This window comes from Moraxella haemolytica (genome assembly GCF_030177935.1).
GTDB lineage: Bacteria > Pseudomonadota > Gammaproteobacteria > Pseudomonadales > Moraxellaceae > Moraxella > Moraxella haemolytica.
In genome coordinates, this window is sequence record NZ_CP089974.1 from 1672471 (window position 1) to 2123211 (window position 450741).

Genomic DNA, 450741 nt, shown 5'->3' on the forward strand with positions numbered 1-450741 from the left:
TGGCAGTTTCCACAAGGGGGAATCGATTATGGCGAAACCCCGCTTGATGCGATGTATCGTGAGCTGTACGAGGAGGTTGGATTATACCCACATCATGTAGAACTGCTTGCAGTTACCAAAGATTGGTTGCGTTATCGTCTGCCAAAACGCTATGTTCGCACCAATCAAGAACCTTTGTGTATCGGGCAAAAACAAAAATGGTTTTTGCTTCGCTTAGATGAAAATAACGCCAAACACATTCGCTTTGATACTTCAAAGCCTGAGTTTGACGAATGGCAATGGGTGAGTTATTGGTACCCATTAAATCAGGTGGTCTCTTTTAAGCGTGGCGTTTATCAAAGAGCTTTACTAGAGCTGATTGAGCAACTGCCCTTGACCCATGATCTTATCTTACCCAATCAAAACAACCAACCTTAAACAACAAAAAAGACCGAATACTCTCGGTCTTTTTTGTTGATAAAAATAACTACCGACAAAAACAACCAAGTTATTGACCAATAAACTGCATAACTTAAGACTGCAAGGTATCAGATGGCGATTTGGCAACAGCATCATTTTAATTTAGCAATTTGAGCAATTATTAAGTTATAATAGACTTTTCTTATTATGCTGCTGGCACAGTTTTTTAAGCATAACTTTTTTAAGTACATTTTTTTAAGTATCGTTATTATGGCAATGATTCACCCACAATTTGACCCTGTCGCCCTTGATTTAGGGTTTGTTGAGCTACATTGGTATGGTTTGATGTATCTGCTCGCCTTTTTATTCGCTTATCTACTGGCGACATATCGTGGTAAAAAGCGAGGCGATTTTACTGGCGAGATGGTCTCAGATTTGATATTTTTTGGGGCGATGGGTGTGATTTTAGGTGGCCGTATTGGTTATGTCATTTTATATAACTTTGGCGAATTTTTATCCAATCCTGCCTACTTATTCCGTGTATGGGAAGGTGGCATGAGCTTTCACGGTGGCTTTATTGGCGTGTTGATTGCCATGTATTTTTTTGGGCGTAAATACAAAAAACACCCCTTTACCGTGCTAGATTTTATCGCCCCTTGTGTGCCAACAGGTCTTTTATTTGGGCGACTTGGCAACTTCATCAATGGCGAGTTATGGGGGCGTGTGTCGCATGGGGATTGGCCACAACTGATGTATTTCCCCCAAGCGGTCGCTGCCGACCATGAACTCATCAACACCAACCCAGACTTCATGAATATTGCCACCCAACTGGGAGAATATTACCTGCTACCACGCCACCCAAGCCAGTTGTATCAAGCATTTAGTGAGGGTGTACTACTGTTTATTTTGCTTTGGTGGTTTAGTGCCAAGCCACGCCCACGCTACGCTGTGTCTGCCTTATTCTTGCTTGGTTATGGGTGCAGTCGATTTATCACCGAGTTTTTCCGACAGCCTGATGTCGGTTATGAACTGATCTTTGGTTGGATGAGTAAAGGTCAGCTATATAGTCTGCCGATGATTATCTTTGGCGTGCTACTCATGATATCAGCATACAAAAACAACAACCATGATTGGCAAAAAAACCAATAATAAGGCGATCGCATGAAACAATACCTACAATTATTACAACACATCTTAGCTACAGGCGATGACAAAGGCGACCGTACAGGCACTGGTACTCGCTCTGTTTTTGGTTATCAGATGCGGTTTGATTTGACCGAAGGGTTTCCCCTGCTCACAACCAAAAAAGTGCATATGAAATCTATTGTTCATGAACTGCTATGGTTTATCAAAGGCGACACCAATGTCAAATACTTACAAGACTTTGGTGTAACCATATGGGACGAATGGGCAACTGCTGAACAAACTGCCAAATTTGGGCGAGAAGCAGGCGATTTAGGGGCAGTTTATGGTCATCAGTGGCGTAATTTTGGGGCCACCAAAGATGCTAATGGCTCTTACCAAAAAGACGGTTTTGATCAACTAAGTTGGCTAATTAACGAAATCAAAACCAATCCCAATTCCAGACGACTGATTGTATCTGGTTGGAATCCGATAGAAGCTGGGCAAGTGGCACTACCGCCTTGTCATACTTTATTTCAATTTTTTGTGGTGAATAACAAACTTTCTTGTCAATTATACCAAAGAAGTGCCGATGTATTTTTGGGTGTTCCATTTAATATCGCAAGCTATGCCCTGCTGACGCATATGATTGCCCAAGTGTGTGAATTGCAAGTAGGCGAATTTATTTGGACTGGTGGCGATACACATTTATATCATAACCATTTTGAGCAAGCCAAATTGCAATCAACTCGCACGCCTTTACCACTTTGTCAATTACGATTAAATCCTGATATCAAGAATCTGTTTGACTTTTCGTTTGATGACATCAAGATTGAAGGTTATCAATCACATGATAGGATTAAAGCGGAAGTGGCGGTGTAACATGAACAATCTAACAACAACCAAACAGCTCCTAAAAAATAAAAATCTCTCTTTGATTCAGGTTGTCGCTTTTGATCAAAAGCAATGTATTGGCAAGGACAATCAACTTGCATGGCATATTCCAGAGGACTTAAAACATTTTAAGTCTCTGACCACAGGAGGCGTGGTCATCATGGGACGAAAGACATATGAAAGCATCAGAAAGCCCCTACCCAACCGTACCAATTGGGTCGTTACTAAAGATAAGGCGTGGACAGCTCAGGGTGTTAAAGTCGCCCATAGTTTAGAGTGTGCCTTAGAACTTGCAAGTAATGACTGTCAAGATGGCAAATTATTCATCATTGGTGGTGGTGAGATTTACCGTCAAAGCATTGATATTGCCGATGTTTTAGAAATCACTCGGGTGGATTTGGATATTGGAGGCGACGCTTTTTATCCTGCGATACCGTCTGGCTTTGAATTAACCCATCGTGAGCACGGCACAAGCAGTACTGATAATACAGCTTTCGTCTTTGAATCTTATCAAAGAATTGCTCGTGTGTGATGATAGACGCTTGCTAGTTTTAGAATGAGCAACATGACAAACAGCCAAAGCTAGGTCATACAAAAGACACTTCAACACAACTTAGATGAGCTTAAATAGTGCCAAACCACAAACAGCGAACAACTAAAAGTACAAGTTGAGACCATTCATGAATAATTTTCTTATCCCTAGTGTTGCCATATCTGCCATGCTCCTAACTGCCTGCACTCCTGCAAGCGACTATCAGAGCATTGAAGGGCAAACGATGGGCACAACCTATCACATCACCTTTAAAGGCAATGCTAAAGACGCCATAACCATTCAACAAGCGATAGATGCCCGCTTAGTTGAAGTCAATCAAAGTATGTCCACCTATATCAAGGACAGTACGATTTCTAAGTTTAACCGTCTACCAAGCAATACCCCCATGATGATTGATAAGGATTTTATGCAGGTTCTAAATGACAGCCAACAGATTTTTTTAGCAAGTGGCGGTAGTTTTGATCCAACGGTATATCCTTTGGTTGAACTGTGGGGCTTTGGCAGTCAAATGAGTATTGATCGATTGCAATCACCACCCACTGCTGATGAAATCGCTCTTGCAAATAGCAAAGTTGGGCTACAAAAAGTTATTTTGACAGGCAACGAACTGCACAAAACCCATGATGGCGTTGGACTGGATTTTTCTGCGATTGCCAAGGGATATGGCGTTGATGTCATCGCTGATGTATTAGCCAATCAATATCACATCGATGACTACATGGTAGAAATCGGTGGCGAAGTTGCCACCAAAGGGGTGAACGCCAAAGGTAAGGCGTGGACGATTGCCATCGACGCCCCCATCTTGGATAGCTCAGTACAAAATCGAGAGATATTTGCCACACTAAGTTTACCTACAGGCTTGCATATCGCTACATCTGGCGGTTATCGGAATTCGGTTGAATTTGATGGCGTTCGTTATAGCCACACCATCAATCCAGCCACCGCTCAGCCTGTTGCTGATGGTGCACCGAGCGTTACTGTCATTCACGACAGCGTCGCCTTGGCAGACGGCTGGGCAACTGCATTAACTGCCTTGTCTTATCATGACGCCCTAAAAATCGCCAGTCAAAACCAAATCAAAGCACTATTTATCATCGAAAAGACAGACGGCAAAGGATACGAGATGGTCAAATCAGATGCACTGACCGCCACTGCCATCAAAATTGGTCAATGATAATTAAGTGCGTACATCAAATATCAAGTCAGCCAAACCCATTACCCTTTATTGATTTGAGCTGGCTTTTGCATTACAATGGTCATAAAAACATAACCATAGGATAGCCCATGGCAACCTTTTCTCCAACCTTACAATTTTCCAAACGCTGGCTTGCCACGCCTGCCCCTGTCAAACAAGCCTTTCATCAAGAGCTTGATGATATCATCAAGATGCTTGGTAGCAATACTCACGCCAAAGACTATCAATTTACCCATACTGATTTTAACAGCACCATCTTAGACCTAATAGATGCCCACCAAGGCGAAACAGCCCAGCCTGCCAAGATTGTGCATAGTATTGATACCACACCACTTGCTTCTCAAAATGGCGAATACACCAAAGAGAGCTTGGCTGAAATTGAAGCTCGCATCAGCACAAAACTCTCCACACAGCTTGACAGCTTCTTGGGTGAGCATTTAGCACAGCTGTCTGAAGATTTAAAATCTTGGATAAGCACGACCGTCAAAAACGAGTTGGCAGAATACCAAAAAAACGACAATCAGCCCAAATAAAGATAGGTTATATGGCTCATGTTATCACCCCAAGCTCATTTAGGGCATCCAATGAGCTTGTATTAAGAGCGAAATAAGTTTGCCACATTAACCAAGAATCATCAGAGAATATTATGAACCGTCAGAGCGACATCATTGTTATCGGTGCAGGCCCTGTAGGTCTTGCCTTCGCCAGATACTTTCAAGGCACGGATTTACAGATTACCGTCATTGACAAAGCAAATCTACCTAGCATCGAAAGCCCTGCCTATGACGGAAGAGAAATCGCCCTAACCCATCGCTCAAAAGAAATTTTGCAAGACTTAGGTGCTTGGCAACGCTTTGATGCCAGTGAGATTTACCCCCTAAAAAATGCCAAAGTTTATAACGGCACTTCTAATTATGCCCTGCATTTTTCCGTACCCAAAGATTTGACTTTATTGAGCTCAGCAGACAGATTGGGCAATCTCATCTCCAACCATAATATCCGCCAAGCACTCTATGATGAAGTAAAGACCCTACCTAATATTACTCTACTTACCGATACCACCATCAAGCACATTGACACCAACGATACGAGTGTACAAGTTGGCTTGGACGATGGCAGCGTGTTACACGCCAAGCTACTCATCGGAGCGGACAGTCGCTTATCTTATGTCAGACGCACGCTAGGGATTGGGGCACAGATGAATGACTTTGGGCGAACGGTCATCGTCTTTCGAGTCAGCCACCCCTTATCTAATGAAGCCACCGCCCAAGAGTGTTTTTTTTATGGTAGAACACTTGCCCTACTACCACTAAACGATCATCTGACCAACTGTGTCATCACGCTAGACAATACCCAAGCAACCGAGTTACTCGCCATGACGCCCAACGAGCTTGCCAAAGAAGCTCAGCGTATGATGAATGATAAACTGGGTGTTTGTAGCATTGCAGGTAGCATTCATCACTATCCTTTGATGGGCGTACATGCCAACACCTTTATCGCTAAGCGAGCAGCACTCATCGGCGATGCCGCTGTTGGTATGCACCCTGTAACCGCACATGGGTACAACCTAGGACTGCTTAGCGTAGACACCTTAGGCAAACTCATCATACAAGCTCATCGTGATAATCTAGATATTGGCAGTCAGTCGCTTTTGGCACGCTACAACCTTCGCCATCAGCGACACACTCGCCCTTTATATCACGGCACGAATGCGATGGTATCCATGTTTACCAATGACAAACCAGCCATGCGTGTGGTGCGTGATGTCGCTCTAAGATTTAGCAATAACCTACCCCCCATCAAACGCTGGATCACAGGACAACTCACAGGTAAATAACCATTTAGCAGACCGATCACTTTAGCATACCGCAAAGACAGACCGTCTTTGCGGTATTTTTGTCTGCATCAAAAGGATTTACACGCATTTACTAGGCGTGCAATGCCCTATAAATCGTGCCTGCCAAGACTTTGCCAATACCCTTAACATTGGCAATTTCAAGTTCAGATGCTGAAATGAGCTGCTGAATACCGCCAAAATGATTCAGTAAATCTCGCCGTCTTTTTTCACCAAGACCTGGAATTACCTCAAGCACTGATGCACCACGAGCCTTATCTCTTTTTTTGCGGTGATTGGTAATAGCAAAGCGATGTGCCTCATCACGAATGTGCATAATAAGGTGCAATGCCTTGCTGTCCGAAGGTAAATCAATAGGGTTGTGCTCAATAAAATGAAGCACCTCAAGCCCCGCCTTTCTCCCCTCGCCTTTAGCAACACTCACAAGCAAGGCATCATTTAGTTTACCCAACTCTGTTAAGACCTCTTTGGCGATGTTCAGCTGACCCTTGCCACCATCAATGAGTAACAAATCAGGCAACTCATGCTTAGAGTATCGCCGTATTAGCACTTGACGCATGGCAGCATAATCATCACCTGCCGTGATGTCATGAATGGCATATTGACGATAATCTCGCTTACGCACACCGCCTGAGTCAAATACCACACACGACCCTACTGCCGCCTCACCCATCGTATGACTGATATCAAAGCATTCAATACGATCAATCGCTTTAGGGGATACTTTGGTCAAGACAGATCTTAGAGCCTCAAAGCGTACTTTTAGCTCATAATAATCAGTCATTTTTGCCTTTAAGGCATTGTCTGCATTGATGATGGCAAGGCTTAGCCACTCTTTTCTGTGTTTTTGTACACGGTGCTTAATGCGTGTTTTTTTACCAAACTGTTCTAGCAATAACTCACCAATAGCATCTTCATCCGCTAAAGGTGTACTAACCACAATCTCATCTGGCAGGTCATCACTCACTTGAAAATAAAACGATAAGATGAATTGCCCAAGTCGCTCAGCATTATCCGACTCACCAACCACAATCTCATCAGGAAAATAATTCTTACCGCCCAACACCTTGCCACCACGAACCGTCAGCACATGCACACAAGTAACCCCCGCTTGATGACTAACAGCAAAAACATCCGCCTCACCTGATAGACGAAATACCGCTTGGCGTGCTTGCATTTCACTAACCATCGTAATACGGTCTCTATAAAATGCCGCCCGCTCAAAGTTTAACGCTTCAGCCGCCTGCTCCATATTATGAACGAGCATCTGCTGTACCTGTGCATTTTCTCCACTCAAAAACAGCAAAGCATTTTGCACATCTTCCATGTATTCATCATAACTAACCATGCCTACGCAAGGTGCTTTACATCTCTTAATTTGATATTCAAGGCAGGGGCGTTTTCTGGCATTAAAATAGCTATTGGTGCAGTTTCTTATCATGAATAACTTTTGCATTAGTAGCAACGCTTCTTTTGCACCTGTAGCAGATGGATACGGTCCAAAAAATCTACCTTCTGCATGATTGCCCTTGCCACGCCCAAAGCCCAGACGAGGAAACTTATCCTTAGACATGAACACATATAGATAGGACTTATCATCTCTTAAAATGATGTTATAAGGTGGCTTGTGTGCCTTGATGAGATTTTGCTCAAGTAGCAGAGCTTCGGTCTCACCACGCACAATGATGATCTGTATGTCATGAATTCTTTGCACCAATGCACGAGTCTTTGGATGCTCAATATTCTTAGAAAAATAACTACTAACTCGGCTCTTTAGTGATTTTGCTTTACCCACATACAAAATCTCACCGTGTTTGCCTAGCATCTTATACACCCCAGGCAAATTTGGCAAAGTTTTTAAAATCGCCGACAGATGAGATAATCTATCCGTCATCGCACCGTCCAACTCTATCTTTTCAATCATGACTGTCTTACTTAGCCTTAATTACTTCATTAAATTGATTTGGACTGACTAAACCACCACATATCAACCCAATAAACCACCACAACCCATCACCCATCTTTTAAACTTGATAGATCAACTAATATAAAGACAATTTTGGCTTTTGCAAGACAAAAACTTTAACTTGCACCAAAACTATGGCAAAATACCAAACCAATCATCATCAATCAACCCATCATTATGCCAATTCAAGCTACCAAAAAACGACTGCATACACTCTTTAAAAAAGGTCAAAAAATCGCTCAAACTCAGCTTGCTCCCCATCTCCTAAAGGCACGCATCACCACTTATGCACCACTGATAGGAGCAGGAATTCATGTTGATGTGCTGGACTTGGACGCCGGCTTATGCGTGGTCAGCATGCCTTTAACCAAGCTAAATCGTAACCTAGTTGGCACACAATTTGGCGGCAGTCTTTTTATGATGACCGACCCATTTTTTATGCTCATGCTAATGGCAAGACTGGGCAAGGATTATGTTGTTTGGAACAAAAAATCCACCATTGATTTTATCAAGCCCGGTCTAGGCAAAGTCATTGCTCGCATGAAAATCAGCCCCCAAGAAATCAATGACATCATCACCCTTGCCAAAACTGGCGAGCCTGTCTTTCGTGAATATCAAGTAGATATTACTGACAGCTCAGGCAAAATCATCGCCAAAGTCAATAAGACACTCTACATTCGCCTAAAAAACCGACAGCAACACAAGCCATCAAAGACTGATGAATAACAAAAAAACCCCGCCAACAGGACGGGGTTTTTGCTTGAGTAAAAGACGGATAAAATTATGCGTCTTTTCTTGCACCCAACTTTTCTTTAATACGAGCAGACTTACCAGAACGATCACGCAAGTAGTAAAGTTTCGCACGGCGTACATCACCACGACGCTTCACGCTGATGCTGTCAATAAGTGGTGAATGTAGCTGGAATGCACGCTCTACACCGATACCACTTGAGATTTTACGCACGGTGAAAGATGAGTTCAAGCCACGATTACGCTTAGCGATAACCACGCCTTCAAAGGCTTGCAGACGCTCACGGTCGCCTTCACGCACTTTTACTTGTACCACAACGGTGTCGCCTGGTGCGAATGCTGGGTGGTCTTTTAGCTGTGAATTTTCAATTTGTTGAACTAAAGGATGTTTGTTGCTCATGGCAATCTCCAATCAAACGACATAGGCTAAAAACCTTTTTAAAGTGGCTAAAAGGTCGCATATCGTATCATTATCATGCAGTCATAAAATGAACTGCTTACCCAAACCACATGGGCAAAACGATGCTATTTTACCTATTTTTATACTGTTTTTCAAGGTAATTTTAGACAAACAAATACAATCAATCAAATAACGCCAAGACAAGAATGACCATCATTTTTGGTATTGTTATTCATCGTCAAGTGTTTTTAACCATTTGGCCTGCTCTTTGGTTGGGGTAAACGCCTGCCACAAATCTGGTCGGCGTGCTTGAGTGCGTTTCGCCTGCTCCAAAAAACGCCACTTAGCAATATTGGCATGATGTCCTGATAACAACACTTCTGGGACTTTTTGACCATGAAATTGTACAGGTTTGGTATAATGCGGACAATCAAGCAGTCCATCCACAAAGCTATCTTCAAGTGCTGATTTATCATCGCTCATCACTGATGGCAGTCGGCGTATCACACTATCCATGACTATCATGGCAGGCAATTCACCCCCTGTCAGCACATAGTCTCCAATAGAAATTTCAGCATCAACATACAGCTCAAGCAGTCGTTCATCAACACCTTCATAACGACCACATAGCAAAATCATGCCATGATGACTGACAAATTCAAGCACCCTAGATTCGTTTAACTGCCTGCCTTGTGGCGACAGATACACCACAGGACAACTGGGGTTTGCAATCCCTTTTTGATGAAAATACTGCTCAGCCAAAGACTTGGCGTGGCAAATCGCCTTTTGTAGTGGTTCTGCCATCATGACCATACCAGGTCCACCACCAAAGGGGCGTTCATCGATTCGCTTATAATTATCCGTGGCGAAGTCACGAGGGTTAATGACGCAGATTTCCACCTGCTCCCGGGAAACGGCACGCCCTGTGATGCCAAAATCACGCACTGCATCAAACATCTGTGGCATGATACTAATCACCGCAAAGAACATGGCAACCCCAATCAGTAATCAACACCCCATGCCACAAGCATGGTTTTTGTATCTAAATTGACAGACAATACCACTTCCTTGTGCCACGGAATCAGTCTGTCTTCACCATCAACACTGTCTTTGGTTGCTGTAACAGAGATGATTTCATGAGCACCCGTCTCAAACATCTCTTTGATGACACCTAAATTCTCGCCTGATTCATTGATGACAGTCAATCCCACCAAATCCGACCAATAGTATTCATTTTCATCAAGGGCTGGTAGATTGTCTTTATGCACCCAAATGGTTGTGCCATTCATCATTTCAGCGACATTGCGGTCAGCAATCTCAACAAAGCTCGCTACCAACCCTGAACCTTGTACACGCCACTCCTTAACCGTCAAAGGTTTAAATCCTGTTGCCGTTTTCATCCACCAAGGCGACATACCAAATACATCAGCATGGTTGGCGGTCTCGCTAAACACCCATAGCCAACCTTTGATGCCATACGGTTTTTTTAGGGTGGCGATTTTGATGAGTTCATCAACAGCAGGTGTGGCAATCATACCATCACGGCGTAAATTTAGATTGTTAATCCTGTTATTCATGGTCATTAAACTGGTTTTATCCCAAGAGTTATCTAAAAATCATCAGTATCGATGGCAATTCAATCATCGACATGATATCAAAAAAAATCGGCTTGCGTTTTCATACAGTAAACAACGCAAACCGATTTTTTCAATCCAATGTTGGCAATGCCAGTCGTATTAAGCAGCTTGCTTAGCTTTTACTAGCTGTGCAACACGATCAGAAGGTTGTGCACCTTTGGCAATCCAAGCATTGTAAGCATCTAGATCAATACGGAAAACTTCTTCTTGACCACGAGCCAGTGGGTTAAAGAAGCCGATTTTTTCAATATGACGACCATCACGAGCAGCACGCTTGTCAGCAACAACTACTTGATAAAAAGGACGTTTTTTTGCACCACCACGGGCTAAACGGATAACTACCATGAGAAACTCTCTTTTAAAAAAATAAGTAAAAAATTTGTTGCAAGAATTAGGCTAATCATTCTGTCATCGTGTTGAGGATGAGCCGATGATGAACAGAATCATTAAAAGATTTAAATTATAGCAAAATTTTTTGATTCTTTCAAAGTAAAATCTACACAATATGCCATTTTTCTCACTTTTTTATTAGATTGCCATTAAGCGGTGGCAACTTGGTTTTATTTTAAAGAACATCTTGGTTGTAATAGCTTTGCTGATGCTTTATTGCTCTTATGATAAAATCATTACCAATGATATAAGTATGCTACAATATGCCAATTTAGTTTTATGGGTTGTGTCTCATGGGTCATCATGCCACATCGCTTGCCAAATTGCGTCATCGCCTGCACTCGAACACTTGGCGAACGGTTTTGGTGGTGTTTTTTATTGTGTTTGTCAGCGTTGCTTTATCCATTTGGCTGTTCTGGCGAACACTGTATCTGCCCGAGCTAAAAAGCCATGCCAGTTATTTAGCAAGTGAAATCAGACTCATGGATAATGCCCGTAGCAAATGGGCAGATAGCCCAGAAACACTGGCTTGGCTAGAACAAAACAGCCACATTCAAATCATCAGCAATCCTGATAACTTTCCCGATGTTACAGAAAAATTCTTTGTCAGTAAGATGACCGATGTTCTAGCAGACGAAGTGCGTGCTGAATTGGGGCGTGATGTAGAGGTGTATTTTAAATTTAAGCCCACACCCAGACTATGGGTGCAAGACAGCAAATACCCCGACACTTGGCTTCGTGAGCCTGTTGCGTATTATTCTGAGTATAGCACCGGTGTATTAGTAGGTTTTGTATTTGGTTTGCCATTTTTGACTTTACTCACCATTTGGGTGCTAGTACGCAGCTTGAACCGCCCCCTAAAACGCCTAGAAAAAGCCGCCATCAGCTACATTCAAGAAGGACACGCCACCACACTTGCCACCGACACAGGTCCAAGAGAGATACGCCGTGTTAACACAGCGTTTAACCAGTTATTCACTACACTAAGCCAATCTCAAAAAGAACGCACCATCATGCTCGCTGGTATCAGTCATGACTTACGCACCCCTTTAACTCGCATGCGTCTGACCGCCGAGATGCTACCTGATGAGTTCTTCCGTGAAGGCTTAGTGTACGACATTGAGGATATGGACGCCATCTTAGAACAGTTCATCTCATTCATGAAAGATGGCTCTGATGAACCTGTCTGCCCAACCAATCTTGACATCATTTTTAAAGAAATTATGGTACAATTTTCAGATGTCAGATTTAACTACGACAGTAGCATCAGTCAAGATGTGCCTGTTCGCCCTTTATCCATCAAACGCCTAATCATCAATTTGGTTAATAACGCCATTCGTTATGGAAGACAGCCCATTCACATCGGTGCTTCCATCATACCACCTAACTCTCAAGGCGATGCTGATTTTGAATTGCAAAATCCCTATACCAAATATCCCACACTCATCATTCATGTCAAAGATGAAGGTGATGGCGTAGCAGATGACCAACTAGAACGCATCATGCAACCTTTTGAGCGTGGCGAAACAGCTCGCACCACTCAAGGTAGTGGACTTGGTCTTGCCATTGTTAATCGCATCGCAAGACTACATCAAGGCAGTGTTGAGGCAATCAACCACCCTGATGGCGGACTGTATGTTTGCGTCAAAATACCGCTTATCACCCAAATTATCAGCCATGACGAGACAGAAAAGAACACACCCCAAAGCTAACTTTAAGGTGTGTTGGGTATTTTGTATCAATCAAGAAGTATGATTTTATTTATCGCCTTGTTTACCAATCAGCACTTTATCGCTTTTTGCTTGAGTTAGCTCATCAGCAACAATCGCCACCCCTGCCTGTTTGGCAGGCCAATCCATCATAAAGCGAGCACCTTTTAGTGTTGGACTCTCATCAACCTTAAGCTCTGCATTGAACCAAAAAGCGATGCGTGCCACAATGGATAAGCCAAGCCCATAACCGCCCGATGAGCGAGTACGACTATCATCAAGCCTTGCAAACGGTACAAATACTTTTTCACGGTCTTCTTCTTTAATGCCCTGCCCATCATCTTCAACACTGACCACCACACGACCTTTAGCCACGCTTGCACTGATTAAAATCGTACTGTTGGCATAACGCATGGCATTACCCGCCAAATTCTGTACAACACGATGTAAGTAGCGTCTGTCTGCCATCGCTTGTGCTTTAGGTGATGACACATTAGTTAGCACCTTGATGTTTCCACCTAAGGCATTGGTCTCTCGTTCAATCTGCTTAACCAAATCGTACAAATTGACCATTTCCCACTCTAGTTTTGGCGAACCTTCTTCCAATTTTGCATAAGTTAAGATTTCATCAATCAGCTCATTGAGCGACTCAATGTCTTCATCAATCTGTTGTTTTTGTAGCTGTCTTGACTCATTATTGTCTTCATCTGCCAACATATCCACCGCAAAACGGATACGAGCTACGGGCGTACGCAGCTCATGCGATACCGCACGAGTCAACTCCCTTTGGGACTCAATGAGTCGCTTAATATGCTGTGTCATGGCATTGAAAGTTGATGACAATCTTGAGACATCATCACACCCAATCACTTGAACTTTGGTGTTTAAATCGCCTTGCATCACACGATTGACACCTGCTTGCAATAGGTGCAAACGACGCTCAAGCGGAAAAATTAGCCCATACACACCAAGACTAATAAACAGCAAACAAATCAGCACAATGCCAGCAATCAGATTCATCGGAAACCAATTAAACAAGGCCACAGGACCAATCACAATGACAGATGTATCAACCTCCGAAGCCACCACAAAGGTTACCAATGAGTTTTGTATGCTGTCGCCATCTTTATATAAAATGACTGGTTCATCACGATGTAGACGAGCCACCTGACTACTATCCAACCGAAGTGAGTCTATCGGTCTAATCTCTATGGGATAGGCGGATTTTTGGCTTAAAAACTGCAAGCGACTTTCTTTGGCTTGCATGGTTGGATAGTATGCCAAATCATCAAGTAAAAATATCATCAATGCTCGTACTTGACGCTCACCCACTTGCGATAAATTCACCGTCAATAGATTATTTTCTCCAGCAATGCGATGATAAATAGTCATATCCTTAGTAACAGGATTATGTCGCACCACTGTCTTTTCTTCATTTAGGCGGCGTATCTCACGCCCCGTAAATTCAACCGAATTCATTGGCACGATACTAAAAGTCTCACCAAATAAGCGACTGGCATCCAACAACCAATACTCACGGCGATTCTCTTCTTGCTGATGAACGAGCCCCTGACTGATAAGATAAAATGAGCCTGTAGCTATCTCTTCTCGATAAGATTGCAAACGCTCTTGGTTGATGGCATCAACCAATAAATAAGCACAAAACGCCACCGCCAAGCAGATGAGTAGCAAACCCGCATAGATACGAAAAAATATGCTTCGTTCGGTTAAGGAAATCAGTGCCATATCTTAAAATAATCCAATAAAATAAAAGCCAGCATTAGCCAGCTTTTATCATCCTATCCACATCAGTTGCCTTCTTTGACAAACAAATAACCCTTGCTACGAACTGTTTTAATACGCTTTGGATTCTCTGGGTCATCGCCAATCTTCGGACGAATGCGAGAGATGCGAACATCAATAGAACGGTCTTGACCATCATACTCGATGCCACGCAAACGCTCAAAAATATCTTCACGAGATAGAATGCGACCAGAATTTGAAGCAAGCAACCATAACAAATCGTACTCAGCACTGGTAAAATCTACCAATTCATCGTTCAAAGTTACCGAACGACCGCCATTATCAATCACCAGATCACCAAATTCTAAACGCTGTGGCGAGTCCGCCGAAGGGGTAGTCTCAGAACGACGCAATAACGCTCGAATGCGAGCAAGCAGTACTCTTGGCTGGGCTGGCTTAGCAACATAGTCATCAGCACCCATCTCAAGACCAAGCACCTGATCCATGTCTTCAGTACGAGCAGTTAGCATCAAGATTGGATTTTGGTAATGCGGACGAACCTCACGGCACACTGCCAGACCATCAGAACCTGGCAACATCACATCAAGCACCACCAAGTCTGGTTGCTCAGTAATAATACGGCGAATCGCTCGAGCTCCATCGGTTTCAATCGCTACATCCAGTCCATTGCGTCTTAGGTAATCCTGGATTAGCATTGCCAGTCTTTCATCGTCTTCAACAATGAGAATTCTGGGAATATCTTCTTTTTCTGGGGTTGCTGTATTTGTTGTCATGGTTATCCTTAAGCGAAATCATAAGATTGCTTGAAAAATACGCACCGAAAATCATTAAGCACGGTTTTTGTATTTTTGGATGGTTTGTAATTGTGCCACAGACTCAGCTAACGCCGCCAATGCAGCATTTGTCTGAACGGTACTATTTTGGTTTGCCAGTAGCTGTTCGGCATTGCGACGAGCTTCAGCGATTTTTACTTCATCCAAATCATGTGCACGCTCAGCAGAATCCGCTAAAACAGTTACCACATGCGGCTGAACTTCCAAAACCCCACCTGAAACATAGATGATTTCTTCAGTACCATCGGTGGTTTTGATGCGTAATGTACCTGGTTTTAGCAGTGTGATTAACGGTGTATGACCTGCAAGAATACCAATCTCGCCATCATGACCTGCCGCCACCAACACACTGATCTCGCCAGCATACAACTCTTCACGAGCACTTACCACTCGGCATTTAAAGGTTGCCATTATACTCTCCTATGTTAAGTTTAATGATGACAACCACTCATTGAGTGATTGTCATTTCCGCCCTATCAGCAAGTGATTGGGGAAATATTAAACTTATGCTGCTTGTAGCTTCTCAGCTCTAGCAACCGCTTCGTCAATACTACCAACCATATAGAAAGCTTGCTCTGGTAGATGGTCGTATTCGCCTTCGATGATCGATTTAAAACCAGCGATGGTATCACGAAGTGAAACATACTTACCAGGTGCACCTGTAAAGACTTCTGCCACATGGAATGGTTGAGATAAGAAGCGTTGGATCTTACGAGCACGATAAACAATCATCTTGTCTTCTTCAGACAACTCATCCATACCCAAGATGGCGATGATGTCTTTTAGTTCTTTATAGCGTTGCAACACTTCTTGTACACCACGAGCAACATGATAATGCTCTTCACCAATGATTTGTGGATCTAGCTGGCGAGAGGTTGAGTCTAGTGGGTCAACCGCAGGATAAATACCTTGTGATGCGATATCACGGCTTAATACAACAGTTGCATCCAAGTGAGCAAAGGTCGTTGCCGGAGATGGGTCGGTCAAGTCATCTGCAGGCACATATACTGCTTGAACAGAAGTAATAGAACCTGATTGCGTTGAAGTGATTCGCTCTTGCAAAATACCCATTTCTTCAGCCAAAGTTGGCTGATAACCTACCGCAGATGGCATACGACCTAGCAATGCTGATACCTCTGTACCAGCCAAGGTGTAACGGTAAATGTTGTCAACGAATAACAATACATCACGACCTTTGCCAGTGGCTTCATCTTTTTCATCACGGAAGTATTCCGCCATGGTTAGACCAGTCAAAGCAACACGCAAACGATTTCCTGGTGGCTCGTTCATCTGACCATAAACCATCGCTACTTTTGACTTGGTAAAGTCATCAGTATTAACAACGCCTGCTTCTTGCATCTCGTGATAAAAGTCATTACCCTCACGAGTACGCTCACCCACACCAGCAAATACCGACAAACCTGAGTGTTTTAAAGCGATGTTATTGATAAGCTCCATCATGTTAACGGTCTTACCAACACCAGCACCACCAAATAGACCAACTTTACCACCTTTTGCAAATGGGCATAGTAAGTCAATAACTTTGATACCAGTTTCGAGTAGCTCGGTTGAATTTGATTGCTCATCATAGCTTGGTGCATCACGATGGATTGACCATTTTTCTGCAGCATTAACAGGACCAGCTTCATCAATTGGACGGCCAAGCACATCCATAATACGACCTAAAGTCGCTTGACCAACTGGCACAGAGATTGGGGCACCAGTATTAGAAACCGATAAACCACGCTTTAGACCTTCTGTCGAGCCCATTGCAATGGTACGCACAACCCCATCACCAAGTTGCTGTTGCACTTCTAAAGTTGTTTCAGTGCCATCAACACTTAGTGCATCAAAAATTTGGGGTACTTGACCACGGCTAAACTCAACATCAATTACCGCACCAATAATCTGCACAATACGACCGCTCATTGCGTTCTCCTATAATTCATTGTTCGGCTAAGAAACAGCGGCAGCACCGCCAACGATTTCCGAAATTTCTCGGGTAATCGCCGCTTGACGCAGCTTGTTATAAACCAACTGTAAATCTTTAATCAAATTGCCAGCGTTATCTGTTGCAGCTTTCATCGCTACCATACGCGCTGATTGCTCTGAAGCGATATTCTCAAGTACTGCTTGATAAACGATTGACTCAATATAACGCACCATCAGACTATCAATCAAAGTCTTGGTGTCTGGTTCATAAATATAATCCCAGCTATGCGATACACTCACATCATCGGCAAAAGTATCCTCTGGCAGTGGCACAAGTTGTGCTACCGAAGGCTTTTGCGTCATGGCATTGATAAATTTATTATAAACCAAATAAATGCGATCTAAACGACCTTCACTGTAGTCATCAAGCATTACCTGCACAGGGGTGCTGAGCTGCTCGTAGCTTGGGCTGTCGCCATAGCCTGTCAATACCGAACTTACTTTGCCACCAAAGTTCTTAAAAAAGCTCACGCCTTTTGAACCAATGACTGCAAATTCAATTTCAACCGATTGATCTTGATATTGTTTTACTGATTTTAGAAGGTTTTTGAACAAGTTAATATTCAAACCACCTGCCAAACCACGGTCTGAAGTAACGACAATAAAGCCCACACGATTGACTGGACGGCTTACCATGTACGGATGCTTATAATCCGATTGTGCTTGCACCAAATGCGTAATCACTCGGGACATGCTTTCGGCATAAGGACGACCCATTTCCATACGCTCTTGAGCTCGGCGCATTTTACTGGCAGCCACCATTTGCATTGCACGCGTAATCTTTTGAGTGCTCTTAATGCTGGTTACTTTTGCACGTATTTCTTTTAAGCTTGCCATAATTGTTCCAATACTGGACTTATTTTTAAATAAGGTTTGGTGTGCTAATCTTTAGCACACCATTTATTAGCTACTTAGTAACTACCTGTTGCCTTGAACGATTCAATGGCTGCTTTTAGACGACTTTCAATGTCATCATTGTAGTTTGCAGTCTCATCAATTTCATTCATCAAGGCAGCATGTTCACTGCGTAGGCTACGCAACAACGCTTCTTCAAACGCACCAATCTTCTCAACTGGTACATCAGCTAGATAGCCTTCATTAGAAGCATAAATTACTGCCGCCTGATCAGCAATAGACATCGGTGCATATTGCTTTTGCTTCATCAGCTCAGTAACACGCTGACCGTGTTCCAACTGTTGCTTGGTTGCATCGTCAAGATCTGAAGCAAACTGGGCAAATGCAGCAAGTTCACGATACTGAGCTAGAGCTGTACGAATACCGCCTGACAGTTTTTTGATGATCTTGGTTTGTGCAGCACCACCAACACGAGATACCGAAATACCAGCGTTTACCGCAGGGCGGATGCCTGAGTTAAATAGGTTTGACTCAAGGAAAATCTGACCATCAGTAATAGAGATAACATTGGTAGGTACGAATGCAGACACATCACCTGCTTGTGTTTCAATAATAGGCAGTGCGGTTAATGAGCCAGTCTTACCTTTAACTTCACCATTGGTAAATGCTTCAACATAATCGGCATTAACACGAGAAGCACGCTCTAGTAGGCGAGAATGTAGATAGAATACATCGCCAGGATAGGCTTCACGCCCTGGTGGACGGCGTAGTAGTAGTGAAATTTGACGATAAGCAACCGCTTGCTTAGACAGGTCATCATACACAATCAGTGCATCTTCGCCACGATCACGGAAGTATTCACCCATTGTACAGCCAGAATATGGTGCGATATACTGAAGTGCTGCAGGCTCAGAGGCTGATGCCACAACAACGGTGGTGTATTCTAATGCACCAGTTTCTTCAAGTTTACGCACGACATTAGCGATGGTTGAGCGTTTTTGACCAACGGCAACATACACACACTTAATGCCAGAATTTTTTTGAGCAATAATGGCATCGATAGCTAATGCAGTTTTACCAGTTTGGCGGTCACCAATGATAAGCTCACGCTGACCACGACCGATAGGAATCATGGTATCAACAGCTTTATAGCCAGTCATTACAGGCTCATCAACTGATTGGCGAGCGATAACACCAGGTGCAATTTTTTCAACTTTATCAGTCAATTTTGCATTGATTGGACCTTTGCCGTCAATTGGATTACCCAATGCATCAACGACACGACCTAATAGTTCAGGACCTACTGGAACTTCTAAGATACGACCTGTGCAATAGGCTTTTTGACCTTCTTGCAGACTCAAATAATCGCCTAGAACAACAGCACCCACTGAGTCTTGTTCAAGGTTAAGTGCCATGCCATAAACATTGCCCTCAAACTCGATCATCTCACCATACATGGCTTCTTCTAAACCATGAATCTGCACAATACCATCAGAGACACTGACGATTACGCCTTCAGTTTTTGCAGTTGCGCTTATGTCAAGGTCTTGAATGCGCTGCTTAATCAGATTACTGATTTCGGCTGGATTCAATTGTTGCATTGCCTTGTTTCCTTTAAAATGTCAGCTTTCTGCTTAGGCAGTTAGCTGCGTCTTTAATTGTTGTAACTTACCACGCACTGAGCCATCGGTAAACTTATCACCCACTTTAATCGTTGCACCACCCAAAAGCTCCGGATCAACTGCTTCATGCAGAATCACAATCGAACCTGTTGAGATTGCAAGTTTCTCTTGCAAGGTTTTGCGCTGGGCTTCGGTTAAGGGATAGGCTGAAGTAACGTAAGCGTCAACCTGTTTTAGCTCTTGTGATTTAAATTTGCTGTAATGAGTATGGATTTCAGGCAATAAAGCCAGTCTGTCATGTTCTGATAACTGCTTGGTAAAATTAACCAATGCGTCAGAAGGTTGCTCTGCCGTTTGTGAAGCATAGATATCAATCAAGACGGCAGTTTTTTGCTCTGCAGAAATGGCTGGATTGCTTAGCAGTGAAGAAAAAGACTCATCACTTACAATACTGCTTGCAATTAACAAAAAGTTCTCCCAATTGTTAATTACATTTTGCTCTTTAGCATAGTCAAATGCCGCTTTGGCATAGGGTCTTGCTAAGGTGGATAGTTCAGCCATGATTTCCTCTAATTACAGCTTAGCTGCCAACTGGTCTAGCATGTTAGCGTGTTCTTGTTCATTGACTTTGCTTTGCAAAATCTTTTCTGCACCTAGTACCGCTAGGTGAGCGACTTGAGAGCGTAGCTGTTCACGAGTTTGAGCAGCTTCTTGCTCGACAGTCGCATGTGCTTGTGCAATGATACGCTCACCTTCTAGACGAGCCTGCTCTTTAGCATCTTCAATCATCTGATTAGCGGTTTTATTGGCACGCTCAATGATAGAAGCAGCCTCAGTTTTTGCAGCAGCAAATTCTTGTTCTACCTGCTGTTCAGCAGAAGCCAAATCTGCTTTGGCTTTTTCGGCGGCATTTAAGCCTTCCTCAATTTTTCTTTGGCGTTCGTTGATAGCACCGATAAATGGTGGCCATACGAATTTCATGCAGAACCACACAAAAATCGCAAAAGCAATCAACTGACCAAACAATGTAGCATTAATGTTCATCAATCACCTCGTTGTTAGTGAAAGTCAGGTGATAGCCAATTCTAGGTCGTATCATTGCAAGGCAAATCCACGACCAGAAATGAGCGTTAAACTGACAGTTTCAGCTTATGCGAATGGGTTGGCGAACAATAGAAGCATTGCAATACCAACACCAATCATTGGCACGGCATCAAGAAGACCTGCTACGATGAACATTTTAGTTTGAAGTTGCGAACCTAGTTCTGGTTGACGAGCAGTACTCTCTAGGAATTTACCGCCTAATAGAGCAAAACCGATACCGGTAGCTAGTGCGCCAAGACCAATTAGAATAGCTACTGCAAGTAGAGTGTACTGAGCGATTACTGGATCCATGATGTCTCCTTAATGACCTATCGAAGGATAAAATTTAAAAAGTTTTCAATTAATGTTCTGATGTTTGTGAGATGAGCGATAGATAAACAATCGTCAACATCATAAACACGAACGCCTGAAGAGTAATAACCAAAATATGGAAAATTGCCCATGCCAAGTGTAATGGTACGCCTAAAGTTTTGACAAATAGGCTGCTAGACATATACATAAGAGCAATCAAAATAAAGATAAGCTCTCCAGCATACATATTACCAAACAAACGCAGACCTAGAGAAATTGGCTTTGCAAGCAAAGTTACAATCTCAAGAACTAAGTTTACAGGAATAAGTATTGCTTGTAGCAATGGGTTTTTTGCACTAAATGGGTGTAATGTAAATTCAGCAATAAACCCACCCACACCTTTATATTTTAGACCAAACCCAATGATTAGAATGAGCACACCCAGTGCCATACCTAAAGTAATATTTGGATCAGTACTTGGGACAATCTTAAAATAAACATGATGAGGATCTAGTCCAAACACATGCTGCCCTACCATTTGAGCGGCATAAGGAATCCAGTCCACTGGAATCAAGTCCATCAAGTTCATCAAGAAAATCCAAACAAAGATCGTCAAGGATAATGGTGCGATAAGCTTTGAAGGACCGTTATAAGATTCTCGTACGCTATTGTCAACGAAGTCTACAATCATTTCAACAAAAGCTTGTAGTTTGGTCGGCATACCAGAGGTTGCCTTACGCCCTACTACCCAAAACAACGCACAAAAAAATATGCCTAACCCAATAGACCACAGCATGGAGTCCAAATGAATGGCCCAAAAACCCATTTCTGCGGCTTCAGCGGCATCATACGCCACTTTCCAGCCATGCTCTGGGTGATTCCCGAAAGTCCAGTTGGTTAAGTGGTGAGCAATATAATCTGAAGATGTTTGTTCGGCTGCCATAATAAGCTTCTTATCTTAAGTCAAACAAAAGATTTGGTGATAAACACCTAATCAGAACTAAAATCTATGATAAACATCACAGGCAACTAACATAGCTGACCTATTTATTTTTTGAGCAAGATACTATTTATCCATTTGGTCTTGCAAATTACCAGTAAACGGCATTTGACAAAAAAGACCATCAACATCCAATATGGGGTAAATTTTATCAATAATTACATTAATAGCTAGGTCACTATCTTACTTTAGTCAAGCCCATATGTAAAGGAAAATATACTTTTCCTTGCTGAAATTTTACGATTTAATAAAAAACAGCACTTAAAATTGTAAAATCAAGCCAGTCGCCACATACTAAGTGTGTACACTAATTGCATGATGACATAACCTGCTATCACAAGCATCGCCAATATTGGCTTTAAATAAATGAAAATAAACGCAAAGCCCAACATGACCACAAGCCATTTTAACATTTGCCCAAGATACATATTGAGCATGATCTGTTGGCGAACCCTCGCCCCTGTAAGACGATAGGCTATAAAGGTAAATACATATTGAGCCAAAAAATGTAACAATGCACCACACAATAAACTCTTGGTGGCAATAAACCCATGACCACCAAACCACTCAAAACCACCATACAGATCAACAATCATGGCTAAGATTGCCACAATCAAGACTGCCCAAATTTGGCGAACCTGCATGGCATAAACTTGCTGTTTTTGGGTGCGTCTTGCTGGAACAGTCATCACATTATCTTTTAAATCGGATAGACAGGAAAGCTAACACATAGCTATGATAACCGACAATGGCAAAGAGACATAAGCCCTCTGCATTGTTTGATAATAGTAAGCCTTTAGTGTGTGCATAAACGACTGTATTATAAAAACTTTTGTTAACAATGGCAATAGGTTTTAGCAATTATTGCATTAAAATAATCATTATTTTTTATAAAAATCATGATACGATTCATCCACAACCATGGGTCAGGGCGTGCTGGTAATGACTAACCTTTAATACATTTTTGAATACTTAAGGCTAAATCCGTCCACACCTCAACAAAATCATCGCCATCACTCATGTCTTCTTGGCGAACAATCGTACCAACATTGCCCAGTTTGTTGATAATGCCATCAGAAACCACCCCTTGAGAAGCAATGCACATGCGTGGTTGTGGGCGATTTTTACTTAGATGAGCGATTTGTCTTGCTTTTGGTGGCAGGTGATCAACAGGTGTTAACGCTCCTGAAAATTTCAAACCTGCTGAGCGCTCAAGATACTGAAACGAATCATGATAAGCCCAATAAGGTAGCGACTTACCATTCACTTTGACTTGAGCGACTGCATGATCCATACGCGAAGCGAACTCTTGGGCGTTTTTTTGATACAATGATTGATGCTCAGGATTGGCATGACTATGAATCACCGCCAATGCCCTGACGATGGCTTTGGCATTCTCAGGTTCAAGCCAAATATGAGCATCAAAACTGCCTTCTTGTGGCGTACCATCAATATGGCGTCGTGGCAAGCGTTCAAAAGCATTAAAATCAAATAGCGAGATGACATTTGGCTCATCCGACAGTGCATTAACCAAATTTTGTTCAAGCAAATCTCCAAACCACACCACATAACTACTTTGAGCGATGGTCTTTTGTGCACTTGGGCTTAGCTCACCATGATGACCGACATCACCGGCTTTTAAAAGCACTGTGGCAGGCTCTGCTCCTTTGGTTACGGCATTGGACAATAACGCCAATGGATAATTGCTGACGCTGACTGTACCTGCATGAGCAATGGCGGTTAACAGCATGGGCGTAAACACAGCGACTTTGGTAAAATTGGCAAATAAACGATCAAAATTCATAAATCTCTCTATTAAATCAATCAACCCCAGTATCAATGCTAAGCTCAAAATAAAACCCTGCGTGATTAAGCCTATTTATCGTTAATACAAATGGTTAATTGTTATAAAATCTTGAAAAACTCTACGCAAAAAATACGCCAAGCCCCATCAAATAGGCTGACAGATTTTCTGGAAAATATAGTTATAAAATAACATATATCGCCAAGAAAATCATCTACTGATTGACAATTTTTAACAGTCTGCAAAAATTTCTTGATGGCATGAGTTATATTATAAGGTATAATATGCCAAATCAATATCAAATATGATGCTCTATTTTCCTACTTTTAAAAAAACACTTAAGACAACCCAGCTAAGCGACGCTTGCCAAGGCATCTTAAGTAAAAATTGACAAACCATAGCACAAGAACATTACCATGACAACATCAAACCATCATTGTAGTTGCAACCATCATCACAGCGTCCACCAACACAACATCTCAGAACGCATTCATGATGCCAAAATTCACTGCGAAGCTCGAGGTGTGCGATTCACACCACTGCGTGAAGAGGTTTATGCACTTATTTTGGCATCAGACAAACCGCTTGGGGCGTATGATTTGATTAGTGCCTTACAACGAAATCGTCAAAACAGCGATGCTACCACCAAAAACATCGCACCACCAACCATCTATCGTTCGCTTGAGTTCTTATTAAATGAAGGCTTAATCCATCAATTAAGCTCAATGAATGCCTATGTGCCATGCTGTCATCCACGCTCTAAGCACGCAGCAGCATTTCTGATTTGCAAAATCTGCCAAAGCGTTGAAGAATGTAGCAATCTACCTGTTGATAACATCATGCACTTTGCTAAAGACGATGCCAGATTTCAAGTTGATCAAACCGTGATTGAGCTAAAAGGTGTCTGTCGTGCCTGCCAAGCCTAATACGCCACTATTGCACGCTCAAAACATCAGTTATCAAATTGGGGATAATGCTTTGCTAAGTGATGTCTCCATCAAGCTGTATGCAGGAGAGATGGTCAGTCTCATTGGTCCAAATGGGGCGGGCAAATCCACCTTGGTTAAACTCATCTTGGGTCTCATCAAACCCACTTCAGGAACAATCATCAACAATGCCAAAACTCTAAGCTATGTCCCACAGCGGTTTAGCGTGCCTGAAATATTGCCACTTCGTGCAAAGGATTTGCTTGCACAAGTCAATAAATCACACCTAACCGCTGAACAAAAGAGCTTCATACTAGATAAACTATCCATCGCACCACTGCTTGATAAGCAAATGATACATTTATCAGGTGGCGAGACGCAGCGTGTGCTATTAACACAGGCACTGCTGAACAAGCCTGAACTGCTTATACTGGATGAACCCATGCAAGGACTTGACCCAGACACTGAAAACTGGCTGTATCACTTCATTGATGAACTACCAGATTTTTTGGCATGTGGCATGCTTGTGGTCTCGCACGATTTGCATTGGGTAATGAAAGGTTCAAAACGAGTCATTTGTTTAAATAAACACATCTGTTGTCAAGGTGTGCCTAGTCAGATTGCTCTTACTCCTGAATTTACTCATCTATTCGGTCATTATCAACCCTACATTCATCATCATGACCATTGCCATCATGCCGATGATTGCACCCATCAGCATGGAGATGCCCATGAGTGATTGGCTACCCATCATCGCCCCTGCTTGGATAGCAGGCTCGCTATTAGCACTATTATCCGCACCACTTGGCTGCTTGGTATTATGGCGACGCATGGCATTTTTTTCAGATACTTTGGCACATGGAGCCCTACTTGGTGTGGCGATGGCAGCTTGGTTAAATTTACCTGCCGATATTGGCATCACCTTAGTGAGCGTACTGATTGTCATCACGCTCATCTTGATCAATGAACGCAAGCTACCCAATGACGCTACTTTATCTGTCATGGCGGCCACTCTACTGTGCCTAGGGCTACTTACTCTAACACAGCTGACCCAACAGCAGGCGAACATATTAGGGTTTTTGTTTGGTAGCTTGCTTGATATTGATTGGGCAGACCTGCCTCGTTTGAGTGTACTCATCGCTTTAGGTGGTGCATTTTTGACATGGATTTGGAACAATCAGATCAAACTTGCCACTTCAGAAGCACTGGCACGCATCGCAGGCGTCAACCCCTTACAACAGCAAATATTCTTTATGGGGCTTTTGGCAGGTTTTTGTGCAGTGGCACTACAAGCCGTAGGAAGTCTTTTGATTAGCGGTTTGCTTATTTTGCCTGCATTGAGTGCAAGATTGGTATCAAAGTCGCCAAGGCAGATGGTCATCGTTGCCATGGCATTGGCACAATGTGGTGTAACAGCCGGTATATGGGGCAGTGTTTGGCTTGATATACCGACAGGAATTTCCATTGTGCTGACTTTAGCATTAGTCTTTTTTGGCTTCTTTATGGTGCATAAATGCTGACACATGGACACTTAACACACATTGACGCACCTGCCAATATCTTTAAAATTGCTCAAATCAGCGATTTACATCTTAGTGATGAAAGTAGCTTTAATCGGTTCTTGTCAGTGCTAACATTAGCACTTAAAGAATCGCCTGATTTATTACTTTTGACAGGTGATTTGGTCAATGATGGGAATCGCCAAGGCTACGACCGTCTATACAAAACTTTAATTTTCACTAAGATTCCTTTTTTGTGTTTGGCAGGCAATCATGATGTTACTGCCGAAATTGGGCATCACCTCCCCTTTGATGAACGCACTTTTTTGCCCATTCGTCTTGACGATAGACTACCTGACAGGCAACGACTCACCATTAAGATGGCAAACATCACTTGGCAGATTCTCGCCATCAATACTGCCATATCTGGTCAAATCGGCGGATATGTTAGCCGTGAGAATCTAGAATTTCTTAACAAGCATTTGACCTGTAATCAACCAACCATCATCGCCATGCACCATCACCCTCAGCCTGTCGGCTCTGCTTGGATTGATGAATACATGCTACAAAATCATGATGAATTTTGGCAGACGCTCTCTTGTTTTGATAACATCAAAGCTGTCATATGTGGTCATGTACATCAGGCACATCGCATTGACACACATAACACCTCACTCTATACTTGCCCTGCAAGTAGCCGTCAGTTTCTAGCATATCATGACGATTTTACCATTGATGACACACCACCAGGCTTTCGCTTGATACACATTTGCAACAAAAAAACACTAGCAACTTGGGTAAAAAGATTACAAAATTAGCTTTCTTTATAATAATGCCAATCCATTACCCTTATAGATTCAAGTGGGTATTAGAAAAATACTTGTAAATCTTGCTAGGTTTTGGCAAAATGTAGCATTTTTGATTGTGCGGTGGATATCAATAACACAATCAAACCCAAATTCTGCGGCAATGCGGTTGCGCTATGGGCATTGCCATTTACCAAAAGCCAATAAGGCGACTTTTGAAGGATTTTAAGCGCATGAATACCAAAACTTTCACCCCTTATGAACCTGCCAAAGACGAAGAGTATATGTCCGATGCACAGCTTGAGCATTTTCGCACAATGCTGTTGGCATGGAAAGAAGAGCTGATGTCAGAAGCAGAGCGAACCAAAGACTATATCAACGAAGAAACTGGTACAATGGCGGATATTAACGACCGTGCCACCCAAGAAGAAGAATTCGCCCTTGCCCTACGGACACGAGACCGTGAACGCAAACTGATTAGAAAAATTGACAAATCCATCGCTGAGATTGATACAGGCGACTACGGTTACTGCGAGACTTGCGGTACTGAAATCGGTCTAAAACGCCTAGAAGCCAGACCGACCGCCACTCAATGTATTGACTGCAAAACCTTATCCGAGATGAAAGAAAAGCAAAACTTAGGCTAATGTTATGCTGACAGTCGCCCAGCATCGACCCATCATTGGGCGATTTTCTCCATCGCCGACAGGTCATTTACATCTAGGCTCGCTCACTACTGCGGTGGCGAGCTTTTGTCATATTAAGTCGCTAGGTGGACAGTGGCTACTTCGCATGGAAGATGTGGACTTTGAACGCTGTAAGGCACAGTATAGCACTTCTATTCTACAGGATTTAGACAATCTGGGATTGCATTGGGACGGCGAAGTCGTTTATCAGTCTGACCGCCAGCATATCTATGATGAGTTTATAGATATGCTAAAGCCCCTAACCTATGCTTGTCAATGCTCACGCAAACAGCTACAAGCATATCTGCAGACACACAACAACACCACCAAACCCATCACCTTTAATCACGCATCAAAAGAGCTGAGTCAAACTCAAGATTTAAATCAGCCACTTATTTATCCACGACTGTGCCTGCATCATTCTTATGACGCCGCTCATCCAAACAGTAAAATACGCCTCTGCCTGCCTGATACTTTAAGTGCATTTTATGATGGCATTCAGGGGGTTATTTGGGATAATCCTGCTAGAAGTCTAGGTGATGTTGTCATCAAACGCCAAAATGGCATGATTAACTATATTTTTGCCTGTGCCATTGATGATGGTCTGCAAAACATCAGCCACATCATGCGTGGTCTAGATATTCTGCCGATGACTGCTGGACAGCTAACCATCAATAAAGCCTGTCAACTACCCCACGCCGACCATCATTATCATCTGCCACTACTGCACAACAAAGACGGACAAAAACTCTCTAAGCAAAATCTTGCCAAACCCATCAAAGATGAACAACCCACCGCTTTACTCATTGATGCCCTAAGACGACTAAAACAGCCCATCCCTAAAGACATGATGGACGGCAAGACTGATGAGATATTAGCATTTGCCATCAAGCATTGGAATAATCAACCACTCATCCAGCAAAGCTCGCTCGGCATCAGTGATGACAACTAAACCTGCAACATCAATAAAAATCTTGGATTTAATATGCCGACAATCTTTATGACCGAACCGCCCAAGCGATGATCTGCATTGACACACCTTAGGCGAAATTCTGATGACTTAATTATCATCATATTCATTTAGACCATGCTTTATTACAGATAATGTACCATAAGGGCGGTTTAATCCACTATGGATTGACAAAAAAACACCCCAAAGTTTAGAGTGTCTAACTTTTAGGGTGTTTTTCATGACCATTAGGCTATTGCGTAGCACTTACAGAAGTCTAGTAGTTTCTACTATTACCCTCATAATCAATACGGGCACTTTCTTTGGCAACCTTTAAGATAAAGCCAATCATCATCATATTGACCACGAGTGCCGAACCACCAAAACTATAAAACGGTAGAGTCAGACCTTTTGTTGGCAAGATACCCATATTCATGCCTGCATTGATGAATACCTGCCCAAAAATCACCACCGCAAAACCAAAAACGATATAGCTAAGACGCAACTGGCGACGCTTTAACGCCATATAACTAATCATCATGATGGCAACGACAATCATTGCCTCAAGTAACAATACAAAACCCACGCCAATTAATCCCAACTCTTCACCAGTAATCGCCAAAATAAAATCTGTGTGAGCCTCAGGCAAGTGTGATAGCTTTTGGACGCTGTCTCCATAACCCACACCACTTAGCTGACCACGACCAAAAGCAATCAAACTGCGTGATAGCTGAAAATCAGAATTTTGAATGTCATCAAAAGGATCCCAAAATGACATCATACGCTCACGGCGATAATCAGCAAGAAAAATACCTGCAATACCAACCACCAAGACGAACAGTCCAATCATGACATACTGCGTTTTAGGTGCACCACTAATCCAAGCAAGTACAAGCAAGGTTGCCACAATAACTGCTGTTGAACCATAGTCAGGTTGCATCATCAAAAAAACAGCGACAGGGGCGTACCAAGCCAGTAGTTTTGCACCGCCCAAGATACTGCTACGAAACTCTGCCGAACGGCGTACTACATACTCTGCAGCAATCATTACCATGACCATCTTGGCAAGCTCAGCAGTTTGCAAGTTAAACCCTGCAATACTCAGCCAGCGTTTTGAGCCGTTAATCGGCACGGCAAAAATCTCAGTCAATATTAAAAGAAAAATCACCCCTATCCATGCAATGACCAAAAAGCTCAAGTTGCAGTAAATCTTTAGCGGAAGCACCTTATATACCGAAAATGCCGCAAAAATACCGACAGATATATAAAACGCTTGCGACCAAAAAAACCGCATTGGGTTTAAATCTTTAGCTAAGGCAAAAGGGATGGAAGCTGATGCAATCATCAGCAAAGATAAGGATAGTAACAACCCCAAACTCACCACAAGCATCGTCTGTGGTGATGGCAGATTAAGTGTGGATAATCTTTGGAAAAATGCAGACATGGTACTAAAAACCACTCAATAAAATATGAATATAAACTTACTATTATAAACGACTTTTTGTTGAAACGCAGGGGTTTTCATCAGATAGAAAAAAGATATTACAAATTAACCGAGCAACCAGACACAATAATTGACATAATGGTCGTTACACCAAAGTGTCAAGCCATAAATCCAATAAGACCACTCTGTTGGTGGTTTTCTTGGACAATCACAACATCAAGCAGTCGTCAAGGCTTTGACCATCGCCACGAATTGCTCGCCACGATCGCTATAGCTTTTAAATTGGTCAAAGCTGGCACACGCTGGCGATAGTAACACCGCCTTAGCGTCGCTACCACTGGCTAAAGCAAAGGCTGTCTGCATATTGCCTGCATGATGAATACGCCTTGCCAGTGATGGCTTGGCAAGCAGTCCTTTTTCGATGGCTTGAGCATCAGCACCAATGAGATAGATGGAATGCACATATTTTTCCACACAATCACTAAGCTCACTAAAATCCTGACCCTTACCCAGTCCACCCAAAATGAGTGCCAAAGAACGCTCGTCATAGACCGCCCCAAGCCCATCAACCGCAGCAATGGTTGAGCCTATATTAGTTCCTTTTGAATCATTAAAGTAGGCACGATTTGCCACCTTATCAACATATTCACAGCGGTGCGGTAGCCCACGAAATTCCCCCAATACCTTAAGCATGGCACTCATCTCAAGCCCAACCATCACGCCCAAAGCAAGGGCAGACAAGGCATTTAATAAATTATGCCCGCCTTTGATGAATACTTCGTCAGCGGATATGAGTCGCTTGCCTTGTCGGCATAGCCAAATCACACCCTGCTCTTTAACAAGATACAAATCGGCTTGATCACCCCCATCAATAGTGCCACTGGTAGTGATAACGCCTGCACCACCCACCCCTTTTTCCAATAAGGCTTGCTGACAAGAAACCTGCAAAGATTCATCATCAATACAGATGACAGCCGCCCCTGCTTCATGAAAAATACGCAGTTTTTGAGCAAGATAACCTTGCATATCGCCATGTCTATCTAGGTGGTCTGGCGAGATATTCAAGATGGTTGCCACTGATGCACCCAGCCTACCAATATGCTCTAGCTGAAAACTGGATAATTCAAGCACCACCATATCCAAATCGGCAATGCTAAGTAGCTCAAGTGCTGGCGTACCAATATTACCGCCTACACCAACTACTTTACCAGATGCTTTTGCCATCTCACCAACCAAAGTTGTTACAGTGGATTTGGCGTTTGAGCCTGTGATGGCAACTATCGGCGTCTGCTTGCCTAACTTCTCATCACGCACACGCAACTCATCAACAAACAGTTGCACATCACTTACCACAGGTATGCCTGCTCCCTTGGCAGCCACTATCGCTGAATGTCTAGGGTCAACCCCTGGGCTAATCACGATGGTGCTTGCTGATAATAGTAGGTTTTGGTCAATACCACCAAAAGCTGTCTGCACACCTTCAGGTAACTTAGAAGCAAGACCTGGTGCTGACTGCTCGTCAACCACTAAGACTGTATGCCCCTTTGCTGTCAAAAAATTAACCGCTGATAGTCCTGATGCACCAAGTCCAACGACCACATACAACAACTCTACTGGTTCTGTCATAATTACTCTCACCATGTTTGCTATAATGACAACCTATTGTAGCAGAATTTGCATCAATGCACATTGAATTTTTGTAGCATTTGGCGGTATAATCTATTCATCAATAAATTCACACTTAACGCCAAGGAAATTTCATGAAACTCGTTTCGGCAATCATCAAACCTTTTAAACTAGACGATGTCAGAGAAGCACTCTCAGAAATTGGCATCAACGGCATCACCATCACCGAAGTTAAGGGCTTTGGTCGCCAAAAAGGTCATACCGAGATGTACCGTGGTGCTGAATATGTGGTGGATTTTTTACCAAAAATCAAACTTGAAATCGCCTGCACTGACGACATGACAGATCTCATCATCGAAGCAATTATCAGTGCCGCTAACACAGGTAAAATTGGCGATGGCAAGATTTTTGTAACGCCACTTGAAAGAGTAATCCGTATTAGAACAGGCGAGACTGACGAATCTGCCTTATAATATCAAACAAGCAACAATAAAAAACGCATCGTGATTGATGCGTTTTTTATTGCCATTCAGTGATTCTAATCAAAAAATCAAAACTTGAACTACTTAAATTACTTACGAGTTAAAACTTGGGAACCCTTTAGCGTTTTTAGGGTAAGTTTATTGCCGTTTAGCGTAATGTCTGCGTTTACTGCAGGTATCAAGCCCCAACGAGGATCTTTTGCCTTACCCTTGTACTTGCCATCACCAAGATTTTGGGCGTTTAGAATGACTGTTTTACCAACAAATTTTTTGGCTTTTTCAGTTTGACCTGATACGACTACGCCTGTGAACTTACCGCCAGACTCGCTGATTTGTACGACAGCTTTTGGCTGACCATCTTCACTCATCTGCCAGTTACCAACGATTGGGTCAGCAGCAAATGCTGTGCCCGCTAAAGTTAATGCCGCTGCCACTGCGATAATTTTTGTCATTTTCATAACCATCTCCTTAAAAACCACTTGTCAAAATAACAAGCATAAATCCATTATATCAATCCTGTCGTCAAAAGCAATGCCAATCGCTGTAAGAAAATGCCCTTTTTGTGGTAGTTTTATTAAGCTCTATTACCGATACAATACTTAACCAAACGGATTGTCAATCACTTCCATCTGTTTAACAGATAAATCCTGCTCATCTTGCTCGTCTGTCGCCATGAGTAAATTTTGGGCAAATTCCGCCAACGCTTTGGCATGAGACCGCCCCACTTCATCAGCCTTGATTTGCACATCGCCATGAATGATGACATGACCTAGACGGTTTTCTATTATCAGATTACCAATGGTCAGCACTTCGTGTTCATTATTAAAAATATCCATAACCACTCCTAATGACATCAATTCAGCCTAGCGATTGATTACCGTGATGAAATATTTCAAGATTTCAAGGATAAAAAGCAACCAACCACTCATGCTACTTAAGTTTATCTTGTCCCTCTCCACTTCAGCCTTACCACCCATCTGCTTTCCATCATTGTTTGATTCTGATAACTGGTAGGCTTGATTTTGAACTGGGGTTGGCAACATCGGAAAAACACTCATGCCGGTACGGCTTTGTAGTTCGTTTAAGCTGATGATCTCATAGCTTGCACTTTCAATATTGGGTGAATAATACACGCCCGCCTGATTCAGACTTGGGATATACACCGCCTTAAACAAATGGCTTGGCACCATCACACGGCCGCCGATGCGTGCAATCGTTTTTCCATCAAAAACCACACCATTAACCACATAAACATCACCATATTTGATGGTAAGATTGCGTGTGGCAGTTTCAATGTGTCGCCAAACATTGCGGTTGTGCGTGCCGTTTTGGGGAACGATATTGGCAAGGCTAAAACTCTCATATTGCGTGTGTGTATTTGCCATGTCGCCATTTGGGGATAAATGCCCACGATCAAAGCCTGAATGACTATAGTCGGACAACTCTGCACGCCTGCTGTGAGCCAACCGACTTTCAGCACGAAAACTGTCATTGCGTACCAATGTGCGTGCCTGTTCAATACGCTCACGAGTAAGATATTCCGCCGACCATAAAGGTGTGCGAGATACACCTGAATGCAGTACTGCAAAGCCCTCAAAACATAAAGCATCAAGCTCTTTATTGAGTCGTTCGCCACGAGACCCTACAAGCGTGGGCGATTTACCATCATAAAAATGCTGGCGACACTGAGCAAAGACATCATCAAACCCCACAGCAAAATCTGTAGTGGTCGCTACAACTTGCGTAGCGATGGCAGTTTGTGCGGTCAAAAGACCAGCACCCATCATTAGGTAAGCAACGCTTAGATAAATCACAAATAAATATCTCATCATTTAATTATACCAAAAACCACATCAAAAAACCCTAGCAAAACCATCATTATCCTGTTGAAATCTTATAAATTCTTATCTACACTATGCCAACAAATCCATAAAAACCATGAAAAATCCACCCATTATCCCCATATAGTCTTTTTGTTTCAAAAAATAAAACACACCCATGAACCACCACACTTTTGCTCCACGCTTGCTGACTTGGTTTACCTCACACGGTCGCCATGATTTACCTTGGCAATACCACCACCAAGACACGGCTGACATCTATGCAGTATGGCTATCCGAGATTATGCTACAACAAACCCAAGTAGCAACCGTTCTGGGCTATTTTGAGCGTTTTATAGAACAGTTTCCCACTGTAGAAGACTTGGCTGCTGCCAACTGGGACAGTGTAGCAAAACTTTGGGCAGGGCTTGGCTATTATGCTCGAGCCAGAAACCTACACAAAGGAGCCAAACAAGTTGCCGACTTTATTGCCCATCATGGGCATTTTCCCCAAACGACTGATGAATGGGAAAAAATCAGTGGTGTGGGTCGCTCAACCGCAGGAGCGATTGTTTCTATGGGGGTGCGTGGGCGTGGTGTGATATGTGATGGCAATGTCAAGCGAGTGCTGACACGCTGGGCAGGGATTGACGGTGATATTACCAAGTCTACCACCAATAAAGTGCTATGGTCTCTTGCTGACACACTCACTCCTACGCATGACAGCGGTAAATTCGCCCAAGCAATGATGGATCTTGGAGCGACTGTCTGTACTCGCACACGCCCTGATTGCCATGCCTGCCCTTTATCTGATGACTGCACCGCTTACCAAGATGGCAACCCCACCGCCTATCCTGTCAAAACCAAAAAATCAGACAAACCCCACCGCCATTCGCTGGTGTTCGTCCTAGAATTTAATGACACATTGCTATGGCTAAAAAGAAATAACAATGGTGGCATTTGGGATGGCTTATACACCCTGCCCATGCTGATGATAGATGGTATCAATAATAGTACAGCCATCGATTTACCAAATGATTTGATAACCGCCAAAAAATTGCATGAACAACTAGCCAATACCCAAGCATTAAGTCTTGCCGAACGACAAATTTTTGATACTCTGCCCAATACCACCTTAGTAGCGAAAAAAACCATTAAACACACACTCACGCATTTTCACTGGCATTTGACACCGATATCTATTAGCATTGATAAAGAGCTATACAATAAAATTAACCGCACTCTTAAAACAATCCATGCTGAATTCACTTGGCAACAAGACAGTATTGGACTGGGTATTCCAAAGGCAATGGAAAAGGTTTTTGGAAAATAACCAAAAACAAGATTTCAGTAGATACAAGATGGGTAGTATGCTTTTAAAAGCCCAAGAATACAATGGTGTGGTTTACCAATACAAAATCAATACCCCCTTTTTTGCAGCCAGTCCACCACCTGTAATAATAAATTGCCCTCACCCAAAGCCATCGCCTGATCTCTTGCCTCATCAAACAGTGAATCAGCATAAGCACGAGCCCCTTCTACGCCCAACAGCTTGACATAAGTGGACTTATCAAGCTTCTCGTCACTACCTGCCATCTTGCCTAGCATTGTAGTATCTGCCACGACATCTAGCACATCATCTTGCACTTGATAGGCAAGTCCAATCAGTTGGGCATACCTATCAAGCCAAGACAGCATCTTAGCACCTGCCCCAGCACACACAGCCCCCATCAGCACACTAGCAACAATCAATGCTCCTGTCTTATCCCGATGAATGCTCTCCAGTTCGTTTTGATTGAGCGATTGTTGTTCGCCATTTAAATCCGCTTGCTGACCTGCCACCATGCGTCTGGCATTGTAGGCTAGAATTTTGCTTAGTCTGGCAAATATGACATCGTCCATCTTGCCAAATCCGTTAATCTCATCAGAACCCAATACTTCAAAAGCAAGCGACTGCAGTACATCTCCTACAAGCATGGCAACCGCCTCACCATAAACCACATGGCAGGTTGGTTTACCACGGCGTAGTTCATCATCGTCCATACATGGCAAATCATCATGCACCAACGAATAACCATGTATGCACTCGATGGCAAGCATGGCACGGCGTACAAAATCCAATTGATTGATATCACCACCTGTCGCCAAAAAACTGACCAGTACCAAAAGTGGTCGTGCTCGTTTACCGCCATTAGAGATGGCATAGTCAGACGCTTCACCAAGCGGCTTGGGCAGGTTGGCATGGCTGAACAATACGCCAAAATCCGCCATTAGCTGATGATTCACAAAGGCTTGTGCACGCTTTAAATCATGATGAGTTGATAAATCACTGTAATCATCAGTTATCATAAAAACCCCAGTCAATTCTCAAAAATCATTCCAAAAAGCACTATCATACCCCAAAAGACCACCGATTTGGTCAAATCGGAGTCAAATTTTGCATAAAAATATATAAAATTGCAAAATCTTTAAAAATTTATTAAAAAAATGCTTGCAAAGATTTTTAAATCATATATAATACGCACCACTTAGCCAATAAAGCTAAATACGGCGCGATAGCTCAGTCGGTAGAGCAACGGATTGAAAATCCGTGTGTCGGCAGTTCGATCCTGCCTCACGCCACCATATTTAAAAATACCCAACTTCGGTTGGGTATTTTTTATTTGCCTATTGCTTGATAGCTCCTTTGAATTACTCAGCTTGCTCATAAAGCAAAAGCTGTCATCGGACAGCTTTTAATTGGTATCAGCTCAGCTTTTCAAGCCATTTTCACAATTCATCATGGCAATCAGCCATCATGCAATCAACGCATTCTATTAAGCAAGCCATCTTTGATCACAAACTGATGATACAATGCCGCTCCGATGTGCATGACGATAAGCAACCACATCACCAACCAAATCAATTGGGTATGCCATAAGTTCATCAGCTTTGCCATGCTTGGGCTGATTGACACGATGGTTGGCAAATCAAACAGACCAAACACACTCACGCCACGACCACCATACATAGACATCAAAACACCACTTATCGGCATGGCAAGCATGACCACATAGAGTGCCACATGAGTCAAATGAGCGATGGTCTTTTGCCAAGCAGGGGCAGATACAGGCGAAGGTGCTGTAGTAACAAAGCGTGTCAAGATACGCAATATCGTCCATAATAGAAAACTTGCACCGATAGATTTATGTAACCCCACAAACTCATCACCTTGATTGATGGCAATAAAAGCCATCAAAATAAGCAACGCCCCAATCCAGTGAAAAACACGCACCAATAACGCATATTTTTGGGTAGAATTAGTGTTGGTGGCATCATGGATATTGCTCATAAAATCTCCGTTAGCGACGGCTAATTGGCTTGTCTTGATTGTTTTTTACCGCATTATATGTTGATTTTACCAAAATAGACAGTGAATTGAAACAATCTACACATCAGTCGCACAATCATACACATTGTGTGCTATGATAAGCATTTTAGCAAATTTGGTAATCTGTATGCGTACTGCCGTCATGCTTGGGTTTTTATTTAGTATTTCTTGCCTGCTTGTGGCGTGTCAGCAGCCACAGACGCAAGATACCACCCAACCACACGAGCAAGACGACTCTGCCATCAAATATCAAGATCATAAATTACAACTAGACATCAATAGCACCCCTGTGCGATACGCAGACAACAAGGTCATATTATCCAAAATACACCTAAGTTCTATCAAGCCTGCACGCTATCAGCCAAGTTTTACCCTACAAGGCATCATCACCCCTTTAAAAAGCAGTACTTTATACAGTCCAACAGATGCCACCATCAAGCAATGGTTTATCAAAATAGGCGATACGGTTAAAAAAGGTTCGGTGCTTGGTGTACTAACACCCACCCAAAACACAACAGCCACGCCAACAGACAATCTGGACAACGATGAACTGGTAGAGATGCCACCAAATATCCCAGAGATATCGCTTATCGCCCCTTTTGATGGCGTAGTTGCTAGCATGACTACAAATCCCCTAGGCATCATCAACCCCACCACTCCGCTCATCACCATCAACGATGTCTCTGAGTATAAGCTAGTCAGTCGCCTGCCAGCTCATCTAAAACAGCACATTGCTATCGGCGATACGGTTGAGCTTGGTATCGATGGACAAGGATTTAGCGGACAAGTTAAACATCTCATCAAGCCCAGCGATCTTAACGCCATTGATGTGCATATCAAAATCTTGCCACAAGACATCATTTGGTCTAAGCTACCATCAGATCAGCTTGCCAAAGCAGTAATAGAATATGGGCAAATAGAAGTTGGTGCATTACTGCCTGATTTTGCCATCGTTGATGAATACGCCAAGCCACTTGATTTGGACAGGCTACACCAACCACCCTATAAACCACAAGCCCCTATTATCGCTCATGCGTGGGTAATCAAACAAGACGCCACACTACATTTTGCCAAAATCCATGTCATTGAATATCAACCAAATACACGACGGTTTTTGGTATCAGGTATTACCGAAGACAGTTTGGTTGTCTTAACGCATTTACCAAAACAGGTAGCCGGTAAACAGGTCAGAGTCGAGTGACGACATCAAATGTTACAGCCAATTATCAAAAATAGAGAAATTTTGCACAATTCTTAGAAAAATTACGCAATTTTCATCAAAAGTATTGATTTGCTACAAAATAACACTTGTCAATGTCCAAAAACATTGGCAAGATATACCCACCCAAATATCATTACTATTTTATTTTTATCTAAAGACAGTCAATCATTTTAGTATCAATTGGAAAACTTATGAATAAACAAATCCTACTTATCGAAGATGATCCAGATTTGGCAGAACTCATCACCGATTATCTGTCAATGAATTACTATGAAGTGCATCATGCCGCCACAGGTCAAGCAGGTCTTGACCTATTAGATGCAAAAGAAAGAGACATTAGCCTAATCGTGCTTGATCTTATGCTCCCTGACATGGACGGCATGCAAGTATGCCAGAGGGTGCGTGGAGCAAAAAATCCACAAATAAATAAAGTTCCGATTGTCATGCTGACCGCCAAAGGCGACACCACCGATCGTGTGCTAGGTCTTGAAATGGGTGCAGATGATTACATCTCAAAGCCTTTTGAGCCAAGAGAGCTACTTGCTCGCATTCGTGCGGTATTGCGTCGCCACGAAACCCCAAACCAAGCCGACCTACATTCTGGTAGTTTAACTTTTGGGCGATTGACCGTATTTCCTGACAGCCACGAAGTTACCATTGATGATAAGATTGTCCGCTTAACCACGCATCAATTCCAACTACTGCACTATTTTGCCACCCATGCAGGCAAGGTGCTAAATCGTGAGCAGTTATGGCAAGCCATGCCAAATGACGACAGTTCAGAGAATATTGACCGTGCTATTGATGTGCATATCTCTCGGTTGCGTGCGTTGATTGAAGACAATCCACGCCAACCAAAACGCATCATTACCGTGCGTGGTGTTGGCTATCAGTTCGCCACCGACCAATTATAATTCAAGCCAAAAGACCATCGCTTGATGGTCTTTTTTTTATCGGGCGAATTTGGTGTTGTGATGACTTGTGTTATAAGATTGTAAGTTTATCATACAAGTCATCAGCTTGGTTTATGCTAGCTTGGCCAAAGCCGGCATGAGTTATCAAAATTAGTTGTAACTTTTGTTTGATTTTTGGGTGGTTTTTGGGTATATGAAACATCATTCTTTTGGTTTAAATTCATTATTTACTCAGCTATTCATTAGTGTATTTTTGGCAATCATTGCCTTTGCCATCGCCATGGTATTTCTTGCTCAGTTGGTACACAATAACTCCGATACCGTGCGTGCTAAAGCTGTCGCTGAACAAATCTTGGCACAAGTTGACCCCCTTATCACTCAAGCAGAAGCCCTAAATAAAGAAAACGAACTTTTAAAATCGCGCTTTATCTTGGCGGTGGTCAAACGCAGTTTTGATATTTTTGATGAAAGTCTAAACGCCAAAATTGGTCTGTACTCACCTACAGGCGAGCTGATACTACAAACCGAAGACAGCACACTACCAGTCAGGCTTATCAATGATCGAGATTGGCTAGATGCCATCATTCCTGGTGTATTCTCACCCACTCATCATCATGTGATACTAGATAATAGTGCAGGCTATCATCTATGGTATGAAAGTCGCATTCCACCCAAAGAAAAGTCTGGTTCTGCAGCACTAAACTTATTCACAGGCACACTGCTTCTTATACTCATCATGTCAGCGGTGCTATGGTGGATTGCTCGCAACATTACTTGGCGTATCAACCACATGAGTCAGCAGATGGTCAAACTTGGCGATGGGGATTTTAGCGTGCGAGTCAGCGAACAAGGCAATGACGAAATCGCTTCTCTTGCTTATGGTTTTAACCAATCTGCCCAAAAAATTGAACAACTCATCAACGCCAACAACCTACTACTGGCACACGCATCGCACGAGTTTCGCACGCCCATCACTCGCATACGCTTACAAATTGAGATGATGGATATGCTCGTTGCCAAACTTGATGACGACACCAAATCCAAGTTTGACAAGCGTGCCGCTGCCATTAACCGTGATTTGACAGGACTTAATGAATTGGTTGAGAGCATTTTATTGGTAAGTCGTTTAGATGCAGGCCATGCTCTAGAAGCAACCGACCAAATTGACCTATATGAGCTTGTCAAGAGCGAGTGCCAACATTATTCAGAAGTATCGCTATTTGCCGAATCGGTCATCATAACAGCACAGCCCAAACTTCTTACACATCTTGTGAGAAATCTACTAAACAATGCCATGATTCATGGCGTACCACCCATTGAAGTGTATCTATATAACAGCATTGATTTATCCTGTGCTGCCCAAATCCCAAATAATTTGGCAAAAACCCCTTTAAGTCAGCTTGATGACGATGCACCAAAAAAATCTAAAAAATCCCTGCTGCGTTTTACTCGTCAAAAAGACAACGCACCCAAAGAGCCTGTCTATGCTGTACTTGCCTTTATTGACCAAGGCGAAGGCATTCCAAAGGGCAAGCGAGAGGATATTTTTAGCCCCTTTGTTCGCCTAAAACAAGAGAAAAAAGGCTCAGGACTGGGGTTGTCTTTGGTATCGCAAATCGTTGAAGCTCATGCAGGTAAAATCACCACCGATACTTGGCAGGGTAAAACTCGTTTTTTGGTAACATTACCCTTAAAAGGTAAAAGCACCCTTAAAGATAGCTCTAATCGAGACTAACCTAAACCAAAAACAGACAATCTTACTTGGTTATCCCAACCAAACAATAAAGCTGTCTTACTGACAGCTTTATTGTTTGGTGTTTTAAAAGATGATGGTAAAACTTCAAGATTTTACTTAGTTTTTAGCATCAAACATCAGGCGAGCCGCCTCGATAACATATGCCTCATCTTCAGGGAGTTTTGGTCGTTCATTTTCTTTCATTGCCCCACGCTCTTCAGCCAGTGCATCCACGCTTGCCTGATAGGTTGCCCAATCAGTATAAGGAGCTTCTCCCATTGCTTGCTTTCGAACATTTGCAGCATTTAAAGTGCGGTTTTCTATCTCTTTGTCTTTGGCACGGCGTTTATCAATATTGACATCAACTGGCTTTTTGCGATCGTCAAGAGCGCGAATGGCGTTAAGCTCGCTTAGATAAACAAACTGAGGGTCTTTGGCTTGACGCACTTTAGACGCTGCCGCTAATTGCTCAATGAGTGCTTTGCTATATTTACCTTCAGCGGTGTAGTTGGTGGTAGGAATTGTGTCCCATTCCAGTGGATTTTTATATTCTCGCTCACCAAATTCGATGCCTTCGTAGATATTAACCAACTCAATATCTGGCTCAACGCCTTTATTTTGGGTACTGCCACCATTGATGCGGTAAAATTTACGCTGTGTGATAGAAGCAGAACCCAAAGCCAAATCATCATGCCGTGTCTGTGCCGAACCCTTGCCTGTCGTGGTACTACCAATGACAAGCCCACGCCCATAATCTTGAATCGCTGCCGAGAAAATCTCGGATGCTGACGCTGAACCCAAATTAATCAGCACCGACATATCGCCAGCATAAAGCTGTTTACCGCCATCTTTATCAGCATAGACTTGCACATTGCCTTGATTATCACGAATTTGCACCACTGGACCTTCTTTGATGAATAGCCCAATCATTTTCGCCACCTCATCAAGCGAACCACCTGGGTTGTTGCGCAAATCAACCACCATGCCATCGATGTTTTGTGCATTTAACGCCTTAATCGCTTTTTCGGTGTCAAGGCTGACAGAGCGGTATTCATCTTCCCCCGCTCCACTACGGCGTGCAGTGAAATTTAGGTAAAAGCTAGGAATCTCTAGCACACCCACACGCTTAATACCACCCTGATAAGGCACTTCCACCACCCGATGATGCACGCCTGATTCTTCTTGTTTGATGACATCACGCACGATGGTAACATTGCGTACCGAGCTATCTGGGGCATTAGGCTGTTTGACACGAATGGTAACAGATGTACCCTTCGCCCCACGGATTAACGCCACGATTTCACGAGTGCTAAAACCAATGGTATCAATCATCTCTTCGCCATCTTGAGCCACGCCTAAAATCAGATCATTAGGACGCACCTGACCTGTCTTTTGGGCTGGTCCACCATCAACCAAAGTAACAATACGTATATAATCAGGGTTTTTGCGGTCAGGGCGGATGGACACACCAATACCTTCTAGTTGCAGATTTGATTGAATCTGTATTTCATTCGCCTGAACAGGGGCATAATAGTTGCTATGCGGATCATATGCCATCATGGCGGAATTTAAGATACCCTCCATGATCTCATCATTTTTTAGACGAGCCAGTTGCTTTTTTTGACGGTCAATACGGTTTAGCAAAATCTCATTAGGTGTGCGATTTTCACCCTTAACCAAATCCTGCCCACGAGATAACTCAGGGTTTTTAATAAAGGCATCATCTTTTGCTTTATCATCTTCTTGATTTAAAATAATGCTAATTAAGGCGTACGCTGTCTGATTTTGCCAATATTGTAATTGCTCATCTTTACTTTTAAATCTAGGTGCTTCTTCACGGTCAAGCACGATGCTCTGGTCGGTATAAAGGTCAATCTCTTTATTTAAAGCAGTTTTAGCAAAATCATAATATTCATTGGCACGAGTGCGATAACGCTCAAAAATCTCAATCCCTGCCGTCAAATCCCCTCGTTTTAGACGCTCAGCAAAAGTATCGCCATACTTTGCCATAAATTCATCTACATCCGACTGCAATAGTAGCGTGCGTGATGCATCTAGACTATCAAAATAGGTTTCAAGGATGTGTTTGCTCATCTCTTTATTAAGAGGCTGTTTTAGATAATGAAAACGGTCAAGCAAAAACGAGACTTGTCGTGCGGTAACTTTTTGTTCAATGCTTGGCTCAAAGCCTTCTTTATCAGCATCAGCTGCCACCGCACTGACCGACTGAGCCAGCATGACACCCACCACAGCTGCAGCCATACCTGACCATAAAAATTGTTGCTTCATAACTATCCTTAATATCAGTATAAGAGAAATTAACTTAAGAAAAATTCGCATTATCTTATCATACTCAATCTTTCTTGTGTGATGGTTTTTGTGAGCAAATCTCTATAAATTGATACATTTATCCAAAATCATGGCATAATAAGCGGTAATTTTTACACTGTTATTTGGAATATATCATGGCAACTGGCATCATCATGGCAGACATTGATGGCTTAACCTTAACCGATGAAGATAAAGCATTTTTGGCACATGACGCATTAGGTGGTGTGATTTTATTTAAGCGTAATGTAGCAGACCCTACCCAAGTGCGAGCATTGACTGACGGTATGCGAGCGGTCAATCCCAATCTTATTATTGCAGCCGACCAAGAAGGTGGGCGAGTAGCACGCTTTAAAGATGGCTTTACGCCCTTGCCTGCGATGGGGCGATTGGGAGATGTTTATGATAAAAATCAAGAGCTTGCTCTATCGCTTGCGTATGACGCAGGGTATCTTATGGCGTGTGAGGTATTGGCGGTAGGCGTAGATATTAGCTTTGCTCCTGTGCTTGATATCAATGGGTGCAGTCTTGTGATTGGCGACCGTGCCTTTCATGCCAACCCCCAAGTCGTTACCGTTCTATCCTCACGCTTTATAGATGGCATGAATGATGCTGGCATGAAAGCCACTGGTAAGCACTTTCCAGGTCATGGCTCCATCGCCCCTGACTCGCATATCTCAGATGCCGTAGATACTCGCTGTTTTGATGAGATTTGGGCATGCGACTTGGTGAGTTTTCGCAATAATTTAGCACAACTTTGTGCTCTCATGCCTGCCCATGTGATTTTTAGTCAAATTGATGATAAGCCAGCAAGCTTTTCAAAAGTATGGCTACAACATATTTTAAGAGAAAAACTTGGTTACGATGGCGTCTTGTTTTCAGATGATTTGTCCATGAAAGCTGCTCATGTTGCAGGAGATGTTACCATGCGTGTCAAATCTGCAATAGAAGCAGGGTGCGACATGGCACTTGTGTGTAACAGTCGTGATGATGCCTTGCGTGCAGTGGAATTCGCCAAAAGTATGCCCGATGTACCCAACCGCTTTACTCGCATGAAAAGTGCGATTCCTGTTTGGCAAACAGATTTGGTCAGTACCTGCCGTCTTGCCTTTGATGGTTATGAGCGTGCCAAAGCCAATATTCATCAAGCCTTCTTTGCTGGTGAAACGATTCACGCCAACAAAGACAATAACGACCCCACCAACTACACCACATCAACCAGCACCAACCACTCAGACAAGGCTTCATTCACATAAGACACAATCATGCATCATATCTTTGGACACACAAGCCCCGATACAGACGCCTTTGCATCCGCCTTTGCTTTGGCATACTATCTAAATGCACAGCACATCAATGCCACCGCATACCGATTGGGTCAACCCAACCTTGAGACACGCTTTGTGCTTGACTACCTATTTACCAATTTTCAAGCAGAGATGGACGGTCTGCCCAATGAACTACTTCCCTACCTTGACCCCAGTCAGCCCTTAGATACACTGAATAAAGGTGATAAGATTGGTCTAACCGACCACAACGAGCAAGCCCAATCCATCGCCAATTTGTCTGATTTTGACATTCGTTATGTGATTGATCACCATAAGTTAAATCTCAGCACGCCCACACCTGCTGAGATTCACATTCGCCCTGTAGGCTGTACTTGCACAATCCTATATGAAATGTTCGTCATGAGAGGTATTGATATCACACCCATGCTCTGTATGCTGATGCTCTCTGCCATCATCTCAGATACACTCAATCTTAGCAGTCCTACCACCACTGATGACGACAGGCACGCTCTGCACCACTTGATGAACATTGCCAATCTTAGCATAAAAGACAAAGATGATTATGCCCAAAAAATGTTCACCGCAAAAAGCAACCTATCTTGGTTAAGTGCTCATGAGATTTTACTGATGGACTATAAAGAGTATGATATCGGTGGTCAGACATGGGGGATTGCCGGCATTGAGACGCTAGACCCCAAGCAGATATTTCATCGCTTAAACGAGCTAAGCGATAGTGCCAAGCAATTAACCAAAGAAAAACGACTTGACTATCTTATGATTGCCATCGTGGACATCAAAAATAAAATCAGCCATCTTTATGCTCATGACCCAGTCCAAAACACCATCATTAGCCAAGCCTTTCACACCACACCACATGACGGACTATTCACCTTGACAGGCATCATCAGCCGTAAAAAACAGCTAGTACCGACACTAAAGCATCATCTTGAAAAGTCAATCAGTTAAAAAAGGATTAACCCATGTTCGGCATTGACAACCTAATTACCTATCTTGTTGGCGTGATTGTCATCATCACCTTACCTGGTCCTAATAGCCTATATTGTCTGTCAGTATCAGCAAGTCAAGGCAGGCAAGCAGGGGTTATGGTGATGGCAGGGATTTTGCTTGGAGACGCCATGCTCATCCTAGCAACCGTATTTGGGGCAGGCACCTTATTAAAACTTTATCCAAGTGTTTTTGATGGCATCAAGCTGATTGGTGGTAGCTATCTGGCGTATCTGGGCATACGGCTAATCATTGAAGCACACCAGACTTTTAAAAATCGTCATCTTATCGCCAATAAGCGTTTTACCCCACCCAAAACAGACAAACAAAATTATTTTTACCGCTCTTTGTCCTTGAGTCTGACCAATCCAAAAGCGATTTTGTTTTTTTTATCGTTTTTTGTGCAATTTGTCCGCCCTGATTATAATAAGCCGTTTTTGAGCTTTTTTATTTTGGCGTTGATTTTGCAATTCATCAGCTTCTTATATTTAACCCTATTGATTTTTAGTGGTAAAAAATTAGCAGAGAGCTTTGGTTCTCGTCCGATAATCATGACCATGGCAATGCTTGTGGTGGGCTTGTTGTTCATTGGGTTTGGGGTAAACTTATGGCTTGCCAAGTTATAATAACCAACAAGATGGCAGGATTGTTATCATCATGCACCAAGTTATTTTGTTTCATGGGCAGTTTTTTAGATATTACTTACCAAGTATAAAACCCCAAAGCCAGTACTTTGAGGTTTTATCAACAATCCGATCAGTTGCAAGGCAATCAATCACCTTGATAACCTTTTAATTTCAATCTTGCCTGATGCAATAACGGCTCGGTATAACCGCTTGGCTCGGTCGCCCCCTTGAAGATGAGATCAGCCGCCGCATTAAAGGCGATGTTGTTCTCAAAATCTGACGACATAGGGCGATACGCAGGGTCGGACGCATTTTGTTCGTCCACGACTTTTGCCATGCGTTTTAGGGTATCCCATACTTGGTTTTTAGTGACAATACCGTGCGTCAGCCAGTTGGCAATGTGCTGGCTTGAAATGCGTAAGGTCGCACGGTCTTCCATAAGCCCCACATTATTAATATCAGGCACTTTAGAGCAACCAACGCCCAAATCCACCCAACGCACAACATAGCCCAAAATACCTTGACAGTTATTATCTAGCTCTTTTTGCTTTTCATCATCTGTCCAACTGGTATCGACAGCAAGCGGAATGGCTAGCAAGTCATCAATACTTGGCATCTCTTCATTTTTAATTTCACTTTGGCGTTTGGCGACATTGCACTTGTGGTAATGAATGGCATGAATTGTCGCTCCATTTGGCGATGGCACCCAAGCACAGCTCGCTCCTGCCTCAGGATGCTCAATCTTGGTGCGGTACATTTCGGCAAGCTCATCGGGCTTTGGCCACATACCTTTACCAATTTGAGCCTTGCCAATAAGCCCAGTCAACAGCCCAATGCCAACATTTCTTTTTTCATAAGCATTGAACCAAGTCTGCCCCTTAATATCCCCCTTGCGTACAAATGCTCCTGCCTGCATGGCGGTATGAATCTCATCACCTGTTCTATCCATAAAGCCTGTATTAATAAAGATTGTCCGCTCTTTTGCTTTAAAGATACAGTTTTTTAGATTAACACTGGTGCGTTTTTCTTCGTCCATAATGCCCATTTTTATGGACTTAGGTGGCAAGCCAATGGCCTGTTCTGCTCGTTCAAACAATTCTACAGCAAAAGCAACCTCGTCAGAACCGTGCATTTTTGGCTTGACAATGTACATTGAGCCTGTGCGTGAGTTACGCAAGTTGTTATTACCACAGATATCAATGGCAGATAGCAATGGCGTAATCAATGCGTCCATGATGCCCTCAAAAATCTCCTCGTCATTGACCAAAATCGCAGGGTTGGTCATCAAATGCCCAACATTGCGTAGTAACATCACCGAACGCCCGTGCAGAGTTTTGGTGTTGCCATTTAGGTCGGTGTAGGTGCGGTCGGCGTTTAGTTTGCGAGTGATGATTTTGCCATTTTTTTCTAAATTTTCACTCAAATCGCCCTTCATGAGTCCAAGCCAGTTGCGATATCCTTCTACTTTTTCTTCAGCATCTACCGCTGCCACAGAATCCTCTAAGTCTTGAATGGTAGTAACCGCAGATTCCAAAATGATATCTTTGACGCCTGCTTTATCGTCCTTGCCAATTAGGTGTGTACGGTCAATCTCCACTATGGCGTGCAAGCCGTTATTTTTTAGGATAATCTGCTTGGGATTATCAGCCGTTCCATTAAATCCTGCCAGTTTTTCGCTGTCTTTTAGGGTGCTGATTTTATCACCAATGGTAGCAGATAATTGACCATCATCAATACTATAAGCAGTAACATCAGCGTGCGAGCCATCTGTCAAAGCAAAGGTCTCATCAAGAAAATTTTTGGCAAATTCAATGACCTTAGCACCACGCACAGGGTTGTACTCTTTGCCTTTTTCAGCTCCGTCTGCCTCGCTGATGACATCAAAACCATAGAGTGCGTCATATAAACTACCCCACCGTGCATTACCTGCATTTAGGGCGTAGCGAGCATTTCGCACAGGCACAACCAATTGAGCACCTGCAATGGTCGCAATCTCATCGTCCACATTCTTAGTCTCAATCGTAAAATCAGCAACCTCTGGCTCTATGTAGCCAATTTGCTTCAAAAAGTCCTTATACGCACCCAGCTCATAAACATTGTTCTTGTGCCAATCATCAATTTTGGTCTGTAGGTCATCACGATGGGCAAGCAGTGCTTTGTTTTTTGGTGTTAAATCTACCACCACCTGTTCAAAATTTGCCCAATAACGGTCGCTATCAATATCTAGCACCGTCTTTGCTACAGGCAAAGCCTCATTTTCAATAAAATCGTATAAAATCTTGTCAATGGCAAGCGTGCCTTTTTGGATACGAGTAGTTGACATTTTTCATCCTTAAATTTTAGATTTTTAACAAAAACGGTGCTTTACCTTGACAGTAAAACACCGTTTACACACTTAGGATTTAGCGAGAATTAACCGCCAAATTGGTTCATGGTGTTCTTGCTGGCATCACCTGCTTTTAGGGCATTTTCGCCAGAGAAAATCTCTTTGTGGTCATCACCAATATCAGAACCTGCCATAGCTTGGTGTTTCACGCAAGCGATACCGCCACGGATTTCTTTGCGTTGTACGCCTGCAACATAAGCCAACATACCTTCATCGCCAAAGTAGCCTTTAGCAAGTTCATGTGTAGACAACGCTGCGGTGTGATAAGTTGGCAAGGTAATCAAGTGATGGAACACACCTGCTTCACGAGCTGCGTCTGCTTGGAAGGTGCGGATTTTGTCATCAGCATCACGAGCAAGCTCAGAATCATCATATTTGACATCCATCAGTTTATCACGCTCATAGCCTGACACATCACGCCCTTCGGCAACCCAACGGTCATAGGCTTGTTGGCGGAAGTTGATTGTCCAGTTAAATGATGGCGAATTGTTATACACCAATTTGGCATCTGGCACTTGCTTTTTGATGTCATTAACAAAACTTGCAATACCTGCCACATCAGGGGTTGGTGTTTCAATCCAAATCATGTCCGCACCATTTTGAAGACTGGTTACACAGTCTAGTACCACACGGTCATGCTGTGTGCCTTCACGGAACTGATACAGACCTGATGGCAAACGAGTTGGGCGGTGCAATTTGCCATCACGCTTGATAAGAATCTCATCTTCTTTAGCTTCGCTAATGTCAATTTCAGTGGTTTCTAGGTAGCTGATGTATTTTGATGCCAAATCGCCTGGTTCACGACTAACAGGGATTTTTTGGGTCAAGTCCGCCCCTTCTGAGTCAGTACGAGCCACAATCACGCCATCATCAACACCAAGCTCTAAAAACGCATAACGCACGGCGTTGATTTTTGCCAAAAAGTCTTCATGTGGTACGGTTACCTTACCTGCTTGGTGTCCGCATTGCTTGGCATCAGATACTTGGTTTTCAATTTGAATGGCACACGCACCCGCTTCAATCATTTGTTTGGTCAAAAGATAAGTTGCTTCTTCGTTACCAAAACCTGCATCAATGTCAGCAATGATTGGCACAACATGGGTTTCAAAGTTATCAATCTGACTTTCAATCTCTTTAACCTTAGCGGTATCGCCTGCTTGTTCTGCTTTTTGTAAGGCACGGAACAAATCGTTTAACTCTTTGGCATCTGCTTGGCGTAAGAAAGTGTAAATCTCTTCAATCAGCTTTGGCACAGCGGTTTTTTCGTGCATGGATTGGTCGGGTAATGGACCAAATTCAGAACGCAAAGCAGCCACCATCCAGCCTGATAGATAAATGTAGCGTTTGTTTGTTGTGCCAAAGTATTTTTTGTTGGCAATCATTTTTTGCTGAGCGATAAAGCCATGCCAACAGCCCAATGATTGAGTATATTTGGTGTGGTCGGCATCATATTCTGCCATATCTTTTCGCATAATCGCTGCGGTGTATTTGGCGATGTCAAGACCAGTCTTAAAACGGTTTTGGACAATCATACGAGCAGCATCTTCTGGGCGGATAGCCCCCCAAGTACCACCTAGTTTTTCTTTAACAGCACGAATATGCTCTAATGCGGATTGATAAGTCATGATAGCCTCCTAAATTCCTTGTAATGTGTTATCTGAGTAGCGATTGCCACACCAGACCAAATCACTGCCTATGCCGATGGGTAATTATTACCGATGGATAATTATTTGCCTGTGATTCTTGTGATACAGCATACTCAAAACTTCATCGTTAATCCAATAGCAAGTCATAATGTTCACTATTTTTTAAATAAATGATAGATAAAAAATCATTATAATATTTGATAATTTAAATACAAAAAAACTTTGTTAAACCAATGAAGCCAAACTCTATTTCTTAAAATGTATCAATGCCATTTTTCTTAAAAATACCTAAAAAACACAACGAAAATACCCTAAAAATTTCAAAAAATTGTAACAAATTACCCAATCATTCATCTATTTTGACAACTTTTGATGACAAATCCAACCAATCCATCTTCATTTTTATGCTAAAATCAACAAACAATTTTTATTCCACACTTCAACATCAGCTTAATCACCAACCATTTAACATGACACCGCCCAACGCCCTCTTGCCCTATTTGCACGCACAAGGCTCGCTGACCGCCTTGTTAGAAGCCAAAGCCAAACAACCTTTAAAAATCAAGATTATCCATGAAGGTTATGACCTGCTCAACACCTCCCAAAAATCACATCTAAACCTACCGCTACACCGACCTGCCTTAGCATGGGTACGAGAAGTATTGCTATCTGGACAAGATGGCGATGATGATACCGCTTGGGTTCATGCCAAAAGCATCTTTCCCATCAGCAGTTTAAAAGGTGATGCCAAGCGATTATGCCACCTAAAATACACACCGATTGGCTATGTCATGTTTAATAAAAATCAAACCCTGCCCTATAAACGGCGTTTAATCAACGACTTTGGGCAATTTGGTCGGATCACCATCTATGACTGGCACACACGCCCCATCTTAATTCAAGAAGTATTTTTAAATACCTTTGTGCAAAGTTTGTTGTAATAAATCAATAGATATGGATAGGCTGTTACTACTTGGTGAGCATGACCCTGCATTTTTTATATGAAAATACGCAAAGCACTCTGTTATTTTTGATGAATTATGGTACACTACAAAGCACTACTTATTTTACAACTTCGTCAAGGAGCAAACCATGTTTAAAGACATCTCACTTTACACCTACGACCCAGATATCGCTGCTGCGATTGACGCTGAAGGGCAACGCCAAGAAGACCATATCGAGCTTATCGCTTCTGAAAACTATTGCTCGCCTGCCGTCATGCACGCCCAAGGCTCCAACCTAACCAATAAATATGCCGAAGGCTATCCTGCCAAGCGTTACTATGGTGGCTGTGAGCATGTGGATGTAATCGAACAGATTGCCATTGATCGTGCCAAAGAGCTATTTGGGGCAGATTATGCCAATGTTCAGCCACACTCTGGTTCTAACGCCAACGCCGCCGTTTATCTTGCCCTACTAGAAGCAGGCGATACCGTACTTGGCATGAGCCTAGCTCATGGTGGACACTTGACGCATGGTGCTAGCGTGTCATTCTCTGGCAGAACCTATAATGCCGTGCATTATGGCATCGATGATAACGGACTGATTGACTATGATGAAGTTGAACGCCTAGCCAATGAACATAAGCCTAAGATGATCATCGCAGGTTTCTCAGCTTATAGCCAAGTCATGGATTGGCAGCGTTTTCGCAAGATTGCCGACAGCGTAGGTGCTTACCTAATGGTGGACATGGCTCATGTGGCAGGTCTTGTGGCAGCAGGCGTTTATCCAAACCCTGTGCAAATCGCTGATGTAACAACCACAACCACCCACAAAACCTTGCGTGGTCCACGCTCTGGTCTGATTTTGGCAAAGAAAAATGAAGAAATTGAGAAAAAACTAAATTCAGCCGTCTTTCCTGGCATGCAAGGCGGTCCACTCATGCACGCCATCGCCGCCAAAGCGGTGTGCTTCAAAGAAGCGATGAGTCCTGAATTCAAAGAGTATCAACAACAAGTGGTCAAAAACGCACAAGCGATGGCAAAAACCATCATTGAGCGTGGTTATGATGTCGTCTCTGGTGGTACAGAAAATCACCTAATGCTTATCAGCCTAATCAAACAAGGCATTACAGGTAAAGAAGCGGACAAATGGCTTGGCGATGCTCACATCACCGTGAACAAGAACTCTGTGCCAAACGATCCTAAATCACCGTTTGTTACCTCAGGCATTCGTATCGGCACCCCTGCTGTTACCACTCGTGGCTTTAAAGAAGCAGAATGTGTAGAACTGGCAGGTTGGATTTGTGATATCTTAGATGCTCGTGGCGATGAAAAAGTATTAGGCGAAGTGCGTACCAAAGTAACCGAGCTTTGTGCTCGCCTACCTGTCTATCAAAAATCAAAAACCAAAGAGTTGTTTAGCAAAATCAGTGATATGATTGATGAACAAGCCGATAGCGAGCTGATTCATACTGCCAAAGACAAGTTCTATGAACTCTATGAAAAAGCAATGGCAAAAATCAATAAAGCTTAATCATTTGAGCATCTAAAAAAGACCGATTCTCCAATCGGTCTTTTGTTTTTGGATACCTTAGCGTTTTTAATAAACCAAAACTAAGCATCAAGACAAGACAAGCCACTAAACTTGCAAGCCAATCTCAAAGCCCTCTTTGATGGCACGCTTAGCATCAAGTCGTTCGGCCTTTTTAGCACCACCGATGATGTGATACTGTGCCTTAGGAGCATCACCCACATTGGGCATTAGTGTATTGACCGATTCTTGACCCACACAAAGCACCACCGTATCTACACGCAAAAGCTGTGATTGACCTGCCACCTTAATCCACAAACCTTCATCGGTGATACGCTCATAACTGACGCCACCGATTTGTTTGACGCCTGCTTGCTTGATGGTGGCTTTATGCACCCAGCCTGTGGTTTTATTTAAGGTTTTACCAAATCCATCTTCACTGCGTTGCAATAGATAAATCTGGCGACATGATTTGGCATACTGTGGAGCAATTAATCCCCCCTGTGTGGTATAATTTGCCTCGCCATCAACGCCCCACTGCCTAAAAAAAGCTTCGGTCGTTTGAGTTACTGGTTCATAATCGGTATCATTAACCTGCTTAGACACTTGACCGCCATGTGCTAAAAATTCCGCCACATCAAAACCAATACCACCAGCACCCAAGATGGCCACCCTTTCGCCCGCTATCTTTTCACCTGAAAGCAACTGGGCATAACTGATGACATGGGGCAAATTCACCCCAGCCATCTGTAGCGAGCGTGGCACAACTCCTGTCGCCACAATGACATCATCAAATACCATCTTTTCTAACATCTGGCGAGTAACCTTAGTCTCCAACTGGATATCCACCTGATGATAAGCAAGCTGCTCACGAAAATAGCGAATCGTCTCAAAAAACTCCTCTTTACCAGGGATAACTTTGGCATAATTAAACTGCCCGCCTAGCACCTCTTTGGCTTCAAATAAAGAAACCTTGTGCCCTCTTTGGCTTGCTGTCAGTGCCGCCATCATGCCTGCCACACCACCACCAATCACAGCGATTTTTTTGGCTTTTTTGGCAGGTTTAATGACATATTCTGTCTCATGGCACGCCAATGGATTGACCAAACAAGACGCTCTTTGACCGCTAAAGGTATGGTCCAGACAGGCTTGATTACAACCAATGCAAGTATTAATCAACCGGTCTTTATTCTCTTTTGCCTTATTCGCCCATTCGCTATCTGCCAAAAATGGGCGTGCCATCTGCACCATATCCGCTTGACCATTCGCTAATATCGCCTCGGCAGTGGTAGGCATATTGATGCGATTGGCTGCGATGACAGGAATGGATACCACCTCTTTGACCGCTTGAGTATAGCGAACAAAACTGGCTCGTGGCACAGCCGTTACGATGGTTGGTATGCGTGCCTCATGCCAGCCGATACCCGTATTAATGAGCGTAGCACCTGCCTGCTCGAGCCATTTTGCCAACATGATAACATCACTCATGGTCGCTCCATGCTCAACAAACTCCGCCATAGACAACCGAAAACTAATGATGAACTCACGCCCTATCGCCTCACGCACCGCATGAACAATCTCAAGAGCAAATCTGGCACGATTATCCAAACTGCCACCATATTCATCGTTACGATGATTGGTGCGTGCCGATAAAAATTGGTTAATCAAATAACCCTCTGAACCCATGATTTCCACACCATCATAGCCTGATTTTTTGGCAAGTTGGGCGGTATGGGCAAAATCCTGAATGGTAGCACGGATGTTCTTGATTGACATTTGGCGTGGCTTAAAAGGCGAGATGAGCGACTTAATCGGACTGGGTGCGACCACAAAAGGATGATAGCCATAGCGTCCAGAGTGCAAAATCTGAAGCAAAATCTTGGTGCCGTGCTTGTGTACTGCACGAGTAACTCGTCGGTGATGCACCGTGTCGGCAGTTGTGTTTAGTGTGCCACCAAGCGGTGTTAGCCAGCCTTCTTTATTAGGCGAGATACCACCTGTAATGATCAGTCCCACTCCGCCCTTGGCTCGTGCTTCAAAATAGCGTGCCAATTTACCATAATGATAAAATCTATCTTCAAGACCTGTGTGTATAGACCCCATAACAATGCGGTTTTTTAACGCCACAAATCCCAAATCAAGTGGGCGAAACAAATGTGGGTATGTCAGCCCATCATGATGAACGGGTTGATCCATCTGAGCAATTTGGGTACGGCTTGGTTGTTTGGCAGATAATTTTTCGCCAAGCTGCACGGCATTTTTTAGCGTTGATTTAAACAATGTTTTCATAAAAATCCTTGATGATTGGCGACTGCTAGCACTGGCTGACTTATCGGCTAATTTTATCATAAGGTCGGTTTGATATTGTGATTTTTTGCAGATTTGACCACATGGTCATGATGACAGGCACGCACCAATTACCCAAAAGCATTTGCTAAAACACTAAAAAAAAGGTAAGCTAGTCTTATCTACCTTTTTACCCAACCGAATTATTTAGGAATTATCATGACTGAAGTCGCTCCCGAATTTCGCATCACCATTTCAGGTCAAATCACACCTGATGATGTCGCAGAACTTGCCAAGCAAGGCGTAAAAACCATCGTGAACAACCGCCCAGATGGTGAGGAAGTTGGTCAGCCCACCTCCGATGAGATTGGTACTGCCTGTGCCGAACACGGCATCATCTATAAACAAATCGCTTTTGCAGGTGGTATGCTAGATATGAATCATGTGCAAGAGTTTGCTGATTTTTTTAATGCCACCGAACGCCCATTGCACATCTTTTGTCGCTCAGGCAACCGTTCTAGCATCATTTTACAGGCAGCTCGTGAGCGTGATTTGTTAGATGAAGAGTAAGCCTTATTGAAAAATCAAGCAAAAATATCAAAAATTTAGTAAAATGGGCGTTAATTTTCGCCCATTTTTATTGATAAGTTTTTAAAAATTAACAAACTAGGTTCATCATGAGTAAAAATATCCCCATCTTAACGACTGACGAAATTGAAAAAATGAAAGTCGCTGGTCGCTTGGCAGCAGAAGTATTAGAAATGCTAGACCCTTATGTCAAAGCAGGTGTTAGCACAGGCTTTTTGGATGATTTGGCATACAAGCACATCACCGAAGTACAAAACGCCATTCCCGCCTGCCTTAATTATCAAGGCTATCCGTTCACACTCTGTACCTCCATCAACCATGTCGTCTGCCATGGTATGCCCGACCATGAACGCATCTTAAAAGATGGTGACATCATCAACATCGACGTTACTGTCATCAAAGATGGTTACTATGGCGATACTTCCGCCATGTGGATTATTGGTGAAGGCTCTGTCATGGCAAAACGCATCTGCGACACCGCCCAAAAAGCACTATATGCCGGCATGAAAGTCGTCAAAGACGGTGCCTATCTTGGCGATATCGGTGCCGCCATTCAAGAAGTGGTTGAGCCAGAACGCTTCTCTATCGTGCGTGAATTCTGCGGACACGGTATCGGCAAAACCTTTCATGCCGAACCACAAGTGCTGCACTATGGCAAAAAAGGCACAGGCGTGCAACTAAAAACAGGGATGGCAATTACCATCGAACCCATGATTAACCAAGGTACTTGGCAAACCAAAATCATGAAAGATGGCTGGACCGCCATCACAAAGGACCGAAAACTATCCGCCCAATGGGAACACACGCTGATTGTTACTGATGACGGATGCCTTGTTACCACCCAACGACTGGGTGAGGATTTGAGTTTTTTGCATTGACAACCACAATAAGGCTTAGGAGATGCCATGACCACCGTTAGCCATCATGCTTTCTACCAGCATGCCAAAACACTTGGCATCCACCCTAAGCCCCTGCCAGACCTTTGTAGCCAAGAATGCAACATTGATGTCACACTGATTAAATCATGGCTAGAACACATCAATGCCACCATTGACGATAAAGTCGTCATTTTAGGAGAGCAGGCATTTTCTCAGATGGGTTTATTCATCAAGCTACGCACCCATGCTGTAGATGTTGTTTTACATGGATTATTTTGTCAATATCTAAGTGAGACGCTGTCATTGTTCGCCATTGGTGGCTATGGTCGAGAGGAGCTATTGCCCTGCTCAGACATTGATATATTAATTCTTGGCGAGACGCTAGATGACCACACCCAATCCATAGAGCAGTTCGTGGCAATGCTGTGGGATATTGGCATCACGCCTGCCATCAGCGTACGCACTCAAGAAGACACCAACATCGCCGTTACCGATCATACGGTCGCCACCGCCTTACTTGAAGCACGATTCATCGCTGGCAACCAAAATCTTTGCCATGTGCCAAAGCAGGCAGTCAAAAACGCATGGAGTGCCAAGTCTTTTTTTGCTGCCAAAACAGGCGAATCTAAAGCACGCTATCTAAGTCATCACGCCACCGAATACAGCCTAGAACCCAACATAAAAACCGCACCAGGTTCACTGCGAGATTTGCACATCTTGCTTTGGCTTGGTAAGTTTTATTTTGATGGCGTACAGGATTTGGCAGATTTGACCAAATTGGGTTTTTTAAGCATTGATGAACTTGACGGCTTAACAAATGCTAGGAATTTTTTATGGGGCGTTCGCCATCATCTACACGCCATCACAGGACGCTGTGAAGACCGCCTGCTATTTGACCATCAAAAACACATCGCCAAACGCCTGCACTTAACCGATGAGACCACTTGCACCGCACGACTCACACAAGCCCTAGAAGGCATGCTGCGTACTTACTATCGCCATGCCATGCAGGTCGCCGCCTTGTCTGAGATGCTGTGTGCCTACTACAATGAAAGCTATCTTAAGCCCAGTTATGCCACACTCCCTATTGACCAAGATTTTTATCAAATCGTCCAAACAAACACCCCGATTGACACCACCTTAAAACAAGATGGTATAGCAACGCAAGCCTTAATCAGACACGATAAATTAGCCAACCAAGACTTACAAATTTTCGCCAAAGATACGCAGATTTTCATCAAAAAACCCGAAACTCTGCTTAAAATCTTTCTCATCATGGGCATACATGGCATCAAAAAAATCGCTGCTAGTACCCTGCATGCTTTATATCTTGCCAGCCAACAGATTGATGAGCATTATCGCAACCTACCTAAGCACCGTGCTTTGTTTTTACAAAACCTGCAAGAATCCAACTTTTTGTTTCATCGGCTACGACTGATGAAACGATACGGCATCTTGGATAATTATTTACCCGCCTTTGGGCAAATCATGGGGCTGATGCAGTATGATCTCTTTCATCGTTACACGGTGGATGCACACACCCTGTTACTCATTCGCATTTTACACCGCTTTGGCGACACCAGTAACGCCGAATATCAGCAGAAATTTGACCTAGTCAGCGAGGTTTATCAAAAGATTAACCGCAAAGACCTATTAGTGATCGCTGCACTATTTCATGATATCGCCAAAGGGCGTGGCGGCGACCACAGTGAACTTGGGGCGGTAGATGTCCATGAATTTGCCAAGACGCACGGACTGAGCGATGAAGACACGAAATTTGTTGCATGGCTTGTTCGTGAACATCTCACCATGTCTTTAACCGCCCAAAAACAAGACATCTTTGACCCAGAGGTCATCAGAAAATTCGCCAAATTTACAGGTACGATTGCCCATCTTAATCATCTGTATGTGCTGACAGTTGCTGACATGAACGCCACCAACTCACAGCTATGGAACAGTTGGCGAGCGTCTTTGCTAAAACAACTATACATCAGTACGCACCGAGTGCTGAGCATAGGCATTGATGCCGCCGATAAAGACGCCATTATCGCCAACCGAAAAATCAAAGCCAAAAAGCTAATGGCAGACATTGCCACCCATCAGATTGATGCACTGTGGGCAGATTTTGGCGATGAATTTTTCTTAAAACAAAAACACCATGACATCGCATGGCAGACCAGCGAGATCCTAAAAGGCAAAGATAGCCTATCGCAAGACCTGCCCATCATCGCCCTGCGTACGCACTCAGACCTAGCACTCAACGCTTTACAGCTATTTATCTGCACCAAAGACCAAGATGATTTATTCGCTGCCACCGTCAGCGTGCTAGATCATCTAGGACTATCCGTATTAGATGCTACTATCTTGACTGCCGATATCAATGGACAGCCTGTCGCCCTTGATTCTTATGTACTCATCGACCGTCATGCCATCACAGGTAGTACACAAGATGACATTCTAAGTAATGATATCCGCAGACAGCTACTCATCGATAAGCTAATCCATGCCTTCACGCATGGACTAACCCAAACAATGCCACGCAACTTTACGCTAGATGCTCAACTAAAACACTTTACCGTACCCACCCAAGTACAGTTTAGCAAAGCGACTTCGGTTACACACACAGGTCATCATATGATGACCTTAGTTACCAAAGACCGCCCTGCTCTACTGGCAAAATTAGGCTTGGTCTTTAGCCGATTAGGGGTTGAGGTGCATGGGGCACGCATTACTACTTTAGGCGAGCGTGCCGAAGATATGTTTTATTTGAGCGATAAAAATAATCAGACATTAGATACTGACAAATTAACTACATTAAAAGTCGCTGTGATTGAAGCTTTGGCATGATACAATAGCAAACGATTTTATTTTATAGTTACCCCAACTGATTCATGCTACACATAAACTTATGAATACATCCGTTTTTTATCCCAAGTTCGCTCTTGTTAGCCTAAGTTTGGCTACTGCCTGTTATATCGGTACAGCACACGCCAACACCGACAATGAAATCTCTTGCCAAAGTCGCATTAGTCTGCCCCAAGGTTATCAATTCGCCCAAGAAAGCCCTGATTGCCAATACAATGAAAATTTATTTGTCGTCAGCAAAAACGGCAAATACGGCTACGCCAACATTCAAGGCAACATCATCATTCCAGCGACTTTTGAGTCAGCGGAGGGTTTTGATGATGGGCTAGCACTCATCAAACAAGATGGCAAATTTGGCTACATCAATCCAAAAGGCAAAATTGCCATCACGCCACAGTTTACCAACGCATGGGGCTTTTGGGAGGGGCGTGCCAAGATTAAAAAGCATGGCAAATTTGGCTTTATTGATAAAAAAGGCAAAATCGTCATCGCCCCAAGCTACACCGATACAGGTGATTGGTTTGAAGATGGTTTGGTGCGTGTCAAGGTGGGCGATAAGTGGGGGTTTATCAATAAAGATGGGAATACCATCATCACTGCCATGTACGACACCGCTGAGGATTTTTCTGAAGGTTTGGCATCGGTTGGCATTAAGACAGCGAACGGTTATCGCTATGGCTACTTAAATACCAAAGGCGATGTAGCCATCGATTTGGTCTATGACACGCCTGCCAACTTCATTGATGGCATCGCCTTTGTCATTAAGGATAATCACGCCCATTATATCAACAAAGCGGGCAAAGAAGTGCCTTTTCAACCACGATAAATAGGCAAATTAACACCATCTATGGTTGTCAGTATCCATTTTATCTGTTAGAATAATAGGATTATTGGGGATGTTCTGGCTTCGACGCTGGTAATGAAACCTGATAGTGCATGCCAAGAGTGGTAATCTCTTGTAAATACAGTACCAATTAAAATAGTCGCAAACGACGAAACTTACGCACTAGCAGCCTAAGGGCTACTTGGGTCGGCACAGATTGCCTTTGGTCTGGTTGCTTACTCCGATGCGAACGCACAAAGGATAGTCTGATTTAGTGTTGTGATGAATTAGGCGAAATTTTTAGCAAATCGTCCAATCCTACCTGACTGTCGGTTCGGTGCGGATTAAAGCCATAGACAGATTCTAAGCATGTAGAACTATGGGCGTAGTGCTGGCGGACGCGGGTTCAACTCCCGCCATCTCCACCACATATCCAAATCACTAAAAATCATCAATTATTTTTAAGTGTCATAAACCATCAAAAAAGCCTTGTAAATCAAGGCTTTTTTATTGTCTTGTTGTATCTCATAAAGTCATCGTGTATCATAGTAAATCAACGAACATCAAACGATTTTACACACACGGCGACACACAGCCACACACGAGATACACACACCAATGCTCACCGATAACAAAATCAAAGGGCTAAAACCCACCGAAAAACGCTACTCGCTATCAGCAGGCGAAGGCTTATCCATTGATGTCATGCCAACAGGTCGTAAGTCTTGGGTATTAGAATACACCGCCCTTGGCAAGCGAAAACGCAAAAAACTTGGCGAATACCCCGCCACCAGCTTAAAGAAAGCCCGAGAGCTTGCCAATCAAATCAAAGGCAACGCAGGACTAACGCCCATTACAGTCAGCGAACTCATTCATGAATGGATAGAGCTGTACAGTAAGCAATGGACAAGCGAGAAGTACAAATACACCGTCATCTATCGTCTGACCTACATCACCAACGATTTTAAGGACATGGCAGTGGCAGATGTCAGCCGTGCGATGGTCTCAAAAGCGGTCAGTCAAATGGTCGCACAAGGCACATACGAGACCGCCAAACGCTCATTACGCCTCTTATCGCAAGTATTCAACTATGCCATCGCCCACGAATACGCCCAGAACAACCCCTGCACGCTGGTTGATAACATCATACCCACCCACACCGTGCAAAATATGGCAACATTATCCGCTGATGAAATGGCGGGCTTTTGGCACACCATCAGAAAAACGCCCACCATCGGACTTGCCCCTGTTGCTTTGTCGCTGGCAAATTATTTGGCGGTGCGTCCCAGCGAGCTGTGCAAGGCGACATGGGACGAATTTGACCTAGATAAAGGCGTGTGGATTATCCCAGCTTACCGTATGAAAACACGACTTGAACACGCCGTCCCGCTTGCCAGTCAGCCGTTAAAGATATTAAAGGAATTGTACAGCTCACGCCTTGATGATGGCTTTGTGTTTAAACATCACAGCAATCCTGCCAAGCCCATGCCGATTGAAAGTGTGTTGGCGGTTATCAAACGGGCGGGCTTTGGCGGTCGTATGACTACGCACGGCTTTCGTTCGCTGTTTTCTACGGTGGCAAATGACAGTGGGCTTTGGCGTGCTGATGTGATTGAAAGACAGCTGGCTCACACCAAAAAAGATGTCCGCCATGTTTATAACCGTGCTGAATACTGGGACGAGCGTGTGGGACTCATGAGCTGGTGGGCGGATATTGTGGCAGATTGGCAGGCATAAAAAAAGGGGCGTTACACCCCTTGTATTAGATTTTTTATGATACGGTCGTGCCATTGATTTCTTGTTCAATGCGAATGGCATTTTCCAGCGTCCAATATACCTTATTGCCACGCTGAGCGTTGGGTGGGTATTTCGGACGATAGTAAGTCTTAAAGGTATTGACGCACACACCCAGTCGTTTCGCCATGTCTTTTTGAGTTAGCCATGTGATTGAGTTCATCATCATTTATACTCCATTATTTCACATCCACATCTGGCACAATCACAGATGGCTTAAAAGTTACACGATAAAAATGACTGCTTGCTTTGTTCGGCTCAATTTGTTCAACAAACGCAGTAACATTGTCAGATAAAACAAGCGTGTGGCGCTTAAATTCCTGTTCGCCAGTTTTACAAATCACATTAAAAGCTGTTTGCGTGTCATTCAAATTAAAAGAACACCGACCCTCGATTTCTAGGATGTAGTTATCAGTAATGCCATTGTAAAATACGATTCGCCTGTTAATCTCAAAATTATCAGCAGCTTTCTTGGCATTGTGTGTTGCGACCTGAGCATCGTCAATGCAGCCAGTCGCTAATACTGCAGCCAAACCTAATGCTAAAAATTTAAACAATTTCATAATTTCCCTCCTGATAATTCAATCAATGCTTTTGCGTGTGCGATGGCGTTTTCTCTGCTTCTGTGTAAAAGCCCTTTAGCTAAAATTGACTTGTCCAATTCATAACCTGCCCACTCATATGTTAATGTATAGCAGGTGTGTGTTGGGTCAGCTATCCAATATTTTTCACCATATTTCAATGGCTCGCTCTCAGGTTTGGGAAAACTCACACCGCCAACAGCAACCATCTCTGATGTCATGCGAAACTCAATATCATCAGACAAAAAGACATTCACATCGCTCATGCCACTTAACTTAAACCACTCATCATGACCTAGACAACGGTACTCGACCGTTCTATGCTCTTTTAGAGCGCTAATAATCTCGTCATAGCTTAGTTTATTGCTCATTTTCACGCTCCTTTTCTCTTTTCCACGCCCATAGTAGGCAAAATTCAACATAGTTTAGTGGTCTGTATCGCACCGTCATCAATATCGGCAGTTCGTACAGTCCTGTGTGTACATATTGCATTAGACCTCCAATCAATAATCCTCACTTTTATTATCCGCCAACGCACGATATTCAGCGATTTTGGCTCGCTCGCCCTCGTACGCCCTATCCCGAGCTTCCAAAGACATGGATACGCAGCCCTGTAATGCAACAAGTGCGACGGCAATAATAACGACGGATAATAATACTTGCTTAGTTGCTGGTTTCATAAAAACTTCCCATTTTGAAATATGTGAATTACGCTCAAAATCTTACCACTAACAAAAATCTCATCCGTAGCGGTCTCAACACAAGCGTTGTGATGTTCATTGGCACCAAACGCACGAGCTGGCAGGGATGAATAATAGTTGCAGGGCAGACGATAAGCATTGGCTGGCATGAATTTGGCGTGTAGCCACTCTGAATATTCAATCAAGAATGACAAATCTGGCAAAATCGCATTATTTGACCACAACGAGCCGTTTGCTTTCTTAGCCACCGCCATATCGACATACACCGAATTTTGCACAAAAATAAAATCAATGCCACGAAAGCCGTTGTTTTTATACCGTCTAATAAACTCTCTCGACTTTTGTATTGTGTCGCATTCGACAGTCGCACACACCGCACCACTTCGAGCAAGTGCATAAGACACACGAGCTGTAATGCTGTCCAAGCGGGCAGTTGTCGCTGTCGTCAGCAAAATAATTAAAGGCTTACTCAAGGTTCATCTCCTTCACATAGACATAAAGAGTACAAAAAGGTTTCCATTGGCTTGGGTCAATCAGACATCGCCCATGTGCGATTTGGTTAAGCACGAGGCTTAGATGTCTATCGGCAAGCTCATAGTCTTCATTATCAATGGCGACTTTGGCATCTTTAAGAGCTGTCGCCGCCACATAATTACTCAGATTGGCTTTTTTGATTAAGCGACGAATGCTTTTTTTTGCGTTGAATGACATAAAGACCAATACCCTAAACTACTGACACTTCACATCATAGCCGTCCGCTTGCCAGCTTAGGCACTGCTCATAGTCAGCTTGAGCTTGGCGGTCTAAGCCCTCAGTACACGCCACAGGGAGCAGGGCAAGCATGGCAACGATAATAATCAATGGCACAAGGTCAGTTGGTGTCAGTTTGGTATGCATCGTTCACTCCGTTTGTTGTTTATGGGGTGATTATAAGCAAACTAATAAAATAATGCAAGAAAAATATTAGTTTATTAATATAAAATTTGCAATTTGTTGAAAATATGATGATTTTTATATTAAAATATAAGTATATTTTTTATAGGCAATAAAAAACCGCCCCAGTGGGACGGCTTTTTAAATTTTAACAAAGTGTGTATTTTTGGAGAAATTAGATGCTTGATGTGATTGTGGCAGTCATGAATGAGCCAATACCATTTTGGCTATCTCTGCTGTCTTATTATCTTGGTGGCTGGATATTTTATCAGCTAGGCAAGTCCAAGCAGAAGCGAATATCGTCAAAACAGCAGCTTATCCATCGCCCAAATAAGCAAAGGTACAAGCAATGAACCAAGCACCCATTTGCTGTTTTCGCTGTCTTTGAGCCATTTGATGGATTTGTCCCAAATGGTGGATTGCAATGTTTTCAGATGTTCCCTGCCAGCTGGTGTAATCTCACAATATTCTAACAGCTCGCTACCGTCTGCCATGTCAGTGATGATACTATCCACTAAGCCTTGTGCTGTCATGTCCTTAATGTACAGAATAAGTGTGTCATAAGGCATGGTGCGTAGAACATGGTCAACACCTTGTCGCCCATGCTCTGTTAGTGCCTGCAAAATAATTTTTGTCTCACTACTCATCGCTTGCATTCGCTACTCCACAAACCCCATCCTATCCACATTCGGCAACTCAAAAGGTGGATGTGTACCAATATCTATCAGTACAATCATATCTTGGTAATATGAGTAATGCAGCACATATTCGCTGGTCAGCTCGCCATTTGCTTGCTGTATATAGCACGGCACGCCCAGATGATAATGCCATAGACAATGCTTTTGGGCAAAGGCGTGTCGTCTTTGTTCTTTTTTGGTATGGGGACTCGGCAGGACTGATGATTTGTTTCGCCCCTTCAAACCCTTTAATCCATGGCTTTGTACATGGACGACAAAGTCCGCCACCGCAAGCTGTATCGGCTCATCAAAATCTTCAAAATGCTCATCAAGCCAACTCCCAAAAACCACTTTCACGCTTGTTTGCCCCTACTGGCTCGCCACGCCAAAAAGTCTTGTGCGGTGTCGCAACGTGGTACTTCCACCCCATTTGCTAGGGCAAGTTCTCTGGTCTCACACCCTTTTATCCGCTCGGCAAATCTTGATAGCTCCATATCTTGCTCATCACACAGCCCCAAGCGTTCCACAGACACTCGCTTGGGTGCTTGCTCGCTAAGCACGGTCAGTATCTGCATCACCAATGTTTTATTTATAGACATTCTTTAAACTCCTCTAACCACTCCGATACACCACACGCCCAATGATCACAAGACTCTCTCCATTCGTCTCATTGACGATTTTGGCAGGATAGGCGGGGTTGTCGCTAGATAGGCGTAGCACACCACCGCCTTCTTTATAGATACGCTTGATGAGTAGGTCGCCATCCCAAAACAAGGCATATACTTCGCCCTCTCTCGGCTCAATATCAGACACATCTATCCCCACCGCATCACCTTCTTGGATATAATGTGCCATGCTGTCGCCTTTGGCATAGATCATCTTAAAGTATTTTGAGTTAAGATTACGATATTTAAAAAAGCTCTGGTCAAAGGGCAAAGTTTTTTTTAACGGTTCAAATTCAGGATAGCCACCGCCGTCCCCACAGCAGAACGACACATCATAAAAATTCACCCACAACTGCTCACGCCACGGTTCCACCTCGTCATGGGTGATACCATTTGGCATGGACGCCACCAGTTCATCAACATGATGCTGGGGCGTTTTCATTTCACCTTCGCCAGTAGCAAGCCATTTAGGATTTACCTGCAAGATATTGGCGAGCTCAAAAATGGCGTTCGTACTTTTTGTTTTTCCGCTCTCAAGTTGGCTGTACGCAGATTGAGTTAAGTCAGCAACCTTCTCAGCTACTTCCGCTTGGGTTAATTTTGCTGCTTTTCTTGCGGCTTTAAGTCGGTCTTTTAGTTCCATGATGATTCTCTCAATGGGCTTTATCTATATTATATAAGAGTGCTTATAATATAACAAATTAATTTACTTATATTTTGCTTGCTTTATTCAATTAGTTTGCTTATAATCCGCTAATATTTAGGAGTGACTATGAATAATATTGACGCATTAATTCAACATTACGGCAGCCAAGTGCTTTTGGCAAAAGCACTTGGTGTGGCTCAAGGAGCAATCAGCCAGTGGAAGACTGGTAAGACCACTATTAGTCCTACAAATGCCTTAAAGATTGAGAAAATTACAGACGGTAAATTTAAGGCAGTGGACTTATGCCCACAACTTATTGAGATTGAAAAATTAAAAGCCCCTAGCGGTAACTAGGGGCAAAAATGCTTAAACTACAGTCTAGCATTCATAACATCCGCTATATTCAAATAACAAAAAACCCAGCCGTAGCGGACTGGGTTAGGCGTTTTTAATCAAAAATTAGAAACCAAAAAATCAATAATCAAAAACGGCTTTATTATACCACCAAAGCCAAAGTAAATCAAGGCGTTATCATGACCACCAAAGAGCCACCCAAAATCCACTACATCACGCACAATTTTAGTGATTTTGACAGCGAGACCAAGCACATGACACGCAATCAGCGTGCCATTTATCTTGACTTACGCACGCTGTATTTTACCACCGCCCACAAAAATAATGGGGCGATTGGCGATGATTTGGCACTGCTTTATTTTCGCCTTGACTGCCATAGCGACAGCGATAAGGCGGATGTAGATTGGCTATTAAAAGACAAATTCAAAAAGCTGGGCAAGACCTACCGTCATGCCGACTGGGATAAGCAAATCAAAGACATTCGCTTTGCTATGAGACACGCCAGTAACGCTGACACGAAAGGTAACGCTAAAAGTAACGACAGTAACGGTAGTGATGTAACGCCAAGTAACATCAAAAGTAACGATGAGCGTAACGCCAACATCTATGACAATACGGGTGGTTTTGTCATGACAGGGGCAGAACGCACCGAAAAATCACGAAAGCTAAAAGCCCTTAAAAATAAAGGCATACAGGCGGATAAGTCCATGACACTTGATTACATTCGTGGGCTTTATGATACGCATTTTAATTCGTGTAACGCAGGCAGTAACGCCACCGATGACACGCCATGTAACGATGACTGTAACGAAGTATGTAACGGAAGTAACGCCCAAAATGCCGAGAATAACCATAAACCAAAAACCATAAACCAAAATTTAAAAAATCATGAGTGTGTCAGCCAAACGTTACACACACCCACACACACCAATTTTTCTAAAAATTTAAAATCCATTGCCGATTGGCAAGTGCCAAGCGTGGAGATTATCAATGAGTTACTAAGTGGAGTAGGCTTTGGCAGAACATTGAGCCAAGACGAATATGGTCAGATATTTACCAAGTTTAAAAATTACAATGTCAGCCGAGAATTACAGGGTAATTTTTTGGCAACCGAACAAGTCCGCATAGATAAGCTCGTGGACTGGATAAAACGAGAAAAGCCCATTTTTAACGCTCCCACGCCTGCCGATGATGATTTTGGTGGCGTGTGGACGGACAACAACAAATTATCCAAGCCAAAACCCAATACTTTTAATATTAGCGGAAAATGGGTTGAATGTTTTGACGGCTATAACAGCATGGAATGTATCGCAATCGTCAAAGAATACCGTTTGGCAGGCGAAACAAGTCTAGAAGCCTATAAGCGGATTAAGCGTGCAGGCGTGGCAAACTGCCAAAAACCACAGACGGCAAGCCCCGAATTTGTTAGCCACATTCTCTCAAAACACAACAGACCGCAACAAGCCAAATAGGTAGCAAGATGAAAAAACACGAAGACAGCATACAAAGAGCTGTAATGACATGGGCAAGATGGCAGACACTTGCCCCCATTGGCATTAACGGCAAGTTATCCCATTTTATCCACCACAGCCCCAACGGTGGCTATCGGAGCAAAAGCGAAGGCAGAAATTTTAAGCTCATGGGGACAAAAGCGGGGTTTCCAGACCTGTTTTTGTTTATTCCCAAAGGTGGTTATCACGGCTTATTTATTGAGCTTAAAACCCCAAAGGGCAAGACCAAAGACGGCAAGACACGCCAAGCAGGGCAAGTGTCCGATTTGCAACAAACAATGATTAACCGCTTAAATACACAGGGATATAAGGCGGTTGTGTGCTACGGCTACGATGAAGCAGTGCAGGCGATTAAAGAGTATTTGGGGCTAAATTGATGTTAAAGGTTATTTTGATTTATTGCTTGGCGTACATCTTAGAGCAAAAAGCAAATGATGAGTTTAATAAAAAGCTGTTGTCATTGCGGTGTCAATGGCGTTATGAAGTGAGTATGCCAAATCGTGTTTTTTAACCAAAAACGGAGAATAAAAATGACAAATACAATCAATCTAAATCAGCAGGCGAGTAGATTTGGCACACACCCCATGTTTGATATTGACGGCTTAGACTGGCTTTGTCAGCACTTGACCGCCACGCCTGCCAAAGTATTTGATGATTTTAACACCCCTGTCAAGTCGGATAATGATTATTCGGGGTGGCAGGAGCGGTGTGCCTGTATCGGTACAATGCCCACGCCTGCCCGTGCGTTGTGCAGTCTTTTGGTGTGGGGTATGGATAAAGCCAATTATGAAACGGTGCAAGACCATTTGGCAGGCGTGGTGCTGACCGAACTTAAAAAAGCCCCACTACCCAAAAACTGCCCCCATAACCGCCAAGACCTGTCACACAAAATGGCGACAATGGTGCTAATGCTACATTTACAAAATGCGTGGGATTTATGTACAGTCAAAGGGCGATTGTACTTTTTTAGCATTGATATTAATGAAAAAACCTACACCAACCAATTTACCAAACACCAACGCTTACTCATTGACACCTTACAGGAATTAGCGTGGGAAATTGATGGGGCGATTGTCAAATATAGGAATGAGTTGAAAGACAGGGAATAATGACAAAAAAGCGGTTCAATATTGACCGCTTTTTTGTTTTGGTAATTGGGGTAAATCAAGCCAAATCCGCCATCGCCAGTTGTGCCAAATAGTTGGAACGGCTTTTATAAAGCGATTTATGGGCATTTACTTTTTCGTCAATTTTGCTAATCAGCAGGCTTGGCAAAGTAACATTGATTTTCTCGGCTTTGCCCATAAAGGTAGACATATCCATATCCACCACCGCCCACATCATGCCTTGATAATCGGCATTGTCTTGATGATAGAAAATGGGTTTGGCGGTGGGCAAGGTGTCGCCATCTTCTGCCATACTCTCCAAATGTAGGGCGATGGCTTCATAGGCATTTTTAATGGCTTCATCGGGCGTGTTGCCTGTACTAAAACACCCCGCAATATCAGGCACAATCACACCGTAGCATTCGTGTTCATTGGCGGGTTTTTCAATGGCAATAGGGAATAACATAATTTTTTGCTCCATAATTTGAGTAAATGCCGTCAAGAGTGGGGCTAGATTATTCTAGCCCTGCTTGTTTGATAATGCTTTTTAGCGTTCCGATTGGTAGGCTTTCACGACCGTTTGGGATTGTTACTTTGCCTTCTTTGGTTGGGTGCTTAAAGTGCTTGTGAGAGCCTTTTTGCTTAACAAAGTACCAACCGTCTTCGGTAATTCGCTTTATCATCTCATCGCTACTTGGGGGCATTGTTTACTCCGATTTGCTTAATATGGGGTTATTATAACCCCAAAAATAAATTAAGTCAAGGGTTATTGGAGTTATTTTTTTAAATAGTTTTGCTTGACAAAGGGTAATAAATGCTTGCATTATTTCAATTATGCTTGCATAATATGCAAGCATTGATTTTAATGGAGCAAGCATAATGAATAAACAAGCAGGTGGTATCGCCCGTGCCAAATCCCTAACACCAGAGCAAAGAAGCGAAATTGCCAAGCGAGGTGCTATGGCTCGTTGGGGAAAGCTCAAAGCTACCCATACAGGCGAGCTAAACATTGGCGATATTACATTACTTTGCCATGTTTTAGAGACGGGCGAGCGGGTCATCTCTGGTAACGCTATTCAAAAATCATTAGGATTTCCCAAAAGTGCATCAGGTACCACCCTAAAAAAATTCATTGACAGTCGTCTATTGCCGTATTTGTCAGACGAAACCAAAGAGAAGCTCAGCAATCCGATGAGTTTTTCTCGTGTCGGTGTCGGTGGTGCAGTACCAGAGACACACGGCTATGATGCGTCTATTTTGATTGATATTTGTAATGCCATTATTTTGGCAGAGCGAAATGGTGGACTTACACCAGGACAAAAACGCCAGGCACAATTCGCTGATATTATCATTCGTTCGGTTGCTAAAGTGGGTTTGGTTGCCTTGATTGATGAAGCTACAGGCTATCAAGAAATCAGGGACAAAAAAGCCCTACAAGCCATATTGGACAAGTATTTGGCAAAAGAATTGGCAGCGTGGGCAAAGCGGTTTCCTGATGAATTTTATCAGGAAATTTTTAGGCTAAAAGGGTGGGATTTTAACCCAGAGAAAGTCGCTCGTCCTGGTGTGGTCGGTCGCTATACCATTGACCTTGTTTATGAACGGCTTGCTCCTGGACTTTTGGAGGAGTTAGAACAATTAAACCCCAAAAATGATAAAGGCTATCGTAAGCACAAACATCACCAATGGCTATCATCTGATGTTGGACACCCTGCACTATCACAGCATATTCATGCCATCATTGGGTTGATGCGTATCAGTGATAACTGGGAGCAGCTAATCGGCTTTGTGGATAGAGCTTATCCTAAAAAGGGCACGCAAATTGAACTGATTTTTGAGGATTAGGATTGACAAAGGGTAATCAGTGGGGTATGATATGGGGTAAGGTCTCAAAAGCCTTACACAACGGTAATCACCCCGTCAGCGTGATATTTTTATGCTCCAAAAAAAGTTAATCCGAAAAATTTTTTGGCATAGATTTGCATACCTTATTTGATAAGTTATGACCGACGGTGCGACGAATACAATACCCGCAAGGGGAATAAGTCCGCCTAATTGTGTATAGGTTTTGAGCCGTTGGTCTCCTAATTTAAGGGTACATCAATTTGCCGTACCCTTTCAAATTAGGAAAATTTAACCCTATCAAAAAGGTAATACACAATGCAAACTTTAACTTTCCAAAACATCACTTTAACCCCTGCCAAAGTGGATAACCAAATTTGGCTTACTTCTGCTGAGCTTGCAAAAGCGTTGGGTTATTCTCGTTCTGATGAAGTAAATAATCTTTATAATCGCAAAAAAGATGAGTTTACCGCCAATATGACCCAAACGGCTGAAATCCAAACCAAAGGCGGTTTACAGCGTGTTCGCATTTTCTCCCTGCGTGGTTGCCACCTTATCGCCATGTTTGCTCGCACCAAAGTCGCCAAAGAGTTCCGTCAATGGGTGCTAGATATTCTTGACAAGGAAGTTGGTCAGCCTGTACAAGTCAAATCCACCGCCACCGACCGCACCCCACTTCGTCAAGCGGTAACCGCCCTAGTTGCCAAATATGGGCTAATGCACGATGAAGGCTACCGTCTGGTACATCAGTATATGGGTGTAAACAGCATTGATGAAATCCCCATAGATGATTTGCCAGAGGCGGTTGCCTATGTGCATCGCTTAATGCTTGGGACGATAAATGACCGTGAATTGTATGATGTGTTGGTAAGTTGTGCCATACATCTAAAACAGTTTGGTACCATGCTATCAAGTTTGCACGCTCATGGTTATTATGCCGATGATGATAACCCCATTGACCCTGCGACTCGTTGTTATAACTACCTTGTGCGTGTGGTGGATAAGATGAACTTGCGTAATATACATGGTGTGCCAATGTTTGCAAATAATAAAATAAATTTTTACAATGGCTTTTCAAGACCGATTTAGGTTGGTTGGATTTGAAATTTATTTATAATCCCCAAAATACCTCCTTGACACCACGATACCCTGTGGGGTATGATAATGCTAGTATGGCATTAAGTGTCAATAAGGCGATTATCCGTTTTGGGTAGTTGCCTTTTTTGTTGCCTCAAACACTGCCAACACACAAAGCAAAACCCCAACTGACGGCAATCGGTTGGGGTTTTTAATTCAACCCTTTTAATGCAGAAAAGGATTAAATCTTGTGAGTAATTATAGCAAGTTTTTGATAAAAATACTAGGATTTACAATGCAATCCATCAATTTCAAACCTGAAAATTTCATCAGATTTTTTTTGGCATATTTGTTTTATGATTGCGTTTTTAATGGTGGTGTCGTTGGCTATTACGATTGTTAAGTTTTATCTCGGTATTCAATAGGGAATTGTAACAATGCCAAAGACACCTTGCCGAGCCATTGGTTGCCCCGCCCTTGTCAGCCGTGCGGACAAAGGTTTTTGTAGCGACCACGCCCACCACAGGCACGGTTGGCACAAGAGCCATCAAGGTCGCACCAATAAAGAGCGTGGCTACGGGCAGGCGTGGCGGAAACTAAGAACACAAGTGCTGGTGCGAGACCGACACTTGTGCCAAGTCTGCTTGGCTGACGGCAGGTACACGCCTGCCACCGAAGTGGATCATATCATCAATAAGGCAAGCGGTGGCACAGATGAGCTGACGAACTTACAAGCAATCTGCCACGCCTGCCACAAGACCAAGACACAAGCCGAGAGCCACAGGGGTGGGGGTGGGTAAAAAGTTCCGAGCCTTTCGCCGTAGAACCTACCTCCTAGCCAAATTTTTACAACCGCGAAATTAAAAGTTTAGGGAGTTGGAGAATGGGTGGAATTGCGACAGTTGCAGGGCGTGGGCGAAAACCTAAGCCAACCAAATTAAAAGAGCTGAACGGCAACGCTGGCAAGCGTGCTTTAAATAAAAATGAGCCACAATTTGACAAGATTATGAACATTGAACCGCCAGAATGGTTAGAGCCGTTGGCGGTGGAAATGTGGCAAAGGGTCGTTCCCCAGTTGTGTGCCAATGACTTGCTTACGGTTGGGGATTTGCACAATGTGGAAGCCTTTTGCACGGCGTATGCACGGTGGCGACAATCGCAAATTGAAATCAATAATTATGGCGTGGTTGTGCCACACCCAGAGACTGGGGTTTTACAAAAAAATCCTGCCGTTACGGTGATGAATGAAACCGCCCGACAACTGGTAACTTTTGGGTCGCTTTTGGGGCTTGACCCTGCTAGTCGCACACGGCTGACAGGTGGGACAAAGAATGAAACGATGGGCAATCCGTTTGCAGAGTTTTTATAAAGTGTAAAAAGCAAAACCCCAACGCTGGCAGGCATTGGGGTTTTTATTATCCAATTAACCACGACTTAATGGGACAATATTTATGTCTAATAATAAACGATTTTTGATAAAATTGCTAGGGGTTTTTATGATAGAAATTACCAATGTAACACCTGAAAAGATTGGAAAGTTGCTTTGGAAAATTACAGCAATGATTTGTATCATTATTATGTTTGTTAAATTGCCTGATTATATCAATGCCGTTAAATGGTGGTAGGGATTGACAAAGGGCAATTAGTGGGGTATGATGTGCCTACTACTAAATTCCAAAGCGGTATCAAATCTCGCCCCGAAAGAGCGTTATTTTTATGCCTGTAATTTGTGAACTGTGGTCATATGAACACAGTTGAGCAAAAACGCATAGCCACATTCGTCTTATGACGGGTTGAGAGGCGTAATACAACACCCGCAAGGGAAATATGCCCGCCGTACTTTGGAACGGTAGTTGAGACCCGTTGCCCTATCTGGGTAATACTAACTAAAATCCAAAGGAGACATTTTATGTCAAACCAAGTCCAAACCGTCAAATTCTATGACGATGTCTTGATTACCATTGAGCAAGACAATATACAATATGTTGCCGTTCGCCCTATCGTAGAGAATATGGGGCTTGACAAAGTGGGTTTTTTATTTTATAGTATTTGGCAAGGTGTTTCAAAACCATCGATTTTACACAGCGTGATCGCTACGCCTAGCGATTTTTTGTTGCCTATTACTTTCTGTTATGGGCAAGATGGTGCATATCGTGAGAATGCACAGCCGACTGTGTACGGTGTTTTGAACATCTTGTCCACCCTATTTCAAACTAGGGTTAAATCTCAATACACAGGAGTATTAGCCAATGTCTAATCAACTTACTTCCATTGACTTTCACGGTCAAACTTTACTGGCAACCATTCAAGATAATGTGGTTTATACCGCACTTAAACCAATTTGTGAAAATATTGGTTTATCTTGGAACGCCCAATTTGAGCGTATCAAGCGTGATGAAGTGCTTGCCGAAGGTATTCGTATGATACGAACACCTACAAAAGGTGGTTTTCAAGATGTGGTTTGTTTGCCATTAACACTTTTGAACGGCTGGCTATTTGGTGTAGATACAAACCGTGTCAAAGCCGAAGTCAAAGAAACGCTCATCACTTACAAAAAAGAGTGCTATCAAGCCTTACACGACTACTGGAACAATGGCATAGCCGTCAATCCACGCCTTACCAGTGCCGACACCCTACCACTCCGCAACGCCATCAATATGGCAACAGGGATTTTAAAACTGGACTATGCCACGATTTATAAAATGGTACATCAAAGATTTGGCATTACCGACCACAAAGGCTCAAAGATTAAAATCTTGACCAAAGAACAAATTGGGCAAGCAGTGGAGTATGTGCATAGTTTAATCCTATCTGCCCCAAAACAAGACGAACTGGATTTGGCAAACATCTTAAATAGTGAAACCAAACGCTTTGCCGAACATTATAACCGTATGACTTGGTTGGCTCGCTGTGCTGACGGTGTGAGTGATAAAACATTCTTTGATAACCGTGATGATGGCGAACATATCGCAGGGTTATTTGTGAAAAATCTGCTCACACAATATCGCTTTGAAGTTGAGTTTGATGAAGGGCATCACGATAACGGTTCATTAAAACTCAAACCCATCAGTAAACAAGCCTTTTACAGCGATTTGCCCAGTCTACCCAATGTGCTACAACAACAAATCAATTCAAAACTTGCGTATCGCTCCAAACTTAGCGAAACCGATGTTGATACGCTGTGTCAAGTGATAGATGTGTGTAGATTGGCAGTTAAGCACAGTTTATAGGTCAATCATATCCAAAAATACCAAACGCCCTACACGGTTTGACTGTGCGGGGTGTTTGGCGTACAAAAAATTTGATTATGAGTTTTCCAAATGTTGAACGAGCGGAAAAGTACGCCAAAGATGTCGTGGGTGGCAAAATCATCACAAACAAATGGATAAAATTGGCGTGCCAACGCCATTTTGACGACAAAAAGAAAAGCAAAAACAAGGATTATCCCTACAAGTTTGACCCCGCCAAAGCTGAACGAGTGGCAAAGTTTATCCAGCTTTTGCCCCATACCAAAGGCGAATGGGCAAGGCGTGGCGAAAAAATCCACCTTGAACCGTGGCAAGTGTTTGCTTGTTGTGTGCCGTTTGGCTGGGTCAAGAAGTCGGATAATTTACGCCGTTTTCGCACCATTTTTATTTTTGTTTGTCGTAAAAATGGCAAATCAGCCATCGCAGCGGGGGTGGCAAATTATATGTTTTGTGCCGATGGCGAGTTTGGGGCGGAAGTGTATAGCGGGGCAACCACTGAAAAGCAAGCGTGGGAAGTGTTTCGCCCTGCCAAACAGATGGTGGAACGCACACCACAGCTCAAAGAATATTTTGGCGTGGAAGTGAACGCCTCTAATATGAACCGCGTGGCAGACGGCTCACGCTTTGAACCTGTCATCGGCAAACCAGGGGACGGGTCAAGCCCCAGTTGTGCGGTCATTGACGAATACCACGAACACAAAGACGATACCCTGTACGACACGATGGAAACGGGTATGGGGGCGAGAAATCAGCCGATTATGCTCATCATCACAACCGCAGGAGCAACCATTGGCGGAGCGTGTCATCTGCTCTATCAAGATGCTCAAAAAATGCTTGATGGCGTGCTAGATATTGATGATATGTGGGCGATACTGTACGGTAAAGATACAGACGATGCGTGGGATAGCGATGTTGCTTTGATAAAGGCAAATCCAAATTATAACATATCGGTATCGGGGGAATTTTTGCAAGCTCGCCAAAGAGACGCAAAAACTTCGGCACGCAAACAGTCGGTATTTCGCACCAAGCACCTAAATGAGTGGGTCGGAGCAAAAAATGCGTGGCTGAACATGGCAAAATGGCAACAAGCCCACGAGCGTAAACCCTTATGTGAGCTTGAAAACCGCCCCTGTTACATTGGGCTTGATTTGGCGACAAAGATTGACTTAAACGCCCTTATTTTGCTATTCCCACCAACTGCTGATGACCCTTATTATCACATACACGGGCGTTATTATCTGCCAGACGCTAGGGTGCTAGAAAGTATGGACGGCAACGCTGATCGCTACCGTGCGTGGGATAATATGGGGCTAATGACCTTGACAATGGGCGAAGTGGTGGATTTTGAAGTCATCAAAGATGATTTAAGAGAATTTATGGGGCGGTTTGATGTCCGTCAAATCGCCTATGACCCGTGGCAAGCCACACCGCTCGCCCAAGAAATGGAAAAAGAAGGGGCAACGATGGTGGAGCTACGCCATACTGTAAAAAATATGAGTGAGCCAATGAAAGAGCTAGAAGCCCTAATTTTGCAGGGTAAAATCGCCCACGGAGATTGTCCTGTGCTAACTTGGCAGGCGAGCAATGTCGTGGCGGTGGTGGATAAAAAAGACAATATCTATCCAGACAAAGAGCGAGCCGAAAACAAGATTGATGGCATTGTGGCTTTGATAATGGCTCTTGGGCGTGCCAAATTACACGCCCAAAGTGGGGGGAATATTGATGAGTATTTAGACAATATGGTGATTGCTTGAATTGACCGCCCTTTATGCAAAGTGGCGGTTTTTTATTGGAGTTTTTTTAATGATTTGATTTCTTTCATAATGTCCGTTAATGCGTCTGTAATATCTATGTATTGGGTTGGTGGTTTTTGTTGTTGTTCTAAGCCAACTTGCAACAAATGAACCGCCTGTGCATTAACAGAGCGTCCGTCATCTTTGGCTGACTTTTCTATTTGGTCTTTTAATTCTTGGGGAATGCGTAAGTTAAATTGGGGGTCTGAACGAGCCATAAAAGCACCTTTTGAAAAAATTTAAAAATATTTTAACAAAAATACTTGACTTAATCAATAGTACAGTGCTATCATTATCACCGTACTAACACGGTACGCAATAAAAAGCCCCTTGCAGACCGTCAAATCAAACAAGGGGCTAGAATACTAACCACTGATAAGGAAAATATCCTATGAGTAATTTACCACAAAAGCTAAAAACTGTCAATTTTGACGGTTTGCCAGTCGCTTTTACCGAAAACGGCTATCTTAATGCTACAATGATTGCAAAACATTATGGCAAGCGTGTGCAGAATTATCTAAAATCTGAACGCACACAGGATTATATCCGTGCCTTAGATGAGCATTTGAGTGAAGCCGTTTTTACGGCTTCGGTAGAAAATAGTGAAGCTCCAAAAAGAGCTTCACAAAATGACCTTGTGATTGTGCAAAAAGGCAATTCACAAGAATTTGAACAAGGCACTTGGTTACACCCAAAACTTGCGATTGATTTTGCTCGTTGGCTTAATCCAAGATTTGCGGTTTGGTGTGATATGCAGATTGAACAAATGACGACAGGTTCTTTACAATCTTTAACTGCCCAAATCACCGAAACCAGTATCACGCTACAACATTTTGATGAAAATCTATCAAAAGCAGGTTGGTATCTGGCAACACACGGCAAACAGACTAAGCCACAACTCAAAGCAAAACTTACCGAGCTTTTGCAAAAAGCTCAACCCTATTTGCCCTTTATCGGATTTGGAGGTGCAAAATGACAAAGGTCATCAATCACATCGACAAAACAGATTTAGCAGACACTCATTATTTGGCAAGTGGCTATTTTGAATGGATTGCCAAACTTATCCGTCAAGCCAAGCAAGACGGCGATCAAATCTTTTTAGACATTGCTGAATATTTGGCAGAAGGTCAATCTGATGATTTTTTGCAAAAAGGCAAAGATATTGAGCTGTCTTGATATTGACACCACGATACCCTGTGGGATATCATAATGCTATTATGGCATTAAGTGTCAATAAGGCGATTATCCGTTTTGGGTAGTTGCCTTTTTTGTTGCCCAAATTACGCCGTAGCAAGCTCGCCAATGAGTTCTGGGCGTTTGGCAAGCAAATCTAAAAGCACACGAGCCGAACCGCTTGGCTGTCTTTGTCCCTGCTCCCACGATTTTAGGGTATTGACCGAAATGCCAATGGCTTTTGCAAATTGGCTTTGAGATAGGTTGTTTTGTTGTCTGATGGTGGCAGGGTTAATGAGATATTGTCCTTTATTAAACTGTTCAATAGAACGAGTTAGGCTCTCACGCACAACTTCGGCATCTGGGTCATCGTCAATAATGGCTTGGACGATTGCGTCCATGTTGTCAAACTTTGGTAGGGTCATTGTTTCTTTCCTTTTAAGGTATTAGGGGAGATGTTTTCTTGTTGGTTTTTGGCATAGACCGAAAAGCAAACAATCATACCATTTTCTAAAAAGTTGTAGTAAATCACACGCACACCGCCTTGTTTGCCCTTGCCTTTGGCAGACCAACGCAGTTTGCGAAATCCGCCTGTTTTTGGGATAACATCGCCTGCCAAAGGGTTGGTGGACAAAAAAGTAATGAAATCGCTTTTTTCGTCATCACTCCAAACAGCTTTGGATTGGGCGATAAAATCATCGGTTTCGGCAATCGTGTACATGGCGGTTTATCTCTGATTTAATACAATGTATTATAATACATTGTATTATAATTACAAGTGATTTTTTTGATTTTAACCGCTTTTTGAGCGGTTTTTTTTATCGCAAAAAGGAAAATAAAATGAATTTTTTTGGTTGGCTCGGCTCACTTTTCGGGCGTTCACGCCTTGATAAAGGGCAACAGTCCGACCCCTTTATCGGCACAACATCGGCAAGTGGCAACGCCATCAATGCCGAAACTGCCCTTAAACTGTCTGCGGTGTGGGCGTGTGTACGCCTAAGAAGTCAAGTCATCGGCTCTTTACCCCTACATCTATATGGCAAAGACAAAAAGACAGCCGACCAGCACCTTTTGTATCGGCTACTACACGACAGCCCCAATGCCGATATGACGGCAAGCGAGTTTTGGGAAAGTATGGTGGCAAGTCTTGATTTGTGGGGCAATGCCTATGCACTCATTATCCGCCATAAAAAAACCAATCACATCATCGCCCTAGATGTGCTAAATCCCGAACAAATGAGCGTATCACGAGGCAAAGACGGCTTGATTACCTACATTTATCAAGAAAATGGCAAATATACCCGTTATGTGGCTGATGAGATTTTGCACATTAAGGGGTTTAGTTTGGACGGCTTGGTGGGGTTGTCGCCCATTAGCTACCAATCATCGGTGATTGGACTGCAAACGGACGCCAACAACGCCACCGCCCACGAATTTAGAAACTCGCTCAAAGCAGGCGGATTTTTGAAAGTTGGTGAAAACACACTTACTGATGAACAGCGAGAACGCCTAAGAAAGCATTTGACCGAATTTGGCAAGCCCGAAAACGCAGGTAAATACATGGTTTTGGAGGCGGGTATGGATGTGGCGGGCGGGCATAGCCTAAGAATGAACCCACAGGACGCACAGCTTTTGGAAAGTCGTTATTTTGGCATTGAAGAAATATGCCGTATCTTTGGCGTGCCACCACAGCTTATTTACCATACCGACAAGGCAAGCAGTTGGGCAAGTAGCTTGGAAAATATGAATTTGGGCTTTTTGATGTATTCGCTCCGCCCTATTTTAGTCAAAATTGAACAGGCAATTGTCAAAAAACTGCTCACCCCTGCCGAGCGTGGACAATATAAACCCAGATGGAGCGTGGAAGGACTGCTACGGGCGGATAGTAATGGGCGGTCGGCATTTTATACTTCGGCATTGCAAAACGGCTGGCTGACAAGAAACGAAGTGCGAGAATTGGAAGACCTACCGCCTTTGGACGGGGGCGACACGCTAACCGTACAGACGAATTTAACGCATTTACAAGATTTGGGGAGAAATGAATGACTTTACAAACAAAATCACTCTCATTTAAAGCCGAAAACCTACAAGATGACGGCACATTTAGCGGATATTGTAGCGTCTTTGATGTCAAAGACAGTTATGGCGATATTGTCAAGAAGGGTGCTTTTGTCAATTCTTTGAACGAATGGCAAGCCAAAGGCAAGATGCCCCCAATCCTATGGCAACACAGCAGAAATGAAGTCATTGGCGTGTGGACAAAACTGTATGAAGACGATAAGGGGCTATTTGGCGAAGGTAAATTACTCATTGACGATGTCGCCAAAGCAAAAGAAGCCTACGCCCTCATCAAAAATGGGGCGATTGACGGACTGTCTATCGGCTATCGTAACGACAAGTGGGCGTGGAATGATGATGATAATGTGCTTGAACTGTTGGAAATTGACTTAAAAGAAGTGTCAATCGTAACCTTCCCTGCCAATGAAGACAGTACCGTATCAAGTGTCAAAGCCGAAGCGATAAAAGCCAAAGATGCACAAAACGCCTTAAAAATTCTTGCCAATATTAACCAATCATTTTAAATTTTAAATCAACCCAACGCCCTACTAACCGCTAGGGCTTTTTTAATAGGAAACATCTATGACCGACCAAACCACCAATTACACCGAACTTGCCAAAGAGTTTGCCCGTGCTACTGACAATGTCAAAGAAGTGGCGGAAGATATTAAGGGCAAAATGGCAAATAATGAAAAGCTGTCCCAATACGCCATTGACAAGGCTGATGAAGCCCTAGTGTCAATGAATGATATTAAATTGCGACTTGATGAACTGGAACAAAAAGACGCACGCCGTGGCTCTGATGATACCGATTTTTGTACACTTGGCGAGAAGTTTGCCGATTCTGAAGCCTTAAAACAGCTACAGGCTGACCCACGCGGTGTCAAGCAAGCCAAACTTGAAGTCAAAGCCAACATCACATCAGCCACGGCTGACGCCAATGGTTCAGCAGGCGTGCTAATCAGTGACCACCGAGTACCAGGTCTTGTTGTGCCACCTAATCGCCGAATGACGGTACGCGACTTGTTGATGGCGGGTTCAACTTCAAGCAACGCCATCACTTATATGCGTGAGACTGGGTTCACTAATGGTGCAGCCATTCAGCAAAACGAAGGTGACAAAAAAGCACAATCTGACATTAAGTTTGATGAGCAGACAGTCAATGTGGCAACCTTGGCACACTTTTTTAAAGCATCTCGCCAAATCTTGGATGACGCACCACAACTGGCAAGCCACATCAATGGTCGCTTAATCTATGGCCTAAAACTGGTGGAAGAACAGCAGCTGCTCAATGGCGATGGACTATCAGGCAATCTAAAAGGTATCATCACTCAAGCAACAGCGTTCAACGATAAGGCAACACTGGCGAAATATACCATCATCGACCAGCTACGCCTTGCTATGTTGCAAGCGGTGTTGGCTGAATACCCTGCAAGTGGTCATGTACTAAACCCGATTGATTGGGCGAAGATTGAGCTTGCCAAAGATGACAATGGTCGCTACATCATCGGCAATCCACAAGGCACAGCAACGCCAACGCTGTGGGGCTTGCCTGTGGTAGCAACCCAAGCAATGCAAGCGGGCAAATTCTTGACAGGTGCGTTTGACCTTGGCGCACAAATCTTTGACCGTCAAGATTCGACCGTGATGGTTGGTTTTGAAAATGATGATTTTACGCGTAACTTGGTGACTATCCTAGCTGAAGAGCGTTTGGCGTTGGCGGTGTATCGCCCCGAAGCCTTTATTCATGGCACTTTGGCTGATAAAGTTTAACTCAACCAAAAGCCCTAGAAGTGGTTATTTCTAGGGTTTTTTACTAGGGGTTTTTGATGAAATATAAAGTTATCCGCCAACATTATGGCGATAAACAATACTTTGCAGGCGAGAGCCGAGAAGTTACCAACGAACACGATGCCAAGATTCTGATTAGCATGGGATTAATTGAACCAATCGCAGGCGAGAAAGCCAAGGCAGCACCAAAGAACAAGGCTGAGCCGAAGGTACAAAATAAAGCTGAGAGCGACTTGGATAATAAAGATGAACAAAATCACCCTTGAACAAGTCAAACATCAATGCCGAATTGAACACGATGACGAAGACCCTTTATTAACGCTTTACATCAATTCGGCATATCGGGCGGTGGAAAAATTTACCGACAAGACACTGTTTTTTGATGACATACCGATAGATAGCGACAAAGAGCGTTGTATTTTGCTTAGTGATGACATCAACCAAGCCTGCCTAATGCTCATCGCCCACTGGTATGCCAACCGTGAAACGGTGGGGGCAAATATGGTAAACATTGCCAAAATGCCCTATGCGGTGGATTTTTTGTTAAGTCCATACCGATTTATGGGGGTGTAAAATGGCAATCGGTGCAGGACAGCTTCGCCACCGTGTGCAATTTTACCGCCAATCTACCACTCGCTCCGCCACAGGAGCGGTCAAAGTGGGACAATGGGAACACACCTTGACCCTTTGGGGGCAGTTTACGCCCCTATCGGTCAAAGACATCATCAAAGGGCAAGCCGAGCAAGTCAACATCACCGCACGAGCCACCATTCGCCACCGCACCGACATTGATGGCACCATGCGTGTGCAATATGCAGGGCGAATGTATGAGATTGTCGGTGAGCCTTTGGCGGATAATGGCAGTGGGCGTGAATATCTCACATTAGTGCTAAAAGGGGTTGCCGATGAAGATTAAGGGGATTGATGAGCTTAATAAAAAACTACACCAACTGCGTGATGAGGTGGGCAATAAAGATGCTGGCGGTGTGCTGTATTCGTCTTTGATGTTCGCCAGTACGCCGATGTACAAAACCATTAGAGCCAAAGCCCCTGTTAGTCCTGGCCCTTATCGTCGCTATATGTCAGGTGGTCAAGGCGATGGCTATTATTTTGATAAAAACGGCAAAAAACGCAGACGACGAGCCAAACGGGGAACGGGCAAATACCAAATGCAAAATCCCGAACTTTATAAAAAGTCTATCAAACGCAGACGGCTAACCAAAGGGGTTAGTGCCAACATAGACGGAGCAGCCATTGCCATTTATGTGGCGAAAAATACAGGCAAGACTTTTGGTGATGCGTATTATTGGTTTTTTAATGAATATGGCACAGCTTACCAAGCCCCACGCCCCATTTTTCGTCCGACATTTGATGGTGGCTATGCCAATGCAGAAGTCCGCTTTGCTAAAAAGCTCGGTGAGCGAATTGATAAGATTATGGGCTAATCATTGCTATTTTGTTTCTGATTGTGTATGATGTTAAACACAATAGGAGTAAAATCATGAAAAAAATCTTTAAAATCATCGCTATCATCATTGGCATTCTATTTGTGATTGGTGTGATTGGAGCAATCCTAGAGACTCCAGAACAAAAAGCAGAACGAGAAGCTAAGGCTGCCACCGAAAAGGCAGAAAAAGAAGCTCAACACGCCATCAAGCAGGCAGAAGCTGACGCAAAAGCCAAAGCTGAGACAGAAAAAGCCGCCAAAGAACAAGCAGAAAAAGAAGCTGAACTGGTTGCTGACTTTGGTATGACCCCGCAAGAACTTGGCAGAGGCATCGATCAAAGAATCAAAGATGTCATGAATGTTGAGACAACGCTTGCTAATGTAAAAAGTGGCAGTATTTCTTTTGATATGGACTTAGGCGAAGGTATCATCTGGAGTGGTAATGTCAATGAGCAAGGCAAAGCGTCTGCAACGAGCCTGCAAATGAAAATCAGAGAAGGCGATGAACAAGGGCGTGTGATGAGCTTGCTGTTACTGGTGGGTGCGACCGTGCAAGTGTTACACCCAGATTTACCGAACGAGCAAGCATCACAAAAAGTGGGTGAGATGACCGAAAAAGCCATTAATAAAGCCCTAAAAACACAAGAAGCAGTAACAGAGAGCATTATGATTGGTGATATCAAGCACTTTATTGAAGTGTATCCGTCATCTGGTGTTATTAAGATTGGTGCTGCTCATAAAGACCAGTAATTAATTCATTTTCAATTAAAACCGTTCCCTGTGAGCGGTTTTTTTATTGCCAAAGGAAATCTCATGACCGCAAGCGAACGCATATACAGCCTATTAGCCGATCTGGTCGCTGGGCGGTGTTATCCGCTGTTCGTGCCAGAGAGCGAAAACAAGCCCCCGCCTTATGTCGTGTATAGCATCATCTCCAATCTACCAGACAACACCCTAGACGGCATCACAGGTCATGAGTGGGTGCGGGTGCAGATTGATGTTTATACCAATGACTATGACAGCACCCTTGAGCTTTCCGCCAAAGCCGTGCGAAAACTGGATACCATACAGCCGTCCGTCTATGGCGGTACGACCTATTTGCACGATGATGGGCTATGGCGTGGGCTGATTGAATACGAATTTTGGCAAACTTTGCCAGATTGATTTTTTTACCACCAACCAACTGACAGGAGAATAATATGTCAGATCTACAGTAGTAGAAATTTAAAGACAGTCGTTAGACTTATCCACCATTTTACCACAATCAAGCAATAGGAGTAAAAAAATGTCAGCAGAAAATACCAAAGACAGCTTTTATCAGCTGTGGGTGTCTGAGACGGGCGCGTCAGGCACCTTTAAAAAAATCAACCGCCTAACCAAGGCGGCACCGCCCAACGAAGCCAAAGTGCTGGACGAAATCACCGCCACCGATGATCGTCGTACAGTCAAGGCAGCGGTGGATTTTAAAGAAGAGTCTGAGGTTGAGTTTGAATATGTACTACTGCCTGATGACGAGACACATCAGCTGCTACAGACGGGCTTTGATACGGGTAAAGAGCTGTATTTTCAGTATAAATTCGTAGAAGCGCCAGCAGAAAGCCGTGAATTTAAAGGTATGATTGCTGAGCTGACCACCGATGGCGAAGACACCAAAAAGAAACTTCGCAAAAAAGGCAAAATCACCATCACGGGTGAAGTTAAAAAAGAACTCACCGTCTAAATCAACTTACCACCAAGCCCATCCTATTGATGGGCTTTTGTTCTAAAAAAAGGAAAAAAATATGACCGCATTAACTAAAGCTGCTATTTTAGCTGCCATCGCAACAACACCCATCCTAAAAGAGATTAATGGCTTTGGCGAAGTTTACTTGAAAAAATTGACAGTCGCTGAACAAGGCGAGCTTGCCAAACAGGGTGAGAAAACTGACAATGTTACCGCCAGTCTGTACATGGTGGCATATTCGCTGTGCGATGAAAATGGCAAACGCCTATTTAATGATAACGATGTCAAAGAACTAGGCAATCTAACCGCTGAACAGATGACCGCCATTGTCGGTGCAATTAGTGAAATCAATGGCTTTGACGCCAAACTTGATGACATTAAAAAAAACTAATCAGCGATAAAGACCGCCGTTTTTTGTTCAAGCTTGCCGCCCATCTTGGTAAGACGGTGGGCGAGCTTGAACGCACACTCACGGTGGTCGAGCTTGTCGAATGGCAAGCGTATGATGCCATTGATCCTATTGGAGGTTATCGCACCGATTTAGGCTTTGCTTTGCTTGCCTATCTGCAAGCTGGCGACAAGAACAAATCCGTGCATGATTTTTTGATCATTGATCCAAATCCAATGACCGATGAGATGCGTGAAGTCTTTGAGAAAGAGCAAGAAAAAATCAAGGTGCGACAAGAAGTGGCGGCAATGATTGCGATGTTTAATCGGCTTGAAAAAGGGTAAGAAATTCAGGTGCGGTTATGATGACCATACCTGCCTGTATGATAAAGGCAACTACCTATAGCCAGCAAGCAAAAACGCTTGCTTTTTTTATCAACCTAAGTTAGTATAATCTTACTACTAAAAACTCAAAGCGGTATCAAATCTCGCCCCGTCAGAGCGTTATTTTTATGCCTGTAATTTGTAAACTGTGGTCATATCACCACAGTTGAACAAAAACGCATAGCCACATTCGTCTTATGACGGGTTGAGAGGCGTAATACAACACCCGTAAGGGAAATATGCCCGCTGTGTCTTTGAGTACAGTAGTTGAGACCCGTTACCCTATTTTGGGTAATACTAACTAAAAACTCAAAGGAGACATTTTATGTCAAATCAAGTCCAAGCCGTCAAATTCTATGACGACACCCTTATCACCCTAGAAAAAGATGGCGAGCATTATGTCGCTGTCCGTCCCATTGTAGAAAATATGGGATTGGATTGGAAAAGCCAATCAGCTAAGCTAAACAATCCAAAATTCAACTGTGGTGTTATCGCCACAGTTGCCAAAGATGGAAAAATCCGTGAAGTGCTATGTATGCCAATCAAAAAATTAAACGGCTGGCTATTTAGCATCAATCCACAAAAAGTGCGTGCCGACATTCGTCATATCGTCGAGCAGTATCAAGAAGAGTGCTTTACCGTCCTACACGACTACTGGAACGAAGGTGTTGCCATCAATCCACGCTTTTCATCGGTAGATGACAGACGACCATTGATACAGGCGGTGAATAAATTTGTCAAACAGACCAATCTTAGCCATAAAGATGTCTGGGGAATGTTGCATGACCAGTTTAACATCAAAAGTGCCGACGAACTTGACATCAATGACATCAGACCCGCCATCGCCTATCTGCACGGCTTATTGATGACAGCGGGGAAATCTGACACCGCCGATTACAATGCCTTTTGGCGGACGGTGGGCTTGATGGAGTATGACCGAGTTACCACAGAAATCAGGGAGCTACAAAGATGCCTTGATGTACTGAGTCAAAAATTCTTTAAGCTATCCAAAAGCACAGGGCTAATCTTTGATGCATTAAACGAACAGGCGACAGGTAGTCTCATGCCTTTTGCCGAAAGGCGTAAGCAAGCCCAAGATTTCCTTGATAAGCATCGTGCCAAAAAACAGCATTATTTGCATTAGATATTTACTTAATATGGTTGAATAACTGGTTAATTTCAGCTATGATTCGGCATGACGATTCGTTGTCTGTTTTGGAACGTGAAATGCTATTCTTGCTTTCTTTGCTTTTTGTTTTTGCGATGGTGTTGATTTTTTTGATGCCAATCGCTGGCGTTTCTTTACTTATCATTGGTGTGGTGCTGTATCATTTCACCATAGGTTATTATATTGAGTTTTGCAAAGCCTACAAAGAATTACAAAATCAACACAAGCAAGAGAATCAACCAAAGTAATAGATTGTGAATACCTACTTTTTTGTTAGATCAAGTCCACCTTTGTGGACTGTTTGGAATTAAACCGCTCTGTTGAGCGGTTTTTTATTGGAAAAAACAATGTCCGTCATTTCAAAATTACAAATCGTCCTAGAAGCCAATACCACCGCTTTTGACCGCAATCTTAGCAAGGTTAATGACCAGCTTGGCAAGTTTTCAAAATCCGTGCAAGACATGCACGCCAAAATGGACAAATTTGAGCGAAAAAACCGTGAAGCCTTGCAAGGCTTGCAGACCGCAGGAAAAGTAGCAGCGGTAGGCTTAGGCGTGATGGCGGTTGGTATTAAGGGTGCTGTAACAGCGGCTGTAGATTTTGAAAAATCTATGGCAGGCGTCAAAAAAGTCATTGATTTTGAGACGCCTGAGCAGTTTAGGCAGATGGAGCAAGACATCATCGCTTTATCGCAGCGCCTACCGATGGCAGCGACCGACATTGCCGCCATCATGGAGGCAGCAGGTCAATCTGGCATCGCACGAGATGAGCTGACACGCTTTGCCGAGTCTGCGGTTAAGATGGGCGTGGCGTTTGACATCACGGCTGAAGAAGCAGGCAAAGCAATGGCAGAAATGCGTGCGTCTTTTGGCATGACACAGACAGAAGTGGAGACGCTTGCCGACCAGATTAACTACCTTGGCAACAATTCCACCAACTCAGCACCGCACATCATGGAAGTGGTGCAACGCATCGGCTCATTGGCTGAGATGGCGAACATTTCTTCATCTACCATTGCCGCCTTAACTGCGTCTATGGTCGGTATCGCCCCTGAAGTGGCGGCGACCAGCCTAAAAAACTTCTCGCTACAGCTCGTCAAAGGCGAGAGCTTATCAAAGTCTGCTAAGGCAGCATTCGTTCAGATGGGGCTTGATTACAACCAAGTCGCCAAAGACATGCAGACTGACAGCGAAGGCACCATCAGAAAAGTACTAGAAGCTGTCCAAAAAGTCCCAGAGCATATGCGTGCGGCGGTGCTAAACGACGCCTTCGGCTCAGAATCCATTGCTGCCATCTCACAGCTGGTTACTAACATCGATACGGTGGATAAGAACTTAAAAGCGATGGGCGACTCTGCTACTTATGCAGGCTCCATGCTTGAGGAATTTGAATCCATGGCAGGCACATCAGCAGCACAAATGCAGCTGTTTGACAACAACATGCAAGCCATGAAAATCGCCTTTGGTACGGCGTTTTTACCCGTGCTTAATCAAGCGATGGAGGCAATCACACCAGTGATAAAAAGCATCACCGACTGGGCACAAAAAAATCCAGAGCTGGTTACGACCATCACCGCCATTGTAGGCGGTGTGCTGGGTGCGATTGCGGCACTGGGTGGTCTTGCGTTGGCGTTCACGGCGGTAACAGGCGGTATCGGTGCGATGGTGTCAATCGGCAAAATGATTGCCGTGATTATCAGCCCCATCTTTAATGTGTTCAGTGCTGTCAAAATGTTTGGGGCGGCATTGGCGGCACTTGGATTCCCTGTGACCGCTGTGGTTTTGGGGATTGCCGCCCTAGTCGCCGCAGGTGTCGCCCTGTACATGAATTGGGACACTGTCAAAGCCAAAGCCATTGAAGTATGGAACGCCATACCGCAGTATGCAGACCAAGCATGGCAATGGATTCAAGGCGTATGGGGTGGTATTGGTGCGTGGTTTAGTGGTATTTGGGATAGCGTTGTTAGCAGTGTCAATACCGCATGGGTCGCCATCAAACAAGCCTTTGCAAATTGGCTTGCCGGTATGCCAGCACCAGTACAAGAGATGGTCGCTAATATTGGCAGCATCTTTAGCGGTATTGCCAGCATTGCAAGTGCGGCATGGTCTGGCATCACCGCTGTTGCTCAGACGGTATTTAGCGCCGTTGTAGCGGCATGGCAAGGCTTGTCATCTGCTGTATCATCAGCGTGGCAAGGCATTGTCAGTGTCGCAACGAGTGTTTGGGATAGCGTTAAGTCTGCCGTGCAATCAGCCATCAATGCGATTAAGCCAATTATCACAAGCGTTGCAAGCTTTTTTTCAAGTGCTTGGAATGGCTTGGTAAGCGTGGCTCAAAGCGTGTGGAATGGCGTAAAAGCGGCCGTATCAGCGGCGATGACAGCAATTAAAGCCATTTTTACCGCAGGCTTAACCGTATTTGCCAGCGTGTTTAATGCAGGATTTGCCCTCGTTAAAAATATCTTTACCACTACCTTTAATGTGATTAAATCGCTTGTGCGTGGCGATATGAATGGTGTGCGTCAGGCGTTTAAAGACGGCTTCGATAGAGCGGTGCAAATTGCTAAAAAAGCCAAAGATGACATCGTAGGTGCGTTAAGAGACTTGGGTAAGCGACTCATTCAGATGGGTCGTGATGCCATTCAAGGCTTGATTAACGGCATGAGCGAGAAAATCACTGCTGCTGTTAATAAAGCCCAAGAAATCGCTGGCAAGGTTATTGGGGCGGTCAAAAGTGCGTTTGACATTCACTCGCCATCTCGGGTGATGCAATCGTTGGGCGAATGGGTATCAGAAGGCTTGGCGTTGGGCATTGATCATAAAGCCCCAATGGTGGAAAAATCCGCCAAAAAGCTTGCTAAGACAACCAAAGACGCACTGACAAGCGAGCTCCAAAGATTAAGCCGTGAGCTGTTTATTGGCAAGCTAAAACTGCAACAAAACCCCTTTGCCGAGCTGACCGCTGACATTGCCTTTGGCAAATATGGCAAGCATGACACCGCCCAACTGTTACTTTTGGCTGAGCAAAATGACAGAATGCAAAAGGCGGTGGAATTTAGCGAACGCCTGCAAAAAGTGCGTCAAGAGATTGCTGAGATTGGGCTTGATGAGATTGGCTTGCTTGAATTACAGCGTAGCAACTACGCCATGATCAACGATGAAAATTTTAATCGGTTAAAAACACTGATTGAGCAAAGAAATGCCAAGCAAAACACCCATAATCTGACACAAAAAATCGCAGAGCTTGATGAAAAAATTCTACTGGTTGGCAAAAGTGAACTTGAAGTATTGCAACATCAGTTAAACACCGCCAAAGAGTATGAAGGTGTATCTGATGATATTAAGCAAAGCTATCTTGACCGCACCAAAGCCCTGCAAGATGAGTTAAAAGCCGCTGAACGCTTAGCAAAAGTCAAATCTGCCACCGACGACATCGCCAAGCATAAACATATTTTGGCAAATTGGCAAGACAAACACGCCGCCTTAGTATATGACTTGGCAAAAGACGGCTACGATGCCAGTCAGATTGACAAGATTGTCGGTGCTGAAAAAGTCAAAGAGCAGGTGTCTGAGCTGACCAAGCTGTTTGATGATTTAAAGCACAAAAAAGTGTTTGGCGATGCCATCAATACCGCCAACCTCACAAGCTTTGGTGGTGGTATTGATTTTGTCAGTCAAATGTATCAAAAAAAGGCTGTATTAGATAAGGTGCTTGAAGAACAGCAGGCAAAGCTTGAAGAAGCCCGTGAGCAAGGTTTGATTGACCTTGCCACTTACCAAAGCCAAGAAAGGGCACTGATTGAACAGCACGAAGCCAAGAAGCGACAACTTGCTGAATCCAGCAACCAAGCCTTATTGGCTGGCACAACAGACCTTATGAAAATGATGTACGGTGAGAAAAGCAAACAATACAAATGGGCGTTTGGTCTTGAAAAAGCCTATGCCATCAGCCGCATCTTGATGCAAAACAAAGTGGCACTGGCGAATGCTTGGGCGTCAGCCCCTTTTCCTGCCAATCTGGGAGCTGTTGCTAAGACGCTGGCTGAGACAGGCTCTTTGGTGCCTATGGTCAATGCCATCAAGCCCATCGGACAAGCCCACGACGGCATCATGTCCGTGCCAAAATCAGGCACTTGGAACTTAGAAAAAGGCGAGCGTGTTTTGCCTAAGCACACCGCCAAAGCCTTAGATGATAAATTGAACAGCTTGCAGGGTCGAGGTGAAACGAAGGTCATCATTAACAATTACACCAGCGAAAAAGCCGAAGTGCAAAAAATGCCAAATGGTGATATGATGGTTACTATCGGCAAGATGATGAGACAGATTGGGCGTGCCGAAGCTCAACAGGTTGTCCGAGAAGAACTCGGGCAAAATGGTTTAATTTCTAGGAGACTATCATGAATATTGATGAAGTGTCAGCAGTAGCTGAAGGGCTAACAGGCGTATCTTTGGATGTCTGCCAAGCTAATAGATTATTGGTTTCTAGTCTTGTGAAGTATTTAGCGAACAAGAATGTAATTGATTTAGATGATTATCTCGATTACAGTCAACAAGTGAAAGAGCTTCTAATAAATAATACTGATTCAGAAAGTGGACTTAACAGCACAATTATTGATTTTGTCTTTGAGCTGCATCAAAACGATTTTAGAAAACCTGAATAATCAATAGAACCCGCAATTTAGCGGGTTTTTTTAAATGAGGTATGCAATGAAAACCTTCACTTGGAAAATGAACATGGGAGCGTCTGCCAGCACTCGCCATGCGGTCAGTAAGACGCAGTTTGGTGATGGCTATGCCCAACGGGTCAGCTTTGGCATTAACAACAAAGCGACCGACTGGACTGGCACAATCCGAGGCGATCTTGCCACCATCATCAAGCCTGTGATGGCGTTTTTGGACGAACACAAAGGCATTCTGCCTTTTCTTTGGGCGAATCCGCACGGCGAAACCAAAAAATACATTTGCCAAGATTATGATGTTAAACAACGCAAAGGCAACTTTTGGGAAATTAGCCTAAAATTCGAGCAAACCTTTTAAGTTGTTAAGTAAAATTTGACAACTCAAGCCAAAACCCATTGATTTTAATGGGTTTTATTTTTTGCCACCTGGCAAGGTGGTATTTTTTTAACGGAGATAAACCATGACCCAAACCCTAACCACCCTAAACCGCACCGAAGCCCAAATCCTACAAGCATTTATCTGGCAGGTAGACACTTGGCAAAGTCAATATGGCGACAAAGCCAACAAGGTAGAAATCGTCTATTATCCTGAAGATGACGGCTTTGAAGTCGTCAATGGAGAAAAAGACAATGGCGTATTAAAGCGTAACCGCACCACCGCCTTTCGTGCCGAGATTCTAGCATGGGCAACGGCTCAGCTCAATCAACTTAAAGGGTGGAATAACGACAAAACCATCACCGCCTTTGCCTGTGTGTATCAAAATGGCGAATTTGGCGTGGCGGTGGAAGTTACCGACAAGACTGCCGAAAATGTCAGCGATGAAGCGGCAGACAGCGAGTAACGCTTATGAGCTTTAATGCAGACATACAACAAAGCACCGTACAAGGTTTGATCACCTTGTACGAGCTGGACGCCAGACGACTTGGCGGCGATGTGTACCGCTTTCATGGGCATAACCATTTAGACAATGGGGGTGTTATCACTTGGCAAAATCAAGAGTTTATCGCTGTTGCCGTCAAAGCTGATGGATTAGAAGTGCGTTCTGACGGTCGTGCTTCTGCTCCTACTTTGACAATCCACAACGACATTGGTGGCATACCCCAAGCCTTACGCTTTTTATGCCTTAGATATGGCGATTTTGTAGGGGCTAAATTAAAAGTCATTCACACATTAGCAGAATATCTGACCAGTGCTGATGAACAAAATTATAAAATCCAAAACTGGTACATTGAACAAAAAACATCAGAAACCAATGCCACCACCACCTTTGAGCTGTCAAACCCTGTGGACTTTGAGGGCTTAAAAATCCCAGTGCGTCAAATCACCAGCTACTGCCATTGGGCGGTGTGTGGTCGTTATCGTGGCGAAGAATGTGGCTATATCGGCACCAACCGCTTTACCACAGATGGCAAGCCCACCGACAACCCAGAACTAGACAGGTGTGGTGGGCGTTTATCTGATTGTAAATTAAGAGACAATGAACAACGATTTGGCGGTTTTCCTGCCAGTAGTTTGGTGGGTTAGTCAAGCGTTTTGGCATACTCAACCAAAGCGGTTTTGATTGCCATTGCCTTGCTACAATCTTTATGAGCCATAATCTTATTTAAGGCATCTAAAATATCAGGTTCGGTGTGGCTAATCACAAGAGCGATGTTGGCAAGTGCCTTTTGGCGGTAGGTGTTGGTAGCTCTTTTGTGGGATTGACTGACGGACATTTGACTTTTTCCTAAAATATGTTAGTATAAGAATTAGGAGATGGGGCTAGTTTCCATCGCCCCCACCGTAGGTCTCACTTATGGCGTTACCCTTAGGTGCTGTCATTAGTAGGCTGGTAAGCTAACTAACAGCAGAGTTACAATGATAAATACTTTAACGAGCGTATTCATTGCTATCTCCAAGTTAGCCACCACTCAATCAGGTCGGTGGCGGTAACCTATCAAGGCTTGGTATGCCAGTACCTTGCCTTGATGTTGCTTATTATATACTAGTATTTAAATAAGGTCAAGTAATTTTATTAAATTATTTGGCTTTTTTATTTTATAAGCCATTGAATTATAAACACATATTCAGCCGTCCAAGTACAACTTGGGCGGTTTTTTATTGGATAAACTATGCGACTAACCAAACCCCTTAAAGACCAAATCATAACCCACGCTTGGGACGACTACCCCAACGAGTGCTGTGGTGTGATTATTGATGGTCAATACCACCCTTGTACCAACATCGCCCCCAATCCTGCCAATGCGTTTGAGATTGACCCTGATCAATTTATTAACTTATCCAAGCTTGGCGAAATACAGGCAATTGTCCACAGCCACCCTGATGGCGAACCGTTGCCATCTGAAGTGGATAAGGTGCAAATGGGACTACATGACATAGATTGGGTAATTGTCGGACTTGGCACAACACCTACAGGGGCAACATACTGCGACATCAAACGCCATAAGCCCACCACTTATCAAAGCCCACTTTTGGGGCGTGAATATCATCATGGCGTACAAGATTGCTACAGCTTAGTGCGTGATTATTACAAGCGAGAACTATCCATTGAACTGCCCGACTTTGATCGAGTGGATGAATGGTGGGAAAATGCCGACCATGAACCCTTGTATGAAGCCAATTTTGCAAAAGCAGGGTTTGCACAGGTGGATGATTTGCAAAAACATGATGTCATTTTATGCCGTGTCGGTCGCACCCACCACATCAATCACGCCTTAATCTTTGTCGGTAATGGCAAATTGCAATCAGAAAATACCCCCGATTGTGTGGGTGATTGCCTAGTATTGCATCACCCACATTCGGCATTATCCAAGCGTGAGATTTATGGCGAGAGTTGGCAAAAACGCACCGCTCTAATTGTACGACATCAAAGTCTATGCCAAATCACGACTGGCAAGCTGTGCTAGATAGTTGCTGCGGCTTTTATATAAATGTTTATGACTTGCTACTTTTTCATCAATTTGATTGATTAAAAATTGTGGCAAAGTGATATTGATTTTATGGGTTTTAGTATTGTACTTGGCTAGGTCAATATCAACCCATGCCCACATATAGCCTGTATATTTGGGGTTTTGTTGATGCGTGCTAAATTTTGTGGGCAAAGGAATATCCTCGCCATCTTCTGCCAATCCACTAAAATGCAAATCAATACATTCGATTGCACAATGCAACAAGTCATCAAGCTCATCACAGGCAGATACCAAATGCGGAATGTCTGGAAAAAAAATGGCGTGAGCGGTTTGTTCATTGCCTAGTTTTACAGCGATGGGATATAACATAAAAGACTCCTTAAAGGTCGGCAAGTTGAGGGCTAATCGCTTAGCCCTGCTTGTATCATAATGCTTTTGACGGTTTCTTTATCAAGGTCTTTTTTAGGGTCTGGTACAGTTACTCGTCCTTTTTTGGTTGGGTGCTTGAACTGCTTATGACTGCCAGCATTTGCCTTAATTTGAAACCAACCATCAGCTTTGATGATTTTAATGACTTCTCTACTACTTGCCATTTTTAAACCTCTTTGCGTTGTTGGTGTGCTTATTATACTTCTAGAGTTATAATTTGTCAAGTAAAAAAAGGTAAAAAATATGAAAACAATCCAACTACACGGCATCCTTGCCAAAAAATTCGGCAGATTTTTTAAATTAGATGTCAAAAGTGCCAAAGAAGCCTGCCATGCGATTGCTTGTCAAATCCCTGCTTTTAAAGCATTTATGATGCGTGCTGAGCAAGACGGCATCCGCTTTGCCGTGTTTAACGGTAAAAAACGCAACGAGCGTACCAACATCGGTGAAAATCAGCTTAACGACATCACCACTGCTAACCACATTCACATCGTTCCCAAAGTCATGGGTAGTGGCGGCAAAGCAATGGGCTGGCTACAAGTGGTGGCTGGGGCGGCGTTGGTGGCGGTCGGTGTGCTTGTGCCAGGAGCACAAGCATTGATTGGTGCTGGTGTGGGTCTGATGATTGGCGGTGTTGCCAGTCTACTGATGCCCACCCCCAAACTAGACCCTGCTAATGAAGACGGCAACAAGCCAAATAACGGCTTTGGTGGTGCGGTAACGACTGTAGCACAAGGCAATCCTGTACCCATTTTGTACGGTGAGCGAGAAGTGGGTGGGTTTATTGTGTCGGCAGGTATTAGAGTTTAAGAGTAAAGATATGAACATACACGGCTCAAAAAAACAAAAAGGTCAAGCAAGAAAACCAACCATCGCCACCGATGATTTGGTTTCTACTGGCTATGCACAAATCTTATACGGTCTTTGTGAAGGCGAGATTGCAGGCTTAGCAGACGACGGCAAATCCATTCTTCTTGAGAACACACCACTCATCAATGACAACGGACAGCCAAACTTTGATGGCGTGTCTTGGGAGTTTCGCACAGGCACGCTTGACCAAACCCACATTGCAGGCTTTCCAGCTGTTGAAAACGAACACAACATCGGTGTTGAGTTACGACACGACAGAGACTGGACAAGACAAATCAATAACCGTGAATTGTCAGCGGTGCGTGTGCGTCTAAACTTTAATGCTCTTAGAGAGCAAAAAGAAAATGGCGACATTACAGGTTATGCCATTTCTTATGCTATTGATGTACAAACAGATGGCGGCAGCTTTGTTGAAGTCTTGACCGATACCGTGCGTGGTAAAGCATCACAGGGCTATAAAAAAGCCCACCGCATTGATTTGCCCAACTCTGGCACAGCCAAACGCTGGACAATTCGTGTTCGTCGTATCACACCTAATCGTGATAGCGAACTGGTCGCTGATACGATGAGCATTGACGCACTGACTGAGATTATCGACGCCAAACTGTCTTATCCTTGCACGGCACTGCTTGGCATCTCTTATGACGCCAAAACCTTTAATAACATTGCTAAAATTGCGGTACGCTTAAAAGGCAAGATTATCCAAGTGCCCAGTAACTACAACCCAGAGACACGCACCTATAACGGCTTATGGGACGGCACTTTTAAGCCTGCTTATAGCAACAATCCAGCTTGGGTGTATTATGACTTATGCACGCATCACCGATATGGACTGGGTGAACGCTTAAGCGGTATGGTGGATAAATGGCGACTGTATCAGATTGGGCAATATTGTGATGAACTTGTTGATGATGGCAAAGGCGGAAAAGAGCCAAGATTTACCTGCAATGTCTATATCCAAAAAGCAGACGATGCATATCGTGTCTTACAAAACTTGGCAAGCGTGTTTCGTGGACTATCATTTTGGGACGGACAAAATATCGTCGTTGATAGCGATACGCCCAAAGAGCCCGTTTACACTTTTAGCCCTGCCAATGTGGTGGGTGGCGAATTTAGCTATACAGGCACACGAGCAAGGGATAGACACACTTTGGCAAAAGTGGCGTGGGACAATCCAGAGAATAACTTTACCACAGAATACGAGCTAATCCCTGATGAGGGGGCAATCGCCAAATATGGCGTGCGTACGCTAGATATTTCAGCTTTTGGCTGTACATCACAAGGACAAGCACAAAGAGCAGGACTGTGGGCGTTAAAAGCCGAGCAGTTAGAGACACAAACGGTGAGCTTTAAAACAGGTTTGATGGGCTTTATCCCCCAAGTTGGGCAAGTGATTAACATTGCCGATAATGTGTTTGCAGGGCGTGCCATCTCTGGCAAAATCGTGGCGGTGGCTGATAATCAAAAAATCATCACGCTTGATAGGGCGGCAGGAAAAGTGGGCGATATCATTACCTTAAATACGCTTGGACAAATCGCCACCGCCACCATTACCGCCGTGCATGGCGAGACACTCACGCTTGACAAGGCAATGGGCGAAATAGGCGATGTGTGGGCGATTATCAGTGATGACTTAAAACTTATGCAGTTTAGAGTGCTGACCATTGCCCAAAACGATGATGCCACCTTTGACATCACTGCCTTAGAGTACAACCGCCAAAAATATCAAGCGGTGGACAATGGAGCTATTGTAACTCAAGAGCCATTTACCGTGCTCAAAGTCGCCACAATATCCGCCCCCAAATCAGTGAGCTTGACCGCAAGCACTCGCACGGTGCAAGGACAAGCCATTACCACGCTGTCTATCAACTGGGAGCAGGTGGCAGGTGCGGTGGCGTACATTGTGGAGTGGCGAAAAGACGACAACGCATGGCAATCTCAAAAAATCGCCAGCCAAAGCCTTGATATTGATGGCGTATATGCTGGCAACTATCAAGCACGAGTGCGTGCGGTGGATGCCTTTGATAATGAAAGCCTAGCCACCACAAGCCAATTAACCAATATCACAGGCAAAACAGGCAAACCGCCAAAACTGTATTTATTTAAAGTAAAAGGCGGTCTGTTTAGTATGTACCTTGACTGGATATTTAACCACGGCTCAGAAGACACCAATTATACAGAGATTCAAATAAGCCCTGACGGACAAGCAAACATTGCTACGCTGGCGGTATTTAGTTATCCGACCAACAGCCACACGATTACAGGCTTACAAGGCAACTTAACCCAGTTTTACCGTGCCAGAATTGTAGATAAACTCGGCAATACATCAGATTGGACAGACTGGATAAGTGGCACGACATCATCAGATGCCGCCAAAGTGCTGGACTTAATCAGTGGTCAGATCAGTGAGAGTCATCTAGACCGTACACTCAGGGAGCCGATTGCTAAGATTGATGCGTTTGATGGCAAGATCAATCTGTTCAACGCCAAAATCCCTAGCATTGAGCAAGCGGTGCAACAAGCCAACGCACGATTGCCCCAGTTAAACCGCAGCATTGATGAGCTCATGCGTGATAAAAATGCCAAAAGTCAAGAAATCGCTAACATCAGGCAAAATTTGGGCAACACCACCACCCAAATCCGAGATGTTGCCACCAGCACAAGCAACCTGACAAGGCGATTGGGCGAGATGATGGTCAACCAGCAGCATAACAATGACACGCTGAACGCAAGAATTCAAACTGTTCAAGACAGCATTGTTGGCACAGAACAAGCCATCAATCAGATGCGTGAGACGATGAATGCCAAGTTCACCAGTCTAAGCGACAACCTGCTTGTTGGTGGCGATGAGACGAAAGTATCAACCGATTGGGGTATCAGATACCCAATCAAAGAGCAATTGTCAGCAAGACAAAGGGTAAAAATCAGCTTAAAAAATGCCCAAAACCTCACCTCCGTGGCTGTCTATAATTCAGGCACATCAGGTTCAGCTAAAATCGGAGACTTACGCAAGGTGGGCGATGAATGGGTAGGCGAATTCGCTTGGAGGATTTACGGCTCTAACAATGAGCTGATACTCTACCGCCAGCCACGACGCTCAAGGCAGTCTGTCCAAGCCGTACTCGCCAAGCATACCGACACCACGGCATTGATTGATGAGGTAAAACGAACACTTGCTGAAAAAGAGCGTGCATTGTCAGAGCGTATCGGACAATTAGATACCACCCTAAACGGTCAGACCACAAGCATTAGAAATGTACAGCGGTCAGTCGATGGCGTGCGTGCGATTAAAGCAGTGACTGTTGATAACAATGGGGTCATCAGCGGTTATGGTCTTATGAGTGAACTGCAAAACGGTCGTGTGAATAGCCAGTTTGGCATTAACGCTGATAGCTTCTACATTGGCAACCCAAGAGATAACAAAAAGCCGTTTGTTGTCTACTCTCGTCCGACCGTAGTTAACGGTGTGCGACTGCCAGCAGGAGCGTATTTACACGGTGATTTTATTGCCACAGGTTCAATCAGCGGCGATAAAATCACAGCAAACACATCAATCACAGCACCCACCATCAATGGTGGACAAATCAACATTAACAATCGCTTCTTAGTTGATAGACACGGCAACATGACAGCAAAATCAGGGGTGTTCGAGGGTGAAGTACGAGCAGATAAAATAACAGGTAAAATCGGAATCGAAAATGTAAGCACCAATGTATTCGTTCCTCACTATGCTTGTTATCATCTTAATAGGTCATATTATTTTAATCCTGTCTTAAGTACAAATAAAATTTCTCATTCATTCTTGGGTGTCCCTGATGTTTTTGCTTTAGATAATTATGTTGATGCTGATATGAGTTATTCACGCATCTTAGCATCGTGGGGCGGTATATCTGACCATGTGTCATCTCCACATGCGACATCCTCTTTTGGCGTACTATATCAGATGAGAGTAGAGGTTAACAGAGAGACGACAATCAAGCAAAAGCTGATTTTTTGCGATGACCAATTCGGCTGTTGGGTCGATGGGGAATGCAAATGGTATAGCGGTATTGTACACAGCTCTTCAGTCATTAAAAGTTTTTCTTTAAGTGCTGGTCGTCATACTATTAACTATGTGTTATCTAATAATAGGGGTGGCTTATCAGGAGTAATATTATTGGGTGATTTTATCGATAATGACAACATTAAATTTGTTTATGATTAGGAGTAAGCCTAAAAATCTAACCGCAATCACCGCCCATCACTGATGGGCTTTTTATTATCAGGAGAAAACAAATGAAACACAACATCAAGCTCAACATCACAGTGGACGGAACAGAGGAATAATTATGATCGAAAAAGACCCAACCACCTACACCATCATCACCTATCTATGGGTGGGACTGCTGGCGATGGCAGGTGGCTTGGTGGCGTTCATTAGGCGACTTAACAAGCAAAGAAAGCCTGAGAAGCTTACAGTAGTGTTCATTAAGCTCGTTGGGGAATTGATGGTGTCAGCATTCGCTGGCGTCGTCACATTCTACCTCTGCGAATACCTAGAGACCGAGCCGCTATTGACAGCGGTGGCGGTCGCCATCAGCGGTCACTTGGGCGGTAACGCCATCGATGCCATCGGCAAAAAAATCAATCATCTATTTAGCCCCTAATGGGGCTTTTTATTGGAGCACAAAAATGAAAAATGAATTAAAATGGGTGCAAATCGCCCGCCAGTACATCGGACAACAAGAAATCAAGGGGGTCAAGCACAACCCATTGGTGGTGGAGATGTGGACAACAGGCTTTACTGCCACAAATCAAGCCCACCGCCTAAAAGAAAAAGTACGGCAAAATGACGAAACACCATGGTGCGGTGCATTTGTCGCATTTGTCATGGCAAAGGCAGGATTGTCGCATCACATTCCAAAATCTTTCCCATTGGCTCGTTCATGGGTGACGGCAGGCAGTAAGCTCAATAACCCCGCTTATGGCTGCGTGGTGGTGTTTAGTCGCAATGGTGGTGGTCATGTAGGGTTTTGTGTTGGTAGAGACAAGCATGGTAATATTATGGTGCTTGGCGGCAATAAAGGCGATGCGGTCAATATCAAGCCATTTAGCCCATCTCGTGTGCTGGGCTATCGCTGGTGTGGTACACAGTCTATGCCTGCGACACATCGGTTTGCGTTGCCTGTGTTGGCGAGTGATGGGAGAGTGAGTAGGAATGAGGCTTGAAATATTTGTCAATCTCCGTTTTACTTGCTATAATAGCAGGCATATAGTTTAGTGATTGATAGCAACACACACCAATCCACACAAAAATCAGATGATTTTTAAAAATATCTATAAAAATCAATGATTTATGTAAAATAATCGGTGGTCGCCATCTCCACCAAATTTCTATATTTTTATATATTTTTAATAAAATCAATCACTCAAGTGGTTGATTTTTATTATTATCGGTGATAAATAATGCAGTTCATCAGTGATTGGGTACTTGAGATAATGGACAAATTAGGTCTATTTAGTGTTACTCTCATGATGTTTTTAGAAAATGTTTTCCCTCCCATTCCCAGTGAGCTTATCATGCCTGCTGCAGGCTTTGCTGCCGCCATGGGACAGATGAATATTATTGCTGTCATCATGGCTGGCACGCTAGGCTCGGTACTTGGTGCATTGCCTTTATACTACTTTGGTACAATGCTTGATGAGCATAGATTACACCGACTCACCAAAAAATACGGCAAATACTTTCTTCTTAAGCCCAGTGACATCGTTGACGCACAGGCTTGGTTTGATAAGTATGGCAAATCTGTTATCTTTTTTGGACGAATGATTCCTGCCATTCGCTCACTGATTTCCATTCCCGCAGGCATGGCTCGTATGCCATTACTACCATTTTTGATACTGACTACATTTGGCTCTGCCATTTGGAGTGCTATCTTGGCTTATGCAGGCTATGCACTTGGGGCAAATTACGAATTGGTTGAAGAGTTCATCGCTCCTATCAGCACAGCTGTCATCTCTGTTCTGCTCATCGCCTTTGTTATTATCGTCATCAGACGAGTCAGAAGTGTATTTTTTGATCATAAATGATGAATTTTTTACGACAAATGAGAAAAAATTTGTTATAATAGATGAATTGGAGACGTGGCTGAGTGGTCGAAAGCGCACGCCTGGAAAGTGTGTATACGTTAATAGCGTATCGAGGGTTCGAATCCCTCCGTCTCCGCCAGACTACATTTTACGGTAAAACCAATCAATAGCAAGCCGTATCAAAAAACCCCTGTAGAATAAGAGCTACAAGGGTTTTATGTTTGATGAATCAACAAGGGTAATTCGCAAGTATAGGCACAGCTTGTATTGACTAAGCAGGCTTAGATTAAGTAGTGAATGACTGGTTAATCAAACACCTTATCTGCTGCTGCCTTAAATCGTGCCACAGTTCCTTCGATGTCCGTCAGCTTATCAAGCCCAAACAGCCCAATGCGAAAACTCTGATAACCCTCGGGTTCACCAACCTGTAGCGGTGTGCCTGCTGCAATCTGCAAACCCTGTTCGGCAAATGCCACGCCTTTATGCACCGCTTCACTTGGTGCATGGCAGACGACCACACCTCGTGCTTGATACTCAGGATGAGCAACACTGCAAATACCTTTATCATTGAGTACTTTTAAGATATCCTTACCCAATTTGATTTGAGCGGATTTTAGGACATCATAACCAACCGCTTTCGCCTCAAAAAGTGCCTCTCTTAACTGTTTAAGTCCATCAGTTGGCATGGTGGCATGATAGGCATGACCCCCATTTTCATAAGCTGTTATGATATTAATCCACGCCTTTAAATCAAGAGAGAAACTGCTTGGTGTGCTATTTAGTGCCATCTCTTTTGCTTGCTTATTCATCATCACAAGTCCGGCACAGGGCGTGCTAGATAAGCCTTTTTGTGGTGCACTGATTAGCACATCAATACCAAGTGCTTTCATGTCAAGCCAAATACAGCCAGAAGCAATGCAGTCAATCACCAAGATACCACCCACCTCATGCACCGCTTCACCTAATGCCTTAATGTACGCATCGGTCAGCATCATGCCAGAGGCCGTCTCAACATGCGGTGCAAACACAACCTGAGGTCTGTTCTCACGAACAAAGGCGGTTACCTCATCAATATTGGCAGGGAAAAATACTGCCTGTGTTGCTTCTGCATGATTGGCACAAAACACCTTGCTTGACTTTGCTACATCCGTCGCCTCCAAAATCTGCGTCCAACGATAGCTAAACCAGCCATTACGGATAATCATGACCTCTTTGTCCTTAGCAAAGGCACGCACCACCGCCTCCATGCCAGAAGTCCCAGAACCTGGCACGATGGCGACCGCATCAGCTTGGTATAGCGATTTTAATTCTGCGGACAAATCTCGCATAACCCCCTGAAATTCCTTAGACATATGATTTAAGGCTCGGTCAGTATAGACTACCGAATACTCCAGCAATCCATCAGGGTCAATATCATTTCTTAAAGCGGGCATCTTGTTCTCCTTGTCAAGAATTTGGACAATCCAATCTTCATCAATGTATCAAGCTTAATCAAAAAAATCAACCACTTGTTTTTACAAATGGTTGAGATTGACCAGTCCAAATTTTCCAATAAGATAGAGTCTCACTCACGATAGGCATGATTTAAGGTATCTGTTATCATCTCTAGCACATCAGGGTCACTGTTTTGAGCAGTATCACGGATTAGTCTTGATGGGGCGTGTGTCAGTGTCTGCGTAAGTGCGTGGGCAAATTGCGTCATCACCTGATGAGCATCATCTCCATCATCTAGGCGAGCTAAGGCGATTTTTAGCAATCTGTCTTTATGTGATTGGGCAATCTGCCGATAATGGGTGATTTGCGTGCGTGCCACCTGCACTTGCATCTGATGTTCAATATCCAGCACCAGCTGACTGACCATCAGCTCAGCCTCTACCGCCGCTTGTTTTCGCTCTTCCAAATTCCCTGCGATGACATGTTGCAAATCATCTACAGAATACAGATAGACATCATCAAGACTGCCCACTTTTGGCTCAATATCACGAGGTACTGCCAAATCCACCATCAACATTGGACGATGACGGCGAGTTTTTAAGGCAACCTTCACCATCTCATGACTGATGAGCGTATCCATACTACCACTACAGCTACTCATCACATCAGCGTGATGTAGATACTCACCGATCTCATTGATGGATACAAGCTGAATCTCTACCGTGCGGCCTGCCGTCCGTGCCATTTCATGTAGCTCATCTGCTAGATTCTTGGCTCGCTCATGGCTACGATTGGCAATAATAATTTTTGCCATGCCTAAAGATGCCACATTGTGTGCCACCAAACGATTCATCTCGCCTGCCGCCACCAGCATAAAGGTTAATTGGTTTGGCTGATCAAAAACCTGCGTTACTAACTTAGCGGTAGCAAAACCAAGCGTAACCGCCTGTGCACCCACTTTTGTATCACGACGCACCGCTCGTGCCGCAGCAAAGACCTGTTGGGTTAGCCAATCAAAACCCTGCCCCATGCCACCATACTCACGAGATAAGGCGACCGCCTGTCTAATTTGCCCCAAAATCTGCGGTTCGCCCAAGATCATCGAGTCTAGCCCTGCTGCCACCCTCAGCCAATGATTTAATGCTCTATTATTTTCATAAACATATAAAAACGGACTGATGTGTTCAAGTGGCAAACCCTTAAAATCTGCCAACCAAGCCTTGATTTTTTGGGTCGCCTCACTGATGGGTGCATCTTCATCATCTATCACCTCTGCACACAGGGCATCACTGGGTAATTTGACATAGATTTCACTGCGATTGCAGGTAGAAACAATCACCGAACCATCGGTCAATGCTCGTAATTCGGCAATGGCGTGCGACAAATCACGCCCAAACGACAACTTCTCACGAAGTGCCACAGGGGCGGTTTTATGATTGACTCCGATGACGGCTAATTTCATTTTGCTAACTTAAGTTATTGATGGCAATCAAAATGAGGCTAAATTATTTATTATAACAGCTTTTTAAGAATTTGTAACAAGATTGCCTATAATTAAGCACAAAAGCATAAAATTGATCAATTTAAACTTAAATATCGTTCACGCTTGACATATCTCTTGCACTTATTCAAAATCCTTTTATAATAAGTGCAAGAGATAGATAGGCAGTCAGCCTATGATGAAGTGGTTATGAAGCAAAAATTTTGGCAAATTACTTACCCCACCCAACACGGCGGCATTAGGTTGCCTATACCTCGTTTTGGCAAAAAAATTACTCGCCAAAAAACGGTAGCAATAGTCATTTGTCTAAGTCTTGTTGTTTGTGTTGCCAGACCTGCTCAAGCAGGGGTATTTGACCCCCTACTAAAAGTACTACTGCCTTTTTATAAAAAGAACAAAGAACAACAACCACTGCCAAATGACGACGCCCTAGATGAGATGAATGTTGATGTCGGCGATGAGCAGTTCATTGACGATGGCGATGACAGTCATTATCCGCTTATCAATGATGGTTTTTCAGAAATTTTACTAAGCGATGGCTTAACCAACGATTTAAATGTACCTGATTTGCAGGCATTATTAACAGCAGAGTTTGCCGCTGATCGTGGTGATGTGGCAACAGCCCTTGCCATCTACAAGGTGGAGTCTTTTAAACAAAATGCCACCGCCATTTTTGAGCGTGCCTTAAGTCTATCCATTGAATATGAACAGCCTGAAGAGTCGCTCGCCTTTGCCGCCGCTTGGCAATCCCAAAATCCTGACCACATTCCTGCTTGGTTCTATGTAACGCACCTTGCCCTAAAAGCCAAAGCCTACAACCAAGCGGTACAGATGCTTGCAGCAGTACTACAATACGACCCCAGAACAGACTTATCTCAAATCTTTATCAGCATTTTTCCTAACAACCCTACCGACCAAAGAGAGTTGTTTGATGCATTACAATACATTCAAAGCAACAACAGCTCTGTTGCGGCTTTGCGTGCAGGTCTGTTAATGCGTCTTAATGAACACGATGCTGCATTGCTACATATCAACGAATCCCTAAAAAGTGAACCAAACAATCTGGCTTTTATCAATCTAAAACTTGATATTCTAAATACCGCAGGTCGCCTAGACGAACTATGGTCATTCCTACACACCAAGCGACGCACCCTACCCCAAGAAACCTCGCTATATCTATATGAGATCCGCCATCTCATCAATCAAGGCGACCTAAGCAATGCTTGGCGGTTACTGCTTGAAGCCAACAAACACACCCAAAACCCTGATGTCATACTGTTGGCAGGTTTGGTTGGTCTTGATATTGGCGAGTATCGTCATGCCATTGAGATTTTGATACCACTGGTCAAAAATCCTATCTTTTCTAGTCAAGCTCACTATTATCTAGGCATCGGTCATGAGCGACTGGGTGATTTTGTACAAGCCAGACATCATTACGAACGAGTCAAAAATGATGATAATGTACTAGATGCTCGCACCAAAGTGGTTGGCTTTTATCTGCTTGAAAACAATGTCAATGCAGCCATATCAACCTTGATACGCTTAAGAGATGAGTATCAGATGTACGCAGCCGACAGCTACATCCTGCAAGCAGAAATTTACCTAAGGCAAGGCAATATCGACACCGCCAAAGACCTACTAAGCACCGCCAATCGTCAATATCCTGATGACGACCGCCTACTTTTTGCCAGTTATCAGCTACTTGAAAATGAGCTTAGCGATGAAGAAAAACGCTTGGCGATGGATAAGTTGGTGCAACTCGATGGCTTTAATCCAAATTATCAACTAGAACAAGCCAAACTCATCTTAAAACAAAATCCTGACGACCAGCAAGCACTCACGACCGTCAAGGCGATTATAGACATTCGTGCCAATGACCCACTATACGATAAAGAATTGCAGTTACAAGCCTTGATTTTATTAAGTGAAAACGCCTTAATTAAGGGTAACTACCATGCCGTCATTGACCATCTGCAAGCACCGTATGAGGTCTCACTTGACCTAAATGCAGGCATATTGCTACTCAGAGCCTATCAGGGGCTTGGCGATGACAACATGGTACAAAAGCTACTCGCCGAACTACAGAATACATACGGCTTCAACCAAGAGTCTGGTACGCCAACCAGTGAACCTGCCATACAAAGCTACTAACCCTAAAACTCATTCATCAAAACACGCCCATCAGCTTTTATCTATTATTTGCCGACTGATTATAGGAATATTCATGCTCTTAACAAAAACAACACTAAAGACAGCCCAAATGGTTATGGCATCATGCCTTCTGACTGTGATGGCAGGCTGTCAAACATTACCAAAAAACACACCAACAACCACAGCCACCATCAACGCCCCCATACAGTTTAATATTACTGGCAAAATTGGTATGATTACCATCTCGGCTGACAACAGCCAGTCGGGCACTGCCTTTTATGCATGGGTACAAGAAGGCGAGCGTTTCGCCATTGATTTGACAGGGGCACTTGGCATTGGTGCAACCACCATCAGCTTTGATGGCAAAACCGCCACATTGCACAACCAACGCATAAGAAGCGTTCATGCAGATTCACCAGAAGAACTGCTAACTCAAGTTACAGGCTGGCAAGCCCCCATCAGTCAGCTCCCCTATTGGATAATTGGCAAAACTGCCCCAAGCGATAGCGATCATCAGTACGATGATAAGGGACGGCTTGCTCAAGCAGTCAATAGCGATTGGATAGCAACATTTGAATACAAAGGCAATCTGCCAAATCGTCTGCGTATCACGCACACAGACGGTCATCGCATCATCATGAGTATCATTCATGGCAACTGACATGACCACATTAACTCTATTCTCCCCTGCCAAGATTAACCTTTTTTTACACATCACAGGTCAAAGAGCAGACAGCTATCACAATCTACAAAGCGTGTTTCGCACGCTAGATTTTGGCGATGAGCTGACCTTTCGGCTACACGATGATGACAAACTTGTTCAGCTCATTGGTGGCGAGCATCTGACAGAACGCCTTGATGACAATCTCATAGTCAAGGCAGTACACACATTGGCACAATCCTACCCAAGCCACGCCAAAGCCGTACACATCACACTCAGCAAGCATATCCCCACAGGGGCAGGTCTTGGCGGTGGGTCATCAAACTGTGCAACCACGCTCATCGCCATCAACCAACTTTGGCAACTCAATCTTGACTGCCAAACCCTCATTGATATCGCTGCTACGCTTGGTGCTGATGTGCCATTTTTTATTTTTGCTCATTTTCATCGGACAGATGCCATCGCCACAGGCATTGGCGAACTACTTTCGCCGATTAGCTTACCGACTCGTCAATACCTATTGCTCATGCCTAACATACACCTAGCAACGGCACATTTTTTTAGACACCCTCACCTCATCAAAGATACGCCAATCATGGACGACCTACAACGCCGATACGAACAATTTGATGGACGACTGTCTGACGGTTTTTATAACTGCTTTGAATCCATCGCCATCAATCACAGCCAAACCATCAAACAGGCGATGGACTATCTGCACGCCATCAAAGATATAGATGATGACAAATTTTGTGCCCGCATGACAGGCACGGGCAGTGCGGTATTTTTACCCTTATCCAAGCAGCTGCAATCACAAGCACAACACTTAGTCAGCAACGCCCCCTGTCGTGCCATCATCTGCCAAAGTTTGTACGGCTACTAAACCAAAACACATAAAAAAAGCCAACAAGACCACAAACCTAAAAAAATTTTAAAAAAATTTAAATTTTTTTAAAAAAACACTTGCATAATATAAATTATTCGGTATAATTATCCGCCTATATAGGGGCGTCGCCAAGTTGGTAAGGCATCAGGTTTTGATCCTGACATTCGTTGGTTCGAGTCCAGCCGCCTCTGCCATTTTTTAAAAGTTTTTAAAAAACTTTTTCTAGGGGTATCGCCAAGTTGGTAAGGCATCAGGTTTTGATCCTGACATTCGTTGGTTCGAGTCCAGCTACCTCTGCCATATTCAGGCCTAGCTTGAGCAATAAAGCCAATTCTTCGGAGTTGGCTTTTTTGTTTATCATCTCAATAATCACACCAAAAAAACCTTTCATTGTTACAAGAAAAATTTAGCAAAACTCTGCAAAATTACCGTAAAAAATGCTAAAATAGACAGCAATCATTCTTTTAGCCTTTTACAGGATTATCATATGTCATATATGGCCATCTTTACAGGTAATGCCAACCCACAGCTTGCCCAGACTGTTGCTGACCACCTACATATCCCTTTGAACAAAGCGGACATTACTCGCTTTTCTGATGGAGAAATCGCCATCGAAATCAAGGAAAATGTTCGTGGCAAAGATGTTTTTATTCTACAGCCGACCTGCGTCCCAACCAATGACAACCTGATGGAAGTGGTTTTGCTTGCCGATGCCCTTCGCCGTTCTAGTGCAGGTCGTATCACTGCCGTGATTCCTTATTTTGGTTATGCACGCCAAGACCGCCGACCTCGTTCAGCTCGTGTGCCAATTTCTGCTAAGGTTGTGGCGGATATGCTATCCATCTCTGGCATTGACCGTGTGATGGTTGTTGATTTGCACGCCGACCAAATCCAAGGCTTCTTTGACATTCCTGTTGATAATCTGTACGGCACTCCTGTTCTATTAAGCGACCTAAAACAACAAAACTACGACAACCTAATGGTTGTCTCACCTGATGTAGGTGGTGTGGTGCGTGCTCGTGCTATGGCAAAACTGCTAGGCGATGCCGACCTTGCTATTATTGACAAACGCCGTGCTCGTGCCAACGAATCCCAAGTCATGCACATCATCGGCGATGTCAGTGGTCGTGATTGTGTCATTATTGATGACATCGTTGATACCGCAGGCACACTGTGCAAAGCAGCCCAAGCCCTAAAAGACAATGGTGCTCGCCGTGTGGTTGGCTACATCACCCACCCTGTACTATCAGGCAAAGCGATTGATAATATTAGCAACTCTGCTCTTGATGAGATTGTTGTTACCGACACCATTCCTCTGTCAGAGTCAGCCAAAGCCTGTTCAAAAATTCGTCAAGTCAGTATCGCCTCGTTACTGGCTGAAAGTCTACGCCGTATCAATAACGAAGAGTCTATCAGTGCATTGTTTGATTACAACGCTTAATCCATCAGACTTTCTATCAAAAACCCATCTGATGATGGGTTTTTTAGTCTCTTGTTTTGATGATTGTTTCGCACGCATCAGCTTCTAACTGACCTAGCATGAATCTAGCGACCATAAAAAATACCGCAATGACAACTGCGGTATTTTTTAACGGCTTGCTTAGATTATTTTAGCATTCTTTGCATTTGCTCAAAACGAGAAGTGATTTCAGCTTTTGGTGGAGCAGTCATCAGACTAACTACCACAGTCGCAATCGCACTAAACACAAAGCCTGGCATGATAGAGTAGATGGCATCATTGGCAGGCTTACCACCAATCTCAAAGCCACCATACACCCATACAATCACGGTCAAAGCACCGACTATCATGCCTGCCAATGCACCATGACGGTTCATGCGTTTCCACATCAAGCTAAACAACACCAACGGACCAAATGCCGCACCAAAGCCCGCCCAAGCGTGTGATACCAACTCAAGCACCGAGCTGTTCTTATCACCTGCAATGAAAATAGCCACCAATGCCACGATGACGACTGACAGACGACCAATCATCACTTGGTTGGCTTCTGACGCTTCTTTATTTAAGAATAGCTTATACACATCACGAGTCAAAGAGCTAGATACCACAAGCAACTGACTTGAGATAGTACTCATAATAGCGGCCAAAATCGCTGCCATCAGAAAGCCTGAAATAAGGGGGTGAAATAAGATTTGTGAGAACACAAGGAAAATAGTCTCTGCGTCGTCCAACTGCATACCTTTATTATGAACATATACCATGCCAGACAAACCAACCATCAACGCCCCCATCAGGCTTAGAATCATCCAACCCATGCCAATGGTGCACGCCACAGGCACATCTTTATGTGAGCGAAGTGCCATAAAACGCACAATGATGTGTGGCTGACCAAAATAGCCCAAACCCCAAGCCGCTAACGAAATCGCACCCATGACCGTAACACCACTCATGATATTAAAAAGCTCAGGGTTTATTGATTGTGCCACGCTGACGCTGTTTGAGATACCACCCACTTCATTAAATGCCACAAAAGGCACAAGCAACATGGCAATTAGCATGATGACACCTTGCACAAAGTCTGTCAAAGAGACTGCCAAGAAACCACCAAATAGTGTATAAGCCACAACCACGCCTGCCGTTACCCACAGACCCAATTCATACGACAGACCCAGTGAGTTCTCAAACAGCTTGCCACCACCAACCAAGCTCGCCGCTGTATAGACAGTAAAAAACAAAATTACCACCAATGCCGACATTAGACGCAGTGCGTGCGATGAATCCTCAAAACGATTGGCAAAAAAATCAGGTAGAGTAATCGCATTGTCCGCAAGCTCAGTATAAACACGCAAGCGTGGAGCAACAAGCAGATAATTGACAAATGCACCGATGGTCAAACCACCTGCAATCCAAAAACTAACAATACCTGACGCATACATATATCCTGGTAAACCAAGCAACAGCCAACCTGACATATCAGAAGCACCTGCTGATAGTGCCGCCACAGCAGGACTTAGGTTACGACCGCCAAGCATATAGCCTTCAACATCGTTTCTTTGTTTAAAATAGGCATAAACTCCAATGGCTATCATCAAAATGAAATAAGCCGCCAATGAAATCCACATACCAGTAGCCACATGAGCCATGGCACACTCCTTTTATATATAAAGCAAGAATTAAATAAATTAATGAATAATAAAACAGTTTTTACACATCATTGTCAGCCATTATGAGATTAACAATCAAACAGATGAACAATTTGACAACAATGCCATTGTAACAAACCAGCATATTATATAACAAAAAACCATCAAAGTTATTACTTTAAATGAGATATTTTCTCAATAATCCTAAGTAATCATCAAAATATTGCACTTTTTATCATCAAACTATCAATCAAGCACAATTTTCTTTGCCAATGAAGTAATTTTTTAGTATAATATTTTGCTAATTTTCAAGACCTGCCAAATGATTGGCTCTTTTGAGAATGGCTGGACTGGTCGCAAGTCCAATTTTATTCATCTATTTCCCATTAAGGAATCATCATGAGCTATACTCTAAACGCCATCGTGCGTTCTGACGAACAGCAGGGTAAAGGTGCGAGCCGCCGCCTGCGTAAAACAAACCTTATTCCTGCCATCATCTATGGCGGTGAAGGCGAGCCAGTTTCTATCTGTGTAAAAAACAACGAATTGGTAAAAGCACTATCAGAAGAAGCATTCTTCTCAAGCATCATCAGCATCAATCTAGATGGTGCTAAACAAGAAGTAATCATCAAAGCACTACAACGCCATCCATCAAAAGGCTTCCCACTACACGCTGACTTCCAACGCATCGTTCGTGGTCAAGAAATGAACTTTAGCGTTCCTATGCGTGTTATCAACGAAGAGACTTCAGTGGGCAAAAAAGCAGGTGGCGTACTAACCCAAATCGCAACCGACATTCAAATCGCTTGCCTACCACGCAACCTACCAGAATTCATCGAAGTTGATGTGGCAGCACTAGAAGTTGGTGACAACATTCGCCTAGGTGATGTAAAACTTCCAGAAGGTGCAACCCTAGTCGTTAACGATGACAGCGAACTAGAAAACACCATCATCAGTATGCAAGCACCAACTGTAGAAACAACTGAAGCTACAGAAGCACCTGTTGCTGACGAGGCAATCTCTGAAGAATAATCATTATTTTTCTAAAAAACCAGCAACAATTGCTGGTTTTTTTATATGGAAGATAGATTTATATTCTAAGAAAAATTGACTATAATAACCGCTTATTTTTTATTTACAGCCAACTTATGACCATCAAACTTATCGTAGGGCTAGGAAATCCTGGCAACGAATATAAAGACACCCGCCACAACACAGGCTTTTGGCTTGTGGATAGAATATCAGATGCTTTTAATATCAGTCTAAGCCATGACAAAAAATTCCACGGAGATGTCGGTCGTGGCATGATTTTTGGGCAAGAGATACGCCTACTAAAGCCAAGTACTTTCATGAACCGTTCAGGTCTTGCGGTCGCAACTTTGGCAAAATTTTATAACATTCATGCTAGCGAGATTCTCATCGCTCATGACGAGCTTGATATTCAAGCAGGTGCGATTCGCCTAAAGACTGGCGGTGGTCATGGTGGGCACAACGGTCTAAAAGATATCTTGCCACACATCGGCACTGATTGCCACCGCCTACGCATTGGTATCGGACACCCAGGTCATGCCAGTAAAGTCAGTGGCTGGGTACTATCCAAGCCAAGTGCTGATGATTTTATCGCCATTGATAAAGCACTTGACTGCGTCATGTCAAACTTAGCTTTGATTATGTCAGGTGAGCTAGATAAAGCCAGAAACACCATCAACGGATTTAAACTTGGCTAGTTTTTTGCCTGCTGTATCATTGGTTGATATTTTTATTAATTATCGGAATCTTTATGTTGCTCTTTTTATCAGCGGTTGCTGTTGGTTTGGTATTACTCGTATTTAGTGCTGATGCGTTTATTGACGGTGCTGTTGGTATTGCCACCAAATACCATGTACCCAAAATACTCATTGGTACTCTTATCATCGGTGTGGGTACATCAGCCCCTGAGATGGTCGTATCGGCATTGTCGGCACTGGCAGGCAGTCCTGGTATTGCTTTGGGCAATGCCTACGGTTCAAATATCGTCAACATCACCCTTGTACTTGGCATAACCGCACTCATCGCCCCCATCGTCATTCAAAAAGACGCCTTAAAAGCTGACTTTCCTTGGCTCATCGGCGTAACCGCGCTGACCGTCATACTCATGATAGATGGACATCTTGGCAGGCTAGACGCCATCATCTTACTGATGGTACTACTCGCCAATATCGCCACCCAAATCCATCTCACCAAAACGCATACCAAAGCCATCACAGAAAACTCATTACCAACCACCCATAAAGAGATAGAACCAAAAGAAGATGACGAGCTACCAAGTCCAGACGAGATACACATCGGCAAATCACTTATTGGACTCATCATTGGTTTGGTTGTGATGATTGCAAGCTCACGCTTGGTTGTCTGGGGGTCGGTAGAGTTGGCAAGACTTTGGGGCTTATCAGATCTCATCATTGGACTGACCATTGTCGCTATTGGCACTAGCCTGCCTGAGCTTGTCTCATCTGTCATCGCTGCTCGCCGTGACGAATTTGATTTGGCATTCGGTAATGTACTTGGCTCAAACATCTTTAATACCCTTGCGGTCGTGGGCATTGCTGCCGCCATTGAACCGATGGCAGTGAATGCCGAGATTCTAAACCGTGATATTTTGGTCATGTCCGCATTGACAATCGCTTTATTTTTACTAAGCGTCCTTGCTCTAAAAGGCAATGGCAAAATCGGTCGTGGTGTTGGAATCGGCTTTATTACCTGTTTTATTGGTTATAGCGTATGGCTTGTCATTAGTGCAACCGCTTAGTCTAATCTGCACATCAATCCAATCAAAAACTATAAGCAAAGTCGCCCCAATTCTTTAGCAAGAATGGCGCACCCATTAGTCCCAAGCATCTCATAATAAAGCCAGTTTTTCACGCCAGAAATCTGGCTTATTTTGTGTCAGCTCATCAAAAAACACCACCATCAACAAAAATGGGTAAAACTTCGCCATTACCTACAGTAAAGTTACTCAATGTTATTTAGTATTAAAAAAACAGATTTTTATTATCAATTATTTAAATTTATTGCTTGATTTTTGAATTTTGTCATGCTAACCTAGCCAAACCAAACATTCTTGTATCAATTGATTGCAAAATTGATACCATTGGTAATATTGTCTTAAAGTCTTTCTTCTGCCATGCCTATTGAGTATCAAATAGACACCGCCAAGATTGATTTATTTGTTAAGGAGAACTGCATTCTTATGCTTAAGATGACCCCCCCCTCTAGGTTTAAATCTACCATCAAATTCTTACCTCTTTCCATGTTGGCAGCATTAGCAATGCCCGCTCATAGTTTATGGGTTAGTACACCCAATGTTAGAGATGGCTTAAAGTTATATGTCGGTGGTAATGTCAGTCCTACAATCGGCACCACTTCTAATAAATTCCGCTACACCATGGCAAACCCTGCTATTTATGGTCCTGAAGGCACACTAGAACAAGTGCTGGCAGACCAAGACCGTCAAGACGCTGACCGACGCCTAAGAGCAGAAGGCACAGACGATGCAGCTATCGAACTATATGTCAACCAAGTGCTTACCAAAGGACTGTCTCTAAATGGTTCTACATACCTAAGCTACAACAAAAATTCCAGCACTAACTATGGTGCTCTATGGGGTTTATCACTTGACTTTGGTTCTTCTGGTGATCTTGGTCGTGTTACCGTTGGTGATGGTTGGACACGCCTACCCGTTAAACAAACAGATGTGGACAACATTATCCAAAATAGAGGTAAAAATATCTTTGTACGCTATACCGGTATTCCTGACTTGACGCTAGCTGGTTATCATATGTTTTCTGCATCAAACGATGTGAATGACCCTGCTGCATACGGTCTGCACAAAAGCAATGGTGTTTCGGCAGATTACCAATTTGATTTTGGTGCCAGAAAAAACCTAACTCTTGCAGCAGGCTATACCAGAAGCGAAGGGAACAAGAACCCTCGCTATGTTGATGATGTCGCCAAAGGCAAGTCTTATCTTGTGGGCGCCAATCTACAACATAACAACCTAAAACTTGGTTTAGACTACGGTCAAAGAGAAAACACCTATAACGGTGCATGGTGGGATACACTAAAGACTGAAGTTTATGGTATAAAAGCAACTTATGAGATCACTCCACGCCTAACAGGTACACTAAGTTATGCTCATAAGACAGACAGCAACAGTAAGCCTGTTAGTCTTCAGACATTAGTTGCCCAAAGAAGTGTTGAATCTTCTTTCTTTGAGAAAGTAAAACAAGATCGCTATCTTGCCAAACTTAATTACCAACTTTACAAAAATATCAGTCTAAATGGTGAGATTTCAAACACTCGAACCAAAAATTATGTAACAGAGGGCGAATTTAGCAGACGCGACAGATTATCCGCCTCTCTTGGTGCTTCTTTTTCATTTTAATTTTTAAAGGATTTTTTATATGAATACTCAAGCCACTTTTCGTTTAACCAAACTTGCTCTTATGGTGAGTGTTGTTGGTATCAGTATGAGCAGCCAAGCAGTCTACAACCTATACACTAAAGACGGTCTTAGCCTAGACATCAATGGTCAGGTTGACATGCAAGCCACCAAAAAAGACGCCAAACACAAAATTTTAAAAGATGATGGCACCGATTGGATTACTAATGGCACCCGTCCTGATGCAAACCCAATTTCAGTACCTAGCGAAAAAGATGCAACAGATAGAAAAACTCGCTTAGGACAAAATCACGGTGTGTCTTATGTTGAGTTCCGTGCTTCTCAACAGCTACCAAATGACTGGCGTGCAACTGCCAACATCGGCTTAGGTTATAGCGATGCTCGCAACATGTACTTATCTAACTCAAGCCTGTCAATAGACAAAAAAAGCATCGGTGCCATCAGTCTGGGTCGTCAGTATCTACACACCAACTATGTCAACCGCACTGGTACTGACACTCCACTGGATATTTTTAGCAGTTCAGCACTTCGCCTAGACTACTATGGTCAAAAAGGATTGCACACCAGTGCTTATTATAGCTTCACCGGCATCAATGATGTGCGTAAAGATGACAACTCTGGCATCAAATCAGGCTATGGTGCCTCTTTAAGCTATCGTTTACCTGTTGATGCTGGTCAAAGCGTTCGCTTCGGTCTGGGCTATAGCCAAAATACAGCCAACCCAGCAATCGTTAATACCACTCTCGATAACATCGATTATCGTTGGGTGCACAATTCTCTTAATCAGTATGCCGCCAAAACTCAAGGTATTGCTGGTTCTATTGAGTATCAAGCAGGCAAATTCTTGGTTGCTGCCGATGTTGGTCGCAAAGAAGAAAAATATTCAAAAGATACAAGAGCAACTCTTGACACCAAAACTACTGATTATTTGGGTGCAAAAATTGCTTATGACATCAACCCTGTCTTCCAAGTCAGCGGTGGCTATGGCATCAAAAAAGCCAGTACTAATCTGAAAAAAGGTGCTGAGCCTCTTTCAACCACTGAGCTTGGATATTCTTATGTAGATGGCGATGAAATACACCTATTTGATACAGCAAGAGCCAAAGAAGGCTATGTTCAATTAGACTACCGTATTCGTCCAAATGTGCGTCTATACACTCGCTATGATGTAGAAGAAACTACTTATAAAGTAGCAAAAGAAGACATCAGCAAGCTTTCTGATAAGAATGTTCGTGCAGGTCTTGTTTTCACATTCTAACCAAGGCAAAGGACATGATCATCTGGCATATCCAATATGTCTGATGATCATTTTAAGGAACTTATTTATAGGAATATCTTGAATGAAACCAACCCAATTAAGCGCTCTTTCCCTTGCTCTCACTGCCTGCCTATCTTCAGGCATGGCTTATGCAGATGACGATCAGAATCAATCAAAAAAACTAAATTATCCGCATACACCTATTCATCAAGACAATCTAGACCCATTTTTGCATGGCGAATTTGGTATGTCATCAAATACAGCCGGTATAAAAAATGCGGTGCATAGCTCCAACCCTCATGCTCCTGATGATGGTATCGATCACTATGCGTCAGGCACTCAAGTTGATAAATATCGTTGGCTTGAAGATTATGATAATATCGATCCTCGCATCAGCAAAGAAACCAGCGAAGATAGAGAAAGAAATTTTATCGGTACTCGCCAAGAAGACGATAAACCCTTAGCACAAGAAACCATCAAGCACCTGCAAACTGTACCACCAAAAACCTCAAGTAAGGTGAATGATTGGGTCAATGCACAAAATGCTGTTACTGAAGATTACATCTATCAACTGCCCATCTACGAACAGCTCAAAAAAAATACCGATGCGATAAAGAATGTTGAAAGTACAATCAGCAGAGTCTATCGCAAAGATTTAGGTGAAATTCGTACTTATCGCCACGCCGATGGTTTTCGTCGCATTGAGCTGATCGGTCTAGATGGCAGACGCACCGAGATTGTCAATGAAGCAAATCTGTCTGCTGATGGCAAAAAAGCTCCTGATGGCAAAGCAGCGATGCGTGGGACTAAAGTAAGTAAAGATGGCACTTATGTTTCTTTCTTTGTTCGTCAAGGTAGTGCCGACTCTGACCCTTGGTTCTTGCATGTTGTTAATACCAAAACAGGGAAACTTGCCACACCGATTATTGGTCGTATCAGTCGTACTAACCCAGCCATGAAATGGTTTGACGACAACACCATCTACTATACAGCGGCCGAGCAGTATCGTTCACTTGTATTCTATCGTGAGATTGGTAAAGAAAAATTCAATGATCCGATCGCCGTTCCTTTGTCTTATGTTGATGGTGCTAGCATTAACAGCATTGACTTTGATGGTGAAGATAAACGCTACATCATCATGGACACTTGGGACAGTGCTGACTCTGTCTATATCATCGACAGAAAGACAAATACCTCCTATCGTCTGCACGACAAGAAATTCTTTGATGAAGTTTTTAAATACGACTCATCTTTTAACAACAACATCTTGGCAAAACTTGTACATTTTGACCCAGAAACTCGTGATGTTTGGATCATCAGTGGTGAGAACAACCGCAAAGGCGAAATCATCAAAACCAATCTGGATAATCTAAAAAGACGAGAAGTGGTACTAACCACACCAGATGAATTTGACATCATGCGTGAGGCTTATTATCACGAAGAAGGTGATGGTTATTTCTTGGTGAGCTACCTACAACATGGTGTTAGCCGTCTTTTATTGGTTAACATGAAGACAGCCGAAACCAAAGAATTAACCCCAGTACAAGGTGCAGGTTACATCTCAAACTTATCAGGTAATGTCGTCGGTCAAGACGAAGATGATGAGGAAGATAAAGAGGCTAAAAAGCACGACCCTGAGGCTTCTGAGAACTATGTCAAGTTCCGTTTTAGCAACCCTACTTTCCCATCGACTGATTATAAATACAGCATCAGTAAAGATAAGTTTTTAGATATCCGTCGTTATGACCTTACACCATTTGATGATTCTCAGTTTGAGACTAAGCTAGTATTTTATACCGCCAATGACGGCACAAAAATACCGATGAACATCAGCTACAAAAAAGGCATTAAACTTGATGGCAACAACCCAACATTGCTATATGGCTATGGTGGTTATGGTGTCATTTATGACCAACGGTTTGGTTTTCCAGCCAACCCAATGTGGCTAGAAAATGGTGGTGTATGGGCTCACGCTTTCATTCGTGGTGGTGGTGAGTACGGCGAAGCATGGCAAAAAGCTGCTGAACACGATAAACGCTTGGTGGGTTATGATGACTTCGCCTCAGCTGCTGATTATCTAAACAGTGCAGGTTACGCCAACCCTGATCATCTTGGTATCATTGGTGGTTCTAATGGTGGTCTATTGGTTGGTGCAGCAATGGTTCGCCACCCTGAGAAGTATCGTGTGGCATTCCCACAAGTTGCTGTATTTGACCAATTCCGCCATGAAAAAGCAGGTATTACTCAATACTGGATGAAAGAATACGGTACGCCTGAAGAAGGTCGTCATGTATATAATGTTTTGATGAGCTACTCACCTTATCAAAAACTGACTGCCGGCACATGCTATCCTTCAACATTGATTCAAACCTCAAAACGAGATGACCGTGTTGTACCATCTCACTCATATCGTTTTACTGCCAAATTGCAAGAGGTTCAAAGCTGTGATAGACCTACCCTACTGCACGCTGCAGAAGATCAAGGTCATAGCCCTAACACCTATGCTGAACGCATAGAAGATGAATTGATGACCATCACTTTTGCGTTCAACGAAATGGGCGTTACAACTGTGCCAAATCTTGAGGTCAGACCAAGTGCTGATGACTTGAAGACCGAAAAATGGCGTGCTGAAGATGCTCGAAAAGAACAAGAGTATCTCAAGTACAAAGAACAGATGAAATAACCCCAAACAAAAACCGCTCAAACAGTTGAGCGGTTTTTTAATACCTCCATCAAGAGGTGATGATTGATAAATCAAATCTAGAAAAGGTATAATAATCCCAAAATCAGCCGATAGCCAATGCCAAAGGGGTAAACCATGAATCCTTATGCCAATCAAGAACCTTTACATTTTTCTGAGGTTCACTTCGATGAAACACTCATTGAGAAATACAACCGCCAAGGTCCACGCTACACCTCCTACCCCACCGCCCTTGAATTTACCCCCATCGCTGATGGCATGGAGCAATCCATCCTAACAAACAAGAATGAACAAACAGCCATATCACTGTATTTTCACATTCCGTTTTGTCGCCATCTGTGCTACTACTGTGGTTGTAACAAAATCATCACCAAGAAAAACAGCGATGCAGGCGACTACCTAGAGTATCTTATCAAAGAAGTCAAACATAAAAAATCCCTACTCACCCACAAACCAATCGTCAAACAGCTTCATCTAGGTGGCGGTACACCGACTTTTTTTAGTGATGATGAACTGGTGCAGTTGTGGCATTTTTTGCAGGCGGATTTTAGCTTCGCTGATGATGGTGATTACTCCATTGAGATAGACCCAAGAGAGCTTGGCGAGCATACATTACGCACGCTACGCAACTTGGGTTTTAATCGCCTAAGCTTTGGCGTACAAGATCTAGAAGAGCAGGTACAAATCGCCGTCAACCGCATACAGCCAGAAGCAATGGTACGGCAGGTCATGAATGAAGCAAGAGAGCTTGGTTTTGAGTCAATCAATATTGATTTGATTTATGGGCTACCACATCAGACAATCGAGAGTATGGCAAGCACAGTGGCACGCATCATTGATATTGCCCCAGATAGACTATCGGTATTCAACTACGCCCACCTGCCCAATCGCTTTGCACCACAGCGCCGCATCAAAGAAGAGCATCTGCCAAGCCCTGCTGATAAACTCACCATGTTTGGCAACACCATCAACGCCCTAACCGATGCAGGCTATCAATACATCGGCATTGACCATTTCGCCAAACCCACTGACACCATGGCAATCGCCCAAAGACAAGGCGAGCTACACCGCAATTTTCAAGGTTATGCCATACTGGGCGAATGCGACCTACTGGGCTTTGGTGTGTCGTCCATCAGTCAGATTGGTCGCCATATCCTACAAAACCACACCGGTTTAAACGAATACAAACGCATGATTGATGCCAATCTACTGCCTGCCATTAAGCACATAGAATCCAACCCAAAAGACGAACTGCGTCGTCATGTCATCATGAATCTGCTTTGTCATGATCGTTTAGACTTTGCTGAAGTGAGCGACCGCTTTCATATTGATGCCAAGAGTTATTTTGATAACGAACTTGCTCAGCTAAGCGATATGCAAGCCGATGGCTTGGTGAATATCACATCAAAAGGCGTGGATATTTTACCAAAAGGTCGTATCCTAGGGCGTAGCATCGCCATGGTGTTTGATGAATATCTAGAAACAAAGCACGCCAACCGCTTCTCCAAAGTGATTTAAATCTATATAAATCAAGCTCAACACCAAAAATAACCCAATCACCCCAAAACAACACCCAAAAAAACCGCTCACGACATAAATGTGGAGCGGTTTTTTAGATGGGTTTATTCATACAAATAGTATTAAGCAAGTTATTTATCTGTTTTGGGTTTTTTCTTTCGCAAAGACGCAAAAATCCCTTCGTGTTCAAACTTTGGCACTCTTAGCGTCATGGTGTTAGATAAGATATCATGCACCGCCAACCCACGGCGATTAAACCAACAAAAGATATAGTTAAACAACAAGCCAAAAAACGCACTCAATAAAATCGCTAATCGAGAACCGTGCATCAACGCACCAACCACCACAAATACAATAGGTAGCACGCAAGCACTAATGATTCGCTTAAAGCTATCACCCCAAGTCAGTAGCTTTCCTTCACTCGTTACCGTCTTTAATCGCCAAGTCTGCATACCTAAAGTTTGTCCAGATTTTCGCCAAAACACCCCATAAAACCCCACCAAAGTCAGCACAAACGCTGGTGTCATCACACCATTTTGATACCACTCTGGCAACGCCTTGGCGTCCTCAATCGTTGTGCCGACATCTACAAAAATCAATGTGCCAATCACCGACAGCACCGTTCCTGTCAAAAACAGCATCGCCAAAATCAACATACCATCATACAGCATGGTAAATAGACGAGTGATGGGCGTAGCGATGACAATCGGCTCATCACGAGCAGTGGCGATTGTTGGGGTTGTATGAGCTTGGGTGGTCTTGGTCATATTTTTTTGATACATCATCTGTTGATTCGTATTGCGTATTTTAACACGAAATCAGCAAATTTACCCATTGGACAAATAAAATACAAAATAAAAAAACCACCAAAACTATTTAGCTTTGGTGATTCTCTATAATATGGCACACCCGGAGAGATTCGAACTCCCGACCCCTTAGTTCGTAGCCAAGTGCTCTATCCAACTGAGCTACGGGTGCGTGATTTATCAAGATATTCAACTCAGTGTTGTCGTCTTGATGGTGGGCTATTATACTATAATTTTTTAGTATGTCAAGCCTTTTTTTAATTTATTTTTAAAATCTTTATGGACTAGAAAAATAAATGGCGGTGACGGAGGGATTCGAACCCTCGATACAGTTTCCCGTATGCATCCTTAGCAGGGATGTGGTTTCAGCCACTCACCCACGTCACCGTTTTACAAAATCCTGTGATAAATCACAGTATGTTGTGGGCGATAATTATAGCAAAATTTTCATGATTTGCAAGTAGTTTTTTCAAAAATTTCTGACAAATTTCTATATTTATTGTCATTTTATTGCTTGGCGATTTAATTTTTATCACCCACCGCCCACTCATCGCTTTTTTTGGTGAAAAATATTCACTTAGGTAGATTTTTTGTTATGATATGATTTAGTTTAATAGAACTCTTAAGGACATCTCATGAATACTACCAATATCGTCAATACCCCTACCATGCGACCTGTGGTACTGTGTTTTTCAGGGCTTGACCCATCTGGCGGTGCAGGTCTGCAGGCAGACATTGAATCCATCGGAGTGGCAGGTGCACACGCAACAGTCGCTTGCACCGCCATCACAATACAAAGCTCACAAGCGGTTTTTGGCTTTGATGCGGTATCCAGTGAACTGCTAAAGGCTCAAGCGGCGGCAGTACTTGATGACCTGCCCATCAAAGCCATCAAATCAGGTATGCTAGGCACGACAGACAACATTCAAACATTGGCGGATTTATTTAAAAGTGGTCGTATTCCCAAAGACATACCTTTTGTGTTAGACCCTGTACTCGTCGCCAATTCAGGAGGCAGCCTAGGTGATCAAGACACGCTTGTCAAGGCGTTTACCGCACTATTGCCTTATGCCACACTCATCACACCAAACACACATGAACTGCGTGCTTTGGCAGGTCTTGATGATTTACACGATTGTGCCAAAAAACTAAACCAACAAGGCGTGCGTGCGGTACTTGTCAAGACCTCGCACGATTTTCATGATGGTGATATTAAGCAGTTTTTATATGTTGATGAGCAGATTGTGCACACCAGCATCATTCCTAGATTAACTGGTGAATTTCATGGCTCTGGCTGCTCTTTGGCCAGTCATATCGCAGGACGACTGGCAATGGGCGATGATCTGATCGACGCCATCAAGCATGCCGATGCTTGGATCATCAGTACACTAAGGCACGCTGACACTCCTCACCCCAATACGCCATCAGCCCAGCTGATTCCCAATCGGTTTATTAACAACCCAGTTTAGTATGGCTGTTTGCGTTGATAAATAATTATATGCAAAAAAATTATCGGTAAAATTTTTAATCAATCAAAATACCTTGATTTTTATTCAAAAATACATTATATTAAATTTGAACGCAAGGGCGTCGGAGTTCTAAGTTAACCGAGATTGCGTTTTATAGTACCAAAATCCGCTTGTATGGTAGCATATAGGCGGATTTTATTTTGGTGGCTTGTTGTCATCACCTTTAGGAATGACTGAAAATAGCTCTATTTTCGGTTGTTTTGCCGTCATCTCAAAAATCGCCCAATCCCAAACCATATTTCCATAGCCATCATCTCTTAAAATAGTACTTTTTAGCACCTTGTTGTTTTCAACAATACTGCTCTTTGCCATCGCACTTTCAATCTGTTTTATTAGATCGGATATTTTATAGCCATCTTGGATAACTCAGCTATTATAGTGATGCCTCCCCATGTATAAAATCTCATTGCATTGAACAATGGGCAAATCTTTTTCGGTTTGTTTTTGATTGATTGTGGTTAATTGTTCATCAGTTAATTTACCTATTGCGACAAATTTAGGGCGTTCACCATTTTGCAGTTATTCCAAATTGGTACGGATAATATCTAAGGCATTTTTATACAGTGGCATCGATCACCATTCCTAAATTTAAATAATAACATAATAAATCAAAAAAAAATAAGAATTACAAATTTAGTTTGCATCAATAAGTCCATACGCCACTAGGGATATCAGCTCTACTTATATATTTGGGAATTGAAAGTTAAGCCATCAAGAAAAAAGAAATCAACCCATGAGTCAAAAATGTGTTGAGATAACACAAGATGAACTTAATACTTTGATTATTAAAAATTTAGCTAACTTTGAGTATGATAATAAATATAAAACTTAAGCACAAAAAAACACAACTGCTTCGTTGTGTTTTTTTGTGCTTAATACCACTACGCCGTCTATGGCAAATAAGCCATCTCAAGCAAGCGGATAAATCGCCCTTCAACATCAATAACGGTAATATACCAATCATTAATCTGCACCTGCTCACCCTCTAGATGACCAACTGAGCCTAATGCCTGCATGACAATCCCACCCATCGTATCAACATCTTCATCATTAAAACAAGAACCCAAAATTTCATTACAATCGCTAATCGGGGTAGATGCCTGTACTAGCCATACACCCTCTTTGGTGGGGTGGGCTATGATGTTGTTAATGGTACTGTCTTCATCAATATCATCATGCTCATCAACGATGTCACCAACAATTTCTTCAAGCAAATCTTCCATCGTTGCAATACCTGAAACCGAACCAAAATCATCTAAGACAACCGCCATATGCACTTGTGCTTTTTGTAGCAATCTTAAAAGCGTATCCGAACGAGCGTTTTCGTTGATATACAAAGGCTTTCTGACAATATCTTTTAGGATAAAAGGGGAATCATCGCCCTTGGCACGCTTTGCAAAAATCGGAATCAAATCTTTAGCCAACAAAATACCAATAACTGCATTGTCATCATGGCTATCAAAGACAGGATAGCGAGAATGCTCTGTCTCAAGTAGCACCGACAGCACATCAGCAATATCATCATCGCTACTGATGGTAGATAACTGTGGGCGTGGCGTCATGATTTCACGCACTTGAGTGGCAGGCAGGTCAAGTACACCCTCAAGCATATCAACCGTATCAGGCTCCAAAAATTGGCGAGAATCCTGCACTAATTTTAATAAATCATCACGAGTTTCAGGGGCAGTGGATAGCCAGCGTTTAAGCCCACGAGTCCAACTGCCCGAATGACTGTCATCAGACATAAAAAGCCTCTTAATCCTTAAAAATCTGCCAAGAAATCAGCAGAAAAATCATGTTTAATGTAGCGGATTTATCAAGATTATTCAAGCGTTATTTTGTAGCAGTTATCTGTATGGTCAAACGCCCACCAACCATCAGACTTTAACCCAGCGAATAATCCGCTCTTCTATCTCATCTTCATCAAAAGCCGTCTCAGGCACGCAGCGACCACGCACCCCCACTTTATTCATGGCAAGCTCGTGCCTTTGCTGACCTGCTAACAAATAATGCCAATGTGGTAAATTTTGCCCTAGATGCAATCGCTTATACGCACAATGTCTAGGTAACCACATCATATCTGCCACCATGTCGGCAGTCAGACGAATGCAGTCAGGAACTTGTGCTTTGCGATTGGCATAATCTGAACAATGCCCTGTCTGGCAGTTTAAAAGCTGGCACGCAACATCTGTGTACTCAGTAAAGCGAGGATCATCATCGTCCAAGAACTTCACCAGACAACACACCCCACAGCCATCACAAAGTGCTTCCCATTCTGCATCGTTCATCTCATGTAGCGTATAACGCTCCCAAAAACACTCTCTAAGCCCATCTGTTGCATCAATATCTCGCCCATAAATCAAGTCAGACATCAAAGCCATCTCATCATCTTTTTGGGGCATTTGCCAAAATTGTTGTCAGTAACTGCCAATAAACATTCACACTGTCTATATGCACCATCTCTTGAGGTGAGTGGGCATTTTTAATGGTAGGTCCAATAGAGACAATATCCATCTTAGGATAGCTTTGCTTAATCAGACCACATTCAAGCCCTGCGTGAATCACTTTAACAGCAGGCTCATGCCCTAAAATCTGGGCGTACAATTCATTAGTCAACGGCGTAATTTTAGAATGTTGGTCAGGATTCCAACCCACATAACTGCCTGTAAACTCAGCTGAAGCCCCCACCAAAGCAGCCAAACTTGCCAAAACCGAACAGATTGCTTCTTTGCCAGATTCTACCAGTGAACGAACGAGTAAATCAGCATAAAGTCCATCATCTTTTAGATTTACTACACCAAAAGACAAAGAAGTCTCAACCGTATCTTCTGCCACATCAGAATAACGCACCACACCATTTGGCAAAGTATTTAGTAGATGAATGACTTTGGTGGTATCTGCCACACTCAAAGACCGCTTGGCATTCACAGATTCAAGCACACAAGTACACTTAGGCTCTGCCTTAGCAATCTCACCATAGATGACATCAAAAGCTCGTTGTAACGCTTCTGCCAACTCACTACCCACGCTTTTATCACAGAGCAGATGCACCGTCGCTTCTCTAGGAATGGCGTTTCTTAGCGTACCACCTGCCAGATGAGCAATGGCAAAACAATGCTCAAACTTAGGCAATACATCAGCCAAGATGCGTGCAATAATCTTAATTGCATTACCACGATTTTTATGAATGTCCAGTCCAGAATGCCCACCTTTTAGCCCTTTGATGGTCAAGGCAACTCCGCCATCAAAACCATGCTCATCAACCGTAACAGGCAGATGAATATTGGCATCAATACCGCCTGCACAGCCAACATACACCTCACCTATCTCTTCAGTGTCGGTATTAATCATCATCTTGGCAGACAGTTCGCCTGCTTGTAGTCCAAAGACGCCAACCATGCCAGCCTCTTCGGTCATGGTAAGCAGAACTTCAATCTCAGGGTGTACCAAATCATCTGCTTCTAGCACCGCAAGACAACTTGCCATACCAATACCATTATCCGCCCCCAAAGTTGTGCCTGTTGCCATCAGCCACGCATTGTCATCAGGGCGAAGTCTGAGCATGATAGGGTCAGTGGTAAAGTCATGCTTGGTATCAGCATTTGCCTGAGGTACCATGTCAAGATGGGCTTGCAAGGCAATCGGCTCATGCCCCTCCATGCCTTTGGTAGCATTTTTTTTGATAATTACATTACCTACCGCATCACGCCAAGCTACCAACCCTCGCCCCTTTGCCCAATCAATGATGTGCTTTGCTAACGCTTCTTCATGATAGCTTGGATGGGGAATGGCACAGATTTTGGCGAACCATTGCCAAAGTAGTGGCGAACCAAAGTCTTTAACCACTGCCAAATTATTGTGATAAGCATCAATATTCATTACTATTTCCTATGTATTTACCCAAGCTTATTCTAGCACATTTTATCACAAGTCTGGCAAGTCTTATCCATCAGCCCAATCACATGGTACAATCATCATAAACACAAAAAACCATCTAGCACCGCACATCTAATACAAAGACCGCCAGCCTCATTGCCAATTTTATCTCCAATGATGATGGGCATTGACCAACAACAAAGTTAAAGCCGACTCATCGCACCCGATAATACCACTCATGCTTTATCTTAAAACCAATCTCAACAAGACTTGCCAAAATACGCCCTGTCAGCCCCCAGACAATCTCTGGCGTGCCATCATTATCCACATCATAGACCCAAGCTGGAGTGTGTAGCTTGGCGGACTTGTTGGTCAGTTGTCTATCAAAGATGTGGTCTTTGGGGGCAGTCTTTAACATCTCAAAAGGCAACCAAAAAATCTTGGCAATTTCATCATCATTGGGCACCAGTGTATCCACCACCTTAGCAGACACCGAGACCACCACAGGTCGAACCAGTAGTCCTGTTTTGGAGATTTGCATCGGCAAATAGCCCAAAATATCAGCACTCGCTGTATTTAGCCCAACTTCTTCGCACGCCTCTCTTAAGGCGACATCAGCAGAGCTTCCGTCCATCTCATCACGCTTACCACCAACAAAGGACACCTCCCCTGCATGACTATTTAGCCTGTTTGACCGCCTTGTTAAAAGCAGGCGAGTCGTTGGTTCATCTGCGATGACCACCAAAACACACGCTTGTGGCAAAGGCTTGTTCTTAAGCAGTTGTTCATAATGCCTGATGGCTTGCTCACGAATAAGCCCTGTCAACAGCTCATTATTATCCGTATAAGGCAAGACATCTACTCCCTGATATCCATTTAGTCTGGTAGATAACTCATAAAATCGGTGTTCTGGTGGCACACAGACGGTCTGCTTATCAATAAAATCATTTGTCATTTTAGGTGTTTTCATTTAAACTTAATCAACTTTATTATAACACCAAAACTCAAGCCATGCCCTACTGCTTACACTGTGGCAATCCTGCCTCACACATCATACCTGATGGCGATACCAAAGAACGCCTTGTCTGCCCTGCTTGTGGCTATATCCATTATGACAACCCCAAGATCATCTGTGGCGTACTGGCTGTGCATGAAGGTCAAATTCTGTTATGCCGTCGTGCCATTGAACCACGCTATGGACTGTGGACGCTTCCTGCTGGCTTCATGGAGCTTGGCGAGACGATGGTAGATGGAGCAAAGCGTGAGACACTAGAAGAAGCAGACGGAATGGCAGAAAATACCAAGCTGTATGCCCTGCTTGATCTGCCACAATGGGGGCAAGTTCACGCCATGTATCTGGCAAATCTAAAAGAAGGGAAATTCGGCATTGGTCCTGAAAGTCTAGAATGCCGACTGTTCTATCCACACGAGATAGACATGGACAATCTTGCCTTTGAGACGGTGCGACAGACCATTGAGCGGTATTTGGCGGATAAGGCAACATTGGAGAAACAAGGCAAAGATAGCGATGATTTTGATAATTATCCGCTACATGAAGTCCACCTCGCACAAAAACCATAGAACAATAAAAAAGCCATAGACATCGCATCTATGGCTTTTTTATTACTTGGATAGTACCTTGATTAGATAATACCTCGAGATTTTAGCAAGGCAGTAACATCAGGTTTTCTACCCATGAACTTCTCAAACAATGCCATCGGCTCATCAGATCCACCTTGCGACAGTACTGCATCAATAAAGTCTTGACCTGTCTTGCGATTAAACACCCCTTCTTTTTGAAAGCGTGTAAAACCATCACTAGCAAGCACATCTGCCCACATATAACCATAATAGCCTGCCGAGTAACCACCTGAAAAAATGTGGTTAAAGCTATGTGCCATACGCACCCAAGCGGGTTCATTAACCACAGAAATACGCTGACGAATATCCTCACGAATACGAGCAATCGCACCTGTATCGCCTGATTGATATTCGCTATGCAAACGAAAATCAAACAAACCAAACTCAAGCTGTCTAACGATGGCTGTTGCCGATTGATAGTTTTTGGCGGCAGACATTCTATCAATCATGTCTTTAGGTAAAGGTTCGCCTGTCTGATAATGACCAGAAATCAAACCTAGCGTATCCATATCCCATGTCCAATTCTCTAGAATCTGACTTGGGAACTCCACCGCATCCCATGCCACACCATTGATACCAGAAACTGCTCGTACATCTACTTGAGTTAGCATATGATGTAAACCATGTCCAAACTCATGGAATAAAGTTTCAACATCTCTATGCAATAGCAAAGCAGGCTCATTGCCACTGGCGGCGGCAAAGTTACATACAATCATTGACACAGGCAACTGAATTGAGCCATCAGCCGTTTGATAGCGATTCATCACATCACTATGCCAAGCACCGCTTCGCTTATTCTCTCTAGCAAACAAATCCAGATAAAAAGAAGCAATGTGCTTACCTTCTTTGAATAACTCAAAGAATCTCACCCCTGGATGCAAGACGGGCACATCTTTTCTTTCACGCACAGTTAAGCCAAACAGACGATTGGTCAACTCAAACATGCCCGACAGTACTTTATCTACAGGGAAGTACGCCCTTAACATCTCTTTATCAATGTCATAACGCTCTTGCTTGAATTTTTCGGTCAAATAAGACAAATCCCATGGCATCAGCTTATCTGTTTTAGACAACAGTTCTTTGTCTTTAGCATACTCCTCAAGCTCTTGAATTTCCGCTTTAGACTTAGAGTGAGTCTGTGATAACAAATCACCCAAAAAATCAAGCACTTGAGCTGGACTTTCTGCCATTTTATTTGCCAAAGAATACTCAGCATGAGACTCAAAACCAAGCAGTTTAGCACGCTCTAATCTGAGTTGTACCAGCTCGTTCATGATGGCGGTATTATCCCATTTACCAGCATTTGGACCTTGATCGGACGCACGAGTTCGGTACGCCTCAAACATTTGTTGTCTTAGTTTTCGATCATCAGCATAAGTAACGATGGCGGCATAGCTTGGATAATCCAAGCCGAAGCGATAGCCTAATAAGCCTTTTGACTCGGCTGATTTTTTTGCACTGGCTAAAGCAATATCACTAAGACCTTGTAGCTTTTGTTTGTCTTCAATAACAATCTCAAACCCCATCTCAGAATCAAGCACATTATTACTAAAATCTGTAGATAGCTCAGACAATCTGGTAGAAATTTCAGTATAGCGTTTAGCGTCCTCTCCTTCTAATGCCACACCAGACAGTCTAAAATCAAGCAAGGCGTTATCAATTGCCTTTTTTTGAGCTTTCGAATAACTGGCGTATTCTTTACCTTGTTTTAACTGATTAAAGGCATCGTACAGCGGTCGGTGCATACCAAACCATGTATAAAATTCTGTTAACGATTTCTGTGCATCACCATATACCTCTCGCAACGCTTCAGAGTTTTTTAAAGAATGCAACTGACTAATAGTAGACCACACACGCTCAAGTTTATTTTGAGCATCTTCTAATGGGGCATAGAAGTTTTGCCAAGTAATGCTCTTTTGTGTGGTTAACGCCTTGACCACATTGGTATTATACTCAATCACATAATCAACAGCAGGCTTAATGTGTTCAAGCTGAATGGCGGTAAAGTTAGGCAATCCTATAAAATCAAGCAAAGGGTTGTTTTCAAGCTCCTTGCTTAGCACGAGTGCTGTCGGATTTGCCACACCAAATTTTGGTAAGCTGATGGCAACCAAACTACCCAGACCCATTTGTAAAAAACGACGACGCTCCATAATAATCCTCCTGGTTAAGATTAAACAACTTGTCTTATTTTATCCAATATCAATAAGAGTGGTAGCTAGCTTATGCAAAACTCATCAAAAAGTCAAGGTATTTACCACCCAACCAAAAACCCCCACCATCTCTGGCAGGGGTTTTGGGTTAAAGCTGATGCTTTGTTTTGGTTTGTGTTGGTTTGTTAAAGATTAGCCTTTAACATTAGCAACAACACCAGCACCTACAGTACGACCACCTTCACGGATAGCGAAGCGTAGACCTTTGTCCATAGCGATTGGGTGGATAAGCTCGACACTCATCTCAACGTTGTCGCCAGGCATAACCATTTCAGTACCTTCTTGTAGAGTGATGGCGCCAGTTACGTCAGTAGTACGGAAGTAGAATTGTGGGCGATAGCCATTTAGGAATGGCGTGTGACGACCACCTTCTTCTTTTGATAGTACGTATACTTCTGCGTCAAATTGAGTGTGCGGAGTGATTGAACCTGGCTTAGCAAGTACTTGACCACGCTGAACTTCTTCACGCTTAGTACCACGAAGTAGTACACCACAGTTCTCGCCAGCACGACCTTCGTCTAGTAGCTTACGGAACATTTCAACACCAGTACAGGTAGTCTTAGCAGTGTCTTTGATACCAACGATTTCAACTTCATCACCAACTTTGATGATACCAGACTCAACACGACCAGTTACAACAGTACCACGACCAGAGATTGAGAATACATCTTCGATTGGCATTAGGAATGGACGATCGATGTCACGCTCTGGCTCTGGGATATAGCTGTCTAGAGTGTCTAGTAGCTCAAGGATAGCTGGTTCGCCATATTGACCTTGATCACCGTTTAGACCTAGTAGTGCAGAACCTTTGATGATTGGTGTGTCATCACCTGGGAAGTCGTAGTCAGATAGAAGTTCACGCACTTCCATTTCTACTAGCTCTAGTAGCTCTTCGTCATCAACAAGGTCACACTTGTTCATAAATACCATGATGTATGGTACGCCAACCTGACGAGATAGTAGGATGTGCTCACGAGTTTGTGGCATTGGGCCGTCAGTTGCAGCAACAACCAAGATAGCACCGTCCATTTGAGCTGCACCAGTGATCATGTTTTTAACATAGTCAGCGTGGCCTGGGCAGTCTACGTGTGCGTAGTGACGAGCTTGAGTGTCGTATTCAATGTGAGAAGTGTTAATGGTAATACCACGTGCTTTTTCTTCAGGAGCTGAGTCAATAGCAGCATAGTCTTTAGCTTCACCACCGTGGTGCTTAGCAGCAACAGTAGCGATAGCAGCAGTTAGTGTGGTTTTACCGTGGTCAACGTGACCGATGGTGCCTACATTTACGTGTGGTTTGTTACGTTCGAACTTGGCTTTGGCCATGATATTATTCCTTTTTTAGAATGCTTAAGATAAATGATTATCCAGCAAATGATTAACTGATTTATGATACGCTCAATTATCAAATACAACTGAGCGTATCATAGCTTTAGATTAAGCAAGCAACGAATTACTCGTCGTCGTCATCTTTAGCGGTGAACTTCTTGATGATTTCGTCAGCAACATTCTTCGGAGTTTCTTGATATTTTGCAAACTCCATAGAGTAAGTTGCACGACCTTGAGACATAGAACGCATTTGAGTGGCATAACCAAACATCTCTGCCAATGGTACTTCAGCACGAATGGCTTTGGTGCCACCAGGCAAATCGTCCATACCTTGAACCATACCACGGCGACGGTTTAAATCACCCATGATATCGCCCATGTAGTCTTCTGGCGTTTCTACTTCAACTTTCATGATAGGCTCAAGCAGTGCTGGAGACGCTTGCATAAAGCCTTTTTTGAATGCCATAGAACCTGCCATCTTAAATGACAATTCATCAGAGTCAACATCGTGGTAAGAACCATCATATAGCGTCGCTTTAATATTCACTACAGGATAGCCTGCTAGAACGCCATTTTTCATACGCTCTTGAATACCTTTATCGACCGCAGCATGGTATTCTTTAGGTACAACACCGCCAACGATTTCTTCAGCAAATTCGTACTCAACTTCACCCATTGGGTCAAGTGGCTCAAGGCGTAACCAAACATGACCGAACTTACCACGACCGCCAGTTTGGCGAACGAATTTACCTTCAACTTCAACGGTTTGACGAATGGTTTCACGGTAAGCAACTTGTGGTGCACCGATATTGGCTTCAACACCAAATTCACGCTTCATACGGTCAACAATGATGTCAAGGTGCAACTCACCCATACCAGAGATGATGGTTTGACCTGATTCTTCATCGGTACGCACACGGAATGAAGGGTCTTCTTTTGCCAAACGACCTAGAGCGATAGACATCTTCTCTTGGTCAGCTTTAGTCTTAGGCTCAACAGCCAAGCTAATAACTGGGTCTGGGAATTCCATACGCTCAAGAGTAATGACATTATCGTTGTCGCACAGGGTATCACCAGTGGTTACATCTTTTAGACCGACAAATGCTACGATATCGCCTGTACGAACTTCATCAACTTCGTTTTGACTGTTGGCGTGCATCTCAACGATACGACCAATACGCTCACGCTTCATCTTAACAGGGTTGTACACGCTATCGCCTTGTTTAGCAACACCTGAGTACACACGAACGAAGGTTAGGTTACCCACATATTTGTCGTTCATGATTTTGAACGCAAGTGCAGCAAATGGCTCGTCATCAGAAGATTCACGGCTGCCTTCGGTCTCGTCTTTATCATCTAAAATACCTTTGATGGCTTCAACATCAGTTGGAGCAGGTAGGAACTCGATGACTGCGTCAAGCATACGCTGAACGCCTTTGTTTTTAAAGGCAGTACCACATAGCATAGGCTGGATTTCACATGCCAAAGTACGAGTACGCAAACCAGCAACGATGTCCTCACGAGACAAATCGCCTTCTTCTAGGTATTTGTCCATCAGCTCTTCTGAGCTTTCTGCAGCTGCCTCAACCATGTTGTTACGCCATTCTTCAGCGATATCAACCAAATCAGCAGGAATGTCGCCATACTCAAACTTCATGCCTTGAGATTCCACATCCCAAATGATGGCTTTCATTTCTAGTAGGTCAATGACACCTTCAAAACTGTCTTCTGCACCGATTGGCACAACCACTGGCACAGGATTACCGCCTAGACGAGTTTTTACTTGCTCAACCACACGGAAGAAGTTTGCACCAGTACGGTCCATTTTGTTAACAAATGCCAAACGAGGCACTCTATATTTGTTTGCTTGACGCCATACAGTTTCAGACTGAGGTTGTACACCACCAACCGCACAATAAACCATACATGCACCATCAAGAACACGCATAGAACGCTCAACTTCGATGGTGAAGTCAACGTGACCCGGGGTGTCAATTAGGTTAATGCGGTGTTCTGGGAATTGGTCTGACATACCTGACCAAAAGCAGGTGGTTGCAGCAGAAGTAATGGTAATACCACGCTCTTGCTCTTGCTCCATCCAGTCCATCGTTGCAGCACCTTCATGCACTTCACCGATTTTGTGGCTTTTACCTGTGTAGAACAAAATACGCTCTGACGTGGTGGTTTTACCTGCGTCAATGTGAGCTGAGATACCGATATTACGATATCTATTTAAGGGAGTCTTACGAGCCATAATTTTTCCTAGAAAAATTCTGATTAAATTTGGTGTCTGATGGTCTGTTAATAAACCATGACCACCAGACTTATCATTGGGTCAGATAGCAAGCACCCAACCCATGCCTTTTTGAAAAAGGCTAAATACACTTTTAATAAAATTAAAAGCGGAAATGCGAGAACGCTTTGTTAGCGTCTGCCATGCGGTGAACATCATCACGCTTCTTAATGGTAGCACCTTTACCTTCTGCAGCATCATTTAGCTCGCCTGCTAGGCGTAGAGCCATTGATTTTTCAGAACGCTTAGTAGCAGCATCAGCCAGCCAACGCATTGCTAGGGCTGTACGACGGGAGGGGCGTACTTCCATAGGTACTTGGTAGGTTGCACCACCCACACGGCGAGCTTTAACCTCTACTGTTGGGCGAACGTTCTCTAGTACTTCTTCAAAGAAAGCCACAGGATCTTCAACATTGCGTTTAGCGGCAACAGTTTCTAGTGCACCGTAAACGATTTTTTCTGCGACTGATTTTTTACCATCTACCATAACATGGTTAATAAATTTTGCGATGGTTTGGCTGCCGAATTTTGGATCTGGTAGGATTTCACGGGCAGCGACGACACGACGTCTTGGCATAATAGTTTCCTTATATCTTCAGGATAATCTGGTATAAAAGCTAGCTTAACCAGCCTTACTGCGTAAATGGGCTGGGCACACCACACCCTAAATACGCAAAAAATGTCTTTAGGCTTATGCCTTAGGACGCTTAGCACCGTATTTAGAACGGCCTTGCTTACGGTCTTTAACACCCGCACAGTCAAGTGCACCACGCACGGTGTGATAACGAACACCTGGTAGGTCTTTTACACGACCACCACGGATCAGTACAACACTGTGCTCTTGAAGGTTGTGGCCTTCACCGCCGATATAGCTAGATACTTCATAGCCAGAAGTTAGGCGTACACGGCACACTTTACGCATGGCTGAGTTAGGTTTTTTTGGAGTCGTAGTATATACACGAGTACATACGCCACGACGCTGTGGGCATGCTTGTAGTGCAGGTACTTTCGACTTTTCGGTAATGGTCTTACGACCCTTACGGATAAGTTGGTTTGTGGTTGCCATTGGCAATTTCTCCCGTTATTAACAATATGGCTAATCTAATGAAATAGCCGACTCTCCCCATTTAGGGGCAATATATTATAGATGAAAAGATAAAAAGATACAAGGGCGAATGAAAAATCATCCACCCTTGTGCCACTTTCTTATCAGTCATGAAGAAGTTTAGCTATCTTGTTCGTTGTCTTTTTGAGTGCTGTCCGTCAAAAGATGTGGGCGTCTTGGGCAAAAAGTTGCCATTGCCGTACCTAGCACTTCTTCAATGAGCTCACGATTATAATACACGCCTGCACCCACTGACGCCATCGGCAAGATTCGTGTAAACCAACTAACATTGAGCTTATCAATATCAATGTATCGTGAAAAATCATCAAGCTGCTTGGCAAAATTATCAGTCGTACGGTATTTTAGCCCAATATTTTTAAGCTCTTGCTTTAGACTTGAATCTTGAGCATTGATAAAAAACACATTCCCAAAGGCAAGTGCAGTTAAGATGACCTGTTTTTCTTGTAGCTTACTTAGGTTTGCCCCAGACAACACGCCATAGGCAATTTTTACACCCTCTACACCCACCAAAGGCTTATCATAAATCAGTGCAATCTGATAAACAGACTTTAACGATACCATCAGTAGCCATGCGGTATCTGCAATGACGCCTTTTACTCCAAACAGCCCAGACAATCCGCCCATCACCGCTAACGCTCGATTCTGATTGGCGATATCTCGTGCAAAATCATCACGCTCAGCATCGGTTAAACTTGACAGCTTATCAAAGCGACTGTCCTTTTGTAGGTCTTTTTTTGCCCAGTTGTTCGCCCAATACGCCGCCTTATCAAAGAGTTTTTTTGATAAACTACCCACCTCCATGCTTGGAGCTACCTTACCCACCAAAGACTGTGCTTTAGCAAGCCTACCACCAAATAATTGCGAACCAATGGTTGATGCTTGCATTCTAAAGGCATCTTCACCAAAATCACTACTACCCAAATCCACTGGGGTAAAATCCTTAGTAAAAGAAGCGTTCGTACCACGCAGATAAACACCAATCTTGCCAAGCAAAGACTGGCTCTCTTGTGAAGATTGCTCGCCTTGAGCTTGAATTTTTTCAACTTGAGTTTCAATCTGGTAAGCCATGTGATCTACTCGGTCTTGAGTGCTTTGCTTGACCTCCTCAAAAACCTCTTGAAGCTGGTCTTTTACTTCGTCCGCCTTCTCCCTGCCCTGCTCTAACACCTCTTGAGCTTTTTGTTTAAAATCCCCAATGACCGTTTGAGCTTTTTGTTGGGCATCGTTAATGACATCCCCTGCTTTTTCTTTTAACTCATCTGCTTTTTCTTGAAGCTCGCCTTTAACTGTATCTACTTTATCTTTGGCAGTCTCTAAAGTTTGCTCGGCTTTTACTTTGGTGTCGGCTGCCACATCCTCGATTTGTTCTTTTAAGTTGGTGATTTTTTCTGTGGTATCTACCTTTAACTCCTCAGTCTGACCCTGTACCACTTCTTTGACTGCTTGAGTTTGATGAACAACCTTATCTTTGACATCATCAATATCAGTCTTTATGTCAGCTGTTTGTTGTTTAATTTCTTTGGTTTTTTCTTTAGCAATGTCTGCTTTTGATTCAATCAGTTCTTTAGCCTGTTTTTCCACCGCTTTGGCTTCTTCGGCTTTATCTGCCTTTTGATCCGCTTCTTCTTTGACAGATCCTTTTACCACCAGTACATCTTGCACTGATTTGTTGGCAATATCTACATGACCCACAACCTCCACACCATCGGTATTTTCTAGGGCTTCGGCAAATTGGTCTAAATTGTCGGTTTTTGGTGTGTTTGACATGATTTTCTCCTTAAAAATTAACCATTAAAGAGTAACATAAACACACCAATTTCGCTAAATAAAAAGTTAGGCAAATTGTTACTATATCAATCAAATATTACAGAGCGTTTAGATAAGTAAGAATCCGTAGAAAAAATACACGGAATACTTTAGAAAACTTTTCCCATGCGTTAAATAATTTGTTACAATAGCACCAATACAAGTGTAAACTTTGAGACACTTGGCAATTTATTTAATTGATAAGGAAAAACCATGAAAAGAGTCGTGATTACAGGCATGGGCATTGTCTCAAATATCGGCAATGATTTAGCCACTGTTACCGACAGCCTAAAAACTGGAAAGTCTGGTTTGATTTACAATCAAAGCTATGCTGATAATGGCTTTAAGTCTTGCGTATCAGGCTCGATTGATCAAAGCCTACTTGATACCTCTGCCATTGACCGCAAACTAAAACGCTTTATGTCAGATGCCAGTCTTTATGCCTATGTGTCAGCACTTGCTGCCATAAAAAATGCAGGGCTAAGTGTAGATGATATCGCCAATAACCCACGCATTGCGGTCGTGGCTGGCTCTGGCGGAGCAAGCACCGCCGATGTGGTCAATTCGGTGGACAACATGAAAGCAAAGGGACTTCGTGGTGTTGGGGCGGTCTCTGTCCCAAAAATCATGAGTAGCACAGTATCAGCAACGCTAACCACTGGTTTAAAGATTAAGGGCATCAGTTATTCACTTTCATCTGCCTGTGCCACATCTAGCCATTGCGTGGGTCATGCGATGGAGCTGATTCAGCTTGGCAAAGCAGACATGGTGTTGGCAGGCGGTGGAGAGAGCGAGCATTGGACGCAATCGTGTATGTTTGACGCCATGGGAGCAATGAGTACTCAGTACAACGACACACCTACCACCGCAAGCCGTCCTTATGATGCCACTCGTGATGGCTTTGTCATCGCAGGTGGTGGTGGCATGGTAGTCGTGGAGACTCTAGAGCATGCACAGGCTCGTGGAGCGACAATTCTTGCCGAAATCGTGGGCTATGGAGCGACCTCAGACGGAGCGGAAATGGTCGCACCCAGTGGCGAAGGGGCAACTCGCTGTATGCAAATCGCACTGGCTCAAGCAGGGCTTGACACGGTGGACTATATAAACTCGCATGGCACCAGTACGCCACTAGGCGACATCACTGAGTTGCACGCCATCTCAGACGTGTTTGGCGGTGCGGACAAAACCCCGCCAATCAGCTCAACCAAATCCATGACGGGGCATAGCCTAGGAGCGGTGGGCGTACAAGAGCTGATTTATTGCGTGCTGATGATGAATCATGATTTTATCGCCCCAAGCATTAACATCACCAACATGGACGAACAAGCCAAGCCTTTTGACATCGTTCAGACCACACGCCAAACCGAGATTGACACCGCCATGAGCAATAGCTTTGGTTTTGGTGGAACAAATTCGGCCTTGGTGTTAAAAAAGTTTAAAGGCTAACAATCAAAAGGGCTGTGAAAAAAAAATCATAGCCCTTTTAGGTTATTCATTGAGTAAAAGTTCTTACAACCGTTCTTGGTGTCTTTTAATTTAAATGAATAAATGAGCTAAGTAAATCCATCAACCACCCCTTTTTCTTTTTCCTATTTTGTTTTACAATTTGCCTGTCATCAGTCTATTCACTTCCACCATGCTCACATACCCCATTCATACTACGCACACCCCAAGCCAACTGGTCGCACTCATTGCCACACATCACCCTGATTGGCAGGTGTGTTTTTTAAACAATAATCACCGCCCTGTCATCGGCATTCGCCCTGTCATATCATGGATAGCGACTTTTACAGATACGCTATTGATAGATAGACAAGCACGCCATACCAAATCTCAACGCTATACATCTACTTATACTGATTGGCAAAACGAGCTTATCGCCTATTGCCAGAACCAAACCATCACACCCACACATCAAGGCGACTACACACATGGCTTGATGGGTTTTATTGGTTACGACCTGTCCGCTCATGAATTAAATGCTGATATTGCCATCAAGCCAAATCAGCCTTGTGCTTATTTTGGGCATTATGATATTTATTTAAAGCCATGCGAATATGGATTTAGCTTGATTGGCATGAATGATGATGTGTACATTTTTGATGAAGTAAAAGCTACATTAAACGATTTACTCAATCAAAAATTACCACAACCAACATCCGCCCAATTTGTCCCATCATGGAAAAAGGTGGATTATGCCCATGCTTTTAATCAAGTTCAAGAATACATCAAAGCAGGCGACACCTATCAAATTAACCTAACCCAAAGTTGGCAAGCAGATTTGACCGACTTGGCAAGTTTTTTGCCCATTTTGGGGCGAACGATGAATGCCCCTTTTGCAGGTTATTTGTCATTAAATGGTTTTGAACTTTTGTCAGTATCGCCAGAGTTGTTTTTTGAGTTTTATCAAAAAAACAATCACATTCATCTTACCACCAAGCCCATCAAAGGCACACGCCCACGACACAGCGACCCTATGCTTGATGATGAACTAAAAAATGAACTGGCAAATAGCGAAAAAGACATCAGCGAAAACTTGATGATTGTGGATTTACTGCGTAATGATTTGGGTAAATACGCCCATATCGGCACGGTAAAAACCCCAAAACGCTTTGCCATTGAGAGTTTTCAAAATGTTCATCATATGGTTAGCACCATCACAGCACAATTAAATCATACGCATTCTCTGGAAGTGTTATTTGGTTCTTTGCCCGCAGGCTCTATCACAGGCACACCCAAAAAAAGGGCGTGTGAGATTATTCATGAATTAGAAGTCTCACCTCGTGGGGCGTATTGTGGGACAATGGGTTATCTAAATTTTGATGGGTCAGGCGTGTGGAATGTATTGATTCGCACCTTACAACAATCCAACAAATGCGAGCTTTGGGCAGGTGGCGGCATTACCATCAAATCTGATATGGCTGATGAATACCAAGAATGCACCGACAAGGTGGGGGCGATTATCCGACTGATGGCACAGTCCTAAGTCTTAAGCCCTAGCTTAAGACAAGCCCTAAAAATCCGCCCTTTTTGGACGGATTTTGGGTTGGGTCAAGATAAGCACCGCTTAAATCGCCTGCGTGCGTTCAATGAGCCACGCCTTAGCATCACCATCAACCAAATCAAGTAGCTCATCATGCACTTTTTGATGATAGTTGTTCAACCAGTCTTTTTCTTGAGCAGTCAATAGCTCGGGCAAAATCAAGCGAGTGTCAAACGGACATAAGGTCAAGTCTTCAAATTTAGCAAACTCACCATATTCGGTGCTATGAGCAGGTATGGTTGCTACTAGGTTTTCTAGGCGAACACCCCACTTACCCTCACGGTATAACCCTGGCTCATTACTGGTAACCATGCCAAGTTGCAGGGTGCGTTCTGGCAACACAGGTGCAGTACGAGAGATGACTTGTGGACCTTCATGAACATTTAGAAAATAACCCACGCCATGACCTGTGCCATGCCCATAATCAAGACCCTGTTGCCATAGCTGATTGCGTGCCAGTACATCAATCTCAGCCGATAAAATACCCACAGGATAAACCGCCATGGCTAGGGCAATATGTGCCTTTAAAACAAAAGTAACATCACGCTTTTCATCATCGCTGATATCGCCCACGCCTGCCATACGAGTAATGTCGGTTGTGCCATTATAATACTGAGCCCCTGAGTCAATCAGTAGCAATCCAGAACCTTTGATATTGGCATGATACGCTTGGGTCGCCTTATAGTGGACGATTGCCCCATTGCCCTGAAAGCCAGCAATGGTATCAAAACTTGCCGAAACATAGTGTGGCTGTTTACTACGAGCCTCGGTCAGCATATCGGCAATATCAAGCTCACTGGTGGCAACACCTTCTTTGATGCGTTTTTCAAATTCACTAAAAAATTCACACAACGCCGCTCCATCTTGTCGCATCGCTTGGCGAATATGGGTCAATGCTGATGTGGTCTTGACCGCCTTAAATACGGTGCTTGGGTTGGTGGCATATACAACGCTTAGCCCACCTATCTCTTTTAGCGTACCGACACTCACTTTGGCAGGATCAATCAGTAGCACGCCTGATAACATTGATAACGCCTTAGACACATTGTCATAATCATCAATCTGAACACCTGCTGCCAGTAGTACTGCTTTTGCTGCGTCATTTAGTTTATTTTGATGAACAAATAAAGTTGCACAATCTTGGCTGATGAGTAAGTGCGACAAGAAAACAGGGTTGAACGACACATCACTACCACGCAGATTGGTCAGCCATGCGATGTCATCAAGACTAGAAATCAGATGATGGTCAGCCCCCAACTCACTCATCTTGGCACGCACTTTGGCGAACTTAGCAGTAGCAGATTCATCAATGAACAACTCACCGTGCGGATAAATTGGACTATCTGGCAAGGCAGGACGCTCATGCCATACTGACTGTAATAGATCAGATTCGGTGGCAAGTTTAATGTTTTTGTCCTTAAAAATCTCAGATAAAGTAGTACTCTCCGATACAGACAGCACCGCCCCATCAATCGCAACCGTCGCACCACTTGGTAGATTTTCTGCCAAAAACTTACCAAAAGTTGGGTGCCCTTGTGTCATTTTTTTAAGTTCGATGCCTGTACCTTCAAGCTGTATGGGTGCTTGTACCCAATAGCGTGCATCCGTCCAAAGCCCTGCAAAGTCTTGGGTGATGACCAAAGTGCCCACAGAACCTGTAAACCCAGAAACCCATTCACGACCTTGCCAATAGATAGGCAAATATTCTGATATGTGCGGATCAGCCGATGGGATAATCAATGCGTCAATTTGATGCGACTGCATCACAGCTCGAAGACTCTGCACACGCTCACGATGGATGTTGGTTGTCATATCCGCTCCTTTTTTGGGAATTGTTAAGATTGATAATCAATGACAATTGATAGTAAATGCTTGGTTATTCTATCACAACTTGTTTGGATTTGCTTGATGATAAATACAAATAAAAAACCTTGCTCATCGAGCAAGGTTTTATCTGCAAAAATAACTTAAAAATCAAGCATGCTTCTTTAAGTTATCCTAATAACAATCAGGCTTATTTTTGCTTGTCCGTTTCAGTAGCTTCTTCTTGAGTAGCTTGCTTGTCTTCTGCCACCTTAGGCATTGGAGCGGTATTGGTGGTGTCTGCTGGTGCAGTCTGAGCAGCAGGCTTATCTTCAGTTGCTGTTGCTTGAGTTGGTGCTTGGGCATCTTCTGCCGTTTGCTCAAGTTTATCTTGAGCTTCAGCCACTGCCGTGTCGCTCGCTTGAGTAGGCTGTGCTTCTGCCGTACTTGACTCTACAGTCTGTTCTTGTTCAGTTGGTGTTGCTGGCTGATGCTCGCCTGCTGGACGGAGAAAAGCAGAAATACCAATAGCAACAATCATCACAAGTAAAAGAACGATACCAACAAGAGCAGTAACCGACTCTTTGATTGGGTTATTATTTGATGCATCATGTGCCATAAATCACCTGTCGTAACGATGGGTTAATTAAATTAAGTATTTGGGATAACGGTTTGGGTAAACTTTACCCTATTATATACCAATTTTTGTATTTTTGTACAATTCCTTTCGCATATCAAGGAATTATTGTACAAAAAGCTTACTAAATAGCCCAAAAATCAATCACGCACGCCTTTGGCGGTATAATATCTTTGGGTGCGGCTGCTTGATATACTGCTTTTTCTTGCCACAAAGCTAAATACAATCAACAATAAAGCCAGTGCCAATATCGGATAACTACCAAAGCGTACAAATGGCGTCACACCTATTAGACTTGGCACTTCGCCACGCAATACCGTACGCTCAAACTGCGGTACAATGGCGTCAATACCACCTTTGTGATTGATGATGGCAGTTACACCTGTGTTGGTAGCACGCATAAAATATCGTCCTGTCTCAAGGCTACGCATCTGCACTATTTGTAGGTGCTGCCAAGGTCCTGCTGTCGTGCCAAACCACGCATCATTTGAAACCGTTACTAGCACATCGGCATTTTTTGCATTATGGCGTGTGGTATCAGGATAGGCGACCTCATAACAAATCGCCGCACCAATGGTGTGGTCTTTCACTGCCAATGGCGATTGATTGGCATGACCACGACTAATGCTCATCAAGCCTTGCATATTATCCAGATTTGGTAGGATATTTAGCATTCCTTCAAATGGAATATACTCGCCAAATGGTACAAGCTGTTGTTTCCTGTAAAGACTATCGCCAGTAGCATCAATCGCTGCCACACTGTTGTAAATCGGTGGATAGGCGTGTTTATTCTCATCATAACCCTTTAGGTCTCGGTAAAGCAGTCCTGTTATCCAACTTGACTGGCTGTCATGAGCTTGTTTTGCCATGTCTTGCAAAAATGGCATGGCTTCATCATGAAACATCGGAATTGCTACCTCAGGCCATACCACCACATCACGCCCCCACTCGCTCTTTGTGAGATTGTCATAAATCTCAAGCGTCTGTGTTTGATAGTCAGTGAGCCATTTCATATCTTGAGAGATATTGCCTTGCACCAAAGACACGGACAGCGTTCTGCCATCAGGCTCAACCCAATCCACCGACTGAAGCACAAAACCTACCAATATGGCAAGTATTGACAGCACTAAAAATCCAACTTTTTGGTAAAATAACTCAACCACCGATGCGGCAAACAGCACCACCACAAAGCTGATACCAAAGACACCAAGCACAGGGGCAATACCAGAAATCCACGACTGCTCAGTAAAGGCATATCCCACAAACAGCCAAGGAAAGCCTGAAAGCACCCATGTTTTTAGCCATTCTTGTACCACCCACAATGACGCAAATGCAAGTGGCTGACGACCCAAAAAACGCACAAATACGCAAGCAGATACCGCATGAAACAGCCCCATAATCAGTGCCATCAGCCCAATCATCACCGCCGCCGCCCACGCTGGTACATTACCATACTCATGAATAGAGTTGTACAACCATGACGCACCAACCACCCACACACCAAAACCATACGCCTGCCCAATCCAAAACGCTCGGCGAGTGCTCATCTCATTGATGAGCAAGGCATATACCCCCATGACAGAAAAAATGGCAAGTGGCCACAGATAATACGGAGCAAGCGAAAAACTAAATACCAACCCCGCCACAAGCGATAATAGCATGGCAAGAGCGATGGGAAGTCTTGGTGTGGAGATTTTTGCCTTGCCCTGCTTACTGGCAATGACTGATTGATGAATGGATTGGACTGTCATGATACAAGCTACTTAAAATACTAAAAAATAAGTTAAAAATAAAAATGGTAAAAATAGGTCAATCGCCACAGCAAAAAACACCGTCAGACCTGCCCAAATATCACATTCTAGATAAAATGTTGTGCCCAATAATACCAATAAAATCTTCTGCCAAGATGAATGCAAATAACGCAGCGATGGACGATAAATCAATCATACCCAGACTCGGCATGATACGGCGAAAGGGAGCGATGATGGGTTCGGATAATTGCATGGCAATGTGTATGACCGGATGGTTGGCATTAAACAGCATAATCGCCCAACTCGCCACCACAGAACCGATGATGATATAACGCATCATTGATAAAAACTTAATAATCGCCTGTAGCGTCCCTGCAAAAAACAGCGTAATCTCATTGATGGGTCGTTCAAGAATGAACGCATTCGCCGCCAAATTGAGCCAATACAGCATCAGCATGAGCAAAATAGCAGCAAGACTGATGCGACCTGCTCCCACATTCGGCACAGCCCTTGATAGCGTATCTACGATACCTGTCATGCGCTTGATGGCTTGGGCGTAGGGGTTGCTCGCTTCAATCTCGGCAAACCCAAACATAAAGCGAATGAATAATACCAGCAACGCAAAGTTGATGAGCATATTAACAATAATATAAAGTGGCGTGTTCATAACTGTCTGTCTGTATAGATGAAATGGTCAAAGGCTAAGCTGACGGCTTGCCAAGTTCTATGCTGCGGTCAACACACGCTTGCATTCCTGCCCGAATGACTTCGCCGACATCACGCTCGCCAAAGACAGCCAAAGCTGCTGCGGTCGTACCGCCTTTTGAGGTTACCTGCTCACGCAAGGTCTTAGGGTTATTATGTCTAGCAAGCTCGCCTGCACCGATAAGGCTTTGAATGACAAGTGCCTTTGCGTCATCAGTACCAAGACCAAGCTCGACCGCCTTATCAATCATGTGTTCTAGGATATAAAAAAAGTAGGCAGGGGCAGAGCCTGCCGCCGCTGTTACTGCGTGCATCAGTGCTTCATCATCAAGCCAAGCCACAAGACCAGATGCACTCATGATGGCGTCTGCTACCGCCTTGTCCGACTCGCTAACATCTGCTTTTGCATACATTCCTGTCGCCCCAAGACCGATGGCTGATGGCAAGTTTGGCATACTACGCACCACTCTTTGATGACCGCCCAGCCACGCACACAGCGTATCCACCGTCAGACCTGCCGCTACCGACAGCACCAACTGACCTGACAGATGGGGGATAAGCTCTTGACAGACCCCTTGCATCCCTTGTGGCTTGACCGACAAAACCACCACATCAGCATCAGACACAACTTCATTGACATCGTCAGGGCTGACCGCCTGCACACCTTTGGCAACAAAAGAGACTCTTTTTGGCTCATTGCGGTCGGATACGGCAATCTGAAAATCTAACCCTTTGTCCTGTTTTAGTTTTAGCAGTCCATCAATGATGGCATTTGCCATATTGCCACCACCGATGAAGGTGATTTTTTTTGCTGATAAGATGCTCATGTTATTTCCAATGTATCTAAATGACATCATTGTACACCATCTGCGTCCATCACGCAAAGTAAGCACCCACGCCTGCCATCTCGCTTGCTGTATCAAGTCTCCACGCCCTATTGACACTCACAAGCAATACAGGGCGACCTGTCGCATAAACCACCCACACACTTTGTCTTAGCCATGCAGCCAGTCCAAGCGTCTGCATGAATTTTTTGCCAGACAGTTGTCTACCCCCAAAAGGTATGCTCATCTGCCTATCCCAAGCCACCACTTGTAATGGCACGCCGTGCAACCCATCAGGAACTTGCCATACAAGTGATACATCAGCCAATGTTTTTAGTACCACTTTACCTGATGAAATCAGACCATTGCAAGACTGGGCAGGCAACATCAAACAATCCCAAACCGGCTGACGATAGCGATATAAATACCCTTGATAATAACAGATGACATAAGCAGACACACCCTGCCAAAACAGTCGAGTCTGATGATTGGTGTCTTGTCTATGAATCAGTTGCAGTATATCATGAATCAGCCGATGAGCAGGTGGCACAGGCTCACCCACTGCTAGCCAACGATGAATGAGTGCTGACTGCACAGACTTAGGCAACCGAACAACTTTATCAACCGACAATACTTGAACATTAGAGCGACAGCCAAGCTGTTTGATATTGCACTCAGACAGTTTATCATCAATGAGCATCTGCACCATATCATCTGCATCTGCTAGCAACTGACTACTGCGGGCAATGTTTTGTATCATCTTTGGGTTAATCTGTTCAAATATGGGTAGCACATGGTTACGCAGTTTGCCACGCACATGGGCATCGTCAGTATTTGTTGGGTCATCAACATATGGCAACTGGCATTCTTTGGCAAAACGACTGATACTCTTTCGGTCAGTATGTAATAACGGTCGCCATAACCACACCGCCTTATGCCCATCATGTTTTTTTTGCCAAGTACGCATCGCAGACAGTCCACGCACGCCTGCCCCATCAATCAGACGCATGAGTAAAGTCTCTGCTTGATCGACTGCATGATGTCCCAACATCAGCACATCGCCATCATTCATCACATAAAGCATCGCTTGATAACGGCACTCTCTGGCATTGGTCTCGTTGGCGTGCGTTAAGCTAATGCGTTGTACATGGCAATCAAAACCATTATCCACCGCCCAATCCGCCACCAACTTCGACCAGTCATCATTGGCACACTGCCAACCATGATGGATATGTAAAATGGTGGGCAAAGAATCAATCTTGCCTTGCTCATACAGCAGTTTGCAAGCGAATGCCAACGCCAACGAATCTCGCCCACCACTGCAAGCAAGATAGCACCGCCGATGTGCCAAAAAATCACGGCACTCCCCAAAAGCATCCGAAAGTTTATCCAACATACTGCACAAAAAAAAAGACCAGAATGCGATATTCTAGCCTTTTTGGGGTAAATTTGATAGATAAATTTATTCATCACTACAAAGATACAGAAGAATCAAATGCCATCAACCTTTGGTAGCGTTTTTCTAACAGCTCATCGGTCGGCAAAGCTGACAACTGTGTTAATTGACACGCCAACAGTTCTTTTAAGGCACTCATGACCACCTCAGGGGATTCGTGTGCACCCGCCCCTTCTGCGATGACCTCATCAACAAGACCCAACTGGTGTAGATTATTGGCGTTTAGTTTGAGTGCTTCTGATGCGTCAGGGGCTTTTTCGGCAGTCTTCCATAAAATAGATGCACAGCCCTCTGGCGAGATGACCGAATAGATGCTATTTTCTAGCATATTCACCTTATCTGCCACACCGATTGCCAACGCCCCACCCGAACCACCTTCACCAATGACCGTAGCGATGATGGGTGTTTTTAGGCTACTAAATACAGCAATAGACTTGGCAATCGCTTCTGCTTGCCCACGCTCTTCTGCACCCACACCAGGATACGCCCCTTGTGTGTCAATGAAAGTAAATACAGGCAAGCCAAAGCGTTCGGCAAGCTGTACCAAACGGATAATCTTGCGATAGCCTTCTGGGTTTGCCATGCCAAAATTATGGGCGATACGCTCACGAGTTGAGCGACCACGATGCTGACCCACCACCAATACAGGTTCACCGTTAAAACGAGCCAACCCACCCAAAATCGCCCTATCATCAGCAAATGCCCTATCGCCATGCAACTCATCAAATTCTGTAAACAATGCCGATACATAATCCAAAAACAGCGGACGCTTGGCATGGCGAGCAAGCTGAACACTTTCCCAAACTGTACTCATCTTTTTTTATTCCCAATGAACAAATGTAAACTTAGTTAGTTTAGCATATTTTTTATTTTGTGGCATCTTTTTTTATCAGTGCCTAATTATCTAGGGCAAGCCATCACATCCAGACACACCCCCCATTTGGCAAACTGTGCCACATCTAGGGTAAGCTGTGAGTAGATGAGTGTCTCGTGTAGACCTTCTCCTACCGTTACTTGCCAATGATTTTTGGTAAGTATTTTTAAGGAGATGGGGGCGGCTTTGGTCGTTCGGCTTTGGTTTGCTTGTACGGCTAGGCGTAAAATCAAGCACAGATGAGCCAGTTTTCTTCCGCCCAAATTCTCGGCAGCCTCTAGGTTTTCTGATTTTAGTTTGCGTCTGTGATTAAGAGCGATATGTGCCATCATCGCTTGACCGACTTGTGAAAACCCTGCAATGTCCGAAAACTCAAGCAAATAAGCACTGTGTTCTTGATAATGACTATGACCGATGGCAAGACCGATTTCATGCAGATTGGCGGTTCGTCTTAATAGGTCTTTGTCTTCATCACTAAAGTCTAAAGCGTCTTTGGCGACATCAAACAATCTGGCACAGGTCGCCATCACACGCCCTGCTTGCTTAATATTGACCGAATATCGCTGTGCCATCGCTGCCACAGAGCGATCTCGAACATCTTCGTTGCTTAGGCGACCGAGCATATCGTACATCACGCCTTCACGCAATGCCCCATCAGAATAGCCAAGCTGTTCTACGCCTAAAGTTAGCATGATGGCATACAACTCTGCCACACCTGCGGGAAATACCGCTTGGCGGTGGGCTTTTACCCCCTCAAAGTCAATCTTATCAATGCGTCCTAACTTAATCAGACGGCGTTTTAGCTTTTGCATACCCTGTAGGGTAATAAACTCATCAGCAAGACCCAACTCTTGTAAGACCAATAACGCTGCCTTTGCTGTGCCTGATGAAGCAATGGCGTTATCCCAGCCCACTTTTTTGTAGCGTTTTTCTATGGGTAACAGCTCGGTTTGGGTGGCTTTCATCGCTTTTTCAAAGGCGGATTCGGTGATTTTACCACCAGCAAAAAACTTCTTGGTAAAAGACACACAGCCCATCTGCAAAGATTCCATCTCAATAGGCTCAAAGCCTTGACCGATGATAAACTCGGTTGAGCCACCGCCGATGTCAATGACTAAGCGTTTATCCGTACTGGCATTAGAATGCGATACACCCAAATAAATAAGGCGAGCCTCTTCACGACCTGAGATAATCTCAATCGGCTTGGGAAGTAGCTGATTGGCACGCCTGATGAACTCTTGGGCATTGACTGCTTTACGCAGGGCGTTGGTGGCGACCACACGCAGTAGATTGGGATTGATTTCGGTCAAATGTTGGGCGAAGCGATGCAAACAATCAAACCCTCTTTGCATTGCCTCTTCTGACAGCACATTGTTCTCATCAAGACCTGCGGCAAGTTGTACTTTTTCTGAGATGGATGCAACCTTGCGAATCTCGCCATGATCAAGTCTTGCAATCGCCAGATGAAAGCTGTTTGACCCCAAGTCAATTGAACCGATTAGCTCTTCACGACCAACGAGTGCCTCTGCCTCACTGATGGATTGGGCGATTTGTTGATGGCGGGCGGTGGTATCTATCATGACAGGTTTCATAACAACTCTCAATTTTTTATAACCGTTTGGTCTTATCATTGATATACTATCATCCAAACGCTAAATTGCCAATAACCGATACGATAAAACCTTAAGTTCGTGCGTTGGCTTGTGCGTTTTGCCATATTGGTCATCAATCAAACAATTGGTACAGACAAACAACCACCTAAAACCCATCGCCTACCCAGTGCTTTATGTCATCAGGCAATGGTGCCTCAAACACCTGCACACCCTCTGTCATAGGCACGGCTATCCGCCAAGCGTGCAGGCATAGGCGTTTGATGCCTACCTGTTCCGCCAGTTGTTGCTCATTTTTGGACTGATATTTATCATCGCCAAGCAAGGCATGACCGATACTTGCCATGTGGACACGAATCTGATGGGTGCGACCTGTCAAAGGGCTTGCCTTCACCAAACTCACTGACATACCATCAATAAGAAAACAATCCAGCACTTCTATTCTCGTCTGCGATGGCTTGCCTGCTTCATCTACTCTGACACGCCGTTCGCCACTATTTAGGGTGTATTTTAGTAGGGGTTTATCAATCAGCTGACTACCCATCAGCGTACCATGAACCAGACACAAGTAGTCTTTTTTGATGGTTTTTTGGCGAAAATGCTCTTGTAAACCCTTTAGGACACTGCGTTTTTTGGCAATCAATAACAGCCCTGATGTCTCTTTATCAATGCGATGAATCAGCTCTAGGTATTTTTTCGCTGTTGCCACTCGCATCGCCTCAATTACCCCAAAACTCTCGCCAGACCCACCATGCACCGCCAAGCCGTGCGGTTTGTTCAACACAATCAAACCTTCATTTTCAAAAATCACCCTACCTAGCAGACCATTAGCAAAACTCTCAGACACCACAGGTTCATTACGCACCGAAAGCCTGATGGGAGCGATACGCACCACATCGCCCACATTGAGACGGTCGTGTGGCTTACAGCGTTTTTTGTTGATGCGGATTTCATCATCTCTGATGAGTTTATATAAGTGCGAGCGTGGCAAACCCTTTAAGCGAGCGAGCAAAAAATTATCAATACGCTGACCGTCTTGGTTGGCAGTTACGGTAATAAAATTAACACGACCAAAATCACTGATGGTCTCATCGGCACTTTGGTTGGTTGGGCGACTTGGGCGGTGATTGGTGGGTTTTTTGGTGAAATTTTGAGTTTTTTTCATGTTTTTGCCAAAAATGGTTATTTTTTTGTAGGAAAATTGGTAAATTTTTGGTATAGTTTAGCATGTTGCGTAAAAAAAGGCGAAGCTCTCAACAAAAAGAGACCGCTTGCCTATGATGATTTGTCAAATCGCTTATAAAATATCGGTTCACAACGCCTGATTTTATAACCGCCAAGCGAACGCAAGGCAGCAAGAACGGACTGACACACCGACCTGACCATCACCGCAACCGACAATACATATTTTTTGGCAACCATGCCGCAACATTCGTTTGAGAGACGACCCATCATTTTGATGTGAATCGCCCTTTGGCTGTTTTTGCCAAATGGCAAGTTTAGTAAGTTTTTTTATTGTTGTTAAAACATCGCCATGTGTTGGCTCAGATACACAAGACAAACTCTGTATCCGACCAAGAAAACCCCAACGCATGACGAACCGTTGATGACATCATTGGTGCAAGCAATGATAACCAGATGGCAATTAGCACGCCATCATCACATACTTTTTTTGATGACACTTGGGCTTTTTGATACATTGATTGGCGTTATTGATACGCCATGATGAATACAAACTCAAAACAGCGGTGGCTTCATCAGACAACACAACACTTTTAGACAACAGCTTTTAGGTGATTTTTTTGATACACCATCAAATCAATCGCACAACTCACTCAATGTATTTTTGACCGCCATCAGGCAGTCAACGACCCACTCAAACGATGTTGCTTAACCTAGCTTGGCAGCCCCAAGCATACCATTAAGGAACATCATGAAACGCATTTTAATCAACGCCACACACAACGAAGAAATTCGTGTCGCACTCTGCAAAGACAATCATCTGTATGATTTTGACCTAGAAAACCGCACTCGTGAACAAAAAAAGGCGAACATCTACAAAGGTCATATCACTCGTGTTGAACCATCACTAGAAGCAGCATTTGTTGAATACGGTTCGGTCCGTCAAGGCTTTCTACCCCTAAGAGAAATCGCCCCAGAATACCTACACGGCAATGTGCGTGAAGACAACATCAAACAACTCTTAAAAGAAGGCGATGAGGTCATCGTACAGGTTGAAAAAGAAGAGCGAGGCAATAAAGGTGCTGCCCTATCCACTTATATCTCGCTGGCCGGTCGCTATCTGGTACTGATGCCAAACAACAGCAAGGCAGGCGGTATCAGTCGCCAAATCTCGGGCAAAGTCCGTGAAGAGATGAAGCAAATCATCGCCAGCTTATCCATTCCTAAAGGCATGAGTGTCATCGTGCGTACCGCTGGGCTTGGTAAGGGTTTTGACGACCTACAAAACGACCTAAACCACCTGCTAGACATTTGGAGCTCTATTTTAGACCAAAACAAAAAACGCCCAAGCCCTTGCTTGGTTCACCAAGAAGCAGGTGTGGTTACTCGTGCCGTGCGTGATTATCTACGAGATGACATCAGCGAGGTGTGGATTGATAGCGAACACGCCTACAATGAAGCCGCCAACTTCATCGCTGCTGTCATGCCAGCACAACTGGACAAACTGCGTAAATACACAGAATATGAACCAATGTTTGCTCGCTTTGGTATCGAACGCCAAATAGAAACCGCCTATCAGCGTGAAGTGCGTCTGCCATCAGGTGGCTCAATCGTCATTGATCAGACCGAAGCGATGGTCTCTATTGACATCAACTCATCAAAATCCACCAAAGGCTCAGATGTCTCTGAGACCGCTTATCACACCAACCTAGAAGCAGCTGATGAGATTGCTCGTCAGCTACGCCTAAGAGATATGGGCGGTTTGATTGTTATTGATTTTATTGACATGAACGATCCACGCCACCAAAAAGATGTTGAAAAGCGTCTGATTGATGCAACTCGCCATGACCGTGCCAGAGTACAGTTCGCCGAAATCTCCAAATTCGGTCTGATGGAGATGAGCCGTCAGCGTCTGCGTCCATCGCTAGAAGAATCCACAGGCTACATCTGCCCACGCTGTCATGGCAATGGCATGATTCGTGATTTGCGTTCACTTGCCCTATCCATTATGCGTCAGATTGAACAAATCTCCTTAAAAGAACGCACAGGCGAAATCCAAGCAGAAGTGCCGACCGAGATTGCAGCGTTCTTATTGAACGAAAAGCGTGAAAGTCTGGTCTATCTGGAGCAAGACTCTGGCACACGCATCACCATCTTGCCACACGCACATCTTGAAAGTCCAAACTTTAGCCTACACTTCAACCCAGATGGCTTTGCTCCGTCTAGCTACGAACGCATCGTTAATGCCGAAGAAGAAGAGATGGAAGATCGTGGCTATGAAGTTAATTGGCAGGCACACAATGAAACTGGCGATGCTGATGTGCCAAATCGTTGGCAAAAAGCCCAAACCAACACAGACCATCGCAAAAAGACCGCCGACAGACCAGATAAACAAGACAAGCAACCTAAGACGCAAGCAGAACCACAATCACAGCCACAAGTAGCGGCTTGGCTATCCAACCTGTTCGCCCCAAAACCACAAGCAAAACTGGCAGGGTCATTGAATAACTCAAGTGCCGCCGCCATTGAGTCCATCGTCAATGGCGGTGGTATCAGTCTGGGTGCTAGCGGTGTGGCAACCATCATCAATCAAGACAGCTCACCAAAAAAAGAAACACATCAGCGACCCACAAAAGACAAGGCTGAGCGTGAAGAGACCCAAGAGCGTAGAAGCAGACACAAAAAAACCAAAAAAGAAACACCAACCGAAGAGACCAAAGACCTAAAAACCCAAAAGACAGACAAGACCGACAAGACAGACCAAAAACCCAAAAAAGAAGAATCAGCCTATCCAAAAAGAGAAGCCGGTTCACGCCGTGAAGCACGAGGCGAGATAGTCCGTGAAGAGACGCTCACACCAGAGAACAACAGAAATCTTAAAAAAGACCACAAAAAAGCCAGTGAACAGCACACCAAAAAACACGCTGAACATAGCAATCCTGATGAAGTCGTGGTCAGTATCAAAGCAATCCCAACCAACGAGTCGGCAGGCAAAGTGGTTCATCTATCCTTAGATAACAGCAAGCCCACCACCCAAGCCCAAGCTGACATCAGCGATGATGACAGCCACACCGCACCGACCAAAGCGGTGGTTGAGACGGTGGTTGAGACAGTAGCCAAGTTCAGCTCTGATGATACACAGTCTGTACAGGCTCAAGCCGACCACGCCCCTGCCAATCACAAGATAACAACTGATGATACGCTTCAACAAGACGAGCCAAAACAGCCAGTGGTTGAGCAAACACAGCCCAAGCAGGTAGCCCGAAGCGTGTTCACCCATGACGCTCGCATCAGTAAACTTGCCCTACAGATGGACAAAGCAACGAACGACCCACGAGTCGTCATGGCAGTTCTACAGACCACTGCCCCCATCAGCGGTACAGCAGGCGAGTTCATCACTCGTGTGCTAGGTCAAAATGTGGGCGGTGATTTCATCACCAACTTCACCAATGCCGTTGCCAAACACCGTACAACGACTGATGAGGTGTTTAGCTTCGCCAATTATGGTTATGTGCCACTGCCTGAGGACTATTTGGCAGCATTTGACAGACAGACCAGCGTCGCTTCACGCATCAGCACGCCACAGGGTAAAACCGAAGTCGCTCTGCCACGCACCACTCAGCGAGCCGACAACGACCCACGAGGTCAGCTCACCGAGACGCTCGGCACATCTGATGACCATCAAGAACCAAGCGACAAGAACACCGCCCAAGATGACTTGATGACTACTGCCATAACTGCTGAACAAACCCCAGCTCAGATGCCTAAGGTTCAAGACGCACCACAAGCAAAGCAAGCACCTACTGAGCATAACAGCCAGCAAGAGCAGGCAATCTCTACTCAGACCGAGCAAGACAGTCCAAGCGAACATCAAAAGATGTTCGACCAAATAGATAAGGCGATAGAACAAATCAAAGAAACAGCTGATGATGTCACACAGACCATCAACAATAAAATCGCCGATTTATTTGATGGGCTTGATGACCCCCAAGAGGACAAAAACCATCAAGCCAAACAAGACGAACAGCCTGCCGAACAACCGATAACACCAAAAGCGGACGACAGCACCAAAAAACCCAAAAAACGCACCAACAGCTACAAAGACATGATAGAAAATGTCGCAGGTCAGCTGTTGCCACAAGTGGGGATTTTGAATTTAGCACAGCCAAAACCTGCCAAAACTCGCATCAAAAAAACCGCAGGCAAAGGCGACAACAAGCCAAAATCTGAGGTCAGAAAAGCCGGCTCAAAGGTAGCCAAAGCTAAGGCTGAGACCAAAAAACCCAAAGACGAATAACCCAAGTTTATTCATCAAAAAAAGAGAGTGTCATAACTCTCTTTTTTTGATGGGCTTTTTGGTGTATCAAAGAGAGATTAAGGCACAGAAAATCGCTGATTCATACATCAGCGTTGCCAAGCTATTAAACATTGCTCGTCTGCTCAGTGTGCGTCACTGGCATGACTAATAAAGGATTTTTCAATGAACACAGAACAAGCAAAAGATTTAACCATAGATGATACTGTAGCGAGCTTCAGAAGAACAACCACCCCTGCACTAATCGAAAGATGCTGGAATGATGTCGATATCGATGACGAAGATCCTACCGCAGTGTTAGTGCTAGAAGTATCATCAAAATACGCTGAATCTATCGGTGCCGAAGCTGCTGATGAAGATGATTTTGCCGCACATGGCGATTGGGATATTATTGGCAAAAATTAGGTGACAAAAATGAGTAAAAATAACAAAAAACCAGATGATTTTGGCAAGGCTATTGATAACGCCATAGAAGGCAAGCCGTTGGATGGTTCTAAAATTTGGGTGGGTAGCACGCCAAAAGTTTTACAAATGCTTGGTGTACAAGACTTGCCCGTCTATATCCACAGAAAAACGGTACTAAAAGATGCTATCAGAAAACACAACATCACCGTCTCGGACTTAAAAGCAATCCCAAGCCAGCTAGAACATCCAATTGCCATCATGAAGTCAGCACAAACATCTAGCAATCCAAACGCTTATTTGGTTCTGACCGAACTGATTGAAAAAGAAAATACAAAAGATAAACCTGTCATCGATGTATTGTCTGCCACACAAAAACAAGACGGCATAGAAATTAATTCGGTGTATGGTAGAAGCAAAAGCCAAATTGAAAGAGATTTGAACAATGTGCTGTATTGGGATAACAAAAAAGGTCAGCAATTTATTGATAGCTTCGGGTATCAATTACCCCCCCTCGCCATCTAATGCTGACCTTTTGCCATAATTATAAAACAGATCAAGATTTAAATCAATACATTTTAGTGCAAAATAGCAGAGAACACGCCGAACAATTTTTAAAAACTGCCGAAGAAATCAAAGCCGATTTGGGATATGCACCATCTAAACAGCATAATGTCGAAATTCCAGCCGATGACAAAGGCAGTAAACTTGGCTCAAGCAAAAATGATGAACATTTAGCCAAACTTAATACCACTCACAGCTTGGCTGATGACCGCCAGAGCTGACATCTGCTCAGCTCATCATCAATAGACATAACATCACCAAAAGCACCAAATAATATCATTATCAATAGTAACAATAAGATAACAATATTGTTGTATTATTTTATCTACCTCCTGCGGAAGCAACTTTATGGTAAAATATCTCTCTTAAGCTAAATATACTAGCAACAATTTTAATCAATCCTAAAACTTAAGCTTGGAATGGTTGCCAATCAGTTGCAACCAAAAAACACCCACACGATCAAACCAAGCAATGCATGGCACTGTTTGGCGATGGGTATCTGCCTTTTAAGTGTTTGGCAGAATTTCATCAGCAGTCATCATTTGTGAGTAAATTATGAATAAAAAACCAATAAAAAGCACAACAAGAGCCGTGCTATCCATACCAACAACTCTGGTATGCCAGTTAAGATGAAAGCCCTGACACTGGCGGTGGTATCCACTTTGTCCATGATGGCTGCTGCACAAACAAATGACAGTAATGTTCGGAATCAGACTGTTAATGGTAATTTGACTGTGCAAGGTACTGCGCGTCTTGCAGGTAATTTGACTGTGAACAACAGTGTGACACTTAATAAGGGTTTGACGGTTAATGGTAGCACGCTAACCGCCAGAAGTGGTTTGACTGTATCAGGGGATACAAAGCTTGGAAGTTTGACTGCAGGGACTACAAAACTGGGAAATACAAACGCAAGTGGTTTGAATGTGACAGGGGCTACAACCCCCCTTACCAGTCAATTTACCCTATCATAGCAATCAATGACTAATTTTTCTATGCGAATTATTCATAAATACCAATAAATCATCAAAATTGTCAATAAATTTACCACAACCGCCCAAAATTTCGCTAAAATACAAAAAATTTCACCCAAAATCACAAAAATATTTGCTTTTTTATGGTTTTGGCGAAAATATCCCAATCAACTTGTTATATTTCATCAACGAACCCAAAACTTTCGTTATCAAATCAAACCTTTTTTATTAAGTAACCAACATGATTGACACTCTCCCCATCGCCTTAGACCTGCAAGACATTCACAAAAACTACGGCTCACTGTCCGTACTCAAAGGCGTCTCTTTGACCGCCTATGATGGCGATGTCATCAGCATTCTAGGTTCGTCAGGTTCGGGCAAATCTACCTTGCTACGCTGTATCAACCTACTTGAAAAACCCACCAAAGGTAGCATCACCATCGGCAATGAAGCCTTAATCTTGACCGAGAAAAAAGGCGAATTGGTCGCCAAAAATCCAAGACAGCTAGAAAGTTTACGCTCAAAAATCGGCTTCGTATTCCAAAATTTCAACCTATGGCCACACAAAACCATCTTGGATAACATCATCGAAGGTCCAACCCAAGTACTCAAACAACCCAAAGATCAGGCAATCGCCGAAGCCGAACACCTACTCAACAAGGTTGGTCTGCTTGACAAAAAAAATGCCTATCCTGACAATCTGTCAGGCGGTCAGCGTCAGCGTGTGGCAATCGCTCGTGCTTTGGCAATGAAGCCACAGGTGCTACTGTTTGATGAGCCGACCTCAGCATTAGACCCTGAGCTGGTCAATGAAGTACTGTCTGTCATGCGTGGGCTGGCCGCAGAGGGTCGCACCATGCTCATTGTTACCCACGAGATGCGTTTTGCTCGTGAGGTATCAGATAAGATTGTGTTTTTACATCAAGGACGCATTGAAGAGATTGGCACGCCTGACGAGGTCTTTGATAACCCAAAATCTGAGCGTGTGCGTGAATTCATGGCATCGCATCGCTCTTAGGGTTTGACTTAAGGTTTGTTGTTCAAGTTCGTTTTTGGTACTTATTTTGTTAGTATTTGCTTATTAATATCTGTTTTGTTAATCTCTACTTGTTAGTTTAAGGACATTTTATGTTATATAAATTCGCAGGCGTTACCGCCATCGCTCTTGCCCTAGTCGCTTGCAGTCAAGACAAGCCTGCCCAGACGACCGAACAGCGTCAGCTGACCATCGCCACCGAAGCGGCTTATCCCCCATTTAATGACACCGCTCCAGATGGCAAGATTGTCGGCTTTGATGTTGAGGTCATCAATGCCGTGTGTGCCGAAATCAACGCCAAATGCGACATTGTCGCCCAAGATTGGGAAGGTCTAATCCCTGGTCTTAATGCCAAAAAATACGACGCCATCATCGCAGGTATGTCCATCACTCCAGAACGCCTAGAGCAGGTGGATTTTACCGAGCCGTATTTTTCTAATACCATCGTTTGGCTATCTAAGACCGATGGTAGCTTCGACCCAAACAACATCACCAACAAAATCCTAGGTTCACAGCGTTCAACCACAGGGGCTGCCTATATCGCCGAAAAATATGACGGCAAAGATGGCAACACCGTCAAGCTCTACGACACCTACCTAAACGCCTATCTTGACCTAAAAGCAGGTCGTAACGCTGCTGTCATGGCAGAAAAAGTCTCTGCCGCCGAATGGCTAAAACAAGAACAGCAAGGCTTTGGCTTGGTCGGCGAAGAGATTGACAACAACGACAATCTGGGCATTGCGGTTCGCAAAGGCGACACCCTAAAAGATGAATTCAACCAAGCCCTTACCAAACTCAAAGAATCAGGTAAATTGGCAGAGATTGAAACTGCCAGTTTTCAATAATTCATCAGCCATCACTAGCGTGGCAATCAGCCCACGCTAAAACCAATCAAAAATAAGTAAGGGGCAATCATCATGAAACTAAAACTACTTAGCATATTGGCAATCAGCACCCTTGTTGTTGCCTGTAGCAATAATCAAGGGGCAGACGACAAGAGTGCAGCCACTACCGGCGAAAAACAAATCCGCATCGCCACCGAATCTAGCTTTAAGCCATTTAGCTACCTAGATGCCAGCGGTAACTTGGTGGGCTTTGAGATTGACCTAGCCAACGCCCTATGCCAAGAGATGGTCGCCAAATGCGATATCCAAAGCCAAGATTGGGACGGTCTGATTGTCGGTCTAAATGCCAAAAAATTTGATGCCGTCATGGCAGGTATGTCAGCGACCAGCGAGCGTGCCGAAGTGGTGGATTTTAGCGATTCGTATTTTAACAACACCCTAGTCCTGCTTGGTCAAAAAGGCGTTGAGCTCAATGCCAACACCCTAGATGACAAAAACATCGCCGTACAGCAGGCCACCGTTTCTGCCGACTACCTAACCAAAAACCACCCCAAAGCAACCATCAAAGCATACAGCACCCAAGACAATGCTTATCTTGATTTGACCGCTGGTCGTGTCGATGGTATGTTGTCAGACATCGTTCCTGCATTAGACTGGCTAAAAACCGAGCAAGGGGCTGATTTTGAAGTCAAAGGTGAACCGATTGACATCAACGACAGCGTCGCCATCGCCCTACGCAAAAATGACCCACTCAAAGACGAATTCAACACCGCTCTTGCCACCCTAAAACAAAACGGCAAATATGATGAGTTGGTGGATAAATATTTTGACAAAACCATCATCAAATAACCAAAATGGGCGTCAGCCACTTAACTTAACCACAAGAAATATTAACAGGAGGCAACAATCACTAATTAGCAACATAGCAGTTTTGTTACATCTACCCCCTGCTCTTGTCCATGCAGGCATCGTTGTGTTAGAGCCATCCAACTTCAACCAAGAGATGAATCGTTAACGCTTGGTCATATAAACAAAACTTAACAAAACACCCCCTAACGAAGCCAAACAATGCCATGAGTCGTGTTTGGCTTACGAATAAATAGCAACATTTCATCAGTCATTATTATTTGTGAGTAAATTATGAATAAAAACCTAATGAAACAGCGCAACAAAAACCGTACCGCCCATACCAACAACTTTAGTATCCACATTCCAATAACATCCCTGACACTGGCAGTAATAACCACCCTACCCATGATGACTACTAAGGCATATGCTCAGCAGGGATTTGTTCCTGCTGGTCACTCACAAGGGAAAGGAGCTACTGCGGTTGGACAAGGGTCTCAAGCAATGGCAAATTTAGCTACTGCGGTTGGATCTGATGCCCAAGCAACAAAAGCGAGCTCTACTGCACTTGGTGCAGGTTCTAAAGCAACTCAAGGGACCTCTACTGCACTTGGTGCAAGTTCTCGAGCAATGGGACTGGATTCTACCGCACTTGGGCAAGATTCTCAAGCATTGGAGCAAAACTCTACTGCACTTGGGCAAGGGGCTCAAGCAACAAAAGCAGGCTCTACTGCACTTGGAAAAAGTTCTAACGCATCAGGGGAGAATGCTACCGCACTTGGTTTTAACACTACTGCAACTGGCGATTCAGCCATCGCCATCGGTGGCAAAGCAAGTGCTACAAGCGCTTCCAACAATGGAAAAATGGTGGGTGCGATTGCCATTGGTCAAGAGGCAACCGCAAACAATTCTGGCATCGCCATCGGACACAATACTCAGGCAACAAAAGTAGGCTCTATCGCACTTGGTCAGAATGCTCAAGCAAAGGGAATGCACTCTACTGCCACCGGTAGTTCCTCTAATGTATCAGGCAATAACTCTACCGCTAATGGTTACAAAAATACCATATCAGGAAATAATTCTATTACCGTTGGTACCAACAACACCGTATCAGGGAATGACTCTATCGCTGCTGGTAAAGGTCTTGATGTTAAATCTAATTCTGTTGTAGCACTTGGTAATGAAATAACGGTTGATTACGGTTTTGATAACGCTGTAGTGCTTGGCCACCAGAGTGCGGCTACTAAACATAACTCAACACCAAACATCACGACTCGCAATCAGCAATATAATTTTGCAGGTGCTACTCCTACATCAACCGTTTCTATAGGTTCTACAGGTAAAGAACGCCAAATCGTCCATGTCGCTGCTGGTCGTGTTACTGCAGACTCAACCGATGCGATCAATGGTTCACAGTTGCACGCTGTAGTAACAAGCTTGAACACTATACCAGCCTATACTTTTAGAGGTGAGCATGGTGTTACTGTCGATACCACGCCCAACAATGGGGCCATGACACAAACAGTTGTTGTTAAAGGTACAAAGTTTAATACTCAGGACAATGGCGATAGCTATACCATCACCATCACTCAACCCGATGGACAAAAACAAATCATCACTCTAAGAAATGGGCGAGACGGTGCACAAGGTCCTAAAGGCGACACTGGTCCGCAGGGTCCAGCTGGTGATAAAGGCGACACTGGTCCACAAGGTCCTAAGGGTGATAAAGGCGAAACTGGTCCACAAGGTCCAGCAGGTCCAGCTGGTGAAAAAGGCGAACAAGGGGAACAAGGGGAACAAGGGGAACAAGGTCCTAAGGGTGATAAAGGCGAAACTGGTCCACAAGGTCCTAAAGGTGAGCAAGGTCCTAAAGGTGATAAAGGCGATATCGATCAAGCCACTAAGGATAAAATCCAACAAAGCATCAATGAGGCCAAGACCGCCAATGACAAAGCTGTCATCGCTGATAATAAAGCCACCCAAGCACAACAAACAGCCAATACCAATGCTGCTAAAATCAGCAAAGGTCTGAATGTTAAAACTCAAGATAATAAAACCACCAACCACCAGTTAGGCGATACGATTACCATCACTGGTCAGTCGAACATTAGCACCAACACAGAGCAAGGCAGTGTTGTCGTATCATTAAATGACGATATTACTGTTAAATCGGTAACTGCTGAGCGTGTCGTGGCAGATCAGGTAGTAGTCGGTCCTGTCAGTATCGCAAAAGACACAGGCATCAATGCAGGTGGTCTGACCGTGCAGAATGTCGCTGATGGTCGTATCGCACCAGACAGCACAGATGCTGTCAATGGCAGTCAGTTGTTGGGTGTTTATAACCACATCGATGAGCGTGTCTTTGGTATTGGCAACCGCATTGATGAGATCGAAGACCGCCTACAGGCAGGCATCGCAGGTAATCATGCAGCCATGTCATTACCACAAGCCACACTAGCAGGTCAATCGATGGTCTCAGTTGCACTGGGTACATATGCCGATAAAAGTGCCGTCGCCATCGGTTATTCTCGGCTAAGCGGTAGCGGACGAGTAACCTTGAAGTCGCATTTAAGTGCTGATACCAAAAAAAAGGTCGGTGCTGGCGTAGGTGTAGGTCTTGCGTGGTAACCCACCTTCTGTAATACCAATATACTAATGATGCCCGTGTGCTTTGCCCTATTTGGGCTCAAGCACACAGGTTAATTGTCTTTGGCAACACAATACAAAACCCCAACCACAGTCAGCCATTAGTAATAAAACAACAATGATTATCAATGGTAACAATAAAATAACAACTCTCTTTCATTATTTTATCCCCCCCCCCTGCGGAGTAAATATTGTGGTAAAATACACCCATGTAAGCTAAATATATTAGCAATATTATCAATTGATAATATTAATTAATAATATCAATTGATAATATTAATGAATAACAACTTAAGTTTGGGTTATAATCCAACAAAACACCCAAACAATCACACCAAGCAATGCACAGCACAGTTTGGTTCATAAAGGTTTGGTCATCAAACCGCATTGATTTTTTTAACCGCCCTTGTAAAAATTCAGTCAACAAGGGTGGGCTAACTACGCTGGAATGAAAGTATGAATAAAGTCTATAAGGTTATTTTTAACCGCACCACACAAGTGTTTCAAGCTGTCTCTGAATTGGCTCGTGGTCATCAACGCACCCAAACCGGTAGCACATCATTAAGCAAAGACCCTACTCAAAGCAGCAGCTTTCATCTAAACCCAATTGCCAGTGCAATAGACTCTCTTAAACCAGCAGTTCGTTCGTTCGCCCTAACCACCCTACTGCTCAGCGGACTGAGCTTTTCTGGGAGTGTGTCGGCTCAGTTTTGGGAAGGTCGTAACGAGGGTTCAGAGAACTTGGTTTGGGGGGGGCGTCATGTAACCAGTAACCCAACTGGCAATGCTTTACCTTATACTGGACCAGGAAGAGTCCATGCCTATAACTCGATTGTGATCGGGCACAGTACTTTCCTTGGCAGCTCAGCGGTTCCCGGTGCAACTACGCCAAACTCAAACGTGATTATCGGTTACGCGGCAATCGGACGGGGTGAGCAAGTTCAAAATGCGATTGCTTTAGGGGCGAGAGCGAATACCGGTGGTAACCAAACAATCTCTATCGGGGCAGACTCGGTAACCGTGAGTCAAGGTAACATCTCTATTGGTTCGCAAGCGTCCTCTAGGGACCCAAACTCTCTTGCTATCGGGACAGGGGCTAAATCAAGCGGCGGATCAGTAGCGATAGGTAACGCAGCAGAGGCAGCTAATACGTCTATTGTGGTTGGTTATAGCTCAAAATCTAAGTCTAGCAACGGGACGGTACTGGGGATTAGTGCAACCAATGCCAGTAACAACGGGACGGTTATTGGGTATGGAGCGACGGTTAATGCCAATTCACTAAATGGGATTGCAATAGGACGTTCTGCAACAGTTCAAACCAGATCGCAAGGCGGTATTGCGATTGGTTCTGGCACGAATATTCAAGGTTTGAATTCTCTTGGTATAGGAACATCAGCTATAGCAAAAGGATCATCAGTGGCCATCGGTAGTTCAGCACGGGCGGATAACAGCTCTATCGTTATTGGTATAGGCTCAGTTGGCTTATCCACCAACGGTGTGGTGCTAGGGAATCAAGCAATCAACAATGGCAAAGACAGTACGGTTATCGGGTATGGGGCAAAGCTTTCCGGTGATGGGGCAGATGTGTTCAGAGTAGGTCGGGCTCGTGAATTAGAAAACTCCTTAGTTGTGGGGACAGATGCTCGTGCGTGGTCAGGACACTCGGTGGTGCTGGGGCGTGAGGCACAGGTTGGTAATGCTAATAGTGATGCGGTTAGCGGTACAGCAGTGGGTGAGCGTGCCAAAGCACTTGCCTATCGTAGTACGGCACTGGGGAGTAATGCGTTGGTTGACGCCAGCGGAGACGGCGGTATCGCGATTGGTCGCTCTGCTTTATCGAATGCCCCACAAGGGATTGCGATTGGCTCGGGAGATGCAGATAGCGCTAGAAACCCTGCAACGGTAAATGCAGAGGGGGGGGTTGCGATTGGGCATAACGCCAGGGTTGACACTGATCATAAACGAGCAGTGGCGATAGGTTATAGTACAACTGCCGGTGGTGCGTATAACGTGGTCATCGGTAATGGAGCATCAGCATCCGACAGTGAAAATGTGGCTATCGGTAGAAATTCAAGTGCGTCTGATACGACAGCGAGAGGTGATTTAACAGTTGGACAAAAGACCTTTTTGGCGAATCAATGGAAAGCCCACAACAAAACTCATTCTTTTTCAGTGGGTTCATCGGGGAGTGAGCGAGTTATTCAGAATGTAGCGGCCGGTACGATTGGCCCCAACAGCACCGAAGCGATTAACGGCTCGCAGTTGTATAGAATTGTAGAGGGTATCGGGTTTGATGTGCATGATAATGCCGGTGCTAAAAAAGCAACCGTTGGTATCGGCAATAAAGTAAGCTTTAAGAAAGGGAATAGTGGTTTAGTTAGCGTTGAGACAGCCACAGATGGGAGAACGGGCGGCACACAAGAGAATGCGAGAGTAACCTTTGATGTCATAACGCAGGGGCTTGAAAGTCAAAATACTAAAACAAAGGTAATGGCTGCGAGCGGTCCAACAGGTTTGGCGAAATCTGCTGATGTGGCACAGGCGATTAACGATGTAGCAGAAGCGTTACAAAAGGATATAAAAAACATTGGCGTAAGCTGGAAGCTGGCTACAAAAGCCGGCACAGGTACAGCGGCTAACAGACAGCATACAATCACATCTAATCAGACAGCAACATTCCAAGCCGGTAAAAACATAGTACTAGCACAGGCAGCTGGAACCATCGATATTGCCGTAAAGGACAGTCCAACATTTAACACAATTACTACAACCGGCATTGCGACCATCGGCGGTACGCTAAATGCCAACGGTGGCTTGACGGTAGCAAATAACAAAACGGTTAATTTTAATAATAATAGACTGACTAATGTGGGTAATGCTACAGCTGATACTGATGCAGTCAATAAGAGACAGTTGGATGAAAAGGCGGCAGAATTAACCAATACAGGATTGAAGTTTCGGGGTGATTCAAACGAAGCCTCAAAATTTTTCACACGTAAGTTGAACGAGGAAGTACAAATTACCGGCGGTGCTAATGAGAATCAGTTGACTACTAACAATATTGGGGTGGTTGTTAATGGTTCCAATCTACAAGTAAAACTTGCTAAAACTCTGTCTGGGTTAACTTCAGTAACAACAAACTCACTGACAGTCAATAATAGTGCCACCTTTACACAAGGCATAACCTTAGGTAATGCCAACAATGGTCCGAAGATTGTTAATAATGGTGATGCCATCAAGGTTCAGAAGAACGGAGGAGGGTATGCTCGAATCACCAATATTTGGGACGGTAAAGATGCTTTTGATGCAGTCAATAAAGGGCAGTTGGACGAGCTGGCTAATACAGGATTACAGTTTGAAGGTGATTCAGCTAGTGATGTTGCCACTCGCAAGTTAGGCCAAAAACTGAATATTACCGGCGGTGCTAATAGGGATAAGTTGACTAATAATAATATTGGGGTGGTTGTTGGTGGTAATGGTCTGGTTGTAAAACTTGCCAAGAATATTAGTGGGTTGGAAACCATTAAAACCACCGGTCGTATTACAGCCGGTGGTGGTTTGACAGTGACTACTGGGGGCGTGACTGTTGCTAATGGCGGCATAACGGTTACTCAAGGTGGCTTGACGGTGACCGCTGGCCCAACCAATTTGAACGGTGGCTTGACAGTAACCGGTAATACACAGGTTGCTAAACTAACAGCAACTGGTGATACATCACTTAAAAAGGTGGATGTTACTGGTAAGCTGAATGTGACTGGCCCAACCAATTTGACCGGTGGTGCGACTGTTGGTGGCAATGGTTTGACTGTTAATAATGGTGGCATAACGGTTACTCGCGGTGGTTTGACTGTTCAGGCTGGTGCATCGAGCTTTGGTGATAAAGTGACGGTTACTCGAGGTGGTTTGGATGTTAGCGGTGCTACCACGCTTGGAAGTACTTTGAATGTGACGGGTGCGGCAAATGTTGGTGGTATGCTAAATGCCAACGGTGGCTTGACGGTAGCAAGAAGCCAAAAGGTTGATTTTAATAATAATAAACTGACTAAGGTGGCTGATGCTGTAGCTGATACTGATGCAGTCAATAAGAAACAGCTGGATGCCTGGGCTGACAAAGGGATAAAGTTTTTGGGTGATTCAAACAAAGACGGACAACATCTCACACGTAAGTTGGGCACGGACATAAAAATTACCGGCGGTGCTGATGAGAGTAAGTTGACTAATAACAATATTGGGGTGGTTGTTGGTGACAAGGGATTGGAAGTAAAACTATCCAACACACTGACTGGGTTAACTTCAGTAACAACAGAGTCACTAACAGTCAATAATGGTGCGACCATCTCTGGTAAATTAACAGCGAACAACGATTTTGAGGCGAAGGGTGCGACCACGCTTAGAAGTACCACTGCAAGTACGTTGAATGTGACTGGTGCAACCAACTTGACCGGTGGTGCGACTGTTGGTGGCAATGGTTTGACTGTTAATAATGGTGGCATAAAGGTTACTCGAGGTGGTTTGACTGTTCAGGCTGGTGCATCGAGCTTTGGTGATAAAGTGACGGTTACTCGAGGTGGTTTGGATGTTAGCGGTGCTACCACGCTTGGAAGTACTTTGAATGTGACGGGTGCGGCAAATGTTGGTGGTATGCTAAATGCCAACGGTGGCTTGACGGTAGCAAGAAGCCAAAAGGTTGATTTTAATAATAATAAACTGACTAAGGTGGCTGATGCTGTAGCTGATACTGATGCAGTCAATAAGAAACAGCTGGATGCCTGGGCTGACAAAGGGATAAAGTTTTTGGGTGATTCAAACAAAGACGGACAACATCTCACACGTAAGTTGGGCACGGACATAAAAATTACCGGCGGTGCTGATGAGAGTAAGTTGACTAATAACAATATTGGGGTGGTTGTTGGTGACAAGGGATTGGAAGTAAAACTATCCAACACACTGACTGGGTTAACTTCAGTAACAACAGAGTCACTAACAGTCAATAATGGTGCGACCATCTCTGGTAAATTAACAGCGAACAACGATTTTGAGGCGAAGGGTGCGACCACGCTTAGAAGTACCACTGCAAGTACGTTGAATGTGACTGGTGCAACCAACTTGACCGGTGGTGCGACTGTTGGTGGCAATGGTTTGACTGTTAATAATGGTGGCATAAAGGTTACTCGAGGTGGTTTGACTGTTCAGGCTGGTGCATCGAGCTTTGGTGATAAAGTGACGGTTACTCGAGGTGGTTTGGATGTTAGCGGTGCTACCACGCTTGGAAGTACTTTGAATGTGACGGGTGCGGCAAATGTTGGTGGTATGCTAAATGCCAACGGTGGCTTGACGGTAGCAAGAAGCCAAAAGGTTGATTTTAATAATAATAAACTGACTAAGGTGGCTGATGCTGTAGCTGATACTGATGCAGTCAATAAGAAACAGCTGGATGCCTGGGCTGACAAAGGGATAAAGTTTTTGGGTGATTCAAACAAAGACGGACAACATCTCACACGTAAGTTGGGCACGGACATAAAAATTACCGGCGGTGCTGATGAGAGTAAGTTGACTAATAACAATATTGGGGTGGTTGTTGGTGACAAGGGATTGGAAGTAAAACTATCCAACACACTGACTGGGTTAACTTCAGTAACAACAGAGTCACTAACAGTCAATAATGGTGCCACCTTTAAACAAGGTGTAACCTTAGGTGCTGGCGGACCGAAGATTGTTGGTAACGGTGGCAATATCAAAGTTCAGACAGCAGACGGTAATGGCACTCCTGTGAGAATTACCAATATTGCTGATGGTACACAAGACGGTGATGCGGTTACCAAGAGACAGTTGAATGCTTTGGCCGATAAAGCACTTGAGTTTGAGGGTGATATTAATGGCCCTGTTACCCGTAAGCTAGGTGAAAAGCTGAAGATTACCGGTGGAGAAACGGTTCAGGATAGACTATCTGATAACAATATCGGGGTGGTTGTTAATGGTTCCAATCTACAAGTAAAACTTGCTAAGAATCTTCAAAACCTAGAGTCGGTAGCGACAGGCACGCTTACGACCACTGGCAGTATTACTGCCGGCAATGGCTTGACGGTAACTCGTGGTGCAACTAGTTTGGGTGGTACACTGACGGTTAAGGATAAAGCGACCTTTGAAAAAGGTGTGGATGTAACCGGCGGTGTAACCATTCAGGACGGCGGTCTGACTGTTGAAGCTGGCCCATCAACCTTTAAAGATAAAGTGACTGTTGAGTCTGGTGGCTTAGATGTAACTGGTCCGACTAACTTGCGAGAAGGTTTGACAGTGAGCGGCGGTAAAACAACAGTTGAGGAGTTAGAGGCAGGCAATACCACTGTTCAGAACCTAACAGCGAATGGTACCACTACGCTTCAAGGCACCACTGTTCAGGGTGCGTTGAATGTAGAAGGCAAAACAACGGTTACAGAATTAGAAGCAAGCGGCGAAGTGATGCTTCAAAATACATTAACTGTTGAGGGTCAAGCACAGCTTAAAGATTCACTAGTTGTTGATAGACAGGCGACCTTTAAACAAGGTGTAACCTTAGGTGATAAGGCGGCTGGTCCACAATCGCAAATTGTGAATGACAACGGTAATATCAAAGTTCAGACAGCAGACGGTAATGGCACTCCTGTGAGAATTACCAATATTGCTGATGGTACACAAGACGGTGATGCGGTTACCAAGAGACAGTTGAATGCTTTGGCCGATAAAGCACTTGAGTTTGAGGGTGATATTAATGGCCCTGTTACCCGTAAGCTAGGTGAAAAGCTGAAGATTACCGGTGGAGAAACGGTTCAGGATAGACTATCTGATAACAATATCGGGGTGGTTGTTAATGGTTCCAATCTACAAGTAAAACTTGCTAAGAATCTTCAAAACCTAGAGTCGGTAGCGACAGGCACGCTTACGACCACTGGCAGTATTACTGCCGGCAATGGCTTGACGGTAACTCGTGGTGCAACTAGTTTGGGTGGTACACTGACGGTTAAGGATAAAGCGACCTTTGAAAAAGGTGTGGATGTAACCGGCGGTGTAACCATTCAGGACGGCGGTCTGACTGTTGAAGCTGGCCCATCAACCTTTAAAGATAAAGTGACTGTTGAGTCTGGTGGCTTAGATGTAACTGGTCCGACTAACTTGCGAGAAGGTTTGACAGTGAGCGGCGGTAAAACAACAGTTGAGGAGTTAGAGGCAGGCAATACCACTGTTCAGAACCTAACAGCGAATGGTACCACTACGCTTCAAGGCACCACTGTTCAGGGTGCGTTGAATGTAGAAGGCAAAACAACGGTTACAGAATTAGAAGCAAGCGGCGAAGTGATGCTTCAAAATACATTAACTGTTGAGGGTCAAGCACAGCTTAAAGATTCACTAGTTGTTGATAGACAGGCGACCTTTAAACAAGGTGTAACCTTAGGTGATAAGGCGGCTGGTCCACAATCGCAAATTGTGAATGACAACGGTAATATCAAAGTTCAGACAGCAGACGGTAATGGCACTCCTGTGAGAATTACCAATATTGCTGATGGTACACAAGACGGTGATGCGGTTACCAAGAGACAGTTGAATGCTTTGGCCGATAAAGCACTTGAGTTTGAGGGTGATATTAATGGCCCTGTTACCCGTAAGCTAGGTGAAAAGCTGAAGATTACCGGTGGAGAAACGGTTCAGGATAGACTATCTGATAACAATATCGGGGTGGTTGTTAATGGTTCCAATCTACAAGTAAAACTTGCTAAGAATCTTCAAAACCTAGAGTCGGTAGCGACAGGCACGCTTACGACCACTGGCAGTATTACTGCCGGCAATGGCTTGACGGTAACTCGTGGTGCAACTAGTTTGGGTGGTACACTGACGGTTAAGGATAAAGCGACCTTTGAAAAAGGTGTGGATGTAACCGGCGGTGTAACCATTCAGGACGGCGGTCTGACTGTTGAAGCTGGCCCATCAACCTTTAAAGATAAAGTGACTGTTGAGTCTGGTGGCTTAGATGTAACTGGTCCGACTAACTTGCGAGAAGGTTTGACAGTGAGCGGCGGTAAAACAACAGTTGAGGAGTTAGAGGCAGGCAATACCACTGTTCAGAACCTAACAGCGAATGGTACCACTACGCTTCAAGGCACCACTGTTCAGGGTGCGTTGAATGTAGAAGGCAAAACAACGGTTACAGAATTAGAAGCAAGCGGCGAAGTGATGCTTCAAAATACATTAACTGTTGAGGGTCAAGCACAGCTTAAAGATTCACTAGTTGTTGATAGACAGGCGACCTTTAAACAAGGTGTAACCTTAGGTGATAAGGCGGCTGGTCCACAATCGCAAATTGTGAATGACAACGGTAATATCAAAGTTCAGACAGCAGACGGTAATGGCACTCCTGTGAGAATTACCAATATTGCTGATGGTACACAAGACGGTGATGCGGTTACCAAGAGACAGTTGAATGCTTTGGCCGATAAAGCACTTGAGTTTGAGGGTGATATTAATGGCCCTGTTACCCGTAAGCTAGGTGAAAAGCTGAAGATTACCGGTGGAGAAACGGTTCAGGATAGACTATCTGATAACAATATCGGGGTGGTTGTTAATGGTTCCAATCTACAAGTAAAACTTGCTAAGAATCTTCAAAACCTAGAGTCGGTAGCGACAGGCACGCTTACGACCACTGGCAGTATTACTGCCGGCAATGGCTTGACGGTAACTCGTGGTGCAACTAGTTTGGGTGGTACACTGACGGTTAAGGATAAAGCGACCTTTGAAAAAGGTGTGGATGTAACCGGCGGTGTAACCATTCAGGACGGCGGTCTGACTGTTGAAGCTGGCCCATCAACCTTTAAAGATAAAGTGACTGTTGAGTCTGGTGGCTTAGATGTAACTGGTCCGACTAACTTGCGAGAAGGTTTGACAGTGAGCGGCGGTAAAACAACAGTTGAGGAGTTAGAGGCAGGCAATACCACTGTTCAGAACCTAACAGCGAATGGTACCACTACGCTTCAAGGCACCACTGTTCAGGGTGCGTTGAATGTAGAAGGCAAAACAACGGTTACAGAATTAGAAGCAAGCGGCGAAGTGATGCTTCAAAATACATTAACTGTTGAGGGTCAAGCACAGCTTAAAGATTCACTAGTTGTTGATAGACAGGCGACCTTTAAACAAGGTGTAACCTTAGGTGATAAGGCGGCTGGTCCACAATCGCAAATTGTGAATGACAACGGTAATATCAAAGTTCAGACAGCAGACGGTAATGGCACTCCTGTGAGAATTACCAATATTGCTGATGGTACACAAGACGGTGATGCGGTTACCAAGAGACAGTTGAATGCTTTGGCCGATAAAGCACTTGAGTTTGAGGGTGATATTAATGGCCCTGTTACCCGTAAGCTAGGTGAAAAGCTGAAGATTACCGGTGGAGAAACGGTTCAGGATAGACTATCTGATAACAATATCGGGGTGGTTGTTAATGGTTCCAATCTACAAGTAAAACTTGCTAAGAATCTTCAAAACCTAGAGTCGGTAGCGACAGGCACGCTTACGACCACTGGCAGTATTACTGCCGGCAATGGCTTGACGGTAACTCGTGGTGCAACTAGTTTGGGTGGTACACTGACGGTTAAGGATAAAGCGACCTTTGAAAAAGGTGTGGATGTAACCGGCGGTGTAACCATTCAGGACGGCGGTCTGACTGTTGAAGCTGGCCCATCAACCTTTAAAGATAAAGTGACTGTTGAGTCTGGTGGCTTAGATGTAACTGGTCCGACTAACTTGCGAGAAGGTTTGACAGTGAGCGGCGGTAAAACAACAGTTGAGGAGTTAGAGGCAGGCAATACCACTGTTCAGAACCTAACAGCGAATGGTACCACTACGCTTCAAGGCACCACTGTTCAGGGTGCGTTGAATGTAGAAGGCAAAACAACGGTTACAGAATTAGAAGCAAGCGGCGAAGTGATGCTTCAAAATACATTAACTGTTGAGGGTCAAGCACAGCTTAAAGATTCACTAGTTGTTGATAGACAGGCGACCTTTAAACAAGGTGTAACCTTAGGTGATAAGGCGGCTGGTCCACAATCGCAAATTGTGAATGACAACGGTAATATCAAAGTTCAGACAGCAGACGGTAATGGCACTCCTGTGAGAATTACCAATATTGCTGATGGTACACAAGACGGTGATGCGGTTAACTTTAAGCAAGTGAAGGACGGAATTGATGGTATTACCACTAAAGGACTTAAATTCCAGGGTGATTTCGGTGGTGAAGTCCATCGTAACTTAGGCGATAAACTAACGATTGCCGGCGGTCAGACGGATTCAGGTCAGCTGTCTGATAATAACATCGGCGTGGTGCAAGACGGCGAAGGTCTGAAAGTAAAACTTGCTAAGAATCTTAGCGGATTAGAAAGCATTCAAACTACTGGTAATATTACTGCCGGCAATGGTTTGACTGTTCAGGCTGGTCCAACCAATTTGAACGGCGACTTGACAGTGACCGGTAATACAAATGTTGCCAACCTAACAGCAACCGGTGAAACCAAGCTTAAAGACACCACCGTTGATGGCAAGCTGAAAGTAACCAAAGGTATGGATGTAAAAGGTAAATCAACCTTTGATGCAATAGAGATTCCAAGTTCAAAACAGAATCAACCGCCACTGTTGCTTGACAATACAGGTATTAGTGGTTTGCCAGGTAATATCGCAGCGACTGCTGATAATACACTGTCATCAGATATTGATGCCAAATTAGATATTTCTAAACCAACAGATGATCCAGCAGAAAGAGCAAAAAGATTGTCTCGTGCAGCAACCATAGCTGATGTGTTGTCGGTGGGCTTTAACCTAAAAAACAATGGTGCATCAAGAGACTTTATTCGTGGTTTTGATACAGTTGACTTTATCGATGGTAAGGCAACTACTGCAGTTGTCACTCGTGAGGGTAACAGCAAAACAAGCAAAGTGACCTTTAATGTCAATGTTGATAATGACACCATTAAGCTGATTGACGGCAATAAGATTGCTGCTAACACCACCGATTTGATGGTAAGCAATAGCGGTCGATTAGATATTCCAATGGTATCTTTCGATGCGATAGACAATGCTAAGAAACTGATGACCGCCAGAGATATTGCCTATGCGATTAATCAATCCGGTTTCCAAGTCATCTCCGGTCAAACCGGACTTGGTACTAATTCTGGTGCATCCGAAGAAGTGGTGAGAGCTGGTGATTTGATTAAGCTGATTGCCGGTGACAACTTGGATATTAAACAAGAAGGTACAACCTTTACCTTCTCTCTTAAAAAGACATTAACGCTTAAAGATGATAAGGGTGATGTGACCACACTCTCCCCTGCAGGTGTTAAGACACAGGGTAATGGCGGTGGTAGTACTCTGGGCAACGGCGGTGGTAGTAATGTCGGTGGCAATGGCGGTAATGTCGGTAACGGCAATGGTGCTGGCGGCGGTGCAGTCGGTAATGGCGGCGGTGAGAGCACAGTCGATAAAGGCGGGCTTACTGTTGCAGACAGAGACGGTAATGTCAGCAAAGTGACGGCGAACGGTGTTGCTGTTGAAGGCAAAAACGGTAGTAGTAGTCTTGAAGAAGGCGGTTTATCAGTTATCGGTAAAGACGGTGAAAGCAGTCTTAAAGAAGGCGGTTTATCGGTCATCGGCAAAAACGGCAGCAGTAGTCTTGAAGAAACCGGTTTGTCAGTTGCGGGCAAAAACGGCAGCAGTAGTCTTGAAGAAGGCGGTTTATCAGTTATCGGTAAAGATGGTGAAAGCAGTCTTAAAGAAGGTGGTTTATCGGTCATCGGTAAAGATGGTGAAAGCAGTCTTAAAGAAGGCGGTTTATCGGTCATCGGTAAAGATGGTGAAAGCAGTCTTAGTGGCGATGGTGTGAATGTTATCGATAAAGATGGTAACGGGGGCGAGTTTAATGCAAAAGGCATCTCACTCATTGGACCAAAAAACCAATTAAACCTACAAAACAATAAGCTTGAAATGACCGCAACCAATGCTGGTAAAACCAATACATTTAGTATTGAAAATACGGCAGAAGGAGCGAAAGTTAGTGGCGTTGCTGATGGTGTTGACCCTAACGATGCAGTCAATAAGAGCCAGCTGGATGCACAGGCAAATAAAGGCCTGAAGTTCGTTGGTGATGACAATCAAGAAGTCCATCGTAAATTAGGTGAGACGCTAACCATTGCCGGTGGCTTAACGGATGCAACCAAGCTGTCTGATAATAATATCGGAGTGATGAAAGATGGTGATGGCAAGTTGGTTGTAAAACTTGCTAAGAATATTAGCGGTTTAAGCAATATTGAAACCACTGGTCGTATTACTGCCGGCGATGGTCTGACTGTTGAAGCTGGTGGCTTAAATGTTAAAGGTGATACGACGCTTCAAAAGACAACCGTTACTGATTTCACTGCAAATGGCGATACAACGCTTCAAAAGACTGTTGTGAATCAAACCCTAACGGTTGAAAAACAAGCGACCTTTAAAGATACAGTTGAGGTAAATAATGGCTTGACAGTAACCAATGGCGAAACCAAGCTGAAAAATACTGCTGTTAATGGTACGCTGAATGTGACTGGTAACACAACGATTGATAAAACCTTGATAGTTAAGGGTGATACAACTGTTGAGAAGTTAACAGCAAATGGCGATACAACGCTTGAAAAATCATTGACTGTTAAAGAGAAAGCGACCTTTAAAGATACAGTTGAGGTAAATAATGGCTTGTCAGTAACCAATGGCGAAACCAAGCTGAAAAATACTGCTGTTAATGGTACGCTGAATGTGACTGGTAACACAACGATTGATAAAACCTTGATAGTTAAGGGTGATACAACTGTTGAGAAGTTAACAGCAAATGGTGATACAACGCTTGAAAAATCCTTGACTGTTAAAGAGAAAGCGACCTTTAAAGATGCAGTTGAGGTAAATAATGGCTTGACAGTAACCAATGGCGAAACCAAGCTGAAAAATACTGCTGTTAATGGTACGCTGAATGTGACTGGTAACACAACGATTGATAAAACCTTGATAGTTAAGGGTGATACAACTGTTGAGAAGTTAACAGCAAATGGTGATACAACGCTTGAAAAATCCTTGACTGTTAAAGAGAAAGCGACCTTTAAAGATGCAGTTGAGGTAAATAATGGCTTGACAGTAACCAATGGCGAAACCAAGCTGAAAAATACTGCTGTTAATGGTACGCTGAATGTGACTGGTAACACAACGATTGATAAAACCTTGATAGTTAAGGGTGATACAACTGTTGAGAAGTTAACAGCAAATGGTGATACAACGCTTCAAAAGACTGTTGTGAATCAATCCTTGACGGTTGAAAAACAAGCGACCTTTAAAGAGGGTATCACCTTAGGTGATGCTACTACAGGACCACAGATTGTTCATGAAGGTGATGATACCATCAGAATTCAGCAGAACGATGGCAGTGCAGCACGCATCACCAATGTGGCTGATGGTCATATCGCACCAGACAGTAAAGATATCGTCAATGGTGGTCAGCTGATGAATGTTTATAACCACATCGGTAAAATTGAAAGTCAGCTACAAGCAGGTATTGCCGGTAATAACGCTGCAGCGTCCCTACCACAAGTCATGATGCCAGGCAAATCTATGGTATCGGCAGCATTGGGCGGCTTCCGCGATAAGAAAGCAATCGCCATTGGTTATTCTCGCTTGAGTGACAATGGACGCATGGCATTGAAGTCAAACTTAAATGTTGACACCGAGAAGAACCTTGGCTATGGTGTGGGCGTAGGCTTTACCTGGTAACCCACCCATTGCGATAACTTTTATCTTAGGAAAACATGATATGAATAAAAAACATACCGCATTGTTTGGTGTGATGTTGATGGCGATGACGCTAACTGGTTGTGTTTCAACTTCTGCTTTGGAAGTTGAAACAGACACAGAGGTTGAGTTTCCAAAGATTGATGATGCTGTTGTTTCATCAAATAACTATAAAGGCTCACGGGCTAATTGGAGTAACATTGCTCAGATTGAACATGGCATGAGTAAAGATCAGCTGTATCATTTGATTGGCTATCCGCATTATCATGAAGGCTTGTATGGTGTTTATGAATGGAATTACATCTTTAATTATCGTGATCAAGTAGGTGATTACAGACAATGTCAATTCCAAATTCGTTTTGATAAAAACAAAACCATCAATGCCATGTACTGGTCTGCACCTGAGTGTGAAGAGAAAGTAAAACAAGCAGGTTTGCTACACACTCAAGCAGTGATTCAAGACATCGTTCAGCAGATGCCATCTTCGCCTGCGACACCAACAGAAACTTTTGCCTTGCAAGCAGATGCTTTATTTGCTTTTGATAAATCAGGTATAAAAGATATGTTACCAGGTGGTCTGACCAAACTTGATGAGCTTGCAGATAAGCTAAAAGACTATCAAAGCCAAGGTAAAGTAAAAGCCCATATCATCGGTCATACTGACAGACTAGGTTCAAAAGAGTATAATCTGGCTTTATCAAAAAGTCGTGCTGATACGGTTGCTACCTATCTGTTATCAAAAGGTATTGCATCAGATATACTAAATACCACAGGTGCAGGTGAGTATATGCCAATAAAAGACTGCTCTATCAATGGCACCAAAAAACAACAAATCCGTTGTCTACAACCCAATCGCCGTGTTGAGGTGCAGATTTATGTTGAGCAGTAGTTTTTGGTAGAATTGTTTAAAAAGATGCCACCCTGATGGGTGGTGTTTTTCTTTGGTCATAGGCAATCTTGGGCTATTTGTTGGTTGCCAAAACCCAACCAAAATCTTTAGATAAAGTCCAGACCGATCTCTTGGCATTTCATGCTCTCTTGATTTTGTTGTTGCTTTATGGGCTTGACAAACCAAACCTACCACCCCAATCTTATAAAATGTGCTAGAATAACCAATTCCACACCAATCAACTTTTAAGATAACCATGCCAACCCATCTCGACCGAACCCATTCATCAAAACCCTTTCCCACCTTATGGATCTTAATCATGGGGGTGATGATTGCCATCGGTCCGCTCGCCATTGATATGTACCTACCTGCCCTGCCAAGCATGGCAGATGAGTTTGGGGTCAGCACAACCAATATCGCTCGTTCTGTGCCTGCTTATTTTATAGGACTGGTATTCGGTCAGCTGTTTTATGGTCCTTTTTCCGACCGTGTGGGGCGTGTCAAACCCATGTATATCGGCATGATAATCTTTGTCATTGCATCTATAATCTGTGCCACCACCAACACCGAAGCCATACTGTTCATGGCTCGCACCCTACAGGCAGTCGGTGCGTGCGTTACAGGAGTGGTTACTCGTGCAGCGATTCGAGACACCCTAAACCCCATACAGTCCGCCAAAGCCTTTAGCCTTATGGTACTGGTCATGGGCGTTGCTCCCATTTTAGCACCGACCTTAGGAGCTGCTATTTTAAGAGTGGCAGACTGGCACACGATATTTTGGTTCTTGGCGGCTTATGGCACATTTGTCATCATCCTAACCAAGCTGTTCTTAAAAGAAACACTAACCCCAGAAAACCGCAATACCCAGCCCATCAGTCAGACAATCACAGGGTATATTGACCTACTAAAAGACAAAACCTTCACCGTGCCTGCGGTGGCAGCTGGCGTGCTTCAAGGGTCGTTTTTTATTTATCTGTCCATCTCTAGCGTGCTATTCATGGAGAATTACGGGCTATCTGAGGAGAATTTTGCCATCGCTTTTGGGGCGAATGCCTTTGGCTTTATTGCTTTAACGCAGGTCAATCAATTTTTAATTAAACGATTTAGACTGGTGCAACTCTTGCGTTTTGGGGCATCGGTGCAACTGGCTTCAGCGTCTTTTCTGCTATTGCTTGGGCTTGTGTTTGGTGGCGATGCTCATGTTGCTTTGGTTTTTATAGCAATTTTTTGTTGTATTGCCGGACTGGGGCTGACACAGCCTAACGCTGGAGCAATCGCCCTAGCCTTTCAAAAAAAGCGTGCAGGCATGGCAGCAGCGATGCAAGGGGCATTGCAATTTTCGGTAGGGATTTTTGGTGGCTTGGTTCTTAGCTTGTTTGACACAAACCCTGTGGTAAAACTGGGCATTACCGCCACCATACTGACAGCAGTAGGCACTTGGTTGGTATATCGCATTGATGCTCGGCTTGACTTATCAAAAGTTGATTAAACCAATCAGCTAGCACATCTAACAACACCCAAAACCAAAAAGGATTGTAACCAACCACCCATCAACCGCCACGATGATAAGGGTGGTTATTGATCACACTCATCGCTCGATACAGCTGTTCAATGAGTATCACTCGCACCAAAGGATGTGGTAGCGTCAAATCTGACAACGACCATTTAAAATCCGCCGCCGCCAGCACTTGGGGGGATAAACCGTCAGCACCCCCAATCACCAAAGCGATGTCCACACCATCTGTCATGGCAACACTCAGCTTATCTGATAAACCTTCAGTGGAGAGCATTTTTCCTTTTACTTCCAGTACCCACAATTTTTCTTTTGGGTGGCGAGCTGCCAAGATAGCCTGCCCTTCTTGCTGTTTGTATTTGTCAATGTCTGCAGGCGATGGGTTCTTGTGGCGTTTGGCAGGGGCAATCTCAACAATCTCGGTATTCATCATCGGCTGAATGCGTTTGGCATACTCATCAATGCCTGCTTGCACCCATGATGGCATCTTATGCCCTACGCTCAATATTCTTAATTTCATGTAAGATTTCCTTTGGTTTTTATATATTTTAAAGAAAAATCACAAAAAAATCTTGTTTATTTATGCGAATAAATGGCGTAAAATCAAAAACTTTGCTATGCTAAGTACAATTTTATTTATAGACAGCCTATCATGTCAAATACAACACAACCAACACACCTAGACCACCCTGCTTACAATCAGACCATCTATCGCTATGCAGGATTTTGGATTCGTTTTGTGGCACAGCTTGTTGATAGCATACTGTTTTTGCTCATCAGCTTGCCCTTGTTATACCTCGTCTATGGCGATGCTTATTTTGATGCGTATTTTAGTGTTGAGCCGACCCAAACGATGTTTTTTGGTGTGGCAGATATCCTGATTTCAGTAGGCTTGCCGTTGTTGGCTACTTTTTGGTTTTGGACAAGAAAAGGAGCTACACCTGGCAAAATGTTGCTTGGTTTGCAAGTATTGGGTGAACGCACAGGCAATCTTTTAACATTAAAGCAAGCTTTCATTCGCTATCTTGGCTACATCGTATCTTCTGTGGTGTTTGGATTGGGGTATATTTGGGCAGGCTTTGATAAGAAAAAACAAAGCTGGCATGACAAACTTGCCAAGACTGTCGTTGTGCGTAAGCAGTAATCAATCATTATAAGTTCGTTGCTTGATACGCCCAGTTTATGCACAGCTTGATATGGTATATCAACGACCATCATTGACACCTTAATTGTAGTTATAAACTCTTGATGAACGACTTATCACAAAGACAATGTACCCATAAGACCACCCATCATCAAGCTGACAATAAAAAAGCCATCGGTGATTTTTATGAACAGCGTGCCAGAGCATGGGCAGAGCATTCAGGGCTTGAACTGGTTGCTTGTAATTTTTATGCCCCAAGACTGGGTGAAATTGACATCATCGCCAAACAAAGTAATACCGACAGATTTGGCAGGACGATACAGACGCTGATATTTATTGAGGTACGCTCTCGCAAACTTGGACAATTTACCAACAGCATTGAGAGTATCACCCCTGCCAAACAACGAAAAATTATCCAAACGGCACAGTATTTTGTGGCACAAAATCCGCAGTTTGAGCAGTACGATTGCCGATTTGATGTGATCGCCTTTGACCATCAAGAAGGTATTGAAAACGCCCAATGGGTACAAGCAGCTTTTTTGACGCAGTGGTAGTCGCTCCCCTTGAGTACAAATTGATTAAAATATGAATATTGATTACAACTACCCATCAAAATTGATGAGAATTTGTTAAAAACTGATTGATAAATGGCATGACTACAACACCATGTGTTGAAGAGCCATCAGTTATTAAGTCGTTAGTAGTTAAAAGGATAAAGCCATGCAGACATTCATACAACACACCCCGAAGATGGCAATGCTAATACTAGCAGCCGCCCTAAACTTGACAGCGTGCAGTACGCTTGGTGGTGGCGATGCCTTTGGGGTTTATGAGATGGGTCGCAGTATCCCTGAACGCATCAGTGATGAGAGCATCGAGCTGATGGCTCGCAAGAACCTAGCTCGCATTAGCGGAGTGAATGAAAACACGGTACGAATCGCATTTGATAGCTTTCGTAAAGAAGTACTCATCACAGGCGAAGTGCCAAGTCAAGCCATCAAAGATGACATAGAAGCAATGGTAAAATCCATGAGGGATGTTGCAGAGGTGTACAATTACCTAACCATCTCTAGCACCCCAAAAAGCCAAAGCCATACCCTACACGAAGGCTACCTAAAATCCAAGATTAACGCACGCCTGCTGACCAATCAAGGCATCAAATCATCACAATACAAAATAGTCGTACGAGACCAAACAGCCTATGTGATGGGACACATGAGTCCAGAGCAACAAGACCACATACTAGCAGCGATACAAAACACAGCAGGCATGGCATTGGCAGTAACACTGACCACGCTAATCAATGATGATATGCCAGCCACGCCAACAAGCACACAAGACATCATAGCTGACAACAGCGTAGTATATGGCGGCGTGGTTAGCACCGAGCCTACCAACGAACCCTATTTGCTTCAAGAAATCTATGTGCCTAACGCCAGCACCGACGCCCCAACCAACATCACCCCTGCCTACACCTCAAAAAGTGGCACCAGTGGCTATGTACAACTACATCAAGGGACGAACAATCCATAACCCAGACTAACACAACACACAAAACCTGTATAAATTTGGGTATAAAAAGCCAAAATTTTGTTATAATAGCAAGACTAAACCCCATATTTTAAACCACTTTGGAACCAACATGAACGCTGACGACCTAATTGAACTACTACAACCACATTTTCCCAAAGCTCACCTTCAAGCCGCCAATCAAGGCAACAAATTTGAAGTACTCATTGTTGATGCCGTCTTTGAGGGCAAACGCCCCGTACAGCGTCAGCAAGCGGTTTATGCGATTGTGAATCCACACATCCAAAGTGGAGCAATGCATGCCTTAACCATTCATGCCTTGACACCTGATGAATACAACACCAAAAAGGGACAATAAATGGATAAATTTAAGATCATTGGCAAGAGCCGAATTGCAGGTGAAGTCGCCATTTCTGGCTCAAAAAACGCAGCCTTACCACTGCTTGCTGCCATACTACTCCCAAACGATGAAACCGTCCTGCATAATGTCCCAACCCTAAAAGACACAGAGACACTTGTCAAGCTCATCGCAGGTACTGGCGTTGCCATCACAAAAGAAGGTAACACGGTCGTGGCAGATGCTCGCAGTGTAACCAACTATTATGCCCCCTATGAATTGGTTCGCACCATGCGTGCGTCCATCTTGGTACTAGGTCCATTATTGGCTCGCTTTGGCGAAGCGGAAGTCTCTTTGCCTGGTGGTTGCTCTATCGGTTCTCGCCCTGTGGATCAGCATTTAAAGGCATTTGAGGCAATGGGTGCAACCATCGCTGTAGAAAATGGCTATGTCAAAGCAAAAGCTCCGGCAGGTGGCCGCTTAATCGGTTGTAACTTTAGCTTTGATATGGTAACGGTAGGTGGCACAGAAAATGTCATCATGGCAGCCACCTTAGCTCGTGGTACAACTCGCCTAGAGAACTGTGCTTGTGAGCCAGAAGTGGTGGACTTAGCCAATATGCTTGTGGCGATGGGAGCTAAGATTGATGGCATCGGCACGCCAACCATGATCATCGAGGGCGTAGAAAGCCTGCATGGCTGTGAGTACAGTGTTATTGCTGATCGCATTGAAACTGGCTCATATTTGGCAGGTGCATTGATGAGTGAAGGCGATGTATTGACCACCAACACATCAGCAGAGCATCTACACCCTGTCTTAAAGAAATTTGAGGCAATGGGTGCAACCATCACCACAGGCGATGACTGGATTCGTGCCGTCATGAAAGGCAGACCTAAGGCGACAGACATTCGCACCCAAGCCCACCCTGGCTTCCCAACTGATATGCAAGCACAACTGATGGCGGTGTGCTGTTTGGCTGATGGCACCAGCACCATCATTGAAAATATTTTTGAAAATCGCTTCATGCATGTGCCTGAGCTTAACCGCATGGGAGCAAACATTCGCATTGACGGACATACCGCCATCGTTACAGGCATAGAGAAATTCATGCCAGCACCTGTAATGGCAACCGACCTGCGAGCATCCATGTCTCTTGTCATGGCGGCAGCGTGTGCCGAAGGCGAAAGCATCATTGACCGCATTTATCACATTGATAGGGGCTATGATGATGTGGAAAACAAACTAAAAGCCTTGGGCGTAAATATTGAGCGGATTAAGGGATAAAAGTTGCCAAACCCTTTGCCGGCAACCAACCATTGAGAAAGCAATCCATAACGACAAGTTAGAACAATGAGCGTTTTGTTGAGCTGTCGCTAGCACGCCTTTGTTAATTTTTTATAAAAAGTAAGGCAATATAATGACTGATGATTTTAACGGCTTGACCATCGCCCTATCAAAAGGGCGTATCTTAGATGAGACTCTGCCTTTATTTGAAAAGACAGGCATTCGCCCTTTAGAAGACATGAATAAATCACGCAAATTAATTTTTCAAAGCAGTGATTCAAATGTCCGATTTTTACTACTTCGTGCATCCGATGTACCAACTTATGTCGAGCATGGTGTGGCGGATATCGGCGTGTCAGGCAAAGATGTACTGCTAGAATATGCTGCCGCTGTGTATGAGCTGATTGATTTAAAAATTGCCAAATGCCGTCTTATGACCGCAGGCGTTAAAGGAGCAACCCTACCTTCTCGCCGTCTTCGTATCGCCACCAAATATGCCAATGTCGCCAGAGAATATTTTGCCTCTTGTGGTCAACAAGTAGATATCATCAAGCTCTATGGCTCTATGGAGCTTGCCCCATTGGTTGGGCTTGGCGATTTGATTGTGGATGTGGTTGATACAGGGAATACTTTGCGAGCCAATGGACTTGAACCACTTGATGAGATTTGTCAAGTGTCATCACGCCTGATTGCCAACCCCATCAGTTACAAGCGAAAACTTAGCCAGTTACAACCCATTTTAGACATTCTAGAACGGGCGGCTAGCTAATACCGCCAAGCCTTTTATTCACACGGAACACCGATAAGTTATGCCATTTACTAGCAGGTATATCATGCCAGATTTAGCCATTTTAAATAGCCAAGATGCTGATTTTCAAGACAAATTAACCAAACTGCTTGCCTTTGAGACTGTAACCGATACAGACTTAATTCAGACTGTTGATGACATCATCGCTCAAGTTCGTACGCATGGCGATGAAGCCGTGTTTGAATTAACCAAGCGTTTTGACCAACATCCTGCCATCAGCATGGATGAGCTGTTCATCAGTCAAGCTCAATTAAAAGCCGCCTTTGATGGTCTAACCGATGAGATAAAAACCGCCCTAGAGCTGTCGGCTCAGCGTATTTTTGATTTTCATCAACACCAAAAAGAGACAGGATTTCGCTTCGTTGATGGGCTTGGCAATACTTTAGGTCAAAAAGTAACACCACTTGACCGTGTCGGCATCTATGTGCCAGGCGGTCTGGCGAGCTATCCATCAAGTGTCTTGATGAACGCCATTCCTGCCAAAGTTGCAGGCGTGGCGTGCATTACGATGGTCGTCCCTGCTCCAAAAGGTGAACTCAATCCGCTTGTCTTGGCGGCAGCACACCTAGCAGGTGTGAATGATGTCATCACCATCGGCGGTGCACAGGCTGTAGCCGCATTAGCCTATGGCACATCTCGCATCGCCCCTGTTGATAAAATCACAGGTCCGGGCAATAAATATGTCGCTGCTGCCAAGCGTGCAGTTTTTGGGCAAGTAGGCATTGACATGATCGCAGGACCATCTGAGGTCTTGGTTTATGCTGAGGGCGAATCTGCGGATAATACTGACTGGCTAGCGATGGATTTGCTGTCTCAAGCTGAACACGATACAGTGGCACAGGCGATTTTTGTAACAACTTGCCCCAAGCAACTAGAGGCGGTCAAAGTCGCCCTTGATAAGGCATTGGCAAACCTACCAAAAGCCGACATCGCTCGTCAGGCACTGAGCAATCGTGGAGCGTTAATCCTTGTTAAAGACAGGGCTGAGGGTGTGGCGGTCATCAACCAAGTCGCCCCTGAGCATTTGGAGCTATCACTTGATCAGCCTGATGAAGTAGAAAAACTGGTGCGTCATGCAGGAGCGATATTCTTGGGCAGACATACCCCAGAGGCGATTGGCGACTATTGTGCAGGGTCAAACCATGTGCTACCAACATCAGGGACGGCACGCTTTAGCTCACCTTTGGGCGTGTATGATTTCACCAAAAAAACCTCGCTCATCTACTGCACAGCCAAAGGTTCGCAGCCATTGGCTCATACGGCTGATGTCATGGCGGTACAGGAGAATCTAGATGCTCATGCCCTATCAGCACGCTATCGTTATGGCGTGGTTAATTTAGACTAATACAACATCAATCAAATCACACGAGCGACAACATGAGCATCAACAAAAGACTATGGAGCAAAAAAGTTAGCCAGCTTACCCCTTATGTGGCAGGCGAACAGCCAAAAGTGTCTAATCTATGTAAGTTAAATACCAATGAAAATCCATTTCCCCCAAGCCAAAAAGCAGTAGCAGCCATGCAGGCGGTCTTGGCAGATGACGGTCAAGCATTACGCCTATACCCTGAACCAGAATCAGATGAATTATGTCAGGTGCTTGCTCATTATCACGGTTTACAGCGTGAACAGGTCTTTGTGGGTAATGGCTCAGATGAAGTACTGGCATTTGTGTTTGCCTGTTTTTTTACCAAAGAATTACCGCTACTGATGCCTGATGTCAGTTATAGCTTTTATCCTGTTTATGCACAGACTTTCGGAGTGGACACCAAAATCATTCCACTTGATGATGAGTTTTGTATCAATCCTAAAGACTATGATACAGCGTGCGTTGGCATCATTTTACCCAATCCAAATGCCCCAACAGGTATACTGCTTTCATTAGATGACATTCGTACTCTTGCCACCAACCACCCAGATTCGGTCATCGTCATTGATGAAGCATACATTGACTATGCAGATGATGTCAAATCAGCGTCAGCAATTGGTTTGATTGATGAGTTTGATAATATCTTAGTCACACAAACTTTCTCAAAATCTCGTGCATTGGCAGGGCTTAGAGTGGGTGCAGCTTTTAGCAACGCCAATTTAATAGCGGCACTCGCTACTTATAAGAACAGCTTTAATAGCTATCCTGTTGACCGTGTGGCACAAGCAGGGGCGATGGCAAGCATCTTAGATGAAGATTATTTCATCAAACAGCGTCAAGCAGTTATTAGACTGCGTAATGACCTCACCGAATCATTAGTGGCACTCGGTTTTAAAGTATTGCCATCAGCAGCAAACTTTGTCTTTGCAAAGCCATATCACACATCGCTTAGCACCAAAGAGATTTTTAATCAACTGCGTGAACAAGGTGTCATTGTGCGTCATTGGGACAAGCAACGCATTGCAGATTATCTGCGTATTACAGTCGGTACAGCTGAACAAAATCAGCGTTTAATTACCGCATTAACAGAGATTTTATCCTAGCCACCTAAGGCAGAGAAGGATTTTCACGCCTTGTTATTTGTGCTACAATAACAAGGCATTTATATACAATATCGCCAGTTGTCATCAGACAACCAGCCAAAAGGAAATCACCATGACCGTCATCAAAAAAGAAGACTTTATCCAGTCAATTGCGGACGCCTTTCAATACATCAGCTACTACCACCCCACCGACTATATCACGGCTCTATCCCAAGCCTTAGAGCGTGAAGAAAATTCTGCCGCCAAAGATGCCATGACACAAATCTTGGTAAACAGTCGTATGTGTGCCGAAGGCAAGCGTCCAATTTGTCAAGATACAGGGATTGCAACAGTATTTTTAAAAGTAGGCATGAATGTCAAATGGGACACCGACATGAGTGTGGCAGACATGGTAAATGAAGGCGTTCGCCGTGCCTACAACCACCCTGATAATACCTTGCGAGCCAGCGTACTTGCCGACCCTGCAGGCAAACGCATCAACACCAAAGACAACACGCCAGCCGTCATCCACATGGAAATCGTGGCAGGCGACACGGTTGATGTTACCTGTGCCGCCAAAGGTGGTGGTAGCGAGAACAAATCCAAACTTGCCATGCTAAATCCTTCTGATGACATCGTAGCATGGGTATTAAAGAGTATTCCAGAAATGGGAGCTGGTTGGTGTCCGCCAGGAATCTTAGGCATTGGTATTGGTGGCACACCAGAAAAAGCGACCTTGCTCGCCAAAGAATCACTGATGAGCCATATTGACATTCACGAACTAAAAGCTAAAGCAGAGACTGGTGCAGAGCTTTCTACCACCGAAAAACTTCGCCTTGAAATCTTTGAAAAAGTAAACGCACTGGGTATTGGTGCTCAAGGTCTAGGCGGTCTAACTACTGTGCTAGATGTAAAAATCCTAGACTATCCAACACACGCTGCTTCCAAGCCTGTGGCAATGATTCCCAACTGTGCAGCAACTCGCCATGTACATTTTGAGCTTGATGGCTCAGGGGCGGTCAATCTAGAGCCACCAAGCCTAGACGCTTATCCTGATATCACTTATAGCCCTGACAATGGCAAGCGTGTCAATGTGGACACCCTAACCAAAGAAGAAGTCGCCACATGGCAAACAGGAGATGTACTACTACTAAACGGTAAAATCTACACAGGTCGAGATGCCGCTCACAAACGCATGACCGATATGCTCAATAAGGGCGAGCAACTACCTGTAGATTTCACCAATAAACTCATCTACTATGTCGGACCTGTTGATCCTGTGCGTGATGAAGTGGTAGGACCGGCAGGACCAACCACCGCTACTCGCATGGATAAGTTCACTCGTCAAATGCTAGAACAAACGGGGCTTATCGGCATGATTGGTAAATCAGAGCGTGGCAAAATCGCTTGTGAAGCGATTGCTGATAACAAAGCAGTCTATCTCATGGCGGTGGGGGGTTCTGCTTATCTTGTTTCTAAGGCAATCAAAAACGCCAAAGTAGTCGCTTTTGAGGATTTAGGCATGGAGGCAATCTATGAATTTGAGGTTAAAGACATGCCTGTAACAGTCGCTGTGGATAGCAATGGCGTGTCAGTTCATGCAACCGCTCCTAAGATCTGGCAAGCCAAAATTGGCAAAATCCCTGTAACTCAAGAATAAAATCACCCACCAATCATGATAAAGCCCAACCATAATGTGTTGGGCTTTATCATCAATGCCAACCCAAAATCAATCCCTGCCAAGTGGCACAGCACCTACAAATCCATCAAAGTAACGCACATCAAAAAAGCACAAGCGTTAATCTTGTGCTTTTTTAAGTTTATTATCATATGGCAAATGGCACACCACCATCGCTATCTTAGCTTAAGCGTCATCAACCCAAGCACCACCAAGATGATGCACACGATATAAAACCTAGCAACAACTTTAGTTTCTTTTAGACCCATCTCTTCAAAATGATGGTGCAGTGGTGCCATCAAAAAAATGCGTTTTTTGCGAAGTTTGTATGAACCCACTTGTAAAATCACAGACAATGCTTCCGCCACAAAAACACCACCCATGATGACAAAAGCAAGCTCTTGGCGAGTCATGACCGCCATCGTACCAAGCATTCCACCCAATGACAACGCCCCAACATCTCCCATGAATACATCAGCAGGGGCAGCGTTATACCACAAAAAACCAAGCCCTGCTCCGATGATGGCAGCACAAACAATGATAAGCTCTGCATTATAGGCGATATAAGGCACATGCATATAAGCAGCATAATTCATTGAGCCTGAAATATAAGCAAATACCCCAAGTCCTGCCACCACCAACACCACAGGCAAAATCACCAGTCCGTCCAAACCATCGGTCAGATTCACCGCATTTGATGAACCATTGATGGTAAAGTAAGTTAGGATAATAAATCCCAAGCCAAATGGAATCGCTGATAGTGGAACTACCCAATGCTTAAATACAGGGATGAGTAAATCTTGCATGGCAGCAGCGGTGGCAGTATCCTGCTGTAAAGCGATATAATACAAAGAACCGCCCACAAACAGCGAACCCACCGACAGCCAAAAATACTTTTTACGAGCGATGAGGCCTTGTGGGTTTTTGTGCTTAATTTTTAGCCAGTCATCTGCCCAACCAACTGCACCAAAAACCACCATCACTACCATCAAAATCCATACATAAGGATTGGATAAATCAGCCCATGCCAAAGTTGCAATACCGATTGCCGCTAAAATGAGCACACCACCCATTGTCGGCGTGCCTTGTTTGATAAGATGTGTTTTTGGACCATCATCACGCACCGCTTGACCATACTTTAAAGTACGCAAATAACGAATGACAGGCTTGCCTGCACCGATGACAATGAGCAGTGCCGTAATCACCGCCAGCAACGCTCGTAGCGTCAAAGAAGAGATGGCAATGTCGCTATGCTGAAACAACCAGTAAAGCATAATCAAACCCTTGTAGCATTATTATCTATCTAAATCAGTTATCTAAAAAATTTGTCTAAAATCTATATCATCAAAGCCAAATTCACCCAAGATTCGCCAAATCACAAATTAGCGTCTCCATTTTCATACCACGAGACCCCTTGAACAGTATGGTTGTAGCACCATCTTGTAAACGCAGTCTTAGAGCATCAAGCAAAGCTGACTTATCCTCAAAGTGTGTCGCTATCGGTCGCAATTCATTGACAGCACGCACCATGTGCTTCATATTCTCACCGACAGCAAAAATGGCGTCTAAGGCAAGTGGTGCGATGTTTTGCCCCAACTGATAATGTTCATCAGCTGCCGCTTCGCCCAGCTCAAAAATATCTCCCAACACCAAAATCTTGGCATTATCCTCTTGCTCTAGCACTTTGGCAGCAGCAAGCATGGAAGTTGGATTGGCATTATAAGTATCATCAATGACAATATGCTCACCAAACGCCATGCGAGTCAATCGCCCTTGTGGGGCAGTAGCAGATTGCAGTCCACGAACAATGCTGTGAAGTGGCACACCCAAAGCGTAGGCACACGCTGATGCCGCCAACGCATTAGTTACATTATGCTCGCCAATGAGTGGTAGCTGTACCGGCAGGCTTTCAATCTCATCAATCTCAATATTTGTATTTAAACTAAAAGTGCTATGCGTGGTTGCCACATCAATGTCATCAGCAAACAAATCACCCATCATCAGCACCGAGCTAACACCCTGCTCAGACAACATCTGTATGTCCTCATCGGACAGCTGTGCCTGTGATAGTGGTACATTTTGTTCACCAAAGCTAAGCATTCTATCGGTAAAATTACTGGCGGTTTGGCTTAACAGCGTACAAAATTCATCGCCAAAAGGCACAATCGCCACGCCATCTTCACTAAGTGCCGAGTAAATTTCCGCTTTAGCACGAGCAATGTTGGCACGCCCACCGAACTCGCCTAAGTGAGCCGTACCGATATTTAGTACGCATGCCACATCAGGACGAACAAGCCCTGCCGTATAAGCAATCTCGCCCACATGGTTCGCCCCAAGCTCCATCACAGCAAATTTATGTTCGTCAGACAGCTCAAGTAGCATCATTGGTACACCCAAATCATTGTTTAGGTTGCCACGAGTGATGAGTGTCGGGGCGATTTGGCTTAAGATATGCCCTAGCATTTCTTTCGTGGTGGTTTTTCCTGATGAGCCTGTCAAAGCAACCACCATTAAATCAGGGTGAGCATCTCGGCGGTATTTACCAAGAAGTCCCAACGCTTTTTTGGTATCGCCTGTGATGAGTTGTGGCAAATCACTTGCCACCTGTTCACTAACAATGGCAAGCACCGCTCCTTTTTCTTTTGCCATCTCAACATAATCATGCCCATCAAAATTTTCACCTTTGATGGCAAGAAAAATATCGCCCTGCTCTATTTTGCGAGTATCGGTCGTAATGCGGCAACTTTGAGCATCAAATTCGCCTGACCATCTGCCATTTGTGGCGGCCTGCAGGTTGTCTTTTTGCCAAAGATAAGGGGTATGCACTGTCATCTTGTTATCCTATTTATTAAATGCGTTGATAAATTCACCAACCACCGCCACATCATCAAAATCATAACGAACACCGTTAATCTCTTGATAGGTCTCATGACCCTTGCCCAGTATTACCACAATATCATCACCACCTGCCATCATCACTGCTTCTTTGATTGCACGCTTTCTATCAGGCTCAATGATGACCTTGTAATGTGCTTGGCAATCAAGCTGTGTTTGCATGTCTCTTAAAATCGCATTGGGATTCTCAGAGCGTGGGTTATCTGCCGTCAGTATCACCATATCGGCATGACGAACCCCCACATTTGCCATGATAGGTCTTTTACTCTTGTCTCTATCGCCCCCACAACCAAATACCGCAATCAGCCTACCTGTACAATGCTTTTGTAGGCTAATGAGTACTTGCTCGATGGCATCAGGGGTGTGTGCATAATCAACAATGAACAACCCTGTTTTTGACGGTACTTGTTGCATTCTGCCACGAGCACCATGTAGCTTGGCAACCAATGCCGGTAGATTGTCTTGTTGATTAGGATATAATGCCAAAAATGCCGCCACCGCCGCCATTAAATTATCCACATTAAATAATCCAAGCAGTGGGCTGTGCAATGTCATCAGCTTGCCTTGTGCCACAAGCTCAATTTGCACCCCATTTAGGCTTGGTGTAATCTTTTTGACAAAATAATCCGCCTTCTCATCTTGACAAGAATGACCAAGTAGCGAATAAGGCAAGGCACCATCATTGTTTTGAAGCAGTGGATAAGTAGCGTCTTGATTGATGATACCATGGGTGAGCGTACTAAAATAATGCTCATCAAACAACCTTGCTTTGGCTGCACGGTAGTCATCCATGTCCGCATGATAATCCAAATGGTCGTGCGATAAGTTGGTATAAATCGCCACTTGTACAGGCACGCCTTGCAGTCTGTGCTGATGCAAACCATGGCTACTGGCTTCTAATGCCACCACTTGCACGCCATCTTTTGCCATCTGATACAAAAACTCATGCACCGACAGCACATCGCCTGTGGTATTGGCTGATTGTACAAGCTGACCCAACCTACCATTGCCTGCCGTCCCCATAATGGCAGATGGCACGCCAGACAGTTCGCACAGCTGTGCTACCAGCTGACTGACGGTCGTCTTGCCATTCGTCCCTGTTACCGCCACCACCGTAGGTAGCTTGGCAGGCCTATCCACTTGAAATCTAGCAGCAATCAAATCACCCAAATAATGACGAATGGTTGGCAGATCTACGATGGGCGTAGACAGTGTTGATATATCCAGTTCTTGCGGATTGATTTGCGATAAAATAAATGCCGCCTTGCCATCCACTGATTTGAGATATTCATTAGCACGCAATAGGCTTTGTTGATCCCCACCCACACTAGACAGTAACACAAAAACATCGCCCTCATTAAGACGACGACTATCTAAGCAAAACTGCCCAAAAGGCAAATCTGCCACCATCTTAATGGCATCACTTGGCAGATGCAGACTTATCGTATCAAATAAAGTAGCAAGCGTTGTGGGTTTCATGGCAAATTCCTTATAACTCTTTATTATGATTGGGATATTTTTTATTATGTCTTATTGAGCCTTAGGCGTACTCTTGGCATCGGCTTGTAACGGCTTATCAAAAGGCACATTATACAGACGAAGTGCCTCTTTCATGACATGATGAAACACAGGTGCAGCAACCACACCGCCACCGCCATAATACTGACGGCGTGGGTCTTCTACCAAAATCGCAATGGCAAATCTTGGATTTGATGCTGGGGCAATTCCGACAAATGTCGTGCGATACTGGTCAGTATAATAACCACCTTCAGGCTTGGTACGGCGACTCGTGCCCGTCTTACCTGCCACACGATAACCATTGATGGCAGCAGCTCGTGCCGTACCTCCCGACTCCGTAACCAATTCCATCATCTTGACAATCGCTTCAGCGTGCTCTGGTTTAATCACCTGAATAGACTCTGGGCTTGGCTGATTTTTAACCAGACGCAATGGACGCAATTCACCATGATTTGCCAAAGCGGCGTACGCTTGAACCACTTGGGCAAGCGTTACCCTCTGTCCATAGCCATAGCTTAGCGTAGCACGACGAGTAACATCTTTTTCGCTGGGGTCTTTGACGCTACCTGATGCTTCGGCAGGGAAATTTAGGGCAGTTTTTCGCCCAAAGCCAAAGCGTCTTTGGATATCAGAGATGGCATTGGTTGGTAAGTTTAGTGCGATTTTGGCTGAAGCCACATTACTTGACTTTTGAATCAGTCTTGCCAAGGTGATGGCACCATAGTTGCCACTATCACGAATAACATAGCCACCGATATACATACTACCTGGTGCGGTTTCAATGAGTGAACTGGTGGTGTATTTACCTGACTCCAAGGCGGCTGCCACCGTAAAAGGCTTCATCACCGAACCCGGTTCAAAGGTGTCTAGCAACGGTCGATTACGCTCGTTTGCCCCTGTCCGCTCAGACAGATTGTTGGCATTAAACGATGGCCAAGAACCCAACGCTAATATATCGCCAGTTAATACATCCACCACGATGCCAGAGCTTGAACGAGCAGACTGGGCACGCCCCACTTGCTCCAACTCTTTGTATAGCACATACTGCAAGCGTGAATCAATGGTAAGCTCAATGTTCTCGCTCTCAATCTTTGGCTTAATTTCTTTAATTTCTTTGATGGCTGATCGGCGAGCATCTTTTAGAACCAATACCTGCCCTCGCTCGCCTGCAAGCTGTTTTTCGTATTGTGCTTCAATGCCTGCTCGACCGACATAGCCACCATTTTTCTCATCACTTGACTGTGCCATATAGCCTAGAATCTGTGCATTCGGCTCAGCTTGTAGATAATATCTTTGAAAGAATTTTTCTTCACTCACGCCCACAAAGTCCAACTTAATAACCGGTTCAACCACCTCTGGCGATTCTTTTGTCAATAAAATCATACGGCGAGAGCCAGCCCCCCTTGGCAGAGCTTCTTTGATGGCACTCTCGTCAGCATAGTCTATGGCATTGTTGATTGCTACTGCTTTTTGTAGTTTTTCCAACGGAAAATTTGCCACTACAGCTAGTCTTACCAAATCCATCTCGGTAAGCTCTTTGGCAGCTTTGGCACGAGCTTTAGCATCAGTGGTTGTCTTAATGATTTTATCCAAGCGATAATATTCATTGGCATAATCATAGGGGCTAAATACCACCGTTGATAGCGGAGCATTCGCCGCCAATGGTGCTCCATTAGTGTCGGTAATCATGCCACGATATACGGGGACACTGCGTTTTGAGGTGATGAGCCTTTCGCCCTGCTCCACCAGATAAGATGAATTGATGATTTGTAGATAAAACGCACGAGCAAACAACACCAAAAACGCAGTCGCCATCATAAACCAAACCAAACGATAGCGATTGACATCTTGCATACCGCCCAACATGGTCGCTTGGCGTCGATGATTTTTCTTACCAAATATACTCAACAATGACGATATCATGGACAAAACCATTGATGGGCGTTGCTCGTCTTGTTTGGCATCAGTCTTGTTTGGCATGGCTTTTTGACGCAACGGTGGCACAACTTTTGATGAAACCCCTTGTTTTTGTGTTGGTTTTTTCATTATTGAACCACCTTTGTTGCATTGGGTTGGACGCCATTGGGTCTATTTGGTGCGATGACACGGCGATGATCCCCTGTTGGAAAGAACATACCCAACTCGCTCACCGCACGGCTTGCCACCTGTGGCGTTGCACTAAAAGTCTGCTGTTCAATGAGCAATCGCTGTTCTTCAACCTGCATGGCTGTCAGCTCACTTTTTAACTGCTTTAAGTAGCGATAGGTGGCATGATGTTCTTGTGTCTGGGCTGAGATACTCACCCCCGTCCACATGATAGCAACCAAAAGCACACCCAAAAACAAACGATACAAACCCACCATACTGACCGCTTCATCAGTAGTGGCTTGTGATTGGGTGAAGTGAGCAAGTTTATTATTCATGGTATCTATCAGATTTTAAATGGTGCAAAACAAAATAAATGACTTTAAAATAACTATCAATTTAAAGATGAATGAAGCATGACTTCAAGGGCAATCAACCCACAAAGGCGACATCTCGACGCACCGCCCCCCGTAGCCACGCACTTCTGGCACGAGAGTTTTGTTTGACCTCATCATTACTTGGAGCGATACGCATCGGCTTATCAAAATATTTTTCTCGTTTGGGTGGCATGAGCAACTGATCATCGCCTTCATGGCGACCACGACTGTGGTTGTTTAAGAACTGCTTAATGCGTCTATCTTCTAACGAATGAAAGCTAATCACCGCCAAACGCCCGCCTGCTTTTAAGATACCAAGACTTTGTGCCAAAAAGTCATCAATATCACCAAGCTCATTATTGATAAAGATTCTGAGTGCCTGAAAACTTTGGGTGGCTGGGTGCTTGCCTTTTTGCCAAGCTGGGTGTGCCGCCTTGATGGTCTCTGCCAGTGCTAAGGTTGAATCATAACTATCCATCGCTTTGATGGCACGAGCAATCTTGCGACTGTGTCGCTCCTCACCGTACTCATACAACACATCTGCCAGCGTATCAACATCAACCCGAGCCAACCAAGCACCCACAGACTCGCCACGAGTCGTATCCATACGCATATCCACCGCCCCATCTCGCATGAAACTAAATCCACGCTCGCCATCATCAATCTGCGGACTAGACACCCCCAAATCCGCCATCAGCCCATCAATCTGGTCCACACCAAGCTCTGATAATCTGTTGGTTAATTGGGCAAAGCTATCATGAATGACTTGCACACGCCCATCTTGGGTGGCAAGATGATTGGCGACTTCTATCGCTTGAATATCTTTATCAAATACAAACAATCTAGCATCATCGCTTAGATATTCCAAAAGCAAGCGACTATGCCCACCACGCCCAAAGGTTGCATCTACATATACACCATTCATTGAACCTTTCGGGGTCGCCAGCAAATCTTGCACACCTAGCACCATCGCTACCGTTTCATGTAGTAGAACCGTTTGGTGAGTGAATTGTTGCTTGCTATTCATGATGCCTCTTGTTGGTTGATGCGTGCATTGATTGTCTTGCTTGGTATTTGATTGTTAAAATGCGTATTATCTCAAGCTTTGTTATATAGTCAAGCCATTTATATCACTCGATCGGTTATTTGTGTAAAATTCATACACAAGCCTGCCAAGCCACCAATATCCATACCAAAAAACCAAATTTTTATTTAACCACTTATTCTATCAAGGATTTTTTGGATAATCCAATCTGTTTTTGTATGTAATTGTTGCTAAAGCCCTAGTTGTTCGCCCACCTTCACTTTTCACTACAAAAACCAAGCAGATTTTGGTATCATACCCTAACTTAAATTTATTTTAATGTATCTCAACCATCCACAATGTTTTGTTTCGCTGTTTTTAGCATTTTTTAAGACAATAAGAGAATTTTCATGGCCTTTACCAAAGTTCGTACTCGTATCGCCCCATCTCCAACAGGCTTTCCTCATGTTGGCACGGCTTATATCGCCCTGTTTAATATGGTTTTTGCCAAATCTATGGGCGGGGAATTTATTTTACGCATTGAAGACACCGACCAAGTCCGCTCCACCGCTCAAAGCGAACAGATGATATTGGACGCCTTACGCTGGGCAGGTTTGACATGGTCAGAAGGTCCTGATATAGGCGGTCAGTTCGCCCCCTATCGTCAATCTGAGCGTAGCGAGATTTACAAAAAATACGCTGAAGAGCTTTTGGATAAAGGACACGCCTTTCGTTGCTTTTGTACCACCGAAGAATTAGACGCCATGCGTCGTGAACAAGAAGCAAATGGTCAGCCCATTCGCTATGATGGTCGTTATGCAAACTTATCTCGTGAAGAAAGCGACAGGCTAGCCAAGAGTGGCAAGCCTTTTGTCATCAGAATGCGTGTACCAACCGAAGGGGTCTGCACCTTTAATGACATGTTAAGGGGCGAGATTAGCATTCCTTGGGAGACGATAGATATGCAGATTCTACTAAAGACGGACGGACTGCCAACCTACCACCTTGCCAATGTCGTGGACGACCATCTCATGCAAATCAGCCATGTCATTCGTGGCGAAGAATGGATCAATTCCGCCCCCAAGCATCAGTTGTTATATGAGTATTTTGGTTGGGAAATACCCACCTTGTGCCATATGCCACTACTTCGCAACCCCGATAAATCCAAGTTATCCAAACGCAAAAACCCAACCTCCATCACCTACTATCGTGATGCAGGCGTACTACCAGAGGTATTAATCAATTATTTAGGGCGTATGGGCTACAGCCTGCCGAACGAAGCAGAAGTCTTTACATTAAACGAAATGATTGAGTCATTTGATATTAAACGAGTCTCTCTGGGCGGACCTGTGTTTGATATTGAAAAGCTCTACTGGCTCAATGGCGAGTACCTACGCAAAATGAGTGCAGAAGAACTAAAAACACGCATTTTAACTTGGGCATTTAATGATGAAAAATTAACCAACATTGCCAAAGCCATTCAGCCTCGCATCAATACCTTAACCGATGCGGTGAATTGGGCATCTTTTTATTTTCAAAACCTGCCCAACATCAAGGTAGAAGATTTTGCTCATAAATCACTAGATAACGACAAGCTCTTAGAAATCCTATATCTGGCAACTTGGCAGTTAGAGGCTTTGCCAGTATGGAGCGAAGAGAATATCTACCAGACTCTAAAAGGTCTGGCAGGTCATTTTGAGATTAAATTAAAAGACTTTATGCAGCCGTTCTTTGTCGCCATTGCAGGTAGCACAAGCTCCACCCCTGTGATGAACTCAATGTACATCATTGGGGTAGACATGACCCTAGCTCGCCTACGCCACGCCTGCGAAGTACTGGGCGGACTTGGCAAAAAGAAATTAAAAAAATTAGAAGAGGTCAATAAAACCTTGCCAAATTTTCTAAGCTAGGCATCAAGAAAACAAAAAAGCCGATGATTTTCAATGAGTTGTCGGCTTTTTTCAATTTTAAAAAAATTTTTCTTGACAGCCCATAAAGCACATTATATAATACGCCCACCTTAACAAAGGGGCTATAGCTCAGTTGGTAGAGCACTTGCATGGCATGCAAGGGGTCAGCGGTTCGACTCCGCTTAGCTCCACCAAATTTGTTAATGTGGAATGTAAGCACCTAGGCAATCATCTTACATTTCAAAAGTTGAAAGACTTTTCTCTTGTGCTCCATTCGTCTAGAGGCCTAGGACACCGCCCTTTCACGGCGGTAACAGGGGTTCGAATCCCCTATGGAGTGCCAATATTCTAAAAAGCCAGTCTTACTACAGACTGGCTTTTTTATTTTTTGTTGTTATTTTTCTTTATTGGGTGCTATATTGATGATTTTGTCTTAAAAGCGATATCATTTTCTGTTATCATAGCACTTATTTCTTTGGATAAGAATCTGCCACATGACCAATCAAATCGACAGCCAATTTCTAAGCCAATTAACCAACCTGCTAGATGTCAGCCAAATAAAAACTGATGCAGACAGCCTAGACAACTGGGGTAAGGACTGGACGAAACACTTCGCCCCTGCTCCATCTGCCATCGTCTTTCCACGCACAACCGAAGAAGTGGCTAGCATCGTCCGCCTTGCCAACAAATACAAAGTACCACTTGTGCCATCTGGTGGTCGTACAGGTCTGTCTGCTGGTGCAGTTGCCAGTCATGGCGAGGTGGTGGTCAGCTTTGATAAGATGAACGCCATCGGTGTATTTTATGAAGCTGACCGCATGGTAGAGGTGGAAGCTGGTGTGATTACCAAAACCTTGCAAGAATTTGCCGAAAGCAAAGGATTATACTATGGTGTGGACTTTGCCTCCGCAGGTTCTAGCCAAATCGGTGGCAACATTGGCACCAATGCAGGTGGCATTAAAGTCATTCGTTACGGCATGACACGCAACCAAATCTTGGGTTTGACGGTTGTTACAGGCAAAGGAGATATTTTGGAACTAAACGGCGGTATGCTAAAAAACGCCACAGGCTATGACTTTCGCCATCTGTTCATCGGTGCAGAAGGTACGCTTGGCTTTGTTACCAAAGCATTGATTAAACTTGAAAAACAGCCTGTAAACCTTACAGCGATGGTCTTGGGTGTGCCTGATTTTGGTTCAGTGGTGGGGCTGCTTGATAAGTTTGGCAAGGCATTAAATTTGACCGCTTTTGAATTTTTTGATAGTGTCGCTATTGATAAGGTACTAAATGCAGGTCATGCCAAAGAGCCTTTTGAGAGCCGTACGCCTTTTTATGTTTTATTGGAATTTGAGGCGGTCTGTGATGAAGTTTTGGATACTGCCATGAATGTGTTTGAGAGTGCGATGGCAGAAGGTTTGATTGTTGATGGCGTAATGAGCCAAAGCGTAGGACAACTTCAAGACCTATGGAAACTGCGTGAAAGTATCTCCGAAACCATTTCAGTATTCACCCCTTACAAAAATGATGTGTCAGTACTCATTACGCACTTAGGCGATTTTATTAGTGATATCGATCAGATTGTCAAGGACAATTACCCTGATTTTGAGATTTGTTGGTTTGGGCATATTGGCGATGGCAATTTACATCTAAATATCCTAAAGCCTGACACCCTTAGCAAGGACGACTTTTTTGCCAAATGTCAAACGGTCAATAAATATGTCTTTGAAACTGTACAAAAATACAAAGGCTCCATCTCTGCCGAACACGGTGTGGGTATGACCAAAAAGCCATATTTGGATTACACTCGCTCCCCAACCGAGATTGAATACATGAAAGCAGTCAAGGCGGTATTTGACCCCAATGGCATCATCAACAAAGGCAAGATTTTTGACAGTTAGCCAATTTAAACATCTGGGCAATTTGAATAATCTTTAAAAATGCACGCCTAACTTTAGGGTGCATTTTTGTTATACAGCGTTGCTTGTTAATAAGTACTCATAAGCTACGACTTGTTGGCAAGCTGGACAAGATTGGATAACCATCAAATTAGGGTTGTATCATCTCAGCAAAACACTTATTTTCTACGCCCATCACGAAACACAAAAGCATCATCATAAAATGACGCATTATCATTATCCCAAAAGTGTGGCACGCCTAAAATGGGTAAAGGTGATAAGTCTCTTGGGGTTGCCCCTGCCACTAGCCAACGAATAAGCCGAACACTTAACAGTTCGTCTAGATAACTTAGCCTACCTGCCAAATCTTTGGAAAAGTATTCATCATCCACCTCAATAATCAGCGTATGACTACATAAAGGTTTTCTAGGCGTGATGAGTTGCTCAAGTAAAGCATGCCCAAAGATGACAACCTGACTACTTTCTTGGTCGCTGATGGCATTGGGGTTGTGCCAAAAGATTCTAGGGCTAACCAATGAGTTTTGCCAATCAAAATTTTTTAAAGCGGTGGCAATGCCCTTATCTTTGGTTACCAAAATCGCCCCGTTTTCATCAAATACCGTGATGGCATCTCTGACACGATTGCGTCCACCTAGCTGATCATCGTACGCCATCTCACGAATATGCACATGGTTTAACACCGCCTTTGATTTAGGGAATACCGACCAGACACACGCACCAAACCAATCATGAAGATTGTTTCTAGTCGGAATGTTGGCAGTATCAAAAATATGCTTTTCATAGGCTGTGCCATGTGGCAAATCATCTTGACTAACAAAACGCAATGACCGCTCCGTACCGTATAGCACAGGCTTGATGGCATACTGGCAAAAATAGCCATTCAACCAATCAGCAAGCTCTCCTGTCTGCTCGCTCTCAACAAAAAGCTGATGAATATGTTGATAAGGCATCAGCCACGGTGCAGACAGATTGATGGTTGCAAAAAGAGAAGAAAAATCACTCATGGTTATATAATGGTTATATATTAGGCTTAATACATCAAGCAATATTGTACAATGTTTATGCTCATCATACCACCTTTACCCACCACACCAACAAACAAAAACGCCCAAAAAGTGGGCGTTTTTATACTTAATCATACAATTTATTTCAATAATAGCTTATTGATGCGTTTTAAATACCCTGCTGGGTCATCAAGCGTACCACCATCAGCAAGCAAAGCTTGATCAAAGATGACTTGGGCTAGGTCATCAAAGTCGCTACTATCATCTAAACGAGTAATCAGCGGATGCGTTGGGTTAATCTCAAGGATTGGTTTAATCTCAGGCACATTTTGCCCCATTGCCTTTAACATCTGTGCCATCTGCGGTGTTAATTCGCCATCACCCACCACCAGACAAGCAGGACTATCTACCAGACGGCTAGAGACTCTCACATCTTTGGTACGCTCGCCTAGTGTGCTTTTTAGGCGTTCAACCACAGGTTTTAGATTTTCTGTTTGTTGCTTCACTTCTTCTTTTTCAGCTTCATCAGTCAAATCACCCAAATCCACCGCTCCTTTGGCAATGTTTTGAAGTGGTATGCCATCAAACTCATGCAGAAAATTCATCGCCCATTCATCAACACGAGAAGTCATTAAAATAACCTCAATGCCTTTTTTATTAAACAGCTCAAGCTGTGGGCTATTCTTGGCAGCGGCTAAATTATCAGCGGTCAAATAATAAATCGCTTTTTGCCCCTCTTTCATGCGTGCCTTATAGTCAGCAAAACCTGTAGCAAGCTCGCCATTGGTGCTGGTGGTATAGCGAAGTAACTTGGCAATGCGTTCTTGGTTTGACATATCCTCGCCCAAACCTTCTTTTAGTACATCGCCAAATTCAGCATAAAATGCCTTAAACTTATCTTGCTTATCTACATCTTCACTGTTTGCTAATGAGGCAAGCAAAGTCAGTATACGGCGTGCATTACCATCACGAATTGCTTTAACATCTTTGCTTTCTTGGAGAATCTCACGACTGACATTCAGTGGCAAATCTGAAGTGTCAATCACACCCTTGATGAAGCGTAGATACATCGGCAGTAGCTGTTCGGCATCATCCATGATGAACACTCGTTTAACATAGAGTTTTAGCCCTCTTTGTTGTTCTCGGGCATATAAGTCATGCGGTGCTTTGGTCGGGATATATAATAACTGGGTATATTGCACACGCCCTTCAACACGGTTATGCGTCCAAGTAAGCGGATCACTAAAGTCATGACTTAGTGTTTTATAGAACTCTTGATATTCTTCATCGCTGATGTCAGCGGTTGCACGCGTCCATAGGGCAGACGCCTTGTTGATGGTCTCGTATTCATCGGTAGTAACATATTGCCCTTTGCCAGCGATTGGCTTGCCCTCGTCATCTAGCTCATCTTGCCATTGTTCTTTGTACATCTGAATAGGAAGGCTGATGTGGTCAGAGTATTTATTAATGAGTGAAGTGATTTTGTAGCGATTTAGGTAGTTTTGCTCACCTTCGGCATACTCATCTTTTAGATGCAAGGTGATGGTTGTGCCTCGTGCCTGCTTATCAATAGACTCAGTCGTGAATTGCCCTGTGCCATCAGATACCCAGCGAACACCTTGACTGCTATCCTCGCCTGCCTTTCTGCTCTCAACAACAATCTTATCAGCAACAATAAAACCTGAATAAAACCCCACACCAAACTGTCCAATCAGGTTGCCGTCTTTTTTGTCCGTCTCTGACAGCTTATCCAAAAATGCCTTAGTGCCTGATTTGGCAATCGTACCTAGATTTTCAATGACATCGTTCTTATTCATGCCAATGCCATTATCACTGATGGTCAAAGTCTTATCAGTTGGATTGATATCAATCTTCACTGCCAACTCGCCATCGTTTTCGTACAAAGTGCCGTCTGTGGTCGCCAAAAAACGCAATTTATCGCAGGCATCAGAAGCATTTGACACCAGTTCACGGATAAAAATATCAGGATTTGAGTATAATGAGTGCGTAACTAAATGCAAAAGTTTGGTAACTTCAGCTTCAAACTGATGGTTGGTTGCGGTCATGATTTACTCCCATATGATTAAAAAATACACCAAATAATTTAGAGATAAAAACTGATTTTTCAAGAGCCTAACTCTTAAAGCGTTCATAAAATAATAATTGATATAATATAACATATTGATTTTATTAAATTTTTTTCTTTACCTTGTGTTTGACTTATGCTAATGTAGCAAATAGGTTGACAGTCAACCTTATCAAATCAAAAGGAGTGTGTATCATGGCAACAATGAAAGCAATGACCTACTACGGAGCGAACGACATTCGTTTTGAAGAGCGTCCAAAACCCACCATCATTGACCCAACAGACGCCATCATCAAAATGACCAAAACCACCATTTGCGGTACAGATTTGGGTATTTGGAAGGGTAAAAACCCAGAGATTGAAGCTGTCGCTCGTGAAAAAACCGGCGAGTGGAATGGCCGTATCTTAGGACATGAAGGCATTGGCATCGTTGAAGAAGTTGGTTCTGCCGTCAAAAATTTCAAAAAAGGCGATAAAGTCATCGTCTCTTGCGTCAGTCGTTGTGGTTCGTGCGAAAACTGTCAAAAACAACTGTATTCTCACTGCCAACAAAATGGCGGTTGGATCATGGGCTATATGATTGATGGTACACAAGCAGAATATGTGCGTACACCATTTGCCGACAACTCTTTGTACATTCTACCAGACAACCTAAACACCGATGTTGCCGTATTCTTATCAGATGCTCTACCAACAGGGCACGAAATCGGCGTACAGTATGGCGATGTCAAACCAGGTGATACCGTTGCGATTGTTGGTGCAGGTCCTGTAGGCATGGGCTGTCTTTTGACTGGTCAGCTTTACTCGCCATCAACCATCATCGTCATTGATATGGACGAAAACCGCTTGGCAATGGCAAAAGAAATGGGTGCGACACACACCATCAATCCTGATAAAGAAGATGCTGTTGCTAAAGTACTTGAAATCACAGGTGGGCGTGGCGTAGATTGTGCCATAGAAGCGGTCGGCTATCCTGCCACTTGGGACATCTGCCAAAAAATCGTCAAAGAAGGTGGCAACATCGCCAATGTGGGCGTACACGGTCAGCCAGTTAACTTTGAACTAAACAAATTATGGATTAAAAACCTAAAAATCACCACAGGTCTGGTAAACACCAACACAACTGGTATGCTACTAAAGGCTTGCGAGTGCAGTAAATTGCCAATGGAAAAATTGGCAACTCATCACTTTAAATTTAGTGAAATTGAGAAAGCCTATGATGTGTTTAAACACGCATCAGAGACAAAAGCGATGAAAGTGGTGATTGAATACTGATTGCTTACTAATTGCTTGATTGACAAATAAACATAGCCATTGTCAATAATGGCTATGTTTTTATCTTCTGCCTGCTTATCACGCCGAGCAAATCTACCAACCACCTGATATCTGTAAAATCCATATAAACAAATAAGTTGCAACGACTTGCATTTACCCCTTATATCCCCTAAGATAAGCCAAATCCTGTCAGCTGTTTGATGATTTATGAACCACAAGTTTACCCCCTATCACCAGTTAATAGCGTCCCTACATGCCAAAGATAGCATTCGTAGCTTTCGCCCACAGACTGCACTGATTAACCTATCTAGCAATGATTATCTAGGGCTAATCAATGACCAAGCCTTAAAAGATGAATTTTTACACACTTATCAGCACTGCACTGATTTTAGATTTGGCTCATCGTCATCACGGCTACTGACAGGCAATTTCAACGCCCATGAACAGCTAGAAGCCACGCTATCAAAAGCATACAAACGAGAGGTGCTGATATTTAATAGTGGCTATCACATGAATATTGGTATCATGCCTGCTTTATGCGATCAACAAACGCTTATTTTGGCGGACAAATGGGTACATGCCAGCATGATAGATGGCATACGCTTAGCCAAAGAGCGTGGCACAAAATCTTATCGCTATCGCCATCAGGATTTTTGTCAATTAAACGCACTGCTTGACAAGCACCACGCCCATTATCGCCACATTATCATCATGACCGAAAGCGTCTTTAGCATGGACGGCGATGTGACAGATTTAACCGCTCTTGCCGCCTTAAAGCAGGCATATCCCAATGTGTCTTTATATGTGGACGAGGCTCATGGCGTGGGCGCATTTGGCAGGTATGGACTTGGAGTGGCAGAGCAGATGGGCGTGATGAATGAGATTGATTTTTTGGTGGGGACATTTGGCAAGGCATTTGCTAGCATCGGCGGCTTTTTGGTCTGTGATGAGGTCATCAAACAGGTGCTGATTAATACCATGCGACCTGTAATTTTTAGCACCAATCTGCCACCCATCAATGCCTTGTGGTCAGATTTTATTTTCCAAAAGTCATCATCGCTTCACAAAAAACGCCAAGAGCTACTAGACAATGCCAAATATTTTATTCAAAGACTCAAAGAATTAGGCTATCAATGCCCATCAGACAGCCACATCATACCCATCATCATCGGTGATAACAACCAAACAGTTGCTTTAGCGGATAAGTTTCGCTCACATGGTTTTTATGTACTGCCCATTCGTCCGCCCACCGTGCCTGTAGGCACATCTCGCCTGCGAGTGTGCTTGACCGCTGATATCACACGAAGACAAATTGATGACTTTCTTCATGTGTTAGGTAGTTTTCAATGATCAATACTCATGTGGACACCCATAAAGTCGCTCAAAACTTCGCCAAAGCTCATGCCACTTATGGCAAAGCAGCCATCGTTCAGCACCAAATGTGCCAGACGCTCATCGACTTGTTGTCATTACACCTGCCCAACATTAGTCCAAAAAGCGTACTAGAGATTGGTTGTGGCATCGGAAACTTGACCAATATTTATACAAGCATATGGGAGATTGAACAACTATATCTTAATGACTTGTACAATGTGGGTATTGATGGAGCAGATTTACTAATCGGTGATATAGAAAGTCTTGATTTGCCAAAAGTGGACTTAGTTTTATCAAGCTCAGCACTACAATGGATAAAGGACTTATCTAGCCTTATTCAAAGAGTCTTTCAAAGTTTGACAACTGGTGGTGTACTTGCCTTTGCAAGTTTTGGCAAACAAAACTTAAGTCAAGTCAAAACATTGACAGGCATAGGGCTAGACTATCATAGTATGGATGATATTTTAACCATGCTAAAAACGGCAGGTTTTGATGTCATCAGCACCCATCAACATCAAGAAGTGCTATATTTCTCTTGCCCCAAAGACATCTTAAAGCACATCAAAGATACAGGTGTGGCAGTGGGCGGACAGGTGTGGACACGCTCTTCCTTGAATGCTTTTTATGATAATTATGAAAAATTTGCCACCGATAAAGGCTATCCTTTAAGCTATGATACGCTATTTATCATAGCAATCAAACCTTAAACACTCGCCCCCACACTTCTGGCCAAATCAATACTCTCTTCAGTACATGGATGGATTTCTCAAAACGATTTCGCATCCGTGTTCTGTCGCCATCTTTCAATCACTTTACCTATTTTGCCGTATCTAAATCAGGCTATTTTCATGGTAGATTTAATCTAAAGTGTAGTGCAAAATACCAAAATCATCATTCTGTAGAAGTTCTTTTTTCTGCTTTTGATAATTTTCTTCAGAAATGGCTCTGGTGGCATTTTCATATAATTTCACTTTAAAACCTAATTTTAAAGCATCTTTCATTGAGTGATATACACAATAATCTGCAGCCAAACCTACAAAGTGTAATTCTGTAATCTTTAATTCTTTAAGGCATCCTTCAAGCCCTGTTGATTGCACATAATCATTATCAAAAAAGCTACTATAACTATCTACTTCTGGGTTGGTGCCTTTACGAATAATGACTTTAAAGTACTGTGTTTTCAAATCAGGGTGAAACTCTGCCCCACAGCTCCCAGCTATGCAATGATTGGGCCACAGCACTTGTTCTATACCATTTATTATTATCACATCAAAAGGTTTTTTACCTAAATGATTAGAGGCGAAACTTTTGTGATGCTTAGGATGCCAATCTTGTGTGGCAATAATGTGCTGATACTTGGGTAGCAATACATTTACTATAGGGATGATTTCATCGCCTAGCGGTACGGCTAACGCACCACCAGGCATAAAATCGCATTGGATATCAATCACAACAAGAGCTTTCATTTTTTAGCTAAAAATCGGAGAATTGTAGGGTTTGTTTGTTCTGGAATCAAGCTATTGTTAAGTTTGATACAATCAAAATTTCCCACTGGATGCACCTTGCGGTACGACTATTATGTGGCTTTAGAACCTCTTTTCGCTTACCTAATTTGACCAAACCTTAAACACTCGCCCCCACACTTCTGGCCAAAGCAATGCCCTCTTCAATGGATAGGTAGGTTTTTTTGCTTGGGGTGTCTCTAAAGACCACATCGCCATCAGCGAACACCACACACTCATCAACGGCGATTTGTTGCCAGTTTTCATTGGTGGTGAGTGGTATCGTTACCAAAATAGTTACCTTATCCTTATCGGTCGCAACATCACCAAAATTGACACTCATCTCACCATCAGACAGCTGAGCTTCGCCAAAAGGAGCTTTACGAGTCAGATAAAATAAGAGACTTCCTGCATAAGCCAATTGCCAGCTACCATTAGAAATCAAGCAATTAAATAGACCGTTAGCAGATAAATATCGGCACTGAGCGGTTAAAAAAGCAAATAACGCCTCATCAGATGGGCGAGTCTTAAAGGTTGCTTTTAGGCGGTTTAATAGATAACAAAAAGCAAGTTCGCTGTCGGTCGTGCCTACAGGAGCGTAATATTCAGCGTTGCCATTGGCAGCCAAACGCTGAGTACGACGCACAAAACTCTGACTCATCTGTCCGTTGTGAGCAAACGCCCACTGCTCGCCCCATACTTCACGCACAAAGGGATGAACATTAGATAGATTGTTTTTATCTCCCATCGTGGCTCGCCTAATGTGAGCGATGACATTCATCGCACGGATGGGATACTGATTGATCAAATCTGCCACTGGTGATAAATGGCTTGGCTGATTATCATGAAACTGGCGTAACCCCATATTGCCAGTTTCACCACGCTCAAAAAAGGCAATGCCAAAACCATCTTCATGATGGTCGGTCGCTCCGCCACGCTGACGAAAGCCAGCAAAGCTAAAACCGATGTCGGTGGGGGTGTTGCAGTTCATTCCAAGTAATTGGCACATGGGTTCTACCTAGTTTTTTATGAATTAAAAATATCCAAAGGTTTGATTTTAAATTGCAAAGACATGGGGTCGGGCGTACCGCCTTTGCGTTGGGCGGTGAGCCTGCCAATGACAAGACTTCCTTTTGGGCTAATCTGCACATCGCCTTGAGCATAGTGGTTGATGACTTCATTGATGTTTTTTAGGCAATAATCAATCATACCGTCCCCATAAAAACGACTCACCAAAAACCACTCGGCACACAGCATGCCACGCCCCTTGATAATGTCGCTGATGATGAGATATTTGTTGGAAGTCAAAAATTCTATCAGTTTTTGGGTATCACTACTGGGCAATTCGGTCAAATACCACCGTCTTTTGTCCTTTAATGAGATTTGCTCCCTTTCGGTGGGGATAATCTCTGTAAATTGTTTGAGCGTTTTGGCAATGTCATCATCAAATCCCCACATTTGCTGATAGGTGGTTACTGCCCGTTTGTCTATTTGATTAAAATTGGCGGACAAATCTGCTTTTTTTACAGAGATGTTTTCACGATAAATAATATCATCAACACAAATGGTTAATTGAATTTGCAAGTCGGCTTTTTTGTATTTTTGGGTAAAGTCAAATTGCTCGGCACTAATGCCAAATTGTGTGACTTTGTTTTTATTTAGGCATGTGGGCATTTGTATGGCATTGAGCGTTTGAATATCATCGGCATGATAGCCCATTGTGGCAAGCCATGCTTGGGCGTGCTTGTCATTTTTATAATCATTGAATTTAGCGACAATGGTTTTTTCATTAGCAAAACCGCCTTTTGCGGTGTTTGAACCCAATTGTTGCTTATCATTAAACATTGTCATTTTATCCTAATATGATTTGATGTTTTTTAAAATAGCTTTTAAAACAGGAATTGCCACGCTATTGCCAAACTGCTTATAGGCTTGGGCGTCTTTTGGGTTGATGATAAAATCATCACCAAAGCCTTGTAATCTGGCACATTCTCTGGGGGTGAGTTTGCGAATGTGTCCGTCTATGTGGTACAGTCCCGTTTTTGCCCCAATGCCCCCGCCATGAGCCGATAGCGTAATGGCATGACCGTCCGTATGATAAATACGCTCGCCTTGTCCGCCTTTACCGACAATGCCAATTTGAATGGGTTTGTTGGGTAATATTTTATTGCCATGTTTATCAAAAATGGCTTGATAATTATTTTTAAAAATAACATCATCACGCTGTATTGGGGCAATATGGGAATGATTTTGTAAAATATCCAAAACACAAGTCGGGGAATTATCACCAATGGGAAAAGTAAAGCCATCTTGTTGTATGCTGTCATGAAACCCGACAATGTAAATCCGCTCTCGGTTTTGAGGTACACCAAAATGCGATGCGTTTAATACTTGATAATGCACACGATAGCCCAAGTCATTTAAATGAGCTAATATTACTTTTAGGGTATTGCCATTATCATGCTTGGCGAGATTTTTGACATTTTCTAATAGGACGATTTTGGGGGTGTGGTGTTTAATGATACGCACAATATCAAAAAACAACATCCCACGCACATCATCAAAGCCTTTTTGCTTGCCAGAGATAGAAAACGCCTGACAGGGAAATCCTGCACACAAAATATCATGGGCAGGAATGTCGTGTTCGGCAATCTGGGTGATATCGCCATGTGGCATGATGCCATAATTGGCGTGGTAAGTGTGGCAGGCGTGGCGGTCTATCTCACTGGCAAACACGCAAGTTGCCCCAAAATGGCTTAGAGCTTGATGAAAACCGCCAATACCTGCAAACAAATCAATAAAGGTGCTTTGGGCTAAATTCATGAGCGGACAGCACGCCCCCAATGCAAACTCGCCAGCCGTTTCATCAAATCAGGGTTTTTTACCATAATGTCATCGCCTGTACGCCCTTGTTCACGATTATAGTGGATAACATTTAGGCGAAGCAACCAAAAGATTGTGGCAGAGTAAGCAAGCATGACAGGCAGGGCAATTTTTTCATCATTGGTAAGCGGACGAATGCTTTCATAACCGTCAATAAAAGCAGTCATTTTATCAGTGCTAAAATTGACGCTTTCGCCATCAGTCGCATTACCCCAAGTGGTACAAAAATCATTGATGGTAATGGCAATATCCATCAGATAACGCTCAACCGATACCTCTGTAAAGTCAAGCAGTCCTGTTAGACTAGCCGTATCATCTGAAAAGTCCCACAGCGTATTATCCGTAAACATATCCAAATGGCACAAGCCTTTTGGCAAATCATCAGGCAGATTGGCATAAGCTGTCCAGATGTCATTCATAAGACGAGCCTCATCAGAGGGCATATAGGCGGTCTCACGGTCTTTGACCCTTGCCCAGTCATAAAGTGGCACGCCGTACTTTTCGGCAGGCTCTAAGGTTTTTAGGGTTTGATGCAAAGTTGCCAATGCTTTTCCCATCTCAAAGCACATGGATTCATCGGTATTGGCAGGGTGTGAACCTGATAATTTTGGCACCACCAAAATCGCCTTATTCTCATATCGCATGACACAATCTTCGCCGATATTTTGACCCTTAGCGGTCAGCTTGATGAGTGGCGAGGCGATCGGTAGCTTGTCTTTTAGGGCGTGCATGACGGTCGCCATTTTAATAATATCAGCAGGCACTCGCTCTTCGTATAAAGTAAACACATAAGAGAAGCTCTCACCACTGTCCGTATCGGTCTGGATAAACCAATTAGAATTTTTGATGCCTTGCGTGATGGGAATGGCTTTATTAAACTTCACACCGAACAAACCACAAAACGCAAAAAATTCATCATCAGACAGGTGGGTATAGACAGACATGGCAGGCTCTCGGTAATAATGGATAAAATAAAATCAGCCAAAATGGCTATTTTAAAACTTTTTGGATAAATTTACCATAAAAAACCACCAGATAGGTGGTTTTAATCTGCTAGCAACTAGGCTAGAGATTTAAAAATCTTGAATAAAAATGACAATAAAAAAATAATGATGTAAAAAAGGCAGTACAAACAATCAAATTGATCAATAAATAAGCCCCAAGAAAAAATCTCTACCAAGATGGTTGTATAAATACGCCTTTATTGTCATAATAAGCGCAACAAATCAGATATCACATACAAGAGAAAATCATGCTAGCAAAACGCCTAATCCCCTGCCTTGATGTTGAAAATGGTCGAGTTGTCAAGGGTGTAAACTTTGTGGACATTAAAGATGCAGGCAATCCTGTTGAGGTTGCTACTCGCTACAATAATGACGGTGCCGATGAGATTACTTTTTTGGACATCACCGCCACCAGCGATGGGCGAGACACCACCTATCATATGGTAGAACAAATCGCCAAAAATATCTTTATTCCACTGACAGTAGGTGGTGGCGTGCGTAAAATTGACGACATCAGAAATCTGCTAAACGCTGGAGCGGACAAGGTTGGTATCAACTCTGCTGCCATCACCAACCCTGAGCTGGTCAGCGATGCCGCCGCTCGCTTTGGTTCTCAGTGCGTCGTGGTCTCTATTGATGCCAAGCGAGTGGTACGAGCAGATGGTAGCATTGGTTTTGAGATTTTTACACATGGCGGTCGCCGTGCTACTGGCATTGATGCGGTTGAATGGGCGGTTGAGATGACCAAAAGAGGAGCAGGCGAGCTACTTGTTACTAGCATAGATGGCGATGGCACACGAGCAGGCTATGATTTGTTGCTCACACGCACCATTAGCAATCTTGTGAATATCCCTGTCATTGCATCAGGTGGCGTGGGCAACTTACAACACCTAGCCGATGGCGTACTCCAAGGCGGTGCTGATGCGGTGCTAGCAGCAAGCATCTTCCACTTTGGCGACCATACCATCTTTGAAGCCAAACAGTACATGGCAGAACAAGGCATCTCTGTCCGCCTTTGATGGATTGGGCGAAAGACAAATAAAACCAACTTATTTACCATCAGAAAAGCCACTTGGTCGCAACCAAAACGCACGAAAACCGCCCTATTTTTGCCAAAATATGCTATCATAAGCAAAATTTTATACCCATTTTTTAGTAAAAAACGAGTCAACTATGAACTACACCACCCAAAAATCTGCCGTCACTCACCTTGATGGTGCTTTAGACCAAAATCAAGACCTACGCATCGCCATCGCTGTCGGTCGCTTTAACGGATTTTTGGTTGAGAGTTTGGTAGAAGGGGCATTAGACGCCCTATTGCGTCATGGCGTACAAGGTCAAAACATCACTGTCGTGCGTGTGCCAGGGGCATTTGAATTGCCTTTAACCGCTCAAAAACTCGCCAAATCAAAAAAATATGACGCCATCGTCGTTTTGGGTGCGATTATTCGTGGAGCGACACCACATTTTGACATCGTAGCTAGCGAGTCTGCCAAAGGCTTATCTAAAGTTGCTCTAGATTATGACATTCCTGTCATCAATGGCATTCTTACCACCGAAAACATCGAACAGACCATTGAGCGAGCTGGCACCAAAGCAGGCAACAAAGGCTATGAAGCTGGCATGACTGCCATTGAGATGGCAAGCGTATTAAAGGCGATTTAATAATCTGGTATTGGGGCGGTTTTTCATCAGTAACAGCATTGAATATCGCACCTTGCTCCAATTTTTCCATTGAAAGATGATTTCAATGTAGCACTATTTTATTTTAAGGTATATTATGAACACCACCAACGACCAATTCGACATCAACGAAACAGGCTATAAAACCAGCTACACCGCCGTGCGTAAGGCTCGCCGATTTGCAGTGCAAGGTCTGTATGAATGGCTGATGACCGATTATCGTTTTGCCACACAGAGTCGTGATTTATTAGGTGGTAATGAGCCACACACGATTGTCGCCCGTACTCGTAGCGAAAATGCCATGCACACAGTGCATCTAGGCTATTATCATGAGCTAATGCGTGAGATTCCCATACAGGCAGGCGAGTTGATTGTGGACATTTCTCGTTATCTTGACCGCAATTTTGACAAGTTAGATACCATCGAAAAAGCCGTACTACTCATCGGTGCATACGAATTAAAACACAGCCTGCACATTCCATACAAGGTAGTGTTAGATGAAGCCATGCAGTTAAATACTCACTTTGGGGCAACCGATGGGCATAAGTTCATCAATGCCATCTTAGACAGATATGCCAAAGAGGTGCGTGCTAGCGAAAAACAAGGTGCCAACTTACATTCTACTGATACAAGCCCCCTGCCAAATCTGGACTAAATCCAAAAGTGGCACACCGATAAAAACAGCACACCAAAAATGCTAAATTTTCATCAAAAATCCCTGTTTGCTAAGCAGGGATTTTTAAAAATTTCAAAAACAATGTAGATATTCAAAGGTTTAAAAGCAACCACTCTTTTATTAACCGTGCCATTGTTATTGGTTTTTTCGCTATTTTTATAATATAGGTACCGTCAAGCCAAACAGTCTAACCATCATCATATGGCAAACATCCATTAGATTGTGATTCATGTGCTTTTAAGACTCATCATCCGACCAGAATACCCATAATGTCCGAATTTTCTTTAATCAATACGCATTTTAAAAACAGCACCAACCGACACCAAAATACCGTACTAGGGATTGGTGATGATTGTGCTGTCAGCACCATTTCAGCCAATACCGAGCTTGTCAGTTGCATGGATACGCTGATTGCAGGGCGACATTTCGCCTTTGAAACCACCGCTTATGCCATCGGTTATAAGTCGGTGGCGGTTAATTTATCCGACCTTGCCAGTATGGGAGCTACACCTTATGCAATTTTGTTGGGGCTGTCTTTACCCAAAAACAATGCAGATTGGCTAAAAGAATTTGCTTTGGGTGTGTCAGATATTTGCAATCAATTTCATGTAGAGTTAATCGGCGGCGATACCACAAAGTCAGATGTCTTGACCATCAGTGTTACCGCTTTAGGTTTTGTCAAAAAAGGACAGGCTATTAAACGAGGTGGGGCAAAAATTGGCGATATGATTTGTGTCAGTGGTAACATCGGCACAGCAAGCCTAGCATTATCACACATTTTAACTGGACAACAAACCACCTTACAAAATGCGTTGGATTTGCCCATGCCTAAGGTGGATTTAGGTCAAAAACTGGTCGGTTATGCCAGTAGTATGATTGACATATCAGATGGCTTGGGGCAAGATTTGGGGCATATCTTAACAGCCGGCGGTGTCGGAGCAGTGCTTCATCTGGAGGATATTCCCTGCGATGATGAGGTGGATGCCCTGCCTTTTGATAAAAAATATCAACACATTTTAAATGGGGGTGATGATTATGAGTTGTGCTTTACAATATCAAAAGACAACTTTGATAAATTCAATGCTCTTCACCCCAACCAAATTTTCAAGATTGGCAAGATTACAGAACAACAAGGCTTACAACTGTACCACCGCCATCAAAAAGTGGATATTGCTATTCAGGGCTGGGAACATTTTTGATGAATGGTTTAAAAAGCGATAATATCAACAATCAATGCCCAATCCAAAAAATTTATTAACCAACCTTTTTACCGATAAGGCAATTATTATGAGCCATAAACCCAATATTTATAAATCTAACATTTGCCCACCTTGCCCAAGTTCCGCCACACTTTGGGAAAAATGCGTTTATTGGCTTGGTATCGGTCTAGGCTCTGGCTTGCCAAAACGGGCGGCAGGCACTTGGGGGACTTTGGGAGGATTGATGATCGCCCTACCAATGTTGTTGTTGGGATTTTGGGGTTTTTTAATCATAACGCTCATTGGTTGTTTGGTGGGTAGTCATATTTGCGGTAAAACTTCGGATTTGATGAATGTGCATGATGACCCACATATCGTTTTTGATGAATGGGTGGGAATGTGGATAGCGTTATTACCAAGCGTTTGGTTGCTTTGCTCGGATAAAAATCCAGTGCAGTCGGTGCTGATGCACCCTTTGCTTGCTGTGTTGTTCATCATTCCTTTTATCTTGTTTCGCTTTTTTGATATTATTAAACCCTTTCCCATTAAATGGGTGGATAAAAATGTCTCTGGCGGATTTGGCATTTTGATTGATGATGTCTTAGCAGGGGTGATGGTAGGGATATTGATGGTTTTGGTAAGCAGATTTATCATTGCTTAGTTCAGCTTGGCTCATCTATTTTGTGACACATAGCCAAGCATCTCATGCGTTGTTATTGTTTTCATGCTTCATCTGATGACCAACCATCACAAAATACAGCACACTCAAAACAAACAGCCCAAGTTGAAACACGCCCAACATAGAAACTGGGTCTGACACATACAAAGGCAGGCACATCATCAGCATCGCCAGTAAAACAACAAAACGACCAAATGCCGATTTAGGTTGTTGATGGTGTCTTTGCGGCACGCAGATATCCTGATCAGCACCATAAGCCACATCGTATAAGAGCGAATAGTGGACGGTTTGTTTTTGTGCTCGAGGATACGCCATGAGTGCATAAAACGCCACGCATAAAAACCAAACAGGAATGAATACAAAAAACAAATGCACGCCACTCATCAGCAAGATGACAGCAAGCACAAGCCCAAACAGCCAAGTCTTGATTGCACTTATGTTGGCAGATTTACCCCCATACCAAAACGGTCGCACGCCCAGACGAGGTAGGATAAAATGCTCACAAGCAATGATTGCTCCCACAGGTGCCATGACGATATTAAAATACGCCATCAAATCCAACCACTTCAAAAAAATCAATGGCAAGCACGCCACTGCTGTCGTCAGCACGCCAAGCAACAATACAGTCTTAGTAAAACCCAAGTGCCATAAAGCATCAAAGGCTAATGCCGCACGGTACAAACTAGGCACAGCAGTAGTAACCGATGCCAGTACCACCGCCAATACCCCTGCCAACCCCAAAATCGGCACAACCACCCCACCGATGTCAAGTTCATGTACAGACACGCCCAGTAATATGGCACTGCCCGCCCCGAGCATACCTGCCCCCACCCATGCCACAAAATGACCGCCATAGCACGCCCATACCGAATGATAGCCATATCGCCATTTCTTAGCAAATCGCAATGTGCTCATATCACCCAAGCCCAGATGCAAAGGCAGATTTAGCCCCCATGTAAAAACTGCAATATGCCACATACTAAGCGACCTATTATCAGAAGACGGCGTCCACAAATAAGTAGAAAAAATCTCACCAAACGACAAGCCTGATTGTTTCCCTGATTGCCATAAAATTGGTAAACTTGCCAAAGCACATACAACAAAAATAACAAACAGATAAGGCGAAACATACCGAGCAAAATTTGTCAGCTGTCTAAACCCCATAAGGCTAATTAGTACAACCATCAAACCAACAAACCCCACCAAAATGACAAACAGCATACTGCTAGGATACCAATTCATCTGAGGGGGCTGTCCTATTATCCCTTGTATCGCTTGTGCGGATATGGTCATCATACCCCCTGCGATGACTAGGAAAATAAGACCGTTCACCACATTGAACACACGCACAAAACCCACGCCTGCCGTGCGAGACAGATATTCATACAAAGTCAATCTGGCACGCACTGCCACAGGTGCACACACCCAAGCCCAGCTTAGCACTGCCAGCAGATTGCCCATGACAAGCCCCACGAGTACCGCCATCGGAGATGCACCCCAAGCTGCAAAAGCCGCCCCAATCACAAACTCCCCACCAGCCACATGCTCAGCAGCATAAGTGGCAGCAAAATGAGAACCGCCCAACAGCTTATCGCTAGGCACTCGGACATTTGTGTATTCTGATTGGCTTGGTTTCATAAAACTCATGGGAATATTATCAACATTATCAAGTAATTATCCAAATGATTAAGCCACCATAAGACAAGTAGCAAAAAAGAGTCTGATGACGCATCATCATTTCAACGGCGAACTGATGCTAACAGTTGATGGCTTAAAATAGCCAGATGACCAAAACCAACTGTTATCTTGCACTTATTATATGCTAAAATAACCAAAGCATACATTCATCATTTTATATTTTGGTTATTAAAAATACCCATTAAGGATCTATCATGCTTAGCGTCATCATCATGGCAGCAGGTAAAGGCACCCGCATGAAATCTACCAAACCCAAAGTCTTGCAACCTTTAGCAGGCAAGCCTTTACTTGGTCATGTCTTAGACACCGCCAAAAAACTAGGCAGTCAAAAGAACATCATCATTTATGGCTTTGAAGGCGAGCAAGTCAAAAATGTGTTTTCAAATGAAAGTATTGATTGGGTAGAGCAAGCTGAGCAGTTAGGCACAGGGCATGCTGTCATGATGACCTTACCTGTACTGCCAAGCATAGGAAAAAGCTTGATTTTATCAGGTGATGTGCCTTTGATTGGCGTAGATACCTTAAGTAAATTGGTGGAGAATGACAGCCCCTTTGCCATGCTAACCATGAGCGTAAACAACCCATTTGGACTGGGCAGAATCATTCGCCAAGATGGCAAAGTCATTGCCATTGTTGAACAAAAAGACGCCACCGACGCCCAAAGACAAATCACCGAAATCAACAGCGGTGTGTACTGCGTAGCAAACGAAATCCTGCATAAATACCTAAAGAACCTAAACAACAATAACGCCCAAGGCGAGTATTATCTAACCGATATTGTCAAAATGGCGGTGGACGATGGCATTGATATTGCTACCGTGTCGCCCACACACGCTTTTGAGATTGAGGGTGTTAATGACCGTGTACAGCTAGCCCAATTAGAACGCACTTGGCAAATCCATCAAGCAAATCAGCTCATGCAAGCTGGCGTGCATATCATTGACCCCACTCGCTTTGATTTGCGTGGCAATCTAACAGTCGGCAGAGATGTTGAGATTGATATCAATGTGATTTTTGAGGGCGACTGCATACTTGGCGACAATGTCAAAATCCAAGGAGGCTGTGTGATTAAAAACACCACCATTGCAAGCAATACAGTGGTTGCTCCTTATAGCATTCTTGAAAATGCAATCGTAGGTGAGGCTAACAAGATTGGACCATTCGCCAGACTTCGTCCAAACGCAGTAACAGCGGACAATGTTCATATCGGTAACTTTGTTGAGCTTAAAAATACCCAAATGGCAAGCGGTGCAAAGGCCAATCATTTGGCGTATCTAGGAGACAGTACTGTGGGCGAGCGTACCAATGTGGGGGCTGGCACGATTACTGCCAATTATGATGGCGTCAATAAGCACAAGACCACCATCGGCAAAGAAGTACGCATTGGTTCTAATGCAGTATTGGTCGCCCCTGTCGTGGTGGGCGATAAAGCCACCATTGGGGCAGGCTCGGTCATCACCAAAGATTGTGAGGAGAATAAGCTGACCATCGCTCGTGGCCGACAATCCACCGTCAGTGGCTGGATACGACCTGAAAAAAACTAAGGTCAGCTCCACCAAAATTCATCATTCACCATCAGCCGTATCTATATATCTATGCGTAACTTTAACATCACCACCCACCTAGAACGCCAAAACATCGTCTTGTCTTGGCGTAGATATGGCATTGACGCCCTAAATGGCATGACTCTTGGATTGTTCAGTTCACTCATCATTGGACTGATTTTAAAGAACATCGGCACTTGGGCAAACATCGCACCATTGGTCAATGTCGGCACACACGCCCAAGCTGCAGTTGGGGCAGCGATTGGGGCGGGGGTTGCTTTTGGACTAAAAGCACCACCACTTGTGCTGTTTGCTAGCGTTGCTACAGGCTTGGTTGGTGCTGAACTTGGCGGCGTGGTTGGGGCATTGGTCGCTGTAGTGGTTGGGGCAGAGATTGGTAAGCTGTTTTATAAGACCGCCCCTATTGACATCATCATCACGCCTGCCATCACGCTGATTACAGGCGTGACAACCGCCCAACTCATCGCCCCCGCCATCTCAAGTCTGATGACTTCTTTGGGTGATTTTATTAGCTGGTCCATGGCTCTTTCACCCATCTTGATGAGCATCGTCATTGCCATCGCTATGGGTATGCTACTCACCCTGCCCATCTCTAGTGCTGCCATCGCCATCAGCTTGGGGTTATCCGACCTATCAGCAGGAGCGGCGACAGTTGGTTGTGCTGCCCAGATGATAGGCTTTGCGGCGATGAGCTATCGAGACAATGGCATCTCTGGCATCATCTCTCAAGGATTAGGTACAAGCATGATTCAGATGCCAAATATCCTAAAAAACCCTTATATTTGGCTACCTACCATATTGGCAGGGGCGATACTTGCACCGATTGCTACGGTGATTTTTGGCATGACCAACATTCCCATCGGTGCTGGTATGGGTACTTCAGGCTTGGTGGGGCAAGTTGGCACGATAGAGGCAATGGGAGCTAGTGTGCATACACTGATGCTTATTGTGCTGTTTCATGTGATACTACCCGCCATCTTGACACTCGCCATCTCTCGCATTATGCGTCGCAAAGGGCTAATTAAAGATGGAGATTTAACCCTGACCAATCTTTAATTGATTTTAATCCCCCTTGCCCACTTAGGCTTGATTGTCCATTTTATTACCAAAACCAACAAGCCTAAGCCTTGCCATCATCAAACAGGAAACTTTTATACAAAAATCGTCAATCAACTATTTTAAAATCACCCCACAGTTGGTATCATATACAAAGAATTAAGACAGAACCAAACCAAGTAGAGCATAAACCCCATGAACAATTTAGACATTCAAGTCATCGACCACCCTTTAGTCCGCCACAAGCTATCCTTGATGCGTGCAGCTTCGTGCAACACTTATCGGTTTCGCACCCTAACCAAAGAGCTAGGCAGATTGATGGCGTACGAAGCCAGCCGTGATTTTGAGATTGAAACCTTTAAAATGCAAGGGTGGTGTGGTGAGATTGACGGAGAGCAGATTAAGGGCAAGACAGTAACGCTTGTGCCTATCTTGCGTGCTGGTATTGGTATGCTTGACGGTGTACTTGACCTGTTACCCACTGCTAAAATCTCAGTTGTCGGCTTGCAACGAGATGAAGAGACGCTTGAGCCTGTGCCATTTTTTGAGAAATTTGTCAGCGACATTGACAGACGCCCTTCTCTGATTCTAGACCCAATGCTCGCTACAGGCGGTAGTATGGTTGCTACCATTGATATGCTCAAAAAGCATGGATGCACCAACATCAAAGCTCTTGTTCTGGTCGCCGCCCCTGAAGGCGTGAAACTGGTGAATGATGCTCACCCTGATGTTAAAATTTATACCGCCGCCCTAGATAGTCATCTTAATGAAAATGGCTACATCATTCCTGGTCTTGGTGATGCAGGCGATAAGATTTTTGGCACCAAACAAATCTAAACACCTGATTTAATTATTGCCATTATAGTCAATAAAAATATCCGCACAGTCAGCTGTTGCGGATATTTTTGTGATTGATTTAGGTATCAGGCAATCTTGCCATCCAAATCCCCACGCCCAAGCACAGCATCATAAATAGCCCACCAAGCCATAGCCTATTATCAGGCAGACGAAAGAACATCAGCACACAAGACAACAGCATCATACCCCACGCCAAATATTTGGCGAAACGGGGCATGGCTCGTCTCTCTTGCCAGTCTCTTAATATCTTACCAAAAACCTTGTGATTCATGAGCCTTGCGTGAAAGCGTCGTGAGCTTTTTGCCCAACAATAGCCTGCCAATAAAATGAATACCGTTGTCGGCACACCTGGTAAAACCACCCCCACAATACCAAATCCCACAAAAATAAAACCCATAATCAAAAATGCCAAACGCAGCCATGGGTTGTTGTGCAGCTGCTGATTTTTCTTGAGCAAGCGATGATGTTGATGGTCAGACATGACAACACAAAATGGCAGTGGGCGAGTGGATAACTCCGATGGTTTGGCAGATGAGCGATTCAAAATACAATCCATTAAAAATAATAACAACTAAATCACCAAGCGAATGCCTGATGGTCGGTTATAATTATAGCATTTCAACTCTCGCTGTAAGATTGAAAATAAAAATAATACACTTTAATATAGTGAAACAACACCACACCATAGGGCATGATGATTGTTTAATCGGTTTCTTACGCATTCAATAAGCCCTACCATCACCCCATGCCATGATATATTAAAAGGCTTTGCTAGTGCGTGGTCAAAATATCCACATCAACTTCCTTATCGTGCGTACCAAATTTATCCACTAAGGTTTTACTGGCTTCATTTAAGCCAATGACATCCACCGCCACCCCAAGTTTGCGGTATTTTAGCACCACCTTATCAAGAGATGATACAGCGGTAACATCCCAAAAATGAGCATGGGTTAAATCAATACTCACCGACTTGACCGCCTGATAATCAAAACTTGCCACAAACTCATCAGCACACGCAAAAAACACCTGACCGATGACTGCATACGCCATACTGTCATCATCGCCTGTGGGCAAAGGGCGTACCGATAGATAACGCCCAATTTTATTGGCAAAAAACAACGCTGATAACAGCACACCTGCAAACACGCCTAAAGCAAGGTTGTGGGTATAGACCACGATTGCAACCGTGATTATCATCACGATGTTAAAACCAACGGGGTGCGTTCTTAGCTCCTTGACTGATTGCCAGTTGAATGTGCCAACAGACACCATAATCATCACTGCCACAAGTGCTGGCATGGCAATAATTTTTAATAAATCACTCAAAAACACCACCATGATGAGCAAAAATACCCCAGCAAGCAAAGTGGATAAACGAGTGCGACCACCTGATTTGACATTGATGACAGACTGACCTATCATCGCACAACCTGCCATACCACCAAACAGCCCAGCCACAATATTGGCAACGCCCTGCCCCTTACATTCTTGGTTTTTGTCGCTATCGGTTTGAGTCATCTCATCAACGATGGTGGCAGTCATCAAAGATTCTAGCAATCCTACCGCCATAAGACTAAATGAATACGGCAACACAATCATCAGAGTTTGTAAATTAAAAGGCACATCAGGCAGCAAGAACACAGGCAAGGTATCAGGTAGCTTGCCCATATCACCCACCGTCCGCACATCCATGCCCATGACATATGCCACCGCCGTCAAAACGACAATGGTAACCAAAGGAGATGGCAACAACGAGCCGATGATGGGCAGGCGTGGAAACAGATAAATAATAGCAAGACCTGCCACCACGAGAGCGTAGGTTGTCATGCCATGACCGATAAGCTCAGGCATCTGTGCCATAAAAATCAAAATCGCCAACGCATTGACAAAGCCTACCACCACCGCACGAGCCACAAACCGCATAAGCAGCCCAAGTTTTAAGAAGCCTGCGATGATTTGCAAAACTCCTGTCAAAATCGTCGCAACAAGTAAATACTGTAGCCCATGCTCTTTAACCAAAGTTGCCATGACTAACGCCATCGCCCCCGTTGCTGCCGACATCATGGCAGGACGACCACCAAAAAAGCTAATCACCACCGCAATACAAAACGATGCGTACAGCCCCACCTGCGGATCCACCCCTGCAATGATAGAAAAAGCAATCGCCTCTGGAATGAGTGCCAGTGCCACCACAAGCCCTGACAACACATCGCCACGCACATTACCAAACCATGCGTCTTTTGAAAAATGCTTGGCAAAATTGATGAGCATACCACCCCCTCTTGATGATGTAAAAAATTTGGCAGTATAAAGAAATCTGCCCAAAAAGTCCAACAAAACAAAACCACCCCATTCGGAGTGGTTTTATGCTTATCATGATACTAGCCATAATGCTAGCATGATGCTGCATGAAAGCAGATTATTGCTCAATGCCTTTCATGGTCAATTTGATGCGTCCACGATTGTCAATGTCTTGAACCTGTACCTTGACCGTTTGACCTTCGGTTAGGTAGTCGGTAACATTTTCTACACGCTCATCAGAGATTTGGCTAATATGTACCAAGCCATCTGTACCTGGCAAAATGGTAACAAACGCCCCAAACTCCACGATGCGAGCCACTGTTCCTGTATAGACCACACCCACTTCCACTTCGGCAGTAATCGCCTCAATCTTGGCAATGGCAGCACGAGTAGAGGCTTTAGATTCACCAAAGATACGAATGGTGCCATTGTCATCAATATCAACTGTCGCACCTGTCTCTTCGGTCAAGGCACGAATGGTTGCACCACCTTTGCCAATGACATCACGGATTTTTTCAGGGTTGATTTCAATGGTGGCGTAGTTTGGTGCATGGGCATTGATTTCAGTGCGAGAAGTTGCAATGACCTCATTCATGGCATTTAGGATATGGATACGACCTGCGTGTGCTTGGCGTAGGGCTTGCTCCATAATCTCTGGAGTGATGCCCTCAATTTTGATGTCCATCTGCAAGGCAGTGATACCATTGACAGAACCTGCCACTTTAAAGTCCATATCGCCCAAGTGATCTTCATCGCCCAAGATATCAGAGAGTACAGCAAATCGATCGCCTTCTTTAACCAGACCCATAGCAATACCTGCTACTGGGGCTTTTAGCGGAACGCCAGCGTCCATAAGCGACAATGAAGCACCACAAACACTCGCCATCGATGACGAACCGTTAGACTCAGTGATGTCTGATACCACACGAATGGTATAAGGGAAGCGATCCGCCTTTGGTAACACTGCTTGTACACCACGACGAGCCAAGCGACCATGACCGATTTCACGGCGTTTTGGACCGCCCTCACGACCTGTCTCGCCCACCGAATAATGCGGAAAATTATAATGAAGCATAAAATGGTCTTGTTTAGTACCTGACAAGGTATCAACCAAGCTCACATCACGAGTTGTGCCAAGCGTGGTAGTAACAAGTGCTTGGGTTTCGCCACGAGTAAAGAGTGCTGAACCATGCGTATAAGGCAATACACCCACCTGAATGTCCAAAGCACGCACGGTGTCTAAATCTCGCCCATCAATACGGGGTTTACCTGATAGGATATTATCACGCACGGTGCGGTATTTTAGGGTTTCAAACAGCTCTTTAATTTCTTTTACCTTGTCAGCATGGTCTTCGGCAGTTTCGTCCCCTGCCAGTAGCAATGCTTCTTTGGCAAGTTCGTCTAGGCGAGCATAACGGTCTTGTTTAACAGTGATGGTATAAGCCTCGCTCACTTTAGCGGTGAACTGCTCTTTTAGGGTGTTGTTTAGCTCTTCGTTGATGGCAGGAGCAACAAACTCAGCTTTGGCATTGCCAACGGCTTGAGCAAAAGCATTAATGTTATCAATAACGATTTGCTGCTGAGCGTGTCCGTATAGCACCGCCCCAAGCATTTGGTCTTCAGACAGCTCATCAGCTTCTGATTCAACCATTAACACGGCTGATTTTGTTCCTGCAACAACCAAGTCAAGCGAGCTGTCTTTCATTTGGGCAAGATTTGGGTTTAAAATGTATTCATTGCCAATAAAGCCCACACGAGCCGCCCCAATCGGACCGTTGAACGGTGCAGGGCTAATCGCCAGTGCTGCTGACGCACCAATCATCGCTGCAATATCAGCATCTTGGGTTTTGCCTGATGAGATGACGGTAGCGGTAACTTGAATCTCGTTATAGTAGCCCTCTGGGAACAACGGACGGATAGGACGGTCAATCAAACGACTGGTCAGAGTTTCAAATTCTGATGCACGACCTTCTCGCTTGCCATAGCCTCCTGGAATCTTACCAGAAGCGTACATTTTTTCTTGGTAGTTTACAGTCAATGGGAAAAATTCTTGACCTGCAACAGCTTCTAGGCGTACAACCACTGCCACCAGTACAGAAACATCACCCATATGTACAAGCACACTGTTCGCTTGACGAGCGACACGACCTGTTTCTAGGACAACTTGTTGATTGCCATATTGAAATTCTTGACGAATAATGTTAAACATAAGGTTTCCTTATAACTTTAATTGCAAACCATAAAAGGCTAATGCTTGATTTTTAGATCAATGGCTTTAAAATTCAGGCATTAGCATTCTAAGGCACTGCAATTAGGATTTTAAAAAATTAAAAAACGGCGTTCATAAAAACACCGTTTTTCATTTAGGGTTTGCTGGCAAAAACCAACAGTAAAACCCAAACACCCATTAACGGCGTAGTCCAAGTTCACTGATAAGAGTAGTGTAACGGTCTAGGTCTTTGCCTTTTAGGTAGTCTAGTAGCTTACGACGCTGGTTTACCATACGAATCAGACCACGACGGCTGTGATGGTCAGCTTTGTGAGCTTTAAAGTGACCTTGTAGGTCATTGATACGAGCAGTCAAAAGAGCTACTTGCACCTCTGGGCTACCTGTGTCGTTCTCGCCTCGTTTGAATTTAGCGATGATTTCTTCACGTTGTTGATTGGTTAGCATGACTAATCCTTAAAAATACGCAATGCAAAAAAGTACAGGCAAACATCGCATTGCTAAGGTTTGCCTAAGCCTATCGGCACATGGGTTGATTATAACACAAAAATTTTAAAAAGTCATTTTAAAATCACAAAATCAAAAATCCCTCTGCGTGGAGAACAAAGGGATTTTAACAATTCCATTAAAAAATTAGAAATTGTAGCGTAGTCCAACTTTAGCACCGTATTGGTTGACTGCTGTACCATCAAATTTGCCTAAATAGTTGTCGCCACATCTAGTGTAAGCTGTGAATTTAGAGCATACTGTGCACCAACAGTGATACCTGCACCAAGTTTGGTCATTTTCTTTGATTCATTATAATTTTCATTCTTCAAAGAGCCATCTGTTGACATGATAGTCTTAAACCCTTCTTCTTGATAGTTGAGTTGATTGATGCCAATACGCACACCTGTATATGGTGTGAAACCTTTGTTGGTTTGATAGTCATAAAAAGCAGATGCACCCACTGACTGAACTTTCAAGATTACCGTCCATTCGTCATGGTCAGGCCTACCACGCTCTCCTATCGAGCCTTTTGCTTTAATTTTACCAAAATTGGTATAATCTAACGCATAGCGTGTCGCACCAAAATCTTTACCAACTGCAATACCAAATCCCGTCTCACCATACGTCCCATTATCTTGAATTTTTAGTTTTGATGCACCAACATTACCCTGAACATACACACTGCCGGTATCAGCCATCGCTAGAGTTGAAATGCTTACCACTAGGGTAGCTAAAAGTAACTTTTTCATCATTGTTCCTTAAAAATCACCTTAGTCAAGCCTAAGGTCTGTGAAGAAATACACTTTTTTACAAAAGCTTAGCTATTATACCCCCTGCAATATTTTGCAAGTGAAAATTAAAGAAATATTACAAAAAATTATCTTTGCGTTATAAAAATCGCTCTCTATGTATACTTGTTATAAAGCTCAAAAAAATAAAAGCCCCTCGCCAAAAAACAAGGGACTTTTTTAAAACTTAGAAAAAACAAGGGGTTTTTAAAACTTAGAAAGCATAACGCAAGCTGGCTTTAGCACCATATTCCTTGATTTTAAAGTTATCTACTTTACCCAAATGGTTATATTCTACACCACCATCAATCGTCCATTGTGGACTAACAGCATATGACACACCCGCCACAGCACCCACGCCTATTTGAGTTTTCTTGGCACTGATAGATGGGTAATGTGGCTTATCGGCGGTCACTCTATAATTTCTATCAAAACTTAGTTTGTTAGCAGCCAAGCGAACGCCAGCATATGGCGTAAAGCCTGAATAAGACTGCAAGTCATAGATAGCAGACACCCCCAATGAATGTGCTTTTAGGGTAGTTTTGCGGTAGTCATTTGGATCATTAGCAAAGCCTGTTTCGGTGTGCTGAATTTTACCAAAATTGGTATAATCCACCGCATAGCGTACCGCACCCAAATCTTTACCAACAGACACAGAAAGTGTCATATCTTTATCTTTGATTTTGCTTTGGATATCTTTATCTTTGATTTTGCTTTGGATATCTTTACTGTTTAGGCTAGATACGCCCACTGAGCTTTGTACATAGGTATTAGCACCATTAGTAACATTGGCAACTGCTGTTGCAGACAGACTGGTCATCACAAGCATTGAGAGTAATTTTTTCATAAATCATACCTTAAATATTGCAAAAAAGTTTGTACCCAAATCATATTTTTAGATAATATCGCCAATCACCGACATCATAAAAACAGGTAGTGATGGGCATGCAATCAAAAACTTGGGTATTTTATGCTAACAGCTGACAAATTGCAACCAAAATTGTATGATTACATGGACAACCGATACACTTAATGGTCAAACACACTGTTTTGGCAAACATATTTATCAAAACAAACTTGACTTTTAATTATGCCACCAATCGCAAAGGCTGTAATCGCCCATTTGTCTCTAGTCGCCCAAGCCCCACAAAACAATCATCATGATACAGGCGAACTTGACAACTCTCATGGGCGACATCAAGCCTACTCATACGGTCTTTAATGTTAAGTCTTTGCCCCATTTTGATGCGTGCAGTTTCGTCAGTGGTCAACTGGATAATGGGTAAATGACCAAGCAAAACATCAATCGGTAGCAGTTTGTCAAAACGCTCATCAAAAGACAAACCTAATAGCTCATCAAGACTGATCGCACTTGCGACCTCAAATCCACCTGTGCTTGTGCGGTGCAGGGCAATCAGATGCCCCACCGTCCCTAGTCTCTTAGCAATCGTCTCGCCCAATACTCGCACATAAGTACCCTTAGAGCAGATGACCTCAAGGGCAATCTCATCATCACTTAGCCAAGTTAACTTTAGATGATGAATGACAATGGGGCGAGCCTCTCGCTCCACCTCAATGCCATCTCGAGCATATTCATAGAGTTTTTTGCCGTCTTTTTTTAGGGCAGAATACATGGGCGGAGTTTGCAACTGCTTACCTGTAAGCAAGTGGGCAATGTCGTTTAATTGCTCTTGAGTAAAGGGCGGTATGGGGGCAGTTTTGATGGTTTGACCCTCTTCATCGCCTGTGTCGGTCTGACTGCCTAGCTTGATGATGGCGGTATAGCCCTTGTCAGCATCTAGCCCAAAGGCACTAAATTTGGTCGCCTCACCCAGACAAATCGGCAAAAGCCCTGTTGCCATTGGGTCAAGAATACCTGTATGCCCTGCTTTTTTGCTGTCAAATTCTGCCGACATGAACAGGCGTTTGGCTTGAGCAAGGGCGGTATGCGAGCTGATGCCACAGGGTTTGTTAAGCAGTAATACACCTGAGACGATTTGTTTAGCCATCACTCGTCCGTCTCACTCACACTCTCGCCTGTTTTTTTCATGGCTTCGCTAACAAGGGCTGCCATGTAGTTACCATGTGCAGTTACTTCATCATAATGAAATCTTAGGCGTGGCGTGGTGCGAGTTTTCATCGTGTGAGAGAGTTCGGTACGCAAAAATCCTGCGGCGTTTTTTAAGACTTTTAAGCTCTCACGATGTGCATCAATATTCATGCCACCGTCTTGGGTCGGTTCTAGAATCGTTACATAGACATCAGCATAACCCAAATCAGGGCTAACTTTGACACTAGAGATGGTTACAAACCCTGTCAAACGGGGGTCGTTAATCTCATCACGGATAAGTACAGACAGTGTACGCTGAATTTGATCAGCTAGGCGTTGTAGGCGTTGATTCATAATGTTTTCCTTATTTGGAATGACTGATTGCAATGATTGTAATATGTTGTGGCTAGTATAATATATTTTTTATAAAGAACAAAACCCTACATCAGTAGGGTTTTGTTGATCGTTAGCGATTATAATTCACGCTTTACTTCGTGAATCTCAAAGACTTCAATCTTATCGCCAGCAGCGACTTCATAGCCCTTGACCGCAAGACCGCATTCCATACCAGATTTGACTTCATTCACATCGTCTTTATAGCGACGCAGTGATTGTAGCTGACCTGTGAAAATAACCTTATCATCACGCAGAACACGGATAGGCTTGTTACGATAGATGGCACCTTCTTGAACCATACAGCCTGCCGCCGCACCGAACTTGCTTGAGCGGAATACTTCACGCACCTCAGCAATACCCAAGATTTTTTCACGGTGTTCAGGAGCAAGCATACCACTCATCGCCGCCTTGACATCGTCAATCAAGCCATAAATCACGCTATAATAACGAATATCTAGCCCTGCTTCATCTGCCTTGCGTTTGCCTGCTGTATCGGCACGCACATTAAAGCCAAGCAATACCGCTTCACTAGACTCCGCCAAAATCACATCGGATTCACTAATCGCCCCCACACCTGAGCTGATGACACGCACTTTCACCTCATCGGTCGATAGCTCATCTAATGCACCCAATAGAGCCTCTAGCGAGCCACGCACATCGGTTTTTAAGATGATGTTCAGCGTTGAGATTTCACTACCCATGTTCTCAAATAGCGTGTCTAGACGCATCTTGTTTTGACGATCTAAGATGCGTTCTCGTTCACGAGCAGCACGGAAATCTGCCACTTCACGGGCTTTTTTCTCATCAGAGACCACCAAAAACTCACTGCCTGCCATCGGTGCATCAGGCAAACCCAAAATCTCTACAGGAATTGATGGACCTGCCGTCTTGATACGCTGACCGTTTTCGTCATTCATGGCACGAACTTTGCCGTAGAACTCACCGGCCAACACCAAATCGCCTTGGTTCAGCGTGCCTTTTTTGACAAGTAAACTTGCCACCGCACCACGACCTTTGTCAATGCGTGATTCAATGACCACGCCTTGTGCCGCACCATCAATCGGTGCTTCAAGCTCCATGACTTCTGCTTGGATACTGATGGTCTCAAGTAGCTCATCAATACCCATGCCTGTCTTGGCAGAGACTTGAATCATAGGCACATCACCGCCCCATGCCTCAGGCACTACTTCTTTAACCGCAAGCTCGTTGATGACACGGTCTGGATCGGCAGTGTCTTTGTCCATCTTGTTGATGGCGACAATCAGCGGTGTGCCTGCTGCACGAGCATGGTCAATCGCCTCTTCGGTCTGTGGCATCATGCCATCATCAGCTGCCACCACCAAAACCACGATATCAGTTGCCTGTGCACCACGAGAACGCATGGCAGTAAAGGCGGCGTGACCTGGTGTGTCTAGGAAAGTAATCACCCCTCGGTCAGTTGTTACATGATATGCACCAATATGCTGTGTGATGCCACCTGCCTCGCCACTGGCGACTTTCGCCTCACGAATCTTATCAAGTAGCGATGTCTTACCATGGTCAACATGACCCATGATGGTAACTACAGGTGGGCGAGCTTGTACATTGCCCGATTTTTCATCTACAGACTCTTGTAGGTCGTCTTCTAGCTTGGTGTCTGAGACCAATACCAAATTATGACCAAATTCTTCAACCACAAGACCTGCAGTATCTTGGTCAATGGTGTCAGATTCACGCACCATCTCACCCATTTTCATGAGTGATTTGATGACCTCACGCACCTTGACCGCCATTTTTTGGGCAAGGTCAGAAACAACGATGGACTGCCCCACCTCAACATTATAAATAATTTTTTCAACAGGCATTTCAAACTTATGCTTGTTAGACTGCGAAGATTTTAGACCACGCTGTTTAGGACGAATCTCAAGCTCTTCTTTGCCTTTTTTCTTACCGCCTTTGCCACGAGCGTTATTGGTGCTTGCACCACGCTTAATCTCACGACGCTCTTTTTCAAACGACTCTTCTAGTGCAGCACCTACCAAGCCTTTGGCAAGCGGTTCATCTTTACGCACGATGGTGCTAGTGGCATCGTCTTTTTCTGAATAACGACTTGCCATCTGCTTCATCTGCTCAAGCGTGCGTTTTTGAGCCTCTTCGGCTGCCTTACGGCGATTTTCTGCTTCTAGTTGGCGTAGTTTTTCTTCTTCTGCCTCACGAGCCAAGCGAGCTTTTTTCACCTCTGGTGTCTCAACCTTGCTAGGCTTGGTAGTCTTTTTGTTTTTATCTGATTTGTTTTCAGCTTTATTGGTGTTGTCGTCTTTTTTGGTTTTTTTGACCACAACGGTAGCACTTGATACTTCTGCTGGCGTACCGCTTTGGGTATTAGCACGCATGGCAGCCAAAGTTGCTGCTTGACGCTCTGCTGCTTCTTTTTTGCTGCGTTCGGCGGCTTGTTTTTCTTCGGCGGCTTTTAGGCGTGCTTCTTCAGCCACTTTTGCTTGGGCAGCGACTTCTTCAGCGATTTTGTTAGCGTTAGGTTTTTCAAAGACGATTTTTTTGGTTTTGACGACATTGACCGCCTTAGCTTTACCTGATGTTCCAGTTACTTTGGCAGTAGAAGTGGTTTTTGATTTAATACTGATGCGTTTATTTTCTTTATCTTGGGTATTATCTACCATGTTTTTCACCTAATTCTTGGCAAAGGCAATACCAAATTTGTAGCATTGCCAATTTATCTGATGGCTTGCCAAATCACGCAAATTAGGTGTTTTGGCAAGCGACTAATTCAATGCAAAGGCACCCATTATAAGGCACTCGCACAGGCGGCACGCATGGTTACTCAAACCACGATTGGCGTGCACTCATGATAAGATCGCCTGCAAGTTTACTATCTAGACCTTCAATGTCCTCAATGTCAAATACCGCCTGCTCTGCCAAATCGTCTAGCGTAATAACATCACGCTCAGCCAATTTATAGGCAATCTCAGTGGTCATGCCTTCTAAAGCAAGCAACTCAGCACTTGTTTCTTTGATGTTCTTTTGTTTTTCAAGCTCATCAGCGATGACGATTTCTTTGGCACGCTCTTGAATGGTGGCAATCACTTCATCGTCCAAACCGTCAATATCATAGAAAGTCTCAACAGGTACATAAGCGACTTCTTCAATGCTAGAAAACCCAATCTCCGCCAGTGCCTCTGCCAAGTCTCTATCCACCTCTAAACGCTCGTAGAATAGGCTGATGGTCGCCTCCGATTCTGACGCTTGACGCTCTAGGTATTCAGACTCTAGCATCATGTTAAGTTTATAGCCTGTCAGTTCTGATGCTAGGCGAACATTTTGTCCTTGTGAGCCGATGGCACGAGCCAACTGGTCATTGGTAGCAAAGATAATATCGGCAGTTTTGGCGTCTTCATCTAGTACAAGGCTTGACACATCGGCAGGCTCTAAGGCACTGATGATGTACTGGGCAGGGTCATCGCTCCACACCACGACATCAACACGCTCACCGTCTAGCTCTTGCTGTACCGCTTGGATACGAGTGCCACGCATACCAATACACGCACCCACAGGGTCAATGCGATGGTCATTGGTTTTTACAGAAATCTTGGCACGCATACCTGGCAGACGAGCCACATCACGAATCTCAATGATGCCCTCGCTAATCTCTGGCACTTCTTTGGTCATCAAGGCAATCAGCATATCTTTGTTTGTACGAGACAATAAAAGCTGTGAGCCACGACCATCACGGTTCACTTGATACAATAAAGCGGTTACTCGTGATTTTGGACGCAACATCTCTCTTGGCAAAGACTGTTCTTTGGCAAGATAGCCCTCAGCATTCTCGCCTAAGTCAATCACATAGCCATCACGGCTTTGTTTTTTGACCTCGCCTGTGATTAGCTCGCCAATGCGTGCTTCAAAAGCATCGGCAACCAATGCACGCTCTGCTTCACGAATCTTTTGTATGATGACTTGCTTGGCTTGAGTAGCAGCGATACGACCAAACTCAATGGATTCAATTTGCTCTTCTTTGATATCGCCGATTTTCCACTCATTTTCATCCAAATCACTGATGGCAAGCTGACAAGCTGGCATCTCGTGATCTTCATCTGCCACAACCGTCCAATAACGGTAAGTGTCATAATCGCCCGTCTTACGGTCAATTGATACACGAATGGCAACTTCTGGCTGTTCGGTATAAACTTTTTTCTTGGTAGAGACAACCAACGCCTGCTCAATCGCCTCAAAAATATCTTCAGGATTTAGCCCTTTTTCGTTACTTACCGTCTCAACAACGGTCAAAATCTCACGGCTCATATAACACCCTTTGGGTTAATTTTCGGTTAATCTTATTGATAAATAAAGCACTAAAAGCATCAGCCTTCATAGATCAAATGTGCTTTATCTACATTATTAAATTCAATCTCAAATTCTAGCTTATCTTCAGTAACAACCGTCATACTGCTCTCGCCTGCCGTCATCAAGCGACCTACGACCTTACGGCGTTTGGTATCGCCTTGTCCGATGGCGTGAATCAGACGCAAATTGACAATTTCACCGATGAATAAGGCAACTTGTTCAGGTGTGAATAGCGGACGGTCAAAGCCAGGACTTGACACCTCCAAAATATATTCGCCTGCAATCGGATCATGCACATCAAGCACACCTGACACTTGATGATTGACCGCCGAACAATCCTCAATGGTGATATGCTCGCCATTGGCACGCTGTTTGGCATCGACCTCAATATAGATACGGAGCAAAGATTTGCGACCTTGTGGCATGAACTCAATACCCCACAGGTCAACACCGCACGCACGCACAGCAGGTGCGATCAGCTCGGTCAATTCAGCGATTTTACTCGATGGTTTCATATTGCTTGGTATGTCCTTTAATAAAAATGACCTGTTTGTATTGTATCATCTGTAAATGACAAATACAAAAAAACCCACAAAACTCTTGTTGGTGGGCTTTAGATTTATTAGCCTAATCTTATCTGCTTGATAAGATACCCCATGTGTTACCAGTAGGTAAAAACAATAAGGATTTAAAAAGTGGTAGCGGGGGCTGGATTTGAACCAACGACCTTCGGGTTATGAGCCCGACGAGCTACCAGACTGCTCCACCCCGCATCAATTTAGAACACTATTCTATCATGATTTTTTAGGTTGTCAAGCGTTTTGTTAAAATTATTTGTATTCTAATGGCATGATAGATGGTTCATACTCTAATCGTGCCTCAGAACCGCACAGCACCATATTGGCAAGTTTTGCTTGAACTGCTTAAAAGACCAAACCATTAAAAAACCGAATGACGAACATCACTCGGCTAAAATATTTGGTGCGATCGGAGGGACTTGAACCCTCACGCCGTAAAGCACTACCCCCTCAAGATAGCGTGTCTACCAATTCCACCACGATCGCAAAGTAGCACTTATTATAACGATAAATCTTAAAATATCAAGTGATTTTTATTAGTGCGTGTCTGTCGGTGTTTCGTTGGTGCTTGGCGTACTCATTGCTGGCATCGTGTGAGCCATAGGTATGTCAATACGGCGCTGGTCTTCTGCTTGACGCTGAGCGTACCAAGCCAAAACCAAACTGGTAACAAAAAACACCGTCGCTAGCACAGCAGTAGCACGAGTCATAAAATTGGCTGAGCCTGCTGCACCAAATACCGTGCCTGCTGCACCTGCACCAAATGACGCACCTGCATCAGCACCTTTGCCATGTTGCAACAAAATCAAGCCAACCATGGCGATGGCAACCACAATATGAAAAACCAATAATACTGTAAACATAATCTAAAATCACTGCTTGATGATATTTTTCAATCTTAACTTTAAAACCAGCCCAAATGATATCAGCTGAATGCTTGAGCGATGAGAGAGAAACTCTCTGCCTTTAATGACGCACCACCCACCAACGCACCATCAATCACTTCACAGGTGGCAAGCTCTTTGGCGTTGTTATCATTGACGCTGCCACCATATAGCACACCCACATCATCAATGCCTTGGCTTGCCAAGTTCGCCTTAATGTGGCGGTGCGTAATCGCAACTTCATCAACTGTCGGCGTAAGCCCAGTGCCAATCGCCCACACAGGTTCATAAGCGATGAGTAGCTGTTGTTTAGGCACATCTAAGCCATGAAGCACAGACAACTGTTCGTCTAGCACCGCCAAGGTTTCGCCTTGATCGTACTGCGTCTTCGTCTCGCCAATACACAGCACCACAACCAAACCAACATCAATGGCGTGCCTAATCTTATCTGCTAGCACCACATTCGTCTCGCCATGATAGCTACGGCGTTCTGAATGACCGATGAGAGTGAAGTTTGCACCCATATCAACCACTTGGGTGGCGGATACATCGCCTGTGAATGCACCCGTCTTGCCAAATGCACAGACATCTTGAGCACCCACCCAAACAGATAAGTCTTTTAAAATCTCTTTAACCGCCCCAAAATGCAAAAAAGTAGGACAACAACCAATATGGCAACTTGCCTGCTTTGATGCCAAACTGATGGCGTGAGCGAGTGCGGTGGCATCAGCGAGCGTTGCTGGGTTTAATTTCCAGTTACCAATGACATACTTAATCATGATAAGTCCTTTGATTGACCCCTACTTAAAAATAAATGCGGTTTATAAACAGGTCATTATAACGCATTTTTTTGATAATACGCAGATTTTTTGTTGTTTTTTATCACAAACCGACAAAAAACATACTCACGATACAGCAAATATAGTATCATGTAGGGCATGATAGCAATCACTTTCGCCGATCACTTTGACCCATAATTTGTCCATGAACGCATCATCTTTGACAGACTTATCACGGCTTTTATTAGACAAGCAACTACTCAGCTTAGCTCAGCTTAGCCAAGCCGAACAAGAATCCGCCAAGCAATCAATGAGCTTGGTGCGTTTTTTGGTTAGGCACGATTATCTACCTTCCAAGACCATTGCTCAGGCATTATCCGACGCCTTAGGCGAGACGATTGTAGATATTGATGAGATAGACCTATCCACCCTACCCAACGACCTTGTTGATGCCGAGCTACTCAATCGTCATGAAGTTCTAATCTTAGCACACAAAGATGGGCAGGTATTCATCGCTACTAGCAATCCACTTAGAACACAGATGATCAGTGAGATGGCTTTTGCCACCAATGCCCACATCGTGCCTGTGTTGGTTGATGAGACTAAGCTGTCTTTTGTCATGCAAAGCCTACGGCTTGGGGCGTTTCATGGCTTTGGCACGCACGATGATGAACATGATATCGATACCGCCCCCACCGATAATATTGATGCCCTACTAGAGACACCAACGGTAAAATTCGTCCAAAAAATCCTACAAGACGCCATCGCACTTGGGGCATCCGACATACATTTTGAGCCGTTTGAGCACCATTATCAAGTCAGATTTCGCATTGATGGCGTCATGCAGGTTGTCGCCACACCGCCTAAGACTTCTAGCCGTCAGATCAGCACTCGCCTAAAAGTGATGGCTCAGCTTGACATCGCCGAATGCCGAAAACCCCAGGATGGCCGTATTAAGTTTTGGGCTAATGAACATGGTGGCAAGTCCATAGATTTTCGTATCAGCACCACACCGACCTTATTTGGCGAAAAGATTGTTCTACGGCTACTGGACTGCACCCAAGCAATCATTGGCATGGACGCATTGGGCATGAATGATGAACAAAAACACCTGTATCTGACCGCCCTAAAAAAATCACAAGGCATGATACTCATCACAGGTCCGACAGGCTCAGGCAAAACCATCTCACTATATACAGGGCTAGGTATCTTAAATCAGCCCACCATCAACATTCAGACAGTAGAAGACCCTGTGGAGATTCAGCTTGACGGCATCAATCAAGTCAATATCCACCCAAAGATTGGGCTAGATTTTGCTGAGGTGTTGCGTGCCTTTTTACGCCAAGACCCAGATGTTATCATGGTGGGCGAGATTCGAGACATACAGACAGCAGAAATCGCCATCAAAGCCGCCCAAACAGGGCATTTGGTGTTGTCCACTTTGCACACCAACTCCGCCCTTGATGCGGTGATTCGCCTAAAAAACATGGGCGTTGCCACCTTTAATATCGCAAGCTCCATCAGTCTCATCATCGCCCAACGATTGGCTCGCAGACTCTGCCAACACTGCAAAAAACCTGTACAAATCCCCCACCAAAGCCTAACACAGCTTGGCTTTAGTGATACAGACATTGCACAGGCGACTTTCTTTGAGGCGGTGGGGTGTCATGCCTGCCGAGAGGGGTATCGTGGACGCATTGGTATCTATGAAGTACTGCCCATTACCCCCAAACTTGCCACACTCATCATGGCAGATACACCACGCCAAGAGCTTCAGGCATACGCCAACCGACAAGGCCATCAATCCATCAGGCAATCCGCCAAACAACAAGCCATGCTAGGCATCATCAGTTTACAAGAGATGGAAAGACTCACGCATGACTAAGCCCATTAAGCCCACCAAATACACCAAACCCACCAACAAAACCTACACCTACAAAGGCATAGGACTGCGTGGCGACAAGCTAAGTGGCGAGATAGATGCCCCTACCTTGCACATGGCACGCCTACAACTACACAAAAAGAACATTGCCCCCACCAGTATTCGCCAAAAACACCGCTCGCTGACATGGACAAAACCCATCAGCTCCACCGACATGACTCTATTTTTTCGGCAGATGTCCACCATGCTACTTTCAGGCATTGCCCTAACCAAAGCATTAGACACCGCCCAACAAAACAGCAACAACCCCACACTAAAGACCGCCATCAGCACCATCAAAACCGATATTGAATCAGGCTTGAGTCTCGCCCACGCCCTAAAAAAACACACGGCGTTTGGTGGGCTGACTATCGCCTTGGTTGATGCAGGTGAACGCTCAGGCTGTCTTGATGTCATGCTCACACGCATCGCCCAATACCAAGAGCGACTAGAGACACTCAAAAACAAGCTCAAAAAAGCCATGTATTACCCCATCTTTGTCATGGTGGTGGCAGTCATCGTAACTGTCATTTTACTCATTAAAGTTGTGCCGATTTTTGCTCAGATGTTTGGCAATCTAAACCAAGAGCTACCCCTACCCACTCGCATCATCATGACGATATCCGATGTACTGGTGGCTCATTTTTGGTCGCTAATTACCATCATTTGTATCATTATGCTTGGGATAATTTGGTTAAAAAAAACCGACCGAATCTCTTGGCCATTATACCGCTTAAGCCTACAACTGCCCATCATCAAGACCATCACCATAAAAAGTGCCTTAGCTCGTTTTACCAGAACGCTCGCCACAACCTGCCAAGCAGGCATTCCACTCACCAACGCCATAGAACTATCTGCACAAGCAACCCATCATCACGCTTTCATCAAAGAGCTACAAGTCATCACAGATCAGGTGCAAGCTGGCAAAAAATTAGCCGATGCTCTAACCAAAAGCACGCTGTTTTTGCCGATGACGGTGCAGATGATTCAGGTGGGAGAAGAAGCAGGCAGACTGCCCCAAATACTAGATACCATCGCAGATTATTATGACGACCAAGTCAATCAACACATAGACGGTCTGACAAGTTTGGTTGAACCTGCTGTGATGGCACTCTTAGGCGTGATTGTCGGCTTGGTCGTCATGGCAATCTATCTGCCCATCTTTCAAATGGGGGTAAACCCCCATGGATAACATCAAAGCCCTATTATCCACCCTGCTCGCCCATCAGCCAACGCTTGCCATCTTGGTGGGTGTCATCGGTCTTGTGATGGGTAGATTTATCAATATCATCGCTCATCGTACACCGATGACCATGATGAATCAGTGGTGGCATGAAGTGATGGCATTCATTCAGCATGACGATCGCATTGATGACACCACCAAAGCACGCCTAGACAGCCTACATTTGCACAGCCATCGTGCAGATAGCCCCACCCACTCCAACCATCTCATCACCGCAATCACCGCCCTGCTATCCATGATGATCGCCCATCACTTTGGGGCGAATACTCAGATGCTACTGGCACTTGTTTTTGTGTGGTATTTGGTGGCATTGTCTTGTATTGATTGGCAAGTTAGGCTATTGCCTGACCGCCTGCTTGCACCACTGGGCATGATTGGACTGCTAGCCAATACCGCAGCGTTATTCACCACACCTGTGCTGTCAATATGGGGCTTGGTGGTGGGATTTGTGGTGTTTTGGGGTGTCAATGTGCTGTGCCGATGGTTCATTCATCAAGACGGCTTGGGGCTAGGCGATGCCAAACTGCTTGGAGTGCTTGGGGCGTGGCTTGGTGTGTCTGCCATACCCATCATTGTGCTAATCGCTTCATTGCTTGGCGTGATGGTCGGTGTCATGGGTAGAGTCTTTGGCGGTCGTCATGACTCAACACTGGCTTTTGGCCCTTATCTGGCGATTGGCGGTCTGATTGCCATGCTTTTTGGCGAGCAATTTTGGGCATGGTATTTGATGGTCTAAACCAATCAATAGCCAATCAACATAAGCAATCAATCAAAACAAGAAATCATCATGACACTCACCATCGGACTTACAGGCGGTATCGGCAGTGGTAAAAGTGCCGTCAGCGACTGGTTTGCACAACAACACATTGATGTCATTGATGCCGATGTCATCGCCCACACCATCAGTGCCAAAGGCAGTCCTGTTTTAGATGAACTGGTGGCGGTATTTGGCGAGTGGGTGATTGATGCCGATGGCAACTATCATCGCCCTGCCATGCGAGAGCATCTGCTGACACACCCAGACGACATCAACAAACTAAACACCATCACCCACCCACACATTCAGCACGCCATTCGCACCGCTTTGGCAAATAGCAACTCTGCCTATCGCATCTTATCTGTACCGCTGTTGGTTGAAGGCATGGGTCGCACGCCCAACCTTGCTCAGCTGTGTCAGCGTATCTTGGTGGTAGATGTACCACTGGATATACAAAGACAGCGTGCCATCAAGCGTGATGTCCACAAGCTATCGCACACCGACCAACTGGCGTATGTCAATGCCATCATCGCCAAACAAGCCACACGAGCACAACGGCTAGCAGTAGCCGATGACATCGTGGACAACAGCCAATCACTAGCTGAGCTATACCCACAGCTGCAAAGACTACATCAGCTGTATCTACAGCACGCATCACAGATTAGCCACACCCCTTGTCCCTAAAACCAAAACACACCAACAAAAAAGGGAGCTATCATCTCCCTTTTTAGAACACCACCGATACGGCTTAATAATACGAGAAAGTAAACATCATCTCACCATTGACCTTACCTGGTACAATATCTTGAGTGTTAGTTCTAAAATATTTGGCGGTAAATGTTAAAGGATAGCTTCTTGCTCCATTTTGAGTATCTGCCTTATTGCCAAGCTTTTGCATATATCCTGTTTGTTTAGAGATTGCCTGCCCCAATGTACCTTGAGTTCCCGCATTGTACACGACAGGACCAAATTTAACCGGTGTCTTACTGTCATTTAGATATACCTGAATACCAACATTTTGGGCAGTAGAACCCGCCGCAGGTGTTAGAACAGTGCCTGTATTATTCACATTGTTGTTATCGGTCAAAACAACCCAAGGTTCGACATCGACCCCTCGATCACAATTTAAATTCACGGTTGTCGTGCCGCCATATACTTCATTTCGTCCCCTTGCAAAGTGTCCAACACCAATCTTATCCAGCTTCACCGTCTGATCTTTTAACCCTGAATAGTCGCAAGTACGAGGCAAAAAGGTAAACTCCATTCGTCTAATATTGATGGGGTAATCAATTTTTCCTGAAATCTTCCCCATCTCTGTATGCAATTTAAACATCCCTGCCACTTGTTCATTCACCACAATAGTTTGACCAACAGCATCGGGTTTTAGCAGTATGATCTCAGATTGTATTCGAAAAGGGTGATTAGTACTCCGTCTGCGAATTTCATTCCAATAATTACCCTTACGCCTATTGCCGGCTGTCTTATAACCATCATTCACCATCGTATTCGGCTGCCCTGCAGCCCCCACCCCCATCCATAGACGAAGTCCAACTGTTTTCGTGGGTTCTAGTTCGTAAATAGTCTGCCCACCTATCGTGGTTATAATCGGTAGAGTAACCGTAACATCCGCACCTAAAGTCCAAGGTGCTGTTCCCCCACGATATTGCGTATCATTCCTCGGCGTACCAGAAATCCATAAATTAATTTGAGAGGTTTGCCTACCTAGTGAATGGTTAAGCGTCAATGTATCTCTAGGGTAGCTAACCGTACCCTGTGCTGAAATCACTATACGCTGACCTCGAGTATTTCGGTCAAAAATGCACAACTCACTCGGTAAGCCATTACCTTCCTCAATCACAACAATATCATTACCGACACCGGCAGGACGAGACTGGATTCTAGCTCGACATGCCCACACAGTCATCCCTTGATTGTGTTCTCAAATTCCTTCGGTCGGTGCAGCTGCCTGAGCAAACGCCGTTTCCAAATTTAATCCACAAAAAAGAGCGACCGAAAGTTGTAACAAGTGGCGTGAAAATAAAGAAGATTGACCAAATTTCATCGTTATTCCTATCTGTTTGGCAAAATGCCGAAAATATCAAACTTGTGCTTTTTATTGTTTTAACCGGACTGATTAGCCGGTCTATCAGCAGGGGCGATTCGCCCCACACAAGCGGTATGATGATACGATTTTTACCAAAGGGTTATTGTGCTTGACACTGCACCGCATAGGTATTGACGGCTTGGCTGTTTGTGCGGTTAAGGTTTGGAATGTGGTAATCAAACACACAGCGGTCGGCTTTACCACCACCCCACACGATTTTTATCTTGCCGGCAGTTTTTTGTAGATCGCCTGCGAACAGTCGTCCGCCTTGTACCACATAGCCTATCATCTTGCCTTGCTCATCAAAGGCTTCTGCCGCCATCGGTGGAATACCACCATTTGCCAGAGTAACATCAAACAACACCATAGCGTTCTGCTTGGCTTTAAAATCTAACAAAATGACACTATCCGCCTTTGGAATGACCTCTTGTTTGGTAGAAGATAGCTCCACATTGAACGGTAGATTGTCCGGATCGATGGTAACGCTGTTTTCTTCATAAGGGGATAGGTAGTTTACAATCGCATTACCGAAGCGGTCAATCTTTATGCCACCTGCACCAACCGTTGCCCCCCTCAGCCCCTTTGGCATGAATGATTGCAAAGCTGTCGCCCACATTTTTCGCTAGCGTAATGCCTTTGGGGTGGACGACAATGCCACCATTTGCCGAGACAGAACTGACGGTTGCGGTTGCTGTCTTGGGCAGCAGTGGACGATAGGCTGACATAGCGGTGATCATAGCCCAAGTTGGCAGAGATGGCAATGCCACTGTCTGAGCCAGAGTAGCCTACGCCATAGTTCCAGTTGCGTGCTTGTCCGAGCGAGCCAGACATAGAGACGCTTCTTTGGCTATTATCGCCATTGGTGCTGTAACTGCTTGATAAGGTCGGAGCACTAGAATCGCCCATCGGTATAGAAACGGACGCATACACTCGCTTATCGGTCTTGTTTTCTTCACTGTCATAAGTGTGGCTATAGCCTAAATTATAGCTTAGCTTCTTATAACGGTTGGAGTAGCTAAATTGGAATTGGTTGATGTGTTTTGGACTGTTCCAAAATGTGCGTCTCACCCCAGACAAAAACAGCGTGCCTTTGTTTTCGCCCAACCGCTGACTGACAACCAGTTGTGTTTGGTTTTTTAGTCTGGCATTGAGCGTACGCAGATTTTCTAGGTACAGTGGCTGATCGTTGTGCCAGATGGTATCTTGTAGCGTGTGAAAATCACAGCTAGAATAACGATATGCCACCAGTGTTACGCTCGTATCGGTTCTGGGTACGCTAACGCTATACTCAGCGTGGATACTGTAGCCTTTTTGTGAGTTGGGCTCGTAGGGCAAATCAGCGATTGAATAGGTCATGTCGGTAGAGAATGCCCCAATCGGCGTATTAAATGCCATACCACCTAAGACCGAGCGGTAGTTACGAGTCAGCTGTGCTGCACCGTTTAAGGTTAGGTTATTACTAAAGCCGTATTGCAACGAACCTTGTACTAGCTTGGCTTTTGAAAGATAGTCGCCATAGCGATAACGCCCTGCCGACACTTGATAACGCCACCGCCCCTGACGCATGAGCTGGGCAACGCTGGCATAAGGCACATTAAAGGTGCGAACCACAATCTGTTGGCTTCTGTAATCTCCACCGTCAAGTCGCCAACATAGCCAGTTGGATACAGGTCATCAATCACAAATGGACCTGCCGGCACGGTGGTCTGATACAAAATCTGCTTGGCTTGATAGATGGTAACTTTTGCGTTACTGTTAGCAACATACGGTCATCACTGGCGATACTCACCCCACGCAAAGCGACGCCCTCGACCAACTGTCCACCTGCATTAAAATCGCCCACCGTCAGCTCGCCACCAATGGCGACAATGCCACGCCGTGCGTAGGTCTCGTTGCTGATATATTTACCTGTGCTTCGCTCGCCAAAACGGTTACGGCTAAACTCTTTTGAACCACTGTGGCGAATGCCCCCAACCAAGCAGATTGATACCGCCTTGAATGCCTAGATAAGACTGGTCGGTAATTGACCCTGATTTGGCAAAAGAACGGCAATGATTGACATTGTAGTTCACATATGCCGCAGGTACGCCATCTTGCCACAGTGCAGGCGAAATCCAACCTCTAGGACGACGCACAACCAACGCCTGTGGAATGGTCAAATCAAAGCGGAAATTACCCAAGTTAAACTTGGCTGTCCCTTTGACCGCTCGGTAGAACGGCACACAGTCAGTATCGGCAGAGATAGCACCGAACGCCTCATCTTTTAGGTCTAGTATCGTCTTAAGTTGGGGCGTTAGCATAGTACACTGCGGTTGTCCTGCTCTATATAGCGGATTTTGCCAGTGCCTTTATGCTCGCCATTGACATAAATGTCTGAGTCATACTCACCGCTTGGCACGGCGTCAGCATAGCCAAAACGCCTAACATCAATGCGGTTTTCTTGTTTTTCACTGCGTAAAAAACTGCTACTGAATTCAACAAAGTCATCACCCACATCAGACGACCACGACTCTGCCGTGTCTGATGATGTGTTTGATGATACATCTGCCTCACCGATTAGTTGCCCACCATCAATCTGCCCAACAGGCTCAGCATTGGCAGATTGCAAAGCCAATCCCGATAAGACCATCAAGGTGGTTTTTGACAGAGCAAACAAAGGCGTTTTTTCACAAGGGTGTTTCCTTTAATATCACCCACCAATGGGGTGCTTAAGCATATTTTATAACAATAACAACAAGTTTAACAATGATTTATCGTGATTAAACAGTGATTTGACAAACAATTAAACGCTCACCCAAACGATTCAAACCCTGACCAAGCAGGGTGCGATGAATGCCGCTTTTGTGGTGGGAGAAATCCTGCCACATTGGGCGATGACAACAACCGATGGCAGGTTATTGTAGTGGCGTTTCGCCATCTTGATAGCCGCCATAATCATTGATGATTTGCCATTTGATGTTTTTTGCACCTTGTGCGTTTTTGATTGAAAAATCTAGCGTATCAAATGGCTTTACCATACCAATTTGTTCAACACTGGCAGGCTCTGCTTGTCCTATCGCCTCAACATTACTAAAAGTGATGTGATAAGGGGTTGGGTTGGTGGCGGTGAGCGTCTCGCCGTTTAGTGTCCATTTTACCTGCTGTGGGGCGTCTGCGATGTCCATCGCCAGTGCCGGTCGGAAAAAGAACTTGATACGGCTACGGATAGACATTTGCAGATAGCTTTGTCCTTTGGTCTCCGCTTCGGTTGGTTTGGGTGGAATGTCTAATACATTAAGATAAAACACCGATTCACGGTCCTGTGGCAGTGGCTCGCCAGTATAGACCACACGCAGTGTCTGACTAAACGATAGAGTATTCTACTTCAGACTTTACTTTACCCACTGTTGCTTGACCAATTGCATAGTATTCAACAGAATATTGCATAGCACCATTTGCTAGACCGTTTAAAGGTTGATATTGCTGACCTCTATAGGCTGCATTACCAATCTGGATTGGCGTACCATTTACTTCATTCAAACGCAAGTTTACATTAGATGCGTAGGTAGGCTGACCCTCTTCAAGATTTTTTAATGTATAAGTTACGGTATCAACATTTGGAGAAGTACGGAATTCAACACGCACTAATTGGTTGAGACTATCTGTTTTACAACCCTCTAATTCAATAGAAAAGTTTTTACCACCAGCCACTTTACCGGCTACATCTAACTTGGTTGCTTGCACTTTGTCCAAAGTAACAGTTTGTTCGTTTGTACCAGTTTTAATGATACAAGCTTGGTCAATAACCTCGCCTTCAAATTTAACCTTACCATCATATTTGCCAGCATATCCAGCAACTTGTGCAGAAGCGGTGGTTGAAGCTAAAGCTGAAAATACTACTGCTGTAGCAAGAAAAATTTTTTTCATTTAAGAAAACCTATAAAAGATTAAAAAAATTAAGTTTGGCGTTGTTACCATGAATACTGGCAAAAAAATGACGCATCCATAACACGCCGATAATTATTATACCCCCCCTGCAAAAGCAAACATTACTTTCATTCCATTAACAATTGTTATACAAATCATACCAAAAGCCCTACGCCTAGCTAGGTACTTGGTTGGGGGTGTATGGCTTGTTTTTGGGTGTCTATGCGATGACTTGGCACGGTCTTGGCGTGGTCTTGTCTTGGTATTTATTAGGCGTTGGTTTGGTCTTTACTAGGCATTGACATAGTCTTTGGTCTGGGGTAGCCATGTGTCTATCATCCGCTGTGCCAACATCTGCCGTGAGTCGTGCCTGTCGTCCGACTGCATCAGCCGATGGGCGATACTGTGTGCCGCCACGAGTAGCACCTCATCACGCACGATATCCGCCAGATAGTAGCCCATATCGCCTGTTTGGCGTTTGCCCAACAACTCGCCTGCCCCACGCAGTTCTAGGTCTTTTTGGGCAATCACAAAGCCATCGGTACTGTATTTTAGTACATTGAGCCGTTGAATGCCTGTGGGCGATAATGGTAGCTGATACAGCAGTACACAAAAAGATTTGTTTAAGCCACGCCCCACACGCCCACGCAACTGGTGTAGCTGTGATAGACCCAGACGCTCGGCATTTTCAATCACCATCAAGGACGCATTAGGCACATCTACGCCCACCTCGATGACGGTAGTGGCGACCAGTAGGTCAATATCGCCTAGCTTAAACTGGTGCATGACTGCCTGTTTGTCAGCAGGCTTCATCTTGCCATGCACCAGCCCAACACGAATGTCCAGACGCTCGCACAAATCTGCATACAACAGCTCTGCCGACTGTGCGTCTAGGACGCTAGATTCCTCAACCAAAGGACACACCCAGTAGGCTTGCTTGCCTGCTTGACAGTTGACAGAGATTCTCTCGATGACTTCATCACGGCGGTCTCGGCTGATAGTTACGGTAGTGATTGGCGTGCGGTTGGGCGGTAGTTCATCAATCACTGAGATGTCCATGTCGCCATACATACTCATGGCGAGTGTTCTTGGAATGGGTGTGGCGGTCATGGCAAGCTGATGCGGTGTGGCGTTGGCGACACCTTTATTGGCAAGACGCAATCTTTGTTCCACCCCAAAGCGGTGCTGTTCATCAATGATGACCAAGCCCAATTTGGCGAACACGACACCATCTTGGAATAAAGCGTGCGTCCCTACCACGACCTGCACCTCGTTGGCGATGATTTGTGAGAGCATGGCGTTTTTTTCTTTGGTGGTCTGCTTGCCTGCCAAAAAACCCACGCCCACGCCCAACGGCTCAAACCATTTTTGAAAATTGATGAAATGCTGTTCTGCCAAAATCTCGGTCGGTGCCATCACTGCCACCTGCCAACCACTATCTAGGGCATGGCACGCCGTGAGTGCCGCCACTAGCGTCTTGCCTGCACCGACATCGCCTTGGATTAGCCTTAGCATGGGCTTACTGGTCGCCATGTCTGCCACCGTCTCTGCGATGACTCGCTTTTGGGCATGGGTCAGCTCAAATGGCAAGCTAGCAACTAGCCTGTCCGCCAGTGGACTGGTCGCATCGCAGTATGGGGCTTTGTGCTGATAAAGGTTGTTACGGCGATACAAAAAAGCCAACTGATGTGCCACTAGCTCCTCAATAATGAGACGGCGACAGGCAGGGTGCGTGCGTTCTTTTAGCCCCTCTAGTAGTGCCGTCTGAGCAAAGATATCGGCATCTTTATCCGGTAGATGAATCTGCTTGAGTGCGGTCAATAAATCCGCCTGCACATCTAGCACGCCTGCTTGATGCAACTCATCGGCAGATAGGCAATATAAGGTTTCATGTGAAACGGCATTGATGGCAAGACGAACCAACTGGCGGATTTTATTCTGATGTAGTCCCTTGACAGCAGGATAAATCGGCAACAGCCCACTCTCAAACGACCTTGTCCCTGTGATGTGATACTCTGGGTGTGCCATCTGCACCCCATAGCGACTGACTTTAATCTCGCCAAAGGCGGTGATGTTCGCCCCTAGTACCATCGTGTTTTTTAGCCCTGCATAGGTCTTAAAAAACCTAAGCACCAGTACCCCTGTATCATCATCAATGGCGACACTCATGCCAGTTCGGTTCATCTCAACATTCGTTACCACGCCACGCACCAGTACGCTCATGCCATGCTCAACATTGCCAATCGGCACAAGGCGAGTCCTATCCTCATAATCACGGGGCAGGTGCATGAGCATATCAAAGATTCTATGCACCCCAAGCTCTGATAGTCGCCCTGCCAAGCTAGCCCCCACGCCAGACAGTGCCGTCATGGGCAGATGAATCACAGACTGTACGGATTTATTTGACATGGTGTACCTTAGATGACCATTCTTTATCGTGTTGATGTTGATGTTTTGACAATGTTTTTAAAATATTTTTTGTTAAAATACTTCTACAGATGGTTTTGATTGTACAACCATTTTTTAAAATTGAAAAGACAATATCACAAAAACCCCATCGCAAGCCTTTGTTTTACAGCCCATGCTTTTGCCATCATCAAGATGGCAAAGATATCGGCACACTTGCCAGTTTTTTAAAAAAATACTTGGCATTCTAAAAAAAGCCTAATATCATAAGCCCAATATTATCATGGTCATTTAGCCAAGGCAGTCTCATGAGACAAGACAACTCATCAACCGCTCCTGTAGCCAACCATCACCAACCATCACCAACCAACTCCCAGACTGGCACTCACACTGGCACCCAAAATCCAATCCAGTGGTTTCGTCATTGTGCCCCTTATATCAACACTCACCGTAACAAGACTTTTGTCATCATGTTCGGTGGCGAGACGGTGGCACACCCTGATTTTAACCGCTTGATTCATGATTTTGCACTACTGCATAGCTTGGGTATTCGTCTGGTATTGGTTCATGGGGCACGCCCACAGATTGAGCAGACACTAGCCCAAGCAGGCATTGACAGCAGTACTCACAAGAACCTTCGCATCACGCCTGCTGTCGCCATGCCACACATTCTATCGACTGTGGGGTCGATTCGCCTATCGCTAGAAGCACGGCTGTCCATGGGGCTTGCCAACTCGCCCATGTTCGGTGCACGCATTGACGCTGTTTCTGGCAACTTCATCGCCGCCAGACCCTATGGCGTGCGTGGTGGCATTGACCATCAGATGACAGGCGAAGTACGCAGTATTGACAGCACCGCCATTCATCATAATCTAAAACAAGGGCATATCGTCATCTTAAGCCCCATTGGTTTTTCGGCAACAGGCGATATTTTCAATCTATCAGCCGAAGATGTCGCCAAACATACCGCCTGTGCCTTGCAAGCGGACAAGCTCATCTTGTTGGCAGAAGATGCCATCTACCATGACGGTCATCTCGTCCGTGAACTCACCACCCAAGAAGCAACAACACTACTAACACAACCACTCGCTACAGACGAGATGGGCAGACTGATAGACTGTGCCATTGGCGTGAGCGATGTGGTAGAAAGAACGCACATTCTACCCTTTGCCAAAGATGGCGTACTGCTTGAAGAGCTATTCACCACCGATGGGCTAGGCACGATGATTACTCGCACGCCCTATGATCAAATCCGAGCCGCTACGCTTAGCGATGTGGTCGGCTTACTTGCTCTACTAAAACCGCTAGAAGAAGCAGGCATTCTCATCGCCAGACCCCAACAACGACTAGAAGCAGACATTGAACATTATAGCGTCATTGAGCGAGATGGCATGGTCGTTGGCTGTGCGGCCTTGTATCCGCTTGATGAACATGGTGCAGAGATTGCCAGTATTGCCATTCACCCTGACTATCGTGGTGGCAGTCGTGGCGATGACTTGTTAAGATTCATGGAACATCAGGCGAAAAGTTTGGGGTTTTTACGCATTTTTGCTCTAACCACGCATACTAGCCATTGGTTCATTGAGCATGGTTTTTATGAAACCGAAGTTACCGCCCTACCCATTGAACGCCAACAACGCTACCACAACGGCAGAAATTCTAAGGTTTTTTGTAAGGTTTTATAAAAATCCACACGCCCACAAGCCATCAGACAACAAGGCATAGATGGCATGATGGCGACATAAGACCCACACGGTCAGTCATTACTGTGTCGCCCATCACCACACCAAAACACCACAAAAAACCCCTTAAAATCACTTTTAAGGGGTTTTTAACACCAACGAATGGTTTATTTATGGTGGTGTTCTTCTGCACCATGAGCGGCTGCATGGGCTGCCATTTCTTGTTGGGCTTTTTCAATGGCAGCTTTTGCCTGTGCATCGTCTAATAGCTCAACAGTAAAGATTAGCACGCTGTTTGGCTCAATAGCAGGGTTGCCAGTCTCGCCATAGGCAAGCTCTGATGGCACATACAGTTCGTATTTTGCACCTTTTTTCATCAACTGAAGACCTTCAGTCCAACCCTTGATGACTTCGTTCAGTTTAAACTGTGTCGGCATACCACGCTCATAAGATGAGTCAAACACCTCGCCATTAATCAGCTTGCCCTCATAATGTACAACTACCGTATCCGTCGCTTTTGGTGTCGCTCCCTTACCTTCGGTGATGACTTTATATTGTAGTCCTGATGCGGTGGTCTTTACGCCTTCTTTGGTGGCATTCTCGGCTAGGAACTTCTCGCCATCTGCTTTGTTTTTGGTTGCTTTTTCTTCGGCTTCTTTGATTTTGCGTTCTTCGTACGCCTTACCCACTGCTTCAATTTGCTCATTGGTTAAGGCACTTTCTTTACCTGCGACCGCATCAGCAACGGCTTTGTTATAAATCTCAATATCAAGCGTTTCGCCTGTTTGCTCAGTCATGTTCTTTAGGTACTGACCTTGCTCATAACCAATGATATAGCTGATTTTTTCAATTTCGGTGCTTTTATCGGTAACAACGGTTGATTTTTCAGTAGCTTTTGATTCGTCTATGGCAGTGTTCGCTTTATTACAGCCTGTCAATGCCAAAACCGCCATCACACTGACAGCCAATAAGGTTTGTTTTTTCATAATAATCTCAAAAATGGTTAAAAAACAGGTTAAGAACCCATAACGCAATATCATACCAAAAAAGATATCTAAGTGCGGTGAATTTTTGACTGGTCATGTATAGAAATTGTTAATATTGTTATGAAAGATTATCCACACAGACCATTTGGCTGATTTTAGTGTTACTATATCACCAAGCAATCATCTTGCATCGTGCATTGATGGTATTGCAACACTCTTTAAAATAAAAGGCTGATGGCAGATGCCACTTTTTTATTTTATAATACGGTAGTTTTTTATCAACTTTTGGAGCAGATTCATGGAACATTATATGAATTTCGCCATTTTTAACCAATATCTGCAAGGTCCGATTGGTTCTGTTATTGGTGCTATTTTAATTTTTATCTTAGGCTGGCTTATCGCCCTTATCTTGGCATCATTCGCCAAAAAAGCGTTGTCAAAACTCAATTTGAACAATCGCATCAGCCAATCAACTGGACATCATTACAACTTAGATACCCTAATTAGCAAAATCATCTTTTGGTTTGTGATGATCATCAGCATCTCAGCTGCACTCAATCAACTTAACCTAAACTCAATCTCAGCTCCTTTTGCTAATATGGTTAATCAAGTTCTGCTGTTCTTGCCAAACCTACTGACCGCCGTCGCCATTGGTGTTGTCGGTTGGGTAGTAGCGACCATTGCACGCAATGCCACCACCATTGCACTATCTAAGACCACACTAGATGAAAAACTGTCTCAAGAGGCAGGTGTCAAGCCAATGAGTGGTGCGGTCGCTGATATTGTATATTGGTTCATTTTACTGATTGTTTTGACCGTCATCTTGGGTCGTCTGGGTCTAGAGGGCTTATTTACGCCATTGACCAATATGATTGACAAGACTTTCAATTTCATTCCAAATGCTCTGATGGCGGCATTGGTATTTTTCATCGGCTTTATCGTTGCTAAAGTGGTGCGTGGCATCGTCATCAACCTTATCGCAGGGTTGAATATCCAAGCATTAGCCAGTAAAGCAGGCATTAGTGAACAAAACAGCCTACCAACCATCGCAGGTTCGCTGTCATTCATGTTGGTCATCGTACCATTTACCATCGCAGCACTTGATGCGTTGAAAATTGAGACCGTTTCACGCCCTGCCACAAATATGCTCAACCAAATCCTAGAAGCGCTGCCAAGCATCTTTACAGCGGTGGCGATTTTAACGATTACTTATTTTGTGGTGCGTATGTTGGCAAACATCGTCAAGGGTATCTTGTCAAATACTCAAATTGACGCTTTGCCTGCCAAACTTGGGCTACAAGGTGCTTTTGGCAACAAGAAAATCTCAGACCTAATCAGCTGTGCCATCTTATTGTTTGCCATGCTGTTTGCGTCTATCGCTGCAGCCGACCTACTGGGCTTTGAACAAATCAGTGGCATCATCACAATGTTCATCGCTTTTGGCGGACAAATCATCTTGGGTGCTGTTATCCTAACCATCGGTTTTTGGCTTGCAGGCATCATCGCAGGTGTGGTTGATCGTTCTGAACAAGGTTCAAAATTCCTAGCCAACATCGTACGCGTCCTAATCATGGGCTTGGTTCTTGCGATGGGTCTAAAAGCAATGGGCATCGCTGATAGCATCGTAAACCTTGCGTTTGGTCTAACACTAGGTGCTGTGGCGGTAGCATTTGCTCTTGCCTTTGGTCTAGGCGGTCGTGAAGCTGCTGCTCGCTTATTAAAGCGTATTCAAGACAAAGCAGAAAGCGAAGCAAACAATAAAACCACCACACCAAAAGATGGGCAATAACAATACCCACCTTTAGGCAAATAACAAAATAAAAAACGACATCTTAGGATGTCGTTTTTTTGGTTTAATTTCACTACTGGGCATGGGACAGATAATATCCACTGACTGGTTGCAAAAACTGCTTATTGATGACGATGCACTGTCTGGATTTTTCTGCCAAGATATGCGACTTTTCTTTTTCTATATTTCCGTCTTCTTTATCAGCTTGATTCAATCTTTGATTTTCATCAGCACTAAACTCAAAAAAATCCACCGACACAGGGCAAAATACCTTTATATCTCCTAAGTTCCACGCCATATAACCATAAAGGGCTTCAGGTCTTTGGTTTAGAGTATCTTGATTATCGGTTTCACATTTTTCTTTGTAGCTTTCGCCCAAATAATCTTCACAGTCTTTAGCATGAAATCGCAGTTCTTTTTTCTGCTTGATATCTTCCTTAGTCATTCCATTAATGGTCTGAGAAGTGGTATTGCCATTATGGATAAGATACCAAGATGAGTTGCTTGGTCTTTCTATAAAGCGTGGGGCATACAACGATAAATCAGAAAATTTAGTATAACCACCAAGAAAAGCAACAAACCCAATAAAGATAAATACACAAATAAAACCCACAAGTCTATTACTATCTTTTGGTGAAAATGATTTTTCTTCCTGCCGGTTAAATATGAACAACGATGCAATATTAATAATGATGCCAGTTATTGGCAGGGCAAAAAATATGTACCACTGCCAATCTTTTCTCATCTCAAATGCTATGATTATTTGTGCATACAAGAATGGATATACATAAGAATAACCAAATACCAAAAAACAGATTGCAGACAAAAACAAGAGATTGGCGGATTTTCTAAATTCGGTAACAAGTAAAACAAGTGGCAACATCACCACAAATGCAAGCCCTAAATACAATAAAAAAGAATCGTCATCCAACCAATCAAAATAGATGGATAAGCCCCAAATCAAAATCATAAAAGATATGAACGCATAACAGTACTGAATCTTCTTCATAAGACCATTTCTGTTCAAATCTGGAACTTGCAAAGCCTTATCAATATTATTCAAAAACAAAAATAGCAAAAAATACAATAAAAAATAAACCGCCAAAAGCAAAACAGAAAAGAAATAGGCAACGACGATACCAATCAAGGCTGATGGGCTACCAATAACCTCTGAAAAAATACTATCATAACCAATACTCCCCAAATAAGACCTTGACTTAAAGGCACCTACCAAGATTGCAATAAAAGTTAGAATGGGAAAGTATGAAGGCATAGATCTTAATACAAAACTCCAATTTATCTTGCTTGACTCATCAACATTTTCTCCAACTTTCTGAGCAGGGTTTTTGGTGCCTATCAAACCCCCATTCACATCATCAGTATATTGACTACATTTAGGGATTGATGCCGGTGGATTTTTCTTGGTCTTATTGCAAAATAGCTTGAACATATCACTATCTCTCACTTCTAAAAAACAGCGATCAATTTTTATTGACCGCTGTTTTTAATTTTGGCAATGGGTGACAATCAGCCCCCAATCTTCTTGTATTTCATACGCTTAGGGGTGGCGTCTGCCCCCAATCGCTCTTTACGCCATTTTTCATATTCTGAATAATTGCCATCAAAGAACTCTGGCGTTTCATTTTCAAATGATAAAATATGCGTAGCGATACGATCCAAGAACCAGCGGTCATGCGACACCACCAATACCGTACCAGGAAACACCTCCACCGCATCTTCTAAGGCACGCAAGGTCTCCACATCAAGGTCGTTTGATGGTTCGTCAAGCAATAGCACATTAGCACCTTGCTTTAAGGTTTTGGCAAGTTGTAAGCGGTTGCGTTCACCACCTGACAGGTTGCCCACCAGTTTTTGTTGGTCTTGACCCTTAAAGTTAAAGCGTCCGATATAGGCACGGCTTGGCGTGGTGTATTCGCCCACCGTGATCATATCTAGACCGTCCGACACCTCTTCCCACACGGTTTTTTTGTCGTCCAGATTATCACGCACCTGTCCCACATAGGCGACTTTGACACTCTCGCCCACCTCTACCGTACCTGTATCTGGCGTATCTTTGCCTGTAATCATATTAAACAGCGTGGTTTTACCTGCCCCATTAGGACCGACAATCCCCACAATCGCCATTGGCGGTACGGTAAAAGACAAGTTTTCGTATAGCAAACGACCGTCAAAAGATTTGGATATGTTCTTGACCTCAATGACTTTATTGCCCAAACGAGGTCCTGGCGGAATGTAGATTTCTGCCGTTTCGTTACGCTGTTGGAACTCACGAGAGTTCATCTCCTCAAAGCGTTCTAGGCGAGATTTGGATTTGGCTTGCTGACCCTTTTGGTTTTTGCGAACCCATTCTAGCTCTTGCTTTAAGGCTTTAGCAAATGCTTCTTCTTGCTTTTGCTCTTGCTCTAGGCGTTTATTTTTTTGTTCTAGCCATTCGGTGTAGTTGCCTTGATAAGGATAGCCATAGCCACGATCCAGCTCCAAAATCCACTCAGCTACATTATCCAAAAAGTAGCGGTCGTGGGTAATCGCCACAATCGTACCAGAATAATCTTTTAAGAAGCGTTCAAGCCACGCCACACTTTCAGCGTCTAGATGGTTGGTTGGTTCATCAAGCAAGAGCATATCAGGCTTAGACAGCAAAAGACGGCACAGGGCAACACGGCGTTTTTCACCCCCTGACAGCTTAGATACATCAGCGTCCCATGGTGGCAGGCGTAGGGCGTCTGCTGCTTTTTCAAGCTGAGTGTTTAGGTTGTGGGCGTCCCACGCTTGAATGATGTCCTCCATCTTGCCTTGTTCGGCAGCCAGTTTGTCAAAATCGGCATCAGGCTCGGCATATTCGGCGTAGATTTGGTTTAGGCGGTCAAGGGCATCTAGGGCTTCACGCACGCCGTCCTCCACATTGCCACGCACATCTTTGGTGGGGTCAAGCTGAGGTTCTTGGGGCAGATAGCCAACCTTAATGCCTGCCTGTGGGCGTGCCTCGCCACTATATTCGGTATCCACGCCTGCCATGATACGCAGTAGTGTAGATTTACCTGCACCATTTAGACCCAGTACGCCAATCTTCGCCCCTGGAAAAAATGATAAAGAAATGTCCTTTAAAATCTCTCGCTTAGGTGGGATGATTTTGGACACTTTGTTCATTGTATAGATATATTGAGCCATAGCTATCCTATTGATTTACCAATAAAAGTTTAAAATACAAAAAATTTTTTTACAAAAATCAACCAATTATTATCGCATGCTTTAGTACACTAGGCAAATGATTTTATGTGGTTGTAAAACTTTTTCTAGACATCAATTGACTTTCTGATAAAGTACTATATAATTACATAATTGATAGATTGTTTTTTATATCCATCAATTATGTATATTAACCGTAACATCATCCAGAGGGATTTTTTATGAAAGTTAAATTTGCCGCCGTCATTGCTGCAGCTGCAGTACTATCTGCCTGTGCCACACCACATGTTGTTCAAACCACCAAGATCAATGATCATCAGCTAAGCTGTGCACAACTAAAATCAGAAATCGCAGAAGCCAAAAAATTTGAACAAGATGCTCGTGCAGAACGCAAAGTAACTGGCAAAAATGTCGCTGCTGCCCTATTCTTTATCCCTGCCCTGTTCGCTACCTATGCCAACACCGAAGAAGCGATTGATGCCGCCAAAGAGCGTCAAGCCAAGCTAACTGACATCTACAACAAAAAACAATGTAGCTGATTGACTCACAAGCATTAAAAAACCGTTCTTTTGAACGGTTTTTTAATGCTTAATCAACGATGATGGGTGTGCCTGTCTTGTTTTGCACTTCCTCAAAAACCACCCCATCAGCAAGCTCCACAAGCTTTAGCCCAGTCTCTGTAACATCTAACACAGCCAAATCGGTGATGATGCGATGCACGACTTTTTTGCCGGTAAGCGGTAAATCACAGTTGGCTTTGATTTTTAGTGAGCCATCTTTGGCAGTATGCTCCATCAGCACAATGACTCGTTGCACGCCTGCCACCAAGTCCATCGCCCCGCCCATGCCCTTGACCATTTTATCTGGTATCATCCAGTTGGCAAGATCGCCAAATTCTGAGACTTCCATCGCCCCCAAAATGGCAAGATTAACTTTACCACCTCGAATCATGGCAAAGGACTGCGAGCTTGAAAAAAAACTTGCTCCTTTTTGAGCGGTAACCGTCTGCTTGCCTGCATTGATCAAATCAGGGTCAATGGTATCTTCATCAGGAAACTCACCAATGCCTAACAGTCCATTTTCGGACTGGAGCATCACATTGACATCATCTGGAATGTAGTTTGCCACCAAAGTCGGCAAACCAATTCCCAAATTGACATAAAAGCCATCTTTAAGCTCTTTGGCGGCTCTTTGAGCCATTTGTTGTCTTGTCCAAGCCATTGGTTACTCCTTGTTCTTGATGGTTCTTTGTTCAATGCGTTTTTCTGGATTGGCATTGACAACAATGCGGTGTACATAGATACCTGGCAAATGAATGCTATTAGGATCAAGTTCGCCCACTTCTACCAATTCTTCTACTTCCACCACGCAGATTTTGCCAGCTGTTGCGACATCAGGGTTGAAGTTTCTTGCGGTTTTGTTAAAAATCAAATTACCTGCCTTGTCCGCTTTATGTGCCTTAATAAGCGATACATCGGCGACAAGCGAGCGTTCTAGCACATAGTCTCGTCCATCAAAATTACGAATCTCTTTACCTTCAGAGACTTGTGTTCCCACACCTGTTGCGGTAAAGAAAGCAGGAATGCCGGCACCGCCAGCACGCAGTTTCTCAGCCAGTGTACCTTGTGGGGTTAGCTCCACCTCCAAATCACCTGACAAGAACTGGCGTTCAAACTCTTTATTCTCCCCCACATAAGATGCAATCATTTTTTTGATTTGGCGAGTTTGCAAAAGCAATCCAAGCCCAAAATCATCTACGCCTGCGTTATTACTGATACAAGTCAAACCCTGCACGCCACTATCACGCAAAGAAGCAATGAGACTCTCTGGAATGCCACAAAGCCCAAAACCACCCACCGCAATCACTTGTCCATCTGCCACAATGTCTTTTAGTGCCAGTTCGGCACTGTCAAATACCTTAGAACTCATAAAATCCTTCTTTTTAGCTTATGAAAAACAAAACCCAATCAACCACTCAAGTAAACAACAAAAATACACTTGCAATCATCATACCTGATGTAGCCAAGATAACCAAACAATAACCCATAATGGCTCGTGCGTCAAGCCCTGCAATACCCAGTAGTGGCAACGCCCAAAACGGCTGAATCATGTTTGTCCATGCGTCTCCCCAAGCAATCGCCATCGCAGTAACAGCAGGGTCAACACCCAATTTCACCCCAGCGGGTATCATAACAGGACCTTGTACCGCAAACTGCCCACCACCTGATGGCACAAAAATATTCACCAGCCCTGCACTTAAAAATGCAAGTGCAGGAAAACTCTCTGTAGATGCAGAGTGGACAAAAAATTCGCTAATTCTTGTGCCGATAGAAATACCATCAGCATTAACTCCGGTCATTAGCCCCATGATACCACCATAAAAAGGGAACAAAATCACAATGCCTGTAATACCGCCAATTCCACCATCTACTGCACGATAATAACGCTCTAATGTACCATGGGACAAAAGCCCAATGAATAAAAACAGCCCAATGACGATGTTTAACCCTAGATTAAAGCCATTCGCTCCAAACTCATCCACATAATACAGCAACACTATTGCCAATAATAGCAACATCATCGCACGACTGTCATCTAATTTTTGTGCAGGTGTATGACGCAGTGGTGGTGTGTGGACCTCATCTTTAATCAGATTTGGATCAATCAAGGTGGGGTTTTTAGGGTGCATCAAGCGATTTAACATTGGAATGCCAATCAACAAAATCCCCACAATCAGCAAGTTATGGCTAGAAAACAAAGTTTGTGATATGGGTAGTGCTTCGGTCAAAACACCGCCAGACAAAGTCTTTAGAGTCTCACCGCCAGAACTTAATGTTAAAGGTATAGAACCTGATAAACCGCCGTGCCAAATCAAAAATCCTGAATAGGCAGATGCGATTAACAAAGGATAATCCACATGTTTAACTTGTTTGGCAATAGCCTTGGCAAACACCGCCCCCGCCACTAAACCAAACCCCCAATTTAGCCACGAGCCAATCAAACCAACCAAAGAAACCGCCACAATGGCTGTTGTCGGCGAATGGATACACCCCGCCAATTTTGTCAAAAAGCGTTGTACAATCGGTGCATTAGCAAGAGCGTAGCCTGTTACTAAAATCAATGCCATTTGCATGGCAAATCCATGTAACGACCACAACCCCCTACCCCAATGTCCTGCCATCTCAATCGGTGATTGCCCTGTTAAAGCAAGCCCTGCAAAAAAGGCAATAAATGTCAAGACAATAGAAAAAACAAAGGGTGAGGGTAAATAGCGATTCACTAATTGCACGCTTGCATTCGTCATTGCTTGTAAAATCATAAAATCCCTTTTTATCACCAACGATTTAAACTATCTCATACCCCAACCATGACTGGCAATAAAAGATTGCCCTGTAAATACATTGGTCGGAAAACTTGCCAAAAACAAAGCTAACGCTGACACATCATCGGTGGTGGTAAATTCACCATCTACCGTTGAGCCTAGCATGATATTTTTTACCACCTCTTCTTCGCTGATATTTTTTTCTCGAGCTTGTTCTGGAATTTGCTTTTCTACTAAAGGTGTTTTGACGAAACCTGGGCAAATGACATGAGAGCGAACATTATGGCTTGCACCTTCTTTAGCAAGCGTGCGACACAAGCCCAGTAGACCATGTTTAGCGGTTACATAAGGGGATTTTAGGGCTGATGCTTCATGGGAATGCACCGACCCCATATAGATGACCGTTCCAGAATTTTTTGTGTACATATGTGCCAAAGCGGCTTTGGTAGTTAAAAAAGCACCATCTAGATGTATCGCAAGCATTTTTTTCCAATCTTCATAAGATAACTTATCGATAGGGTTGATGATTTGAATGCCCGCATTAGAGACTAGTATATCCAAACTACCAAATTCGGCTACAAACTCATTAATAGACTGGTTCACTTGGTCTTCTTTAGTGACATCTAATAATACAGCTTTTGCTTGACCGCCTAAGGTATGAATTTCTTCAACCACACTTTGTGCATTGCTTATATTAATATCAGCCACACCAACCACAGCCTTCGCCTTGGCAAACTCTATGGCGATTTGTCGCCCGATACCACCACCTGCTCCTGTAATAAAGGCAGTCTTATTTTTTAGATCATAATGCATTAATCAAGCTCCTTATATGTCATGATATTAAAAAGAACCAAACAGCGTACCTAGTATAATGACACTAATGGTAGCAAAAATAGGAATCGCTATGGTAACAACAGCTAGATTCATATAAGATTGTTTGTGTGTTAAGTGACAGATAGCAAATAAAGTAATAACCGCACCAGAATGGGGCAGAGTATCTAAACCGCCTGCCGCCATGACTGCAATTCTGTGCAGTAATTCTGGATCCACATTATGCTCAATGGCAAGTTTTAGGTAATCTTCTCCGAGTGTTTGCAAGGCAATGCTCAGACCTCCTGACGATGAACCTGTAATGCCTGCCAATACGCTCATGGCAACCGCTTCAGAAACCAAAGGATTATCTGGAGAAATGCTTAAAATATTATCACGAATGATGGCAAATCCTGCCATAGTAGCAATCACCGCTCCATAGCCAACTTCTGACGCCGTATTAAAAATAGGCAACATAGACCCATAAACGCCTTTATTAACAGACTCTTGTAGGTGTGTTAGATGCTTTAAATTTAATAAAACCAGCACAAGACAGGATATTAACAAAGCAATGATGATGGACCATAGACCTAGATTTGACTTAATTGCAAGCTCAGGAAATCTATCATTAATCACGCCAAAGTCCATACCAGGAAACACAGCGTAAGTTAGCAAGGCGTTAATACCAATAACCAAGACAAGCGGAATTATCGCCAATACAAATGGCATATCAGAAGTTAAAAGACCATCATCATTATCATTATAGGCACCATAGCCCTCGCCCATCTTTTTGGCAATTCTAGCACGACTTTGCAACCACCAAGTTCCCAATACAAACATGATGCCACCGCCAATCAATCCCAAAATCGGTGCTGAAAAAGCATTGGTCTGATAGTACGGAATAGGAATGGCATTCTGTATGGCTGGCGTGCCAGGTAAAGCAGTCATCGTAAAGGTAAACGAACCAAGTGCAATGCAAGCAGGGATTAGGCGTTTGGGCATGTTTGCTTGACGAAACAGAGCTTTTGAAATTGGATAGATGGAGAAAGCCACCACAAAAAGTGAGACACCCCCATAAGTTAAAATACCACAAACTAAGACAACCACCAAAATTGCCCTACTTGCACCCAGTTTTTTCGTAACAGTATTGGCGATGCTAGTCGCTGCACCAGAATCTGCCATCAGCTGCCCAAATAAAGCACCTAGCAAAAACACCGGAAAAAACTTTAACAAATATCCGCCAAGTGCTTTCATGAAAGTTTCGGTATAAGCAGGCAAAAGCAACATGCCTTCACCCGATAATATGACCGCCAATGCTGCCATGAGTGGTGCTAATATCAATACCGACCAACCTCGATAAGCAAAATACATCAGTAAAATGAGCGAAATGATAATTGGAAGTGTTGCAAACATGTCAATTCCCTTTGATGATACAATTTTTTAAAATAATTTTTGACTAGCATTTCATCATTTGCCAGTCTAGCTTCCTCCCTGTAGAGTAATGACATTTTAACACTAATTTTTTGATATAATCAATCATAGATATCCAGTGATTAAAAATTTTCTCGTTAGTTGGTCCATTGCGTATTTGATGGTGTTTATTGCCATATTAACCTTAACCAAGCATATGCACAAGCCACAATGCAAGCGACGGCATGAATACCAAAGCTAAAATACGAGTTAGGTCTGCACATAAAAAGGGTATCACACCTTTATAAGTCTCTTTAACCGCAACATCTTTAGCAAGACTATTAATTACAAAAATATTCATGCCGACAGGCGGTGTGATCAAACCAATCTCCACCACCATCAAAGCCAGTACACCAAACCAAATGGTCTTATCTGTAGGATCTAATCCCCAAAAGTCCATGCCCATAATGATGGGAAAAAATACAGGGATGGTCAATAAAATCATAGATAAGCTATCCATGACACAGCCCAATATAAGATAAATCAAAATCATAGCGAACAGCACAGTTAAAGGTGCCATACCAGTATTTAACACCCATTGAGCAAGAGCGGATGGCATTTGTGATAAAGCAAAAAAAGCATTTAATACATCTGCACCAATCAAAATCAAAAAAATCATGGCAGTTGATGATGCCGTATCAAGCAATGCCTGTATTAAACCATCTTTTGTCAGCTCTTTAGTTAAAAACGCCAGTGCACCAACCGCTACTGTACCGATCGCCGCCGCCTCAGTTGGGGTAAAAATACCACCATAAATCCCACCAATCACTAATGCAAAAACCGCCACTACAGGCCACACACCTTTTAATAAACCGATACGTTGAGACCAATTAACATAAGGCATAGCAGGACCACTGTTTGGCACCACTCGCACATATATTGCAATAGCGGCCATATAGCCAAGCATGGCGACAATCCCAGGAATCAATGCTGCCATGAACATTGAAGCGACATTTTGCTCAGTCAATACAGCATAAATTACCAAAACCACTGACGGTGGAATCAAGATACCCAAAGTACCCCCCGCTGCTAAAGCCCCTGTAGATAACGCATCGGAATAATTGGCACGCTTTAATTCAGGCAAAGCAACTCGACCCATCGTCGCAGCTGTAGCTAATGATGAGCCGCAAATCGCCCCAAAGCCTGCACATGCACCTACCGCACTAATTGCTGTACCACCACGATAGTGCCCCAAAAATGCATTGGTTGCCTCAAACAATCGCCTGGATAGTCCACCACGAGAAGCTAAGTTACCCATCAATAAAAATAATGGCACAACAGATAAGTCATACACCGAGAATCTGGCAAATGGCATGCTTTTTAAATAGTTTAATAAGGGCAACCACCCTGCAAGCATGACATACCCCAACGCTCCAGCAAGAAGCATCGCCACACCGATATGGATACGAAGCACGAGTAAAAAGATCGTCAAAACACCCATCAGCAAGCCAATAATCATCGAATCCATCACTCTATCCCTTTTATTGAATCTCGTACTGTTTAAAAAATCGCCAAGCAGTGTAAAAAGCTGTCAAGGCCAGTAAGAAAAACCCTGGTGCAATCGTTATATGAGCTAGCCATTCTGGCAGAGCCAAAATCATGGTTCTAGTACCATGCTTAAAAGCTGACACCGCCCCAAAATAGCTACGCCACATCAGTACAAGAGCCGCCAACCCCAACAGGATACTAGCGAAAATATCCAGGTACTTTCTTACTGCTACAGGGGCTTTTAAGGTAAAAAAGTCAACAATAACATGAGCTTTTTTCATTTGAGCATAAGGTAAAAATGCAGCAATCGATAACGCACAACCAATCTGAACAAGCTCCACATCACCTTTGATTGGTGCATCAAAAATCGAACGACCAATAACACTGGCTGTTGACAGTAGGCACATACCAACTAAAACCGCCACACCACCGAACGCAGACAACTTAGACCATGTCCATAAAAATCGTCCAATTATGTCACCTGGCTTACCCTCACAAATCTCAATCTCAACAGCATCTGCCATAACCACTCCATTACATATTTAAACAAGTGCTCATCTTACGATAAGAATTGTTTAAACTATTAAATAAAGATTAATTAGTAGTATCTGCCATCAGCTCTCTAGCACGATCAACCATCGCCTGCCCATCATAACCTTTGGCATTCATATCGGCAATCCACTCCAACTCGACCTTTTGGGCGGCATCCCGAATGCGTTTTACCTCATCCGAACTGATGACATTAATCAAATTGCCTTTATCCACCGCTTTTTGATATGCTTGTTCGACCTCCTCATCCCATGCCTTACCAAGGCTTGCCGAGAGCTCTATGCCAGAATTCTCATCAATCACTTTCTTTAAATCGTCAGGCAAACCATCATATTTTTGCTTATTCATCACAATACTAAACAATGCACTGTACAGTACAGGATCAGGGCTGTTTATCTCAGAGTGGTATTTGGTCATCTCATGCAATTTTAAAGTAGGAACAACCTCCCAAGGCAAAATATAGCCATCAACCACACCTTTTGAGACAGATTCTGATAAACTTGGCAACGGAATACTCACAGGTGTTGCACCAAACGCTTCTAGTGTTTTATTGGTCAAGCGGGTTGGAGCTCGCATTTTTAGCCCTTTAAAGTCTTCTAGCCTAGTGATTGGACGAACATTATTATGGATATGCCCACGGTCATGCACATTAAATGCCAGAGGCTTAACTTTTTCAAAATCCTTTTTTCCGAACTCCTCATATATTTGCCAAGCCACCCGACTGCTCTTTTCACCGTCAATAGTCATAAAGGGAAGCTCCATCACTTCCATACTAGGAAAACGCCCCGCAGTATAGCCTGGCAAGGTCCACACAATATCTGCCACACCATCGGTTACCTGGTCAATCAACTGAGCCGGCGTACCTCCAAGTTGCATGGCAGGATAAAATTGACAGGTTAGTTTACCATCAGATTCGGCAGCGATTTTATCGCACCAAGGCTCAAGTACTTTTTTTTGACTCATGGCTGTCGCTGGCCAAAAGTGAGAAACTTTCAATACTACTTTTTCACCACCACTTGGCGTAATCGCATTCTGTACACCGATATCCTCTGTACAAGCACCCAACACCAATGATACCGCACCCAACAACGCCAACTTTACCGTCTTAACTTTCATGTCAATACTCCTAAATACCATTTAATCGCCATAAGCTTAAAAGAGCTTAATCAATCTAGATTATTAAACACCAACTCTACATCAAAAATACAATCGTTTTTTTTAATTTATTTATCTAAATTTACAATAAATATAGATGATTTTATTGCTTTACACACCTAATCCTCATAGGACTGACTTTTAGATAGATAATACTGAATAAAAAAACCATTTATTTGAATCATCAAATAAATGGTTTTTTTATTCAAATTTTTAGCGATTTTATGCCTTATGCACCTATTGATGCTTAGTACTTTTTTGGTTTGTTTATTTGCTTAAGCATAACCCCACCACTACAACAACCACTCAATCGGCAGATGACTGGCTATCCATACCTGAATACGCCGATGCAAAGGAGAATCAGGTTCGGTGGTGCGTTCTAGTAACTGACCATTTTCTGTGGTGGTCCACACTTTTTTACCCTCATCATTTAAGCTTAACGCATAGGTGTGCGTTGGGATATTGGTAGACAAATCTTTTACCAACCTCTCTGCTAGTACAGGACTTTCAATAATCAGACCCATCTCGGTATTAAGATTGGCAGAACGGGGATCCATATTAAACGAGCCGACATACAGATACCGACCATCCACCATAAAGGTTTTGGCGTGCAGGCTTGCCCCTTGTCCGTCATAGGCATTACGCACTTTGGCAGGCTTGACCGTGGCATTGTCTTTTAGTTCGTAGAGCCTAACCCCACTTTGTAATAAATCCTCTCTATACTTAGCATAACCTGAATGCACCACCGCCACATCGTTGGCAGCTAAAGTATTGGTCAATACCTGTACGGATTTGCCATTTTTGGCAAGTTCGCTTAATAGTCTTTTGCCTTGATTGGTTGGCACAAAATAAGGAGAGACAATGATGAGTTCTTGTTGGGTGTTTTGAATTAACGGGGCAATGTATTTAACCAAGATATTTGAATCTTTATGCTTCTTTAGTACTTTATCAGGGTGGTCGCTGATGAGCTGTGTTTTTGCCCAAACCAAAGGCATATCCCCATCTGTTAGATACTTAGCGAAATTGGTCTGCGTTAGTAGCTGTAGATATGCTTTTGATGCCTCAGACACACCTGATAGGTCAGCAGGGGCAACCTTACCGATAATATCACTTGCCATATAAGACGACCGACTATTCCAATAACGGTCAAAATCGTTAGCCGTCTTGCGAGAAGCGTCGCCCACCACTGCCACATCTAAGTCGGCAAACATCACCCCGCTACCTGCATCAAAGTACTCATCGCCAATATTGCGACCACCTACGATACTCACCAAGCTATCGGCAGTCATTGATTTATTGTGCATACGACGGTTTAGACGAAAAAAGTCGCTCAAGTAGCCCAATGGGCGAAAAGTACGGTGCATATAAGGGTTGAATAAACGAACTTCAATGCGATCATGATTATCCAATGCCTTAATCACGCCATCCATGCCTGCCATTGTATGGTCATCTAAGAGTAGTCGCACTCGCACACCCCTATCTGCTGCCGCCAGTAGTCTTTGGCTAAGTAGCCTACCTGAAAGATCATCGTGATAGATATAATACTGCACATCTAGGCTGTCTTGGGCAGACTCCACCAACGCAAGCCGTGCCAAAAACGCATCACGACTGTCCGCAAGCACATACACCCCACTTTCATCTTTACGCTTAATGACTTCTGGCAAAAGCATTTTGGCAATCTTGCTATCAGGATTGGTTGCTAGATGAGTGGTTTGGATATTATGGCTATTATCAGGCAAGGGGCGATAAGTCGCCAATCCGATAAAAATAAGAAACAAGGTCAGAATCAGCAGTCCGATCAGAAACCTTTTAATACAGCCTTTTATGGCGGACATAGATAGCATTGTTATGAACCTTTTATCTAAAACAAGACAATGAATGGTACTGTTTAATTGGCGGTATTATTTGATTGATACATTACTCTCATCAATGGTGTTATTTATTGTACATTCCGATAATTTATAGAATACCAAATCACAACCCATCAAATTATACCCCCATCATCTCACATGGATTTATCTAGCATATCATGTAAACTACAATCCAGCAAATACCATCAACTATGCTCTAGCTCTTATTATAACAAAAAAGCCATCTCAATACGCACTTGACAAACATTTTTTGTTATTTTAAGATATGTTTAGCAAACAATCAGGAATTTAATTAGTAACTTTTGGTAATTTATTGGTTAATTCAATAAATTATCTTAAAAAATCATCTTACAAGGAGTTTTATGCAAATCAAAACCCCCTATGTCTCTCACACCCCAGACGATAAAAAACGCATCATATGGAGCGATGAGGAAAATGGTATCTGGAGAGACTTAATCACCCGCCAACAAAAAAGCACGGTCGGCAGTGCTTATCAGCAATATTTGGACGGTTTAAACACCTTAAATCTACCAATTAACCATATTCCCCAACTGCCTGATTTGGATGCGGTATTACAACAAACAAGTGGTTGGCAAACCGCTCCTGTCCCTGCCTTAATCTCATTCGGTAAATTTTTTGAATTACTCGCTAATCAAAAGTTCCCTGTAGCGACTTTTATTCGTACCAGAGATGACTTTGATTATATTCAAGAACCTGATATTTTCCACGAAATTGTTGGGCATCTACCCCTATTGACCAATCCTGACTTTGCCAATTTTACGCATATTTATGGAAAGTTAGGATTGCAAGCCGACAAAAAAGTACGGGTATTTTTGGCACGCTTGTACTGGTTTACCATGGAATTTGGGCTGATCAACACCCAAGACGGACTGCGTATTTATGGAGGCGGTATCTTATCATCACCTGCTGAAACAGAATACGCCCTAAGCGGTAAGCCAGAGTACAGACCCTTTAATGTCAATGATATTCTAAGAACACCTTATCGCATTGATAAAGTACAGCCGATTTATTATGTCATTGACGACCCAGAGGCATTATTTTCTTTGACCGAACAATCATTAATGCAAGAAGTTGATAAAGCAATGGAGCAAGGGTTGTTTGACCCCCACCCAAGTTTATTAGACGACTAGCAGATTTAATGACTGTTGAGCTCACTACCTTTACAGCATGACTTGCCCTAAGATGCCTTTGAAAGAGAAAGTCGTCATGGCTTACTAGCTTATCACGAACGGTTTTTTAATCCTTCAAGGTGTAATTAGGGCAATATTTTTAACTTAATTTTTATAGGGAATTTTTTATGAGCGATTTAAAAAACCAATTTTGTGAAGCCTGCCAAGCAGATGCTCCAAAGGTAACAGATGAAGAGCTTGCCACTTTCATGAAACAACTACCAGACTGGGCTGTCATCTCCGAACAAGTCGGCGAGCATCATGTTTTACAATTAAAAAGGGTATTTAAGTTTAAAAACTTCAAAACAGCTTGGGCATTTGGCGATAAGCTCATGCAACTGGCTGAGAGTGAAGGACATCACCCTGGCATTTTTGTAGAATGGGGGAAGGTAACAGTAACTTGGTGGTCGCACAGCATCAAGGGGCTGCACAAAAATGACTTCATCATGGCAGTAAAGACAGACGAGCTATACACATAACCCAAGAATATCATTGAAATAAAAGCGATAATCTAGGTTATCGCTTTTATTTATCTTTTTATTTTGTTATTCAAAGTCAATTTGTTTTTCTGGGCTTGCCTGAATGAACGCATCTAGTTGATTGCAGTTTTCTACTACCTTGACAATATTAGGAAAGGCACTCAAATCCACTTTAAAGCGATTGGCATTATATACTTGTGGCACCAGACAAATATCGGCCATTGTGATATTATCGCCAAAAGCATATTGACCGCCATGTGTTTTTAATAATTGCTCCAAAGCAGTAAAATTGACCTTAATCCAGTGAGCATACCAGCTTTGTTTTTGTTCATCGCTTATGTTTAATTCACCTGTTAAATATTGCAACACTCGCAAATTATTCACAGGGTGCGTATCACAAGCGATGATATGACACATAGACAGCACAGTCGCCCTGTCATAATGATCTTTTGGTAGCAGTGATGGGCTAGGATACTCATTCTCCAAAAAATCTAAAATCGCCATTGACTGGCTAAGTATCTTACCATCATCAATCTGTAAACTTGGCAATAATTGGCTCGGATTTTTGGCCTGATAGTCGTCTGACCTTTGCTGACCTTTGACCAAGTGTACAGGAATGATGCCATGAGAGATGTTTTTGAGATTTAAAGCGATGCGTACACGATATGCCGCCGAACTTCTAAAATAAGAGTAAAGTTCCATAATCCTTCCTTGAAAATGGTGGGGCAAATGCCATCTAAAGCCAGTGGCACCGCCCCACTTTGATGATTGGTTATTAGTTTTTGGCAGGTTCTAACTTGCTGATGGTAAAGCCAGTAAACCCATAAACCAGTGTCAAAATAAAGCACAAGTAACAAAAAAACGCAAACGGTACATAGTTAATCACTGGCATTCCAAATATCCCCGTCAAAAATCCGCCATACACTCCCCATGGCACTAAAGGATTGATGACCGTGCCGGCATCCTCAATGGTGCGAGACAAATTTTTTGGGTGCAGTCCAAGCCGTTGATACTCTGGTAAAAAAGCATTGCCCGATAAAAGCAAACTTAGATACTGCTCACCGACAAGCACATTAATCCCAAAAGCCGTAAAGGCAGCAGCAGCCACGCCATGAGAGGCTTTGGTGAGTAGATGACGCATCGCATCAAGCAGTGCTGGCAATACGCCAAGCCCTTGAAGCAATCCACCCAAAGACAATGCCAAAATCACCAAAATTTGGGTAAAAAACATACTCTCCAAACCACCACGAGAGACCAGTTTTCCTACCGCCCCCAAGTCCACACCCTCTGGCAATGAATAGCCCTTAAAGAACCAACCACCAAGCTGTGATAGACTTGGGCTAGAATGGGTGTAGGTCAAGGCAAGTGCCACAACGATGGTTGCACCAATGGCATAGATGGCATTGACACGCATGATGGCAAGTGCAATCAACACCAAAAAGGGCAATAAGGCATAGCTGTGCACCAGTCCACTTGCGACCAGACTGTCTTTTAATTCTGTCACGCCTGTCAAATCGCCAGTCGCCGATGGCATGAACATAAATAAAATCGCTGTAATAATCCACGCAGGCACTGTGGTGTACATCATATTTTTGATATGCTCAAACAAATCCACGCCAACAATAGATGCTGCAATGCTTGTGGTGTCAGATAATGGCGACATCTTATCGCCAAAGAGTGCACCAGAAACGACCGCCCCTGCCACAATCGCAGGATTCGCCCCAAAGGCTGCCGCCATTCCCAAAAACGCCACACCCACTGTCGCACAAGTAGTAAATCCGCTACCAAGTGCCAGACCAACCACACTTGCTAAAATAAAAGCAGATAAATAAAACCACTCCGCCAACAAAAAGTTAAACCCATAATACATCAAAGTAGGAATAGACCCACTCATCATCAAAGCAGAAACTAAAAGCCCAATGAAAGAAAACAGATAAATCGCCCCCATTCCTGTGGCGACCCCACCTATCATCTTATCTTGCATTGCTTCAAATTTGACGCCTTTGGTCAGTCCAAATATCATCAAACCCAAGATAACAATCAGTAGCGATAACAATGGCACAAAGCCGAGTTGAATCATCGTCAAGGCAAGCACCGCCACCACAATAATGGCAATCGGTACGGCTTGTTTGGGGGTTAAATGTAAAAGCGGGGCTTGCTTACTCATAAAAAAAATTCCTTACTGCCATATGATGACAGCTCATCTGCCCTAGTCATCACTTATGATCAGCAGTCATTATAATCAAAAACAACCGCATAATTCAATGAAAATAAAACAAATGTCAAAAATCGGTCTTCACTGTATTAACAATCTCACCAAAAATGCTATTACCATCTTTGTCATTCATACAGATTTTGACAGTGTCGCCATGATCCAAGAACTCGGTGCTAGGCTTACCATTTTCAATGGTCTCATACATACGCACTTCAGCGATACAGCAGTAACCTACACCGCCTTGTTCTACCGATGAGCCATATAGATTGCCTTGTTTGTTGGATACTGTGCCAGAGCCGACAATCGTCCCTGCTTCAATTTCACGAGTTTTAGCAAGATGGCTAAGCAAGCGTGCAAAATCAAATGTCATGTCCACGCCTGCATTAGGGCAACCAAATGGCTTGCCGTTAATCTCTACATTTAAGGGCAAATGCACCTTATTATCCACCCAAGCATCGCCCAATTCATCAGGGGTTACAAACACAGGGCTAAATGCCGAAGCAGGCTTAGACTGCACAAAACCAAAACCTTTGGCAAGCTCATCAGGGATAAGATGACGCAAAGAAACATCATTAACCAACCCAACTAAGGCGATGGCTTTTTCTGCCTGCTTTTGGCTCGCCCCAAGCGGTAAGTCAGTTGCCACCACCACCACTTCTGCCTCTAAGTCAATGCCCCACTCTTTTTTGGCAAGTATATCATCTGTTGGTGCGATGAAGCTGTCTGAGCCACCTTGATACATAAGTGGGTCGTCATAAAAAGAGACTGGCACTTCTGAGTTACGAGCTTTTCGTACCAGTTCTACATGGTTAAGATAAGCAGAGCCGTCTGCCCACTGGTATGCTCTTGGTAATGGTGAATGACAAGCGTTTTGATCAAAGGGCTTGCCAACTTCTGATGCGTTTAGCTCATCGTAGAGTTTTTGTAGGGTAGGCTTATGCACTCCCCAATCGTCAAGAGCTGATTGCAGTGTGCTAATTTCTGGCTCAAGATAACGACTCAAATCACGGCTAACCACAATTAGGCGACCGTCTCGGCTGTCAGTTTTTAGGGTGGCTAATTTCATCGGTTTTCCTTAAATTTACAAAAACAAACCGTCTATTTATTGTATCAGTATACTTTAAAATAAACGGTTTTTATGCGTTATACTTCAGGCGGTTCTGTGCCATCATGCACCCATCTGGCATGCTTGGGTGCTTTTTTGGTTATCGCCCATTCGTTTAGCATGTCCCATTTGACTTTATCTAACGCTTTTGATTGCTTTTTTGTGGTTACATCAAAGGCAAGCTCGATGCGGTGTCCATTGGGGTCAAAAAAGTAGATGGAGTGGAACAAGGTGTGATTAGTTGGACCTAGTACATCAATGCCCTCACTGATTAGCCTGTCTTTGGTGGCAAGTAGTTTTTCCATGCTATCTACTTTTAATGCCAAATGCTGTGTCCAAATAGGTGTGTTCTCATCTCTACCCATCTCTGGGCGAGTTGGCAATTCAAAAAACGCCAAAATATTACCACCCCCAGCATCCAAAAAAATGTGCATATAAGGATCAGGCTCGCCTGTGGAAGGAACTTTGTCCTCACCGATGGCAAGCACAAAATCCATATCAAGGTGCTTTTGATACCATTCTACTGTCTCTTTGGCATCACGACAACGATAGGCGACATGGTGTACGCCTTGAGTTAGAGCCATAGTCTATTCCTTTATCTAAGATGGGCTTTATCTAAAGCCTAACCAATTTTAAACCCTTTAAAAAGCGAGCCGTATTTTTCAACCATATCCGCCAACCATGTTTTTAGCACAGTTGCCAATCACGGTTTTTTGCATGATTTACCATCACAAAACACTGCCTGCTTTTTGTCATTGAAAGTAACATTTTAGTGCCAATCAAACTTTATAAAAATGACCAACTGTACTTAATCAGCCTAAGATGGATAAAAAGTTTGACTGACAAAAAAATTAAACAGCTTATCACAATGATTCTGCCGGCACTTCTAACGCCCCACGGCGGATCTGGTCTCGCTCAAGACTCTCAAAGAGTGCCTTAAAATTGCCCTCACCAAAGCCTTGTGCGTAGTCGCCCTTACGCTGGATAAATTCAAAGAACACAGGACCCATCAAAGTTTCAGAGAAAATTTGTAATAGCAGGCGTGGCGTACCATCTTCGGTGGTGCCATCTAGCAATATGCCACGAGCTTGAAGCTCTGATGTAGGCTCGCCATGATTTGGTAGTCTTTCTTCTAGCATCTCATAATAAGTATCTTTTGGTGCGGTCGCTAGTGGCACGCCTGCTGCACGAAGCTGGTCAATGCTTTCAATCAGGTTATCCGACAAGAACGCAATGTGCTGAATGCCCTCGCCATTAAACTTCATCAAAAATTCTTCAATCTGACCACCACCCTGCTTGGATTCTTCATTCAAAGGAATGCGGATTTTACCATCTGGAGCGGTTAAGGCTCGGCTTGCCAAACCTGTGTATTCACCCTTGATATCAAAGTAGCGAATTTCTTGGAAGTTAAAGAATTTTTGGTAAAAATTATACCAATAGTCCATACGACCACGATATAGATTATGCGTTAGATGGTCAATGACTTTAAAGCCAAAGCCGACAGGGTTTTTATCCACCCCTTCAATGAACTCAAAATCAATATCATAAATGGTATTATCGCCCTCAAAACGGTCAATAAAATAAATCAATGAACCGCCAATGCCTTTGATGGCAGGCAAGCGAAGCTCCATTGGGTTGGTCGGTACTTCTACAGGTTCAGCACCCATCTCAATGGCACGATTATAGGCGTATCGTGCATCTTTGACACGAAAACCCATCGCACAGGCACCCGCCCCATGCTCTTGGGCAAAGTAATAAGCCTGACTGTTTTTGGTGCGGTTCACCAAAAGATTGATGCCACCTTGACGATAAAGTGAGACATCTTTTGAGCGGTGGTGAGCCACTTCGGTAAAGCCCATTTTCTCAAAAATTGGCTCTAAAAAATTTGGGTGTGGGCTTGAAAACTCTAAAAACTCAAAACCATCTAGCCCCATTGGATTTTCAAATAAATCTGCCATAATAATCCCTTGCTTGTTAATGAAAAACTGTCTAAAATCCCATGAAGAATACTTGCAATCAATTGAAAGCCAGCTGTGATTATCATAAAATAAGCACTGCAAATCTACAAATGGGTTTTTTGCTTTATTTATTGGATTTTACAATAATTTGGATTTTTATAATTTTTTATAATAATGACGACAATACGGATTAGTTTATGAATGTTACCTTTCGCCAGATTAACGCCTTCATTGCTGTGGCTCGCCACAAAAGCTTTACCAAAGCCGCCGATGAGCTACATCTGACACAGTCATCGTTGAGTGGTCTAATTAAAGAGATGGAACGCCAACTTGACATCACGCTATTTGACCGCACCACTCGTCAATTACATCTATCAGAAGGTGGCACAAGACTGCTACCCTATGCCTTAAAAGTGCTAGATGATATGCGGCTGCTGAATAATGAAATCTATGATTTAAAGGATTTTCATCAAGGCAAAGTACGAGTAGCAGCCAGCCAGCAACTTGCCGCCACAATCATGCCTGAGCTTATCAAGGAATTTAAAAAAATCCATCCAGATGTTCAAGTTAGCCTTATTGATTGTGGTATTGGCGAGGTCATGGATCGTGTGCAGATTTTAGATGCCGATATTGGCATCGGTCCTGAATATCCGTTTAGCAATGACATTGTAGCGACAGAGCTGTTCGCTTCACCGTTTTATTTAATCATCAAAAAAGACCACCCTTTAAGTGGTCATGATGAATTAGATTGGGGCGATATTCCACAAGGCGAACTCATCACCCTACAATCTGCCTTTGCTGAACAAATCCGCAACGCCTTGCCACTTGATTTATCCGAGCGGTTATTTCGTGCCGATTATGAGGTCAATTTTTTGTCCACTGCTCTTGGTATGACCAAAATGGGACTTGGCATTACCCTTGCCTTAACTTATGCCAAAACTTGGGTAGAACAGCACAACTTGACCATGATACCGATTAAAAACCCCACGATAGAAAGAAAATTTTTACTGTACACTCACAAGCATCGTTCACCCAGCCCTGCGGTCATCACCTTTAAAAAATTCTTGGTGGATTATGCCAAGCATTGGGATGCCTAATTTGGCACAGCTAACCGACCGTACAACACCATACAGTCTAAAATGAGACACCCTAATGCCAAGCATTAACAAAAACAATCTGCAATCTTTGTACGAATGTTATTTACAATCTGCATAAAATTTCTTATGCTAAACAACTCATTTATTTCATCTCATCAATCTGACCAGAGACCATGACAAACATCATACACGACACCGACAACCATCGCTTTACAACCACCATTGACGGCTTGACCGCATTTATCAGCTATGTTGATACAGGCGAGACACTCATCTTTGACCACACCATCGTCCCAAACGCTCTTGGTGGTCGTGGCATCGGCACTGCACTCGTCAAGCACGCCCTAGCCTACGCCCAAGTACAAGGCAAGAAAATTGTGCCTGCTTGTAGCTTTGTGGCACACTATGTTCAAAAACACCCCGAATACCAGTCGCTACTGCATTTGGCTTGATGAATCAAATCACTCAAGCAGTCCTAGAATCAACACAAGGAAGTCGTGATGAATCATGCATTAAACCACCTATTCGCCCCACCGTTTGATGTCCTAACTGACGATGAACGAAAGTCGCTCACCAAAAAAAGCCAAATCGTCTATTTGCCCGAAAATACCGCCATCAATGATGAATGGCGTGGCGATTTATTCATCGTCATCAAGGGCAAGCTGACCCAGTACCAAGATGACGAGCTAATAGCAGGCTTAAACATGGGTGATTGGTTTGGTCTTGCGGATAAAAACGGAGCATTGTTTAAGGTTATCACCCAAGAACAAAGCCTGCTGTATCGCCTAGATGGGGCAACCATCAATAAAATCAGCGAACATAATGACCACTTACGCACCTTGCTGTTTGATGACCTATCCACCCGTAAATCCAAACAAGAAGCTCGCCTTGCTCACCACCAAAACCAACAGATGCTCTATCGCAGTGTGATGAGTATTGGCGAACACATCAAACAGCCAAATTTCATCGATGCCAACGCCACCTTGTATGATGCCACCTGTGCCATGATGGCAGTTGATGCCAAGCACATTTTGGTCAGTAGTGAGCATGGCACAGGAATATTCACCCAAGCTGATGTCTGCCGTGCCATCATGGATAAGACGGACTTTGCCAGTACGCCTGTCTGTGCCTACAGCCAATTTAAACTTACCACCATTCACGAGACGCACGATTTAAGCGAAGCACTCATCACCATGATTGGCAAGCGAATACACCGCCTGCCCATCGTCAATGATACAGGAGATATCATCGGCGTGATTGGGCAGACCGAGCTTTTAAATTATCTGACCAATCAATCCCAACTCATCACACAGCGTATTGACCAAGCAACAACACTGCACGAGGTGGCTCTTGGTGTAGAGATGATTGGCAAATTTATCCGTCATCAAAACCAAAGTGGCATGAAAATCCATGTTATCGGTCGCATCGTCCAGAGCCTAAACGCCCATGTCTTTGCCAAGGTATGGCAATTGATTGCCCCATCTCACATCATTGCTAATAGCTGTATGATTGTCATGGGTTCAGAAGGTCGTGGCGAGCAGGTCATGCGTACCGACCAAGACAACGCTCTGATTGTGCGTGATGGTTTTATTGATGACACCTTACCAAACCATGCTCGTGCATTTAATGATGCTTTATATCAACTAGGCTATCCCTACTGCGATGGTGGTATCATGATGAGCCATGACACTTGGCGACAGTCACTTAGCAACTTTAAGGCTCAAGTAACCACATGGGTTGCTACGCCCAACGGTGAATCTATGGTTCATCTTGCCACCTTAATAGACGCTCACCCTGTGTGTGGTGATACGACATTATTTACCGAATTAAAATCACATTGGCAACACGCCATCAAACACGCCCACACCAATTTTATCAACCGCTTTGCTGCACCGACCATTCAGATGGCAGGCGGCGCAACTTTTTGGCAAAAATTTACAGGCGGTGCAGACAGCGACATTGACCTAAAAAAAGCAGGCATCTTTCCCGTCGTACACGGCGTGCGTAGCCTTGCCCTAGAATATGGCATTGATGAAACCAGCACCCGACTACGCCTAAAGCACTTATCTTCGCTTAAAGCCATTGATGATAAAACCGCCCAAAATCTCATCGAAGCCTTAGAATTCTTTTTATCAAAACGCCTTGAAGTCGCCCTAACCACCGATGATAAGTCTGCTCGCAAGGTCAATCCAAATACCTTATCATCACTAGAGCGAGACCTACTCAAAGAAAGCCTGTCAGTGGTCAAATATTTTAAAGGATTTATCACTCGTCATTATCGGCTTGATGTCTTTGTGGGATAGGAGAGCATCATGTTTGATTTTTTAAACAACCTACTAGGCGGTCAATCGTCTCAATCTAAAGACCCAAAATATGCTCATCTAGCCGCCCACTTGACTGGAAAACCGCCTGCTGATGAATGGGTATGTCTGGATTTGGAATTGACAGGGTTAGACCCAAAAAACCATCACATACTAAGTATTGGTGCGGTCAAAATATCAAAGGCTCATGACACCTTTGTCATTGATACAGCAAATGCCCTATCCATCATCTGCCGTCCACCCATCATGCCAAGCACGAACAGCATCATCGTCCATCACCTTCGCCCTTGTGATGTCAAAAATGGTGTCAGTACCGATGAGATGATAGCGTGTTTATTGCCCTTTATCGGCACTCGCCCCATTATCGGCTTTTGTACCAGTATGGATGCTAAATTCATTAACGCTTTAATCAAACCAAGGCTCGGCAAAAAACTGCCCAACACGCTCATTGATGTTACCCAACTTGACCAAAAACTTAGACAAAAAACCAATAAAAACAGCGATTTACCGATTGATAAACGGCACTTAACCGAGCTTTTGCAAGCCTATCAGATTCCCATCTTGCCTGCACACGATTCACTCAATGATGCCTTAATGACTGCCATGTTATTTTGTCATTTAAAAAGTAAGTTGGGCTAAATCAGACAAGGAAAATCAAGGCGGATTGATGATATCCAACCAACCCTATGCCAACACATTCCGTCAAAAATCTGCTCGCATTTGCGATGAAATATGCTAAACTAACAAACAGTTCTATCACACCTTTAACGAAGGAATCTCATGAGTAGTCTTACCTCAGACCAAGTCTCCCTACAATTAGAAGGGCTACCTAACTGGCAACTAGAAGGTCATAGCTTGGTACGCACCTATGAATTTAATGATTTTGCTACTGTGGTGGCATTCATTGTAAAAATCTCATTCCACGCCCAAGAGCTAGAACACTACCCACAGTGGGAAAATTGCTACACCACCTTAAAGGTACGCATTGGCAATCCTGAGCGTGGTGCGGTAAGAAACCGAGATGTGCAGCTTGCCAAACGCCTAGAAGCAGCTTTTATTGCCTAAATTTCAACCTTAAAAAGCCAAGCCATCTTGTTTTTTTAGTTCTTGGTGGGTTTTACGCCCACCGCATCCCCCTTAACCAATCAACGACAGGACGGTCATGCAACCATTTAGCCAAACCCTGTGGCAAGAAAATCAGGCTTTGTACGAAGCCACCTTAAATTTGCCTTTTAATCAAGAGCTGGCAGCAGGCACGCTATCTACAGAGGCTTTTAGCCATTATGTCATCCAAGATGCCCACTATCTGCTCGCCTACGGTCGTGCTTTAGCGGTGTGTGCTGCCAAAGCCTACGAAGCTGATGAGGTGATTTTATTTAGCGAGGCTGCCAAAGTTGCCATTGTGGTTGAACGCTCACTACATGATGGCTTCATGCAAAGTTTTGGCATCAGCCGTGAGGATTTTTTAAACACGCCTTTAACGCTGGCTTGTCATCATTACACCTCCTATCTCATCGCCAGTGCTTATGCTGACAGTTATCCTGTGGTATTGGCAAGTTTATTGCCATGCTTTTGGATTTATGCCAAAGTTGGACAAGACATCTACGACAAATCCGCCCCAAATAACCCCTATCAAGCATGGATTGATACCTATGCAGGCGAGGATTTTCATGAGGCGGTCAATCAAGTGATTGCAGTCATTGATAAGGTTGCCACCCATGCCGATGCCGATACACTGAGTAAGATGCGAACCGCCTATACTTATGCCGCCAAACTAGAATGGCTATTTTGGGACAGTGCTTATCATCAGACCTGCTGGCGTGGGCTAGATATCATCTAAAATTAACATCAGCTTAAGATGGATTTACCCCACAAAAAGCCCATAAGGCTGTCTGGGCTTAGATGATTTTAAAGCAAAGTTAGTAAAAATTTGTTAAAATAGCGGTTATTTTTTGATTACAATGACCGCTTTTTTGTATGACCACAGACAACCAAACCAACTTTGACACTCGCTCCATTGCTGAATTTACCGAATCGGCATACTTAAATTACGCCATGTATGTCATCATGGATAGAGCTTTGCCACACATTGCTGATGGACTAAAACCAGTTCAACGCCGTATCGTCTACGCAATGAGCGAACTTGGATTAAAGCACACCGCCAAACCCAAAAAATCCGCTCGTACTGTCGGCGATGTGTTGGGTAAATACCACCCACATGGCGATTCGGCGTGCTATGAAGCAATGGTGCTTATGGCACAGCCTTTTAGCTATCGCTACCCTTTGATTAGCGGTCAAGGCAACTGGGGTTCTGCTGACGACCCAAAATCTTTTGCCGCCATGCGATACACCGAAGCTAAGATGAGCGACTATGCAGGAACTTTACTATCTGAGCTTGAACAAGGCACGGTAGATTGGGTGGATAATTTTGATGGTTCTTTAAAAGAACCAGCCACACTACCTGCACGCCTGCCCAACATTCTACTAAATGGCACCACAGGCATCGCTGTCGGCATGGCAACCGATATCCCGCCGCACAATCTCGTTGAGACGGTTAAGACCTGCATCAAGCTACTAAAAAACCCAAATCTATCCGTGCGTGAGCTATGCAAGACACTCATCGCCCCTGACCTACCAACTCGTGCTGAAATCATCACCTCAAAAGATGAGCTTATCAGTATGTATGAACAAGGTCGTGGTAGCTATAAGATGCGTGCCACCTATCACATCAACCCAAAAGAAAAAAACATCGTTGTGATTGACGCTCTGCCATATCAGGTCTCAGGCAATAAAGTCATCGAACAAATTGCCAAGCTCATGACAGACAAAAAACTACCATGGATAAATGACATCAATGATGAATCTGACCACGAGAATGCCTGTCGCATCGTGCTTGAATTGAAAAAGGACAGACTAGATATTGATAAAATCATGAACCACTTGTTCGCCATGACCGACCTTGAAACCAGCTTTCGAGTGAACATGAATGTGATTGGTGTCAATGGCAAACCACAAGTCAAAAACCTAAAAGACATCTTATCTGAGTGGCTAGACTGTCGTCGTGGCGTGGTGATTCGCCGTCTTGAGCATCGCTTGGCGAAGATTGATAAACGCCTGCACATCTTAGCAGGTCTACTGATTGCCTACCTAAATATTGATGAAGTCATTCACATCATTCGCACCGAAGACGACCCAAAACTTGAGCTAATGAGTCGCTTTGGTCTAACCGACATACAGGCTGATGCCATCTTGGACATCAAATTGCGTCAGCTTGCCAAACTAGAAGAAATAGAACTCAATGCTGAAAAAGCTGCCCTTGAAGCAGAGCGAGCCATCATCGCCGAACGGCTTGCCAATCCAAAGCGTCTGACCGCCCTACTCATTGATGAACTGACAGAAGACATGAAAAAACACGGCGATGCTCGCATGTCGCCTGTGGTCGAGCGAGCTGAAGCCACTGCCCTAAAAGCGACCGAACTTGTACCTAGCGAATCGGTAACGGTTGTACTATCAAAAGCAGGTTGGATTCGCATGGCAAAAGGTCATGGCATTGATACCAGTACACTAAACTATCGCTCAGGCGATGAATATCAAGCCTCAGCACAGGGTAAAACAAATGACAGACTCATCTTACTTGATAGCACAGGTCGTAGTTACGCCCTAGATACCATCAACCTACCGTCTGCTCGTGGACAGGGTGAGCCTATCACCAGTATGCTAAACCCACCGGCAGGAGCGAAGATTGAGCAGGTTTTGTTTGGTAATAAAGACGACAAAGTGTTGCTTTCAAGCTCGGCAGGTTATGGTTTTGTTGGACAGTTTGGTAATTTTGAAACCAATCAAAAGGCAGGTAAGTCCATCATCAACCTGTCTGATTCCACCCTGCTGCCCATCAACACCATCAAAAAAGATGACACACTTGTTGCTGCCTTATCTAGTACCGGTCATTTACTTGTGTTTGAATTATCCGATTTGCCAAGCCTAACCAAAGGCAAAGGCAATAAAATCATGGGATTAAAACAACAAGACGGCGAGACGCTCATCAGTTTAGTTAGCTTAAGTGCATCAGACAGCTTAGCCATCCATGCAGGCAAACGCATCTTGACCATCAAGCCTGCCGACATCGCCGACTACATGGGCAAGCGAGCTGGTCGTGGCACTCGCTTGCCAAGGGGCTACTGGAGCGTATCTGGCATGAGTCGCATAGAAGAGTAATCTAGGCTTTGTAGTAAAACACCCATACTTGCTTTAAGTATGGGTGTTTTACTACACAATCCATGCAGACTGCTTTATTGTCATCTTAGATACATTTGCTTTTGGCACATTCGGCTATATTTCTACCAATTCATATACATCATAAGCAGGCATTTCATAGGGGTGAGCAGATTTGTAAGCAGCAACGACCGCAGACAGCTTGTCATTAGGGACAATCGTCTCAACCCTCCATTCACTCACATACTCAATTTTATCAATCTCGCCAATGGCAGGTTTCGCCCCTTTTAAAGGCTTAAACTGACCCATGCCCAAGATTTGCCATGAGCAGTGGCTATATCCATCAAAGCACCCTGCCCCTGCATTAAATACAGCAGTCTTGACTTTTTCTAAATCATTCTCTGGAATATATCCGATGAACTTATACATCCGCCACCTATGTGCCAAACAATGTGTCAATGGTCAATGCCACATTGCTAATAGCAATGGGCTATACCAAAAGAAAAACCCAAGACAACTTGGGTTTTTATATTAACCTTCCAAAGGCACACCGATACGCAAGGCAACCTCTTCGTAGCCTTCAACAACATCACCCAACCCTTGACGGAAACGGTCTTTGTCTAATTTTTTCTTGGTTTCTTTATCCCACAGACGACAGCCATCTGGAGAAAACTCATCGCCAAGCACGATGCGACCATGGAACAGACCAAACTCCAGTTTAAAATCGACAAGCAACAAACCTGCGTCATCAAAGATTTTTGACAGCACCTCATTGACTTTATGGGTCAGCGTCTTCATCTGCTCAAGCTCATCAGCAGTGGCATAACCCAAAGCAATGGCGGTTGACTCTGAGAGCATTGGGTCGCCTAAGGCATCATCCTTGTAGAACAGCTCATAAGTCGGTGGCAACAGTGGCAAGCCTTCTTCTAGCCCCAAACGCTTCATCAGACCACCGGCAGCATAGTTACGCACCACGCACTCCACAGGAATCATTTTTAGGCGTTTGACCAATACCTCATCATCCGACAGTTGACGCTCAAAATGCGTCTCAACCCCTGCCTCGCTCAGCTTTTGCATGATGAATGCGTTAAAACGGTTATTCACTCTGCCTTTGCGGTCAAGTTGGGCGATTTTTTCGCCATTGAATGCGGATGCATCATTACGAAAATGCAAAATCAGATAATCCTCATGCTCCGTCTCATACACAGACTTGGCTTTACCAGTATATAGCAGGGCTTGTTTTTTCATGGCGACTCTCGTAAAAATTAAGATTTAAAATACGCAATCAGACCAAACGGTTATTGGGCAGATTGGGTGGGTGGCTTTGGCAATTCAAACTGCTTACCTGCTGCATTTTTAAAGCCTGTATCGCCTTGCTGATTTGGGGTGGGATACAAAGGGGTAAATGCGGCGGTCTGTTGGTTCGCTGGTAGTTTGATGGGTGGTAGTTTTTGGCTGGCTTGATAATGCAGACTGCCATCATCACGCTTACTTAGCAAGTCCTTGATACTTGTACAGCCTGTCGTTGCTACCACAGCAAGCATAACAGCTGTTGTCATTTTAATCATATTCATAGTTTAACCTTTTTTAGTTGCTGTCTGAGCGTCTATCAAAGTACAGTTGCTTTTTTTAATGCTTCATCAATAACAAGCTGATTTTGCTTTGATAACCAAACAAGTGGCAGGCGAATACCTGTATCAATCTTGCCCATCTTATGCAGGGCATATTTGACAGGCTGCGGACTTGATTCACAGAACAAATCTTTATGTAGATGTTTAATGATATCATGAATTTTGGTCGCTTGCTCAAAGTCGCCTGCCAATGCCAATTCAAACACCTGACTCATTGCCTTAGGTGCGACATTTGAAGTAACCGAGATGTTGCCCTTAGCACCGTGCTTGATGAGTTCTAATGCTGTTGGGTCATCGCCTGACAATACCACCATATGCTCACCGACCGCCTTGACCAATGATGCTCCACGCTCTACGCTGCCTGTAGCGTCCTTAATGGCAACAATGTTTGGTAGCGTCATCAACCGCTCAACCGTCTCTTGGCTAATGTCCACGATGGTGCGACCTGGCACATTGTACAGCACCTGCGGAATATCCACCGCCTCACTGATGACCTTATAATGCTGATAAATACCCTCTTGGGTTGGCTTATTATAATAAGGGGCAACCAATAACGCACAGTCTGCACCTGCTTCTTTGGCAGCAGTAGTCAGCTCAATTGCCTCAAGGGTGTTATTCGCCCCTGTTCCTGCAATCACAGGCACACGACCTGCTACATACTTCACAAAAAAACGAATGACTGCAATATGCTCATCCATTGACAAAGTTGCCGATTCGCCTGTCGTACCAACAGCAACCAATGCGTGCGTCCCTTCATCAATCTGCCAATCAATAAGTTTGGCAAGTGCATCATAATCCACCGCACCATCTGCTGTCATCGGCGTAACCAGTGCTGTAATAGAACCTCTTAATTTTGATTTGATGTCCTGATAAATATCTGTCTTTGTCATAATAAAGCCAATTACAATTACTAAAATCAATCACTAAAATAAGCCTAGTTTATCATACTTAATTTAGCTTTTGATGGATTTTTTTAGATTTATTTTGCAAATTTTTATATCAATCAATACGCATACCGATGATGGCAGGCGTGCCTTGTCTGATGAACTGCACAGGGACGATGCCTTGTTTTGGCAGGCTTTGTACAGCAACTGCCATCTCATCAGCATTGGTGGTTGGCTGATTATTCAAAGCAAGAATCACATCGCCTGCTTGTATGCCTGCGCGTGCTGCAAGACCCATTGGGCTGACCGCAGTAATCACCACCCCACCTGCCACGCCAACACCATTTAAAAGACGCTGTTCGGCAGGGGTTAGCTCTTTTAGACGAAGCCCTAGTTTTACGCCTTGGCTTTGGTGTTTACCACCTGCCGAGACATCGCTGGGTGCTTCAGCGAATATGCCTTTGGCGACAAATTTTTGATTACCTCTTTGATAGGTAAGATTAAAATGATCTTGTGGCTTGGCACGATTAAACAGATTTAATAATTCAGCAGCGTGTGCGATGGGTTTGCCATTAAAAGCAAGCACCAGATCCCCCGCCCGAAGCCCTGCTTCTTCTGCAGGTGAGTCTGCCAACACACGGGTTAATAACGCCCCCTGTGGTCGTGCCAACCCATACATCAATGCCAAATTACGATCGACATCTTGCACCACCAACCCCAACGCAGCACGGCGTACTTTGCCATGATTTTTTAATTGTTCATAGATATGCAAGGCAGTATCAATGGGTATGGAAAACGACAAACCCATATAACCGCCTGTATCGCTAAAGATGTGTGAATTGACACCAATCACCTCACCTTTTTTGTTGAATAAAGGACCGCCTGAATTACCCTGATTTAGTGCGACATCTGACTGAATAAAAGGTGTGGTCGCCTCTGGAGTCATGTTGCGTGATTTGGCAGAAACAATGCCTGCCGATGCTGAATAATCAAAGCCAAAAGGCGAACCAATGGCAAGCACCGGCTCGCCCACACGCACCTCATCGCTTGATGCGACCAAGGCGGGGAAATGACTCCCTGCCACTTTTAGTACAGCAATGTCCGACGCCTCATCAGAACCAACAAGCACCGCATCTAGCTCCGTACGGTCATTTAGGGTAACGGTAATGCTGTCCGCCCCTTTGACAACATGATGATTGGTTAAGAGATAACCATCTGTCGTAATAAAAAAACCTGTGCCAAACCCATGTTCAATGGCAGGCAGTACCCCACGCTCGCCCAGATGCTCACGCAACACTCGAGCTTGTGGGCTAATCATATCATCTTCACTCACAGATCTGGTCGTAGAGACACGCACCACACCACTTGAGACTTGCTCCACCAAATCAGCAAAGTCCACCTGTACCACAGCTTGAGCAGACGGCACAACAAAGACATAGGGGGTCGCTGCCATTAAAGAAAGTACCGCACCCACAAGAGCAGACTTAACAAATATACGCATCTAATTATCCTCTTTTGATGGCACCTACTGACGACATCAACTCAAAATAAGAACCTTTCTTAGCCGTCTTCATGATTTAAAAACGCCCCAGTATCTTAAAAATACGCCCAGCCGTCAAGTCATCCTTATTAGTAAAAAAGTTGCCAACCCAGTAACAAAGTTACACAAAATTTGGTTACGCAAAATCCGATTGCACAAAATTTAGCCAAAAGCATTTTTAGATAAAAAAATAGGCTATTGATCAATCCGCCCCAAAACAATCCCCCATCGCCTGACGGATACGCTCACCCACCTCATCAACACTGCCATTGGCATCAACACGGCGAATACGGCTAGGATATTTGGCGTATTGATGTGCCAAACCTTGATACACTTTATCAAAAAAACTCGTATCCAACGATTCAAAACGGTCAGCTCGGCTACGCTTAGCAGCACGCTGCATACCTGTTAAGACATTCAAATCAAGCCATAAAGTAACATCAGGCAATCTGGGTACAAAATGAGCAATCATCAGCTCAATCTTAGCAAGTGCCTGCTCATCACCACCAAAGCGACCAAAACCCTGATACGCTACCGTACTATCAATGAATCGATCACATACCACCCATTTGCCCGCATCTAGGGCAGGCAATATCGTCTTATGCAGATGGTCGGCTCGAGCAGCAAACATAAGTAGTAGCTCGGTATCATCATTTAAGGTGCTATTCTTGTCCAACAAGATACCACGAATGATCTCCGCCACATCCGCCCCACCTGGCTCACGAGTACGCACATACTCAATACCAAGCGTATCAAGATGATGACAAAACCCATCAATCGCAGTGGTCTTTCCCACGCCTTCTGTCCCCTCAAAGCTGATGAATTTTGGCAGATGATTCATGGTTTATCCTCGTGTGATGTGATTGCACTAACTTGACTTGTTATCGGCTTTGCTTTGCCATGGCTGCACGATATTCAGCGACAGCACGATTATGCTCATCAAGTGTACGGCTAAACTTATGACCACCTTTTCCTGTTGCCACAAAAAACAGCACATCGGTCGCCTCAGGATTCATGGCAGCATCAATGGCAGCCTTAGATGGCAGGGCGATGGGAGTCGGTGGCAGACCGTGGATTTGGTAGGTGTTGTAATCGGTTTTTTCTTGAATGTTAGAACGGTAAATTTTACCATCATATCGGTCAAACAGCCCATAAATGATGGTTGGGTCAGTTTGTAATCGCATATTTTTACGCAGGCGGTTAATGAACACCGCTGCTACCTTGTGTCGCTCATCAGCAAGCCCTGTTTCTTTTTCAATAATGCTTGCCATGATGAGTGCTTCATAGCTATTATTATAAGGCAGACCCTGCTGACGATTCTCCCACGCCGCTGCCAGTGTTTTTTGTTGGTCATTATAGAGTTTTTGGAGAATCTGGCGGTCGGTTGTGCCCCGGTCAAAAAAGTAAGTGTTGGGAGAAAATTGACCTTCCAAATTCCCATTGACTGCAGTAATGCCCAACGCCTTTGATACCGCTTCATTATCACGGCGTACCTCTGCCCACGAGTAGCCATCTGCCCTAGGGGTTAGAACTTCAAGCGTGATACCATCAGTGTTTTTTAGGGTGTGGTATAAATCTTTGATAGTCTTACCCTCAATAATCTGCACCTTGACCGTCTGGGCTTTTGTTCCTTGCACCAAGATACTCAACGCCTGCCTTAGGCTTGCCCCTGCAGGAATTTGGTAAACCCCTTCTTGTAGCGGTGTTCGTACAGCCAGTTTTAGATATAGCTTAGCAAGTACACCAGATGATAGAGATGAAGTTTGCCACTTATCCTCCGCCAACAGACCATAATAAGTATCGCCTTTTTTAACCTCTAGCATCTTTGCTGGTCTGTCAGACTTGGCAAAAATGCTGGCATATACAACCACCGCACACCAAATCAATAGAGCCAAACTCACCAATCTTAGCCACTTACCCTGTTTTGGTTTGGCGGTGTTTTTTCGGTGTCGTGTTGGTCTTTTTGGGGTAGATTTTTTTGAGTTGAGTTTTTTTGTGGACTTGGGCGATTTTGTCATGGTGGTCAATGGCTTATCAAGGACTAAAGTTGGCTACAGACTTAATATAACAGAAAATATCAACGATTACAGGGTAAGAACAACTGGGACAATAATCAAAAATAGCATCAAATGAGCGTTATTGTATCATGATTGGCTTGGTGTGGGTGCGTTTGATGATAAAGTTTTGTAAAAAACCATTCATCTTTAATGGGTGTACGACACCATTTATTGTTAATGCAGATATCGGCATCACACCACGCACCGCATTACAAAACGCCAAACCATCAAGGTTCATCAAATCTTCATCAAGCAACACTCGCTCGGCAATGTCGTATTGGGTCATCAATACTCGCCGCATTACCCCATCAACACCACACGCCTGTACAGGCGGAGTATGCCACTTGCCATCTAGATGATACAGCACATTACTCATGCTACCACTGACCCACTCACCTGATGCACTCGCCACCAAGCCCTCAATAATGGCTGAATCATGCTGCTGATGGCAGTGCAATTCACGCTGAATAAACACCTGTTCGTGAGCACTGATGAGCTTTAATCCTAAAAATCGGCTCGTTCTAAGAGATAATCGCTCGGACAGACACACTGCCACGCCTGCCAACTGATAAGGAATGCCATCATAAAAAGACACGCCACTATAAATGGGCGATGGCATCAACTTTATCAACACCACCGCACGACCATCAGCATAGCCATAACCACGCACTGCTTGCCTATCTCTTGTGATGATGACCTTTAAGACACCCTCACCCATCTGAACTGCCAAATCTATCAACACCGCCAGCACACTCTTCACATCAAGCGACAGCTCAAAACGAGCAGATGACAGCGTTAGTCTATCTTGATGCCCATCAATACAAAGTATGCGTCCGTCATGCACGCCCATGGTGCTAAAAAAACCATCGCCGTACGCCAAGGCTCGACTGTCCATCACACCAGTCGTCTTAGTCAGTCGCCCATCATGCAACTCATAATATGCCATCGTCATGATCTACGCTCATCGGTTAAAGATGATGCGACATTGATAGTTTGTGCAGTTGGCAGACAGTACGCCTGCTACTTTGGTCGCATAGAGCCGATTGGGCTGATTTAACATACCTGCTACCAGACGCTCGCCCTCTTCGCCTGCGTACGTACCCATCATCGCATAGACTTTTTGGGCATAATCTATACTCGCTGTCTTTTGAGCATCATTATCCTTTGGGGCGGCATAATACCATAGCACTTCTAGCACCGCCTCAGACTCAATGACATAAAAAGGTGGTTCACTTTTGGTGGTAAAGCGGTATTTAGTGGCATGATTGCCATAAAAATCCAGCGATTGCTCACTGGTGGCAGTCGTACCCAGATGGCGTTTGATGCCCTCAAAGTCCAACTGTTTTTTGGGCAATCTGCTCCATGTGTCAGTCTGATAGACAACAGGATCGTATCGCTTAGGCTCGCCATCATCTCGGATAAGCTGTTCGTCTGATGGAACAGGACGAAAAACCAAAAACAGTGCAATCGCCAAAGCGATGAATACCGCCATCAAAAAATATGGCAGTTTGGACTTATTAGACTGAGACTGATTGGCAGTAGGTGGGCTGATTTGGCTCATGATTTTGATAGGCTGATTGATGATAATGAATGAATCAATAAAGACGACTGGTATTGTACCTAAGTTTTAAAAAATTTGCTATTTTTTCAAAAATACAGTACAAAATACAGCACATTGTTTTATTCACCCATCACAACCACCAATACGGATTTTTATGCAACACTTTATCGTCATCGGCAATCCCATCAGCCACTCAAAAAGCCCACAAATTCATCACGCCTTTGCAGACAGCTTAGGTCTTGCCATCAGCTATCGCCGTCAGTTTTGCCCAACTGATGCAGATAGCTTTCGTGCGGTGGTAGAAGCCTTTTTTTGTGGTGGTGGTGTTGGGGCAAATGTAACCCTACCCTTTAAAGAGGTTGCCTTTGAGCTGTGTAGCCCCATCAATGGCGGTGCTTTAAGTAGCTACGCTCAGAGTGCAAAAGCCGTGAACACGCTCGCCTTGCGTGATGGCAAATTATACGGCGACAACACCGATGGGCGTGGCTTGGTGGCAGATCTCATCGCCCAAAAGGTTAATTTGCAAGGCAAAAATATCGCCATCATTGGTGCAGGCGGAGCAACTCGTGGCGTGATTTTGCCACTCATGGAACAAGGGGCGACTCTGACTCTCTTTAATCGCACGCTCTTAAAAGCAACCAATCTAAAAGATGAGTTCGCCCCCCATGGCATGATTGGCGTACAGAGCCTAGATGCACTGGCAACTGGCGATTTTGACTACGATGTCATCATCAATGCCACAAGTGCCACCACGACAGGTCAGCAATTATCATTATCACCCAATCTAAAGGCTTGTGTCGCCTACGACATGATGTATGGCAAGCCATCGGCATTCTTGGCACATTTTGCCAAGCAAGGGGCACGCACTTTGGACGGCTATGGCATGCTCATTCATCAAGCCAAACTTGCCTTTGAGATGTGGACAGGCACACAATTGGATTTGGACAAAGTGACATTAGAAAAATAGCGTATGAATAACTTTAATTTATAAAAAACCAACTTTTCTATGAAAATAAATTAACGATTACAGAAAAATTAAGCCAATTTAAAAAATCTATTGTATAGTGCATACATGGCGATGATACGCATCGCTGATGAGTTATTCACTACAATTTTAGCCAACAAGGATTGCTTATGCTAACTTATAAAGCACCCGTAAGAGACATTAAGTTCTTGATGAATGAAGTGTTTGATTACCAAACACACTACCAAAATCTACCAAATGGGGCAGGTGCTGATGCCGAGACGGTGGATATGATTGTACAGGGTTTTGCTGACTTTGCCGAAAATGTATTAGCACCGATTTATCAGCCGGCAGATGCTGAAGGCTGTCATTTTAAAGATGGCGAAGTTACCACGCCAAAGGGCTTTAAAGAAGCGTATCAAACCTTCGTTGAAGGGGGTTGGCAGGGCATTTCTTATCCAGAAGAATTTGGTGGCATGAATCTGCCCATGTCGCTCAATCTGGTCAAATCTGAGATGATGGGCAGTGCCAACTGGCCGTGGGCGATGTACCCTGGATTATCTATTGGTGCGGTAAATACCATCTTACAATATGGCGATGACACCCAAAAAGCCACTTACCTACCCAAGCTCATCTCAGGGGAATGGGCAGGAACAATGTGCCTAACCGAAGCACAATGTGGCACTGACCTAAATCAGATGAAGACTCGTGCCACCCCAAACGAAGACGGCTCTTATGCCATCACAGGCACCAAGATTTTTATCAGTGCAGGCGAACATGACCTAACCGAGAACATCGTTCATATCGTACTGGCTCGCCTACCTGATGCACCAGCAGGCACCAAAGGCATCTCACTATTCATCGTACCAAAATTCTTGGTAGATGCCGATGGCAAAATGGGCGAGCGTAATGCCGTATCTTGTGGCTCTATTGAACACAAGATGGGCATCTCTTCATCTGCCACCTGTGTGCTAAATTTTGATGGGGCGACAGGCTATCTGATTGGCGAACCAAACAAAGGGCTAAAAGCCATGTTCACTTACATGAACACCGCACGCATTGGCACAGGCATTCAGGGGCTTGCTCACATGGAGCTGGCATTTCAAAACGCCCTGCCCTATGCCAAAGAACGCCGCTCCATGCGTGCCTTATCAGGTGCCAAAGAGCCTGAGCAAGCAGGCGACGCCATCATTCATCATGCCGATGTTCGCCGTATGCTTCTCATCCAAAAGGCATTTAGCGAAGGTGGTCGCTCGATGATTTATCACTCGGCACGCTATGCTGACCATCTGGCGAATGCTGTGGTAGCAGACGATGAAGCAGCGATTAAAAAATGGGATGATAAACTGGGTTTTTATACCCCCATCTTAAAAGGGTTTTTGACCGAACTAAGCATTGAATGTGCCAAGCACGGACAACAGATCTACGGCGGACATGGCTACATCAAAGAAACAGGCATGGAACTCATCGCTCGTGATGCACGCATCGCCACCTTATACGAAGGAACAACAGGCGTGCAGGCTCTAGACTTGCTCGGTCGCAAGGTTCTACTACACGGTGGTGGCAAGGTCGTGCGAGACTATACCGCAGGCATCATGAAATGGTGTAGCGAATACGCCCTAGATAAGAACATGCGTCAATATGTCTGGGCCTTGACCAAGCTATGTGCCGAGTGGAATATGCTGACTGCTCGCCTACTACTGGCTGCTCGCAAAGACCGAGACATCGTCTCAGCAGCCTCTGATGACTACCTGATGTATTCAGGCTATGTGATGATGGCTTACCACTGGGCACGCATGGCAGCGGTTGCCTTTGACAAGATGAAAAATAGCGGTGAACAGCCACACGAATTTTATCTTGCCAAAACCCAGACCGCCGAATTTTATTTTGAAAAAATTCTACCACGCACCGATGCCCACGCCAACGCCATGACCACCCCAAGCGAAGTCATGACCAAGATGGATATTGAGCATTTTGCGTTTTTGGATTGATTGGTTTATTCCCATAAAAAGGCGGATTTTTTTCCGTCTTTTTATTGCCCAAGAGAATAAAATCCCTATTATACTCATACCGCTTTTTTGGAGAACATCATGAAAATATCACGCATCCTATTCACCCTACTACGGGCATTAGGCTTAGGCGTGGCAAGACCTGCGATGGCAGATGACTTTTGCCACCGCTACATCTTATTTAAACACCAAAAACTACGAGCAAGCCTTTGCTATTTTTAAAAGATTAGCCAAGCAAGGGCTTGTAGAAGCTCAATATAATCTGGGCAATATGTATCGTAGTGAAGATGGTATCAATCAGGACTATGAGCAGGCTCTCTCTTGGTATGAAAAGGCAGCCAAGCAAGGAGATGTACAGTCTCAAACCATTGTGGGTATGCTATATGCCATTGGCAAAGGCGTAAACCAAGATTATGTGCCGCCAAAGAGTGGTTTGGTAAAGCCCATGATTTAGGATTCCAAGATGGCTGCGACGCCTATGAAATGCTGGGCGAACTAGAACAAACCCACAGACTACACTCAATCAAATACAAAGGGCAGACATTCCTTATATCCTTTTTAGTTGCCAAAGACAGCAAAATCAGATATCATACATCAACACAATTTTTTGGAGCATATTATGAAAACATCACGCACCCTATCTGCCCTACTACTGGCACTCAGTCTAAGTGTGGCAGCACCTGCGATGGCAGATGACTTTGATACCGCTGTGTCTTATTTAAACACCCAAAACTATAAGCAAGCTCTCCCTATTTTTACAAAATTAGCTAATCAAGGGGACGCAAGGGCTCAATATGGTTTGGGTGTCATGTATGACAACGGACAGGGCATCAAAAAGAATGATGCTCAGGCGGTGGCTTGGTTTACAAAAGCCGCTGAGCAAGGGCTTGCAGAAGCTCAATATAATTTGGGCAATAAGTATGTCAATGGCGAAGGCGTACGCCAAAGCTATGCCCAAGCTCTAGCGTGGTACAACAAAGCCCAAGCCCAAGGGGTTGCACAAGCCGCCCATAATATCGGGGTGCTATATCTTAGTGGCGAAGGCATCAACCAAGATTATACCGCCGCCAAAGAGTGGTTTGGCAGAGCCTGTGATTTAGGATTCCAAGATGGCTGCAACACCTATAAAATGCTCAGCCAACGAGGCTACTAATCCACAGTCTACAGCGCCAAATGACCAATCAGGCTGTAATGGTCATCATTATAGCTAGTAGGTATGGTGGTATCTATCAGATACTAACAAAAGCCTGTACTTAATCAAAACAAAAAGGACGGATATGGTTTTTCCGTCCTTTTTGTTGCCAAAGAAAACAAAATCCTGTATCATCTCACGGATATTTAGCTATCTGGAGATACTGATGAGAACATCACGCACCCTATCTGCCCTACTACTGGCATTAGGCTTAAGTGTGGCAGCACCTGCGATGGCAGATGACTTTGATACCGCTGTGTCTTATGTAAACACCCAAAACTACGAGCAAGCCTTTGCTATTTTTAAAAAATTAGCCGAACAAGGGGATGCTGTAGCCCAAACTATCGTGGGTGCGATGTATGCCAAAGGCGAGGGTGTCAGCCAAGATTATGCCCAAACCCTAGCGTGGTATAACAAATCAGCCGAGCAAGGAGATGCAAACGCTCAACATAATCTGGGTAATATGTATCTTAGTGGAGAAGGTGTCAAGCAGGATTATGCTCAGGCGGTATCTTGGTATAAAAAGGCAGCCGAGCAAGGAGATGCAAACTCTCAAAACAATTTGGGTGTGATGTATGCAAATGGGCAAGGCGTCAAGCAGGATTATGCTCAGGCGGTATCTTGGTATAAAAAGGCAGCCGAGCAGGGACACACCAAGGCTCAATATAATCTAGGTATGATGTATGATAATGGGCAGGGCATACAACAAGACTTTACTCAAGCATTCTTTTGGTATAAAAAAGCAGCCGAGCAAGGGCATATAGAGGCTCAATATAATCTGGGCAATATGTATCTTAGTGGAGAAGGTGTCAAGCAGGATTATGCTCAGGCATTCTTATGGTTTAGACAGGCGGCCGAGCAAGGGCATACAGATGCTCAAAATAATTTGGGTAATATGTACGCTGTTGGACTGGGCGTAAACCAAAGCTATACCGAAGCCCTAGCATGGTATACACAAGCCCACACCCAAGGTAATACAAAAGTTGCTCAGAATATCGGAGTACTCTATTACAATGGTCAAGGCGTAAGCCAAGATTATGCCATCGCCAAAGAATGGTTTGGCAAAGCCTGTCAATCAGGATACCAAAACAGCTGTGATACCTATGAAATGCTTAGCCAACAAGGCTACTAATCCACAGTCCACAACCTAAAAAAAGCGTGTCATGCACGCTTTTTTTAGGTTCATGACGACCTTAAGGGCGGATTTCCCCATGCCCTAATACCACCCATTTTTGGGAAGTCAAGCCATGCAATCCCACAGGACCACGAGCGTGGATTTTGTCCGTTGAGATACCAATCTCCGCCCCAAGCCCATATTCAAAGCCATCAGCGAAGCGACTTGACGCATTGACCATCACACTTGATGAATCCACCTCACGGATGAATTGTTGGGCATTAGGGTAGCTGTCTGTGATGATGACATCGGTATGATGACTGCCATAGTGGTTGATGTGGCAGATTGCCTCGTCCAGATTTGCCACGATTTTCACTGCCAGTTTTGGGGCGAGATATTCAGCATACCAGTCATCTTCGGTGGCGAGCGTCAAGTTCAGCGGATAATCCGCCAGCAGTGCCATTGACTGCTCACACACAAAAAACGCCATCTGTTCATCAACAGCACGCATCGCCATCAAAATCTGGGGAAGTACTGTCTTGGCAATGTTCTCATGAATGAGTAGGCTCTCCATCGCATTGCACGGAGCATAGCGAGAGGTTTTGGCATTGACGCAGACCTTGATTGCCATATTGACATCACAGCTTTCATCAACATAGGTGTGGCAGTTGCCATCTAGATGCTTAATCACAGGCACTTTTGCTCCCTTAGCGACCCGCTCAATCAGCCCCCTACCCCCTCGTGGAATCACCACATCAACGAACTCTGACATGCCAATCAAACTGTCCACCGCCATACGGTCGGTCGTCTCTAGCACCTGCACCGCCTCGCTTGGCAGTCCTGCTGATACCAATCCTTGTTTGACACAATTAGCGATGGCTTGATTAGAATAAAACGCCTCCGAACCACCACGCAAGATGATGGCATTGCCAGACTTGATGGCAAGGCTTGCCGCCTCCACCGTTACATTCGGACGGCTTTCATAAATCATGCCAATCACGCCAAGCGGTACACGCATCTTACCAAGTAAAATACCACTCGGACGATGGCTCATCTCGCTCATCTGACCAATCGGATCGGGCAAGCTAATCACATCATCTAGCGATGACAACATCGCCTCAAAACGACTCTCATTGATGATAAGGCGATCTAGTAACGCACTATCTAATCCTTGCTGTTTACCCTTTGCCACATCTTTGGCATTCTCAGCCAAGATGATGGATTGATTGGCAATCATCGCTGACTTGATGGCACTTAATGCGGTGTTTTTGGTGGTGGTATCCGCTGCTGCAAGCTGACGAGAGGCACGCTTGGCTTGCTCGCCCACCTCGTTCATGTATGTTTTGATGCTCATAAATCCCCCTTACCAGTCAATTTACCCTATCATAGCAATCAATGACTAATTTTTCTATGCGAATTATTCATAAATACCAATAAATCATCAAAATTGTCAATAAATTTACCACAACCGCCCAAAATTTCGCTAAAATACAAAAAATTTCACCCAAAATCACAAAAATATTTGCTTTTTTATGGTTTTGGCGAAAATATCCCAATCAACTTGTTATATTTCATCAACGAACCCAAAACTTTCGTTATCAAATCAAACCTTTTTTATTAAGTAACCAACATGATTGACACTCTCCCCATCGCCTTAGACCTGCAAGACATTCACAAAAACTACGGCTCACTGTCCGTACTCAAAGGCGTCTCTTTGACCGCCTATGATGGCGATGTCATCAGCATTCTAGGTTCGTCAGGTTCGGGCAAATCTACCTTGCTACGCTGTATCAACCTACTTGAAAAACCCACCAAAGGTAGCATCACCATCGGCAATGAAGCCTTAATCTTGACCGAGAAAAAAGGCGAATTGGTCGCCAAAAATCCAAGACAGCTAGAAAGTTTACGCTCAAAAATCGGCTTCGTATTCCAAAATTTCAACCTATGGCCACACAAAACCATCTTGGATAACATCATCGAAGGTCCAACCCAAGTACTCAAACAACCCAAAGATCAGGCAATCGCCGAAGCCGAACACCTACTCAACAAGGTTGGTCTGCTTGACAAAAAAAATGCCTATCCTGACAATCTGTCAGGCGGTCAGCGTCAGCGTGTGGCAATCGCTCGTGCTTTGGCAATGAAGCCACAGGTGCTACTGTTTGATGAGCCGACCTCAGCATTAGACCCTGAGCTGGTCAATGAAGTACTGTCTGTCATGCGTGGGCTGGCCGCAGAGGGTCGCACCATGCTCATTGTTACCCACGAGATGCGTTTTGCTCGTGAGGTATCAGATAAGATTGTGTTTTTACATCAAGGACGCATTGAAGAGATTGGCACGCCTGACGAGGTCTTTGATAACCCAAAATCTGAGCGTGTGCGTGAATTCATGGCATCGCATCGCTCTTAGGGTTTGACTTAAGGTTTGTTGTTCAAGTTCGTTTTTGGTACTTATTTTGTTAGTATTTGCTTATTAATATCTGTTTTGTTAATCTCTACTTGTTAGTTTAAGGACATTTTATGTTATATAAATTCGCAGGCGTTACCGCCATCGCTCTTGCCCTAGTCGCTTGCAGTCAAGACAAGCCTGCCCAGACGACCGAACAGCGTCAGCTGACCATCGCCACCGAAGCGGCTTATCCCCCATTTAATGACACCGCTCCAGATGGCAAGATTGTCGGCTTTGATGTTGAGGTCATCAATGCCGTGTGTGCCGAAATCAACGCCAAATGCGACATTGTCGCCCAAGATTGGGAAGGTCTAATCCCTGGTCTTAATGCCAAAAAATACGACGCCATCATCGCAGGTATGTCCATCACTCCAGAACGCCTAGAGCAGGTGGATTTTACCGAGCCGTATTTTTCTAATACCATCGTTTGGCTATCTAAGACCGATGGTAGCTTCGACCCAAACAACATCACCAACAAAATCCTAGGTTCACAGCGTTCAACCACAGGGGCTGCCTATATCGCCGAAAAATATGACGGCAAAGATGGCAACACCGTCAAGCTCTACGACACCTACCTAAACGCCTATCTTGACCTAAAAGCAGGTCGTAACGCTGCTGTCATGGCAGAAAAAGTCTCTGCCGCCGAATGGCTAAAACAAGAACAGCAAGGCTTTGGCTTGGTCGGCGAAGAGATTGACAACAACGACAATCTGGGCATTGCGGTTCGCAAAGGCGACACCCTAAAAGATGAATTCAACCAAGCCCTTACCAAACTCAAAGAATCAGGTAAATTGGCAGAGATTGAAACTGCCAGTTTTCAATAATTCATCAGCCATCACTAGCGTGGCAATCAGCCCACGCTAAAACCAATCAAAAATAAGTAAGGGGCAATCATCATGAAACTAAAACTACTTAGCATATTGGCAATCAGCACCCTTGTTGTTGCCTGTAGCAATAATCAAGGGGCAGACGACAAGAGTGCAGCCACTACCGGCGAAAAACAAATCCGCATCGCCACCGAATCTAGCTTTAAGCCATTTAGCTACCTAGATGCCAGCGGTAACTTGGTGGGCTTTGAGATTGACCTAGCCAACGCCCTATGCCAAGAGATGGTCGCCAAATGCGATATCCAAAGCCAAGATTGGGACGGTCTGATTGTCGGTCTAAATGCCAAAAAATTTGATGCCGTCATGGCAGGTATGTCAGCGACCAGCGAGCGTGCCGAAGTGGTGGATTTTAGCGATTCGTATTTTAACAACACCCTAGTCCTGCTTGGTCAAAAAGGCGTTGAGCTCAATGCCAACACCCTAGATGACAAAAACATCGCCGTACAGCAGGCCACCGTTTCTGCCGACTACCTAACCAAAAACCACCCCAAAGCAACCATCAAAGCATACAGCACCCAAGACAATGCTTATCTTGATTTGACCGCTGGTCGTGTCGATGGTATGTTGTCAGACATCGTTCCTGCATTAGACTGGCTAAAAACCGAGCAAGGGGCTGATTTTGAAGTCAAAGGTGAACCGATTGACATCAACGACAGCGTCGCCATCGCCCTACGCAAAAATGACCCACTCAAAGACGAATTCAACACCGCTCTTGCCACCCTAAAACAAAACGGCAAATATGATGAGTTGGTGGATAAATATTTTGACAAAACCATCATCAAATAACCAAAATGGGCGTCAGCCACTTAACTTAACCACAAGAAATATTAACAGGAGGCAACAATCACTAATTAGCAACATAGCAGTTTTGTTACATCTACCCCCTGCTCTTGTCCATGCAGGCATCGTTGTGTTAGAGCCATCCAACTTCAACCAAGAGATGAATCGTTAACGCTTGGTCATATAAACAAAACTTAACAAAACACCCCCTAACGAAGCCAAACAATGCCATGAGTCGTGTTTGGCTTACGAATAAATAGCAACATTTCATCAGTCATTATTATTTGTGAGTAAATTATGAATAAAAACCTAATGAAACAGCGCAACAAAAACCGTACCGCCCATACCAACAACTTTAGTATCCACATTCCAATAACATCCCTGACACTGGCAGTAATAACCACCCTACCCATGATGACTACTAAGGCATATGCTCAGCAGGGATTTGTTCCTGCTGGTCACTCACAAGGGAAAGGAGCTACTGCGGTTGGACAAGGGTCTCAAGCAATGGCAAATTTAGCTACTGCGGTTGGATCTGATGCCCAAGCAACAAAAGCGAGCTCTACTGCACTTGGTGCAGGTTCTAGAGCAACTCAAGGGACCTCTACTGCACTTGGTGCAAGTTCTCAAGCAATGGGACTGGATTCTACCGCACTTGGGCAAGGTTCTCAAGCATTGGAGCAAAACTCTACTGCGGTTGGACAAGGGGCTCAAGCAACAGCAGTAGGTACTATTGCACTTGGGAAAAGTGCTCAAGCAACAATGACAAGCTCTTTTGCACTTGGGCAGGGAGCTCAGGCAACAGGACAGAACGCTATTGCCATTGGTAACAATACTATGGTTCGGTCTGTAGGAGCTGTAGCACTTGGTCATGGCATCACCATTAGTAATGACTCTAATCATGCTGTGGTGCTTGGCAATGGGAGTACATATACTACACCCATGCCAACAGCAGATTACTCATTTATGCTTCCATCAGCCACCAATAGCTCCGGAGTGCGTACCACAATCAATTTTGCAGGAACTCGTCCAACATCAGCCGTTTCTATCGGTGCAAAACATCAAGAACGCCAAATCGTCCATGTCGCTGCTGGTCGTGTTACTGCAGACTCAACCGATGCGATCAACGGCTCTCAGTTATACGGCGTGCTAACTGCGATACAGAGCATAAAAATACCAGATGTATTAATTGGTGCTGGAGAGCCAAATACTCAAGGCAAAGAAGGTGATATCTACATTAACAGCACTACCGGAGATCTGTACAAAAAAACAGGAAATAGATGGGGTGCTAAAGTTGGAAGTCTCAAAGGTCCTAAGGGTGATAAAGGCGACACTGGTCCGCAGGGTCCACAAGGTCCAGCTGGTGATAAAGGCGAACAAGGGGAACAAGGTCCTAAGGGTGAGAAAGGCGAAACTGGTCCACAAGGTCCAGCAGGTCCAGCTGGTGAAAAAGGCGAACAAGGGGGACAAGGTGAGCAAGGTCCTAAAGGTGATAAAGGCGACACTGGTCCACAAGGTCCACAAGGTCCAGCTGGTGATAAAGGCGAACAAGGGGAACAAGGTCCAGCAGGTCCAGCTGGTGATAAAGGCGAACAAGGGGAACAAGGTCCTAAAGGTGATAAAGGCGACACCGGTCCGCAGGGTCCAGCTGGTCCAGCAGGTGAAAAAGGCGAACAAGGGGAACAAGGGGAACAAGGGGAACAAGGTCCTAAGGGTGATAAAGGCGAAACTGGTCCACAAGGTCCAGCAGGTCCAGCTGGTGAAAAAGGCGAACAAGGGGAACAAGGGGAACAAGGGGAACAAGGTCCTAAGGGTGATAAAGGCGAAACTGGTCCACAAGGTCCTAAAGGTGAGCAAGGTCCTAAAGGTGATAAAGGCGATATCGATCAAGCCACTAAGGATAAAATCCAACAAAGCATCAATGAGGCCAAGACCGCCAATGACAAAGCTGTCATCGCTGATAATAAAGCCACCCAAGCACAACAAACAGCCAATACCAATGCTGCTAAAATCAGCAAAGGTCTGAATGTTAAAACTCAAGATAATAAAACCACCAACCACCAGTTAGGCGATACGATTACCATCACTGGTCAGTCGAACATTAGCACCAACACAGAGCAAGGCAGTGTTGTCGTATCATTAAATGACGATATTACTGTTAAATCGGTAACTGCTGAGCGTGTCGTGGCAGATCAGGTAGTAGTCGGTCCTGTCAGTATCGCAAAAGACACAGGCATCAATGCAGGTGGTCTGACCGTGCAGAATGTCGCTGATGGTCGTATCGCACCAGACAGCACAGATGCTGTCAATGGCAGTCAGTTGTTGGGTGTTTATAACCACATCGATGAGCGTGTCTTTGGTATTGGCAACCGCATTGATGAGATCGAAGACCGCCTACAGGCAGGCATCGCAGGTAATCATGCAGCCATGTCATTACCACAAGCCACACTAGCAGGTCAATCGATGGTCTCAGTTGCACTGGGTACATATGCCGATAAAAGTGCCGTCGCCATCGGTTATTCTCGGCTAAGCGGTAGCGGACGAGTAACCTTGAAGTCGCATTTAAGTGCTGATACCAAAAAAAAGGTCGGTGCTGGCGTAGGTGTAGGTCTTGCGTGGTAACCCACCTTCTGTAATACCAATATACTAATGATGCCCGTGTGCTTTGCCCTATTTGGGCTCAAGCACACAGGTTAATTGTCTTTGGCAACACAATACAAAACCCCAACCACAGTCAGCCATTAGTAATAAAACAACAATGATTATCAATGGTAACAATAAAATAACAACTCTCTTTCATTATTTTATCCCCCCCCCCCTGCGGAGTAAATATTGTGGTAAAATACACCCATGTAAGCTAAATATATTAGCAATATTATCAATTGATAATATTAATTAATAATATCAATTGATAATATTAATGAATAACAACTTAAGTTTGGGTTATAATCCAACAAAACACCCAAACAATCACACCAAGCAATGCACAGCACAGTTTGGTTCATAAAGGTTTGGTCATCAAACCGCATTGATTTTTTTAACCGCCCTTGTAAAAATTCAGTCAACAAGGGTGGGCTAACTACGCTGGAATGAAAGTATGAATAAAGTCTATAAGGTTATTTTTAACCGCACCACACAAGTGTTTCAAGCTGTCTCTGAATTGGCTCGTGGTCATCAACGCACCCAAACCGGTAGCACATCATTAAGCAAAGACCCTACTCAAAGCAGCAGCTTTCATCTAAACCCAATTGCCAGTGCAATAGACTCTCTTAAACCAGCAGTTCGTTCGTTCGCCCTAACCACCCTACTGCTCAGCGGACTGAGCTTTTCTGGGAGTGTGTCGGCTCAGTTTTGGGAAGGTCGTAACGAGGGTTCAGAGAACTTGGTTTGGGGGGGGGCGTCATGTAACCAGTAACCCAACTGGCAATGCTTTACCTTATACTGGACCAGGAAGAGTCCATGCCTATAACTCGATTGTGATCGGGCACAGTACTTTCCTTGGCAGCTCAGCGGTTCCCGGTGCAACTACGCCAAACTCAAACGTGATTATCGGTTACGCGGCAATCGGACGGGGTGAGCAAGTTCAAAATGCGATTGCTTTAGGGGCGAGAGCGAATACCGGTGGTAACCAAACAATCTCTATCGGGGCAGACTCGGTAACCGTGAGTCAAGGTAACATCTCTATTGGTTCGCAAGCGTCCTCTAGGGACCCAAACTCTCTTGCTATCGGGACAGGGGCTAAATCAAGCGGCGGATCAGTAGCGATAGGTAACGCAGCAGAGGCAGCTAATACGTCTATTGTGGTTGGTTATAGCTCAAAATCTAAGTCTAGCAACGGGACGGTACTGGGGATTAGTGCAACCAATGCCAGTAACAACGGGACGGTTATTGGGTATGGAGCGACGGTTAATGCCAATTCACTAAATGGGATTGCAATAGGACGTTCTGCAACAGTTCAAACCAGATCGCAAGGCGGTATTGCGATTGGTTCTGGCACGAATATTCAAGGTTTGAATTCTCTTGGTATAGGAACATCAGCTATAGCAAAAGGATCATCAGTGGCCATCGGTAGTTCAGCACGGGCGGATAACAGCTCTATCGTTATTGGTATAGGCTCAGTTGGCTTATCCACCAACGGTGTGGTGCTAGGGAATCAAGCAATCAACAATGGCAAAGACAGTACGGTTATCGGGTATGGGGCAAAGCTTTCCGGTGATGGGGCAGATGTGTTCAGAGTAGGTCGGGCTCGTGAATTAGAAAACTCCTTAGTTGTGGGGACAGATGCTCGTGCGTGGTCAGGACACTCGGTGGTGCTGGGGCGTGAGGCACAGGTTGGTAATGCTAATAGTGATGCGGTTAGCGGTACAGCAGTGGGTGAGCGTGCCAAAGCACTTGCCTATCGTAGTACGGCACTGGGGAGTAATGCGTTGGTTGACGCCAGCGGAGACGGCGGTATCGCGATTGGTCGCTCTGCTTTATCGAATGCCCCACAAGGGATTGCGATTGGCTCGGGAGATGCAGATAGCGCTAGAAACCCTGCAACGGTAAATGCAGAGGGGGGGGTTGCGATTGGGCATAACGCCAGGGTTGACACTGATCATAAACGAGCAGTGGCGATAGGTTATAGTACAACTGCCGGTGGTGCGTATAACGTGGTCATCGGTAATGGAGCATCAGCATCCGACAGTGAAAATGTGGCTATCGGTAGAAATTCAAGTGCGTCTGATACGACAGCGAGAGGTGATTTAACAGTTGGACAAAAGACCTTTTTGGCGAATCAATGGAAAGCCCACAACAAAACTCATTCTTTTTCAGTGGGTTCATCGGGGAGTGAGCGAGTTATTCAGAATGTAGCGGCCGGTACGATTGGCCCCAACAGCACCGAAGCGATTAACGGCTCGCAGTTGTATAGAATTGTAGAGGGTATCGGGTTTGATGTGCATGATAATGCCGGTGCTAAAAAAGCAACCGTTGGTATCGGCAATAAAGTAAGCTTTAAGAAAGGGAATAGTGGTTTAGTTAGCGTTGAGACAGCCACAGATGGGAGAACGGGCGGCACACAAGAGAATGCGAGAGTAACCTTTGATGTCATAACGCAGGGGCTTGAAAGTCAAAATACTAAAACAAAGGTAATGGCTGCGAGCGGTCCAACAGGTTTGGCGAAATCTGCTGATGTGGCACAGGCGATTAACGATGTAGCAGAAGCGTTACAAAAGGATATAAAAAACATTGGCGTAAGCTGGAAGCTGGCTACAAAAGCCGGCACAGGTACAGCGGCTAACAGACAGCATACAATCACATCTAATCAGACAGCAACATTCCAAGCCGGTAAAAACATAGTACTAGCACAGGCAGCTGGAACCATCGATATTGCCGTAAAGGACAGTCCAACATTTAACACAATTACTACAACCGGCATTGCGACCATCGGCGGTACGCTAAATGCCAACGGTGGCTTGACGGTAGCAAATAACAAAACGGTTAATTTTAATAATAATAGACTGACTAATGTGGGTAATGCTACAGCTGATACTGATGCAGTCAATAAGAGACAGTTGGATGAAAAGGCGGCAGAATTAACCAATACAGGATTGAAGTTTCGGGGTGATTCAAACGAAGCCTCAAAATTTTTCACACGTAAGTTGAACGAGGAAGTACAAATTACCGGCGGTGCTAATGAGAATCAGTTGACTACTAACAATATTGGGGTGGTTGTTAATGGTTCCAATCTACAAGTAAAACTTGCTAAAACTCTGTCTGGGTTAACTTCAGTAACAACAAACTCACTGACAGTCAATAATAGTGCCACCTTTACACAAGGCATAACCTTAGGTAATGCCAACAATGGTCCGAAGATTGTTAATAATGGTGATGCCATCAAGGTTCAGAAGAACGGAGGAGGGTATGCTCGAATCACCAATATTTGGGACGGTAAAGATGCTTTTGATGCAGTCAATAAAGGGCAGTTGGACGAGCTGGCTAATACAGGATTACAGTTTGAAGGTGATTCAGCTAGTGATGTTGCCACTCGCAAGTTAGGCCAAAAACTGAATATTACCGGCGGTGCTAATAGGGATAAGTTGACTAATAATAATATTGGGGTGGTTGTTGGTGGTAATGGTCTGGTTGTAAAACTTGCCAAGAATATTAGTGGGTTGGAAACCATTAAAACCACCGGTCGTATTACAGCCGGTGGTGGTTTGACAGTGACTACTGGGGGCGTGACTGTTGCTAATGGCGGCATAACGGTTACTCAAGGTGGCTTGACGGTGACCGCTGGCCCAACCAATTTGAACGGTGGCTTGACAGTAACCGGTAATACACAGGTTGCTAAACTAACAGCAACTGGTGATACATCACTTAAAAAGGTGGATGTTACTGGTAAGCTGAATGTGACTGGCCCAACCAATTTGACCGGTGGTGCGACTGTTGGTGGCAATGGTTTGACTGTTAATAATGGTGGCATAACGGTTACTCGCGGTGGTTTGACTGTTCAGGCTGGTGCATCGAGCTTTGGTGATAAAGTGACGGTTACTCGAGGTGGTTTGGATGTTAGCGGTGCTACCACGCTTGGAAGTACTTTGAATGTGACGGGTGCGGCAAATGTTGGTGGTATGCTAAATGCCAACGGTGGCTTGACGGTAGCAAGAAGCCAAAAGGTTGATTTTAATAATAATAAACTGACTAAGGTGGCTGATGCTGTAGCTGATACTGATGCAGTCAATAAGAAACAGCTGGATGCCTGGGCTGACAAAGGGATAAAGTTTTTGGGTGATTCAAACAAAGACGGACAACATCTCACACGTAAGTTGGGCACGGACATAAAAATTACCGGCGGTGCTGATGAGAGTAAGTTGACTAATAACAATATTGGGGTGGTTGTTGGTGACAAGGGATTGGAAGTAAAACTATCCAACACACTGACTGGGTTAACTTCAGTAACAACAGAGTCACTAACAGTCAATAATGGTGCGACCATCTCTGGTAAATTAACAGCGAACAACGATTTTGAGGCGAAGGGTGCGACCACGCTTAGAAGTACCACTGCAAGTACGTTGAATGTGACTGGTGCAACCAACTTGACCGGTGGTGCGACTGTTGGTGGCAATGGTTTGACTGTTAATAATGGTGGCATAAAGGTTACTCGAGGTGGTTTGACTGTTCAGGCTGGTGCATCGAGCTTTGGTGATAAAGTGACGGTTACTCGAGGTGGTTTGGATGTTAGCGGTGCTACCACGCTTGGAAGTACTTTGAATGTGACGGGTGCGGCAAATGTTGGTGGTATGCTAAATGCCAACGGTGGCTTGACGGTAGCAAGAAGCCAAAAGGTTGATTTTAATAATAATAAACTGACTAAGGTGGCTGATGCTGTAGCTGATACTGATGCAGTCAATAAGAAACAGCTGGATGCCTGGGCTGACAAAGGGATAAAGTTTTTGGGTGATTCAAACAAAGACGGACAACATCTCACACGTAAGTTGGGCACGGACATAAAAATTACCGGCGGTGCTGATGAGAGTAAGTTGACTAATAACAATATTGGGGTGGTTGTTGGTGACAAGGGATTGGAAGTAAAACTATCCAAAACACTGACTGGGTTAACTTCAGTAGCAACAAACTCACTAACAGTCAATAATGGTGCGACGATTGGCGGGAAATTAACGGCTCGCGGTGGTTTGACAGTAACCGGCGGCAAAACTGAGTTGCAACAAGGTTTGGAAGTAACCGGTGACACAAAAGTTGCTAACCTAACAGCAACCGGTAATACATTGCTTCAAAAAGTGGATGTTGCTGGTGCGTTGGATGTGACTGGTAAAACAACGGTTACACAATTAGAAGCAAGCGGCGAAGTGACGCTTAAAGATGCGTTAATCGTTGAGGGTCAAGCACAGCTTAAAGATACCTTGGTTGTTGATAAGCAGGCGACCTTTAAACAAGGTGTGACCTTAGGTGACACTACCGGTCCGAAGATTGTGCGTGATGGTGACAATATCAAAGTTCAGAAGAATGGTGGTGGTGCAGCACGTATTACCAATATTGCTGCTGGTGAACAAGACGGTGATGCGGTTAACTTTAAGCAAGTGAAGGACGGAATTGCTGGTATTACCACTAAAGGTCTTAAGTTTGCAGGCGATATTAACGGTGAAGTCCATCGTGAATTAGGTCAGGCGCTGACGATTACCGGTGGTGTAACCCAAGAGGGGAATCTGACTGACAGTAATATCGGTGTAGTGAAAAATCCTAATAATCAGGGATTGATTGTAAAACTTGCCAAGAATCTTCAAAACCTAGATTCAGTAGCGACAAACACACTGACAACCACTGGAGCTGCGACTATTGGTGGTGGTTTGACAGTGACCGGTGATACATCGCTTCAAAAAGTGGATGTTACTGGTGCGTTGGATGTGACTGGTAAAACAACGGTTACACAATTAGAAGCAAGCGGCGAAGTGACGCTTAAAGATGCGTTAATCGTTGAGGGTCAAGCACAGCTTAAAGATACCTTGGTTGTTACCAAAGAAGCAACCTTTAATGGTGCAGTTACGGCAAATCAAGGTTTGACTGTTGCTCAGGGTAACTTGGAAGTAACCAATGGCAATACTACGCTTAAGACTTTGACTGTTAATGAAACGCTAGCTGTTAAGCAAAAAGCAACCTTTGAACAAGGTCTGGATGTGACTGCCGGTAAAACCAATTTGAACGGTGGTTTGACAGTAACCGGCGGCAAAACTGAGTTGCAACAAGGTTTGGAAGTAACCGGTGACACAAAAGTTGCTAACCTAACAGCAACCGGTAATACATTGCTTCAAAAAGTGGATGTTGCTGGTGCGTTGGATGTGACTGGTAAAACAACGGTTACACAATTAGAAGCAAGCGGCGAAGTGACGCTTAAAGATGCGTTAATCGTTGAGGGTCAAGCACAGCTTAAAGATACCTTGGTTGTTGATAAGCAGGCGACCTTTAAACAAGGTGTGACCTTAGGTGACACTACCGGTCCGAAGATTGTGCGTGATGGTGACAATATCAAAGTTCAGAAGAATGGTGGTGGTGCAGCACGTATTACCAATATTGCTGCTGGTGAACAAGACGGTGATGCGGTTAACTTTAAGCAAGTGAAGGACGGAATTGCTGGTATTACCACTAAAGGTCTTAAGTTTGCAGGCGATATTAACGGTGAAGTCCATCGTGAATTAGGTCAGGCGCTGACGATTACCGGTGGTGTAACCCAAGAGGGGAATCTGACTGACAGTAATATCGGTGTAGTGAAAAATCCTAATAATCAGGGATTGATTGTAAAACTTGCCAAGAATCTTCAAAACCTAGATTCAGTAGCGACAAACACACTGACAACCACTGGAGCTGCGACTATTGGTGGTGGTTTGACAGTGACCGGTGATACATCGCTTCAAAAAGTGGATGTTACTGGTGCGTTGGATGTGACTGGTAAAACAACGGTTACACAATTAGAAGCAAGCGGCGAAGTGACGCTTAAAGATGCGTTAATCGTTGAGGGTCAAGCACAGCTTAAAGATACCTTGGTTGTTACCAAAGAAGCAACCTTTAATGGTGCAGTTACGGCAAATCAAGGTTTGACTGTTGCTCAGGGTAACTTGGAAGTAACCAATGGCAATACTACGCTTAAGACTTTGACTGTTAATGAAACGCTAGCTGTTAAGCAAAAAGCAACCTTTGAACAAGGTCTGGATGTGACTGCCGGTAAAACCAATTTGAACGGTGGTTTGACAGTAACCGGCGGCAAAACTGAGTTGCAACAAGGTTTGGAAGTAACCGGTGACACAAAAGTTGCTAACCTAACAGCAACCGGTAATACATTGCTTCAAAAAGTGGATGTTGCTGGTGCGTTGGATGTGACTGGTAAAACAACGGTTACACAATTAGAAGCAAGCGGCGAAGTGACGCTTAAAGATGCGTTAATCGTTGAGGGTCAAGCACAGCTTAAAGATACCTTGGTTGTTGATAAGCAGGCGACCTTTAAACAAGGTGTGACCTTAGGTGACACTACCGGTCCGAAGATTGTGCGTGATGGTGACAATATCAAAGTTCAGAAGAATGGTGGTGGTGCAGCACGTATTACCAATATTGCTGCTGGTGAACAAGACGGTGATGCGGTTAACTTTAAGCAAGTGAAGGACGGAATTGCTGGTATTACCACTAAAGGTCTTAAGTTTGCAGGCGATATTAACGGTGAAGTCCATCGTGAATTAGGTCAGGCGCTGACGATTACCGGTGGTGTAACCCAAGAGGGGAATCTGACTGACAGTAATATCGGTGTAGTGAAAAATCCTAATAATCAGGGATTGATTGTAAAACTTGCCAAGAATCTTCAAAACCTAGATTCAGTAGCGACAAACACACTGACAACCACTGGAGCTGCGACTATTGGTGGTGGTTTGACAGTGACCGGTGATACATCGCTTCAAAAAGTGGATGTTACTGGTGCGTTGGATGTGACTGGTAAAACAACGGTTACACAATTAGAAGCAAGCGGCGAAGTGACGCTTAAAGATGCGTTAATCGTTGAGGGTCAAGCACAGCTTAAAGATACCTTGGTTGTTACCAAAGAAGCAACCTTTAATGGTGCAGTTACGGCAAATCAAGGTTTGACTGTTGCTCAGGGTAACTTGGAAGTAACCAATGGCAATACTACGCTTAAGACTTTGACTGTTAATGAAACGCTAGCTGTTAAGCAAAAAGCAACCTTTGAACAAGGTCTGGATGTGACTGCCGGTAAAACCAATTTGAACGGTGGTTTGACAGTAACCGGCGGCAAAACTGAGTTGCAACAAGGTTTGGAAGTAACCGGTGACACAAAAGTTGCTAACCTAACAGCAACCGGTAATACATTGCTTCAAAAAGTGGATGTTGCTGGTGCGTTGGATGTGACTGGTAAAACAACGGTTACACAATTAGAAGCAAGCGGCGAAGTGACGCTTAAAGATGCGTTAATCGTTGAGGGTCAAGCACAGCTTAAAGATACCTTGGTTGTTGATAAGCAGGCGACCTTTAAACAAGGTGTGACCTTAGGTGACACTACCGGTCCGAAGATTGTGCGTGATGGTGACAATATCAAAGTTCAGAAGAATGGTGGTGGTGCAGCACGTATTACCAATATTGCTGCTGGTGAACAAGACGGTGATGCGGTTAACTTTAAGCAAGTGAAGGACGGAATTGCTGGTATTACCACTAAAGGTCTTAAGTTTGCAGGCGATATTAACGGTGAAGTCCATCGTGAATTAGGTCAGGCGCTGACGATTACCGGTGGTGTAACCCAAGAGGGGAATCTGACTGACAGTAATATCGGTGTAGTGAAAAATCCTAATAATCAGGGATTGATTGTAAAACTTGCCAAGAATCTTCAAAACCTAGATTCAGTAGCGACAAACACACTGACAACCACTGGAGCTGCGACTATTGGTGGTGGTTTGACAGTGACCGGTGATACATCGCTTCAAAAAGTGGATGTTACTGGTGCGTTGGATGTGACTGGTAAAACAACGGTTACACAATTAGAAGCAAGCGGCGAAGTGACGCTTAAAGATGCGTTAATCGTTGAGGGTCAAGCACAGCTTAAAGATACCTTGGTTGTTACCAAAGAAGCAACCTTTAATGGTGCAGTTACGGCAAATCAAGGTTTGACTGTTGCTCAGGGTAACTTGGAAGTAACCAATGGCAATACTACGCTTAAGACTTTGACTGTTAATGAAACGCTAGCTGTTAAGCAAAAAGCAACCTTTGAACAAGGTCTGGATGTGACTGCCGGTAAAACCAATTTGAACGGTGGTTTGACAGTAACCGGCGGCAAAACTGAGTTGCAACAAGGTTTGGAAGTAACCGGTGACACAAAAGTTGCTAACCTAACAGCAACCGGTAATACATTGCTTCAAAAAGTGGATGTTGCTGGTGCGTTGGATGTGACTGGTAAAACAACGGTTACACAATTAGAAGCAAGCGGCGAAGTGACGCTTAAAGATGCGTTAATCGTTGAGGGTCAAGCACAGCTTAAAGATACCTTGGTTGTTGATAAGCAGGCGACCTTTAAACAAGGTGTGACCTTAGGTGACACTACCGGTCCGAAGATTGTGCGTGATGGTGACAATATCAAAGTTCAGAAGAATGGTGGTGGTGCAGCACGTATTACCAATATTGCTGCTGGTGAACAAGACGGTGATGCGGTTAACTTTAAGCAAGTGAAGGACGGAATTGCTGGTATTACCACTAAAGGTCTTAAGTTTGCAGGCGATATTAACGGTGAAGTCCATCGTGAATTAGGTCAGGCGCTGACGATTACCGGTGGTGTAACCCAAGAGGGGAATCTGACTGACAGTAATATCGGTGTAGTGAAAAATCCTAATAATCAGGGATTGATTGTAAAACTTGCCAAGAATCTTCAAAACCTAGATTCAGTAGCGACAAACACACTGACAACCACTGGAGCTGCGACTATTGGTGGTGGTTTGACAGTGACCGGTGATACATCGCTTCAAAAAGTGGATGTTACTGGTGCGTTGGATGTGACTGGTAAAACAACGGTTACACAATTAGAAGCAAGCGGCGAAGTGACGCTTAAAGATGCGTTAATCGTTGAGGGTCAAGCACAGCTTAAAGATACCTTGGTTGTTACCAAAGAAGCAACCTTTAATGGTGCAGTTACGGCAAATCAAGGTTTGACTGTTGCTCAGGGTAACTTGGAAGTAACCAATGGCAATACTACGCTTAAGACTTTGACTGTTAATGAAACGCTAGCTGTTAAGCAAAAAGCAACCTTTGAACAAGGTCTGGATGTGACTGCCGGTAAAACCAATTTGAACGGTGGTTTGACAGTAACCGGCGGCAAAACTGAGTTGCAACAAGGTTTGGAAGTAACCGGTGACACAAAAGTTGCTAACCTAACAGCAACCGGTAATACATTGCTTCAAAAAGTGGATGTTGCTGGTGCGTTGGATGTGACTGGTAAAACAACGGTTACACAATTAGAAGCAAGCGGCGAAGTGACGCTTAAAGATGCGTTAATCGTTGAGGGTCAAGCACAGCTTAAAGATACCTTGGTTGTTGATAAGCAGGCGACCTTTAAACAAGGTGTGACCTTAGGTGACACTACCGGTCCGAAGATTGTGCGTGATGGTGACAATATCAAAGTTCAGAAGAATGGTGGTGGTGCAGCACGTATTACCAATATTGCTGCTGGTGAACAAGACGGTGATGCGGTTAACTTTAAGCAAGTGAAGGACGGAATTGCTGGTATTACCACTAAAGGTCTTAAGTTTGCAGGCGATATTAACGGTGAAGTCCATCGTGAATTAGGTCAGGCGCTGACGATTACCGGTGGTGTAACCCAAGAGGGGAATCTGACTGACAGTAATATCGGTGTAGTGAAAAATCCTAATAATCAGGGATTGATTGTAAAACTTGCCAAGAATCTTCAAAACCTAGATTCAGTAGCGACAAACACACTGACAACCACTGGAGCTGCGACTATTGGTGGTGGTTTGACAGTGACCGGTGATACATCGCTTCAAAAAGTGGATGTTACTGGTGCGTTGGATGTGACTGGTAAAACAACGGTTACACAATTAGAAGCAAGCGGCGAAGTGACGCTTAAAGATGCGTTAATCGTTGAGGGTCAAGCACAGCTTAAAGATACCTTGGTTGTTACCAAAGAAGCAACCTTTAATGGTGCAGTTACGGCAAATCAAGGTTTGACTGTTGCTCAGGGTAACTTGGAAGTAACCAATGGCAATACTACGCTTAAGACTTTGACTGTTAATGAAACGCTAGCTGTTAAGCAAAAAGCAACCTTTGAACAAGGTCTGGATGTGACTGCCGGTAAAACCAATTTGAACGGTGGTTTGACAGTAACCGGCGGCAAAACTGAGTTGCAACAAGGTTTGGAAGTAACCGGTGACACAAAAGTTGCTAACCTAACAGCAACCGGTAATACATTGCTTCAAAAAGTGGATGTTGCTGGTGCGTTGGATGTGACTGGTAAAACAACGGTTACACAATTAGAAGCAAGCGGCGAAGTGACGCTTAAAGATGCGTTAATCGTTGAGGGTCAAGCACAGCTTAAAGATACCTTGGTTGTTGATAAGCAGGCGACCTTTAAACAAGGTGTGACCTTAGGTGACACTACCGGTCCGAAGATTGTGCGTGATGGTGACAATATCAAAGTTCAGAAGAATGGTGGTGGTGCAGCACGTATTACCAATATTGCTGCTGGTGAACAAGACGGTGATGCGGTTAACTTTAAGCAAGTGAAGGACGGAATTGCTGGTATTACCACTAAAGGTCTTAAGTTTGCAGGCGATATTAACGGTGAAGTCCATCGTGAATTAGGTCAGGCGCTGACGATTACCGGTGGTGTAACCCAAGAGGGGAATCTGACTGACAGTAATATCGGTGTAGTGAAAAATCCTAATAATCAGGGATTGATTGTAAAACTTGCCAAGAATCTTCAAAACCTAGATTCAGTAGCGACAAACACACTGACAACCACTGGAGCTGCGACTATTGGTGGTGGTTTGACAGTGACCGGTGATACATCGCTTCAAAAAGTGGATGTTACTGGTGCGTTGGATGTGACTGGTAAAACAACGGTTACACAATTAGAAGCAAGCGGCGAAGTGACGCTTAAAGATGCGTTAATCGTTGAGGGTCAAGCACAGCTTAAAGATACCTTGGTTGTTACCAAAGAAGCAACCTTTAATGGTGCAGTTACGGCAAATCAAGGTTTGACTGTTGCTCAGGGTAACTTGGAAGTAACCAATGGCAATACTACGCTTAAGACTTTGACTGTTAATGAAACGCTAGCTGTTAAGCAAAAAGCAACCTTTGAACAAGGTCTGGATGTGACTGCCGGTAAAACCAATTTGAACGGTGGTTTGACAGTAACCGGCGGCAAAACTGAGTTGCAACAAGGTTTGGAAGTAACCGGTGACACAAAAGTTGCTAACCTAACAGCAACCGGTAATACATTGCTTCAAAAAGTGGATGTTGCTGGTGCGTTGGATGTGACTGGTAAAACAACGGTTACACAATTAGAAGCAAGCGGCGAAGTGACGCTTAAAGATGCGTTAATCGTTGAGGGTCAAGCACAGCTTAAAGATACCTTGGTTGTTGATAAGCAGGCGACCTTTAAACAAGGTGTGACCTTAGGTGACACTACCGGTCCGAAGATTGTGCGTGATGGTGACAATATCAAAGTTCAGAAGAATGGTGGTGGTGCAGCACGTATTACCAATATTGCTGCTGGTGAACAAGACGGTGATGCGGTTAACTTTAAGCAAGTGAAGGACGGAATTGCTGGTATTACCACTAAAGGTCTTAAGTTTGCAGGCGATATTAACGGTGAAGTCCATCGTGAATTAGGTCAGGCGCTGACGATTACCGGTGGTGTAACCCAAGAGGGGAATCTGACTGACAGTAATATCGGTGTAGTGAAAAATCCTAATAATCAGGGATTGATTGTAAAACTTGCCAAGAATCTTCAAAACCTAGATTCAGTAGCGACAAACACACTGACAACCACTGGAGCTGCGACTATTGGTGGTGGTTTGACAGTGACCGGTAATACATTGCTTCAAAAAGTGGATGTTACTGGTGCGTTGGATGTGACTGGTAAAACAACGGTTACACAATTAGAAGCAAGCGGCGAAGTGACGCTTAAAGATGCGTTAATCGTTGAGGGTCAAGCACAGCTTAAAGATACCTTGGTTGTTACCAAAGAAGCAACCTTTAATGGTGCAGTTACGGCAAATCAAGGTTTGACTGTTGCTCAGGGTAACTTGGAAGTAACCAATGGCAATACTACGCTTAAGACTTTGACTGTTAATGAAACGCTAGCTGTTAAGCAAAAAGCAACCTTTGAACAAGGTCTGGATGTGACTGCCGGTAAAACCAATTTGAACGGTGGTTTGACAGTAACCGGCGGCAAAACTGAGTTGCAACAAGGTTTGGAAGTAACCGGTGACACAAAAGTTGCTAACCTAACAGCAACCGGTAATACATTGCTTCAAAAAGTGGATGTTGCTGGTGCGTTGGATGTGACTGGTAAAACAACGGTTACACAATTAGAAGCAAGCGGCGAAGTGACGCTTAAAGATGCGTTAATCGTTGAGGGTCAAGCACAGCTTAAAGATACCTTGGTTGTTGATAAGCAGGCGACCTTTAAACAAGGTGTGACCTTAGGTGACACTACCGGTCCGAAGATTGTGCGTGATGGTGACAATATCAAAGTTCAGAAGAATGGTGGTGGTGCAGCACGTATTACCAATATTGCTGCTGGTGAACAAGACGGTGATGCGGTTAACTTTAAGCAAGTGAAGGACGGAATTGCTGGTATTACCACTAAAGGTCTTAAGTTTGCAGGCGATATTAACGGTGAAGTCCATCGTGAATTAGGTCAGGCGCTGACGATTACCGGTGGTGTAACCCAAGAGGGGAATCTGACTGACAGTAATATCGGTGTAGTGAAAAATCCTAATAATCAGGGATTGATTGTAAAACTTGCCAAGAATCTTCAAAACCTAGATTCAGTAGCGACAAACACACTGACAACCACTGGAGCTGCGACTATTGGTGGTGGTTTGACAGTGACCGGTGATACATCGCTTCAAAAAGTGGATGTTACTGGTGCGTTGGATGTGACTGGTAAAACAACGGTTACACAATTAGAAGCAAGCGGCGAAGTGACGCTTAAAGATGCGTTAATCGTTGAGGGTCAAGCACAGCTTAAAGATACCTTGGTTGTTACCAAAGAAGCAACCTTTAATGGTGCAGTTACGGCAAATCAAGGTTTGACTGTTGCTCAGGGTAACTTGGAAGTAACCAATGGCAATACTACGCTTAAGACTTTGACTGTTAATGAAACGCTAGCTGTTAAGCAAAAAGCAACCTTTGAACAAGGTCTGGATGTGACTGCCGGTAAAACCAATTTGAACGGTGGTTTGACAGTAACCGGCGGCAAAACTGAGTTGCAACAAGGTTTGGAAGTAACCGGTGACACAAAAGTTGCTAACCTAACAGCAACCGGTAATACATTGCTTCAAAAAGTGGATGTTGCTGGTGCGTTGGATGTGACTGGTAAAACAACGGTTACACAATTAGAAGCAAGCGGCGAAGTGACGCTTAAAGATGCGTTAATCGTTGAGGGTCAAGCACAGCTTAAAGATACCTTGGTTGTTGATAAGCAGGCGACCTTTAAACAAGGTGTGACCTTAGGTGACACTACCGGTCCGAAGATTGTGCGTGATGGTGACAATATCAAAGTTCAGAAGAATGGTGGTGGTGCAGCACGTATTACCAATATTGCTGCTGGTGAACAAGACGGTGATGCGGTTAACTTTAAGCAAGTGAAGGACGGAATTGCTGGTATTACCACTAAAGGTCTTAAGTTTGCAGGCGATATTAACGGTGAAGTCCATCGTGAATTAGGTCAGGCGCTGACGATTACCGGTGGTGTAACCCAAGAGGGGAATCTGACTGACAGTAATATCGGTGTAGTGAAAAATCCTAATAATCAGGGATTGATTGTAAAACTTGCCAAGAATCTTCAAAACCTAGATTCAGTAGCGACAAACACACTGACAACCACTGGAGCTGCGACTATTGGTGGTGGTTTGACAGTGACCGGTGATACATCGCTTCAAAAAGTGGATGTTACTGGTGCGTTGGATGTGACTGGTAAAACAACGGTTACACAATTAGAAGCAAGCGGCGAAGTGACGCTTAAAGATGCGTTAATCGTTGAGGGTCAAGCACAGCTTAAAGATACCTTGGTTGTTACCAAAGAAGCAACCTTTAATGGTGCAGTTACGGCAAATCAAGGTTTGACTGTTGCTCAGGGTAACTTGGAAGTAACCAATGGCAATACTACGCTTAAGACTTTGACTGTTAATGAAACGCTAGCTGTTAAGCAAAAAGCAACCTTTGAACAAGGTCTGGATGTGACTGCCGGTAAAACCAATTTGAACGGTGGTTTGACAGTAACCGGCGGCAAAACTGAGTTGCAACAAGGTTTGGAAGTAACCGGTGACACAAAAGTTGCTAACCTAACAGCAACCGGTAATACATTGCTTCAAAAAGTGGATGTTGCTGGTGCGTTGGATGTGACTGGTAAAACAACGGTTACACAATTAGAAGCAAGCGGCGAAGTGACGCTTAAAGATGCGTTAATCGTTGAGGGTCAAGCACAGCTTAAAGATACCTTGGTTGTTGATAAGCAGGCGACCTTTAAACAAGGTGTGACCTTAGGTGACACTACCGGTCCGAAGATTGTGCGTGATGGTGACAATATCAAAGTTCAGAAGAATGGTGGTGGTGCAGCACGTATTACCAATATTGCTGCTGGTGAACAAGACGGTGATGCGGTTAACTTTAAGCAAGTGAAGGACGGAATTGCTGGTATTACCACTAAAGGTCTTAAGTTTGCAGGCGATATTAACGGTGAAGTCCATCGTGAATTAGGTCAGGCGCTGACGATTACCGGTGGTGTAACCCAAGAGGGGAATCTGACTGACAGTAATATCGGTGTAGTGAAAAATCCTAATAATCAGGGATTGATTGTAAAACTTGCCAAGAATCTTCAAAACCTAGATTCAGTAGCGACAAACACACTGACAACCACTGGAGCTGCGACTATTGGTGGTGGTTTGACAGTGACCGGTAATACATTGCTTCAAAAAGTGGATGTTGCTGGTGCGTTGGATGTGACTGGTAAAACAACGGTTACACAATTAGAAGCAAGCGGCGAAGTGACGCTTAAAGATGCGTTAATCGTTGAGGGTCAAGCACAGCTTAAAGATACCTTGGTTGTTGATAAGCAGGCGACCTTTAAACAAGGTGTGACCTTAGGTGACACTACCGGTCCGAAGATTGTGCGTGATGGTGACAATATCAAAGTTCAGAAGAATGGTGGTGGTGCAGCACGTATTACCAATATTGCTGCTGGTGAACAAGACGGTGATGCGGTTAACTTTAAGCAAGTGAAGGACGGAATTGCTGGTATTACCACTAAAGGTCTTAAGTTTGCAGGCGATATTAACGGTGAAGTCCATCGTGAATTAGGTCAGGCGCTGACGATTACCGGTGGTGTAACCCAAGAGGGGAATCTGACTGACAGTAATATCGGTGTAGTGAAAAATCCTAATAATCAGGGATTGATTGTAAAACTTGCCAAGAATCTTCAAAACCTAGATTCAGTAGCGACAAACACACTGACAACCACTGGAGCTGCGACTATTGGTGGTGGTTTGACAGTGACCGGTGATACATCGCTTCAAAAAGTGGATGTTACTGGTGCGTTGGATGTGACTGGTAAAACAACGGTTACACAATTAGAAGCAAGCGGCGAAGTGACGCTTAAAGATGCGTTAATCGTTGAGGGTCAAGCACAGCTTAAAGATACCTTGGTTGTTACCAAAGAAGCAACCTTTAATGGTGCAGTTACGGCAAATCAAGGTTTGACTGTTGCTCAGGGTAACTTGGAAGTAACCAATGGCAATACTACGCTTAAGACTTTGACTGTTAATGAAACGCTAGCTGTTAAGCAAAAAGCAACCTTTGAACAAGGTCTGGATGTGACTGCCGGTAAAACCAATTTGAACGGTGGTTTGACAGTAACCGGCGGCAAAACTGAGTTGCAACAAGGTTTGGAAGTAACCGGTGACACAAAAGTTGCTAACCTAACAGCAACCGGTAATACATTGCTTCAAAAAGTGGATGTTGCTGGTGCGTTGGATGTGACTGGTAAAACAACGGTTACACAATTAGAAGCAAGCGGCGAAGTGACGCTTAAAGATGCGTTAATCGTTGAGGGTCAAGCACAGCTTAAAGATACCTTGGTTGTTGATAAGCAGGCGACCTTTAAACAAGGTGTGACCTTAGGTGACACTACCGGTCCGAAGATTGTGCGTGATGGTGACAATATCAAAGTTCAGAAGAATGGTGGTGGTGCAGCACGTATTACCAATATTGCTGCTGGTGAACAAGACGGTGATGCGGTTAACTTTAAGCAAGTGAAGGACGGAATTGCTGGTATTACCACTAAAGGTCTTAAGTTTGCAGGCGATATTAACGGTGAAGTCCATCGTGAATTAGGTCAGGCGCTGACGATTACCGGTGGTGTAACCCAAGAGGGGAATCTGACTGACAGTAATATCGGTGTAGTGAAAAATCCTAATAATCAGGGATTGATTGTAAAACTTGCCAAGAATCTTCAAAACCTAGATTCAGTAGCGACAAACACACTGACAACCACTGGAGCTGCGACTATTGGTGGTGGTTTGACAGTGACCGGTGATACATCGCTTCAAAAAGTGGATGTTACTGGTGCGTTGGATGTGACTGGTAAAACAACGGTTACACAATTAGAAGCAAGCGGCGAAGTGACGCTTAAAGATGCGTTAATCGTTGAGGGTCAAGCACAGCTTAAAGATACCTTGGTTGTTACCAAAGAAGCAACCTTTAATGGTGCAGTTACGGCAAATCAAGGTTTGACTGTTGCTCAGGGTAACTTGGAAGTAACCAATGGCAATACTACGCTTAAGACTTTGACTGTTAATGAAACGCTAGCTGTTAAGCAAAAAGCAACCTTTGAACAAGGTCTGGATGTGACTGCCGGTAAAACCAATTTGAACGGTGGTTTGACAGTAACCGGCGGCAAAACTGAGTTGCAACAAGGTTTGGAAGTAACCGGTGACACAAAAGTTGCTAACCTAACAGCAACCGGTAATACATTGCTTCAAAAAGTGGATGTTGCTGGTGCGTTGGATGTGACTGGTAAAACAACGGTTACACAATTAGAAGCAAGCGGCGAAGTGACGCTTAAAGATGCGTTAATCGTTGAGGGTCAAGCACAGCTTAAAGATACCTTGGTTGTTGATAAGCAGGCGACCTTTAAACAAGGTGTGACCTTAGGTGACACTACCGGTCCGAAGATTGTGCGTGATGGTGACAATATCAAAGTTCAGAAGAATGGTGGTGGTGCAGCACGTATTACCAATATTGCTGCTGGTGAACAAGACGGTGATGCGGTTAACTTTAAGCAAGTGAAGGACGGAATTGCTGGTATTACCACTAAAGGTCTTAAGTTTGCAGGCGATATTAACGGTGAAGTCCATCGTGAATTAGGTCAGGCGCTGACGATTACCGGTGGTGTAACCCAAGAGGGGAATCTGACTGACAGTAATATCGGTGTAGTGAAAAATCCTAATAATCAGGGATTGATTGTAAAACTTGCCAAGAATCTTCAAAACCTAGATTCAGTAGCGACAAACACACTGACAACCACTGGAGCTGCGACTATTGGTGGTGGTTTGACAGTGACCGGTAATACATTGCTTCAAAAAGTGGATGTTGCTGGTGCGTTGGATGTGACTGGTAAAACAACGGTTACACAATTAGAAGCAAGCGGCGAAGTGACGCTTAAAGATGCGTTAATCGTTGAGGGTCAAGCACAGCTTAAAGATACCTTGGTTGTTGATAAGCAGGCGACCTTTAAACAAGGTGTGACCTTAGGTGACACTACCGGTCCGAAGATTGTGCGTGATGGTGACAATATCAAAGTTCAGAAGAATGGTGGTGGTGCAGCACGTATTACCAATATTGCTGCTGGTGAACAAGACGGTGATGCGGTTAACTTTAAGCAAGTGAAGGACGGAATTGCTGGTATTACCACTAAAGGTCTTAAGTTTGCAGGCGATATTAACGGTGAAGTCCATCGTGAATTAGGTCAGGCGCTGACGATTACCGGTGGTGTAACCCAAGAGGGGAATCTGACTGACAGTAATATCGGTGTAGTGAAAAATCCTAATAATCAGGGATTGATTGTAAAACTTGCCAAGAATCTTCAAAACCTAGATTCAGTAGCGACAAACACACTGACAACCACTGGAGCTGCGACTATTGGTGGTGGTTTGACAGTGACCGGTGATACATCGCTTCAAAAAGTGGATGTTACTGGTGCGTTGGATGTGACTGGTAAAACAACGGTTACACAATTAGAAGCAAGCGGCGAAGTGACGCTTAAAGATGCGTTAATCGTTGAGGGTCAAGCACAGCTTAAAGATACCTTGGTTGTTACCAAAGAAGCAACCTTTAATGGTGCAGTTACGGCAAATCAAGGTTTGACTGTTGCTCAGGGTAACTTGGAAGTAACCAATGGCAATACTACGCTTAAGACTTTGACTGTTAATGAAACGCTAGCTGTTAAGCAAAAAGCAACCTTTGAACAAGGTCTGGATGTGACTGCCGGTAAAACCAATTTGAACGGTGGTTTGACAGTAACCGGCGGCAAAACTGAGTTGCAACAAGGTTTGGAAGTAACCGGTGACACAAAAGTTGCTAACCTAACAGCAACCGGTAATACATTGCTTCAAAAAGTGGATGTTGCTGGTGCGTTGGATGTGACTGGTAAAACAACGGTTACACAATTAGAAGCAAGCGGCGAAGTGACGCTTAAAGATGCGTTAATCGTTGAGGGTCAAGCACAGCTTAAAGATACCTTGGTTGTTGATAAGCAGGCGACCTTTAAACAAGGTGTGACCTTAGGTGACACTACCGGTCCGAAGATTGTGCGTGATGGTGACAATATCAAAGTTCAGAAGAATGGTGGTGGTGCAGCACGTATTACCAATATTGCTGCTGGTGAACAAGACGGTGATGCGGTTAACTTTAAGCAAGTGAAGGACGGAATTGCTGGTATTACCACTAAAGGTCTTAAGTTTGCAGGCGATATTAACGGTGAAGTCCATCGTGAATTAGGTCAGGCGCTGACGATTACCGGTGGTGTAACCCAAGAGGGGAATCTGACTGACAGTAATATCGGTGTAGTGAAAAATCCTAATAATCAGGGATTGATTGTAAAACTTGCCAAGAATCTTCAAAACCTAGATTCAGTAGCGACAAACACACTGACAACCACTGGAGCTGCGACTATTGGTGGTGGTTTGACAGTGAAAAAAGCAACCATGTTATTAGGTGGATTAACCACCGTTGGGAACAATGTCACCATTGGTGATAGTTTTACTATAGGTAATAGTCTTGTCTCTGGTGATGCAGGTGTTCAAGGTGATTTGTATGTCTCTGGTGATACCAATCTTAAAGACACCACTGTTGATGGCAAGCTGAAAGTAACCAAAGGTATGGATGTAAAAGGTAAATCAACCTTTGATGCGATAGAGATCCCAAGTTCAAAAGAGAATCAACCGCCACTGTTGCTTGACAATACAGGTATTAGTGGTTTGCCAGGTAATATCGCAGCGACTGCTGATAATACACTGTCATCAGATATTGATGCCAAATTAGATATTTCTAAACCAACAGATGATCCAGCAGAAAGAGCAAAAAGATTGTCTCGTGCAGCAACCATAGCTGATGTGTTGTCGGTGGGCTTTAACCTAAAAAACAATGGTGCATCAAGAGACTTTATTCGTGGTTTTGATACAGTTGACTTTATCGATGGTAAGGCAACTACTGCAGTTGTCACTCGTGAGGGTAACAGCAAAACAAGCAAAGTGACCTTTAATGTCAATGTTGATAATGACACCATTAAGCTGATTGACGGCAATAAGATTGCTGCTAACACCACCGATTTGATGGTAAGCAATAGCGGTCGATTAGATATTCCAATGGTATCTTTCGATGCGATAGACAATGCTAAGAAACTGATGACCGCCAGAGATATTGCCTATGCGATTAATCAATCCGGTTTCCAAGTCATCTCCGGTCAAACCGGACTTGGTACTAATTCTGGTGCATCCGAAGAAGTGGTGAGAGCTGGTGATTTGATTAAGCTGATTGCCGGTGACAACTTGGATATTAAACAAGAAGGTACAACCTTTACCTTCTCTCTTAAAAAGACATTAACGCTTAAAGATGATAAGGGTGATGTGACCACACTCTCCCCTGCAGGTGTTAAGACACAGGGTAATGGCGGTGGTAGTACTCTGGGCAACGGCGGTGGTAGTAATGTCGGTGGCAATGGCGGTAATGTCGGTAACGGCAATGGTGCTGGCGGCGGTGCAGTCGGTAATGGCGGCGGTGAGAGCACAGTCGATAAAGGCGGGCTTACTGTTGCAGACAGAGACGGTAATGTCAGCAAAGTGACGGCGAACGGTGTTGCTGTTGAAGGCAAAAACGGTAGTAGTAGTCTTGAAGAAGGCGGTTTATCAGTTATCGGTAAAGACGGTGAAAGCAGTCTTAAAGAAGGCGGTTTATCGGTCATCGGCAAAAACGGCAGCAGTAGTCTTGAAGAAACCGGTTTGTCAGTTGCGGGCAAAAACGGCAGCAGTAGTCTTGAAGAAGGCGGTTTATCAGTTATCGGTAAAGATGGTGAAAGCAGTCTTAAAGAAGGTGGTTTATCGGTCATCGGCAAAGACGGTAGTAGTAGTCTTGAAGAAACCGGTTTGTCAGTTGAAGGCAAAAACGGCAGCAGTAGTCTTGAAGAAGGCGGTTTATCAGTTATCGGTAAAGATGGTGAAAGCAGTCTTAAAGAAGGTGGTTTATCGGTCATCGGCAAAGATGGTGAAAGCAGTCTTAGTGGCGATGGTGTGAATGTTATCGATAAAGATGGTAACGGGGGCGAGTTTAATGCAAAAGGCATCTCACTCATTGGACCAAAAAACCAATTAAACCTACAAAACAATAAGCTTGAAATGACCGCAACCAATGCTGGTAAAACCAATACATTTAGTATTGAAAATACGGCAGAAGGAGCGAAAGTTAGTGGCGTTGCTGATGGTGTTGACCCTAACGATGCAGTCAATAAGAGCCAGCTGGATGCACAGGCAAATAAAGGCCTGAAGTTCGTTGGTGATGACAATCAAGAAGTCCATCGTAAATTAGGTGAGACGCTAACCATTGCCGGTGGCTTAACGGATGCAACCAAGCTGTCTGATAATAATATCGGAGTGATGAAAGATGGTGATGGCAAGTTGGTTGTAAAACTTGCTAAGAATATTAGCGGTTTAAGCAATATTGAAACCACTGGTCGTATTACTGCCGGCGATGGTCTGACTGTTGAAGCTGGTGGCTTAAATGTTAAAGGTGATACGACGCTTCAAAAGACAACCGTTACTGATTTCACTGCAAATGGCGATACAACGCTTCAAAAGACTGTTGTGAATCAAACCCTAACGGTTGAAAAACAAGCGACCTTTAAAGATACAGTTGAGGTAAATAATGGCTTGACAGTAACCAATGGCGAAACCAAGCTGAAAAATACTGCTGTTAATGGTACGCTGAATGTGACTGGTAACACAACGATTGATAAAACCTTGATAGTTAAGGGTGATACAACTGTTGAGAAGTTAACAGCAAATGGCGATACAACGCTTGAAAAATCATTGACTGTTAAAGAGAAAGCGACCTTTAAAGATACAGTTGAGGTAAATAATGGCTTGTCAGTAACCAATGGCGAAACCAAGCTGAAAAATACTGCTGTTAATGGTACGCTGAATGTGACTGGTAACACAACGATTGATAAAACCTTGATAGTTAAGGGTGATACAACTGTTGAGAAGTTAACAGCAAATGGTGATACAACGCTTGAAAAATCATTGACTGTTAAAGAGAAAGCGACCTTTAAAGAGGGTATCACCTTAGGTGATGCTACTACAGGACCACAGATTGTTCATGAAGGTGATGATACCATCAGAATTCAGCAGAACGATGGCAGTGCAGCACGCATCACCAATGTGGCTGATGGTCATATCGCACCAGACAGTAAAGATATCGTCAATGGTGGTCAGCTGATGAATGTTTATAACCACATCGGTAAAATTGAAAGTCAGCTACAAGCAGGTATTGCCGGTAATAACGCTGCAGCGTCCCTACCACAAGTCATGATGCCAGGCAAATCTATGGTATCGGCAGCATTGGGCGGCTTCCGCGATAAGAAAGCAATCGCCATTGGTTATTCTCGCTTGAGTGACAATGGACGCATGGCATTGAAGTCAAACTTAAATGTTGACACCGAGAAGAACCTTGGCTATGGTGTGGGCGTAGGCTTTACCTGGTAACCCACCCATTGCGATAACTTTTATCTTAGGAAAACATGATATGAATAAAAAACATACCGCATTGTTTGGTGTGATGTTGATGGCGATGACGCTAACTGGTTGTGTTTCAACTTCTGCTTTGGAAGTTGAAACAGACACAGAGGTTGAGTTTCCAAAGATTGATGATGCTGTTGTTTCATCAAATAACTATAAAGGCTCACGGGCTAATTGGAGTAACATTGCTCAGATTGAACATGGCATGAGTAAAGATCAGCTGTATCATTTGATTGGCTATCCGCATTATCATGAAGGCTTGTATGGTGTTTATGAATGGAATTACATCTTTAATTATCGTGATCAAGTAGGTGATTACAGACAATGTCAATTCCAAATTCGTTTTGATAAAAACAAAACCATCAATGCCATGTACTGGTCTGCACCTGAGTGTGAAGAGAAAGTAAAACAAGCAGGTTTGCTACACACTCAAGCAGTGATTCAAGACATCGTTCAGCAGATGCCATCTTCGCCTGCGACACCAACAGAAACTTTTGCCTTGCAAGCAGATGCTTTATTTGCTTTTGATAAATCAGGTATAAAAGATATGTTACCAGGTGGTCTGACCAAACTTGATGAGCTTGCAGATAAGCTAAAAGACTATCAAAGCCAAGGTAAAGTAAAAGCCCATATCATCGGTCATACTGACAGACTAGGTTCAAAAGAGTATAATCTGGCTTTATCAAAAAGTCGTGCTGATACGGTTGCTACCTATCTGTTATCAAAAGGTATTGCATCAGATATACTAAATACCACAGGTGCAGGTGAGTATATGCCAATAAAAGACTGCTCTATCAATGGCACCAAAAAACAACAAATCCGTTGTCTACAACCCAATCGCCGTGTTGAGGTGCAGATTTATGTTGAGCAGTAGTTTTTGGTAGAATTGTTTAAAAAGATGCCACCCTGATGGGTGGTGTTTTTTATACATGGTAGATTGATGCATGGTAAAACAATCTACCACCTTTTATTATGACATAGACCAAAATAAACATTTCATACAATCCAAAATTTTGTTAGAATAGGCAGTTTGGGCTTATTTATTTTTAATGAATGCCCAATTTGTATTTATTCTGATACTTTTTGATATTTCGATAGTTTTATCATTGGCTTTTGGTATTTTTTTAGTAAGGCATTTTTGTGTTTGATTTACACGGCTACGGTCCGATTTTACTCAAAGGCACATGGCTGACCATTCAGCTAGGAGCGACAAGTTTGCTGTTTGGTCTGCTATTTGGTTTGATGGGTGCAGGTGCCAAACTCTCTGGCATCTGGTCTCTGCAGCGTCTTGCTGACATTTATACAACGGTCGTGCGTGGCGTGCCTGAACTACTCATGGTGTTTTTTGTTTATTTTGGGGGCGAGGCATTACTACAACTCATCGCCAATCAAATGGGCTATACCGGTCGCACTGATTTGAGTAGGTTTTGGGCAGGTGTGACGGCATTGTCTTTGATGTTTGGTGCTTATGCCACCGAAGTCTTTCGCATGGCAATCCAAGACATTCCAAAGGGTCAATGGGAATCCGCCCAAAGTCTTGGCATGAGACCTGTTCAGACCATCAGACGCATCATCTTGCCACAGATGTGGCTGGTCGCCCTGCCTGGTCTTGGCAATCTGACTTTGGTTTTGCTCAAAGACACCGCCCTTGTCTCCTTGATTGGTTTGCAAGATTTGATGTACTATGCCACTCGTGCCGTTCAAAGCACCCAACAGCCTTTTACTTTTTATATCGTTGCAGCACTCATTTATTTGGCATTAACCACCGTCATCACTTTACTTTTGACGCATTTTGAGTGGCGTGCCAACCCCGCTGCTCGCTACGCCAAGTCCATGACCAAACACAAAGGGGGGCAAGCATGAGCCTAAATTGGGGTGCTATTATTGACCAACTGCCCACCATGCTACAAGCATCGGTTCTAACCATTGAGCTTGTGGTGCTGTCGTGTTTGTTTGGTTTGATTGTTGGCGTGGTTTTGGGGCTGATGCGTTCATCTAGGCATTTATGGATAAAAGCCCTACCCTTTGCTTATATTTTCTTTTTTCGTGGCACCCCGCTACTCATTCAGATTTTCTTGATTTATCAAGGGCTAGGTCAGTTTGACTTCATCAAAGACAGCTTTCTGTGGGATCCGATTTTCTCCAAAGCCTACTGGTGTGCCATCATTGCGTTTACCCTAAATACCGCCGCTTATATCGCTGAGATTATCAGAGGCTCTATCGCTGCCATTCCTAAAGGCGAGCTTGAAGCAGCTGATGCCATCGGTATGTCAAATACCCAAAAAGTACGCCGCATCATCTTGCCTCGTGCCTTTGGTATCATGATTCCTGCATACAGCAACGAGGTGCTATTTATCCTAAAAGGCAGTGCATTGGCGGCATCCATCACACTGGCGGAACTGACTTATACCGCCAAAAATTTGGGGGCGGTCAATTATCTGCACCTTGAAATGTACACCGCAGCAGGCATCATCTACCTACTGCTTGCGTGGATTTTGATGATTGGTTTTAGACTATTTGAAAACCACATCAATAAGCACAAACGCTACATACCACCAACCACCTAGCATCACAGCCAAACAAAAAGAGCGTTCCAAACGCTCTTTTTTAGTGCCAATACAGCCAAGGTTAAATGAACAAGGCGTTAATTTTCGCCTCATCAAATTGATACGACTGCCCACAAAAACCGCAGTCAAGTGCCAACACGCCACCATGTGCGTCCAACGCATTCAAGGCTTCTTCATGCCCTAACTGCAAAATCGCCCCCTCACTTTTTTGGGCAGAACAAGTACAACCAAAACTCAGCGGATTCGCCTCAGGAGTGACCACTTCTTCTTCATGATATAGACGATATAAAATTTCATCTGCCTGCAATTCTGTCAGCTCATCGGTCTTGATGGTGCCAGTCAATGCACTCATACGCTCCCATAGGTCTGGATCGTTTTCACGGTCTTCGTCCGTCTGCGGTAGTAGTTGCACCAAAATCCCACCTGCCACTTCATCACTGGTGGCAAGTTTTAAGAGAGTAGGAATCTGGGCTGACTGCTTTTGATAATGTGCCAAGCACTCTGCCAAATCATCACTGACACGCTCTACAATGCCTTGATACGCCTCGCCTCGCTCTGGATGGATACTGATGAACAGCACCACCCCCTGCCCTAGCTGACCGAACGCCTGACGACTGGTGTTGATATTCTGCCATGCCTGATTCTCTTTAAAACCTGCTAACGCACGCACGCACCCTGTGTGATCACACTCCGCCATCGCCCATGACAGCAGGCTTGTCTCATCTGATGATTGTAATTGTACAGACAGCCTGCCATTGATTTTTAGAGTACCAATCAATAAACTTGCCGCCACTAGCATCTCGCCAAGCAGTGCTTTGACGGCGGTGGGATAATTTTTTTTGGTGATGATGGTCTGATATGCCTCCGTTAAGCGTACCACATCACCACGCACAGGCGACCGCTCAATAAAAAATCGCTGGCGGTATTGGTTGGCAGAATTTGGGGTTTGAATGTCGGTCATAAGATTGCTTCTTTATTAGATACAGATGATGACTAAATGGGGACGACTTAAAAAAATACAAATCTGCATCCAACGGCTGACCGCCCTGCCATATTTTGTTATGAATACTGCCCATGACTGTGCTAAAATAGAACAAATGTAAGCTGATTTTATGTTTTGGTTTGATAAAATTTTGGCAATACCAAACCAAGCACACACCACCCCGTCACAACAATCAACAAGGTCATTTATGAGCATTAGCACAGACAAACAACCCCATTGGAAAAAATTCATCTGCCTTGCCTGCGGATATATTTATGATGAGCAAGCTGGCGACCCCACCAGCGGACTACCTGCTGGCACTCGCTTTGATGATATCCCTGACGACTGGCATTGCCCTGTGTGTGGCGTTACTAAAGATGGTTTTGAGCCTTATGATGAGCATCAAATCAGCAGTACTGACAGCACGCATAAACAAGGCGTTGTCATCATCGGTGCAGGCTTGGCTGGTTGGAGCGTGGTTGATGCCCTACGCACGCTAAATAAAGACATTCCCATCACGCTCATCTGTGCTGACTTGGGCGACCGTTATCATAAACCCATGCTATCTGTCGCCATCTCTCAGGGCAAGACCGCCCAAGAGCTTGTTCGAACCACAGCGGTACAATCAGCTAAAGACAACCAAATCACACTATTGGCAAACACTGTCGTTACTAGCATTGATACCGCCACACAAACAGTGCATACGCCTAGCGACAGCATAAGCTATGATCATCTGGTGCTTGCCATTGGGGCGACGCCTGCCTATCCGCCTACCATCAACCCAAAAGCGACTTGGCATGTCAATAATCTTGAGCAATTTAGCAAACTACAAACAGCCCTTAACCATCAAGACACACCAAGACACATCGCCATCATCGGTGCTGGCATGGTTGGCACCGAACTTGCCGAAGACCTAATCAATGCAGGGCATACCGTCAGTTTGATTGATGTTAATGCTTATCCATTATCTGCCATGTTGCCTGTGGTGGCAGGCGAACGCATTTTAGCTGCCATCATAAATAAAGGCATCAGTTGGCTAGGTTCAAGCATGGTAAAAGCCATCAGTGAGAACCAATCTGGCGGTCATGACATCACGCTACACGATGGCACAGACAGCGAGCAGACTGTACACGCTGATGAAGTGATTGTGGCGACAGGGCTTGTCATTGACGAGCAACTCCCCACCCAAGCAGGTCTTGACTTTGACAGACGCACAGGCATCGCCATCAATCCTGCTACCTTGCAGACGAGCGTGCCGAACATCTATGCCTTGGGCGACTGCATCAGCATCCATGGCACGCCTTGTCGCTATGTCGCACCACACCGAGCCCAAGCTACCGCCATTGCTTATGAAATCTTGGGCCTACCCCATGCAGGATACGAGCATAAAGCACCAATGATTCGCCTAAAAAATAAGAGCATCAATGTTACCGCCAATGGCAATCCACGAGCAGATGGTGATTGGCATATCATCAAAGATGATAAGGACGAGCTGTCTCTTGAGCTACATGATGGCGGTCAAGTCATCGCCAAAGCCCTACTCAAATCCCCTCAAAGCTAAACTCATCACTCACTCACAACCAAAATGAAACACCTTACACGCCATAAGGTGTTTAATTTTTGTAAATCATTGTCAATTTAGCCCCACACAGCACCAAAGTCCACTATAATAACAAGACCAATAAAAAGCATCTGTGATATTGGTCGTATTCTAAGCGATGAAGCTGTTCGCTTAATTTTTCATTGATTTTTTTGATACTAAGGAATGTTTATGTGCGGTATCGTTGGGGCCATTCGTAGCCAAGCTAATGTTGTTGATTTTTTGACCGATGGTCTAAAACGCCTAGAATATCGAGGCTATGATTCATCTGGTATCGCTGTGTATAGCGAAAATGAAAACAAAATCAAACGGGTTCGCCGTGTTGGTCGTGTGGCACTCATGGAAGAAGCAGCCAAAGCCAAAGGGTTATTTAGCAACATCGGTATCGGGCACACTCGCTGGGCAACGCACGGTGGCGTAACAGAGCCAAACGCTCACCCACACATCTCAGGCGGTACGATTGCGGTGGTGCATAACGGCATCATTGAGAATTTTGAGGCGGAGCGTACTCGCTTAGAAGCATTGGGGTTCCATTTTGAATCCCAGACTGACACCGAAGTCATCGCCCACAGCATTCACCACGAATACACCCAAAATGGTGGTCATCTTTACCGTGCCGTTCAGACTGCCTGCTCTCGCTTTCATGGTGCTTATGCCATCGCTGTCATCACCCCAAACGACCCAACCAAAATGGTGGTCGCTCGCATGGGTTGTCCGCTACTCATCGGTTTTGGCGAGCATGAAGTATTCATTGCATCTGATGTGTCGGCGGTGGTGTCATTTACTCGTCAAGTCAGCTACCTAGAAGATGGCGACATTGCCTTACTTAGTGCAGACGGCATCGAAACCCTGCTAGATAAAGACGGCAACACCCCACAGCGTCAAATCAAAACCTCTCAGCTATCATTGGCAAGCCTTGAGCTAGGTCCATACAGCCACTTCATGCAAAAAGAAATCAATGAACAACCAAGAGCGGTTGCTGATACGGCAGAGATTTTCTTGGACGGTGGCTTTATTGCCAAGAATTTTGGCGAAAATGCCCCAGAGGTATTCTCCAAGATTAACAGCATTAAGATTCTCGCCTGCGGTACTTCGTACTATGCCGCTTTGACGGGCAAATATTGGCTAGAATCCATCGCCAAAATTCGCTGTGATGTTGAGATTGCCAGCGAATATCGCTATCGTGATGTCATCGCCGACCCAAGCGAGCTGATCATCACCATCAGTCAGTCAGGCGAGACACTAGACACAATGGAAGCCTTAAAATACGCCATCAGTGAAGGTCATGAATACAGCCTATCTGTCTGCAATGTCATGGAGTCTGCCCTACCACGCAATAGCACGCTTGCCATCTATACCCGTGCAGGGGCAGAGATTGGCGTAGCAAGCACCAAAGCCTTTACCACACAGCTTGTGATCTTATTTGGTCTGGCAGTAACCTTAGGCAGGTTGCGTGGACACATCAGCGATGAGCAGGTGGCACAATATGGCGAAGAGCTACGCCTACTGCCCGGTAGCATTCAGCACGCCCTAAATCTTGAGCCACAGCTTTCTACTTGGGCACAAAAATTCGCCACCAAACCATCAGCATTATTCTTAGGTCGTGGCATTCACTACCCAATCGCCCTAGAAGGGGCATTAAAACTAAAAGAGCTGACCTACATTCATGCAGAAGCCTATCCAGCAGGCGAGCTAAAGCATGGTCCGCTAGCACTTGTTGATGAAAATATGCCTGTGGTGGTCATCGCACCAAACGATAAGCTACTCGATAAAGTCAAAGCCAATATGCAAGAAGTCGGTGCAAGGGGTGGCGAGCTGTTTGTTCTGACCGACCTTGACAGCGACTTTACCGAGACCGAAGGGGTTCATGTAATCCGTACACCACGCCATGTCGGTGTGCTATCGCCCATCGTTCATACCATCGCCGTACAGCTACTGTCCTATCATGTCGCTTTGGTGCGTGGCACTGATGTTGATAAACCAAGAAATCTGGCAAAATCGGTAACAGTTGAATAGCCCATTAGCCCATACATAAAAAAGGCGAATTGCTTTATCAGCTCGCCTTTTTTATGTCTCATCAAATAACCAAAATACCAATCGCACAGTAACAAAAACTACATGGGCATTTTATAATCAATCTACACCAACCCCACCACCGCACTGATTGGTAGATGGTCGGATAAATTTGACCACGGAATGCCAGCATGAACAGTGGCGTGATGGACTTTTAGGTTTCGTACATAGATGCGATCAAGGCTTAATACAGGCATTTTGGCAGGATAGGTGGCAGGATACGCCCCATGAATGTCATAAAACGCCTCCACCATGCCTAAAGATTCTAAAACCTTGGTTGATTTTTTTGTCCAATCATTAAAATCTCCTGCCAAAATCAAAGGGGTATCTTTGTTGATATTGCCATCAATATAATCAATGATGGCTTGATACTGTTTCACTCTATCCATGTGAAGCAGGTTTAAATGAACACACAGCACCACGACAGGCACACCCCAGCCATCAGGATACACCTCACAATGCAACACCCCTCGCTTTTCTAGGCGAGTTACTGTGATATTGACATTATGCTTGGGGTCAAGTGGGTGGCAAGACAGCACAGCATTGCCATGATGACCGTGTTCGTACTGTGCATTTTTACCATAGCTGTCAGCATATGACAAATACTCACCAAACCATTCATGTTGCGACTGATTAGGATACTCATTAAAAGCAACCGCTCGTTTTAGGTTTTGTCCTTGTACCTCTTGTAAGCACAAAATATCAGGATTAAGGGACTTAATCGCCCCTGCCATACCATCTAGCTTAACAAGGCGATTAAAAGGAGACATACCTTTATGGATATTATAACTGGTAACAGTAATGGGGTTCATGGGGCATGATATTTTTAGCAATAAACAAATCAGTCATTGTAGCACGATTTTTGGCACATTTTTTATCTGACTATCAATTTTATCTCAACTTCAAAGCTCCCAAAAACTGACACCCACAAATAGCACAGCCCAAACCAAAATAAAATCCCCAAAAAACACCGCCCGTCATTGCAAATTGTCCTACTCGCCCTTATAATTTTATAACATTTATTCATATTGGACATACCATGAGCATTGATTTTAACCACAACAACTTTGATTCACGCTTACGCTTAGTAGATTTTAGTAAAGCCAGCCCCCAACAACTTGCAGATGACATTACGCACGCACTTGGTGTTGCTCATGCGTTTTTGGATAAAATAGAGCAAGCAGAAACGGGCGGTATGCCACTTGCCATCATTGATGAATTTGACAGCCTAAACCACGCCATTCATCGCCCTTTTGGTGTGCTATCACATCTCAATAGCGTCATGAATAATGACGAGATTCGCCATGTTCATCACGAGATTTTGCCAAAACTCAGTGAGTTTGGTGTGCGTGTTGGTCAATCAAAACCTTTGTACGACTTGTATAAATCCGTGGAAAGCCAGTTGTCTGACAGTAACGACATCGCTCGTGTGCGTGCTGTCACTCTTGCCTTGCAAGGCTTTGATTTATCAGGAGTGAGCCTACCTGATCACAAAAAAGCCCAATTTGCCGACATTCAAAGCGAGTTGTCGCTACTGTCTGCTAAGTTTTCAGACAATGTGCTAGATGCCAGTGCTGCTTTTGCCCTGCCACTAACACAGGCTCAATTAGACGGCATCACCCCAAGCGGACTTGCCCTATTAAAAGCAGCAGGCGACAACTACAAAGCCAAGCACCCCACAGCCACTTTGCCAACTGACTATGTCGCCACACTGGATATGCCGATGTATCTGGCAGTCATGCAGTACGCCACCGACCGCAACCTGCGTGAAACGCTATATCACGCCTACAACACACGAGCATCTGACCAGATGACTTTTGATGGCGAAAAAGACGGCAAGCCTAGCAAATTTGACAACAGCGACATCATGACACGCATTCTAACCTTGCGTGCCAAACAAGCTGCCCTGCTTGGCTTTGATAACTACACCCAAGTATCGCTCGCCACCAAGATGGCAGATACCCATGAAGAAATTGAAACTTTCTTATTAAATCTTGCTGATAAGGCACGACCTTTTGCTGAAGCGGACTTAGCACAAGTTAAAGACTTTGCCAAAACTTTAGGGATTGATGAAGTCCAACCATGGGACATTCCATTCATCAGCGAAAAGTTACAAAATGCCAAATACAGCCTAGACAACGAGGCAATTCGCCCTTACTTCCCTGTACCTGTGGTGCTAGAGGGTATGTTTAATATCATTGATACGCTGTTTGGTGTACGCTTTATTGCCAAAGATGCACCAACTTGGCATGATGATGTGCAGTTTTTTGAGGTGCATGACAAAGATGGCTTGATTGGCGGTGTTTACATTGACCTATATGCTCGTGCGGGCAAATCAGGTGGTGCATGGTTGTCAGATTTTCAAAACAAGCACGCCACCTTGGCAGGCGATGAGACCCTACCTGTATGCTTTGTTGTAGGCAACTTCTCGCCTGCCGTCGATGGCAAGCCAAGCCTACTGACCCATGACGAGGTTTTAACTTTATTCCATGAATTTGGTCATGCTCTGCATCATTTATTGACCAAAGTCAGTATCGCCGATGTCTCTGGCATCAGTGGCGTGGAGTGGGATGCAGTTGAGCTACCCAGCCAGTTTATGGAAAACTTTGCTTGGGATAGTGATGGCATTGCCAAAATCAGTCGTCATGTCAAAACAGGCGAGCCACTACCTAGTGATAAGCTATCTGCGATGCTTGCTGCCAAAAACTTCCAGTCAGGCTTGCAAACACTGCGTCAGATTGAGTTCGCTTTATTTGACCTGCGTATCCACACAGGTAATCTAGACAACTACGCCCAAATCTTAGACACCCTGCATAAAGTCCGCCAAGAGGTATCGGTCATCATACCACCTGCCAATAACCGCTTTGGTAATGGGTTTGCCCATATCTTTGCAGGTGGTTATGCTTCAGGCTATTATTCTTATAAATGGGCAGAGCTGTTATCGGCAGATGCTTTTGGCTTGTTTGAGGCGAATGCCGATACCGTAGGCGTGCTAAACCCTGCCATAGGTCAAGCGTTTTATCATCATATCCTAGCGATGGGCGGGTCACGCACAGCCAAAGAGAATTTCATGGCCTTTGCTGGGCGTGAGGCACAGATTGATGCCTTACTGCGTCATAGTGGCTTTACCGAGGCGGCGTGATGCGTTATCAATCCAACCGTCCAAAACGCCAGTTTCTCGCTGGCGTTGCCTGCCCAAAATGTCGCACCATGGACGCTATCGTACAGATTCAAGTTTTTCTCCCTGAATTTGACGAATGGATAGAATGCACTGCCTGCAACCACAGCGAACGCCGTCCCACCATCGATGAGACCGCCACCATGCGTGAACAAGATGGTTTCACACCTGATGGCGTGGGCGTGGTGAAGTTTAAATAAGTGAGCAACATCATGAACCTGCACGACATTCGAGAAGAATACAGCAAACAAGAGTTGGACAAATCACACTGCCATGACCACCCCATTGAGCAGTTTAAGATTTGGTTAAACGAGGCAATGGCCACTAAGGTCAATGAGCCTACTGCCATGAACATCGCTACCATTGATGCCAACGGTCGCCCAAGTAATCGCATGGTTTTATTAAAAGAAGTCAATGATGACGGCTTTGTGTTTTTTAGCAACTACCACAGTCGCAAAGGTCAAGCATTATCACACAGCCCTTATATCGCCATCACTTTTTTTTGGGCAGAATTAGAACGCCAAGTGCGTATTGAAGGCATGGTAGAAAAACTTGATGAGCAAGCATCTGATGAGTATTTTAACAGTCGTCCCTACACCAGTCGCATCGGTGCATGGGCAAGTGAACAAAGCCAAGTCATCAGCGACAAATCCGTCATCGTCAAGCGTGCTGCCATGTTTGGCATCAAACACCCCCTGCATGTGCCTCGACCAACACACTGGGGGGGCTATCTGGTGCGAGCAGATGCCATTGAGTTTTGGCAAGGTCGCCCCTCTCGCCTGCACGACCGCATTCGCTATCGCCTAGATGGCGATGATTGGGTGATTGAACGCCTTGCTCCTTAGGCTTGTGCATCATTAATAGCAACTGCGATATAGGCTGTAGAATGTGTAAACTAAAGCCCGACAGCTAAAGTAAGACTAGCGAACGGCTCTACATCAAGATACAGCTTGTCAGATATATCTGGCATTGTTAAAAGCACACACCAATCAAAACAGGCACAAAAAGTAGCAGTCAAAAATTGGTTGACCCACCCAAGCATACAAAAAAATAAGGGCGGATATACGCCCCGATTTTGCCAACTGCTCTATGACCGCTTTGACTTACCAAAAATATTCTTAGCATTCATCTGCTCGATGGCGGTTGCGATGTCGCCATCATTTAAACTTGCTGTATGGCGAAGCAACTGCATCATGTCAGGAGTTAATACAAACTTGGCATTTTGGGCGATATTATCAATCCGCTCATCAAAGACCACCACACCTGTGTCATCCATCCGTATGTAACCTAGACGCTGCAAGGTGTCAATAAAACTTGTGAACAATGCCTTATCAAACATATCTGGCAAATCATCTGCATATAACACCGAGATTCGCTGTCCAAGTACATGGCACAGATTAACCACTTGCTCTGCCGTCAAGCGACCACTACCCTGCTCTGATAATAATGCTAATGCCATAAAATAGCGTTCAAGACTCTGCTGAGCGGCACTTGCCAATACGATGAGTTGTTGATAGCTATCCGAGTTGGTCTCAGGCACACCCAGAACACCATCACCCAAATCCACAATAACCGCTTCATCAATCAGTACAGACAAGATTTTATCGGTTAGCTTGCCAGTATTTTTTAGGGCGGTGTTTAAGAATAATTCGGCTTGCAAGAATGGATACATCAGCTCAACAATGGCGTCTAGCTTACTACGATAAATGCGACCATTACGCTGTACCAATGCCGCTAAAAAACTTGCCATGATGAACACATGCAAAATGTTGTTTCTAAAATAGCTCAGTAGCGGTGCTTGCTTGTCTGCCACACGAATCATATCACCCAAGACATGGGGCGTGCGTTCGATGAGTTTTAATTTTTCACCATAAGCTATAATCTCTTTGGGCGATAAATCCGTAATATAGGTATCTGCATCATAAGGTAAGGCGTTGGCGATGCGTTGATACAGGGCAAGCTGTTCGGTGCATTGCTCTTCATCTAAGGCGGCTTTTGGTGTGGACAACAATACCAACGCCAAAAGCGATACAGGATTAACCACCGCAGATTTATTGATATTTTGTAATACTTTTACGCCCAAGTTTTGTACCATGGCGTGGGTATTTTTGATGTTTGTTGGGCTTCGGTCTTGGGGCTTGACCGAAAATTTGGTTATAAAATCATCTAAATAAAGCGGTTCGCCAAAGGACAGATTCACCGTGCCAAAGACACGCTCAATCTTGCGTGCAGCTTTTAAAATCCCTAGCCAGTTTTCAGACTCCTTTGGTTTACCCTTTAGCTCACCCACATAAGTTGCCCCCTCCATGATGCGTTCATAGCTAATGTAAGTAGGGATAAATACCACCGGTTTGGCAGGCTCACGCAGATGGCTGTTTACCGTCATCGCCAACATACCCAGCTTCGGTGGCAACAAGCGACCCGAACGAGAACGCCCGCCTTCGATGAAATACTCCATCGGCACCGCCCTTTGCATCAGGCTATGTACATATTCTTTAAACACCGTGCTATAAAGAGCATTGCCTTTAAAGCTACGACGCATAAAGAATGCTCCGCCATTTCGTAGCATCTGACCAAGCACAGGAATATTTAGGTTCTCGCCTGCGGCAATATGCGGAATACGAAGCCCTCGCTTATAAATCACATAAGATAACAGCAGATAATCCATGTGACTGCGATGGCACGGAACATAGACGACCTGATGGTCAGGAGCAAGTCGTCTGACTCGCTCAAAATTACGCACCTCAACACCATCATACAGACGAGTCCATAACCATGTCAAAAAATGGTCAAAAAATCTTAACACCGAGTGCGAATAATCGCTAACGATTTCGTTAATGTAGCCTGCTGCTTCTTTTTTAACAGCAGCGATGGATTTGCCAGATTCTACTGCTTGCTTTTCGATGGCAGCCAACACCACAGGTGATGATAAAATTTTTCCCGCTTCGTTGCGTCTATCGGATAAATCAGGGCCAACGATACTGGTGTGTTGCTTATCCAAAAACCCTTTTAACCTTAGATGAATGGTGCAAGGTAGATTGTCGCTCACCCCTGCTTTGGCATCTTTGATGAGTGTTTGTAGTGATTTAGCTTCAGAGAATCGCACAAAGGTATCACGCCCCATGACACCGATATTAAACAGCTGTTTAGGAATGCTAGGCGAACGCCACTCATCAGCAAACAGCAAACGAAACATGGATTCTTCTTTATCAGGGGCACGCCCCCACAAGATGGTAACTGGTATCAAATTAACATCAAAATCAGGATTATTAAGACAAATCTCAACCAGTCTTTGTAAGCGTGGAGAGACACTTTCTTCACGGTCTTTGTTACGCCCACGCAAAAAAATCATCGCAGATGACTCCGCCAAAAGCAGATGATTGACCTGTGCCAAGGCTGATGGCAACTCCAGCTCATCTGTCATCATGCCCACCAACAGACTGTTTGAACGAGAGTAATCTCGTATCACATAAAAAGTCGGATTGTCATTGTCAATAACAGGTGCATGACCTATCACGGTCGGCTTAACCATCAAAGACAGGCTTTTTGCAGAGGTTTTGCGGTAGGCATTTGGACTCTCCCCTGTCTTTTTTGGGGTGGTTTTGGTGGTATCATGCTCATCATGTGCCGTCAGTGGCGATGCAGTTTTTTTTCCAAAACCTAGTAGGTTAGTCAATTTTGATTTGGGCAGTTTTAACATGGCTTGAATGTGTCGTTATGATTGGTGATATTTTACCATTTTTTATGGCATTGGGCGACAAAAGTTATCAAGAAAATCACCGAAATAATGCTATAATAATGCACATTTGTACACATTTGTTATACTATCAAGGCAAGGACTCTGTTTGGTGGCAGATTGGGTAAATTGTTGGCAACCCTACGCACACAACCGTATTTTCGGCTATTTTTTGGATAGCATTCCCCAATCAGTCAGATGATTCATGTAAAATTCATACACAAAAAGGCAATATAATTACCCCCATAAATATTGACAATAGAAAAAGGCAATTAGATAATATCAGCTTTTTTAATTCGCACAAATCATCAACACAAGATAAATACCAAACAGGTCTGCATGATTGCTTGTTTTTTGTGTTTTAGCCTGCTTGTTTTTATTATTGAACATTATTCACCAAATAGTTAGTAGCTCTCTGCCATGACCCATATTTTTGCCAAAAGCGATGACCCACAAGATTTGGTCGCTGATTTATTACAAACCATCAACCTTAAGCAGACCACCACAGATGTCTTTGTCGGACCGAGCTTTGACTATGTAGGACCTCGCATTTTTGGTGGTCAGGTGTTAGCACAGGCGCTCATGGCGGCAGCGATGACGCTAGAACATGATAAGCCCTGCCACTCTTTGCATGGGTATTTTTTGCGTGGGGGTGATATCCGCTACGATGTGCATTATCAAGTTCGCCGTCTGCGTGATGGGCGCAGTCTATCCGCCCGAGAGGTCATCGCTGTGCAGTACACCCCCAATGATGCAGGCGAGCTGACCGAGCAGGTGATTTTTTCGATGATTGCATCATTCTCACCGATGGAAGGCGGACTTGAATACCAAAAGACCATGCCAAGCTATCCTGACCCACAGACACTGCTGAACGAACAAGAGCTTAAGTCGTCTTATGTGGACAGCATTCCAGATGCCCTAAAAACAAGATTCATGCGAAAACGCCATGTAGAAATCAAGCCCATTGAGGCAAGAGACCCAATCACGCCCAAACCCATGCGACCACGCCAAGCCAACTGGCTACGCATTAGCGAGCTAGGCGAGCATCCTGTAGCGGTACATCAGGCATTGCTAGCTTTTGCTTCTGATTTTTATTTGGTGGGGACAGGGCTGATGAGTCATGGGCTAAGCTACCTAAGTCGTGGATTGCAAGTGGCGAGCATTGACCACTCCATGCACTTTCATCGTCCCTTTGACATCAATGAGTGGTTGCTGTACGATATGTGGAGCGACACCACAAGTCATGCCAAAGGACTCAACCACGGACAATTTTGGCAAGCTGGCAAGCTGGTCGCCACCACACAACAAGAAGGTCTGATGCGTCTGCATTCATCATAGGTTTTATAGTTATTATGCCAAAACGCACATTACCCATCGTGCTTGGTGCTGTTTTTTTGACAGCGTGTAACAGCCCAGAAAGCACCCCTATCAATACATTGAGTGATAAACAAATCGCCAAACTCATTCCTGCTCGTGTGTCCGACAGGGCTTCTTGGGCAGGCGATATCGCACAGATATTTGACCAACTAAAACTACCCAAAACCACCCAAAACATCTGTACTGCCATCGCCGTCATCGATCAAGAATCCAACTTTCGTGCTGATCCGCCTGTTGCCAATTTGGGCAACTTGTCTTTAAAAGCCATCGATGAAAAGCTAGAAGCGAAGTTTGGCAAAATGCTTGCCAAGACCTTTCGTACCATGCTTGAGACCAAACCCTCTACCGAAAACAGCTTCATCAAGCAAATCAAACAAGTCAAAACCGAACGAGAGCTTGATGAACTGTACCAACAAATCTTTGATTATTTTACCAGTACTTATAAGGTCTCAGGGTTGGCACACATTACCAAACTGTCGGGCGAAGGCATTGATGAGCGCATCAATCCCATTACCACACTTGGTTCAATGCAGGTTCATATTGACTATGCTCGCACCCATCGTCGTAGTAGCATGGATGACCGCTCCCTAAGAGCTGACCTATATAGTCAATACGGTGGGCTATACTATGGCATTCACCGCTTGATGATGTACAAGGCAGACTATGACAAGCCTCTGTACCGCTTTGCTGATTATAATTCTGGTATGTATTCTAGTCGCAATGCCGCCTTTCAACAGCGTATCAGTAGCCTAAGTGGCTCAAAAATAGATATTGATGGCGACCTGCTTTTATATAATGGCGGTAGTATCAGCAGTAAAAAAAGCCAAAGCGAGACCGTGCTTATCAAACTGCTCACTAGTGGTCCAACACCATTGAGTGAACGGCAGATTCGCAGCGACCTAAAAAAAGAAAAGTCCAAAGACTTTGAGACAACACAGACCTACCGTGCCATCAACGAAATGTTCAAGAAAAAATACAAAAAAGAGCCAAGTTATGCCATCATGCCTCAAGTAATCATTTCAGGTCCTAAACTTAGCCGTGATTATAATACCAATTGGTTCGCCTCTCGTGTGGATAAACGCTACCAAACTTGCATGGCAACCGCCAAAAAATACAAAATCAAATCATAATCCAAAAAGACCGCAGTCAAGATAAGCCAACAGCATGAGCATACCAACCACCCCTACACGCACACCTGCCACACTCATCACAGGATTTTTAGGGGCGGGTAAAACCACTTTTATCAACGCCTTGCTGTCTTATAAAGATGATGAAAGATGGGGCATTTTGGTGAATGAATTTGGTAACATTGGTATTGATGGAAGTTTATTTGACACCAAAGACATTGATATTCAAGAAGTGAGTGGTGGCTGTATTTGTTGCAACAGTCAGCTACCCATGCAAGTGGCACTACTACAACTATTAAAACATCAGCCCACCCATCTCATCATTGAGCCAACAGGCTTAGCTCATGCAGATGAGCTGATAGAACAGTTTGAACTACCCCATTGGCAAAACACCCTTCGCCTAAATGCCGTCATCTGTATTCTAAATGCCTCACAATGGCAACAAGAACAATATCGCACGCACACCAGTTATCAGATGCACATTAAATATGCCGACATCATCATCGTCAGTCGTGCCGACACACTAAACGATGATGATTATCAGCAGATGATGAGTTGGGCTGATACCATCAATAATACCGCCAAGATCATAAAGTTTACTGATGATGCCTGCCTGCTTGACCTACTACATACCCCAAGAAAGGCACAGCAACCACACACAAACCCCCTGTCTATCAGACCGCCATCACAAATGGCATCACAGCATACCAACGATGGCACATCTTTACCCTATCGTTATCATGAGCGAATGTCAGGCTATGAAGTCGGTGGGTGGCGACTGCCTAAGTCGTGGCGATTTGACAGCTATCGACTACAAAAATGGCTACTTAATCTACCCAGCTACGCTCGTATTAAAGGCATCATGCACACCGATGAAGGTTGGCTGTCTTTGAACATCACGCCAGAAAGCATCACCATCAGCCCCACCACCAAAAGAGATGATGGTAAACTTGAGCTGATTTTGACAAACACTGTCTGCTGGGAAAGCCTTGATGATGAACTGATGGCATTTATTCTTTAAATTTCGTTATTTTCTTATCTATTTTCATTCCATAAAAAAAAGAAGAAATACCCCCTCTTTTTTTATCTAACTTATCATAAAACCAACTAAACAAACCTAATCATGACTATATCCAATCCCGATCTGCCTCATCGGCAGGTAGACGAGTAACAAGCACTTGGTCAATCTTATAATAGTCAATGTCCACCACTTCAAATTTGAGATTCTCATGTACCACAAAGTCAGCAGGTCTAGGAATCTTACGCAAGCGATACATGATAAATCCTGCCAATGTCTCATAATGATCCCAATCATCAAACTCTGTAATATCCAAAGCGTGCTTGACATCATCAATCGGTGTACTGCCATCAATCAACCAAGAATGCTCATCTCGCTTGATGATTTGTTGCTCCTCTTCAATGGGTGCGACCCAATCCCCCATCACAGTTATCATGATATCAGATAAGGTAATCACGCCAACCACAAGGGCGTACTCATTGATGGCAACAGCAAATTTTTCTTTACTAGCACGAAATTTATCCAGTAGCTCTGATAAAGTAAGCGTATCGGGGATAATCAGCACATTTCTAATCGCACTTTCATGGATATTTAAAATAGACTGGTTATTCAAAATTCGCACCAAGATATCTTTGGTGTCAATATAGCCAATCACATTATCAATACTCTCACCACACACCAAAAATTTAGAATACGGATATTCAGCAATCTTTTGGCGGATGCTCTCTTCGCTCTCGTCTAGTGTAAAATACACCACATCTTCACGCACAGTCATAGAAGATGGCACGGTACGCTCTTCTAGCTCAAAGACATTTTCAATAAAATGTTGTTCTTGTTGCAACACCACGCCCGCCTCCGCTCCTGCATCCATGATGGCAGAGACATCATCAAAGGTGATGCTTTCTTCTCGTACGGTATTGATTTTAAAAACACGAAATACCAAGTTGGCGATACCATTGATGACCCAGACAAGGGGTTTGACAATCCTAACCACGACAAGCACAGGGTCAATAACCATGAGTGCCATTTTTTCAGGGTTAATCATGGCAAGGCGTTTGGGAATTAGGTCGGCATACAAGATAAATAGTAGCGTTACCACCACGAAACTGGTAAAAAACGCAATGTTGTCTAAATACTGCCCATCATAAAGATAGCTAATCCACTGAGCAAAATAAGGACGCAACGCCCCCTCACCCACCGAACCGCCCAAGATGGCAACAGCATTTAGACCAATTTGACTGGTGGCAAAAAAATCAGCAGAGTTTTCTTGCAGGTGCATGATTTTATCAGCACGGGCATCACCACCTTCACTGATGAGTTTCAATTTTAATTTTCTAGCACCCGCTAGGGCGATCTCCGAGATGGAAAAAAAGCTAGACACCAAAATCAAAACAGCAATTAAAAATAAATTTTGTAGTAATTCCATGTGAATGACGAAAGTATTAGGTAGATGAAAGATAGTTTATCAAGTTCATGATAAATTGCAAGTATCATCCGCACGCACCAAAAAGGGCGAACACTCGCCCTTTTATTATTTTGGTTGGCAATGAATAACTTGCCCCTTAATACCAGATGCCGAATCGGTCATCAAATACACATAAGCACTCATGATATCCTCAGGTGTTTTTAAGGTATTTGGGTCCTCACCAGGAAAGGCATGAGCTCTCATGTTGGTGCGAGTCGCCCCGGGGTTAATGCAATTAAAGCGTAGGGCGGTGTGGTTTTTGGTCTCTTCGGTAAAAATCGTGCTCATGCCTTCTACCGCTTGCTTGGATAAAGCGTACGCCCCCCAAAATGGTCGCACCTTCGCCACACCAGAGCTAGTAAACACCACCGAGCCACTTGGGGCAGACATCAGTAAAGGAAATAGCGACTGGGTCAGCATAAAGACAGCGGTGGTATTTACACGAATGACTTGCTCAAAAGTGATGGGGTCATACATTTCAAGCGGTGTTAATGCCCCCAAAATTGCAGCATTGTGCAACACCCCATCTAGTCGCCCAAACTCTTTTTGGATTAAAGTGGCAAGCTCATTCATCTGAGCAAAACTTGCATTTTGTAGATCCATTGGCAAGATGGCAGGCATGGCAAGCCCCAACTCTTCTATCTCATCATAGACCGTCTCTAGCTTAGATTGTGTCTTGCCCAACAGTAGTACGGTCGCACCACACTTAGCATAAGTTAAAGCAACCGCCTTACCAATACCAGAGCCAGCCCCTGTTACCAAGATTATTTTATCTTTTAGGCAGGTGGTAGTCGGTGTGTAATGAATGATGTCGTGATGTGTTGTCATGATTGTATCTTTGATTAAAATTGTCAATATCAATGCTTAATTGAGTGCGATGGCTGTTTAATCAATCCTTAAAACACTGTCATCTTAGCAGTTTATTATCTTAATGCCTGCCATGTTACGCTTTAGTCTTAGGCTCATGTTTGTCGTCAACAGCAGTTGGCACAAAAGCATAAAAGTGCGTAGTTCTGATAAGCACATCAACAAGTGCCTAACAGCCATCACCAAGCTGAGCCAAAATAAATTCGCCAAGTTCATGTGTGCTTGCCACCACTTTATCCGCTCCCCACTCGTGTGGGTTCTCATTGGGGACAATATAACCAAACTCCACCGCAACCGTCATCATGTTAGCAGAACGACCTGCTTGTATGTCACGGATATGGTCGCCCACATAAATGCAGTGATCAGCAGTGATTTTTGTGTCATACTTATCATTTAAAAGGCTGACTGCCAAATACATCGGTTCAGGGTCGGGCTTGGTATTGACCACATCATCAGGGCAGACCAGTACACAGCAACGGTCGGTTAAGGCAAGTTTAGCCAATAATTGCTCGGCTAAATATCTAGGTTTATTCGTAACAATGCCCCAAGCCACACCTTGACGCTCAAGGGTCGTTAATAGCTCATCTAGTCCGTCAAAGAGTCGGCTATCCACACAGATATCCTGCTCGTAAAGGTCTAAGAATTCTTGGCGGTAGGCAAGCAATCTCTCATCAGTATCCATACTCTGAGCAAGCTCATCACCGAACATCAGGCGTACCATCGCCCTTGCACCTGCCGAAACTTGCTCACGAATGGCAACATCTGTTGGCGGTAAGTGGTCGTATTTATGACACATCTGCTTGATGATGCGGATAAAATCAGGGGCGGTATCAATGAGCGTGCCATCTAGGTCAAATAAAACAGCCTTGATTGTTGTCATGCTTACCTACCATCATGCTTTTTGGTAAATGCCATCATATAATTAACATCAACATTCGCATTAGATAGCCAAAATCTTTTGGTTAGTGGATTATAATGCAGTCCTGTCATATCCATGCGGTCAAAACCCGCTCGGATTGCCATTTGATCAAGCTCGGCTGGCGTGATGAATTTATGGTAATCATGCGTACCCTTATCCACCAATCTCAACACATACTCCGCCCCCAAAATGGCGAACAAATAGGATTTGGGGTTGCGATTGATGGTTGAAGCAACAAATACGCCACCAGCTTTTAATAGAGTAAAGCATGCCTCAATGATGGCAGATGGATTGGGCACATGCTCCAACATTTCCATGCAAGTAACCACATCATAAACGCCCGCCTGCTCTTTGGCTAGCTCCTCTATCGCCACACATCGAAACGACAGGCTGTCTGCCATGCCAGTCCGCTCAGCATGAATCCTGCCAGCATGAAGGTTTTCTTCTCCTAGATCCACACCCAACACTTTCGCCCCACGCACCGCCATCGAATGCGACAAAATACCACCGCCACAACCAACATCCAGTACGCTTTTGTTTAACAGTGGTGAGCCATACTGCTCTTGTGCCTTATCTTCAATCCAGTTTAATCGCAACGGATTGATGTCATGCAAAGACTTAAATGCCCCATTTCTATCCCACCATTCATCGGCAAGACGGGTAAATTTACCAATTTCATCAAAATCAACATTCTGCTGTGCTGTGTGCATATTTATTCCAAGATTAGGCATACTGCCAATATCTTATCATCTTAGGCAAAATTAAGCAAAAATTTACGCTTCTGGCAATACATCTCTAACAATACGCACCAATCAACCACAACCATTAACCTGCTCACCAAAACACCACCAAAACCCACAAAAATGCCAAAGTATCACCCCAATCAGCCAAACACAGTCTATCAAATCGCATGAGTATGCAAAATCACCACAATCTGTAAGAGAGTGTTAATAAATCTGTTACTCTTTTTTACCAAAAATGCGGTAAACTATCGCAATATTTTTATTTGCATTATTTCAATGACGAGTCAAATTTGATAAAATGAGTAATCTTGACAATTTTTATCAATGAGTGCTAACAAAAGCGGGTGAAAGTTTGTTGCCCAATGCCGTTTTATAAGGATTTCCAATGAAATACATCCCAAAGTTCTCTCTACTGGTAACTGCCATCGCCTTAGCAGGTCAGGCATTTGCTGCCGATTTTGTTGAAGGCAAAGACTATCAAAAAGTCGCCAACCCTGAAAACATTGCAGGGGACATCATCGTTGTTCGTGAGTTCTTTTGGTATGGTTGCCCACATTGTTACGCCCTAGAACCACATATGCAAAAATGGGCAAAAACTCGTGCCAAAGATGTGGCATTTTTCCGCACCCCTGCCGCCATGAATCCTGTCTGGGAAGTGCCTGCTCGTGGTTTTTATGCTGCTCAGCAGATGGGGCTTGAAAACAAAACCCATCAAGCACTATTTGACGCTGTGCATAAAGATGGCAAAAGAAACATCATCTCTAATCAAGAAAATTTAGCGAACTGGTATGCTTCACAAGGTGCCGACAAAAGCAAATTTAACAGCTTCTACAACTCATTTTCCGTAAGCACCAAGATTGAGCGTGCCAAACAAGGGGCAACTCGCTACCAGTTGACAGGCGTGCCTGCGGTCGTAGTACATGGTAAATATGTCGTACCTGGTACAGATGAAAAAGTAACACAAGTTGTTGATTTTCTTATTAACAAAGTGCGTAATGAAAAACAATAACTCATACAAATCCCTTCAAAAACCAAGCCTGCATTCTCATGCAGGCTTTTTTGTCGGCAATCGCTTACACTTATTGACGACATTTACCAATAGCAAAACATGGCTGATTTTGAGATACTATGCACACAGCGAAGGATAAGGTAAACGGAGCTACCAACTAAGGATAGATGCTGTAACATGGAGTAAACGCAAAGGGCAAGATCGCCGAAGGACTAAAGTAATAAAGCCGAGTGTTTGACATTCGGCTTTATTACTTTAGTCTAGTGCATTTATTCGCTTGATTACATTGGCATGGGCGATGATGCATGGACATTCATCACATTGATAAGATTGCCACTTCTTTGACATAGCTTGTAAAATCTGCTTCACTCTCCAACAATAGTTCATCATCACCTAAATGCTTGGCGTATGCTATCCACAATAACAACTGATAGACACTGTTGTATTCTGCCTTTTTAAACTGCTTAACAAACTGCTTCATCGCACCATCATCGTGTAGCTGTAAGCGAGATAACCACGCTTCAATCTTGGTGCGTTGCTCAGGCGTAAACAACATCTCAAATAAAGCCTGCGTCAGCACATGACGATCTTCTTCAATGATGAGTTTACCCACTCGCTTGATTTGACGGTTTTTGGCGGCAACACTATTGATTTGGATAAGGTGCTTTAATTCTTCCAAAAAATACTCACTGACAGGCAGATTGTCTAACTGTTTTTTGGATAAATTGGCAAGTGGCTCGCATAGAGCTTGCAGACGCTCATGAGCTTTTTTAATCTCGGTGCGAGATACTCGCATGTCTTGTTTTGACCAGTCGATGTTCATGGATATTCTCTTTTTGATTAACTGAATAAATTCACCAGTGGCGTTTTTCACGGTGCTTGACGATGACTGGCATATTGGCAGGCAATCTAAGCCTTAACAGCTCACCCACCATCTCATTGATATACACCGAGCGATGTTTACCACCTGTGCAACCGATGCCAATAGTAACAATATAGCGGTTATTATTTAAGAAGCTAGGCAACCATTTTTCCAAAAAGTCTGCGATGTCATGTGCCATGTCATCCACTTCTGGATAACCAGCAAAAAATGCCTTAACTTCATCATCACGACCTGTCTGCACCCGAAGACGCTCTTGCCAATATGGATTGGGCAAGATACGCACATCAAAGATAAAATCAGCGTCAATAGGTGCACCATTTTTAAAGCCAAAAGACAGCAGATTGACCACCACGACATTATCCACGCCGATGTGGTCTCTTACCTTTTCTTTTAGCTCGTGGATATTAAGCATACTGGTATCTATCTTAATATCTGCAAGGTTAGCGACAGGCTGTAATAACTCTATCTCTTTGGCCAGTGCGTTAGGCAGGCTATTGACAGTTGGCATGAGCGGATGCACACGGCGAGTCGCTCCAAAACGAGCCACCAGTACGCTCTCTTGGGTGGTGGCATACAACACCTTAACCGCATCGCCATATTTACTCATCAAAGTGGCATAAACCGCAGGAAAATTAGATAAATCCGCTTTCGGTGCACGCACATCAATGCCAAGTGCAACTTTTTTCATGTCGTTGCCAATCAAATCATCCACCGCTTGACCAACCAATGACAACAACAGATTATCAATGACATAAAAACCAAAATCTTCTAAGATATTGAGTATCGAGGTTTTGCCAGAGCCTGATCGCCCTGAGACGATGATGATTTGTGTATCTGTCATACAAAATTCCTTACCGTAGTCATCTGCGTTATGACAAGACCATCTCCAAATTATCCAAAAGCCTTGCACGCCCCACAAAGACAGCTGCCAATATAACCAAATTTTTATCGTCAGGGCTAATCGGTTGTAGCCGATCATTTAAAAGCTCTAAATAATCAACTTTTAGATTTAGGGCTGTCAATTCATCATTGTACTTTTGAATGATATTGGCATAGTCAGCAAAATCTGCCTTTTGAATGTCGCTTTTAATTTTTTGCAAGGTTTGCTGAATGACTGGGGCAATTTTTCTTTGGTCATCAGATAAATAGCCGTTTCTTGACGACAACGCCAAGCCGTCATTAGCACGCACAACATCCACCCCAACGACATCAATGCCAAAATTTAATTCATCATTTAACTGGCGAATGATGGCAAGCTGTTGATAGTCTTTTTTGCCAAAGACCGCCACATCAGGACGCACAATATTAAAAAGCTTTGAAACCACCAACCCCACCCCATCAAAATGCGTAGGACGACTTTTACCGCATAAAACTTTGGTTATCTCACCGCTTAATACCTGTACATTCGGCGGATAAGTCGGATACATCTCTGCCACACTGGGTGCAAAAACGAAGTTAGCTTCAGCGTTTTGTAATTTTTGACAATCTTCATCTAGCGTTCGTGGATAGCTGTCAAAATCTTCGCCTACGCCAAACTGCGTAGGATTAACAAAAATACTCACCACAACAATATCAGCGTATTGTTTGGCGGTTTTGACAAGCTGAATATGCCCTGCGTGCAGATTACCCATTGTGGGGACAAGGGCGATTTTTTGATGGCGATGTGCCGTCAGTTGAGCTTGCAGGTCTGCAATGGTGTTAAGAATTTTCATATTCATCAAACTTTGACTTAAAAACTGTGTTCTACACTAGGGAATGAACCGTCCTTGACCGACCGATGATAATTAACAAACGCTCCTAAAATATCGCCTGTCGTATTGCCATCATCCTTTAAGAAGTCTTTAACAAATCTAGCAGGCTTGCGAGTATGCACGCCCAACATATCGTGCATCACAAGCACCTGACCATCTGTACCTGCACCTGCCCCAATACCGATAACAGGCACGGCAAACTGCTGAGTAACGATTGTAGCAAGGCTTGCAGGCACACATTCAAGCAAAATGATGCTCGCCCCTGCATTGACTAAAATCTCACAATCTTTAATAAGTCTATCCGCTTGCTCATCTGTCTTGCCTTGCACCTTATATCCGCCAAAGACATTAACCGACTGTGGTGTCAATCCTAAATGCACGCAGGTTGGCACACCGTTTTTGGCAAGAATCTCAACAATGGGTGCAAGCTCACTACCACCTTCAATCTTGACAACATTCGCCCCCGCCTGCATCACCGCACGACTGCTGACAATCGCATCATGAATCGTGGCATAGCTCATGAATGGCAAATCAGTCAAAATCAAGGCATGCTGATTGGCTCGAGCGACATTGGCGGTATGATAGACCATATCTGCCACCGCAACAGGCAAAGTAGAGGCCTGTCCTTGCACCACCATACCCAAGCTATCACCAATCAAAATCGCATCAATCTTAGCAAGTTCCATCAGATGGGCAAAAGACGCATCGTAGCAGGTTAAGCAACTAAACTTTTCGCCAGTTTTTTTAAATTTGGTTAGGGTGGATAAGGTAGTAGGAGCTGTTGGTTTTTCGGCTAAGTAGGTCATATTATTTTTCTTGTTTTATCAATCCGTCATGACAAGAAGCGATGGTCAGTTCGGCAATTTTGATATCACCAATCACAAGGCTAGGGTCCAACTCAAGCAGTGGAATAACCACAAAATTTCTTAGCAAAATCTCTTTATGTGGCACAATTAAGCGTTCATTATGAATTATCTCATCGCCATACAGCAAGACATCTACATCAAGCGAGCGTTCACCCCAGCGTCTTAGCCGTACTCGCCCTGCACTATTTTCTAGGGCTTGACAAACATCAAGTAGCTCAAGTGGGGCAAGCGTAGTCTTAGCAGACAACACCGCATTAACAAAATCAGGCTGGTCGGTAACGCCATAAGCCTTTGATGAATACAACGATGACAACCTGACATCACAAAAACGCTCATCGGTCAGCAGGGCATCACGCACCGCCAAAATGTGGCTGGTCGGGTCGCCCAATTCATTAGCAATGTTGCCACCAAGCCCCAAATAAATCCGTACCATCTCCGTCATGATTGCACCCATTAGTCCTGCAATCGTGGTTTGGCGTTGGGTTTTTTGCGTTTTTTGGATTTGGTGGTTTTGTCGTTAGCATTGGCTTTTTTGGGCTGTTGTGTCTGCTTGGATTTTGGTTTGGCGGACTTCACAGGCTGACCACTGACATCTGACTCAGTCAATCCAAGTAGCTTATCTTTGATGGATAATAGCGATGATGGCTGACGCTTACGGTAGCGGCGAGCAGGAATGTATGGCTCATCATTATTGAGTAGTTTTAAAAATTCTGCTTGCGTATAATTCACCTGCTCAAAAGTCGGCACAATCACCTCACGCAGGCGAGGCGTGGCTTTTTGGTCTTTTGGTAAAAACTCATCAAGGTTTTTGGCGACAAAGAGTGGCTTGCGAACTTGCGTCTGATCAGTTTCATCATACTCAGATGCTGATAACTGCTGTAGTTGTAACAGCTCATCATTCATGCCACTTCTTTGACGGCGGCGGCGTGATGGGGTGCCTGCAGTGCTACCACCATTGGTAAAAGCCTCAATCATCTGTGCTTTTTGGATAGCATCTGCATCTTGATAAGCCTGCCACCACTTACCCATACCATTGGTCGACTCGGACAGTTCATGCTTATCATGCACCTCTCTTACAACCAAAAAATCAAACGCCGCACGGAACTTGGCGTGACGCTCAAGAGTAGCAATATCACGCACACGAGGATTGGCAAGTTTGGGCTGCATTAGCCAAATACTTGTGATAAATTCTTCAGCAAATTTTGGAATGGCGGTTTTTAGACGCTGAGCGTCAATGACCTTGGCAGCAGATTTTTGCTGTGCTTCATAAAAAGGCAAGCCTTTTTTCTTAAGTTTGGCAAGCTGATGCAAATAATTTTCCCACAAAAGTGCCGCATAAAAAAACGCAGGATTTACCCCTTTGCCCATATTAACACGCTTATCGGTATTATTTGCAATAGCCATCATCAATGGTGTCGGCTGTTTTGGTGCATAGGTCATCAAGCTACTCATCGCACCATGTTGAAAAAGCAGTGGCAACAGTGGGGTCAGATAACCCCCCACAAACATTTTGACCGTCTCATCATATAAGCGATGAGCAGACACCTGCTCAAGTAGCGACCAGTTAGTCTCATGAAACTGCCGTGCCAACTCATCATCAAATTCAAAGCTCAATTTCGCCTTAAATCGCAAGGCACGAAGCAGACGCACAGGGTCTTCTTCTATTCGCACTTTAGCATCGCCTAGAAGCCTTAATACACCGCTTTTAATATCAGCAGTTGCCCCACAAAAATCAAGCACTTCGCCTTTGATTGGCTGATAATATAAAGCATTAACAGAAAAATCACGACGAGCAAAGTCCTGCTCTATCGTCCCCCAGACATTATCACGAGTAATCATGCCGTCTTCGGTGGTATGTGTGTCGTCCTTAGGCGGTGCACGAAAAGTCGCCACTTCTATCATTTCACGCCCAGAATAAACATGGGCAAGCTGAAAACGCTTACCAATGATACGACAACGACCACCAAAAACTGCCTTAATCTCATGCGGACGAGCATTCGTCACTGCATCAAAATCCTTCGGCACAAGCCCCAAAAGACTATCACGCACACCGCCCCCCACGATATACGCCTCAAAGCCCGCCTTAGTCAAGGTACTGGCCACCTCAATAATGCTGTGTGGCAAAGCCGACTTGCTCAGACCAAGTGCTTTATCGTGATGCACAACCATTTTTTGTGTTTTCTTGGTTTTTCTGCTTCGGCTTGACTTATTGGATCTACCAAAGTTCGCTGGCTGATACGCCATGCTTAACTTCTCCTTGATGGTTATAAAATATTTTTTATGATAAAACCATCTATTTTAACTGTTATTGACAAAAAAAGCGACAACCGCCTCTTTTTTATCCAAAAATGCTGCCCAAACACCCATCTGATCAATCCAAAACACTCAATCGGTGCCTGTTTTTATCCAAAATCGCTTGCCCAATACCCTTTACCTGCATCAAATCATCTACCCGCTCAAACCGTCTTATCTGTGTGCGGTACTTGATGATGCGTTCGGCAGTGGCAACACCCACCCCTTGCAGGCTAGCAAAGTCGCTGGCAGTGGCGGTGTTAATGTTGATGGGCTTAGTGCGTGGTTTTTTAATGAGTTGCTCATAGGCACTGATGGCATCAAGATAGCATTGTTCTTTGGCGGTGGCGGTAGGTGAAAGAAAAACCGTAGCAATCACACCCATGACAAGTAAGATGTTCAATCGTGCACACATACCATCACCGCTTTTCATCAGCCTTTGCCATGTTCCAATAGTTATCCATCTCAGCCAAGTCGCTTTCTGCTAGCGTTTTGCCTTGTGCCATCAACGACTGCTCAACATAGGCAAATCGGCGTTTAAATTTACTATTAGCATCTTGCAACGCCATTTCAGCGTCAATATCTAGATGACGAGCCAGATTGGTCAGCACAAATAACACATCGCCAAGCTCGCCTGCAATCTTGTCTTTTTGGGTGTCATTGAGCTTATCGGTCTTATAAGCAAAATCAGGCGTGGGCAATTCGGCTTGTAACTCGCCTAGTTCCTCTTGCAATTTACCCAATACACCACCCAGATTTTCCCAATCAAAACCCACCTTAGCAGATGATTTTTGTAAATTTTGGGCTGTCATCAGTGCCGTACCTGCCCTTACCTCTGATAGCAACCGTTTTGGACGATTTTTATTTTCGGCAGCTTTAATCTCGTTCCAACGGCGTTTGACATCTTCATCTGTTTGTAGGTTTTCTTTGTCAAAGACATGGGGGTGCCTGCGTATCAGCTTTTCTTGCAAGGCATGAATGACATCACCCATATCAAATCTTCCTGCTTCAGCATATAGATGAGCATGAAAGATGACCTGCAACAACACATCGCCAAGCTCACCTTTAATATCATCTGTGGCAGATGGGCTTTGGTCATCATTGCTAATTGCCTCTATGAGTTCAAAGACTTCTTCTAGGGCGTATTTTTGCAAAGATTGGTTGGTTTGTTTAGCGTCCCAAGGGCAATCGGCACGAAGGCGTTTCATGAGAGCGACAAGGTCAGTAAAATTGGGCGTAGGAGTCATGACACCATCCAAAAATAAACCCCATGATAGCACATCATGGGGTTTGATAAAAGAGATACTATTGAGCCAAATCAGCAAACAACGCCGTGGATAAGTACCGCTCGCCTGATGAAGGTACCACCACCACAATCATTTTGCCTGCATTTTCAGGACGACTTGCCACTTGTAGTGCTGACCAAACGGCTGCTCCTGCACTAATACCCACCAAAATCCCTTCTTTTTCTGTCATCTGGCGAGCTGTGGCAAAAGCAGAGTCTGCCGTAACCGTGATGACCTCATCATAAATTTTGGTGTTTAAAATACTTGGTACAAAACCAGGAGCCAAACCTTGTAATTTATGAGGTCCTTTTTCGCCGCCACTAAATACGGGTGAATCAGATGGCTCTACTGCGATGATTTGCACGCTTGGTTTTTTGGACTTTAATACCTCGCCCACGCCTGTAATCGTGCCACCTGTGCCGATACCTGCCACCACAATATCCACCTGTCCGTCCGTATCATTCCAGATTTCTTCGGCGGTTGTCTCACGGTGAATCTTGGGGTTGGCTAAGTTATCAAACTGGCGTGGCATAAAATAGCCATCTTTGCTTGCCAGCTCATTTGCCTTAGCAATCGCCCCACCCATACCCTCTGATGCAGGGGTTAGCACCAGCTCTGCTCCGTATGCACGAAGCAAAGCACGGCGTTCTAAGCTCATGCTCTCTGGCATGGTGATGACAAGCTGATAACCCTTAGAAGCACACACCATGGCAAGCCCGATGCCTGTATTGCCACTCGTGGCTTCTACAATTTTGGTATTTTTGTCAATCAAGCCATCTTTTTCAGCTTCATTAATCATAGAGATGGCGATGCGGTCTTTAACCGAGCTTGCTGGGTTGAAATACTCTAGTTTAGCAACCACACGAGCAGGCAAACCTTCAGTTAGGCGGTTTAACGCCACCAAAGGCGTGTTGCCAATGAGATCTGTGATGTTCTTAGCGATATTCATGATAGGTCTCCGATATATAATAGCATAATCATCATAACAAACTTTTCTCAAAATTTATAGGCAAAAAAAGTTAAGAGTTATTCTATTTTAGAATTTTAACAACCCATCATTTTTGTTGGTAAAAACATGGTAAAATTAAACTTATTTTTATTGATAATCAGGATAACCTATGACCACTTTTGCCCCCATCTCCATCTCCTGCTTTAAAGCATATGATGTGCGTGGCGAGCTTGATGTTAATTTAGATAGCACCATTGCTTATCGCATTGGGCGTGCTTTTGCCCAGTATTTAAACAATGGCAAAGACAACCCCGCCATCGTGGTTGGTTCAGACATTCGCCCCTCTAGCGAATGCCTAAAACAATCTGTCATTGATGGCATTACAGATGCAGGTGTTAATGTCATTGACTTGGGCATGACAGGCACCGAAGAAGTTTATTTTGCCACCAGCCACTACAACGCCATCGGTGGTGTTGAAGTAACCGCAAGCCACAACCCCATCAATTACAACGGTCTAAAAATGGTGCGTGAAAACTCTCGCCCCATCAGTGCTGACACAGGTCTGACAGACATTCGCACCATCGCCGAAAACGGTGAGTTTGTACACGCCACCAAAGGCAAAGTTAGCCTAATTACCAACAAAACCGCCTATATTGACAAGCTCATGAGCTTCACCAACACCGCCAAATTTAGCCCAAAAAAAATCGTAGTCAATAGCGGTAATGGGTCAGCAGGTCCTGTGGTTGATGAGCTTGAACAGCGTCTTGGCGATAAAATTGAGCTCATCAAAATACACCACACCCCAGATGGTTCATTTCCCAATGGCATTCCAAATCCCATGATTACCGCCAACCAACAAGTCACTTCACAGGCGGTCATCGCTCACAAGGCAGACTTTGGTGTGGCGTTTGATGGGGATTTTGACAGATGTTTTTTGTTTGATGAACAAGGCAGATTTATTGAAGGCTCATACATCGTAGGTATGTTGGCCGAGGTCTTTTTAAAAAAACATCAAGGTCAATCCATCGTCTATGACCCTCGTGTGATTTATAACACCCAAAACATCATCGCCAACAATGGTGGCATACCTGCCATCAGCAAATCAGGGCATTCATTCATCAAGCAAGTCATGCGTGAAACAGGGGCGATTTATGGTGGCGAAATGTCCGCCCACCATTATTTCCGTGATTTTGCCTATTGCGATAGTGGCATGATTGTCTGGCTACTTGTCATTGAGCTCTTATCGGTAACAGGTAAAACATTATCAGAGTTGGTCAACGGCTACATTGCCGATTTTCCAAGTTCAGGAGAGCTAAACTTTCGCTTGGGTGCTTTGACCGCAGATGACATTTGTGCCAAACTTGAACAAACATACAAAGAATTTCACCCCACCAAAAACACCCTAGATGGTTTGAGTCTAGATTTTGGTCATTGGCGATTCAACCTGCGTTCGTCCAATACCGAGCCACTCATTCGCCTTAATATTGAAACCAAAGGCGACTCAACGCTCCTAACAACCAAAACCGATGAGATTTTGACGCTACTAGCAGAATCTGGAGCGGTGAGTGCCGATCATTAGGTGTATGCCAGTATAATAAAAGTCCTACCAACCGCAGGACTTTTATTATTTTTTTATGGCAGATTTGTTGTTAGAGTGCATCACACCGCCAAATCTGCCAAGTCTCCTTTATCTTCTAACCACGCCTTACGATCGGACGAGCGTTTTTTTGCAAGTAGCATATCCATGACACTACTGGTGCTGCCAAAGTCATCAATATCAAGTTGCACCAAACGGCGAGTATCAGGATTCATAGTTGTCTCACGCAAATGATCAGGGTTCATCTCGCCTAAACCCTTAAAGCGGGTAATTTGTGGCTTACCCTTAGACTTGGTTTGTTTCAAGATGGCGTTTAGCTCATTATCATCTAGGGCATAATGCACATCTTTACCAATGTCTATGCGGTACAAAGGGGGCATGGCAACAAACAAATGCCCTGCTTCCACCAGCGCGCGAAAATGCTTGACAAACAATGCACAAATAAGCGTAGCAATATGCAGTCCATCCGAGTCTGCATCCGCTAGGATACAGATCTTGTCATAGCGTAATTCAGATAAATCATCAGATGCTGGATCTACGCCTATGGCGATGGCGATGTCATGAATCTCTTGACTGGATAATACGGTGTCATGCGAAACTTCCCATGTATTTAGGATTTTGCCACGCAGGGGCAAGATTGCCTGAAAATGTCTGTCTCGGGCTTGCTTAGCAGACCCACCTGCACTGTCGCCTTCCACCAAGAACAACTCTGCACCGTCTTTGAATTCACCCTTACAATCAGCCAACTTACCTGGCAAGGCAGGCCCTTGGGTGATTTTTTTTCGGGCGACTTTTTGGGCAGATTTTAACCGTTTACCTGCTTTACTGATGGCAAGCTCAGCAATCGCTTTGGCAGTGTCAGGATAAGCATTTAACCACAGACTAAACGCATCTTTAGCAAGTGCCTGCACCAGTGGCGACGCTTCACGGCTTGATAAGCGTTCTTTGGTTTGACCGCTAAACTGCGGCTCAGCAAATTTTAAGGATAAAATATAATTAACGCCGTCCCACACATCATCAGCAGTTAGGCGAACATTTCTAGGCAAAAGGCTGTGAATCTCACAAAACTCACGCAAAGCGTCCGTAATCCCTGTGCGAAGTCCATTAACATGCGTACCGCCTTGTGCTGTGGGGATAAGGTTGACATAACTTTCACAAATGGGCGTGCCAGACTCAGGCAACCACGCAATCGCAAAAGTCGCTCCACCACGCTCGCCTGCTGTCGGCTCTCCACTAAAATAAAAAGGCACCTCAGGAATGATGGCAAGCTCGCCAAGCTGTTCGGTCAAATATTGCACCACACCATCTGTGTATTGCCAGCTTTCGCTGGTATCAGGCTCGATTTCGTTGATAAAGTCAATCTTTAGCCCTGCTGATAGGACGGCTTTGGCTTTTAAGTTGTGCTTTAGGGCTTTGATGGAGAACTTAGGATTATCAAAATACTGCTCATCTACCCAAAATCGCACCTGCGTGCCTCGTTTTTTCTTGATGGCAGACGGCTGATTCATCAAGGGGCTGATCGCTGTGCCATGCTCAAAATTCATCTGATACTGTATGCCATCTCGCCACACAGTAACCTCCACACGCTTGGATAAAGCATTGACCACGCTAATCCCCACGCCATGCAGACCACCAGAGATGGCGTAATTATCGGTGGAGAATTTTCCTCCTGCGTGCAGACGAGTCAAGATAAGCTCCACACCTGACTGGTTAAATTCAGGGTGAATATCGGTGGGCATACCTCGTCCGTCATCAAGCACAGATAGCGAGCCGTCAGTATGCAGGGTAACAATGATATTTTTGGCGTGTCCAGCCAACGCTTCATCCACAGAATTATCAATCACCTCTTGAGCCAAATGATTGGGGCGAGTGGTGTCGGTATACATACCAGGGCGGCGGCGGACAGGTTCTAGCCCTTCTAGGACTTCTAGGTTTTGGGTGGTGTAGCTCATATGTATTGGAATGTTATGATGAAAGAGAGTATTTTAGCCGATTTTTGATTTAATTTGAATGCTTAGTTTAACTGATTGATTTTATTTATTTTTATTATGGCGTATTATCAAAAAGACATTTTTGATATCATCATCAGACTTACACTTTGAGTAAAGCACTTGTGGGCTTATGGCATATTTTATGGGGCTGGGTTCGTGATACCTGTTTAGGGGCTGAAAGTGTTAAACGCTCATACAAGCCCGTAGAACCGCTTTTACTGCGTGAATTAGGCAAGAAGGGTAACCTTAACCAAATCGCCAAACACGCCAATACGGACGCATTAGGGGACAAAATAGACCGTTTACGGCTACTAGGGGAATTAGCCGTAATTCGTGAACAATTAGACGAGCTTTTGAAACGCTATGATGACAGCATAGGCAATTAAGATGATTGTAAAATTTTTCTCTCGTGGGCGTGGTAATTGTTCGGCAACAATGAATTATTTGCTAGGCAAAGACAAAGACCGAGAACACGCCAAAGTATTGCAGGGCAATCCAGAGCTAACTGAACGATTAGCAGATAATTTGGAGTTTAAAAACCGTTACACGGTTGGCGTGCTATCTTTTCAAGAAAGCGACCTTGACGACAACGCCAAGCGTGAGATTATGGCAAGTTTTGAGAAATCATTACTGGCAGGACTAGACCAAGACCAATACGACATTACTTGGATAGAACACAAAGACAAAGACCGCCTAGAACTTAACTTTGTGATACCCAATGTAGAGCTTACCACAGGCAAACGCTTACAACCCTACTATGACCGAGCCGACCGCCCACTGGTTGAAAACTGGAAACAAGTCATTAACCACGATTACGGATTATCTGACCCTAACGACCCAAGAAAAGCCCAAGCAATCAAAATAGACCCTCACAGGCTCCCAGAGAGCGTACAGGCGATTAAAGAGACCATAGGTATAATAACCAGCAAATTGAGAAAGGGGCTATAACGAGCCGTACGGGCGTTTTAGAGCTATTAGGGCAATCAGGCTTTGAAATCGCCCGAGTTACGGACAAATCAATCAGCGTTAAAAATCCTAACGGCAAAAGAAACATCAGATTAGAGGGTTTTATTTATGAAAATAGACGATTTAGTGGCGAACTTGGAGCGGAACGCACAAGAGCAAAACAAGATTATGACCGAGAAAATACAGAGCGTTACCAATCAGCACTTGGCAAGTTACAACGAGCTATTGCAATCAAATCTGAAAGCAACACAAAAAATTTTAGACGACCAGCAAGCGACCATACGCCAAAGCCTATCCAAATTGGCGATTATCAACAGAATTACAGCAATGACATCAGCCATAATGGTAATTTTGATGATAGGGCTAGGTCTTGGCAACCTATGGCTTTACAAGAAGTCCCAAGACCAAACAGAAGTATTGATACAGATACAAGACAAGATAGACCAATCACCCCTAGAAGCCAAGATATTATCAAAAGTGGAGATTGGGGAGGAGAACGGTACATATTTCATCATCAGCAACCACAAGAAAGCGACAACTTATACCTCAGACAAGAAACAACAAGTATTGACCTTTCCAAGCAACTAGGGGTTTTTGACCGTGCAAAACAGCTTCATGAACGACTACAACAATTTACTAACCGAGTTAGAACAGCAATTAAACGAACTTACCGAGACGAACGCCAATCAGAACGAGCGGATACAGAAATTAACGGCAGCCAATCAGTCTTTGAGAGTGCAGAACGAGCAATTACAGGGGTTAATCAGCAGATTGACAGCACAGAACAGCAGATTAAACAGCGAGAACAACAGGCTAATGAACTTATTGCAGGGCAACAAAAAGCCCTAGATAAGGGCAAGGGCTTTGATTTTGGACGGTAGGTTGGTTAAATAATTTGCTATGGCTGTCAAGATAGTATAGTAGCTCTATGATGTTATCAAAGATTTTATATCCCAAAACCAAATCAGGTTTAATTATGATGGTCTCGCAAGCCTTACTTTACTAGCAATATTCAAAATTCTGTATTATTTTCATAAATTATCTTAAAACATAAGGAGTAACGCCATGAAACTATTAGAGATACAATACCCAATCAGCGCTCTTAATTGTTTCAGGTCGGTGTGCTATCATCACTCGTGTGATACCTAGTGATTTGATCATCTTATTAATCTGATGCTCTTTTTTAACATCCAAATGACTAGTGGCTTCATCCAAAAATAAAATTTTTGGTCTGCGGTATAGGGCGCGGGCAATAAAAATACGTTGCTTTTGACCGCCTGATAGTATATTACCCATATCGCCGACAAGCGTCTGATAGCCCATAGGCATTGACATGATTTCATCATGAATCCCAGCCATAATGGCGCATTTTTCCACCCATTCATTATCTGGTTTATCATCAAAAAAGCTGATATTTTCAACTAAAGAGCCTGCAAATAGTGTGTCATCTTGACTAACACAGGCAATAATATCACGGGCATTTAGCTCTGCCATGCTGTGGTGAACCTTGCCTGCAATTTTAATCTCTCCTGATTTGGGCGTAAGTTCACCCATAAGTAAGCTCATCAGTGTACTCTTTCCACAACCTGTTGCCCCAACGATGGCTACCGATTCTTTATCTTTGATGTGAAAACTCAAATTGTCAATAATATAGGGTTCATCATCATTATAAGCAAAGGATAGATTGTTTACCTGTATATCATAAACCAGTTTATCTTTTTGCTCTATTAGAGGTAGATAGCTATTTTTTTCTGTTTTTTCTAAAACAATGTCTGCTAACCTTTCACCATGCAAGTTTAACATTTTTACTTCAATAAATTTATCTATTAGATTGCTCACTCGTCCACCAAACTGGTTTTTATAGGCGATAAATGCCATTAAAATGCCAACTGTAAAAGTACCATCAATAACTAAATTTGCACCCAAATAGATAATGATAAGGTTTTCAAGCCCAAAAATAATACCATTAATAAATCCAAACATAAGCCCTAATTTTTGGGTATAAAGTCCTGCATTAATGGTATTAACAAATAAGGTAAGCCATGTACTCTTTCTTATATCTTCCTTGTTGAAACGTTTAATAGCACGAATACCGCACATAGTCTCCATAAAATGCGTACTCTGCTTAGCTGCATGTATAATTTGCTCTTCGGTAGCTTGTTTTAGGGGTGTATACCAGAGAAAGCGCAGGAGTCCATAGATCATCATTGCACCCACTGCAACCCATGCCAAAGCCGGGCTATAAAAGAACATCAATACAAGTGTAAATACTGTCATCACACCATCTAAGACAACGGTCAAAAAAGTTGTGGTCAGCGTAGACTGAATGCTATCAATTGCTCCAAAACGAGAAATAATATCACCCAAATGTCTTTTTTGAAAAAATTGACTGGGTAGATGAGTTAAATGATGAAAAACATTAGACTTCCATTGTATATTGAGTGTAGTAGAGATATACATACTTATCCATGACTGAAGCAAGCTGGTTAGCTGTGTTAAAAACATAAGTATGCCAAAGCCAATAACCAGTGTCGTTAATAAATCTTTGTCAGCCGAAACAATAGCATGATCAATCACCCACTGCATAAAAAATGGACTGGTTAGAGCAAATATCTCTAGCACCAATGCCAGTATTAATATCTGACCAAAAGACTTGTAAAGTCCTTTTATTTCACCAATCAGTTTGGATAAACGAATATTGACCTTATCTTCTTTTTTCTCAAAATCACTATCCGCCCATACCTCTAGGGCTATTCCTGTAAAATGATCTGATGCCTCTTGAAGTGTCATTAGTCTTTGTCCAGCACTTGGGTCTAGGATGGTAATTTTAGTTTTGGATACAGATTTTAATACCACAAAGTGATTCATATCCCAATGCAGAATACACGGCGTACGCAGCTGATTAAGCTCATTCAGTTCCAGCCTTAAAGGGCGTGTGCTAAGCTTCATTTGCCTAGCAATCTTAATAAGCGTGTGCAAAGTTGCACCTTTTTGAGAAATAGGATATTTTTGGCGCAAACTCCATAAATCAGTAAGATACCCATGATAATGAGCTATCATAGCAAGACAGGCTAGACCACATTCAGCAGATTCGGTTTATAAAATAACGGGCATTTTGGCTGATAAACCAAAATTAATGCGTTTTAAAAAATCCATGACTAAGATTATCCATAAAAACTTTGACAATAAAAAAGGTGCAATTGCACCTATGACAAATTGATTGGTTTAAATTTTACCTGTGAGACTATATAGCGGTTCAAGCACCCATTCATATAATTTGCGTGTTTCATGCATGACATCACCCTCCAAGGTCATGCCAACTGCTAGGGGTAGTTCTTTGCCGTAGGCTGTTATGGTTTGCTTATCTAAATGTGCTTTGATGACATACATCGGTTCATTGGCGATTTGTTCAGTGGCTGATACTGTGCCAATGGTGGGTAAATTTTGTCCTGCATGAGCAGTTTTGGCAACAGAGATAATACGCCCCTTGGCATGTCCAAATTTTTGATAAGGATACGCTACATAGCGAAGCAATACTTCATCATCCGTCTTAACAAAACCAATAGCACGACTCGGTACATACATCACTGCAATCAAATGGCTGTCATTAGGTAGGATGCTTACAAGTGACTGACTACTATCCACAAATTGCCCCACATCGGCATGAGCGACACTTGCCACACCATCTACTTGGGCTTTGATAATCAAAGTATCGTTGGCTTGGTTTTGGATGCTATCGCTTTTGTTGTCAGACAATGTGCGTTCATATTGTAGAAGTGTTGTTTTATGCTCATGTTCTAGACGGGATAAGGCGATGGTTTGCTCTTTGATTTGCTTAGCAATCATCTCCTTTTCTCGCTCAAGGGCGGTCAGACTATTTAACTGTGTATTGTGTGCCATTGTTTGTGATTCTAGCTCTTGCTTGGATACCGCCTCACTTTGCATGGCAAATTCATATCGTGCCAAAGTCTCTTTGGCAATGGCAACCTGATGTGCCTGTAAATCTATTTGAGCTTGCAGTTTATCCATGTCTACTTGTAGACGCTCTATGGTATTTGCGATATTTCTTTTTTCAGCAGCTTGAGCTTGCTTGGTGCGAGTGATTTCATGTTCTATCAGCTGTCTTTTAAAGGCGAGCTCTTTATCTATAATACTTTGTACATTACCTGCATCGGTATGACGAGTGGTAGAGATTTTATATAGCATATCTCCTGCCTTAACCGCCTGACCTTCTGATACATATTTTTCTATAATAACTCCTGCTGTTGTGGTATAGACTTGTACCAACCCTTTGTCAGGAATGAGTTGACCTTTGACTGTACTACGCTTGGTATATTCACCCCATACCAAAAATATCATTAGTACAAGCCCTGCCATAAACGCACAAAACGTCAAAAAAGCAAAGCTAATCGGCGTTACTATCACAACTTTACCCACCCAATCTATTTTTTGGGCAGATAAAGCTTCAGGACGAAATAGACTGGACATGATAGGTGTTATGATTTATAAATAAATTTATCATAAGGCATAATACAAGCACATATACAGCCATCCCTAAAATAGCATTATCAGGAATTATGTCATTGTAATTGTGATAAACAACTTTTGATAATGTAAAAAATGATAGAATGGCTAAAACTCTAGATATGGTCATCATTTTATCGCGCATACTCATACATATTTCTAATCATTAAAAATATTGGTCATTATGAAATAGACCATTTTGCAAATGCCTGTCTACGTAATTTTTGTAATCCTCACCCATTTTATGATAATCCTGTATTTCTACAACATGACCTATGGTAAATACTGCCGCTACTTTTTTGTTTGGTGTTAGAACTATCCGACACCCCCAGATACCATTAAGACTTGTCATTCTTGTTAGAAAATTTTCTTTTCTTAAATATAAAAAATATACCCAAAAAAACCAAAGAACAATATATTACCCAATAAATATAGACGTCAAAATTTGTTATCGTATCTATTTTTTGAACAAATAAACCGACAGCTAAAATATAAAAAAATACAACAACAGGCCTTGGGATTAAATCCATATTTACATCCTAATAAGAAAATAAATTAAAGGGTAATAATAAAAAAATACACTAATCAGATTTCCTGTTTGGATTAAGTTTGTTGAAGTACAGGAAAATCATACCATTTTAAGTTTGTGACGAATGTTTTTCTTTATAGTATATTTTTTAAACCAAAACCACTTCAAAGAATAAGCTAGGGTAAAATAATACCTAATTTATCACGATGATCTTGAACTTTGCGATACATATCTAATGCCTCTTTTGTTAACTCACTATTCTCTATATTCTGTTATCAATACAGATAAAATAAAAGAATTTAAATCTGACATTTCTAAAGTAATAATTGTCATCTTTTTGTCTATAATATTAATCCGTGTGATAGCTGCCGATTTTAATTTCTTGATTTATGCTTAATTTAAAATATTCTAAAAAAATTAGCGAGATTGCGATTTAGTCTTAATCATTTTTTTTGATATCTTAGAAAAAATAATCATTATAAATATAAACAATAACCATGAACTTGCATTTGATAAATCAAATAAATATTTAATAAACATATATATCAAGAAGCCTACTGTGAATGAAACCCATCCGCAATCACCAACAATATTTTTTAATAATTTTTTCATTAAGGTAGTCCTCCAGAATACTCTAATTCGTAAGGTTCAGCAATTGTTCTATATTTACGATACCATTCCCAATCAAAATTTTCTACAGAATGTCCAATAACTACACCAACTTCCATACCTTTTGTTCCACCAAGCCTTTGTCCAGCAATACCTCCTATTAGAGCGCCCCAACTAGGCGGTTTTGATAAATCTGTTTTTGGTAATCCTAAAGACTGATTACCGCTATCCCCATAATTGTTCCCAGAACTATCCAACCCACCCCCAGATACCATCTTCATTTGCTCAATGTTTAGTTCAAACATAATAAACTCCTGTGAATAAAAAACAACTTAAAGTACCAATTCAATAATATCCAACTCAGCCATTTTGGCTATCGCCGACCTAATATCATTGGACATACTTTTATCAGTTATCTGTAAAAGATTGCATAAACTAATTGGCTCATATTGTATAATTTTCTTAAGCAAATATTGACTATCGTCATTGATATTAATCTTTAAGCCATTGGCAATGACATAGCCTTTTTCAAGCGTTCTGCCATCTACAATGTTAGAGATAATCAACGCATCATCAGGAATGTCATTTGCGTCAGCATTGGCATTACCAAACAACTGCATATTAAAAGCACTGTCACTGCGATAGTTCGCCATATGTTCTTGCATGAATTTATCATAAATCACTGGGTCTGTCATGATGGCAGACAATTCATTACAAGCTTGTATAATATTATCTTTGTCACTTTCCCAGTCAGACAAATTGTATCTTAAGGGTAGGATGTTGGGGGTTTGTTTGGCTAACCACTGCATATAATCATAGCCTGTTGGGGCAAATGTTCCTATCGCTAAATGGAATGTCTCGCAACCCATTGGAACAGGATTGTGCCACCACCCACGTGGGATATATAGCACATCACCAGCTTCCAATACAATCTCCATGTCAGGTGTGGTTGGCTCTGGTACATCCACATCTTTGGATTGTTGCATATATAACGGACTTTCAAAATTGGGTTTGTATAACGCCCAGTGTTTTTTGCCCATCAGTTGCACTGCAAACACATCACGAGTATCCCAATGGCTTTTAAAAGAGGCATCACTACCAAACGCCAAATAACCACTTACAACCGTTGGCGCTTGTACAAAATGGGAAATTTGTTTTGCCAAATTATCTACAAAAGGTTCATTGTTAATGCGATTATAAACAATGGTTGCGCCATGTTTCATATGATGATAAATGGCAGATTTAATAAAACGATAGCGAGTTCGTCCCATGTCATTAAAGCTTTCTACATACTCAGAAATGGGTACGATTTCACCCTTTCTAAGGCGAAAAAGCTCATCTGTGGGATTGGCTCGCTGATATAATTCGTTGATTTGTTTCCAAGTAATATTCAAATCTTTGACTGCACCCTTGAATACTTTGGGTGCTTGGTATAGCACTTACCGCCTAAAATCTTGAGATGACATACCAAGATCCATGTGCATATAATACATCCCTATTCAATTAAAACATTTTATAAAAATTTTTATCATTATATTCAAATAAAGGCAATTTGACAACACAGAATAACAAAAGCCCTAGATAGGGGGATAAAAATTGGGATTTTGGGCGATGACTTTGGGTTACCCCCCACAAGGTTTGTATTTGCTAAAATTTTTGATTTAGTATATTGCAAACAAAGAAAAACCCACCATAAGGCGGGCTTTTCACTTAATACTAGGGGGTAGGCGTAAGCCCTCAATAGACCCTAGCAAACAGTAATATTTTAAGGATTTATCCCTATGAAATCAAGTGAAAATTACCCGAATGTCAAAAATACCCTATCGCATCCACGCCTTGCCACTTACGAGAAGTTTGCCAAAGATGCCGAACAGGCAATAAGTTTATATCAATGGAACTTACAAATATCATCCGCCCTGTTTGAGTGTTTGGCGGTGTGCGAAGTGGTTATTATAAATTCCGTTGCCAATGCTACACAAGCTGAACATGGTGCAGATTGGGCTTTCAATGTGCGATTTGTCCGAAGTATGCAACAAAACCGTCGAAATGAACTCCTAAACGCACGTCAAGAAACCACAGAACAGACCATTTGCGAATTGCCGTTTGTGTTTTGGCAAGGATTTTTTTACAGCTCGTTTTGATGATGAGATTTGGAAGAAGCATTGGGCTGTTGCCTTACCCAATGCCAAGCACGCAGATTTAGCCACAATGAGAACAGAAGTATTTGATAATCTTGAAAAAATTAGAAAACTAAGAAATCGTATTGCCCACCACGAACCAATTTTTAACCGCAATCTGCAAGGCGACTACAAACGGATTATTAAAATCATTGGCTACTGCTCACAAGATACCGCAGAATGGGTAAAATCTTGGCAAAGGGTTGTTGAATTATTAAAAATCAAGCCTACACTCCCATAACTTGCTTAAATACTCCACGATACATCAAATCCTTATGAGATGAACCATTTTTGACGGATTTATCAAAAAATTGTTTTAAAAATGGTTCAATAGTATGCCCAACTTCATCAATAATCCAACTTTGCTCATCTTAGGGCAAATTCTCAAAATATTCAATAAATGCCCTGTTTTCGCTTTCTTGGCGTTGTTTCTCGGCTTGTTCCGCTATTTTGGCTTGTCTTTCACGCTCCGCCTGTTCCTTGCCTGCTAGGCGTTCATTCTCGGCTTTTTGTAGGTTCTCATAGTACTCATCAAGCCCCCAACGCTCATCAATGGCTTTATTCTCAATGTTTCTTTTGCGAAAATGATTGACTGTTTCGCCCTTGCTTTCCAAATAGATAATATATTCAGCGACTTTTTGACGGACAATAACAAGCTCTTTATCAGTCAAGCCATGCAAAATGTCTAGCGTGTCAGGGTCTCTTTCCTTGCTACTAGGGTTCAAAGCATTTGCCAATGAGTCAGCCTTTTTGCGTTTATCATTGATAATTAGCGTAAAATGCGTGATGATTTTACCTAGTTTTTCCTGTTCAAGGGTCAATTCAAATTCGCCTTGTTCGTTAATTTCTTTTATAACTGGGTTTAAAACATATCTTTTAAAATCATTGACCGCACTATATTTATCAATACACCCAAAGAAATCTTTCCATTCATCAATAACCATTGTTACTTGTGGATGTTTTTTGCCGTGTGGCGGTTTTGCCCCTGCTCTTTTACAGCACAATTCATAAAGGCGTTTTGTGTGAAAACGCTTTAAATCTATGGTTTTCTCATAGGGATATCTAGTGTAGGCTTCCCCTGTTTTTTGGATTAAATACGCCAAAACATCTGAAAACATCAAATAAATAAAACCGCTCTTTTCTTGGTAGGCTACCGCCTGCACCCAATTAGCGTGCAAGTCTAACAACTCATAATCACCTTTTGGGTTTATAAAATACAATCTGACAAAAAAGGAATGCAACACTACATTCCTTTTTATTGACAAACAAGATTATAAATCCTTGACGCTACTTGGTTTTGCCTCTAGTGCCTCAGCGTTGAGCTGTTGCATGAGCGGACTTTGATGAAAATCATAAACCGCTTGTTTATTTGATTCGCTTAGCGTCTCAAATACATCGGGCAGTCGCACACCAATCCAAATCAATGCACACATCAACACCTTATCGCCCCACGAGTTGCTGTCGGCCGATAGGGGTGCTAGATTTGGCAAAGTACCTTTTAATAACTCAGTGGAGCGAGCCACAAAGGGGTGAAGCTCTTGTCCTTCTGGTGTAAATCGCTGGATTGAAAAAGCACGCACACCCTGAGCCAAAATCCCAAATGCTTTGGCAATTGAAGGCAAATCGGTGCTGTTATTGGCATAAAATTGCGGAGCAATCGCCTGAATGATGAGCATGGTCTCAGTGATGACCTCGCCTGTATCTAAGAGCAAAGCTGGCACTTGGCTGAACGAATTGACAGAGACAAGCTCTGTAGGATTATCCCAAGGCATGACAAACTTTAATGCCAAGTCCACCTGCTCTAGCTTGGCAATCATAAGTAAAATACGAGTATAAGGCGAAGTGGTACTGATGTATAAAGTGTGCATAAAAACTCCGTGATGATTAATTAGTGAATAATAAAACCCAGTCCATCATAAACCCCACCACAATAAACCAACTATATACTCTGCAATAAATGGGATAATTTAAAATGATAAGGTATGATGTGGGATAGGGTATTTGAAAGGGCGTTACACTAGGTGCAACAAATTGACAGGTCAAAAACTTTTTTGAGAAAGATGAGATTCATTACTCATCTTATAAATTTTCCATATTTTAGCATATAAGCCAGCATAAACACTATGGGATTTTATTTAAAGCGAATAAATTAATCCAAAATTTCTAAGTATGCCAAGCCTTCCAGTATAAAGTTAATATACTCTTTGGTTTGGTTGAGTGCTGGCTTATGAGCCATAATAAATACTTGATGCAGTTTTTTATTAGTTTTTTGCTTCATTCTCTGAATGCTAAATTTAACAAAACTAGTTTGTTCAATCATTTCTTTGGGGATAAAAAAGGTAGGTCTTACGGTATTAGCTGTATCGCTCTCATTGATTTTTAGCTCCTCGTCCTTCAGAGTATCTTTAAATCTTATTAGAAAGCCGCCATCATCCATCTCGTTTACCCAAGCCTTGCCATAATAAATACGCCAGCAATCATCTTCAAGCTCTGATAAATCTTGCCCTGCTATTTCAATAAAAATGTCTTGTAAACTCTTTCTTTCTTGAAAGGGTATTGGCAAGGTCAAAAGATAGTTCTCTTGATTTAAAAAAGCAGACACAATAACAGACAGTCTTTGTCTGCTATTTATTTTTCTTTTGTGGGTGTTATTATTCTGTTTTGGGCTGCGTCTTTTGATTGATTGCGAAGAGTTACGGTCTAAGTCATCATCGTACTGCTTTTTTGGTGCTGGTTCTGTTAGGTCAAATAGGATTTCACCACTTTGCACATTTTGATAATGACTGTCATTATCTGATTGGCTATGGTTAATCTTAGCAAGGTTTTCTTGTTTGCCTAACTTGCAATCAATCTTGTGATTTTCTACTGAGCGAAAGTGTGGCTCTACTTTGCGTTCGTTTTTAGGTTTGGATAGATTGACACAAGTTACGGCTATGCCACACAAAGGACAGGTAAAATTCTTTTGACTTGCAATCTTGCCAGCCTGATAAGCAATATCGGCATCTTTGGGATTGATGACTTTTTGTAAATCCAATGAGTAGGCGTTAGGTAAGGTCATTGTAGTGCCTGATGGTTGCTAATTTGAAAATTATCATAGCAATTTCTAAGAAATAGCACAAGATGGACAAAGTGGAAAAGGTTTAAAAAGTGCCGATGTCGGCACATTTAAAAATATTGAACAAAAGCGACGATGTCGTCGTTATTTACTCTGCCTTTTGATTAATTCAAAAGGTAATGCTGGTGTTACTTTGATTGTTGTTAGCTTTCAAATGTGCCGATGTCGGCACATTTAAGACTGGTAGTGGTTATCGCTTCTACATAAATTACCCACTGTCGGGCAATTTAAAAATGAAACAGCCTTTCAAATGTATCGCTGGCGAGACATTTGAAATTAAATTTCAAAAACAAAAAAAATCAGATAAGGATAGCAATCACATAAAATGGACGCTGGCGTCCGTTTTAAATGTAAAAAAACAACAAGTCCAAAAAGTGAAAACGTTTTCACTTTTTAAAATTAAATAGATTAGTAAACTGTATCGTCCGTTTTAAACACTTAAAATAGCGGTCAAAAATGGTCATAACCGTCTTAATTGGCATTGATAGGGCTAAATCAACACTTAACAAAGAGGGCGTAAGAGAGCTTGTTTTTATGTGTGCAGATGTCTGCGAAACAGTCATCAAAATTATCAACCAATAGCAAAAATCCCGACATCGGGATTTTTGGGTAAAAGTGACGACGGCGTCACATTTGAAATACTAGAAAAGTTCCGCCGGCGGGATTTTTGTAAAATGGACGATGTCGTCCATTTTGATGAAATGCTGAGTAAAAGCGACGCTGGCGTCGTTTTTACTCTGTCTTTGGATTAATTCAAAAGGTAACGCCAGCACGTTACCTTTGGCTATTGTTGGTTTTAAATGTGACGATGTCGTCACATTTGCCCTTTATGGCACTGTTTAAAAATGACCGCTGTCGGTCATTTTGGCAATCCTTAAATCGGAAAACTGTTTTCCATTTTGCTAACAAAAACCGCCCCAAAACCTTAAACAGTAAGGATTTGGGGCGGTAGCGAGAACGCTTAAATGAAACCAACCGTTGCACTTGTTGGCGGATGTATTATAGCCCAAAATGGGTAAAAGCGAAAACGGTTTTCGCTTTTGGACGGTGATTTTTTAAACTCGTTTGAGAAAATTTGAATCAAAAAGTAAAAAATGCTTGACAATATCCCATAAAATTAGCATAATGATTGTGCTACTGCAAAATCAGTAGCCAGCCGTGAGAAGCTGAGTATTAACAACAGGCTAGCAAGCCGTATTTGTCATTATCGCAGTCTACAATGATTGCTTTATGTAATGATAAGCGGTTTTTTGTTTGCACCCCTTTTATGCCTTTTCTTTTTATGGTGGATAAGGGGCAAGGCGAGCTTATGCTCGGCTGGTGTCTGTTGTGCCAGTTTCTCACCCTTGTCCTTTATCCATCGCCCTATACGTGAGAAATATAGAGCGGTATTTTACGATACAACAGAAAAGGTAATCCCTATGATCACTCCCAATTTTTCCCATTCTGGCAATCCTAATTGCGATAGCACCAATCAACGCCCCATCAGACCAAAGCCAAGCTGTGTTTGGCAAAATGGGCAATGGGTACTCAATGATGAAGCCTATAACCATCTTTTGAATGTGCGTGATACGCTACTTGCGTTTAGTAGCTATGCTCGTATCAATAACGATAAATGCAGTGATGCCCTATTAAACACTTTGGGTATGCTGTCAGACATGATGACTAACACCCTAGAAGCCCAAGAGTCCTAGTCAATATCGTAGCAATCCTTTGATTAAAACCGCCTAAAAATACTTTTGGGCGGTTTTTGTTTTTAAAGTGTTTTCTTAAAACGTTTTCATGGAGAGTTTGTCGCCTGTTTTTGTAAAATGTTTTTAAAAATTTGGCAAGCCTTTTTTGGGCGTGCTTGATTTTTTTTTGTTATTTTATTTATCACTTTTTAAGGTGTTTTATGAGCAAAATCAATGCACAAGATGAACAGCAGTACGAAATGGTGATGACAATCTCAGAATTTTTAAAAAATGAGAATCTTGTCGCCAATGATTGTGATGGTGTGGCAATGCGATTGTATGAATGCTTGCAAAAGGTTTTTGGTGGCTGTAACATCTATTTTAAAAAAGGTGTTGTTGGGCAAGCGGACGAAGAAGGTCGGCAAATGCTGATAGACCAAGATAAAGGACTTAGTATTCATCAAATTGCCCAAAAATATCAAAAAACCTGTCAATCTGTCTACAAGAAGCTATCCAAAGCAAGGGCAGAAAGACGCAAGCAAAATAATGAAAACTTTGGAGATTTATAAGGTGGCAAACAATGAATGACTTAGAAGTAAAACGCTTTCAAATTTCAAGAACGGGCGTGCATACAGACAGTAACGGCAATGAACATACTTTTTCTGATACGCTATTTGATAAACTGGTAGCACGATTTAATCAACTGGCAAATCATGGTAATCGACAAACACCCCTATATCTTGAACACCCCCAAAGCAAAGCTGACAATGACCCAACACGCCATAAAAACTATGGCTATGTGTCTAGCCTTGAACTGGATAATGGGCGATTGTATGCGGTAGCGTGGGTTAATCGTGAACTTGTCAATTTGGTAAAAAGCGGACAATATCAAGCAGTATCGGCTGGCTTTATGAAAGTGGGTGATGATTTGTGGTTAGACCATGTCGCTTTTGTCAAAAGACCTGCGGTAAAAGGCATGGAGGTGCTTAGTTTCTCGGAAAATTCTTTTGTGCAAAACTGCGTAACAGCCTTAGTAAATACTCATGATTTCAATGCTGGCAATACCATTCACGAAAAGGCTTTATCGTGGATGAAAGCCTTTAAAACCGATTATGAGACAGCGGTTATTTCAATCATGCGTGAGCAAGCAAGTACTGCTAATTTTTCAAAAAGAAACAGCAACAACCAATCCTATCAGCTGCACCAAAAAGCATTGGCTTACCAAGCTCAATACGGCGTAAGTTATGAAGTGGCGGTGCGTGAATGCTTAAAACGAGGAGCGGCTCTATGAGTAAATCAATCATCAAAAATGACATTGCCAAAATCAAAAGTGAGATTCAAAAATGGCACGATGAATTAAAGCAATTAAATCAAGAAAAATCAAGCTATGAAATGCAAATCAAAGAGCTTGAAATGATGCCTGTAAATCGTACGGATTTTGGTGTATTGCTGAAAGAATCCATCGCACAAGAAGCAAATAACTACACCAAAAACATTGCTCAAAGCCTATTACAACCTGAATTTTCCGACAAAGAAATGCAAGAAAAGCACAACGGATTTAAGGCGATGAATGAAAGAAGTCTTAAAGACTTTGAGTGGTGTAAGAATAATCAAAGATTTGAGTGGCTATTTAATTCTTTTCGTAGCCATCAAAATCTAATGACTCCAAGCAATAGCACAGAAACAAGACAAATGTTATGTTGGTTAATGCCTGATGTGGTGTATGAAAAAACCATGCACATTATCAATACCGAAATAGGCGACGAATGGGGGAATGATGATTTACCAAGCATTAGTGAGAGATATAAACTAATTTTATCATTAAAGGAGAAAATTAGTTCATGCCAAAATCGGATTGATGAATTACAAGGGGTTATTGATGAGATGAGTTCAATAACAATTAAGCCCGAAATTTAAGTGAAAAAACACCTTTAATGTAAAAAATTAAAGGTGTTTTTTGTTTTGTGTCATAAATAAATTGAAATGCCCTTACACCAAGTGAAAGAAAATTTTGTTTGTTTTATTGTAAAAATTTGGGAGTTTTATCGTGTTGCGTAACACCATCACCTGCTGAACCTGACTATCGTAGTCGCTCATGCGGTGGTCGCCCCCATCTTGGGCGGTTACACCAACACAATGGCTTTCAAAAAAATCTTTGGTAGCATCAGCATCTAATAGTTCATCACCCATTTTTAATAGAACTTTGATTTTATTAGGATGCTTGACTGTTAGGCGGTGGTTTTCAAACCAACCAAGATCGGCATATTTGATTTGCCAATCGCCAGTTGTGCGATAAATCACGCTATCATTGCTAAGATCTTTGGTGTCAAAATTATCCTGCAAAAAGCGTCTGAATGACAAATCAGGGCGTATGCTTGGGTTTAGCAGAATACATGGCGTGCCTGTCATATCAGATAACAGCGTGGCAAAATAACCCCCAAGCGATGAACCCACCAGTACGCAGTTAGGGTGGTCATTGATGAGTGCCAAGATTTTTGCTACCACCTCATCAGGTGGACAATTCAAATCAGGACGAATAGTCTCAATGCCAACTTTCTTGGCATGGTCAGCAGTGATAATGGCTTTGTTGGCGTTAGGGTCGGCATCTAGTCCGTGTAGATAGATGATGGTCATAAGTTTTTCCAAATCAACATTAAAATATTGATAAAATTAAAAAAAATTACTATAGTAATCTTTTGAATAAATTTTAGATGTGCCATTATGTTACAATTTGAGCTGTTCGCCATTGATACCCCCTGTATTGGTGTCTGCACCATGAACAAAAAGGGCTACTGTATCGGTTGCCTACGCAATCGCACCGAACGCCAATCATGGCATACACTCAGCGATGGCGACAAGCATAAGATTTTGATGCTCATCACCAAAAGACGAAAACGCCTGCTAGAAGCCAAACAACAAAAAAGACAAGGCGAGCTAGATTTTTGGGAAGCGATTCAACTTGAACTGACCGATTAGTCTCTTGTCCGTACCTCAAGCAGTTCAATCTCAAAGGTTAAATCACTATTTGGCGGAATGCTCCCCACCGTTCGCTCACCATAGCCAAGATGGGCGGGCACGACAAGCTGTCTTTTGCCACCAACTTTCATCGGCTCGTATTCTGACAAATCAAAGGTCAGCCCCCATTTCTCCAGTAGCTTTTTGCCCACATCACTACCTAGCACACCCAAATCCCAGCCCTTAATGACACGCCCTGTGCCAATGACGCACTCGAAGGCTTGTCCACGCTGATGCGAGCTATCAAACACCGTGCCGTCCGACAAATAGCCTGTATAATGAGCGGTAATAAGTGCCCCTCGTTCGGCTGATTTTCCTGCACCAATGACAAGGTCGGTTATTTTAAATGCAGTCATGATAACTCCCGAATAAACTCAAATCGTGGCACAGTTTGCTCACCAATTTTGATATTTTCTATAAACATCGCCAACGGTCGTACCCACACCCCATAATCACCGTATAAGGCACGATAAACAACGAACCATTCGCCAGTTTCAGAATGACAAGCGGTGTGTAGAACCTGATAAAGATTGCCTTTATGGTGGCGGTAAATACCCAACTTTAGCTCATTCATCACGCACCCGAACCTTAGCCACCGTCTGCACGCCACACGCATCGCTCAATAAAAACACCTCACAGTTTTTTGGGCGAATGGCAAGTTCATAAGCACGAAATGCAGCCATATCCATCGTGCGAAGACCATCGTCATGGAGAATCTGCCACATGAGCATACCAATCCACATACCATGCGTAAACACCACATAAGTGCCATCAGGCAACTCATCAAACATCTGTCGAACTTGACACACACGCCCAACAAAATGCTCAAAACTGTCGCTTGCCGTACCGTCTTGATAGGCGGTATCGCCCTGCTGCCAAAACGCCTCTGCAGTAGCAACCAAATCTTCAAAAGACAAGTCTTTAATACGCTCAAAATCTAAATAATCAAACTCGTGCAACGCTTCAATCACACTTGCCGTTTGCCCTGTCGCCATCAGGTATGGCTCAGCTGTCTGAGCAGTACGCACATAATGAGAGATAAACACCCCATCAATGTGCGATAGATGCTCACATAGCCAATCCGACAGCTCCAAAGCCTCTACCTTACCCACCTTAGTCAGATTAATCAGAGAGTTTGGGCGAATGGCGAGCCGAGCATTAGATTCGCTTTGGGCATGGCGGACTAGATAGATTTTTTTCATAAGCATCTTGTTGATTTAAGGTGGTTTTAAAAACCCATTCATTATCATACTGCCTAGCAAACAACCAAAACCAAACAGCATGTATGATGACAATCAGATATTTTTTCTAGCAATTCTGCTTAACCATCTTGTAACATCATCATGCAAAATTAAGCCACACTCACCCTAGCATACGCCTTTTTGCCTGCTTGTATTACAACCGTTTGCCCCACACTTAAAGCAAAAGATGCGTCCACAACTTGCCCATCGACCTTAACCGCCCCACGAGAGAGCATGTCTTTAGCTTGGGCAGAGTTTTTGGCAAGACCGGCTTGATTTAGCACTTGAGTGATGAACAACTTATCTTGACCGTCTGCCAAGTTTAACGCCACTTCTGGCAAATCAATCGGTAACTCGCCATCTGCCAAACGATTACCTGCCGATTTATGGGCATTCTCCGCACTTTCTTTATCATGGAATCGCTCAATCAATTCCAACGCCAAAATGCGTTTAATCTCTTGTGGGTTGCGACCGTTCGCCATTTCATCAAGTAGGGCATTTACTTCACTCATCGGCTTAAAACTTAGTAGCTCAAAATAACGAGCAATCAGCGTATCGGGCATTGACAGAATCTTTTGGTACATCACGCCAGCACTCTCATCAATGCCAATATAATTACCAAGCGATTTAGACATCTTGTTCACGCCGTCCAAGCCTTCTAATAAAGGCATGGTTAAGCAGACTTGAGTCTCTTTACCATAGCGACCTTGTAGGGTACGCCCCATCAGTAGGTTAAAGGTCTGGTCGGTGCCGCCAATCTCCACATCAGCATCCATCGCAATGCTGTCATAGCCTTGTACAAGAGGGTATAAAAATTCGTGAATGGCGATGGGTGTTTGGTTGGCATATCGCTTTGAAAAATCATCTCGCTCAAGCATACGAGACACCGTAACCTGACTGGCAAGACCAATCATGTCGCCTGCTGACATTTTGGAAAACCACTCAGAGTTAAAGACGATTTTGGTTTTATCTTTATCCAGGATTTTAAAGACTTGCTCGGCATAAGTCTTGGCATTGCGTCTGACATCCTCTTCGGACAATGGCGGACGGGTGGTGTTCTTGCCTGTAGGATCACCGATACGAGCGGTATAATCACCAATCAAAAATAACACCTCATGCCCCAAATCCTGAAAATGACGCAGTTTATTTAGTACCACCGTATGCCCAAAATGCAAATCAGGGGCGGTAGGATCCATGCCGAGCTTGATACGCAAAGGGCGACCCAATGCCAATTTTTTTAATAAATCTTCTTCTGAATAAAGCTCAACCACGCCTCGTTTTAACAGTTCAAGCTGTTCTTGGGGCGGTAAAAAGTTTGACATGATACACCTATTTATAAAAATTAATTATCGCCCTAGTATAGCAAACTTTTTCTTGTGAAAAAATGCCCAAGTTGGGATTTTCTTTGCCATTGTACGCCCTTAGCTTTATAATAAGCACAGACAACTTCGCTTTTACCATTAGTGATATGCAAAATTGGCAAAAACAAGGACCCAAAAAAGCCTTATAATATCAGCACATTTTACTCAAGCAACGATTTTTCAAGGAATTTTTATGACAATCAATACTTTTCATCTACCAACATGGTTTTCGCCTAAATTGATTGCAGGTATACAGCGTGGCATTGAAAAAGAAGGACTGCGTATGCGTCCCGATGGTTTTGCCGCCAAGACCCCACACCCCACCAAACTCGGCTCTAAACTAACCCACCCTTATATCACGACCGATTATTCAGAAAATCTGCTTGAACTCATCACCGAGCCGTTCTCATCCATTAAAGAAGCCTTGGACATGCTAAGAGAACTGCATGTGCTGGTACATCGCTCATTAGATGACGAACTGATGTGGCCTCTTTCCATGCCCTGCATGACCTCAGATAATGATGAAGACATTCCACTAGCGGATTATGGCACAAGCAACATCGGTAAACTAAAAACCCTATACCGCTCAGGGCTTGGCGTGCGTTATGGCAGAAAAATGCAGACGATTGCAGGACTGCATTATAATCTGTCGGTAGGTGATGACTTGTTTAAGACTTGGTTTGATTGCCAAGATGAAAGCCTTGATTTTACCCAATTTAAAAATAACAAATACCTTGCTCTTATTCGCAACTTTAAACGCCTAACACCGCTTGTACTATACCTACTGGGGGCAAGTCCTGCAGTTTGTGCATCATTCATCAAAGGTCGCAATCATAACCTTGTTCCACTCTTTGAGGGTAGCTGTACTTATTATCAGCCTAACGGCACTAGCTTACGCATGGGCAAGCTAGGCTACACCAACAGCGTCCAAGAGGACCTAAACATCGAATACAACGACCTAGATGAATACATCAAAGGACTGCGTGCCGCCATTGGTACGCCGTTTGCCGATTTTACCGCCCTTGGTGTAGATGACGAACATGGCAATCCTCTACAGATCAATGACCACATTTTGCAAATTGAAAATGAATTTTATAGCCCCATTCGCCCAAAACAAATTACCAAATCTGGCGAAACACCGACTGCAGCCCTTGATGCTCGTGGCATCGCTTATGTGGAATTTCGTGCCATTGACCTAGACCCATACAGCGACATCGGTATTCGTATGCAGACCGCTTGTTTCTTAGAAGTACTAGCAATATACTGCCTGCTACTTGATTCGCCTGCTTTATATAAAGACGAAGAAAAACGCCTACAAGCCAATATTGACACTGTGGTCAATCACGGTCGTAGCACAGGCGTGGTCATCAAAACCGAGTCAGGCGATATGTATCTGCACGACTGGATTGTCAAACACCTAACTAATATGCAAATCATCGCCGATGCCTTCGATCATCATCATGGTGGCAATGCCTACCGTGAAGCATTGGCAATGATGCAAGGCAAGGCGACCAACCCAGAGTTTACACTCTCTGCCCAAATTGAAGCAGATAGCCGCCGCTTAGGTGGCACTTGGGAGCTGGGCAAATTGCTCGCTAAAAAACACCAAGAACAACTACAAAAACACGCTTTAAGTCAAGAGCACGAAGAACGCTTTGCTAAGCTCGCCACTGACTCCATCGCAGAACAAACCGCCATCGAACAAAAGGACAGTGTGTCATTTTATGAGTACATTCAGACTTATCGTCTGTGATTTTTAGTTCATTTAAGAAAATTTATGGCTTATCGTCAATGCAACGCCTTGCTACTTGCCATCTGTATGGTAGGTAGCGTATTTGCCATTGGCTACCTTCAACACACCCTAGGGCTTGAACCTTGCCCTTTATGCATCTTTTAGCGAATTGGGCTTTGGGTGATGGGTAGCTTTGCTTTGCTCGGACTGATTTTTAATCCAAAAAGAAAAAGCACTCGCCTAGTGCTGTGGCTAGGCTCGCTCATCGGCACGCTATGGGGAACAGCAGTAACAGCACGCTATGTTTGGCTACAACACTTACCACCCGACCAAGTACCTGCCTGCGGTCCAGGGCTAAACTACTGGGTGGAAACCCTGCCCATCATGCAGGTCTTTGAGCAGGTATTAAAAGGCTCAGGGGAATGTGCCAAGATTGACTGGACTTTTTTGGGGTTATCCATTCCCATGCAGACACTGATTTTGTTGGTTCAGTTGGGCAGTATCATCAAAAAACACTCAAGCTGATTTTTAAAATTCAAACAAATCATCATCAAAATCACAAACGCCATGCACGCCAATACCATTTAACAAATAAAAAACCGCCCTTGATAAAAAATTTGTTATAATTTGCCAAATTACCAACATTGCTATAAGGCATCATCATGCACATTCATTTTTTGGGTATCTGTGGGACTTTCATGGGGTCTCTTGCTCTGATTGCTCGTAGTATTGGACATACCGTTACAGGCTCAGACACTGCCATTTATCCGCCCATGAGCACACAGCTTGAGCAAGCTGGCATTGAGATTTTAGAAGGTTATGATGCCGCCCATCTTAATCCTAGCCCTGATTTGGTCGTGGTGGGCAATGTCTGCAAGCGTGGCATGGAAGCGGTTGAATATATGCTAAGCCATCATCTGCCATACACTTCAGGTCCGCAGTTTCTTTGCGAGCATGTCTTACAACATCGCCATGTTCTAGCAGTGGCAGGCACGCACGGCAAGACCACAACCACGACCATGCTGTCTTGGATTTTGCAGTACGCAGGGATTGACACAGGTTTTTTAATCGGCGGTGTGCCACTTGTCAATACTGATGATGAGCGACTAAAATCCGCCTTTGCTCACAGTTCACATCTTGGCAAAGATTACTTTGTCATTGAAGCGGACGAATACGACTCTGCATTTTTTGACAAACGCTCCAAATTCGTGCATTACCGTCCAACAACTGCGATTTTAAACAACTTAGAATACGATCATGCTGACATTTTCCCTGATTTAAAGGCGATTCAGACTCAGTTTCATCACATGATTCGCATGATTCCAGCAACAGGGCAAATCATCATGCCTGCCAATACCAACAGCCTAGAAGAGACGCTTAACATGGGCGTGTGGACACCTGTATGGCGAACCAGTATTGATGGCGATTCAGATTGGCAAGCTAGCCTAATAAAAGAAGACGGCTCGCTGTTCCATGTGAAACACGGCGATGATAAGAGCACGGTCAGTTGGAATATGAGTGGCACACACAATGTCCATAATGCCTTAGTTGCCATCGCTGCAGCCCATCATGTCGGCGTCAGTGTGAGCAAGGCGTGTGAAGCATTATCAAACTTCGGTGGCATAAAACGCCGCATGGAGCTGATTGGTGAGATAAATGGCATTCAAGTCTATGACGATTTCGCCCACCACCCTACCGCCATCACCACCACTCTAGACGGTGCCAAGAAAAAGCTAAACAGTCGCACCATCTGGGCAGTCATTGAGCCACGAAGTAACACCATGAAGCTTGGTAGCCACCGTGAGCAACTTGCTCCTTCTGCCTTGCTTGCTGACCATGTGCTATGGTATGAGCCTGAGAATTTGACTTGGGGACTGACCCAAGCCATCGGCAACACACCCAATCAATTAGTACTAACCAGTACCGATGCCATCATCAACCATCTGGTCAAGCACGCCAAATCAGGCGATGTCATTATCATCATGTCCAATGGTGGCTTTGAGAGCATTCATACCAGATTGCTTGATGCACTACACAAATAATCCACCTTTGATAAAGCCATCTAAAAATCCGAATGCCCAACGAAACATTCGGATTTTTTATGAACTACGATAACATTTAGGACACTAACAATGCTCGACCTTCAAACTGCTCAAAAATCGCACGCTCATCATCACCCCATGCCATTTTTTTACCATCACTATCTGCCTTAACCATCACCGACTCAGCTGTCGCTACAATGGCAGATTGAGCAATACTATAAAACACCTTTTCAAAAACAATGCTTGTATTACCCAAACTTTTGGTACGCACACCGATAAGCAGTGTGTCAGGATAGGTAACAGGGCGTTTGTATTGGCAACTGCTTGCCGCCAAAATGGTCATGATGTCGGTGCGTGTTTGTACCATGCCTGCCGCCCGCAGATAGCTAATGCGTGCCGATTCAGCATAACGGTAAAATGCCACATTATTGAGATGATGAAAGCCATCCATCTCCCCCCAAGCCACAGGCTGTACATGTACACTAGGGTAGTCCGCCAACTCTGATGGGCGGTCATCGCCTGTCAATATCGGCTTGAAAATTCCTTGAGCCTCAATCATTTAAACATCCGCCTTTGGTTTAAAACCTGCTGGGCGTTCATAATCACCATTATCCAAAAACAACTCTCGTTGTTCAGCAAGATATTTTTTGGCATCTTTATTCACCATACTTAGGTGCTTTTCATTGATGAGCATGGTCTGTAGCTCAATCCATTCATCCCATGCTTTTTTTGAAACGGTGTTTTGGATTTCCTCACCTTTGGTATTGGGGAATGGTGGAGCAGGTAATTTAGGCAACTCCTGCTTGTATTTACGACACATAACAAGGTTGGCTTTAGGGTTAAAGATTTCCATGACATTCTCCAAGTGATAAAACCGCATTATAACAAATGTAAATATTTTGGCAAAACAGCACAATGCCCATCAACATACAAATCAAACAAGATGACAAAGCCTAGCAATCCAGTTTTGATACCCAAATACGCATCAAAACCTTATGACCAAGCAGTGTTCATACAAACTGTGATTTTTGATGAGTTAATCATCTAATTTTATTCTTGCCACGCTCAATCGCCTGTAACACCTGCTCTGGGGCAGTGCCGCCGATATGATTACGGGCGTTTAGTGAACCCTCTAAAGTCAAGCAATCAAAGACATCATCGCCGATAAGCGGACTAAAACCTTTTAATGCATCAAGGCTAAGCTCACTTAAGTCCACGCCTTTTGATACACCCAACGCCACCGCCGAGCCGACCACTTCATGAGCATCACGAAACGGCAAGCCTTTTTTGACGAGATAATCCGCCAAGTCAGTCGCTGTGGCATAGCCTTTCATTGTGGCGGTACGCATATTTTGTTCGTTTGGCGTAATATTTGGCAACATATCAGCAAAGGCGATGAGCGAATCTGTCAGTGTATCCACGCAGTCAAACAAAGGCTCTTTATCTTCTTGGTTATCTTTGTTGTACGCTAGGGGCTGATTTTTCATGAGCGTAAGCAAGGTGGTGAGCTGTCCGAATACACGGGCGGTCTTGCCACGCACAAGCTCTGGTACATCGGGGTTTTTCTTTTGGGGCATGATGGATGAGCCAGTGCAAAAGCGGTCAGGAATATGAATAAAACCAAACTGTGCCGACATCCACAAAATCAACTCTTCACTCATGCGAGATAGGTGCATCATCAAGATACTGGCGTTGGCAGTAAATTCAATGGCAAAATCACGATCAGAAACCGCATCTAGCGAGTTCTCACAAATCCCCTCAAAACCTAGCAACTGTGCGGTCAATGTGCGGTCAATCGGATAAGTCGTTCCCGCTAAAGCTGCTGAGCCTAATGGCATTTGATTGATGCGTTTGCGAGTTTCAACAAATCGCTCGCTATCACGACTAAGCATTTCAAACCACGCCATGACATGATGAGCAAAACTGACAGGTTGGGCAGTTTGTAGATGAGTGAAACCAGGCATGATGGTATGGGTGTGGCGACTTGCCAAATCAAGCAATCCATGTTGCAATTTGCCAATCAAACCGACAATCTTATCAGTTTCATCACGCAGATATAGACGAATGTCTGTCGCCACTTGGTCGTTTCGGCTACGACCTGTGTGTAGCTTTTTGCCAACATCGCCAATCAAGGCGGTCAGACGACTCTCCACATTCATGTGAACATCCTCTAGCTCCACACGCCATTTAAACTCACCACGCTCAATTTCGCCTTGAATTTGGGTCAAACCCTCCACAATTTGACGACTTTCATCCTTAGTGATGATACCACATTGCCCCAACATGGTAGCATGAGCAATAGAGCCTTGTATGTCCTGATGTGCCATGCGTTTGTCAAAACTCACAGAAGCGGTAAATTCTGCCACAAATTTATCAGTAGCCTCGCTAAAGCGTCCGCCCCACATACTAGAAGTGTTATTAGTCATGGTATTGCCTTATCATTTATTGATGGATAATAGAATTGGTCGATGATAAATTATAGCACAGCCCACATACAAATATCGGCACGAATATGGGAAAATTCATACAAAAATGCTATGATAGCCCCAATTTATCCGCCTTAACCACCCATGATTCTTCTGCTCATCAGCACACACGCCCCACTCATTCGCCATGCACGCCAATTAGCAAGTGATGACGCTCACACACTCATCACGGCTAGCACCGTAACAGGTGCCGTCAAAGCCTGCAAGCTACATCAGCCAGTCATTATTCTGCTAGACATTGACAGCGTTGATGTCTTATCTTTTGTGCAACAATTAAGTGTTCTGTACCGCCACAGCACTCAGCCTACTCTTATTATCCTAAGCCAAGTGGCACAGCCCTGTGATGGGGTGTTAGAGCTTGGCGTTGGCGGATTTGCTCGCTATGATGACACCCAGATGCCACCACTTGCATCACTCATCAGCCATGCACAAAGACCAACTTTAGCTCAGATTCCACCCCAACAATCTACCATCATTATTCGGAGCCATCGTGGCGATGAACGCATTTTGATTGATGATATTTGGTATTGCCAAGCCGAACAAAAATACACCAAAATACACCACAGACACGGCATCACACTCACTGACAAAACCCTAAAATCACTTGAGACCACTTATTCTAACGATTTGATTCGTATTCATCGGCACACCCTAGTTGGCATTCGCCACATTCAGCAAATCAGCTCTGCCAATGGTCACAAGTCATACAATAACAGTCGCCATGACAATAATCATGACGGCGACAAACCGCAAGATAAACACTGGCTATTGCTCTACCCCCTTGATGAGCCATTTGCCATCTCCAGACGCTGCCTGCCCAAGCTAAGATTAAGATTGTCAGACTTGATAAACTCCCAACAAACAACCAATGTGCCACCATGACATAACCATGATTTAATCAAAAACTGATGGGCAGGCTCCAAACCCACACCAAGCCACCAAAAGCCATTTGCCCAAATGCGATTATTATGGTTAAATATTAACAGTTTTTAAACTTTAATCTTTCAAATATCAGACCGCCCAAAGAACAGCGACTCAATATGAACACTTCAATAACTAATCCAGAAATAACCATTCCAGACACCCTAACTATCGCCACTCGCCAATCGCCACTGGCACTATGGCAAGCTCATTTTGTCAAAACCACCCTAGAGACACTCTATCCAACCATGAAGGTTGAGCTACTAGAAATGGTAACTAAGGGTGATAAAATCCTAGACACTCCGCTTGCCAAAATCGGTGGTAAGGGTCTGTTTGTCAAAGAACTAGAGACCGCTCTATACGAAAAGCGTGCCGACATCGCTGTGCATTCACTAAAAGATGTACCAATGGTGCTACCAGAAGGGCTGACTTTAGGAGCTTATCTCGAACGACACACGCCGACAGATGCCTTCGTGTCAAATACATATGAGTGCTTGGACAACTTACCCAATGGGGCAGTTTTAGGCACATCAAGCCTACGCCGTGAATGTCAAATTGCTCACGCCTATCCGCATCTCAACATCAAATCCCTGCGTGGTAATGTTGGCACTCGCCTAGCCAAACTTGATGCCGGCGAATACGATGCCATTATCCTAGCCACCAGTGGGCTTGAGCGATTAGAACTGCACGAACGCATCCGCCATGAGTTAGACGACAGCCTAAGCCTGCCTGCGGTCGGTCAAGGAGCATTAGCGATTGAATGTCGATCTGATGATGAGATGATTTTACAATTACTTAGCGTACTAAACCACCCATCAACTCGCCTGTGCGTTCTTGCCGAGCGTGCCATGAATCGCACCCTTGAAGGAGGCTGTCAAGTACCGATTGCAGGCTTTGCCACCATCTCTGGCGACACCCTAACGCTACGAGGGCGTGTGGGTAGTATTGATGGCAAAACTCTCCTAAAAAGCGAAGGTTGTATCACCCTTACTCACAGTAGTGATGATGAGCTTACCGCTGAAAGGTTGGGTGAAAGTCTTGCCAAAGACCTGCTTTGCCAAGGTGCAGACGCCATCTTAAAAGAAGTCTATGGTAAATAAACCATTATTCATCAACACTCGCCCCACCCATCGAAGCCATGAGTTAAATCAGCTTGGTGATAGTTGCGTGCAAATAGTCAACCTACCCTTGCTTGCCATTAACGACTTATCGCCAAACGCTCAAGAACAAGCTATGCTTGATGCCCTGATGAATGGGGTCTATCAAGCCTTAGTCGTTACCAGTGCTGAGGCTGCCAAGCGTGCCATCAGTCATCTAAGGACGCTAGGGCATCAGCACGCAGATGATTTGCCCAAACTTATTGCCACACCCACCATCGCTGTAGGCAAGGCGACCGCTAAGGCATTGTATGACTTTGGCTTATCTGTCGCTCTCCCCACCATCGCCAACAACGAAGGTATGCTAGCAATGCCAGTAATTGATAAATTGCAGGCAGGGGATAAAATACTCATCTGGCGTGGGGTCGGTGGTCGCAGGCTATTGCACGACACACTGGCAGGCAGGGGCGTACAAGTGGATGCAATGGCGTGGTATGAACGAGTCGCTCCCCATGATTTGGCACAAAATTATCACGCCATCGCCCCACAACTGGCTTATGCCAACACCCACAATATACCCATTTTTATGCTCATCGCCAGTCAAATGGCATTTGAGCATTGGCAAAACTTAGACAGTCCTTTTGCCAACAACATCCATTATCTGACACTTGGCGTACGACTATTTGACATTGTCAAATCCGCCAGCCCTACCACCTGCGTACATCTGATTGATGAATTGAGCAGCAATCATCTTAAAAAGGTTATTGCAGATATTCACAAAAGTGTTTTATCATCTTAAAAACAAACCAAGCACAAGCCCATCTGATATCAACCAACTATCCTTACAAGTTTTGCACCATAAATACCGCCACAAGTGGTGAGTCGGTCTGTTTTGCTTAAAAATCATCTTTTAAGCAACAACTACAAACAAAAAACCCTGCGTCATTTTAGAATAATTTAACCAATACGGCTTGAAATTTTACACCACAACCTTTATCAATAAGAAAAATTTAACCCAATCGGAGGACGCCATGAACGAACAAGAACAAACCCAAGACCCAATCTTAAATGACAACCAAGAAAAGCCAGAATCAAACGAGACAGACGAGCTTGCCAAACTGACCGCAACCATTGAGACACTAGAAAACGAAGTCAAAGAAGCTAAAGAAGCCGCCGCTCGTGCCAATGCCGAATCCTACAATGCCCAACGCCGTATGGAGCAAGAAACCGATAAGGCCAAAAAATTTGCCCTACAAAAATTCGCCAAAGAGCTACTTGATGTCGTAGATAACCTAGAGCGTGGACTTGAAGCAAGCGAAAAATCAGGTGCCGATGAGAGCGTACTAGAAGGTCTAAAACTCACTCATAAATCTTTGCTTAGCGTCCTTGAGAAAAATGGCGTGGTAGCGGTAGGTGAAGTTGGTGAGACTTTCAACCCCAACTTACACGAAGCGGTAGGCATCTTCCCTGATGCAGACAAAGACACCATTGGGCAAGTGCTACAAAAAGGCTACACCTTAAATGAACGCACATTAAGACCTGCAATGGTACTGGTGGGAGCATAATTCCGCTGTAGATACTCGCCATTGCATCAGGCTGAGCTTATCTTATATTGAGTACTGATTGCTACAGCCAACCATAAATGGTGTTTCTTTTATGGATTTTGTTTTAAATTTCAATGGCTTAAAACAAAATTTTTGAAAAATTTTTGAAAAATTTGTCAATTTTTCTCTTGAAAATAAAAATTTGACACAAATATATAAGACAAATTTGGCAAAACTCATTCACTGCCAAAATCAACTAACAAATCGGAGAAGAATCATGAGTAAAGTCATCGGTATTGACTTAGGTACTACCAACTCTTGTGTGGCCGTTCTAGAAAATGGTAATGTAAAAGTCATTGAAAATGCAGAAGGTGCTAGAACCACACCATCTATCGTTGCATTTAAAGACGGTGAAACACTGGTTGGTCAATCTGCCAAACGCCAAGCAGTTACCAACCCACAAAACACTCTATTTGCCGTAAAACGCCTAATCGGTCGTCGTTATGACGAACAAGCAGTACAAAAAGACATCAGTCTTGTACCTTACAAAATCGTTAAAGCCGACAACGGCGATGCGTGGGTAGAGGTCAATGGTAAAAAACAAGCTCCACCACAAATCTCTGCCGAAGTCTTGAAAAAAATGAAAAAGACTGCCGAAGACTATCTTGGCGAGAGTGTAACCGAAGCGGTGGTGACTGTGCCTGCTTATTTTAACGACGCTCAGCGTCAAGCCACCAAAGATGCAGGACGAATTGCAGGACTTGATGTTAAGCGAATCATCAACGAGCCGACCGCTGCCGCCCTTGCTTTCGGTCTTGACAAAAAAGGCGGAGACCGCACGATTGCTGTCTATGACTTAGGTGGTGGTACATTTGATGTGTCTATCATTGAGATTGCCGATGTAGATGGCGAGCAACAGTTTGAGGTTTTAGCGACTAATGGCGACACCTTCTTAGGTGGTGAGGACTTTGACATTGCCTTGATTGACTACCTTGTAGAAGAGTTCAAAAAAGAACAAAATGTCAATCTAAAAGGCGATCCGCTAGCCATGCAACGCCTAAAAGAAGCTGCCGAAAAAGCCAAAATTGAACTGTCAAGCTCAACTTCTACCGAAGTGAACTTACCTTATATCACCGCCGATGCCACAGGTCCCAAGCACTTGGTAGTCACCATCAGCCGTGCCAAACTAGAAGCCCTAACCGAAGAGCTTGTGGCTCGCACCATCGCTCCTTGCAAGATTGCCCTAGAAGACGCAGGTCTATCAGCGAGCGACATTGATGATGTCATCTTGGTTGGTGGTCAAAGCCGTATGCCATTGGTTCAACAAAAAGTACAAGAATTTTTTGGCAAAGAGCCTCGTAAAGACATTAACCCTGACGAAGCGGTGGCTATCGGTGCTGCCATTCAAGGTGCGGTACTCTCTGGCGACAAAAAAGATGTCTTGCTACTTGATGTTACACCACTAACATTGGGTATTGAGACCATGGGCGGTGTGATGACAGCCGTCATTGAGAAAAACACAATGATTCCTACCAAAAAATCACAAGTGTTCTCAACCGCTGCCGACAACCAACCAGCGGTAAGCATTCAGGTGTATCAAGGCGAGCGTAAAATTGCCAACCAAAACAAACTGTTGGGCAACTTTGACCTAACCGATATTCCGCCTGCACCCCGTGGCGTACCACAGATTGAAGTTACCTTTGACATCAACGCCGATGGTATTATGAATATCTCAGCCAAAGACAAAGGCACTGGCAAATCACAATCTATCCAAATCAAAGCCGACAGCGGTTTGACGGATGAAGAGATTGAACAAATGGTGCGTGATGCTGAAGCCAATGCTGAAGCAGACAAGAAATTTGCCGAGCTTGCAGATGCACGCAATGAAGCAGATGGTCGCATCAGTGCGGTGCAAAAAGCCCTAAAAGAAAATGGCGATAAAGCCACCGATGAAGAAAAACAAGCGGTAGAAACAGCAATCAGCGAGCTAGAAATTGCAACCAAAGAAGATGATGTGGACGCAATCAAAGCCAAGCTAGAAGCCCTTGATAACGCATTCTTGCCAATCGGCACGAAGATTTATAGCCAAGAGCAAGGCGGTGCAGGTGCGGACGCAGGTCAAGCACAGCAACAAGCCAAACCTGCTGATGACGGCGTGGTAGATGCTGAGTTTACCGAAGTTAAAGATGATAAATAATCTTTAGTCGTTAGGCAAAAACGAAACACCGCTCAATTTGATTGGGCGGTGTTTTTTCGTGTGGCGATATGAATTTTGAACCGCACCCCAAAAGTTAGACACTCTAACCTTTGGGGTGCTTTTCTATGGCAAAATACACAACCAACTTTAAGTTGTCTGCAATAGCATATTATCAGGGCAGACACAGCTACAAACAAACTGATAAACAGTTTAACCTACCCACAGACAGCATTGTTAAACAATGGGTCAAACTCTACCAAGCATATGGCATTGATGGTATTAAAAGACGCAATACCAAAGCTGTCTATGATACAGATTTTAAACACAACGCTGTTTTAGAAATGATGGCTGGTAAACCCTCTCATCAATTGGCAATAGAGCTTAACATTAGCAATCACGCACTTTTACTCAATTGGTTTTAGTCTTATCAGTCCTTTGGTATAATGGGGATTACCCCAAAACCCAAAGGCAGAAAAATAATGTCTAATTCAAGCCACAGCACCAACAAAAACCAAGTAAGCAAACCAAAATCCCATTGGCAAACCAAACCAGACAATGAAAAAAGCGTTGATGACTTATTAGCTGAACTGGCTTACCTTAGAGCAGAAAACGACTACCTAAAAAAGCTAGATGCCTTAATTCGTCAGAAACAACAAACAAAGAACAAATAACCATCGTGCAAGAATTAAGGCATAAGCATGCCCTAAACACCTTACTTGGTATTGCTAACTTGCCAAGAAGTGTGTTTTATTACCACATTCATCAAAACAAAAAGCCTGACAAAGATTTATCCTTAAAAGAGTACATCAAGCACATCTACGATACCCATAAAGGCAGATATGGCTATCGTAGGATTTGTGCAGAACTGAACAACCAACTTGCCAGTCAAGGTATTGTCATCAACCACAAAAAGGTACAACGCTTAATGCAAGTCATGGGTTTAAAAGCTAAAATCAGACAAAAAAGACACAAACCTTATTCATCTTATCAAGGTGAACAACAAGGCAAGATAAAAGACAATGTGCTACAAAGAGACTTTCAAGCCACAAAGCCTAATCAAAAGTAGGCAACCGACATCACAGAGTTGAAGGTTGAAGTTGCATCAAGCAGAGGTGATGATAATGCCAATAGCAGTGGTAAAAGTAACAACAAAACTTACCACAAACTCTACCTATCCCCCGTTATAGACTTGTTTAATGGGGAGATCATCAGCTACACCATCAAAGAACGACCCACTTATGAGTTGGTACAAGAGATGATAAGTAACGCACTTTGTAGGCTTGGTAAAGATGATAAACTTATTATCCATTCTGATAGAGGTTGGCATTATCAGATGTTTGATTATCAACAAACCTTAAAGAACAATGGTATCATCCAAAGTATGTCAAGAAAAGGCAACTGTCTTGATAACGCAGGGATAGAAAGTTTTTTTTTGGCACACTAAAACAGGAAGTCTTTTATGAACAAACTAAGTTTACAAGTCTTGATGAACTTAAAATCACCATTGATGAGTACATACACCACTACAATCATGATAGAATAAAGAGCAAGCTAAAAGGACTAAGTCCTGTAAAGTACAAAAACTTAGTCCTTAGCGAAACCACTTAGTTTTATCAACCTAGCCTTTAATCCTGTGTTTAAGATTTGGGGGTTGGTTCAGACAAGGCGGTTCATAGTAGCCGGATTGAGATTATTTTATCCATTTGCCGTAGATAGGTCTACCAAAATGTGCAAGCACTGCAATCATACATACCTCAATAGAAAACGCCCAATAAATATGACCCAAAAGCTCACTAAAGTTTTCAGCAAAGTTTAAATTCCACAACCATCCTGTTTTGCCATCAGCATAAACAGGATTTCTAAAGCCAAAGGCAGGAATTACAAAACCATGAAAAATAATGCTGATCATAATCCCATAAAATGCCCCATACCATAGACGGGTCACCTTATTCCAGCGTGTAGCAAGCATTACATAAACAAAGGCAAAGGCAAAACTAAATAACCAGTGATATAAACTTACTGCTCCTAATACGGTATTGCCTTGATAAACATAATCCAACGAATGCTGGTTAAAGCCTGTCCAACCAAGCCACGCATCAATGTGTGCTCCTGGTGGTGATATTTCACCTTTGACTCGTGGCGGAGTATTAACCTCAGAACCCCATTTAACCAAAGAACTGATGAAACCACCAACTAAGGTTGTCCAAAGGATGATTTTTGCGTTAGTTTTTTTGTCGTATACTGATGTAGAGTGAGCCGGTTGCATAATACCTCTTGTGACTGAATCATATAAACAGATTTAAAAATTTGACCAATATGCAATTGATTCATGATACTTTTGACAAGCGTCAATTTACCGGCCCAATTTTCTTGGAAACTTAATCGATTTTTTAGTATTGATTAGATGTTATAATCCATCTTAACTTAATTTATCATTCATGGCATTATTTGTCAATAAATGTATTTTATTGCTGGTACTCAGCACCGTCTATCTCACTACAACATTGGGTATATCGCTACCGTTGCCTCATAAGTTCAGACATCAAACTTATTTCTATTAAAAGAGCTGTTTAGATTGAAGATTCAACACTCAGTACAGTCTTTGATAGAACAAGAGTGGTTTAAACCACCTTGCCACCTACCAAAAGCCCATGCACAGGACTTGCCCCAATCAAATAACACAAATCAGCAAGTCTATCAATATCCCAAATCGCTAAATCAGCATCAAAACCAATGTCTAATTTGCCTTTACTCTCTTGTAGTCCCAATGCTTTTGCTGCGTAAAGTGTCGTCCCCGCTAACGCCTCTTCACAGGTCAACCCAAATAGCGTACACGCCATATTCATGGCAAGCAGTAAAGATGTGCTTGGCGATGTACCAGGGTTTGAATCGGTAGAAACTGCCATATTAACACCCATTTGTCGCATTTTATCAATCGGTGGCAGCTTAGTTTCTTTTAAAATATAAAAAGCAGTCGGTAAAAGCACACCAACCACACCATGCTCCGCCATTTTGGCGATACTTTCATCACTTAGATACTCAATATGATCAGCAGATAATCCATGAAAATCCGCCACTAATGCTCCACCACCCATATCGCTCATCTGCTCAGCGTGCAGTTTGACAGGTAAGCCTAACGACCTTGCCACATCAAAGACCTGTGCCACCTCATCACGATTAAACGCAATGGATTCACAAAAGGCATCAACAGCATCAACCAGCCCTTCATCATGCAAGATTTTTAGCCACTCACAGGCATTTTTAACATATTTTTCTCGGTTATCTTTGAATTCTGGTGGTATGGCATGTAGAGCAAGGTAAGTTTTTTTAATTGTGATGCCAAAATCATCGCCTAATTTTTTGGCAACAGTCAACATTTTGCGTTCAGAATCTAAATCAAGTCCATAACCCGATTTGATTTCAACAGTACCAACTCCTTGATTGATAAGCGTTTTTAGGCGTTTTGCAGAAAGTTTGTACAGATCATCAAAACCTAGGTCTCTTGTGGCATTGACCGTTGCCATAATGCCACCACCTGAGCTGGCAATATCTTGATAACTAACCCCATTTAGTCGCATTTCAAATTCATTACTGCGATTGCCACCGTACACCAAATGTGTATGGCAATCAATTAAGGCAGGTGTTATCCATTTATCGCCAAAATCCAGACTGTTATCCGCAGTTAATTGAAGCGTTTTGGTATCTTGTTTTGTGCCAATCCACGCAATTTCACCACCGACAATACCCATCGCCCCTTGGTGAATTGCTCCATAATGGGTATTGTGTGTAAAGCCGAATTCTTCATTGAATGTAGCTAGATTGGCAAAAAGTAGCATATCAAAATGTGTTGTCATGATTTTTTCCTTACTCTCACTTTATCTTATTTACTAAAATTTGTTCAATCATCATACCAAGCAGTCTTGCCACCACCTTTATACCACGACCATCAATATCGTATTTCGGGCAGGTTTCGGCAATATCAATGACCTTGACTTTACCACTGTTAATAATATGCTTAACACACCGTTCCAAAAATGGCAAATCAAGCCCAAACGCTGCCACCGCACTGACACACGGCATAATCGCTCCCGCTAGGCAGTCCATATCAAGTGTTAAATAAACAATGTCTTTATCAATCAAAAAATCATCGATTTTTTTGATAATATCTTTAAAATCAATCTCATAGCATTCATCATCACTGATAACTTGCACGCCCAATGTTTGAGCTTTATCAAATAGTGCCTTGGTATTACCAAATCGGCTAATACCAATCGCCATATAATTAAAATCGGTGTTTTGGGCGTGTAAAAATTCACTAATCTGTAAAAATGGTGTGCCAGATGTGGCGTATTTATCAGATCGTAAATCAAAATGTGCGTCAAAATTAATAATACCAATATTAGAGCTTAATTTTTGGTTTTGCAAATGTTGCCACAGCCCCAAAAATGAACCCCAAGCAATCTCATGTCCACCACCAAGCCCAATGGCAACAGAGTTTGCATCCAGTATGTGCTGAATATTGTCCGCATATTTTTTTTGGGCGACTTCCAAACTATCATGAGCAATAGCATCATTATCATCGCAAATGACATTGCCACAATCACCCACAAGCATGGACAACTTATCACCATCAATAAAGCCCTGAACACCTGTCATGGGTAATTTGCCAAAGGCGGATTTGATAACATCAGGGGCGTATTTTGCCCCAATACGACCTTGATTGCGATTAACCCCTTGGTCGGATGCAAACCCAAGAAGTCCAATGCTCTGGACATTAGGGTGTTCATTAAAGGCATGAACATGCTGATACCAGTATTGGGCGGCATCAAGCTCGAAAGGTTCAGCCCTACCTGTATAAAGTTTTGGATTATAGGAGGTAGTTTTTATCATTGGATTATTTAATCAAATTGGTTTGTAATGAGTTAAAAAAACAAAACCCAAAAAGTATTTTGAGTTTTGCTTAAAAATCAGGCACTTAAATACCACTCATCACGCAGATCTGCCCATTCTTGTGACAGCTTGCCTGATAGCACCAAGTTTTTGGCGTTTTCAATATCAGGGGCAAAATAGCGGTCTTGATCATAATAAGCGACCGTTTCACGAAGAGCTTTGTGAATATAATCAAGTAGATTAGATGTCTGATAGCCAAAATCATCACGCACTATGTCCACGCCTTGAGCCGCCGCCAAAAATTCAATACCTACAACACAAGCGGTATTCTGTGCCATATCAAACAGGCGGCGTGCAGCAAAGGTTGCCATAGATACATGATCTTCTTGATTAGCAGATGTTGGAATGCTATCTACACTAGCTGGGTGAGCAAGCGATTTGTTTTCGCTGGCTAAAGCAGCAGCGGTAACATGGGCAATCATAAAGCCTGAATTCACGCCCGCATTGCGAACCAAAAATGCAGGTAAACCTGAAAGACTTGCATCAATAAGCAGGGCAACACGGCGTTCACTCATCGAACCAATCTCACTAATGGCAAGAGCAAGCGTGTCAGCAGCAAAAGCAACAGGCTCTGCATGAAAGTTGCCGCCAGAGACTGCTATAGGGTCATTATTATCATTAAAAATCAATGGGTTATCAGTTACTGCATTGGCTTCAATGAGCAGTGTCTTACCCGCTTGGTTAATCAAATCCAAACACGCCCCCATAACTTGTGGCTGACAGCGTAGGCAATACGGGTCTTGCACACGCAAAGGTTCTTTGCCATGAATTTCGTGGCGAAAACCGCTATTATCAAGCAGTACCTTATAAGTTGCCCCAAGTGCCATTTGCCCATGATGACCACGCACCGCATGAATGCGTGCATCAAATGGCGAAATATTGCCACGAGCAGCCTCAACCGATAATGCTCCAATAACGGTAGCAGATTGCAATAAATCCTGTGCCAAAAAATAACCTTGAATAGCAAGAGCGGTGGATGCTTGTGTGCCGTTAATGAGTGCTAAACCTTCTTTGGCGGCAAGAGTGATGGGGCTAAGCTTGGCATTTTTTAGGGCGGTTTTGGCGTCTATTCTTTGACCATTGACCAGTACATCACCCACACCCAATAAAGCCAAGGTCATGTGCGATAGCGGTGCCAAGTCGCCAGATGCCCCAACTGATCCTTTAGCAGGAATGGCAGGAATGATGTCATGATTTATCAAGTCGATAATACCATCAACCACACAAGCCCGAACGCCAGAGTATCCTTGGGCAAGGCTAGATAACTTCATCACCATAATTAAGCGAACCACCTTGTCAGACAACAGCTCACCTGTGCCAACCGAATGACTTAAGATAAGATTTTTTTGGAGCAATTCAAGTTCATCATCATTGATGCGAGTCTTGGCAAGTAGCCCAAACCCTGTGTTAATACCATAAGCAGGCTCATCTTTGGCAATAATATCTTGCACCGCTTGGTGTGATTTGTTAATGGCATCATAAGCACTACCATCAAGACTAATGGTTACAGGCTCATCATAAATTTGACGAAGCTGTTTAAAGGTTAATTGGCGAGGGGTAAGCGTTAAAGTGGGTTTCATAGTATACTTCCGTTTAGAGTCAAAAAGTTTATAAAATTTAGTATGAATGAATGTTGTCTAAAAAAATTAAGCCAACCAGCCCATAGTCATTGCCAAATGCCCAACCAAACAGGCAAGCACAATGCCCAAAGCTGTGCGAATTAGCCAAATTACAACCATTTTACCAACAGTTACAGGTAGTTTGGTTGCCAAGACACAAGGAATCATCGCCGAAAAAAAGATAATGCTACTCACCGATACAATAGCAGTAACAAAACGCGTCAAAATATCACTATCTTTTAATACAAGTGCTGGCAAAAACATCTCCGCAAGCCCCGTAGATATACCTTTGGCAGCAACCAATGGCTCACTCATACCACCGAGAAATGTAAATGGTGCAAGCAGCAAACCAAGCACATCAAAAATTGGTGTATATTTTTCAAGCAGCAAACCAAGTAGCCCAATAGCAATAATGGACGGTACAATCGCCGCTGCCATATTGATGCCATCTTTAAAATTATCCCATAAAACCTTAGCCACAGGGTCGCTATGTTTTGCAACATCAACCCCTTTATCAATAGCAAGACTTAATCGTGACCGACCGTTAAGATTGGCTGTTTTAGCTTGGCTTGTGTTATCCATACCACGAATGGGTGGCAAGTGTACCGTAATGGCGGTAATTACAAAGGTAATAATAAGACAGCTCCAAAAATACAGCGACCAATACGCCATTAGGTCTAGGGTTTTTGCGATAATGACCATAAAAGCGGTAGAAACGGTTGAAAAGCCTGTGGCGATAATGATGGCTTCTTTGGCAGAATATTGCCCTGATAGATACACACGGTTAGTGATAAGCAGTGCTACTGAATAGCTACCCACAAAACTTGCCACCGCATCAATGGCGGACTCACCAGGTGTTTTAAATAGTGGACGCATAACAGGTTGCATCAGCACACCAACCAATTCAAGCAGACCAAAACCCAATAAAAAAGCCAAAATTAACGCCCCAATCGGCACAATCATGCCAACATTTAATGCCAATTTATCAAATAAAAATGGCAACATATCTTTGGTCATGATAGCATCAGGGGCTGTGTTGGTGATATACATCACTGCTAAAATCAGTCCAATGATTTTAAATAGACTTAAAATTTTATTGGTGGTATTTTTATGCCAATCATTCATCCCATTTATTCTGACAAAAGGCCTAATAACGCCATAAATCATCATCAAAAAAAGCAAACCCACCGCCAAAGGCTTTAAATCACTGACCAAAAAACTGGCCAAATGGTCAAAAGCAATCGTTTCTTTACCACGCCAATCAAACGGCACAAAAAACATAACAATACCGATAGCACTAAACACGGCCATTTGAGTAATGGCAAGTGATTTAGACTTCAATTTTTTAGGTGATTCATTCATGACTTGTTCCTTAAGTTTTTGATGAAATAACACAATAAATGGTTTTTGAATGGCTTTTAATTTAACAATGCTAAGATGGTAAAAAACAATCTTAGCATGTCATTTTATGTCAATTTACTTAACCATTGGCAAGTTAAGCCCATAGTCTTTAGCGGTTTTAATGGCAAGCTCATAACCTGCATCGGCATGACGCATGACACCACTACCGCAGTCATTCACCAAAACATTAGCAAGGCGTTTGGCAGCTTCATCTGTGCCATCTGCCACAATGACCATGCCAGAATGCTGACTGTAACCCATACCTACGCCACCGCCGTGATGTAAGCTAACCCAAGTTGCACCGCCTGCCACATTGAGCATGCCATTTAACAATGCCCAATCAGACACAGCATCCGTACCATCTTTCATGCTTTCGGTTTCACGGTTAGGACTTGCCACAGAGCCTGTATCTAGATGATCTCGCCCAATGACAATCGGGCCTTTTAGCTCGCCATTTTTGACCATCTCATTAAAGGCAAGCCCTGCTTTATCACGCTCACCCAATCCCAACCAGCAAATGCGTGCAGGTAAGCCTTGAAAATGAATGCGTTCTTTTGCCATATCAAGCCAATGATGCACATGCGTGTTATTAGGGAATAATTCTTTGATTTTTTGATCGGTTTTGTAGATGTCTTCTGGGTCGCCAGATAGAGCAACCCAACGAAACGGCCCTTTTCCTTGGCAAAACAACGGACGAATGTAGGCAGGAACAAAGCCTGGAAAATCAAAGGCATTTTTTACCCCTTCATCAAAAGCCACTTGACGAATGTTGTTGCCATAATCAGTTACAGGTATGTCCATGGATTGAAAATCCAACATTGCTTGCACATGAACAGCACAGGATTTAGCAGCAGCAGCTTTTAGCTCGGCGTGGCGTGCGTGGTCGGAGGCGACATTTTTCCACTCTTCAACCGTCCAACCAATTGGCAGATAACCATTAATTAAATCGTGAGCAGAGGTTTGGTCAGTAACCAAATCTGGTTTTATCTCGCCATTTTTGGCACGCTTGACCATTTCTGGTAAAATCTCGGCAGCATTGCCAAGCAGAGCAATCGATATCGCATCACCATTTTTAGTGTGTTCTTTAATCAAGCGATAAGCATCGTCCAAATCACGGGCTTGTTTATCTACATAACCTGTCCGCAAGCGAAAATCAATGCTTGACTGCTGACATTCAATATTTAAAGACACAGCCCCAGCAAAAGTTGCCGCCAGAGGCTGAGCACCACCCATACCGCCAAGTCCTGCGGTCAAAATCCAACGACCTTGCCAGTTTTTGCCATCATCGCTTGGATAATGTTGACGACCTGCTTCGGCAAAAGTCTCATATGTCCCTTGCACAATGCCCTGCGTACCAATATAAATCCAGCTACCAGCGGTCATTTGCCCGTACATACACAAATCTTTTTTATCAAGTTCATTAAAGTGCTCCCAAGTCGCCCAGCGTGGCACCAGATTTGAGTTGGCAATCAATACTCGTGGGGCATTTTCATGAGTATTAAACACACCCACAGGCTTGCCTGATTGAATGAGTAGCGTCTGATTATCTTCAAGCTCTTTTAGGCTCGCTAAAATCTGGTCATAGCATTCCCAGTTACGAGCCGCCCGCCCAATACCGCCATACACCACAAGACTTTGGGGGTTCTCTGCCACATCAGGGTGTAAGTTATTTTGAATCATACGGTATGGGGCTTCGGTTAGCCAACTTTTACAGGTTAAGCGAGTGCCTGTGGGAGCTTTAATGACACGGCTTGTGTCGGTACGGACAGATTGACTCATGATTTTTCCTTAAAAAAGTTAAATTGATGCAGATAAATTTGTCTATACAAATTTAAGGCTTAATGTAGCAAAAATTTTGGTATCTGACAATGGTTTTTAAAAAAAATTTTAAATTAACTGTTATAATATTATTTGCACAATCATTTTTTTAGTCTTGCCATGAAAACACCCGCCTACCAAACCATCAAAAATACCATCTTAGCAAATATTCATGCAGGAGTTTGGCAGGCAGGGCAAGCTATTCCAACCGAACACGCTTTATGTGATAGCTTTGGCGTATCTCGCATGACAGTCAATCGTGCCCTAAAAGAATTGGCTGATGAGTATGTTTTAGAACGCCGTCAAGGTTCAGGGACATTCGTTGCCCAAAAGCAGTTTCATCACACCTTTGTGGAAGTTAGGAATATTGCTTATGACATTATCGCAAATGGTCAGGCTTATCATGCAACAGTACTGGACAAAAAAATTATCAACCATCAAGACTTGGGTAAGTTAAAGACGGTGTTTGACATACCAACGGATGTGTACTTTGTAGCAATTGTACATTATGCTGATAATGTACCACTACAGCTAGAAGAGCGTTGGGTATCAGCAAAGCTTGTGCCTGACTTTATTCACCAAGATTTTGAGAATATCAATACAAGCCAATATCTCATTGATACCGTACCGTTGGAGCGTGGACATTATCGGATTTTTGCAAGCAACGCCGATAAGCATGTCGCAGCAGCACTTGATATTAAGCCAAAAGATGCTATTTTGGTTTTAGAACGCACAACGCTATCAAAAGGATGTGTAGTAACCTTAGTCAAAATGAGTCATGTAGGTGGGCGTTATGAGTTTAGTGGCACATTATAAACTTAGCATTTGCACTCACCACATTGACCACCCAAATTGGGTGATTTTGTTTTAAGGCAATTAAGGCGTATTAAACTTGATTAACAAAACAAAAACGATTTTGATATCATGACAGTCCAAACCAAATCACCAAAATCATTCTGTCTTGCATTCTGCTTACAGATTTGCAACAAGTGCAATATTAGACCAACCATAGACTGATTGAATGGGGCAACATTTTTCTGTTATAATCAGTCATTTATTATTTTTAGCCCCAAAGGAGATTTTATGAAACTTATCGCTGCCGTCTGTGCTACTGTCATGATGACTGCGTGTAGCCATTTTACACCAAACAACAAACCAATCATCAATCAAATCAGCCCAACATCCAAAAACGATACATCAGCCATGACAGCCAAAACCATCACCATCAAGAGTGCCTACAATTTTGACACCACCACTGCCAAACTTAGCCAAGCCATCACATCAAAAGGCATGACAATTTTTGCTACCATCGACCATCAAAAAGCGGCCGCCGATGTCAATTTATCCATGCAGCCTGCCACTGTTATTGTCTTTGGCACACCAAAAGCCGGCACACCACTGATGATAAAAGATCCAAATTTTGCCCTACAACTACCTTTAAAGGTCTTAATCACTGAGGTAAATGGCGATGTTTTGGTGAGTTTTAATGACACCAAAGCCTTGATTAACGGTAGCGACATCAGCTTTGATGATGTTAAAAATACCTTAGCGGCAGCAGAAAATCTAATCAAAACAACCGTACAATAACACCATAGGATAAAATGATGACCACAACCAAACATTTAATCATCGGCTTTGGTAAAGCCGGTAAGACGCTTGCCAAAACCTTGGCAAGTCAAGGGCAAGATGTCATTTTGGTGGAGCAATCACAAGCAATGTATGGCGGTACATGCATTAATGTCGGCTGTATCCCCAGCAAAAAACTAAAATTTTTGGCAGAAAATGGCAGCGAATTTCATCAAGCAGTCCTACAAAAAAATGAATTGATAAAAAAACTAAACCAAGCCAATTTTGAAATGGTTGATAAAGTAGCAAAAGTCATTACAGGCAAAGCCGAATTTATTGACCAAAACACCGTGCAAGTTACAACCGATGCAGAGGTTCTGACCATCCGTGCTGATCACATCTATATCAACACAGGAGCAATCAATCGTGTTCCGAACATTGATGGCATTGATACTGCTCACAACATCTATGACAGCACAGGTATTATGCAGATGAGCCAGTTGCCAAATACACTGGCAATTATTGGCGGTGGTTATATTGGACTAGAATTTGCCAGTATGTTTGCAAAATTTGGCTCAAAGGTCATCGTGCTAGACAGCAGTGACAAATTCGCTCCAAGAGAAGATGCAGAAATTGCCCAAACACTGCAAACAATCATGCAAAATCAGGGAATTGAGTTTAGACTTAACACACAAATAACACGCCTTGAAAATGCAGATGACCAAACCAAAATCATCACAACAGACGGAGAGATTATCGCTGATGCGGTACTGATTGCTGCAGGGCGTGTGCCAAATACTGATTTACAGTTACAAAAAGCGGGGGTGGAATTAACCGAGCGTGGGCATATTCATGTCAATGAACATCTACAAACCACTCAGCCACACATTTATGCGATGGGCGATGTGGCAGGCTCACCGCAGTTTACTTACATGTCGCTTGATGATTTTCGGATAGTCAAAAGCCATCTTATCGGCGATGGCAGTTATACCACCGTTGGGCGAACTTTTGCCTATTCAGTATTTACCAACCCGCCACTGTCTGTGGTTGGCATGACCGAACAAAGTGCCAAAGAGCAAGGCTATCATGTCAAAACAGCAACGCTCAGTGCCAACAGCATACCAAAAGCCAAAATCCTAAACCAAACGGACGGCTTATTAAAAGCCGTTGTTAATGCCGATAATGATGAGATTTTGGGCGTACAATTATTGTGCGAAGCATCACATGAAATGATTAATTTTGTGGATTTAGCGATTCGCCAAGGCTTAACCGCTCACGACATCGCCAATCACATTTTTACCCATCCAACCATGTCAGAGAGCTTAAATGACTTGTTCGGGCAATTCTAAAAGGAAGTATCATGAAAATTAAATACTTGGCAATAATAGCAACAGCGATTGCGTTGTCAGCTTGTGGCGATAAAACCGCAGAATCCAGACCGACCACCATAGCCAATCAAAGTGATGATATGGTCGTGCAGACGCCCAAAAAAGCCGATGGCATTTGGATTGATGTGCGTTCAGCCGAAGAATACAATCAAGGTCATCTACAAGATGCCGTGAATGTTACGCCTAATGAAATCGCCCAAAAAATTGCCAGTCTAGAGCCCAACAAAGACGCACCGATTAATCTGTACTGTCGCAGTGGTCGCCGTGCAGAAGCTGCTCGCACGATTTTGATCGAGCTTGGCTACACCAATGTCACCAACCACGGCGGTTATGACGACTTAGTTGAGCAGGGGCTTAAATAAATCCATAACATTAGCCTTATTAGCATCATGTAATAAGGCTAATTTTTTATAACCCTAAAACAAGAATAAACAGCGACTTTTAAAATCATAAAAGTTCATTTATCTAGCCTGATGACGATAATCCTTGATTAAAAAGGCGTGTTCATTGATAGATAAAATCTTGCAATCATACCCATAGGTGTGTTTTATCTTTATGTTTTGCCATCTTTAGCCCATCTACTATCATTACAAAAACAGACTGACTTTTTTGGTAAAATTTTTTATAATACTTATTGGTTACACATCAGGAGAACGCCATGACCGACCTTTTTTCCCAATTCATTCCCATGTTTTTTATAACACTTGGCATATTTGTTTTATTTTTCCTGTTTATGGGCATAGGCTATATCATCAAAAAACAACCTCTAAAAGGATCTTGCGGTGGCGTGGCGACATTGATGGGTGATGAGTTTTGCCAGTTTTGTGGCAACGACCCTAACAAATGCGAAAGCCTAACCGATGCCGACAAAAAAGCCATGCTCACTAATAAGACGACATTGGATAAAATCGCCAAAAAAGCATAATACCAACAAAAAACAAAAGGGTGAATGATTCACCTTTTTTATTATCCTTTTATTGATTCTTGATGTTTCACATGAAACACGATATCAAAATCATCAACCTGCGAATAAATAATCAGCCCCTGCCCGCCCGCTGTCTTGCCACTTCATATAGTGCCATGCCTGTAGCAACGCTAACATTTAAGCTCTGCGGACGATCGGGATTATCCGCCATTGGGATATACACCAAAGTATCGCAATGCTCTTGGGTCAGCCGTCTCATGCCATCACCCTCCGATCCCATGATGATGGCAACTTTGCCACTAAAATCGCAGTCGTATAAAGGTTTGGCGGCGTCATCAAGTGCCGTACCAAATACGAATACACCTGCTTTTTTTAGAAGCTCAAGACTGCGAGCCAAATTTGTTACCGCAATCACAGGCACTACTTCTGCTGCCCCAACCGAGACCTTAGCAACAGTTGGGGTGATAGAGACGCTTTGATGCTTAGGAATAATGACCGCATCCACACCCATCGCACTGGCAGAACGCAAGCACGCCCCTAAATTGTGGGCATCAGTGATTTGGTCAAGCACCAAAAACAACACATCGCCTTGATCTGTCATGCTTGCTAGATGATGCTCATCGTACAGCTGCGGTAATCTGGCAGCAGCGACTACCCCTTGATGTTGGTGGCTATCGCACAGCTCAGCTAGCCTATCTTTGTGCGTCATCTGCACGCTCACACCCGCATTTTTTGCAAACTCTATCAGCTCATCATGCGTCTGACTCACCCCACCATCATCTCGCAACTGCACAAAAAGCGTCAGCACATCATGCGAACGGTGCTTTAATAAAGCTCTCACAGCGTGTATGCCATAAAAATGCGGAATGCGTCCTTGCTTATTTGTTTTGGTGGTAGATTTGATATTGGATTTAGAGAGTTTGTGGGGTTTGACATCTTTTTTTTCAAAAGATTTTTGGGAGAAATTTTTGCGTAACTTTGACATAAATAAACCAGTAATAATCGTAAGATAGTAATGAGTAGTATGGAAGATAAAAGGAATGGTAAAATGGATGATAAACTTGTAAAGACTGATTATATTGTGGCAAATTTATACTTGATTGTCAAAACATCTGCCACACCTAGCGAGAAATTTTTATCGCACTACTTTTGATATGGTATTTTGCCCCCATATCAAATCAAAAGTCGTACTCATCTTGTGCAAAGCCTTAAAAAGACTATTCTTATCATCAATAAAACTTGCAAGCACCATAAGAAGGTCGCAAAATAACATTTTGCAAATTGCCAAAACTGTCCAAATTGATTATCATAAGCCACCGATTTTTTAGGAATCCATATCGCCATGCTGGTATCTTTAAGTCTTAACAATTTTGCCCTAATTGATGAAAAAGAAATCGCCTTTGATGAGAGATTTAATGTCATTACAGGTGAAACTGGTGCAGGCAAGTCATTGATTTTAGACGCATTATCTTTGTGTACTGGTGAACGAGCTGACAGCACCATGGTAAGACATGGCTGTGATGAAGCAACGGTTTTTGGGGAATTTGACATCACGGGCAATGACGAGATTGTGGCATGGTTTGCCGAGCATGAACGAGAACTAGAAGATAATACCCTGCTCATTCGCCGAAAAATCAGTGCTCAAGGACGCTCAAAATCATGGATAAATGGCGTGCCTGCCAGCATCGGTGAATTAAAATCACTGGGGCAAATTTTGGTCAATATCCACTCACAGCACGCAGGGCTTGAACTATTAAAACCGCAGTTCGTCATCGATTGGCTAGATAAAGTGGGTGAGTTAACCCCCCTAAAAAACAACGCCAAAGAAACTTATCATGCATGGCAACGCATCAAAAAACAAGCCGATGAAGCAAAAAGTCAGTTGGCTCAACGAGTTGACCGTATGGCTCTATTGTCCGCCAAACTATCAGACATCAATCCTTTATTATCAGTGAACTTTGATGAGATAGAAAGCGAATATGACGAGCTGTCAAACCTAGAAGCACTCATGACACAAGCGATGACAGCAGCCAATTTTTTAGATAATAGTCATGACGAGCCTAGCGTAGCAAGCCTACTTGGGCGAGCGATGCGTATCTGCGACCAAAGTGCCGATAAAAGCAAAATCTTTGGCGAATGTAGTCAGTTACTTACCCTTGCCCAAGAAAGCATCATGGACGCATCAGCAAAGTTATCTGACTATGCTGAGCAGTCATTACCTGATGAAGAACGCCTGCACGAACTCAACACACTGCTGTCGCTTGCCCATCGCCTATCTGGTAAATACCACACTCCAACCAAAGAACTCATCAGCGATGCTAAAAATTGGCAAAAAGAGCTAGACAAACTAAACTTATTGCCCGATAACGACACACTAGATGCCAAGGTTAATGAAGCTTATGAGCAGTATCTACAAGCAGCAACTGCACTTGATGACGCACGCATCAAGATCGCCCCAGACATCTGTGAACGCCTAGAGGCACGCCTATTGCCGCTTGCCTTGCCTAATGCTCGCTGTGAATTCACCTTTAATACCAAAGACGAAAGCGCCTATAATGCCCATGGCAGATACGACATTGCTTTATTGTTTAGTGCCAATGTTGGTATGCCACTTCAACCCCTGCACAAGGTTGCATCAGGAGGTGAGTTATCTCGCATCGCCCTTGTCATGCAAGTCATGGCGGCAAATGATGGCAAAGGCTGCCGACCAACTTTGGTATTTGACGAGGTGGATGTGGGTATCAGCGGTGCTACAGCACAGGTGGTAGGTGAGTTGTTGCGTAGTCTTGGCAAATATCAGCAGCTACTTGCCATCACTCATCAAGCCCAAGTAGCAGCGGCGGCTCATCGTCATATTCTTGTGCATAAAGACCATGGTGAGCATACCACAAGCGACATCGCCATCATCACAGACGAGCATCAAGTTGATGAGTTGGCACGCATGTCAGGTGGCGTGAACATCACCGAAGCCACTCGTGCCCATGTCAAGAGTCTGCTAGCAGATATCGCCTTAGCAGACCAAATCGGTGCCAACGCCGAATTCATCGAGACGCTACCTAATCAGACCAAACCCACAAAACGCACCAAAACACCACAATAGATAACTCATGAATACAACTACCCACACCAAAAATCTGGCTCATCATTTTTTATTGGCAAGTCCATACATGAATGATGAGCGATTTGAACAGACGCTCATTTATGTCTGTCGGCATACTGCTGATGGTGCATGGGGATTTGTCATCAATCAGCCACTGCCAACTTCGGTAGGTGGGATTTTGACCGAGCTGGATTTACCAAGCTCTCAGCTTGCCATGAATACGCCTGCCATCGCTGGCGGTCCGATGCGACCTGAAGCCGGTTTTGTGCTACATACCGGCTTGCCTAATTTTAATTCATCTTTTGCCATTGGTGAGAATGTTTGCTTGACCACCAGTAAAGACATCTTAGATAGACTGTCTGAAGACAGCTTGGCACATTATTTGATGTGCATGGGTTTTTGTAGTTGGGGTACAGGACAGTTAGAAGCGGAGATTAACACAGGTGATTGGTTTATCTGCCCTGCTGATTTACAGATTTTATTTCGAGTACCGTTTGATGAGCGACTGATGCAAGCTTATGATAAAATTGGCATCAACCCTGACAATTTTGTAACGACCGCAGGATATGCCTAATGACCACCAATAATCAACCCGCTCTCATTCTCGCCCTAGACTTTGGCATCAAAAAAATGGGCATGGCACTGGGCAATACGCTAAGCTGTGATGCCAGACCCTTTGATATCTTAGCCATGAATAATGGTCAGCCTGATTGGGATAATTTGCTCGGTATTATTGATACTTGGAAAATCAGCACGGTCGTGGTTGGTCTGCCACTCAACATCGATGGCACTGACTCCATGCTATCTAAGCGAGCACACAAGTTCGCTCGTCGCTTGGCACATCGCTTGGGTGAACGCCATTCTCCTACCAAAGTTTTTTTGCATGATGAACGCTTATCTTCCAAAGAAGCACGAGCGTTGGCATGGGAACATGGCTGGATTGATGATGAAAAAGACCCCATTGACGACATCGCTGCTTGTATCGTACTTAACGGATATTTTTATGAGCCAAGTCTTGCCCAGTATGTCGGCAGTTATCATGATAATGAGCATAAGGGCAAAGACTGATTAACGCATCTTTGGGCACACCTAAGTTTTTATATCCGCTATTTTTTCAATCAATTCTTATCAAGGCAATGCCAAAATTACAATGAGCCAAACTACCACACTCATCACTCGCACCACTGAAGCACTTCGTCTGGCGAATATCAGCATCTATCTGGGATTGATTGCCATCGCCTGCTTTGTCGTGTTCGGCACACTAGCTAGCATGACAAACTTTAAGGACAGTACACTAATTTATTATTCATTTCATTACTTGCCTTATGTACTGATTGGGTTTAGCATTCCCATCAGCCTGTTTCATGTGCTGTTTTTAAGGCGTTATCACATCGTGCAAGGCGGTATTTTATTTGTCATACTCATCACCGCTATTAGCCTTGTGCTATTCGCTTTGGGAGTGTATGCGGTCGCTGGCATGACAACAAATTTCTTTATGGCGGTGTTTTTGGCAATGATGGCTTGGTTTGCCATGCCTTATGTGTTTCGAGTAAACCTAAACAAATTCCTAAATTTCTTACAAGACAAACAAAAGGATAACCCTCATGAGTAATTACCTACTAGACACCAAAGGGCTTATCTGCCCAGAACCCATCATGTTGCTACACAAGACCATCAGACAGGCACAAGATGGCGATGTCATCGAAATTCTTGCCACTGACCCTGCAACCACCCGAGACATTCCAAATTTTTGTCGCCATCTGGGGCATACTCTTAACACTCAAGAAACGCTCGATGATGGCAGCTATCGTTACTTGGTCATCAAAAAGATTCCATCATGAGCAAAACTCGTGCCAAAAATCCTCGAACACCCACCATCACCCATGTTGATGGCGACCCCGCCTACCTAACTGAGTTTCGCTCAGCAATGCTGGCTCGTGGGCTGTCTGTGCGTACTCGTAACGCCTATGTTCAGGATTTGCGTGCTTGCCTTATGCACCTAGACAAACCCTTAACCCTATGGGATAAAAAAGATGTGCTAGCGTGCCTAAAACTTGCCCAAACACAGGGCAAAAATCCACGCACCATCGCAAGACTACTCGCCAGTTTGCGTCAGTTTTTTTTGTGGCAAATCGGCAACGAGGGCAGGCAAGACAACCCTTGCGAGGACATCAAATCCCCAAAAACCATCCAATCTCTACCAAAAACACTCTCAGAAAGCGACATCAATCGCCTACTAGACACCCCAGACAGCAGTCTGCTTGGTCTGCGTGATAAAGCCATGTTAGAAATCATGTATGCCTGCGGATTGCGAGTAAGCGAGCTGGTCAATCTATCGCTTGAACAACTCAACATGAATGCAGGCTGGTTACAAATCACTGGTAAAGGCAACAAAACTCGTCTCATTCCCATGGGTGAATACGCCCAACAAGCCCTACAAAGCTACCTAAACCACCGAGCTGAACTGCTCATCGGCAAATCCGACTGCCAAGCGGTTTTTTTAACCGAGCAAGGTGGCTACATGACACGGCACAACTTTTGGCATATGATCAAAAAATACGCCCTAAAAGCAGACATCAGAACCGATATTAGTCCACACACCCTTCGCCACGCATTCGCCACGCATCTGGTCAATCATGGGGCGGACTTGCGTAGTGTGCAACTATTGCTTGGGCATAGCGACCTATCCACCACGCAGATTTATACCCATGTTGCCACCGCTCGCCTGCAGACACTACATAAAGAACATCACCCTAGGGGGTAGTAAATTGTCTTTTGATGACGGTGTTAAACAGCCCTACATATTCATCTTTTTTATCAATCCCTGTGTATTCAAGGCTGGCATCCTCATAGCGTTTAAATTTATATACCGCATCATTCATCACACTTTCATCAAAGACATTTAATGACACCAACAAGGCAAAGTCCGCTTGGCTTAGACCTGTTACTTTGGTAAACAATTCAGGCTCCAACACCGAAATCACATCGATGAGCGTATGCTCACGATAATCACTCAAATACATAAAAATCGGAATGCGAGTGGCAAATTTGATGAGTTTATCTTGAATTTGTTTTCGCAAAGATTTTTCTTTTTTCTCTTCTTCGGTCAAGGTCTTTTTGTCTTCTTTTGACAATTCGCCATCATTTTCTTTGGCTTTTTGTTTTAAACCTTTGATTTTTTCAGAGCGGTTAATTACCACCTCAATATCATCGTTGATACTTCTAAACTCTTCAATTTTCATCAAAGCGTTCATTGCATCAGCATTTGCCATCAAATTTTTTAAGGTCAAATCGTCCACATTGACAAGCAAAGCCGACTGCCACCGCCTTGCCAGTAGCGTGGCTGTCGTGCCAGACATCGCCATATCAAGGAGCAATCTTGCATCCACCTGTTGCATCGCACTACCATCATAAGCAAGTACTGGCAAAAACTGGATAAATTCAGCAACTTTTCTCTCAGGACTGCCCTCTGCTGGGTTTAGTTTATGGGCATAATCAGCGATTTGGCGTAAAGCACGATTGGGGGCAAAATCAAATATATAGCATTGGGTTTTAATAATAGTTATCTCATCATCACCCTTGATAGTCCAAGGGGTCTGTACCCGAAATCCCGCCTGAAAATAAGTCTCAGGACTGGCACAATTTCTAAGCATAAAAATCCCCGTCCAAGGAGATACAGATACGCCTGTCATCAATTTACCACACGATAGCGTAATAGACTTTGTGGACAAAGGATTATCACCCATCGCTTTTTTGACAGGCTCTAGGGCTTTATCACCCATACCTGCCTGATTACCTGCTGAGATGATAACCTGATAATCGTGATAAAATTTATTATTGGGAGCTTTTAATAAATTTGCCATTGCATAACAACTCGCCACACTAGGCAAAAACCAAAGCGTATGCAATAAGCTATTTAATAAATTCACATCACTAAACGGCATTGGCGGTTTGGCATTGCCTTGTTTTAAATTGCTAACAATCATCTCATCAAGATTATCACGAATTAAATCCAGCCATTTTTGCACATAATTTTCGTGTTTAAATTTAGCCGTTTCGCCATTGCCGTCCGCTTTAAAAAATTCGCCCAAATCAAATTCATTAAATTCGCCTTGTGTGGCAATATGGCGAATATTTTCTGGTAATTGATAAGTTAATAACATCATTTGCGGCAATGACAAATAAGGATTATCGCCTTTTGTCTTATCCCATTCTAATTTGGCTTTTTGTTCATCACCATAAGTCCAGTTAAAAATCTGCTCTTCAATAAATTCACCACTGGCAATCGCTCGAAATGGCGTACCTGATAAATACAAATAATGCTCTGTGGTAATAGGCAATTCATTTTCATCAAAACTTTCTACCCCAATTTCCATTTCTTGATATTCATTTTGCATTTTTGTCAATTCATCATCTTTGGCAAAAAGCGATTTGGCACTATCACGCCACGCTCCAAAATGATATTCATCAAATACCACACAATCCCAATTTAGCGTATGTAGCCATTCATTTTTAGCTTTGATATTGCCAAATTTGTCTCTACCCAAAACATCTTGAAAAGACGCAAAATACACCATCGGACGAGTTTTATCATAGTTTTCTAGCTTTAATTCACTATCACGGCTGATAAATTGCCAACCATTAAAATCGCTGTGGGTGGTTAAATCTTCCTGCCACGCATTTTTGACCGCAGGTTTAAAGGTTAAAATAAGCACTCTTTGCCAATTCATCTTTTTGGCTAATTGATAGGTAGCAAACGTTTTACCAAATCGCATTTTGGCATTCCATAAAAAATGCGGTGTCCGCCCATTATTTTTATCTTGTTTAATAGAATTAAAATAATAAGCGGTTTTATTCACAGCGTCTAATTGCTCTGGACGCATTTTAAAATCTTGTGTGCGTTGCCGTTCAAAAGTTTTGGCTTTCTTAATATTTAAAATGGCGTTTTTGACAGTCTCAATATCGCAATCAAACCATTCGCCTGCAATGCGGTTAATGCCCATTGTTTCTAGCATTTTATGCACAGCAAAATCTTTAAAATAACTGCCGTCATCTTTAATCGCCAACGATTCAAATTCTAGTTTCCAACTTTGGCTTGGCGTAACGGTTGGATAATGCTGTTTCATTCGCTGGCTTACCGTTTCTTGGGCGGTGTAGCCGACTTTTAAGCAATTTGGATAACGGCTATCAGAATAAACATAAATCTTTGGGGCGTGAATGGGGGCAAATTGGGTCATTTTAGTTGTTCCTTATAACGGCTAATGATATGGGTTGCTTGACTATCTAATTCAGGAAATAGGGTTTGGCGACTAATGCCAACTCTTTCTAAATTTTTTAAGATTTCTTTTTTTGAGTTTTTATCAATAATCAATTTATGAATAGACCAATCTTTTTGAGCTTCTACTTTTGAAAATCTGGATTTAACCTCATCAATACCAAAAATCAAAAACGCCCCCTGTTGCCTTTCTATTCTGCGATTGTTGGCTTTTGACTTTACACAGATAACTTGATTAACATCACGGTAATCCATATGTGGCAGAAAATACGGCTTATCTTTACGAACATCGTTAAGCAGGGTAATAATTTCTGCAATTCCATTTAACTCATTATTGATAGAATTAAAATAGCTCTCATTATACTCCCCGCAATTCCTATTGAATATATCTTCATCAATACTTTCAAGCCTTTCTGAACTTAAAGTTAAATTAGATAATAGACTTGGATTGTTTTTAAATTTTTTTCTAGCAATATCCAGATTATTCAAAAAATTATCTTCTGCAATTTTTTTGTAAAAACCAATATCAAAATCTATTTTTTGCAAAGAAAGTGCTGACAATATAGCAACTGTATCGCTGTCTTGGTATTTAATTTTATTAGTAGGAATATCTAAGATGATAACTTCGCCATCTTTTAAATCATCACCAAAGATATTTTCTTGATGACATTTTTGACTGTTCATAGTCCCGTCATTTTTATTGACAGCAAAATATAAACCAACCAAAGCATTATAAGAAATATCCAACAATCTTGTTGGGCAATCATAGTGTTGCATTCTTACCAATTTATCAAAGAGCATTTCGTGTGGCGGAAAATATTCGGCACATTCAGTCAAAACATCTTTTACAATTCTATCCTCATTATTTATTAAGCTGTTATCTCTATATATACTGGGTATCATCTTATATTCACTATCGGAATGACCACGAAAAAATCTTGTGTGATTTTCTTTTAATCCTAGTATTGCAACCTGCTCAACAAATTGTTGAATACTCGTAATTTTAATTTCACTCATCATCACCCTCCAATAAATCCGCTTGTTTTGCTTTTTTGGTACGTGATTTTTTAGGTTTGTCGCTGTCGTTATCCATTGGGCGTATCATACTTTCAATAAAGTTAATTTCATCTTTGGATAAGCCATATTTGGCATAAAGCTGTTCATCTGCCCACGAACGATTAAAATCCTGCATTGGTACCAACGCATAAGTTGATTTTGTCGTGTTTTGCGTATTTTTAACCAAAGTAACCATGAAATGAAAAAATTTTGTGCTAATATAACTTATTACATTATTACAAATTTCTTCACTTTCAAAAGTTCCAATAACCAAATAAGTTTCGGTGCAAGCACTATTTACTCCTGCACAAATAGGTTTAATTAAGTCAGTTTGACTTTCGCCAGTTCCAAATTCTTTTGGAATTAGAATCTTATGCCTTAAAATTAAATCTCTATTATGGGATATATCTTCAAGTTTGATATAAGAAGTTTTATTAAGGCTATATAGTTTTACATTGTCAGTTCTATTTTTATAAGGCAGGTTGTTTCCTGTAAACCTACTTGCTAAACGAAATGGATTTCTTGAACTAACAAAATCCCCAAAAGACTTTTCTTGTTTTTCATTAACTTTTCTCAAAATAGAAATGGCTTTGTTATATCTAATAAGAATATCTATCCCATTTTCCTTTAATGGTCTTTTTAATCGAGAAATACAATGTCCATTTTCATAAGTAAAAAACTCACAATCATCATTGTGAGTTTTATCCCATAAAAAATAGCTTACACCACCTTTAATTTCCACATTGTCAAAACAATCTTTTGAATTGGGAAAATCGTGAATTTCTTTAATGCGTTTATCATTGAGCATATTATCCCGAAATTCATCAAGACCTTTACCGCCTGTAAACCAACGGCTAGGGGTAATCATAATCAAATAATTGGGATTTATTTTTTTAGCTTGTTCTACAAATTTATGATATAACGGAATAGCACTACTTCCAACACCACCGCCATCACTTAATTGATAAGGCGGATTGCCAATAATCACATCAAATTTCATTTTTAAAATCTCTTTAAATTCATTGTCTTTATCGCTATGAATAAACGCATAAGCGTGGTTTTCCAACCCCTGCCGATTACCAAAAACATCTTGGCTTGCCCCACATTCTGTGCATTTGCCACTTTGAAAGCTGTGATTGACATCGCCAAATATAATATTGCCCATATCATTATCAAACTCATCACAAATAGAGATGGACGAATTAGCATATTTAGCACAATATACGCTGCGGCGTGATAACAGAGCGGTTAGCTGAGTGATGGCTATGCCATAGACTTGATTTTTTAGAATATGGTTAATGCGAGTTTGTTTATCTGGGATTTGACTTTCTAAGCCTTTGTCTAATCGCTTAACAATTTCTCTTAAAAATACACCAGATTTACACACAGGGTCCAAAAATTTGGCATTGGGATTTGTCCATAATTCATTGGGCAATAAATCAAGCATTTGATTGGCTAATTTTGGTGAAGTAAATACCTCGTCATTAGATAGGCTTGACAAACAATCAAGCACATCAGGATTGTAAGCCAATTCAAATAAATTTAATTGACCTTTGCCAATATTATCCAAATCCTTGGTAATATTACTGTCTATCTGAATATTGAGATTGTTCATGGGCTAGTCCAGTTGAGTTAGGTTTAAATAATGAATGGGTGCATATTCTTTGATGGGTGTGGGGATATAAGCCTTTTCGCCCAAATCAGAAAACAATGGTAATTCTCGTTCGCTGACTTTATTGACCAAATCACGGTAAATATAATCACGGCGATTGATTTGAGTGTCGCTGATGAACTTCCATTCACAAAAAACTATCGGTTGTTTATCTTTATCCAGCAATGTCAAGGCATCGCCATTGATGATATTTTTGTGCAATAAGAAAGTTGCAATTTCAATGATGACTGGGTTGGTATTGTTAAAATATTTGGCATAATGCTCGCTAAATATCGCCAGCAATCGGCTGCGGCACTCGGTGCAGTTATCCTGCAACAACTCAAGACCATAAATGGACGATATCGCCAATATGGCATTACGCTCATAAATGCCTTGGGCGTATTTTGGCGATTTTTTGCTTTTGTTGATTTGAGCAGATGATAAGACGGTAGCAAGTTTTCGCTGTAAAATCTGAGCCAAAAAGTTGCCATTACCACAGGCAGGCTCCAAAAAGGTACTGGCAATTTGCTCAGATTGGAATTTGACCAAATCAAGCATTGCGTTTACCTCACGCTCAGCGGTAAATACCTCACCAAAATTGGCAATACGGGCTTTGGATTTGACTTGTTTTGAAGTGGCGGTATCATTCATTTTGCACCGCCTACCTTAAATTTTTGACAACAAAAAAGCTCACCCCCAATGGAGATGAACTTTAAGGCACGAACAAAAAGTCCGCCAAACCAAAATAGTTTAACAGAAAATAGGCACAGCTTTAGTAGGTGTGCAGGTGTGCAGGTGTGCAGGTGTGCAGGTGTGCAGGTGTGCAGGTGTGCAGGTGTGCAGGTGTGCAGGTGTGCAGGTGTGCAGGTGTGCAGGTGTGCAGGTGTGCATTATAGCGCTTTTAATCAAGACATCAATCATAATTTCACAAAACAACTCTTGTTTTAATAAATTTTATCACATAATCAATGCTTTTCAATCAAAAAATACCTTTAATCAATGTTTTATCCGCCTTATCTTTTGTTATAATATCCCCAACCTAGCCATAACGAGAATCACATGAGCACCACCCTAGCCGAACTACAACAAAAAGCCAAACTCTGGCGACAAGACATCAGCTTTAGTCAAGAAGTGCTTGGCAAGAGCTTTGACTTTCGTAGCACTTGGGGCATCTTTAGTCCCGAACGGCTTGATGATGGCAGTCTGATGCTGCTTGATTATATTGATTTTAAAGCCGATGACAGCTCCATCGACTTAGGCTGTGGCTATGGCGTCTTGGGCATGACAGCGGCTCGTGAATGCCCAGAAGGTCAGCACTTACTCATTGATAAAGATTTTGTGGCGGTAGAATACGCTCGCCTAAACTGCCAAAAAAATGGTCTAAAAAACACCGAAGTTATGCTCTCAAATGGCTTCGCCCATGTACCAAAAGAGCGTAAATTCTCCCTTGTGATGAGTAATCTGCCTGCCAAAGCAAGCAAAGAACAACACTACCTTTACCTACTAGACGCTTATGAGCGAATGGAAATGGATGGACGCTTTTATGTTGTTACCATCAATGGACTAAGAGACTTTATGAAGCGTTCATTTACAGAAGTGTTTGGCAACTCAGACAAAATCAAACAAGGCAAGACCTACACCATCACCATGGCGGTCAAAGACAGCTAAACCAAAAGGACGCACATGAACTGGGCAGACCTACTCTCCACCGACCGCCCAAGGCCAGATGACGGTAGCATTATCCTAACTCCAAGCCATACGCCAAACGATGGCGTACGCAGCGATTTTCATGCCGACTATGACCGAGTGGTATTCTCGTCAAGCTTTCGTAAATTAGGGCGTAAAACCCAAGTTCACCCTTTCGCCAAGTCTGATCATACGCACAACCGCCTAACGCATAGCGTTGAGGTGGCAAGTGTTGGGCGTAGTCTGGGCAATAGTGTTGGACTAGGACTTCACCAACGAAAGCTATTACCCGACCACATCTCACCTAGCGACATTGGCACGCTCGTACAGGTGGCGTGTCTGGCACATGACTTGGGCAATCCACCATTTGGGCATACAGGCGAGGACGCACTCCGAGAATGGTTCTGCCAAAATGATGAATATTTACAATCACTTAGCCCACCACAAAAAACCGACCTAACCACCTATGAGGGCAATGCTCACAGCCTACGCATCGTAGCACGCACAGAAATGTATGCCCATGCAGGCGGTATGCGTCTGACCTGTGCCAGCTTAGGTACACTATTAAAATACCCTTGGGGTAGTGAGTATGGCGATGGCAAATTTAATATTTATCAAAGCGAGTTGCCACTCATGCGTATGACTGCCGAGCGACTTGGACTACCCCCTTTGGGTGTGGATAGATGGGCAAGACACCCCCTATCCTATCTGATGGAAGCGGCCGATGACATCTGTTATGCCTTATTAGACCTTGAGGATGCCGTAGAGCTTGAGCTGATTAGCTTTGATGAATTTTCCAATGTCATGCGACCAATTTTGGGGGCAGATTTTGAAAATTACAAAAACATCAACGACAAAAGACAACGCATTGGTGTCATGCGTGGGCGTGCCATCGGCAATGCCACACATGAGGTCGCCAAGCAGTTCTTTGAGCATCACGATGCACTACTCGCAGGAGAGTTTGACCAAAAAGACTTGCTTGCCGTCTGTGATGATTCGGTTAAGCAAACCCTACAAAACGCCAAAAACCTTGCCAAAAATCAAATCTTTAATCATCATAGCAAACTTGTTACCGAAATAGCCAGTTTCGGCTGTTTAGGGCAGATACTAGATTTGCTTGTCCCTGCAGTTCATGCCAAACTAACAGGTAAAACAACCACCACCAAACATCGCCTTGCCCTAGAACTATTAAAAGACACCCCCATCAAAGATACCGACACACTGTATGATGGCTACATGAAGGTGCTAGATTTTATGGGTGGGCTAACTGATAACTCAGCAGGGCGACTGGCACGAGAGTTGTCAGGTGTGGGGCTTGGCTGATAGATAGACTTGGCTACTACTCATGAAATTTCGCATACCTTATCATTTCATCAAACATAAAAAAGATCGCATTGTCATGCGTCATTTAACAACAGGAGAAATTACGCTGGCTCAATCCGTGTTCGGCGATTTGATTGATTATGATAAGGTCAAAATCATCAAATACCCTTATATTCCTTGGCAGTCTGATGAAGTATTTATTGCCCCCAATGGCTTTATTTTTGTGCCTGATAAGCATTATAAGGCGGACTTTTCAGTAGCAGATAAACCATATCAACAAATTTTTATCCACGAAATGACCCATGTCTTACAACATCAGTATGGCTATCATGTGCTACTGCGTGGAGCGTGGTTACAAAGTCTGTATTATCTTTCGTTTAAAAAATACAACCCCTATCACTATGTCTTTGATGAATCCAAGAGCTTTTGGGATTATAATATCGAGCAACAAGGCAAAATCGCTGAGCATATTTATCTAGGAAAATGTGAAAATATCATCCATAAAGCCTAATTTATCTACTCTTTATCATTTTGCAACACCCATTAGACACAAAAAAAGGCAAGCTCATCGCCTGCCTTTTTGTTTACATATCAGCCCTCTAATCACTCAAAAATATTGCCCGTCAGATTAAATTCCACTCGCATCAGCTCTTGGAGTTTAAACTTCTGGGGCTTGCCAGAAGCGGTCATCGGAAACTCATTGACAAAGCTGACATAGCGAGGTACTTTGTGATGTGAGACTTGGGTGCGACAGAATTCTCGAATGTCATCTTCACAACAAGCCGCCCCGTCATTCAAAATGATACAAGCACACAGCTCCTCACCATAGCGTTTATCAGGCAAGCCGACAACCTGCACACTCAGCACGGCAGGATGCTGAAATATCAAATCTTCAATCTCTTTAGGGAACAGATTCTCTCCACCACGAATCACCACATCTTTGATACGACCTTTGATTTTGACAAAGCCGTCTTCGTCCATCTCGGCGATGTCTCCTGTATGCATCCAACCATGCTTATCGACCACTTCTTTGGTTTTATCAGGCTCACCCCAGTAGCCTGCCATCACCGAATAGCCTCGAGTACATAGCTCGCCAGACACACCCACGGGGGTAATTTTACCGTCCTCATCAACAATTTTTACTTCCAAATGTGGGTGGATTTGACCAACTGTGCTGACTCGCTTATCAATCGGGTCATCAACATGGCTTTGCATGGAGACGGGTGAGGTTTCTGTCATACCGTAGCAAATGGTAATCTCGCTCATGTGCATACGGTCGATGACCCTTTGCATGATTTCACGAGGGCAAGGAGAACCCGCCATGATGCCCGTCCGTAAACTTGATAAATCAAATTCATCAAACCGCTTATCTTCTAGCATGGTAATGAACATCGATGGCACACCATATAATGCTGTACAACGCTCATTATGCACCGCTTGTAAGGTTTGGGTTGGGTTGTAGGCAAAATCAGGATAAATGACTGTCGCCCCATGCGTCATGGCAGCAAGATTACCCATGACCATGCCAAAGCAGTGAAATAGTGGCACAGCCACACAGATTCTGTCATCTTCGGTAAGTTTGATGCCCTCACCAACAAAATAGCCATTATTTAGGATATTATGATGGGTGAGCATCGTGCCTTTTGGGTTGCCTGTGGTGCCTGAGGTGAATTGGATATTGACCACATCATCAAACTGTAGCCTTTGGGCGATATATTCGATGTGCTGCTTTTGGGCGAGTGTTGGCGGTGTTAATAAATCATTAAAACGATAAACACCATCATGCTCTTCGTCGCTGGCTTTAATCACGACTTTTAGGTGTGGTAGGTTATGAGAGACAAGCAGTTTACTATGGTTGCTTTCAAGCTCAGGGGCAATGCTGGCAAGCATGGCATGATAGTCTGAGGTCTTAAAGGAATCTGCAATAACAATACCACGACATTCAACTTTATTGAGTACATATTCCAATTCTTTGGCTTTGTAGGCGGGGTTTAGATTGACCAAAATTACCCCGATCTTAAAGCACGCATACTGCGTAATGACCCACTCGATGCTATTTAACGCCCAAATACCCAAGCGATCACCTGTATCAAAACCCAACTCAAGCAGCGATGCTGCAAAAGCATTTACCTGCTCGGATAGCTGTTGATAAGTGAGCCGGCAGTCTTGATGAATGCTGACTACCGCTTCTTTATCAGCGTACTTGATGCAAGCACGGTCGAACATCTCGCCAATCGTCAAACCAATCAGCGGCTTGTCGCTGATGCCTGAAAGATAGCTTAATTTTTGGTACATGATACTCTCCTTGAATCATGATAAATCCGCCTTGACGACAAGATAAGCAACTTCATGTCGCTTCTAAGCTAAACAAGCAAGACCTGCTTAACTTTGTACCGCTTTTAAACAAAAATCAGCGACCGCTTTGGCAAACTCATCCTTGTTCATCGCTTGCGGATTTAGGCTTAAAGGTTCAATCACCGCAAATGTCATCGCACCAACGATACATTGGGCGGTCGTGCCGATATCCATAGCAGCAAATACGCCTTGGTTTTTGCCTTCTTGTAGGATACCTTCTACGACCTCTTTGACGATTTGCTTACTTTTAAAGCGTGCCTCTTCTACTGGTGCATCAGCAGGCTCAAGCATCAAAGAATAGGCAAGTTTTGGGCTGTTTAATGCACGCTTGACGAAAGTTCTCATCGCTCGCTGTAACTTATCGGAAGCTGGCGAGTCTTGTTTGGCAATCTGCATTAAAATCGCAATTTCTGCTTGTATGGCAGCTGACAGAACCTCGATGATAATGTGATTTTTATTATCAAAATATCGATACACCAGCCCATTAGATACCCCTGCCATCTCAGCAATGGTCTGAATTTGGGCTTCTTTGATACCGCCTTGGGTAATCAGTTGCTTAGCCGCCTGCAAGATGGCTTCACGGTTTTGGCGAAGTCGCTCTTGCATCAAAACAGAACGCTTATAACTCATGCTTTTATTCTCTCTCATTTAAAAATGAATTGTCAATCATTTTTTTAATAAAATTCACTTTTTTTATTAAAAATATTATGCTACATTATTCCCAACCACCAAAACCAACCTCATAAGGGTCGATTTACCTTGTTTGGTTTTTGCTGGCAAGTCAAATATTTTAACACAAGCCATTCTTTGTTTGGGCATTTACACAAGGACGACACCATGAATCTAAGCAATCTAACTTTCGGCATCGATGAAACTTTATTGGCAGTACAAGATGAGGTACGCAAATTCTGCCAAAAAGAGGTTGCTCCACTCGCTGAACAGACGGACAAGAACAATCAATTTCCCAACCATCTTTGGAAAAAGTTTGGCGAGATGGGGCTACTTGGCATGACCGTCTCCGAAGAATTTGGCGGTGCCAACTTGGGATACCTAGCCCACATTCTGGTCATGCAAGAAATCTCTCGTGCTTCTGCTTCTATCGGGCTATCCTATGGAGCTCACTCCAATCTATGTGTCAATCAAATCAACCTAAACGGCAATCAAACACAAAAAGAGCGTTTTTTACCCAAGCTCATCAGCGGTGATTTTATCGGTGCATTGGCAATGAGTGAGCCGAATGCTGGCTCTGATGTGGTCAGCATGAGACTAAAAGCCGAACAAAAAGGCGATCGATTTATTCTAAACGGTTCAAAGATGTGGATTACCAATGGTGGCGATGCTGATGTGATGGTCGTCTATGCCAAGACCGACCCAAGTGCAGGTGCTAAGGGCATCACGGCATTTTTGGTAGAAAAAGGCATGAAAGGTTTTAGTCATGGCACACACCTTGATAAGCTGGGTATGCGTGGCTCAAACACTTATCCCATCTTCTTTGATGATGTTGAAATCCCAGAGGAAAATGTGCTTGGCGGTATGGGCAATGGTGTAAAAGTACTGATGAGCGGATTGGACTACGAGCGAGCTGTACTTAGTGGCGGTCCTTTGGGCATCATGGATGCTTGTATGGATTTGGCGATGCCTTATGTGCATGAACGCACGCAGTTTGGGCAAGCGATTGGCGAGTTTCAACTCATGCAAGGCAAAATCGCTGACATGTACTCTACCATGCTCGCCTGCAAAGCTTTAGTCTATGCAGTCGGTAGTGCTTGTGATAAATCAAATCACGACAGAAGTCTAAGAAAAGACTGTGCCAGTGCAATACTGTATGCCGCCGAAAAAGCCACATGGCTGGCAGGCGAAACCATTCAGACGCTAGGTGGCAACGGTTATATCAATGAGTTTCCCGCAGGCAGACTGTGGCGAGATGCCAAACTGTACGAAATCGGTGCAGGCACATCAGAGATTCGCCGTATGCTGATTGGTCGTGAACTATTCAACGAAACCAAATAAGCATCAAGCGGACAATTCAATACAGGCAAAATCCCAACCAAAAACTAAAACAAGGACAGATTATGACCGCCGATTTTAATACATTGACCAGTAAAATCAATATCCGTAGCAATGCGTTTCAAACCAATCAAGCCGCCATGCTGTCGCTCGTAGAAGACTTAAACCAACAAGCGACTCGCATCTGTCTTGGGGGGCATGAACAAGCCCGAGCCAAACACACCGCCAGAGGCAAGCTACTTGCTCGTGAACGCATCAACACTCTTCTTGATACAGGTTCTGCATTTTTGGAGATTGGGCAATTTGCTGCCTTAGGGGTCTATGAAGACGACATTCCTTGTGCTGGTGTGGTGGCAGGGGTCGGCATGGTCAGTGGTGTCATGTGTATGATTGTCGCCAATGATGCGACGGTCAAGGGTGGTACTTATTATCCTTTGACTGTCAAAAAACACTTAAGAGCCCAAGAAATTGCCAAAGAAAATCGCCTGCCTTGTATTTATTTGGTGGATTCTGGCGGTGCTTTTTTGCCATTACAAGACCAAGTTTTTCCCGATAAAGAGCATTTTGGGCGGATTTTTTATAATCAAGCACAGATGTCAAAAGCAGGCATTCCACAAATTGCGGTGGTGATGGGTAGCTGTACTGCAGGAGGTGCTTATGTGCCTGCCATGAGCGATGAAACCATCATCGTACGCAATCAAGGTACTATCTTTTTGGGTGGGCCGCCATTGGTCAAGGCAGCCACAGGCGAGGTGGTGTCCAGCGAAGATTTGGGTGGTGGTGATGTACATACTCGACTATCAGGCGTGGCAGACCATTTGGCAGAAAATGATGAACATGCCCTCATGATTGCTCGTAGCATCGTAAGCAATCTGAATCAGCCAAAACAAACCCTTAAGAATGAGTTTGAGGAGCCGAATTTTTCTCAAGATGAGCTGTATGGCATCGTTCCTGCCGATGCCAAAACCCCTTTTGACATCAGAGAGGTTATTGCAAGATTGGTCGATGGCTCACGCTTTGATGAATTTAAGGCAAGATTTGGCACAACTTTGGTTACGGGATTTGCCCAAATTTATGGTCAAAAAATCGGCATCATCGCCAACAATGGCATCTTGTTTTCAGAATCTGCCCAAAAAGGTGCTCACTTTATTGAACTGTGTTGCCAACGCAAAGTCCCATTATTATTTCTACAAAACATCACAGGCTTTATGGTGGGGCAAAAATACGAAAACGAAGGCATCGCCAAACATGGAGCCAAACTTGTCATGGCGGTGGCTACTGCCAATGTACCCAAAATCACCCTAGTGATTGGCGGTTCATTTGGGGCAGGCAACTACGGTATGTGTGGTCGTGCGTACTCACCACGATTTATGTGGACCTGGCCAAACTCTCGCATTTCTGTCATGGGTGGTGAACAGGCAGCAAGTGTGCTATCGACCATCAAGCGTGAACAAATTGAAAAAGCTGGTCAGTCTTGGTCTATTGATGAAGAAAACAACTTTAAAGCACCCATTCGTGAACAATATGAAAGACAAGGGCATCCCTACTACGCTTCGGCACGCCTATGGGACGATGGTGTCATCGATCCTGCTCAAAGTCGCCATATTCTCGGTCTTAGCTTTGCCATCGCCATGAATGCACCGATTGATGATATGGGCTTTGGGGTATTTAGAATGTAATTTGGTATGCAATGCAACATTTAGACGACAGATAAAAAGGACAATACCATGAATTTTGATACCTTAGAATGCACCATTCACGACCAAATCGCCCATGTTTGGCTAAACCGACCTGATGTGCATAACGCCTTTAATGCGACCGTCATCGCCGAACTGCACGCCTGCTTTGATGAGCTTGATGGGCGTGATGATGTGCGTGTCGTTGTGCTGGGTGGGCGTGGCAAAAGTTTTTCAGCAGGGGCGGATTTAACTTGGATGAAGCAAATGGGTGAAGCGGATTTTAATACCAACAGCCAAGATGCTCTAAAACTTGCCAAGATGCTTCATCGTATCGCCACCTTGACTAAGCCAACCATCGCCCGTGTTCATGGGGCGGCATTGGGCGGTGGTATGGGGCTTGCGTCAGCGTGTGATATTTGTGTTGCCAGTAGTGCTGCCAAATTTGCCACCTCAGAGGTTCGCTTAGGGCTGTCTCCAAGCACCATCAGTCCTTATGTCATCAAAGCCATCGGTGCAAGACAAGCTGGTCGTTATTTTTTAACCGCCGAACGCATCGATGCTAAGCAAGCCCATGCCATAGGACTGGTGCATGAAGTTACTGATGACGAGATGGGTTTGGATGCTTTGATTGATGATCTTATCGATAACATTTTAAAGGGTGCTCCAAAAGCACAGCACGCCTCCAAAGAACTCATCGACATGGTCGCTCATGCCGACATTGATGATGAACTACTACAAAAGACCGCCAATCACATCGCCAAGATTCGCACAGGCGATGAAGCCAAATCAGGCTTAGGTGCTTTTTTGAGCAAACAAACACCCACTTGGATAAAATAACAACTCTACAAAAGGACCATATCATGTTTCATAAAATACTCATTGCCAATCGTGGTGAAATTGCCTGTCGAGTCATCAAAACTTGTCGAAAGCTGGGGGTTGCCACTGTCGCTGTCTATTCGGACGCAGATTCGGACGCTGAGCACACACTACTTGCGGATGAAGCGGTTCATATCGGTGCCTCGCCTGCTACCCAAAGCTACCTGCAAATCGACAAAATCATCAATGCCGCCAAGCAAACAGGTGCTAGTGCCATTCATCCTGGTTATGGGTTTTTGTCCGAGAATGACCAATTTGCCAAAGCCTGTCATGATAACGGCATTGTATTTATCGGACCACCTGTTGAAGCCATTCTTGCCATGGGATTAAAAGCAACCTCAAAGGCTCTCATGGAAAAAGCTGGCGTGCCTTTAACCCCTGGTTATCATGGCAATAATCAAGACCCTGATTTTTTAAAGGCACAAGCTGACAAAATCGGCTACCCTGTTCTCATTAAGGCAAGTGCTGGTGGTGGGGGTAAGGGCATGAGCTTGGTAGAGCATGAAGCCAATTTTCTTACCCAGTTAAAATCCTGTAAACAAGAGGCACTGTCAAGCTTTGGTAATGATGATGTGCTCATCGAACGCTACATCGTCAATCCTCGTCATGTTGAAGTGCAGATTTTTGGCGATACTTTTGGCAATGTCGTACATCTGTTTGAGCGAGACTGCTCGGTGCAAAGAAGACATCAAAAAGTCATCGAAGAGGCTCCCGCTCCAAACATCAGCGAAGACAAGCTACAACAGATGCGTACTGCCGCCATCAATGCCGCCAAAGCGGTCGGCTATGTGGGTGCTGGTACGGTTGAGTTTATTGTTGAACAAGATGGCACTGCTTATTTTATGGAGATGAACACTCGGCTACAGGTAGAACATCCTGTTACCGAGATGATTACTGGGGTTGATTTGGTTGAGTGGCAGCTAAGAATTGCCGATGGGGAAGCACTACCAAAAACTCAAGATGAGCTAATGGCACAAGGTCATGCCATCGAGGCTCGCATCTATGCTGAAATTCCAGAGCAAGGCTATCTGCCCGCCACTGGTAAAATTACCCATCTAACCTACCCAAGCAGTAGCGATGGCATTCGCATTGATAGCGGCATCACCTTGGGTGATGAAATCACCACTTTTTATGACCCCATGATTGCCAAGTTGATTGTTTGGGGGAAAAATCGTGATGAGGCGATTGGAAAGCTGTATCATGCACTTAGTCAGACGCATATTGACGGACTGGGGAACAACATCGCCTTTTTAGGACGCATCTTACAATCTGAACGCTTTAAAAACATACAGTTAGACACCAATCTTATCAACAAAGAAGAAGATTTTCTACTCAATCCTGTCATTAACATCACTGATGAGCTGGTGATTAAAGCATCATTCATTAAGCTGATGAAGCAGATTGGTCAAGGCAATATATGGCAGATGCACCCATTGTGGCGACCAAATACCACCACCTGTCATCGCATTCATCTAAAATATCAAGACCAGGAGTATGTCGTCTCATGGCATAATGATGGCAAGCGGTGGCTGGCGAATCATCATCAACGCACCTTTGTCGTGAATGGTGAATTATTGGATGCCAATACCGCCAGCATCACCTTAGACGGTCATCATCAAAAAGTATCTTTTAATCACAGTAAAGATACTCTTACTCTGTATGACAATACATATGGGATTAATGCCGTACCGTTCGCTCTACCCAAGATTGGCTGTGGTCAAAACGATAGTGAAGCACAAGGCGGACTAACCGCCCCCATGCCAGGTATCATCGTTGATGTCTGCGTTCAAGCAGGGCAAGCGGTCGCCAAAGATGAGGTACTGCTCACGATGGAAGCGATGAAAATTATTTATACCATCAAAGCCCCCGATGACGGCATCGTACAAGAGTGCTATTATAAAACTGGCGACCAAGTCAAAGCAGGCGATGAGCTGGTATCTTTTGAGGCAAAACAATAATGACTAAGCGTGCTGTGTTTAAGATACAGCACGCACATCAACCCAATGTATCAAGGATGGCATTATGACCCACATAAAAATCGTTGAAGTCGGTGCAAGAGATGGATTACAAAACGAAAAAACCCCACTTAGCGTTGATGATAAGCTGACGCTTATTCATGACCTAATGGCGGCAAATTTAAAATTCATTGAGGCAGGCTCGTGTGTATCGCCAAAATGGGTTCCTCAAATGGCATCAAGCACCGAAGTATATCGTCAGCTACCCAAAGATACAGACATCAGTTTTTCTCTTTTAACTCCCAATACTCAGGGCATCAAAGATGCGTTAGAGGTGGGCTGCCAAGAGGTTGCTGTCTTTACCGCTGCCAGTGAGTCTTTTACTAAAAAAAATACTAATTGCACGATTGATGAGAGTTTTGAGCGAATCTTAGACATCATATCCTTAGCCCAAGAACATGATGTTAAGGTGCGAGGCTATGTCTCTTGTGTGGTGGATTGTCCTTATGAAGGAGCGATTGACCCCACTAAAGTCGCCAGCATCGCACGCCGTCTGTATGATATGGGGTGCTACGAGATTTCTTTGGGAGAGACCATCGGCACAGCCACGCCCAATCAGGTAAGACGACTTTGGCAAGCGTGCCGTGATGAGCTTGATATTAGCATATTAGCAGGGCATTTTCATGACACCTATGGTATGGCGATTGCCAATATTTATGAATCGCTTGAACAAGGCATTGCCATCTTTGATGCCTCTGTTGGTGGTTTGGGTGGTTGCCCTTATGCCAAGGGAGCATCTGGTAATGTCGCTACCGAAGATGTACACTATCTGATGACAGGCTTGGGGCTATCTACAGGCATTGACATTGATAAACTGGTACAAGCCAGTCATGCCATATGTCAAAAATTAGCTCGCCCCAATGGCTCAAAATTTACCAACGCCTATCTGGCAAATTGCCACTAGTTAAAAGAGGTCATCATGAACGCCTACTACACTCGCCTCAGTCGTCACCATGACAATGATACGACCATCAGCCATTATCAATCCACCAAGCACGCACAAGGGGCTTGGAATGACTTTGAGCAGCACATGGCAGTTGCCACAGGGCTTTTGGCACATGAGCTTGAGCAGTTTTGCCCAAGAGATGATTTGATGATTGCTCGTCTTAGTCTGGATATTTTGGGTGTGATTTATTTGGGGGAGACCATCATACGCACTCACTTTATCCGCACAGGACGCACCATTGAGCTGATTGAAAGCACCTTATCTACCATTGATGGCGATGGGCGTGAGCGAGTAAGCCTCATCATGCGTGCATGGCGACTTGCCAAAAGCGACACCCGCAGCATCGCAGGGCTTGAAGACGCCATCCAAGACCCAAGCAACCTGCCCACTTGGCAAGGTCTACAAATATGGGGCGGCGGCTACATTCAAAGCCTACAAGCAAAGTCAGCACAGCATAGAGCAGGTAAAAGTGTGGTATGGCTAGACACCGATATTCAGATGGTCTTAGGCGAGGCAACATCGGATTTTGTGCATTTGATTGGCATGGTGGATACCGCCAATGGGATTGCTGCCAGAACCCAAGATAAGTCGTGGATTTTCCCCAGCATTGACCTACAAATTCACCTGCATCGCACCCCTGTTGGGCGATGGCTTGGGCTTGAGACCGTTCAGCAGATTGGGGAGAGTGGCGTAGGGTTGACCAGCAGTATTTTGCATGACGAGCTTGGTCCATTTGGTCGTGCTCTACAGATTTTGACCGTGCGGCAACTGAACTGATTGCTTGACAATCATGGGTTGCTTTGGTGAGTTTGCAAAAATAGTATTCTGTGCTATTATTTTTTAAGCTCAACTATAATTATCAAAAACCATGAAAATCCATGCCGCCCTAGCCCTGCTATTGGCTTTAACCGCCTGCCAATCGCCAACCAATACCCCAAAAACCACCATCAGCGACATCATGCCGTCAGTGCAAGTTCAACCCGCCACATCACCCAGCCATGTTACCGCTCGCTCTTTGCCCAATCAGACACTCCAACTCATCATCTTTGCCGACCAAGAACCCCTAAACATTCGCAGCTGCAAAGATTCTATCGGCATCACCTTAATCAACGACGACAACCCAAAAGAAACCCATATTCGCCCCCAGTTAACCTGCCTTGATAACGGTATTCATCTTCTTAAAGGCTCAAAACTCTCCTTGCTCATTCCTCTAGATTACGGCTTTATCCCACCTTTGGACATGGATAAGACTTATCGTGCCCACATTAGCCTATATGGTAATAAAACCATCTATGACGGCACCCCCTTACCAAAAGAAAAAACCACCAGCAACCCCTTTGCCATCTTCCCCTAAAATAAGACAAATTTCATGACAAGCACCCCCACCACCCCCCTTGCCGAGCGAGTTCGCCCACGCACGCTCGCCGACATTGTCGGTCAAACGCACCTACTGGGCGAGAATGCCCCCATTGCCCAAATGGTCAAAAACCGCCATCTACCAAGCTTGATTTTGTATGGTGAAGCAGGCATTGGTAAGACAACCTTAGCAAGAATGCTTGCCAATGCGATTGGGCGTGAATTTCATTTACTATCCGCTCTTGACTTGACCGTCAAAGAACTTCGTGAACTGATAGACAGTGATAAAAGTACAGTTGGCGGTCTAGATTTTGGCTCACCTGTGCTTTTTATTGACGAAATTCATCGCTTTAACAAATCCCAACAAGACGCCCTGCTTGGAGCGGTAGAGTCTGGCAAAATCACACTCATCGGTGCAACCACTGAAAACCCGTCTTTTAGTATCAATAATGCCCTGCTGTCTCGTTGTCAGGTTTATCATTTAGAGCCACTGACAGCAGACGAACTGGTCAAAGTGCTACAAAGAGCGTTGGCGATTGATAAGGTGCTAAAACACTTCACGGTGCAAGGCAACCTTGCAGACATCGCATATCTTGCTAATGGAGATGCTCGTAAGGTATTAAATTTATTAGAAATCGCTTGTCAAAACTCGGACAACAACCAACTAATCATAGACGATACCCTACTACAAAATATCGCCCAAACCGTGCTACCTCGCTATGACAGAGCAGGCGATATGCACTATGATATCATCTCCGCCTTCATCAAATCGGTGCGTGGTTCGGATGCGGATGCTAGTATCTATTGGCTTGCTCGGATGCTAAGTGCTGGCGAAGACCCTGCATTTATTGCTCGCCGTTTGGTCATTTTAGCTTCTGAAGACATCGGGCTTGCCAATCCCAATGCCTTACTGCTTGCTGATACCGCCTTGCGTTCAGTGCGGTCTATTGGTATGCCAGAGTCAAGAATCATTCTTGCCCAAGTAGCCGTTTATCTTGCCACCTCGCCTAAGTCCAACAGCACCTATAAAGCAATGAATGAAGCCCTTGCCTTCGTCAAAAACGACAGTTCGCCTGTACCACTTCACCTTAGAAATGGCGTAACCGAACTGATGAAAAAAGCAGGTTACGGCATTGACTATGTTTATCCGCATGATTATACCAATCATTATTATCCACAGCAGTATCTACCCGATCACCTTATGGGTAAATGCTTTTATCAATTTGCGGATAACCAAAAAGAGCAGGCAAGTTTTGCTTTTATCAAGTGGCTAAAAGGGCAAGCGTAAAGACCCAATAAGACAATTTAGTCATTTGGGTGTTTGGCTTACAATCACAACCTCCCAACACCAGCACGCTCAATATGTGATAGAATAATACCAACCCAACAAATAACACCCATACAACTAAATATGTACCAGATACTTTATCGCCAAACACGCATATAAAGTTCGTTTTATTCAGCAGCCACAAGGATTGTTTCACGTGAAACAACAGCCAAAGCCATCATCAGCCAAAGCCATTCCCATCGCCTTTCTTGCCATAGCATTGGTACTGCTCGCCATCAATATGCGAGCACCCATCGTGATGCTAGGCTCGGTTGCACCCATCTTAAAAGATGCTTTAGGGCTTAATGACGACATGATTGGTTGGCTTGGAGCTTTACCAATGCCTGCATTTGCCTTAGGATCACTGCTATCACCTTATATCGCCAAGCGATTTGGTCTTGAGATGACACTAGTATCAATGATTGGGCTGATTACCCTAAGCCTGCTTGTGCGTGTGCTTGATGAGTCATCGCTATTTTTCATGGGAACGGCGATGATGGCGATTGCCATTGGTTTTGTTAATACACTTGGTGCTCCCATCATCAAAAAACACGCCCCAAATCACATCGCCTTAATGACAGGGCTACTTAGCCTATGTATGTCAGTGTTTGCGGGGATTATCGCATGGGCGGTACTGCCCATCACACACGCTGTTGGTTGGCGGATTGGCATGGGTCTATGGGCGTTCGTTGGTATGGCAACGCTCATCGTATGGCTCATCATTGCTCGCTACTCATCATTAAGGTCGGCATTATTACCACCTAACACCTTAGCTACCAATCAAGACAAATTAAGATTTAACGCATGGAAGGATATCAACGCATGGGTTTTGGCGGTATTTATGGGCATTCAGTCAATGTTGTTTTACGGTTTGGCGACTTTTTTGCCAATGATTGGCGTTGCCAAAGGGCTTATCCTTGAAGATGCCACTCAGCTTGCTTTGACCTTTCAAATAGCCGCCCCTTTTACCATCATCGGATTAACTTGGTTGGTTAATCGTGGTGTACCTGTGCGTATGGTGGCAATGATAGCAGCGGTATTGAACACGATTGGCGTAGCAGGTCTAATTTGGCTACCTAGATACTTGCATCTGTGGTCGCTATCAATGGGACTAGGAGCGGCATCTATTTTTACACTATCACTCATGATGTTCTCACTTCGCACATACGACAGCGATACCGCACGAGATGTCTCTGGCATGGTGCAGGCAGTCGGTTATTCCATTGCATTTTTTGGACCGCTCATGCTTGGTAAGCTATTTAATTATTATCAAGATTGGCAAATGCCACTTACTGCCTTGCTAGCACTCATGGTGGTAAATGTTGGTGTTGCATGGTTTGCCACCCGACCCTATATTTTTGGTAAATAAAAACCAAAATACAAAAATCTACAAATCACTCTTTATAAAACCCAGATCACCCCCATATTTAATAAATCATCAGTAAATCAGGCAGATTCTCATGACTCTAAATACCGCCCAAGAAATCATCGAAGACATCAAAGCAGGCAAAATGGTCATCTTAATGGATGATAAAGACCGTGAAAACGAAGGCGATCTTGTCATCGCATCAAGCCACATCACACCTGAAGCCATCAACTTCATGATCAAGCACGCACGAGGCTTGGTATGCCTAACCATCACCGAAGAGCGAGCCAACCAACTCAATCTTGGGCTGATGAGCGGTAAAAACGGTGCCAAATTTAGCACCAACTTTACTGTATCCATTGAGGCTGCCACAGGGGTTACTACAGGCATTTCAGCAGCCGACCGTGCTTTGACAATCCAAAAAGCCATTGCACCTTATGCCAAGCCAACCGACATCGTCAGTCCGGGACATATTTTCCCTATCGTTGCCAAAAAAGGTGGTGTATTGCACAGAGCAGGACATACCGAAGCAGGTTGCGATTTGGCTCGCCTAGCAGGGCTTGAGCCATCTGCGGTCATCTGCGAAATCATCAAAGAGGACGGTGAGATGGCTCGTCGTGCCGACCTTGAAGTCTTTGCGGTAGAGCATGGATTAAAGATTGGCACGATTGCTGACTTGATTCACTATCGCATGACGAATGAGCAGACAGTTGAGCTTATTGATTCACAGGATTTTGATAGCGAATTTGGACAATTCACCTTGCATCGCTTCCAAGAATATGGTGCTAACGAAATTCACCTTGCTCTCACCAAAGGCGACCCATCAAGCGGTGTTAGTACCGTAAGAGTACACAGTCTAAACCCACTACGAGACCTATTGGGTGCAAGTGATGACACCACAGGTAAGACAGGTTGGACAATCCGTGAAGCCCTACAAGAAATCGGAAACAGCGAGCGAGGCGTGTTTGTATGGATTGACGATGGCAGTCCACTAAACCTAAGTGATGCTTTGGATAAATGCAAAGTCAATAGTAGCATACATCAATCCCAAGAGCCTTACCGCAGTATTGGTGTGGGTGCTCAGATTTTAAAACTCTTGGGTGTTCAAGATATGCGACTGCTATCAAGCCCTGCCAAATTTAATGTCTCAGGCTTTGATTTAAATATTGTTGAGTCGGTCTCTGCCCCTAGATGATACGGGTGGTGAATGATTCACATAAAATAACTGTTTGGTTGCTCTATGGATAAAGATGGTTTTTTAAGCCACAAACTCTATACAAATCCATCTTATAGATCACAGCACAAGCTCACATAATCTTGTATAATAAATCTCAAGGTTGTAAAAAATTTTTTAAAAATCTTAAAGGTTTTGCAAAATCTTAAAACACAAAATTGAGGAGAAAAAGATGATTGGGTCAATTATTGCTGGACTTGTGGTAGGTTTATTAGCTCGTGCAATCAAGCCAGGTGCTGATAGCATGGGTTGGATTTTAACCATTATTTTAGGTATTGTTGGTGCAGCTGTCGGTGGCTTTATTGCCAGTGCATTTGGCATCCAAGCGAACGGTGGATTTGGCGGTTTGGTGCTGTCGGTGATTGGTGCAATCATCGTATTGTTCATTTATGAGTTTTTTACCAAACGCACTTAATAACAAAACCAATCTGTAGATTAATTAAGCTGTTTTTTAAAATAAAAAGATGGGTATCACACCCATCTTTTTATTCATGCTAATTAACTTATTAACCACAACCTTAGAACTTAAAGATCGCCCCAATGCTAAAATTACGACCCATCTGTGGAATGTTTGGCAAAAAAGTCTCGTGAGCATAGATTTTTTGATTCAGTAGGTTATTTGCTTTAAAGAATACCGAATAATCCACATCGCCTTGATTGCCTTGATAATTTAGCCCTAAATTTAGCAAATGATGCCCTTTTGTAGCATTTTCAAAACCTGAAGTCTTGGTCTGCTTAAAGGTTCGTACATATTCAACACCCCCCGACCAGCTTTCATTAAATTCGGCCTCAACTTTTGCCCCTACTCGCATCGGTGGCAGGCGTGGCGTGTAGCGGTCGTTGGGTTTGGTATATTCTTTGATTTCTTTGCCAAAAAATCCTGCTGGCTCATAGCGACTGACAATCGGTGCTAAATCATGCAGCCTACCATGCACATAATCCCCAAAAATCGAGCCATAATAATTCGGTGAGAATCGATAGCCAACTTTCGCTTCCACGCCATAAAATCTGGCTGGCGACTGATCATAGCGGTTGATGCGTAGGTGTAGCGGATGATTAACTTTGGCCGTACCTAGATATTCGTTAATGGTGTGCAGGTAGATATAATTATCAAAGTCATACAGATATCCTGATACTTGATAATCAAACTTCTCGCCCTTAAAATCAAGGCTTAATTCATAACTTTTTGACTGCTCTTTGGTTAAGTTGCGATTACCAATCTCAAAAGAATTTGTCGCCAGATGCATACCATGCGTGTATAACTCCTGAGCATTTGGTAATCGCTCTTGGTAAGAAGCGTTAAAAGACAGACGATAATTTGGCAAAAATCTCCAATGCACACCCACGCCATACGAATTGGCATGGCTTTCATGCGGTTTGGTTGTATCAATCGCATCATTGATGGCTTTGTCCAACGCCTCGCCTTTTAGAGCCACGAGACGATGATTCTTGATTCTATCTTTGATATAGTCAATGTCATAGTCCATCGCTACTGTCTGTTTTTCGGTACGCCCGCCCAATTCTAGCTCAACATTACCCAGTTTATATTGTCCCACGCCAAACAAACTTTGATTGGTTAAAGTGTTGTGCGTAAGTAGTGGCAATTTTCGCCACTCTGTCTGCGGTGATAGTCCGCTGTTATCCTGTTTGATGTATTGCACACCCCAAAAAGCACTAAAGCGGTCTGTTGGGCGATGCGTCAACTCAAGCCGTGCAGTCTTGCCTTTATTCTTAAAAGAAGTATTGATGACGCCACCTTCTTTTTCATCATGCTGATAGTCCACCACGCCTGCATTGATGCGAACTTTATTAATGAGTGGCGTTGGGTTCTGCCATTCGCCACGCACATCATAACGGCGAGTGGTTAAGTCAATATATGGGTTGCCAACCTTTTCGTGTTCCGCAACCACACCATGCGAGCCATGCTGAGAACCGCTATGATTATGAATGTGCTTGCCACAGTCAGGGCGTGGATTGATATAGTTAATATCATCAGCATTGATGAGCTGTGGGTATCTTGCCAAGTAAGGCTTGGTGCGAATGGCATCAAAGGTAGAAATCACACCACAACCTTCGTACAGGTGGTTATGTGCAGGCAAGCCATACTTATCCTTTCGCTCACTAACTGACGCCCCCAAAAATCCAGTCTCACCCACCCAAGATATGCCAACGCTGCCCGACTTTGAGTCTGCCCAGCTGTGTGGCAGATGATCAAGGCGAGTTTCTTTAACGGCATTTAGATGCGATTCATACTGCTCTTTTTGTTCTAGATAATCCCGATCGGAGCGAATGTAGTGATTCTCATCACGCCAGTGTAGTTTTTTACCCTGTTTGAATACCTCATATTCAGCATTCAAGCTAGCAAGGCGATTGGGAGCGGCTACATAATTATCCAAATCCTTCAAAGAATCAAAGCTCTGATGAATATAGTCAGGCGTGGCGTAGTCGCTCGAAGTCTTATGTAGCCCCTCAACATGTAAGGCAAAATTACTGCCAAGCTGGGTAGTCAATCCACCCGTTACTAGCTTTTCGTTATTGCCTGTGTTAAAGCGAACGCTCGCTTCGGCATCAATGGGCTTGGCAGGTAGAGTGCGTGGAATTTTATTATCCACAACATTTACCACACCTGCCGAATTGCCAGACTTATATAACAAAGTACTAACCCCACGCACCACCTCAGCACGCCGTGCTAAAGTTGTATCCACCATCACTGCATGGTCAGGTGATAGGTGTGCCATATCAATGACATCAGCGTTATTTTGCAAGATGGTAATGCGTTTTCCTTCTTGTCCACGAATGATGGGGGCAGATGCACCGCCACCAAACTGGTTGGAATGAATACCAAGCTCCCCATCTAAAGCATCGCCTAGCGTGGTGGGTTTGGTTTGCAGTGTTTCTTTGTTAACAACCACATCACTTATCTTTTTGGCACCACCAAAAGGGGTGGCATCCACCCTTGCTGTAGGCAATTCAACCACCAGCGTATCTAATAGCACCTCAGGCAGTGCAGATGGTATGGACGGTATAGGCAACACCTCATCAGCGAACGCACTCATACTACAGCCAAACAAAACCGCCCCCACTGACAGATGCAACGCATTTTTTACCATCAAAAACTCCATATCAGAAAAATAGAAATATTATATCATTAATATCATAGAAGTGTAATAACACAACACCATAAATGATTTAACAAATCCATCAATAATGATGGATTATATGTTTGATAAATGGAGTGACGGTTAAATCATCGCAAAATTTTACCTGTCTTAATATCAACGATCTGACTAGGACTACCAAAACCCAAACTCTTTGCGTTTAAATAACCCACCTGATGCCCAAAATACGCCATCGCCTCCTGTAGTGTGGTGGCAGATGGTTGACCGCTTAAGTTACAGCTGGTTGATACCAAAAAACCATAAGGATTATTCACATCAGTCAACGCTTGGCAAATCCCTGCTAGTACAGGGTGATGCGTTACCCTCACCGCCAAAGTATCAAAACCACCCGTCAGTACGCAGGGCAAGCCAGCCGATGTTGCCACAGGCATTAGCCAAGTCTGAGCTTGCGTGGCAGTGCGAACATCAAACGAATTGTATCGTTGCCTTATGTCTGTCATGAGCATATCTTGCATCTTTTGGGGTAATTCCGCCAACAAAGGCGACAACTTCTCCACACCATCTGTCAGCACAATCAGACCTTTATGCTCTGAACGAACCTTTAGCCTAAAAATCCGCTCTATCGCCTGCTGATGATACGCATCGCAACCAAGCCCCCACACACTCTCGCTTGGATAGGCAAGCACACCGCCTGACTTTAAGAATGTTGCCACCGCCTCGCTATCATCCATCTCAAAGACTCTATACTCGCCCATAACGACCTCCAACACTTGTAATCAATCCAAGCAGTTCTAGTTCTACAAGCTGTGCCAATAGCATACCTATATCCATGCCTGTCTGTGCAACCAAAGTATCTAAATCTTTAGGTGTAAGTTCTATACACTGCATCAGTGATGATAAGTGTGATGGTATTTCTGATGTGATGGCTGATGTCTGCGTCTGTCGCCCCGCTGTTTCTTGACTGGTGTCAGTCGTGGCATCAATAAAAGCCGATACACCTTTAGAGAATGATTTGGGTAAGGCATTGTATGGCATACCGCCACAGACATCTTCAATGATTTGGTCAGGATGATAAATCAGTGTTGCCCCCTCACGAATCAGATGATGACAACCTTCTGCATTCTTATTATCAATATAACTTGGCACAGCAAATACCTGTTTACCTTGTTCAGCGGTTAGGCGTGCAGTAATCAGCGAACCACTTTGTAGGGCAGCTTCGGTAACCACCGTTGCCAATGACAGACCTGCTACCAATCGGTTGCGGCGTGGAAAGGTATGTTTACTAGCAGGCGTGCTTGGTAAAAGTTCAGTAATCAGCACGCCACCTTGTGCGATGATTTGAGCAAACAAAGCATTATGGTTTTTTGGGTAGCACACATCAATGCCTGTACCCATCACACCGATGGTACAGCCTTTTAGCTTATCTTGACTTAGTGCCCCCAGATGTGCCTCACGGTCCACACCCTGTGCCAGACCACTGGTAATACTAAAACCAGATTGCACCAAATACTGTGCCAAATCAAAGGTGATTTTTCGGGCATGTTCGGTCGGATTTCGGCTACCAACGATAGCAATCTGCCTATCTGTTAGGCGTGCAACCTCCCCTCGATAAAATAACACAGGTGGCGGGTCGTAGATGGTTTGTAATTGCTCAGGATAATCGTCATCATCCATAAACAATAGTCCATATGCCCCACGAGACACCTCATCATACACCCGACCAACAAAGGCAAGTACATCACTACTGTCTTCAAATCGCTTTAGATGAGCAACATGAATGGACAGCGACTGCCATGCTTCTTTTGTCGCAAGCAAAGCTGTGTGTGCATCATCATAAGCATCGATCAGCTTATAATAAGACGACAGTGAGGTATTGACAATATACCATAATGCCAACACCGCCTCATGACTATTTAAATTTTGATAAGTCATACCACCCTTTAAAAATAACAATGCTTATAAATAACCATTTTGAAAAAACAGCCAAACCCAAAGAGCATGGCTGTTTACCAATCATTCACCCCAACTCATCAATAATCAACGAGCCAAAACAAATCGCTCAATTTCTTTAGCAACCAGTTCAGAGCGATTAGCAAGTACTGTTACAAACTGGGGCTTGTCCTCTAAACCAACCGTATGAATGGGTCTTGGTAGAGTTACCTGACCTAATGCCTCAGTCATCGTCTCTTCAAACTTAATTGGCAATGCCGTCTCAGCAACAACAATACGCTCGCTCGCTTTTTGTAGCTCAAGAGCAACTTTTACGCCATCTGCAGTGTGAGGGTCAATCAGACGATCCACCTTGGCATACACCTCCTTAATGGTGGTCAGGCGGTCAGCATGGGTGGATTTACCAGCAACAAACCCAAATTTATCTTGAATATCAGTCAGATGCTCAGACAATTCAAACCCCTTGCCAATCTTCACATCACCAAATAGCTGACTTACCCGATTAGCATCTTTATCCAAGAGTAGATAGATAAAGCGTTCAAAGTTTGATGCTTTTGAGATATCCATTGATGGGCTTGATGTAACATAAGTCTCATCCGCCTTGCGTGGGGCATAATTACCTGTATTAAAAAATTCATTTAACACATCATTTTCGTTGGTCGCCACAATCAGACGGTCAATCGGTAGACCCATCTCACGAGCAATGTGTCCAGCACAGATGTTGCCAAAGTTGCCAGACGGCACACAGAAACTCACCGTTTCGTCATTGTTGGTCGTCGCCCCAAAATAACCTTTAAAGTAATAGACAATTTGAGCCAGAATACGACCCCAATTAATGGAATTAACCGTACCTAGGCTATATTTTGCCTTAAAATCAGCATCTTCTTGCAGTGCCTTGACGATATCTTGACAATCATCAAACATTCCTTCGATGGCAATGTTATGGATATTGTCATCATCTAGGCTATACATTTGGGCACGCTGAAAGGCACTCATCTTGCCATGCGGAGACATCATAAATACCTGAATATTTTCTTTACCACGCAAAGCATATTCAGCAGCCGAGCCTGTATCGCCCGATGTCGCCCCAATGATGGTTAGGCGTTCACCTTTTTTTGCCAGTACATACTCAAAGACATTGCCCAAAAACTGCATCGCCATATCTTTAAAAGCGAGGGTTGGACCGTTCGACAACTCAAGTAAATACAACTCATCATACAGATGGGTAACAGGTGTGATATCATCACTGTTAAACACCGCTTTGGTGTAGGTCTTGTTAATAAGTGCCTGCAACTCTTCACAAGGAATGTCGGTGGCAAATAAACTCATGATTTCTAATGCCAACTCAGGATACGATAACTGTCGCCAAGCATCCAAAGTCGCACGATCAACCTGTGGATAGCATTCAGGCAACATCAGACCACCATCGGGTGCAAGCCCCATGAGTAGTACATCACTAAAGGACATAGGGGCAGTCTGCCCACGAGTACTGATATATTTCATTATTCTCCCATCTCATCACAACAAATCACTAAATTTTAGCATAATCCACGCCCAGTTTATGTAATAATTTATACATAAAAAATACAAAGACAATAATGCTACACGGCTATTTTTTGTAATAAACCATAATAAAACCCATCGCCATCATCATTGTCAAAAGGCAAACATTGATAGCCAATACTTTGCTTAATCTGATTGGGCAAGGTCAAATCAAAATCCACCACTTTGGCATCTGAGTGTGCATTTAAAAAGTTTGATAATTGGTATTCGTTTTCAGCTTTTAACAGCGAGCAAGTAACATACAAAAGGTAGCCACCAACCTTTAAGTTTTGCCATAAATTGGCTAAGATTTGGGCTTGCAACTGCACCGTTTGCACAATATCTTGCTCATCTCTAAGCAGGGCAATATCAGGATGCCTACGAATTACCCCTGTGGCAGTACATGGTGCGTCTAGCACAATCATATCAAAAGGCGTATCACTCTGATAGGTTCGCCCATCAGCATAGATGACCTGAACACCATCTGTCAGCGATAAGCGAAGTAGGTTGTCATGCACCCTACTTAGGCGTTTTTCGTCATTATCCAAAGCAACGATGCGTTTCACATGAAACTTACCTACACCGCTCAGCTCAAGTAGCTGTGCCAGCTTACCGCCAGGGGCAGTACAAGCATCCAAAACTTTTAACTCATCAGGCAAGTTTAGTGTTGACAAGATATGCCCACACAACTGAGCATGGCGATCCTGCACACTGACATAACCATCAGTAAAGTTTGGTAACTGAGCGATTCTAACGCCATCAACCAGTTTAATTACGCATTCATCACCAACCCCCAAAGGCAGGATATCATAAGCAATGCTAGCATCTGCCAACTTTTTGGCGTATTCATCAAGCGTGATATACTTTGGATTGACCCTTAAAAATACAGGGGCTACCTGACGCAAAGATTGTCCGATTGGCTCATAATACACCCCCCAATCGCTCTTTAATTGCTTGGCAAGCCAGTTGGGTAAGCTGTGGTTTTTATTGATTTTTTTGGCAAACTTTTCAGGACTTGTAGCCACTTTTCTTAAAATGGCATTAATCAAACCCACGCCATAACTCTTGTCAAGTTCTTTAACAGCATTTAAAGTTTCATTGATGACCGCATAGGCAGGCGTACTCATGTAGATAAGCTCATAAATCCCCATGTTCAACGCACAAGTGATGCTAACATCGCTGGGCGGTATCTTTATTAGACTTTCACCAATACGACTGATGGCGTGCCACTGGCGTAGCGTACCCAACAATAACTCATGAGCAAAGCCTCGCTCATTATCTTGAGTGGCATTTAATAGCTCGTCAAGCAATGATGACAACGATTGTCCCTGATGGATTTTTTCAAGAGTGGCGATAACATTAGCGCGCACCGATGGTTGTTTATTCATATAAATCGCTTTTAATCATCTTTTTAAATTATTTTTTTAAATTTTGGCATATTCTCAATCAAACATCCACCCATCTTGCAACTTATCGCCCACTGCAATTTGCTCAGCGGTCAATGGCTTACCCCCCGCCCATTGCATTTTGGTAATATTAATCAGATGTTGTTCACCATTATCAGCAGTCCCACAAGCGATTAAAATCGCTTTTCGCCCAACACTGACGATTGTACCAACAGGTGCTGTGGTAGTCTGGTCATGTTTAATGGGCAAACACTCAACAATTTTGATGCGTTCGCCATTCATAAAGGTATAGGCATTTAAACTGCGAATCTGGCGATTGATCTGCTCGGCAGAGCTTGTCCAATCAACCCGCCCCTCATCAGTGGTGATTTTTTCGGCATAGCTAGAAAGCATATCATCTTGAGCTTTGGCATTGTGCTGATAATCTTTGAGATTTTTTAGCACCGAAACAATCGCCTGTCCGCCAAGGTCAGCCAACTTATCATGCAGACTTTGGGTTGTGTCAATATCGCTGATTGCACATTCTACCTTATGCAACATATCGCCTGTATCTAGTCCCAACGCCATCTGCATGATGGTAATACCTGTTGTCTTATCACCTGCCAAAATCGCTCGATGAATTGGAGCTGCACCACGCCATTTGGGCAGTAGCGAAGCATGAATATTTAGGCAACCATAGGTTGGCATATTTAGCACACCCAATGGTAATATCAACCCATATGCAGCAACAACCATGACATCAGGCTGATAGCTCGCCAATGTTTCACGTGAAACCAAGCCTTGCTCACTCTTTAAACTAAAACTCTGCGGTTGCTCCGCAGGGATATCATGCAATAATGCCAATTGTTTAACAGGGCTTGTGGTCAATTTTTGTCCACGACCTGCCTTGCGGTCAGGCTGTGTATAAACCGCCACGATGTCAATATTAAGAGCATCTTGGTTATCAAGCAAAGTCTGTAGAGCAACTTTAGCAAATTCAGGCGTTCCTGCAAACACCAAGCGTAATTTTTTATCGGTCATACCTGTCCTTTGAGCATACTTTATCTATGTTTTATTTATATAATGTTGTTTAATCACTTACCTTAGCAACTGCATCTTTATCAGTGATGATAAAACTTGATAAACTACCTAAAAAACCCGCTTTTAATTAGCAGCTCTTCAGTAATGTTGCTTTGGGTTGTATTTGATTTTATGCCAATAAGTCGCTCCAGATAGCGCGCCACCAAATCCACTTCAATATTCACCGCTCGACCCACCGTCCAATGGCGAGCAATATTTGTCATGTCTGCAGTATGCGGAATGATATTTAGGCAGACAATATTTTCAGCAGGCTTGATGCGGTTGGTGGTCAGGCTAATGCCATCTACCGTGATAGAGCCTTTATCGGCTGTATATTTCATAAGTTCAGCAGGTATAGCAACCTCTATATAAATTGAGCGAGCATCTTTGGCGATTTTTGCGATTTTGCCCACACCATCAACATGACCTGCCACGATATGCCCCCCAAAACGAGTGGTTGGAAGCATTGCTTTTTCTAGATTTACTGTGTCGCCAACTTTCCAGTCATTTAGTGCTGTCATGGACAATGTTTCCCGTGAAACATCAACCGCATAACTATCGCCATCAACCGCCACTACCGTCAAGCAAATGCCATTAGATGCAATAGAATCGCCCAATTTCACATCGCTAAAATCCAAATTAGGAGCATGAATAACCAATCGAACATCTCCACCTATCGGAGTAATAGCACTTAGTACACCAGTTGTTTCTATGATTCCTGTAAACATCTTTCCGCCTTAATCATTCCACCCTCTTTATCACTACCAATCTTAAACCAAGAAATCAAGTCAAATTTTAAACACATAAACCTGTGGATAACCCAACTGCGAGCACATACATTTTATTGACAACAACATTCTATTAAAAACTTATCCACAAGACAAATTTTGTAAAAAACAAAATTATTTATCAATAAAAATCAATAAGTTAAATAAAAAAATACCAAATAAACATAGATCAATGCAAAGTTATCCACAGCAAATATTTTATATATAAATAAAAGAATCCTTGAATAAAATCAATGAATTTATACTGTGGATAACTTAATTTTTAAGATTTCATACAATCCCAAAACCCATTCTAACTGCGTCTTAGTACTATTTTTAAGTCTTGACCGATTTTTTGATATTCAACCAAATCAAATCGTTTTTGTGCTGAGAGTCGCTCAAGCGTCAACTCAAACCCCGCCTTCGCACCACTACCTAAGATGCAAGGTGCTTGATAAATAATCAACTCATCAACCAAATCTTGTGCAATAAAAGCCCCTGCCAACCCACCACCTGCCTCCACCAAGACATCACGGCATTCAGACATCGCCAACTCATCAAGTAGCTCATCAAGCCCTTCACGCCAAATCATAGTATCTGCACGGTCAAATACTTGATAGGGGCTGTTGGCATGCAACCTGCCACGCCTATCAAGTATCGCAACTTTTGGCTGCACAATGTTATCCATTGGTACACCCAAGCGAGATGATCGCACCGACAAAGCAGGATTATCAGCGATGATGGTGCCAGAACCTGTGATGATGGCACCGCTTTTTGCTCTTAGTAATTGCACATCTTCTCTGGCTTCTGCACCTGCAATCCACTTTGATTCACCATCTTGCATGGCTATCCGACCATCTAGGCTCATGGCCATCTTTAGGCGGACATAAGGTTTGCCAGTTTGCATTGCTTTTAAAAACCCACGATTGAGCTCATGGGCAGCCTGCTCACAAACACCCACAACAACCTCAATGCCCGCCTGCTCCAACCTATGAACACCTCTCCCTGACACCAAAGGGTTAGCATCAAGACAAGCAACCACTACCTTAGACACCCCTGATCGGATAAGTGCATCAGCACAAGGTGGCGTTCGACCTGTATGACTGCACGGCTCAAGCGTTACATAGGCAGTCGCTCCTTGTACATCAGCACCGCAATTTTGAGCATCTTGTAAGGCAAAAACCTCAGCATGAGACAATCCAGTTTGTGGGTGGAACCCTCTGCCTATTATTAAGTTATTCTTAATAAGAATACAGCCAACTATAGGGTTGGGTCTGGCAGTAAATTGCCCTTTTTTTGCCTCTTCAATTGCCAAATTCATGTAATACACATCATCTGAATGAAATGCTATTTTTGCTTTATTTATTGGTAAACTTGATAAATTCACGGGTATTATCTCATTACTTTTTAGTTATGACATCAGCATGGATATTAGCAAGCTCCGCCTGAAATGCAGCAATATCTTGAAAATCTCGATAAATACTGGCAAAACGCACATAAGCAACATCATCTAACGATTTCAACTCCAACATCACCACCTCGCCTAGTATCTTACTAGACACCTCCCTCTCTCCCATATTGCGTATTTTTTGTTCAATACGGCTGATGGTGGCGTCAATCTCTTCGGTCATGATTGGGCGTTTTTGCAGGGGCAGAAAAATGGAACGCTTCAATTTGTTTTGATCGTATGGTTCAATACGCCCATTTGCTTTGATGATGCGTGGCATAACCACCTCAACCACCTCAAAAGTCGTAAACCGCTCCCCGCATTCAGCACATTGTCGCCGCCGTCTCACCTGAGAACCCTCTGCAGCAAGCCTAGAATCTATCACTTTGGTATCTACCACACCACAATAAGGACAATGCACAAACCCACCTTTTTTTATTTACCAATACAAAAACTTGAAAAAATCTTACCCAATAATTCATCTGCTGTCATTTGACCGGTAATCTCGCCCAATGCCTGCTGTGATAACCTTAGACTCTCCGCCACCAACTCACCAGCAAAAAACACTGTTAATTGCTCCTTGGCATCTAGAACATGATCTTTGGCACGCTTTAAAGCGTCAAGATGTCTGGTACGAGCAATTAAGCTATTTTCCGGTGGATGAAATCCTACTTTTTGCTTTAGCTGAACCACAAGCTCATCAATACCCCCACCTGTTTCACATGAAACATAAGTTGGAGAAATGATACATTCGCCAACTTCCAATGTTTCATGTGGAATCTGAATGCCATTCAACAAGTCTGACTTATTAGCAACCATCATTAACTTTTTAGCAATCAAATCAAAGTCATCTGTATCAAACAGCGTGCGAGCCAACGCAACAGGATCGCTCTCTAACACCACATCATACACCATAAGTAGCACATCTGCTTGACCAATCGCCTCTTTGGCACGGCGAATACCAATCTGCTCTACCTTATCTTCGGTATGCCTTAATCCTGCAGTGTCTATCAGATGCACCATCAACCCATCTAGATTTAACTGCTCTTCTAGCGTATCTCGGGTCGTACCTGCGATGTCAGTTACGATGGCACGCTCTGTACCTGCTAAGCGATTAAGTAGGCTAGATTTGCCTGCATTAGGCTTACCTGCAAGCACCACATGAACACCGTCTCGAAGCAACTGACCTTGTTCAGCTGTTGATAAAATCAACTCAAGTTTCCTCAAGATTTCATCAATCCTTGACTCAATTACACCATCTGACAAAAAATCCACATCCTCCTCGTCAGGAAAATCAATACTGGCCTCTACATACAAGCGGAGCGTGGTTAGGTTTTCTAGCAAGTCATTGATTTTATTGGAAAATTCACCAGATAAAGAACGAATCGCACTGGTCGCTTGAGCGATAGAAGTAGCACTGATAGCATCACTGATTGCCTCTGCTTGCACCAAGTCAATCTTATCATTTTCAAAAGCACGCATGGAAAACTCGCCCGCTACCGCCTGCCTTGCCCCCAACTCAAAACAGCGAGATAACAGCAGATTTTGTAACACAATGCCACCATGCCCTTGAATCTCCACCACATCCTCACCTGTGAACGAATGTGGTGCTTTAAAATAAATAACCACCCCTTCATCAATCAATCCATGCTCACCCATGAACTTAGCAAAATACGCATGGCGGGGTTTCAAAGCGGCTTTTTGACTGATCTGACAACCAATATCATAGGCACTCTTGCCTGATAGACGAATAACACCTACCCCACCTTGACCAATAGGTGTGGCAATGGCGGCGATGGTTGGCTGCTGTATGGTGCTAGCTGATGACATGATAATACTCAAATTTTAGATTGTTTATTGTAACATTTTTATAAAAAAAGGCATAACACAAAATAAGCAATCCCGCCAAAAGGCGGGATTGCTATAAGTATAAGCACCAATTAAGCGTTAGATTGCATCTCTTTTCCAACACGCTTATTCACCCAGTGCTGATGTGCCATACTAAACAAGTTATTTACCGTCCAGTAAAGCACCAAGCCCGCTGGGAAAAACAGCATGAATGCAGCAAAGATAAGCGGCATGATTTTCATCATTTTTGCTTGCATGGGGTCGGTTGGTTGCGGATTTAACAACTGCTGAATGAACATGGTCGCACCCATGATGATAGGCAAAATAAACCATGGATCCATTGCTGACAAATCTTTAATCCATAAAATCCAAGGGGCGTGGCGAAGTTCCACAGACTCTACCAAACACCAGTACAAACCTAGAAAAATCGGCATTTGTAGCAAAATTGGCAAACAACCCGCCATTGGATTTACCTTCTCGTCACGATACAACTGCATCATCTCTTGGCTCATCGCCATGCGGTCATCACCGTGCTTTTCTTTTAGGGCTTGTAGTTTTGGGGCAATGGCTCGCATTTTTGCCATGGATACATAACTTTTATTCGACAGCCAAAATAGAGCAATTTTTACCAAAATGGTTAAGCCAATAATCGCCCAACCCCAATTACCAAGCACTTTATGAAGTGCTTCTAGTATCGCAAATAAAGTCTTAGAAATTGGCCAAAGCAAGCCATAATCCACCGTCTTTTCAAGACCAACCGCCACAGGAGCAAGCTCTTTTTGTACCTTTGGACCTGCATACAAAGTTGCATCCAAAGTGATTTGCTTGCCTGATGCCACATTGACCATAGGGCTATTAAAACCAATAAAATGATCCTGTCCACTGGTTCGGCTATAAAATTGCCCATCAAACTCACCAGGCGTCCATGCTGAGACAAAATAATGCTGAACAATACCCACCCAGCCATCTTTGCTGGTGATGTTTAATTCGCCATCATTAAATTTGCCAAATTTAAGCTTATTATATGGCTCATCAGGCGTACCCCAAGCACCGCCCAAATAAGTTGCCATACCCATCATGCCTTTGTTCTCAACACCAGGGTCAGCACTATCATCACGCTTTAATTGTGCATACATCTGACCTTGCCACGCTGCAGCAGAAGCATTGTTAATATTATAACTTAGTTTAATTGGATACTCGCCCGACTTAAAAGTGTAGGTCTTGGTAATGGTCAAACCATCTTTTTGGTAAGTTAATGGTACTCTTAGCTCACCCAAACCATCTAACTCATAATGCGTCTTAGGACTGGTATAAGTTGCACGACCTGATGCTGTATCAATGCCATCTTTGCCAATCAAGCCAGACTGTGCCACATAAGTGCGAGCATTTGACTCAAGTAAGGTGAAATACTCTTTGCTATCTAGTGTTTCGTTGTACTGTTTAAGGGCGGCATAAACGATGTCGCCACCCACAGGATTGATACGAATGTCATAGCGGTCAGTTGAGACGCTAATGAGATTGGCAGTACTTGCAGTAGATGCAGGGACATCAGCCGTTTGCCCTGCTGCCACTGGCACATCTCCACTGCTGACGGCAGGGACATCAGCCACGCTTGACTGTGTTGGCACAGAAGGGGCTTTTGGTATATTCATTAAGTCATCTCGCCAAGCCAACACAAGCAAATAGGTTGTGATTAAGATGGCAATGATGATTAAAATCCGCAGAATCTTTTGCATGGAATCGTTCCTAATAATGCGTTTGGGCGACACAAAAAGACGCACCTTGACAACATTTTATGAATAAATTGTGAGTAAACCCTTTATTTTACTAAAATTTACGCCAAAAACCTAGAAAATTCTTAAAAAGCTGGCAGACTAAGTGGTTCGCATCAAGTGATTTAATCTACCAACATAATCAAAATCATCAGTAAATACCCCAATACCAGAATGATTTGATTTACTGCCGACATACCGATAGTGATACACAGACATTGGCACAGGCACAAAGTCTATACCAGAGCCACCCAAGGGATGACAACTTAAAATGCGTTTAGCCACCAAAGGCAATCCTGCCCAAGTCCCATGCCACAAAATCGCCCACCTACCATAGTGCGAGCAACTTGGATAATAGCGACAGCGAGCAGACATCAGAGGACTGATGGCCTTTTGATAAAACCAAATCAATCCAATTAGCACTTTTTTTATCATGACAGACTTAGCACAACATTTTTAATGATTAATCCATACCAATCATTATTTATAAAAATATTCTATAAATAAGATTTTGGATACAAGCTCTTAATTTTCTCAAAAATCTCTGCTATCTCAGCATAAATATCTACTTCTTTTGTTAAGCTAATCTTAACAATAAGAACTAAATCTATATCACCAATGCAATGCTGATTCAAACGAAACACTTCTCTGGTACAGCGTTTGATTTTATTGCGAAGCACAGCCTGCTTAACTTTTTTCTTAGTAATAGCAAGTCCTAATCTGGGTGTGTTTTTTTGATTGGGTTTAATAAACACAATGCAGTGTTTGCTATGGATCTTTTTTATGGGAGCATCAAACACCAACTTAAATTCAGTAGGCTGCAGTAATCGATGATTTTTAGTAAAAGAAAACAACTCAATGGTCATATAATCATGCTTAAAGAAAAAAATATCAGTATATAGGAATATCAAAAAATGGTAAATAAAAAAAGCACCAACAAGGTGGTGCTTTTTAGTGCGTGGTTGCTTATACGGTCAAACGATGACGACCTTTAGCACGGCGGCGAGCCAAAACTTGGCGGCCTTTTTTAGTAGCCATACGAGCACGGAAACCGTGGGTACGCTTGCGTTTTAGAACACTTGGTTGAAAAGTACGTTTCATGTTACACCTTAAGGTTAATTAGAATCACTAAGCTCTGCAGAAGCCTGAAATAGTGAATACTGTATATGCCGCAGCTTAACAACTGTGGCCGTCTCAAACTGTCATTTAGCCAAATAAGGCAAAAAACGCAGAAATTTTATCAAAAATAAAATTGCTTGTCAAGATATGTTGTTTTTTTAAATTCAAATGGGTTTGTTGTTATAAAACTTCATGCTTAGAGTAAAGCAGGTTTCTCTTATAAAAACATCATTATGCAATCATAATATTTTTTTGTGTATTTGTAGCATAGCACAAAATTTGAAGAGCTGAACTATGTTTTGGTAGGTTAATGTGTAATAATAGCAAGGCTTTGATTGTGATTAATAAAAAAGTTATCCACAGATTTTAATTTTCTCTGTTATTATATTATAGAGATAATAATGGTAATAATAAAGCAGATATAATTATGTTGATAACTAAGAAAAAATAATAAAAATCATTAATTTAACTTGTGGAAAAAATTGTATATTAAGTGTTGAGAATATGTGGGAAAAACAGTATTTTTAGTTATCCACAATATTTTCCATAAAGTTATCCACAGAAAATTTATATTTGAATTTTGGTAAAAGTATGCTAATATTTCACCAAAATTTGCTTAATACCTAGATTTTTCTTTATTAATTAATAAAAATTAATATATTAATTATTTTTTCTTAATTAATATTTTTTTAAAGGTTTGTTTAATATTTTTAAAATAAACAGACTTTTAGGCATTTTTGTTTTGAGGATTGTTCAAAG

At 43.7% G+C, this 450741-nt stretch carries 398 protein-coding genes, 10 tRNA genes, 1 other RNA gene and 8 pseudogenes (1 of these 417 only partly in view); 215 read left to right on the forward strand and 202 right to left on the reverse strand.

The annotated features are described in order from the left end of the window. The 7 genes from LU276_RS07915 to ubiM form a co-directional block, all read left to right on the forward strand. Window positions 1-417, forward strand: the 3' portion of a protein-coding gene (locus tag LU276_RS07915; RefSeq protein ID WP_284673308.1) for an RNA pyrophosphohydrolase. 96 nt of this gene lie to the left of the window's left edge; only the last 417 of its 513 coding nucleotides appear in the window; its start codon lies off the left edge, out of view; its stop codon occupies window positions 415-417. Window positions 418-669: 252 nt separating this feature from the next. Next, complete coding sequence (lgt, locus tag LU276_RS07920) at window positions 670-1548, forward strand: prolipoprotein diacylglyceryl transferase (protein WP_284673309.1); 879 nt, start codon at window positions 670-672, stop codon at window positions 1546-1548. A 12-nt stretch (window positions 1549-1560) separates the two neighbouring features. Beyond that, window positions 1561-2403, forward strand: a complete 843-nt coding sequence (locus tag LU276_RS07925; protein ID WP_284673310.1) for a thymidylate synthase — start codon at window positions 1561-1563, stop codon at window positions 2401-2403. A gap of 1 nt (window position 2404) precedes the next feature. Beyond that, window positions 2405-2947, forward strand: a complete 543-nt coding sequence (locus LU276_RS07930) for a dihydrofolate reductase (protein WP_284673311.1) — start codon at window positions 2405-2407, stop codon at window positions 2945-2947. A gap of 148 nt (window positions 2948-3095) precedes the next feature. Next, a complete protein-coding gene (locus tag LU276_RS07935; protein ID WP_284673312.1) occupies window positions 3096-4142 on the forward strand; it encodes an FAD:protein FMN transferase in 1047 nt (348 codons plus the stop codon). Window positions 4143-4252: 110 nt separating this feature from the next. Continuing rightward, on the forward strand, window positions 4253-4696 hold the full coding sequence (locus LU276_RS07940; protein WP_284673313.1) for a hypothetical protein: 444 nt from the start codon (window positions 4253-4255) through the stop codon (window positions 4694-4696). A 113-nt stretch (window positions 4697-4809) separates the two neighbouring features. Further along, window positions 4810-6000, forward strand: coding sequence for a 5-demethoxyubiquinol-8 5-hydroxylase UbiM (gene ubiM / locus LU276_RS07945; RefSeq protein WP_284673314.1), 1191 nt, complete (start codon window positions 4810-4812; stop codon window positions 5998-6000). 91 nt (window positions 6001-6091) lie between these two features. Here ubiM and uvrC read toward each other — a convergent pair whose 3' ends face one another. Next, window positions 6092-7939: an excinuclease ABC subunit UvrC gene (uvrC, locus tag LU276_RS07950; protein ID WP_418001293.1), complete on the reverse strand. Its 1848-nt coding sequence runs from the start codon at window positions 7937-7939 to the stop codon at window positions 6092-6094. 222 nt (window positions 7940-8161) lie between these two features. On the opposite strand from uvrC, the gene LU276_RS07955 reads away from it, so the two are divergent. Next, window positions 8162-8710 (forward strand): DUF4442 domain-containing protein, encoded by a 549-nt coding sequence (locus LU276_RS07955; RefSeq protein ID WP_284673315.1) that lies wholly within the window; start codon window positions 8162-8164, stop codon window positions 8708-8710. A gap of 55 nt (window positions 8711-8765) precedes the next feature. Here the strand turns inward: LU276_RS07955 and rplS are convergent, their stop codons facing one another. The 4 genes from rplS to rpsP form a co-directional block, all read right to left on the reverse strand. Continuing rightward, complete coding sequence (gene rplS, locus LU276_RS07960) at window positions 8766-9134, reverse strand: 50S ribosomal protein L19 (protein WP_284673316.1); 369 nt, start codon at window positions 9132-9134, stop codon at window positions 8766-8768. Between the two features lie 228 nt (window positions 9135-9362). Further along, window positions 9363-10124 carry a tRNA (guanosine(37)-N1)-methyltransferase TrmD gene (trmD, locus tag LU276_RS07965; RefSeq protein WP_284673317.1) on the reverse strand — a complete coding sequence of 254 codons (762 nt, stop codon included), beginning with the start codon at window positions 10122-10124 and terminating at the stop codon, window positions 9363-9365. Window positions 10125-10135: 11 nt separating this feature from the next. Next, on the reverse strand, window positions 10136-10669 hold the full coding sequence (gene rimM, locus LU276_RS07970) for a ribosome maturation factor RimM (protein ID WP_284674623.1): 534 nt from the start codon (window positions 10667-10669) through the stop codon (window positions 10136-10138). A gap of 201 nt (window positions 10670-10870) precedes the next feature. After that, window positions 10871-11116 (reverse strand): 30S ribosomal protein S16, encoded by a 246-nt coding sequence (gene rpsP, locus LU276_RS07975; RefSeq protein ID WP_284673318.1) that lies wholly within the window; start codon window positions 11114-11116, stop codon window positions 10871-10873. Window positions 11117-11454: 338 nt separating this feature from the next. On the opposite strand from rpsP, the gene LU276_RS07980 reads away from it, so the two are divergent. Next, window positions 11455-12873: an ATP-binding protein gene (locus LU276_RS07980; RefSeq protein ID WP_284673319.1), complete on the forward strand. Its 1419-nt coding sequence runs from the start codon at window positions 11455-11457 to the stop codon at window positions 12871-12873. Window positions 12874-12918: 45 nt separating this feature from the next. On the opposite strand, the gene LU276_RS07985 is transcribed toward LU276_RS07980, so the two are convergent. The 12 genes from LU276_RS07985 to LU276_RS08040 all read right to left on the reverse strand — a co-directional run bounded on the left by LU276_RS07985 (window position 12919) and on the right by LU276_RS08040 (window position 24135). Next, window positions 12919-14616 carry an ATP-binding protein gene (locus tag LU276_RS07985; RefSeq protein WP_284673320.1) on the reverse strand — a complete coding sequence of 566 codons (1698 nt, stop codon included), beginning with the start codon at window positions 14614-14616 and terminating at the stop codon, window positions 12919-12921. Window positions 14617-14678: 62 nt separating this feature from the next. Continuing rightward, window positions 14679-15407, reverse strand: a complete 729-nt coding sequence (locus LU276_RS07990; protein WP_284673321.1) for a response regulator — start codon at window positions 15405-15407, stop codon at window positions 14679-14681. Window positions 15408-15461: 54 nt separating this feature from the next. Beyond that, the gene (locus LU276_RS07995) at window positions 15462-15878 is read right to left on the reverse strand and encodes a F0F1 ATP synthase subunit epsilon (protein ID WP_284673322.1); all 417 of its coding nucleotides are present in this window, start codon (window positions 15876-15878) and stop codon (window positions 15462-15464) included. Window positions 15879-15971: 93 nt separating this feature from the next. Continuing rightward, window positions 15972-17396 (reverse strand): F0F1 ATP synthase subunit beta, encoded by a 1425-nt coding sequence (atpD, locus tag LU276_RS08000; RefSeq protein WP_284673323.1) that lies wholly within the window; start codon window positions 17394-17396, stop codon window positions 15972-15974. A gap of 27 nt (window positions 17397-17423) precedes the next feature. Further along, window positions 17424-18296, reverse strand: coding sequence for a F0F1 ATP synthase subunit gamma (gene atpG, locus LU276_RS08005; RefSeq protein WP_284673324.1), 873 nt, complete (start codon window positions 18294-18296; stop codon window positions 17424-17426). Window positions 18297-18370: 74 nt separating this feature from the next. Next, window positions 18371-19915 carry a F0F1 ATP synthase subunit alpha gene (gene atpA / locus LU276_RS08010; RefSeq protein ID WP_284673325.1) on the reverse strand — a complete coding sequence of 515 codons (1545 nt, stop codon included), beginning with the start codon at window positions 19913-19915 and terminating at the stop codon, window positions 18371-18373. 33 nt (window positions 19916-19948) lie between these two features. Next, window positions 19949-20497 carry a F0F1 ATP synthase subunit delta gene (locus tag LU276_RS08015; protein WP_284673326.1) on the reverse strand — a complete coding sequence of 183 codons (549 nt, stop codon included), beginning with the start codon at window positions 20495-20497 and terminating at the stop codon, window positions 19949-19951. A gap of 12 nt (window positions 20498-20509) precedes the next feature. Then, window positions 20510-20980, reverse strand: a complete 471-nt coding sequence (locus tag LU276_RS08020) for a F0F1 ATP synthase subunit B (RefSeq protein WP_284673327.1) — start codon at window positions 20978-20980, stop codon at window positions 20510-20512. 105 nt (window positions 20981-21085) lie between these two features. Then, window positions 21086-21331, reverse strand: a complete 246-nt coding sequence (gene atpE / locus LU276_RS08025; protein WP_277808831.1) for a F0F1 ATP synthase subunit C — start codon at window positions 21329-21331, stop codon at window positions 21086-21088. A 49-nt stretch (window positions 21332-21380) separates the two neighbouring features. Next, on the reverse strand, window positions 21381-22274 hold the full coding sequence (atpB, locus tag LU276_RS08030) for a F0F1 ATP synthase subunit A (protein ID WP_284673328.1): 894 nt from the start codon (window positions 22272-22274) through the stop codon (window positions 21381-21383). 332 nt (window positions 22275-22606) lie between these two features. Then, the gene (locus LU276_RS08035; protein ID WP_284673329.1) at window positions 22607-23020 is read right to left on the reverse strand and encodes an ATP synthase subunit I; all 414 of its coding nucleotides are present in this window, start codon (window positions 23018-23020) and stop codon (window positions 22607-22609) included. 257 nt (window positions 23021-23277) lie between these two features. Then, window positions 23278-24135: a metal ABC transporter substrate-binding protein gene (locus tag LU276_RS08040; RefSeq protein WP_284673330.1), complete on the reverse strand. Its 858-nt coding sequence runs from the start codon at window positions 24133-24135 to the stop codon at window positions 23278-23280. A gap of 416 nt (window positions 24136-24551) precedes the next feature. Between LU276_RS08040 and LU276_RS08045 the strand changes: the two genes are divergently transcribed. From LU276_RS08045 to gluQRS, 6 genes are all read left to right on the forward strand, one after another. Beyond that, window positions 24552-25061 carry a Fur family transcriptional regulator gene (locus tag LU276_RS08045; protein WP_284673331.1) on the forward strand — a complete coding sequence of 170 codons (510 nt, stop codon included), beginning with the start codon at window positions 24552-24554 and terminating at the stop codon, window positions 25059-25061. Next, complete coding sequence (locus tag LU276_RS08050; protein WP_418001263.1) at window positions 25036-25800, forward strand: metal ABC transporter ATP-binding protein; 765 nt, start codon at window positions 25036-25038, stop codon at window positions 25798-25800. The genes LU276_RS08045 and LU276_RS08050 overlap by 26 nt, the downstream gene beginning before the upstream one ends. Further along, window positions 25793-26581, forward strand: a complete 789-nt coding sequence (locus LU276_RS08055; protein ID WP_284674624.1) for a metal ABC transporter permease — start codon at window positions 25793-25795, stop codon at window positions 26579-26581. The genes LU276_RS08050 and LU276_RS08055 overlap by 8 nt, the downstream gene beginning before the upstream one ends. Next, a complete protein-coding gene (locus LU276_RS08060) occupies window positions 26575-27378 on the forward strand; it encodes a metallophosphoesterase (protein WP_284673333.1) in 804 nt (267 codons plus the stop codon). The genes LU276_RS08055 and LU276_RS08060 overlap by 7 nt, the downstream gene beginning before the upstream one ends. Before the next feature lie 221 nt (window positions 27379-27599). Further along, window positions 27600-28013 carry an RNA polymerase-binding protein DksA gene (gene dksA, locus LU276_RS08065; protein WP_284673334.1) on the forward strand — a complete coding sequence of 138 codons (414 nt, stop codon included), beginning with the start codon at window positions 27600-27602 and terminating at the stop codon, window positions 28011-28013. Window positions 28014-28017: 4 nt separating this feature from the next. Next, entirely contained in the window at window positions 28018-29004 is a 987-nt protein-coding gene (gene gluQRS / locus LU276_RS08070) for a tRNA glutamyl-Q(34) synthetase GluQRS (RefSeq protein ID WP_284673335.1), read from the forward strand. On the opposite strand, the gene LU276_RS08075 is transcribed toward gluQRS, so the two are convergent. Both LU276_RS08075 and LU276_RS08080 read right to left on the reverse strand, forming a co-directional pair. Next, entirely contained in the window at window positions 29001-29132 is a 132-nt protein-coding gene (locus LU276_RS08075; RefSeq protein ID WP_284673336.1) for a hypothetical protein, read from the reverse strand. The genes gluQRS and LU276_RS08075 overlap by 4 nt on opposite strands. Before the next feature lie 146 nt (window positions 29133-29278). After that, on the reverse strand, window positions 29279-30391 hold the full coding sequence (locus LU276_RS08080; protein WP_335342693.1) for an FtsW/RodA/SpoVE family cell cycle protein: 1113 nt from the start codon (window positions 30389-30391) through the stop codon (window positions 29279-29281). On the opposite strand from LU276_RS08080, the gene LU276_RS08085 reads away from it, so the two are divergent. Further along, a complete protein-coding gene (locus tag LU276_RS08085; protein WP_284674642.1) occupies window positions 30327-30467 on the forward strand; it encodes a hypothetical protein in 141 nt (46 codons plus the stop codon). The two genes, LU276_RS08080 and LU276_RS08085, sit on opposite strands and share 65 nt — an antisense overlap. Before the next feature lie 194 nt (window positions 30468-30661). Here the strand turns inward: LU276_RS08085 and murD are convergent, their stop codons facing one another. After that, window positions 30662-32071, reverse strand: a complete 1410-nt coding sequence (murD, locus tag LU276_RS08090) for a UDP-N-acetylmuramoyl-L-alanine--D-glutamate ligase (RefSeq protein WP_284673337.1) — start codon at window positions 32069-32071, stop codon at window positions 30662-30664. 134 nt (window positions 32072-32205) lie between these two features. On the opposite strand from murD, the gene glnK reads away from it, so the two are divergent. Further along, window positions 32206-32544, forward strand: coding sequence for a P-II family nitrogen regulator (gene glnK, locus LU276_RS08095; RefSeq protein WP_284673338.1), 339 nt, complete (start codon window positions 32206-32208; stop codon window positions 32542-32544). 98 nt (window positions 32545-32642) lie between these two features. On the opposite strand, the gene LU276_RS08100 is transcribed toward glnK, so the two are convergent. From LU276_RS08100 to LU276_RS08110, 3 genes are all read right to left on the reverse strand, one after another. Beyond that, a complete protein-coding gene (locus LU276_RS08100; protein ID WP_284673339.1) occupies window positions 32643-33011 on the reverse strand; it encodes a DUF2147 domain-containing protein in 369 nt (122 codons plus the stop codon). A 141-nt stretch (window positions 33012-33152) separates the two neighbouring features. Continuing rightward, window positions 33153-33389: a hypothetical protein gene (locus LU276_RS08105; protein ID WP_284673340.1), complete on the reverse strand. Its 237-nt coding sequence runs from the start codon at window positions 33387-33389 to the stop codon at window positions 33153-33155. A gap of 27 nt (window positions 33390-33416) precedes the next feature. Continuing rightward, window positions 33417-34385 carry a DNA/RNA non-specific endonuclease gene (locus tag LU276_RS08110; protein ID WP_284673341.1) on the reverse strand — a complete coding sequence of 323 codons (969 nt, stop codon included), beginning with the start codon at window positions 34383-34385 and terminating at the stop codon, window positions 33417-33419. 166 nt (window positions 34386-34551) lie between these two features. On the opposite strand from LU276_RS08110, the gene mutY reads away from it, so the two are divergent. Further along, window positions 34552-35706 carry an A/G-specific adenine glycosylase gene (gene mutY / locus LU276_RS08115; RefSeq protein WP_284673342.1) on the forward strand — a complete coding sequence of 385 codons (1155 nt, stop codon included), beginning with the start codon at window positions 34552-34554 and terminating at the stop codon, window positions 35704-35706. A gap of 86 nt (window positions 35707-35792) precedes the next feature. On the opposite strand, the gene LU276_RS08120 is transcribed toward mutY, so the two are convergent. After that, window positions 35793-36722: a polyprenyl synthetase family protein gene (locus tag LU276_RS08120; protein WP_284673343.1), complete on the reverse strand. Its 930-nt coding sequence runs from the start codon at window positions 36720-36722 to the stop codon at window positions 35793-35795. A gap of 200 nt (window positions 36723-36922) precedes the next feature. Between LU276_RS08120 and LU276_RS08125 the strand changes: the two genes are divergently transcribed. Then, window positions 36923-36998, forward strand: a tRNA-Phe gene (locus tag LU276_RS08125). A 178-nt stretch (window positions 36999-37176) separates the two neighbouring features. Here LU276_RS08125 and LU276_RS08130 read toward each other — a convergent pair. Then, window positions 37177-37704 (reverse strand): cytochrome b, encoded by a 528-nt coding sequence (locus tag LU276_RS08130; RefSeq protein ID WP_284673344.1) that lies wholly within the window; start codon window positions 37702-37704, stop codon window positions 37177-37179. A gap of 166 nt (window positions 37705-37870) precedes the next feature. On the opposite strand from LU276_RS08130, the gene LU276_RS08135 reads away from it, so the two are divergent. The 3 genes from LU276_RS08135 (at window position 37871) to LU276_RS08145 (ending at window position 41614) form a co-directional block, all read left to right on the forward strand. Beyond that, window positions 37871-38944 (forward strand): efflux RND transporter periplasmic adaptor subunit, encoded by a 1074-nt coding sequence (locus LU276_RS08135; RefSeq protein WP_284673345.1) that lies wholly within the window; start codon window positions 37871-37873, stop codon window positions 38942-38944. 212 nt (window positions 38945-39156) lie between these two features. After that, on the forward strand, window positions 39157-39879 hold the full coding sequence (locus LU276_RS08140) for a response regulator transcription factor (RefSeq protein ID WP_284673346.1): 723 nt from the start codon (window positions 39157-39159) through the stop codon (window positions 39877-39879). Window positions 39880-40072: 193 nt separating this feature from the next. After that, window positions 40073-41614 carry a sensor histidine kinase gene (locus tag LU276_RS08145; protein WP_284673347.1) on the forward strand — a complete coding sequence of 514 codons (1542 nt, stop codon included), beginning with the start codon at window positions 40073-40075 and terminating at the stop codon, window positions 41612-41614. Window positions 41615-41731: 117 nt separating this feature from the next. Here the strand turns inward: LU276_RS08145 and LU276_RS08150 are convergent, their stop codons facing one another. After that, window positions 41732-43903, reverse strand: a complete 2172-nt coding sequence (locus tag LU276_RS08150; protein WP_284673348.1) for a carboxy terminal-processing peptidase — start codon at window positions 43901-43903, stop codon at window positions 41732-41734. A 176-nt stretch (window positions 43904-44079) separates the two neighbouring features. Between LU276_RS08150 and nagZ the strand changes: the two genes are divergently transcribed. The 3 genes from nagZ to leuE are packed head-to-tail and all read left to right on the forward strand — an operon-like array spanning window position 44080 to window position 46862. Continuing rightward, on the forward strand, window positions 44080-45198 hold the full coding sequence (nagZ, locus tag LU276_RS08155; RefSeq protein WP_284673349.1) for a beta-N-acetylhexosaminidase: 1119 nt from the start codon (window positions 44080-44082) through the stop codon (window positions 45196-45198). Window positions 45199-45207: 9 nt separating this feature from the next. Then, complete coding sequence (locus tag LU276_RS08160; RefSeq protein WP_284673350.1) at window positions 45208-46197, forward strand: manganese-dependent inorganic pyrophosphatase; 990 nt, start codon at window positions 45208-45210, stop codon at window positions 46195-46197. Between the two features lie 14 nt (window positions 46198-46211). After that, window positions 46212-46862, forward strand: a complete 651-nt coding sequence (gene leuE, locus LU276_RS08165; RefSeq protein WP_284673351.1) for a leucine efflux protein LeuE — start codon at window positions 46212-46214, stop codon at window positions 46860-46862. Window positions 46863-47007: 145 nt separating this feature from the next. On the opposite strand, the gene LU276_RS08170 is transcribed toward leuE, so the two are convergent. Next, the gene (locus LU276_RS08170) at window positions 47008-49185 is read right to left on the reverse strand and encodes a malate synthase G (protein ID WP_284673352.1); all 2178 of its coding nucleotides are present in this window, start codon (window positions 49183-49185) and stop codon (window positions 47008-47010) included. An 89-nt stretch (window positions 49186-49274) separates the two neighbouring features. Beyond that, entirely contained in the window at window positions 49275-50876 is a 1602-nt protein-coding gene (locus tag LU276_RS08175; RefSeq protein ID WP_284674626.1) for an isocitrate lyase, read from the reverse strand. Between the two features lie 422 nt (window positions 50877-51298). On the opposite strand from LU276_RS08175, the gene LU276_RS08180 reads away from it, so the two are divergent. Then, complete coding sequence (locus LU276_RS08180; RefSeq protein WP_284673353.1) at window positions 51299-51835, forward strand: chorismate--pyruvate lyase family protein; 537 nt, start codon at window positions 51299-51301, stop codon at window positions 51833-51835. 151 nt (window positions 51836-51986) lie between these two features. Beyond that, window positions 51987-53369 (forward strand): serine hydroxymethyltransferase, encoded by a 1383-nt coding sequence (glyA, locus tag LU276_RS08185; protein WP_284673354.1) that lies wholly within the window; start codon window positions 51987-51989, stop codon window positions 53367-53369. Between the two features lie 105 nt (window positions 53370-53474). Here the strand turns inward: glyA and LU276_RS08190 are convergent, their stop codons facing one another. Continuing rightward, window positions 53475-55562 (reverse strand): FAD-dependent oxidoreductase, encoded by a 2088-nt coding sequence (locus LU276_RS08190; RefSeq protein ID WP_284674627.1) that lies wholly within the window; start codon window positions 55560-55562, stop codon window positions 53475-53477. A gap of 309 nt (window positions 55563-55871) precedes the next feature. On the opposite strand from LU276_RS08190, the gene LU276_RS08195 reads away from it, so the two are divergent. The 6 genes from LU276_RS08195 to LU276_RS08220 all read left to right on the forward strand — a co-directional run bounded on the left by LU276_RS08195 (window position 55872) and on the right by LU276_RS08220 (window position 62543). Beyond that, window positions 55872-56222 carry a protein tyrosine phosphatase family protein gene (locus LU276_RS08195; protein WP_284673355.1) on the forward strand — a complete coding sequence of 117 codons (351 nt, stop codon included), beginning with the start codon at window positions 55872-55874 and terminating at the stop codon, window positions 56220-56222. Between the two features lie 107 nt (window positions 56223-56329). Then, window positions 56330-57118 (forward strand): type I methionyl aminopeptidase, encoded by a 789-nt coding sequence (map, locus tag LU276_RS08200; protein ID WP_284673356.1) that lies wholly within the window; start codon window positions 56330-56332, stop codon window positions 57116-57118. Window positions 57119-57145: 27 nt separating this feature from the next. Further along, the gene (glnD, locus tag LU276_RS08205) at window positions 57146-59965 is read left to right on the forward strand and encodes a [protein-PII] uridylyltransferase (protein WP_284673357.1); all 2820 of its coding nucleotides are present in this window, start codon (window positions 57146-57148) and stop codon (window positions 59963-59965) included. A gap of 61 nt (window positions 59966-60026) precedes the next feature. Further along, window positions 60027-60809, forward strand: coding sequence for a WG repeat-containing protein (locus LU276_RS08210; protein ID WP_284673358.1), 783 nt, complete (start codon window positions 60027-60029; stop codon window positions 60807-60809). Window positions 60810-60875: 66 nt separating this feature from the next. After that, window positions 60876-61234: a transfer-messenger RNA gene (gene ssrA / locus LU276_RS08215) on the forward strand. Between the two features lie 190 nt (window positions 61235-61424). Continuing rightward, window positions 61425-62543: a tyrosine-type recombinase/integrase gene (locus tag LU276_RS08220; protein WP_284673359.1), complete on the forward strand. Its 1119-nt coding sequence runs from the start codon at window positions 61425-61427 to the stop codon at window positions 62541-62543. Window positions 62544-62577: 34 nt separating this feature from the next. On the opposite strand, the gene LU276_RS08225 is transcribed toward LU276_RS08220, so the two are convergent. The 12 genes from LU276_RS08225 to LU276_RS08280 form a co-directional block, all read right to left on the reverse strand. Next, entirely contained in the window at window positions 62578-62769 is a 192-nt protein-coding gene (locus LU276_RS08225) for a hypothetical protein (protein WP_046695978.1), read from the reverse strand. 10 nt (window positions 62770-62779) lie between these two features. Continuing rightward, window positions 62780-63163 (reverse strand): beta-sandwich lipoprotein, encoded by a 384-nt coding sequence (locus LU276_RS08230; protein WP_284673360.1) that lies wholly within the window; start codon window positions 63161-63163, stop codon window positions 62780-62782. Then, window positions 63160-63552, reverse strand: coding sequence for a hypothetical protein (locus LU276_RS08235; RefSeq protein ID WP_284673361.1), 393 nt, complete (start codon window positions 63550-63552; stop codon window positions 63160-63162). The genes LU276_RS08230 and LU276_RS08235 overlap by 4 nt, the downstream gene beginning before the upstream one ends. Next, window positions 63542-63673 carry a hypothetical protein gene (locus LU276_RS08240; protein ID WP_284673362.1) on the reverse strand — a complete coding sequence of 44 codons (132 nt, stop codon included), beginning with the start codon at window positions 63671-63673 and terminating at the stop codon, window positions 63542-63544. The genes LU276_RS08235 and LU276_RS08240 overlap by 11 nt, the downstream gene beginning before the upstream one ends. Window positions 63674-63684: 11 nt before the next feature. After that, window positions 63685-63861: a hypothetical protein gene (locus LU276_RS08245; RefSeq protein WP_284673363.1), complete on the reverse strand. Its 177-nt coding sequence runs from the start codon at window positions 63859-63861 to the stop codon at window positions 63685-63687. Then, window positions 63858-64355 (reverse strand): hypothetical protein, encoded by a 498-nt coding sequence (locus LU276_RS08250; RefSeq protein WP_284673364.1) that lies wholly within the window; start codon window positions 64353-64355, stop codon window positions 63858-63860. The genes LU276_RS08245 and LU276_RS08250 overlap by 4 nt, the downstream gene beginning before the upstream one ends. Continuing rightward, window positions 64348-64593 carry a hypothetical protein gene (locus LU276_RS08255; protein WP_284673365.1) on the reverse strand — a complete coding sequence of 82 codons (246 nt, stop codon included), beginning with the start codon at window positions 64591-64593 and terminating at the stop codon, window positions 64348-64350. Before LU276_RS08255 ends, LU276_RS08250 begins: the two co-directional genes overlap by 8 nt. A gap of 18 nt (window positions 64594-64611) precedes the next feature. Continuing rightward, window positions 64612-64779, reverse strand: a complete 168-nt coding sequence (locus LU276_RS08260) for a hypothetical protein (RefSeq protein ID WP_284673366.1) — start codon at window positions 64777-64779, stop codon at window positions 64612-64614. 338 nt (window positions 64780-65117) lie between these two features. Continuing rightward, window positions 65118-65462: a hypothetical protein gene (locus LU276_RS08265; protein WP_284673367.1), complete on the reverse strand. Its 345-nt coding sequence runs from the start codon at window positions 65460-65462 to the stop codon at window positions 65118-65120. A gap of 12 nt (window positions 65463-65474) precedes the next feature. Beyond that, the gene (locus tag LU276_RS08270) at window positions 65475-65849 is read right to left on the reverse strand and encodes a hypothetical protein (RefSeq protein ID WP_284673368.1); all 375 of its coding nucleotides are present in this window, start codon (window positions 65847-65849) and stop codon (window positions 65475-65477) included. Next, on the reverse strand, window positions 65846-66091 hold the full coding sequence (locus tag LU276_RS08275) for a hypothetical protein (RefSeq protein ID WP_284673369.1): 246 nt from the start codon (window positions 66089-66091) through the stop codon (window positions 65846-65848). Before LU276_RS08275 ends, LU276_RS08270 begins: the two co-directional genes overlap by 4 nt. A gap of 13 nt (window positions 66092-66104) precedes the next feature. Further along, window positions 66105-66800, reverse strand: coding sequence for an XRE family transcriptional regulator (locus LU276_RS08280; protein ID WP_284673370.1), 696 nt, complete (start codon window positions 66798-66800; stop codon window positions 66105-66107). Between the two features lie 129 nt (window positions 66801-66929). Between LU276_RS08280 and LU276_RS08285 the strand changes: the two genes are divergently transcribed. The 4 genes from LU276_RS08285 to LU276_RS08300 all read left to right on the forward strand — a co-directional run bounded on the left by LU276_RS08285 (window position 66930) and on the right by LU276_RS08300 (window position 69777). Beyond that, complete coding sequence (locus LU276_RS08285; protein ID WP_284673371.1) at window positions 66930-67157, forward strand: transcriptional regulator; 228 nt, start codon at window positions 66930-66932, stop codon at window positions 67155-67157. Window positions 67158-67336: 179 nt separating this feature from the next. Then, a complete protein-coding gene (locus tag LU276_RS08290; protein WP_284673372.1) occupies window positions 67337-68629 on the forward strand; it encodes a DUF1376 domain-containing protein in 1293 nt (430 codons plus the stop codon). Window positions 68630-68637: 8 nt separating this feature from the next. Further along, window positions 68638-69045, forward strand: coding sequence for a VRR-NUC domain-containing protein (locus LU276_RS08295; protein WP_284673373.1), 408 nt, complete (start codon window positions 68638-68640; stop codon window positions 69043-69045). A 153-nt stretch (window positions 69046-69198) separates the two neighbouring features. Continuing rightward, a complete protein-coding gene (locus tag LU276_RS08300; protein WP_284673374.1) occupies window positions 69199-69777 on the forward strand; it encodes a hypothetical protein in 579 nt (192 codons plus the stop codon). Between the two features lie 55 nt (window positions 69778-69832). On the opposite strand, the gene LU276_RS08305 is transcribed toward LU276_RS08300, so the two are convergent. Next, window positions 69833-70240 (reverse strand): type II toxin-antitoxin system HicB family antitoxin, encoded by a 408-nt coding sequence (locus tag LU276_RS08305; RefSeq protein ID WP_284673375.1) that lies wholly within the window; start codon window positions 70238-70240, stop codon window positions 69833-69835. A gap of 49 nt (window positions 70241-70289) precedes the next feature. After that, window positions 70290-70478, reverse strand: a complete 189-nt coding sequence (locus LU276_RS08310; protein WP_284673376.1) for a type II toxin-antitoxin system HicA family toxin — start codon at window positions 70476-70478, stop codon at window positions 70290-70292. Between the two features lie 175 nt (window positions 70479-70653). On the opposite strand from LU276_RS08310, the gene LU276_RS08315 reads away from it, so the two are divergent. The 8 genes from LU276_RS08315 (at window position 70654) to LU276_RS08350 (ending at window position 77695) form a co-directional block, all read left to right on the forward strand. Next, window positions 70654-71619, forward strand: a complete 966-nt coding sequence (locus LU276_RS08315; protein ID WP_284673377.1) for a P63C domain-containing protein — start codon at window positions 70654-70656, stop codon at window positions 71617-71619. Between the two features lie 315 nt (window positions 71620-71934). Next, window positions 71935-72705, forward strand: a complete 771-nt coding sequence (locus tag LU276_RS08320; RefSeq protein ID WP_284673378.1) for a BRO-N domain-containing protein — start codon at window positions 71935-71937, stop codon at window positions 72703-72705. 425 nt (window positions 72706-73130) lie between these two features. Further along, window positions 73131-73493, forward strand: a complete 363-nt coding sequence (locus LU276_RS08325; RefSeq protein WP_284673379.1) for an HNH endonuclease — start codon at window positions 73131-73133, stop codon at window positions 73491-73493. A gap of 83 nt (window positions 73494-73576) precedes the next feature. Next, window positions 73577-74062: a phage terminase small subunit P27 family gene (locus LU276_RS08330; RefSeq protein WP_284673380.1), complete on the forward strand. Its 486-nt coding sequence runs from the start codon at window positions 73577-73579 to the stop codon at window positions 74060-74062. Window positions 74063-74189: 127 nt separating this feature from the next. After that, window positions 74190-74318: a hypothetical protein gene (locus LU276_RS08335; protein ID WP_284673381.1), complete on the forward strand. Its 129-nt coding sequence runs from the start codon at window positions 74190-74192 to the stop codon at window positions 74316-74318. A gap of 284 nt (window positions 74319-74602) precedes the next feature. After that, window positions 74603-74950 (forward strand): phage antirepressor N-terminal domain-containing protein, encoded by a 348-nt coding sequence (locus LU276_RS08340; RefSeq protein ID WP_284673382.1) that lies wholly within the window; start codon window positions 74603-74605, stop codon window positions 74948-74950. After that, on the forward strand, window positions 74943-75923 hold the full coding sequence (locus tag LU276_RS08345) for a phage antirepressor N-terminal domain-containing protein (protein ID WP_284673383.1): 981 nt from the start codon (window positions 74943-74945) through the stop codon (window positions 75921-75923). Before LU276_RS08340 ends, LU276_RS08345 begins: the two co-directional genes overlap by 8 nt. 77 nt (window positions 75924-76000) lie before the next feature. Then, window positions 76001-77695, forward strand: a complete 1695-nt coding sequence (locus LU276_RS08350) for a terminase large subunit (protein ID WP_284673384.1) — start codon at window positions 76001-76003, stop codon at window positions 77693-77695. 32 nt (window positions 77696-77727) lie between these two features. Here the strand turns inward: LU276_RS08350 and LU276_RS08355 are convergent, their stop codons facing one another. Next, complete coding sequence (locus LU276_RS08355) at window positions 77728-77952, reverse strand: TA system antitoxin ParD family protein (protein WP_284673385.1); 225 nt, start codon at window positions 77950-77952, stop codon at window positions 77728-77730. A gap of 173 nt (window positions 77953-78125) precedes the next feature. Here LU276_RS08355 and LU276_RS08360 point away from each other — a divergent pair, with 173 nt between their 5' ends. Together LU276_RS08360 and LU276_RS08365 are read left to right on the forward strand one after the other, a co-directional pair. Continuing rightward, a complete protein-coding gene (locus LU276_RS08360; RefSeq protein WP_284673386.1) occupies window positions 78126-78710 on the forward strand; it encodes a KilA-N domain-containing protein in 585 nt (194 codons plus the stop codon). Next, a complete protein-coding gene (locus tag LU276_RS08365) occupies window positions 78707-78910 on the forward strand; it encodes a hypothetical protein (RefSeq protein ID WP_284673387.1) in 204 nt (67 codons plus the stop codon). The genes LU276_RS08360 and LU276_RS08365 overlap by 4 nt, the downstream gene beginning before the upstream one ends. Window positions 78911-79014: 104 nt before the next feature. Here the strand turns inward: LU276_RS08365 and LU276_RS08370 are convergent, their stop codons facing one another. Continuing rightward, entirely contained in the window at window positions 79015-79332 is a 318-nt protein-coding gene (locus LU276_RS08370; protein WP_284673388.1) for a helix-turn-helix domain-containing protein, read from the reverse strand. Further along, window positions 79329-79628 carry a type II toxin-antitoxin system RelE/ParE family toxin gene (locus LU276_RS08375; protein ID WP_284673389.1) on the reverse strand — a complete coding sequence of 100 codons (300 nt, stop codon included), beginning with the start codon at window positions 79626-79628 and terminating at the stop codon, window positions 79329-79331. Before LU276_RS08375 ends, LU276_RS08370 begins: the two co-directional genes overlap by 4 nt. Window positions 79629-79747: 119 nt before the next feature. Between LU276_RS08375 and LU276_RS08380 the strand changes: the two genes are divergently transcribed. The 18 genes from LU276_RS08380 to LU276_RS08465 all read left to right on the forward strand — a co-directional run bounded on the left by LU276_RS08380 (window position 79748) and on the right by LU276_RS08465 (window position 94068). Continuing rightward, entirely contained in the window at window positions 79748-80953 is a 1206-nt protein-coding gene (locus LU276_RS08380) for a phage portal protein (RefSeq protein ID WP_284673390.1), read from the forward strand. Then, window positions 80950-81489 (forward strand): HK97 family phage prohead protease, encoded by a 540-nt coding sequence (locus tag LU276_RS08385; RefSeq protein ID WP_284673391.1) that lies wholly within the window; start codon window positions 80950-80952, stop codon window positions 81487-81489. Before LU276_RS08380 ends, LU276_RS08385 begins: the two co-directional genes overlap by 4 nt. A 58-nt stretch (window positions 81490-81547) precedes the next feature. Further along, window positions 81548-82738 carry a phage major capsid protein gene (locus tag LU276_RS08390; RefSeq protein WP_284673392.1) on the forward strand — a complete coding sequence of 397 codons (1191 nt, stop codon included), beginning with the start codon at window positions 81548-81550 and terminating at the stop codon, window positions 82736-82738. 56 nt (window positions 82739-82794) lie between these two features. Beyond that, a complete protein-coding gene (locus tag LU276_RS08395; protein ID WP_284673393.1) occupies window positions 82795-83022 on the forward strand; it encodes a hypothetical protein in 228 nt (75 codons plus the stop codon). After that, window positions 83003-83329, forward strand: coding sequence for a head-tail connector protein (locus tag LU276_RS08400; protein WP_284673394.1), 327 nt, complete (start codon window positions 83003-83005; stop codon window positions 83327-83329). The genes LU276_RS08395 and LU276_RS08400 overlap by 20 nt, the downstream gene beginning before the upstream one ends. A 1-nt stretch (window position 83330) precedes the next feature. Further along, window positions 83331-83672: a phage head closure protein gene (locus LU276_RS08405; protein ID WP_284673395.1), complete on the forward strand. Its 342-nt coding sequence runs from the start codon at window positions 83331-83333 to the stop codon at window positions 83670-83672. Further along, on the forward strand, window positions 83662-84201 hold the full coding sequence (locus LU276_RS08410; protein ID WP_284673396.1) for an HK97-gp10 family putative phage morphogenesis protein: 540 nt from the start codon (window positions 83662-83664) through the stop codon (window positions 84199-84201). Before LU276_RS08405 ends, LU276_RS08410 begins: the two co-directional genes overlap by 11 nt. A 56-nt stretch (window positions 84202-84257) precedes the next feature. Further along, window positions 84258-84953, forward strand: coding sequence for a hypothetical protein (locus LU276_RS08415; protein WP_284673397.1), 696 nt, complete (start codon window positions 84258-84260; stop codon window positions 84951-84953). Window positions 84954-85016: 63 nt separating this feature from the next. After that, window positions 85017-85367 carry a tail completion protein gp17 gene (gene gp17, locus LU276_RS08420; RefSeq protein WP_284673398.1) on the forward strand — a complete coding sequence of 117 codons (351 nt, stop codon included), beginning with the start codon at window positions 85017-85019 and terminating at the stop codon, window positions 85365-85367. 121 nt (window positions 85368-85488) lie between these two features. Further along, entirely contained in the window at window positions 85489-85923 is a 435-nt protein-coding gene (locus LU276_RS08425; protein WP_284673399.1) for a hypothetical protein, read from the forward strand. A 61-nt stretch (window positions 85924-85984) separates the two neighbouring features. Then, window positions 85985-86317 carry a phage tail assembly chaperone family protein, TAC gene (locus tag LU276_RS08430; protein WP_284673400.1) on the forward strand — a complete coding sequence of 111 codons (333 nt, stop codon included), beginning with the start codon at window positions 85985-85987 and terminating at the stop codon, window positions 86315-86317. A gap of 23 nt (window positions 86318-86340) precedes the next feature. Next, complete coding sequence (locus LU276_RS08435) at window positions 86341-86658, forward strand: phage tail assembly protein T (protein WP_284673401.1); 318 nt, start codon at window positions 86341-86343, stop codon at window positions 86656-86658. A gap of 364 nt (window positions 86659-87022) precedes the next feature. Further along, the gene (locus tag LU276_RS08440; protein ID WP_284673402.1) at window positions 87023-87841 is read left to right on the forward strand and encodes a phage antirepressor N-terminal domain-containing protein; all 819 of its coding nucleotides are present in this window, start codon (window positions 87023-87025) and stop codon (window positions 87839-87841) included. 371 nt (window positions 87842-88212) lie between these two features. After that, the gene (locus LU276_RS08445; RefSeq protein ID WP_284673403.1) at window positions 88213-92265 is read left to right on the forward strand and encodes a phage tail tape measure protein; all 4053 of its coding nucleotides are present in this window, start codon (window positions 88213-88215) and stop codon (window positions 92263-92265) included. Further along, the gene (locus LU276_RS08450) at window positions 92262-92525 is read left to right on the forward strand and encodes a hypothetical protein (protein ID WP_284673404.1); all 264 of its coding nucleotides are present in this window, start codon (window positions 92262-92264) and stop codon (window positions 92523-92525) included. The genes LU276_RS08445 and LU276_RS08450 overlap by 4 nt, the downstream gene beginning before the upstream one ends. A gap of 46 nt (window positions 92526-92571) precedes the next feature. Then, on the forward strand, window positions 92572-92901 hold the full coding sequence (locus LU276_RS08455; RefSeq protein WP_284673405.1) for a phage tail protein: 330 nt from the start codon (window positions 92572-92574) through the stop codon (window positions 92899-92901). Window positions 92902-93004: 103 nt separating this feature from the next. Beyond that, window positions 93005-93385 carry a hypothetical protein gene (locus LU276_RS08460; RefSeq protein WP_284673406.1) on the forward strand — a complete coding sequence of 127 codons (381 nt, stop codon included), beginning with the start codon at window positions 93005-93007 and terminating at the stop codon, window positions 93383-93385. 5 nt (window positions 93386-93390) lie between these two features. Continuing rightward, on the forward strand, window positions 93391-94068 hold the full coding sequence (locus tag LU276_RS08465) for a phage minor tail protein L (protein WP_284673407.1): 678 nt from the start codon (window positions 93391-93393) through the stop codon (window positions 94066-94068). Here LU276_RS08465 and LU276_RS08470 read toward each other — a convergent pair. Continuing rightward, the gene (locus LU276_RS08470) at window positions 94065-94259 is read right to left on the reverse strand and encodes a hypothetical protein (protein WP_284673408.1); all 195 of its coding nucleotides are present in this window, start codon (window positions 94257-94259) and stop codon (window positions 94065-94067) included. The two genes, LU276_RS08465 and LU276_RS08470, sit on opposite strands and share 4 nt — an antisense overlap. Before the next feature lie 396 nt (window positions 94260-94655). On the opposite strand from LU276_RS08470, the gene LU276_RS08475 reads away from it, so the two are divergent. Then, window positions 94656-95450 (forward strand): C40 family peptidase, encoded by a 795-nt coding sequence (locus LU276_RS08475; protein ID WP_284673409.1) that lies wholly within the window; start codon window positions 94656-94658, stop codon window positions 95448-95450. Here LU276_RS08475 and LU276_RS08480 read toward each other — a convergent pair. Both LU276_RS08480 and LU276_RS08485 read right to left on the reverse strand, forming a co-directional pair. Next, complete coding sequence (locus LU276_RS08480; protein WP_284673410.1) at window positions 95418-95822, reverse strand: type II toxin-antitoxin system HicB family antitoxin; 405 nt, start codon at window positions 95820-95822, stop codon at window positions 95418-95420. The genes LU276_RS08475 and LU276_RS08480 overlap by 33 nt on opposite strands. Before the next feature lie 32 nt (window positions 95823-95854). Then, on the reverse strand, window positions 95855-96046 hold the full coding sequence (locus LU276_RS08485; protein WP_284673411.1) for a type II toxin-antitoxin system HicA family toxin: 192 nt from the start codon (window positions 96044-96046) through the stop codon (window positions 95855-95857). A 79-nt stretch (window positions 96047-96125) separates the two neighbouring features. Between LU276_RS08485 and LU276_RS08490 the strand changes: the two genes are divergently transcribed. The 6 genes from LU276_RS08490 (at window position 96126) to LU276_RS08515 (ending at window position 102960) form a co-directional block, all read left to right on the forward strand. Next, window positions 96126-96692, forward strand: a complete 567-nt coding sequence (locus tag LU276_RS08490) for a tail assembly protein (protein WP_284673412.1) — start codon at window positions 96126-96128, stop codon at window positions 96690-96692. 10 nt (window positions 96693-96702) lie between these two features. Next, entirely contained in the window at window positions 96703-100956 is a 4254-nt protein-coding gene (gene gpJ / locus LU276_RS08495; protein ID WP_284673413.1) for a TipJ family phage tail tip protein, read from the forward strand. Window positions 100957-101080: 124 nt separating this feature from the next. Next, entirely contained in the window at window positions 101081-101398 is a 318-nt protein-coding gene (locus LU276_RS08500) for a phage holin family protein (RefSeq protein WP_284673414.1), read from the forward strand. Window positions 101399-101423: 25 nt separating this feature from the next. Next, on the forward strand, window positions 101424-101960 hold the full coding sequence (locus tag LU276_RS08505) for an NlpC/P60 family protein (RefSeq protein ID WP_284673415.1): 537 nt from the start codon (window positions 101424-101426) through the stop codon (window positions 101958-101960). A gap of 237 nt (window positions 101961-102197) precedes the next feature. Then, a complete protein-coding gene (locus tag LU276_RS08510) occupies window positions 102198-102821 on the forward strand; it encodes a DedA family protein (protein WP_284673416.1) in 624 nt (207 codons plus the stop codon). Between the two features lie 48 nt (window positions 102822-102869). Further along, a tRNA-Ser gene (locus LU276_RS08515) sits at window positions 102870-102960 on the forward strand. 166 nt (window positions 102961-103126) lie between these two features. On the opposite strand, the gene LU276_RS08520 is transcribed toward LU276_RS08515, so the two are convergent. Both LU276_RS08520 and hemA read right to left on the reverse strand, forming a co-directional pair. After that, a complete protein-coding gene (locus tag LU276_RS08520; protein WP_284673417.1) occupies window positions 103127-104254 on the reverse strand; it encodes an aminotransferase class V-fold PLP-dependent enzyme in 1128 nt (375 codons plus the stop codon). A gap of 131 nt (window positions 104255-104385) precedes the next feature. Next, window positions 104386-105717 (reverse strand): glutamyl-tRNA reductase, encoded by a 1332-nt coding sequence (gene hemA / locus LU276_RS08525; RefSeq protein ID WP_284673418.1) that lies wholly within the window; start codon window positions 105715-105717, stop codon window positions 104386-104388. A gap of 228 nt (window positions 105718-105945) precedes the next feature. Here hemA and LU276_RS08530 point away from each other — a divergent pair, with 228 nt between their 5' ends. From LU276_RS08530 to LU276_RS08555, 6 genes are all read left to right on the forward strand, one after another. Continuing rightward, entirely contained in the window at window positions 105946-107907 is a 1962-nt protein-coding gene (locus tag LU276_RS08530) for a tetratricopeptide repeat protein (protein WP_284673419.1), read from the forward strand. Between the two features lie 73 nt (window positions 107908-107980). Then, window positions 107981-108568: an outer membrane lipoprotein LolB gene (locus LU276_RS08535; RefSeq protein WP_284673420.1), complete on the forward strand. Its 588-nt coding sequence runs from the start codon at window positions 107981-107983 to the stop codon at window positions 108566-108568. Between the two features lies 1 nt (window position 108569). Further along, on the forward strand, window positions 108570-109451 hold the full coding sequence (gene ispE, locus LU276_RS08540) for a 4-(cytidine 5'-diphospho)-2-C-methyl-D-erythritol kinase (protein WP_284673421.1): 882 nt from the start codon (window positions 108570-108572) through the stop codon (window positions 109449-109451). A gap of 121 nt (window positions 109452-109572) precedes the next feature. Further along, a tRNA-Gln gene (locus LU276_RS08545) sits at window positions 109573-109648 on the forward strand. Window positions 109649-109678: 30 nt separating this feature from the next. Then, window positions 109679-109754: transfer RNA gene (locus LU276_RS08550), tRNA-Gln, on the forward strand. A gap of 187 nt (window positions 109755-109941) precedes the next feature. Continuing rightward, complete coding sequence (locus LU276_RS08555; RefSeq protein WP_284673422.1) at window positions 109942-110895, forward strand: ribose-phosphate pyrophosphokinase; 954 nt, start codon at window positions 109942-109944, stop codon at window positions 110893-110895. A gap of 164 nt (window positions 110896-111059) precedes the next feature. Here the strand turns inward: LU276_RS08555 and putP are convergent, their stop codons facing one another. Then, window positions 111060-112556, reverse strand: coding sequence for a sodium/proline symporter PutP (putP, locus tag LU276_RS08560; protein WP_284673423.1), 1497 nt, complete (start codon window positions 112554-112556; stop codon window positions 111060-111062). A 396-nt stretch (window positions 112557-112952) separates the two neighbouring features. On the opposite strand from putP, the gene LU276_RS08565 reads away from it, so the two are divergent. From LU276_RS08565 to hemN, 7 genes are all read left to right on the forward strand, one after another. After that, window positions 112953-113588, forward strand: a complete 636-nt coding sequence (locus LU276_RS08565) for a 50S ribosomal protein L25/general stress protein Ctc (protein ID WP_373628827.1) — start codon at window positions 112953-112955, stop codon at window positions 113586-113588. Window positions 113589-113704: 116 nt separating this feature from the next. After that, window positions 113705-114283, forward strand: coding sequence for an aminoacyl-tRNA hydrolase (gene pth / locus LU276_RS08570; RefSeq protein WP_284673425.1), 579 nt, complete (start codon window positions 113705-113707; stop codon window positions 114281-114283). A 53-nt stretch (window positions 114284-114336) separates the two neighbouring features. Continuing rightward, window positions 114337-115344, forward strand: a complete 1008-nt coding sequence (locus LU276_RS08575; RefSeq protein WP_284673426.1) for a calcium/sodium antiporter — start codon at window positions 114337-114339, stop codon at window positions 115342-115344. A 519-nt stretch (window positions 115345-115863) separates the two neighbouring features. Next, the gene (locus tag LU276_RS08580; RefSeq protein ID WP_284673427.1) at window positions 115864-116979 is read left to right on the forward strand and encodes a porin family protein; all 1116 of its coding nucleotides are present in this window, start codon (window positions 115864-115866) and stop codon (window positions 116977-116979) included. A gap of 19 nt (window positions 116980-116998) precedes the next feature. Continuing rightward, on the forward strand, window positions 116999-118255 hold the full coding sequence (locus LU276_RS08585; protein ID WP_284673428.1) for a porin family protein: 1257 nt from the start codon (window positions 116999-117001) through the stop codon (window positions 118253-118255). An 82-nt stretch (window positions 118256-118337) separates the two neighbouring features. After that, window positions 118338-120938, forward strand: coding sequence for a prolyl oligopeptidase family serine peptidase (locus tag LU276_RS08590; RefSeq protein ID WP_284673429.1), 2601 nt, complete (start codon window positions 118338-118340; stop codon window positions 120936-120938). Window positions 120939-121073: 135 nt separating this feature from the next. After that, window positions 121074-122474, forward strand: coding sequence for an oxygen-independent coproporphyrinogen III oxidase (gene hemN / locus LU276_RS08595; protein ID WP_284673430.1), 1401 nt, complete (start codon window positions 121074-121076; stop codon window positions 122472-122474). A 131-nt stretch (window positions 122475-122605) separates the two neighbouring features. Here the strand turns inward: hemN and LU276_RS08600 are convergent, their stop codons facing one another. From LU276_RS08600 to LU276_RS08610, 3 genes are all read right to left on the reverse strand, one after another. Next, entirely contained in the window at window positions 122606-123163 is a 558-nt protein-coding gene (locus tag LU276_RS08600) for an RDD family protein (protein WP_284674628.1), read from the reverse strand. A 212-nt stretch (window positions 123164-123375) separates the two neighbouring features. Then, window positions 123376-123452: transfer RNA gene (locus LU276_RS08605), tRNA-Arg, on the reverse strand. 125 nt (window positions 123453-123577) lie between these two features. Then, window positions 123578-123667, reverse strand: a tRNA-Ser gene (locus tag LU276_RS08610). Between the two features lie 281 nt (window positions 123668-123948). Here LU276_RS08610 and LU276_RS08615 point away from each other — a divergent pair. Then, window positions 123949-124749 carry a hydroxymethylpyrimidine/phosphomethylpyrimidine kinase gene (locus tag LU276_RS08615; protein WP_284674629.1) on the forward strand — a complete coding sequence of 267 codons (801 nt, stop codon included), beginning with the start codon at window positions 123949-123951 and terminating at the stop codon, window positions 124747-124749. A gap of 195 nt (window positions 124750-124944) precedes the next feature. On the opposite strand, the gene LU276_RS08620 is transcribed toward LU276_RS08615, so the two are convergent. The 5 genes from LU276_RS08620 to LU276_RS08640 form a co-directional block, all read right to left on the reverse strand. Next, window positions 124945-125121 (reverse strand): hypothetical protein, encoded by a 177-nt coding sequence (locus LU276_RS08620; protein WP_284673431.1) that lies wholly within the window; start codon window positions 125119-125121, stop codon window positions 124945-124947. A 578-nt stretch (window positions 125122-125699) separates the two neighbouring features. Continuing rightward, entirely contained in the window at window positions 125700-126554 is an 855-nt protein-coding gene (locus LU276_RS08625) for a CBS domain-containing protein (RefSeq protein WP_284673432.1), read from the reverse strand. 132 nt (window positions 126555-126686) lie between these two features. After that, window positions 126687-127190, reverse strand: a complete 504-nt coding sequence (locus LU276_RS08630) for a YcgN family cysteine cluster protein (RefSeq protein ID WP_418001264.1) — start codon at window positions 127188-127190, stop codon at window positions 126687-126689. Between the two features lie 4 nt (window positions 127191-127194). Then, window positions 127195-128688 carry an aminoacyl-histidine dipeptidase gene (locus LU276_RS08635; RefSeq protein ID WP_284673433.1) on the reverse strand — a complete coding sequence of 498 codons (1494 nt, stop codon included), beginning with the start codon at window positions 128686-128688 and terminating at the stop codon, window positions 127195-127197. Between the two features lie 211 nt (window positions 128689-128899). Next, window positions 128900-129640 (reverse strand): NUDIX hydrolase, encoded by a 741-nt coding sequence (locus tag LU276_RS08640; protein WP_284673434.1) that lies wholly within the window; start codon window positions 129638-129640, stop codon window positions 128900-128902. A 56-nt stretch (window positions 129641-129696) separates the two neighbouring features. On the opposite strand from LU276_RS08640, the gene LU276_RS08645 reads away from it, so the two are divergent. Further along, window positions 129697-130266: an NUDIX hydrolase gene (locus tag LU276_RS08645; RefSeq protein ID WP_284673435.1), complete on the forward strand. Its 570-nt coding sequence runs from the start codon at window positions 129697-129699 to the stop codon at window positions 130264-130266. 62 nt (window positions 130267-130328) lie between these two features. On the opposite strand, the gene LU276_RS08650 is transcribed toward LU276_RS08645, so the two are convergent. The 6 genes from LU276_RS08650 to LU276_RS08675 form a co-directional block, all read right to left on the reverse strand. After that, window positions 130329-132479: a M3 family metallopeptidase gene (locus LU276_RS08650; protein ID WP_284673436.1), complete on the reverse strand. Its 2151-nt coding sequence runs from the start codon at window positions 132477-132479 to the stop codon at window positions 130329-130331. Between the two features lie 192 nt (window positions 132480-132671). After that, window positions 132672-133862 carry an elongation factor Tu gene (tuf, locus tag LU276_RS08655; RefSeq protein WP_284673437.1) on the reverse strand — a complete coding sequence of 397 codons (1191 nt, stop codon included), beginning with the start codon at window positions 133860-133862 and terminating at the stop codon, window positions 132672-132674. Window positions 133863-133989: 127 nt separating this feature from the next. Next, complete coding sequence (gene fusA / locus LU276_RS08660) at window positions 133990-136119, reverse strand: elongation factor G (protein ID WP_284673438.1); 2130 nt, start codon at window positions 136117-136119, stop codon at window positions 133990-133992. A gap of 142 nt (window positions 136120-136261) precedes the next feature. Continuing rightward, on the reverse strand, window positions 136262-136735 hold the full coding sequence (rpsG, locus tag LU276_RS08665) for a 30S ribosomal protein S7 (RefSeq protein ID WP_284673439.1): 474 nt from the start codon (window positions 136733-136735) through the stop codon (window positions 136262-136264). 114 nt (window positions 136736-136849) lie between these two features. Then, a complete protein-coding gene (gene rpsL / locus LU276_RS08670) occupies window positions 136850-137224 on the reverse strand; it encodes a 30S ribosomal protein S12 (protein ID WP_029102685.1) in 375 nt (124 codons plus the stop codon). 159 nt (window positions 137225-137383) lie between these two features. Next, on the reverse strand, window positions 137384-139051 hold the full coding sequence (locus LU276_RS08675) for an EcsC family protein (protein WP_284673440.1): 1668 nt from the start codon (window positions 139049-139051) through the stop codon (window positions 137384-137386). 252 nt (window positions 139052-139303) lie between these two features. Here LU276_RS08675 and LU276_RS08680 point away from each other — a divergent pair, with 252 nt between their 5' ends. Both LU276_RS08680 and LU276_RS08685 read left to right on the forward strand, forming a co-directional pair. Then, window positions 139304-140536 carry a beta-ketoacyl-ACP synthase II gene (locus LU276_RS08680; protein ID WP_284673441.1) on the forward strand — a complete coding sequence of 411 codons (1233 nt, stop codon included), beginning with the start codon at window positions 139304-139306 and terminating at the stop codon, window positions 140534-140536. A gap of 190 nt (window positions 140537-140726) precedes the next feature. Continuing rightward, entirely contained in the window at window positions 140727-142076 is a 1350-nt protein-coding gene (locus tag LU276_RS08685; RefSeq protein WP_284673442.1) for an anthranilate synthase component I family protein, read from the forward strand. An 81-nt stretch (window positions 142077-142157) separates the two neighbouring features. On the opposite strand, the gene LU276_RS08690 is transcribed toward LU276_RS08685, so the two are convergent. From LU276_RS08690 to LU276_RS08740, 11 genes and pseudogenes are all read right to left on the reverse strand, one after another. After that, window positions 142158-143945, reverse strand: a complete 1788-nt coding sequence (locus tag LU276_RS08690) for an aminopeptidase P family protein (protein ID WP_284673443.1) — start codon at window positions 143943-143945, stop codon at window positions 142158-142160. A gap of 202 nt (window positions 143946-144147) precedes the next feature. Then, a complete protein-coding gene (locus LU276_RS08695) occupies window positions 144148-144555 on the reverse strand; it encodes a hypothetical protein (RefSeq protein WP_284673444.1) in 408 nt (135 codons plus the stop codon). Between the two features lie 158 nt (window positions 144556-144713). Then, window positions 144714-146324, reverse strand: coding sequence for an apolipoprotein N-acyltransferase (lnt, locus tag LU276_RS08700; protein ID WP_284673445.1), 1611 nt, complete (start codon window positions 146322-146324; stop codon window positions 144714-144716). A gap of 100 nt (window positions 146325-146424) precedes the next feature. Beyond that, window positions 146425-146991, reverse strand: coding sequence for a YggT family protein (locus LU276_RS08705; protein WP_284673446.1), 567 nt, complete (start codon window positions 146989-146991; stop codon window positions 146425-146427). Between the two features lie 34 nt (window positions 146992-147025). Continuing rightward, the gene (proC, locus tag LU276_RS08710; protein ID WP_284673447.1) at window positions 147026-147856 is read right to left on the reverse strand and encodes a pyrroline-5-carboxylate reductase; all 831 of its coding nucleotides are present in this window, start codon (window positions 147854-147856) and stop codon (window positions 147026-147028) included. A 49-nt stretch (window positions 147857-147905) separates the two neighbouring features. Next, a complete protein-coding gene (tilS, locus tag LU276_RS08715; protein WP_284673448.1) occupies window positions 147906-149249 on the reverse strand; it encodes a tRNA lysidine(34) synthetase TilS in 1344 nt (447 codons plus the stop codon). 76 nt (window positions 149250-149325) lie between these two features. Next, window positions 149326-150123, reverse strand: a complete 798-nt coding sequence (locus LU276_RS08720) for an acetyl-CoA carboxylase carboxyltransferase subunit alpha (protein WP_284673449.1) — start codon at window positions 150121-150123, stop codon at window positions 149326-149328. Between the two features lie 86 nt (window positions 150124-150209). Then, window positions 150210-151763: an exopolyphosphatase gene (gene ppx, locus LU276_RS08725; protein WP_418001265.1), complete on the reverse strand. Its 1554-nt coding sequence runs from the start codon at window positions 151761-151763 to the stop codon at window positions 150210-150212. A 178-nt stretch (window positions 151764-151941) separates the two neighbouring features. Beyond that, window positions 151942-153022 (reverse strand): annotated as a pseudogene (locus LU276_RS08730) (RluA family pseudouridine synthase). 46 nt (window positions 153023-153068) lie between these two features. Continuing rightward, a complete protein-coding gene (locus LU276_RS08735) occupies window positions 153069-153248 on the reverse strand; it encodes a hypothetical protein (RefSeq protein ID WP_284673452.1) in 180 nt (59 codons plus the stop codon). An 89-nt stretch (window positions 153249-153337) separates the two neighbouring features. Then, window positions 153338-153493: a hypothetical protein gene (locus LU276_RS08740; RefSeq protein ID WP_284673453.1), complete on the reverse strand. Its 156-nt coding sequence runs from the start codon at window positions 153491-153493 to the stop codon at window positions 153338-153340. 233 nt (window positions 153494-153726) lie between these two features. Between LU276_RS08740 and LU276_RS08745 the strand changes: the two genes are divergently transcribed. The 12 genes from LU276_RS08745 to LU276_RS08800 all read left to right on the forward strand — a co-directional run bounded on the left by LU276_RS08745 (window position 153727) and on the right by LU276_RS08800 (window position 180799). Next, window positions 153727-157272, forward strand: a complete 3546-nt coding sequence (locus LU276_RS08745) for an Rne/Rng family ribonuclease (protein ID WP_284673454.1) — start codon at window positions 153727-153729, stop codon at window positions 157270-157272. A 183-nt stretch (window positions 157273-157455) separates the two neighbouring features. Beyond that, the gene (locus LU276_RS08750) at window positions 157456-157695 is read left to right on the forward strand and encodes a hypothetical protein (RefSeq protein WP_284673455.1); all 240 of its coding nucleotides are present in this window, start codon (window positions 157456-157458) and stop codon (window positions 157693-157695) included. Window positions 157696-157704: 9 nt separating this feature from the next. Next, a complete protein-coding gene (locus LU276_RS08755) occupies window positions 157705-158217 on the forward strand; it encodes a MuF-C-terminal domain-containing protein (protein WP_284673456.1) in 513 nt (170 codons plus the stop codon). A 56-nt stretch (window positions 158218-158273) separates the two neighbouring features. Then, entirely contained in the window at window positions 158274-158477 is a 204-nt protein-coding gene (locus tag LU276_RS08760) for a hypothetical protein (RefSeq protein WP_284673457.1), read from the forward strand. 408 nt (window positions 158478-158885) lie between these two features. Next, the gene (locus tag LU276_RS08765) at window positions 158886-159227 is read left to right on the forward strand and encodes a hypothetical protein (protein ID WP_284673458.1); all 342 of its coding nucleotides are present in this window, start codon (window positions 158886-158888) and stop codon (window positions 159225-159227) included. Window positions 159228-159468: 241 nt separating this feature from the next. Next, window positions 159469-160245 (forward strand): ABC transporter ATP-binding protein, encoded by a 777-nt coding sequence (locus LU276_RS08770; RefSeq protein WP_284673459.1) that lies wholly within the window; start codon window positions 159469-159471, stop codon window positions 160243-160245. 110 nt (window positions 160246-160355) lie between these two features. Next, the gene (locus tag LU276_RS08775) at window positions 160356-161108 is read left to right on the forward strand and encodes a transporter substrate-binding domain-containing protein (protein WP_284673460.1); all 753 of its coding nucleotides are present in this window, start codon (window positions 160356-160358) and stop codon (window positions 161106-161108) included. Window positions 161109-161180: 72 nt separating this feature from the next. After that, window positions 161181-161957: a transporter substrate-binding domain-containing protein gene (locus LU276_RS08780; protein ID WP_284673461.1), complete on the forward strand. Its 777-nt coding sequence runs from the start codon at window positions 161181-161183 to the stop codon at window positions 161955-161957. 291 nt (window positions 161958-162248) lie between these two features. Then, on the forward strand, window positions 162249-164582 hold the full coding sequence (locus LU276_RS08785; RefSeq protein WP_284673462.1) for a YadA-like family protein: 2334 nt from the start codon (window positions 162249-162251) through the stop codon (window positions 164580-164582). A gap of 474 nt (window positions 164583-165056) precedes the next feature. Continuing rightward, entirely contained in the window at window positions 165057-178403 is a 13347-nt protein-coding gene (locus LU276_RS08790) for a YadA-like family protein (RefSeq protein ID WP_284673463.1), read from the forward strand. A gap of 40 nt (window positions 178404-178443) precedes the next feature. Next, on the forward strand, window positions 178444-179310 hold the full coding sequence (locus tag LU276_RS08795; RefSeq protein WP_284673464.1) for an OmpA family protein: 867 nt from the start codon (window positions 178444-178446) through the stop codon (window positions 179308-179310). A 256-nt stretch (window positions 179311-179566) separates the two neighbouring features. Next, window positions 179567-180799: a multidrug effflux MFS transporter gene (locus tag LU276_RS08800; RefSeq protein WP_284673465.1), complete on the forward strand. Its 1233-nt coding sequence runs from the start codon at window positions 179567-179569 to the stop codon at window positions 180797-180799. Between the two features lie 61 nt (window positions 180800-180860). Here the strand turns inward: LU276_RS08800 and rlmH are convergent, their stop codons facing one another. Continuing rightward, window positions 180861-181343: a 23S rRNA (pseudouridine(1915)-N(3))-methyltransferase RlmH gene (gene rlmH, locus LU276_RS08805; RefSeq protein ID WP_284673466.1), complete on the reverse strand. Its 483-nt coding sequence runs from the start codon at window positions 181341-181343 to the stop codon at window positions 180861-180863. 132 nt (window positions 181344-181475) lie between these two features. Between rlmH and LU276_RS08810 the strand changes: the two genes are divergently transcribed. From LU276_RS08810 to LU276_RS08855, 10 genes are all read left to right on the forward strand, one after another. Continuing rightward, window positions 181476-181967: an RDD family protein gene (locus LU276_RS08810; RefSeq protein WP_284673467.1), complete on the forward strand. Its 492-nt coding sequence runs from the start codon at window positions 181476-181478 to the stop codon at window positions 181965-181967. A gap of 104 nt (window positions 181968-182071) precedes the next feature. Beyond that, a complete protein-coding gene (locus LU276_RS08815) occupies window positions 182072-182521 on the forward strand; it encodes a YraN family protein (protein ID WP_284673468.1) in 450 nt (149 codons plus the stop codon). Window positions 182522-182687: 166 nt separating this feature from the next. Then, window positions 182688-183500, forward strand: a complete 813-nt coding sequence (locus LU276_RS08820; RefSeq protein ID WP_284673469.1) for a BON domain-containing protein — start codon at window positions 182688-182690, stop codon at window positions 183498-183500. Window positions 183501-183609: 109 nt separating this feature from the next. Then, on the forward strand, window positions 183610-183855 hold the full coding sequence (locus LU276_RS08825; RefSeq protein ID WP_284673470.1) for a BolA family protein: 246 nt from the start codon (window positions 183610-183612) through the stop codon (window positions 183853-183855). Then, window positions 183856-185118, forward strand: a complete 1263-nt coding sequence (gene murA / locus LU276_RS08830) for a UDP-N-acetylglucosamine 1-carboxyvinyltransferase (protein ID WP_284673471.1) — start codon at window positions 183856-183858, stop codon at window positions 185116-185118. Between the two features lie 133 nt (window positions 185119-185251). Beyond that, complete coding sequence (hisG, locus tag LU276_RS08835) at window positions 185252-185887, forward strand: ATP phosphoribosyltransferase (protein WP_284673472.1); 636 nt, start codon at window positions 185252-185254, stop codon at window positions 185885-185887. A 64-nt stretch (window positions 185888-185951) separates the two neighbouring features. Beyond that, window positions 185952-187271: a histidinol dehydrogenase gene (gene hisD, locus LU276_RS08840; RefSeq protein WP_284673473.1), complete on the forward strand. Its 1320-nt coding sequence runs from the start codon at window positions 185952-185954 to the stop codon at window positions 187269-187271. 32 nt (window positions 187272-187303) lie between these two features. Then, window positions 187304-188398, forward strand: coding sequence for a histidinol-phosphate transaminase (hisC, locus tag LU276_RS08845; RefSeq protein ID WP_284673474.1), 1095 nt, complete (start codon window positions 187304-187306; stop codon window positions 188396-188398). Window positions 188399-188510: 112 nt separating this feature from the next. Continuing rightward, window positions 188511-190037, forward strand: a complete 1527-nt coding sequence (locus LU276_RS08850; protein WP_284673475.1) for a fumarate hydratase — start codon at window positions 188511-188513, stop codon at window positions 190035-190037. Between the two features lie 15 nt (window positions 190038-190052). After that, window positions 190053-190289: a hypothetical protein gene (locus LU276_RS08855; protein WP_284673476.1), complete on the forward strand. Its 237-nt coding sequence runs from the start codon at window positions 190053-190055 to the stop codon at window positions 190287-190289. Here LU276_RS08855 and mraY read toward each other — a convergent pair. From mraY to rsmH, 6 genes are all read right to left on the reverse strand, one after another. Further along, window positions 190232-191329 carry a phospho-N-acetylmuramoyl-pentapeptide-transferase gene (gene mraY, locus LU276_RS08860; RefSeq protein ID WP_284673477.1) on the reverse strand — a complete coding sequence of 366 codons (1098 nt, stop codon included), beginning with the start codon at window positions 191327-191329 and terminating at the stop codon, window positions 190232-190234. The genes LU276_RS08855 and mraY overlap by 58 nt on opposite strands. Before the next feature lie 82 nt (window positions 191330-191411). Continuing rightward, a complete protein-coding gene (locus tag LU276_RS08865) occupies window positions 191412-192887 on the reverse strand; it encodes a UDP-N-acetylmuramoyl-tripeptide--D-alanyl-D-alanine ligase (RefSeq protein ID WP_284673478.1) in 1476 nt (491 codons plus the stop codon). 9 nt (window positions 192888-192896) lie between these two features. Continuing rightward, window positions 192897-194429: a UDP-N-acetylmuramoyl-L-alanyl-D-glutamate--2,6-diaminopimelate ligase gene (locus LU276_RS08870; protein ID WP_284673479.1), complete on the reverse strand. Its 1533-nt coding sequence runs from the start codon at window positions 194427-194429 to the stop codon at window positions 192897-192899. Window positions 194430-194480: 51 nt separating this feature from the next. Then, the gene (locus LU276_RS08875) at window positions 194481-196403 is read right to left on the reverse strand and encodes a peptidoglycan D,D-transpeptidase FtsI family protein (protein ID WP_418001294.1); all 1923 of its coding nucleotides are present in this window, start codon (window positions 196401-196403) and stop codon (window positions 194481-194483) included. A 110-nt stretch (window positions 196404-196513) separates the two neighbouring features. Continuing rightward, a complete protein-coding gene (ftsL, locus tag LU276_RS08880; protein WP_284673481.1) occupies window positions 196514-196891 on the reverse strand; it encodes a cell division protein FtsL in 378 nt (125 codons plus the stop codon). Window positions 196892-196985: 94 nt separating this feature from the next. After that, entirely contained in the window at window positions 196986-197957 is a 972-nt protein-coding gene (rsmH, locus tag LU276_RS08885) for a 16S rRNA (cytosine(1402)-N(4))-methyltransferase RsmH (protein WP_284673482.1), read from the reverse strand. Between the two features lie 407 nt (window positions 197958-198364). Between rsmH and gltX the strand changes: the two genes are divergently transcribed. The 4 genes from gltX (at window position 198365) to LU276_RS08905 (ending at window position 201762) form a co-directional block, all read left to right on the forward strand. Further along, window positions 198365-199864, forward strand: a complete 1500-nt coding sequence (gltX, locus tag LU276_RS08890; RefSeq protein ID WP_284673483.1) for a glutamate--tRNA ligase — start codon at window positions 198365-198367, stop codon at window positions 199862-199864. Window positions 199865-199982: 118 nt separating this feature from the next. Continuing rightward, window positions 199983-200058 (forward strand) — tRNA-Ala (locus LU276_RS08895). 73 nt (window positions 200059-200131) lie between these two features. Then, a tRNA-Glu gene (locus LU276_RS08900) sits at window positions 200132-200207 on the forward strand. Between the two features lie 151 nt (window positions 200208-200358). After that, window positions 200359-201762 carry an FAD-binding oxidoreductase gene (locus LU276_RS08905; RefSeq protein ID WP_284673484.1) on the forward strand — a complete coding sequence of 468 codons (1404 nt, stop codon included), beginning with the start codon at window positions 200359-200361 and terminating at the stop codon, window positions 201760-201762. A 176-nt stretch (window positions 201763-201938) separates the two neighbouring features. Here LU276_RS08905 and LU276_RS08910 read toward each other — a convergent pair whose 3' ends face one another. After that, window positions 201939-202784: a DUF3025 domain-containing protein gene (locus tag LU276_RS08910; protein ID WP_284673485.1), complete on the reverse strand. Its 846-nt coding sequence runs from the start codon at window positions 202782-202784 to the stop codon at window positions 201939-201941. 140 nt (window positions 202785-202924) lie between these two features. Further along, entirely contained in the window at window positions 202925-204850 is a 1926-nt protein-coding gene (gene htpG / locus LU276_RS08915; RefSeq protein ID WP_284673486.1) for a molecular chaperone HtpG, read from the reverse strand. Between the two features lie 215 nt (window positions 204851-205065). Here htpG and LU276_RS08920 point away from each other — a divergent pair, with 215 nt between their 5' ends. The 3 genes from LU276_RS08920 to LU276_RS08930 all read left to right on the forward strand — a co-directional run bounded on the left by LU276_RS08920 (window position 205066) and on the right by LU276_RS08930 (window position 208226). After that, window positions 205066-206145 (forward strand): zinc-dependent alcohol dehydrogenase family protein, encoded by a 1080-nt coding sequence (locus LU276_RS08920; RefSeq protein ID WP_284673487.1) that lies wholly within the window; start codon window positions 205066-205068, stop codon window positions 206143-206145. A 207-nt stretch (window positions 206146-206352) separates the two neighbouring features. Continuing rightward, window positions 206353-207495 (forward strand): aminotransferase class I/II-fold pyridoxal phosphate-dependent enzyme, encoded by a 1143-nt coding sequence (locus LU276_RS08925; RefSeq protein WP_284673488.1) that lies wholly within the window; start codon window positions 206353-206355, stop codon window positions 207493-207495. Next, complete coding sequence (locus LU276_RS08930) at window positions 207492-208226, forward strand: methyltransferase domain-containing protein (RefSeq protein ID WP_284673489.1); 735 nt, start codon at window positions 207492-207494, stop codon at window positions 208224-208226. The genes LU276_RS08925 and LU276_RS08930 overlap by 4 nt, the downstream gene beginning before the upstream one ends. Before the next feature lie 150 nt (window positions 208227-208376). On the opposite strand, the gene pncA is transcribed toward LU276_RS08930, so the two are convergent. The 5 genes from pncA to LU276_RS08955 all read right to left on the reverse strand — a co-directional run bounded on the left by pncA (window position 208377) and on the right by LU276_RS08955 (window position 212848). Next, window positions 208377-208985: a bifunctional nicotinamidase/pyrazinamidase gene (gene pncA, locus LU276_RS08935; RefSeq protein ID WP_284673490.1), complete on the reverse strand. Its 609-nt coding sequence runs from the start codon at window positions 208983-208985 to the stop codon at window positions 208377-208379. 157 nt (window positions 208986-209142) lie between these two features. Further along, window positions 209143-210030, reverse strand: a complete 888-nt coding sequence (locus LU276_RS08940) for a class II glutamine amidotransferase (protein WP_284673491.1) — start codon at window positions 210028-210030, stop codon at window positions 209143-209145. 17 nt (window positions 210031-210047) lie between these two features. Then, window positions 210048-210872, reverse strand: a complete 825-nt coding sequence (locus LU276_RS08945) for a PDDEXK family nuclease (RefSeq protein WP_284673492.1) — start codon at window positions 210870-210872, stop codon at window positions 210048-210050. Between the two features lie 6 nt (window positions 210873-210878). After that, window positions 210879-211844, reverse strand: coding sequence for a DNA (cytosine-5-)-methyltransferase (dcm, locus tag LU276_RS08950; protein ID WP_284673493.1), 966 nt, complete (start codon window positions 211842-211844; stop codon window positions 210879-210881). After that, complete coding sequence (locus LU276_RS08955) at window positions 211841-212848, reverse strand: homoserine kinase (RefSeq protein WP_284673494.1); 1008 nt, start codon at window positions 212846-212848, stop codon at window positions 211841-211843. The genes dcm and LU276_RS08955 overlap by 4 nt, the downstream gene beginning before the upstream one ends. 308 nt (window positions 212849-213156) lie before the next feature. Between LU276_RS08955 and hisF the strand changes: the two genes are divergently transcribed. The 5 genes from hisF (at window position 213157) to LU276_RS08980 (ending at window position 217127) form a co-directional block, all read left to right on the forward strand. After that, a complete protein-coding gene (hisF, locus tag LU276_RS08960) occupies window positions 213157-213927 on the forward strand; it encodes an imidazole glycerol phosphate synthase subunit HisF (protein ID WP_284673495.1) in 771 nt (256 codons plus the stop codon). Window positions 213928-214081: 154 nt separating this feature from the next. Next, window positions 214082-214573 (forward strand): 6,7-dimethyl-8-ribityllumazine synthase, encoded by a 492-nt coding sequence (gene ribH, locus LU276_RS08965; protein WP_284673496.1) that lies wholly within the window; start codon window positions 214082-214084, stop codon window positions 214571-214573. A 115-nt stretch (window positions 214574-214688) separates the two neighbouring features. Beyond that, window positions 214689-215246 (forward strand): transcription antitermination factor NusB, encoded by a 558-nt coding sequence (gene nusB / locus LU276_RS08970; protein ID WP_284673497.1) that lies wholly within the window; start codon window positions 214689-214691, stop codon window positions 215244-215246. Between the two features lie 290 nt (window positions 215247-215536). Further along, window positions 215537-216466 carry a thiamine-phosphate kinase gene (gene thiL, locus LU276_RS08975; RefSeq protein WP_284673498.1) on the forward strand — a complete coding sequence of 310 codons (930 nt, stop codon included), beginning with the start codon at window positions 215537-215539 and terminating at the stop codon, window positions 216464-216466. An 85-nt stretch (window positions 216467-216551) separates the two neighbouring features. Beyond that, window positions 216552-217127: a phosphatidylglycerophosphatase A family protein gene (locus tag LU276_RS08980; protein WP_284674631.1), complete on the forward strand. Its 576-nt coding sequence runs from the start codon at window positions 216552-216554 to the stop codon at window positions 217125-217127. Between the two features lie 42 nt (window positions 217128-217169). Here LU276_RS08980 and LU276_RS08985 read toward each other — a convergent pair whose 3' ends face one another. Beyond that, complete coding sequence (locus LU276_RS08985; RefSeq protein ID WP_284673499.1) at window positions 217170-218783, reverse strand: purine-cytosine permease family protein; 1614 nt, start codon at window positions 218781-218783, stop codon at window positions 217170-217172. A gap of 251 nt (window positions 218784-219034) precedes the next feature. Here LU276_RS08985 and glmU point away from each other — a divergent pair, with 251 nt between their 5' ends. The 3 genes from glmU (at window position 219035) to upp (ending at window position 222301) form a co-directional block, all read left to right on the forward strand. After that, window positions 219035-220387, forward strand: coding sequence for a bifunctional UDP-N-acetylglucosamine diphosphorylase/glucosamine-1-phosphate N-acetyltransferase GlmU (gene glmU, locus LU276_RS08990; protein ID WP_284674632.1), 1353 nt, complete (start codon window positions 219035-219037; stop codon window positions 220385-220387). Window positions 220388-220438: 51 nt separating this feature from the next. Beyond that, window positions 220439-221464 carry a PTS sugar transporter subunit IIC gene (locus LU276_RS08995; protein ID WP_284673500.1) on the forward strand — a complete coding sequence of 342 codons (1026 nt, stop codon included), beginning with the start codon at window positions 220439-220441 and terminating at the stop codon, window positions 221462-221464. 195 nt (window positions 221465-221659) lie between these two features. Then, window positions 221660-222301: a uracil phosphoribosyltransferase gene (upp, locus tag LU276_RS09000; protein WP_284673501.1), complete on the forward strand. Its 642-nt coding sequence runs from the start codon at window positions 221660-221662 to the stop codon at window positions 222299-222301. Window positions 222302-222380: 79 nt separating this feature from the next. On the opposite strand, the gene LU276_RS09005 is transcribed toward upp, so the two are convergent. The 15 genes and pseudogenes from LU276_RS09005 to tpiA all read right to left on the reverse strand — a co-directional run bounded on the left by LU276_RS09005 (window position 222381) and on the right by tpiA (window position 237152). Continuing rightward, window positions 222381-222803, reverse strand: coding sequence for a YbaN family protein (locus tag LU276_RS09005; RefSeq protein WP_284673502.1), 423 nt, complete (start codon window positions 222801-222803; stop codon window positions 222381-222383). Window positions 222804-223093: 290 nt separating this feature from the next. Next, the gene (locus LU276_RS09010; RefSeq protein WP_284673503.1) at window positions 223094-224593 is read right to left on the reverse strand and encodes a SulP family inorganic anion transporter; all 1500 of its coding nucleotides are present in this window, start codon (window positions 224591-224593) and stop codon (window positions 223094-223096) included. Between the two features lie 148 nt (window positions 224594-224741). Further along, window positions 224742-226832 (reverse strand): polyribonucleotide nucleotidyltransferase, encoded by a 2091-nt coding sequence (gene pnp / locus LU276_RS09015; RefSeq protein WP_284673504.1) that lies wholly within the window; start codon window positions 226830-226832, stop codon window positions 224742-224744. A 198-nt stretch (window positions 226833-227030) separates the two neighbouring features. After that, window positions 227031-227297: a 30S ribosomal protein S15 gene (gene rpsO / locus LU276_RS09020; RefSeq protein WP_284673505.1), complete on the reverse strand. Its 267-nt coding sequence runs from the start codon at window positions 227295-227297 to the stop codon at window positions 227031-227033. 251 nt (window positions 227298-227548) lie between these two features. Next, window positions 227549-228088 carry an opacity family porin gene (locus tag LU276_RS09025; RefSeq protein WP_284673506.1) on the reverse strand — a complete coding sequence of 180 codons (540 nt, stop codon included), beginning with the start codon at window positions 228086-228088 and terminating at the stop codon, window positions 227549-227551. A gap of 253 nt (window positions 228089-228341) precedes the next feature. Then, window positions 228342-228974 (reverse strand): opacity family porin, encoded by a 633-nt coding sequence (locus LU276_RS09030; protein ID WP_284673507.1) that lies wholly within the window; start codon window positions 228972-228974, stop codon window positions 228342-228344. 241 nt (window positions 228975-229215) lie between these two features. Beyond that, on the reverse strand, window positions 229216-230136 hold the full coding sequence (gene truB / locus LU276_RS09035; protein ID WP_284673508.1) for a tRNA pseudouridine(55) synthase TruB: 921 nt from the start codon (window positions 230134-230136) through the stop codon (window positions 229216-229218). Then, the gene (locus LU276_RS09040; RefSeq protein ID WP_284673509.1) at window positions 230136-230531 is read right to left on the reverse strand and encodes a ribosome-binding factor A; all 396 of its coding nucleotides are present in this window, start codon (window positions 230529-230531) and stop codon (window positions 230136-230138) included. Before LU276_RS09040 ends, truB begins: the two co-directional genes overlap by 1 nt. Window positions 230532-230650: 119 nt before the next feature. Further along, window positions 230651-233209: pseudogene (gene infB, locus LU276_RS09045) on the reverse strand (translation initiation factor IF-2); the annotation flags it as partial. A gap of 178 nt (window positions 233210-233387) precedes the next feature. After that, a complete protein-coding gene (gene nusA, locus LU276_RS09050) occupies window positions 233388-234869 on the reverse strand; it encodes a transcription termination factor NusA (protein ID WP_284673510.1) in 1482 nt (493 codons plus the stop codon). A gap of 59 nt (window positions 234870-234928) precedes the next feature. Next, window positions 234929-235426 carry a ribosome maturation factor RimP gene (gene rimP / locus LU276_RS09055; RefSeq protein WP_284673511.1) on the reverse strand — a complete coding sequence of 166 codons (498 nt, stop codon included), beginning with the start codon at window positions 235424-235426 and terminating at the stop codon, window positions 234929-234931. A gap of 181 nt (window positions 235427-235607) precedes the next feature. Continuing rightward, window positions 235608-235684: transfer RNA gene (locus tag LU276_RS09060), tRNA-Met, on the reverse strand. A gap of 206 nt (window positions 235685-235890) precedes the next feature. After that, window positions 235891-235975: transfer RNA gene (locus LU276_RS09065), tRNA-Leu, on the reverse strand. A 50-nt stretch (window positions 235976-236025) separates the two neighbouring features. Then, window positions 236026-236352 carry a preprotein translocase subunit SecG gene (gene secG, locus LU276_RS09070; RefSeq protein ID WP_284673512.1) on the reverse strand — a complete coding sequence of 109 codons (327 nt, stop codon included), beginning with the start codon at window positions 236350-236352 and terminating at the stop codon, window positions 236026-236028. Window positions 236353-236414: 62 nt separating this feature from the next. Continuing rightward, the gene (gene tpiA, locus LU276_RS09075; protein WP_284673513.1) at window positions 236415-237152 is read right to left on the reverse strand and encodes a triose-phosphate isomerase; all 738 of its coding nucleotides are present in this window, start codon (window positions 237150-237152) and stop codon (window positions 236415-236417) included. Between the two features lie 205 nt (window positions 237153-237357). Here tpiA and pilB point away from each other — a divergent pair, with 205 nt between their 5' ends. The 4 genes from pilB to coaE are packed head-to-tail and all read left to right on the forward strand — an operon-like array spanning window position 237358 to window position 241757. Continuing rightward, complete coding sequence (gene pilB / locus LU276_RS09080) at window positions 237358-239037, forward strand: type IV-A pilus assembly ATPase PilB (RefSeq protein ID WP_284673514.1); 1680 nt, start codon at window positions 237358-237360, stop codon at window positions 239035-239037. Beyond that, complete coding sequence (locus LU276_RS09085) at window positions 239030-240265, forward strand: type II secretion system F family protein (protein WP_284673515.1); 1236 nt, start codon at window positions 239030-239032, stop codon at window positions 240263-240265. The genes pilB and LU276_RS09085 overlap by 8 nt, the downstream gene beginning before the upstream one ends. Further along, window positions 240258-241052 (forward strand): prepilin peptidase, encoded by a 795-nt coding sequence (locus LU276_RS09090; RefSeq protein WP_284673516.1) that lies wholly within the window; start codon window positions 240258-240260, stop codon window positions 241050-241052. The genes LU276_RS09085 and LU276_RS09090 overlap by 8 nt, the downstream gene beginning before the upstream one ends. A gap of 51 nt (window positions 241053-241103) precedes the next feature. Continuing rightward, a complete protein-coding gene (coaE, locus tag LU276_RS09095; RefSeq protein ID WP_284673517.1) occupies window positions 241104-241757 on the forward strand; it encodes a dephospho-CoA kinase in 654 nt (217 codons plus the stop codon). Between the two features lie 64 nt (window positions 241758-241821). Here the strand turns inward: coaE and LU276_RS09100 are convergent, their stop codons facing one another. The 9 genes and pseudogenes from LU276_RS09100 to recG form a co-directional block, all read right to left on the reverse strand. Next, window positions 241822-242997, reverse strand: a complete 1176-nt coding sequence (locus LU276_RS09100) for a fimbrial protein (RefSeq protein WP_284673518.1) — start codon at window positions 242995-242997, stop codon at window positions 241822-241824. Window positions 242998-243012: 15 nt separating this feature from the next. Continuing rightward, on the reverse strand, window positions 243013-243135 hold the full coding sequence (locus tag LU276_RS09105; protein ID WP_284673519.1) for a hypothetical protein: 123 nt from the start codon (window positions 243133-243135) through the stop codon (window positions 243013-243015). A 142-nt stretch (window positions 243136-243277) separates the two neighbouring features. After that, entirely contained in the window at window positions 243278-243766 is a 489-nt protein-coding gene (locus tag LU276_RS09110) for a FimD/PapC C-terminal domain-containing protein (protein ID WP_284673520.1), read from the reverse strand. After that, complete coding sequence (locus tag LU276_RS09115; protein ID WP_284673521.1) at window positions 243751-244788, reverse strand: fimbria/pilus outer membrane usher protein; 1038 nt, start codon at window positions 244786-244788, stop codon at window positions 243751-243753. Before LU276_RS09115 ends, LU276_RS09110 begins: the two co-directional genes overlap by 16 nt. 65 nt (window positions 244789-244853) lie before the next feature. Further along, window positions 244854-245155 (reverse strand): annotated as a pseudogene (locus LU276_RS09120) (fimbria/pilus outer membrane usher protein); the annotation flags it as partial. Then, a pseudogene (locus tag LU276_RS10075) lies at window positions 245115-245806 on the reverse strand (FimD/PapC N-terminal domain-containing protein). The pseudogenes LU276_RS10075 and LU276_RS09120, both read right to left, overlap by 41 nt. A gap of 265 nt (window positions 245807-246071) precedes the next feature. Further along, the gene (locus LU276_RS09130; RefSeq protein WP_284674633.1) at window positions 246072-246512 is read right to left on the reverse strand and encodes a fimbrial biogenesis chaperone; all 441 of its coding nucleotides are present in this window, start codon (window positions 246510-246512) and stop codon (window positions 246072-246074) included. 7 nt (window positions 246513-246519) lie between these two features. After that, window positions 246520-247083: a fimbrial protein gene (locus LU276_RS09135; protein ID WP_284673523.1), complete on the reverse strand. Its 564-nt coding sequence runs from the start codon at window positions 247081-247083 to the stop codon at window positions 246520-246522. Window positions 247084-247374: 291 nt separating this feature from the next. After that, window positions 247375-249492, reverse strand: a complete 2118-nt coding sequence (gene recG, locus LU276_RS09140) for an ATP-dependent DNA helicase RecG (protein ID WP_284673524.1) — start codon at window positions 249490-249492, stop codon at window positions 247375-247377. Window positions 249493-249797: 305 nt separating this feature from the next. Between recG and argA the strand changes: the two genes are divergently transcribed. Continuing rightward, complete coding sequence (gene argA, locus LU276_RS09145) at window positions 249798-251174, forward strand: amino-acid N-acetyltransferase (RefSeq protein ID WP_284673525.1); 1377 nt, start codon at window positions 249798-249800, stop codon at window positions 251172-251174. A gap of 164 nt (window positions 251175-251338) precedes the next feature. Here the strand turns inward: argA and LU276_RS09150 are convergent, their stop codons facing one another. Beyond that, a complete protein-coding gene (locus LU276_RS09150) occupies window positions 251339-252157 on the reverse strand; it encodes an FKBP-type peptidyl-prolyl cis-trans isomerase (protein ID WP_284673526.1) in 819 nt (272 codons plus the stop codon). 310 nt (window positions 252158-252467) lie between these two features. Between LU276_RS09150 and LU276_RS09155 the strand changes: the two genes are divergently transcribed. Further along, complete coding sequence (locus LU276_RS09155; protein ID WP_284673527.1) at window positions 252468-253946, forward strand: mechanosensitive ion channel; 1479 nt, start codon at window positions 252468-252470, stop codon at window positions 253944-253946. A gap of 73 nt (window positions 253947-254019) precedes the next feature. Here the strand turns inward: LU276_RS09155 and LU276_RS09160 are convergent, their stop codons facing one another. Both LU276_RS09160 and ettA read right to left on the reverse strand, forming a co-directional pair. Next, window positions 254020-255396, reverse strand: coding sequence for a hypothetical protein (locus LU276_RS09160; protein ID WP_284673528.1), 1377 nt, complete (start codon window positions 255394-255396; stop codon window positions 254020-254022). A gap of 77 nt (window positions 255397-255473) precedes the next feature. Next, a complete protein-coding gene (gene ettA, locus LU276_RS09165; protein ID WP_284673529.1) occupies window positions 255474-257135 on the reverse strand; it encodes an energy-dependent translational throttle protein EttA in 1662 nt (553 codons plus the stop codon). A gap of 239 nt (window positions 257136-257374) precedes the next feature. On the opposite strand from ettA, the gene LU276_RS09170 reads away from it, so the two are divergent. Further along, window positions 257375-257692: a hypothetical protein gene (locus LU276_RS09170; protein WP_284673530.1), complete on the forward strand. Its 318-nt coding sequence runs from the start codon at window positions 257375-257377 to the stop codon at window positions 257690-257692. A 49-nt stretch (window positions 257693-257741) separates the two neighbouring features. On the opposite strand, the gene LU276_RS09175 is transcribed toward LU276_RS09170, so the two are convergent. The 9 genes from LU276_RS09175 to LU276_RS09215 form a co-directional block, all read right to left on the reverse strand. Further along, a complete protein-coding gene (locus LU276_RS09175) occupies window positions 257742-258374 on the reverse strand; it encodes a 3-oxoacid CoA-transferase subunit B (protein WP_284673531.1) in 633 nt (210 codons plus the stop codon). 3 nt (window positions 258375-258377) lie between these two features. Then, on the reverse strand, window positions 258378-259082 hold the full coding sequence (locus tag LU276_RS09180) for a CoA transferase subunit A (protein WP_284673532.1): 705 nt from the start codon (window positions 259080-259082) through the stop codon (window positions 258378-258380). 46 nt (window positions 259083-259128) lie between these two features. Beyond that, window positions 259129-260472: a short-chain fatty acid transporter gene (locus LU276_RS09185; protein ID WP_284673533.1), complete on the reverse strand. Its 1344-nt coding sequence runs from the start codon at window positions 260470-260472 to the stop codon at window positions 259129-259131. 30 nt (window positions 260473-260502) lie between these two features. Next, on the reverse strand, window positions 260503-261288 hold the full coding sequence (locus LU276_RS09190; RefSeq protein ID WP_284673534.1) for a 3-hydroxybutyrate dehydrogenase: 786 nt from the start codon (window positions 261286-261288) through the stop codon (window positions 260503-260505). A gap of 27 nt (window positions 261289-261315) precedes the next feature. Next, window positions 261316-262698 carry a GntP family permease gene (locus LU276_RS09195; RefSeq protein ID WP_284673535.1) on the reverse strand — a complete coding sequence of 461 codons (1383 nt, stop codon included), beginning with the start codon at window positions 262696-262698 and terminating at the stop codon, window positions 261316-261318. A gap of 202 nt (window positions 262699-262900) precedes the next feature. After that, window positions 262901-264223 carry a TRAP transporter large permease gene (locus LU276_RS09200; protein ID WP_284673536.1) on the reverse strand — a complete coding sequence of 441 codons (1323 nt, stop codon included), beginning with the start codon at window positions 264221-264223 and terminating at the stop codon, window positions 262901-262903. A gap of 13 nt (window positions 264224-264236) precedes the next feature. After that, on the reverse strand, window positions 264237-264767 hold the full coding sequence (locus tag LU276_RS09205) for a TRAP transporter small permease (protein ID WP_284673537.1): 531 nt from the start codon (window positions 264765-264767) through the stop codon (window positions 264237-264239). Between the two features lie 70 nt (window positions 264768-264837). Continuing rightward, window positions 264838-265908: a TRAP transporter substrate-binding protein gene (locus tag LU276_RS09210; protein ID WP_284673538.1), complete on the reverse strand. Its 1071-nt coding sequence runs from the start codon at window positions 265906-265908 to the stop codon at window positions 264838-264840. A 332-nt stretch (window positions 265909-266240) separates the two neighbouring features. Further along, complete coding sequence (locus LU276_RS09215; RefSeq protein WP_284673539.1) at window positions 266241-267791, reverse strand: phospholipase D family protein; 1551 nt, start codon at window positions 267789-267791, stop codon at window positions 266241-266243. Window positions 267792-268180: 389 nt separating this feature from the next. Between LU276_RS09215 and phhA the strand changes: the two genes are divergently transcribed. Both phhA and LU276_RS09225 read left to right on the forward strand, forming a co-directional pair. Then, complete coding sequence (phhA, locus tag LU276_RS09220) at window positions 268181-268969, forward strand: phenylalanine 4-monooxygenase (protein WP_284673540.1); 789 nt, start codon at window positions 268181-268183, stop codon at window positions 268967-268969. Between the two features lie 167 nt (window positions 268970-269136). Beyond that, window positions 269137-269487, forward strand: coding sequence for a 4a-hydroxytetrahydrobiopterin dehydratase (locus LU276_RS09225; protein WP_284673541.1), 351 nt, complete (start codon window positions 269137-269139; stop codon window positions 269485-269487). A 66-nt stretch (window positions 269488-269553) separates the two neighbouring features. Here LU276_RS09225 and maiA read toward each other — a convergent pair whose 3' ends face one another. From maiA to hppD, 5 genes are all read right to left on the reverse strand, one after another. Next, window positions 269554-270189 carry a maleylacetoacetate isomerase gene (gene maiA / locus LU276_RS09230; RefSeq protein ID WP_284673542.1) on the reverse strand — a complete coding sequence of 212 codons (636 nt, stop codon included), beginning with the start codon at window positions 270187-270189 and terminating at the stop codon, window positions 269554-269556. A 73-nt stretch (window positions 270190-270262) separates the two neighbouring features. Beyond that, complete coding sequence (locus LU276_RS09235) at window positions 270263-271654, reverse strand: Na+/H+ antiporter NhaC family protein (protein ID WP_284673543.1); 1392 nt, start codon at window positions 271652-271654, stop codon at window positions 270263-270265. Window positions 271655-271769: 115 nt separating this feature from the next. After that, complete coding sequence (locus tag LU276_RS09240) at window positions 271770-272768, reverse strand: fumarylacetoacetate hydrolase family protein (RefSeq protein WP_284673544.1); 999 nt, start codon at window positions 272766-272768, stop codon at window positions 271770-271772. A gap of 77 nt (window positions 272769-272845) precedes the next feature. Next, a complete protein-coding gene (locus LU276_RS09245) occupies window positions 272846-273391 on the reverse strand; it encodes a VOC family protein (protein ID WP_284673545.1) in 546 nt (181 codons plus the stop codon). A 279-nt stretch (window positions 273392-273670) separates the two neighbouring features. After that, window positions 273671-274765 (reverse strand): 4-hydroxyphenylpyruvate dioxygenase, encoded by a 1095-nt coding sequence (gene hppD / locus LU276_RS09250; protein ID WP_284673546.1) that lies wholly within the window; start codon window positions 274763-274765, stop codon window positions 273671-273673. Window positions 274766-274962: 197 nt separating this feature from the next. On the opposite strand from hppD, the gene LU276_RS09255 reads away from it, so the two are divergent. The 7 genes from LU276_RS09255 to parC all read left to right on the forward strand — a co-directional run bounded on the left by LU276_RS09255 (window position 274963) and on the right by parC (window position 282398). Then, window positions 274963-275862: a LysR family transcriptional regulator gene (locus tag LU276_RS09255; RefSeq protein WP_284673547.1), complete on the forward strand. Its 900-nt coding sequence runs from the start codon at window positions 274963-274965 to the stop codon at window positions 275860-275862. A gap of 173 nt (window positions 275863-276035) precedes the next feature. Then, complete coding sequence (locus tag LU276_RS09260) at window positions 276036-276314, forward strand: GNAT family N-acetyltransferase (RefSeq protein ID WP_284673548.1); 279 nt, start codon at window positions 276036-276038, stop codon at window positions 276312-276314. 48 nt (window positions 276315-276362) lie between these two features. After that, entirely contained in the window at window positions 276363-278165 is a 1803-nt protein-coding gene (locus tag LU276_RS09265; RefSeq protein WP_284673549.1) for a DUF294 nucleotidyltransferase-like domain-containing protein, read from the forward strand. Between the two features lie 9 nt (window positions 278166-278174). After that, complete coding sequence (locus LU276_RS09270; RefSeq protein ID WP_284673550.1) at window positions 278175-278822, forward strand: exonuclease domain-containing protein; 648 nt, start codon at window positions 278175-278177, stop codon at window positions 278820-278822. 141 nt (window positions 278823-278963) lie between these two features. After that, a complete protein-coding gene (locus LU276_RS09275; protein ID WP_284673551.1) occupies window positions 278964-279248 on the forward strand; it encodes a 4a-hydroxytetrahydrobiopterin dehydratase in 285 nt (94 codons plus the stop codon). A 97-nt stretch (window positions 279249-279345) separates the two neighbouring features. After that, window positions 279346-280023, forward strand: a complete 678-nt coding sequence (gene tenA, locus LU276_RS09280; protein WP_284673552.1) for a thiaminase II — start codon at window positions 279346-279348, stop codon at window positions 280021-280023. A 137-nt stretch (window positions 280024-280160) separates the two neighbouring features. Beyond that, window positions 280161-282398: a DNA topoisomerase IV subunit A gene (gene parC, locus LU276_RS09285; protein ID WP_284673553.1), complete on the forward strand. Its 2238-nt coding sequence runs from the start codon at window positions 280161-280163 to the stop codon at window positions 282396-282398. A gap of 114 nt (window positions 282399-282512) precedes the next feature. Here parC and LU276_RS09290 read toward each other — a convergent pair whose 3' ends face one another. The 9 genes from LU276_RS09290 to LU276_RS09330 all read right to left on the reverse strand — a co-directional run bounded on the left by LU276_RS09290 (window position 282513) and on the right by LU276_RS09330 (window position 290068). Beyond that, a complete protein-coding gene (locus LU276_RS09290) occupies window positions 282513-282824 on the reverse strand; it encodes a YqfO family protein (protein ID WP_284673554.1) in 312 nt (103 codons plus the stop codon). A 102-nt stretch (window positions 282825-282926) separates the two neighbouring features. Next, window positions 282927-283643, reverse strand: a complete 717-nt coding sequence (gene purC / locus LU276_RS09295) for a phosphoribosylaminoimidazolesuccinocarboxamide synthase (protein WP_284673555.1) — start codon at window positions 283641-283643, stop codon at window positions 282927-282929. A 50-nt stretch (window positions 283644-283693) separates the two neighbouring features. Continuing rightward, on the reverse strand, window positions 283694-283969 hold the full coding sequence (locus tag LU276_RS09300; RefSeq protein WP_284673556.1) for a hypothetical protein: 276 nt from the start codon (window positions 283967-283969) through the stop codon (window positions 283694-283696). Between the two features lie 35 nt (window positions 283970-284004). Next, window positions 284005-284916, reverse strand: a complete 912-nt coding sequence (gene dapA, locus LU276_RS09305) for a 4-hydroxy-tetrahydrodipicolinate synthase (RefSeq protein WP_284673557.1) — start codon at window positions 284914-284916, stop codon at window positions 284005-284007. A 109-nt stretch (window positions 284917-285025) separates the two neighbouring features. Continuing rightward, a complete protein-coding gene (locus LU276_RS09310; protein ID WP_284673558.1) occupies window positions 285026-286411 on the reverse strand; it encodes a trypsin-like peptidase domain-containing protein in 1386 nt (461 codons plus the stop codon). A gap of 241 nt (window positions 286412-286652) precedes the next feature. Continuing rightward, window positions 286653-287291: a dTMP kinase gene (gene tmk / locus LU276_RS09315; protein ID WP_284673559.1), complete on the reverse strand. Its 639-nt coding sequence runs from the start codon at window positions 287289-287291 to the stop codon at window positions 286653-286655. A gap of 40 nt (window positions 287292-287331) precedes the next feature. Next, complete coding sequence (gene mltG, locus LU276_RS09320) at window positions 287332-288468, reverse strand: endolytic transglycosylase MltG (RefSeq protein WP_284673560.1); 1137 nt, start codon at window positions 288466-288468, stop codon at window positions 287332-287334. Between the two features lie 118 nt (window positions 288469-288586). Continuing rightward, complete coding sequence (locus LU276_RS09325; protein ID WP_284673561.1) at window positions 288587-289459, reverse strand: aminotransferase class IV; 873 nt, start codon at window positions 289457-289459, stop codon at window positions 288587-288589. A gap of 9 nt (window positions 289460-289468) precedes the next feature. Next, window positions 289469-290068, reverse strand: a complete 600-nt coding sequence (locus LU276_RS09330) for a hypothetical protein (protein ID WP_284673562.1) — start codon at window positions 290066-290068, stop codon at window positions 289469-289471. Window positions 290069-290222: 154 nt separating this feature from the next. On the opposite strand from LU276_RS09330, the gene aroE reads away from it, so the two are divergent. The 5 genes from aroE (at window position 290223) to LU276_RS09355 (ending at window position 295365) form a co-directional block, all read left to right on the forward strand. After that, window positions 290223-291035: a shikimate dehydrogenase gene (aroE, locus tag LU276_RS09335; RefSeq protein ID WP_284673563.1), complete on the forward strand. Its 813-nt coding sequence runs from the start codon at window positions 290223-290225 to the stop codon at window positions 291033-291035. Window positions 291036-291202: 167 nt separating this feature from the next. After that, a complete protein-coding gene (locus LU276_RS09340; protein WP_284673564.1) occupies window positions 291203-293023 on the forward strand; it encodes an acyl-CoA dehydrogenase C-terminal domain-containing protein in 1821 nt (606 codons plus the stop codon). A 172-nt stretch (window positions 293024-293195) separates the two neighbouring features. Then, entirely contained in the window at window positions 293196-293495 is a 300-nt protein-coding gene (locus tag LU276_RS09345) for a tetratricopeptide repeat protein (protein ID WP_284673565.1), read from the forward strand. A 165-nt stretch (window positions 293496-293660) separates the two neighbouring features. Beyond that, complete coding sequence (locus LU276_RS09350; protein ID WP_284673566.1) at window positions 293661-294194, forward strand: tetratricopeptide repeat protein; 534 nt, start codon at window positions 293661-293663, stop codon at window positions 294192-294194. Window positions 294195-294399: 205 nt separating this feature from the next. After that, window positions 294400-295365: an SEL1-like repeat protein gene (locus LU276_RS09355; protein ID WP_284673567.1), complete on the forward strand. Its 966-nt coding sequence runs from the start codon at window positions 294400-294402 to the stop codon at window positions 295363-295365. A gap of 61 nt (window positions 295366-295426) precedes the next feature. Here LU276_RS09355 and LU276_RS09360 read toward each other — a convergent pair whose 3' ends face one another. After that, entirely contained in the window at window positions 295427-296701 is a 1275-nt protein-coding gene (locus LU276_RS09360; RefSeq protein WP_284673568.1) for a glutamate-5-semialdehyde dehydrogenase, read from the reverse strand. 276 nt (window positions 296702-296977) lie between these two features. On the opposite strand from LU276_RS09360, the gene LU276_RS09365 reads away from it, so the two are divergent. From LU276_RS09365 to LU276_RS09405, 9 genes are all read left to right on the forward strand, one after another. Further along, entirely contained in the window at window positions 296978-297754 is a 777-nt protein-coding gene (locus LU276_RS09365) for an ABC transporter ATP-binding protein (RefSeq protein ID WP_284673459.1), read from the forward strand. A 110-nt stretch (window positions 297755-297864) separates the two neighbouring features. Continuing rightward, window positions 297865-298617, forward strand: coding sequence for a transporter substrate-binding domain-containing protein (locus LU276_RS09370; protein WP_284673460.1), 753 nt, complete (start codon window positions 297865-297867; stop codon window positions 298615-298617). 72 nt (window positions 298618-298689) lie between these two features. Beyond that, window positions 298690-299466 carry a transporter substrate-binding domain-containing protein gene (locus tag LU276_RS09375; RefSeq protein WP_284673461.1) on the forward strand — a complete coding sequence of 259 codons (777 nt, stop codon included), beginning with the start codon at window positions 298690-298692 and terminating at the stop codon, window positions 299464-299466. Between the two features lie 291 nt (window positions 299467-299757). Beyond that, on the forward strand, window positions 299758-302082 hold the full coding sequence (locus LU276_RS09380; RefSeq protein ID WP_284673569.1) for a YadA-like family protein: 2325 nt from the start codon (window positions 299758-299760) through the stop codon (window positions 302080-302082). Between the two features lie 475 nt (window positions 302083-302557). Then, complete coding sequence (locus tag LU276_RS09385; RefSeq protein ID WP_284673570.1) at window positions 302558-302875, forward strand: ESPR domain-containing protein; 318 nt, start codon at window positions 302558-302560, stop codon at window positions 302873-302875. 127 nt (window positions 302876-303002) lie between these two features. Continuing rightward, window positions 303003-325496, forward strand: a complete 22494-nt coding sequence (locus LU276_RS09390) for a YadA-like family protein (protein WP_284673571.1) — start codon at window positions 303003-303005, stop codon at window positions 325494-325496. A 40-nt stretch (window positions 325497-325536) separates the two neighbouring features. After that, entirely contained in the window at window positions 325537-326403 is an 867-nt protein-coding gene (locus tag LU276_RS09395; RefSeq protein ID WP_284673464.1) for an OmpA family protein, read from the forward strand. 266 nt (window positions 326404-326669) lie between these two features. Continuing rightward, window positions 326670-327392 (forward strand): ABC transporter permease, encoded by a 723-nt coding sequence (locus LU276_RS09400; protein WP_284673572.1) that lies wholly within the window; start codon window positions 326670-326672, stop codon window positions 327390-327392. Continuing rightward, window positions 327389-328096, forward strand: a complete 708-nt coding sequence (locus LU276_RS09405) for an ABC transporter permease (RefSeq protein ID WP_284673573.1) — start codon at window positions 327389-327391, stop codon at window positions 328094-328096. Before LU276_RS09400 ends, LU276_RS09405 begins: the two co-directional genes overlap by 4 nt. A 61-nt stretch (window positions 328097-328157) precedes the next feature. Here the strand turns inward: LU276_RS09405 and hslO are convergent, their stop codons facing one another. Beyond that, a complete protein-coding gene (gene hslO / locus LU276_RS09410) occupies window positions 328158-329057 on the reverse strand; it encodes an Hsp33 family molecular chaperone HslO (RefSeq protein ID WP_284673574.1) in 900 nt (299 codons plus the stop codon). 229 nt (window positions 329058-329286) lie between these two features. Between hslO and LU276_RS09415 the strand changes: the two genes are divergently transcribed. Together LU276_RS09415 and glmS are read left to right on the forward strand one after the other, a co-directional pair. Further along, window positions 329287-330639, forward strand: a complete 1353-nt coding sequence (locus tag LU276_RS09415; protein WP_284673575.1) for an FAD-dependent oxidoreductase — start codon at window positions 329287-329289, stop codon at window positions 330637-330639. 210 nt (window positions 330640-330849) lie between these two features. Further along, complete coding sequence (glmS, locus tag LU276_RS09420; RefSeq protein ID WP_284673576.1) at window positions 330850-332694, forward strand: glutamine--fructose-6-phosphate transaminase (isomerizing); 1845 nt, start codon at window positions 330850-330852, stop codon at window positions 332692-332694. A 122-nt stretch (window positions 332695-332816) separates the two neighbouring features. On the opposite strand, the gene LU276_RS09425 is transcribed toward glmS, so the two are convergent. Further along, complete coding sequence (locus LU276_RS09425) at window positions 332817-333563, reverse strand: endonuclease/exonuclease/phosphatase family protein (protein ID WP_284673577.1); 747 nt, start codon at window positions 333561-333563, stop codon at window positions 332817-332819. 227 nt (window positions 333564-333790) lie between these two features. Here LU276_RS09425 and LU276_RS09430 point away from each other — a divergent pair, with 227 nt between their 5' ends. From LU276_RS09430 to pdxH, 3 genes are read left to right on the forward strand one after another with little or no spacing between them, the layout of a single operon-like run. Further along, entirely contained in the window at window positions 333791-335893 is a 2103-nt protein-coding gene (locus LU276_RS09430) for a M3 family metallopeptidase (RefSeq protein WP_284673578.1), read from the forward strand. Beyond that, on the forward strand, window positions 335893-336129 hold the full coding sequence (locus LU276_RS09435) for a YheV family putative metal-binding protein (RefSeq protein ID WP_284673579.1): 237 nt from the start codon (window positions 335893-335895) through the stop codon (window positions 336127-336129). The genes LU276_RS09430 and LU276_RS09435 overlap by 1 nt, the downstream gene beginning before the upstream one ends. Before the next feature lie 12 nt (window positions 336130-336141). After that, window positions 336142-336774 carry a pyridoxamine 5'-phosphate oxidase gene (gene pdxH / locus LU276_RS09440; RefSeq protein ID WP_284673580.1) on the forward strand — a complete coding sequence of 211 codons (633 nt, stop codon included), beginning with the start codon at window positions 336142-336144 and terminating at the stop codon, window positions 336772-336774. A gap of 242 nt (window positions 336775-337016) precedes the next feature. Here pdxH and plsB read toward each other — a convergent pair whose 3' ends face one another. After that, window positions 337017-339629, reverse strand: a complete 2613-nt coding sequence (plsB, locus tag LU276_RS09445) for a glycerol-3-phosphate 1-O-acyltransferase PlsB (protein ID WP_284673581.1) — start codon at window positions 339627-339629, stop codon at window positions 337017-337019. A gap of 456 nt (window positions 339630-340085) precedes the next feature. Between plsB and LU276_RS09450 the strand changes: the two genes are divergently transcribed. From LU276_RS09450 to LU276_RS09460, 3 genes are read left to right on the forward strand one after another with little or no spacing between them, the layout of a single operon-like run. After that, the gene (locus LU276_RS09450) at window positions 340086-341003 is read left to right on the forward strand and encodes an acyl-CoA thioesterase (protein WP_284673582.1); all 918 of its coding nucleotides are present in this window, start codon (window positions 340086-340088) and stop codon (window positions 341001-341003) included. 14 nt (window positions 341004-341017) lie between these two features. Beyond that, window positions 341018-342172 carry a DUF1615 domain-containing protein gene (locus tag LU276_RS09455; RefSeq protein WP_284673583.1) on the forward strand — a complete coding sequence of 385 codons (1155 nt, stop codon included), beginning with the start codon at window positions 341018-341020 and terminating at the stop codon, window positions 342170-342172. 34 nt (window positions 342173-342206) lie between these two features. Beyond that, the gene (locus tag LU276_RS09460) at window positions 342207-343190 is read left to right on the forward strand and encodes a CobW family GTP-binding protein (protein ID WP_284673584.1); all 984 of its coding nucleotides are present in this window, start codon (window positions 342207-342209) and stop codon (window positions 343188-343190) included. Window positions 343191-343296: 106 nt separating this feature from the next. On the opposite strand, the gene paeA is transcribed toward LU276_RS09460, so the two are convergent. The 4 genes from paeA to ubiG all read right to left on the reverse strand — a co-directional run bounded on the left by paeA (window position 343297) and on the right by ubiG (window position 347148). Continuing rightward, window positions 343297-344613 carry a polyamine export protein PaeA gene (paeA, locus tag LU276_RS09465; protein ID WP_284673585.1) on the reverse strand — a complete coding sequence of 439 codons (1317 nt, stop codon included), beginning with the start codon at window positions 344611-344613 and terminating at the stop codon, window positions 343297-343299. Window positions 344614-344718: 105 nt separating this feature from the next. Continuing rightward, the gene (locus LU276_RS09470) at window positions 344719-345480 is read right to left on the reverse strand and encodes a YciK family oxidoreductase (protein ID WP_284673586.1); all 762 of its coding nucleotides are present in this window, start codon (window positions 345478-345480) and stop codon (window positions 344719-344721) included. A 208-nt stretch (window positions 345481-345688) separates the two neighbouring features. After that, window positions 345689-346399, reverse strand: coding sequence for an HAD family hydrolase (locus LU276_RS09475; protein ID WP_284673587.1), 711 nt, complete (start codon window positions 346397-346399; stop codon window positions 345689-345691). Between the two features lie 2 nt (window positions 346400-346401). After that, the gene (gene ubiG / locus LU276_RS09480) at window positions 346402-347148 is read right to left on the reverse strand and encodes a bifunctional 2-polyprenyl-6-hydroxyphenol methylase/3-demethylubiquinol 3-O-methyltransferase UbiG (protein ID WP_284673588.1); all 747 of its coding nucleotides are present in this window, start codon (window positions 347146-347148) and stop codon (window positions 346402-346404) included. A 418-nt stretch (window positions 347149-347566) separates the two neighbouring features. Here ubiG and LU276_RS09485 point away from each other — a divergent pair, with 418 nt between their 5' ends. Beyond that, entirely contained in the window at window positions 347567-348190 is a 624-nt protein-coding gene (locus tag LU276_RS09485) for a thiol:disulfide interchange protein DsbA/DsbL (RefSeq protein ID WP_284673589.1), read from the forward strand. Window positions 348191-348506: 316 nt separating this feature from the next. Here LU276_RS09485 and yjgA read toward each other — a convergent pair whose 3' ends face one another. From yjgA to cysK, 9 genes are all read right to left on the reverse strand, one after another. Next, window positions 348507-349013 (reverse strand): ribosome biogenesis factor YjgA, encoded by a 507-nt coding sequence (gene yjgA, locus LU276_RS09490; protein WP_284673590.1) that lies wholly within the window; start codon window positions 349011-349013, stop codon window positions 348507-348509. Between the two features lie 31 nt (window positions 349014-349044). Continuing rightward, on the reverse strand, window positions 349045-349914 hold the full coding sequence (rapZ, locus tag LU276_RS09495) for an RNase adapter RapZ (protein ID WP_284673591.1): 870 nt from the start codon (window positions 349912-349914) through the stop codon (window positions 349045-349047). Window positions 349915-349942: 28 nt separating this feature from the next. Further along, window positions 349943-350785, reverse strand: coding sequence for a pantoate--beta-alanine ligase (gene panC, locus LU276_RS09500; protein WP_284673592.1), 843 nt, complete (start codon window positions 350783-350785; stop codon window positions 349943-349945). A gap of 17 nt (window positions 350786-350802) precedes the next feature. Beyond that, window positions 350803-351630: a 3-methyl-2-oxobutanoate hydroxymethyltransferase gene (panB, locus tag LU276_RS09505; protein ID WP_284673593.1), complete on the reverse strand. Its 828-nt coding sequence runs from the start codon at window positions 351628-351630 to the stop codon at window positions 350803-350805. A 1-nt stretch (window position 351631) separates the two neighbouring features. Next, the gene (folK, locus tag LU276_RS09510) at window positions 351632-352123 is read right to left on the reverse strand and encodes a 2-amino-4-hydroxy-6-hydroxymethyldihydropteridine diphosphokinase (protein WP_418001295.1); all 492 of its coding nucleotides are present in this window, start codon (window positions 352121-352123) and stop codon (window positions 351632-351634) included. A gap of 20 nt (window positions 352124-352143) precedes the next feature. Then, window positions 352144-353859, reverse strand: a complete 1716-nt coding sequence (gene pcnB, locus LU276_RS09515) for a polynucleotide adenylyltransferase PcnB (protein ID WP_284674634.1) — start codon at window positions 353857-353859, stop codon at window positions 352144-352146. A gap of 202 nt (window positions 353860-354061) precedes the next feature. Beyond that, on the reverse strand, window positions 354062-354415 hold the full coding sequence (locus LU276_RS09520) for a ComEA family DNA-binding protein (protein WP_284673595.1): 354 nt from the start codon (window positions 354413-354415) through the stop codon (window positions 354062-354064). Next, entirely contained in the window at window positions 354402-355229 is an 828-nt protein-coding gene (gene mazG / locus LU276_RS09525) for a nucleoside triphosphate pyrophosphohydrolase (RefSeq protein WP_284673596.1), read from the reverse strand. Before mazG ends, LU276_RS09520 begins: the two co-directional genes overlap by 14 nt. A gap of 58 nt (window positions 355230-355287) precedes the next feature. Further along, window positions 355288-356217, reverse strand: coding sequence for a cysteine synthase A (cysK, locus tag LU276_RS09530; protein WP_284673597.1), 930 nt, complete (start codon window positions 356215-356217; stop codon window positions 355288-355290). 169 nt (window positions 356218-356386) lie between these two features. Between cysK and LU276_RS09535 the strand changes: the two genes are divergently transcribed. Further along, complete coding sequence (locus LU276_RS09535; protein WP_284673598.1) at window positions 356387-357796, forward strand: phosphohexomutase domain-containing protein; 1410 nt, start codon at window positions 356387-356389, stop codon at window positions 357794-357796. 80 nt (window positions 357797-357876) lie between these two features. Here the strand turns inward: LU276_RS09535 and parE are convergent, their stop codons facing one another. Further along, window positions 357877-359766 carry a DNA topoisomerase IV subunit B gene (gene parE, locus LU276_RS09540; protein ID WP_284673599.1) on the reverse strand — a complete coding sequence of 630 codons (1890 nt, stop codon included), beginning with the start codon at window positions 359764-359766 and terminating at the stop codon, window positions 357877-357879. Between the two features lie 146 nt (window positions 359767-359912). Here parE and LU276_RS09545 point away from each other — a divergent pair, with 146 nt between their 5' ends. The 3 genes from LU276_RS09545 (at window position 359913) to LU276_RS09555 (ending at window position 361652) form a co-directional block, all read left to right on the forward strand. Further along, the gene (locus LU276_RS09545; protein WP_284673600.1) at window positions 359913-360191 is read left to right on the forward strand and encodes a MobC domain-containing protein; all 279 of its coding nucleotides are present in this window, start codon (window positions 359913-359915) and stop codon (window positions 360189-360191) included. A 1-nt stretch (window position 360192) separates the two neighbouring features. Continuing rightward, entirely contained in the window at window positions 360193-360753 is a 561-nt protein-coding gene (locus LU276_RS09550) for a relaxase/mobilization nuclease domain-containing protein (RefSeq protein WP_284673601.1), read from the forward strand. 398 nt (window positions 360754-361151) lie between these two features. Then, window positions 361152-361652: a hypothetical protein gene (locus tag LU276_RS09555; RefSeq protein ID WP_284673602.1), complete on the forward strand. Its 501-nt coding sequence runs from the start codon at window positions 361152-361154 to the stop codon at window positions 361650-361652. A 193-nt stretch (window positions 361653-361845) separates the two neighbouring features. Here the strand turns inward: LU276_RS09555 and LU276_RS09560 are convergent. The 4 genes and pseudogenes from LU276_RS09560 to LU276_RS09575 all read right to left on the reverse strand — a co-directional run bounded on the left by LU276_RS09560 (window position 361846) and on the right by LU276_RS09575 (window position 367872). Then, a pseudogene (locus LU276_RS09560) lies at window positions 361846-363927 on the reverse strand (peptidase domain-containing ABC transporter). A 69-nt stretch (window positions 363928-363996) separates the two neighbouring features. Beyond that, complete coding sequence (locus tag LU276_RS09565; protein WP_284673603.1) at window positions 363997-365259, reverse strand: HlyD family secretion protein; 1263 nt, start codon at window positions 365257-365259, stop codon at window positions 363997-363999. Window positions 365260-366435: 1176 nt separating this feature from the next. Continuing rightward, window positions 366436-366738, reverse strand: coding sequence for a hypothetical protein (locus LU276_RS09570; RefSeq protein WP_284673604.1), 303 nt, complete (start codon window positions 366736-366738; stop codon window positions 366436-366438). A gap of 27 nt (window positions 366739-366765) precedes the next feature. Further along, a complete protein-coding gene (locus LU276_RS09575; RefSeq protein WP_284673605.1) occupies window positions 366766-367872 on the reverse strand; it encodes a JmjC domain-containing protein in 1107 nt (368 codons plus the stop codon). 342 nt (window positions 367873-368214) lie between these two features. Between LU276_RS09575 and LU276_RS09580 the strand changes: the two genes are divergently transcribed. After that, on the forward strand, window positions 368215-368574 hold the full coding sequence (locus LU276_RS09580) for a hypothetical protein (RefSeq protein ID WP_284673606.1): 360 nt from the start codon (window positions 368215-368217) through the stop codon (window positions 368572-368574). A 67-nt stretch (window positions 368575-368641) separates the two neighbouring features. Further along, window positions 368642-368851 carry a hypothetical protein gene (locus LU276_RS09585; RefSeq protein ID WP_284673607.1) on the forward strand — a complete coding sequence of 70 codons (210 nt, stop codon included), beginning with the start codon at window positions 368642-368644 and terminating at the stop codon, window positions 368849-368851. A gap of 130 nt (window positions 368852-368981) precedes the next feature. On the opposite strand, the gene LU276_RS09590 is transcribed toward LU276_RS09585, so the two are convergent. The 3 genes from LU276_RS09590 to LU276_RS09600 all read right to left on the reverse strand — a co-directional run bounded on the left by LU276_RS09590 (window position 368982) and on the right by LU276_RS09600 (window position 371668). Continuing rightward, window positions 368982-369797 (reverse strand): replication initiation protein, encoded by an 816-nt coding sequence (locus tag LU276_RS09590; RefSeq protein WP_335342683.1) that lies wholly within the window; start codon window positions 369795-369797, stop codon window positions 368982-368984. A gap of 84 nt (window positions 369798-369881) precedes the next feature. Beyond that, entirely contained in the window at window positions 369882-370478 is a 597-nt protein-coding gene (locus LU276_RS09595) for a glutathione S-transferase N-terminal domain-containing protein (RefSeq protein ID WP_284673609.1), read from the reverse strand. 281 nt (window positions 370479-370759) lie between these two features. Then, entirely contained in the window at window positions 370760-371668 is a 909-nt protein-coding gene (locus tag LU276_RS09600; protein ID WP_284673610.1) for a hypothetical protein, read from the reverse strand. A gap of 1478 nt (window positions 371669-373146) precedes the next feature. On the opposite strand from LU276_RS09600, the gene LU276_RS09605 reads away from it, so the two are divergent. The 4 genes from LU276_RS09605 to LU276_RS09620 all read left to right on the forward strand — a co-directional run bounded on the left by LU276_RS09605 (window position 373147) and on the right by LU276_RS09620 (window position 375315). Then, on the forward strand, window positions 373147-373419 hold the full coding sequence (locus tag LU276_RS09605; RefSeq protein ID WP_284673611.1) for a hypothetical protein: 273 nt from the start codon (window positions 373147-373149) through the stop codon (window positions 373417-373419). A 200-nt stretch (window positions 373420-373619) separates the two neighbouring features. Further along, window positions 373620-373967 (forward strand): Mor transcription activator family protein, encoded by a 348-nt coding sequence (locus tag LU276_RS09610; RefSeq protein WP_284673612.1) that lies wholly within the window; start codon window positions 373620-373622, stop codon window positions 373965-373967. 11 nt (window positions 373968-373978) lie between these two features. Continuing rightward, window positions 373979-374689 (forward strand): hypothetical protein, encoded by a 711-nt coding sequence (locus tag LU276_RS09615; protein ID WP_284673613.1) that lies wholly within the window; start codon window positions 373979-373981, stop codon window positions 374687-374689. After that, entirely contained in the window at window positions 374686-375315 is a 630-nt protein-coding gene (locus LU276_RS09620) for a hypothetical protein (protein WP_284673614.1), read from the forward strand. The genes LU276_RS09615 and LU276_RS09620 overlap by 4 nt, the downstream gene beginning before the upstream one ends. Before the next feature lie 72 nt (window positions 375316-375387). Here LU276_RS09620 and LU276_RS09625 read toward each other — a convergent pair whose 3' ends face one another. Further along, on the reverse strand, window positions 375388-376032 hold the full coding sequence (locus LU276_RS09625) for a YqiA/YcfP family alpha/beta fold hydrolase (protein WP_284673615.1): 645 nt from the start codon (window positions 376030-376032) through the stop codon (window positions 375388-375390). Between the two features lie 87 nt (window positions 376033-376119). Here LU276_RS09625 and LU276_RS09630 point away from each other — a divergent pair, with 87 nt between their 5' ends. Next, the gene (locus tag LU276_RS09630) at window positions 376120-376374 is read left to right on the forward strand and encodes a DUF1289 domain-containing protein (protein WP_284673616.1); all 255 of its coding nucleotides are present in this window, start codon (window positions 376120-376122) and stop codon (window positions 376372-376374) included. On the opposite strand, the gene LU276_RS09635 is transcribed toward LU276_RS09630, so the two are convergent. The 4 genes from LU276_RS09635 to tyrS form a co-directional block, all read right to left on the reverse strand. Next, on the reverse strand, window positions 376371-376772 hold the full coding sequence (locus LU276_RS09635) for an FKBP-type peptidyl-prolyl cis-trans isomerase (RefSeq protein WP_284674635.1): 402 nt from the start codon (window positions 376770-376772) through the stop codon (window positions 376371-376373). The genes LU276_RS09630 and LU276_RS09635 overlap by 4 nt on opposite strands. Then, window positions 376766-376987: a DUF1653 domain-containing protein gene (locus LU276_RS09640; protein WP_284673617.1), complete on the reverse strand. Its 222-nt coding sequence runs from the start codon at window positions 376985-376987 to the stop codon at window positions 376766-376768. The genes LU276_RS09635 and LU276_RS09640 overlap by 7 nt, the downstream gene beginning before the upstream one ends. Next, window positions 376980-377615, reverse strand: coding sequence for a histidine phosphatase family protein (locus LU276_RS09645; RefSeq protein WP_284673618.1), 636 nt, complete (start codon window positions 377613-377615; stop codon window positions 376980-376982). The genes LU276_RS09640 and LU276_RS09645 overlap by 8 nt, the downstream gene beginning before the upstream one ends. Before the next feature lie 149 nt (window positions 377616-377764). After that, the gene (tyrS, locus tag LU276_RS09650; protein ID WP_284673619.1) at window positions 377765-378976 is read right to left on the reverse strand and encodes a tyrosine--tRNA ligase; all 1212 of its coding nucleotides are present in this window, start codon (window positions 378974-378976) and stop codon (window positions 377765-377767) included. Window positions 378977-379208: 232 nt separating this feature from the next. Between tyrS and gshA the strand changes: the two genes are divergently transcribed. The 3 genes and pseudogenes from gshA (at window position 379209) to mpl (ending at window position 382789) form a co-directional block, all read left to right on the forward strand. After that, complete coding sequence (gene gshA, locus LU276_RS09655) at window positions 379209-380768, forward strand: glutamate--cysteine ligase (RefSeq protein WP_284673620.1); 1560 nt, start codon at window positions 379209-379211, stop codon at window positions 380766-380768. A 24-nt stretch (window positions 380769-380792) separates the two neighbouring features. Beyond that, window positions 380793-381272 (forward strand): annotated as a pseudogene (locus LU276_RS09660) (disulfide bond formation protein B). Between the two features lie 137 nt (window positions 381273-381409). Beyond that, window positions 381410-382789 carry a UDP-N-acetylmuramate:L-alanyl-gamma-D-glutamyl-meso-diaminopimelate ligase gene (gene mpl / locus LU276_RS09665; RefSeq protein ID WP_284673621.1) on the forward strand — a complete coding sequence of 460 codons (1380 nt, stop codon included), beginning with the start codon at window positions 381410-381412 and terminating at the stop codon, window positions 382787-382789. Between the two features lie 76 nt (window positions 382790-382865). On the opposite strand, the gene LU276_RS09670 is transcribed toward mpl, so the two are convergent. From LU276_RS09670 to argH, 3 genes are all read right to left on the reverse strand, one after another. Further along, entirely contained in the window at window positions 382866-383348 is a 483-nt protein-coding gene (locus LU276_RS09670) for an acyl-CoA thioesterase (RefSeq protein WP_284673622.1), read from the reverse strand. Further along, window positions 383349-383642 carry an oxidative damage protection protein gene (locus LU276_RS09675; protein WP_284673623.1) on the reverse strand — a complete coding sequence of 98 codons (294 nt, stop codon included), beginning with the start codon at window positions 383640-383642 and terminating at the stop codon, window positions 383349-383351. A 187-nt stretch (window positions 383643-383829) separates the two neighbouring features. Continuing rightward, entirely contained in the window at window positions 383830-385215 is a 1386-nt protein-coding gene (gene argH, locus LU276_RS09680) for an argininosuccinate lyase (RefSeq protein ID WP_284673624.1), read from the reverse strand. Window positions 385216-385359: 144 nt separating this feature from the next. Between argH and LU276_RS09685 the strand changes: the two genes are divergently transcribed. From LU276_RS09685 to LU276_RS10080, 10 genes and pseudogenes are all read left to right on the forward strand, one after another. Further along, window positions 385360-386157, forward strand: coding sequence for a LytR/AlgR family response regulator transcription factor (locus LU276_RS09685; RefSeq protein ID WP_284673625.1), 798 nt, complete (start codon window positions 385360-385362; stop codon window positions 386155-386157). Window positions 386158-386315: 158 nt separating this feature from the next. Further along, window positions 386316-387296, forward strand: a complete 981-nt coding sequence (gene hemC / locus LU276_RS09690) for a hydroxymethylbilane synthase (RefSeq protein WP_284673626.1) — start codon at window positions 386316-386318, stop codon at window positions 387294-387296. Then, a complete protein-coding gene (locus LU276_RS09695; protein WP_284673627.1) occupies window positions 387286-388092 on the forward strand; it encodes a uroporphyrinogen-III synthase in 807 nt (268 codons plus the stop codon). Before hemC ends, LU276_RS09695 begins: the two co-directional genes overlap by 11 nt. A 172-nt stretch (window positions 388093-388264) precedes the next feature. Further along, window positions 388265-388858 carry a nucleotide exchange factor GrpE gene (grpE, locus tag LU276_RS09700; RefSeq protein ID WP_418001266.1) on the forward strand — a complete coding sequence of 198 codons (594 nt, stop codon included), beginning with the start codon at window positions 388265-388267 and terminating at the stop codon, window positions 388856-388858. Between the two features lie 256 nt (window positions 388859-389114). Continuing rightward, complete coding sequence (gene dnaK / locus LU276_RS09705; RefSeq protein ID WP_284673628.1) at window positions 389115-391034, forward strand: molecular chaperone DnaK; 1920 nt, start codon at window positions 389115-389117, stop codon at window positions 391032-391034. Between the two features lie 125 nt (window positions 391035-391159). After that, window positions 391160-391456 (forward strand): helix-turn-helix domain-containing protein, encoded by a 297-nt coding sequence (locus LU276_RS09710; RefSeq protein ID WP_284673629.1) that lies wholly within the window; start codon window positions 391160-391162, stop codon window positions 391454-391456. A gap of 57 nt (window positions 391457-391513) precedes the next feature. Then, on the forward strand, window positions 391514-391705 hold the full coding sequence (locus LU276_RS09715) for a hypothetical protein (protein WP_284673630.1): 192 nt from the start codon (window positions 391514-391516) through the stop codon (window positions 391703-391705). A 5-nt stretch (window positions 391706-391710) separates the two neighbouring features. Further along, window positions 391711-392100, forward strand: coding sequence for an IS3 family transposase (locus tag LU276_RS09720; protein WP_284673631.1), 390 nt, complete (start codon window positions 391711-391713; stop codon window positions 392098-392100). Between the two features lie 96 nt (window positions 392101-392196). After that, window positions 392197-392522: pseudogene (locus tag LU276_RS09725) on the forward strand (DDE-type integrase/transposase/recombinase); the annotation flags it as partial. Beyond that, window positions 392523-392642, forward strand: a pseudogene (locus tag LU276_RS10080) (IS3 family transposase); the annotation flags it as partial. Window positions 392643-392724: 82 nt separating this feature from the next. Here the strand turns inward: LU276_RS10080 and LU276_RS09730 are convergent. The 6 genes from LU276_RS09730 to hutU all read right to left on the reverse strand — a co-directional run bounded on the left by LU276_RS09730 (window position 392725) and on the right by hutU (window position 400783). Then, window positions 392725-393300 carry a YagU family protein gene (locus LU276_RS09730; RefSeq protein ID WP_284673633.1) on the reverse strand — a complete coding sequence of 192 codons (576 nt, stop codon included), beginning with the start codon at window positions 393298-393300 and terminating at the stop codon, window positions 392725-392727. 355 nt (window positions 393301-393655) lie between these two features. Beyond that, window positions 393656-394888 carry an imidazolonepropionase gene (gene hutI / locus LU276_RS09735; protein ID WP_284673634.1) on the reverse strand — a complete coding sequence of 411 codons (1233 nt, stop codon included), beginning with the start codon at window positions 394886-394888 and terminating at the stop codon, window positions 393656-393658. A gap of 16 nt (window positions 394889-394904) precedes the next feature. After that, entirely contained in the window at window positions 394905-395924 is a 1020-nt protein-coding gene (hutG, locus tag LU276_RS09740) for a formimidoylglutamase (protein WP_284673635.1), read from the reverse strand. Window positions 395925-396001: 77 nt separating this feature from the next. Then, window positions 396002-397564 (reverse strand): histidine ammonia-lyase, encoded by a 1563-nt coding sequence (gene hutH, locus LU276_RS09745; protein ID WP_284673636.1) that lies wholly within the window; start codon window positions 397562-397564, stop codon window positions 396002-396004. A 66-nt stretch (window positions 397565-397630) separates the two neighbouring features. Continuing rightward, window positions 397631-398965, reverse strand: coding sequence for a YjiH family protein (locus tag LU276_RS09750; protein WP_284673637.1), 1335 nt, complete (start codon window positions 398963-398965; stop codon window positions 397631-397633). A 114-nt stretch (window positions 398966-399079) separates the two neighbouring features. Next, window positions 399080-400783 carry a urocanate hydratase gene (gene hutU, locus LU276_RS09755; protein WP_284673638.1) on the reverse strand — a complete coding sequence of 568 codons (1704 nt, stop codon included), beginning with the start codon at window positions 400781-400783 and terminating at the stop codon, window positions 399080-399082. Between the two features lie 159 nt (window positions 400784-400942). On the opposite strand from hutU, the gene LU276_RS09760 reads away from it, so the two are divergent. The 5 genes from LU276_RS09760 to nqrM all read left to right on the forward strand — a co-directional run bounded on the left by LU276_RS09760 (window position 400943) and on the right by nqrM (window position 404701). Next, a complete protein-coding gene (locus tag LU276_RS09760) occupies window positions 400943-401638 on the forward strand; it encodes a UTRA domain-containing protein (protein WP_284673639.1) in 696 nt (231 codons plus the stop codon). 267 nt (window positions 401639-401905) lie between these two features. Beyond that, entirely contained in the window at window positions 401906-402409 is a 504-nt protein-coding gene (locus tag LU276_RS09765; protein ID WP_284673640.1) for a DUF302 domain-containing protein, read from the forward strand. A 14-nt stretch (window positions 402410-402423) separates the two neighbouring features. After that, the gene (locus LU276_RS09770; protein WP_284673641.1) at window positions 402424-403737 is read left to right on the forward strand and encodes an FAD-dependent oxidoreductase; all 1314 of its coding nucleotides are present in this window, start codon (window positions 402424-402426) and stop codon (window positions 403735-403737) included. 11 nt (window positions 403738-403748) lie between these two features. After that, window positions 403749-404138 carry a rhodanese-like domain-containing protein gene (locus tag LU276_RS09775; RefSeq protein ID WP_284673642.1) on the forward strand — a complete coding sequence of 130 codons (390 nt, stop codon included), beginning with the start codon at window positions 403749-403751 and terminating at the stop codon, window positions 404136-404138. Window positions 404139-404434: 296 nt separating this feature from the next. Continuing rightward, entirely contained in the window at window positions 404435-404701 is a 267-nt protein-coding gene (gene nqrM, locus LU276_RS09780; protein ID WP_284673643.1) for a (Na+)-NQR maturation NqrM, read from the forward strand. A 112-nt stretch (window positions 404702-404813) separates the two neighbouring features. Here the strand turns inward: nqrM and rlmB are convergent, their stop codons facing one another. Beyond that, window positions 404814-405686, reverse strand: coding sequence for a 23S rRNA (guanosine(2251)-2'-O)-methyltransferase RlmB (gene rlmB / locus LU276_RS09785; protein ID WP_284673644.1), 873 nt, complete (start codon window positions 405684-405686; stop codon window positions 404814-404816). 357 nt (window positions 405687-406043) lie between these two features. On the opposite strand from rlmB, the gene recN reads away from it, so the two are divergent. From recN to xerD, 6 genes are all read left to right on the forward strand, one after another. Further along, window positions 406044-407801 carry a DNA repair protein RecN gene (gene recN, locus LU276_RS09790; protein ID WP_284673645.1) on the forward strand — a complete coding sequence of 586 codons (1758 nt, stop codon included), beginning with the start codon at window positions 406044-406046 and terminating at the stop codon, window positions 407799-407801. Window positions 407802-407808: 7 nt separating this feature from the next. Continuing rightward, window positions 407809-408375, forward strand: a complete 567-nt coding sequence (locus LU276_RS09795) for a YqgE/AlgH family protein (RefSeq protein ID WP_284673646.1) — start codon at window positions 407809-407811, stop codon at window positions 408373-408375. Continuing rightward, window positions 408375-408869 (forward strand): Holliday junction resolvase RuvX, encoded by a 495-nt coding sequence (gene ruvX, locus LU276_RS09800; RefSeq protein WP_284673647.1) that lies wholly within the window; start codon window positions 408375-408377, stop codon window positions 408867-408869. The genes LU276_RS09795 and ruvX overlap by 1 nt, the downstream gene beginning before the upstream one ends. Window positions 408870-408951: 82 nt before the next feature. Further along, on the forward strand, window positions 408952-409413 hold the full coding sequence (locus LU276_RS09805; RefSeq protein ID WP_284673648.1) for a hypothetical protein: 462 nt from the start codon (window positions 408952-408954) through the stop codon (window positions 409411-409413). Next, window positions 409406-409642, forward strand: a complete 237-nt coding sequence (tusA, locus tag LU276_RS09810; protein ID WP_284673649.1) for a sulfurtransferase TusA — start codon at window positions 409406-409408, stop codon at window positions 409640-409642. Before LU276_RS09805 ends, tusA begins: the two co-directional genes overlap by 8 nt. Beyond that, window positions 409639-410565 carry a site-specific tyrosine recombinase XerD gene (gene xerD, locus LU276_RS09815; protein WP_284673650.1) on the forward strand — a complete coding sequence of 309 codons (927 nt, stop codon included), beginning with the start codon at window positions 409639-409641 and terminating at the stop codon, window positions 410563-410565. Before tusA ends, xerD begins: the two co-directional genes overlap by 4 nt. Here xerD and LU276_RS09820 read toward each other — a convergent pair. The 4 genes from LU276_RS09820 to LU276_RS09835 all read right to left on the reverse strand — a co-directional run bounded on the left by LU276_RS09820 (window position 410555) and on the right by LU276_RS09835 (window position 416434). After that, a complete protein-coding gene (locus tag LU276_RS09820) occupies window positions 410555-413038 on the reverse strand; it encodes a GIY-YIG nuclease family protein (protein WP_284673651.1) in 2484 nt (827 codons plus the stop codon). The genes xerD and LU276_RS09820 overlap by 11 nt on opposite strands. After that, complete coding sequence (locus LU276_RS09825) at window positions 413035-414096, reverse strand: FRG domain-containing protein (protein WP_284673652.1); 1062 nt, start codon at window positions 414094-414096, stop codon at window positions 413035-413037. The genes LU276_RS09820 and LU276_RS09825 overlap by 4 nt, the downstream gene beginning before the upstream one ends. Next, window positions 414086-415579 carry an Eco57I restriction-modification methylase domain-containing protein gene (locus tag LU276_RS09830; protein WP_284673653.1) on the reverse strand — a complete coding sequence of 498 codons (1494 nt, stop codon included), beginning with the start codon at window positions 415577-415579 and terminating at the stop codon, window positions 414086-414088. The genes LU276_RS09825 and LU276_RS09830 overlap by 11 nt, the downstream gene beginning before the upstream one ends. Before the next feature lie 171 nt (window positions 415580-415750). Beyond that, window positions 415751-416434 carry a restriction endonuclease subunit M gene (locus LU276_RS09835; RefSeq protein ID WP_284673654.1) on the reverse strand — a complete coding sequence of 228 codons (684 nt, stop codon included), beginning with the start codon at window positions 416432-416434 and terminating at the stop codon, window positions 415751-415753. A 54-nt stretch (window positions 416435-416488) separates the two neighbouring features. Between LU276_RS09835 and LU276_RS09840 the strand changes: the two genes are divergently transcribed. From LU276_RS09840 to LU276_RS09855, 4 genes are all read left to right on the forward strand, one after another. Beyond that, window positions 416489-416731: a hypothetical protein gene (locus LU276_RS09840; protein ID WP_284673655.1), complete on the forward strand. Its 243-nt coding sequence runs from the start codon at window positions 416489-416491 to the stop codon at window positions 416729-416731. Between the two features lie 111 nt (window positions 416732-416842). Beyond that, on the forward strand, window positions 416843-417451 hold the full coding sequence (locus tag LU276_RS09845) for a class I SAM-dependent methyltransferase (protein ID WP_284673656.1): 609 nt from the start codon (window positions 416843-416845) through the stop codon (window positions 417449-417451). A 15-nt stretch (window positions 417452-417466) separates the two neighbouring features. Then, the gene (locus tag LU276_RS09850; protein ID WP_284673657.1) at window positions 417467-418792 is read left to right on the forward strand and encodes a deoxyguanosinetriphosphate triphosphohydrolase; all 1326 of its coding nucleotides are present in this window, start codon (window positions 417467-417469) and stop codon (window positions 418790-418792) included. 22 nt (window positions 418793-418814) lie between these two features. Beyond that, the gene (locus LU276_RS09855; RefSeq protein ID WP_284673658.1) at window positions 418815-419303 is read left to right on the forward strand and encodes a hypothetical protein; all 489 of its coding nucleotides are present in this window, start codon (window positions 418815-418817) and stop codon (window positions 419301-419303) included. A gap of 92 nt (window positions 419304-419395) precedes the next feature. Here LU276_RS09855 and LU276_RS09860 read toward each other — a convergent pair whose 3' ends face one another. Beyond that, window positions 419396-421090, reverse strand: coding sequence for an AMP-binding protein (locus LU276_RS09860; RefSeq protein ID WP_284674637.1), 1695 nt, complete (start codon window positions 421088-421090; stop codon window positions 419396-419398). A gap of 84 nt (window positions 421091-421174) precedes the next feature. After that, window positions 421175-421777 (reverse strand): TetR/AcrR family transcriptional regulator, encoded by a 603-nt coding sequence (locus tag LU276_RS09865; protein WP_284673659.1) that lies wholly within the window; start codon window positions 421775-421777, stop codon window positions 421175-421177. Between the two features lie 207 nt (window positions 421778-421984). Between LU276_RS09865 and LU276_RS09870 the strand changes: the two genes are divergently transcribed. The 11 genes from LU276_RS09870 (at window position 421985) to LU276_RS09920 (ending at window position 434368) form a co-directional block, all read left to right on the forward strand. After that, window positions 421985-423157: an isovaleryl-CoA dehydrogenase gene (locus LU276_RS09870; RefSeq protein ID WP_284673660.1), complete on the forward strand. Its 1173-nt coding sequence runs from the start codon at window positions 421985-421987 to the stop codon at window positions 423155-423157. 62 nt (window positions 423158-423219) lie between these two features. After that, window positions 423220-424833 carry a carboxyl transferase domain-containing protein gene (locus LU276_RS09875; protein ID WP_284673661.1) on the forward strand — a complete coding sequence of 538 codons (1614 nt, stop codon included), beginning with the start codon at window positions 423220-423222 and terminating at the stop codon, window positions 424831-424833. Between the two features lie 48 nt (window positions 424834-424881). Then, on the forward strand, window positions 424882-425670 hold the full coding sequence (locus tag LU276_RS09880; RefSeq protein WP_284673662.1) for an enoyl-CoA hydratase/isomerase family protein: 789 nt from the start codon (window positions 424882-424884) through the stop codon (window positions 425668-425670). Between the two features lie 23 nt (window positions 425671-425693). Beyond that, window positions 425694-427667: an acetyl/propionyl/methylcrotonyl-CoA carboxylase subunit alpha gene (locus tag LU276_RS09885; protein ID WP_284673663.1), complete on the forward strand. Its 1974-nt coding sequence runs from the start codon at window positions 425694-425696 to the stop codon at window positions 427665-427667. A 61-nt stretch (window positions 427668-427728) separates the two neighbouring features. Then, window positions 427729-428628, forward strand: coding sequence for a hydroxymethylglutaryl-CoA lyase (locus LU276_RS09890; protein WP_284674638.1), 900 nt, complete (start codon window positions 427729-427731; stop codon window positions 428626-428628). A 15-nt stretch (window positions 428629-428643) separates the two neighbouring features. Next, window positions 428644-429447 (forward strand): thioesterase family protein, encoded by an 804-nt coding sequence (locus LU276_RS09895; RefSeq protein ID WP_284673664.1) that lies wholly within the window; start codon window positions 428644-428646, stop codon window positions 429445-429447. A 91-nt stretch (window positions 429448-429538) separates the two neighbouring features. Further along, window positions 429539-430024, forward strand: a complete 486-nt coding sequence (locus LU276_RS09900; RefSeq protein WP_284673665.1) for a hypothetical protein — start codon at window positions 429539-429541, stop codon at window positions 430022-430024. Between the two features lie 15 nt (window positions 430025-430039). Beyond that, window positions 430040-431314, forward strand: a complete 1275-nt coding sequence (locus LU276_RS09905; RefSeq protein ID WP_284673666.1) for a replication-associated recombination protein A — start codon at window positions 430040-430042, stop codon at window positions 431312-431314. Between the two features lie 196 nt (window positions 431315-431510). Next, a complete protein-coding gene (locus LU276_RS09910) occupies window positions 431511-432722 on the forward strand; it encodes an MFS transporter (RefSeq protein ID WP_284673667.1) in 1212 nt (403 codons plus the stop codon). Between the two features lie 91 nt (window positions 432723-432813). Next, window positions 432814-433914, forward strand: a complete 1101-nt coding sequence (ribB, locus tag LU276_RS09915; protein WP_284673668.1) for a 3,4-dihydroxy-2-butanone-4-phosphate synthase — start codon at window positions 432814-432816, stop codon at window positions 433912-433914. Window positions 433915-434125: 211 nt separating this feature from the next. Continuing rightward, window positions 434126-434368, forward strand: a complete 243-nt coding sequence (locus LU276_RS09920) for a GlsB/YeaQ/YmgE family stress response membrane protein (protein ID WP_284673669.1) — start codon at window positions 434126-434128, stop codon at window positions 434366-434368. A gap of 103 nt (window positions 434369-434471) precedes the next feature. Here the strand turns inward: LU276_RS09920 and LU276_RS09925 are convergent, their stop codons facing one another. The 14 genes from LU276_RS09925 to rpmH all read right to left on the reverse strand — a co-directional run bounded on the left by LU276_RS09925 (window position 434472) and on the right by rpmH (window position 449964). After that, on the reverse strand, window positions 434472-437063 hold the full coding sequence (locus LU276_RS09925) for a TonB-dependent receptor (protein ID WP_284673670.1): 2592 nt from the start codon (window positions 437061-437063) through the stop codon (window positions 434472-434474). A gap of 137 nt (window positions 437064-437200) precedes the next feature. Next, window positions 437201-437827 (reverse strand): L-threonylcarbamoyladenylate synthase, encoded by a 627-nt coding sequence (locus LU276_RS09930; protein ID WP_284673671.1) that lies wholly within the window; start codon window positions 437825-437827, stop codon window positions 437201-437203. Next, complete coding sequence (gene dprA / locus LU276_RS09935) at window positions 437814-439004, reverse strand: DNA-processing protein DprA (protein WP_284673672.1); 1191 nt, start codon at window positions 439002-439004, stop codon at window positions 437814-437816. Before dprA ends, LU276_RS09930 begins: the two co-directional genes overlap by 14 nt. Window positions 439005-439109: 105 nt before the next feature. Then, window positions 439110-440525, reverse strand: a complete 1416-nt coding sequence (thrC, locus tag LU276_RS09940; protein WP_284673673.1) for a threonine synthase — start codon at window positions 440523-440525, stop codon at window positions 439110-439112. A 98-nt stretch (window positions 440526-440623) separates the two neighbouring features. Continuing rightward, window positions 440624-441952 carry a 16S rRNA (cytosine(967)-C(5))-methyltransferase RsmB gene (gene rsmB, locus LU276_RS09945; RefSeq protein ID WP_284673674.1) on the reverse strand — a complete coding sequence of 443 codons (1329 nt, stop codon included), beginning with the start codon at window positions 441950-441952 and terminating at the stop codon, window positions 440624-440626. A gap of 54 nt (window positions 441953-442006) precedes the next feature. Beyond that, window positions 442007-442990 carry a methionyl-tRNA formyltransferase gene (gene fmt / locus LU276_RS09950; RefSeq protein WP_284673675.1) on the reverse strand — a complete coding sequence of 328 codons (984 nt, stop codon included), beginning with the start codon at window positions 442988-442990 and terminating at the stop codon, window positions 442007-442009. Window positions 442991-443094: 104 nt separating this feature from the next. Next, window positions 443095-443757: a riboflavin synthase gene (locus LU276_RS09955; protein WP_284673676.1), complete on the reverse strand. Its 663-nt coding sequence runs from the start codon at window positions 443755-443757 to the stop codon at window positions 443095-443097. Between the two features lie 352 nt (window positions 443758-444109). After that, window positions 444110-445147, reverse strand: a complete 1038-nt coding sequence (gene ribD / locus LU276_RS09960; protein WP_284674639.1) for a bifunctional diaminohydroxyphosphoribosylaminopyrimidine deaminase/5-amino-6-(5-phosphoribosylamino)uracil reductase RibD — start codon at window positions 445145-445147, stop codon at window positions 444110-444112. 49 nt (window positions 445148-445196) lie between these two features. Further along, window positions 445197-445664 (reverse strand): transcriptional regulator NrdR, encoded by a 468-nt coding sequence (gene nrdR / locus LU276_RS09965; RefSeq protein WP_284673677.1) that lies wholly within the window; start codon window positions 445662-445664, stop codon window positions 445197-445199. Between the two features lie 14 nt (window positions 445665-445678). Next, window positions 445679-447073 carry a tRNA uridine-5-carboxymethylaminomethyl(34) synthesis GTPase MnmE gene (mnmE, locus tag LU276_RS09970; protein WP_284673678.1) on the reverse strand — a complete coding sequence of 465 codons (1395 nt, stop codon included), beginning with the start codon at window positions 447071-447073 and terminating at the stop codon, window positions 445679-445681. A gap of 110 nt (window positions 447074-447183) precedes the next feature. Then, on the reverse strand, window positions 447184-448827 hold the full coding sequence (yidC, locus tag LU276_RS09975) for a membrane protein insertase YidC (RefSeq protein ID WP_284673679.1): 1644 nt from the start codon (window positions 448825-448827) through the stop codon (window positions 447184-447186). Between the two features lie 138 nt (window positions 448828-448965). Beyond that, entirely contained in the window at window positions 448966-449298 is a 333-nt protein-coding gene (gene yidD / locus LU276_RS09980) for a membrane protein insertion efficiency factor YidD (RefSeq protein ID WP_284673680.1), read from the reverse strand. Window positions 449299-449360: 62 nt separating this feature from the next. Beyond that, window positions 449361-449729 (reverse strand): ribonuclease P protein component, encoded by a 369-nt coding sequence (gene rnpA / locus LU276_RS09985; RefSeq protein ID WP_284673681.1) that lies wholly within the window; start codon window positions 449727-449729, stop codon window positions 449361-449363. 100 nt (window positions 449730-449829) lie between these two features. Then, window positions 449830-449964 carry a 50S ribosomal protein L34 gene (rpmH, locus tag LU276_RS09990; RefSeq protein ID WP_003662232.1) on the reverse strand — a complete coding sequence of 45 codons (135 nt, stop codon included), beginning with the start codon at window positions 449962-449964 and terminating at the stop codon, window positions 449830-449832. Window positions 449965-450741 lie beyond the last annotated feature (777 nt).

What these genes read in the sequence shown, in the direction of transcription:
- LU276_RS08140 (WP_284673346.1), top strand. Translation starts at nt 39,157, where the DNA reads ATGAATAAACAAATCCTACTTATCGAAGATGATCCAGATTTGGCAGAA.
- LU276_RS08775 (WP_284673460.1), top strand. Translation starts at nt 160,356, where the DNA reads ATGTTATATAAATTCGCAGGCGTTACCGCCATCGCTCTTGCCCTAGTC.
- LU276_RS08620 (WP_284673431.1), bottom strand. Translation starts at nt 125,121, where the DNA reads ATGGCAAAGAGCAGTATTGTTGAAAACAACAAGGTGCTAAAAAGTACT.
- LU276_RS08650 (WP_284673436.1), bottom strand. Translation starts at nt 132,479, where the DNA reads ATGGAGCGTCGTCGTTTTTTACAAATGGGTCTGGGTAGTTTGGTTGCC.
- LU276_RS09385 (WP_284673570.1), top strand. Translation starts at nt 302,558, where the DNA reads ATGAATAAAGTCTATAAGGTTATTTTTAACCGCACCACACAAGTGTTT.
- ruvX (WP_284673647.1), top strand. Translation starts at nt 408,375, where the DNA reads ATGACCACCAATAATCAACCCGCTCTCATTCTCGCCCTAGACTTTGGC.
- LU276_RS08195 (WP_284673355.1), top strand. Translation starts at nt 55,872, where the DNA reads ATGACTGAAGTCGCTCCCGAATTTCGCATCACCATTTCAGGTCAAATC.
- LU276_RS09395 (WP_284673464.1), top strand. Translation starts at nt 325,537, where the DNA reads ATGAATAAAAAACATACCGCATTGTTTGGTGTGATGTTGATGGCGATG.
- LU276_RS08105 (WP_284673340.1), bottom strand. Translation starts at nt 33,389, where the DNA reads ATGGATATTTTTAATAATGAACACGAAGTGCTGACCATTGGTAATCTG.
- LU276_RS08260 (WP_284673366.1), bottom strand. Translation starts at nt 64,779, where the DNA reads ATGCATACCAAACTGACACCAACTGACCTTGTGCCATTGATTATTATC.
- LU276_RS08225 (WP_046695978.1), bottom strand. Translation starts at nt 62,769, where the DNA reads ATGATGATGAACTCAATCACATGGCTAACTCAAAAAGACATGGCGAAA.
- LU276_RS09610 (WP_284673612.1), top strand. Translation starts at nt 373,620, where the DNA reads ATGAGCAAAATCAATGCACAAGATGAACAGCAGTACGAAATGGTGATG.
- LU276_RS09595 (WP_284673609.1), bottom strand. Translation starts at nt 370,478, where the DNA reads ATGCACACTTTATACATCAGTACCACTTCGCCTTATACTCGTATTTTA.
- rlmH (WP_284673466.1), bottom strand. Translation starts at nt 181,343, where the DNA reads ATGAAATTAAGAATATTGAGCGTAGGGCATAAGATGCCATCATGGGTG.
- LU276_RS08390 (WP_284673392.1), top strand. Translation starts at nt 81,548, where the DNA reads ATGACCGACCAAACCACCAATTACACCGAACTTGCCAAAGAGTTTGCC.
- LU276_RS08870 (WP_284673479.1), bottom strand. Translation starts at nt 194,429, where the DNA reads ATGAAACCCACAACGCTTGCTACTTTATTTGATACGATAAGTCTGCAT.
- LU276_RS09190 (WP_284673534.1), bottom strand. Translation starts at nt 261,288, where the DNA reads ATGCATTATGATCTAAAAAATAAGACTGCCTTTATTACAGGAGCAGGT.
- argH (WP_284673624.1), bottom strand. Translation starts at nt 385,215, where the DNA reads ATGACTAATAACACTTCTAGTATGTGGGGCGGACGCTTTAGCGAGGCT.
- LU276_RS08015 (WP_284673326.1), bottom strand. Translation starts at nt 20,497, where the DNA reads ATGGCTGAACTATCCACCTTAGCAAGACCCTATGCCAAAGCGGCATTT.
- LU276_RS09205 (WP_284673537.1), bottom strand. Translation starts at nt 264,767, where the DNA reads ATGGCAGATGCTGTTGAGATTGAGATTTGTGAGGGTAAGCCAGGTGAC.
- LU276_RS08530 (WP_284673419.1), top strand. Translation starts at nt 105,946, where the DNA reads ATGAAGCAAAAATTTTGGCAAATTACTTACCCCACCCAACACGGCGGC.
- LU276_RS09150 (WP_284673526.1), bottom strand. Translation starts at nt 252,157, where the DNA reads ATGAAAAAACAAACCTTATTGGCTGTCAGTGTGATGGCGGTTTTGGCA.
- LU276_RS09870 (WP_284673660.1), top strand. Translation starts at nt 421,985, where the DNA reads ATGAATCTAAGCAATCTAACTTTCGGCATCGATGAAACTTTATTGGCA.
- LU276_RS09265 (WP_284673549.1), top strand. Translation starts at nt 276,363, where the DNA reads ATGAATCATGCATTAAACCACCTATTCGCCCCACCGTTTGATGTCCTA.
- LU276_RS08510 (WP_284673416.1), top strand. Translation starts at nt 102,198, where the DNA reads ATGCAGTTCATCAGTGATTGGGTACTTGAGATAATGGACAAATTAGGT.
- LU276_RS09275 (WP_284673551.1), top strand. Translation starts at nt 278,964, where the DNA reads ATGAGTAGTCTTACCTCAGACCAAGTCTCCCTACAATTAGAAGGGCTA.
- LU276_RS08385 (WP_284673391.1), top strand. Translation starts at nt 80,950, where the DNA reads ATGACTTTACAAACAAAATCACTCTCATTTAAAGCCGAAAACCTACAA.
- LU276_RS09885 (WP_284673663.1), top strand. Translation starts at nt 425,694, where the DNA reads ATGTTTCATAAAATACTCATTGCCAATCGTGGTGAAATTGCCTGTCGA.
- LU276_RS07935 (WP_284673312.1), top strand. Translation starts at nt 3,096, where the DNA reads ATGAATAATTTTCTTATCCCTAGTGTTGCCATATCTGCCATGCTCCTA.
- LU276_RS08330 (WP_284673380.1), top strand. Translation starts at nt 73,577, where the DNA reads ATGGGTGGAATTGCGACAGTTGCAGGGCGTGGGCGAAAACCTAAGCCA.
- LU276_RS09210 (WP_284673538.1), bottom strand. Translation starts at nt 265,908, where the DNA reads ATGAAAGTTAAGACGGTAAAGTTGGCGTTGTTGGGTGCGGTATCATTG.
- LU276_RS08625 (WP_284673432.1), bottom strand. Translation starts at nt 126,554, where the DNA reads ATGTCTGATGACAGTCATTCGGGCAGTTGGACTCGTGGGCTTAAACGC.
- LU276_RS08325 (WP_284673379.1), top strand. Translation starts at nt 73,131, where the DNA reads ATGCCAAAGACACCTTGCCGAGCCATTGGTTGCCCCGCCCTTGTCAGC.
- LU276_RS08415 (WP_284673397.1), top strand. Translation starts at nt 84,258, where the DNA reads ATGAAAAAAATCTTTAAAATCATCGCTATCATCATTGGCATTCTATTT.
- rapZ (WP_284673591.1), bottom strand. Translation starts at nt 349,914, where the DNA reads ATGACAGATACACAAATCATCATCGTCTCAGGGCGATCAGGCTCTGGC.
- dapA (WP_284673557.1), bottom strand. Translation starts at nt 284,916, where the DNA reads ATGACAAAGACAGATATTTATCAGGACATCAAATCAAAATTAAGAGGT.
- LU276_RS08220 (WP_284673359.1), top strand. Translation starts at nt 61,425, where the DNA reads ATGCTCACCGATAACAAAATCAAAGGGCTAAAACCCACCGAAAAACGC.
- LU276_RS08910 (WP_284673485.1), bottom strand. Translation starts at nt 202,784, where the DNA reads ATGAGTGATTTTTCTTCTCTTTTTGCAACCATCAATCTGTCTGCACCG.
- atpG (WP_284673324.1), bottom strand. Translation starts at nt 18,296, where the DNA reads ATGGCAAGCTTAAAAGAAATACGTGCAAAAGTAACCAGCATTAAGAGC.
- LU276_RS08035 (WP_284673329.1), bottom strand. Translation starts at nt 23,020, where the DNA reads ATGACTGTTCCAGCAAGACGCACCCAAAAACAGCAAGTTTATGCCATG.
- LU276_RS08940 (WP_284673491.1), bottom strand. Translation starts at nt 210,030, where the DNA reads ATGTGCCAATTACTTGGAATGAACTGCAACACCCCCACCGACATCGGT.
- LU276_RS08235 (WP_284673361.1), bottom strand. Translation starts at nt 63,552, where the DNA reads ATGAGCAATAAACTAAGCTATGACGAGATTATTAGCGCTCTAAAAGAG.
- LU276_RS09360 (WP_284673568.1), bottom strand. Translation starts at nt 296,701, where the DNA reads ATGAGCATCAAAACATACATGAACGAGGTGGGCGAGCAAGCCAAGCGT.
- LU276_RS08045 (WP_284673331.1), top strand. Translation starts at nt 24,552, where the DNA reads ATGACAACATCAAACCATCATTGTAGTTGCAACCATCATCACAGCGTC.
- upp (WP_284673501.1), top strand. Translation starts at nt 221,660, where the DNA reads ATGAACAATTTAGACATTCAAGTCATCGACCACCCTTTAGTCCGCCAC.
- LU276_RS08460 (WP_284673406.1), top strand. Translation starts at nt 93,005, where the DNA reads ATGACCCAAACCCTAACCACCCTAAACCGCACCGAAGCCCAAATCCTA.
- LU276_RS08040 (WP_284673330.1), bottom strand. Translation starts at nt 24,135, where the DNA reads ATGAATTTTGATCGTTTATTTGCCAATTTTACCAAAGTCGCTGTGTTT.
- pncA (WP_284673490.1), bottom strand. Translation starts at nt 208,985, where the DNA reads ATGAAAGCTCTTGTTGTGATTGATATCCAATGCGATTTTATGCCTGGT.
- LU276_RS09405 (WP_284673573.1), top strand. Translation starts at nt 327,389, where the DNA reads ATGAGCCTAAATTGGGGTGCTATTATTGACCAACTGCCCACCATGCTA.
- LU276_RS09550 (WP_284673601.1), top strand. Translation starts at nt 360,193, where the DNA reads ATGATTGTAAAATTTTTCTCTCGTGGGCGTGGTAATTGTTCGGCAACA.
- LU276_RS08395 (WP_284673393.1), top strand. Translation starts at nt 82,795, where the DNA reads ATGAAATATAAAGTTATCCGCCAACATTATGGCGATAAACAATACTTT.
- LU276_RS09290 (WP_284673554.1), bottom strand. Translation starts at nt 282,824, where the DNA reads ATGTATAAGTTCATCGGATATATTCCAGAGAATGATTTAGAAAAAGTC.
- LU276_RS09630 (WP_284673616.1), top strand. Translation starts at nt 376,120, where the DNA reads ATGTTACAATTTGAGCTGTTCGCCATTGATACCCCCTGTATTGGTGTC.
- LU276_RS09010 (WP_284673503.1), bottom strand. Translation starts at nt 224,593, where the DNA reads ATGCTCATCAATTTTGCCAAGCATTTTTCAAAAGACGCATGGTTTGGT.
- rsmH (WP_284673482.1), bottom strand. Translation starts at nt 197,957, where the DNA reads ATGAATAGCAAGCAACAATTCACTCACCAAACGGTTCTACTACATGAA.
- glnD (WP_284673357.1), top strand. Translation starts at nt 57,146, where the DNA reads ATGACCACCGTTAGCCATCATGCTTTCTACCAGCATGCCAAAACACTT.
- LU276_RS08160 (WP_284673350.1), top strand. Translation starts at nt 45,208, where the DNA reads ATGCATCATATCTTTGGACACACAAGCCCCGATACAGACGCCTTTGCA.
- rpsP (WP_284673318.1), bottom strand. Translation starts at nt 11,116, where the DNA reads ATGGTAGTTATCCGTTTAGCCCGTGGTGGTGCAAAAAAACGTCCTTTT.
- xerD (WP_284673650.1), top strand. Translation starts at nt 409,639, where the DNA reads ATGAGCAAAACTCGTGCCAAAAATCCTCGAACACCCACCATCACCCAT.
- LU276_RS09765 (WP_284673640.1), top strand. Translation starts at nt 401,906, where the DNA reads ATGAAACTTATCGCTGCCGTCTGTGCTACTGTCATGATGACTGCGTGT.
- nusB (WP_284673497.1), top strand. Translation starts at nt 214,689, where the DNA reads ATGAACACCACCAACGACCAATTCGACATCAACGAAACAGGCTATAAA.
- LU276_RS09110 (WP_284673520.1), bottom strand. Translation starts at nt 243,766, where the DNA reads ATGCCAAAGGGGCTGAGGGGGGCAACGGTTGGTGCAGGTGGCATAAAG.
- LU276_RS08985 (WP_284673499.1), bottom strand. Translation starts at nt 218,783, where the DNA reads ATGAAACCAAGCCAATCAGAATACACAAATGTCCGAGTGCCTAGCGAT.
- fusA (WP_284673438.1), bottom strand. Translation starts at nt 136,119, where the DNA reads ATGGCTCGTAAGACTCCCTTAAATAGATATCGTAATATCGGTATCTCA.
- gp17 (WP_284673398.1), top strand. Translation starts at nt 85,017, where the DNA reads ATGACCGCAAGCGAACGCATATACAGCCTATTAGCCGATCTGGTCGCT.
- LU276_RS09155 (WP_284673527.1), top strand. Translation starts at nt 252,468, where the DNA reads ATGAATTTCGCCATTTTTAACCAATATCTGCAAGGTCCGATTGGTTCT.
- LU276_RS08635 (WP_284673433.1), bottom strand. Translation starts at nt 128,688, where the DNA reads ATGAATATTGATGCTTATCACAATAATTTGGCAGTGGTTAAAGACTTT.
- LU276_RS09930 (WP_284673671.1), bottom strand. Translation starts at nt 437,827, where the DNA reads ATGGGCGAGTATAGAGTCTTTGAGATGGATGATAGCGAGGCGGTGGCA.
- ribH (WP_284673496.1), top strand. Translation starts at nt 214,082, where the DNA reads ATGAACTACACCACCCAAAAATCTGCCGTCACTCACCTTGATGGTGCT.
- LU276_RS08955 (WP_284673494.1), bottom strand. Translation starts at nt 212,848, where the DNA reads ATGTCTGTCTATACCCACCTGTCTGATGATGAATTTTTTGCGTTTTGT.
- tyrS (WP_284673619.1), bottom strand. Translation starts at nt 378,976, where the DNA reads ATGTCAAACTTTTTACCGCCCCAAGAACAGCTTGAACTGTTAAAACGA.
- LU276_RS08380 (WP_284673390.1), top strand. Translation starts at nt 79,748, where the DNA reads ATGAATTTTTTTGGTTGGCTCGGCTCACTTTTCGGGCGTTCACGCCTT.
- nagZ (WP_284673349.1), top strand. Translation starts at nt 44,080, where the DNA reads ATGGCAACTGGCATCATCATGGCAGACATTGATGGCTTAACCTTAACC.
- LU276_RS09340 (WP_284673564.1), top strand. Translation starts at nt 291,203, where the DNA reads ATGCTAACTTATAAAGCACCCGTAAGAGACATTAAGTTCTTGATGAAT.
- LU276_RS08615 (WP_284674629.1), top strand. Translation starts at nt 123,949, where the DNA reads ATGCGACCTGTGGTACTGTGTTTTTCAGGGCTTGACCCATCTGGCGGT.
- LU276_RS09920 (WP_284673669.1), top strand. Translation starts at nt 434,126, where the DNA reads ATGATTGGGTCAATTATTGCTGGACTTGTGGTAGGTTTATTAGCTCGT.
- hutU (WP_284673638.1), bottom strand. Translation starts at nt 400,783, where the DNA reads ATGAGTCAATCTGTCCGTACCGACACAAGCCGTGTCATTAAAGCTCCC.
- LU276_RS09850 (WP_284673657.1), top strand. Translation starts at nt 417,467, where the DNA reads ATGAACTGGGCAGACCTACTCTCCACCGACCGCCCAAGGCCAGATGAC.
- LU276_RS09830 (WP_284673653.1), bottom strand. Translation starts at nt 415,579, where the DNA reads ATGCTTGATTTATTGCCCAATGAATTATGGACAAATCCCAATGCCAAA.
- LU276_RS08575 (WP_284673426.1), top strand. Translation starts at nt 114,337, where the DNA reads ATGTTGCTCTTTTTATCAGCGGTTGCTGTTGGTTTGGTATTACTCGTA.
- LU276_RS08755 (WP_284673456.1), top strand. Translation starts at nt 157,705, where the DNA reads ATGAGTAAAAATAACAAAAAACCAGATGATTTTGGCAAGGCTATTGAT.
- LU276_RS08695 (WP_284673444.1), bottom strand. Translation starts at nt 144,555, where the DNA reads ATGGCACATGATGCATCAAATAATAACCCAATCAAAGAGTCGGTTACT.
- LU276_RS08705 (WP_284673446.1), bottom strand. Translation starts at nt 146,991, where the DNA reads ATGAACACGCCACTTTATATTATTGTTAATATGCTCATCAACTTTGCG.
- LU276_RS08465 (WP_284673407.1), top strand. Translation starts at nt 93,391, where the DNA reads ATGAGCTTTAATGCAGACATACAACAAAGCACCGTACAAGGTTTGATC.
- LU276_RS08130 (WP_284673344.1), bottom strand. Translation starts at nt 37,704, where the DNA reads ATGAGCAATATCCATGATGCCACCAACACTAATTCTACCCAAAAATAT.
- hisD (WP_284673473.1), top strand. Translation starts at nt 185,952, where the DNA reads ATGCCAGATTTAGCCATTTTAAATAGCCAAGATGCTGATTTTCAAGAC.
- LU276_RS08440 (WP_284673402.1), top strand. Translation starts at nt 87,023, where the DNA reads ATGTCAAATCAAGTCCAAGCCGTCAAATTCTATGACGACACCCTTATC.
- LU276_RS09770 (WP_284673641.1), top strand. Translation starts at nt 402,424, where the DNA reads ATGATGACCACAACCAAACATTTAATCATCGGCTTTGGTAAAGCCGGT.
- LU276_RS08180 (WP_284673353.1), top strand. Translation starts at nt 51,299, where the DNA reads ATGCTAAAATCAACAAACAATTTTTATTCCACACTTCAACATCAGCTT.
- LU276_RS09350 (WP_284673566.1), top strand. Translation starts at nt 293,661, where the DNA reads ATGAAAACATCACGCACCCTATCTGCCCTACTACTGGCACTCAGTCTA.
- pilB (WP_284673514.1), top strand. Translation starts at nt 237,358, where the DNA reads ATGAACGCATCATCTTTGACAGACTTATCACGGCTTTTATTAGACAAG.
- ispE (WP_284673421.1), top strand. Translation starts at nt 108,570, where the DNA reads ATGACCACATTAACTCTATTCTCCCCTGCCAAGATTAACCTTTTTTTA.
- mpl (WP_284673621.1), top strand. Translation starts at nt 381,410, where the DNA reads ATGCACATTCATTTTTTGGGTATCTGTGGGACTTTCATGGGGTCTCTT.
- yidD (WP_284673680.1), bottom strand. Translation starts at nt 449,298, where the DNA reads ATGATAAAAAAAGTGCTAATTGGATTGATTTGGTTTTATCAAAAGGCC.
- LU276_RS09375 (WP_284673461.1), top strand. Translation starts at nt 298,690, where the DNA reads ATGAAACTAAAACTACTTAGCATATTGGCAATCAGCACCCTTGTTGTT.
- ppx (WP_418001265.1), bottom strand. Translation starts at nt 151,763, where the DNA reads ATGATAGATACCACCGCCCGCCATCAACAAATCGCCCAATCCATCAGT.
- dksA (WP_284673334.1), top strand. Translation starts at nt 27,600, where the DNA reads ATGAATACCAAAACTTTCACCCCTTATGAACCTGCCAAAGACGAAGAG.
- LU276_RS08310 (WP_284673376.1), bottom strand. Translation starts at nt 70,478, where the DNA reads ATGCCCCCAAGTAGCGATGAGATGATAAAGCGAATTACCGAAGACGGT.
- LU276_RS08475 (WP_284673409.1), top strand. Translation starts at nt 94,656, where the DNA reads ATGCGACTAACCAAACCCCTTAAAGACCAAATCATAACCCACGCTTGG.
- rsmB (WP_284673674.1), bottom strand. Translation starts at nt 441,952, where the DNA reads ATGAATAAACAACCATCGGTGCGCGCTAATGTTATCGCCACTCTTGAA.
- LU276_RS08905 (WP_284673484.1), top strand. Translation starts at nt 200,359, where the DNA reads ATGACCAATCAAATCGACAGCCAATTTCTAAGCCAATTAACCAACCTG.
- LU276_RS08425 (WP_284673399.1), top strand. Translation starts at nt 85,489, where the DNA reads ATGTCAGCAGAAAATACCAAAGACAGCTTTTATCAGCTGTGGGTGTCT.
- rlmB (WP_284673644.1), bottom strand. Translation starts at nt 405,686, where the DNA reads ATGTCAAAGTTACGCAAAAATTTCTCCCAAAAATCTTTTGAAAAAAAA.
- LU276_RS08810 (WP_284673467.1), top strand. Translation starts at nt 181,476, where the DNA reads ATGTCAAATACAACACAACCAACACACCTAGACCACCCTGCTTACAAT.
- LU276_RS09875 (WP_284673661.1), top strand. Translation starts at nt 423,220, where the DNA reads ATGACCGCCGATTTTAATACATTGACCAGTAAAATCAATATCCGTAGC.
- murD (WP_284673337.1), bottom strand. Translation starts at nt 32,071, where the DNA reads ATGACAGAACCAGTAGAGTTGTTGTATGTGGTCGTTGGACTTGGTGCA.
- LU276_RS08640 (WP_284673434.1), bottom strand. Translation starts at nt 129,640, where the DNA reads ATGACAAATGATTTTATTGATAAGCAGACCGTCTGTGTGCCACCAGAA.
- LU276_RS08350 (WP_284673384.1), top strand. Translation starts at nt 76,001, where the DNA reads ATGAGTTTTCCAAATGTTGAACGAGCGGAAAAGTACGCCAAAGATGTC.
- LU276_RS08590 (WP_284673429.1), top strand. Translation starts at nt 118,338, where the DNA reads ATGAAACCAACCCAATTAAGCGCTCTTTCCCTTGCTCTCACTGCCTGC.
- putP (WP_284673423.1), bottom strand. Translation starts at nt 112,556, where the DNA reads ATGGCTCATGTGGCTACTGGTATGTGGATTTCATTGGCGGCTTATTTC.
- rpsG (WP_284673439.1), bottom strand. Translation starts at nt 136,735, where the DNA reads ATGCCAAGACGTCGTGTCGTCGCTGCCCGTGAAATCCTACCAGATCCA.
- nusA (WP_284673510.1), bottom strand. Translation starts at nt 234,869, where the DNA reads ATGAGCCGTGAGATTTTGACCGTTGTTGAGACGGTAAGTAACGAAAAA.
- rpmH (WP_003662232.1), bottom strand. Translation starts at nt 449,964, where the DNA reads ATGAAACGTACTTTTCAACCAAGTGTTCTAAAACGCAAGCGTACCCAC.
- LU276_RS09475 (WP_284673587.1), bottom strand. Translation starts at nt 346,399, where the DNA reads ATGACAACAATCAAGGCTGTTTTATTTGACCTAGATGGCACGCTCATT.
- LU276_RS09040 (WP_284673509.1), bottom strand. Translation starts at nt 230,531, where the DNA reads ATGAATCAACGCCTACAACGCCTAGCTGATCAAATTCAGCGTACACTG.
- hemC (WP_284673626.1), top strand. Translation starts at nt 386,316, where the DNA reads ATGAACACTTCAATAACTAATCCAGAAATAACCATTCCAGACACCCTA.
- yjgA (WP_284673590.1), bottom strand. Translation starts at nt 349,013, where the DNA reads ATGAACATCGACTGGTCAAAACAAGACATGCGAGTATCTCGCACCGAG.
- gshA (WP_284673620.1), top strand. Translation starts at nt 379,209, where the DNA reads ATGACAATCAATACTTTTCATCTACCAACATGGTTTTCGCCTAAATTG.
- LU276_RS08680 (WP_284673441.1), top strand. Translation starts at nt 139,304, where the DNA reads ATGAAAAGAGTCGTGATTACAGGCATGGGCATTGTCTCAAATATCGGC.
- LU276_RS07930 (WP_284673311.1), top strand. Translation starts at nt 2,405, where the DNA reads ATGAACAATCTAACAACAACCAAACAGCTCCTAAAAAATAAAAATCTC.
- hisF (WP_284673495.1), top strand. Translation starts at nt 213,157, where the DNA reads ATGCTAGCAAAACGCCTAATCCCCTGCCTTGATGTTGAAAATGGTCGA.
- map (WP_284673356.1), top strand. Translation starts at nt 56,330, where the DNA reads ATGAGTAAAAATATCCCCATCTTAACGACTGACGAAATTGAAAAAATG.
- pnp (WP_284673504.1), bottom strand. Translation starts at nt 226,832, where the DNA reads ATGTTTAACATTATTCGTCAAGAATTTCAATATGGCAATCAACAAGTT.
- LU276_RS09675 (WP_284673623.1), bottom strand. Translation starts at nt 383,642, where the DNA reads ATGGAAATCTTTAACCCTAAAGCCAACCTTGTTATGTGTCGTAAATAC.
- fmt (WP_284673675.1), bottom strand. Translation starts at nt 442,990, where the DNA reads ATGACCGATAAAAAATTACGCTTGGTGTTTGCAGGAACGCCTGAATTT.
- pth (WP_284673425.1), top strand. Translation starts at nt 113,705, where the DNA reads ATGACCATCAAACTTATCGTAGGGCTAGGAAATCCTGGCAACGAATAT.
- LU276_RS08150 (WP_284673348.1), bottom strand. Translation starts at nt 43,903, where the DNA reads ATGAAGCAACAATTTTTATGGTCAGGTATGGCTGCAGCTGTGGTGGGT.
- glyA (WP_284673354.1), top strand. Translation starts at nt 51,987, where the DNA reads ATGTTTAAAGACATCTCACTTTACACCTACGACCCAGATATCGCTGCT.
- LU276_RS08375 (WP_284673389.1), bottom strand. Translation starts at nt 79,628, where the DNA reads ATGTACACGATTGCCGAAACCGATGATTTTATCGCCCAATCCAAAGCT.
- rplS (WP_284673316.1), bottom strand. Translation starts at nt 9,134, where the DNA reads ATGAGCAACAAACATCCTTTAGTTCAACAAATTGAAAATTCACAGCTA.
- purC (WP_284673555.1), bottom strand. Translation starts at nt 283,643, where the DNA reads ATGAAAAAACAAGCCCTGCTATATACTGGTAAAGCCAAGTCTGTGTAT.
- LU276_RS08995 (WP_284673500.1), top strand. Translation starts at nt 220,439, where the DNA reads ATGCGTAACTTTAACATCACCACCCACCTAGAACGCCAAAACATCGTC.
- LU276_RS09425 (WP_284673577.1), bottom strand. Translation starts at nt 333,563, where the DNA reads ATGAACCCCATTACTGTTACCAGTTATAATATCCATAAAGGTATGTCT.
- LU276_RS08120 (WP_284673343.1), bottom strand. Translation starts at nt 36,722, where the DNA reads ATGATAACTGATGATTACAGTGATTTATCAACTCATCATGATTTAAAG.
- LU276_RS09195 (WP_284673535.1), bottom strand. Translation starts at nt 262,698, where the DNA reads ATGTTTGCAACACTTCCAATTATCATTTCGCTCATTTTACTGATGTAT.
- LU276_RS08450 (WP_284673404.1), top strand. Translation starts at nt 92,262, where the DNA reads ATGAATATTGATGAAGTGTCAGCAGTAGCTGAAGGGCTAACAGGCGTA.
- LU276_RS09840 (WP_284673655.1), top strand. Translation starts at nt 416,489, where the DNA reads ATGAACTTTAAGGCACGAACAAAAAGTCCGCCAAACCAAAATAGTTTA.
- LU276_RS08290 (WP_284673372.1), top strand. Translation starts at nt 67,337, where the DNA reads ATGACCACCAAAGAGCCACCCAAAATCCACTACATCACGCACAATTTT.
- LU276_RS08490 (WP_284673412.1), top strand. Translation starts at nt 96,126, where the DNA reads ATGAAAACAATCCAACTACACGGCATCCTTGCCAAAAAATTCGGCAGA.
- LU276_RS09955 (WP_284673676.1), bottom strand. Translation starts at nt 443,757, where the DNA reads ATGTTTACAGGAATCATAGAAACAACTGGTGTACTAAGTGCTATTACT.
- rimM (WP_284674623.1), bottom strand. Translation starts at nt 10,669, where the DNA reads ATGATTGCCACACCTGCTGTTGATGAACTCATCAAAATCGCCACCCTA.
- parE (WP_284673599.1), bottom strand. Translation starts at nt 359,766, where the DNA reads ATGAGCTACACCACCCAAAACCTAGAAGTCCTAGAAGGGCTAGAACCT.
- hisC (WP_284673474.1), top strand. Translation starts at nt 187,304, where the DNA reads ATGAGCATCAACAAAAGACTATGGAGCAAAAAAGTTAGCCAGCTTACC.
- recG (WP_284673524.1), bottom strand. Translation starts at nt 249,492, where the DNA reads ATGTCAAATAAATCCGTACAGTCTGTGATTCATCTGCCCATGACGGCA.
- LU276_RS09820 (WP_284673651.1), bottom strand. Translation starts at nt 413,038, where the DNA reads ATGACCCAATTTGCCCCCATTCACGCCCCAAAGATTTATGTTTATTCT.
- LU276_RS09615 (WP_284673613.1), top strand. Translation starts at nt 373,979, where the DNA reads ATGAATGACTTAGAAGTAAAACGCTTTCAAATTTCAAGAACGGGCGTG.
- LU276_RS08875 (WP_418001294.1), bottom strand. Translation starts at nt 196,403, where the DNA reads ATGGTTTTGTCCATGATATCGTCATTGTTGAGTATATTTGGTAAGAAA.
- LU276_RS08055 (WP_284674624.1), top strand. Translation starts at nt 25,793, where the DNA reads ATGAGTGATTGGCTACCCATCATCGCCCCTGCTTGGATAGCAGGCTCG.
- LU276_RS09645 (WP_284673618.1), bottom strand. Translation starts at nt 377,615, where the DNA reads ATGAAAAAAATCTATCTAGTCCGCCATGCCCAAAGCGAATCTAATGCT.
- LU276_RS08075 (WP_284673336.1), bottom strand. Translation starts at nt 29,132, where the DNA reads ATGAATATGATGATAATTAAGTCATCAGAATTTCGCCTAAGGTGTGTC.
- LU276_RS08685 (WP_284673442.1), top strand. Translation starts at nt 140,727, where the DNA reads ATGCTCACATACCCCATTCATACTACGCACACCCCAAGCCAACTGGTC.
- LU276_RS08020 (WP_284673327.1), bottom strand. Translation starts at nt 20,980, where the DNA reads ATGAACATTAATGCTACATTGTTTGGTCAGTTGATTGCTTTTGCGATT.
- LU276_RS08505 (WP_284673415.1), top strand. Translation starts at nt 101,424, where the DNA reads ATGAAAAATGAATTAAAATGGGTGCAAATCGCCCGCCAGTACATCGGA.
- LU276_RS08675 (WP_284673440.1), bottom strand. Translation starts at nt 139,051, where the DNA reads ATGTCAAACACACCAAAAACCGACAATTTAGACCAATTTGCCGAAGCC.
- LU276_RS08785 (WP_284673462.1), top strand. Translation starts at nt 162,249, where the DNA reads ATGAATAAAAACCTAATGAAACAGCGCAACAAAAACCGTACCGCCCAT.
- hutI (WP_284673634.1), bottom strand. Translation starts at nt 394,888, where the DNA reads ATGACAACACATTTTGATATGCTACTTTTTGCCAATCTAGCTACATTC.
- mltG (WP_284673560.1), bottom strand. Translation starts at nt 288,468, where the DNA reads ATGACAAAATCGCCCAAGTCCACAAAAAAACTCAACTCAAAAAAATCT.
- tuf (WP_284673437.1), bottom strand. Translation starts at nt 133,862, where the DNA reads ATGGCCAAAGCCAAGTTCGAACGTAACAAACCACACGTAAATGTAGGC.
- LU276_RS08645 (WP_284673435.1), top strand. Translation starts at nt 129,697, where the DNA reads ATGCCCTACTGCTTACACTGTGGCAATCCTGCCTCACACATCATACCT.
- LU276_RS09520 (WP_284673595.1), bottom strand. Translation starts at nt 354,415, where the DNA reads ATGAAAAGCGGTGATGGTATGTGTGCACGATTGAACATCTTACTTGTC.
- LU276_RS08300 (WP_284673374.1), top strand. Translation starts at nt 69,199, where the DNA reads ATGACAAATACAATCAATCTAAATCAGCAGGCGAGTAGATTTGGCACA.
- LU276_RS09470 (WP_284673586.1), bottom strand. Translation starts at nt 345,480, where the DNA reads ATGACAACACATCACGACATCATTCATTACACACCGACTACCACCTGC.
- LU276_RS09105 (WP_284673519.1), bottom strand. Translation starts at nt 243,135, where the DNA reads ATGAAATTTGGTCAATCTTCTTTATTTTCACGCCACTTGTTACAACTT.
- LU276_RS07925 (WP_284673310.1), top strand. Translation starts at nt 1,561, where the DNA reads ATGAAACAATACCTACAATTATTACAACACATCTTAGCTACAGGCGAT.
- glmS (WP_284673576.1), top strand. Translation starts at nt 330,850, where the DNA reads ATGTGCGGTATCGTTGGGGCCATTCGTAGCCAAGCTAATGTTGTTGAT.
- LU276_RS08800 (WP_284673465.1), top strand. Translation starts at nt 179,567, where the DNA reads ATGCCAACCCATCTCGACCGAACCCATTCATCAAAACCCTTTCCCACC.
- nqrM (WP_284673643.1), top strand. Translation starts at nt 404,435, where the DNA reads ATGACCGACCTTTTTTCCCAATTCATTCCCATGTTTTTTATAACACTT.
- lgt (WP_284673309.1), top strand. Translation starts at nt 670, where the DNA reads ATGGCAATGATTCACCCACAATTTGACCCTGTCGCCCTTGATTTAGGG.
- LU276_RS09805 (WP_284673648.1), top strand. Translation starts at nt 408,952, where the DNA reads ATGAGCCAAACTACCACACTCATCACTCGCACCACTGAAGCACTTCGT.
- LU276_RS08630 (WP_418001264.1), bottom strand. Translation starts at nt 127,190, where the DNA reads ATGGCTTTGATGTCTGACTTGATTTATGGGCGAGATATTGATGCAACA.
- LU276_RS08285 (WP_284673371.1), top strand. Translation starts at nt 66,930, where the DNA reads ATGAATAATATTGACGCATTAATTCAACATTACGGCAGCCAAGTGCTT.
- LU276_RS08855 (WP_284673476.1), top strand. Translation starts at nt 190,053, where the DNA reads ATGATAAAGCCCAACCATAATGTGTTGGGCTTTATCATCAATGCCAAC.
- LU276_RS09585 (WP_284673607.1), top strand. Translation starts at nt 368,642, where the DNA reads ATGAGAACAGAAGTATTTGATAATCTTGAAAAAATTAGAAAACTAAGA.
- LU276_RS09240 (WP_284673544.1), bottom strand. Translation starts at nt 272,768, where the DNA reads ATGAAATTAGCCACCCTAAAAACTGACAGCCGAGACGGTCGCCTAATT.
- rnpA (WP_284673681.1), bottom strand. Translation starts at nt 449,729, where the DNA reads ATGACCATTGAGTTGTTTTCTTTTACTAAAAATCATCGATTACTGCAG.
- recN (WP_284673645.1), top strand. Translation starts at nt 406,044, where the DNA reads ATGCTGGTATCTTTAAGTCTTAACAATTTTGCCCTAATTGATGAAAAA.
- LU276_RS09925 (WP_284673670.1), bottom strand. Translation starts at nt 437,063, where the DNA reads ATGGTAAAAAATGCGTTGCATCTGTCAGTGGGGGCGGTTTTGTTTGGC.
- LU276_RS08210 (WP_284673358.1), top strand. Translation starts at nt 60,027, where the DNA reads ATGAATACATCCGTTTTTTATCCCAAGTTCGCTCTTGTTAGCCTAAGT.
- LU276_RS07990 (WP_284673321.1), bottom strand. Translation starts at nt 15,407, where the DNA reads ATGACAACAAATACAGCAACCCCAGAAAAAGAAGATATTCCCAGAATT.
- LU276_RS09865 (WP_284673659.1), bottom strand. Translation starts at nt 421,777, where the DNA reads ATGAGTTATAAGCGTTCTGTTTTGATGCAAGAGCGACTTCGCCAAAAC.
- LU276_RS08265 (WP_284673367.1), bottom strand. Translation starts at nt 65,462, where the DNA reads ATGAGTAGTGAGACAAAAATTATTTTGCAGGCACTAACAGAGCATGGG.
- plsB (WP_284673581.1), bottom strand. Translation starts at nt 339,629, where the DNA reads ATGTTAAAACTGCCCAAATCAAAATTGACTAACCTACTAGGTTTTGGA.
- LU276_RS08555 (WP_284673422.1), top strand. Translation starts at nt 109,942, where the DNA reads ATGTCATATATGGCCATCTTTACAGGTAATGCCAACCCACAGCTTGCC.
- LU276_RS09030 (WP_284673507.1), bottom strand. Translation starts at nt 228,974, where the DNA reads ATGAAAAAATTACTCTCAATGCTTGTGATGACCAGTCTGTCTGCAACA.
- LU276_RS09235 (WP_284673543.1), bottom strand. Translation starts at nt 271,654, where the DNA reads ATGAGTAAGCAAGCCCCGCTTTTACATTTAACCCCCAAACAAGCCGTA.
- LU276_RS07985 (WP_284673320.1), bottom strand. Translation starts at nt 14,616, where the DNA reads ATGGCACTGATTTCCTTAACCGAACGAAGCATATTTTTTCGTATCTAT.
- LU276_RS08740 (WP_284673453.1), bottom strand. Translation starts at nt 153,493, where the DNA reads ATGTATCAAAAAGCCCAAGTGTCATCAAAAAAAGTATGTGATGATGGC.
- LU276_RS08405 (WP_284673395.1), top strand. Translation starts at nt 83,331, where the DNA reads ATGGCAATCGGTGCAGGACAGCTTCGCCACCGTGTGCAATTTTACCGC.
- LU276_RS08275 (WP_284673369.1), bottom strand. Translation starts at nt 66,091, where the DNA reads ATGTCTATAAATAAAACATTGGTGATGCAGATACTGACCGTGCTTAGC.
- LU276_RS08850 (WP_284673475.1), top strand. Translation starts at nt 188,511, where the DNA reads ATGACCGTCATCAAAAAAGAAGACTTTATCCAGTCAATTGCGGACGCC.
- LU276_RS08780 (WP_284673461.1), top strand. Translation starts at nt 161,181, where the DNA reads ATGAAACTAAAACTACTTAGCATATTGGCAATCAGCACCCTTGTTGTT.
- lnt (WP_284673445.1), bottom strand. Translation starts at nt 146,324, where the DNA reads ATGACAGTCCAATCCATTCATCAATCAGTCATTGCCAGTAAGCAGGGC.
- LU276_RS08135 (WP_284673345.1), top strand. Translation starts at nt 37,871, where the DNA reads ATGCGTACTGCCGTCATGCTTGGGTTTTTATTTAGTATTTCTTGCCTG.
- LU276_RS09245 (WP_284673545.1), bottom strand. Translation starts at nt 273,391, where the DNA reads ATGGCTCTAACTCAAGGCGTACACCATGTCGCCTATCGTTGTCGTGAT.
- LU276_RS08930 (WP_284673489.1), top strand. Translation starts at nt 207,492, where the DNA reads ATGATCAATACTCATGTGGACACCCATAAAGTCGCTCAAAACTTCGCC.
- LU276_RS08080 (WP_335342693.1), bottom strand. Translation starts at nt 30,391, where the DNA reads ATGCTTGTGGTGAGTTTGGGGTTGTTACTATCCTTATCTTTGCTGATG.
- LU276_RS09225 (WP_284673541.1), top strand. Translation starts at nt 269,137, where the DNA reads ATGAGCGATTTAAAAAACCAATTTTGTGAAGCCTGCCAAGCAGATGCT.
- hisG (WP_284673472.1), top strand. Translation starts at nt 185,252, where the DNA reads ATGACTGATGATTTTAACGGCTTGACCATCGCCCTATCAAAAGGGCGT.
- thiL (WP_284673498.1), top strand. Translation starts at nt 215,537, where the DNA reads ATGTCCGAATTTTCTTTAATCAATACGCATTTTAAAAACAGCACCAAC.
- LU276_RS08060 (WP_284673333.1), top strand. Translation starts at nt 26,575, where the DNA reads ATGCTGACACATGGACACTTAACACACATTGACGCACCTGCCAATATC.
- secG (WP_284673512.1), bottom strand. Translation starts at nt 236,352, where the DNA reads ATGTTTACAGTATTATTGGTTTTTCATATTGTGGTTGCCATCGCCATG.
- LU276_RS09845 (WP_284673656.1), top strand. Translation starts at nt 416,843, where the DNA reads ATGAGCACCACCCTAGCCGAACTACAACAAAAAGCCAAACTCTGGCGA.
- LU276_RS09085 (WP_284673515.1), top strand. Translation starts at nt 239,030, where the DNA reads ATGACTAAGCCCATTAAGCCCACCAAATACACCAAACCCACCAACAAA.
- LU276_RS09670 (WP_284673622.1), bottom strand. Translation starts at nt 383,348, where the DNA reads ATGATTGAGGCTCAAGGAATTTTCAAGCCGATATTGACAGGCGATGAC.
- LU276_RS09905 (WP_284673666.1), top strand. Translation starts at nt 430,040, where the DNA reads ATGACAAGCACCCCCACCACCCCCCTTGCCGAGCGAGTTCGCCCACGC.
- hppD (WP_284673546.1), bottom strand. Translation starts at nt 274,765, where the DNA reads ATGGCAGATTTATTTGAAAATCCAATGGGGCTAGATGGTTTTGAGTTT.
- LU276_RS09325 (WP_284673561.1), bottom strand. Translation starts at nt 289,459, where the DNA reads ATGACGATGGCATATTATGAGTTGCATGATGGGCGACTGACTAAGACG.
- LU276_RS08305 (WP_284673375.1), bottom strand. Translation starts at nt 70,240, where the DNA reads ATGTTATTCCCTATTGCCATTGAAAAACCCGCCAATGAACACGAATGC.
- LU276_RS09300 (WP_284673556.1), bottom strand. Translation starts at nt 283,969, where the DNA reads ATGAATATGATTAAAATGACAACAGCTGTTATGCTTGCTGTGGTAGCA.
- LU276_RS09090 (WP_284673516.1), top strand. Translation starts at nt 240,258, where the DNA reads ATGGATAACATCAAAGCCCTATTATCCACCCTGCTCGCCCATCAGCCA.
- LU276_RS08365 (WP_284673387.1), top strand. Translation starts at nt 78,707, where the DNA reads ATGACAAAGGTCATCAATCACATCGACAAAACAGATTTAGCAGACACT.
- glnK (WP_284673338.1), top strand. Translation starts at nt 32,206, where the DNA reads ATGAAACTCGTTTCGGCAATCATCAAACCTTTTAAACTAGACGATGTC.
- LU276_RS09565 (WP_284673603.1), bottom strand. Translation starts at nt 365,259, where the DNA reads ATGTCCAGTCTATTTCGTCCTGAAGCTTTATCTGCCCAAAAAATAGAT.
- parC (WP_284673553.1), top strand. Translation starts at nt 280,161, where the DNA reads ATGACCACAGACAACCAAACCAACTTTGACACTCGCTCCATTGCTGAA.
- LU276_RS09380 (WP_284673569.1), top strand. Translation starts at nt 299,758, where the DNA reads ATGAATAAAAACCTAATGAAACAGCGCAACAAAAACCGTACCGCCCAT.
- cysK (WP_284673597.1), bottom strand. Translation starts at nt 356,217, where the DNA reads ATGAATATCGCTAAGAACATCACAGATCTCATTGGCAACACGCCTTTG.
- coaE (WP_284673517.1), top strand. Translation starts at nt 241,104, where the DNA reads ATGACACTCACCATCGGACTTACAGGCGGTATCGGCAGTGGTAAAAGT.
- tmk (WP_284673559.1), bottom strand. Translation starts at nt 287,291, where the DNA reads ATGAATCATCTGCCAAAATTCATCAGCTTTGAGGGGACAGAAGGCGTG.
- LU276_RS08340 (WP_284673382.1), top strand. Translation starts at nt 74,603, where the DNA reads ATGTCAAACCAAGTCCAAACCGTCAAATTCTATGACGATGTCTTGATT.
- dcm (WP_284673493.1), bottom strand. Translation starts at nt 211,844, where the DNA reads ATGAATTTAGCCCAAAGCACCTTTATTGATTTGTTTGCAGGTATTGGC.
- LU276_RS09640 (WP_284673617.1), bottom strand. Translation starts at nt 376,987, where the DNA reads ATGAATGAGCTAAAGTTGGGTATTTACCGCCACCATAAAGGCAATCTT.
- LU276_RS09215 (WP_284673539.1), bottom strand. Translation starts at nt 267,791, where the DNA reads ATGCTATCTATGTCCGCCATAAAAGGCTGTATTAAAAGGTTTCTGATC.
- LU276_RS09185 (WP_284673533.1), bottom strand. Translation starts at nt 260,472, where the DNA reads ATGATTTTACAAGCAATGACGAATGCAAGCGTGCAATTAGTGAATCGC.
- LU276_RS09570 (WP_284673604.1), bottom strand. Translation starts at nt 366,738, where the DNA reads ATGTTTGAACTAAACATTGAGCAAATGAAGATGGTATCTGGGGGTGGG.
- LU276_RS08110 (WP_284673341.1), bottom strand. Translation starts at nt 34,385, where the DNA reads ATGATGAGATATTTATTTGTGATTTATCTAAGCGTTGCTTACCTAATG.
- mnmE (WP_284673678.1), bottom strand. Translation starts at nt 447,073, where the DNA reads ATGTCATCAGCTAGCACCATACAGCAGCCAACCATCGCCGCCATTGCC.
- LU276_RS09760 (WP_284673639.1), top strand. Translation starts at nt 400,943, where the DNA reads ATGAAAACACCCGCCTACCAAACCATCAAAAATACCATCTTAGCAAAT.
- LU276_RS09695 (WP_284673627.1), top strand. Translation starts at nt 387,286, where the DNA reads ATGGTAAATAAACCATTATTCATCAACACTCGCCCCACCCATCGAAGC.
- gltX (WP_284673483.1), top strand. Translation starts at nt 198,365, where the DNA reads ATGGCCTTTACCAAAGTTCGTACTCGTATCGCCCCATCTCCAACAGGC.
- LU276_RS09370 (WP_284673460.1), top strand. Translation starts at nt 297,865, where the DNA reads ATGTTATATAAATTCGCAGGCGTTACCGCCATCGCTCTTGCCCTAGTC.
- LU276_RS08585 (WP_284673428.1), top strand. Translation starts at nt 116,999, where the DNA reads ATGAATACTCAAGCCACTTTTCGTTTAACCAAACTTGCTCTTATGGTG.
- phhA (WP_284673540.1), top strand. Translation starts at nt 268,181, where the DNA reads ATGCAAATCAAAACCCCCTATGTCTCTCACACCCCAGACGATAAAAAA.
- LU276_RS09685 (WP_284673625.1), top strand. Translation starts at nt 385,360, where the DNA reads ATGATTCTTCTGCTCATCAGCACACACGCCCCACTCATTCGCCATGCA.
- LU276_RS08735 (WP_284673452.1), bottom strand. Translation starts at nt 153,248, where the DNA reads ATGATGGGTCGTCTCTCAAACGAATGTTGCGGCATGGTTGCCAAAAAA.
- rpsL (WP_029102685.1), bottom strand. Translation starts at nt 137,224, where the DNA reads ATGGCAACCACAAACCAACTTATCCGTAAGGGTCGTAAGACCATTACC.
- LU276_RS07995 (WP_284673322.1), bottom strand. Translation starts at nt 15,878, where the DNA reads ATGGCAACCTTTAAATGCCGAGTGGTAAGTGCTCGTGAAGAGTTGTAT.
- LU276_RS09450 (WP_284673582.1), top strand. Translation starts at nt 340,086, where the DNA reads ATGACCCATATTTTTGCCAAAAGCGATGACCCACAAGATTTGGTCGCT.
- aroE (WP_284673563.1), top strand. Translation starts at nt 290,223, where the DNA reads ATGCAACACTTTATCGTCATCGGCAATCCCATCAGCCACTCAAAAAGC.
- LU276_RS09170 (WP_284673530.1), top strand. Translation starts at nt 257,375, where the DNA reads ATGAAAGTTAAATTTGCCGCCGTCATTGCTGCAGCTGCAGTACTATCT.
- LU276_RS07955 (WP_284673315.1), top strand. Translation starts at nt 8,162, where the DNA reads ATGCCAATTCAAGCTACCAAAAAACGACTGCATACACTCTTTAAAAAA.
- LU276_RS08430 (WP_284673400.1), top strand. Translation starts at nt 85,985, where the DNA reads ATGACCGCATTAACTAAAGCTGCTATTTTAGCTGCCATCGCAACAACA.
- LU276_RS08145 (WP_284673347.1), top strand. Translation starts at nt 40,073, where the DNA reads ATGAAACATCATTCTTTTGGTTTAAATTCATTATTTACTCAGCTATTC.
- mutY (WP_284673342.1), top strand. Translation starts at nt 34,552, where the DNA reads ATGAACCACCACACTTTTGCTCCACGCTTGCTGACTTGGTTTACCTCA.
- LU276_RS08820 (WP_284673469.1), top strand. Translation starts at nt 182,688, where the DNA reads ATGCAGACATTCATACAACACACCCCGAAGATGGCAATGCTAATACTA.
- LU276_RS09175 (WP_284673531.1), bottom strand. Translation starts at nt 258,374, where the DNA reads ATGGCTTGGACAAGACAACAAATGGCTCAAAGAGCCGCCAAAGAGCTT.
- dnaK (WP_284673628.1), top strand. Translation starts at nt 389,115, where the DNA reads ATGAGTAAAGTCATCGGTATTGACTTAGGTACTACCAACTCTTGTGTG.
- LU276_RS09580 (WP_284673606.1), top strand. Translation starts at nt 368,215, where the DNA reads ATGAAATCAAGTGAAAATTACCCGAATGTCAAAAATACCCTATCGCAT.
- hslO (WP_284673574.1), bottom strand. Translation starts at nt 329,057, where the DNA reads ATGACCGACATTCAAACCCCAAATTCTGCCAACCAATACCGCCAGCGA.
- panB (WP_284673593.1), bottom strand. Translation starts at nt 351,630, where the DNA reads ATGACCTACTTAGCCGAAAAACCAACAGCTCCTACTACCTTATCCACC.
- LU276_RS09355 (WP_284673567.1), top strand. Translation starts at nt 294,400, where the DNA reads ATGAGAACATCACGCACCCTATCTGCCCTACTACTGGCATTAGGCTTA.
- LU276_RS09710 (WP_284673629.1), top strand. Translation starts at nt 391,160, where the DNA reads ATGGCAAAATACACAACCAACTTTAAGTTGTCTGCAATAGCATATTAT.
- LU276_RS09200 (WP_284673536.1), bottom strand. Translation starts at nt 264,223, where the DNA reads ATGGATTCGATGATTATTGGCTTGCTGATGGGTGTTTTGACGATCTTT.
- LU276_RS09625 (WP_284673615.1), bottom strand. Translation starts at nt 376,032, where the DNA reads ATGACCATCATCTATCTACACGGACTAGATGCCGACCCTAACGCCAAC.
- folK (WP_418001295.1), bottom strand. Translation starts at nt 352,123, where the DNA reads ATGGTACGGATTTATTTGGGGCTTGGTGGCAACATTGCTAATGAATTG.
- htpG (WP_284673486.1), bottom strand. Translation starts at nt 204,850, where the DNA reads ATGACCGCAACCAACCATCAGTTTGAAGCTGAAGTTACCAAACTTTTG.
- atpE (WP_277808831.1), bottom strand. Translation starts at nt 21,331, where the DNA reads ATGGATCCAGTAATCGCTCAGTACACTCTACTTGCAGTAGCTATTCTA.
- LU276_RS09135 (WP_284673523.1), bottom strand. Translation starts at nt 247,083, where the DNA reads ATGAAAAAAATTTTTCTTGCTACAGCAGTAGTATTTTCAGCTTTAGCT.
- LU276_RS08745 (WP_284673454.1), top strand. Translation starts at nt 153,727, where the DNA reads ATGAAACGCATTTTAATCAACGCCACACACAACGAAGAAATTCGTGTC.
- tusA (WP_284673649.1), top strand. Translation starts at nt 409,406, where the DNA reads ATGAGTAATTACCTACTAGACACCAAAGGGCTTATCTGCCCAGAACCC.
- LU276_RS09180 (WP_284673532.1), bottom strand. Translation starts at nt 259,082, where the DNA reads ATGAGTTCTAAGGTATTTGACAGTGCCGAACTGGCACTAAAAGACATT.
- LU276_RS08920 (WP_284673487.1), top strand. Translation starts at nt 205,066, where the DNA reads ATGGCAACAATGAAAGCAATGACCTACTACGGAGCGAACGACATTCGT.
- atpB (WP_284673328.1), bottom strand. Translation starts at nt 22,274, where the DNA reads ATGGCAGCCGAACAAACATCTTCAGATTATATTGCTCACCACTTAACC.
- truB (WP_284673508.1), bottom strand. Translation starts at nt 230,136, where the DNA reads ATGGCTAAACAAATCGTCTCAGGTGTATTACTGCTTAACAAACCCTGT.
- LU276_RS08240 (WP_284673362.1), bottom strand. Translation starts at nt 63,673, where the DNA reads ATGCAATATGTACACACAGGACTGTACGAACTGCCGATATTGATGACG.
- dprA (WP_284673672.1), bottom strand. Translation starts at nt 439,004, where the DNA reads ATGACTTATCAAAATTTAAATAGTCATGAGGCGGTGTTGGCATTATGG.
- LU276_RS08480 (WP_284673410.1), bottom strand. Translation starts at nt 95,822, where the DNA reads ATGTTATATCCCATCGCTGTAAAACTAGGCAATGAACAAACCGCTCAC.
- LU276_RS08255 (WP_284673365.1), bottom strand. Translation starts at nt 64,593, where the DNA reads ATGTCATTCAACGCAAAAAAAAGCATTCGTCGCTTAATCAAAAAAGCC.
- LU276_RS09345 (WP_284673565.1), top strand. Translation starts at nt 293,196, where the DNA reads ATGACTTTTGCCACCGCTACATCTTATTTAAACACCAAAAACTACGAG.
- LU276_RS09855 (WP_284673658.1), top strand. Translation starts at nt 418,815, where the DNA reads ATGAAATTTCGCATACCTTATCATTTCATCAAACATAAAAAAGATCGC.
- LU276_RS08370 (WP_284673388.1), bottom strand. Translation starts at nt 79,332, where the DNA reads ATGACCCTACCAAAGTTTGACAACATGGACGCAATCGTCCAAGCCATT.
- leuE (WP_284673351.1), top strand. Translation starts at nt 46,212, where the DNA reads ATGTTCGGCATTGACAACCTAATTACCTATCTTGTTGGCGTGATTGTC.
- LU276_RS08815 (WP_284673468.1), top strand. Translation starts at nt 182,072, where the DNA reads ATGAACGACTTATCACAAAGACAATGTACCCATAAGACCACCCATCAT.
- LU276_RS09835 (WP_284673654.1), bottom strand. Translation starts at nt 416,434, where the DNA reads ATGAATGATACCGCCACTTCAAAACAAGTCAAATCCAAAGCCCGTATT.
- LU276_RS08690 (WP_284673443.1), bottom strand. Translation starts at nt 143,945, where the DNA reads ATGACAACCAACATCCATCGTGAGCGTGTGCAGAGTCTTCGAGCTGTG.
- gluQRS (WP_284673335.1), top strand. Translation starts at nt 28,018, where the DNA reads ATGCTGACAGTCGCCCAGCATCGACCCATCATTGGGCGATTTTCTCCA.
- LU276_RS09605 (WP_284673611.1), top strand. Translation starts at nt 373,147, where the DNA reads ATGATCACTCCCAATTTTTCCCATTCTGGCAATCCTAATTGCGATAGC.
- ettA (WP_284673529.1), bottom strand. Translation starts at nt 257,135, where the DNA reads ATGGCTCAATATATCTATACAATGAACAAAGTGTCCAAAATCATCCCA.
- LU276_RS09005 (WP_284673502.1), bottom strand. Translation starts at nt 222,803, where the DNA reads ATGTCTGACCATCAACATCATCGCTTGCTCAAGAAAAATCAGCAGCTG.
- LU276_RS09260 (WP_284673548.1), top strand. Translation starts at nt 276,036, where the DNA reads ATGACAAACATCATACACGACACCGACAACCATCGCTTTACAACCACC.
- LU276_RS08230 (WP_284673360.1), bottom strand. Translation starts at nt 63,163, where the DNA reads ATGAAATTGTTTAAATTTTTAGCATTAGGTTTGGCTGCAGTATTAGCG.
- LU276_RS08315 (WP_284673377.1), top strand. Translation starts at nt 70,654, where the DNA reads ATGAATAAACAAGCAGGTGGTATCGCCCGTGCCAAATCCCTAACACCA.
- LU276_RS08750 (WP_284673455.1), top strand. Translation starts at nt 157,456, where the DNA reads ATGAACACAGAACAAGCAAAAGATTTAACCATAGATGATACTGTAGCG.
- gpJ (WP_284673413.1), top strand. Translation starts at nt 96,703, where the DNA reads ATGAACATACACGGCTCAAAAAAACAAAAAGGTCAAGCAAGAAAACCA.
- proC (WP_284673447.1), bottom strand. Translation starts at nt 147,856, where the DNA reads ATGAGCATCTTATCAGCAAAAAAAATCACCTTCATCGGTGGTGGCAAT.
- LU276_RS08410 (WP_284673396.1), top strand. Translation starts at nt 83,662, where the DNA reads ATGAAGATTAAGGGGATTGATGAGCTTAATAAAAAACTACACCAACTG.
- argA (WP_284673525.1), top strand. Translation starts at nt 249,798, where the DNA reads ATGAGACAAGACAACTCATCAACCGCTCCTGTAGCCAACCATCACCAA.
- LU276_RS08245 (WP_284673363.1), bottom strand. Translation starts at nt 63,861, where the DNA reads ATGAAACCAGCAACTAAGCAAGTATTATTATCCGTCGTTATTATTGCC.
- hutH (WP_284673636.1), bottom strand. Translation starts at nt 397,564, where the DNA reads ATGAAACCCACTTTAACGCTTACCCCTCGCCAATTAACCTTTAAACAG.
- LU276_RS09620 (WP_284673614.1), top strand. Translation starts at nt 374,686, where the DNA reads ATGAGTAAATCAATCATCAAAAATGACATTGCCAAAATCAAAAGTGAG.
- ubiG (WP_284673588.1), bottom strand. Translation starts at nt 347,148, where the DNA reads ATGCACACAGCACAGCAGAATGTTGATTTTGATGAAATTGGTAAATTT.
- LU276_RS08580 (WP_284673427.1), top strand. Translation starts at nt 115,864, where the DNA reads ATGCCCGCTCATAGTTTATGGGTTAGTACACCCAATGTTAGAGATGGC.
- trmD (WP_284673317.1), bottom strand. Translation starts at nt 10,124, where the DNA reads ATGTTCTTTGCGGTGATTAGTATCATGCCACAGATGTTTGATGCAGTG.
- LU276_RS08360 (WP_284673386.1), top strand. Translation starts at nt 78,126, where the DNA reads ATGAGTAATTTACCACAAAAGCTAAAAACTGTCAATTTTGACGGTTTG.
- LU276_RS07980 (WP_284673319.1), top strand. Translation starts at nt 11,455, where the DNA reads ATGGGTCATCATGCCACATCGCTTGCCAAATTGCGTCATCGCCTGCAC.
- hemA (WP_284673418.1), bottom strand. Translation starts at nt 105,717, where the DNA reads ATGAAATTAGCCGTCATCGGAGTCAATCATAAAACCGCCCCTGTGGCA.
- ubiM (WP_284673314.1), top strand. Translation starts at nt 4,810, where the DNA reads ATGAACCGTCAGAGCGACATCATTGTTATCGGTGCAGGCCCTGTAGGT.
- LU276_RS08170 (WP_284673352.1), bottom strand. Translation starts at nt 49,185, where the DNA reads ATGTCAACTACTCGTATCCAAAAAGGCACGCTTGCCATTGACAAGATT.
- maiA (WP_284673542.1), bottom strand. Translation starts at nt 270,189, where the DNA reads ATGGAACTTTACTCTTATTTTAGAAGTTCGGCGGCATATCGTGTACGC.
- LU276_RS08455 (WP_284673405.1), top strand. Translation starts at nt 92,572, where the DNA reads ATGAAAACCTTCACTTGGAAAATGAACATGGGAGCGTCTGCCAGCACT.
- LU276_RS08720 (WP_284673449.1), bottom strand. Translation starts at nt 150,123, where the DNA reads ATGAGTACAGTTTGGGAAAGTGTTCAGCTTGCTCGCCATGCCAAGCGT.
- LU276_RS09330 (WP_284673562.1), bottom strand. Translation starts at nt 290,068, where the DNA reads ATGAGCCAAATCAGCCCACCTACTGCCAATCAGTCTCAGTCTAATAAG.
- atpD (WP_284673323.1), bottom strand. Translation starts at nt 17,396, where the DNA reads ATGAGCGGTCGTATTGTGCAGATTATTGGTGCGGTAATTGATGTTGAG.
- LU276_RS09880 (WP_284673662.1), top strand. Translation starts at nt 424,882, where the DNA reads ATGAATTTTGATACCTTAGAATGCACCATTCACGACCAAATCGCCCAT.
- LU276_RS09555 (WP_284673602.1), top strand. Translation starts at nt 361,152, where the DNA reads ATGGCTTTACAAGAAGTCCCAAGACCAAACAGAAGTATTGATACAGAT.
- LU276_RS08825 (WP_284673470.1), top strand. Translation starts at nt 183,610, where the DNA reads ATGAACGCTGACGACCTAATTGAACTACTACAACCACATTTTCCCAAA.
- LU276_RS08320 (WP_284673378.1), top strand. Translation starts at nt 71,935, where the DNA reads ATGCAAACTTTAACTTTCCAAAACATCACTTTAACCCCTGCCAAAGTG.
- LU276_RS08445 (WP_284673403.1), top strand. Translation starts at nt 88,213, where the DNA reads ATGTCCGTCATTTCAAAATTACAAATCGTCCTAGAAGCCAATACCACC.
- LU276_RS08485 (WP_284673411.1), bottom strand. Translation starts at nt 96,046, where the DNA reads ATGGCAAGTAGTAGAGAAGTCATTAAAATCATCAAAGCTGATGGTTGG.
- paeA (WP_284673585.1), bottom strand. Translation starts at nt 344,613, where the DNA reads ATGGAATTACTACAAAATTTATTTTTAATTGCTGTTTTGATTTTGGTG.
- LU276_RS08280 (WP_284673370.1), bottom strand. Translation starts at nt 66,800, where the DNA reads ATGGAACTAAAAGACCGACTTAAAGCCGCAAGAAAAGCAGCAAAATTA.
- LU276_RS08520 (WP_284673417.1), bottom strand. Translation starts at nt 104,254, where the DNA reads ATGCCCGCTTTAAGAAATGATATTGACCCTGATGGATTGCTGGAGTAT.
- LU276_RS09900 (WP_284673665.1), top strand. Translation starts at nt 429,539, where the DNA reads ATGAAAATCCATGCCGCCCTAGCCCTGCTATTGGCTTTAACCGCCTGC.
- LU276_RS09775 (WP_284673642.1), top strand. Translation starts at nt 403,749, where the DNA reads ATGAAAATTAAATACTTGGCAATAATAGCAACAGCGATTGCGTTGTCA.
- LU276_RS08790 (WP_284673463.1), top strand. Translation starts at nt 165,057, where the DNA reads ATGAATAAAGTCTATAAGGTTATTTTTAACCGCACCACACAAGTGTTT.
- LU276_RS09535 (WP_284673598.1), top strand. Translation starts at nt 356,387, where the DNA reads ATGACCACTTTTGCCCCCATCTCCATCTCCTGCTTTAAAGCATATGAT.
- rimP (WP_284673511.1), bottom strand. Translation starts at nt 235,426, where the DNA reads ATGAAACCATCGAGTAAAATCGCTGAATTGACCGAGCTGATCGCACCT.
- LU276_RS09435 (WP_284673579.1), top strand. Translation starts at nt 335,893, where the DNA reads ATGCGTTATCAATCCAACCGTCCAAAACGCCAGTTTCTCGCTGGCGTT.
- LU276_RS08190 (WP_284674627.1), bottom strand. Translation starts at nt 55,562, where the DNA reads ATGGATCAACCCGTTCATCATGATGGGCTGACATACCCACATTTGTTT.
- LU276_RS09415 (WP_284673575.1), top strand. Translation starts at nt 329,287, where the DNA reads ATGAGCATTAGCACAGACAAACAACCCCATTGGAAAAAATTCATCTGC.
- ftsL (WP_284673481.1), bottom strand. Translation starts at nt 196,891, where the DNA reads ATGAATAATAAACTTGCTCACTTCACCCAATCACAAGCCACTACTGAT.
- LU276_RS09270 (WP_284673550.1), top strand. Translation starts at nt 278,175, where the DNA reads ATGTTTGATTTTTTAAACAACCTACTAGGCGGTCAATCGTCTCAATCT.
- pdxH (WP_284673580.1), top strand. Translation starts at nt 336,142, where the DNA reads ATGAACCTGCACGACATTCGAGAAGAATACAGCAAACAAGAGTTGGAC.
- LU276_RS09485 (WP_284673589.1), top strand. Translation starts at nt 347,567, where the DNA reads ATGAAATACATCCCAAAGTTCTCTCTACTGGTAACTGCCATCGCCTTA.
- LU276_RS09600 (WP_284673610.1), bottom strand. Translation starts at nt 371,668, where the DNA reads ATGACCTTACCTAACGCCTACTCATTGGATTTACAAAAAGTCATCAAT.
- tenA (WP_284673552.1), top strand. Translation starts at nt 279,346, where the DNA reads ATGCAACCATTTAGCCAAACCCTGTGGCAAGAAAATCAGGCTTTGTAC.
- pcnB (WP_284674634.1), bottom strand. Translation starts at nt 353,859, where the DNA reads ATGGTTGTGCATCACGATAAAGCACTTGGTCTGAGCAAGTCGGCTTTG.
- LU276_RS09825 (WP_284673652.1), bottom strand. Translation starts at nt 414,096, where the DNA reads ATGATGAGTGAAATTAAAATTACGAGTATTCAACAATTTGTTGAGCAG.
- murA (WP_284673471.1), top strand. Translation starts at nt 183,856, where the DNA reads ATGGATAAATTTAAGATCATTGGCAAGAGCCGAATTGCAGGTGAAGTC.
- tilS (WP_284673448.1), bottom strand. Translation starts at nt 149,249, where the DNA reads ATGTTGGATAAACTTTCGGATGCTTTTGGGGAGTGCCGTGATTTTTTG.
- LU276_RS08945 (WP_284673492.1), bottom strand. Translation starts at nt 210,872, where the DNA reads ATGACAATGTTTAATGATAAGCAACAATTGGGTTCAAACACCGCAAAA.
- LU276_RS08865 (WP_284673478.1), bottom strand. Translation starts at nt 192,887, where the DNA reads ATGACAGTGCATACCCCTTATCTTTGGCAAAAAGACAACCTGCAGGCC.
- LU276_RS08345 (WP_284673383.1), top strand. Translation starts at nt 74,943, where the DNA reads ATGTCTAATCAACTTACTTCCATTGACTTTCACGGTCAAACTTTACTG.
- atpA (WP_284673325.1), bottom strand. Translation starts at nt 19,915, where the DNA reads ATGCAACAATTGAATCCAGCCGAAATCAGTAATCTGATTAAGCAGCGC.
- LU276_RS08770 (WP_284673459.1), top strand. Translation starts at nt 159,469, where the DNA reads ATGATTGACACTCTCCCCATCGCCTTAGACCTGCAAGACATTCACAAA.
- LU276_RS09730 (WP_284673633.1), bottom strand. Translation starts at nt 393,300, where the DNA reads ATGCAACCGGCTCACTCTACATCAGTATACGACAAAAAAACTAACGCA.
- LU276_RS08925 (WP_284673488.1), top strand. Translation starts at nt 206,353, where the DNA reads ATGAACCACAAGTTTACCCCCTATCACCAGTTAATAGCGTCCCTACAT.
- rpsO (WP_284673505.1), bottom strand. Translation starts at nt 227,297, where the DNA reads ATGCTAACCAATCAACAACGTGAAGAAATCATCGCTAAATTCAAACGA.
- LU276_RS08470 (WP_284673408.1), bottom strand. Translation starts at nt 94,259, where the DNA reads ATGTCCGTCAGTCAATCCCACAAAAGAGCTACCAACACCTACCGCCAA.
- mazG (WP_284673596.1), bottom strand. Translation starts at nt 355,229, where the DNA reads ATGACTCCTACGCCCAATTTTACTGACCTTGTCGCTCTCATGAAACGC.
- LU276_RS08335 (WP_284673381.1), top strand. Translation starts at nt 74,190, where the DNA reads ATGATAGAAATTACCAATGTAACACCTGAAAAGATTGGAAAGTTGCTT.
- LU276_RS08100 (WP_284673339.1), bottom strand. Translation starts at nt 33,011, where the DNA reads ATGAAAATGACAAAAATTATCGCAGTGGCAGCGGCATTAACTTTAGCG.
- thrC (WP_284673673.1), bottom strand. Translation starts at nt 440,525, where the DNA reads ATGAAATATATCAGTACTCGTGGGCAGACTGCCCCTATGTCCTTTAGT.
- LU276_RS09715 (WP_284673630.1), top strand. Translation starts at nt 391,514, where the DNA reads ATGTCTAATTCAAGCCACAGCACCAACAAAAACCAAGTAAGCAAACCA.
- LU276_RS08500 (WP_284673414.1), top strand. Translation starts at nt 101,081, where the DNA reads ATGATCGAAAAAGACCCAACCACCTACACCATCATCACCTATCTATGG.
- LU276_RS09100 (WP_284673518.1), bottom strand. Translation starts at nt 242,997, where the DNA reads ATGACTGTGTGGGCATGTCGAGCTAGAATCCAGTCTCGTCCTGCCGGT.
- LU276_RS09455 (WP_284673583.1), top strand. Translation starts at nt 341,018, where the DNA reads ATGCCAAAACGCACATTACCCATCGTGCTTGGTGCTGTTTTTTTGACA.
- yidC (WP_284673679.1), bottom strand. Translation starts at nt 448,827, where the DNA reads ATGCAAAAGATTCTGCGGATTTTAATCATCATTGCCATCTTAATCACA.
- LU276_RS09365 (WP_284673459.1), top strand. Translation starts at nt 296,978, where the DNA reads ATGATTGACACTCTCCCCATCGCCTTAGACCTGCAAGACATTCACAAA.
- LU276_RS09895 (WP_284673664.1), top strand. Translation starts at nt 428,644, where the DNA reads ATGAACGCCTACTACACTCGCCTCAGTCGTCACCATGACAATGATACG.
- LU276_RS08535 (WP_284673420.1), top strand. Translation starts at nt 107,981, where the DNA reads ATGCTCTTAACAAAAACAACACTAAAGACAGCCCAAATGGTTATGGCA.
- LU276_RS08295 (WP_284673373.1), top strand. Translation starts at nt 68,638, where the DNA reads ATGAAAAAACACGAAGACAGCATACAAAGAGCTGTAATGACATGGGCA.
- LU276_RS09255 (WP_284673547.1), top strand. Translation starts at nt 274,963, where the DNA reads ATGAATGTTACCTTTCGCCAGATTAACGCCTTCATTGCTGTGGCTCGC.
- LU276_RS09025 (WP_284673506.1), bottom strand. Translation starts at nt 228,088, where the DNA reads ATGAAAAAGTTACTTTTAGCTACCCTAGTGGTAAGCATTTCAACTCTA.
- LU276_RS08355 (WP_284673385.1), bottom strand. Translation starts at nt 77,952, where the DNA reads ATGGCTCGTTCAGACCCCCAATTTAACTTACGCATTCCCCAAGAATTA.
- LU276_RS09160 (WP_284673528.1), bottom strand. Translation starts at nt 255,396, where the DNA reads ATGTTCAAGCTATTTTGCAATAAGACCAAGAAAAATCCACCGGCATCA.
- LU276_RS09460 (WP_284673584.1), top strand. Translation starts at nt 342,207, where the DNA reads ATGAGCATACCAACCACCCCTACACGCACACCTGCCACACTCATCACA.
- LU276_RS08765 (WP_284673458.1), top strand. Translation starts at nt 158,886, where the DNA reads ATGAAAGCCCTGACACTGGCGGTGGTATCCACTTTGTCCATGATGGCT.
- LU276_RS08795 (WP_284673464.1), top strand. Translation starts at nt 178,444, where the DNA reads ATGAATAAAAAACATACCGCATTGTTTGGTGTGATGTTGATGGCGATG.
- tpiA (WP_284673513.1), bottom strand. Translation starts at nt 237,152, where the DNA reads ATGATTAAGTATGTCATTGGTAACTGGAAATTAAACCCAGCAACGCTC.
- LU276_RS09750 (WP_284673637.1), bottom strand. Translation starts at nt 398,965, where the DNA reads ATGAATGAATCACCTAAAAAATTGAAGTCTAAATCACTTGCCATTACT.
- LU276_RS08400 (WP_284673394.1), top strand. Translation starts at nt 83,003, where the DNA reads ATGAACAAAATCACCCTTGAACAAGTCAAACATCAATGCCGAATTGAA.
- LU276_RS09310 (WP_284673558.1), bottom strand. Translation starts at nt 286,411, where the DNA reads ATGCGTATATTTGTTAAGTCTGCTCTTGTGGGTGCGGTACTTTCTTTA.
- LU276_RS09430 (WP_284673578.1), top strand. Translation starts at nt 333,791, where the DNA reads ATGAGCATTGATTTTAACCACAACAACTTTGATTCACGCTTACGCTTA.
- LU276_RS07940 (WP_284673313.1), top strand. Translation starts at nt 4,253, where the DNA reads ATGGCAACCTTTTCTCCAACCTTACAATTTTCCAAACGCTGGCTTGCC.
- hutG (WP_284673635.1), bottom strand. Translation starts at nt 395,924, where the DNA reads ATGATAAAAACTACCTCCTATAATCCAAAACTTTATACAGGTAGGGCT.
- LU276_RS08085 (WP_284674642.1), top strand. Translation starts at nt 30,327, where the DNA reads ATGGAAGCTGATGCAATCATCAGCAAAGATAAGGATAGTAACAACCCC.
- panC (WP_284673592.1), bottom strand. Translation starts at nt 350,785, where the DNA reads ATGAAAATTCTTAACACCATTGCAGACCTGCAAGCTCAACTGACGGCA.
- ribB (WP_284673668.1), top strand. Translation starts at nt 432,814, where the DNA reads ATGACTCTAAATACCGCCCAAGAAATCATCGAAGACATCAAAGCAGGC.
- mraY (WP_284673477.1), bottom strand. Translation starts at nt 191,329, where the DNA reads ATGCTTTACTGGTTGTTTCAGCATAGCGACATTGCCATCTCTTCTTTG.
- LU276_RS09795 (WP_284673646.1), top strand. Translation starts at nt 407,809, where the DNA reads ATGAATACAACTACCCACACCAAAAATCTGGCTCATCATTTTTTATTG.
- hemN (WP_284673430.1), top strand. Translation starts at nt 121,074, where the DNA reads ATGAATCCTTATGCCAATCAAGAACCTTTACATTTTTCTGAGGTTCAC.